The sequence below is a fragment of the Streptomyces sp. NPDC050416 genome (genome assembly GCF_044458845.1).
In the GTDB taxonomy this organism is placed as follows: domain Bacteria; phylum Actinomycetota; class Actinomycetes; order Streptomycetales; family Streptomycetaceae; genus Streptomyces.
In genome coordinates this window covers 1-457,345 of the sequence record NZ_JBITII010000007.1, presented here as the reverse complement: position 1 = coordinate 457,345, position 457,345 = coordinate 1, and the positions used below count along the sequence as shown (strand labels likewise).

The 457,345-nt window shown below is 71.9% G+C and carries 394 protein-coding genes, 1 tRNA gene, 8 pseudogenes and 1 riboswitch (1 of these 404 cut by a window edge); of the genes and pseudogenes, 207 read left to right on the top strand and 196 right to left on the bottom strand.

The features are described 5' to 3' along the window. The 6 genes from ACIBL4_RS24190 to ACIBL4_RS24165 form a co-directional block, all read left to right on the top strand. Positions 1 to 764, top strand: the 3' portion of a protein-coding gene (locus ACIBL4_RS24190; RefSeq protein ID WP_399413520.1) for a class I SAM-dependent DNA methyltransferase. It extends 19 nt beyond the left edge of the window; 764 of the gene's 783 nt are visible here — the last part of the coding sequence; its start codon lies off the left edge, out of view; the stop codon is at positions 762 to 764. A 15-nt stretch (positions 765 to 779) separates the two neighbouring features. Next, positions 780 to 2,354 (top strand): ABC transporter substrate-binding protein, encoded by a 1,575-nt coding sequence (locus ACIBL4_RS24185; protein WP_399413332.1) that lies wholly within the window; start codon positions 780 to 782, stop codon positions 2,352 to 2,354. Then, positions 2,351 to 3,304 carry an ABC transporter permease gene (locus tag ACIBL4_RS24180; RefSeq protein WP_399413330.1) on the top strand — a complete coding sequence of 318 codons (954 nt, stop codon included), beginning with the start codon at positions 2,351 to 2,353 and terminating at the stop codon, positions 3,302 to 3,304. The genes ACIBL4_RS24185 and ACIBL4_RS24180 overlap by 4 nt, the downstream gene beginning before the upstream one ends. Then, entirely contained in the window at positions 3,301 to 4,101 is an 801-nt protein-coding gene (locus ACIBL4_RS24175; RefSeq protein WP_399413328.1) for an ABC transporter permease subunit, read from the top strand. The genes ACIBL4_RS24180 and ACIBL4_RS24175 overlap by 4 nt, the downstream gene beginning before the upstream one ends. Beyond that, positions 4,098 to 5,654: an ABC transporter ATP-binding protein gene (locus tag ACIBL4_RS24170; protein ID WP_399413326.1), complete on the top strand. Its 1,557-nt coding sequence runs from the start codon at positions 4,098 to 4,100 to the stop codon at positions 5,652 to 5,654. Before ACIBL4_RS24175 ends, ACIBL4_RS24170 begins: the two co-directional genes overlap by 4 nt. Before the next feature lie 141 nt (positions 5,655 to 5,795). Further along, positions 5,796 to 6,914: an acyltransferase family protein gene (locus tag ACIBL4_RS24165; protein WP_399413324.1), complete on the top strand. Its 1,119-nt coding sequence runs from the start codon at positions 5,796 to 5,798 to the stop codon at positions 6,912 to 6,914. Between the two features lie 3 nt (positions 6,915 to 6,917). Here ACIBL4_RS24165 and ACIBL4_RS24160 read toward each other — a convergent pair whose 3' ends face one another. The 5 genes from ACIBL4_RS24160 to ACIBL4_RS24140 form a co-directional block, all read right to left on the bottom strand. Then, a complete protein-coding gene (locus tag ACIBL4_RS24160; RefSeq protein ID WP_399413322.1) occupies positions 6,918 to 7,091 on the bottom strand; it encodes a hypothetical protein in 174 nt (57 codons plus the stop codon). 205 nt (positions 7,092 to 7,296) lie between these two features. Then, a complete protein-coding gene (locus ACIBL4_RS24155) occupies positions 7,297 to 7,521 on the bottom strand; it encodes a class IIb bacteriocin, lactobin A/cerein 7B family (protein ID WP_399413320.1) in 225 nt (74 codons plus the stop codon). Between the two features lie 387 nt (positions 7,522 to 7,908). Next, positions 7,909 to 8,931 carry a hemolysin family protein gene (locus ACIBL4_RS24150; RefSeq protein ID WP_399413318.1) on the bottom strand — a complete coding sequence of 341 codons (1,023 nt, stop codon included), beginning with the start codon at positions 8,929 to 8,931 and terminating at the stop codon, positions 7,909 to 7,911. After that, a complete protein-coding gene (locus ACIBL4_RS24145; RefSeq protein ID WP_399413316.1) occupies positions 8,928 to 10,271 on the bottom strand; it encodes a hemolysin family protein in 1,344 nt (447 codons plus the stop codon). Before ACIBL4_RS24145 ends, ACIBL4_RS24150 begins: the two co-directional genes overlap by 4 nt. 181 nt (positions 10,272 to 10,452) lie before the next feature. Continuing rightward, on the bottom strand, positions 10,453 to 10,968 hold the full coding sequence (locus ACIBL4_RS24140) for a MarR family winged helix-turn-helix transcriptional regulator (RefSeq protein WP_399413314.1): 516 nt from the start codon (positions 10,966 to 10,968) through the stop codon (positions 10,453 to 10,455). 126 nt (positions 10,969 to 11,094) lie between these two features. On the opposite strand from ACIBL4_RS24140, the gene ACIBL4_RS24135 reads away from it, so the two are divergent. Continuing rightward, positions 11,095 to 11,610, top strand: coding sequence for a YceI family protein (locus tag ACIBL4_RS24135; protein WP_399413312.1), 516 nt, complete (start codon positions 11,095 to 11,097; stop codon positions 11,608 to 11,610). An 18-nt stretch (positions 11,611 to 11,628) separates the two neighbouring features. Here the strand turns inward: ACIBL4_RS24135 and ACIBL4_RS24130 are convergent, their stop codons facing one another. Next, positions 11,629 to 13,335, bottom strand: a complete 1,707-nt coding sequence (locus ACIBL4_RS24130) for a hypothetical protein (protein WP_399413518.1) — start codon at positions 13,333 to 13,335, stop codon at positions 11,629 to 11,631. 140 nt (positions 13,336 to 13,475) lie between these two features. Beyond that, a complete protein-coding gene (locus tag ACIBL4_RS24125; protein ID WP_399413310.1) occupies positions 13,476 to 17,591 on the bottom strand; it encodes a molybdopterin-dependent oxidoreductase in 4,116 nt (1,371 codons plus the stop codon). 193 nt (positions 17,592 to 17,784) lie between these two features. Here ACIBL4_RS24125 and ACIBL4_RS24120 point away from each other — a divergent pair, with 193 nt between their 5' ends. The 4 genes from ACIBL4_RS24120 to ACIBL4_RS24105 all read left to right on the top strand — a co-directional run bounded on the left by ACIBL4_RS24120 (position 17,785) and on the right by ACIBL4_RS24105 (position 20,461). Beyond that, on the top strand, positions 17,785 to 18,180 hold the full coding sequence (locus ACIBL4_RS24120) for a cell division protein SepF (RefSeq protein WP_356923426.1): 396 nt from the start codon (positions 17,785 to 17,787) through the stop codon (positions 18,178 to 18,180). Positions 18,181 to 18,335: 155 nt separating this feature from the next. Beyond that, on the top strand, positions 18,336 to 19,493 hold the full coding sequence (locus tag ACIBL4_RS24115; protein ID WP_399413308.1) for an AAA family ATPase: 1,158 nt from the start codon (positions 18,336 to 18,338) through the stop codon (positions 19,491 to 19,493). Then, positions 19,490 to 19,813, top strand: a complete 324-nt coding sequence (locus ACIBL4_RS24110; protein WP_399413306.1) for a nucleotide pyrophosphohydrolase — start codon at positions 19,490 to 19,492, stop codon at positions 19,811 to 19,813. The genes ACIBL4_RS24115 and ACIBL4_RS24110 overlap by 4 nt, the downstream gene beginning before the upstream one ends. Before the next feature lie 177 nt (positions 19,814 to 19,990). Continuing rightward, entirely contained in the window at positions 19,991 to 20,461 is a 471-nt protein-coding gene (locus tag ACIBL4_RS24105) for a DUF6099 family protein (RefSeq protein WP_399413304.1), read from the top strand. Positions 20,462 to 20,902: 441 nt separating this feature from the next. On the opposite strand, the gene ACIBL4_RS24100 is transcribed toward ACIBL4_RS24105, so the two are convergent. Continuing rightward, complete coding sequence (locus ACIBL4_RS24100; protein ID WP_399413524.1) at positions 20,903 to 21,289, bottom strand: hypothetical protein; 387 nt, start codon at positions 21,287 to 21,289, stop codon at positions 20,903 to 20,905. Positions 21,290 to 21,527: 238 nt separating this feature from the next. Here ACIBL4_RS24100 and ACIBL4_RS24095 point away from each other — a divergent pair, with 238 nt between their 5' ends. Beyond that, entirely contained in the window at positions 21,528 to 22,451 is a 924-nt protein-coding gene (locus ACIBL4_RS24095) for an LLM class F420-dependent oxidoreductase (RefSeq protein ID WP_399413301.1), read from the top strand. A gap of 64 nt (positions 22,452 to 22,515) precedes the next feature. On the opposite strand, the gene ACIBL4_RS24090 is transcribed toward ACIBL4_RS24095, so the two are convergent. Continuing rightward, entirely contained in the window at positions 22,516 to 23,343 is an 828-nt protein-coding gene (locus ACIBL4_RS24090; protein ID WP_399413299.1) for an SAM-dependent methyltransferase, read from the bottom strand. A gap of 147 nt (positions 23,344 to 23,490) precedes the next feature. On the opposite strand from ACIBL4_RS24090, the gene ACIBL4_RS24085 reads away from it, so the two are divergent. The 5 genes from ACIBL4_RS24085 to argF all read left to right on the top strand — a co-directional run bounded on the left by ACIBL4_RS24085 (position 23,491) and on the right by argF (position 30,836). Beyond that, on the top strand, positions 23,491 to 24,954 hold the full coding sequence (locus tag ACIBL4_RS24085) for a 3' terminal RNA ribose 2'-O-methyltransferase Hen1 (protein ID WP_399413297.1): 1,464 nt from the start codon (positions 23,491 to 23,493) through the stop codon (positions 24,952 to 24,954). Next, a complete protein-coding gene (locus ACIBL4_RS24080; protein WP_399413295.1) occupies positions 24,951 to 27,491 on the top strand; it encodes a polynucleotide kinase-phosphatase in 2,541 nt (846 codons plus the stop codon). Before ACIBL4_RS24085 ends, ACIBL4_RS24080 begins: the two co-directional genes overlap by 4 nt. 563 nt (positions 27,492 to 28,054) lie before the next feature. Continuing rightward, a complete protein-coding gene (locus ACIBL4_RS24075) occupies positions 28,055 to 28,348 on the top strand; it encodes a hypothetical protein (RefSeq protein ID WP_399413293.1) in 294 nt (97 codons plus the stop codon). A gap of 138 nt (positions 28,349 to 28,486) precedes the next feature. Next, entirely contained in the window at positions 28,487 to 29,710 is a 1,224-nt protein-coding gene (locus ACIBL4_RS24070) for an arginine deiminase (protein ID WP_307178057.1), read from the top strand. A gap of 118 nt (positions 29,711 to 29,828) precedes the next feature. Further along, positions 29,829 to 30,836, top strand: a complete 1,008-nt coding sequence (argF, locus tag ACIBL4_RS24065; protein ID WP_399413291.1) for an ornithine carbamoyltransferase — start codon at positions 29,829 to 29,831, stop codon at positions 30,834 to 30,836. Between the two features lie 15 nt (positions 30,837 to 30,851). On the opposite strand, the gene ACIBL4_RS24060 is transcribed toward argF, so the two are convergent. Further along, a complete protein-coding gene (locus tag ACIBL4_RS24060; protein WP_399413289.1) occupies positions 30,852 to 31,319 on the bottom strand; it encodes an ATP-binding protein in 468 nt (155 codons plus the stop codon). A gap of 308 nt (positions 31,320 to 31,627) precedes the next feature. On the opposite strand from ACIBL4_RS24060, the gene ACIBL4_RS24055 reads away from it, so the two are divergent. Beyond that, complete coding sequence (locus ACIBL4_RS24055; protein ID WP_399413287.1) at positions 31,628 to 32,455, top strand: enoyl-CoA hydratase family protein; 828 nt, start codon at positions 31,628 to 31,630, stop codon at positions 32,453 to 32,455. Then, positions 32,440 to 34,875 carry a bifunctional salicylyl-CoA 5-hydroxylase/oxidoreductase gene (locus ACIBL4_RS24050; RefSeq protein ID WP_399413285.1) on the top strand — a complete coding sequence of 812 codons (2,436 nt, stop codon included), beginning with the start codon at positions 32,440 to 32,442 and terminating at the stop codon, positions 34,873 to 34,875. The genes ACIBL4_RS24055 and ACIBL4_RS24050 overlap by 16 nt, the downstream gene beginning before the upstream one ends. On the opposite strand, the gene ACIBL4_RS24045 is transcribed toward ACIBL4_RS24050, so the two are convergent. Beyond that, a complete protein-coding gene (locus ACIBL4_RS24045) occupies positions 34,859 to 35,686 on the bottom strand; it encodes a PaaX family transcriptional regulator C-terminal domain-containing protein (RefSeq protein WP_399413283.1) in 828 nt (275 codons plus the stop codon). The two genes, ACIBL4_RS24050 and ACIBL4_RS24045, sit on opposite strands and share 17 nt — an antisense overlap. A gap of 15 nt (positions 35,687 to 35,701) precedes the next feature. After that, positions 35,702 to 37,327: an AMP-binding protein gene (locus ACIBL4_RS24040; RefSeq protein WP_399413281.1), complete on the bottom strand. Its 1,626-nt coding sequence runs from the start codon at positions 37,325 to 37,327 to the stop codon at positions 35,702 to 35,704. A gap of 128 nt (positions 37,328 to 37,455) precedes the next feature. On the opposite strand from ACIBL4_RS24040, the pseudogene ACIBL4_RS24035 reads away from it, so the two are divergent. From ACIBL4_RS24035 to ACIBL4_RS24025, 3 genes and pseudogenes are all read left to right on the top strand, one after another. Further along, positions 37,456 to 37,722 (top strand): annotated as a pseudogene (locus tag ACIBL4_RS24035) (acyl-CoA dehydrogenase family protein); the annotation flags it as partial. Positions 37,723 to 37,902: 180 nt separating this feature from the next. Then, positions 37,903 to 39,084, top strand: coding sequence for an acyl-CoA dehydrogenase family protein (locus ACIBL4_RS24030; RefSeq protein ID WP_399413515.1), 1,182 nt, complete (start codon positions 37,903 to 37,905; stop codon positions 39,082 to 39,084). Beyond that, the gene (locus ACIBL4_RS24025) at positions 39,084 to 39,482 is read left to right on the top strand and encodes a RidA family protein (RefSeq protein ID WP_399413279.1); all 399 of its coding nucleotides are present in this window, start codon (positions 39,084 to 39,086) and stop codon (positions 39,480 to 39,482) included. Before ACIBL4_RS24030 ends, ACIBL4_RS24025 begins: the two co-directional genes overlap by 1 nt. 85 nt (positions 39,483 to 39,567) lie before the next feature. Here ACIBL4_RS24025 and ACIBL4_RS24020 read toward each other — a convergent pair whose 3' ends face one another. The 6 genes from ACIBL4_RS24020 to ACIBL4_RS23995 all read right to left on the bottom strand — a co-directional run bounded on the left by ACIBL4_RS24020 (position 39,568) and on the right by ACIBL4_RS23995 (position 45,218). Continuing rightward, positions 39,568 to 39,879 carry an ArsR/SmtB family transcription factor gene (locus tag ACIBL4_RS24020; protein ID WP_399413277.1) on the bottom strand — a complete coding sequence of 104 codons (312 nt, stop codon included), beginning with the start codon at positions 39,877 to 39,879 and terminating at the stop codon, positions 39,568 to 39,570. 50 nt (positions 39,880 to 39,929) lie between these two features. Beyond that, a complete protein-coding gene (locus tag ACIBL4_RS24015; RefSeq protein WP_399413274.1) occupies positions 39,930 to 40,229 on the bottom strand; it encodes a hypothetical protein in 300 nt (99 codons plus the stop codon). A gap of 150 nt (positions 40,230 to 40,379) precedes the next feature. Next, the gene (locus ACIBL4_RS24010) at positions 40,380 to 41,144 is read right to left on the bottom strand and encodes a class I SAM-dependent methyltransferase (protein WP_399413272.1); all 765 of its coding nucleotides are present in this window, start codon (positions 41,142 to 41,144) and stop codon (positions 40,380 to 40,382) included. 89 nt (positions 41,145 to 41,233) lie between these two features. Further along, positions 41,234 to 42,430, bottom strand: a complete 1,197-nt coding sequence (locus ACIBL4_RS24005) for an aminotransferase class V-fold PLP-dependent enzyme (RefSeq protein ID WP_399413270.1) — start codon at positions 42,428 to 42,430, stop codon at positions 41,234 to 41,236. 5 nt (positions 42,431 to 42,435) lie between these two features. Then, positions 42,436 to 43,755 (bottom strand): pyridoxal-phosphate dependent enzyme, encoded by a 1,320-nt coding sequence (locus ACIBL4_RS24000; RefSeq protein WP_399413268.1) that lies wholly within the window; start codon positions 43,753 to 43,755, stop codon positions 42,436 to 42,438. After that, positions 43,752 to 45,218 carry a Y4yA family PLP-dependent enzyme gene (locus ACIBL4_RS23995; protein ID WP_399413267.1) on the bottom strand — a complete coding sequence of 489 codons (1,467 nt, stop codon included), beginning with the start codon at positions 45,216 to 45,218 and terminating at the stop codon, positions 43,752 to 43,754. Before ACIBL4_RS23995 ends, ACIBL4_RS24000 begins: the two co-directional genes overlap by 4 nt. 482 nt (positions 45,219 to 45,700) lie before the next feature. Between ACIBL4_RS23995 and ACIBL4_RS23990 the strand changes: the two genes are divergently transcribed. Then, positions 45,701 to 46,333 carry a hypothetical protein gene (locus tag ACIBL4_RS23990; protein ID WP_399413265.1) on the top strand — a complete coding sequence of 211 codons (633 nt, stop codon included), beginning with the start codon at positions 45,701 to 45,703 and terminating at the stop codon, positions 46,331 to 46,333. A gap of 33 nt (positions 46,334 to 46,366) precedes the next feature. Here the strand turns inward: ACIBL4_RS23990 and ACIBL4_RS23985 are convergent, their stop codons facing one another. Both ACIBL4_RS23985 and ACIBL4_RS23980 read right to left on the bottom strand, forming a co-directional pair. Beyond that, positions 46,367 to 46,897 carry a DUF488 family protein gene (locus ACIBL4_RS23985; RefSeq protein WP_399413263.1) on the bottom strand — a complete coding sequence of 177 codons (531 nt, stop codon included), beginning with the start codon at positions 46,895 to 46,897 and terminating at the stop codon, positions 46,367 to 46,369. A 64-nt stretch (positions 46,898 to 46,961) separates the two neighbouring features. After that, the gene (locus ACIBL4_RS23980) at positions 46,962 to 47,738 is read right to left on the bottom strand and encodes an SDR family oxidoreductase (RefSeq protein ID WP_399413261.1); all 777 of its coding nucleotides are present in this window, start codon (positions 47,736 to 47,738) and stop codon (positions 46,962 to 46,964) included. A gap of 128 nt (positions 47,739 to 47,866) precedes the next feature. Here ACIBL4_RS23980 and ACIBL4_RS23975 point away from each other — a divergent pair, with 128 nt between their 5' ends. The 5 genes from ACIBL4_RS23975 to ACIBL4_RS23955 all read left to right on the top strand — a co-directional run bounded on the left by ACIBL4_RS23975 (position 47,867) and on the right by ACIBL4_RS23955 (position 51,791). Then, the gene (locus tag ACIBL4_RS23975; RefSeq protein WP_399413259.1) at positions 47,867 to 48,739 is read left to right on the top strand and encodes a helix-turn-helix transcriptional regulator; all 873 of its coding nucleotides are present in this window, start codon (positions 47,867 to 47,869) and stop codon (positions 48,737 to 48,739) included. Further along, positions 48,736 to 49,581, top strand: coding sequence for an oxidoreductase (locus tag ACIBL4_RS23970; protein WP_399413256.1), 846 nt, complete (start codon positions 48,736 to 48,738; stop codon positions 49,579 to 49,581). The genes ACIBL4_RS23975 and ACIBL4_RS23970 overlap by 4 nt, the downstream gene beginning before the upstream one ends. A gap of 107 nt (positions 49,582 to 49,688) precedes the next feature. Continuing rightward, the gene (locus ACIBL4_RS23965; protein WP_399413254.1) at positions 49,689 to 50,165 is read left to right on the top strand and encodes a cupin domain-containing protein; all 477 of its coding nucleotides are present in this window, start codon (positions 49,689 to 49,691) and stop codon (positions 50,163 to 50,165) included. Between the two features lie 245 nt (positions 50,166 to 50,410). Continuing rightward, positions 50,411 to 51,304 (top strand): alpha/beta hydrolase, encoded by an 894-nt coding sequence (locus ACIBL4_RS23960; RefSeq protein ID WP_399413252.1) that lies wholly within the window; start codon positions 50,411 to 50,413, stop codon positions 51,302 to 51,304. 283 nt (positions 51,305 to 51,587) lie between these two features. Further along, positions 51,588 to 51,791 carry a cold-shock protein gene (locus ACIBL4_RS23955; RefSeq protein ID WP_399413250.1) on the top strand — a complete coding sequence of 68 codons (204 nt, stop codon included), beginning with the start codon at positions 51,588 to 51,590 and terminating at the stop codon, positions 51,789 to 51,791. 151 nt (positions 51,792 to 51,942) lie between these two features. Here ACIBL4_RS23955 and ACIBL4_RS23950 read toward each other — a convergent pair whose 3' ends face one another. Continuing rightward, on the bottom strand, positions 51,943 to 53,472 hold the full coding sequence (locus ACIBL4_RS23950; RefSeq protein ID WP_399413248.1) for a helix-turn-helix domain-containing protein: 1,530 nt from the start codon (positions 53,470 to 53,472) through the stop codon (positions 51,943 to 51,945). Positions 53,473 to 53,556: 84 nt separating this feature from the next. Then, a complete protein-coding gene (locus ACIBL4_RS23945; protein WP_086602445.1) occupies positions 53,557 to 53,757 on the bottom strand; it encodes a DUF4236 domain-containing protein in 201 nt (66 codons plus the stop codon). Positions 53,758 to 54,021: 264 nt separating this feature from the next. Between ACIBL4_RS23945 and ACIBL4_RS23940 the strand changes: the two genes are divergently transcribed. After that, a complete protein-coding gene (locus tag ACIBL4_RS23940) occupies positions 54,022 to 56,820 on the top strand; it encodes an aconitate hydratase (RefSeq protein WP_399413245.1) in 2,799 nt (932 codons plus the stop codon). A 94-nt stretch (positions 56,821 to 56,914) separates the two neighbouring features. Here ACIBL4_RS23940 and ACIBL4_RS23935 read toward each other — a convergent pair whose 3' ends face one another. The 6 genes and pseudogenes from ACIBL4_RS23935 to ACIBL4_RS23910 all read right to left on the bottom strand — a co-directional run bounded on the left by ACIBL4_RS23935 (position 56,915) and on the right by ACIBL4_RS23910 (position 65,970). Continuing rightward, positions 56,915 to 58,267, bottom strand: a complete 1,353-nt coding sequence (locus ACIBL4_RS23935; protein ID WP_399413243.1) for an ABC transporter substrate-binding protein — start codon at positions 58,265 to 58,267, stop codon at positions 56,915 to 56,917. Between the two features lie 60 nt (positions 58,268 to 58,327). After that, the gene (locus ACIBL4_RS23930) at positions 58,328 to 59,635 is read right to left on the bottom strand and encodes a sugar ABC transporter permease (RefSeq protein ID WP_399413513.1); all 1,308 of its coding nucleotides are present in this window, start codon (positions 59,633 to 59,635) and stop codon (positions 58,328 to 58,330) included. Next, positions 59,626 to 60,405: an ATP-binding cassette domain-containing protein gene (locus ACIBL4_RS23925; RefSeq protein WP_399413241.1), complete on the bottom strand. Its 780-nt coding sequence runs from the start codon at positions 60,403 to 60,405 to the stop codon at positions 59,626 to 59,628. The genes ACIBL4_RS23930 and ACIBL4_RS23925 overlap by 10 nt, the downstream gene beginning before the upstream one ends. Before the next feature lie 14 nt (positions 60,406 to 60,419). After that, positions 60,420 to 61,481, bottom strand: a complete 1,062-nt coding sequence (locus ACIBL4_RS23920) for a substrate-binding domain-containing protein (RefSeq protein WP_399413239.1) — start codon at positions 61,479 to 61,481, stop codon at positions 60,420 to 60,422. 570 nt (positions 61,482 to 62,051) lie between these two features. Beyond that, positions 62,052 to 64,560, bottom strand: a pseudogene (locus tag ACIBL4_RS23915) (SpoIIE family protein phosphatase); the annotation flags it as partial. Positions 64,561 to 64,878: 318 nt separating this feature from the next. Beyond that, positions 64,879 to 65,970: a lytic polysaccharide monooxygenase gene (locus ACIBL4_RS23910; protein ID WP_399413237.1), complete on the bottom strand. Its 1,092-nt coding sequence runs from the start codon at positions 65,968 to 65,970 to the stop codon at positions 64,879 to 64,881. 258 nt (positions 65,971 to 66,228) lie between these two features. Between ACIBL4_RS23910 and ACIBL4_RS23905 the strand changes: the two genes are divergently transcribed. Next, on the top strand, positions 66,229 to 66,657 hold the full coding sequence (locus tag ACIBL4_RS23905; protein ID WP_399413235.1) for an MmpS family transport accessory protein: 429 nt from the start codon (positions 66,229 to 66,231) through the stop codon (positions 66,655 to 66,657). 180 nt (positions 66,658 to 66,837) lie between these two features. Here ACIBL4_RS23905 and ACIBL4_RS23900 read toward each other — a convergent pair whose 3' ends face one another. Beyond that, positions 66,838 to 67,845, bottom strand: coding sequence for an acetylxylan esterase (locus ACIBL4_RS23900; protein ID WP_399413233.1), 1,008 nt, complete (start codon positions 67,843 to 67,845; stop codon positions 66,838 to 66,840). 252 nt (positions 67,846 to 68,097) lie between these two features. Here ACIBL4_RS23900 and ACIBL4_RS23895 point away from each other — a divergent pair, with 252 nt between their 5' ends. From ACIBL4_RS23895 to ACIBL4_RS23870, 6 genes are read left to right on the top strand one after another with little or no spacing between them, the layout of a single operon-like run. Then, positions 68,098 to 69,090, top strand: coding sequence for an ABC transporter permease (locus tag ACIBL4_RS23895; RefSeq protein WP_399413231.1), 993 nt, complete (start codon positions 68,098 to 68,100; stop codon positions 69,088 to 69,090). Further along, a complete protein-coding gene (locus tag ACIBL4_RS23890) occupies positions 69,084 to 69,956 on the top strand; it encodes a carbohydrate ABC transporter permease (protein ID WP_399413229.1) in 873 nt (290 codons plus the stop codon). Before ACIBL4_RS23895 ends, ACIBL4_RS23890 begins: the two co-directional genes overlap by 7 nt. 22 nt (positions 69,957 to 69,978) lie before the next feature. Then, positions 69,979 to 71,634, top strand: coding sequence for an extracellular solute-binding protein (locus ACIBL4_RS23885; protein WP_399413227.1), 1,656 nt, complete (start codon positions 69,979 to 69,981; stop codon positions 71,632 to 71,634). Next, positions 71,631 to 72,164 carry a hypothetical protein gene (locus ACIBL4_RS23880; protein ID WP_399413225.1) on the top strand — a complete coding sequence of 178 codons (534 nt, stop codon included), beginning with the start codon at positions 71,631 to 71,633 and terminating at the stop codon, positions 72,162 to 72,164. Before ACIBL4_RS23885 ends, ACIBL4_RS23880 begins: the two co-directional genes overlap by 4 nt. After that, positions 72,161 to 72,844 carry a hypothetical protein gene (locus tag ACIBL4_RS23875; RefSeq protein WP_399413223.1) on the top strand — a complete coding sequence of 228 codons (684 nt, stop codon included), beginning with the start codon at positions 72,161 to 72,163 and terminating at the stop codon, positions 72,842 to 72,844. Before ACIBL4_RS23880 ends, ACIBL4_RS23875 begins: the two co-directional genes overlap by 4 nt. Further along, complete coding sequence (locus ACIBL4_RS23870) at positions 72,841 to 74,847, top strand: beta-galactosidase (RefSeq protein ID WP_399413221.1); 2,007 nt, start codon at positions 72,841 to 72,843, stop codon at positions 74,845 to 74,847. Before ACIBL4_RS23875 ends, ACIBL4_RS23870 begins: the two co-directional genes overlap by 4 nt. 6 nt (positions 74,848 to 74,853) lie before the next feature. Here the strand turns inward: ACIBL4_RS23870 and ACIBL4_RS23865 are convergent, their stop codons facing one another. Beyond that, positions 74,854 to 76,839 carry an alpha-glucuronidase gene (locus ACIBL4_RS23865; RefSeq protein WP_399413219.1) on the bottom strand — a complete coding sequence of 662 codons (1,986 nt, stop codon included), beginning with the start codon at positions 76,837 to 76,839 and terminating at the stop codon, positions 74,854 to 74,856. A gap of 20 nt (positions 76,840 to 76,859) precedes the next feature. Next, positions 76,860 to 80,657: a GH92 family glycosyl hydrolase gene (locus tag ACIBL4_RS23860; RefSeq protein ID WP_399413217.1), complete on the bottom strand. Its 3,798-nt coding sequence runs from the start codon at positions 80,655 to 80,657 to the stop codon at positions 76,860 to 76,862. Positions 80,658 to 81,023: 366 nt separating this feature from the next. Between ACIBL4_RS23860 and ngcE the strand changes: the two genes are divergently transcribed. From ngcE to ACIBL4_RS23835, 5 genes are all read left to right on the top strand, one after another. After that, positions 81,024 to 82,478, top strand: coding sequence for an N-acetylglucosamine/diacetylchitobiose ABC transporter substrate-binding protein (gene ngcE / locus ACIBL4_RS23855; RefSeq protein ID WP_399413215.1), 1,455 nt, complete (start codon positions 81,024 to 81,026; stop codon positions 82,476 to 82,478). 42 nt (positions 82,479 to 82,520) lie between these two features. Beyond that, complete coding sequence (locus tag ACIBL4_RS23850) at positions 82,521 to 83,447, top strand: carbohydrate ABC transporter permease (protein WP_399413213.1); 927 nt, start codon at positions 82,521 to 82,523, stop codon at positions 83,445 to 83,447. Continuing rightward, on the top strand, positions 83,447 to 84,370 hold the full coding sequence (locus ACIBL4_RS23845; protein WP_399413211.1) for a carbohydrate ABC transporter permease: 924 nt from the start codon (positions 83,447 to 83,449) through the stop codon (positions 84,368 to 84,370). The genes ACIBL4_RS23850 and ACIBL4_RS23845 overlap by 1 nt, the downstream gene beginning before the upstream one ends. A gap of 135 nt (positions 84,371 to 84,505) precedes the next feature. Further along, a complete protein-coding gene (locus ACIBL4_RS23840; protein WP_399413209.1) occupies positions 84,506 to 85,117 on the top strand; it encodes a TetR/AcrR family transcriptional regulator in 612 nt (203 codons plus the stop codon). Then, positions 85,114 to 85,554: a DUF6069 family protein gene (locus ACIBL4_RS23835; protein ID WP_399413207.1), complete on the top strand. Its 441-nt coding sequence runs from the start codon at positions 85,114 to 85,116 to the stop codon at positions 85,552 to 85,554. The genes ACIBL4_RS23840 and ACIBL4_RS23835 overlap by 4 nt, the downstream gene beginning before the upstream one ends. 54 nt (positions 85,555 to 85,608) lie before the next feature. Here the strand turns inward: ACIBL4_RS23835 and ACIBL4_RS23830 are convergent, their stop codons facing one another. Continuing rightward, positions 85,609 to 86,007, bottom strand: a complete 399-nt coding sequence (locus ACIBL4_RS23830) for a helix-turn-helix domain-containing protein (RefSeq protein WP_062928569.1) — start codon at positions 86,005 to 86,007, stop codon at positions 85,609 to 85,611. Between the two features lie 76 nt (positions 86,008 to 86,083). Between ACIBL4_RS23830 and ACIBL4_RS23825 the strand changes: the two genes are divergently transcribed. Next, complete coding sequence (locus ACIBL4_RS23825; protein ID WP_399413205.1) at positions 86,084 to 87,037, top strand: zinc-binding dehydrogenase; 954 nt, start codon at positions 86,084 to 86,086, stop codon at positions 87,035 to 87,037. Here the strand turns inward: ACIBL4_RS23825 and ACIBL4_RS23820 are convergent. Next, entirely contained in the window at positions 87,034 to 87,489 is a 456-nt protein-coding gene (locus ACIBL4_RS23820) for a transposase (RefSeq protein WP_399413203.1), read from the bottom strand. The genes ACIBL4_RS23825 and ACIBL4_RS23820 overlap by 4 nt on opposite strands. A 363-nt stretch (positions 87,490 to 87,852) precedes the next feature. Between ACIBL4_RS23820 and ACIBL4_RS23815 the strand changes: the two genes are divergently transcribed. From ACIBL4_RS23815 to ACIBL4_RS23790, 6 genes are all read left to right on the top strand, one after another. Further along, positions 87,853 to 89,064 (top strand): ROK family protein, encoded by a 1,212-nt coding sequence (locus ACIBL4_RS23815; protein WP_399413511.1) that lies wholly within the window; start codon positions 87,853 to 87,855, stop codon positions 89,062 to 89,064. 133 nt (positions 89,065 to 89,197) lie between these two features. Next, positions 89,198 to 90,298, top strand: coding sequence for a sugar ABC transporter substrate-binding protein (locus ACIBL4_RS23810; protein WP_356923592.1), 1,101 nt, complete (start codon positions 89,198 to 89,200; stop codon positions 90,296 to 90,298). A gap of 187 nt (positions 90,299 to 90,485) precedes the next feature. Then, the gene (locus ACIBL4_RS23805) at positions 90,486 to 91,277 is read left to right on the top strand and encodes an ATP-binding cassette domain-containing protein (RefSeq protein ID WP_010033972.1); all 792 of its coding nucleotides are present in this window, start codon (positions 90,486 to 90,488) and stop codon (positions 91,275 to 91,277) included. After that, positions 91,274 to 92,566, top strand: coding sequence for a sugar ABC transporter permease (locus ACIBL4_RS23800; protein WP_399413200.1), 1,293 nt, complete (start codon positions 91,274 to 91,276; stop codon positions 92,564 to 92,566). The genes ACIBL4_RS23805 and ACIBL4_RS23800 overlap by 4 nt, the downstream gene beginning before the upstream one ends. Positions 92,567 to 92,821: 255 nt before the next feature. Further along, positions 92,822 to 94,753, top strand: a complete 1,932-nt coding sequence (gene dxs / locus ACIBL4_RS23795) for a 1-deoxy-D-xylulose-5-phosphate synthase (RefSeq protein ID WP_399413198.1) — start codon at positions 92,822 to 92,824, stop codon at positions 94,751 to 94,753. Positions 94,754 to 94,901: 148 nt separating this feature from the next. Further along, positions 94,902 to 96,401: an amino acid permease gene (locus tag ACIBL4_RS23790; RefSeq protein WP_399413196.1), complete on the top strand. Its 1,500-nt coding sequence runs from the start codon at positions 94,902 to 94,904 to the stop codon at positions 96,399 to 96,401. Between the two features lie 431 nt (positions 96,402 to 96,832). On the opposite strand, the gene ACIBL4_RS23785 is transcribed toward ACIBL4_RS23790, so the two are convergent. Further along, a complete protein-coding gene (locus ACIBL4_RS23785) occupies positions 96,833 to 97,210 on the bottom strand; it encodes an NTP pyrophosphohydrolase (RefSeq protein ID WP_399413194.1) in 378 nt (125 codons plus the stop codon). 83 nt (positions 97,211 to 97,293) lie between these two features. Here ACIBL4_RS23785 and ACIBL4_RS23780 point away from each other — a divergent pair, with 83 nt between their 5' ends. After that, positions 97,294 to 98,310 carry a hypothetical protein gene (locus ACIBL4_RS23780; RefSeq protein WP_399413192.1) on the top strand — a complete coding sequence of 339 codons (1,017 nt, stop codon included), beginning with the start codon at positions 97,294 to 97,296 and terminating at the stop codon, positions 98,308 to 98,310. A gap of 100 nt (positions 98,311 to 98,410) precedes the next feature. Here the strand turns inward: ACIBL4_RS23780 and ACIBL4_RS23775 are convergent, their stop codons facing one another. The 4 genes from ACIBL4_RS23775 to ACIBL4_RS23760 all read right to left on the bottom strand — a co-directional run bounded on the left by ACIBL4_RS23775 (position 98,411) and on the right by ACIBL4_RS23760 (position 105,349). Next, entirely contained in the window at positions 98,411 to 100,540 is a 2,130-nt protein-coding gene (locus tag ACIBL4_RS23775) for a 3-hydroxyacyl-CoA dehydrogenase NAD-binding domain-containing protein (RefSeq protein WP_399413190.1), read from the bottom strand. Further along, positions 100,537 to 101,754, bottom strand: a complete 1,218-nt coding sequence (locus ACIBL4_RS23770) for an acetyl-CoA C-acyltransferase (RefSeq protein WP_193508758.1) — start codon at positions 101,752 to 101,754, stop codon at positions 100,537 to 100,539. Before ACIBL4_RS23770 ends, ACIBL4_RS23775 begins: the two co-directional genes overlap by 4 nt. 194 nt (positions 101,755 to 101,948) lie before the next feature. Beyond that, a complete protein-coding gene (locus tag ACIBL4_RS23765; protein WP_399413187.1) occupies positions 101,949 to 102,983 on the bottom strand; it encodes a LacI family DNA-binding transcriptional regulator in 1,035 nt (344 codons plus the stop codon). Continuing rightward, on the bottom strand, positions 102,980 to 105,349 hold the full coding sequence (locus ACIBL4_RS23760; RefSeq protein WP_399413185.1) for a glycoside hydrolase family 2 protein: 2,370 nt from the start codon (positions 105,347 to 105,349) through the stop codon (positions 102,980 to 102,982). Before ACIBL4_RS23760 ends, ACIBL4_RS23765 begins: the two co-directional genes overlap by 4 nt. A gap of 164 nt (positions 105,350 to 105,513) precedes the next feature. Between ACIBL4_RS23760 and ACIBL4_RS23755 the strand changes: the two genes are divergently transcribed. From ACIBL4_RS23755 to ACIBL4_RS23745, 3 genes are read left to right on the top strand one after another with little or no spacing between them, the layout of a single operon-like run. Beyond that, positions 105,514 to 106,827 (top strand): ABC transporter substrate-binding protein, encoded by a 1,314-nt coding sequence (locus ACIBL4_RS23755; RefSeq protein WP_399413183.1) that lies wholly within the window; start codon positions 105,514 to 105,516, stop codon positions 106,825 to 106,827. Next, positions 106,827 to 107,777, top strand: a complete 951-nt coding sequence (locus ACIBL4_RS23750) for a carbohydrate ABC transporter permease (protein ID WP_399413181.1) — start codon at positions 106,827 to 106,829, stop codon at positions 107,775 to 107,777. The genes ACIBL4_RS23755 and ACIBL4_RS23750 overlap by 1 nt, the downstream gene beginning before the upstream one ends. Then, a complete protein-coding gene (locus tag ACIBL4_RS23745) occupies positions 107,774 to 108,604 on the top strand; it encodes a carbohydrate ABC transporter permease (protein WP_399413179.1) in 831 nt (276 codons plus the stop codon). Before ACIBL4_RS23750 ends, ACIBL4_RS23745 begins: the two co-directional genes overlap by 4 nt. Before the next feature lie 111 nt (positions 108,605 to 108,715). Here the strand turns inward: ACIBL4_RS23745 and ACIBL4_RS23740 are convergent, their stop codons facing one another. The 3 genes from ACIBL4_RS23740 to ACIBL4_RS23730 form a co-directional block, all read right to left on the bottom strand. Then, the gene (locus tag ACIBL4_RS23740) at positions 108,716 to 110,005 is read right to left on the bottom strand and encodes a ribonuclease D (protein ID WP_399413177.1); all 1,290 of its coding nucleotides are present in this window, start codon (positions 110,003 to 110,005) and stop codon (positions 108,716 to 108,718) included. Positions 110,006 to 110,191: 186 nt separating this feature from the next. Beyond that, positions 110,192 to 110,854 (bottom strand): response regulator transcription factor, encoded by a 663-nt coding sequence (locus tag ACIBL4_RS23735; protein ID WP_003993737.1) that lies wholly within the window; start codon positions 110,852 to 110,854, stop codon positions 110,192 to 110,194. 323 nt (positions 110,855 to 111,177) lie between these two features. Next, positions 111,178 to 111,852: a DUF3000 domain-containing protein gene (locus ACIBL4_RS23730; RefSeq protein WP_399413175.1), complete on the bottom strand. Its 675-nt coding sequence runs from the start codon at positions 111,850 to 111,852 to the stop codon at positions 111,178 to 111,180. A 101-nt stretch (positions 111,853 to 111,953) separates the two neighbouring features. Here ACIBL4_RS23730 and hemE point away from each other — a divergent pair, with 101 nt between their 5' ends. Further along, positions 111,954 to 113,021 carry a uroporphyrinogen decarboxylase gene (gene hemE, locus ACIBL4_RS23725; protein WP_399413173.1) on the top strand — a complete coding sequence of 356 codons (1,068 nt, stop codon included), beginning with the start codon at positions 111,954 to 111,956 and terminating at the stop codon, positions 113,019 to 113,021. Positions 113,022 to 113,025: 4 nt separating this feature from the next. Here the strand turns inward: hemE and ACIBL4_RS23720 are convergent, their stop codons facing one another. After that, positions 113,026 to 113,847, bottom strand: coding sequence for a rhomboid family intramembrane serine protease (locus ACIBL4_RS23720; protein ID WP_399413171.1), 822 nt, complete (start codon positions 113,845 to 113,847; stop codon positions 113,026 to 113,028). 134 nt (positions 113,848 to 113,981) lie between these two features. Between ACIBL4_RS23720 and ACIBL4_RS23715 the strand changes: the two genes are divergently transcribed. Next, positions 113,982 to 114,314: a hypothetical protein gene (locus tag ACIBL4_RS23715; RefSeq protein ID WP_399413169.1), complete on the top strand. Its 333-nt coding sequence runs from the start codon at positions 113,982 to 113,984 to the stop codon at positions 114,312 to 114,314. A 118-nt stretch (positions 114,315 to 114,432) separates the two neighbouring features. On the opposite strand, the gene ACIBL4_RS23710 is transcribed toward ACIBL4_RS23715, so the two are convergent. Together ACIBL4_RS23710 and ACIBL4_RS23705 are read right to left on the bottom strand one after the other, a co-directional pair. After that, positions 114,433 to 115,824, bottom strand: a complete 1,392-nt coding sequence (locus tag ACIBL4_RS23710; RefSeq protein ID WP_399413167.1) for an FAD-dependent oxidoreductase — start codon at positions 115,822 to 115,824, stop codon at positions 114,433 to 114,435. Between the two features lie 27 nt (positions 115,825 to 115,851). Next, entirely contained in the window at positions 115,852 to 116,853 is a 1,002-nt protein-coding gene (locus tag ACIBL4_RS23705) for a DUF4349 domain-containing protein (RefSeq protein WP_399413165.1), read from the bottom strand. A 158-nt stretch (positions 116,854 to 117,011) separates the two neighbouring features. On the opposite strand from ACIBL4_RS23705, the pseudogene hemG reads away from it, so the two are divergent. Then, positions 117,012 to 118,528, top strand: a pseudogene (hemG, locus tag ACIBL4_RS23700) (protoporphyrinogen oxidase). A gap of 4 nt (positions 118,529 to 118,532) precedes the next feature. Beyond that, positions 118,533 to 119,276: a hydrogen peroxide-dependent heme synthase gene (gene hemQ / locus ACIBL4_RS23695; protein WP_399413163.1), complete on the top strand. Its 744-nt coding sequence runs from the start codon at positions 118,533 to 118,535 to the stop codon at positions 119,274 to 119,276. Here the strand turns inward: hemQ and ACIBL4_RS23690 are convergent, their stop codons facing one another. The 3 genes from ACIBL4_RS23690 to ACIBL4_RS23680 all read right to left on the bottom strand — a co-directional run bounded on the left by ACIBL4_RS23690 (position 119,277) and on the right by ACIBL4_RS23680 (position 122,708). Further along, on the bottom strand, positions 119,277 to 120,977 hold the full coding sequence (locus ACIBL4_RS23690; RefSeq protein WP_399413161.1) for an alpha/beta hydrolase: 1,701 nt from the start codon (positions 120,975 to 120,977) through the stop codon (positions 119,277 to 119,279). It lies immediately after the preceding gene. Positions 120,978 to 121,116: 139 nt separating this feature from the next. Further along, on the bottom strand, positions 121,117 to 121,875 hold the full coding sequence (locus tag ACIBL4_RS23685) for a TIGR04222 domain-containing membrane protein (RefSeq protein WP_399413159.1): 759 nt from the start codon (positions 121,873 to 121,875) through the stop codon (positions 121,117 to 121,119). Between the two features lie 86 nt (positions 121,876 to 121,961). Next, entirely contained in the window at positions 121,962 to 122,708 is a 747-nt protein-coding gene (locus ACIBL4_RS23680) for a DUF4142 domain-containing protein (protein WP_399413157.1), read from the bottom strand. A gap of 384 nt (positions 122,709 to 123,092) precedes the next feature. Between ACIBL4_RS23680 and ACIBL4_RS23675 the strand changes: the two are divergent. The 5 genes and pseudogenes from ACIBL4_RS23675 to ACIBL4_RS23655 all read left to right on the top strand — a co-directional run bounded on the left by ACIBL4_RS23675 (position 123,093) and on the right by ACIBL4_RS23655 (position 127,081). Beyond that, positions 123,093 to 124,386, top strand: a pseudogene (locus ACIBL4_RS23675) (aldehyde dehydrogenase family protein). A 24-nt stretch (positions 124,387 to 124,410) separates the two neighbouring features. Beyond that, positions 124,411 to 125,982 (top strand): GMC family oxidoreductase, encoded by a 1,572-nt coding sequence (locus ACIBL4_RS23670; RefSeq protein ID WP_399413155.1) that lies wholly within the window; start codon positions 124,411 to 124,413, stop codon positions 125,980 to 125,982. A 63-nt stretch (positions 125,983 to 126,045) separates the two neighbouring features. After that, positions 126,046 to 126,240, top strand: a pseudogene (locus tag ACIBL4_RS23665) (amino acid permease); the annotation flags it as partial. A 32-nt stretch (positions 126,241 to 126,272) separates the two neighbouring features. Further along, complete coding sequence (locus tag ACIBL4_RS23660) at positions 126,273 to 126,863, top strand: amino acid permease (protein WP_399413153.1); 591 nt, start codon at positions 126,273 to 126,275, stop codon at positions 126,861 to 126,863. Further along, positions 126,860 to 127,081, top strand: a complete 222-nt coding sequence (locus ACIBL4_RS23655) for a hypothetical protein (RefSeq protein ID WP_399413151.1) — start codon at positions 126,860 to 126,862, stop codon at positions 127,079 to 127,081. Before ACIBL4_RS23660 ends, ACIBL4_RS23655 begins: the two co-directional genes overlap by 4 nt. A gap of 10 nt (positions 127,082 to 127,091) precedes the next feature. Here the strand turns inward: ACIBL4_RS23655 and ACIBL4_RS23650 are convergent, their stop codons facing one another. Then, positions 127,092 to 128,732, bottom strand: a complete 1,641-nt coding sequence (locus ACIBL4_RS23650; RefSeq protein WP_399413149.1) for a DUF692 family multinuclear iron-containing protein — start codon at positions 128,730 to 128,732, stop codon at positions 127,092 to 127,094. A gap of 202 nt (positions 128,733 to 128,934) precedes the next feature. On the opposite strand from ACIBL4_RS23650, the gene ACIBL4_RS23645 reads away from it, so the two are divergent. Beyond that, positions 128,935 to 129,474, top strand: coding sequence for a potassium channel family protein (locus tag ACIBL4_RS23645; RefSeq protein ID WP_399413147.1), 540 nt, complete (start codon positions 128,935 to 128,937; stop codon positions 129,472 to 129,474). 31 nt (positions 129,475 to 129,505) lie between these two features. On the opposite strand, the gene ACIBL4_RS23640 is transcribed toward ACIBL4_RS23645, so the two are convergent. Beyond that, complete coding sequence (locus ACIBL4_RS23640) at positions 129,506 to 129,952, bottom strand: hypothetical protein (RefSeq protein WP_399413145.1); 447 nt, start codon at positions 129,950 to 129,952, stop codon at positions 129,506 to 129,508. A gap of 68 nt (positions 129,953 to 130,020) precedes the next feature. Then, positions 130,021 to 130,782, bottom strand: a complete 762-nt coding sequence (locus ACIBL4_RS23635) for a peptidyl-tRNA hydrolase (protein ID WP_399413143.1) — start codon at positions 130,780 to 130,782, stop codon at positions 130,021 to 130,023. A 42-nt stretch (positions 130,783 to 130,824) separates the two neighbouring features. Here ACIBL4_RS23635 and ACIBL4_RS23630 point away from each other — a divergent pair, with 42 nt between their 5' ends. Both ACIBL4_RS23630 and ACIBL4_RS23625 read left to right on the top strand, forming a co-directional pair. Next, positions 130,825 to 131,691 (top strand): ATP-binding cassette domain-containing protein, encoded by an 867-nt coding sequence (locus tag ACIBL4_RS23630; protein WP_399413141.1) that lies wholly within the window; start codon positions 130,825 to 130,827, stop codon positions 131,689 to 131,691. Further along, entirely contained in the window at positions 131,688 to 132,359 is a 672-nt protein-coding gene (locus ACIBL4_RS23625; RefSeq protein ID WP_399413139.1) for an ABC transporter, read from the top strand. The genes ACIBL4_RS23630 and ACIBL4_RS23625 overlap by 4 nt, the downstream gene beginning before the upstream one ends. On the opposite strand, the gene ACIBL4_RS23620 is transcribed toward ACIBL4_RS23625, so the two are convergent. Together ACIBL4_RS23620 and ACIBL4_RS23615 are read right to left on the bottom strand one after the other, a co-directional pair. After that, positions 132,351 to 132,530: a hypothetical protein gene (locus tag ACIBL4_RS23620; RefSeq protein WP_010034064.1), complete on the bottom strand. Its 180-nt coding sequence runs from the start codon at positions 132,528 to 132,530 to the stop codon at positions 132,351 to 132,353. The two genes, ACIBL4_RS23625 and ACIBL4_RS23620, sit on opposite strands and share 9 nt — an antisense overlap. A gap of 33 nt (positions 132,531 to 132,563) precedes the next feature. Beyond that, on the bottom strand, positions 132,564 to 134,084 hold the full coding sequence (locus ACIBL4_RS23615; protein WP_399413136.1) for an FAD-dependent oxidoreductase: 1,521 nt from the start codon (positions 134,082 to 134,084) through the stop codon (positions 132,564 to 132,566). A gap of 85 nt (positions 134,085 to 134,169) precedes the next feature. Between ACIBL4_RS23615 and ACIBL4_RS23610 the strand changes: the two genes are divergently transcribed. Continuing rightward, positions 134,170 to 134,598, top strand: coding sequence for an ArsR/SmtB family transcription factor (locus tag ACIBL4_RS23610; RefSeq protein ID WP_399413134.1), 429 nt, complete (start codon positions 134,170 to 134,172; stop codon positions 134,596 to 134,598). Further along, positions 134,595 to 135,080: an SRPBCC domain-containing protein gene (locus ACIBL4_RS23605; protein WP_399413132.1), complete on the top strand. Its 486-nt coding sequence runs from the start codon at positions 134,595 to 134,597 to the stop codon at positions 135,078 to 135,080. Before ACIBL4_RS23610 ends, ACIBL4_RS23605 begins: the two co-directional genes overlap by 4 nt. A gap of 27 nt (positions 135,081 to 135,107) precedes the next feature. On the opposite strand, the gene ACIBL4_RS23600 is transcribed toward ACIBL4_RS23605, so the two are convergent. The 7 genes from ACIBL4_RS23600 to zapE form a co-directional block, all read right to left on the bottom strand. Next, positions 135,108 to 135,992, bottom strand: a complete 885-nt coding sequence (locus tag ACIBL4_RS23600; protein WP_399413130.1) for a PPK2 family polyphosphate kinase — start codon at positions 135,990 to 135,992, stop codon at positions 135,108 to 135,110. A gap of 86 nt (positions 135,993 to 136,078) precedes the next feature. Then, complete coding sequence (locus ACIBL4_RS23595) at positions 136,079 to 137,464, bottom strand: PhoX family protein (RefSeq protein ID WP_399413128.1); 1,386 nt, start codon at positions 137,462 to 137,464, stop codon at positions 136,079 to 136,081. Between the two features lie 90 nt (positions 137,465 to 137,554). Then, positions 137,555 to 138,436 (bottom strand): slipin family protein, encoded by an 882-nt coding sequence (locus ACIBL4_RS23590; RefSeq protein ID WP_399413126.1) that lies wholly within the window; start codon positions 138,434 to 138,436, stop codon positions 137,555 to 137,557. A 169-nt stretch (positions 138,437 to 138,605) separates the two neighbouring features. Then, complete coding sequence (locus ACIBL4_RS23585; protein WP_399413124.1) at positions 138,606 to 140,102, bottom strand: SulP family inorganic anion transporter; 1,497 nt, start codon at positions 140,100 to 140,102, stop codon at positions 138,606 to 138,608. Between the two features lie 8 nt (positions 140,103 to 140,110). Beyond that, positions 140,111 to 140,692 carry a carbonic anhydrase gene (locus tag ACIBL4_RS23580; RefSeq protein WP_399413122.1) on the bottom strand — a complete coding sequence of 194 codons (582 nt, stop codon included), beginning with the start codon at positions 140,690 to 140,692 and terminating at the stop codon, positions 140,111 to 140,113. A gap of 80 nt (positions 140,693 to 140,772) precedes the next feature. Further along, a complete protein-coding gene (locus ACIBL4_RS23575; protein ID WP_399413120.1) occupies positions 140,773 to 141,201 on the bottom strand; it encodes a hypothetical protein in 429 nt (142 codons plus the stop codon). A gap of 199 nt (positions 141,202 to 141,400) precedes the next feature. After that, positions 141,401 to 142,465 carry a cell division protein ZapE gene (gene zapE / locus ACIBL4_RS23570; protein WP_399413118.1) on the bottom strand — a complete coding sequence of 355 codons (1,065 nt, stop codon included), beginning with the start codon at positions 142,463 to 142,465 and terminating at the stop codon, positions 141,401 to 141,403. A 295-nt stretch (positions 142,466 to 142,760) separates the two neighbouring features. On the opposite strand from zapE, the gene ACIBL4_RS23565 reads away from it, so the two are divergent. The 4 genes from ACIBL4_RS23565 to msrB all read left to right on the top strand — a co-directional run bounded on the left by ACIBL4_RS23565 (position 142,761) and on the right by msrB (position 146,190). Beyond that, positions 142,761 to 143,576, top strand: a complete 816-nt coding sequence (locus ACIBL4_RS23565; protein ID WP_399413116.1) for a pyrimidine reductase family protein — start codon at positions 142,761 to 142,763, stop codon at positions 143,574 to 143,576. Between the two features lie 251 nt (positions 143,577 to 143,827). Further along, positions 143,828 to 144,301 carry an indole-3-glycerol phosphate synthase gene (locus ACIBL4_RS23560; protein ID WP_174523302.1) on the top strand — a complete coding sequence of 158 codons (474 nt, stop codon included), beginning with the start codon at positions 143,828 to 143,830 and terminating at the stop codon, positions 144,299 to 144,301. A gap of 75 nt (positions 144,302 to 144,376) precedes the next feature. Continuing rightward, positions 144,377 to 145,768: a UDP-N-acetylmuramate--L-alanine ligase gene (murC, locus tag ACIBL4_RS23555; RefSeq protein WP_399413113.1), complete on the top strand. Its 1,392-nt coding sequence runs from the start codon at positions 144,377 to 144,379 to the stop codon at positions 145,766 to 145,768. A gap of 14 nt (positions 145,769 to 145,782) precedes the next feature. Next, positions 145,783 to 146,190, top strand: coding sequence for a peptide-methionine (R)-S-oxide reductase MsrB (msrB, locus tag ACIBL4_RS23550; protein WP_399413111.1), 408 nt, complete (start codon positions 145,783 to 145,785; stop codon positions 146,188 to 146,190). A gap of 12 nt (positions 146,191 to 146,202) precedes the next feature. Here msrB and ACIBL4_RS23545 read toward each other — a convergent pair whose 3' ends face one another. Beyond that, complete coding sequence (locus ACIBL4_RS23545; RefSeq protein ID WP_399413109.1) at positions 146,203 to 149,058, bottom strand: ABC transporter substrate-binding protein; 2,856 nt, start codon at positions 149,056 to 149,058, stop codon at positions 146,203 to 146,205. A gap of 239 nt (positions 149,059 to 149,297) precedes the next feature. Here ACIBL4_RS23545 and ACIBL4_RS23540 point away from each other — a divergent pair, with 239 nt between their 5' ends. Next, complete coding sequence (locus ACIBL4_RS23540; protein WP_399413107.1) at positions 149,298 to 150,761, top strand: glycoside hydrolase family 3 N-terminal domain-containing protein; 1,464 nt, start codon at positions 149,298 to 149,300, stop codon at positions 150,759 to 150,761. Between the two features lie 141 nt (positions 150,762 to 150,902). On the opposite strand, the gene ACIBL4_RS23535 is transcribed toward ACIBL4_RS23540, so the two are convergent. Then, positions 150,903 to 152,168, bottom strand: coding sequence for a glycosyl hydrolase (locus ACIBL4_RS23535; RefSeq protein ID WP_399413509.1), 1,266 nt, complete (start codon positions 152,166 to 152,168; stop codon positions 150,903 to 150,905). Positions 152,169 to 152,190: 22 nt separating this feature from the next. On the opposite strand from ACIBL4_RS23535, the gene ACIBL4_RS23530 reads away from it, so the two are divergent. Both ACIBL4_RS23530 and ACIBL4_RS23525 read left to right on the top strand, forming a co-directional pair. Then, entirely contained in the window at positions 152,191 to 153,849 is a 1,659-nt protein-coding gene (locus ACIBL4_RS23530) for a BadF/BadG/BcrA/BcrD ATPase family protein (protein WP_399413105.1), read from the top strand. 80 nt (positions 153,850 to 153,929) lie between these two features. Beyond that, positions 153,930 to 156,110 carry a glycoside hydrolase family 3 N-terminal domain-containing protein gene (locus tag ACIBL4_RS23525; RefSeq protein ID WP_399413507.1) on the top strand — a complete coding sequence of 727 codons (2,181 nt, stop codon included), beginning with the start codon at positions 153,930 to 153,932 and terminating at the stop codon, positions 156,108 to 156,110. On the opposite strand, the gene ACIBL4_RS23520 is transcribed toward ACIBL4_RS23525, so the two are convergent. From ACIBL4_RS23520 to ACIBL4_RS23495, 6 genes are all read right to left on the bottom strand, one after another. Next, positions 156,074 to 156,952 carry a carbohydrate ABC transporter permease gene (locus tag ACIBL4_RS23520; RefSeq protein ID WP_399413103.1) on the bottom strand — a complete coding sequence of 293 codons (879 nt, stop codon included), beginning with the start codon at positions 156,950 to 156,952 and terminating at the stop codon, positions 156,074 to 156,076. The genes ACIBL4_RS23525 and ACIBL4_RS23520 overlap by 37 nt on opposite strands. Further along, positions 156,949 to 157,986 carry a carbohydrate ABC transporter permease gene (locus tag ACIBL4_RS23515; RefSeq protein ID WP_399413101.1) on the bottom strand — a complete coding sequence of 346 codons (1,038 nt, stop codon included), beginning with the start codon at positions 157,984 to 157,986 and terminating at the stop codon, positions 156,949 to 156,951. Before ACIBL4_RS23515 ends, ACIBL4_RS23520 begins: the two co-directional genes overlap by 4 nt. Before the next feature lie 2 nt (positions 157,987 to 157,988). Continuing rightward, positions 157,989 to 159,362, bottom strand: coding sequence for an extracellular solute-binding protein (locus ACIBL4_RS23510; RefSeq protein WP_399413099.1), 1,374 nt, complete (start codon positions 159,360 to 159,362; stop codon positions 157,989 to 157,991). 127 nt (positions 159,363 to 159,489) lie between these two features. Further along, on the bottom strand, positions 159,490 to 160,161 hold the full coding sequence (locus tag ACIBL4_RS23505; protein ID WP_399413097.1) for a peptidyl-prolyl cis-trans isomerase: 672 nt from the start codon (positions 160,159 to 160,161) through the stop codon (positions 159,490 to 159,492). Beyond that, positions 160,158 to 164,366 carry an NEW3 domain-containing protein gene (locus ACIBL4_RS23500; RefSeq protein ID WP_399413095.1) on the bottom strand — a complete coding sequence of 1,403 codons (4,209 nt, stop codon included), beginning with the start codon at positions 164,364 to 164,366 and terminating at the stop codon, positions 160,158 to 160,160. The genes ACIBL4_RS23505 and ACIBL4_RS23500 overlap by 4 nt, the downstream gene beginning before the upstream one ends. Positions 164,367 to 164,472: 106 nt before the next feature. After that, positions 164,473 to 165,357 carry a MurR/RpiR family transcriptional regulator gene (locus ACIBL4_RS23495; RefSeq protein ID WP_399413093.1) on the bottom strand — a complete coding sequence of 295 codons (885 nt, stop codon included), beginning with the start codon at positions 165,355 to 165,357 and terminating at the stop codon, positions 164,473 to 164,475. 150 nt (positions 165,358 to 165,507) lie between these two features. Here ACIBL4_RS23495 and ACIBL4_RS23490 point away from each other — a divergent pair, with 150 nt between their 5' ends. Next, positions 165,508 to 166,272, top strand: a complete 765-nt coding sequence (locus ACIBL4_RS23490; protein WP_399413091.1) for a sugar isomerase domain-containing protein — start codon at positions 165,508 to 165,510, stop codon at positions 166,270 to 166,272. A 61-nt stretch (positions 166,273 to 166,333) separates the two neighbouring features. On the opposite strand, the gene ACIBL4_RS23485 is transcribed toward ACIBL4_RS23490, so the two are convergent. Then, a complete protein-coding gene (locus ACIBL4_RS23485) occupies positions 166,334 to 168,706 on the bottom strand; it encodes a SpoIIE family protein phosphatase (RefSeq protein ID WP_399413089.1) in 2,373 nt (790 codons plus the stop codon). 291 nt (positions 168,707 to 168,997) lie between these two features. On the opposite strand from ACIBL4_RS23485, the gene ACIBL4_RS23480 reads away from it, so the two are divergent. The 3 genes from ACIBL4_RS23480 to ACIBL4_RS23470 all read left to right on the top strand — a co-directional run bounded on the left by ACIBL4_RS23480 (position 168,998) and on the right by ACIBL4_RS23470 (position 170,935). Continuing rightward, positions 168,998 to 170,017 carry a LacI family DNA-binding transcriptional regulator gene (locus ACIBL4_RS23480; protein ID WP_399413505.1) on the top strand — a complete coding sequence of 340 codons (1,020 nt, stop codon included), beginning with the start codon at positions 168,998 to 169,000 and terminating at the stop codon, positions 170,015 to 170,017. A 69-nt stretch (positions 170,018 to 170,086) separates the two neighbouring features. Then, positions 170,087 to 170,281: a hypothetical protein gene (locus ACIBL4_RS23475; RefSeq protein ID WP_399413087.1), complete on the top strand. Its 195-nt coding sequence runs from the start codon at positions 170,087 to 170,089 to the stop codon at positions 170,279 to 170,281. Between the two features lie 381 nt (positions 170,282 to 170,662). After that, on the top strand, positions 170,663 to 170,935 hold the full coding sequence (locus ACIBL4_RS23470; RefSeq protein WP_399413085.1) for a hypothetical protein: 273 nt from the start codon (positions 170,663 to 170,665) through the stop codon (positions 170,933 to 170,935). A 59-nt stretch (positions 170,936 to 170,994) separates the two neighbouring features. Here the strand turns inward: ACIBL4_RS23470 and ACIBL4_RS23465 are convergent, their stop codons facing one another. From ACIBL4_RS23465 to ACIBL4_RS23435, 7 genes are all read right to left on the bottom strand, one after another. Then, on the bottom strand, positions 170,995 to 171,348 hold the full coding sequence (locus tag ACIBL4_RS23465; RefSeq protein WP_399413083.1) for a cupin domain-containing protein: 354 nt from the start codon (positions 171,346 to 171,348) through the stop codon (positions 170,995 to 170,997). Between the two features lie 42 nt (positions 171,349 to 171,390). Next, positions 171,391 to 172,071, bottom strand: a complete 681-nt coding sequence (locus ACIBL4_RS23460) for a haloacid dehalogenase type II (protein ID WP_399413081.1) — start codon at positions 172,069 to 172,071, stop codon at positions 171,391 to 171,393. 59 nt (positions 172,072 to 172,130) lie between these two features. Then, entirely contained in the window at positions 172,131 to 173,267 is a 1,137-nt protein-coding gene (gene solA / locus ACIBL4_RS23455; RefSeq protein WP_399413079.1) for an N-methyl-L-tryptophan oxidase, read from the bottom strand. Positions 173,268 to 173,409: 142 nt separating this feature from the next. Further along, positions 173,410 to 174,468, bottom strand: a complete 1,059-nt coding sequence (locus ACIBL4_RS23450) for a tartrate dehydrogenase (protein ID WP_399413077.1) — start codon at positions 174,466 to 174,468, stop codon at positions 173,410 to 173,412. Positions 174,469 to 174,607: 139 nt separating this feature from the next. Beyond that, complete coding sequence (locus tag ACIBL4_RS23445; protein WP_399413075.1) at positions 174,608 to 175,342, bottom strand: FAD:protein FMN transferase; 735 nt, start codon at positions 175,340 to 175,342, stop codon at positions 174,608 to 174,610. Between the two features lie 4 nt (positions 175,343 to 175,346). Next, positions 175,347 to 175,760, bottom strand: coding sequence for an FMN-binding protein (locus ACIBL4_RS23440; RefSeq protein ID WP_399413072.1), 414 nt, complete (start codon positions 175,758 to 175,760; stop codon positions 175,347 to 175,349). 13 nt (positions 175,761 to 175,773) lie between these two features. Further along, positions 175,774 to 177,114: a ferric reductase-like transmembrane domain-containing protein gene (locus tag ACIBL4_RS23435; RefSeq protein ID WP_399413069.1), complete on the bottom strand. Its 1,341-nt coding sequence runs from the start codon at positions 177,112 to 177,114 to the stop codon at positions 175,774 to 175,776. A 152-nt stretch (positions 177,115 to 177,266) separates the two neighbouring features. On the opposite strand from ACIBL4_RS23435, the gene ACIBL4_RS23430 reads away from it, so the two are divergent. The 7 genes from ACIBL4_RS23430 to ACIBL4_RS23400 all read left to right on the top strand — a co-directional run bounded on the left by ACIBL4_RS23430 (position 177,267) and on the right by ACIBL4_RS23400 (position 184,074). Continuing rightward, on the top strand, positions 177,267 to 177,965 hold the full coding sequence (locus tag ACIBL4_RS23430; RefSeq protein WP_356928382.1) for a response regulator transcription factor: 699 nt from the start codon (positions 177,267 to 177,269) through the stop codon (positions 177,963 to 177,965). Then, the gene (locus ACIBL4_RS23425) at positions 177,962 to 179,443 is read left to right on the top strand and encodes a sensor histidine kinase (protein WP_399413066.1); all 1,482 of its coding nucleotides are present in this window, start codon (positions 177,962 to 177,964) and stop codon (positions 179,441 to 179,443) included. The genes ACIBL4_RS23430 and ACIBL4_RS23425 overlap by 4 nt, the downstream gene beginning before the upstream one ends. A gap of 61 nt (positions 179,444 to 179,504) precedes the next feature. Next, a complete protein-coding gene (locus ACIBL4_RS23420; RefSeq protein ID WP_399413503.1) occupies positions 179,505 to 180,626 on the top strand; it encodes an ABC transporter ATP-binding protein in 1,122 nt (373 codons plus the stop codon). Between the two features lie 8 nt (positions 180,627 to 180,634). Next, complete coding sequence (locus tag ACIBL4_RS23415) at positions 180,635 to 181,321, top strand: ABC transporter permease (RefSeq protein WP_399413501.1); 687 nt, start codon at positions 180,635 to 180,637, stop codon at positions 181,319 to 181,321. After that, positions 181,318 to 181,983: an ABC transporter permease gene (locus tag ACIBL4_RS23410; protein WP_399413064.1), complete on the top strand. Its 666-nt coding sequence runs from the start codon at positions 181,318 to 181,320 to the stop codon at positions 181,981 to 181,983. Before ACIBL4_RS23415 ends, ACIBL4_RS23410 begins: the two co-directional genes overlap by 4 nt. Before the next feature lie 93 nt (positions 181,984 to 182,076). Then, a complete protein-coding gene (locus ACIBL4_RS23405) occupies positions 182,077 to 183,036 on the top strand; it encodes an ABC transporter substrate-binding protein (RefSeq protein ID WP_399413062.1) in 960 nt (319 codons plus the stop codon). A gap of 123 nt (positions 183,037 to 183,159) precedes the next feature. Beyond that, positions 183,160 to 184,074, top strand: a complete 915-nt coding sequence (locus ACIBL4_RS23400) for a hypothetical protein (RefSeq protein WP_399413060.1) — start codon at positions 183,160 to 183,162, stop codon at positions 184,072 to 184,074. 33 nt (positions 184,075 to 184,107) lie between these two features. Here ACIBL4_RS23400 and ACIBL4_RS23395 read toward each other — a convergent pair whose 3' ends face one another. The 5 genes from ACIBL4_RS23395 to ACIBL4_RS23375 form a co-directional block, all read right to left on the bottom strand. Beyond that, positions 184,108 to 184,692, bottom strand: a complete 585-nt coding sequence (locus ACIBL4_RS23395) for a GTP-binding protein (protein ID WP_399413058.1) — start codon at positions 184,690 to 184,692, stop codon at positions 184,108 to 184,110. Then, positions 184,679 to 185,038, bottom strand: a complete 360-nt coding sequence (locus ACIBL4_RS23390) for a DUF742 domain-containing protein (RefSeq protein WP_399413056.1) — start codon at positions 185,036 to 185,038, stop codon at positions 184,679 to 184,681. Before ACIBL4_RS23390 ends, ACIBL4_RS23395 begins: the two co-directional genes overlap by 14 nt. 1 nt (position 185,039) lies before the next feature. Beyond that, complete coding sequence (locus ACIBL4_RS23385; protein ID WP_020271575.1) at positions 185,040 to 185,471, bottom strand: roadblock/LC7 domain-containing protein; 432 nt, start codon at positions 185,469 to 185,471, stop codon at positions 185,040 to 185,042. A 14-nt stretch (positions 185,472 to 185,485) separates the two neighbouring features. Beyond that, complete coding sequence (locus tag ACIBL4_RS23380) at positions 185,486 to 187,954, bottom strand: nitrate- and nitrite sensing domain-containing protein (RefSeq protein WP_399413054.1); 2,469 nt, start codon at positions 187,952 to 187,954, stop codon at positions 185,486 to 185,488. A gap of 200 nt (positions 187,955 to 188,154) precedes the next feature. Then, positions 188,155 to 189,165 carry a substrate-binding domain-containing protein gene (locus ACIBL4_RS23375; RefSeq protein WP_399413052.1) on the bottom strand — a complete coding sequence of 337 codons (1,011 nt, stop codon included), beginning with the start codon at positions 189,163 to 189,165 and terminating at the stop codon, positions 188,155 to 188,157. Positions 189,166 to 189,501: 336 nt separating this feature from the next. Here ACIBL4_RS23375 and ACIBL4_RS23370 point away from each other — a divergent pair, with 336 nt between their 5' ends. After that, positions 189,502 to 189,849 (top strand): ArsR/SmtB family transcription factor, encoded by a 348-nt coding sequence (locus tag ACIBL4_RS23370; protein ID WP_399413050.1) that lies wholly within the window; start codon positions 189,502 to 189,504, stop codon positions 189,847 to 189,849. Beyond that, a complete protein-coding gene (gene mgtA / locus ACIBL4_RS23365; protein ID WP_399413048.1) occupies positions 189,839 to 192,352 on the top strand; it encodes a magnesium-translocating P-type ATPase in 2,514 nt (837 codons plus the stop codon). Before ACIBL4_RS23370 ends, mgtA begins: the two co-directional genes overlap by 11 nt. Here the strand turns inward: mgtA and ACIBL4_RS23360 are convergent. Continuing rightward, positions 192,343 to 193,905 (bottom strand): LCP family protein, encoded by a 1,563-nt coding sequence (locus tag ACIBL4_RS23360; protein WP_399413046.1) that lies wholly within the window; start codon positions 193,903 to 193,905, stop codon positions 192,343 to 192,345. The two genes, mgtA and ACIBL4_RS23360, sit on opposite strands and share 10 nt — an antisense overlap. Positions 193,906 to 193,981: 76 nt before the next feature. Here ACIBL4_RS23360 and tatA point away from each other — a divergent pair. Then, a pseudogene (gene tatA, locus ACIBL4_RS23355) lies at positions 193,982 to 194,233 on the top strand (Sec-independent protein translocase subunit TatA); the annotation flags it as partial. Between the two features lie 72 nt (positions 194,234 to 194,305). Here tatA and ACIBL4_RS23350 read toward each other — a convergent pair. From ACIBL4_RS23350 to ACIBL4_RS23340, 3 genes are all read right to left on the bottom strand, one after another. After that, complete coding sequence (locus ACIBL4_RS23350; protein WP_399413044.1) at positions 194,306 to 195,562, bottom strand: cytochrome P450; 1,257 nt, start codon at positions 195,560 to 195,562, stop codon at positions 194,306 to 194,308. A gap of 126 nt (positions 195,563 to 195,688) precedes the next feature. Further along, positions 195,689 to 196,147 (bottom strand): DUF6114 domain-containing protein, encoded by a 459-nt coding sequence (locus ACIBL4_RS23345; protein WP_399413042.1) that lies wholly within the window; start codon positions 196,145 to 196,147, stop codon positions 195,689 to 195,691. Further along, complete coding sequence (locus ACIBL4_RS23340; RefSeq protein WP_399413040.1) at positions 196,147 to 196,818, bottom strand: DUF6230 family protein; 672 nt, start codon at positions 196,816 to 196,818, stop codon at positions 196,147 to 196,149. The genes ACIBL4_RS23345 and ACIBL4_RS23340 overlap by 1 nt, the downstream gene beginning before the upstream one ends. A gap of 692 nt (positions 196,819 to 197,510) precedes the next feature. On the opposite strand from ACIBL4_RS23340, the gene ACIBL4_RS23335 reads away from it, so the two are divergent. Then, positions 197,511 to 198,152 (top strand): Tat pathway signal sequence domain protein, encoded by a 642-nt coding sequence (locus tag ACIBL4_RS23335; protein ID WP_399413038.1) that lies wholly within the window; start codon positions 197,511 to 197,513, stop codon positions 198,150 to 198,152. Positions 198,153 to 198,170: 18 nt separating this feature from the next. Here ACIBL4_RS23335 and ACIBL4_RS23330 read toward each other — a convergent pair whose 3' ends face one another. Beyond that, positions 198,171 to 199,046 carry a lytic polysaccharide monooxygenase gene (locus ACIBL4_RS23330; RefSeq protein ID WP_399413036.1) on the bottom strand — a complete coding sequence of 292 codons (876 nt, stop codon included), beginning with the start codon at positions 199,044 to 199,046 and terminating at the stop codon, positions 198,171 to 198,173. A 372-nt stretch (positions 199,047 to 199,418) separates the two neighbouring features. Here ACIBL4_RS23330 and ACIBL4_RS23325 point away from each other — a divergent pair, with 372 nt between their 5' ends. The 6 genes from ACIBL4_RS23325 (at position 199,419) to ACIBL4_RS23300 (ending at position 208,503) form a co-directional block, all read left to right on the top strand. Continuing rightward, positions 199,419 to 201,218 carry a S8 family peptidase gene (locus ACIBL4_RS23325; RefSeq protein ID WP_399413034.1) on the top strand — a complete coding sequence of 600 codons (1,800 nt, stop codon included), beginning with the start codon at positions 199,419 to 199,421 and terminating at the stop codon, positions 201,216 to 201,218. A gap of 300 nt (positions 201,219 to 201,518) precedes the next feature. Next, the gene (locus ACIBL4_RS23320; RefSeq protein ID WP_399413032.1) at positions 201,519 to 202,166 is read left to right on the top strand and encodes a ScbR family autoregulator-binding transcription factor; all 648 of its coding nucleotides are present in this window, start codon (positions 201,519 to 201,521) and stop codon (positions 202,164 to 202,166) included. A gap of 98 nt (positions 202,167 to 202,264) precedes the next feature. Then, complete coding sequence (locus tag ACIBL4_RS23315) at positions 202,265 to 203,446, top strand: damage-control phosphatase ARMT1 family protein (protein ID WP_399413030.1); 1,182 nt, start codon at positions 202,265 to 202,267, stop codon at positions 203,444 to 203,446. A 120-nt stretch (positions 203,447 to 203,566) separates the two neighbouring features. Continuing rightward, positions 203,567 to 205,732, top strand: coding sequence for a germacradienol/geosmin synthase Cyc2 (gene cyc2, locus ACIBL4_RS23310; RefSeq protein ID WP_399413028.1), 2,166 nt, complete (start codon positions 203,567 to 203,569; stop codon positions 205,730 to 205,732). A gap of 148 nt (positions 205,733 to 205,880) precedes the next feature. Further along, positions 205,881 to 207,731, top strand: a complete 1,851-nt coding sequence (phsA, locus tag ACIBL4_RS23305; protein WP_399413499.1) for an O-aminophenol oxidase PhsA — start codon at positions 205,881 to 205,883, stop codon at positions 207,729 to 207,731. A gap of 211 nt (positions 207,732 to 207,942) precedes the next feature. Further along, entirely contained in the window at positions 207,943 to 208,503 is a 561-nt protein-coding gene (locus ACIBL4_RS23300) for a PDZ domain-containing protein (RefSeq protein ID WP_399413497.1), read from the top strand. Here ACIBL4_RS23300 and ACIBL4_RS23295 read toward each other — a convergent pair. Then, a pseudogene (locus ACIBL4_RS23295) lies at positions 208,496 to 208,668 on the bottom strand (phosphodiesterase); the annotation flags it as partial. The gene ACIBL4_RS23300 and the pseudogene ACIBL4_RS23295 overlap by 8 nt on opposite strands. A gap of 263 nt (positions 208,669 to 208,931) precedes the next feature. On the opposite strand from ACIBL4_RS23295, the gene ACIBL4_RS23290 reads away from it, so the two are divergent. Both ACIBL4_RS23290 and ACIBL4_RS23285 read left to right on the top strand, forming a co-directional pair. Next, the gene (locus tag ACIBL4_RS23290; protein ID WP_399413026.1) at positions 208,932 to 210,059 is read left to right on the top strand and encodes an aminopeptidase P family protein; all 1,128 of its coding nucleotides are present in this window, start codon (positions 208,932 to 208,934) and stop codon (positions 210,057 to 210,059) included. 47 nt (positions 210,060 to 210,106) lie between these two features. Next, positions 210,107 to 211,102, top strand: coding sequence for an aminoglycoside phosphotransferase family protein (locus ACIBL4_RS23285; protein WP_399413495.1), 996 nt, complete (start codon positions 210,107 to 210,109; stop codon positions 211,100 to 211,102). 23 nt (positions 211,103 to 211,125) lie between these two features. On the opposite strand, the gene treZ is transcribed toward ACIBL4_RS23285, so the two are convergent. Continuing rightward, positions 211,126 to 212,871, bottom strand: a complete 1,746-nt coding sequence (gene treZ, locus ACIBL4_RS23280) for a malto-oligosyltrehalose trehalohydrolase (protein ID WP_399413024.1) — start codon at positions 212,869 to 212,871, stop codon at positions 211,126 to 211,128. 173 nt (positions 212,872 to 213,044) lie between these two features. Here treZ and ACIBL4_RS23275 point away from each other — a divergent pair, with 173 nt between their 5' ends. Both ACIBL4_RS23275 and ACIBL4_RS23270 read left to right on the top strand, forming a co-directional pair. Then, a complete protein-coding gene (locus ACIBL4_RS23275) occupies positions 213,045 to 213,596 on the top strand; it encodes an FHA domain-containing protein (RefSeq protein WP_399413022.1) in 552 nt (183 codons plus the stop codon). Between the two features lie 202 nt (positions 213,597 to 213,798). Then, a complete protein-coding gene (locus ACIBL4_RS23270; RefSeq protein ID WP_399413493.1) occupies positions 213,799 to 215,151 on the top strand; it encodes a M14 family zinc carboxypeptidase in 1,353 nt (450 codons plus the stop codon). A 32-nt stretch (positions 215,152 to 215,183) separates the two neighbouring features. On the opposite strand, the gene ACIBL4_RS23265 is transcribed toward ACIBL4_RS23270, so the two are convergent. The 4 genes from ACIBL4_RS23265 to glgX form a co-directional block, all read right to left on the bottom strand. Then, positions 215,184 to 216,434, bottom strand: a complete 1,251-nt coding sequence (locus ACIBL4_RS23265; protein WP_399413020.1) for a M14 family zinc carboxypeptidase — start codon at positions 216,432 to 216,434, stop codon at positions 215,184 to 215,186. A 220-nt stretch (positions 216,435 to 216,654) separates the two neighbouring features. Then, positions 216,655 to 216,813: a hypothetical protein gene (locus tag ACIBL4_RS23260; protein WP_399413522.1), complete on the bottom strand. Its 159-nt coding sequence runs from the start codon at positions 216,811 to 216,813 to the stop codon at positions 216,655 to 216,657. After that, complete coding sequence (gene treY / locus ACIBL4_RS23255; protein WP_399413018.1) at positions 216,810 to 219,179, bottom strand: malto-oligosyltrehalose synthase; 2,370 nt, start codon at positions 219,177 to 219,179, stop codon at positions 216,810 to 216,812. The genes ACIBL4_RS23260 and treY overlap by 4 nt, the downstream gene beginning before the upstream one ends. A 138-nt stretch (positions 219,180 to 219,317) precedes the next feature. Continuing rightward, positions 219,318 to 221,453, bottom strand: a complete 2,136-nt coding sequence (gene glgX / locus ACIBL4_RS23250) for a glycogen debranching protein GlgX (RefSeq protein ID WP_399413016.1) — start codon at positions 221,451 to 221,453, stop codon at positions 219,318 to 219,320. Between the two features lie 315 nt (positions 221,454 to 221,768). Here glgX and ACIBL4_RS23245 point away from each other — a divergent pair, with 315 nt between their 5' ends. Both ACIBL4_RS23245 and ACIBL4_RS23240 read left to right on the top strand, forming a co-directional pair. Continuing rightward, positions 221,769 to 223,040, top strand: a complete 1,272-nt coding sequence (locus ACIBL4_RS23245; protein WP_399413014.1) for an SAV2148 family HEPN domain-containing protein — start codon at positions 221,769 to 221,771, stop codon at positions 223,038 to 223,040. A 117-nt stretch (positions 223,041 to 223,157) separates the two neighbouring features. After that, entirely contained in the window at positions 223,158 to 223,874 is a 717-nt protein-coding gene (locus tag ACIBL4_RS23240; protein ID WP_399413012.1) for a 3'-5' exonuclease, read from the top strand. Positions 223,875 to 223,914: 40 nt separating this feature from the next. Here the strand turns inward: ACIBL4_RS23240 and ACIBL4_RS23235 are convergent, their stop codons facing one another. Beyond that, positions 223,915 to 224,457: a YbaK/EbsC family protein gene (locus ACIBL4_RS23235; RefSeq protein ID WP_399413010.1), complete on the bottom strand. Its 543-nt coding sequence runs from the start codon at positions 224,455 to 224,457 to the stop codon at positions 223,915 to 223,917. Further along, positions 224,382 to 225,386 carry a DMT family transporter gene (locus ACIBL4_RS23230; RefSeq protein WP_399413008.1) on the bottom strand — a complete coding sequence of 335 codons (1,005 nt, stop codon included), beginning with the start codon at positions 225,384 to 225,386 and terminating at the stop codon, positions 224,382 to 224,384. The genes ACIBL4_RS23235 and ACIBL4_RS23230 overlap by 76 nt, the downstream gene beginning before the upstream one ends. A 91-nt stretch (positions 225,387 to 225,477) precedes the next feature. On the opposite strand from ACIBL4_RS23230, the gene ACIBL4_RS23225 reads away from it, so the two are divergent. Next, on the top strand, positions 225,478 to 226,383 hold the full coding sequence (locus ACIBL4_RS23225) for a LysR family transcriptional regulator (protein WP_399413006.1): 906 nt from the start codon (positions 225,478 to 225,480) through the stop codon (positions 226,381 to 226,383). Positions 226,384 to 226,507: 124 nt separating this feature from the next. Here ACIBL4_RS23225 and ACIBL4_RS23220 read toward each other — a convergent pair whose 3' ends face one another. Further along, on the bottom strand, positions 226,508 to 227,371 hold the full coding sequence (locus ACIBL4_RS23220) for a phosphotransferase enzyme family protein (RefSeq protein WP_399413004.1): 864 nt from the start codon (positions 227,369 to 227,371) through the stop codon (positions 226,508 to 226,510). 178 nt (positions 227,372 to 227,549) lie between these two features. Between ACIBL4_RS23220 and ACIBL4_RS23215 the strand changes: the two genes are divergently transcribed. The 4 genes from ACIBL4_RS23215 (at position 227,550) to mgt (ending at position 231,873) form a co-directional block, all read left to right on the top strand. Then, positions 227,550 to 228,503, top strand: a complete 954-nt coding sequence (locus ACIBL4_RS23215; RefSeq protein ID WP_399413002.1) for a carbohydrate ABC transporter permease — start codon at positions 227,550 to 227,552, stop codon at positions 228,501 to 228,503. Further along, positions 228,500 to 229,333 carry a carbohydrate ABC transporter permease gene (locus ACIBL4_RS23210; RefSeq protein ID WP_399413000.1) on the top strand — a complete coding sequence of 278 codons (834 nt, stop codon included), beginning with the start codon at positions 228,500 to 228,502 and terminating at the stop codon, positions 229,331 to 229,333. The genes ACIBL4_RS23215 and ACIBL4_RS23210 overlap by 4 nt, the downstream gene beginning before the upstream one ends. After that, positions 229,333 to 230,607: an ABC transporter substrate-binding protein gene (locus ACIBL4_RS23205; RefSeq protein ID WP_399412997.1), complete on the top strand. Its 1,275-nt coding sequence runs from the start codon at positions 229,333 to 229,335 to the stop codon at positions 230,605 to 230,607. Before ACIBL4_RS23210 ends, ACIBL4_RS23205 begins: the two co-directional genes overlap by 1 nt. Positions 230,608 to 230,670: 63 nt before the next feature. Next, positions 230,671 to 231,873: a macrolide-inactivating glycosyltransferase gene (mgt, locus tag ACIBL4_RS23200; RefSeq protein ID WP_399412995.1), complete on the top strand. Its 1,203-nt coding sequence runs from the start codon at positions 230,671 to 230,673 to the stop codon at positions 231,871 to 231,873. Between the two features lie 53 nt (positions 231,874 to 231,926). Here mgt and ACIBL4_RS23195 read toward each other — a convergent pair whose 3' ends face one another. Further along, positions 231,927 to 234,176, bottom strand: coding sequence for an MMPL family transporter (locus ACIBL4_RS23195; RefSeq protein ID WP_399412993.1), 2,250 nt, complete (start codon positions 234,174 to 234,176; stop codon positions 231,927 to 231,929). Between the two features lie 427 nt (positions 234,177 to 234,603). Between ACIBL4_RS23195 and ACIBL4_RS23190 the strand changes: the two genes are divergently transcribed. The 8 genes from ACIBL4_RS23190 to ACIBL4_RS23155 all read left to right on the top strand — a co-directional run bounded on the left by ACIBL4_RS23190 (position 234,604) and on the right by ACIBL4_RS23155 (position 238,574). Then, a complete protein-coding gene (locus ACIBL4_RS23190) occupies positions 234,604 to 235,149 on the top strand; it encodes a DUF1697 domain-containing protein (protein WP_399412991.1) in 546 nt (181 codons plus the stop codon). Beyond that, the gene (locus tag ACIBL4_RS23185) at positions 235,142 to 235,516 is read left to right on the top strand and encodes a DUF4440 domain-containing protein (RefSeq protein WP_399412989.1); all 375 of its coding nucleotides are present in this window, start codon (positions 235,142 to 235,144) and stop codon (positions 235,514 to 235,516) included. The genes ACIBL4_RS23190 and ACIBL4_RS23185 overlap by 8 nt, the downstream gene beginning before the upstream one ends. 87 nt (positions 235,517 to 235,603) lie before the next feature. Then, positions 235,604 to 235,900 carry a gas vesicle protein gene (locus tag ACIBL4_RS23180; RefSeq protein ID WP_399412987.1) on the top strand — a complete coding sequence of 99 codons (297 nt, stop codon included), beginning with the start codon at positions 235,604 to 235,606 and terminating at the stop codon, positions 235,898 to 235,900. A gap of 123 nt (positions 235,901 to 236,023) precedes the next feature. Further along, positions 236,024 to 236,407 carry a gas vesicle protein GvpJ gene (gene gvpJ / locus ACIBL4_RS23175; protein ID WP_399413491.1) on the top strand — a complete coding sequence of 128 codons (384 nt, stop codon included), beginning with the start codon at positions 236,024 to 236,026 and terminating at the stop codon, positions 236,405 to 236,407. Beyond that, positions 236,404 to 237,123, top strand: coding sequence for a GvpL/GvpF family gas vesicle protein (locus ACIBL4_RS23170; RefSeq protein WP_399412985.1), 720 nt, complete (start codon positions 236,404 to 236,406; stop codon positions 237,121 to 237,123). The genes gvpJ and ACIBL4_RS23170 overlap by 4 nt, the downstream gene beginning before the upstream one ends. A gap of 1 nt (position 237,124) precedes the next feature. Beyond that, positions 237,125 to 237,376, top strand: a complete 252-nt coding sequence (locus tag ACIBL4_RS23165) for a gas vesicle protein GvpG (RefSeq protein WP_399412983.1) — start codon at positions 237,125 to 237,127, stop codon at positions 237,374 to 237,376. Beyond that, positions 237,373 to 237,735 carry a gas vesicle protein gene (locus tag ACIBL4_RS23160; RefSeq protein ID WP_399412981.1) on the top strand — a complete coding sequence of 121 codons (363 nt, stop codon included), beginning with the start codon at positions 237,373 to 237,375 and terminating at the stop codon, positions 237,733 to 237,735. The genes ACIBL4_RS23165 and ACIBL4_RS23160 overlap by 4 nt, the downstream gene beginning before the upstream one ends. After that, positions 237,732 to 238,574, top strand: coding sequence for a GvpL/GvpF family gas vesicle protein (locus tag ACIBL4_RS23155; RefSeq protein WP_399412979.1), 843 nt, complete (start codon positions 237,732 to 237,734; stop codon positions 238,572 to 238,574). The genes ACIBL4_RS23160 and ACIBL4_RS23155 overlap by 4 nt, the downstream gene beginning before the upstream one ends. Positions 238,575 to 238,611: 37 nt before the next feature. Here ACIBL4_RS23155 and ACIBL4_RS23150 read toward each other — a convergent pair whose 3' ends face one another. The 15 genes from ACIBL4_RS23150 to ACIBL4_RS23080 form a co-directional block, all read right to left on the bottom strand. After that, the gene (locus ACIBL4_RS23150; protein ID WP_399412977.1) at positions 238,612 to 239,352 is read right to left on the bottom strand and encodes a sirohydrochlorin chelatase; all 741 of its coding nucleotides are present in this window, start codon (positions 239,350 to 239,352) and stop codon (positions 238,612 to 238,614) included. A gap of 2 nt (positions 239,353 to 239,354) precedes the next feature. Continuing rightward, entirely contained in the window at positions 239,355 to 240,251 is an 897-nt protein-coding gene (locus tag ACIBL4_RS23145; RefSeq protein ID WP_356924673.1) for an ABC transporter permease, read from the bottom strand. Next, positions 240,238 to 241,026, bottom strand: a complete 789-nt coding sequence (locus ACIBL4_RS23140) for an ABC transporter ATP-binding protein (RefSeq protein WP_399412974.1) — start codon at positions 241,024 to 241,026, stop codon at positions 240,238 to 240,240. Before ACIBL4_RS23140 ends, ACIBL4_RS23145 begins: the two co-directional genes overlap by 14 nt. Positions 241,027 to 241,061: 35 nt before the next feature. Next, complete coding sequence (locus ACIBL4_RS23135; protein ID WP_399412972.1) at positions 241,062 to 242,165, bottom strand: ABC transporter substrate-binding protein; 1,104 nt, start codon at positions 242,163 to 242,165, stop codon at positions 241,062 to 241,064. Between the two features lie 215 nt (positions 242,166 to 242,380). Beyond that, entirely contained in the window at positions 242,381 to 243,715 is a 1,335-nt protein-coding gene (locus ACIBL4_RS23130; protein ID WP_399412970.1) for a sulfate adenylyltransferase subunit 1, read from the bottom strand. Between the two features lie 2 nt (positions 243,716 to 243,717). Next, complete coding sequence (gene cysD / locus ACIBL4_RS23125) at positions 243,718 to 244,653, bottom strand: sulfate adenylyltransferase subunit CysD (RefSeq protein ID WP_399412968.1); 936 nt, start codon at positions 244,651 to 244,653, stop codon at positions 243,718 to 243,720. Next, positions 244,650 to 245,186, bottom strand: a complete 537-nt coding sequence (gene cysC, locus ACIBL4_RS23120) for an adenylyl-sulfate kinase (RefSeq protein WP_399412966.1) — start codon at positions 245,184 to 245,186, stop codon at positions 244,650 to 244,652. The genes cysD and cysC overlap by 4 nt, the downstream gene beginning before the upstream one ends. A gap of 83 nt (positions 245,187 to 245,269) precedes the next feature. Next, positions 245,270 to 245,980, bottom strand: a complete 711-nt coding sequence (locus ACIBL4_RS23115) for a phosphoadenylyl-sulfate reductase (RefSeq protein ID WP_279541519.1) — start codon at positions 245,978 to 245,980, stop codon at positions 245,270 to 245,272. After that, a complete protein-coding gene (locus tag ACIBL4_RS23110; protein WP_150483728.1) occupies positions 245,977 to 246,156 on the bottom strand; it encodes a hypothetical protein in 180 nt (59 codons plus the stop codon). Before ACIBL4_RS23110 ends, ACIBL4_RS23115 begins: the two co-directional genes overlap by 4 nt. Further along, entirely contained in the window at positions 246,153 to 247,850 is a 1,698-nt protein-coding gene (locus ACIBL4_RS23105; RefSeq protein WP_399412963.1) for a nitrite/sulfite reductase, read from the bottom strand. Before ACIBL4_RS23105 ends, ACIBL4_RS23110 begins: the two co-directional genes overlap by 4 nt. A gap of 129 nt (positions 247,851 to 247,979) precedes the next feature. Continuing rightward, positions 247,980 to 248,063 (bottom strand): putative leader peptide, encoded by an 84-nt coding sequence (locus tag ACIBL4_RS23100; protein WP_310887545.1) that lies wholly within the window; start codon positions 248,061 to 248,063, stop codon positions 247,980 to 247,982. A gap of 126 nt (positions 248,064 to 248,189) precedes the next feature. Beyond that, positions 248,190 to 248,762, bottom strand: coding sequence for a GNAT family N-acetyltransferase (locus ACIBL4_RS23095; RefSeq protein WP_399412961.1), 573 nt, complete (start codon positions 248,760 to 248,762; stop codon positions 248,190 to 248,192). 44 nt (positions 248,763 to 248,806) lie between these two features. Beyond that, complete coding sequence (locus ACIBL4_RS23090; RefSeq protein ID WP_399412959.1) at positions 248,807 to 250,135, bottom strand: hypothetical protein; 1,329 nt, start codon at positions 250,133 to 250,135, stop codon at positions 248,807 to 248,809. A gap of 172 nt (positions 250,136 to 250,307) precedes the next feature. Next, a complete protein-coding gene (locus ACIBL4_RS23085; RefSeq protein WP_399412957.1) occupies positions 250,308 to 251,585 on the bottom strand; it encodes a GAF domain-containing protein in 1,278 nt (425 codons plus the stop codon). 306 nt (positions 251,586 to 251,891) lie between these two features. Next, a complete protein-coding gene (locus tag ACIBL4_RS23080; protein ID WP_399412955.1) occupies positions 251,892 to 253,526 on the bottom strand; it encodes an acyl-CoA dehydrogenase family protein in 1,635 nt (544 codons plus the stop codon). Between the two features lie 53 nt (positions 253,527 to 253,579). Between ACIBL4_RS23080 and ACIBL4_RS23075 the strand changes: the two genes are divergently transcribed. Further along, positions 253,580 to 254,734, top strand: coding sequence for a YihY/virulence factor BrkB family protein (locus ACIBL4_RS23075; protein WP_399412953.1), 1,155 nt, complete (start codon positions 253,580 to 253,582; stop codon positions 254,732 to 254,734). A gap of 73 nt (positions 254,735 to 254,807) precedes the next feature. Here ACIBL4_RS23075 and ACIBL4_RS23070 read toward each other — a convergent pair whose 3' ends face one another. Further along, positions 254,808 to 255,653 carry an NmrA family transcriptional regulator gene (locus ACIBL4_RS23070; protein WP_399412951.1) on the bottom strand — a complete coding sequence of 282 codons (846 nt, stop codon included), beginning with the start codon at positions 255,651 to 255,653 and terminating at the stop codon, positions 254,808 to 254,810. A gap of 81 nt (positions 255,654 to 255,734) precedes the next feature. Between ACIBL4_RS23070 and ACIBL4_RS23065 the strand changes: the two genes are divergently transcribed. Together ACIBL4_RS23065 and ACIBL4_RS23060 are read left to right on the top strand one after the other, a co-directional pair. Beyond that, positions 255,735 to 256,706 (top strand): AraC family transcriptional regulator, encoded by a 972-nt coding sequence (locus tag ACIBL4_RS23065; RefSeq protein ID WP_399412949.1) that lies wholly within the window; start codon positions 255,735 to 255,737, stop codon positions 256,704 to 256,706. Positions 256,707 to 256,804: 98 nt separating this feature from the next. Further along, on the top strand, positions 256,805 to 257,494 hold the full coding sequence (locus tag ACIBL4_RS23060; protein ID WP_399412947.1) for a DUF6597 domain-containing transcriptional factor: 690 nt from the start codon (positions 256,805 to 256,807) through the stop codon (positions 257,492 to 257,494). Here the strand turns inward: ACIBL4_RS23060 and ACIBL4_RS23055 are convergent. Beyond that, a complete protein-coding gene (locus tag ACIBL4_RS23055; RefSeq protein WP_399412945.1) occupies positions 257,474 to 257,878 on the bottom strand; it encodes a VOC family protein in 405 nt (134 codons plus the stop codon). The two genes, ACIBL4_RS23060 and ACIBL4_RS23055, sit on opposite strands and share 21 nt — an antisense overlap. 114 nt (positions 257,879 to 257,992) lie before the next feature. Between ACIBL4_RS23055 and ACIBL4_RS23050 the strand changes: the two genes are divergently transcribed. From ACIBL4_RS23050 to ACIBL4_RS23015, 8 genes are all read left to right on the top strand, one after another. Continuing rightward, positions 257,993 to 258,400 carry an SRPBCC family protein gene (locus ACIBL4_RS23050; RefSeq protein WP_399412943.1) on the top strand — a complete coding sequence of 136 codons (408 nt, stop codon included), beginning with the start codon at positions 257,993 to 257,995 and terminating at the stop codon, positions 258,398 to 258,400. Positions 258,401 to 258,903: 503 nt separating this feature from the next. Next, positions 258,904 to 259,428 (top strand): hypothetical protein, encoded by a 525-nt coding sequence (locus tag ACIBL4_RS23045; RefSeq protein WP_399412941.1) that lies wholly within the window; start codon positions 258,904 to 258,906, stop codon positions 259,426 to 259,428. 39 nt (positions 259,429 to 259,467) lie between these two features. Then, a complete protein-coding gene (locus ACIBL4_RS23040) occupies positions 259,468 to 260,022 on the top strand; it encodes a MauE/DoxX family redox-associated membrane protein (protein WP_399412939.1) in 555 nt (184 codons plus the stop codon). Next, a complete protein-coding gene (locus tag ACIBL4_RS23035; RefSeq protein ID WP_399412937.1) occupies positions 260,019 to 260,555 on the top strand; it encodes a hypothetical protein in 537 nt (178 codons plus the stop codon). The genes ACIBL4_RS23040 and ACIBL4_RS23035 overlap by 4 nt, the downstream gene beginning before the upstream one ends. Then, positions 260,552 to 260,866 (top strand): hypothetical protein, encoded by a 315-nt coding sequence (locus ACIBL4_RS23030; RefSeq protein ID WP_399412935.1) that lies wholly within the window; start codon positions 260,552 to 260,554, stop codon positions 260,864 to 260,866. Before ACIBL4_RS23035 ends, ACIBL4_RS23030 begins: the two co-directional genes overlap by 4 nt. A gap of 82 nt (positions 260,867 to 260,948) precedes the next feature. Then, entirely contained in the window at positions 260,949 to 261,524 is a 576-nt protein-coding gene (locus ACIBL4_RS23025; protein WP_399412933.1) for a hypothetical protein, read from the top strand. A gap of 1 nt (position 261,525) precedes the next feature. After that, entirely contained in the window at positions 261,526 to 261,957 is a 432-nt protein-coding gene (locus tag ACIBL4_RS23020; protein WP_399412931.1) for a hypothetical protein, read from the top strand. Then, on the top strand, positions 261,954 to 262,238 hold the full coding sequence (locus ACIBL4_RS23015) for a hypothetical protein (protein ID WP_399412929.1): 285 nt from the start codon (positions 261,954 to 261,956) through the stop codon (positions 262,236 to 262,238). Before ACIBL4_RS23020 ends, ACIBL4_RS23015 begins: the two co-directional genes overlap by 4 nt. Positions 262,239 to 262,318: 80 nt before the next feature. On the opposite strand, the gene ACIBL4_RS23010 is transcribed toward ACIBL4_RS23015, so the two are convergent. After that, positions 262,319 to 262,411: transfer RNA gene (locus ACIBL4_RS23010), tRNA-Sec, on the bottom strand. Between the two features lie 76 nt (positions 262,412 to 262,487). Here ACIBL4_RS23010 and selD point away from each other — a divergent pair. Genes selD through selB form a run of 3 tightly spaced genes read left to right on the top strand, consistent with a single transcriptional unit; the run spans position 262,488 to position 266,691 of the window. Further along, entirely contained in the window at positions 262,488 to 263,531 is a 1,044-nt protein-coding gene (gene selD / locus ACIBL4_RS23005; protein WP_399412927.1) for a selenide, water dikinase SelD, read from the top strand. After that, complete coding sequence (gene selA, locus ACIBL4_RS23000; protein ID WP_399412925.1) at positions 263,528 to 264,928, top strand: L-seryl-tRNA(Sec) selenium transferase; 1,401 nt, start codon at positions 263,528 to 263,530, stop codon at positions 264,926 to 264,928. The genes selD and selA overlap by 4 nt, the downstream gene beginning before the upstream one ends. Further along, on the top strand, positions 264,919 to 266,691 hold the full coding sequence (gene selB / locus ACIBL4_RS22995) for a selenocysteine-specific translation elongation factor (RefSeq protein WP_399412923.1): 1,773 nt from the start codon (positions 264,919 to 264,921) through the stop codon (positions 266,689 to 266,691). Before selA ends, selB begins: the two co-directional genes overlap by 10 nt. Positions 266,692 to 266,727: 36 nt before the next feature. Here selB and ACIBL4_RS22990 read toward each other — a convergent pair whose 3' ends face one another. The 8 genes from ACIBL4_RS22990 to ACIBL4_RS22955 all read right to left on the bottom strand — a co-directional run bounded on the left by ACIBL4_RS22990 (position 266,728) and on the right by ACIBL4_RS22955 (position 277,004). Further along, on the bottom strand, positions 266,728 to 267,585 hold the full coding sequence (locus ACIBL4_RS22990) for a DUF5954 family protein (protein ID WP_399412921.1): 858 nt from the start codon (positions 267,583 to 267,585) through the stop codon (positions 266,728 to 266,730). Positions 267,586 to 267,839: 254 nt separating this feature from the next. Next, positions 267,840 to 268,883, bottom strand: coding sequence for a LacI family DNA-binding transcriptional regulator (locus ACIBL4_RS22985; RefSeq protein WP_399412919.1), 1,044 nt, complete (start codon positions 268,881 to 268,883; stop codon positions 267,840 to 267,842). A gap of 185 nt (positions 268,884 to 269,068) precedes the next feature. Further along, a complete protein-coding gene (locus ACIBL4_RS22980) occupies positions 269,069 to 270,670 on the bottom strand; it encodes a glycoside hydrolase family 43 protein (protein ID WP_399412917.1) in 1,602 nt (533 codons plus the stop codon). A 255-nt stretch (positions 270,671 to 270,925) separates the two neighbouring features. After that, positions 270,926 to 271,840, bottom strand: coding sequence for a carbohydrate ABC transporter permease (locus tag ACIBL4_RS22975; protein WP_399412915.1), 915 nt, complete (start codon positions 271,838 to 271,840; stop codon positions 270,926 to 270,928). Continuing rightward, complete coding sequence (locus ACIBL4_RS22970; protein ID WP_399412913.1) at positions 271,840 to 272,724, bottom strand: carbohydrate ABC transporter permease; 885 nt, start codon at positions 272,722 to 272,724, stop codon at positions 271,840 to 271,842. Before ACIBL4_RS22970 ends, ACIBL4_RS22975 begins: the two co-directional genes overlap by 1 nt. Positions 272,725 to 272,732: 8 nt before the next feature. After that, positions 272,733 to 274,070, bottom strand: a complete 1,338-nt coding sequence (locus tag ACIBL4_RS22965) for an ABC transporter substrate-binding protein (RefSeq protein WP_399412910.1) — start codon at positions 274,068 to 274,070, stop codon at positions 272,733 to 272,735. Between the two features lie 403 nt (positions 274,071 to 274,473). Then, positions 274,474 to 275,562: a LacI family DNA-binding transcriptional regulator gene (locus tag ACIBL4_RS22960; protein WP_399412908.1), complete on the bottom strand. Its 1,089-nt coding sequence runs from the start codon at positions 275,560 to 275,562 to the stop codon at positions 274,474 to 274,476. Between the two features lie 428 nt (positions 275,563 to 275,990). Beyond that, positions 275,991 to 277,004, bottom strand: a complete 1,014-nt coding sequence (locus tag ACIBL4_RS22955; protein WP_399412906.1) for a hydroxyacid dehydrogenase — start codon at positions 277,002 to 277,004, stop codon at positions 275,991 to 275,993. Positions 277,005 to 277,507: 503 nt separating this feature from the next. On the opposite strand from ACIBL4_RS22955, the gene ACIBL4_RS22950 reads away from it, so the two are divergent. From ACIBL4_RS22950 to ACIBL4_RS22920, 7 genes are all read left to right on the top strand, one after another. Continuing rightward, on the top strand, positions 277,508 to 278,857 hold the full coding sequence (locus ACIBL4_RS22950) for an extracellular solute-binding protein (protein ID WP_399412905.1): 1,350 nt from the start codon (positions 277,508 to 277,510) through the stop codon (positions 278,855 to 278,857). Beyond that, on the top strand, positions 278,854 to 279,849 hold the full coding sequence (locus tag ACIBL4_RS22945; protein WP_399412903.1) for a carbohydrate ABC transporter permease: 996 nt from the start codon (positions 278,854 to 278,856) through the stop codon (positions 279,847 to 279,849). The genes ACIBL4_RS22950 and ACIBL4_RS22945 overlap by 4 nt, the downstream gene beginning before the upstream one ends. Further along, positions 279,846 to 280,709 carry a carbohydrate ABC transporter permease gene (locus tag ACIBL4_RS22940; protein ID WP_399412901.1) on the top strand — a complete coding sequence of 288 codons (864 nt, stop codon included), beginning with the start codon at positions 279,846 to 279,848 and terminating at the stop codon, positions 280,707 to 280,709. The genes ACIBL4_RS22945 and ACIBL4_RS22940 overlap by 4 nt, the downstream gene beginning before the upstream one ends. A gap of 43 nt (positions 280,710 to 280,752) precedes the next feature. Continuing rightward, positions 280,753 to 282,537 (top strand): putative Ig domain-containing protein, encoded by a 1,785-nt coding sequence (locus ACIBL4_RS22935; protein ID WP_399412899.1) that lies wholly within the window; start codon positions 280,753 to 280,755, stop codon positions 282,535 to 282,537. Between the two features lie 30 nt (positions 282,538 to 282,567). Continuing rightward, the gene (locus ACIBL4_RS22930) at positions 282,568 to 285,897 is read left to right on the top strand and encodes an alginate lyase family protein (protein WP_399412896.1); all 3,330 of its coding nucleotides are present in this window, start codon (positions 282,568 to 282,570) and stop codon (positions 285,895 to 285,897) included. A gap of 25 nt (positions 285,898 to 285,922) precedes the next feature. Further along, the gene (locus ACIBL4_RS22925; RefSeq protein ID WP_399412894.1) at positions 285,923 to 287,164 is read left to right on the top strand and encodes an alginate lyase family protein; all 1,242 of its coding nucleotides are present in this window, start codon (positions 285,923 to 285,925) and stop codon (positions 287,162 to 287,164) included. 122 nt (positions 287,165 to 287,286) lie between these two features. Continuing rightward, positions 287,287 to 288,894 (top strand): carboxylesterase/lipase family protein, encoded by a 1,608-nt coding sequence (locus ACIBL4_RS22920; RefSeq protein ID WP_399412892.1) that lies wholly within the window; start codon positions 287,287 to 287,289, stop codon positions 288,892 to 288,894. A gap of 7 nt (positions 288,895 to 288,901) precedes the next feature. Here ACIBL4_RS22920 and ACIBL4_RS22915 read toward each other — a convergent pair whose 3' ends face one another. Next, positions 288,902 to 289,957 carry a LacI family DNA-binding transcriptional regulator gene (locus ACIBL4_RS22915; protein ID WP_399412890.1) on the bottom strand — a complete coding sequence of 352 codons (1,056 nt, stop codon included), beginning with the start codon at positions 289,955 to 289,957 and terminating at the stop codon, positions 288,902 to 288,904. Between the two features lie 180 nt (positions 289,958 to 290,137). Next, a complete protein-coding gene (gene mmuM / locus ACIBL4_RS22910; protein ID WP_399412888.1) occupies positions 290,138 to 291,049 on the bottom strand; it encodes a homocysteine S-methyltransferase in 912 nt (303 codons plus the stop codon). A gap of 130 nt (positions 291,050 to 291,179) precedes the next feature. Here mmuM and ACIBL4_RS22905 point away from each other — a divergent pair, with 130 nt between their 5' ends. Both ACIBL4_RS22905 and ACIBL4_RS22900 read left to right on the top strand, forming a co-directional pair. After that, positions 291,180 to 292,559: an amino acid permease gene (locus ACIBL4_RS22905; protein ID WP_399412886.1), complete on the top strand. Its 1,380-nt coding sequence runs from the start codon at positions 291,180 to 291,182 to the stop codon at positions 292,557 to 292,559. A gap of 195 nt (positions 292,560 to 292,754) precedes the next feature. Further along, the gene (locus ACIBL4_RS22900; protein WP_399412884.1) at positions 292,755 to 293,150 is read left to right on the top strand and encodes a hypothetical protein; all 396 of its coding nucleotides are present in this window, start codon (positions 292,755 to 292,757) and stop codon (positions 293,148 to 293,150) included. 150 nt (positions 293,151 to 293,300) lie between these two features. On the opposite strand, the gene ACIBL4_RS22895 is transcribed toward ACIBL4_RS22900, so the two are convergent. Continuing rightward, positions 293,301 to 293,645 carry a hypothetical protein gene (locus ACIBL4_RS22895; protein ID WP_399412882.1) on the bottom strand — a complete coding sequence of 115 codons (345 nt, stop codon included), beginning with the start codon at positions 293,643 to 293,645 and terminating at the stop codon, positions 293,301 to 293,303. Positions 293,646 to 293,957: 312 nt separating this feature from the next. Here ACIBL4_RS22895 and ACIBL4_RS22890 point away from each other — a divergent pair, with 312 nt between their 5' ends. Next, entirely contained in the window at positions 293,958 to 295,076 is a 1,119-nt protein-coding gene (locus ACIBL4_RS22890) for an aminoglycoside phosphotransferase (RefSeq protein WP_399412880.1), read from the top strand. A 66-nt stretch (positions 295,077 to 295,142) separates the two neighbouring features. Here ACIBL4_RS22890 and ACIBL4_RS22885 read toward each other — a convergent pair. The 3 genes and pseudogenes from ACIBL4_RS22885 to ACIBL4_RS22875 form a co-directional block, all read right to left on the bottom strand. Continuing rightward, positions 295,143 to 295,559 (bottom strand): annotated as a pseudogene (locus tag ACIBL4_RS22885) (IS200/IS605 family accessory protein TnpB-related protein); the annotation flags it as partial. Positions 295,560 to 295,724: 165 nt separating this feature from the next. Beyond that, a complete protein-coding gene (locus ACIBL4_RS22880; RefSeq protein ID WP_399412878.1) occupies positions 295,725 to 297,833 on the bottom strand; it encodes an autotransporter in 2,109 nt (702 codons plus the stop codon). Positions 297,834 to 297,895: 62 nt separating this feature from the next. After that, the gene (locus ACIBL4_RS22875) at positions 297,896 to 298,861 is read right to left on the bottom strand and encodes an expansin EXLX1 family cellulose-binding protein (RefSeq protein WP_399412876.1); all 966 of its coding nucleotides are present in this window, start codon (positions 298,859 to 298,861) and stop codon (positions 297,896 to 297,898) included. A 271-nt stretch (positions 298,862 to 299,132) separates the two neighbouring features. Between ACIBL4_RS22875 and ACIBL4_RS22870 the strand changes: the two genes are divergently transcribed. Further along, complete coding sequence (locus ACIBL4_RS22870) at positions 299,133 to 300,230, top strand: family 43 glycosylhydrolase (RefSeq protein WP_399412874.1); 1,098 nt, start codon at positions 299,133 to 299,135, stop codon at positions 300,228 to 300,230. A 1-nt stretch (position 300,231) separates the two neighbouring features. Next, positions 300,232 to 301,641 carry a family 43 glycosylhydrolase gene (locus ACIBL4_RS22865; RefSeq protein ID WP_399413489.1) on the top strand — a complete coding sequence of 470 codons (1,410 nt, stop codon included), beginning with the start codon at positions 300,232 to 300,234 and terminating at the stop codon, positions 301,639 to 301,641. Between the two features lie 6 nt (positions 301,642 to 301,647). On the opposite strand, the gene ACIBL4_RS22860 is transcribed toward ACIBL4_RS22865, so the two are convergent. Then, positions 301,648 to 303,309 carry a rhamnogalacturonan lyase B N-terminal domain-containing protein gene (locus tag ACIBL4_RS22860; protein WP_399412871.1) on the bottom strand — a complete coding sequence of 554 codons (1,662 nt, stop codon included), beginning with the start codon at positions 303,307 to 303,309 and terminating at the stop codon, positions 301,648 to 301,650. A gap of 191 nt (positions 303,310 to 303,500) precedes the next feature. Here ACIBL4_RS22860 and ACIBL4_RS22855 point away from each other — a divergent pair, with 191 nt between their 5' ends. The 4 genes from ACIBL4_RS22855 to ACIBL4_RS22840 all read left to right on the top strand — a co-directional run bounded on the left by ACIBL4_RS22855 (position 303,501) and on the right by ACIBL4_RS22840 (position 309,908). Continuing rightward, positions 303,501 to 304,544: a rhamnogalacturonan acetylesterase gene (locus ACIBL4_RS22855; protein WP_399412868.1), complete on the top strand. Its 1,044-nt coding sequence runs from the start codon at positions 303,501 to 303,503 to the stop codon at positions 304,542 to 304,544. A gap of 87 nt (positions 304,545 to 304,631) precedes the next feature. After that, positions 304,632 to 306,323 carry a DUF2264 domain-containing protein gene (locus ACIBL4_RS22850; RefSeq protein WP_399412866.1) on the top strand — a complete coding sequence of 564 codons (1,692 nt, stop codon included), beginning with the start codon at positions 304,632 to 304,634 and terminating at the stop codon, positions 306,321 to 306,323. Positions 306,324 to 306,487: 164 nt separating this feature from the next. Continuing rightward, entirely contained in the window at positions 306,488 to 309,088 is a 2,601-nt protein-coding gene (gene rph, locus ACIBL4_RS22845) for a rifamycin-inactivating phosphotransferase (protein ID WP_399412864.1), read from the top strand. A gap of 22 nt (positions 309,089 to 309,110) precedes the next feature. Further along, a complete protein-coding gene (locus ACIBL4_RS22840; RefSeq protein ID WP_399412862.1) occupies positions 309,111 to 309,908 on the top strand; it encodes an isocitrate lyase/phosphoenolpyruvate mutase family protein in 798 nt (265 codons plus the stop codon). A gap of 9 nt (positions 309,909 to 309,917) precedes the next feature. Here the strand turns inward: ACIBL4_RS22840 and ACIBL4_RS22835 are convergent, their stop codons facing one another. The 4 genes from ACIBL4_RS22835 to sigJ all read right to left on the bottom strand — a co-directional run bounded on the left by ACIBL4_RS22835 (position 309,918) and on the right by sigJ (position 313,870). Continuing rightward, on the bottom strand, positions 309,918 to 310,886 hold the full coding sequence (locus ACIBL4_RS22835; protein ID WP_399412860.1) for a phosphotransferase enzyme family protein: 969 nt from the start codon (positions 310,884 to 310,886) through the stop codon (positions 309,918 to 309,920). Next, positions 310,879 to 311,469, bottom strand: a complete 591-nt coding sequence (locus ACIBL4_RS22830) for a TetR/AcrR family transcriptional regulator (RefSeq protein WP_399412858.1) — start codon at positions 311,467 to 311,469, stop codon at positions 310,879 to 310,881. The genes ACIBL4_RS22835 and ACIBL4_RS22830 overlap by 8 nt, the downstream gene beginning before the upstream one ends. Positions 311,470 to 311,491: 22 nt before the next feature. Further along, positions 311,492 to 312,811: a jacalin-like lectin gene (locus ACIBL4_RS22825; RefSeq protein WP_399412856.1), complete on the bottom strand. Its 1,320-nt coding sequence runs from the start codon at positions 312,809 to 312,811 to the stop codon at positions 311,492 to 311,494. A 144-nt stretch (positions 312,812 to 312,955) separates the two neighbouring features. Beyond that, a complete protein-coding gene (sigJ, locus tag ACIBL4_RS22820; RefSeq protein WP_399412854.1) occupies positions 312,956 to 313,870 on the bottom strand; it encodes an RNA polymerase sigma factor SigJ in 915 nt (304 codons plus the stop codon). A 102-nt stretch (positions 313,871 to 313,972) separates the two neighbouring features. On the opposite strand from sigJ, the gene ACIBL4_RS22815 reads away from it, so the two are divergent. Next, positions 313,973 to 314,359: a hypothetical protein gene (locus tag ACIBL4_RS22815; protein WP_399412852.1), complete on the top strand. Its 387-nt coding sequence runs from the start codon at positions 313,973 to 313,975 to the stop codon at positions 314,357 to 314,359. Between the two features lie 12 nt (positions 314,360 to 314,371). On the opposite strand, the gene ACIBL4_RS22810 is transcribed toward ACIBL4_RS22815, so the two are convergent. Beyond that, entirely contained in the window at positions 314,372 to 315,139 is a 768-nt protein-coding gene (locus ACIBL4_RS22810; RefSeq protein WP_399412850.1) for a hypothetical protein, read from the bottom strand. Between the two features lie 141 nt (positions 315,140 to 315,280). Here ACIBL4_RS22810 and ACIBL4_RS22805 point away from each other — a divergent pair, with 141 nt between their 5' ends. Continuing rightward, positions 315,281 to 316,633: an MFS transporter gene (locus ACIBL4_RS22805; protein WP_399412848.1), complete on the top strand. Its 1,353-nt coding sequence runs from the start codon at positions 315,281 to 315,283 to the stop codon at positions 316,631 to 316,633. Here the strand turns inward: ACIBL4_RS22805 and ACIBL4_RS22800 are convergent. The 9 genes from ACIBL4_RS22800 to ACIBL4_RS22760 all read right to left on the bottom strand — a co-directional run bounded on the left by ACIBL4_RS22800 (position 316,547) and on the right by ACIBL4_RS22760 (position 327,739). Further along, positions 316,547 to 317,353 carry an ABC transporter permease gene (locus ACIBL4_RS22800; RefSeq protein ID WP_399412846.1) on the bottom strand — a complete coding sequence of 269 codons (807 nt, stop codon included), beginning with the start codon at positions 317,351 to 317,353 and terminating at the stop codon, positions 316,547 to 316,549. The genes ACIBL4_RS22805 and ACIBL4_RS22800 overlap by 87 nt on opposite strands. A gap of 1 nt (position 317,354) precedes the next feature. After that, positions 317,355 to 318,158, bottom strand: a complete 804-nt coding sequence (locus tag ACIBL4_RS22795) for an ABC-2 family transporter protein (RefSeq protein WP_399412844.1) — start codon at positions 318,156 to 318,158, stop codon at positions 317,355 to 317,357. 1 nt (position 318,159) lies between these two features. Beyond that, positions 318,160 to 319,155 carry an ATP-binding cassette domain-containing protein gene (locus ACIBL4_RS22790; RefSeq protein ID WP_399413487.1) on the bottom strand — a complete coding sequence of 332 codons (996 nt, stop codon included), beginning with the start codon at positions 319,153 to 319,155 and terminating at the stop codon, positions 318,160 to 318,162. 139 nt (positions 319,156 to 319,294) lie between these two features. Next, positions 319,295 to 322,159: a glycoside hydrolase family 2 TIM barrel-domain containing protein gene (locus ACIBL4_RS22785; protein WP_399412842.1), complete on the bottom strand. Its 2,865-nt coding sequence runs from the start codon at positions 322,157 to 322,159 to the stop codon at positions 319,295 to 319,297. Between the two features lie 12 nt (positions 322,160 to 322,171). Next, positions 322,172 to 323,068 (bottom strand): carbohydrate ABC transporter permease, encoded by an 897-nt coding sequence (locus tag ACIBL4_RS22780; protein ID WP_399412840.1) that lies wholly within the window; start codon positions 323,066 to 323,068, stop codon positions 322,172 to 322,174. Next, on the bottom strand, positions 323,065 to 324,030 hold the full coding sequence (locus tag ACIBL4_RS22775) for a carbohydrate ABC transporter permease (protein ID WP_399412838.1): 966 nt from the start codon (positions 324,028 to 324,030) through the stop codon (positions 323,065 to 323,067). Before ACIBL4_RS22775 ends, ACIBL4_RS22780 begins: the two co-directional genes overlap by 4 nt. 20 nt (positions 324,031 to 324,050) lie before the next feature. Beyond that, on the bottom strand, positions 324,051 to 325,316 hold the full coding sequence (locus ACIBL4_RS22770) for an ABC transporter substrate-binding protein (protein ID WP_399412836.1): 1,266 nt from the start codon (positions 325,314 to 325,316) through the stop codon (positions 324,051 to 324,053). A 220-nt stretch (positions 325,317 to 325,536) separates the two neighbouring features. Continuing rightward, entirely contained in the window at positions 325,537 to 326,814 is a 1,278-nt protein-coding gene (locus tag ACIBL4_RS22765) for an ROK family transcriptional regulator (protein WP_399413485.1), read from the bottom strand. A 169-nt stretch (positions 326,815 to 326,983) separates the two neighbouring features. Next, positions 326,984 to 327,739 (bottom strand): ANTAR domain-containing protein, encoded by a 756-nt coding sequence (locus ACIBL4_RS22760; protein WP_399412834.1) that lies wholly within the window; start codon positions 327,737 to 327,739, stop codon positions 326,984 to 326,986. A gap of 135 nt (positions 327,740 to 327,874) precedes the next feature. On the opposite strand from ACIBL4_RS22760, the gene ACIBL4_RS22755 reads away from it, so the two are divergent. Next, positions 327,875 to 328,225, top strand: a complete 351-nt coding sequence (locus ACIBL4_RS22755; RefSeq protein ID WP_399412832.1) for a helix-turn-helix transcriptional regulator — start codon at positions 327,875 to 327,877, stop codon at positions 328,223 to 328,225. Between the two features lie 34 nt (positions 328,226 to 328,259). On the opposite strand, the gene ACIBL4_RS22750 is transcribed toward ACIBL4_RS22755, so the two are convergent. Continuing rightward, a complete protein-coding gene (locus ACIBL4_RS22750) occupies positions 328,260 to 329,516 on the bottom strand; it encodes a D-arabinono-1,4-lactone oxidase (RefSeq protein ID WP_399412830.1) in 1,257 nt (418 codons plus the stop codon). Between the two features lie 212 nt (positions 329,517 to 329,728). Between ACIBL4_RS22750 and ACIBL4_RS22745 the strand changes: the two genes are divergently transcribed. After that, positions 329,729 to 330,736: a hydroxyacid dehydrogenase gene (locus ACIBL4_RS22745; protein WP_399412828.1), complete on the top strand. Its 1,008-nt coding sequence runs from the start codon at positions 329,729 to 329,731 to the stop codon at positions 330,734 to 330,736. A 21-nt stretch (positions 330,737 to 330,757) separates the two neighbouring features. Here the strand turns inward: ACIBL4_RS22745 and ACIBL4_RS22740 are convergent, their stop codons facing one another. Both ACIBL4_RS22740 and ACIBL4_RS22735 read right to left on the bottom strand, forming a co-directional pair. Continuing rightward, on the bottom strand, positions 330,758 to 331,093 hold the full coding sequence (locus ACIBL4_RS22740) for an inner-membrane translocator (RefSeq protein ID WP_399412827.1): 336 nt from the start codon (positions 331,091 to 331,093) through the stop codon (positions 330,758 to 330,760). Between the two features lie 46 nt (positions 331,094 to 331,139). Next, entirely contained in the window at positions 331,140 to 331,805 is a 666-nt protein-coding gene (locus tag ACIBL4_RS22735; RefSeq protein WP_399412825.1) for a hypothetical protein, read from the bottom strand. Positions 331,806 to 332,001: 196 nt separating this feature from the next. Here ACIBL4_RS22735 and ACIBL4_RS22730 point away from each other — a divergent pair, with 196 nt between their 5' ends. The 5 genes from ACIBL4_RS22730 to ACIBL4_RS22710 all read left to right on the top strand — a co-directional run bounded on the left by ACIBL4_RS22730 (position 332,002) and on the right by ACIBL4_RS22710 (position 338,367). Next, positions 332,002 to 333,327: a radical SAM protein gene (locus ACIBL4_RS22730; RefSeq protein WP_399412823.1), complete on the top strand. Its 1,326-nt coding sequence runs from the start codon at positions 332,002 to 332,004 to the stop codon at positions 333,325 to 333,327. Between the two features lie 235 nt (positions 333,328 to 333,562). Then, positions 333,563 to 335,056 carry a cellulose binding domain-containing protein gene (locus tag ACIBL4_RS22725; RefSeq protein ID WP_399412820.1) on the top strand — a complete coding sequence of 498 codons (1,494 nt, stop codon included), beginning with the start codon at positions 333,563 to 333,565 and terminating at the stop codon, positions 335,054 to 335,056. A 207-nt stretch (positions 335,057 to 335,263) separates the two neighbouring features. After that, a complete protein-coding gene (gene rsgA / locus ACIBL4_RS22720) occupies positions 335,264 to 336,370 on the top strand; it encodes a ribosome small subunit-dependent GTPase A (protein ID WP_399412818.1) in 1,107 nt (368 codons plus the stop codon). Positions 336,371 to 336,442: 72 nt separating this feature from the next. Continuing rightward, positions 336,443 to 337,882, top strand: a complete 1,440-nt coding sequence (locus ACIBL4_RS22715; RefSeq protein WP_399412816.1) for a DNA-3-methyladenine glycosylase 2 family protein — start codon at positions 336,443 to 336,445, stop codon at positions 337,880 to 337,882. After that, positions 337,882 to 338,367 carry a methylated-DNA--[protein]-cysteine S-methyltransferase gene (locus ACIBL4_RS22710; RefSeq protein WP_399412814.1) on the top strand — a complete coding sequence of 162 codons (486 nt, stop codon included), beginning with the start codon at positions 337,882 to 337,884 and terminating at the stop codon, positions 338,365 to 338,367. Before ACIBL4_RS22715 ends, ACIBL4_RS22710 begins: the two co-directional genes overlap by 1 nt. Before the next feature lie 54 nt (positions 338,368 to 338,421). Here ACIBL4_RS22710 and ACIBL4_RS22705 read toward each other — a convergent pair whose 3' ends face one another. Next, positions 338,422 to 338,904 carry a DUF456 domain-containing protein gene (locus ACIBL4_RS22705; RefSeq protein ID WP_399412812.1) on the bottom strand — a complete coding sequence of 161 codons (483 nt, stop codon included), beginning with the start codon at positions 338,902 to 338,904 and terminating at the stop codon, positions 338,422 to 338,424. A 212-nt stretch (positions 338,905 to 339,116) separates the two neighbouring features. Between ACIBL4_RS22705 and ACIBL4_RS22700 the strand changes: the two genes are divergently transcribed. Both ACIBL4_RS22700 and ACIBL4_RS22695 read left to right on the top strand, forming a co-directional pair. After that, positions 339,117 to 341,264 (top strand): protein phosphatase 2C domain-containing protein, encoded by a 2,148-nt coding sequence (locus ACIBL4_RS22700; protein WP_399412810.1) that lies wholly within the window; start codon positions 339,117 to 339,119, stop codon positions 341,262 to 341,264. Positions 341,265 to 341,330: 66 nt separating this feature from the next. Then, the gene (locus ACIBL4_RS22695) at positions 341,331 to 343,073 is read left to right on the top strand and encodes a pyruvate dehydrogenase (protein ID WP_399412808.1); all 1,743 of its coding nucleotides are present in this window, start codon (positions 341,331 to 341,333) and stop codon (positions 343,071 to 343,073) included. A 109-nt stretch (positions 343,074 to 343,182) separates the two neighbouring features. Here ACIBL4_RS22695 and ACIBL4_RS22690 read toward each other — a convergent pair whose 3' ends face one another. Together ACIBL4_RS22690 and ACIBL4_RS22685 are read right to left on the bottom strand one after the other, a co-directional pair. Beyond that, the gene (locus tag ACIBL4_RS22690) at positions 343,183 to 343,407 is read right to left on the bottom strand and encodes a hypothetical protein (RefSeq protein WP_399412806.1); all 225 of its coding nucleotides are present in this window, start codon (positions 343,405 to 343,407) and stop codon (positions 343,183 to 343,185) included. 42 nt (positions 343,408 to 343,449) lie between these two features. Further along, the gene (locus ACIBL4_RS22685; RefSeq protein WP_399412804.1) at positions 343,450 to 344,544 is read right to left on the bottom strand and encodes a lyase family protein; all 1,095 of its coding nucleotides are present in this window, start codon (positions 344,542 to 344,544) and stop codon (positions 343,450 to 343,452) included. 10 nt (positions 344,545 to 344,554) lie between these two features. On the opposite strand from ACIBL4_RS22685, the gene ACIBL4_RS22680 reads away from it, so the two are divergent. Continuing rightward, positions 344,555 to 345,097, top strand: coding sequence for a substrate-binding domain-containing protein (locus ACIBL4_RS22680; RefSeq protein WP_399412802.1), 543 nt, complete (start codon positions 344,555 to 344,557; stop codon positions 345,095 to 345,097). Between the two features lie 608 nt (positions 345,098 to 345,705). Continuing rightward, positions 345,706 to 346,188, top strand: a complete 483-nt coding sequence (locus ACIBL4_RS22675) for an ATP-binding protein (protein WP_399412800.1) — start codon at positions 345,706 to 345,708, stop codon at positions 346,186 to 346,188. A 92-nt stretch (positions 346,189 to 346,280) separates the two neighbouring features. Here ACIBL4_RS22675 and ACIBL4_RS22670 read toward each other — a convergent pair whose 3' ends face one another. Both ACIBL4_RS22670 and ACIBL4_RS22665 read right to left on the bottom strand, forming a co-directional pair. Next, complete coding sequence (locus ACIBL4_RS22670; RefSeq protein WP_399412798.1) at positions 346,281 to 347,321, bottom strand: DUF2637 domain-containing protein; 1,041 nt, start codon at positions 347,319 to 347,321, stop codon at positions 346,281 to 346,283. Positions 347,322 to 347,634: 313 nt separating this feature from the next. Beyond that, a complete protein-coding gene (locus tag ACIBL4_RS22665) occupies positions 347,635 to 348,486 on the bottom strand; it encodes a (2Fe-2S)-binding protein (RefSeq protein WP_399412796.1) in 852 nt (283 codons plus the stop codon). Positions 348,487 to 348,657: 171 nt separating this feature from the next. Between ACIBL4_RS22665 and ACIBL4_RS22660 the strand changes: the two genes are divergently transcribed. Beyond that, entirely contained in the window at positions 348,658 to 349,491 is an 834-nt protein-coding gene (locus ACIBL4_RS22660; RefSeq protein ID WP_399412794.1) for a GntR family transcriptional regulator, read from the top strand. Positions 349,492 to 349,832: 341 nt separating this feature from the next. On the opposite strand, the gene ACIBL4_RS22655 is transcribed toward ACIBL4_RS22660, so the two are convergent. Both ACIBL4_RS22655 and ACIBL4_RS22650 read right to left on the bottom strand, forming a co-directional pair. Next, positions 349,833 to 350,600, bottom strand: a complete 768-nt coding sequence (locus ACIBL4_RS22655) for a hypothetical protein (protein WP_399412792.1) — start codon at positions 350,598 to 350,600, stop codon at positions 349,833 to 349,835. 164 nt (positions 350,601 to 350,764) lie between these two features. Continuing rightward, positions 350,765 to 352,462: a PucR family transcriptional regulator gene (locus tag ACIBL4_RS22650; protein ID WP_399412790.1), complete on the bottom strand. Its 1,698-nt coding sequence runs from the start codon at positions 352,460 to 352,462 to the stop codon at positions 350,765 to 350,767. A 317-nt stretch (positions 352,463 to 352,779) separates the two neighbouring features. Between ACIBL4_RS22650 and ACIBL4_RS22645 the strand changes: the two genes are divergently transcribed. The 5 genes from ACIBL4_RS22645 (at position 352,780) to ACIBL4_RS22625 (ending at position 359,429) form a co-directional block, all read left to right on the top strand. Further along, positions 352,780 to 353,670, top strand: coding sequence for an FAD binding domain-containing protein (locus tag ACIBL4_RS22645; protein WP_399412788.1), 891 nt, complete (start codon positions 352,780 to 352,782; stop codon positions 353,668 to 353,670). Beyond that, entirely contained in the window at positions 353,670 to 354,242 is a 573-nt protein-coding gene (locus tag ACIBL4_RS22640; protein WP_399412786.1) for a (2Fe-2S)-binding protein, read from the top strand. Before ACIBL4_RS22645 ends, ACIBL4_RS22640 begins: the two co-directional genes overlap by 1 nt. Before the next feature lie 23 nt (positions 354,243 to 354,265). Next, the gene (locus ACIBL4_RS22635; protein ID WP_399412784.1) at positions 354,266 to 356,665 is read left to right on the top strand and encodes a xanthine dehydrogenase family protein molybdopterin-binding subunit; all 2,400 of its coding nucleotides are present in this window, start codon (positions 354,266 to 354,268) and stop codon (positions 356,663 to 356,665) included. Between the two features lie 111 nt (positions 356,666 to 356,776). After that, complete coding sequence (locus ACIBL4_RS22630; protein ID WP_399412782.1) at positions 356,777 to 358,234, top strand: NCS2 family permease; 1,458 nt, start codon at positions 356,777 to 356,779, stop codon at positions 358,232 to 358,234. 43 nt (positions 358,235 to 358,277) lie between these two features. Next, positions 358,278 to 359,429: an XdhC family protein gene (locus ACIBL4_RS22625; protein WP_399412780.1), complete on the top strand. Its 1,152-nt coding sequence runs from the start codon at positions 358,278 to 358,280 to the stop codon at positions 359,427 to 359,429. 39 nt (positions 359,430 to 359,468) lie between these two features. Here the strand turns inward: ACIBL4_RS22625 and ACIBL4_RS22620 are convergent, their stop codons facing one another. The 3 genes from ACIBL4_RS22620 to ACIBL4_RS22610 all read right to left on the bottom strand — a co-directional run bounded on the left by ACIBL4_RS22620 (position 359,469) and on the right by ACIBL4_RS22610 (position 361,460). Continuing rightward, entirely contained in the window at positions 359,469 to 359,909 is a 441-nt protein-coding gene (locus ACIBL4_RS22620; protein ID WP_399412778.1) for an SRPBCC family protein, read from the bottom strand. Between the two features lie 482 nt (positions 359,910 to 360,391). Beyond that, on the bottom strand, positions 360,392 to 360,532 hold the full coding sequence (locus ACIBL4_RS22615; protein ID WP_399412776.1) for a hypothetical protein: 141 nt from the start codon (positions 360,530 to 360,532) through the stop codon (positions 360,392 to 360,394). 163 nt (positions 360,533 to 360,695) lie between these two features. After that, complete coding sequence (locus ACIBL4_RS22610) at positions 360,696 to 361,460, bottom strand: polysaccharide deacetylase family protein (protein ID WP_399413483.1); 765 nt, start codon at positions 361,458 to 361,460, stop codon at positions 360,696 to 360,698. A 126-nt stretch (positions 361,461 to 361,586) separates the two neighbouring features. On the opposite strand from ACIBL4_RS22610, the gene ACIBL4_RS22605 reads away from it, so the two are divergent. The 12 genes from ACIBL4_RS22605 (at position 361,587) to ACIBL4_RS22550 (ending at position 374,061) form a co-directional block, all read left to right on the top strand. Further along, positions 361,587 to 362,549 carry an NAD-dependent epimerase/dehydratase family protein gene (locus ACIBL4_RS22605; protein WP_399412774.1) on the top strand — a complete coding sequence of 321 codons (963 nt, stop codon included), beginning with the start codon at positions 361,587 to 361,589 and terminating at the stop codon, positions 362,547 to 362,549. A 145-nt stretch (positions 362,550 to 362,694) separates the two neighbouring features. Next, positions 362,695 to 364,353, top strand: a complete 1,659-nt coding sequence (locus tag ACIBL4_RS22600; protein ID WP_399412772.1) for a carbamoyltransferase — start codon at positions 362,695 to 362,697, stop codon at positions 364,351 to 364,353. Further along, a complete protein-coding gene (locus ACIBL4_RS22595) occupies positions 364,350 to 365,348 on the top strand; it encodes a glycosyltransferase (protein WP_399412770.1) in 999 nt (332 codons plus the stop codon). The genes ACIBL4_RS22600 and ACIBL4_RS22595 overlap by 4 nt, the downstream gene beginning before the upstream one ends. Then, positions 365,345 to 365,944 (top strand): D-glycero-alpha-D-manno-heptose-1,7-bisphosphate 7-phosphatase, encoded by a 600-nt coding sequence (locus ACIBL4_RS22590; RefSeq protein WP_399412768.1) that lies wholly within the window; start codon positions 365,345 to 365,347, stop codon positions 365,942 to 365,944. Before ACIBL4_RS22595 ends, ACIBL4_RS22590 begins: the two co-directional genes overlap by 4 nt. After that, complete coding sequence (locus ACIBL4_RS22585) at positions 365,941 to 366,933, top strand: glycosyltransferase family 9 protein (RefSeq protein WP_399412766.1); 993 nt, start codon at positions 365,941 to 365,943, stop codon at positions 366,931 to 366,933. The genes ACIBL4_RS22590 and ACIBL4_RS22585 overlap by 4 nt, the downstream gene beginning before the upstream one ends. Next, a complete protein-coding gene (locus ACIBL4_RS22580) occupies positions 366,930 to 367,880 on the top strand; it encodes a glycosyltransferase (RefSeq protein WP_399412764.1) in 951 nt (316 codons plus the stop codon). Before ACIBL4_RS22585 ends, ACIBL4_RS22580 begins: the two co-directional genes overlap by 4 nt. Next, positions 367,877 to 369,094 (top strand): glycosyltransferase, encoded by a 1,218-nt coding sequence (locus ACIBL4_RS22575; RefSeq protein ID WP_399412762.1) that lies wholly within the window; start codon positions 367,877 to 367,879, stop codon positions 369,092 to 369,094. Before ACIBL4_RS22580 ends, ACIBL4_RS22575 begins: the two co-directional genes overlap by 4 nt. Beyond that, positions 369,094 to 369,870, top strand: a complete 777-nt coding sequence (locus ACIBL4_RS22570) for an SIS domain-containing protein (RefSeq protein WP_399412760.1) — start codon at positions 369,094 to 369,096, stop codon at positions 369,868 to 369,870. Before ACIBL4_RS22575 ends, ACIBL4_RS22570 begins: the two co-directional genes overlap by 1 nt. A gap of 1 nt (position 369,871) precedes the next feature. Then, entirely contained in the window at positions 369,872 to 371,236 is a 1,365-nt protein-coding gene (rfaE2, locus tag ACIBL4_RS22565; protein WP_399412758.1) for a D-glycero-beta-D-manno-heptose 1-phosphate adenylyltransferase, read from the top strand. A 59-nt stretch (positions 371,237 to 371,295) separates the two neighbouring features. Beyond that, positions 371,296 to 372,273 carry a glycosyltransferase family 9 protein gene (locus tag ACIBL4_RS22560; protein WP_399413481.1) on the top strand — a complete coding sequence of 326 codons (978 nt, stop codon included), beginning with the start codon at positions 371,296 to 371,298 and terminating at the stop codon, positions 372,271 to 372,273. Between the two features lie 13 nt (positions 372,274 to 372,286). Then, positions 372,287 to 373,168: a glycosyltransferase family 2 protein gene (locus tag ACIBL4_RS22555; RefSeq protein ID WP_399412756.1), complete on the top strand. Its 882-nt coding sequence runs from the start codon at positions 372,287 to 372,289 to the stop codon at positions 373,166 to 373,168. Beyond that, positions 373,165 to 374,061, top strand: coding sequence for a glycosyltransferase family 2 protein (locus ACIBL4_RS22550; RefSeq protein WP_399412754.1), 897 nt, complete (start codon positions 373,165 to 373,167; stop codon positions 374,059 to 374,061). The genes ACIBL4_RS22555 and ACIBL4_RS22550 overlap by 4 nt, the downstream gene beginning before the upstream one ends. A 157-nt stretch (positions 374,062 to 374,218) precedes the next feature. Here ACIBL4_RS22550 and ACIBL4_RS22545 read toward each other — a convergent pair whose 3' ends face one another. From ACIBL4_RS22545 to ACIBL4_RS22530, 4 genes are all read right to left on the bottom strand, one after another. After that, entirely contained in the window at positions 374,219 to 374,419 is a 201-nt protein-coding gene (locus ACIBL4_RS22545) for a hypothetical protein (RefSeq protein WP_399412752.1), read from the bottom strand. A 51-nt stretch (positions 374,420 to 374,470) separates the two neighbouring features. Further along, positions 374,471 to 374,791: a hypothetical protein gene (locus ACIBL4_RS22540; protein ID WP_399412750.1), complete on the bottom strand. Its 321-nt coding sequence runs from the start codon at positions 374,789 to 374,791 to the stop codon at positions 374,471 to 374,473. 121 nt (positions 374,792 to 374,912) lie between these two features. Continuing rightward, entirely contained in the window at positions 374,913 to 375,821 is a 909-nt protein-coding gene (locus tag ACIBL4_RS22535; RefSeq protein ID WP_399412748.1) for a polysaccharide pyruvyl transferase family protein, read from the bottom strand. A gap of 79 nt (positions 375,822 to 375,900) precedes the next feature. Continuing rightward, positions 375,901 to 377,343 (bottom strand): family 43 glycosylhydrolase, encoded by a 1,443-nt coding sequence (locus tag ACIBL4_RS22530; protein WP_399412746.1) that lies wholly within the window; start codon positions 377,341 to 377,343, stop codon positions 375,901 to 375,903. A 211-nt stretch (positions 377,344 to 377,554) separates the two neighbouring features. Here ACIBL4_RS22530 and ACIBL4_RS22525 point away from each other — a divergent pair, with 211 nt between their 5' ends. Beyond that, a complete protein-coding gene (locus ACIBL4_RS22525; protein ID WP_399412744.1) occupies positions 377,555 to 378,142 on the top strand; it encodes a Fur family transcriptional regulator in 588 nt (195 codons plus the stop codon). Positions 378,143 to 378,283: 141 nt separating this feature from the next. Here ACIBL4_RS22525 and ACIBL4_RS22520 read toward each other — a convergent pair whose 3' ends face one another. Both ACIBL4_RS22520 and ACIBL4_RS22515 read right to left on the bottom strand, forming a co-directional pair. Next, positions 378,284 to 379,096 (bottom strand): class I SAM-dependent methyltransferase, encoded by an 813-nt coding sequence (locus tag ACIBL4_RS22520; RefSeq protein WP_399412742.1) that lies wholly within the window; start codon positions 379,094 to 379,096, stop codon positions 378,284 to 378,286. 265 nt (positions 379,097 to 379,361) lie between these two features. Beyond that, the gene (locus ACIBL4_RS22515; protein WP_399412740.1) at positions 379,362 to 380,429 is read right to left on the bottom strand and encodes a LacI family DNA-binding transcriptional regulator; all 1,068 of its coding nucleotides are present in this window, start codon (positions 380,427 to 380,429) and stop codon (positions 379,362 to 379,364) included. A gap of 286 nt (positions 380,430 to 380,715) precedes the next feature. Here ACIBL4_RS22515 and ACIBL4_RS22510 point away from each other — a divergent pair, with 286 nt between their 5' ends. From ACIBL4_RS22510 to ACIBL4_RS22485, 6 genes are all read left to right on the top strand, one after another. Then, entirely contained in the window at positions 380,716 to 382,020 is a 1,305-nt protein-coding gene (locus ACIBL4_RS22510; protein WP_399412738.1) for an ABC transporter substrate-binding protein, read from the top strand. Between the two features lie 11 nt (positions 382,021 to 382,031). Beyond that, positions 382,032 to 383,096, top strand: coding sequence for a carbohydrate ABC transporter permease (locus ACIBL4_RS22505; protein WP_399412736.1), 1,065 nt, complete (start codon positions 382,032 to 382,034; stop codon positions 383,094 to 383,096). Further along, complete coding sequence (locus ACIBL4_RS22500) at positions 383,093 to 383,926, top strand: carbohydrate ABC transporter permease (protein ID WP_399412734.1); 834 nt, start codon at positions 383,093 to 383,095, stop codon at positions 383,924 to 383,926. The genes ACIBL4_RS22505 and ACIBL4_RS22500 overlap by 4 nt, the downstream gene beginning before the upstream one ends. A 25-nt stretch (positions 383,927 to 383,951) precedes the next feature. Beyond that, on the top strand, positions 383,952 to 385,613 hold the full coding sequence (locus tag ACIBL4_RS22495; RefSeq protein ID WP_399412731.1) for a glycoside hydrolase family 13 protein: 1,662 nt from the start codon (positions 383,952 to 383,954) through the stop codon (positions 385,611 to 385,613). A 21-nt stretch (positions 385,614 to 385,634) separates the two neighbouring features. Continuing rightward, complete coding sequence (locus ACIBL4_RS22490) at positions 385,635 to 386,462, top strand: helix-turn-helix domain-containing protein (RefSeq protein WP_399412729.1); 828 nt, start codon at positions 385,635 to 385,637, stop codon at positions 386,460 to 386,462. A 65-nt stretch (positions 386,463 to 386,527) separates the two neighbouring features. Further along, positions 386,528 to 386,980, top strand: coding sequence for a VOC family protein (locus tag ACIBL4_RS22485; RefSeq protein ID WP_399412727.1), 453 nt, complete (start codon positions 386,528 to 386,530; stop codon positions 386,978 to 386,980). Positions 386,981 to 386,999: 19 nt separating this feature from the next. On the opposite strand, the gene ACIBL4_RS22480 is transcribed toward ACIBL4_RS22485, so the two are convergent. After that, a complete protein-coding gene (locus ACIBL4_RS22480) occupies positions 387,000 to 388,532 on the bottom strand; it encodes an MFS transporter (RefSeq protein WP_399413479.1) in 1,533 nt (510 codons plus the stop codon). 299 nt (positions 388,533 to 388,831) lie between these two features. Between ACIBL4_RS22480 and ACIBL4_RS22475 the strand changes: the two genes are divergently transcribed. Together ACIBL4_RS22475 and pntB are read left to right on the top strand one after the other, a co-directional pair. Then, positions 388,832 to 390,388, top strand: coding sequence for a Re/Si-specific NAD(P)(+) transhydrogenase subunit alpha (locus ACIBL4_RS22475; protein ID WP_399412725.1), 1,557 nt, complete (start codon positions 388,832 to 388,834; stop codon positions 390,386 to 390,388). Between the two features lie 6 nt (positions 390,389 to 390,394). Then, on the top strand, positions 390,395 to 391,828 hold the full coding sequence (gene pntB, locus ACIBL4_RS22470) for a Re/Si-specific NAD(P)(+) transhydrogenase subunit beta (RefSeq protein WP_399412723.1): 1,434 nt from the start codon (positions 390,395 to 390,397) through the stop codon (positions 391,826 to 391,828). Between the two features lie 70 nt (positions 391,829 to 391,898). On the opposite strand, the gene argG is transcribed toward pntB, so the two are convergent. The 4 genes from argG to ACIBL4_RS22450 form a co-directional block, all read right to left on the bottom strand. Beyond that, positions 391,899 to 393,353 carry an argininosuccinate synthase gene (gene argG, locus ACIBL4_RS22465; RefSeq protein WP_150483841.1) on the bottom strand — a complete coding sequence of 485 codons (1,455 nt, stop codon included), beginning with the start codon at positions 393,351 to 393,353 and terminating at the stop codon, positions 391,899 to 391,901. A 73-nt stretch (positions 393,354 to 393,426) separates the two neighbouring features. Further along, positions 393,427 to 394,422, bottom strand: coding sequence for a methylmalonyl Co-A mutase-associated GTPase MeaB (gene meaB, locus ACIBL4_RS22460; RefSeq protein WP_399412720.1), 996 nt, complete (start codon positions 394,420 to 394,422; stop codon positions 393,427 to 393,429). Continuing rightward, on the bottom strand, positions 394,419 to 396,611 hold the full coding sequence (scpA, locus tag ACIBL4_RS22455) for a methylmalonyl-CoA mutase (RefSeq protein WP_399412718.1): 2,193 nt from the start codon (positions 396,609 to 396,611) through the stop codon (positions 394,419 to 394,421). Before scpA ends, meaB begins: the two co-directional genes overlap by 4 nt. After that, complete coding sequence (locus tag ACIBL4_RS22450; protein WP_399412716.1) at positions 396,611 to 398,419, bottom strand: methylmalonyl-CoA mutase family protein; 1,809 nt, start codon at positions 398,417 to 398,419, stop codon at positions 396,611 to 396,613. The genes scpA and ACIBL4_RS22450 overlap by 1 nt, the downstream gene beginning before the upstream one ends. A gap of 127 nt (positions 398,420 to 398,546) precedes the next feature. On the opposite strand from ACIBL4_RS22450, the gene ACIBL4_RS22445 reads away from it, so the two are divergent. Beyond that, positions 398,547 to 399,512, top strand: a complete 966-nt coding sequence (locus ACIBL4_RS22445; RefSeq protein WP_399412714.1) for a YihY/virulence factor BrkB family protein — start codon at positions 398,547 to 398,549, stop codon at positions 399,510 to 399,512. 30 nt (positions 399,513 to 399,542) lie between these two features. Here the strand turns inward: ACIBL4_RS22445 and ACIBL4_RS22440 are convergent, their stop codons facing one another. Further along, positions 399,543 to 399,968, bottom strand: a complete 426-nt coding sequence (locus tag ACIBL4_RS22440) for a DUF6003 family protein (RefSeq protein ID WP_399412712.1) — start codon at positions 399,966 to 399,968, stop codon at positions 399,543 to 399,545. 130 nt (positions 399,969 to 400,098) lie between these two features. Between ACIBL4_RS22440 and ACIBL4_RS22435 the strand changes: the two genes are divergently transcribed. Beyond that, positions 400,099 to 401,214: a winged helix DNA-binding domain-containing protein gene (locus ACIBL4_RS22435; protein ID WP_399412710.1), complete on the top strand. Its 1,116-nt coding sequence runs from the start codon at positions 400,099 to 400,101 to the stop codon at positions 401,212 to 401,214. Here the strand turns inward: ACIBL4_RS22435 and ACIBL4_RS22430 are convergent. The 4 genes from ACIBL4_RS22430 to ACIBL4_RS22415 form a co-directional block, all read right to left on the bottom strand. Further along, positions 401,132 to 401,875 carry a LysE family translocator gene (locus ACIBL4_RS22430; protein ID WP_399413477.1) on the bottom strand — a complete coding sequence of 248 codons (744 nt, stop codon included), beginning with the start codon at positions 401,873 to 401,875 and terminating at the stop codon, positions 401,132 to 401,134. The two genes, ACIBL4_RS22435 and ACIBL4_RS22430, sit on opposite strands and share 83 nt — an antisense overlap. 165 nt (positions 401,876 to 402,040) lie before the next feature. Continuing rightward, positions 402,041 to 402,829, bottom strand: coding sequence for a S1 family peptidase (locus ACIBL4_RS22425; protein ID WP_399412708.1), 789 nt, complete (start codon positions 402,827 to 402,829; stop codon positions 402,041 to 402,043). A gap of 210 nt (positions 402,830 to 403,039) precedes the next feature. Beyond that, a complete protein-coding gene (locus ACIBL4_RS22420; protein ID WP_399412706.1) occupies positions 403,040 to 405,892 on the bottom strand; it encodes an AAA family ATPase in 2,853 nt (950 codons plus the stop codon). A gap of 204 nt (positions 405,893 to 406,096) precedes the next feature. Then, entirely contained in the window at positions 406,097 to 406,942 is an 846-nt protein-coding gene (locus tag ACIBL4_RS22415) for a response regulator transcription factor (protein WP_399412704.1), read from the bottom strand. Between the two features lie 125 nt (positions 406,943 to 407,067). On the opposite strand from ACIBL4_RS22415, the gene ACIBL4_RS22410 reads away from it, so the two are divergent. Both ACIBL4_RS22410 and ACIBL4_RS22405 read left to right on the top strand, forming a co-directional pair. Then, positions 407,068 to 408,756, top strand: coding sequence for an AMP-binding protein (locus ACIBL4_RS22410; RefSeq protein ID WP_399412701.1), 1,689 nt, complete (start codon positions 407,068 to 407,070; stop codon positions 408,754 to 408,756). Beyond that, positions 408,753 to 410,351 carry an AMP-binding protein gene (locus tag ACIBL4_RS22405; RefSeq protein ID WP_399412699.1) on the top strand — a complete coding sequence of 533 codons (1,599 nt, stop codon included), beginning with the start codon at positions 408,753 to 408,755 and terminating at the stop codon, positions 410,349 to 410,351. The genes ACIBL4_RS22410 and ACIBL4_RS22405 overlap by 4 nt, the downstream gene beginning before the upstream one ends. A gap of 328 nt (positions 410,352 to 410,679) precedes the next feature. Here the strand turns inward: ACIBL4_RS22405 and ACIBL4_RS22400 are convergent, their stop codons facing one another. After that, entirely contained in the window at positions 410,680 to 411,186 is a 507-nt protein-coding gene (locus ACIBL4_RS22400) for a GNAT family N-acetyltransferase (protein ID WP_399412697.1), read from the bottom strand. A gap of 88 nt (positions 411,187 to 411,274) precedes the next feature. Between ACIBL4_RS22400 and ACIBL4_RS22395 the strand changes: the two genes are divergently transcribed. Next, complete coding sequence (locus ACIBL4_RS22395) at positions 411,275 to 412,117, top strand: alpha/beta fold hydrolase (RefSeq protein WP_399413475.1); 843 nt, start codon at positions 411,275 to 411,277, stop codon at positions 412,115 to 412,117. Here the strand turns inward: ACIBL4_RS22395 and ACIBL4_RS22390 are convergent. Continuing rightward, a complete protein-coding gene (locus ACIBL4_RS22390) occupies positions 412,072 to 412,479 on the bottom strand; it encodes a MerR family transcriptional regulator (RefSeq protein ID WP_399412694.1) in 408 nt (135 codons plus the stop codon). The two genes, ACIBL4_RS22395 and ACIBL4_RS22390, sit on opposite strands and share 46 nt — an antisense overlap. A 50-nt stretch (positions 412,480 to 412,529) precedes the next feature. On the opposite strand from ACIBL4_RS22390, the gene ACIBL4_RS22385 reads away from it, so the two are divergent. Further along, entirely contained in the window at positions 412,530 to 413,417 is an 888-nt protein-coding gene (locus ACIBL4_RS22385; protein WP_399412692.1) for an NAD(P)-dependent oxidoreductase, read from the top strand. Between the two features lie 15 nt (positions 413,418 to 413,432). On the opposite strand, the gene ACIBL4_RS22380 is transcribed toward ACIBL4_RS22385, so the two are convergent. Beyond that, on the bottom strand, positions 413,433 to 414,212 hold the full coding sequence (locus ACIBL4_RS22380) for a hypothetical protein (RefSeq protein WP_399412690.1): 780 nt from the start codon (positions 414,210 to 414,212) through the stop codon (positions 413,433 to 413,435). Between the two features lie 212 nt (positions 414,213 to 414,424). On the opposite strand from ACIBL4_RS22380, the gene gcl reads away from it, so the two are divergent. After that, positions 414,425 to 416,209: a glyoxylate carboligase gene (gene gcl, locus ACIBL4_RS22375; RefSeq protein ID WP_399412688.1), complete on the top strand. Its 1,785-nt coding sequence runs from the start codon at positions 414,425 to 414,427 to the stop codon at positions 416,207 to 416,209. A gap of 66 nt (positions 416,210 to 416,275) precedes the next feature. Here the strand turns inward: gcl and ACIBL4_RS22370 are convergent, their stop codons facing one another. Both ACIBL4_RS22370 and ACIBL4_RS22365 read right to left on the bottom strand, forming a co-directional pair. Then, complete coding sequence (locus ACIBL4_RS22370) at positions 416,276 to 416,887, bottom strand: TIGR04222 domain-containing membrane protein (RefSeq protein WP_399412686.1); 612 nt, start codon at positions 416,885 to 416,887, stop codon at positions 416,276 to 416,278. A gap of 157 nt (positions 416,888 to 417,044) precedes the next feature. Beyond that, positions 417,045 to 417,284: a hypothetical protein gene (locus ACIBL4_RS22365; protein WP_399412684.1), complete on the bottom strand. Its 240-nt coding sequence runs from the start codon at positions 417,282 to 417,284 to the stop codon at positions 417,045 to 417,047. Between the two features lie 74 nt (positions 417,285 to 417,358). Here ACIBL4_RS22365 and ACIBL4_RS22360 point away from each other — a divergent pair, with 74 nt between their 5' ends. Beyond that, on the top strand, positions 417,359 to 418,576 hold the full coding sequence (locus ACIBL4_RS22360) for a Shedu anti-phage system protein SduA domain-containing protein (RefSeq protein WP_399412682.1): 1,218 nt from the start codon (positions 417,359 to 417,361) through the stop codon (positions 418,574 to 418,576). Positions 418,577 to 418,818: 242 nt separating this feature from the next. On the opposite strand, the gene ACIBL4_RS22355 is transcribed toward ACIBL4_RS22360, so the two are convergent. The 3 genes from ACIBL4_RS22355 to ACIBL4_RS22345 all read right to left on the bottom strand — a co-directional run bounded on the left by ACIBL4_RS22355 (position 418,819) and on the right by ACIBL4_RS22345 (position 422,229). Further along, positions 418,819 to 420,288: a catalase gene (locus tag ACIBL4_RS22355; RefSeq protein ID WP_399412680.1), complete on the bottom strand. Its 1,470-nt coding sequence runs from the start codon at positions 420,286 to 420,288 to the stop codon at positions 418,819 to 418,821. 196 nt (positions 420,289 to 420,484) lie between these two features. Then, entirely contained in the window at positions 420,485 to 421,381 is an 897-nt protein-coding gene (locus ACIBL4_RS22350; RefSeq protein ID WP_399412678.1) for a 2-hydroxy-3-oxopropionate reductase, read from the bottom strand. A 26-nt stretch (positions 421,382 to 421,407) separates the two neighbouring features. Further along, positions 421,408 to 422,229 carry a TIM barrel protein gene (locus ACIBL4_RS22345; protein ID WP_399412676.1) on the bottom strand — a complete coding sequence of 274 codons (822 nt, stop codon included), beginning with the start codon at positions 422,227 to 422,229 and terminating at the stop codon, positions 421,408 to 421,410. Positions 422,230 to 422,301: 72 nt separating this feature from the next. Here ACIBL4_RS22345 and ACIBL4_RS22340 point away from each other — a divergent pair, with 72 nt between their 5' ends. The 8 genes from ACIBL4_RS22340 (at position 422,302) to ACIBL4_RS22305 (ending at position 428,765) form a co-directional block, all read left to right on the top strand. Next, positions 422,302 to 422,838, top strand: a complete 537-nt coding sequence (locus tag ACIBL4_RS22340) for a LysE family transporter (protein ID WP_399412674.1) — start codon at positions 422,302 to 422,304, stop codon at positions 422,836 to 422,838. Positions 422,839 to 423,037: 199 nt separating this feature from the next. Continuing rightward, complete coding sequence (locus tag ACIBL4_RS22335; RefSeq protein ID WP_399412672.1) at positions 423,038 to 423,289, top strand: hypothetical protein; 252 nt, start codon at positions 423,038 to 423,040, stop codon at positions 423,287 to 423,289. Next, complete coding sequence (locus ACIBL4_RS22330) at positions 423,286 to 423,654, top strand: helix-turn-helix domain-containing protein (protein ID WP_399412671.1); 369 nt, start codon at positions 423,286 to 423,288, stop codon at positions 423,652 to 423,654. The genes ACIBL4_RS22335 and ACIBL4_RS22330 overlap by 4 nt, the downstream gene beginning before the upstream one ends. A gap of 161 nt (positions 423,655 to 423,815) precedes the next feature. Then, positions 423,816 to 424,325: a 2-oxo-4-hydroxy-4-carboxy-5-ureidoimidazoline decarboxylase gene (gene uraD / locus ACIBL4_RS22325; protein WP_399412669.1), complete on the top strand. Its 510-nt coding sequence runs from the start codon at positions 423,816 to 423,818 to the stop codon at positions 424,323 to 424,325. Between the two features lie 7 nt (positions 424,326 to 424,332). Then, complete coding sequence (uraH, locus tag ACIBL4_RS22320; RefSeq protein ID WP_399412667.1) at positions 424,333 to 424,725, top strand: hydroxyisourate hydrolase; 393 nt, start codon at positions 424,333 to 424,335, stop codon at positions 424,723 to 424,725. Positions 424,726 to 424,731: 6 nt separating this feature from the next. Next, the gene (gene pucL / locus ACIBL4_RS22315; RefSeq protein WP_399412665.1) at positions 424,732 to 425,655 is read left to right on the top strand and encodes a factor-independent urate hydroxylase; all 924 of its coding nucleotides are present in this window, start codon (positions 424,732 to 424,734) and stop codon (positions 425,653 to 425,655) included. A gap of 118 nt (positions 425,656 to 425,773) precedes the next feature. Further along, positions 425,774 to 427,153 (top strand): 8-oxoguanine deaminase, encoded by a 1,380-nt coding sequence (locus tag ACIBL4_RS22310; protein WP_399412663.1) that lies wholly within the window; start codon positions 425,774 to 425,776, stop codon positions 427,151 to 427,153. Positions 427,154 to 427,376: 223 nt separating this feature from the next. Next, positions 427,377 to 428,765 carry a nucleobase:cation symporter-2 family protein gene (locus ACIBL4_RS22305; protein ID WP_399412661.1) on the top strand — a complete coding sequence of 463 codons (1,389 nt, stop codon included), beginning with the start codon at positions 427,377 to 427,379 and terminating at the stop codon, positions 428,763 to 428,765. A gap of 30 nt (positions 428,766 to 428,795) precedes the next feature. Here ACIBL4_RS22305 and ACIBL4_RS22300 read toward each other — a convergent pair whose 3' ends face one another. The 3 genes from ACIBL4_RS22300 to ACIBL4_RS22290 form a co-directional block, all read right to left on the bottom strand. Further along, positions 428,796 to 429,218: an acyl-CoA thioesterase gene (locus tag ACIBL4_RS22300; RefSeq protein ID WP_399412659.1), complete on the bottom strand. Its 423-nt coding sequence runs from the start codon at positions 429,216 to 429,218 to the stop codon at positions 428,796 to 428,798. A gap of 64 nt (positions 429,219 to 429,282) precedes the next feature. After that, positions 429,283 to 429,912: a hypothetical protein gene (locus ACIBL4_RS22295; RefSeq protein WP_399412657.1), complete on the bottom strand. Its 630-nt coding sequence runs from the start codon at positions 429,910 to 429,912 to the stop codon at positions 429,283 to 429,285. A 59-nt stretch (positions 429,913 to 429,971) separates the two neighbouring features. Next, positions 429,972 to 431,207, bottom strand: coding sequence for a pyridoxal phosphate-dependent aminotransferase (locus ACIBL4_RS22290; protein ID WP_399412655.1), 1,236 nt, complete (start codon positions 431,205 to 431,207; stop codon positions 429,972 to 429,974). An 86-nt stretch (positions 431,208 to 431,293) separates the two neighbouring features. Between ACIBL4_RS22290 and ACIBL4_RS22285 the strand changes: the two genes are divergently transcribed. After that, positions 431,294 to 431,920: a winged helix-turn-helix transcriptional regulator gene (locus ACIBL4_RS22285; protein ID WP_399412653.1), complete on the top strand. Its 627-nt coding sequence runs from the start codon at positions 431,294 to 431,296 to the stop codon at positions 431,918 to 431,920. Between the two features lie 37 nt (positions 431,921 to 431,957). Here ACIBL4_RS22285 and ACIBL4_RS22280 read toward each other — a convergent pair whose 3' ends face one another. The 3 genes from ACIBL4_RS22280 to ACIBL4_RS22270 are packed head-to-tail and all read right to left on the bottom strand — an operon-like array spanning position 431,958 to position 435,564. Then, complete coding sequence (locus ACIBL4_RS22280; RefSeq protein ID WP_399412651.1) at positions 431,958 to 432,749, bottom strand: hypothetical protein; 792 nt, start codon at positions 432,747 to 432,749, stop codon at positions 431,958 to 431,960. Then, positions 432,749 to 434,023 (bottom strand): VWA domain-containing protein, encoded by a 1,275-nt coding sequence (locus tag ACIBL4_RS22275; RefSeq protein WP_399412649.1) that lies wholly within the window; start codon positions 434,021 to 434,023, stop codon positions 432,749 to 432,751. The genes ACIBL4_RS22280 and ACIBL4_RS22275 overlap by 1 nt, the downstream gene beginning before the upstream one ends. A 44-nt stretch (positions 434,024 to 434,067) precedes the next feature. Further along, a complete protein-coding gene (locus ACIBL4_RS22270) occupies positions 434,068 to 435,564 on the bottom strand; it encodes an IucA/IucC family protein (protein ID WP_399412647.1) in 1,497 nt (498 codons plus the stop codon). Between the two features lie 127 nt (positions 435,565 to 435,691). Here ACIBL4_RS22270 and ACIBL4_RS22265 point away from each other — a divergent pair, with 127 nt between their 5' ends. Together ACIBL4_RS22265 and ACIBL4_RS22260 are read left to right on the top strand one after the other, a co-directional pair. Beyond that, positions 435,692 to 437,257, top strand: coding sequence for an IucA/IucC family protein (locus tag ACIBL4_RS22265; RefSeq protein WP_399413473.1), 1,566 nt, complete (start codon positions 435,692 to 435,694; stop codon positions 437,255 to 437,257). A gap of 102 nt (positions 437,258 to 437,359) precedes the next feature. Then, positions 437,360 to 438,526 carry a Rieske 2Fe-2S domain-containing protein gene (locus ACIBL4_RS22260; RefSeq protein WP_399412645.1) on the top strand — a complete coding sequence of 389 codons (1,167 nt, stop codon included), beginning with the start codon at positions 437,360 to 437,362 and terminating at the stop codon, positions 438,524 to 438,526. Here the strand turns inward: ACIBL4_RS22260 and ACIBL4_RS22255 are convergent. After that, positions 438,517 to 439,248, bottom strand: a complete 732-nt coding sequence (locus ACIBL4_RS22255) for a hypothetical protein (RefSeq protein ID WP_399412643.1) — start codon at positions 439,246 to 439,248, stop codon at positions 438,517 to 438,519. The two genes, ACIBL4_RS22260 and ACIBL4_RS22255, sit on opposite strands and share 10 nt — an antisense overlap. Positions 439,249 to 439,414: 166 nt before the next feature. On the opposite strand from ACIBL4_RS22255, the gene ACIBL4_RS22250 reads away from it, so the two are divergent. The 3 genes from ACIBL4_RS22250 (at position 439,415) to cobM (ending at position 441,984) form a co-directional block, all read left to right on the top strand. Beyond that, positions 439,415 to 439,801 carry a (2Fe-2S) ferredoxin domain-containing protein gene (locus ACIBL4_RS22250; RefSeq protein ID WP_399412641.1) on the top strand — a complete coding sequence of 129 codons (387 nt, stop codon included), beginning with the start codon at positions 439,415 to 439,417 and terminating at the stop codon, positions 439,799 to 439,801. A 138-nt stretch (positions 439,802 to 439,939) separates the two neighbouring features. Continuing rightward, positions 439,940 to 441,238, top strand: a complete 1,299-nt coding sequence (cbiE, locus tag ACIBL4_RS22245) for a precorrin-6y C5,15-methyltransferase (decarboxylating) subunit CbiE (RefSeq protein ID WP_399412639.1) — start codon at positions 439,940 to 439,942, stop codon at positions 441,236 to 441,238. Beyond that, positions 441,235 to 441,984 carry a precorrin-4 C(11)-methyltransferase gene (cobM, locus tag ACIBL4_RS22240; protein ID WP_399412637.1) on the top strand — a complete coding sequence of 250 codons (750 nt, stop codon included), beginning with the start codon at positions 441,235 to 441,237 and terminating at the stop codon, positions 441,982 to 441,984. The genes cbiE and cobM overlap by 4 nt, the downstream gene beginning before the upstream one ends. 22 nt (positions 441,985 to 442,006) lie before the next feature. On the opposite strand, the gene ACIBL4_RS22235 is transcribed toward cobM, so the two are convergent. After that, positions 442,007 to 443,125 carry a cobalt-precorrin-5B (C(1))-methyltransferase gene (locus ACIBL4_RS22235; RefSeq protein WP_399412635.1) on the bottom strand — a complete coding sequence of 373 codons (1,119 nt, stop codon included), beginning with the start codon at positions 443,123 to 443,125 and terminating at the stop codon, positions 442,007 to 442,009. A gap of 18 nt (positions 443,126 to 443,143) precedes the next feature. On the opposite strand from ACIBL4_RS22235, the gene ACIBL4_RS22230 reads away from it, so the two are divergent. Continuing rightward, on the top strand, positions 443,144 to 443,908 hold the full coding sequence (locus tag ACIBL4_RS22230) for a cobalt-precorrin-6A reductase (protein WP_399412633.1): 765 nt from the start codon (positions 443,144 to 443,146) through the stop codon (positions 443,906 to 443,908). A 496-nt stretch (positions 443,909 to 444,404) separates the two neighbouring features. Here ACIBL4_RS22230 and ACIBL4_RS22225 read toward each other — a convergent pair whose 3' ends face one another. Genes ACIBL4_RS22225 through cobG form a run of 3 tightly spaced genes read right to left on the bottom strand, consistent with a single transcriptional unit; the run spans position 444,405 to position 447,867 of the window. Next, positions 444,405 to 445,913, bottom strand: a complete 1,509-nt coding sequence (locus tag ACIBL4_RS22225) for a precorrin-2 C(20)-methyltransferase (RefSeq protein WP_399412631.1) — start codon at positions 445,911 to 445,913, stop codon at positions 444,405 to 444,407. Continuing rightward, on the bottom strand, positions 445,910 to 446,584 hold the full coding sequence (locus ACIBL4_RS22220) for a precorrin-8X methylmutase (RefSeq protein ID WP_399412629.1): 675 nt from the start codon (positions 446,582 to 446,584) through the stop codon (positions 445,910 to 445,912). The genes ACIBL4_RS22225 and ACIBL4_RS22220 overlap by 4 nt, the downstream gene beginning before the upstream one ends. After that, positions 446,581 to 447,867 carry a precorrin-3B synthase gene (cobG, locus tag ACIBL4_RS22215; protein WP_399412627.1) on the bottom strand — a complete coding sequence of 429 codons (1,287 nt, stop codon included), beginning with the start codon at positions 447,865 to 447,867 and terminating at the stop codon, positions 446,581 to 446,583. The genes ACIBL4_RS22220 and cobG overlap by 4 nt, the downstream gene beginning before the upstream one ends. A 101-nt stretch (positions 447,868 to 447,968) precedes the next feature. Beyond that, positions 447,969 to 448,045, top strand: a riboswitch (cobalamin riboswitch). 56 nt (positions 448,046 to 448,101) lie between these two features. On the opposite strand from cobG, the gene cobN reads away from it, so the two are divergent. Beyond that, a complete protein-coding gene (gene cobN / locus ACIBL4_RS22210; RefSeq protein WP_399412625.1) occupies positions 448,102 to 451,728 on the top strand; it encodes a cobaltochelatase subunit CobN in 3,627 nt (1,208 codons plus the stop codon). 25 nt (positions 451,729 to 451,753) lie between these two features. Here cobN and ACIBL4_RS22205 read toward each other — a convergent pair whose 3' ends face one another. From ACIBL4_RS22205 to ACIBL4_RS22180, 6 genes are all read right to left on the bottom strand, one after another. After that, positions 451,754 to 452,701, bottom strand: a complete 948-nt coding sequence (locus tag ACIBL4_RS22205) for an MIP/aquaporin family protein (protein WP_399412623.1) — start codon at positions 452,699 to 452,701, stop codon at positions 451,754 to 451,756. A gap of 69 nt (positions 452,702 to 452,770) precedes the next feature. Then, complete coding sequence (locus tag ACIBL4_RS22200; protein ID WP_399413471.1) at positions 452,771 to 453,718, bottom strand: (Fe-S)-binding protein; 948 nt, start codon at positions 453,716 to 453,718, stop codon at positions 452,771 to 452,773. After that, a complete protein-coding gene (locus ACIBL4_RS22195; protein WP_399412621.1) occupies positions 453,652 to 454,566 on the bottom strand; it encodes an FAD-binding oxidoreductase in 915 nt (304 codons plus the stop codon). The genes ACIBL4_RS22200 and ACIBL4_RS22195 overlap by 67 nt, the downstream gene beginning before the upstream one ends. Positions 454,567 to 454,685: 119 nt before the next feature. After that, positions 454,686 to 455,552 (bottom strand): ABC transporter permease, encoded by an 867-nt coding sequence (locus ACIBL4_RS22190; RefSeq protein WP_399412619.1) that lies wholly within the window; start codon positions 455,550 to 455,552, stop codon positions 454,686 to 454,688. After that, the gene (locus tag ACIBL4_RS22185) at positions 455,549 to 456,445 is read right to left on the bottom strand and encodes an ABC transporter permease (protein WP_399412616.1); all 897 of its coding nucleotides are present in this window, start codon (positions 456,443 to 456,445) and stop codon (positions 455,549 to 455,551) included. Before ACIBL4_RS22185 ends, ACIBL4_RS22190 begins: the two co-directional genes overlap by 4 nt. A gap of 3 nt (positions 456,446 to 456,448) precedes the next feature. Beyond that, a partial coding sequence (locus ACIBL4_RS22180; RefSeq protein ID WP_399412614.1) for an ABC transporter ATP-binding protein occupies positions 456,449 to 457,345 on the bottom strand: 897 nt, incomplete at its 5' end.

Sequence of the window (457,345 nt, the reverse complement as noted above, 5' to 3'; positions counted from 1 at the left end):
TCACCGACAACCCCGCCCTGTACGAGGCCCGTTTCCCCGACACCGAGCGCCTCGCCGCACGGTGGACGGAGGACTGCCTGCGCCGCCACGGGGCCGGGCCGCGCGTGCTCGACATGGGGTGCGGAACCGGCCGCGACGCCGCCGCCCTGCACGCGGCCGGCCGGACCGTGACCGGCGCCGACCTCTCCGAGACGATGCTCAGCCACGCCCGCGCCCACCACCCCGGTCCCCAGTACGTCCGGGCCGACCTGCAGGGCTTCGACCTCGGCCGCTTCGACGCCGTCGTCTGCCTGGACAGCTCCCTGCTGTACTGCCACACCAACGACCAGCTCGACGGCTTCCTCGCCTCCTGCCGCACAGCACTCGCTCCGGGCGGCCTGCTCGTCGCGGAGATGCGCAACGGCGCCTACTTCCTGGGCCGCACCGACCTGCTCGACCGCTCCGCCGTCAACGCGTTCACCTGGCAGGGCAGGACCTACCGATCCACCACCACGCTGACGGTGGACCGGACCGCCCAGCTCCTGCGCCGCACCCGCGTCTGGAGCACCGACGACGGATCCCCGCCCGTCGAACAGCGCTCCGCCTGGCGGCTGCTGTTCCCGCAGGAGCTGCGGCACTTCCTCGCCACGCACGGCTTCGAGGTGCTCGAACTCCACGACGGCCCCGGCCCGCGCACCGAACCCCCTTGGCGGCAGGGCGAGTCGCCCGGCACGACCACGGACGCCGACCGGCTGCACGTCGTCGCACGTCTTCGCACCCTCTGACCCGAAGGACCAGTCATGAACGACGAACGCTTCCCCGGCCTGCGCCGCCGCGGCTTCCTCGCCGCCGGCACCGGCGTCGCCGCCCTCGCCCTCACCGGCTGCGGCGGCGGCACCGACGGCAAGGCGGACAGCGGCAGCGGCGGAACCCCGAAGCGCGGCGGACGGCTGCGCGCCGCCTTCGCCGGAGGCGGCGCGAGCGAGACCCTCGACCCGCACCTGGCCAACCTGTTCGCCGACGTCGCCCGCGCCAAGGCCCTCTACGACAAGCTCGCCGACTACGGCGCCGACCTCTCAGCCCAGCCCCGCCTCGCCGCGAAGTGGGAGTCGAACAAGAGCCTCGACCGCTGGCAGGTCACCCTGCGCGAGGCCGCCTTCCACGACGGCAGGCCGGTCACCGCCAAGGACGTCCTCTACAGCTACCGCCGCATCGCCGACCCCGAGCAGGCGTTCCGCGCCAAGGCGTCCCTGGAACCCATCGACCTCGACGCCAGCCGCGCCACCGGCGAACGGACCGTCGAGTTCGTCCTCAAGCGCCCCACGGCCGAATTCCCCAACGTACTGGCCGCGTTCGGCGCGTACATCGTCCCCGAGAACGCCACCGGCACCGACTTCGACAAGAAGCCGGTCGGCTCCGGCCCCTTCCGCTTCGTCTCCTTCGCGCCCGGCCGCTCCGCCGTCTTCCGCCGCCACGAGAACTACTGGGACGGCGCCCCGCACCTCGACGAGATCGAGTTCGTCGTCGCCAACGAGGAGTCCGCGCGCGTCAACGCACTCCTCGCCGGCCAGGTCGAGTACGCCCACGAGCTCAACCCCACCACCGCCCGCGCCCACGAGGGCCGGGGCCGGATCGAGATCGTCCGGCTGCGCAACAGCGCCATGCAGGCCTTCTGCATGAAGACCGACCGGCCGCCCTTCGACGACAAGCGGGTGCGCGAGGCGTTCTTCCTCATCGCCGACCGGAAGGAACTCGTCGACGGCGCCCTGTCCGGCGCGGGCGAAGTCGGCAACGACCTGTTCGGCAAGGGCTACGAGTACTACGCCGACGGCCTGCCCCAGCGCGAGCAGGACCTGGACCGCGCCCGTCGCCTGCTGAAGCAGGCGGGTGCCGAAAAACTGAAGGTCACCCTGGACACCTCCGCCGTCGCCGCCGGTTTCACCGAGGCCGCGAGCATCTTCCGCGACCAGGCCGCCAAGGCCGGTGTCACCATCGACGTGAAGATGGGCAGCAAGGACTCCTACTGGAGCGACATCCTCGACGGCGGCACCCTGTGCTGCTACCGCTCCGGCGCCATGCCCATCGAGGCCCACATCTCCCAGCGGCTGCTCACCGGCTCCACCACCAACGCCACCAAGTGGCAGCACAAGGACTTCGACGCCCTCTACCAGCAGGCCCAGTCCACCCGCGACAAGACCGAACGAGCCGCCGTCTACGAGCGGATGCAGCGCCGCCTGTACACCGAGGGCGGCTTCCTCATCTGGGGCTTCGCCGACTGGATCCTCGGAACGGCCCGCAACGTCAAGGGAGTCGAGACCAAGGCGCCCGCCAACACCCTCGACTGGGCCCGCTTCGACAAGGTGTGGCTGGCGTGAGCGGTCTGCGCTCCTTCGTCGCCCGGCGGCTGCTCCTCGGTGCCGCGCAGACCGTGGCGGTCGTGCTGCTGGTCTTCGCGCTCACCGAGGCGCTGCCGGGCGACGCGGCGGTGGCCCTCGCGGGCGACCAGCCCGACCCGGCGCGCATCGCCGCGATCCGCGAGACCATGGACCTGGACCGGCCCGCCCACGAACGTCTCGCGGACTGGGCCACGGGCCTGCTGCACGGCGACTTCGGCACGTCCCTGACCTCCGGCCGCCCGGTGGCCCGGTACATCGCCGACGGCTTCGGCCCGAGCCTGCTGCTGGCCGCGCTCACCCTGGCCCTGCTCGTCCCGCTCGGCTTCGGGCTAGGTGTGCTCGCCGCCCGTCACGAGGGGCGGCTGATCGACCGGCTGGTCAGCTGCGCCACGCTCGCCGTGTACGCCGTACCCGAGTTCGCCCTCGGCGTGCTGCTGGTGACCGTGTTCGCGCTGAAACTGGCCTGGCTGCCGCCCACCGCTGTGGGCTACGGCACCGACCTGCTCGGCCACCCGGCCGTGCTCGTCCTCCCCGTGCTGGTCCTGCTCTCCCGCCCGGTCTGCTCCCTCTCCCGCCTGGTCCGCGCCGGCATGGTCGACGCACTCGCCTCGCCCTACGCCGCCCACGCCCGCCGCTACGGCGTCCCCGGCGCCCGCGTCCGCTACACCCACGCCCTGCCCAACGCCCTCGCCCCGGCCGCCCAGCAACTCGCCCGTACCGTCGACTGGCTGCTGTGCGGGGTCATCGTCGTGGAGGCGCTGTTCGTCATCCCCGGCCTCGGCACGGTCCTCCTCAACGCCGTCGCCGAGCGCGATGTGCCGGTCGTGCAGGGGCTGGCGGTGGTGTTCGGCGTGCTGACCGTCGTACTGAATCTGGGCGCGGACCTGGTGGCGTACCGGCTGACGCCCCGGGCGGGGGTGGCGGCGTGACACGCCGGTTCCTCCTCGGCCTCGCCGTCGTCGCGGTCCCGCTGCTCCTCGCCCTCCTGGGCCCCCTGTTCGCCGGTGAACCCGGCCCCCGCGCCCCCTCCTTCGCCCTCGGTGACGGCCACTGGCTCGGCACCGACTTCGTGGGCCGGGACGTCTGGCGGCAAGTGCTGCACGGCGGCCGTACGGTCGTGCTGACGGCGCTCGCCGCGACGGCCCTGGCCTACCTGGTCGCGCTGCCGGTCGGACTCGTCAGCGCGGTCACCCACGCCCGGCGCCTGGAGGAGCTGCTGATGCGGCCCCTCGACGTGCTGCTCGCCGTACCGTCGCTGCTGCTGGTCCTGCTGGTGGCGTCCGTGTTCTCGCCGGGTGCCGCCGGGCTCGCGCTGCTGGTCGCGCTGGTGAACGTGCCCGACGCCGCCCGGATCGTCCGGGCCGCGGCGGCCGAGGCGGCGGCCCGGCCCGCGGTGGAGGCGCTGCGCATGCAGGGCGAGACGTGGTGGCGGGTCGCCGTCGGCTACGTCGGCCGTTCGGCCCTGCGCACCCTGGCCGCCGACGCCGGCATCCGGCTGACCGGTGTGCTGTACCTGGTGTCGACGGCCGCGTTCCTCGGTGTCGGTGTCGCCCCGGACGCCGCCGACTGGGCGGTCATGGTCGACCGCAACCGCACCGGCCTCTTCGTCCAGCCCTGGGCCGTGGTCGTGCCCGCCCTGCTGATCGTCGCCCTCACGACGGGCATCAACCTGCTCTTCGACGCCGCGCTGGAGAAGAGCAACGGACGGAAAGGACGGCGCGCGTGAACCAAGAGACGGAAGCGGCTGACATCGTCGCCGAGATCCGCGACCTGCGCGTCGAGATCGACGGCCGCGCGATCGTCGACGGCGTGAACCTGCGCGTGCTCCCCGGCCGCGTGACCGCCCTGGTCGGCGCCTCCGGCAGCGGCAAGACCACCACCGGCCTGGCACTGCTGGGGGAGTACCCGGCCGGTGCCCGGGTCACGGGGGAGGTGCGCCGGCCCGCGGACGGCCCGGTCGGGTACGTGCCCCAGCATCCCGCCGCCGTCCTCAACCCGGCCCGCCGCGTCAGCGCCCTGCTCGACGACATCACCCGCCCCCGGGTACGCCACCTGCCCCGCCGCGAACGCCGCAGCGCGGCCCGCGAACTGGTCCTGCGGGCCCTGTCCGACGCCCAGCTCCCGGACGCCGAAGCCCTGTTGCGCCGCTACCCGCACCAGCTCTCCGGCGGCCAGCAGCAACGCGTCGTCCTCGCCCAGGCCCTGCTGCTCGGCGCGCGTGTCATCGTCGCCGACGAACCCACCACCGGCCAGGACGCGCTGACCAAGCGCCGCATCACCGACCAGCTCGCGGCGGTCGCCGCCCGCGGCATCGCGGTCCTCCTGCTCAGCCACGACCTGGACGTCGTCCGCGCGCTCGCCGACGAGGTCCTCGTCATGCGCGCGGGACGGGTCGTGGAGTCGGGGCCCGTGGCGCGGCTGTGGGCGGCGCCCCGCCACGAGTGGACCCGCCGGCTGCTCGACGCGCAGCGGGCGCAGCCACAGGGCGCGGTGAGCGGCGGCGCCCGTCAACCCGCCCTGGAGGTACGGGACCTGACCGCCGTGTACGACCGCGGGAACACCGTCCTGCGCGTCCCGCACCTCGCGCTCCACCCCGGCGAGTGCCTGGCCGTGGTCGGCCGCTCCGGCAGCGGCAAGACCACGCTCGCCCGCTGCCTCGCCGGCCTCCACCGCGACCACGACGGCGAGATCCTGCTCGACGGCACGCCGCTCCCGCGCAGCCTGCGCCACCGCGGCCGTGACCGGCTCGCCGCGGTGCAGTACGTCTTCCAGGACGCCCGCGCCGCCTTCGACGAGCACCGGCCCGTCCTGCCCCAGGTGGCTCGCACGGCGGTGCGGCTGCGGGGCGCCGGCGAACGGGCGGCGACGGACGAGGCGTCGGCCACCCTGGGCCGCCTCGGCCTGCCGGAGGAACTGGCCCGCCGCCGCCCCGGCGCACTCTCCGGCGGCGAACTCCAGCGCGCCGCCCTCGCCCGCGCCCTCCTCGCCCACCCCCGCGTCCTGGTCTGCGACGAGATCACCTCCGGCCTCGACACCGCCACCCGCCGGGCCATCCTCGACCTGCTCGCCGCACTGGTCCGCGACCGCGACGGCCTCGCCCTCGTCCTCATCACCCACGACCTGGACACGGCGTCGGCCGCCCACCGCATCGCCGTACTCGACGCCGGCGAGATCGTCGAACAGGGCCCGTCCCGGCGGATCCTGACCGAGCCACGGCACCCTTTCACCGTCGCCCTGGCGGAGACGATCGCCCGTCCGGGCACGTACACCCGGGCATGAACCGAAGCGAGTCACCCCCGTTACGAGTTGAACCGGGGCACGGCCCTGTGATTAGGGTGCGGGCGATGTTCTGCGCAGACGCCACCCCCTTATCCCGAGCAGGAAGAGGCACAGCCGCTTCGCGTTGTTCCGGGAGGGCCCGTGAGTGACACGGTGACGACGGCCCGCCCGGTGGCCGGGGAGACCCGGGCGCCGAGGGGAACGGAACAGGGCGCGGCGGCCCGCCCGGCGAGGCAGCGGGACGCGTTCTTCGACAACGCCAAGTACCTGGCGATCGTGCTGGTGGCCGCGGGACACGCCTGGGAGCCGCTGCGGCCGGACAGCAGGGCCGTCACCGCGCTCTACATGGTCGTCTACGCGTTCCACATGCCGGCGTTCATCGTCATCTCCGGCTACTTCTCGCGCACCTTCGACGGAAGCCCGGGGCGCCTCAAACGCCTGGTCACCGGTGTCGCCGTGCCGTACGTGGTGTTCGAGACGGCGTACACCCTGTTCACCCGGTGGACCAGCCAGGACCCCGACCGCCCGGTCAGCCTGCTGGACCCGCTGTATCTGACCTGGTTCCTGGCGGCGTTGTTCGTCTGGCGGCTGACGACGCCGGTGTGGCGGCATGTGCGGTGGCCGCTGCCGACGGCCCTCGCCGTCGCGATGCTGGCGACGCTCTCACCGTCCGTCGGCCACGACCTCGACCTCCAGCGCACCCTCCAGTTCCTGCCGTACTTCGTGCTCGGCCTGCTGCTGCGGCCGGAGCACTTCCGGCTGGTGCGCCGGCGCGGGGCGCGGATCCTCGCCGTGCCCGTGGCCGGATGCGCCCTGGGGGTGGCGTACTGGGTGGTGCCGCGGATGAACTACGCCTGGTTCTTCCACGCCGACAGCGCCCGGGAACTGGCGGCCCCGTCCTGGTACGGGCCCGTGATGACGCTGGCGGCCTTCGGCTGCTCGGCCGTCCTGGTCACCTGCTTCCTCGCCTGGGTGCCCGGGCGCCGGACGTGGTTCACCGCCCTGGGCGCGGGCACACTGTCCGGCTATCTGCTGCACGGTTTCGTCGCGCAGGCCGCCGAGTACGGGGGCTGGTACGAGCCGGCCTGGGTCCACGGGCCTGTGGGCGCGCTCGCCGCCACGCTGGTCGCGGCCGTGGTGGTCACGGCGCTGTGCACGCCGTCCGTGCGGCGTGTCTTCCGCTGTGTGACCGAACCGGGAATGGCGTGGGCCTTCGGCAGGGGGAACGCGGTCCCGCGGCCGGGCGATGCCCGCGGGTGACGCCTACTGCTGGGTGGCGGCTTCCTGCTGCACCGGGGCGTGCCCGTTCAGGGCCTGCGTCATCTGGTGCTGTGTCTCTTCGGCGACGACGCGAGCCTCCTCGACGACGTCACCGCGTTCGCGTATGAGGCTTTCGTAGATCGGGAGTTCTTCGGTCCGGGTCGAGTCGGGTTTCACAGGTCTGTCCTATCGCTTTGCGGCCGGGTCTGAGGGGCCCGTGTAAGTCTGCGCCATGCCGTGCCGCGGTGTTACCCACCCCCGTCGTGTCCAGAATTCCGTCACGAGCTTCGCGAATTCCCCAACTTTGAGACCGTGAGGAAAAGCCCCGGGCACGGCGAAGGGCCCCGGGAATCGCGTCCCGGGGCCCATCACGCGGAAGTCGTCAGAGCGACGTCGTGTGAATGCCCGCGCTGCCGGAAGCCGCCCCGCCCTCCGGCGACAGGGATCCCTGGAGGCTGCCGCAGAGCTCGGCGGTCAGGGGCCCGACCAGGCCGGTGGACAGGCCGCCCACGAGGCTCGCGGAGGCACCGCCCGCCATGCCGCCGGAGATGTTCTCCAGGTCGGCGTCGGACAGCTCGGCGATGTCGACCCGAGAGGTGAGGTTCATTGGAGGTGTTTCCCTTCGCGTGAATGTCTCGCAATGGCGGCGCGCGTGGGGGGTCGCCGGATCCAGAACCGAGATTCCGCACCGGTGGCTCCGCCGTGGGCAGGATCAAAGCACCCCGCGGGAGAAAAGTTCCAGCCAACTCCCGGCATCACACCGGGCCTTTCGGTGACCGTCTTCACGGTCATGACCGTGGGCACACGAAATGCGCCCACTTCTTCACACACTCCGTCGCCCTGCCGACCGCACGGGTATTGCGCCCCGATTCCCGAAGCGGGCACTTCGGCGCCAAGTGCCCCTGCCGCGACATGGACTTGGCGCCCGGCGTGCCGTCCCACGGCGTCCTGGCGCAGGGTGTGCAGATTGGCTGGAGGTTCGGCTTCCGCTCCGTCAGGCCGCCGCGGCCGGCTGCATGAGCCGGGCCAGCAGATCGTCCAGGGTGACCAGGCCGGTGAGCCGGCCCGCGGTGTCACGGACCACGGCCAGGGAGGACCGGCGGCGGCGCAGCACCTCGATCGCGTCGGCGAGCGTGGTGGCCTCCGTCAGCTCGGGCACCGGACGGGCCAGTTCCCGGGCGGTCGTGGCCCGCCCCCGGGCCCGGGCGACCAGGGCGTCACGGGCGTGGACCGAGCCGAGGACGGTGCCGTTCTCCCGGACCAGCAGCCGGGTGCGGTCGTGCGCGGCGGCCAGTCGCAGCAGTGCCTCGACGTCCGTGCCGCCCTCGATCCAGGTGAGCTCCGCGGCCGGGATCCGCAGCGCCGCGACCGGCGTCTCCGGCTCGGTCAGCGAGCGGGTCAGCAGCTCCGAGTCGGTCGCGCTGATCAGGCCCAGCCGCTCGGACTCCGCCACCAGGTGCGTGAGCTGCTCCCGGTTGTGCACCGAGGCCAGTTCGTCGCGCGGGGCCACCCGGCACAGCCGTACCAGCGCGTTGCTCACGGCGTTGAGCAGCCGGATCAGCGGCCGTACGGCCCGCACCACGGCCCGGAACGGCGGGGAGAGCAGCATCGCCGAACGCTCGGGGTGGGCGATCGCCCACGATTTGGGGGCCATCTCACCGACCACCATGTGCAGGAACACCACCACGACCATGGCCACGGCGAACGCCACGCCGTAGCTCACGGCACCGGGCAGGCCCAGCGTGTGCAGCAGCGGGTCGAGTTCATGCGAGATCGCCGGCTTGGACACCGAGCCCAGGCCCAGCGTGCACACAGTGATGCCCAGTTGGGCGCCGGCCAGCATCAGCGACAGCTCGCGCATGCCGGCCAGGGCCGCCCCGGCGCCGCGCCGCCCCTCGGCCGCCGCCTTCTCCATGCGGTGCCGCTTGGCGGCGACCAGCGCGAACTCGGCCGCCACGAAGAATCCGCTGCCGATCAGCAGCAGCACGGTCACGAAGACCGCCATCGGGAAACTCACGCGATCTCCTCGGCTTCCACGGCCCGCACGACCGGGCTGATCCGGACCCGGTCGGCCACATGCCGGTCGAGCGTGCGGACGTCGATCACGGCGCGGGCGCCGTCGGGCAGTTCGACCGTGACCCGGTCGCCGACGGTCGGGAAGCGGCCGAGCCGGTCCACGACCAGGCCGGCCACGGTGTCGTAGTCGTCGTCCTCCGGCAGCCGGACACCGGTGGCCTCGGCCACCTCGTCCAGCCGGCGGCCTGCGTCCACCAGCCAGCCGTCGCCGTCCGCGACGGCGAGGACGGTGACCTTGTCGGACTCGTCGGCGATGTCGCCGACCAGCTCCTCGGCGATGTCCTCGTACGTGACGATGCCCGCCACGCCGCCGTGCTCGTCGAGGACGACCGCGAACTCGTCGTCCTGCTCCCGCATCCGCGTCACCGCGTCCGGCAGCCCGAGCGTGTCCGGCAGCAGCAGCGGCCGCCGCGCCACCTCACCGGCCCGCGCGCCGGCGAAGCGCGCGGCGGGCAGCGCCATCAGCTCGCGCACGCCCAGCACGCCCACGATGTCGTCCGGGTGGTTGCCGAGGACCGGGTAGTTGGAGTGGCCGTGCTCGGCGATCAGGCCGACCGCCTCGTCGGCGCCGGCGTCCGTGCGGACGAAGACGGCGTCGGCGCGCGGCACCATCACCTCGTCGAGGGTCCGCTCGGAGAACTCCAGCGCGTGGTCCAGCAGCGCGGCGGTGTCCTTGGGCAGGGCGCCCCGCTCGTGCGACTCGCCGATCAGATGGCCCAGCTCCTCCAGCGTGGCGCCGTGATGCAGCTCTTCGACCGGCTCGATACCGGCCTTGCGCAGCAGCTTGTTCGCCGCGCTGTCGAAGACGCGCACGACAGGGCCGACGACCTTCAGATACGCCAGCGTCGAGGGGGCCAGGGCCTTGGCCAGCCGCTCCGGAACGGCGATGGCGAGGTTCTTCGGGGCCAGCTCGCCCAGCACCATCTGCACGACCGTGGCCAGGACGAAGGCCAGCGTCACGGAGACGCCGCTCACGGCCGCGTCGGGCAGGCCGAGCCGGGACAGGGCCGGCTTGAGCAGCGCGGACACCGAGGGTTCGGCGATGAAGCCGACGACCAGGCCGGTGACGGTGATGCCGAGCTGCGCGCCCGACAGCATGAACGACAGCCGCTCCAGCACCCGCAGGGCACGGGCGGCCTTGTTGTCCCCGGCTTCGGCCTCGCGCGCGAGGGTGAGCCGGTCGGCGGAGACGTAGGCGAATTCCTGGGCGACGAAATAGCCGGTGCCGGCGGTCAGCACGAACACGGCGAGCAGGCCCAGCAGGGCGTTCGCGGCACTCATCGAACACCAACCCGCCGTGTGCCGCGATCACTGATGTCGTGGCGGGGTGGTCGGGGACTGTGCCCCGGAGGGTCCGTCGGTCTGGCGGACAAGAAGTGGCTCCTTATGCGTGGTGTGTCTCCGGGTCAACGCTCGTCGTCGCGCCCGTGTTCCCGGACTCTACGACGGTGTAGAGAAAGCCTCAGCCCGGGCGGGACTCCGTGCGGCAGTCCTCGGCGAGGTCCGGCACCAGCGCGCGCAGCGCTTCCCGCTGGTCCGGGCCCATGAAACGGGCGAGGGACTGCGTCACCGTCCCGGCGAGCGGGCCGGAGGCCTCGGTCAGGAGGCGGCGGGCCTTGTCGGTGAGGGTGACCTCGACGCCGCGCTTGTCGCCGCACACCGACCTGCGGGTGACGAGGCCGGCGTGCTGGAGGCAGGCGATCTGGTAGGTGAGGCGGGTCTTCGGACGGCCCAGCAGCTCCGCGACGCGCGTCATGCGCAGCCCGCCCTCGGGCTGCTCCGCGAGCAGGCACAGGATCAGGAACTCGTCGTGCGAGACGTCCAGCTTCTCCTTCACGACCGAGCGCAGCCGCTGTTCCACCGCCCCGGTCGCGGCGAGCACCAGCATCCAGGCGCGCAGTTCGGCCGGCAGCAGCCCGCTGCCCTCGGTGAACGGGCATTCAGGCAGCTCGGCGGGGTGCTCCTCGGGGTCGGCCATGCGTCCAGCCTACCTGTTGTCCAAATTTGGAACAGGGCTTGTTCAATTTTGGACGAGCCACTAGCGTGCAGTCATCCAAATTTGGACGAGACGCGTTTGGCAAGCCGACCCGAGTGGAGAAAGATCATGACCGTCGCCGTGGAAACCGGACTGTGGCAGCTCGACACGACCGCCTCGACCGTGGGCATCCAGCACAAGACCATGTGGGGTCTGGTCACCGTGAAGGGCACCTTCGGCGCGATCGGCGGTTCCGGTGAGGTCAGGCCCGACGGATCCGCCGTCGGCACCCTGACCTTCGACGTGGCCTCCCTCGACACCAAGAACGCCAAGCGCGACACGCACCTCAGGTCCGCCGACTTCTTCGACGCCGACCACCACCCCGAGATCACCTTCGTGGCCCGCAGCGCCGAGCTGCGCGACGGCGACCAGGTGCACGTCGTCGGCCAGCTCACCGTGCGCGGCGTCAGCGGGCCGCTGTCGCTCACCGCCCGCCTGACGGACGGGAGCGCCACGGGACTCACGCTGGAGACGGAGTTCAGCGTGGACCGGGACCAGTTCGGCATGGGCTGGAACCAACTGGGCATGATCCGCGGCCGGACCACGGTCACCGCCGCCCTGCGCTTCGTCCGGACCACCGGCTGACCCGGCCCCCGGGCGGTGTCAGCCCGACCGGCGCAGCGCCTGCTGCACATCCGCGCTCGACAGGGTCTGCGGCGAGGCCGTGAACGCGCGCAGGCGGATCCGGGCACCCGGCCGGGGCAGCGTGAACCGGCCCGAGGGCGGCCGGAGTTCGTAGCGGGCGGTGGCATGCGCGGGCAGGGTGCGCGGGCCCCGGACGATCCGCCAGTACGGGTCCATGCCCTGGCCCATGGTCAGGGTGAAGTGCGGGGCGAGGGCCGTGTCGTCCGTGTTGCTGACCTGCAGGGTCAGGCGGGAGACGGTCGCCGCGGTGAGGTGGCGGGCCGCGACGACCCGCATGCGCAGGGGCGGTGTGCCCGTCGCCGCGACGGCCGCGCCGCCCAGTGCGGGCATGAGCAGCAGCGCCGCCAGGGCGATCCGGGCCGGGCGGCGCCGCGGCCCGGACAGCAGGCGCACCCGGGGCTGCCACGCCCCGGTGAACGCCGACGCGGGAGCGGTCACGGCCGCCGCCAGCCACAGCGGCGTCATCAGCAGGTAGTAGCCGTCCTGCGAGCGGGTCGCCAGGTAGAAGGCGCACCAGGGCAGGACGGTCGCGGCCGGCCCCAGGCGCCGTACGAAGAGCACGAACAGCACGAGCAGGCCGGCGAGCAGCAGCAGGCTCGCGGAGGAGTACCAGTCGAGACGGTCGCTGCCGTTCGTCAGGTACAGCGAGATGCCGACCACGCCCTGCCCGTGCAGCACGGCGCCCTGCGTCAGCGGCAGGGCGATCCCCGTCAGCCAGGGGCCAGGCTCGCTGACGACGAAGTAGGTGTTGATCAGCAGCCACATGGTCGCCGCGGCCCCCGAGAACCGCAGCACCACCAGCGCCGCGGCCCGGCCGCCCAGCTCCCCGCGCCGCACGGCGTAGAGCCCCGCCAGCAGGAACGGCGCCAGGAACCAGGGGAGTTGCTGTGCCGCGCACGCCGCCCCCAGACACGCGGCCCGCGCCAGCCCCGCCGCCCCGAGCCGCCCGCCCGCCCCGATACGCGGCCAGCGCACCACCACCGGCACCAGCAGGGCCAAGGCCACGATCGCCGGGTAGCCGAGCCGCGCGTACGACGGCAGCATCCCGAAACCCAGGCACACCATGGTCGCCGCCGACCGCCACGGCGCCGGCAGCATCCGCCACAGCACGACCGTGCCGGTGACCAGCGCGCCCGTGCTCACCGCCGTCGCCGGAGTACCGCCGTGCCCCAGCCACAGCAGCGGCACGGCCAGCAGCGGGGCCAGCGGCGGATACCCGTAGGTGAGGTCGTAGCCGCCGGTCACCGTCGGTGTGAGGGCCACGCCGTGGCCGAAGAGCCAGCGCCACGGCTGCCCGTACACCGGGTGCCCCGCGGCCACTTCCCGCGCCGCCTGGGTGGTGAGCAGCGCCTCGTCGGAGCCGTGGTGGAGCATGATCCACGCGCACAGGGCGAGCGTCACGCCCGTGACCAGTACGCACAGGTCCACCCGCGTCAGCGACCGTTCCCGGCGGACGGTCAGGGCCAGCACCCCGCACGCCAGGATCGAGGCGTAGCAGACCGAGATCACCGCGGCCACGGCCGGCCGGTGACCGGCCGCCGTCGCCCACACCGCACGGGTGCCGATCAGCAGACTGATGTCGGCGAGCAGGGTCAGGACGCGGTGCCACTGGGCCGGGGACGGCGGCCCGGCCGGCGCCGACTGCGTGCGCGAGCCGGGCACCAGAAGGGTGGTTTCTGCCGAGTACACGCCGCAGGACGCTAATCGCCGCCGGTGAGCGGGGCCCGGGCGGCGGTGAAGAGGCGGGTGTGAGGCGAGTAAGGAGCCGCCGTGCGCTCAGTAACCGTCGAGGACCCGCCGCCCGCTCAGTACACGTCCCGTGCGTACCGCTTGTCCGCCGCCAGTTGTTTCACGTACGCGGCGGCCTCCCCCTCGCTCAGCCCGCCGTGTGCCACCGCGATGTCCCGCAGGGCCCGGTCCACGTCCTTGGCCATGCGGGAGGCGTCGCCGCAGACGTAGAAGCGGGCGCCGTCGCGCAGCCAGTGCCACAGCTCCGGCCCGTGCTCGCGCATCCGGTCCTGCACGTACACCTTGTTGCGCTGGTCGCGGGAGAAGGCGGTGTCCAGACGGGTGAGGGTGCCCTCGTCGAGCAGAGCCGTCAGCTCGTCCTCGTAGTAGAAGTCCGTCGCGCGGTGCTGCTCACCGAAGAACAGCCAGTTGGGCGCCCGGTGCCCGAGAGCACGCCGCTCCTGGAGGAAACCGATGAACGGCGCGACGCCGGTGCCCGGGCCGACCATGATCATCGGTGTCGACGCGTCGGCCGGGGGCCGGAAGTGCGGCGAACGCTGCACGAACACCGGCACCTCGGTGTCCGCCCCGGCGTCAGCGAGGAACGGCGAGCACACCCCGCCGCGCTGACGCCCCCGCAGGTTCTCGTACCGCACCACGGACACCGTCAGCGACACCTGATGCGGGTCGACCAGCGGGCTGGACGATATGGAGTACAGCCGAGGCTGGAGCTTGCGCAGCACCCCGGCCCACTCCTCTGCGCTCGCCCGGACCGCGAACTCGGCGATCACGTCCACGGCCTGCCGCCCCCAGCACCACTGCGCCAGCCCGTCCTTGTTGTCGGGCCGCAGCAGCCTGCGCAACTCGTGCTTGTCCCGGGCGCGTTCGGCGACGAACCGCAGCAGGTCCGGGGTGATCCTCGTGATGTCGAGGTGCCGGCCGAGCGCCTCGGCGAACGGCACCCGGCCGGCACCGGCCACCTCGACGGCCGTCCCGCCGTCCAGCCCGGTCACCGCCAGCCACTCCGTCACGAGGTCCGGCGCGTTGACCGGCCGCACGCCGAGCGCGTCCCCGGCCTCGTACGCCAGGTCCGTCCCGCTGGTGTCGAAGGTGAACCGCCGGACCTCCTTGACCGCGCCCGGCCCGCTGAGCAGCCGGTTGCCGACGAGCCGGGCGATCGTGGCGGCGGGCTTCGGCTTCGGGTTCGGCCTCGGTGCCGGGTCAGGGCGCGAGGCCGGGGAGTCGGCCGGGGCGGTGGCCGGACCGCCCAGCGCCGAGAGCACGTGGTCGAGCCAGGCCCCCGCGGAGTCCCCGTAGTCCGGCTCGCAGTCCGTGCGCGGGGCCAGCCGCACCCCGCCCAGCTCGCCGAGCCGCGCGTCCAGCCGGCGCCCGTGCCCGCAGAAGTCGTCGTAGGAGGAGTCGCCGAAGGCGAGCACGGCGTACCGCACCCCCTCCAGCCGCGGGGCCCCTTCGCCGGAGAGCGCGTCCCACAGGCCGGTGCCGTTGTCGGGCGCGTCGCCGTCCCCGAAGGTGCTGGTGATGAAGAGCAGGTCCGCCGTGCGGGCGAGTGCGGTGACGTCCGCCTCGTCCATGCCGACGAGGGTCGTACGGTGCCCGGTCGCGGTCAGCCGCTCGGCGGTGGCGGCGGCGAACTCCTCGGCGTTCCCCGTCTGCGAGGCCCACAGCACCACGACCTCACGGCCGGCCGGCTCCCTCGCGGGGGCGGCCGGTGACGCCGAGCGGGAGTACATGCCGGCGAGGACCCCGTTGACCCACAGGGCGTGCTCGGGGGTGAAGGGCGCGTCGGGCGGAAGTACCGGGACGCCCGGGGCGCCCGAACCCAGCCCGGCGAGGAAGCCGGTGAGGTACTGGCGTTCCTGGGCGGACAGGACCGGGGGAGGGGAGGGCTGGAGGCCGAAGGGGTCGGTCCCGGCGGGGGTGACGGCCGTCGGCGTCAGCGCCCCGGCCGGTCCCTCGCGTACGGCGCTCGCCGCCTCTCGCACGGAAGCCTCTCGCACGGATGCCTCGCGCACGGGCGTCGCCACCTTCGCCAGCGACACCGCGCACACCTTGAACTCGGGCTGGAACGACAGCGGATCCACCGCGTCGCTCGTCACCGCGTTGATGCTCAGGTACTCGCCGAACAGGTCGTTCCAGTGGAACGGCGCGAAACAGCAGCCGGGCCGCACCCGGTCCGTCACCACCGCCGGCAGCACGGCCCGCCCACGCCGCGAGGCGACCTCGACCAGATCGCCCTGCGCGACCCCGAGCGCGTCGGCGTCCCGCGGATGGAGCTCCACGAAGGGCCCGGGGTTCAGCTTGTTGAGCTTGGCGACCTTCCCGGTCTTGGTGAGCGTGTGCCACTGGTGCTGCACCCGCCCGGTGTTGAGGACGAAGGGATAGTCGTCGTCGGGCATCTCGGCGGCGGGCAGATGGGGCCGGGCGAAGAAGACGGCACGACCGCTCGCCGTCGGGAACCGCAGCCCGTCGTCACCCACGTACCGGACGGGATTGCGCTCCGGACCGTCCTCCCGGGCCGCCGGCCACTGCACGGGTGTCCGCCGCAGCCGCTCGTAGGAGACGCCGCGCAGATCCCACTGCGTCTTCGGGTTGTGGAACCGCCGGATCTCCTCGAAGACCTGCTCGGCGCTGTCGTACGAGAACCCCTTCTCGTACCCCATCGCGCACGCGACCTCCGCGATGATCCGCCAGTCGGCCATCGCCTCGCCGGGCGGGTCCGCGGCGGCCCGGGTCAGGGTGAGGTTGCGCTCGCTGTTGACGAAGACGCCCTCCGCCTCGGTCCACATCGCGCCCGGCAGGACGACATCGGCGTACGCGTTCGTCTCGGTGTCCGCGAACACGTCCTGCGTGACGACGAACTCGGCGGCCTCCAGGCCCTCGATGACCGTCCGGCGGTTGGCGACCGAGGCGACGGGGTTGGTGCAGATGATCCAGCAGGCCTTGATCTCCCCGTCGGCCATCTTCCGGAACATCTCGACGGTGCCCTGCCCGACCCCGTCGGCCCGCAGCGTCCCCGGCGGCAGCTCCCACACGTCCTCGACGAACGCCCGCTCCTCGTCCACGAGCACCGACCGCTGCCCGGGCAGCCCCGGGCCCATGTAGCCCATCTCGCGCCCGCCCATGGCGTTGGGCTGCCCGGTGAGCGAGAACGGCCCGGCGCCCGGGCGGCAGATCGCACCCGTCGCCAGATGCAGGTTGACCAGGGCGTTGGTGTTCCAGGTGCCGTGCGTGGACTGGTTGAGACCCATGGTCCAGCAGCTCATCCACTGCCGGCCGGCCTCGCCGATCAGCCGGGCGGCCCGGCGGATGTCGTCCTCGGCGAGCCCGGTGATCTCCGCGACCGCGGTCGGGGTGTAGTCGGCGAGGAAGGCGGGCAGGTCCTCCCAGCCCTCGGTGTGGGCCGCGACGAACTCCGGGTCGGTGTGCCCCTCCTCGTGCAGCAGGTGCAGCAGGCCGTTCAGCAGCGCGAGGTCGGTGCCCGGCCGGACCTGGAGGAAGAGATCGGCCTTGGCGGCGGTCGCGGTCCGCCGCGGATCGACGACGATCAGCCTGGCGCCGGCCTTGACCCGCTCCATCATCCGCAGGAAGAGGATCGGATGGCAGTCGGCCATGTTCGAGCCGATGACGAGGAAGACGTCCGCCTGATCGAAGTCCTCGTACGAGCCGGGCGGCCCGTCCGCGCCCAGCGACAGCTTGTAGCCGGTGCCCGCGCTCGCCATGCACAGCCGCGAGTTCGACTCGATCGCGTTCGTCCGCACGAACCCCTTGGCCAGCTTGTTCGCCAGGTACTGCGCCTCCAGGCTCATCTGCCCGGACACGTAGAAGGCGACCGAATCCGGCCCGTGCGCGTCGACGATCGCCCGCAGCCGCGCGGCGGTCTCGGCGATCGCGTCCGCGACGGGCGAGGGCACCGGCTCCTCGCCCCGGTCGTCCCGCACCAGCGCGGTGGTCAGCCGCCCGGGCGCGGCGAGCATGTCGGCGGTGGTCGCGCCCTTGGTGCACAGCCGGCCCGCGTTCGCCGGGTGCGCCTTGTCGCCGGACGCCTTCAGGACCGTGCGCCGCCCGTCCGGCCCCATGCCGACGTCGAGCACGAGACCGCAGCCCACTCCGCAGTACGAGCAGACGGTGCGCACCTGATCCGTCTCCTGCTGCGGCCGTGGCGTCGTGGTCATGCCCCGACGGTACGAATGTCCCGTTACGCAGGTGTCACATTGCTTGATCACGAGGAGTTACGCCCGTCACACAGCCGCATTCCGGCCGTTGTGAGGTGCATCCAGGTGGCGGAGCGTGTCGCAGTTGGGCCGAACGGGTGACCGTGCGCAAGAATTGGCCGATGGAGACAGCCAGCGCGAGCCAGGACGGAGCATGCCGGTGAACAGCCACGATGTCACCGACGAACAGTGGGAGGGGCTCGCCCAGGTCGTGCCGCTGCGGGGCCGGGACGCCTGGCCGTCGTCCGTCGGCCACCGCTCCATACCCGAGGCCGAGACGGAGGCGCGACGCCGCTTCGTCGTCCTGCGGGTGAACGTCTTCGCCGACGCCCGTGACGTCGCCGAAACCCTGATGGCCGGTGTGCCGGTGCTGCTCGACCTGACCGGCGCGGAGACGGACGTCGCCAAACGCGTCCTCGACTTCAGCACCGGTGTCGTCTTCGGCCTGGCGAGCGGAATGCACCGGGTGGACCGCAACGTGTTCCTGCTGACGCCCGCGGGGACCGAGGTGACGGGGCTGATGGAGGGGATCGGGGTTCCCGGGGTGTGATGCCGCCTTCGGTGTGACGTCGCCGGGGGTGTGGAGTCGCCGGGGGTGTGGAGTCGCCGGGGGTGTGATGTCCCCTGAGGGCCGGGTCGCCCGATCGTAGGAAGTCCTGGGAGACGAAACGGTTCGTCCCGTGAGCGGAGTCCTACGGTCCGGACATGACCCAGCCCCCCGCTCCCACACCCCCCGCTCCTCTCACCTCCCTCGTGCGGCCACACATCACCGAGTTGCGACTCACCGCCTTCGCCGGCCACCGTCGCGCCGCACTCCCGCTCGGGCCGCTCACCCTCCTCGCCGGTCCCAGCGGCTGCGGCAAGTCCAGCGCGCTGCGGGCGTACGAGGCGCTCGCCCGGCTCGGAGGAGGGGCCACGCTCGGCGAGACGTTCCCGGACCCCGCCGCCTGTGTCCCGGAGCGGGCCCGGCCCGACGCACAGCACCGCCGCGGCTTCCGCTTCGGCTGCACGGCCGACGGGCCCGCCGGCCCGGTCCGGCTCGATATCGCCGTGCAGGCCGAGCCTCAACTGCGGGTCGTGGGCGAGCGGTTGACGGCCGGCGGACTGGTGCTGCTGGAGACCGCTTTGCGCGACCCCGGGAAGCGGGCCGTGCAGGCCGCCTGGCACACGGCCGGGCCGACGCCGGTGACCCGTGGCCCGTTGCCGGACGACCGGCTCGGCACCGCCCTGCTGCCGCTGCGCGTGGCCGGCCGGACACCCGGGCAGCGCAGGGTGCTGGCCGCCGCCGAGCAGATGGTCGTCGCCCTGCGCTCCGCCTTCGCCTGCGATCCCGAGCCCGGCCGGATGCGCGGCCTCGTACCGGCCGGCTCCGGGCGGCTCCTGAGCGACTGCGGGAACCTCGCCGACGTGCTGCTGCGCACCCGCGCCGAGTGCGGCCACCGGCACGCGCAGTTCGTCGCCGCGGTACGGGCCGGCTGCGCGGGGCCGGTGGCGGACGTGCTCGCCGAGGTGCCGGCCGACGGGACGGTCCGGGCGGTGCTCGACCGGGGCGACGGCGTCCGGACCGGGCTGCGGCGCCTCGGCGACGGCGAACTGCGGTACATCGCCTTGGCGTTGGTGCTGCTCACCGGCCCCGGCGTGCTGGAGGTCGACACCGCCAGCGAGGTGCCCGCCGCGCTCCAGACGCTCACCGTCCTCGCCGACGGCTTCGACCGGAACCTGGACGTACGGCAGCGGCCGGAACTGCTGCGGCTCGCGGTCCGGATGTGCGAGCGCGGTCACATCCGGCTGGTCGGCGCGGTGAGCGACGTCTCGTGGGCCGCCGGGACCGACGGGGTCACGGTGGTACACCTGGAGCCGTGACAGAACCTCTCGACGTGGCGAAACTGCAACGCCGGCTGGCCGAGTTCGCGGCCGCGCGGAACTGGCAGCCGTACCACACCCCCAAGAACCTGGTCGCCGCGCTGAGCGTGGAGGCGTCCGAACTGGTCGAGATCTTCCAGTGGCTGACGCCCGAGGAGTCCGCCCGTGTCATGACCGATCCGGACACCGCGGACCGGGTCACGGACGAGGTCGCCGACGTGCTCGCGTATCTGCTCCAGCTGTGCGAGGTGCTCGGCATCGACCCGCTGGCCGCGCTGGACGCGAAGATCGACCGGAACGAACGGAGGTTCCCGATCTAGGAGCCCCACAGTCCACTTGTACGCTGCGTAACCAAAGTGTGGCCCGAATCCGAATTGTTGTCCGCAGATTTCCGTCTTCCTCTGGCTTTTCGTCTCACACCCCTTCACTCTGGGTAGTGAACAAGGGAGTCGGGCGGACGGACGCGCGGAGCGCGTCGGACAGGACGGGGGCAGCGCATGGACGCGGTGCGGCTCATCGTGACGAGCAGGCGGTCCCTGGCCGCGGGCGGCGACGTGCCGGGGATCCTGGCCGAGGTGTGGCAGGCACAGGCCCTCGCGCAGGCGATAGGAAGCCGCCTCGCAGTCGCCGGCCCGCCCGAACTGCGCGGCGAGGCGCTGGGATTGACGGAGCTGGCGGGCCGCGGCTGCGGTGTCCTCGACGCGCCCGAACTGGCCCCCGGTGAGCTGCGGGCGGGCCAGCTCACCGAGCTGGGCGACGCCCGCCACACCCTGATGTACCTCGGCGGCCTCCTCGGCGAGGTCGGCATCGCCCTCGTGGGCCTCGCCTGCGCCGCGGACGACGAGGGCACGTACTGGCAGTGCATGGAGGCCATCGACGCGGCGGACGAGTCCCGGGACCGCGTCCTGGAAATGCTCCGCAGACTCGCGGACCGGGAACAGGCGTTACCGGAGCGGGAGGCGGGGTAGCGGCCAGCGCGAAACGCCTCCGGCTGCCGGAGACTGCGTCCGGCTACCACAGGCCGGCTTCGGCCACTGCGAACCGCCTCCGGCCACCAGGGGCGGGCTTGGGCCGCCAAGGACCGGCTCCGTCTGCGGCGGACCGGCTTGGGCTATGACGGACCGGCTTCGGCCGCCGGGTTCCGTCTTTGGCTACCAGAGGCCAGATTCGGCCGACACGGACCGACTTCGGCTATGGCGGACCCGCTTCGGCCACTGCGAACCGGTTCTGGCGCGCAGGCAGGCGGCCCAGTCGGCGACCAGGAGGGCCTTGCCCGCGCCGGCCGGCCCACAAAGGCCGGCTTCGGCCGTCACGGATCGGCTTCGGCTACGTTGGACCGGCTTCGGCCACCGGGATCCGCCTCTGGTTACCAGAGGCCGGCTCTGGCCGCCACGGACCGGCCTCGGCTATCAGAATCCGGCTCTGGCCACCCCGACCGGCTCTGGCCACCCCGACCGGCTCCGGCCACCCCGACCGGCTCCGGCCACCTCCTGCCGGCCCCGGCCGCCGTAGACCAGTCGGCCACCTCCTGCCGGCCCCGGCCGCCGTAGACGACCTCGGCTGCCAGAGACCGGCTTCGGTCGCCGCAGACCGGCCCACGGCCGCCTCCCGGGGAGCGGATCTCGGCCGACCTGCTCCTCCTCGCTCGGCCTCCGGTCGGCGTCACCCGCCGCCGACAGGTCCGCGTCCAGCGCCGACAGGTCCGCGTTCAACGCCGCCATCAGCTCCTCCATCTGCTGCAACAGCCCTTTCGGCTGCCCGGTCCCGCCCTGCTGCGGCACGGTCTCTTCGGACATGACGGCCTCCTCGGCCCCTGGCCCCCGGGGAGGCCGACGCGGGTGACGCCCCGGCGCTCACGGCCGGTGCGGAAGCCGGGGGCTCCGGCTCCGCCCGAGCCAACGATCACCAACGGGCCGGTCACTGGCCCGGTCACGCGGGGACCAGCGGTATTGACGTAATTTCACCCGACCGGGGACCGGTCGGCACGGGGGTCCGATCGCGTCGTCACACGACCCGGCGTGCAGGATGGGAAGCATGGACCTTCGCATCTTCACCGAGCCCCAGCAGGGGGCCACCTACGACACTTTGCTCACCGTGGCCAAGGCCACGGAAGAGCTCGGCTTCGACGCATTTTTCCGTTCCGACCACTACCTCCGCATGGGCTCCGTGGACGGCCTGCCCGGTCCCACCGACGCCTGGATCACGCTGGCCGGACTCGCCCGCGAGACCAAGCGCATCCGGCTCGGCACCCTGATGACCGCCGGCACGTTCCGCCTCCCCGGCGTGCTCGCCATCCAGGTCGCGCAGGTCGACCAGATGTCCGGCGGCCGGATCGAACTCGGCCTCGGCACGGGCTGGTTCGAGGAAGAGCACATGGCCTACGGCATTCCGTTCCCCAAGGAGAAGTTCGCCCGCCTCGAGGAACAGCTGGAGATCGTCACGGGCCTGTGGTCGACGGAGCTCGGCAAGACCTACGACTTCCACGGCACCTACTACGACCTCACGGACTCTCCCGCACTGCCCAAGCCCGCGCAGGAGAAGATCCCCGTGCTCGTCGGCGGCCACGGCCCGACCCGCACCCCGCGGCTGGCCGCCAAGTACGCCGACGAGTTCAACATGCCGTTCGCCTCCGTCGAGGACAGCGAGCGCCAGTTCGGCCGGGTGCGCGCCGCCGCCGAGGAGGCCGGCCGCAAGGGCGACGACCTGACCTACTCCAACGCCCTCGTCGTGTGCGTCGGCCGGGACGACCAGGAGGTCGCCCGCCGGGCTGCCGCGATCGGCCGCGAGGTCGACGAGCTGAAGCTCAACGGCCTGGCCGGCTCCCCGGCCGAGGTCGTCGACAAGATCGGCCGCTACGCCGAGGTCGGCGCGAGCCGCATCTACCTCCAGGTCCTCGACCTGGACGACCTCGACCACCTGGAGCTGATCTCGTCGCAGGTGCAGTCCCAGCTGTCGTAGAACCGTACGCAGGATGAGCGTCCGGCGGATCGACGCGGAGCGCGATCCGCCGGACAGCCGTCCGTCACGGCTTGCGGCCCACCCCCACATAGAGGGGGATCTCGTCGCCCCCGTCGCCGCCCCCGCGCGATTCGCCGAGCTCGGGATGCCACCGAGCAGCCGGCACCACCCCGGGCTCCACCAGCTCAAGGCCCGTGAAGAACGCCGAGAACTCGGCGTGCGAACGCACCTGCGCCGTCGTCCCGCCCTTGCGGTACACCTCGACGACGCGCTCCCAGGTCTCCGGGTCGAAGTCGCCCGTGGCGTGCGAGAGCGTCAAGCAGCTTCCGGACGGCAGGGGTTCGAGCAGCTCGCGGACGATCCGGCCGGGCTCGTCCTCGTCCCCCACCAGATGCAGCAGGGCCACGAGGGACAGCGCGATCGGCTGGGTGAAGTCCAGGGTCTCCCGCGCCGCCGCGATGATCTTTCCCGGTTCCCGTACGTCGCCGTGGACGTAGGCGGTCTTTCCCTCCGGCGTGCTGTGCAGCAGGGCCTGGGCGTGCCGGAGGACGATCGGATCGTTGTCCGCGTACACCACATGGGCCTGCGGAACGACCGCCTGGACGATCTGGTGGAGGTTCGGCTCGGTCGGAATGCCGGTGCCGATGTCGAGGAACTGCCGGACGCCTCGCCCGGCCAGCAGCCGGGAGGCCCGGTGCATGAACAGGCGGTTGGTCCGCGCCATTTCCCTGGTGGCGGGGAAGAGGGAGATCACCTGCTCGGCGGCTTCCGCGTCGACCGGGTAGTTGTCCTTCCCGCCGAGGTAGTAGTCGTACATGCGTGCCGAGTGGGGCTTGCCGGTGTCGATCTGTCCCCCGCCGGTCCCGGCGTCTGTCACGTGAGGCCTCCGCATCTCCGCGTGCGTGGGCGCTCTTCCCGAATCCCCCTCGAACGCCCGGTCGATCGCGAGGCTAGCGAAAATTCCCGGGTGCCGCCGGTGCCGGCTCTGTACGGTGGGGCGTATCCGCAGTTCAGACCACTGATCAAAGGTCGACCCACCGTGTTCCTGACCATCACGACCACCGGCACTCCGGAGCGTCCCGCCACCGATCTCGGCTTCCTGCTGCACAAGCATCCCGAGAAGGCGCAGGCGTTCTCCACGTCCTACGGCACGGCCCACGTCCTCTACCCCGAGGCGGACGACCAGCGCTGCACGGCGGCGCTGCTGCTGGAGGTCGACGCGGTGGCCCTGGTCCGGCGCGGCAAGGGCAAGGGCCGCGGCGGCGCCCCGGACGCGGCACTCGCGCAGTACGTCAACGACCGCCCGTACGCCGCCTCCTCCCTCCTCGCCGTGGCGCTGAGCGGCGTGTTCTCCAGCGCGATGAAGGGCGTCTGCAACGCGAGGCCCGAACTGCCAGGTCTACCACGGCCGTTGCGCATCGAGGTGCCGGCGCTGCCCGCCCGCGGCGGCCCTGCCCTCGTACGGCGGCTCTTCGAGCCGCTGGGCTGGACGGTCACGGCGGAGCCCGTGCCGCTGGACACCGAGTTCCCGCAGTGGGGCGACTCGCGCTACGTCCGGCTCGAACTGGAGTCCGCGGACCGCACCCTCGCCGAGGCCCTGCGCCACCTCTACGTCCTGCTCCCTGTCCTGGACGACGCCAAGCACTACTGGGTCGCCCCCGACGAGGTCGACAAGCTGCTGCGCGCCGGTGAGGGCTGGCTGCCCGGCCACCCGGAGCAGAAGCTGATCACCAGCCGCTACCTGTCGCGCCGCTGGTCGCTGACCCGGCAGGCGACGGAGCGGCTGGAGCTGGTGCGGCTGGCCGAGGCCGACGACAGCGAGGTCGAGGAGATCGACAACGCGGTCGGGGCGGAGACCGAGACCGAGGAGCGGCCGACCCCGCTGGCCGTGCAGCGCCGGGAGGCGATCACCGCCGCCCTCAAAGCGTCTGGGGCCGCCCGGGTGCTCGATCTGGGCTGCGGCCAGGGCCAGTTGGTGCAGGCACTGCTCAAGGACCCGGCGTTCACGGAGATCGTGGGCCTGGACGTGTCGATGCGCGCGCTCACCATCGCCTCCCGCAGGCTGAAGCTGGACCGCATGGGGGAGCGGCAGGCCGCGCGCGTCAAGCTCCTCCAGGGCTCGCTCGCCTACACCGACCGGCGGCTCAAGGGGTACGACGCCGCCGTGCTCAGCGAGGTGATCGAGCACCTCGACCTGCCCCGGCTGCCCGCCCTGGAGTACGCCGTGTTCGGCGCCGCACGGCCCAGGAAGGTCGTCGTGACGACCCCGAACGTCGAGTACAACGTGCGCTGGGAGAGCCTCCCGGCCGGCCACGTCCGGCACGGCGACCACCGCTTCGAGTGGACCCGCGCGGAGTTCCGGGCGTGGGCGGAGGCGGTGGCCGAACGGCACGGCTACGCGGCCGAGTTCATACCCGTCGGCCCGGACGACCCGGAGGTGGGACCGCCCACCCAGATGGCCGTGTTCACACTGACCACCCCGAAGGAGGCGAAGGCGGCATGACCGACGCACGCGAGGGGCGCGTCCTGCCCGTCACCGACCTCTCCCTGGTGGTCCTCGTCGGCGCCTCCGGGTCCGGCAAGTCCACGTTCGCCCGCAGGCACTTCAAGCCGACCGAGATCATCTCGTCCGACTTCTGCCGCGGTCTCGTCTCGGACGACGAGAACGACCAGAGCGCCACCAAGGACGCCTTCGACGTCCTGCACTACATCGCGGGCAAGCGCCTCGCGGCAGGCCGCCGCACGGTCGTGGACGCCACCAGCGTGCAGCCCGACGCCCGCCGCCAGCTGATCGACCTGGCCCGGCAGTACGACGTCCTGCCGATAGCCATCGTGCTCGACGTGCCCGAGAACGTGTGCGCCGAGCGCAACGCGGCCCGCACCGACCGCGCGGACATGCCCCGCCGGGTCATCCAGCGCCACATCCGCGAACTCCGCCGCTCCCTCAGGCACCTGGAGCGCGAGGGATTCCGCAAGGTGCACGTCCTGCGGGGCGTGGAGGACGTCGAGCAGGCCACCGTCGTCACCGAGAAGCGCTTCAACGACCTGACCCACCTCACCGGCCCCTTCGACATCATCGGCGACATCCACGGCTGCTCCGCCGAACTGGAGTCCCTGCTCGCCAAGCTGGGCTACACGGACGGCGTCCACCCCGAGGGCCGGACCGCCGTCTTCGTCGGCGACCTGGTCGACCGCGGCCCCGACAGCCCGGGCGTGCTGCGCCGCGTGATGACGATGGTGAAGTCGGGCAACGCCCTGTGCGTGCCCGGCAACCACGAGAACAAGTACGGCCGGTACCTGCGCGGCCGCAAGGTCCAGCACACCCACGGCCTCGCCGAGACCATCGAGCAGATGGCGGGCGAGAGCGAGGAGTTCGCCGCCGAGGTACGGCAGTTCATCGACGGCCTCGTCAGCCACTACGTCCTCGACGGCGGCCGGCTGGTCGTCTGCCACGCCGGGCTGCCCGAGAGGTACCACGGCCGCACCTCCGGCCGGGTCCGCAGCCACGCCCTCTACGGCGACACGACCGGGGAGACCGACGAGTTCGGCCTGCCGGTGCGCTACCCGTGGGCGGAGGAGTACCGCGGCCGGGCGGCCGTCGTCTACGGCCACACCCCGGTCCCGGAGGCCACCTGGCTCAACAACACCATCTGCCTGGACACCGGCGCCGTCTTCGGCGGCAAGCTCACCGCGCTGCGCTGGCCGGAGCGCGAGCTCGTCGACGTCCCCGCCGAGCGGGTCTGGTACGAGCCGGCCAGGCCGCTGCGCACCGAGGCCCCCGGCGGGCAGGACGGCCGCCCGCTGGACCTGGCGGATGTGCGGGGCCGCCGGGTCGTGGAGACCCGGCACCAGGGCCGGATCTCGATCCGCGAGGAGAACGCGGCGGCGGCCCTGGAGGTCATGAGCCGCTTCGCGGTGGACCCGCGGCTGCTGCCGTACCTGCCGCCGACGATGGCCCCGACGGCGACTTCGCACCTCGACGGCTACCTGGAGCACCCGGCCGAGGCCTTCGCGCAGTACGCGCAGGACGGTGTCGCCCGGGTCGTGTGCGAGGAGAAGCACATGGGCTCGCGTGCGGTGGCCCTGGTGTGCCGGGACGCGGAGACGGCCCGCAAGCGCTTCGGCGTGGACGGCCCCACGGGTTCCCTCTACACCCGCACCGGCCGCCCGTTCCTCGACGACGACACTCTCACGGAGGAGATCCTCGACCGACTGCGCACGACGATCGGCGAGGCCGGCCTCTGGGATCACCTGGAGACGGACTGGCTGCTGCTGGACGCCGAGCTGATGCCCTGGTCGCTGAAGGCGTCGGGTCTGCTGCGGTCGCAGTACGCCGCCGTGGGTGCCGCGTCCGGCGCGGTGCTCCCGGGCGCGCTGGCCGCGCTGGAGGGCGCGGCGGCACGGGGCGTCGACGTGACCGGACTGCTGTCCCGCACCCGCGAACGGTCCGCCGACGCCGCCGCGTTCACCGAGGCGTACCGCCGCTACTGCTGGACCACGGACGGCCTCGACGGCGTCCGCCTGGCACCGTTCCAGATCCTCGCGGTCCAGGGCCGCAGCCTCGCCGGACTGCCGCACGACGAGCAGCTCGCCCTGCTCGACCGCCTCGTCGAGCACGACGGCAGCGGCCTGCTCCAGACCACCCGGCGGCTCTACGTCGACACGGGCGACCCGGAGTCCGTCCGGGCCGGTGTCGACTGGTGGCTGGAGATGACCGGCCGCGGCGGCGAGGGCATGGTCGTAAAGCCGGTCGGCGCACTGGTCCGCGACGGCCAGGGCCGCCTGGTGCAGCCCGGCATCAAGTGCCGCGGCCGCGAGTACCTGCGGATCATCTACGGCCCGGAGTACACGCGCCCGGAGAACCTGGCCCGCCTGCGCTCCCGTTTCCTCAACCACAAGCGGTCCCTGGCGATCCGCGAGTACGCGCTCGGCCTGGAGGCCCTGGACCGGCTGGCCGAGGGCGAGCCGCTGTGGCGGGTGCACGAGGCGGTGTTCGGGGTGCTGGCACTGGAGTCGGAGCCGGTGGATCCGAGGCTGTGAACGAGTGGGCGACGGTTCCGCCGTCGCCCACCTGCGCTTTGCGACTCCCGACGCCAAGCAACCTGGTTAGTCAGGAACTGACGTCTACGTTCGCTGGCCAGCCAGGTGTACCGGCTCGTGGGGGAAGGCCGGTGGAGACAGCGGCGGATTTAGGCGGGTTCGGACGCACGCCGAGAGGCTCTCTGTTGCTCCGCCTGACAGAGGCGCTGTGCGAACTGAGCTGTGTGGAGGATCAGCCCGGGCGGGTGTTCTTCGCCGGGATCCTCTCCGAGCAGTTGAACCTGTGCTGCGCGCCGCCGGCCGGGGCAGGGCGGCGGCCAACGACCCGGTCCCTGCCACCGGCCTGTTCTCCGACGTCCTGCTGGGTCTGCTGGCCGACCGCGCGGCCGTTCTGCCCGCACCGCCCGATCCGGAGGAACTGTTTCGGCCGTTCGAGCGCGCATCGCGGCCCTCAGAGAAGAGGGCCGTACTCTGCAGCACCCCGAGATCCGGCTCCAGGCCCCGACCGCACCGAGACCCTGTCCCCAGCCGGTCCGTACACCGCGCCGCGCCCTCTCACGGCGATGCAGATACCGTCGGACGGCCCCCGCTTCCGCCCCGACCGCACCTCCTGGCCCGACGTCCGCACCCACGCCTTCGCCACCCGCCCCGGCGCCCCGCACACCCCCGACGAGCGCCTCGCCGCCGGGGACGCGACCGCCGCGCTCGCCCGGTACGCCGGGCAGCTCGCCGCCGACCCCGGCGAGCCGCACGCCCTGGCCGGCTGGATCGTCGCCCGGGCCGCGCTCGACCCCGGCCGGGAGACGCGGCGCATGCCGGCCCGGCCGGAGCTGCTCCAGCCGCTGCCCAGCGGCTGACCGGGGGACGAGCGGGGGCGTCCCGGCCCGGGCTGATTGTCGTCAGACAGACGATTGTCGTCAGGCAGACGCAAACAAGAGTTCGCCGAAACGCGCGAGCAGCGCGTCAACAGGCGCTGTGATGGTCAGGATGGAGGCATGGCTTACCACGTCCACTCCGAGGCCGGGCGGCTGCGCCGCGTCATCCTGCACCGGCCCGATCTCGAGCTCAAAAGGCTCACCCCCAGCAACAAGACCTCGCTGCTCTTCGACGACGTGCTGTGGGTGCGCAGGGCCCGCGCCGAGCACGACGGGTTCGCCGACGTGCTGCGCGACCGGGGCGTCACCGTCCACCTCTTCGGTGACCTGCTGGCCGAGGCCCTGCAGGTCCCGGCGGCCAGGGCCCTCGTCCTGGACCGGGTCTTCGACGAGAAGGAGTACGGCCCGCTGGCCACCGACCACCTCAGAGCCGCCTTCGAGAATCTGCCCGGGGCGGAGCTGGCCGAGCTCCTGGTCGGCGGCATGACCAAGCGCGAGTTCCTCGATGTGCACCCGGAGCCGACCTCCGTGCGCTTCCACGTCATGGAACTGGACGACTTCCTGCTGGACCCCCTGCCCAATCACCTCTTCACCCGCGACACCTCCGCGTGGATCTACGACGGCGTCTCCATCAACGCGATGCGCTGGCCCGCCCGGCAGCGCGAGACCGTGCACTTCGAGGCGATCTACCGGCACCACCCGCTGTTCCGCGACGAGACCTTCCACCTCTGGTCCGAGGGACAGGCCGACTACCCGTCCACCATCGAGGGCGGGGACGTCCTCGTCATCGGCAACGGGGCGGTGCTCATCGGCATGAGCGAGCGCACCACGCCCCAGGCCGTCGAGATGCTCGCGCACAAGCTGTTCGCCGCCGGTTCCGCCGAGACGATCGTGGCCCTCGACATGCCCAAGCGGCGTGCCTTCATGCACCTCGACACCGTGATGACGATGGTCGACGGCGACACCTTCACCCAGTACGCGGGGCTCGGCATGCTCCGCTCGTACACCATCGAACCGGGCGTCGGCGAGAAGGAACTCAAGGTCACCGACCATCCGCCGGAGCACATGCACCGCGCGATCGCCGCCGCGCTCGGCCTGAACGAGATCCGGGTGCTGACCGCCACCCAGGACGTGCACGCGGCCGAACGCGAGCAGTGGGACGACGGCTGCAACGTCCTGGCCGTTGAACCCGGCGTCGTGGTCGCCTACGAGCGGAACGCCACCACCAACACCCACCTGCGCAAACAGGGCATCGAAGTGATAGAGATCCCGGGCAGCGAGCTGGGGCGGGGCAGGGGCGGGCCGCGGTGCATGAGCTGCCCGGTCGAACGGGAGGCCGTATAGCGCCCACTGCCGTGCAGGCACCCGTCTGGCACCATCCTGCCGTATAGACATGCTGAGTCCCGTATAGTATTCCAGTAGTCCTGCCCGTCCCCGCCCCGCCGTATCCCTGGAGCTCCCCATGGCGACAGTCCCGACCGCCTTCGCCGGCCGTCACTTCCTCAAGGAGCTGGACTTCACCGAGGAGGAGTTCCGCTCTCTGGTCGAGCTGGCCGCCGAGCTGAAGGCCGCCAAGAAGGCCGGGACCGAGACGCAGTACCTGCGGGGCCGGAACATCGCGCTGATCTTCGAGAAGACCTCCACCCGCACCCGCTGCGCCTTCGAGGTGGCGGCCGCCGACCAGGGTGCCTCGACGACGTACCTCGACCCGTCCGGCTCGCAGATCGGTCACAAGGAGTCGGTGCGGGACACCGCGCGGGTGCTGGGCCGGATGTACGACGGGATCGAGTACCGGGGCGACAGCCAGCAGAAGGTGGAGGAGCTGGCGGCGCACGCCGGTGTGCCGGTCTACAACGGGCTCACCGACGACTGGCACCCCACCCAGATGCTCGCCGACGTGCTCACCATGACCGAGCACTGCGCCAAGCCGCTGACCGGGATCACTTTCGCCTACCTGGGCGACGCCCGCTTCAACATGGGCAACTCCTACCTGGTCACCGGCGCCCTGCTCGGCATGGACGTGCGTCTCGTCGCCCCGAAGGAGTACTGGCCGGCCGAGGAGGTCGTCGACCGGGCCCGGACGCTCGCCGAGACCAGCGGCGCCCGCATCGCCCTCACCGAGACCGTGGACGAGGGCGTCCGGGGCGCCGACTTCGTCGCCACCGACGTCTGGGTCTCCATGGGCGAGCCGAAGGAGGTCTGGGCCGAGCGCATCACCGCCCTCGCCCCGTACGCCGTGACCATGGACGTCCTGCGCGCCACCGGCAACCCGGACGTGAAGTTCCTGCACTGCCTGCCCGCCTTCCACGACCTCGGCACCAAGGTCGGCCAGGAGGTCCACGCGGCCCACGGCCTGGAGTACCTGGAGGTGTCGGACGAGGTCTTCGAGTCGGCGCACTCCGTGGTCTTCGACGAGGCGGAGAACCGGCTGCACACCATCAAGGCCGTGCTGGTCGCGACTCTCGGCTGAGGCGCGCCTCGCTCGTCACGCCGACGGGCGCCGCTGCGCCGGTATCACCGGCAGCCTGAACCACACCGCCTTGCCGGACTCGGTCGGCCGGTGCCCGCACGACGAACTCAGGGCGCGGATCAGCAGCAGGCCGCGCCCGTGCTCCTGCCAGGGATCGGGCATCCCGCCGGACGGGCACGTCAGATCGCCGGGCGGCTTCGGGTCGGTGTCGTGCACCTCCACCTGGCAGCCCGACGGCATCAGCTCCACCACCAGCTCTATCGGCGTCTCGCCGGAGGTGTGCTCCACGGCGTTCGCCACCAGCTCCGCCGTGAGCAACTCCGCGGTGTCGCAGTCGGCCGCGTGCTCCAGCTCGGCCAGCGCCGTACGGACCAGGGCACGGGCCACGGGCACCGCCGCTGCGGTGTGCGGCAGCGCGACGCGCCAGGAGGCGGGGGCTGAGGGGAGTTCGTACAAGGCGGGTCCGTTCATGGAGCAGGACATCCTGCTTTCAACCTTATGAATCGTACGGGGCCACTCTTCCGTGGCGTCCGAGGGGCACTGCCGGGGACCCCGCGGCCCCCTTGCCGCACGGCTTACCCAGGTGAACGGGGTGCCGCGCACAGCTCCTCCCGCCGTTACGCCGGTGTGGACGATCTGTGACGGATGTGACCGGCCTGGTTCACACCCGGCTCCCCGGGAAGTCCTACCCGGACGGCCTATCGCGCACTCATGACGACAGTCACGGATGAGTGATAACTTCATGGGGTAGAGCTCAGTGAGGCAGTGCCCGCCCGAGGAGGCCGCACGTCATGAGTCCCTTCACCGGCTCCGCCGCCCGCACCCCGAGCTGGGAGCACCTGCGCGTCGACCTCACCGACGGTGTCGCCACCGTCACCCTGGCCCGCCCCGAGAAGCTCAACGCGCTCACCTTCGGCGCCTACGCCGATCTGCGCGACCTGCTCGCGGAGCTGTCCCGGGAGCGGTCCGTACGGGCCCTGGTGCTGGCCGGCGAGGGCCGCGGCTTCTGCTCCGGCGGCGACGTCGACGAGATCATCGGCGCCACGCTGTCCATGGACACCGCCCAGCTCCTCGACTTCAACCGGATGACCGGCCACGTGGTCCGCGCCCTCCGGGAGTGCCCCTTCCCCGTGATCGCGGCGGTCCAGGGCGTGGCGGCCGGCGCCGGAGCGGTCCTCGCCCTGGCCGCGGACTTCCGCGTGGCCGACCCCACGGCCCGCTTCGCCTTCCTCTTCACCCGCGTCGGCCTCTCCGGCGGCGACATGGGCGCGGCCTACCTCCTGCCCAGGGTCGTGGGCCTCGGCCACGCCACCCGCCTCCTGATGCTGGGCGACCCGGTCCGCGCCCCCGAGGCCGAGCGCATCGGCCTGATCAGCGAACTGACGGAGGAGGGCCAGACCGACGAGGCAGCACACCAACTGGCCCACCGCCTGGCACAGGGCCCGGCCCTGGCGTACGCCCAGACGAAGGCGCTCCTCACGTCAGAACTGGACATGCCCCTGGCGGCATCAGTGGAACTCGACGCCTCCACTCAGGCCCTCCTGATGACAGGAGAGGACTACGCAGAGTTCCATGCGGCGTTCACAGAAAAGCGCCCCCCGAAATGGAGCGGACGGTGAGCGAGTCGCCTTCAGGGGCGCGGGGCTGTGTCGATATGCGGCTCCGCCGCGGGGCGCGACCAGCCACGAACGACCCGCACCCCAAGGCCAAGCCCGATCACCCCCTACGCGTGGCGATCATCGGCGGAGGCCCGGGCGGCCTCTATGCCGCCGCCCTCCTCAAACGCCTCGACCCCACCCGCGACATCACCGTCTGGGAACGCAACGCCCCCGACGACACCTTCGGCTTCGGAGTCGTCCTCTCCGACGAAACCCTCGGCGGCATAGAACACGCGGACCCCCACGTCTACGAGGCCCTCCAGAGACACTTCGTCCGCTGGGACGACATCGACATCGTCCACCGAGGGGTACGGCACACCTCGGGCGGCCACGGATTCGCCGCACTCGGCAGAAAACGCCTCCTCGACATCCTCCACACCCGCTGCCGCGACCTCGGCGTCGACCTCCGCTTCCACACCGAGGCCCCGCACGACCTCCCGCGGACCCACGACCTGGTGATCGCCGCGGACGGCATCCACAGCGCCACCCGCGAGGCCCACGCGGACGTCTTCCGCCCCCACGTCACCACCCACCGCTGCCGCTACATCTGGCTCGCCGCCGACTTCCCCTTCGACTCCTTCCGCTTCGAGATCGCCGAGACCGAACACGGCGTGATGCAGCTCCACGGCTACCCCTACGCCCGCCCGTCACCCGACCACCACCCCTCAACGAGGCCCTCCGGGCCACAGAATCAATTCGGCGCCTCCACCGTGATCATCGAGATGCGCGAAGAGGTCTGGCACGCGGCCGGCTTCGACGAGCTCGGCGAAGCGGAGTCGATCGAACGCTGCGCCAAGATCTTCGCGGAAGCACTCCGCGGCCGTCCCCTGACGTCGAACAACTCCACCTGGACGACCTTCCGCACGGTCGTCAACGACCGCTGGTCGCACGGCAACGTCGTCCTCCTCGGCGACGCCGCCCACACCGCCCACTTCTCCATCGGCTCCGGCACCAAGCTCGCCGTCGAGGACGCCCTGGCCCTCGCCGCCTGCCTGGAGGAACAGGACACCCTGGACGAGGCCCTGAGCGCGTACGAGGCGGAGCGGCGGCCCGTCGTCGCCTCCACGCAGCGCGCGGCCCGGGCCAGCCTGGAGTGGTTCGAGAACCTCGCCCTGTACCTGGACCAGCCGCCCCGCCAGTTCGCCTTCAACCTGCTCACCCGCAGCCGCCGCGTCACCCATGACAACCTGCGGCTGCGCGACGCCCGCTTCACGGAATCGGTGGAGCGGGAGTTCGGCTGCCCGCCCGGCACGCCCCCGATGTTCACGCCGTTCCGGCTGCGCGGCCTGACCCTGCGCAACCGGGTCGTCGTCTCGCCCATGGACATGTACTCGGCCACCGACGGCGTCCCCGGCGACTTCCACCTCGTCCATCTGGGCGCGCGGGCGATGGGCGGAGCCGGGCTGGTGATGACCGAGATGGTGTGCGTCAGCGAGGAGGGCAGGATCACGCCCGGCTGCGCCGGCCTCTACACCGGCCGGCAGGCCGAGGCCTGGAAGCGGATCACGAACTTCGTGCACGAGCGGGCGCCCGGCACGGCGATCGGCGTGCAGCTCGGCCACAGCGGCCGCAAGGGCTCCACGAAGGTGATGTGGGAGGGCATGGACGAGCCACTGGAAGAGGGCAACTGGCCGCTCGTGGCCGCGTCCGCGCTCCCGTACAAGCCGTTCAGCCAGACTCCGCGGGAGCTGTCCCGCGCCCAGCTCACCGACATCCGCGAGCAGTTCGCGGCCGCCGCCTGCCGCGCCGCCCGGGCCGGATTCGACCTGCTCGAACTGCACTGCGCCCACGGTTATCTGCTCTCGGGCTTCCTCTCCCCGCTGACCAACCGCCGTACCGACGCCTACGGCGGCTCGCTGGACAAGCGGCTCCGCTTCCCGCTGGAGGTGTTCGACGCCGTACGGAACGTCTGGCCGGGGGAGCGGCCCATGACCGTCCGGATCTCGGCCACCGACTGGGCCGAGGGCGGGATCACGGCCGAGGACGCAGTCGAGATCGCCCGGGCCTTCGCCGCGCACGGCGCCGACGGGATCGACGTGTCGACCGGGCAGGTCGTGGCGGACGAGCGGCCCGAGTTCGGGCGGTCGTACCAGGCGCCGTTCGCGGACCGGATCCGCAACGCCACCGGCATCCCGGTGATCGCGGTCGGTGCGATCTCCTCCTGGGACGACGTCAACTCCCTGATCCTGGCGGGCCGTACGGACCTGTGCGCCCTGGCCCGCCCGCACCTCTACGACCCGCACTGGACGCTGCACGCGGCGGCCGAACAGGGCTACACGGGCTCCGGCGCCGACTGGCCGGCCCCGTACCGCGCGGGCAGCCGCCGCCCTCAGACGGGCCGCACGGACGCGCCCAAGCCGCGCCTCACTCTGGGGCGCTGAGCAGCCCCACGAACTCGGCGCCCGCGTCCCGCAGCCGCTCGTGCAGGCCCTGGAACACCGCCGCCGAGCGGGTGCCCGGCCAGTCCTCCGGGAGCAGTTCGGACGGCAGGCCGGGGTCGGTGTAGGGCAGGTGGCGCCAGGAGTCCAGGGCGAGGAGGTAGTCGCGGTAGGCCGCCTCCGGCGGGGTGTCCTCGCGCTTCTCCCAGTCGTGCAGCACGCGCGCGTGGCGGTCGAGGAACGCCTCGTGCTCCTTGGCGATGGCGGCCAGGTCCCACCAGCGGGCGACGGCCTGAGCGGTCGGGGCGAAGCCGAGGTGGTCACCGCGGAAGAAGTCGACGTACGCGTCCAGCCGCAGCCGCTGGAGCGTGTGCCGGGTCTCCTCGTACAGCCGCGCGGGCGCGATCCACACGCCCGGCGCGGCCGTGCCGAAACCGAGGCCGGCCAGCCGGGAGCGCAGCACGTGCCGCTTCTGCCGCTCCGACTCCGGCACGGAGAACACGGCGAGCACCCAGCCCTCGTCCTCGGGCGGCGCCGTGGCGTAGATGCGCCGGTCGCCGTCGTCGAGCAACTGCCTGGCGTCCGGAGACAGTTCGTACCCGGCCGCGCCCTGGGCGGTGCGGGCGGGCACGAGCAGTCCGCGTCTCTTCAGCCGCGACACCGAGGAGCGTACGGACGGGGCGTCGACCCCGACCGCGGCGAGCAGCCGGATCAGTTCGGCGACGGGCACGGGACCCGTCGCGAAGCGGCCGTACGCGCCGTAGAGCGTGACGATGAGAGACCGTGGTGCATGCTGGTCGGACACGTTGATCATCTTAGGTCGTACGGGTCACTCCCGGTCGTCTTCGGTGCCGCCGTCCGGGAGGAGCTCTCCCGTGCGCAGCCTGAACCGCTGCAGCTTGCCGGTGGCCGTGCGCGGCAGCGCGTCCAGGAAGACGATCTCGCGCGGGCACTTGTACGGCGCCAGCTCGCTCCTCACGAAGGCGCGCAGCGCCCCGGCGTCCCGTTCCGCGCCCTCCTTGAGGACGGCGAAGGCCACCACGACCTGCCCGCGGGCCTCGTCGGGCCGTCCCACGACCGCCGCCTCCACCACGTCCGGGTGCCGCAGCAGCGCCTCCTCGACCTCCGGCCCGGCGATGTTGTACCCGGCCGAGATGATCATGTCGTCGGCGCGGGCGACATACCGGAAGTAGCCGTCGGGTTCGCGGACGTAGGTGTCGCCGGTGACGTTCCAGCCGCCGCGTACGTACTCCCGCTGCCGCGCGTCGGCGAGGTAGCGGCAGCCGACCGGTCCGCGCACCGCGAGCAGCCCCGGCTCCCCGTCGGGCACCGGCTCGCCGTGCTCGTCCTGCACGCGCGCCTGCCAGCCCGGCACGGGCACGCCCGTCGTGCCGGGCCGGATCCGTTCGTCGGCGGCGGAGATGAAGATGTGCAGCAGTTCGGTGGCGCCGATGCCGTTGATCAGACGCAGGCCGGTGCGCTCGTGCCAGGCCTCCCAGGTGGCCGTCGGCAGGTTCTCGCCCGCCGAGACGCAGCGGCGCAGGGACGAGACGTCGTGTCCGTCGAGCTCGTCGAGCATCGCGCGGTACGCCGTGGGGGCCGTGAACAGCACGGACACCCGGTGCCGGGCGATCGCCGGCAGTAACTGCTTCGGACCGGCCTGTTCGAGCAGCAGGGCACTCGCCCCGGCCCGCAGCGGGAAGACCACCAGCCCGCCGAGGCCGAAGGTGAAGCCGAGCGGGGGGCTGCCCGTGAACACGTCGTCGGCGCGCGGCCGCAGCACGTGCCGGGAGAAGGTGTCGGCGATGGCCAGGACGTCCCGGTGGAGGTGCATGCAGCCCTTGGGGCGGCCGGTGGTGCCGGAGGTGAAGGCGATCAGCGCGATGTCGTCGGCCGCCGTGTCGACGGCCTCGTACGGTGTGCCGGGCGCCGGGCGGTTGAGGAGGTCGTCCGGGGCGTCACCGCCGTAGACCGTGATCCGCAGGTCCGGGATCTCGGCCTTGGCGAGGTCGTCGACGGCCCGGATGTCGCACAGCGCGTGCCGGACCCGGGCGATCTCGCACATCGTGCTCAGCTCGTGCGGGCGCTGCTGGGCGAGCACGGTGACCGCGACGGCCCCCGCCTTCAGCACGGCCAGCCAGCAGGCCGCGAGCCACGGTGTGGTGGGGCCGCGCAGCAGGACGCGGTTGCCGGGGACGACGCCGAGTTCGCCGGTGAGCAGGTGGGCGATGCGGTCGACGCGGGCGCGCAGATCGGCGTACGTCCACGCCTCTGCGGCCGGGGTGAGGAACGCCGGGCGGTCGCCGGGCGGGCCGCTGAGCAGTTCGGCGGCGCAGTTGAGCCGTTCGGGGTAGCGCAGCTCCGGCAGGTCGAAGCGGAGCTCGGGCCATTGGTCCGGGGGTGGCAGATGGTCACGGGCGAAGGTGTCGACGTGGGCCGTACCCCGTGGATTCATACGATTCGCCCCCTTGGCGTGGTGGGCTCGCTCCAGGAGCGTATCGTGTTGGTGACGACAGTCAACGGTCCGCGATAGCCTCGGAGTGGCCCGGCCGGGAGGCAGGGGTGGCGGAGAAGGGACCGGCGATGACCGCATTCTCGCTCGAACCGGCACAACGCGCCTGGTGCGCCGAGCTGCGCGCCCTCGCCGCGGAGCGGCTGCGCCCGCTGGCCGAGAAAGGCGAACCGGGCCGGGTGAACCGGGCCCTGCTCGCCGAGCTCGGCGGCCTCGGACTGCTCGGCCGCCTCTTCACCTCCGGCGCGCTCGACCTGTGCCTGATGCGCGAGTCCCTCGCCTACACCTGCACGGAAGCCGAAACGGCCCTGGCCCTCCAGGGCCTGGGCGCCCACCCGGTCCACGCCCACGGCACGCAGGCCCAACGCGCCCGCTGGCTCCCTCGCGTGGCCGACGGCAGCGCGGTGGCGGCGTTCGCGCTGAGCGAGCCGGGGGCGGGGTCGGACGCGGCGGCGCTGGACTTGCGCGCGGAGCGGGACGGCTCACCGGGGGTGCCATCCGGCGGTGGTTCGTCGGGGGTGGCATCCGGCGGTGGCTCACCGGGAGCGGCGGCCGGTGTCGGCTCACTGGGTCCTCTGGCCGACGACGGTGGCGCCGGCGCGGTGGCCGACGGTGGTTTCGCGGGCGGGGCGGCATCCGGAGCTGCGGTGGCATCCGGCGGCGGTGTCGGGGCAGTCGCCGACGGCGGTTTCATGGGCGGGGCGGCTCCTGCCGGGGACGCTGATGCGGCGGCCGACGGTGGTTCGCGGGGTCGGGCCGGGTCCGACGGTGAGCGACTGCGGGCGGGGTCCGACAGCGGTCGGGGGCAAGCCGGGTCCGGTGGCGCTCAAGACTCCCGGACCGTTGGCGGTGGCTCACCGGGCCCGGCGGCGCCCGACGGCAGTGCCCGGGGGGCTCGGGCCGCTGCCGGTGGCTCTCCGGGACCCGGGCGCTCGGTCCACGACGCACCGGCTCCGGCCGAACTCGCCGCCGACGCCGACGGCTCCGCCCGCTGGCGTCTCACGGGTGCGAAGTGCTGGATCTCCAACGCGCCCGAGGCCGACTTCTACACCGTCTTCGCACGGACCACCCCGGGGGCGGGGGCGCGGGGCGTCACGGCGTTTCTCGTGCCGGCCGACCGGCCGGGGCTGACCGGGGCGGGGCTCGACATGCTCTCCCCGCATCCCATCGGCGCGCTCGACTTCGACGCCGTGCCGGTGACGGCCGACGACGTGCTCGGTGAGGTCGACCGGGGGTTCCGGGTCGCCATGGGGACGCTCAACCTGTTCCGCCCCAGCGTCGGCGCCTTCGCGGTCGGCATGGCCCGCGCGGCGCTCGACGCGACCGTCGCACACACCGCCGGGCGGGACGCCTTCGGCGGCAAGCTGCGGGACCTGCAGGCCGTCTCCCACCAGGTCGCCGAGATGGCCCTGCGCACGGAGGCGGCCCGGCTGATGGTCTACGCGGCGGCGACGGCGTACGACGAGGGCGCCCCGGACGTGCCCCGGCTGGCCGCCATGGCGAAACTGCTCGCCACCGAGACCGCGCAGTACGTCGTCGACACGGCCGTCCAGCTGCACGGCGCCCGCGCGCTGCAACGCGGTCACCTCCTCGAACACCTCTACCGGGAGGTGCGCGCCCCCCGCATCTACGAGGGGGCCAGCGAGGTCCAGCGCGGCATCATCGCCAAGGAGCTGTACGCGGCCCACCAGGAGGCATAGTGACCGCCGAACGCGTCAACCCGCCCGGCCTCGCCCCGCCGGCGGGCTTCTCGCACGCCGTCGTGGCCTCCGGGGCCCGGGTGGTGTTCCTGGCGGGTCAGACCGCTCTCGACGGCGACGGCAAGGTGACCGGCGCGACCCTGCCGGAACAGTTCGAGAAGGCCCTCACCAACCTGCTGACCGCCCTCGCGGCGGCCGGCGGCACGCCCTCCGACCTGGCCCGCGTCACCGTCTACGCCACGGACGTCGCCGCGTACCGCTTCCACGCCCGCGAACTGGGCCGTCTCTGGCGGGAACTGGCGGGCCGCGACTACCCGGCCATGGCGGTCGTCGAGGTCGTCCGGTTGTGGGACGAGGAGGCGTTGGTGGAACTGGACGGCTTCGCGGTGCTGCCGTAAGGACGCGGCGGACTCGCCACCGAAGCTCCTGCTCACCGGCACCTACCGCTGCCGGAACTCCAGCGGTCCGGTCTTCGTCAGCTCGCTACTCCTGCGCGTGCCGGATGGCGTCCAGCACGATGTGCGCCACATGGTCGTCGGTGAGGGTGTACCGCGTCTCGCGGGCCTGACGCCGGGCGCTGACGATCCGGGACGTGCGCAGCACCCGCAGATGCTGGGAGACCAGCGGCTGGCTCACGCCCAGCGCGGTCACCAGCTCATGGACGTACTTGCCGCCGCCGGACAGTTCGCGCACGATCCCCAGCCGTACGGGCGAGGCCAGCGCGCGCAGCAGCTCGCTCGCCACCTGCAGGGTCTGGTCCGGCTCGTCCGTCGGAGGAGGGGGCGTCGTTGTCATATGCACACATTAGCATATGACAACGATTTCCAGTATGCCGGGCAGGTGCCTCAGTGGTCGTCCCAGTGTCCCTCGTGGGCGGCGTGCCGGTGACCGTCGTGCACGTAGTCGGTGTGGTCGTCGTGCCGCACGGCCATGTGGCCGCAGTTGTCACCGTGCTGGTGGTCGTGGTTCTGGTGCACCGCGTGGCCGCCGTTCAGGCACTCGTCGACATGGCCCTCGTGCATCCGGTGGATGTGGCCGTCGTGGGCGTAGTCCGTGTGGTCGCCGTGCGGGAAGGCGACGTGACCGCAGTCGTCACCGTGGGCGTGCGCGTGGTTGTCGTGGGTGAGGTGTTCGGCGGTGGTCATGGGGGGTGGCTCCTCGCGTGTGCTCGTGCTGCCCATGGCGCTCCGGCCGGGGCTGTCATGGCGACATTAACATATAGCGATTCCTGCATGTATTGTCCGGGCGGCCGGCGCCGCCCGCGAGCCGAGGGTGGCGCAGTGGTGACGCCCGGGTCAGCGAACCGCGACGATCACGCAGCTGTCGCCGTACTGCCAGACCGGGCCCGCCGTGTTGAACCCCGCCTCCCGCAACAGCTCCAGATGGGCGGAGAGGGGCAGTTCGGCAGGGCGGCCGGTGCCCGCGGGCGCCTCGCGGCGGCGGCGCTCGGCGAGCAGGTCCGTCAGCTCGGGGTCGTCGGCGACGGCGGCCCACCAGGAGCCCCAGTCCTCGTGCGCGAACACCCGCTGCCGGTCCGCCCGGCACCGCCCGACATGGGCGGCGATCCCGGCCGGGCCCGTGTCGTCCTGGGGGAGATGGTCGCCGTTGACCAGAACACCGCCGGGCCGCAGCAGCGCGGCGAGCTGCCGGTAGACGCGCAGCAGGGTGTCACGGTCGAGGTAGTGCAGGGCCGTCGTGGAGACGGCCGCGTCCAGGGGCCGGTCCAGGTCCAGGGCCCAGGTCCAGCCGGGTGCGCCGATCTCGGCGTCGACGTAGCGGGCCGCGTCCGGGTGGTGGGTCCGGCCCAGCTCCAGCAGTACGGGATCCCGGTCCACGGCGACGATCTCCGCGTCCGGCAGCCGCCGGACCAGCCGGGCAGCCAGGGAGCCGGGCCCGCAGCCCAGGTCGACGACGAGGGGCCGGGAGTCCTGCCCGGAGGTCACGTGCTCGACGACATCGGCGATCACCGTGAACCGCTCCTCGCGGTCGACCGCGTACCGCCGCTGCTGGAGCTCCCAGCGCTCCACCCATCGCTCCGCCGTCGCCAGACTCAGCCCCATCCGGTCGCGCCACCTTGCCGTCTCGCACCTGATCCTTGCCGGTCCGAGCCTACAGGTGGAAACGGTTCCCATTACGCCTAGTTGGGGAGTCATTCGAGTGAAGCAAGGACGGACAGCAGCCGGTCGATCTCCTCAACGGTGTTGTACACATGCAGACTCACCCGCACCGAACCGGTCTTCTCGCCCGCGTCGCCCTGGCAGTGGTGGTCCGAACGGACCATGAAACCGTGGCTGAAGAGGATGAACCCCAGATCGCCCGAGTCGATGGCGCGGTGCCGCAGGGTGACGATGCCCTGGCGCCGCTGCACGGTCGAGTCGGCGGCCAGGCTCAGCGGGCAGCCGAGGACCTCGTAGGCGTCCAGCCGGCGCAGCCCCTCGGTGAGCCGGGCCGCCAGGGCGACCGTCCACTCCTCGACGCGCTCCGGACCGGCGGCGTCCAGCCAGTCCAGGGCCGCTTCGAGCGAGGCGATACCGACCGTGTTCGGGGTGCCGCTCCACCCGCCGGGCGTGAACGCCGGGCCGCGCTCCTGCCGGGCCCACACCGCCCCGGACCCGGGCAGGGCCAGCGCCTTGTGCCCGGAGAAGACGACGAAGTCGACGTCCAACTCCGCCACGGACACCGGCAGATGCCCGACACTCTGCGCCGCGTCCAGACAGATCACCGCGTCCGGGCCGACCGCCCGGCGGATGCGCTGCACGTTCATGTCGCCGCCGTAGACATGGTGCACATGGGTCGTGGCGACGAACCGCGTGCGCGGCCCGGCCCGTTCGGCCAGCGCGCGGTGGTCGTAGTCCCCGGAGCCGCTCTGGTACGGCATCGGCACCACCCGGATGTGCGTGCCCTCGCGGGCGAGCAGCCGCTGGGCCTCCCGCCAGGGCGCGATGTTGGCTTGGTGGTCGGCGTCCGGTACGACGATCTCGTCGCCGTCGCGCAGGAACCCCGGCAGCCAGTCGCGGGCGATCGTGCGCAGCCCCTCGCTCGTGCCGCTCGTGAAGTGGACGGCGGAGCGCTCCGGTTGCCGGTCCCCGAGGAACCGGGCGACGCGCTCGCGGGTGCGCTCGACCAGCTCGGTCGTCCGGTTGGCCCATGTGTAGGTGCCGCGTGCCGCGTTGGCGTTGCTGGTGGTGAGGTACCTCTGCACGGCGTCCAGCACGGCCTGCGGCTTCTGCGCCGTCGCCGCGCTGTCCAGGTACGCCAGCTCCGGGTGCGCGGTGACGATGGGGAACTGGGCGCGCAGCGCCTGCTGCCACGGGCGCAGATCATCACGGATCGCGGGTGCGGTCATGGCGGTCAGTCCCGCACCAGGGGCGCGCCCGCGTCCCGCCAGGCGATGATGCCGCCGGCCAGGCTGCGCACGTCGGGATGGCCCATCCGGGTCAGCAGCGCCGCGTACCGGGCGGACTGCTCGCCCACCGGGCACGCCAGCAGCACCGGCCGGCTCCGGCTGAACGGCAGTCCGCCCTGGAGGAGTTCGGCGAACAGCTCGTCGACGATGTTGACCGAGCCGTCGATGTGCAGCGCCGCGTACGCGTAGGGGCTGCGCAGGTCGACCACGAGCGGCCCCTCGGAGTCGAGCCACCGCCGGGCCTCGGCCACCGTGACCGACGGCGCCCCGCCGACCTCCGCCTCGGTGAGATCGGCCGGCGAGTTCTTCCGGGGCGGCCGGCCCAGCAGGTCGGGCCGCCGCTGCCGGACGTAGCTCAGATAGCTCTCCACGCGGTCGCAGACGATGAACACCGCCGTCCGGCGCTCGGTCAACTCCTCGTCGACCGCGCGCAGATGACGGACGGCCCCGTGGTAGGCGGCACCCCCGGTGGGCCCGCCCAGGATGCCGCAGCGGCGGTTCAGGGTGAGCATCCCCTCGATCGCCTCGTCGGAGCTGACCGACTCCATCGTGTCGTACGTCTCCGGGTCGAACAGGCCGACCTCCTGCACCTCGTCGATGGTGCGGATCCCGGGGATGAAGTCGGACTTGGCCGCGACCAGCCCGACCACCCGCACCGAGGGATCCTCCTCCCGCAGGGCGCGGGCCACGCCCGTGGAGGAACCGGCCGTGCCCACACAGGCGACGAACCAGTCCGGTACCCGGCCGTCCAGGTCCTTGACGATCTCCGGGCCGGTGCCGGTGAGGTGCGCCTCGGTGTTGCGCGGGTTGAAGTACTGGTCCGTGTGGAGGTGGGCGCTGCCGGAGGCGGACAGCGTGCGGTGGAAGAGGGTCAGCGGATCGTCCGTCGCGGTCGGGTCCAGGCACTCGCTCTGTCCCGGCAGCTCCTCGATCTGAGCGCCGAGCAGCAGCAGGAGGTCCTTGATCTCCGGCACCCGCATCCGGTTGGTGACGCTCTTGAAGCCGAGGCCGTGCATGCCCGCCAGGACCGCCAGTGCCTTCGCCGTGTTGCCGCTGGACAACTCCACGACCTGGCTGCCCTGTTCGACCGCCTCGGCCAGCAGCGGACGCGCCATGTTCCAGGCCGCCCGGTCCTTGACCGAGCCGAAGGGGTTGAGCATCTCCAGCTTCGCGAACAGGTCGATGTTGCGCAGGCCGTGCACGGCCGGGTCGATCCGTACCAGCGGGGTATTGCCTATCGCATCGGTGATGCTGTCGTACCTCACTGAGCTCCCCCCGAGGGCGTGATCGGCCAGAACTGCTCGTCCAGGCACCAGCGCCAGGCGTCGCCGTCCTGCCAGGCGGCGACCTTGCGGGAGGCGGGCTGGTGCTGGGCGCGGGTGGCGTGGAAGTCCATGGCGTAACCGGCGGTGTTGGCGAAGGCCAGCAGGTCGCCGGGGGCCGGGCGGCGCGGCAGGAACACCGTGCGCCGCGTGATCAGATCGGTCTCCAGGCACAGGCCGCCGAAGAGGTGCACGGCGACGGGCCCCCCGCCCGGCCCGGCTCCGCTTCTGGGGACGACGACCGGGTCCATCAGCACTCCGTGGTCCTCCAGGGCGATGTCGTCCGCCTTCGCGGCCAGCCGGACGAGCAGTGCGCCGTCCGCCTCCTGGGAGCGGACCTCCAGCACCCTCGCCAGCGTCAGCCCGCACTGGTCCAGCAGCGCCCGGCCGGGCTCGCTGTGCAGGTCGTACAGGTGCTCCAGCAGCAGGGAGGCCAGCGGGCGGCCGCCCAGCGAGGCGGCGGGCTGGGCGAGCAGTTCGTCGAGGTAGGCCGCGCCGGCGACGGACCGGTGGGCGGGGTAGAGGCCGAGCGCGCCGCGCAGGGTGCCGGACTCGCCTCGCAGCCCGTAGCCGTGCCCGCCCCAGGTCAGCGGCGGGCGGCGGCCCAGGACGGCGGCCGTGAGCGCGCTCGTGTACGCCTCCCACTGCTCCCGCTCGGCCAGGTAGCTGACGCCGAACCCGCCCCCGACGTCCACGGCCCGGGGCCGCAACCCCCGGCTCCGGCACGCCTCCAGGGCTGCCAGGGACCCTTCGAGGGCGGTCGCCTTCTCCGCGACGCTCGTGGTGTCCAGGTGGTAGGACACCCCCGTCGGCTCGACCGCGTCGCCGTGCCGCTCGACCGCTTTCAGCAGGGGATCCAACTCCCGTACGGGCGTACCGAACCGGCTGCGCCGGCTCAGCACCTTCACCCCCGACGTCTCGAAGCCCGACAGCCGCAGCAGCACCCGCACCGGGGCGAGCGCGTGCCCCCGCACCAGTGCGGCGAGCTGCTCCAGTTCGTCGACGCCGTCGACGCCGACCGTCACGCCCGTACGGGCCGCGAGCCACAGGAACTCGGGGTTCTTCGGACCCGTGGCCATGATCCGGTCGGGCGTGAAACCGGCCCCCAGCGCGTGCTGCAACTCGCCCAGCGACGCGACGTCCACGCCCGCGTCCGTGGCGGCGAGCCGGCGCAGCAGCGCGCTGGACCGGTTCGCCTTGTGGGCGTAGTAGATCTGGCCCGACAAGCGGTGTGCCCGGTACACGGACCGGAACCGCTCCAGGTTCTCGGCGATCTGGTCCGGCACCACGACGTGCAGGGGCGAGCCGAGCGCGTCGGTGAGCGAGTGCAGTGTCCCCGTCGCCGCCAGGAGCGACCCGAGCCGCGCTTCCAGTCGGGGTTCGAGATACAAGGGCCGGCCGTCCATGCGCGCTCCCTCCCCTGTAGCGGCTGCGCCCGGCATCCGGGCACGTCCGACACTCCCCGCGTTTCGCCGTATAGCCCATATCCATTCTTCGGTCGCTTTACGCCCTGTACGGCCCGGGCCTGTCCCCGCGCCGGTGTGAAGCGGATCACGGCCCGGCCGGGCGGCGCGCGCCGGGCGCGGGGCCGAGGCATCCGCCGTCCGGGCCGGGACTTCGCAGGCCGGGCCGGTGCGGCGGGGCCGTGCGGCCGAGGCGGCGGCCCTCCGCCGCGACGCGGAGCGGGATGCGGCCTCCAATGAGCGTCCCCTCAGGACGCAGAGGCCGGTCCGGCCGTGGCGGGCGGGTGCGCGCCGCTCCCTGACGCCCCGTGACGGGCCGGTGACATTCGGAACGAACCCGTAGCGGGTGTACGGGGCAACGTATGCGGGGGGTGACGGGTCGTAGTGGGTGCAAGGGCTGAAGCCCGCGCGATCACACGAAGACCATGGGGGAAAGCATGAACGTCCGTACTCGAGGCATCCGTACCACCGTGGCCGCGCTGGCGGCCGCCGCCGGTGTCGCCGCACTCGCCGTCCCGGCCGCTGCCGCCACCGCACCGGCTTCCGGCACACCCCGGTTCCTGGAGCCGGCCGAACTGCCGCCGCACCAGACCTCGCCCTGGTACGCCGGTCCCGTCACCGCCGGCCAGCCGGACCCGCTGCCGGCCTGCGTGGGCGACGCCCTGCCGTCCATCGCCTCCCACCGCTCGTACTGGACCGAGTACGACACCAACGCCCAGCAGATCACGGTCGTGGAGCGCAGTGAACAGCGGGCCAAGGACTTCGCGGCGCTGCTGCGCAAGGACCTCGCCGGCTGCGCGAAGAAGCTGATGGAGCAGGACCCCGACATCACGGCGACGCAGAGGAACTACGGCCGGCTGAACGTCGAGGAGGGTGCCCATGTCTACGGCATCCACACCGCCTCGGCGTGGGGTTCCTCCGACATCGGCCTGTTCTCGGTCGGCCGCGACGGCACGACCGTGACGGTCGTCCGCTGGGGCCAGATGGGCAACTTCCAGCACGCCCAGGTGTCCGACTTCAAGGCCACCACCGTCACGGCGGTCAACAAGCTGTACTGACAGCACTGGCAGTACCGGCAGAAACCGACGGGCTCAGTCGCGCCCGTCGTACACGAGAAGCCCGTCGTCGCGCAGCCGTGCGCCGGGCGTCGGCGCGTGGGCGCTGAGACGCCCGTCGTGCATGAGGTGGTGAGCCGGTACGCCCCGCGCGAGCACCGCGAAGTCGGCGATCAGCCGGCGGTGGCAGCGCCACCAGACCGCCTCGCTGCACATCACGGCGGTGCGGACGTGCGCGGCCTCGCGCAGCACCCGGTCCATCGCGGTGACGAACTCGGGCGTGCGGGTGTGGGCGGCGTAGCCGCGGAAGGAGGCGTTGCGCCAGACGGTGTCCGGGCTGTCCACGGGAGGGGTGCGGAACCCGCCGAGAGCGGGTTCCCACCGGTAGGCGATGCCGTGGCCCGGCAGCCACTCGGCGAGCCGCCGCCGCGACAGATCGGGGTCGCGGCGGCTGCCGGGAGCGGTCCGCACGTCCACGACGGCCGTGACACCGGCGTGGCCCAGCAACTCGGCGATCCGGTCCCGGTCGGCCGTGCTGTGCCCGAAGGTCAGCAGAGGCACGTCCACAGCGCCGGACTTTCCCGTTCTGGCGGTCCTACACCTGACACCCGGTCGATGACCGGGGCGCGGATCACCCCTGCCGCACCGGTACCACGACCATCTCCGCGACATTGACGTGCGGCGGTGCCGACACCGCGAAGGCGATGGCCTCGGCGATGTCCTCGGCGGCCAACGGCTCCACGCCGGTGCGCAGGCGGGACAGGGCCTCGCGCATCCCGAGGTCCTGCATGTCCGCCCCGAGTTCGGTGCCGGTCACGCCGGGCTCGATGTTCTTCACGCGGACACCGCGCGGTCCGAGTTCGGCCCGCAGGTTGCGGGTGAGATGGGCGACGGCCGCCTTGGTGGCGCAGTAGACGGACCAGTCGGGAAAGAGGGCGTGCCCGGCCACGGAGCCGACGTGGACCAGGTCCGCCGGTCCGCCGCGGGCGCCCGCGGCGAGGAGGTCGCCGGTGAAGGCGCGGGAGGTGTGCAGCAGGCCCCGCAGATTGACGTCGATCATGCGGTCCCACTCGTCGGCCCGGCCGCGTTCGAAGGGTGCGCCGAGCATGACGCCGGCGTTCGCGACGACCAGGTCGACGGCGCCGAGCGCCCCGGTGACGGCGCGGGCGGCCTCCGGCACGGCCCCGGCGTCGGTGAGATCGACGGCGACCGGCAGGACGGTTCCGGGAGCGTCGCGGCGCAGTTCCGCGGCCAGAGCCTTGAGGCGGTCCTCGCGGCGGCCCAGCAGCGCGACGCTCGCACCGCCGTCCGCCAGGCGGCGCGCCGTCGCGGCACCGATCCCGCTGGAGGCGCCGGTGACGACCGCGACCCGGCCGGTGAGGGGGAGGGAAGGGGAGGTGTGTGTCATGCCGTCCACCGTGCGTCCGCCGTGCACCCGTGACCAGGCCGCACCGTCCCGAGGAGAGCGGATCGTAGGAGTGGCGCGGCCACCTTGCGGGCTCCCACCGTCCCGCGGCCGGACCTACGGTGGACGGCATGAACAGCGACAACCGCCTCGGCCGGTTCCTCAGTGCCCGGCGTGCCCTGGTCACCCCCGAGGAGTCGGGGCTGCCGACCGGGAGCCGGCGCCGGGTGGCGGGCCTGCGCCGTGAAGAGGTCGCGATGCTGGCGGGGGTGAGCACCGACTACTACGTCCGCCTGGAACAGGGCCGGGAACGGCACCCCTCGGCGCAGGTGGTCGACGCGCTGGCCCGGGCCCTGCGCCTGGAGGACGACGCGGTCGACCACCTGCACCGGCTGGCACGCCCCGTCACCGCCCGCCCGCGTGGCCGTACGCGGCCCGAGCTGGTGAGCCCGGTCCTGCTGCGCATGATGGAGGGCTGGCACAGCACTCCGGCGGTGGTCCTGGGCCGCTGCCTGACCGTGCTGGCCCACAACGACCTGGGGCGTGGGCTGTTCGCCGGTCACACCCACAGCGGGGACCTGCTGCGGCTGGTCTTCCTCGACCCGGACGCGCGGGAGTTCTACCCGGACTGGGACCGCGTGGCGGTCAACACGGTGGCCGGGCTGCGGGCCGCCGCCGGGACCGGCCAGGACGACCCGCTGCTCATCGCGACCGTCGGCGAACTGTCGTTGAAGAGCGAGGAGTTCCGCCGGCTCTGGGCCCGCCACGACATCCGCCAGAAGACCCGTGAGACCAAGCGCTTCCGGCACCCGCAGGTCGGTGAACTGACGCTGGACTACGAGTCGCTCACCGTCAACAGCGCCCCCGGCCAGCAACTCGTCGTCTACCAGGCCGCCCCGGGCAGCCCGTCCGAACAGGCGCTCACCCTGCTGGGCAGCCTCGGCGCGGCCGAGCAGCACCCCACCGAAACCACTGCTGAATCAACCAAGGACTTTCGCACATGAACGACAGCACACCCGTCTGGCTCATCACCGGCTGCTCCACCGGCCTCGGCCGCGCCCTCGCCACCACCCTCCTCGAACGCGGCCACCGGGCGGCGGTCACCGCCCGCGATCCGCGCGCCGTCGCCGACCTGGCCGCCGACCACGGCGACCGGGCCCTCGCCCTGCCCCTCGACGTCACGGATCCCGCTCAGGTCGCCGAAGCCGTCGAACGGGCGGAAGCACGGTTCGGGCGGATCGACGTCCTGGTGAACAACGCCGGCTACGGCTATCTCGCCGCCGTCGAGGAAGGGGAGGACGCGGAGATCCGGGCCCTGTTCGACACCAACGTCTTCGGGCTCGTCGAGACCACCCGGGCCGTCCTGCCGGGCATGCGCGCCCGCCGGGCCGGTCACATCGTGAACATCTCCTCCCTCGGCGGCCTGGCGGCCTTCGGCGCCACCGGTTACTACCACGCCACCAAGTTCGCGGTGGAGGGACTGTCCGAGTCGCTCGCCGCCGAAGTCGCCCCGCTCGGCATCGGGGTGACGATCGTCGAGCCCGCCGCGTTCCGCACCGACTGGTCCGGCCCCTCCATGCGCCAGTCGGCCACCGAGATCGAGGACTACGCGGCGACCGCCGGCGCGCGCCGTGCCGCCACCCTGGCCACGTACGGCCACCAGCCGGGCGATCCGCTGCGGGCGGCCGCGGCCGTCATCGACGCCGTCGAGTCCCCCGAGCCCCCGTTGCGTCTGCTGCTGGGCAAGGCCGCGTACGACATCGCCACCGCGCGGCTGGACACGCTCCGGGCCGGCTTCGACACCTGGCGGGACGTCACCGTCGGCGCCGACTACCCGGCCGCCTGAACGGCTGAGTCCAGGCACTCGAACAAGCCAACCCGGCCCCAGCCTCTGGCGAGGCCCCTCCACTCGGGTGATGATTGAATCATTAACAAAATCGGAGGAGGACCCGTATGAGCATCGCCCTCGTGCGCAACCCGGGCGACGGCACCCTCTACCGCTACTACGGCAGCGTCCAGGAGCAGGTCGTGTCGAACTCCGAGACGAACGGAGTGGTCAGCGTTCTGCGACTGACCATGCGCCAGGCGGACGCGCCGCCCCTGCACACCCACAGCCGCGAGGACGAGAGCTGGGTCGTCCTGTCCGGCCGCGTCCGGTTCTGGGTCGGCTCGGCCTCACTCGACGCGTGCGACGTCCATGACGCCGAGCCGGGCGCCTACGTCTTCGGCCCCCGGTCGGTCCCTCACACCTTCCAGCCGCTCACCACGACGGCGGACATGCTGGTCATCAACAACCCCGGGGCCATCGAAGGCTACTTCCGGTCGATCGGCCCCGCCGACGCACGTCATGACACGGATCACGCCGAGATGCTGGCCCGGTACGGGGTGACACTCCTGGACGCCCCGCCGGCGCGGCCGCGTTCATCGTGACCCGCCTCCGCCGCTCAGATGTCCCGGCGGAGACCAGCGAACACGGTGACCCGCCGCAATGGGTGGTCGCAGGTGGCTGACCCGCGCGAATGACCAGGGGCGCCCCGATGGTGGCGTGCCGACGCCCGGTCCGCCGCGCCGGGCGTCGGCACACGGCTGCCGCGCTGCCTATTGCGCGAAGAAGGGTGAGCGGCCATTATCAGGAATCCTGTTATTTTAAAGTTGTAGCGAAAGGCGGCCGGGACATGCCATTGAGTCCCAGAATCCAGGCCAGAGGGATCCAGCTGCTGCTCGGTCGGATGATGGCGCGGGTCCACAAGGACCTGCGCTTCACGGACATCCCGAAGCGCACCGAAGCCCTCCGGGTGGAGACCGGCGCCGGCCCGGTGCCCTGCACGGTGTACCGCCCGCCGGCCGACACGAAGACCCCTGCCCCCGTGTACGTCAACTTCCACGGCGGCGGTTTCGTGGTCGGCCGCCCGGAACAGGACGACCACATCTGCCGCTACATAGCCGCCACGGTCGGCTGTGTCGTGATCAACGTGGACTACGCCGTCGCCCCGCAGCGGCAGTTTCCGGTGCCCGTCACCCAGGCGTACGACGTCACCGCGTGGGTCGCCGGCAACGGTCCCGCAGGCGGCTGGGACGGCTCACGCCTTGCCGTGGGCGGACACAGCGCCGGGGCCAACCTGACGGCCGCGGTCTGCCGCATGGCCCGGGACCGCGGAACCTTCACGCCCCGGCTCCAGATCATCGACTCCGCACCGCTCGATCAGGTCGCCGACCCGGCCACCAAGCAGTCACTCATCGCCAAGCCGCTGCTCAGCCCCCAGCTCATGCGGGTCTTCACGGCCGCCTACGTCCCCGACCCCGCCCACCGTGCCGATCCCCTTGTCTCACCCGCACTGGCCGACGACCTCGCCGGACTCCCTCCCGCCCTGGTCATCACCGCCGAGAACGACCGCCTCCGCGACGAGGGCGACGCCTACGCCAAGGCTCTGGAGGCCGCCGGCGTTCCGGTCGTCCACCGTGTCTTCGAGGGAGTCGATCACTACTTCACCCACACCGGTCCGGTACCGGAGGGGAAAGCCGCCATCGACATGATGGCCACCACCTTGCGCACCGCACTCAGTCTCTGATGTCAGCCGATCGAGGCAGGCGCATCACGGAGCAGGAGGTCGCCCAACGGCAGGGAGCAGCGTGAAGGTTCTCCCGTGCCGTAGGCGAAGTGTCTGACGCGTTATCGCTGGCGGCTGCCGCCAGGCCGGTATAGCGTGGTGACTCAGCAGTCGTGGTTCCGAAGTCCCGTTCGCCCGTGATCGCATCACGGGCGTTCTTGCTGTTCAGCGCCTCTCCGGACCAGGGCGATCACCTCCCGGGCACGCAAGGTGCGAGCACGGTTTTCCCTCGAAGGAGACAGTCATGGCCAAGGGCACAGTCAAGTGGTTCAACAGCGAGAAGGGCTTCGGCTTCATCGAGCAGGAGGGCGGCGGCCCCGACGTCTTCGCCCACTACTCCAACATCGCCAGCACGGGCTACCGTGAGCTGCAGGAAGGCCAGAAGGTGGAGTTCGACGTCACCCAGGGCCAGAAGGGCCCGCAGGCGGAGAACATCCGCCCCGCCTGATCAGGCAGCCTCGACAAGGCCCGGCTTCCCTTCGGGGGCCGGGCCTTTTCGACCCCGGATTCACGCTCCGGAAGCACGCGCACTTCCTGCCCCGTGCCGGTGCGCGCGGCTGCGCGGTCATCGACACGGTTTTCGCCTGGCGGCCCGCCGTTCAGATGTCCCGGAAGATCTCGATCTGCGCCCCGATCGAGTTCAGCCGCTCCGCCAGGTCCTCGTAACCCCGGTTGATGACATACACGTTGCGCAGCACCGACGTGCCCTCCGCCGCCATCATCGCCAGCAGGACGACCACCGCGGGGCGCAGGGCCGGCGGGCACATCATCTCGGCGGCGCGCCAGCGGGTCGGGCCCTCCACCAGGACGCGGTGGGGGTCGAGCAACTGCAGCCGGCCGCCCAGGCGGTTCAGGTCCGTCAGGTAGATCGCGCGGTTGTCGTAGACCCAGTCGTGGATGAGGGTCTTGCCCTGGGCGACCGCCGCGATGGCCGCGAAGAACGGGACGTTGTCGATGTTCAGGCCGGGGAACGGCATGGGGTGGATCTTGTCGATCGGCGCCTCCAGCTTGGAGGGCCGGACGGTGAGGTCCACCAGCCGGGTGCGGCCGTTGTCGGCGAAGTACTCGGGCGTGCGGTCGTGGTCGAGGCCCATCTCCTCCAGGACCGCGAGCTCGATCTCCAGGAACTCGATGGGCACGCGGCGCACCGTCAGCTCCGACTCCGTCACCACGGCCGCGGCCACCAGGCTCATCGCCTCGACCGGGTCCTCGGAGGGGGAGTAGTCCACGTCGACGTCGATGGTCGGCACGCCGTGCACGGTGAGCGTGGTGGTGCCGATGCCGTCGACCTTGACGCCGAGGGCCTCCAGGAAGAAGCACAGGTCCTGGACCATGTAGTTGGAGGAGGCGTTGCGGATGACGGTCGTGCCGTCGTGCCGGGCGGCGGCGAGCAGCGCGTTCTCGGTCACCGTGTCGCCGCGCTCGGTCAGCACGATGGGGCGGTCGGGACGCACCGAGCGGTCGACCATCGCGTGGTACTGGCCCTCGGTGGCGGCGATGTCGAGACCGAACCGGCGCAGCGCGATCATGTGCGGCTCGACCGTGCGCGTACCGAGGTCGCAGCCGCCGGCGTAGGGCAGCTTGAAGTGGTCCATGCGGTGCAGCAGCGGACCGAGGAACATGATGATGGAGCGGGTGCGGCGGGCCGCGTCCGCGTCGATGGCCGCCAGGTCCAGCTCGGCGGACGGCACGATCTCCAGGTCGACACCGTCGTTGATCCACCGCGTGCGGACGCCGATCGAGCCCAGCACCTCCAGGAGGCGGTACACCTCCTCGATGCGGGCGACGCGGCGCAGCACCGTGCGCCCCTGGTTGAGCAGTGAGGCGCACAGCAGTGCGACGCACGCGTTCTTGCTCGTCTTGACGTCGATGGCGCCGGAGAGACGGCGCCCGCCGACGACCCGCAGGTGCATCGGACCGGCGTAGCCGAGCGACACGATCTCGCTGTCGAGAGCCTCCCCGATGCGCGCGATCATCTCAAGGCTGATGTTCTGGTTGCCGCGCTCGATCCGGTTCACGGCGCTCTGGCTGGTTCCGAGCGCATCCGCCAGCTGCGACTGGGTCCAGCCCCGGTGCTGCCGGGCGTCACGGATGAGCTTGCCGATGCGTACGAGGTAATCGTCTGCCATGCGGTTGAGGTTATCTCAGATATGAGATGGCACCCGGCTGGGGGGCCCATTCGGGTGACGGGAGGTCAATCCTCCCTGGTGGCTTCAGGGTCGGCGACTCGTGCGCGTGCGTCGCCACCCGAAAGGTCCGGGCAAATCCATGGATGTCGTACGACGTCCCGTACTGCTGCGGGTGTAACGCGGGCCGTTCTTTCCGCCGCCGGTCGTGATGGACCAGGAGCGCTTGTTGATGTTCAGGCGCACCCCCGGAAGGATCCGGAAACTCTTGCGGAACGTGAGCGGCATGCCTGTCTCCCCTCCGTTTGCGGTGTGGACTCCTGGTTCGGATACCCCGGAGAGGGGTCGGCATGACCGCATGGCGGACGCCGGGGCATGACCTACCGGCCCCGGTGTACTAGAGTTATCTCGACATCGAGATATCTGCCGGGGAGCACCGCAGCCGCCAGCCCCGGTAAGGCGTGCCTAACTTAGCCTTACCTTAGCGGATCGGCCGAGATGCCGTGGCGGCAGGATCGTGGTGGTACGCGCACATCAATGAAGGAGACTGTCGTGTCGGCGAACAGCTTCGACGCCCGCAGCACGCTGCAGGTGGGCGACGAGTCGTACGAGATCTTCCGGCTGGACAAGGTGGAGGGCTCGGCCCGCCTTCCGTACAGCCTCAAGGTCCTGCTGGAGAACCTGCTCCGCACCGAGGACGGCGCGAACATCACCGCCGACCACATCCGTGCCCTCGGCGGATGGGACTCGCAGGCCCAGCCCAGCCAGGAGATCCAGTTCACGCCGGCCCGCGTGATCATGCAGGACTTCACCGGCGTGCCCTGTGTCGTGGACCTCGCGACCATGCGTGAGGCCGTGAAGGAGCTGGGCGGCGACCCGGCGAAGGTCAACCCCCTCTCCCCGGCCGAGCTGGTCATCGACCACTCCGTCATCGCCGACAAGTTCGGCACCAACGAGGCCTTCGCGCAGAACGTCGAGCTGGAGTACGGCCGCAACAAGGAGCGCTACCAGTTCCTGCGCTGGGGCCAGACCGCCTTCGACGACTTCAAGGTCGTCCCGCCCGGCACCGGCATCGTCCACCAGGTGAACATCGAGCACCTGGCGCGCACGGTCATGGTGCGTAACGGCCAGGCGTACCCCGACACCCTCGTCGGCACCGACTCGCACACCACCATGGTCAACGGCCTGGGTGTCCTCGGCTGGGGCGTCGGCGGCATCGAGGCCGAGGCCGCCATGCTCGGCCAGCCGGTCTCCATGCTCATCCCGCGCGTCGTCGGCTTCAAACTCACCGGTGAGCTCACGCCCGGCACCACCGCCACCGACCTCGTGCTGACCATCACCGAGATGCTGCGCAAGCACGGCGTGGTCGGCAAGTTCGTCGAGTTCTACGGCGAGGGCGTCGCCGCCACCTCCCTGGCCAACCGTGCCACCATCGGCAACATGTCGCCGGAGTTCGGCTCGACCGCCGCGATCTTCCCGATTGACGACGAGACGATCAAGTACCTCAAGCTCACCGGCCGTTCCGAGCAGCAGCTCGCCCTCGTCGAGGCGTACGCCAAGGAGCAGGGCCTCTGGCTGGACCCGGCCGCCGAGCCCGACTTCTCCGAGAAGCTGGAGCTCGACCTGTCGACGGTCGTGCCCTCCATCGCCGGCCCGAAGCGCCCGCAGGACCGCATCGTCCTCGCCGAGGCCGCCCAGCAGTTCGCGAAGGACGTCCTCAACTACGTCGACGCGCCCGTCGCCCAGCAGGCCGCCGCCTCGGCCTCCCCGGTCGACGAGGCGAGCGCCGAGTCCTTCCCGGCGTCCGACGCCCCGGCCTACGGCAGCCAGGAGAACGGCGCCGGCGCCCCGCAGCACGCCGACGGCACCGGTGCCGCCGTCCCGTCGAACCCGGTCACCGTCACCGCCCCCGACGGTACGAAGTACGAGCTGGACCACGGCGCGGTGACGGTCGCGGCCATCACCTCCTGCACCAACACCTCCAACCCGTACGTCATGGTCGCCGCCGCGCTGGTGGCCAAGAAGGCCGTGGAGAAGGGCCTGACCCGCAAGCCGTGGGTCAAGACCACCCTCGCCCCGGGCTCCAAGGTCGTCACCGACTACTTCGAGAAGGCGGGCCTGACCCCGTACCTCGACAAGGTCGGCTTCAACCTCGTCGGCTACGGCTGCACCACCTGCATCGGCAACTCCGGCCCGCTGCCGGAGGAGGTCTCCAAGGCCGTCAACGACCACGACCTCGCGGTCACCTCGGTCCTCTCCGGCAACCGGAACTTCGAGGGCCGGATCAACCCCGACGTCAAGATGAACTACCTGGCGTCCCCGCCGCTGGTCGTGGCCTACGCGCTCGCCGGTTCCATGAAGGTGGACATCACCCGTGACGCCCTGGGCACCGACCAGGACGGCAACCCCGTCTTCCTGAAGGACATCTGGCCCTCCGAGGCCGAGGTGAACGAGGTCGTCGCCAACGCCATCGGCGAGGACATGTTCTCCAAGTCCTACTCGGACGTCTTCGCGGGCGACGCCCAGTGGCAGGCGCTGCCGATCCCGACCGGCAACACCTTCGAGTGGGACCCGCAGTCCACTTACGTGCGCAAGCCCCCGTACTTCGAGGGCATGACGATGGAGACCACCCCGGTCTCCGACATCTCCGGCGCCCGCGTGCTGGCCAAGCTGGGCGACTCGGTCACCACCGACCACATCTCCCCGGCCGGTGCCATCAAGGCCGACACCCCGGCCGGCAAGTACCTCACGGAGCACGGCGTCGAGCGCCGCGACTTCAACAGCTACGGCTCGCGCCGGGGCAACCACGAGGTCATGATCCGCGGCACGTTCGCCAACATCCGCCTGCGCAACCAGATCGCGCCGGGCACCGAGGGCGGCTACACGCGTGACTTCACGCAGGAGGGCGGCCCGGTCTCCTTCATCTACGACGCCTCGCAGAACTACCAGGCCGCCGGCATCCCGCTGGTCGTCCTGGCCGGCAAGGAGTACGGCTCCGGCTCGTCCCGCGACTGGGCCGCCAAGGGCACCGCGCTCCTGGGCGTCAAGGCCGTCATCGCCGAGTCGTACGAGCGCATCCACCGCTCGAACCTCATCGGCATGGGCGTCCTTCCGCTGCAGTTCCCGGAGGGCCAGTCCGCCGAGTCCCTCGGCCTGACCGGTGAGGAGGCCTTCTCCATCTCCGGCGTCACCGAGCTCAACGAGGGCACCACCCCCCGCACGGTGAAGGTCACCACCGACACCGGCGTCGAGTTCGACGCGGTCGTCCGCATCGACACCCCCGGTGAGGCGGACTACTACCGCAACGGCGGCATCATGCAGTACGTGCTGCGCAGCCTGATCCGCAAGTAAGCGGACCTGTAAGGCAGTTCAGCGAAGTACGAGGGCCGCGTCCCCGGGTGACCGGGGGCGCGGCCCTCGCCTTGGTGCGGGTCCTGGCACCGGGTCACTCGCCCCGGTACTTCGCCGCCGCCGCGTGGGCGAGGTCCTGCGACTTCTCCAGGGCCTTGTCCACCGACTGCTGCCCGGCGATGGCCGCGGCGATCTGCTCGGAGACCGCCGTACCGAGCACGGCGAACTCGGGGATGCCGAGGAAGCCGATACCGCTGTAGGGGCGGGGGCCGACGCCGGGGTTCTTCGGGTCGGCGGAGTCGGTCGCCGCCGTGTACTCCTGCCGGTACCAGGCGTCGGCCGCCTGCTGGTACTGGGGGTTGGAGTAGAGCGACTTGCGGTTCCCGGCGGGCGCCGCGGTCCAGCCCACCTCCCGCCCGACCAGCTCCTGGTACTCCTTGGAGGAGGCCCAGGAGATGAACTCCCAGGCGGCGTCCTTGTTCCCGGCCGCCTGCTGGATGCCCCACGCCCAGGTCCACAGCCAGCCGGCCTTCTCGGTCCGGTCGTGCGGGGCCGGGACGTAGCCGACCTTGCCCTTGACCGCGGAACCGTCGGCCTCGATCGACGAGGCCAGCGACGTGGCGTCGTACATCATGGCGCACTTGCCCTGGACGAACCTGTCGAGGATCTCCAGCACGCCCATCCGGTGGGCGCCGGGCTGACCGTGGGAGCGGAGCAGGCCGACGTAGAACCCGACGGCCCTCCTGAACTCGGGTGAGGTCAGGCGCGCGTTCCAGTCCGTGTCGTACCAGGCGCCGCCGAAGGTGTTGACGACCGTGTTGAGGGGGGCGAGGTTCTGGCCCCAGCCGGGCAGGCCGCGCAGGCAGATGCCGCTCGCGCCGTCGGTGCCGTCGACCTGGGCGGCGAGGTCGGCGACCTGCTGCCAGGTCGGGTTCGGCGGCATGGTCAGGCCGTCCTTGCGGAAGAGGTCCTTGCGGTACATCAGGAAGGAACCCTCGCCGTAGAACGGCTCGGCGTAGAGCTTGCCGTCCTCGCCGGTCAGTGAGGCCACCAGGTTGGGGAAGACGTCCTCCTGGTCGAAGTCCTCGTCCGCCTTGACATAGGAGTCCAGCGGGGCGAGCCAGCCGTTGTCCGCGTAGATCGGCACCTCGTACGCGCTCACGCTCGCCACGTCGTAGGTGCCGGCCTGGGTCGCGAACTCGCGGTTCATCCGGTCCCGCGCCTCGTTCTCCGGCAGGAGGGTGTAGTCGACCGTGATGCCCGTCTGCGTGGTGAAGTGCCTCTTGGTGAGCTTCTTCAGGGTCTGCATCTGGGACGCGTCCATCGCGAGCACGCTGATGTCGGCCTGCTCGTCGCCGGGCGCGTCCGTGTCACCGCATCCGGCGAGGACCAGGCCTGCGACAGCCGTGGCGGCCACGGCCGCCCGGGCGAGGCGGCTGCGTTTCATGACACTCCGGCCCTTACCCATCTTTGCCGTTTCGTAGGCATTTCGGGACAAATGTATTACTCAGGAACGGCCCCGTCGGGCCGCCGCGCGTCTGGAGAGCGCGTCGGCCGCGACGGCGGCCAGCAGCACCCCACCCGTGATCATGAACTGCACGGCGTCCTCCACCCCCAGGAGCCCCATGCCGGAGGCGACCGACTGGATGACCAGCACACCGAGCAGCACGGACCAGGGCGAGCCACGGCCGCCGAACAGGCTCGTACCGCCGATGACCGCCGCCGCGATCGCGTTGATCAGCAGCATCCCGGAGCCGGCCGCCCGCGCCGTCGTGGGGCTCGCCGAGGTCAGGCCCGAGGCCACGAACAGCCCGCCGATCGCGGCCAGCGTCCCCGACACCATGAACATCGCGACCCGCACCCGCTCCACCGAGATGCCCGCCCGGCGCGCCGCCTCGACCCCGCCGCCGAGCGCGTACACCCGCCGCCCGTACCGCGTTCGGCGCAGCACGTAGTCCGAGACGACGAGAACCACCAGGAAGATCAGCAGCGCCAGCGGCAGCCCCTGGAACCGGTTCAGCGTGTAGGCGGCGCTGAAGGCGAGCGCCGCGAGGACACCGGTGCGCACCCAGATCTCGACCGGCGGCCGGTACGGCATCCCGGCGGCCCGGTGCCGGGCACGCTTGTGGTGGGCGGCCAGGACGTACCCGGCCGTACCGAGCGCCGCCACCGCGTAGGCCGCGATGTCGTCCCCGAAGTGCCGGCTGGTCAGGGAGGCGACCAGACCCTCCTCGTCGATGTTGATCGTGCCGCTCGCGCCCAGCAGGTCGAGCGTCAGGCCGTTCCAGATCAGCAGCCCCGCGAGGGTCACGACGAACGCGGGCACGCCGAGCCAGGCGAAGAAGAACCCGTGGAAGGCGCCCACCGCCATGCCCCCGGCGATCGCGACGAGCACCGCGAGCCCCTCCGGCATCCCGTGGTTCACGTTCAGCACGGCGAACACGGCACCCGCCAGGCCGCTGACCGAACCGACCGACAGATCGATCTCCCGGATCAGCAGCACGAACACGATGCCGACGGCGACGAGGCCGGTCCCGACGATGTCCACGCTGATGTTGGACAGGTTCCGCGGCGAGAGGAAGTTGTCGTCCAGCCCCTGGAAGAGGCACCAGATCACGATCAGCCCGGCGATCACCAGGAGCGGCCCGCGCTCGCCGTCCCGCACACTGCCGCGCATCTCCAGGGCGTAGCGCCGCAGCGTGCCGGACCAGCCGCCGGTGCGCGGCGGACGGCCGGACTCGACCGGCGTCCCGGCGCCACCGCCCGGCGCGGTCGGCCCGCCGCCGCGGTGCGGCCCGCCCCCGGTCACGGCCAGGCCTCCTCGTCGCCCTTCGTGCGATGTGCCACGGCGTTGTCCGCCGCCCCGGTGACGGACGAGATGATCTGCTCCTGCGTCACGGTGCTCACGTCGAACAGACCGTTGTTGCGGCCGAGGCGCAGCACGGCGACCCGGTCCGCGACGGCCTTGATGTCGCCCATGTTGTGGCTGATGAGGATGATCGCCATACCGCGGTCGCGCACCTCCTCGATGAGGTCGAGCAGATGGCTGGTCTGCTCGACGCCCAGGGCGGCGGTGGGCTCGTCGAGCAGCAGGACCTTGGGCGCGCCCATGAGCGAGCGGGAGATCGCGACGGCCTGCCGCTGCCCGGCGGACAGCGCCGCGACCGGCATCCGCACGTCGGGGATACGGATCGACAGGGTCCGCATCAGGTCGCGGGCCCGGCGTTCCATCTCCACCTCGTCGAGGATGCCCACCCGGTCGATCTCCCGGCCGAGGAAGAGATTGCCCACGACGTCGAGGTTGTCGCACATGGCGAGGTCCTGGTATACGGTCGCGATGCCCAGGGCGTGGGCGTCGTGGGGGCGTTTGATCTGCACCAGGTGCCCCTCCCACTCGATGACGCCCCGGTCGGCGGGGCTGACGCCCGAGATCACCTTGATCAGCGTGGACTTGCCGGCGCCGTTGTCGCCCGCCAGGGCCACGACCTCACCGGCCCGGACCTGGAGATCGACGTCCACGAGCGCCTGCACGCCACCGAACCGCTTGGAGATGCCGCGCAACGCCAGTACGGGCGGATGGGCCACGGGGATCACCTCCCTCACCGGGTGAGCCCGATCCGGTCGCAGGCCGATTCGAGCTTAGGGATGCAGATCTGGTCGATCGTGTAGACGCCGTCCCGGACGAGCGTCTGCCCGATGGACTCGGCCGTCACGGAGACCGGGTCGAGCAGCACCGCCGGGACGTCCGGGGTGGTGGGGCTGTCCACGGTCGTCGTGACGAGGGCGTCGACGTCGTTGCCGCGCGCCAGGGCGACGGCCATGGCGGAGGCCGCCTCGGTCTCCTGCCGGAAGGGCTTGTAGACGGTCATGTACTGCTCGCCCTTGACGATGCGCCGCACGGCGTCGAGGTCGGCGTCCTGGCCGGTGACCGGGGGCAGCGGCGAGACACGGGCGCTCTTGAGCGCCGCGATGGCACCGGCGGCGATCGAGTCGTTGGCCGCGAGCACGCCGTCGATCTGGCTCGGGCCAAGGGCGCTGATCGCGGCGGACATGTGGTCGTGCGCGTTCTCCGTGCGCCAGCCCAGGGTGTTGTACGACTTGAGGACCCGCACCTTGTCCTGGAGCACGGACCGGGCCCCGTCCTCGTACCAGGCGGCGTTGGGACTGGAGGGGTCGCCGTTCACCATGACGACGCCGCCGCCGTCGGCCCTGGCACCCATGCCCTTCAGCAGTCCCTCGCCCTGGAGTCTGCCGACCCGGTCGCCGTCGAAACTGACGAAACCCGAGATCGGGCCTTCGGCGAGCCGGTCGTAGGCGACGACCGGGATGCCCGCGCTGTCGGCCGCGCGGACCGACGAGCGCAGCGCCTTGGGATCGACGACGTCAAGGATCAGGGCGGCCACACCCCGGGTGATCATGGAGTTCATCTGCTGCCGCTGGCTCGCCGCGTCGTTCTCCGCGTTGGCGTACAGGACCCGGCAGTCGGGGCACAGCTCCTTCACCCGCCTCTCGATCATGGGCTTGTCGGACTGCTCCCAGCGGGGCACCGCGCGGCTCGGCAGCAGCAGCCCGACGGTGAACGCGCCCCCGCCCTGGCCGCCGTCCTCGCTGCAGCCGGCCAGCGCCACCGCCATGACGGCCGCGACGAGCCCGGCCCCCATTCGCCACCTACGGCCCCTCATCCCGTCCCTCCCTCCTGGATCCGGCGTCGTCCTCGGCGGCATCCCGGCCCAGGGCTTGGCCCTGGTTCGCGATGGTGTCCAGGCGTCCGTCCTGGCTTTGGGCCTGATCGCGGTCCGGGTGCTGGGCTCGGTTGCTGTCCGGGAGCTGGGCTCCGTTCGGGTTCGGGTTGCGGTCGTGGCCCCGGGCATCGTTGGTGTCCGGGGCGCTGCCCTCGCCCGGGTCCTGATCGCGGGCACGGTCCCGGTTCCGCCCCGATCCGGTGGTCTGGCCTTCGCCCGGGTTCCGGTTTCGGTCCTGGGCCCGGTCGTCGTGGCTGTCCGGGGCGCTGCTCTCGCCCGGGTCCTGATCGCGGTCGCGGACTCGGTCCCGGTCCCGGTCCCGGTTCCGGCTTCGGCCTGAGCCCCTGGTGCCTCCGCTTCGGTCGCGGGTTCGGCCCATGACCCAGTCTCGGCTTCGGCCGCCCCAGCCCCGGTCCCGGGGCGGCTGTGGTGCCTCCGTCGGCACGATCGCCGGCTCCGCCTCCGGCGCCGGTTCCGCTTCCGGTTCGCCGTCCGCCTCCGGGCGGGACACGACGATCTCGCTCCACACCTGCTTGCCGCCGCCGACCGGCACCGAGCCCCACGCCGCCGACAGCGCCTCGACCAGGAAGAGCCCACGGCCGCCGGTCGACTCCCAGTCGACGACCACCGGTTTGGCCGGCGCCCGCGGCGAGGAGTCGCTCACGGTCACCCGCAGCCGATCCGCGGCCAGGGTCAGGTCCAGCCGGAGCGCGCCCTGCGTGTGCACCAGCGCGTTGGTCACCAGTTCCGACACCACCAGCAGCACGGTGTCGGCCTCGTCCACCACGCCCCACGACCGCAGCGTGCGCGCGCTGAACCGGCGGGCGTGCATGACCGCGTCCGGCAGCCGCCACACCACCCAGCCCGCCCGCACCGGCCGTACCCGCATCCCGTCGTAGCGCAGCAGCAGCAACGCCACGTCGTCCTCCCGGCGCCCGGCCTCGCCCAGCAGGTCGTCGGCCATCCGTCCCGGGTCGGCGGGGTCCGCCGCGGCGAGCAGCTCGCGCACGATCCGCATGCCCTCGTCCAGGTCCAGTTCGGCCGACTCGACCAGGCCGTCCGTCACCAGCGCGAGCACCGAGCCGGGCGCCAGCGCCAGCGCCGTCAGCGGGAACTCCGCGTCCTCCAGCACGCCCAGCGGAAGCCCGCCCTCGACCGCGATCTCCTCCGTGCCGCCGTCGGGATGACGCACCAGCGGGGACAGATGCCCGGCCCGCACGAACAGCGCGTTGCCCTCCTCCATGTCCAGCTCGGCATAGCAGCACGTGGCGAACAGGTCGGTCTCCATGCCGACGAGCAGCCGGTTGGCGTGCGCGACGACCACGTCCGGCGGATGACCCTCCACCGCGTAGGCCCGGACCGCCGTGCGCATCTGGCCCATGATCGTCGCGGCCCCGGCACTGTGCCCCTGCACATCCCCGATGACCAGGGCGACCTTCCCCTCCGACAGGGCGATCACGTCGTACCAGTCGCCGCCCACCTGGAGCCCGCGCCGGGCGGGCAGATAGCGGGCCACGGCGATGCCGCCGGGCAGCTGGGGGAGACGGCGCGGCAGCAGGCTGCGCTGCAGCATCGTCGCGAGTTCCTGCTCGGCGTCGTAGGCGTGCGCGCGGATCAGGGCCTGCCCCACGAGCCCCGCGGTCGCCGTCAGCAGGGCCCGCTCCTCGGGCGCGAACTCGTGCGGCGCGTCCCAGCCGACCAGGCACACCCCGGCCACCCGGCTCTTCGCCGGCAGCGGCAGCACCGCGAGCCCGCCGGGGCCGATCCCCGCGAGCCCGGGTTCCAGCGCGGTACCCGCCGGCCACAGGCTCATGCGCCCGTCCCGCAACGCGGTATGGAGCGTGGGCAGGGCCGTGACCGGCGCGTCGGGCCACTCCGAGCGCCACTCGGAACGCCACAGTTCCGGCCAGGCACCGGCACCCGGCGGATCGAGCACGGTGACCGCCAGCCGGTCCTCCAGCAGCTCGGCGAGCGCCACCCGGTCGGCGCCCAGCGGCTCGCGCAGCGCGGCGACCACCACGCGGCTGACGTCCCGGACGGTCGTGGCGTCGTCGAGCGCGGCCGTCAGCCACTGGATCCGGGCGACGTCGCTGGCGCTCCGCCGCAGCACCGGGGCAGCGGTCACCACGCCCAGCACCCGCTCCGGGGCGCCGTCGGGCCCCTTCAGCACCCGGCAGCTCAGGCGCAGCCAGCACAGTTCACCGGTGGCCCGGCGGGTCCGGAACTCCAGTTCCCGGCGCCCGGGGGTCTGCGGAGAGGGTTCGATGACCGACAGCAGCGCAGGGACGTCCTCCGGGAGGCTGTACGAGAGCAGGGTGTCGGTCTTGCCGTCGAAGCCGCCCTCGGGGATGCCGACCAGTTCGAGCAGGGCCGGGTCGGTCTCGACCAGCCCGGTGCCGGGTGTCAGGGCGAAGGACCCCACCCCCAGGGCACGCAGCGCGGAATCCAGCAGGGGGGAGGGGGCGGACCGGTCGGCCTCTCCCCGGAGCCGCCCGGAGACCGCCTCGGCGTACCGCTCCAGGAACTCCCGCTGCTCGGCGCCGAACCCCTCCCCGGACTCTCCCGCCACGGCCAGGCATCCCATCCACCCGCCGGCGGAGCCCAGCGGCACCGCCCCGAGCGGCGCGCCCGTGGCCCCGCCCTCCTGCCGGCCCGCGAGCCACAGCGGCCGGCCGCTCCGGAAGGCCTCGACCACGGCGGACCCGCTGTCCCCGGACACCGCCGCATAGCCAGGCGCCGGGGTGGGCGAGGTGCCCCCGCCGTGCCGCACCCTGCCCGGCAGCCCGTACCGCTCCGGCTCGGCACCGGCGGACTCCACCAGCTGGAGCTCCGCTCCGTCCTCGCTCCGTACGTACACCGCCGCCATCGCCACTCCGGCGAACGCCAGGACCCGCTCCCGCGCGGCGGACTCCGGCGTGGGGCGAGGCGAACCGGCGCCCCCGTTCCCCGGCGCCCGAAGACCGGGAACCGCGGCCCGGGCGTCGCCGTGATGGGGCATGTCCGCATCCACCTCCCGTCCATGCCGCGGCCACCGGCAGGTGGGAGTCCCCGGAACTCAGGCGACGACGACGCGGCGGATCCACGCCCACGTGAGCGGCAGGACACCCTCACAACAGAATCGCACACCTGGATAACAGCGACATATGGGATGAGGCAGGGGATCGGCCGGAGGACCGGCCAGGGGACGGCGCCGCCCAGGGCGACGGGCCGCTCCCGGACCAGGAGACCGGCTGATGAGCCACGGGAAGCGTGAGCAGCCTGCTGCAGCGAACGGGCCCGGTGACCGACGTCCACCGGGCCCGCCCGCAGTGGTGGTTCAGCCGACCCGGCAGGGCAGGCTCGTCGTACTGTCACCGCCCGAGCCCGAGACGGTGTACCCGAACGTCGCGCTCCTGCCCGGAGCGAGGGAGCCGTTCCAGCCGGCGTTGTGGACCATCACCGACTGGCCGTTGTAGGTGGCGTTGCCGCTCCACAAGCTCTCGATCTTCTGGCCCGACGGCAGCGTCCAGTCGACCATCCAGCCGAGCATCGGGACGGTGCCGGTGTTGGTGACGGTCACCTCGGACTGGTAGCCGCCGTTCCAGCTGCCGGTCGTCTTGCGGGTGGCCGTGCAGGTGCCGGGAACCGGCTCGGACGGGGTTCCCGGCTGCTTGATGCCGGTCACCTCGCCTTTGCCGCCGTCGAAGACGACGTCCGAGCAGGAGTAGAAGGTCTCCTGGCTGTCGGAGCGCTGCCAGACCATGTAGATGATGTGGCGGCCCGACTTGCCCTCGGGGAGCTTGCCGGTCCAGGCGTAGTTGGCCTCGACCGTGCCCGGGGAGCCGTTCAGCGGCGGGTGGTCGACGCTCAGGAACGGCCGCTCCTCCATGTCGTTCCAGGTGAGGGTCTTCGTCGGGTCGAAGCCGTCCTTGGTGATGTAGACGTAGAACCAGCCCGGGTGCGCCGCCCAGGCGTTGTACGAGAAGTCGACCGTCGCGCCCGAGGTGAGGTGGGTGAGCGGCCAGTCCTTGCTGGGCGTGTTGAACCCGGTGAAGTTGGTGTTGCCGCCGCTGCACAGCTCGCCGTCCGGTACGAAGCCCCGGGTGCGGCCGGCGCCGTCCGAGCGCAGCACCGAGAACCAGTTGTAGAACGGCGTGGTGCCGCTGACCTGCTGCGCGGCCCGGCACGCCGGGTTGACCGGCTTGATCTCGCCGGTGTCGGTCAGACCGTCCTGCCAGCACAGGAAGGTACGGCTGCCGGGCTTCATGGGCGTGCCGTGCGCCTCCGCCTCGCCACCGGCCGACATGACCAGGCCGAGGGCCGGAACGGTGACGAGGAGGGAGAGCAGGACCAGGAAGAGGGCTCTGGCCCGGGCGGAGAGCGCTGATCGGGGCGTGGGGGATCCCCCCGCGTTTCTTGTCAGGATCATGACAGCATCGTCCGTTCCTCGAGGTACGGGCCTGTGGATGCGTGTACGCGGATGCGCGGGGTGGGGGCACTCGAGGGCGGGTTCCGGTCCACCGTTATGGGAGCGCTCCCACCCCGCTGCTGCGGAAGTTAGCGCCGTACCGCGCGATTGTCTACGGCTGCGGCGCAGACCAACCGGCGTCGGATTGTGTGAAGTTGACTTTGCTTCCCCTTCACGGTTGGCTGCCGGTCCGGCCTTTCATGATCCGGGGGGATCCCTTTGAACCGCACCGTCCATGCGAACCGCACCATCCGTGCCGCCGTCTGCGCCGTCGCCGCCGCCGGTCTCGCGCTCGGTCTCAGCTCCTGCTCCGAGGCGGTCGACCAGGTCGACAAGGCGGTGGACGAGACGTACGAGGTCACCTACGAGGTCACCGGCAAGAACGTCGACTCGATCGAGTTCCACGGCGGTGGCGGCAAGGCCATGGAGCCGAAGATCGAGTCGGTGTCGAAGCCCGAACTGCCCTGGAAGAAGACGGTCACGTTGCGCGGCATCATGCCCGCGGCGGTCATGCCGGTCGCCGCCGATCCCGAAGGCGCCCAGGTCACCTGCAAGATCATCCACAAGGGCAAGGTGCTCGAGGAGCAGAGCGCCGACGGTCTGGTGACCGCCGGCGGCTGCACCGCGGAGTCCCCGATCGGAAAGTAGCCCGAGTCGCGAGGGCCCTGGGTGGCCCCGGCGTCCCGCACCCGGAGTCCCGGCCGGACCGCAAGTCGACGAGGCGAGTCCCGGCCGGACTTCCGGGTCATGAGCCGAGTTCCGGCCGGACCTAAGGCCGACGCACCCCGAACGGTGACCGACCGATGACCGGACGATGACCGCGAACCCCTACAGCCATCCCTCCGGGCCGCCCAACACCTCCCGCACCCATCCCAGTTGACGCCTCACCTGCACCGCGTCACCCCCCTCGTGCCCGTTGAACGGATACGCGTGGATCTCCTTGCGGGGAGCAGCCGTGCCCGTCAGCTCGGCATAGCGGTTGAACGCCGCGTACGCCCCGCTCGGCGGGCACACCGTGTCCCGCAGCCCCACGCCGAAGTGAGCCGGGGCCTGCGCGCGTCGGGCGAAGGAGACGCCCTCGACGTAGGACAGCGTGCGGTAGGCGTCGTGCTCGGCGCCCCGATGGACGGCGAGGTAGGACGCGATCTCCCCGTACGGTCCCACGTCCGTGAGGTCGAGCGCGCGGCGGATGCCGCACAGCAGCGGGGCGGTGACGAGCAGCGCCGCCAGGTCCGGGACGAGCCCCGCGACCGCCAGGGCCAGTCCGCCGCCCTGGCTGTTGCCGGCGGCGACGGTCCGCGCGGGGTCGACGCCGGGCAGTTCCCGTACCGCCGTGACCGCGCGGACCGCGTCCGTGATCAGACGGCGGTAGTGGTAGTCCTCGGGTGAGAGCAGGCCGCGCACCGCCGGGCCGGGCCCGCCCGGCGCGGTGGCGTGCGGATCGGGCGTGTCACCGCCGCACCCGTACTCGTCGCCCTGGCCGCGGTTGTCCATGAGCAGGTGCGCGTACCCGGCGTTGACCCAGGTGAGGCGTTCGTGGGGGAGACCGCGGCCGCGCCCGTACCCGGCGAACTCCACGACGGCGGGCAGGGGTTCGTCCACCGCGGCGGGTCTGCTGAACCAGGCGCGCACCGGGTTGCCCGCGAAACCCCGGAACGTCACGTCCCAGGTCCGGATCAGCCGAAGCCCCGTCTCCACCGGCCGCACCGACACCAGCGGGTCCCCCTGGCCGGCCTCCTTCAGGGTGCGCAGCCAGAACGCGTCGAAGTCGGCGGGCTCCCCGATGTCCGGGCGATGGCGCTCCAGTTCCGTCAGTGGCAGGTCGAACGCGGGCACAGCGGCACCTCGCAGGAGTCGGTGGTCGTCGCAGGAGTCGGTGTTCATTCAGAAACTTGCGAGGACAACGGGGTGGCAGGTCCCTGGGGTGCTACCCAGGTTCGATGCGATTCCAACGCGGCACAGACGCCCCAGCCGACTGCCGTCGCCCCCATTGACAGCGCTTTCTGCTGCCCTTAAGTTGCCGCGAAGTTACCGGTAAGAGCTCGAAAGTTTCGGTTCCGCGTCCCATGCCCACGGGAGGCCCGAGCAATGAGCACGTCCACCACATCGGCCCCGCCGGGCACCGAGGATCCGCCTCCGGCCAGAGCCGCACCCCGACGCGGGAAGCGGGCCCCCGCCCGGACCGGCTGGCGGCGGGCGCTGCGCCGCGACTGGCAGTTGTACTCGCTGGCGGTCCTGCCCCTGCTGTTCTTCCTGGTCTTCCGCTACCTGCCGATGATCGGCAACGTCATCGCCTTCCGGCGTTTCGAGCCTGGCGGGTCGATCTTCGGCGAGGAGTGGGTGGGGCTGCGCTATGTGCAGATGTTCCTCAACGACCCCACCTTCTGGCAGGTGTTCCGCAACACCCTGTGGATCGGCGGGCTCACGCTGCTGTTCTGCTTCCCGGTCCCCATCGTGCTGGCGCTGCTGCTCAACGAGGTGCGCCGGCGCTCCCTGAAGCGGTTCGTGCAGTCGGTGTCGTACCTTCCGCACTTCCTGTCGATCGTGATCGTCGCGGGCATCACGATGCAGATGCTGGCCAGTGACGGCCCCGTCAACCACATGCTCGGCTGGTTCGGCCACGAACCGATCCGCTTCATCCAGGAACCCGAGTGGTTCCGCACGATCTACGTCGGCTCGGAGATCTGGCAGACCGCCGGCTGGGGCACGATCCTCTACCTCGCCGCGCTCACCACGATCGACGAGGACCTGTACGAGGCCGCGCGCATCGACGGCGCCAACCGCTGGCAGCAGATCTGGCACGTCACCCTGCCCGGCATCCGGCCCACCATGGTCACGCTGCTGATCCTCAACATCGGCACGTTCATGGCGGTCGGCTTCGAGAAGGTCCTGCTGCTGTACAACCCGCTGACGTACCCGACCGCCGACGTGATCTCGACGTACGTCTACCGGGCCGGTGTGGAGTCCAACAGCTTCAGCTACGCCGCCGCCATCGGACTGTTCGAGGCGATCATCGGCCTGGTCCTCATCACGTCCGCGAACCAGCTCTCGCGCCGCGCAGTGGGGACGAGCCTGTGGTGAAGCCGAGTCGTTCCTACCGGGTCTTCCAGGGCGTCAACGGGGTGGTGCTCACCCTCGTCGTGCTCGTGACCCTGTACCCCTTCGTCAACATCCTCGCCCGGTCCTTCAGCGGGGAGCGGCAGATCCGGGCCGGTGAGGTGACCCTGCTGCCCAAGGGGTTCAACCTCACCACGTACGAGATCGTGTTCCAGGACTCGATGTTCTGGCGGAACTACGGCAACACCGTGCTCTACACGGTTGTGGCGACGGCCGTGGCCATGGTGCTGACGACCTGTTACGCCTATGTGCTGTCGAAGAAGCAGCTCAAGGGCCGCGGTCTGCTCGTCGGCGTCGCCGTGTTCACCATGTTCTTCACCGGCGGTCTGATCCCCAACTACGTCCTGGTCACCAACCTCGGTCTGAAGAACAGCGTGTGGGCGATCGCCCTGCCGAATGCGATCAGCGTCTTCAACCTCCTGGTCATGAAGGCCTTCTTCGAGAGCCTGCCGACCGAACTGGAGGAGGCCGCGCAGATCGACGGTCTCAGTACGTACGGCATCCTGCTCCGGATCGTCCTGCCGCTGTCCAAGGCGGTCGTCGCGACGATGGTGCTGTTCTACTCGGTGTCCTTCTGGAACTCCTGGTTCAGCGCCTTCCTCTACCTGGACAAGTCCGATCTCATGCCGGTCACCGTCTATCTGCGCAACCTCATCTCCGGCGCCACCACGGGCGGCAACGCCGGTGCCGCCGACGCACAGCTCAGCCAGGTCGGGGCCAACATCCAGGCGGTCACCATCGTGCTGACCTCGCTGCCCATTCTCTGCGTGTACCCGTTCGTCCAGCGCTACTTCGTCTCGGGCGTGATGCTCGGCGCGGTCAAGGGTTAACAAGGGAGTTTCCGTGTCATCCGTGAAGAACGCAGGACAGCTGTCGCGGCGCCAGATCCTCGCCGCCGCCGGTTTCATCGGCCTCGCCACCGTCACCGGCTGTGGCAGCGGTGACGACGGCGGGGACTCCAAGGACCTGTCGAAGAAGAGAGACGGCGCCATGAAGGAGTACCGGGCCGGCCAGCAGTTCAAGGCGGCGAAGCCGTTGTCCTTCTCCGTGCTGCACAACAACAACCCGGTCTATCCGATGAAGAACGACTGGCTGTTCTGGAAGGAGCTGACCAAGCGCACCGGGATCACCCTGGAGCCCGTGGCCGTCCCCCTGGTCGACTACGAGAAGAAGAGAAGCGTCCTGATCGGCTCGGGCGACGCCCCGTTCCTGATTCCCAAGACGTACCACCCCTCGGAGGTCGCGTTCGTGTCGTCGGGCGCGGTCCTCCCGGTCAGCGACTACGTGCACCTGATGCCGAACTTCCGGGACAAGGTCAAGAAGTGGAAGCTGGAGCCGGAGATCGACTCCATCCGTCAGTCCGACGGCAAGTTCTACCTGCTGCCCGGCCTGCACGAACGGGTCAGGTCCGGCTACTCGCTGGCGCTGCGCACGGATGTTCTCGACCGGCTCGGGCTGAGCCGGCCCGGCACCTGGGAGGAGGTGCACGAGGTCTTCAAGGCCATCAAGGAGGAGTACCCGGACCGCTACCCCTTCTCCGACCGCTGGAGCAAGAACACGCCCTACCCGGCCGCCGCCCTCTTCAGCTACCTCGGCCAGGCATACGGCGTCCGGGCCGGATGGACGTACGACAACATCAGCTGGGACGCGCAGGCGCAGACGTTCGCTTTCACCGGAGCGACGGACGCCTTCCGGCAGATGATCGAGTACGTGCGGATGCTGGTCGCCGAGAAGCTGGTGGACCCGGAGAGCTTCACCCAGACCGACGACGAGGCCGCACAGAAGCTGCTGGCCGAGAAGTCGTTCGCGATCAGCGCCAACCCGCAGGTACTGGTGCAGGAATACCGGTACAACCTGCAGAAGCAGGTCAAGGGCGCGAAGATCGAGATGATCCCGGTGCCGCTGGGGCCCGCCGGCCCGGTGGTGATGGGCGGCGCCCGGCTGGAGAACGGCGTCATGATCTCGAGCAAGGCGCTGAAGAGCGACAGTTTCGTCGCGATGATGCAGTTCGTGGACTGGCTCTGGTACTCGGACGAGGGCCAGCGGTTCGCGCGGTGGGGCGTCGAGGGCGTTACTTACACCCGCTCCGGTGGCCAGTACCGGGTCAAGGACGGCATCAGCCTCATGGGTTCCGACCCGGACGCCCCGAAGGACCTGCAGAAGGACTACGGCTTCTACAACGGCGTCTTCGCCTACGGCGGCAGCTGGGAGCTCGTCTCCTCCATGTTCGGCCCGGACGAGAAGAAGTTCCAGGACGTCATGGCCCAGCGCGAGCAGACGCCCATCGCCCCGGCCCACCCGTTGCAGTCCTTCGAGCAGGAGCAGGCCTCCCTGTGGGAGACGCCCCTGAGGGACCACGTCACCCAGAACACCCTCAAGTTCGCCCTCGGTGAGCGCCCGCTGTCCGACTGGGACGCGTACGTCACCGAGCTGAAGGCGAAGAACATGCAGCAGTTCGTCGACCTGCACAACAAGGCCTACGAGCGGTTCAAGAAGGAGAACGGGTGATCCGCCGCCCCGCCGCGCCGACCGGTCGGCTGACCGAGTCCCGGCGACACCGTGCCGGCACCGGCCACCCCGACCTCGCCCTGCGCCGCGGCGTCCAGGTCTCGACCGAGCCTGCGCGCCCCCGTCGGTGGCCGGCCGCTGCCGCCGCGCCCGTCGGTCCGGCCCGGTGCGGTGGCGGTGAGGTCTGGGCCGAGCCTGCGCGCCCCTGTCGGTGGCCGGCCGCTGCTGTCGCCCTCGTCGGTCCGGCCCGGTGCGGTGGCGGTGAGGTCTGGGCCGAGCCTGCGCGCCCCCGTCGGTGGCCGGCCGCTGCCGCCGCGCCCGTCGGTCCGGCAAGGCGCCGCGACCTCCAGGACTCCGCCGAGCCTGCGCGCACGCGCCGGCAACCGGCTGCCAGCGCCGGCCGCGCCGACCTGCCCCTGATCCCGAGCCGTCATGAGGACACCCTCGTCGAGCTCACGCTCGCCCCGGTCGCCGACGAGATCCCGCCCCGGTGGGACGAGCGGCGCCCATCCGGCCGGAAGGCGGCATGAGCACCGTACGCAGTTCCGACTTCGGCACCGGAGCCCTCTCCCGCGCCTCCGCCCTGATCCACACCCTCCTCACCGTCGAGGCGCTGCTGCTCCTCGCCGCCTCCCCGGGCCTGGCCGGACTGCTCCTGCTCGGCCCCGACCCGGCCAACCTCCCCCTCGCGGCCCTGTGCCTGCTGCCCCTCGGCCCGGCCCAGTCCGCCGCGCTCTACGCCCTCCACCACCGCAGCCGCGACCTCACCGAGCTGCGTCCGGCCCGCGCCTTCCTGCGCGGCTGGCGGCTCAACGCCGTACCGGCGCTGAAGCTGTGGGCACCGCTGCTGGCCTGGCTGACGGTCATCGCCTTCACCCTGACCCACTTCTCCGCCACCGGCCTGCCCGCCTGGTGGGCCCTGCTGCTCGCGGCGATCGGCGCCGGCTCCCTCCTATGGGGCGCGCACGCCCTCGTCCTCACCTCGCTGTTCGCCTTCCGCGCCCGGGACACCGCCCGCCTCGCCGGGTACTTCCTGGTCCGGCACGTCCGCGCCACCCTCGCCGCCGCCTCCCTGCTCGTCCTGGCGGCAGCGATGACCGCCCTGCTGACCGAGGCCCTGCCCGCCCTGCTGGCCGCCCCGCTGCTGCTGTCCCTGCTGCACGGCAGCCGCACGGTGATCACTGAGACCCAGGAGGACTTCACGGTATGACCGCGCCCCGCACGCCGAAGATCCCCTACGGCGGTGACTACAACCCCGAGCAGTGGCCCGAAGCCGTCCGGGACGACGACCACCGCCTGTTCACCCGGGCCGGCATCGACACCCTCACCGTCGGCGTGTTCACCTGGTCCCTCACCCAACCGGCCCCGGACACCTACGACTTCACTGTCCTGGACCGCATCCTGGACCGGGCCGCCGCCGAGGAACGCCAGGTCTGCCTGGCCACCGGCACCGCCGCCCTCCCGCCCTGGCTCGCCAAGCGGCACCCCGAGGTCAACCGCACCGACTTCGAGGGCCGCCGCCACCGCTACGGCCAGCGCCACAACTTCTGCCCCAGCTCACCGGCGTACCGCGAGCACGCCACCGCGCTGGCCTCCCGCCTCGCCGAGCGGTACGCCCACCACCCCGCCCTGCTCGCCTGGCACGTCAACAACGAGTACGGGGGCGCCTGCTACTGCGAGCTGTGCGCTGAGGCGTTCCGGGAGTGGCTCCGCGACCGGCACGGCACCCTCGACGCCCTCAACGACGCCTGGTGGACCACCTTCTGGTCACACCGCTACTCCGCCTGGGACCAGATCGAGCCGCCCAGCGCCCTCACCGAACACTGGCGCGGCCCCGACCACACCGCCTTCCAGGGCATCACGCTCGACTACTACCGCTTCACCACCGACGCCCTCCTCGGCTGCTTCCTGGCCGAGAAGGAGGTGATCCGCGCCCACGACCAGGACACCCCCGTCACCACCAACTTCATGGGCACCTTTCGCCCCCTCGACTACCACCGCTGGGCGCCGCACCTCGACTTCGCCTCCTGGGACAACTACCCGCCCCTGGACGCCCCGCCGACCCGGCCCGCCCTTGCCCACGACCTGATGCGCGGCCTGAAGGACGGCGCCCCCTTCTGGCTGATGGAGCAGACGCCGTCCACCACCGCCTGCCGTGACGTCAACCCGCTCCGGCGGCCCGGCGAACTCCGCCTCGCCACCTTCCAGGCCATCGCCCACGGCGCGGACGCCGCCCTCTACTTCCAGATGCGCGCCTCACGGGGCGCCTGCGAGAAGTACCACGGAGCCGTCATCGGCCACGCGGGCCGCGACGACACCCGCGTCTTCCGTGAAGTCGTCGAGCTGGGAAGGGAGTTGGAGTCCCTGGGTGACCGGACCCTCGGTGCCCGCACCCCGGCCCGCACCGCCCTGCTCTTCGACTGGGACAGCTGGTGGGCCCTGGAGATCTCCGACGGCCCGTCCCGGCTGGTCAAGTACCCGGACGTGGTCCACGCCTACTATCGCGCCGCCCGCGAGGCCGGAGCCGATGTGGACGTGATCCCGCAGACCGCCGACCTCAGCCCCTACGACGTGGTGCTCGCCCCCGCCCTCCACATGATCAAGGGCGACCTCGCCACCCGCCTCGAAGAAGTCGCCGCACGCGGCGGCACGGTCCTGGCCACCTTCCTCTCCGGCCGCGTCGACACACACGACCGCACCTTCCTCACCGACGTCCCCGGCCCGCTCGCGCCGCTGATGGGCGTCCGCGTGGACGAATGGGACGCCCGCACAGCGGAGTTCACCCAGCCCATCCCCGAACTGCGGGCCGAGGCACGGCTCGTCTTCGAGCTCGTGCTGCCACGCGGCGCCGAACCGGTCGCCACCTACGGCACCGACTTCTACGCCGGCACCCCGGCCGTGACCCGTAACCGCTTCGGCGACGGCGAGGCCTGGTACGTCGCCACCGCCCTCGACCAACCGGGCGTCGACCGGATCGTCCGCCGCGTCCTGGCCCGCCACGACCTGCTCGGCCCCTACGCCGACCACCCCGCGGTGGAGGCCGCCACCCGTGTCACCCCCGACGGCACACCCCTCCTCTTCCTCCTCAACCACGCCCCCGAACCGGCCCGTCTGACTGCCCACGCCACGACCACCGACCTGCTCACCGGCAAACGGGTGGACCAGGGCGACCCCTTGGTCCTCGACCCCCTGGGCGTCGCGATCCTTCAATAAAGTCCTTCAGTAGATCTGCCGCCCCCGCGTGTCCCGCACCCCCGACTTGCGGAAGAAGTAGCTGTTGATCTGGTCGCGCCACTCACGGGCACCGCGGAGCTGCTCCTCGTACCGCTCCGCCACCCGCGCGTGCCGCGCCGGCTCGACCAGGTCCGCCAGGCCCGCCCACACGCGACGGGCCTCCTCGACCTCCTCCACCCCCTCGAAGTGCGTGTCGTAGATGTGCTGGATCACGGTCTTCCCGCTCTTCAGCGGATGCCCGTACGGCACATGGTGGAAGAACAGCAGCAGCTCGTCGGGGCAGGTGTCGGGCGACTCGTACAGCCCGGCCCACGGCTCGGCGTACTGCCCGGCGTACCCGGTCCCGCTCGCCACGCTGCGGTCGACGCCGATGCCGTCCCGGTCGGCGAAGTGGTAGGTGCCCCACGGGCTGTACTCGTACCCGTCGACGCTCGGCCCGTAGTGATGGCCCGGCTGCACCATCCAGCCCACGCCGAGCGGAGCGGTGTACTTCTCGTACGTCCGCCACGAGCCGTCGAGCACCGCGTGCAGCCCGTCCGACAGGCGCTCCGGGGCCTCGGGGAAGGTCAGCCCGATCCACTCGTCGAGCACCTCACGCGGCTCGGCGTCCGGTCGCCAGGCCAGCCGTCCGAAGCTGTACAGGTTGGCCTGGGCGAGGGGATGCCCCGTCCAGAACGGATCGTCGCCGGCGTTGGACACCGCGACCAGCCCGCCCCGCGCCCGTTCCCCCACGGACGACTCCGGTTCGTGCCGGAACCGCAGTACCTCGCTCCACATCGGCCCCAGCCAGCAGACGTGCCGCTGCTGCCCGGTGTACTCCTGGGTGACCTGCAACTCCACCGCAAGCCGGGTGCGCGGCATCGCGCCGATCAGCGGCGAGACCGGCTCGCGCACCTGGAAGTCCATCGGCCCGTGCTTCACCTGGAGCACGGCGTTCGGCGCGAACTCGCCGTCCAGCGGCACGAAGTGGTCGTAGGCGGCCCGGGCCCGGTCCGTCGTACGGTCCCGCCAGTCCTGCCGGTGGTCGTAGACGAACGCCCGCCAGTGCACGGTACCGCCGTACTGTTCCACAGCCGCGGCCAGCATGTTCGCTCCGTCCGCGTGACTGCGGCCGTAGGCGAACGGGCCCGGCTGACCCTCCGAGTCGGCCTTCACCACGTACCCGCCGAAGTCGGGGATCGCCTCGTACACCCCTCGTGTCGCCGTGGCCCACCAACTCCGCACCGCCTCGTCCAGCGGATCGGCCGTGGACAGCCCGCCGAGCACCACCGGCGCGGCGAAGGACACGGACAGGTGGGTGCGGATCCCATAGGGCCGCAACACGTCGGCGATCGCGGCGACTTCGTCGATCCGGTCGGTCAGCAGGTGCGCCTCGGTCTCGTGCACGTTGACGTTGTTGACGGCGACCGCGTTGATCCCGCACGCCGCGAGCAGCCTGCCGTACGCCCGCACCCGCTCCAGGTCGCCGCGCGCCCGCCCGTCCTCCCAGAACAGCGAGCCGCCCGCGTACCCGCGCTCCACCTGGCCCATGACCGGGTGCACGGCGACGTTGTCCCAGTGGTCGAGCATGCGCAGGGCGAGCGCGGGGCGATGCGTCTCCGGCGCCCACGCACCGGCGAAGGCCGCCTCGCCCAGGCGCACGACGTGGAACAGGCCGTACAGCAGCCCCCGCCCGCCGGAGGCGGTGACGGCCGTCGTGCCGCTCTCACGCGCACAGGTGAAGCCCTCGTCGCCGAGGCCTTCGACACCGAGGTCGAAGACCAGGTCGTACGCGGCCTCGCTCGGCTGGGCGTCGCGCACGACCCGGCCCCCGAACCGCCGGCAGGCCTCCGCCACCTCCCCGTGCACCGTCTCCACCAGCGGCCCCGAGCCACGGATCAGCGTCCGCCGGCCGCCGACCGCACGGAAGGCGGCGGGCGGTAGCCAGGCCGGGTCGACCCCCTCGGGCAGGACGGGCACGGGAAGCGGCATGAGACCCCCAACTCGGCTGCTCAGGCGAGCAGTTCGACCTCCGCCAGCGTGCCCTCGCCGTCGAGGACCAGGCGGTACTTCTCGTACGTACCCGGCGACCTCACGCTGAACGCGCGTGTCTGTCTGTCCCAGGCGAAGGACTCCCCGGAGCGCCGGTCCAGCGTCCGCCAGGTCGTGCCGTCGGAGGACCCCTGGAGCGTCCAGCCGCTCGGTGTCTTCGTCCGGTCCGCCGACGACGTCAGCGTGTACTGGACGGCCTCGGCGCGCTCGGGGACCGGCAGGTCCACGGACGTCACAGCCGTGTCCGTCGCCGACGTGTCGTCGAACAGGGCTCCCTCACCGTCGAGCACGTCCGCCCGGGGCGTCGGCACCTCGTCGTCCTGAGTGATCGACACCGGCGCCGCGTGCTTGCCCGTGCCCCACGACGACGGCCGCGGACCCATGTCGAACTCCAGGACACCGCCCCTGGCGACCAGCGAGTGGGGGAGCGAGGTCTTCGTCCACGTCCGGCCGTTGACCTTCAGACCCTGCACGTACACGTTCCGCGCGCCGTTCTCCGGTGCCTTCACCACCAGCTCGCGCCCGTTCTCCAGATGCACGGTCGCCTTCCTGAACAGCGGGGAGCCGATCGCGTACTCGCCGCTGCCCATCACCAGCGGGTAGAAGCCGAGCGCGGAGAACAGGTACCAGGCCGACTGTTCACCGTTGTCCTCGTCGCCGTGGTACCCCTGGCCGATCTCGCTGCCGGTGTAGAGCCGGGACAGCACCTCGCGGACCTTCTCCTGCGCCTTCCAGGGCTGCCCGGCCGCGTCGTACATGTAGATGGCGTGGTGGGCGACCTGGTTGGAGTGCCCGTACATGCCCATCCGCACGTCCCGCGCCTCGGTCATCTCGTGGATGACACCGCCGTACGAGCCGACGAACTCGGGGGAGGCCGTCTCGGGCGTGGAGAAGTACGCGTCGAGCTTGTCGGCGAGACCCTTACGGCCGCCGTACAGATTGGCCAGGCCTCGACTGTCCTGCGGGGCGGTGAACGCGTACCCCCAGCCGTTGGTCTCGGTGTAGTCGTGGCCCCACACCCGCGGGTCGTACTCCGACGACTCGACCCGCCAGTCGCCCTTGGCGTCGCGGCCCTGGAAGAAACCGGCCTTCGGATCGAAGAGGTTCACATAGTCCCGGGCGCGGTCAAGGAAGTACTCCGACTCCTCCTTGTAGCGCCGCTCGCCGGTCTCCTCGTACAGCTTCCGGCCCATGCGGGAGATGCCGTAGTCGTTGAGGTAGCCCTCCAGTGCCCAGGACAGGCCCTCGTGGGTCTCGGTGCTCGTGTAACCGCGGAAGGGGGAGGTGGCCATGCCCTTGCGGCCGACGCCCGAGCTCGGGGGCACGACCGTCGCGTTCTTCACGGCCGCCTCGTACGCCGCCTTCGCGTCGAAGTCGACACCCTTGACGTAGGCGTCCGCGAACGCCACGTCCGAGGAGGTGCCGGTCATGAGGTCCGCGTAGCCGGGGGAGGACCAGCGTGAGGTCCAGCCGCCGTCCTTGTACTGCTGCACGAAACCGTCTACCAGCTCACCCGCCCTGCTCGGCGTCAGGAACGAGTACGCCGGCCAGGTCGTCCGGTAGGTGTCCCAGAAGCCGTTGTTGACGTACACCTCGCCGTCGACGATCTTCGCGCCGGTGTGCGTCGGGGTGTCCGGGTTCGGCATGGGGGAGAAGGGCGAGGCGTACCGGTCCTTCCCACCCACCTTCTCGAAACCGGAGTTCGGGTACAGGTACAGCCGGTACAGGCTGGAGTACAGCGTCGTCAGCTGGTCGGGGGTGGCGCCTCCGACCTCCACCTTGCCGAGCAGCCGGTCCCACTGCCGCTGCGCGCTCCGCTTCACCGCCTCGAAGGAGGTGCCGTGCGGGATCTCCTGGCGGAGGTTGTCCTTCGCCTGGTCGACGCTGATGAGCGAGGTCGCCAGGCGCAGGGTGACGGTCCGGTCATCGGCCTCGAAGCGGAGGTGGCCCTTCACGCCGGACGACGAGCCCTCGGTCACCGGCTTGTCGAACTTCCCGTAGACGAACAGCCGGGTCGCGCCCGTCGACAGCCCGGACTGCACGTCCGAGTAGCCGGTGACGACCCCGTTCTCCTTGTCGAGAGTCAGCCCCGCCTGGTCCGTCACGTTGTCGAAGAGGACGCTCGCGTCGTCACCCGGGTAGGTGAAGCGCAGGGCCGCCGCGTGGTCGGTCGGAGCCATCTCGGCCTTCAGGCCGTTCTCGAACCGCACCCCGTAGTAGTACGGCCGCGCGGTCTCGTTCTCGTGCCGGAAGGCCAGCTCCCGGGCCTCCCGGCCGGTGTCCGGGGTGCCGGAGGCGGCCGACGGCATCACCTGGAAGGTCTGCCGGTCACCCATCCAGGGGCTCGGCTCGTGGCTCGCGCTGAACGCCTGGATCGTCGGCAGGTTCTCCGCGTTGTTCGCACGTGCGTAGTCGTACAGCCAGCTGAGCGAACCCGCGTTGGTCACCGGCGTCCAGAAGTTGAAGCCGTGCGGCACCGCCGTCGCCGGGAAGTTGTTGCCGCGCGAGAAGCCGCCGCTGGAGTTGGTGCCGCGCGTCGTCACCGCGTAGTCGGACAGATGCGCCTTCGGCCGCTCGGGGGCGACGGACTCGATGGTCACGTCGTCCAGCCAGCCCCGGAACCTCGCCGGGCCCTTCGGCGAGTCGTACGCCACCAGGATCCGGTCCACGGTCTTCCCGGCCGCCACCGACCCGATCCGCGACGCCACGTTGTTCCACTGGTTGACGTAGAGGATCTTCGCCGCGCCCTGCCCCCGCGGGGTCAGCCGAAAACCGTGCTGGTCCGTCGCCCCCAGGTCGCTCAGGTGGGTGCCGTCGGTGAAGGCGAGGTCGACGGAGACGTTCGTCGCGTCGTAGTCGAGGTCGCCGTCCGCCATCGACGGGAAGACGCGATAGGCCAGCCGCGTGTTCCGGTCGACGGCCACGTTCACGTCGAAGACCTTGTTGTACGAGTAGGCCCGCCCGTCGGCGGTGTGCCGGCCGGCGTACCGCAGGGCGCGCTTTCCGGTGAACCCGGCGCCCGCCTTGGCGGTGGGGGAGCCGCTCGGGCCGCGGTCGACGAGGGAGAGCATGTCCTGCGGAACGGGCCCGTCGCCGCCGCCGGTGGAGAACTGCACGTCGGCGAGCTGGAGGAGGTCACCGCCGTGGTTGCCGGTGACGTCGAGCCGTAAGTACCGGTACTCGGCGGGTTCCGCCACGTCGTACGTCTTCGTCTGGAACCGTTCGGAGAAGGACTCCCCGGAGCGGGAGTCGAGCGTCTTCCACTCCTTGCCGTCGGCGGAGCCCTTCAGGGTCCAGTCCTTCGGGTCGCGCTCGTCGTGGTCGTTGGCCGATGTCAGTGCGTATCGCACCAGTTTGACCGGCTTGTCCAGGTCGAACTCCACCCAGCCGGTGGGCTCGAAGGTGAGCCACTTGGTGCTCGGCTCCCCGTCGGCGAGGTTCTCCTTCACCTCGCCCCCGCCCGTGTTCTCGGCGCTGGCGCGGACGTCGGTGACGTGGTCGGTCACATTGCCCGGTATACCGCTGCTGTAGCCGCCGTCGACACCCGAGGCGCGTTTGCCGCCGCCGGGGCCGGTGTCCACGGTGTTCACCCAGTCCGGAACCGGGTCGTCCGCTTCGAACGAGGACGAGAACCTCCGGTCGGTCTTCTCGGGGGCTTCGGGCAGTGCGACCGCAACGCCCTGGGATCCCAGGGTCACAGCGAAGGCGGTCGCCGACACGACCGCCGTACCCCATCTGTGCCGAGCTTTCCGTTGCATCAACGGGTACCCTCCCTGCGCAGTGGACAACGTTGTCAACTTCGATGCGCAAGGACCAGTAGTTGCCCAAGTATCACGGAGTGTCAAGGGTGTTGCTTGTGGCATTCGGGGGTGATGATCGGAATATTTCCGCCGAGAAACAGACGGAGCGCCTGACTTTCCGCCAGGTCTCAACTCGGATAAGACCCATGGCCAACCCTGTGTTCGATCTTGATCCGCTGGCGGGAAGTGGACTATACCTGTCGCACGCTTCACACGATCCGCACGTCACCACCCGTACTTCCTGCACGACCCAGCTTGACCCGAACGCGGTGCCGGAAGGATCCGGTTCACCGCCTGAGTCCTGGAGAAGGCGAGGACTTGAGCATGGGATCCACTTCCGCCGAGAACCGCGGCACCGAGGGTGTCGGCCGCCGTGATCTGATCAAAAGGTCCGCCGCGCTCGGGCTGATCTCCGTCCCCACGATGAGCTTCCTGTCCGCCTGCGCCAGCAGCGGCGGCGACGACAGCGGGGACAAGGCCAAGGCCGGCAAGAAGACCGCGAAGAACCCGCTCGGTGTCAATGACACCGCGGGCATGGAATTCGTCCTGTTCGACGGCGGTTTCGGCAAGGAGTACGCCGAGGACGCCGTGAAGATCTACGAGAAGAACTTCCCCAAGGCGAAGGTGAAGTTCTCCGCCACCCAGAAGATCCAGTCCACCCTCCAGCCCCGCTTCAACCAGGGCACCCCGCCGGACCTCATCGACAACTCCGGCGCCGAGCAGATGGACATGGGCGTCCTCGTCGGCAAGAACCAGCTCACCGACCTCACCCCACTGCTGGACGCGCCCTCCTACGACGACCCGAACAAGAAGGTCCGCGACACGCTGCGCCCCGGCATCGTCGAGATGGGCCAGTTCGACGGCGAGAAGGTCTGGATCCTCTACTACGCCTACACGGTCTACGGCGTCTGGTACTCGCAGAAGGCCCTGGACTCGCTCGACGAGCAGTACCCCGAGACCTGGGACCAGATGCTCGCGATCTGCGAGAAGGCCAAGAAAAAGGGCATGGCGGGCTGGACATACGCGGGCAAATACCCGTACTACCTCCCCTTCTCGCTCTACCCGATGATCGGCAAGGTAGGCGGCCGCGAAGTCCTCGACGCCATCGACAACCTGGAGCCGAACGCCTGGAAGCACCCGGCCGTCAAGGCCTGCTTCGACGCGTACTACGAGCTCTACAAGAAGGGCTACATCCTCAAGGGCACGCCGGGCCTGGACCACATCCAGTCGCAGACCGCCTGGGCCGAGGGCAAGGCACTGTTCATCCCGAACGGCTCCTGGGTGGAGAACGAGTCGGCGAAGGTCATCCCCAAGGACTTCGACCTGGCCGTCTCCGCGCCCACCGGCCTCGACTCCTCCGACAAGATGCCCTTCGGCACCATCTGGGCCTCCGGCGGCGAGCCCTTCATCGTCCCGGCGAAGGCGAAGAACGCCGAGGGCGGCATGGAGCAGCTGCGCATCATGCTCAGCGAGGCCTCCTCGAAGAACTTCACCAGCAAGGTGAAGTCGCTGACCGCGTACAACGGCGGCACCGACGGCATCGCCCTCACCCCCGGCCTCAAGTCGGGCGTCGCGGCGCTGGAGAAGGCCGGCGAGAACGTGGTGAACCCCCGCCTTCAGGACTGGTACGTGCAGTTGCAGAAGGAGAAGATCGGTGTCTCCGGCCTCGGCGAGATGATGGCCGGCCGCCTCACCCCGGCCGAGGCCATCAAAAAGATCCAGAACTTCGCCGACGAGACCGCCAAGGACGACTCGGTCAAGCACTACAAGCACCAGTAACGGCACCGGAAACCCAATTTCCGCAACGGCACCGGAGTGGCGATGCAGCACGGCAAGTACCGGTTCATCGTGGGCTTCCTCGCGCTGCCCCTGGGACTGTACGCGCTCTTCGTGATCTGGCCGTTCATCCAGTCCATCTACTACTCGTTCACGGACTGGACCGGCCTGAGTCCCGAATTCAAGATGGTCGGGTTCGACAACTACAGCCGCATGCTCGACGACGAGATCTTCTGGAAGTCGTTGCAGCACAGCCTGCTGTTCGCCCTCCTGCTGCCGGTGGTGACGATCAGCCTCGCGCTGTTCTTCGCCTTCATGATCAACGTGGGCGGCAGAAAGAGAAAGAACGGCCCGGTCATCTCCGGCGTCCGCGGCTCCTCCTTCTACAAAATCGTCTATTTCTTCCCCCAGGTCCTCTCGATCGCCATCGTCGCGCTGCTGTTCGCGTTCGCGTACAACCCGGACAGCGGCGCGATCAACTCGGTCCTGCGCGGCATCGGACTCGGCGACATCCAGCCCCTGTGGCTCGGCGACCCCGACCTCGCGCTGTGGGCCGTGATGGCGGTCCTCGTCTGGTCCACGGTCGGCTTCTTCGTGGTCCTCTTCTCCGCCGGCATGGCCTCCATCCCCGGGGAGATGTACGAGGCGGCCCTGCTGGACGGCGCGAGCCGCTTCACCACGTTCTTCCGTATCACCCTGCCCCTGCTGTGGGACACCGTGCAGTCGGGCTGGGTCTACATGGGCATCCTCGCCCTGGGCGCCGAGTCGTTCGCGGTCGTGCAGATCATGACGACCGGGCCGGGCGGTCCCGACTACTCGACCACCGTCATGGTCCTGTACGTGTACCAGAAGGCGTTCCGTGACGGGCAGGCCGCCTACGCCACCACCATCGGTGTCGCCCTGCTCGTCGTCACGCTGGCCTTCGCCGCCGTGGTGATGCGGCTGGGCCGTCGCGAGCGGCTGGAGTACTGATGAAGACGACGGAGTCCCCCGCGCCCGTGCCGGCCGAGTCCGGCGCGCCCGTCACCAAGGCCGATCTCCCGCCGGGCCGACCGCCGAAGGAGAAGAAAGAGGGCACGGTCCTCAACGCCTTCTCCCACGGCATCCTCGTCATCTGGGCGTTCATGGTCGTGATGCCGCTGCTCTGGGCCGTCATGACGTCCTTCAAGGACGACCGCTCGATCTTCTCCTCGCCCTGGTCGCTGCCGGACACGCTGCACTTCGACAACTGGTCGCGGGCGTGGACCGAGGCCAACATGAGCGACTACTTCCTCAACACGGTCCTCGTGGTCGGCGGTTCGCTCATCGGCACGCTCGTCCTCGGCTCCATGGCGGCCTACGTCCTGGCCCGGTTCGACTTCCCGGGCAACCGCTTCATCTACTACCTGTTCATCGGCGGCATGAGCTTCCCGATCATGCTGGCGCTGGTCCCGCTGTTCTACGTCGTGAACAACATGGGCCTGCTGAACACCATCCACGGCCTGATCCTCGTCTACATCGCCTACTCGCTCCCCTTCACGGTCTTCTTCCTGACGGCGTTCTTCCGCACCCTGCCGACGTCGATCGCCGAAGCGGCCTTCGTCGACGGCGCCTCGCACAGCCGTACGTTCTTCCAGATCATGCTGCCGATGGCCAAGCCGGGCCTGGTCAGCGTCGGCATCTTCAACTTCCTCGGCCAGTGGAACCAGTACATGCTGCCCACGGTCCTGAACACCGACCCCGACAAGCGCGTGCTCACCCAGGGCCTGGTCCAGCTGGCGGTCAGCCAGGGCTACAAGGGCGACTGGTCGGGCCTCTTCGCGGGCTTGGTGATGGCCATGCTCCCGGTCCTCGCGGCGTACATCATCTTCCAGCGCCAGGTGGTCCAGGGCTTGACGGCGGGGGCACTGAAGTAGCCGCTGCCGACGGCGGCCCGGGGCGGGGCGTTGCGCCGCTCGGCGCGACGAGGTGCCGCTGCGCGGGAGGAAGGACGGACGGAGTGAGGACTCACTCATTGACGGAGTGAGTACTCACTCCGTGGGCTGGCCGTCATGACAGCACCTGAGGAGAACCAGACCACCCGCCGCCGCGCCCCCGGCATGTCGCCGGAGCAGCGGCGCGCGATGATCATCCAGACCGCGATCCCGCTGATCGCCGAGTACGGCTCCGCTGTGACGACCGCGAAGATCGCCCGTGCCGCGGGCATCGGTGAGGGCACGATCTTCCGCGTCTTCGCCGACAAGGACGAGCTGCTGCAAGCCTGCATCGCGGAGGCGCTCTCCCCCGAGCACACGATCCGCGAGCTCGACGCGATCGACGTGTCCCAGCCGCTGCCCGACCGGCTCGCGGAGGCGGCCGAGGCACTGCAGGCGCACATGCACCGGCTTGGCGCGCTCATCGGCTCGCTGGGGCATCGCGGCGGCAAGCACCCCGGCACGGTGCGCGGCGCGGCCCGCGCCGAGTCGACGGCCCGTATCCGCGCGGCCCTCGCGGAGCTGCTGGAACCCGACAAGGCCGCCCTGCGCCGGCCGCCGGAGCAGATCGCGGCCCTCTTCATCGGGCTGCTCTTCACCCAGCCGCGTACGGAGGACGAGCCCGACCTGACTCCGCAGGAGCTGGTGGAGGTCTTCCTGCACGGGGCGCTCTCTGGGGGCGCCAAGTGAGCGTACGTAGAAGGCGCCTGGGGGTTACGGTCCTGGCCGTCCTGGCCCCCGTCCTGGTGTGGCTGGTCGCGGACCCACTGCTGGGGCACCGGCTGCGGATCGCCGACGGCGAGCAGACGCTCGACCTCGGCGCCGTGCCCGTAGCGGTCGCCGCACTGCTCGCGTCGCTCTCCGGCTGGGGACTGCTGGCCGCCCTGGAGCGGTTCGGAGTGCGGCGCGCCCGCGCCATCTGGACCGGGATGGCCGGCGCCGTACTGGCCGTGTCCTTCCTGCCGTTCATCGGCGACGGCATGGACGGCGGTACACGGATCTCTCTGGCTCTGATGCACCTTGCGGTGGCGGCGGTGCTGATCCCGGGGCTGGGCGGCAGGGCAGCAGAGGGAGACAGCCCTGCCAGGACCTGTCCGGACGATCACGCAGGTCTCGTGAACTCGTGAAGCAGGTGGGCCTTTCCCTACCCGTCAGGTGTGTGCGAGCCGGTCCGTGCCCATTCAGTCAGCGTCGGGGCTCTGCTCCGCCGCGGTGTCGTAGGCGGCGCGGGCCTCGGCGATGGCGGACCGATGCCGCTCGGCCCAGCCCACCAGCCCTGTCAGCGAAGCGTGGAGCTCGCGGGCCATAGGCGTGAGGCTGTACTCGACCTTGGGCGGCACGGTCGGATACACCGTGCGAACGAGCAGTCCATCCCGCTCCAGCCTGCGCAGGTTGAGGGTGAGCATCCGTCGGCTGATGCCATTGATAGCGCGTTCCAACTCGGTGAAACGGACCGGGCCGTGGGCGGCGGCGATCAGGATCCCGATGCTCCACTTGCCCGCCACTCGGTCGAGCACCTCGGTGACCGGGCAGGCTTCGTCCCTGAGTGCTTCGGTAACACGGGTGTGACTGCGTGACATGAAAGTGCCTTCTTCCGATGACCAGCAACGTTACCGATGATTACTGCTGTTACACGTCGTAACCAAGGGGGAAGATATGTTTGTTCGCGCTCTTGTCGTCGATCCGTCCGCATCCGCCGCCGTCCGCCTCGCCGAGGTGCCCGACCCCGTGCCAGGGCCGGGCCAGGTCCTGGTGGACGTCTCCCACGCCTCGTTGAACTATGGCGACCTCAACGACGCCCGCTCCGGGCGGGTCCCTGTGGGTGCGGTGCTCGGTTCGGACGCTGCCGGAGTGGTCATGCAGGGTGCAGCGGACGGAACCGGCCCGGCGGTGGGCACGCAGGTGGTGGCCCTGACCACGGGGGCGTTCGCCGAGCGCGTCGCGATCGACGTGGGTGCGCTTGCCGAGGTGCCGAAGGGCTTGGACCTGGCGAAGGCGGTGGCTCTGCCGGTCGCCGGAGTGGCGGCACTGCGCTCGTTGCGGGCCGGCGGGCTCGGACCGGACAAGAGGGTGTTGGTCACCGGGGCCTCCGGCGGGGTCGGCCGGTTCGCCGTCCAACTGGCGGCGCGGGCCGGTGCCCACGTGATCGCGTCCGTGGGTTCGGCCGCCCGCGGGGAGGGGCTGGCCGAGGCCGGCGCCGACGAGGTGCTGGTTGGACTGGAGGGACTCCAGCGACCGGTCGACGTGGTCGTCGACAGCGTCGGCGGCCCCCAACTGGTCGCGGCATGGAACCTGCTCGCTCCGGGGGGCAGCGTGCAGAGCGTCGGCTGGACATCCGGGGAGCCGGCGGTCTTTCCGCCGTATGCGACCGTCGGCCCGGCCAAGTCGCTGACCTCCTTCGTCATCGAGGGCGAGGTCGGCGCGGACCTGGCCGTTCTCACCGAGCTGGCCGCTGAGGGGTCCCTCACCGTCGAGATCGGCTGGCAAGGACGCTGGGACCGCTTCGAGGAGGCGGCCGAGGCGCTTCGCGGACGTCGGATCTCCGGAAAAGCGGTCCTGGAGGTGGGGTCCCGCCAGATGCGGGCCCCGGTACCCTCTCCGCAGGACTAGGTCTCGGTCCGGCATTGCTTCAGCCTGTTGATCGCCCGCTCGACGGTGTTGCGCTTCTTGTACGGCTCGTCGCCGAAGCCGGGCGGCCGTCCACCCCGCGCCCCCTTGCGCAGGCGGGCGGCCCGGCTGTCGGTCTTCTCCGGCATGGCGTGCCGGATGCCGCGGCGCCGCAAGAATCCACCACAGCGTCCATTGCTGTACGCCTTGTCCGCGGCAACGCTGTCGGGCTTCTTGCGCGGCCTGCCCGGCCCGAGCCGCGGGACGCGGACCTTCACCAGCACGGGCTCAAAGCGCGTGCAGTCTGCCCGCTGTCCGCCGGTGACGATCAGGGACAGCGGGCGGCGGCGACCGTCGGCGCTCAGGTGAAGCTTGCTGGTGAGCCCACCCCGCGAGCAGACCAGGCCCTCACCTCCAGCACCACCTCCACCAGGCGGGCGAGCACGCTCTGCCACGACGCTTCACCCTGGTGTTCTACTGGTTCGGCCCCCCTTGAGGCCAGGGCGGGGGCGGGTCGGCCCAGGCGCCGGCAGCATGCTGATGGGTGCGCATCAAGCGTCACCTGATCGGCAGGACAAGTCCCAGTCCGTATCCCAACCCATCGCGCCGCTCCGAGGACGGACACCCCCGGCGCGGCCCCGGCCCACCGCACCCCGGAAGGCCGCCGCCGACGCCCGTAGCCCTCCGCGACCACACGCACACACCGAGGAATCGGCTCAACCTCTTGACGGGAGGCAACCCGAACGGCTCAGCTTAGAGTTCACTAGTTGGACATGGACGGGGCCTCATCGATGCGGCCCCGCGCGCAGGAGGTCGTCGTGGAGACTCCGGGGTCGCAGTCGTCGCTGCACCGAGCCAACCTGGAGCGGGTCGTACGAGCCGTGCGCCTGGCGGGCTCCCTCACCCAGGCCGAGATCGCCCGGACGACGGGCCTGTCCGCCGCGACGGTGTCCAACATCGTCCGGGAGTTGAAGGAAGGCGGCACGGTCGAGGTCACACCCACCTCGGCGGGCGGTCGCAGGGCCCGCAGCGTCTCCCTCAGCGGGGACGCCGGCATCGTCATAGGGGTCGACTTCGGCCACACCCACCTGCGCGTCGCGATCGGCAACCTCGCCCACCAGGTGCTCGCCGAGGAGTCCGAGCCCCTCGACGTCGACGCCTCCTCGACCCAGGGCTTCGACCGGGCGGAACAGCTGGTCAGCCGGCTGATCGAGGCCACCGGCGTCGACCGGACCAAGATCGCCGGCGTCGGCCTCGGCGTGCCCGGCCCCATCGACGTCGAGTCCGGCACCCTCGGCTCGACCGCCATCCTGCCCGGCTGGACCGGCACCAAGCCCGCCGAGGAGCTGCGCGAGCGCCTCGGCGTCCCCGTGCACGTGGACAACGACGCCAACCTCGGCGCCCTCGGTGAGATGGTCTGGGGCAGCGGCCGCGGCGTGCGCGACCTGGCGTACATCAAGGTCGCCAGCGGTGTCGGCGCCGGCCTGGTGATCAACGGCAAGATCTACCGCGGCCCCGGCGGTACCGCAGGAGAAATCGGACATATTACACTCGACGAATCCGGCCCCGTGTGCCGCTGCGGCAACCGCGGCTGCCTGGAGACCTTCGCGGCCGCGCGCTACGTGCTCCCGCTCCTCCAGTCCAGCCACGGCACCGACCTGACGATGGAAGGCGTCGTGCGGCTCGCGCGGGACGGAGACCCGGGCTGCCGTCGGGTGATCGCCGACGTCGGCCGCCATATCGGCAGTGGAGTCGCCAATCTCTGCAACCTGCTGAACCCGAGCCGTGTGGTCCTCGGCGGTGATCTCGCCGAGGCCGGTGAGCTGGTGCTCGGGCCGATCCGGGAGTCCGTCGGCCGCTACGCCATTCCGAGCGCGGCACGCCAGCTGTCCGTTCTCCCCGGGGCACTCGGCGGCCGTGCGGAGGTACTCGGAGCGCTCGCGCTGGCCCTCAGCGAGATGGGCGATTCAACCCTTTTGGATGGGACCGCCGTCGGGGCGCTGCAGGCGGCCGCCCCTGCCTTCACTTAGAGAACGGATGGCACCGTTGCCATCTCGTTAAGGATTTACTTCTTGACGTCGCACGTGTGGCCGAGTTGACTTCCAGCCACCTCGGCCGCAATGTCGCGGCCTCGTCAGGGAGGTTTCTGAAGTGAACACGCGTATGCGTCGCGCCGCTGTTGCGATTGCCGCCGGTGCGATGGCCGTTTCGCTTGCTGCCTGTGGCAGCGCCAAGGAGTCCGGCGACAACGCCGACTCCACCGGGTCCGCCAAGAAGGGCGACGACATCAAGGTCGGTCTGCTCCTTCCGGAGAACGCGACCGCCCGTTACGAGAAGTTCGACCGGCCGCTCATCCAGAAGAAGGTCAAGGAACTCACCAACGGCAAGGGCGAGGTCGTCTACGCCAACGCCAAGCAGGACGCCAGCACGCAGAACCAGCAGGTCGACACGATGGTGACCAACAAGGTCGACGTGCTGATCGTGGACGCGGTGGACTCCAAGGCCATCGCCGGCTCGGTGAAGAAGGCCAAGGACGCGGGCATCCCCGTCGTCGCCTACGACCGCCTGGCCGAGGGCCCGATCGACGCCTACACCTCGTTCGACAACGAGACCGTCGGCAAGACCCAGGGCGAGGCCCTGCTGAAGGCCCTGGGCGACAAGGCCAAGGACGGCCAGATCGTCATGATGAACGGGTCGTCCACCGACCCGAACGCCGCCCAGTTCAAGAAGGGCGCGCACTCCGTCCTCGACGGCAAGGTGAAGATCGGCCGCGAGTACGACACCAAGGAGTGGAAGCCGGAGAACGCCAACGCCAACATGGAGGGCGCCATCTCCGCCCTCGGCAAGGACAAGATCGTCGGCGTCTACTCCGCCAACGACGGCATGGCGGGCGGCATCATCACGGCCCTGAAGGCCGCCGGCATCGCCGACATCCCGGTCACCGGCCAGGACGCCGAACTCTCCGGCGTGCAGCGCATCGTCACCGGCGAGCAGTACATGAGCGTCTACAAGCCCTACCCGCAGGAGGCGGACGTCGCGGCCGAGATGGCCGTCGCGCTCGCCCAGGGCAAGTCGCTCGACTCGATCGCCAAGGACAAGGTCGACAGCCCGACCACGAAGGCCATCCCGTCCGTCCTGGTACCGGTCGTCTCGCTGACCAAGGACAACATCAACGACACCGTGATCAAGGACGGCATCTACACCGTGAGCGAGATCTGCTCCGGCAAGTACAAGGCCGCCTGCGACAAGATCGGTCTCAAGTAAGCAGCCACCAGGTCCCCTGAGGGGCACGGGAGTCCGAACCGGGCTCCCGTCACCCCCGTCCGGGACCGGCTGCCCCGAGTTCCTCCGGCGCCCCGCCACACCAGCCCCGCAAGCTATGCGGGGCGCCGGAGTGATCACTCCTCCCACACTTCTGCACAACCTCCCGCCGGGTCAGGCGGCGAAGGAGATGGTTCACGTGTCCGCTACGCCCGTGCTGGCGTTGCGCGGGGTCTCCAAGCGGTTCGGTGCCGTACAGGCGCTCACCGACGTAGAGCTTGAGGTCCACGCCGGCGAGGTGGTCGCCCTCGTCGGCGACAACGGCGCCGGAAAGTCCACGCTGGTCAAGACGATCGCCGGCGTGCACCCCATCGATGAGGGCGTCATCGAATGGGACGGCAGGTCCGTCCAGATCAACAAACCGCACGACGCCCAGAACCTGGGCATCGCGACCGTCTACCAGGACCTCGCGCTGTGCGACAACATCGACGTCGTCGGCAACCTCTACCTGGGCCGGGAGATCCGCAAGCGCGGTGTCCTGGACGAGGTGGAGATGGAGCGCCGCTCCCGCGAGCTGCTCGACACGCTGTCGATCCGCATCCCCAGTGTCCGCATCCCGATCGCCTCGCTCTCCGGCGGCCAGCGCCAGACCGTGGCGATCGCCCGGTCCATGCTCGGCGAGCCCAAGCTGGTGATCCTCGACGAGCCCACCGCCGCCCTCGGCGTCGAGCAGACCGCGCAGGTCCTCGACCTGGTCGAGCGGCTGCGCGAGCGCGGCCACGCCGTGATCCTCATCAGCCACAACATGGCCGATGTGAAGGCCGTCGCGGACAAGGTCGCCGTGCTGCGCCTCGGGCGCAACAACGGCGTCTTCGAGGTCAAGTCGACCTCGCAGGAAGAGATCATCTCCGCCATCACCGGCGCCACCGACAACGCCGTGACCCGCCGTGCGGCGCGCACGAACGGGGAGGTTTCCAAGTGAGCATCGACAAGACCTCCGCGGCTCCGGACGACCACGTCGTCGAGAACCCCGAAGCGGCCAAGGCCGCCGTCACGGTCGTCGACCCCCGGCTGCTCGTGCGCGAGCAGGGGCTCGCCGGCTACGTCACCGAGTTCAAGCGCAAGATGAAGTCCGGCGACCTGGGCTCCATCCCGGTCGTCATCGGCCTGGCGATCATCTGGCTCATCTTCACGAGCCTGAACTCCAACTTCCTCACCGCGGGCAACCTGTCCGACATGTCCGTCGCCATGGTCGGCACGGGCATGATCGCCGTCGGCATCGTGTTCGTGCTGCTGCTGGGCGAGATCGACCTGTCGGTCGGCTCGGTCAGCGGTGTCGCGGGTGCGAGCTTCGCCGTGCTGAACGTCACCAACGGCATGAACGAGTGGCTCGCCTTCGTGCTGGCCATTCTCACCGGCACGGTCGCCGGCCTGCTGCACGGCTTCTTCTTCGCGAAGATCGGCGTCCCCGCGTTCGCCGTCACCCTGGCCGGTCTGCTGTTCTGGAACGGCTTCATGCTCCAGATCCTCGGCGACAACGGCACGATCAACCTCGACCCGGACGGGGTCGTGGCGCAGCTGACCAGCTACTACTTCTCCGACGTGGCCGCCGCCTACGGCCTGGCCGCCGTGGTGACCGCCGGGTTCTTCCTCAGCTCCTTCCTCGGCAACCGGCGCCGCGAGGCCGCCGGCGTGCCGTCGCGGCCGCTGAGCGAGACCATCGTGCGGACGGTGCTGCTGGCGATCGTCGCGTTCGCCGTCGCCATCGTCTTCAACCAGTACAAGGGCCTGCCCCTGGCCGTGGTGATCTTCATCGTGGTGCTGCTGGTCACGGACTTCGTGCTGCGGCGCACGGCGTACGGGCGGAAGGTGTTCGCGCTCGGCGGCAGCGTCGAGGCGTCGCGACGGGCCGGCATCAACGTGGAGATGGTCCGGATCTCGGTGTTCGCGATCTCCGGCACGTTCGCGGCGGTCGGCGGCCTGTTCATCGCGTCGAAGATCGCCGCGGCGAACCAGGGCGCGGGTGGCGGTGACCTGCTGATGAACGCGATCGCGGCCGCGGTGATCGGCGGTACGTCGCTGTTCGGCGGTCGGGGACGGACGTGGAACGCGCTGCTCGGTGTGCTGGTGATCGTGTCGATCCAGTACGGGCTCGCCCTGGAGGGCATCGCCTCTCCGGTGCAGTACATGATCACGGGTGGTGTGCTGTTGGCCACGGTCGTGATCGACGCCGTTACTCGTAAGACGCAGAAGACGGCGGGGCGGGCGTAGCGCCGTAGGGCCGCGCCGGCTGCCAGGCCGCGGGTGCGCTGTGGCTTGTCGCGCAGTTCCCCTCGCCCCTCGGGGACATGACTGTGCCCGGCACCGTGAGGTGCCGGGCACAGTTGTGTCGTAGGTGTGGCACAAGTTGGGTACAGCCGACTGCGTGACGTATGACGCATGGCCTCGGCGCAGTCCTCAGGGGCGGAACATTAGACTCGACAAGCCCGGCAACTGCTCGAACAGCTCTACTGCAAGGAGGCACGGGTGCCGCTGCTGACCCGTATCAGGGGACCGCGCGATCTGGACCGGCTCAGCCTGGAAGAGCTGAACCAGCTGGCGGAGGAGATCCGGACCTTCCTTGTCGAAGCGGTCTCCAAGACCGGCGGTCACCTCGGCCCCAACCTCGGCGTGGTGGAGCTCACCATCGCCCTGCACCGGGTCTTCGAATCGCCCAAGGACAAGGTGCTCTGGGACACCGGACACCAGTCCTACGTGCACAAGCTGCTCACCGGCCGTCAGGACTTCTCGAAGCTGAAGATGAAGGGCGGCCTGTCCGGCTACCCCTCGCAGGCCGAGTCCGAGCACGACATCATCGAGAACTCGCACGCCTCGACCGTCCTCGGCTGGGCCGACGGCATCGCCAAGGCCAACGAACTCCTCGAGCGCGACAGCCACGTCGTCGCCGTGATCGGTGACGGTGCGCTGACCGGCGGCATGGCCTGGGAGGCGCTGAACAACATCGCCGACGCCAAGGACCGGCCCCTCGTCATCGTCGTCAACGACAACGAGCGGTCCTACGCGCCGACCATCGGCGGCCTCGCCAACCACCTCGCGACGCTGCGCACGACGGACGGCTACGAGCGGTTCCTCGCCCGCACCAAGGAGGTGCTGGAGCGCACCCCCGTCGTCGGGCGGCCGCTCTACGACACCCTGCACGGCGCCAAGAAGGGCCTCAAGGACTTCATCGCCCCCCAGGGGATGTTCGAGGACCTCGGCCTGAAGTACGTCGGCCCGATCGACGGACACGACCTGGAGGCCCTGGAGTCCGCCCTCGCGCGGGCCAAGCGGTTCGGCGGGCCCGTCATCGTGCACTGCCTCACCGAGAAGGGCCGCGGCTACCAGCCCGCCCTCCAGGACGAGGCCGACCGCTTCCACGCCGTCGGCAAGATCCACCCCGACACGGGCCTGCCGATCGCCTCCTCCGGCGCCGACTGGACGTCCGTGTTCGGCGAGGAGATGGTCAAGCTCGGTGAGGAGCGCGAGGACATCGTCGCCATCACCGCCGCCATGCTCCAGCCGGTGGGCCTGGAGAAGTTCGCCAAGCGGTTCCCCAAGCGGGTCTACGACGTCGGCATCGCCGAGCAGCACGGCGCCGTGTCCGCCGCGGGCCTGGCGACGGGCGGAGTGCACCCGGTGTTCGCGGTGTACGCCACCTTCCTCAACCGCGCCTTCGACCAGGTGCTGATGGACGTGGCCCTGCACAAGTGCGGGGTGACCTTCGTCCTGGACCGGGCCGGAGTCACCGGCACCGACGGGGCGTCCCACAACGGCATGTGGGACATGTCGATCCTCCAGGTCGTGCCGGGGCTGCGGCTGGCCGCGCCGCGTGACGCCGACCAGGTCCGCGCGCAGCTGCGGGAGGCCGTCGCCGTCGACGACGCGCCGACCGTGGTCCGCTTCTCCAAGGGCGCCGTCGGCCCCGCCGTTCCCGCCGTGGGGCGGGTCGGCGGCATGGACGTGCTGCGCGAGCCCGGCACCGACCGGCCCGACGTGCTGCTGGTCTCCGTCGGCGCCCTCGCGCCGATGTGCCTGGAGATCGCCGGCCTGCTCGACAAGCAGGGCATCTCCACCACCGTCGTCGACCCGCGCTGGGTCAAACCCGTCGACGAGGCCATGGCCCCGCTCGCCGAGCAGCACCGCGTGGTCGTCACCGTCGAGGACAACAGCCGGGTAGGTGGTGTCGGTTCGGCGATCGCTCAGGCGCTGCGCGACGCGGGCGTCGACGTGCCGCTGCGCGACTTCGGCATCCCGCCGCGCTTCCTCGACCATGCCTCGCGCGCCGAGGTCATGGCCGAGATCGGCCTCACCGCGCCGGACATCGCCCGGCAGGTGACCGGGCTGGTCGCCAGGCTGGACGGGCGGTACGAGCGCAGCGCCGCGGACGCCGTGGACGCCGTGGAGCCCGCGCGCGACTGACTGACGTCCCGGTACCGCTGAATGGGCCGGTTCCACCACCGCCAAGGGTGGTGGAACCGGCCCATTGGCGTGAATGCATCGCTGCCGGGGCATACGAACGGTGCCCCCTCTCGATCATGTCGAGGACGACAAGCGTGGGAGGTACCCCGTGAGCAGCACCCTCTTCCGGACGAAGAAGGTCGAGCAGTCCATCCTCGATACCGAGGAGCCAGAGCACGCGCTCAAGAAGTCCTTGTCCGCGCTGGATCTGACCGTCTTCGGCGTCGGCGTGATCATCGGCACCGGCATCTTCGTCCTGACTGGAACAGTCGCCAAGAACAACGCCGGGCCCGCGGTTGCCCTGGCGTTCGTCGCGGCCGGCGTCGCGTGTGCGCTGGCCGCGCTCTGCTACGCCGAGTTCGCGTCGACGGTCCCGGTCGCCGGGTCCGCCTACACGTTCTCGTACGCCTCCCTCGGTGAACTGCCCGCCTGGATCATCGGCTGGGACCTGGTCCTGGAGTTCGCGCTCGGTACGGCGGTGGTGGCCGTCGGCTGGTCCGGCTACATCCAGTCGCTCATGGCCAACGCGGGCTGGGAGATGCCCGCGGCACTGGGCAGCCGGGACGGTGCCGACGTCTTCGGCTTCGACATCCTCGCCGCCGCGCTCGTCCTCGTCCTCACCGGCATCCTCGTGCTCGGCATGAAGCTGTCCGCGCGGATCACGTCGCTCGTCGTCGCCATCAAGGTGACGGTCGTCCTGGTCGTGATCGTCGCCGGTGCGTTCTTCATCAAGGGGTCCAACTACGACCCGTTCATCCCGAAGGAGAAGGCGGTGGAGGCCGGGAAGAGTCTCGATGCCCCGCTGATCCAGCTCATGTTCGGCTGGGCGCCCTCCAACTTCGGTGTGATGGGCATCTTCACCGCGGCCTCCGTCGTGTTCTTCGCCTTCATCGGCTTCGACATCGTGGCCACGGCGGCGGAGGAGACGCGGAACCCGCAGCGCGACATGCCGCGCGGCATTCTCGGCTCCCTGCTGATCTGCACCACGCTGTACGTGCTCGTGTCGATCGTCGTCACCGGCATGCAGCACTACAGCCGGCTGTCGGTGGACGCGCCGCTCGCCGACGCGTTCAAGGCCACGGGGCATCCGTGGTTCGCGGGGTTCATCAGCTTCGGCGCGGCGGTCGGTCTGACGACGGTGTGCATGATCCTGTTGCTCGGGCAGACCCGGGTGTTCTTCGCGATGAGCCGTGACGGGCTGCTGCCGCGGTTCTTCTCGCACGTCCACCCGCGGTTCAGGACCCCGCACCGGCCGACCATCCTGCTGGGTGTGGTCATCGCGGTCCTGGCCGGCTTCACTCCGCTGACGGAGCTCGCCGCCCTGGTGAACATCGGCACGCTGTTCGCCTTCGTGGTGGTCGCCATCGGTGTGCTGGTCCTCCGCAGGACCCGCCCCGACCTGCACCGGTCGTTCCGCACGCCGTGGGTGCCGGTGATCCCGATCCTGTCGGTGTGCGCCTCGCTGTGGCTGATGATCAACCTGCCCGCCGAGACGTGGGTGCGGTTCGGCATCTGGATGGCCGCCGGGTTCTTCGTGTACTTCCTCTACGGCCGCACGCACAGCCGTCTCGCGAAGGAAGAGACCAGGGAGGCGGAGCCAACGCGCTAGCCTCCGGCGGTTGGGCGGGGTGCCTGCGGCGGCCTGCGCGGGTGCGGTGGGGGCTTGTGTCGCGCCTACGCGCCGGGTGGTGGGTCGGGGCCGCGCCGGGGGGTGTCCGTCCTCGGAACGGCGCGATGGGCTCGGACACCAACTAACTCCCCGTAGACGCGCCAACCGCTGCGGGCGGACACCCCCCGACACGTCCCCTTCCGTACGTACGCGGCTGCGGGCGCGCGCACTCAGCTGCGGGCAGTCGTGCCCCCCAGTGCCTTAAGGGCCTGGGAGGTGCCCCCAGGCGGCACGGGTGGGCGCAGCGGCACCCCGCTCCGCCGGGCTGCGCACCCACCCGCCCCGGGCCGCCGCAGACAGCACCCTGCGGCGCCGGGTTGGGCAGCGTCCCGCTCCCCGGCAGCACCCCGACCCAGCGACAAAGCCCGGCCCTACGGCCGTACCGAGCGCGGCCCCGTCACCTCCGCCCCCAGCTCCCCGACCCGCCTCCGCAGCTCCCGGTCCGCCGTGACCACCAGCACCGGACGCGCCCCCGCCCCCGCGACCACGTCCACGATGTGATCGTCCCCGCTGCCCGCCGCCGACTCCACCCGCACCCCGGCCACGGACTCGACCCCCCGCGCCGCCCCCTCCACCACGAGCACGATCTCCACCGGCCCTTCGGCGGCCACCCCCGGCACCCCGTCCGAGGCCAACCGGTCCCGCAACCGCTCCGCCGCCCCCTTCCGGTCCCGCCACCACCCGTCCGGCACCGACCCGACGACATTCGCGGCGTCGACGACGACAAGCAGGGGAGCGTTGCTGTTCATGTGGTCAGGGTCGCACGGCGGATCTCGGCCGGGCAGGGGGGCGGGCGGGACGTCAACATGCCCCGCCCACGTAAGGTGAACCAGTGAACGGCGACTGGCTCATGCGCGGCCGCGACGGCCGCCTCACCGTCTATCTGCCCTCCGGCGAAGCCGTCCTGTGCCGTGCGGAACGCGGTCCCGCCGGCTCCTGGGACGGACCCCGAACCGTCGGCGGCACCCAGAAGCTGCACCCGGGCTTCGCGGTCGGCCAGGGCGCCGACGGCTACGCCCATCTGGCCGCCTGGCGGCCCACCGTGCCCGGCGAGTCCGGCCTCGTGCACTCCACCCACTTCCGGCCCCGTCTCGCACCCCTGGACTGGGTCCCGATCGGGCACCCCGACAAGAAGGGCGACCGGACGGGCGAGCCGGCCGTCGCCGTCGACGCGCAGGGGCGTTGCCATGTCTTCGTCCGTAACAAGGGCGGCGGAGTGAGCCTGCGCAACCAGAAGGAGAAGGGCGGCTGGGGCGCCTGGCAGGACCTGGAGGGGCACGACGTGCAGGGGGAGTTGGCCGCCGTGACGGGGGAGTCGGGTCTGGTCGAGGTGTACGCGTGTGCGGCCGGAGGGATTCTGCACTGGCGGCAGGAGGAGCCGGGCCGGACGCCGGTGCGGGGGGAGGGGGCCGACGTGCCCGTGCGTCCGGGGACCCTGCGCGCGCTCGCCACGTCCCCCGAGCACACCACCCTCTTCTTCACGGACACCTCCGGCGACCTGTGCGCCTGGCGCCCGGGGGAGAAGCCGGTGACGCTCGTCGCCTCCGCCGGGCCGGGGCCCGTGTCCGCCGTGCGCTGTGAGATCGAGGGCTACGACTGCACCGTGCTCGCCCAGCGGTCCTCGAGCGGCCGGGTCGCCTTCGCCGCCTATCCGACCGAACAGGAGTCCGCCGGGGCCTGGTGGACCGAGTCCGGCCCTCAGCTGCCCGCCGACGCCACGGTGTCGCTGGCGCTCGACGAGCACGACGAGGTCGTCGCGGCCTCCCTCTCCCCGTCGACCGGGAAGGTGCTGTTCACCCGCCGCAAGGACGAGCCGGGGCTCGCGCTGCAGGCCTGGCGGGAGATCTGACACGCCGTTGGGGTGGCCGCGGCCGGGGCTGTGACGGCATGCAGAAGGGGGTGGGGCGCCCGGATCGTACCGACGCCCCACCCCCCTCAAGGGTTACGCGTTACGCGGGGACGCTCGCCACGCCCTGCGGCAGGAACCTCTTGCCGTTGACCCGCTCGGAGACGCCCTCGCGGTCCAGGTACGGCGTGATGCCGCCCAGGTGGAACGGCCAGCCGGCGCCCGTGATCAGGCACAGGTCGATGTCCTGCGCCTCGGCGACGACGCCCTCGTCGAGCATGATGCCGATCTCCTGCGCCACCGCGTCCAGGACGCGGTCGCGGACCTGCTCCTCCGTCAGGACGGTGTCGCCCTGCTTCAGCAGCGCGGCGACCTCCGGGTCCAGTTCGGGCTTGCCGCTGTCGTAGACGTAGAAGCCGCGCTTGCCCGCCTCGACGACCGCCTTGAGGTTCGGGGAGACCGTGAAGCGGTCCGGGAACGCCTTGTTGAGCGTCTCGGAGACGTGCAGGCCGATCGCCGGGCCGACCAGCTCCAGAAGGACGAGAGGAGACATCGGGAGGCCCAGGGGCTCGACCGCCTTCTCGGCGACCTCGACCGGGGTGCCCTCGTCGATGACGTTCTGGATCTCGCCCATGAAGCGGGTCAGGATGCGGTTCACGACGAACGCCGGGGCGTCCTTCACCAGCACCGCGGTCTTCTTCAGCTTCTTGGCGACGCCGAACGCCGTGGCCAGGGAGGCGTCGTCGGTCTGCTCGCCGCGGACGATCTCCAGCAGCGGCAGCACGGCGACCGGGTTGAAGAAGTGGAAGCCGACGACCCGCTCGGGGTGCTTCAGCTTCGACGCCATCTCCGACACCGACAGCGAGGAGGTGTTGGTGGCCAGGATCGCGTGCGCCGGGGCGACCGCCTCGACCTCCGCGAACACCTTCTGCTTGACGCCCATCTCCTCGAACACGGCCTCGATGATGAAGTCCGCGTCCGCGAAGCCCTCGGCCTTGTCCAGGACACCGGTCACCAGCGCCTTGAGGCGGTTGGCCTTGTCCTGGTTGATACGGCCCTTGCCGAGCAGCTTGTCGATCTCGGCGTGGACGTAGCCCACACCCTTGTCGACGCGCTCCTGGTCGATGTCCGTGAGGACGACCGGCACCTCCAGGCGGCGCAGGAACAGCAGCGCGAGCTGGCTGGCCATCAGACCGGCGCCGACGACACCGACCTTGGTGACCGGGCGGGCCAGGCTCTTGTCCGGCGCACCGGCGGGGCGCTTGCCGCGCTTCTGCACCAGGTTGAAGGCGTAGATGCCGGCGCGCAGCTCACCGCCCATGATCAGGTCGGCGAGCGCCTTGTCCTCGGCGTCGTAGCCCTGCTGGAGGTCGCCGTTCTTGGCGGCGGCGATGATGTCCAGGGCGCGGTAGGCGGCCGGGGCCGCGCCGTGCACCTTGGAGTCCGCGATGAAACGGCCCTTGGCGACGGCCTGGTCCCAGCCCTCGCCGCGGTCGATCACCGGGCGCTCGACCTCGATCTCGCCCTTGAGGACGGACGCGGTCCAGATCAGCGACTGCTCCAGGAAGTCCGCGCCCTCGAAGAGCGCGTCGGCGATCCCGAGCTCGTAGACCTGCTTGCCCTTGAGCTGCTTGTTCTGGTTGAGGCTGTTCTCGATGATCACCGAGACGGCCTTGTCGGCGCCGATCAGGTTCGGCAGCAGCGTGCAGCCGCCCCAGCCCGGGACCAGGCCGAGGAACACCTCGGGGAGCGAGAACGCCGGGAGGGCCGCGGAGACGGTCCGGTAGGTGCAGTGCAGACCGACCTCGACACCGCCGCCCATCGCGGCGCCGTTGTAGTACGCGAAGGTCGGCACGGCCAGCTTGGACAGCCGCTTGAAGACCTCGTGGCCGCCCTTGCCGATGGCGAGGGCGTGCTCGTACTCCTTGAGGATCTCCACGCCCTTGAGGTCGGCGCCGACCGCGAAGATGAACGGCTTGCCGGTGAGGCCGACGCCGACGATCTCGCCGTCCGCGGCCTCCTTCTCCACCTGGTCGATCGCGGCGTTCAGGTTCGCCAGCGAGGCCGGGCCGAAGGTGGTCGGCTTGGTGTGGTCCAGGCCGTTGTCCAGGGTGATCAGCGCGAAGCGCCCGGCACCGGCGGGGAGGTCGAAGTGGCGTACGTGCGCCTGCGTGACGACCTCGTCCGGGAACAGCTCGGAAGCCTGCTTGAGAAGCTCGGCGGTGGTGCTCACTTGTCCCCCTCGAAGTGCGGGTTCTCCCAGATGACCGTCGCGCCCATGCCGAAGCCGACGCACATGGTGGTCAGGCCGTAGCGGACGTGCGGCTGCTCCTCGAACTGGCGGGCCAGCTGCGTCATCAGACGGACGCCGGAGGAGGCCAGCGGGTGGCCGAAGGCGATGGCGCCGCCGTACTGGTTGACGCGCTCGTCGTCGTCGGCGATGCCGTAGTGGTCGAGGAAGGCCAGCACCTGGACGGCGAAGGCCTCGTTGATCTCGAACAGGCCGATGTCGGAGATCGACAGGCCCGCCTGGGCCAGCGCCTTCTCCGTCGCCGGGATCGGGCCGTAGCCCATGACCTCCGGCTCCACACCCGCGAAGGAGTAGGAGACCAGGCGCATCTTCACGGGGAGGTCGTTCTCCCGCGCGAACTCCTCGGAGGCGATCAGCGAGGCGGTGGCGCCATCGTTCAGACCGGCCGCGTTACCGGCGGTGACCCGGCCGTGGACGCGGAACGGGGTCTTGAGGCCCTGGAGGTTCTCCAGGGTCGTGCCCGGGCGCATCGGCTCGTCGGCGGTGACCAGGCCCCAGCCCGTCTCACCGGCCTCGGGGGAGGTGCGGCGGACCGAGACCGGCACCAGGTCGGCCTGGATCTTGCCGTTGGCGTACGCCTTGGCGGCCTTCTCCTGGGAGCGCACGGCGTACTCGTCGGCGCGCAGCTTGGTGATCTGCGGGTAACGGTCGTGCAGGTTCTCCGCGGTCATGCCCATGAACAGGGCCGACTCGTCGACCAGCTTCTCGCTGACGAACCGCGGGTTCGGGTCGACGCCCTCGCCCATGGGGTGACGGCCCATGTGCTCGACACCGCCGGCGATGGCGATGTCGTACGCGCCGAAGGCGACGGAACCGGCGACCGTGGTCACGGCCGTCAGGGCGCCCGCGCACATGCGGTCGATGGAGTAACCCGGCACGGACTGGGGCAGGCCCGCGAGGATGCCGGCCGTGCGGCCGATGGTGAGGCCCTGGTCGCCGATCTGGGTGGTCGCGGCGATGGCGACCTCGTCGATCTTCTTCGGGTCGAGGCCGGGGTTGCGGCGCAGCAGCTCCCGGATCGCCTTCACGACGAGGTCGTCGGCACGGGTCTCGTGGTAGATGCCCTTCGGGCCCGCCTTGCCGAACGGGGTGCGGACGCCGTCTACGAAGACGACGTCCCTGACGGTACGAGGCACGATGGCTCTCCTCCAGGGGTCCAGGACGCTGAGCGCTTGCTCATCCCATGCTACTTATGAGTAACGTAGCTGCCCAGTCCTGACATGGCGAGCGGCGAACGTCACACAAAAAACGCCGGTGGCGCAGCGCCCTGCTTGAGGGGCGCGGGGAACCGCGCGAGCAACCCACCGCCAGCCGCAGATCCACACGGCGCTCACCGAGGCGGCGCAGTGGACCCCCGAGGCGTCAGAACAGGCGTCAGCACAGGATGCGACCCACCCTCACCCCCCGTGATCACAGAGAACAACGTCCGCGCCACCTCCGCCCCGAACCCATGCACGTCATGACTCATCGCCGACAAGGTCGGATGCGTCAACCGGCACAGCTGCGAGTCGTCCCAGGCCAGCAGCGACACATCCTCCGGCACCCGCAATCCCATCTCCGCCGCCACCGACAACCCCGCCACCGCCATGACGTCGTTGTCGTACACGATCGCCGTCGGCCGGTCCGGCGGCGCGGCCGTCAGCAGGGACCGCGTCGCCCGCGCCCCCGCGTCCCCGGAGAAGTCCGTCGCCACCTGCCACGCCCCGGCCAGCGCCAGCGCCCCCGCCGCCTCGTCGAACGCCGCCGTCCGGATGGCCGTGTGCCCGAGTGCCGCCGCCCCGCCCACCCGGGCGATCCGCCGGTGCCCCAGCGCCGCCAGATACCGCACCGCCTCCGTCACGGCCGTCGCGTCGTCGGTCCACACCGAGGTGAGCCCCCCGGTCAGCGAGGGATGCCCGACCGCGACCACCGGCAGCCCGAGCCGTTCCACCAGGGCGGCCCGGGGATCGTCGGCCCGGAAGTCGACGAGGATCGACCCGCCGATCTGCCGTCCCCGCCACCACGCCTCCTGCACCCCCAGCTCCTCGTCCAGATTCCGTACGAGTCTCAGCAGCAGGGAGCAGGAGTGCTCGGCCAGGACGCTCTCCACGCCCGAGACGAACTCCATGTACCAGGGTTCCAGCCCGAGCGTCCGCGCCGGCCGGCACACCGCGAGCCCCACCACGTCCACGCGCGAACCGGCCAGCGTCCGCGCCGTGAGGTTCGGCGCCCAGCCCAGCTCCCGCGCCGCCCGGAAGATCCGGTCCCGGGTCGCCTCCGACAGCCCGGGCTTGTGGTTGAACGCGAGCGACACGGCCCCCTTGGACACGCCGGCGCGCGCGGCGACGTCCTTGATGGTGACGCGGGGAGCCGGCGTCGCCGTCATCGGATGGGCTCCACGCAGTACAGGGCCGCACGAGCACGCTCCGCGTCCGGGGCCTTCCAGCCGCGCACCCCGATGGTCACCTCTTCGCCCGGCAGCAGCGTGACCAGCCCCCGGTCGGCCCGCGCCCCCGGATCCAGCCGGTCGGCCTGGAGCAGCAGGTCCCGTACCAGGGTGCGGGCGGTGACGGTGATGCCGTCGGGGGCGAGCGAGACATCGAACTCCGGCGTGGGGTAGGCGACCTCGCGGTCCGGCACAGGGAAGTGCACCGCGCGCATACCGTCCGCGTCCGCGACCAGGAACTCCTCAGGCCCGGCCGGCGTCAGCTCCCGCGGAATATCCACACGCGCCACCGCCCGCCCCCCGGCCGTCACCTCCACAGGCGCCTGCCCCAGCACCTCACCCCCGACGGACATCCGCCGCAGGCTCAACGTCGCCGTCCAGCCCCCGGCCGCCTGGTTGACGACGGCCAGCACCAACCGGCCGTCCCGCGGCTGGAGCGTCAGCAACCGGTCCGCGTACAGGCGCCTCAGCTCGTGGTACAGCGGCTTCTCCCGTCCGTCGCCGTCGATCGCCGCCCAGGACGTCACGGGCCAGCAGTCGTTGAGCTGCCAGACGACCGTGCCCGCGCACACCGGCCAGTGCGAGCGCCAGTGCTCGATCCCGGCGGCGACCGCGCGTGCCTGGTTGACCTGCGTCAGGTAGTGCCAGCGGTCGAAGTCCCCCTTCGGCACGGCGAAGTGCCGGGCCAGCCCCCGCTCCAGCTTCCCGTTGCCGTCGTCGGCCTTCTGGTGGTGCAGCATGCCGGGGGAGTCCGGCGCGAGCTCCTCCCCGGGCAGCGCCCGCCGCAGCGTGGCGTACGCGGGCGGCGCCTGCCAGCCGAACTCGGCGACGAACCGGGGCACGCTGAGCCGGTAGTCGGCGTAGTCCGTGCGGTTCCACACCTCCCAGGAGTGGTGCGTGCCGTGCGCCGGATCGTTCGGATGCCGGTCCCAGGACCCGGACCAGGGACTCCCCGCCGTATACGGCCGCGTCGGATCCAACTCGGCCACCACACGCGGCAGTAGGCCCAGGTAGTACCCCTCGCCCCAGGAGTCCCCGGCCAGCCGCGGCTCCCAGCCCCAGTCCCGAAAGCCCCACAGATTCTCGTTGTTGCCGTTCCACAGCACCAGCGACGGGTGCGGCATCAGCCGTACGACGTTCTCCCGGGCCTCGGCCTCCACCTCGCCGCGCAGCGGCTGTTCCTCCGGGTAGGCCGCGCAGGCGAACGGGAAGTCCTGCCAGACCAGCAGCCCGAGTTCGTCGCAGGCGTCGTAGAAGTCCTCGCTCTCGTAGATCCCGCCGCCCCAGACCCGTACGAGGTCCACGCCCGCCCCGGACGCCTGCTCCAGCCGCTCCCGGTAGCGCTCTCGGGTGATGCGGGACGGGAAGACGTCGTCGGGGATCCAGTTGACGCCCCGGGCGAAGAGCCGCTCGCCGTTGACGACGAGGGTGAAGCCGGTGCCGTGCGCGTCGGGCCGCCGGTCCAGCTCGACGGTCCGGAAGCCGATCCGCCGCCGCCACACGTCCAGCGCGGCATCGCCGTGCAGCAGCCGCAATTCGACGTCGTACAGCGGCTGTTCGCCGTAGCCGCGCGGCCACCACAGCCGGACGTCCGGTACACGCAGCCGGACCACCCCGCCCGCCCCGTCGATCTCCGTCCGGGCCCGCACCCCGCCCACCGTCGCCTCCACGGCGAGCGGCGCCTCGACCCGGGTCCGCTCGACGTCCACGGCCAACTCGACGACGCCCATGCCCTCGTCGACGGTGACCAGCGGACGCACCCGGGCGATCCGGGCCGTCGACCAGTGCTCCAGGCGCACCGGCCGCCAGATCCCGGCCGTCACCAGGGTCGGCCCCCAGTCCCAGCCGAAGGAGCAGGCCATCTTGCGCAGGTACTGGTAGGGCTCGGCGTAGGCGGCGGGCCGCTCGCCCAGCCGTCCCCGCACGGCCTCGGCCTCGGCGTAGGCGGAGAGGAACCGCACGGACAGCCGCCCGGACAGCCCCGTCACGTCGAACCGGTACGAGCGGTGCATGTTGCGTACCTTGCCCAGCAGCCGCCCGTCCAGGGAGATCTCGGCGACGGTGTCGAGCCCGTCGAAGACCAGGTCCGTCTGCTCCTGCGCGGACGCGCTCGTGAGGTCGCGCTCGTATGTCCAGTCCCGGCGCCCCACCCACGCCGCCTCGGACTCGCCCAGGCCCAGGAACGGGTCCGGGATCACCCCGGCCGTCATCAGGTCGGTGTGCACGCAGCCCGGCACGGACGCCGGGAGCGGGTCCGGCCCGTGCCGCAGGATCCATCCGTCGCCGAGCGGTGCGGCCTCCAGCATGCGCACTCCCTTAACCGGTCCAGTGACGAGTCGTGTACAGGTCTTCGCAGCGTTGGCGGGAATGGGACTTTACCGGTTGAGAAAGCGCTGTCAGAGTGCCGAACCAGCCATACCGCACGTGCTCATCCGTCCCGAGTTCCTCTCCGCGAACGGAGCTGATGCACATGAACCGCCGTACCGTCCTCGCCCTCGCCGCGGGCGCAGCCCTGCTGGCCTCGGGCTGTACCGGCACCGGGGGCACCTCCAAGGGCGCGGATGCCGAGGCTCCCGACGATCCCGCCAAGGTCGAAGGGACCATCACCGTCCTCACCCACCGGACCGACCTCGTGCAGGACGGGACGATGAAGAAGTACGCCGCCGAGTTCAACAAGACCTACCCCAAGGTGAAGGTCGAGTTCGACGGCCTCACCGACTACGAGGGTGAGGTCAAGATCCGTATGAACACGGAGAACTACGGCGACGTCCTGATGATCCCGGCCGTGATCGAGAAGAAGGACTACCCGAAGTTCTTCGCCTCGCTGGGCAGTCGGGCCGAGCGCGGCAAGAAGTACCGCTTCACCGACTACTCCACCGTCCAGGGCAAGGTCTACGGGCAGAGCCCGATCGGTGTGGTCCCGGGCTTCGTCTACAACAAGAAGGTCTGGAGCGCGGCCGGCATCACCGACTGGCCCACGACCCCGGCCGAGTTCCTCGACGACCTCAAGGCCATCAAGGCCAAGACCGACGCGGTGCCGTACTACACCAACTTCAAGGACATGTGGCCGCTGACCCAGTGGACGAACGTCAACGGCTCGGTCGGCTGCGACACGCAGGCCATCACCCGGCTCGCCGAGGGGAGCCCCTGGGCGGCAGGCGCCGACCTGCGGGTCGGTGACACGCTGCTCCACGACATCGTGAAGTCGGACCTCATCGAGAAGGACCCGACGACCACCAACTGGGAGGCCTCCAAGCCCCGCCTGGCGAAGGGCCAGATCGCCACGATGTGGCTCGGCTCCTGGGCGATCGTGCAGATGCAGGACGCGGCGAAGCAGGCCGGCACCGACCCGGCCGACATCGGCTTCATGCCGTTCCCCGCCCAGAAGAACGGTACGTTCTGCGCGGTGACGTCGCCCGACTACCAGCAGGCCGTCAACGTCAACTCCGAGCACAAGGCCGCCGCCCGCGCCTGGATCGACTGGTTCACCGACAAGTCCGGCTACGCGGACGCCAACCTGGCCCTGTCGCCCCTCAAGGACGCCCCGTTGCCCGAGGTCCTCAAGCCGTACGAGGAGGCGGGCGTGAAGCTCCTCGACCTCGACGACACCAAGGGCGCCGAGGTCAAGTCCATCGACAACCAGTCCGAGGTCGGCATCTACAAGCCCGACTACCGCCAGGAGCTCGTCGACCTCGCCCGCGGTGCGCGCAAGGGCAGCCTGGACGACTTCCTGACCGGGCTGGGCGAGAAGTGGACCGAGGCGCAGAAGAACCTGGGGTCCTGATGACCGACACCACCCGGAAGGCGGCACGGCCGGTGCCGCCGGCCGCGCCCGCCGGGCCGGAACCGCCCACCGCCGCGCGCCGGGCGCGGCGGTGGCGGGGCACGACCCCCTGGCTGTTCCTGATCGCCCCGCTCGCCCTGCTGATCGCCTTCACCTACGCGCCGATCGTCAACATGGTGGCGTACAGCTTCACCGACTGGGACGGCGTCAGCCCCGAGCTGCACTACACGGGCGCCGAGAACTACGCCGAACTCTTCACCCGCCCCGAGCTGTTCGAGGTGTTCTTCGTCAGCGGCTACTACCTCGCCGCGTCCGTGGTGCAGATCGCCGCCGCCCTGTACTTCGCCACCGTCCTGAGCTTCAACGTCCGCTTCCGCGGCTTCTTCAAGGGCATGCTCTTCTTCCCGTACCTGATCAACGGTGTCGCGATCGGATTCGTCTTCCTGTACTTCTTCCAGGACGGCGGCACCCTCGACGCGATCCTGAGCCTCTTCGGCTACGACGGTGACCGGTCCTGGCTCGGCACACCCGCGTCGGCCAACGTCTCCCTCGCCGGCGTCTCCGTCTGGCGCTACCTGGGCCTGAACTTCGTCCTCTTCCTCGGCGCGATCCAGTCCATCCCCGGGGAGCTGTACGAGGCGGCCGAACTGGACGGGGCCAACCGCTGGCAGCAGTTCCGCCACATCATCGCGCCCGGCATCCGGCCCGTGCTGAGCCTGTCGGTGATCCTGTCCGTCTCCGGGTCGCTGTCGGTCTTCGAGATCCCGTACATCATGACCGGCGGCGCGACCGGCACCGAGACCTTCGTGATCCAGACGGTGAAGCTGGCCTTCCAGTTCAACAAGACGGGTCTCGCCTCGGCGGCGGCCGTCGTACTGCTGCTGATCATCCTGGCGGTGACCTGGGTGCAGCGGCGCCTCGTCCCGGACGACAAGGTGGACCTCGTATGACGCGCCGTGCCGTGGCCCGCGCCCTCGTGTACCTGTCCCTGGTCCTCGCGACGCTGGTCGTGCTCCTGCCGCTCACCGTGGTCTTCCTGACCTCGCTGAAGACCTCCGGGGAGATGGCGGACGACAGCGGCGCCCTCACGCTGCCCGACGACCCGCTCAACTTCGGCAACTACGTGACGGCGTTCCAGGACGGCCGGATGCTCTCGGCGTTCGCCAACACGGCGCTGATCCTGGTCGTCGCCATCGGGGGCACGGTCCTCATCGGCTCGATGACGGCGTACGCCATCGACCGCTTCCGGTTCCGCTTCCGGAAGGTCGTCCTGGCCCTGTTCCTGGTGGCCGCGCTGGTCCCCGGGGTGACCACCCAGGTGGCCACCTTCCAGATCGTGAACAGCCTCGGCATGTTCGACAGCCTCTGGGCGCCGATCGCGCTCTACATGGGCACGGACATCGTGTCGATCTACATCTTCCTGCAGTTCGTCCGGGCCATCCCCGTCTCACTGGACGAGTCGGCCCGCATCGACGGCGCCAACGCCTTCACGGTCTACCGGAAGATCATTTTCCCGCTGCTCAAGCCGGCGATCGCGACGGTCGTGATCGTGAAGGGGATCAACGTCTACAACGACTTCTACATCCCCTTCCTCTACATGCCCTCCGAAGATCTTGGCGTGATCTCGACGTCCCTGTTCCGCTTCAAGGGCCCCTTCGGAGCGCACTGGGAGACCATCTCGGCATGTGCGATCCTCGTCATCGCCCCTACCTTGATCGTCTTCCTGTTCCTCCAGCGGTTCATCTACAACGGTTTTACGCAAGGCGCCACGAAGTAGCGGACCTTCCTTTCAGGGGCGCGGGGCTGTGTCGATTTGCGGCTCCGCCGCGTGGGCGCGAACAACCACAACGCACCCGCAGCCGCCGTACGACGAAAAGGTCTACGGCGGCTAGGCCTCTTTCGCGGACAGAGCCTCCACCAACACGGGCGTCACCAGCTCCACCTGCCACGGCCGCGCACCGTACCCCGCGAGCGCGGCCGCCACGGACTCCGCATCCACCACCGCCGGCGGCTCCCAGCACACCCGCCGAACCGTGTCCGGCGTCATCAGATTCTCCTGCGGCATGGAGAGCTCCTCGGCCAGCGCCGAAACCCCGGCCCGGGCCGCACTGAGGCGCGCCGCAGCCGCCGGATCCTTGTCCGCCCAGGCGCGCGGCGGCGGAGGCCCGGTCACCGGCTGCCCCGGCTGCGGCAACTGCGCCTCGCTCAACGCCTTCGCCCGGTCCACGGCCGCCTGCCACTGCTCCAGCTGCCGCTTGTTCATCCGGTGTCCGAAACCGTTCAGCGCGGCCAGCGCGTGCACGTTGGCCGGAATCGCCAGCGCGGCCTCCACGATCGCCGCGTCCCCGAGCACCTTGCCCGGCGAGACGTCCCGCCGCTGTGCGATCCGGTCCCGGGTCTGCCACAGCTCCCGTACGACGGCCAGCTGTCGCCGTCGGCGCACCTTGTGCATGCCGGACGTACGCCGCCAGGGGTCCTTGCGCGGCTCGGGCGGCGGGGCGGAGGCGATCGCGTCGAACTCCTGGCGGGCCCACTCCAGCTTGCCCTGCCGGTCCAGCTCCTTCTCCAGCGCGTCGCGCAGGTCGACGAGCAGCTCGACGTCCAGCGCCGCGTACCGCAGCCAGGGCTCGGGCAGCGGCCGGGTCGACCAGTCGACGGCGGAGTGTCCCTTCTCCAGGACGAAGCCGAGGACGCCCTCGACCATGGCGCCGAGGCCGACCCGGGGGAACCCGGCGAGCCGTCCGGCCAGCTCCGTGTCGAACAGCCGCGTCGGCACCATGCCTATCTCGCGCAGGCAGGGCAGGTCCTGGGTGGCGGCGTGCAGCACCCACTCGACGCCGGACAGGGCCTCGCCGAGGGCGGACAGGTCGGGGCAGGCGACGGGGTCGATGAGAGCCGTTCCGGCGCCCCGGCGGCGCAGCTGGACCAGATAGGCGCGCTGGCCGTAGCGGTAGCCGGACGCCCGCTCGGCGTCGACGGCGACCGGTCCGGAGCCCGCCTCGAAGGCGGCGATCATCCGGGCCAGGGCGGCCTCGTCCGCGATCACGGGCGGAATGCCCTCGCGCGGTTCCAGCAAAGGGATCGGCGCCTCCGTAGCAGAAGATCCGCCGTCGTCCGGAGGGGCGCCTCCGGTGGTTCGCAGTGAGCTGTCTGCTGCGGTCTCGTGGGCGTCGGTCACATGTCAAGGGTATCCGTGTATGGACAGCGCCCGTCGACGGAACGTTCCGTCGACGGGCGCCGGGGGGTCGCAAACCAGTCAGGTCGGGGAAGTGTCGGGTTCGCGAACCGTGAGTGACACGAGCGGGAGCCGCGGTCGGCCCCGTTCACATGGGTGAATGATCACAAAGGGTCATCGTGGAGCGGATCAGTGGATGATTCCGGTCCGCAGGGCCACCGCGACCATCCCGGCGCGGTCGCCCGTGCCGAGCTTGCGGGCGATGCGGGCGAGGTGGCTCTTGACGGTCAGCGCGGACAGGCCCATCGAGACGCCGATCGCCTTGTTCGACTGGCCTTCCGCGACCAGCCGCAGCACCTCGACCTCGCGGCCGGACAGCTCGCGGTAGCCGCCCGGGTGGCTCGGGGCACCCGGGGGGCGGCGGTGCAGACGCGCGGCGGCGGCGCCGATGGGAGCGGCGCCCGGTCGGGTGGGGAGCCCGACGTTGGTGCGCGTGCCGGTGACGACGTAGCCCTTCACACCGCCGGCGAGCGCGTTGCGCACGGCGCCGATGTCGTCGGCGGCGGAGAGGGCGAGCCCGTTGGGCCAGCCCGCGGCGCGGGTCTCCGACAGGAGGGTGAGGCCGGAGCCGTCGGGCAGGTGGACGTCGGCGACGCAGATGTCGCGGGGGTTGCCGATGCGGGGACGAGCCTCCGCGATGGACGAGGCCTCGATGACATCGCGCACACCGAGCGCCCACAGGTGGCGGGTGACGGTGGAGCGGACGCGCGGGTCGGCCACGACCACCATGGCGGTGGGCTTGTTCGGGCGGTAGGCGACCAGGCTTGCGGGCTGCTCGAGGAGAACGGACACCAGGCCTCCTGGGGTGCGGGACGGGGCCGGCTCGTGGGGGTGAAGCCGGGACGAACCGTGCTTTCAAGGTCACAGTCGTCTTCGGCACCCAGCCCGTCCGCCTTTAGAGAATGATCACGAATCAGTGATAACAATCCGTGCAATTCGGACATGCGGTCGATCATTCGAAGGCCGGACGGTTTCGGTCTGCGTCGGTACACGGTCGAAAGTGGCCGTATCGACAAAGTGATTCGGCCAAGAGGGGGACGCAGGTGTGATCGTCGGCAGGGCATCGTTGACCGCCCCGTACAGGTTCGATCAGTACGGGGTCGGAACAGGTCCGATCAGCGGGACTGCGGGCCTCGCCGCTGCGGCAGCGTCACCACCGACGCGTCCCCCGGGCCGGCCGGCGGGAGCCCCGCGACCTGGGCGAGGAGATCGCACCAGGACGCCAGGTGCGCGGCGGTGTCCGGGACCCCGCCCAGGCCCTCACGCGGCGTCCAGGAGGCGCGGATCTCGATCTGCGAGGCGGCCGGGCGCGCGGACAGACCGCCGAAGTAGTGCGAACTCGCCCGTGTGACGGTGCCGCTCGGCTCCCCGTAGGTCAGCCCGCGGGTCTGGAGCGCGCCGGTCAGCCAGGACCAGCACACCTCCGGCAGCAGCGGGTCCGCGGCCATCTCCGGCTCCAGCTCCGCGCGCACGAGTGTCACCAGCCGGAAGGTGCCCTGCCAGGCGTCGTGTCCCGCCGGGTCGTGCAGCAGCACCAGCCGGCCGTCGGCCAGGTCCTGGTCGCCGTCGACGACCGCGGCCTCCAGCGCGTAGGCATGGGGGGCGAGCCGCCTCGGCGGGGGCGTGGGCTCCACCTCGATCTGGGGCCGCAGTCGCGCCGCCCTGAGCGCGTCGACGGCGGCCCGGAAGGGCGGCGGGGCGGTGTCCGCCTCCCGCCGGTCTTTCTCGGTGTCCTTCGCTTCGTCCATTCCGCCAGCGCCGTCCGACAGTCGTCCCTGAGCCGCAGCCATGCCGGAAGGTTACGGGGACGGGAGCCCGGGTGCCGGGCTAGACACCCCGCGCCCCTCCAGGGGCTGAATCACGCCCATCGGGGCCGTGCGAAACTTGGCCCGTGAGTGCCAATGACGCCCCCCGGGCCCAGCAGCCGTCCGCCCCGTACGACTCCGCCTTCCTCAAGGCCTGCCGGCGCGAGCCCGTGCCGCACACGCCGGTGTGGTTCATGCGGCAGGCCGGGCGCTCACTGCCGGAGTACCGCAAGGTGCGCGAGGGCATTGGGATGCTCGAGTCCTGCATGCGGCCCGAGCTGGTCACCGAGATCACGCTCCAGCCGGTGCGCCGGCACGGCGTCGACGCGGCGATCTACTTCAGCGACATCGTCGTCCCGCTCAAGGCCATCGGCATCGACCTCGACATCAAGCCGGGCGTCGGCCCGGTCGTCGAGCGCCCGATCCGCACCCGCGCGGACCTCGCCCAGCTGCGCGACCTGACCCCCGAGGACGTCTCCTACGTCACCGAGGCCATCGGCCTGCTCACCCGCGAGCTCGGCGCCACGCCCCTGATCGGCTTCGCCGGCGCCCCCTTCACCCTCGCGAGCTACCTCGTCGAGGGCGGCCCGTCCCGCACGTACGAGAACGCCAAGGCGATGATGTACGGCGACCCCGGGCTCTGGGCCGACCTGCTCGACCGCCTCGCCGACATCACGGCCGCCTTCCTGAAGGTCCAGATCGAGGCGGGCGCCTCGGCGGTCCAGCTGTTCGACTCCTGGGCCGGGGCGCTGGCCCCCGTCGACTACCGGCGCTCGGTGCTGCCCGCGTCGGCGAAGGTCTTCGAGGCCGTGGCCGGTTACGGCGTCCCGCGCATCCACTTCGGCGTCGGCACCGGTGAGCTGCTGCGGCTCATGGGCGAGGCCGGCGCGGACGTCGTCGGCGTCGACTGGCGCGTCCCGCTGGACGAGGCCGCCCGCCGCGTCGGCCCCGGCAAGGCGCTGCAGGGCAACCTGGACCCGACCGTGCTGTTCGCCCCGACGGAGGCCGTCGAGGCCAAGACCCGCGAGGTCCTGGACTCGGCGAAGGACCTCGCGGGCCACGTCTTCAACCTCGGCCACGGCGTCATGCCGTCCACGGACCCGGACGCGCTGACGCGGCTCGTGGAGTACGTGCACACGCACACCGCCCGCTGACTCATCAGCTGTGCCGGGGCCGCGCCCGCCTGCCGAAGAGGATGCCGGGCGGCTCCGGCGGCGGTGGTGTGCCGGGACGCAGCGGCCAGGCGATCAGCATGCCGGCGACAAAACCCACGACGTGCGCCGCGTACGCCACCGTGCCGGCGTCGGAGATGCCCTCGCCGGAGGAGTACACCGCCTGGAGCGCGAACCACAGCCCCAGCACGATCCAGGCGGGCAGCCGCAGCGGCAGGAAGATCAGGAACGGGACGAGGACCCAGACCCTGGCCCTCGGATACAGCACCAGATAGGCGCCCAGCACCCCGGCGATCGCCCCCGAGGCACCGATCAGCGGTGCGCCCGAGCCGGAGTTGAGGAGCGCGAAACCGTACGACGCCGCGTAACCGCAGACCACGTAGAAGAGCAGGAACCGGACGTGGCCCACGCGGTCCTCGATGTTGTTGCCGAAGATCCACAGGAACAGCATGTTGCCCAGCAGATGCAGCCAGCTGCCGTGCAGGAACATCGCCGTCAGGACGCTCAGCTCCGGCGACTTGTCGTAGGGCGGCGGACCGACCACGCAGCCGGCACCCTGCGGCCCCACCCCGATGTCGCCCGTGGGCACCAGCCGGGGCATCTGATGGTGAATCAGCTCCCGTGGCACCGCCGCGTAGTGGTCGAGGAACGCCTGGAGGTGACACAGCTGGGCCAGGCTGCTCTCGCCCACCACGGAACCGGCCATGCCGGGAGTGAGCAGGAACACGACGATGTTGGCGGCGAGCAGCGCGTACGTCACCCAGGGGGTGCGCCGCACCGGGTTCACGTCATGAACGGGAATGACCACGCCACACGTGTGCCCGGGGCGCCGCCGGTGAATCGGCCCGGACGGTGAACGCAGCCGTCAGGGCGTGCGTATGTCTCGGCAACCGCCCGCGGCGCGGGGAAGGCGGGTCGCGGGGCCGACGTGAGGAACAGGCGATGAACGACCGAGTTACTCCTCCGATGCACGCGCTGCCCGACGGCGAGGCGGAGCTGACGCTGGTGGTGCGGCTCCCCTGGGAGGACGTGGCCCGGCTGGGCCAGGATGCCGGGCGGCTGGCGGCCCAGATGCGGCGGCCGGTGACGCTGGAGGAGGCGGTGAGTCACCGGTTGCGGTCGACCCGGGTGGCTTCCCACGCGAAGCCGGCCGGGGAGCAGCCGCCGGCGGTGACGGCGGCTTCGGCGTCGGTGTCGTCCTTGCCGTCTCGGCCGCCGGCGGAGCAGGCGAGGCAGGCCATTGACCGGATCACTGGGACGGCTGGGACTGCGTAGGGTTTCGCCGTAGGGGTGCCGGTGCGTTGCCGGGTGCGGGGCCGTTGTGGCTTGTCGCGCTCACGCGGCGGAGCCGCAGATCGACACAGCCCCGCGCCCCTAACCCCCACACCGTCCCTTACAAAGAACCGCGCACCTTTGCCGCCGCCTTGCGGGCCGCTACCAGGACCGGGTCCCAGACCGGGGAGAACGGTGGGGCGTAGCCGAGGTCCAGGGTCGTCATCTGTTCTGCCGTCATGCCTGCCGTGAGGGCGACCGCCGCGATGTCGACCCGCTTGCCCGCGCCCTCGCGGCCGACGATCTGGACGCCGAGGAGGCGGCCCGTGCGGAGTTCGGCGAGCATCTTGACCGTCATGGGGGAGGCGTCCGGGTAGTAGCCCGCGCGGCTGGTCGACTCGATGGTGACCGCCTCGAAGCGCAGGCCCACGCGGTGGGCGTCCTTCTCGCGCAGTCCCGTGCGTGCGATCTCCAGGTCGCAGACCTTGCTGACCGCCGTGCCGACCACGCCCGGGAAGGTGGCGTAGCCGCCGCCCACGTTGGTGCCGATGACCTGGCCGTGCTTGTTGGCGTGGGTGCCGAGCGCGATGTGCCGTTCCTGGCCGGAGACCAGGTCGAGGACCTCGACGCAGTCGCCGCCCGCCCAGACGTTCTCGTGGCCGCGCACCCGCATCGAGCGGTCCGTCAGGAGGCCGCCGTGGGTGCCGAGGGGGAGGCCGGCCGCTTTCGCGAGGGCCGTCTCGGGGCGGACGCCGATGCCGAGCACGACGACGTCCGCCGGGAAGTCGCGGTCCTGGGTGGCCACCGCCCGGACCCGGCCGTCGTCCCCTGTCGCGATTCCCGTGACCTCGGCGTCGTTCACCATCGTGATGCCCAGGCCCTCCATGGCCTTGTGCACCAGGCGGCCCATGTCGGGGTCGAGGGTCGACATGGGCTCGCTGCCGCGGTTGACGACCGTCACCTCGTAGCCGCGGTTGATGAGTGCCTCGGCCATCTCCACGCCGATGTAGCCGGCCCCGACGACCACCGCGCGGCGGCCACGCGTGCGTGCCAGCGTGTCGAGCAGCGCCTGGCCGTCGTCCAGCGTCTGTACGCCGTGCACCCCGGGCGCGTCCATGCCGGGCATGTCCGGCCGGATCGGCCGGGCGCCCGTCGCGATCACGAGTTTGTCGTACGACGTCCAGGACTCGGCGCCGGAGTCGACGTCACGCGCGCGTACCCGCTGCCCGTCGAGGTCGATGTCCGTGACCTCGGTACGCAGTCGCAGATCGATGTCCCGCGCGCGGTGCTCCTCGGGGGTGCGGGCGATGAGCCGGTCCCGGTCGGTGACGTCGCCGCCCACCCAGTACGGGATGCCGCACGCCGAGTACGACGTGAAGTGGCCGCGTTCGAACGCCACGATCTCCAGCTCGTCGGGGCCTTTCAGGCGGCGCGCCTGCGACGCCGCGGACATCCCCGCGGCGTCGCCGCCGATCACGACCAGTCGCTCCCCGCGCGTACGGCTCATGTTCATGCGAACACGCTACGGGAGCAGGGCATTTCAGTCCTGCTCGTCCTGCTCGTCAGGCGCGGGCGCGGGCGTGGACCGCGGGGCCGGCCGGGCCGTCGGCAGCGGGCCCAGGGCGCTCATGGCGGGCGCGGGGCGCGGGCGGCGCGGGAGGCGGGGGCGGACGACGCGCAGCCACAGCAGCGTGAGCAGGGCGGCCACCGCCGCGAACGGCAGGACCGCGCCGAGGGCCACCGCGAGCCAGCGCAGCATCGTCACGAACGCGTTCCAGCCGCCCACGAGCGCGTCCACGAACCCCGGGTCGTCGTCCTTCGCCTCCTTCTTCACCGGGGTCTCGGACAGCGACAGGGTGATGGTGGCCAGGCTCGTGCGGTCCTTCAGGGAATCCTGGCGCGCGAGCAGCGCCTCCAGATCGGCCTGGCGGGTGCTCAGCTCGCCCTCCAGGGTCACCACGTCGCTGAGCTTGGTGGCCTGGTCCATCAGCTCGCGGATCCGGGCCACACTCGCGCGCTGGGACTTGATCCGGCTCTCCACGTCCACGACCTGGTCGGTGACGTCCTCCGCCTTGGCGCTGCGGTCGAGGAGCTTGCCCGCGCCCTCCAGCTCGGTGAGGACCTCGTCGTACTTCTCGACGGGCACACGCAACACGACCCGGGTGCGCTCGCGGCCCTCCGCGTCCCGGGTGGTGGTCTCGTTGCCGACGTAGCCGCCCGCGTTCTCGGTGCTGGTGCGGGCCTCATCCAGGGCCTTCGGGACGTCCTTGACCTGCACGGTCAGCGAGGCCGTGCGGATGATGTGGCTCGTGGGGAGTTTCGCCGGGGCGGTCGCCCGGGCTCCGCTTCCGGCGCCGCCGGGGGCGGCCTCGTTCGCGCCGGCCTTGTCGTTCGCGTGCGGGGCGGCGACTCCCCGGTCGGCGGCACTGCTGCCGGCGGAGTCCTCGCCGGCGCCGCTGCATCCGGTGAGCGCGAGGGCCGCGGCCAGCAGGAGCGCCGTGAGCGCCGGGACGGTGTGGCGGGCGGGTCGTCGTGTGCGCATGCGGGCATCCCCCGGGGATCGGTTCGGCTGACGTTTCTTCGACGCCCGGGCGGTGCCGGACGTTTGGTCCGGGACGGTTCCGATGCGGTCACGGTCGGGACTCGTGCCGGACACCGGGGCGCGGGAGCGCTGTCAGTGGGGTCTGAGAAGCTGGGGGCATGCGCGAAGTTCAGGCCCGTGCGGGCATGGGGCAGGTCGTCGTCATCGGGGCGGGCATCGCGGGACTGGCCGCGGCGCACCGGCTGCTGGAGCGCGGGGCGCGGGTGACCGTGCTGGAGGCCTCCGGCCGGGTGGGCGGCAAGCTGCTGCCCGGGGAGGTCGCGGGCGCGCGCGTGGACCTCGGCGCCGAGTCGATGCTGGCCCGCCGCCCCGAGGCGGTGGCGCTCGCCCGGGAGGTGGGCCTCGCCGACCGGCTCCAGCCGCCCGCGACCGCGACGGCCTCGATCTGGACCCGGGGCGCGCTGCGCCCCATGCCCAAGGGACATGTGATGGGCGTGCCCGGCACCGCCGCCGCCCTGTCGGGTGTGCTGTCCGACGAGGGCCTCGCCCGCATCGACCGCGACGCCGAACTGCCCCGCACGGAGGTCGGTGACGACGTGGCCGTCGGGGAGTACGTGGCGGAGCGCCTCGGCCGCGAGGTTGTCGACCGCCTGGTGGAACCCCTGCTGGGCGGCGTCTACGCGGGCGACGCGTACCGCATCTCGATGCGCTCGGCCGTCCCGCAGCTCTTCCAGGCGGCCCGCAGCCACGCCTCCCTGACGGAGGGGGTCCGCGAGATCCAGGCGAAGGCGGCCGCCGGCCGGCAGACCGGCCCGGTGTTCATGGGCGTCCAGGGCGGCGTCGGCACGTTGCCCCTCGCGGTGGCCGAGTCGGTGCGGGCCCGCGGGGGCGAGATCCTCACGGGGACGCCGGTGACGGAGCTGAGCCACAGCGCGGCCGACGGCGGATGGCGCGTGGTCGCGGGGGAGCGGGTGCTGCGCGCGGACGCGGTGGTGCTCGCCGTCCCGGCCCCCGCCGCCGCCCGGCTCCTGCGCACGGAGTCCCCGGGGGCCGCCGCCGAGCTCGGCGGCGTCGAGTACGCCTCCATGGCGCTGGTCACCCTGGCCTATCGACGTGCCGAGGCGGGTCTGCCCGAGGGCAGCGGCTTTCTCGTGCCGCCGGTGGACGGCCGCACGATCAAGGCGTCCACGTTCGCCTCGCAGAAGTGGGGCTGGATCGCCGGCGAGAACCCCGACCTCGTCGTCCTGCGCACCTCCGTCGGACGGTACGGCGAGACGGAGATCCTCCAGCGCGACGACAGCGAGCTCGTGGCGGTCTCCCGGCGGGACCTGAAGGCCGCCACCGGTCTGGAGGCCGCACCCGTCGACACCCGCGTCACCCGCTGGGACGACGGCCTGCCCCAGTACCCCGTCGGCCACCACGCGCGCGTGGCCCGCGTCCGCGAGCACGTGGCGAAGCTCCCGGGCCTCGCCGTGTGCGGTGCGCCGTACGACGGTGTCGGCATCCCGGCGTGCATCGCGAGCGCGTACGCCGCCGTCGACCAGATCCACGGTGACCGGCCATGAAAGGAGCAGCGCGAAGCGCTTCGGTTGAGGGTGGCGGTGGGCGACGGGCGGGCGTGCAGGAGCTCACCGCCCACCCGGTGCAGAGCCTGCACGGCGGAGCGGGAGAATGAGGGCATGAGTGACGACGCCTCCACCACGGCCTCCAGCGCCACGCCCGAGCGCATCCCGAACAAGGGCAAGCTGGCCAAGGACCTCAACGAGGTCATCCGCTACACGCTCTGGTCCGTCTTCCAGCTGAAGGACGTCCTCCCCGAGGACCGCGCCGGGTACGCCGACGAGGTCCAGGAGCTGTTCGACCAGCTCGCCGCCAAGGACGTGACCATCCGCGGCACGTACGACGTCTCGGGCCTGCGCGCCGACGCCGACCTGATGATCTGGTGGCACGCGGAGACCAGCGACGCGCTGCAGGAGGCGTACAACCTCTTCCGCCGCACGAGGCTGGGCCGGGCGCTCACGCCGGTGTGGTCGAACATGGCGCTGCACCGCCCCGCCGAGTTCAACCGCTCGCACATCCCGGCGTTCCTCGCCGACGAGACGCCCCGCAACTACGTGAGCGTCTACCCCTTCGTGCGCTCCTACGACTGGTACCTGCTGCCCGACGAGGACCGCCGCCGCATGCTCGCCGACCACGGCAAGATGGCCCGCGGCTTCCCGGACGTGCGCGCCAACACGGTCGCCTCGTTCTCCCTGGGCGACTACGAGTGGATCCTCGCCTTCGAGGCCGACGAGCTGTACCGGATCGTCGACCTCATGCGTCACCTGCGCGCCTCGGAGGCCCGTCGGCACGTCCGCGAGGAGGTCCCGTTCTTCACGGGCCGCCGCAAGGACATCGCGGAGCTGGTCGCGGGTCTGGCCTGATCAGCCGAGCGGTCCGCCGGCCCCGGGCTGCTCCGGGGCCGCCGACCGCGGTTGCGGCTGGGGCTGCGACCGCGGCTGGAACGGCGGCTGTGGCTGGGACTGCGACCGCGGCTGGGATTGCGACCGCGGCTGGGGCTGCGGCTTGGGTTCCGGATGCGCGGCGCAGTCCGTGCGCCGTCCCGGCAGCCGGCCCTCCAGCAGATACGCCTCCACATGGCCGTTGACGCAGGCGTTCGGCCCGCCCGCCAGGCCGTGCGCGCCGGCGTCCCGCTCCGTCACCAGGACCGAGCCCTTGAGGCGGCGGCGGAGTTCGAGGGCGCCGTCGTACGGCGTGGCGGCGTCCCGCTCGGCGGCCAGGATCAGCGTCGGCGGCAGTTCGCCCGGCCCGGTGCCGACGTCGAGCGGCCGCTGCCGCGGCCCCTCCCAGTAGGCGCAGGGCAGGTTCGTCCACACGTTGTCCCAGGTCTCGAAGGGCGCCAGCCGCGCGAGCCGGGTGTTGTCCCGGTCCCACACCTCCCAGTCCGTCGGCCAGGGGGCGTCATTGCACTCGACGGCCACATAGACGGCGCGTGAGTTCTCTGCCTCGGCGGCGGCCTCCGGGTACTGCTGGGCCTGTTCGACCAGCGGCCCGGGATCGCCCTTGAGGTAGGCCGACAGCGCGTGCGCCCGGTGCGGCCACTGGTCGTCGTAGTACCCCGCCTGGAGGAACACCCCCTGCAACTGCCCGGGTCCGACCTTTCCGCCGGCCGGCTCGGCGGCCAGCCGCGCGCTCGCCCGCTCGTAGCTGTGCCGCACCTCCCGCGCGGTCCTGCCCAGTCCGTACACGTCGTCGTGCCGGGCGATCCACTTCCGGAAGTCCCGCCAGCGGAGCTCGAACGCCGCCGACTGGTCGAGGTTGTTGCGGTACCAGATCTGCTCCGGGTCGGGGTCGACCGCCGAGTCGAACACCATCCGCCGTACGTGGCCGGGGAACAGGGTCGCGTACAGGGCTCCGAAGTACGTGCCGTACGACGAGCCCATGAATGTCAGGCGTTTCTCGCCGAGTGCGGCGCGCAGGACGTCGAGGTCGCGGGCGTTGTTGAGCGAGTGATAGTGCCGCAGGGCGCCGCCGGCCCGCTCGGCGCAGCCGCGCGCGTACGCCTTGGCCTGGGCGATGCGTTCCTTCTTGTACGACTCGGAGGGGTGGGTCGGTGACTGGGTGGGCCCCTTGAAGAACGTCTTGGGGTCCTTGCAGGACAGGGGTGCGGAACGGCCGACCCCGCGCGGGGCGTAGCCGACGAGGTCGTAGGCGGCCGCGATCCGCTTCCACTCGGGGAGCAGGCCGACGAGGGGGAAGTACAGGCCCGAGGCGCCCGGACCGCCCGGGTTGTAGACCAGGGCGCCCTGGCGGTGGACCGCGCGCTTGCCCTGGTGCGGGTCCTTGCGCGTGGCCCGGGCGCGGCCGACGGTGAGTTCGATCTGTCTGCCGTCGGGCCGGGCGTAGTCCAGCGGGACGGTGACGGTGCCGCACTGCATGCTTGCGGGGAGGTCCTGTGCGTCGGGGCAGGGGCCGAAGTCGATGCCGGCGGCCTTCGCCCGCGCGGCGGCCACCGCGGTGCCGCGCAGCTCGGCCGCCGCTCTCGCGCCGTCGGTGTCCGGGGCGGCGGTGAGGGCGCTCAGCAGCAAGGATCCTGCGGCCGAGTAGAGGAGGGCGGCTCTCATCGCGTGTCCCTTCGGTGCACGGTGGCGACAAAAGGGATGTTTGATGCGGCGGTTGGGGAAGGCAAGCACCGTCGGCCGGTGTCGGCGCCCATGCCCCTGTGCGCCCCCGGTCGGTCAGTCGTGTCCCGGAGGGTGCCCGCTAGCGGTGCGTGAAGGCGGCGCGCAGGTCCGGTTCGCCGATCGCGCTGACGCCGCGTACGGCCACGGAGGTGAGGTACGTACGGTCGTCGGCGGTGCCGTCCGCGTTCCGGGTCAGGGCGCCGAGCAGTCGCTGGCCGGCCGGGGACGCCCAGCGCGAGTACGGGTGGATCTCGATGCGGGCGACGGCGAGAGAGCTCAGGGTCAGGGTGAGCGGCAGCGCGAACCACAGGGCGATCAGATGGCGCGGCATGTCCGGCGGAGCGGGCGTCAGCAGCGCGGCGACACCGAGAGCGAGGACGGCGACGGCCGCCGAGCGCACCTGCCGGACGGCCGCCGCGACCGTCGTACGGGCGCTGTCGGGCACCGCGAGCCCCGCGCGCACCAGCCGGTCGGCGATACCGCGCACCGCGTCCGCCGTGGCGGCGGCGGCCCGCACCGGCGCTATCCGGGACTGCCCCTCGGGGCCGATCGCCCCGATGACCGACTGCTCCATCTCGTCCCGCCCGCGCGGATCGACGACCGTCGCCCAGCCGGTGTGGGCCAGGAGCAGCCGGCGCTGGCGCGCCATGGCGACGAGGGTCACGTCGGCGACCCGCCGGGGCCCGCCGGAGAGGAACGCAGCCTCATACAGCGTGAGTTCATGGATCCGGCCGGTGTTCGTGTCACCGGACGCGGCGCGTACGGCTGCCAGGCACAGGCGCGTGCACGCCGTGCCGGCCACGGCCCAGGCCGCCAGCAGGAAAAGAACCCAGAGCATATGTTGTTTGTATGTGACACGGTCCCGAAAACACCATGCCTTGTTCACGATCCGGACGGAGCGTTGTCGGTATGTGACGTTCCGTTTCACTGTTCGGGCGGCGGGCGGAACGTCGGCGGCGGAAGCGTGGTGGCCGGGTCCGGGGCCGGGATCGAGGGTGCGGCCGGAGCGGGGACGGCCGTCGGGGGCGTGCTCGCTCCGGCCATGTCGCGGGCCATGGCGTCGAAGTCGACGTAGCCCGTGGCCTCCAGGACCTTGATGTGGTCCAGGACGGTCGTGTTGGCGTCGTCGGCGAGGTCGCGCACCAGCGAGTTGCGGGTGCTCGCGCGGACCTGGGCGACGACCGAGAAGACCCTGCCGTGCGCCAGCCGCAGGATGTTGGCGAACTGCCGGTCGTACTCGGCACCCTGTGCCGCGTCCAGCGTTTCGAGCCACTGCTTCTGCTGGTCGCTGGGCTCGTCCGGCAGGGCGAGGTTCAGCCGCGCGGCGACACCGCGGACCCGTTCGTCGAGGAGCCCGTGCCCCTCGACGAGATGCCGGCCCGCCGTCCGGACGGCCGGCGTGGTCCCCTTCGTCTGCGCCTGCCGCCCCGCCGGCAGCTCCCACAGCCCGGCCAGCCGGACCTTGACGAGGAAGTCCTGGTCGAGTGCGGACAGCGGGCCGTAACTCGTGCGCAGAGTCTGGGCGCTCAGCACGTCCGGTCCCGTCCCCGGCCGGTCGGTGTACGACCAGAGGGAGAAGACCAGCGCGGCGAGCGTCGCCGTCAGACACGTGACGATGAGCCCCGTGCCGCTGACGATGCCTCGGCCCTTGACGGGGGGTCGCGGTCGCATGGTGGTGCCTCCTGGTACGGCACCGCACGCTAATGGGCTTCAGGTGCGGAGTTGACATGTTACTGCGGGGTCTACGTCAACTTCCGTACAGGGGCGAATCATTGTATCGGAGGCAGGGCGGGGCGATTGGGGGAGGCGGGCCGGGGGACTCACCGGGGCAAAGAGGCTTGAAACATTCCATGGTTCCGGGCGGGCGTGACCCGGGTGTCAGCCCCGGCACACTCGCGTGCGGACGGGCGAGGCCGGGTGACTAGCCCACCCGGGTCCTCTGACCCACCGGGACGCCGTCGCGGCGGTGTGGCCCGTGGCCGCCGCACGCCCGATGGGCCATGTTGCTGACCGTCGAGCCGATCGGCACCGGCCGGATGCGAAGGAGGCCTCGCCGTGGGTGAGCTGTACATCGACGGCGAGTGGACAGAGGCGGCGGCCGGTGGCCGGCGGGACGTGGTCAACCCCTGCGACGCCTCCGTCGTCACCACCGTCGACGAGGCCGACGCCACCGACGTGGACCGCGCCGTACGCGCCGCCCGGCGCGCCTTCGACCAGGGGGACTGGGCGAACGCCACCTCCCGCCACCGCGCCGACGTCCTGCTGCGCGTCCGTGACCTGCTGCTGCGCGACCAGGAGGACACCGCCCGCACCGAGACCCTCGACACCGGCAAGACCCTCGCCGAGGCCCGCATCGACGTCGAGGACGTGGCGAACGCCTTCCGCTACTACGCCGAACTCTCGGGCATGGACGGCGGCCGGGTCGTGGACGTCGCCCCGGACGTCCTCAGCCGCGTCGTCTACCAGCCGGTCGGGGTCTGCGCGCTCATCGCCCCCTGGAACCACCCGCTGCTCCAGGCCTCCTGGAAGGTCGCCCCGGCGCTCGCCGCCGGCAACACCTTCGTCCTCACGCCCGGCGAGACCACACGGCTCACCACCATCGCCATGATCCGGCTCATCGAGGAGGCCGGCGCACCGCCCGGCGTCGCCAACCTGGTGCTGGGCTCCGGGGCGAGCGTCGGCGCGGCCCTGACCGGCCACCCCGACGTCGACCTGGTGTCCTTCACCGGCGGCCTGACCACCGGCCGGTCCATCATGGCCGGCGCCGCCGAGGGACCGCGGACCATCGCCCTCGAACTCGGCGGCAAGAACCCCAACATCGTCTTCGCGGACTCCGACTTCGACGCCGCCGTGGACCACGCGCTGGACGCCGCCTTCCTGCACTCCGGGCAGGTCTGCTCGGCCGGATCACGCCTGCTGGTCCAGGACTCGCTGCACGACCGGTTCGTCGAGACCCTCGCCCGCCGCGCCCGGGCCATCCGGCTCGGCAACGGCCTGGAGGAGGGCACCGAGAGCGGCCCGCTCAGCTCCGCCGAGCACCGGGAGAAGGCACCGGAGCCCCGGCACGGAGGACGAGGCGGTGGAACTGGCCAACGACACGCGCTACGGCCTGGCCGGCGGGGTGTGGACCTCCGACGCGAGCCGCGTCCAGCGCGTCGCGCAGCGGCTGCGGCACGGCACCGTCTGGATCAACGACTTCCACCCCTACGTACCGCAGGCCGAGTGGGGCGGCTTCGGCCGCTCCGGCGTCGGACGCGAGCTGGGCCCCACGGGGCTGCGCGAGTACCAGGAGGCCAAGCACACCTACCAGAACCTGGCCCCCGCCCCCTCGGGCTGGTTCAAGGGCTGAACGACACAGAAAGCAGGGCACCGCATGGCCCCCACCATCGCCCACGGCGCCGAGTCCGCCTACGACTACGTCATCGTCGGCGGTGGCACCGCCGGCTGCGTGCTCGCCGCCCGCCTGAGCGAGGACCCCGACTGCCGCGTCTGCGTCGTCGAGGGCGGCCCCAGCGACGTCGGAGACGAGCGCATCCTGCGCCTGCGCAACTGGATCAACCTGCTGGGCTCGGAGTTCGACTACGGCTACACCACCGTCGAGCAGCCGCGCGGCAACTCCCACATCCTGCACTCACGGGCCCGCGTCCTGGGCGGCTGCTCCTCGCACAACACCCTGATCAGCTTCCTGCCGCTGCCGCAGGACCTCGACGACTGGGTGAGCCGGGGCTGCTCCGGCTGGGACCCGGCGACGATCCTCCCCTACCGCGACCGGCTGCTCACCCGGATCGTCCCGGTGGCCGAGGCCGACCGCAACCCCATCGCCGAGGACTTCGTCACCGCCGCCTCCCGCGCCCTCGGTGTCCCCGTCGTCGACGACTTCAACGCCGAGCCCTTCGCCGACGGCACCGGCTTCTTCTCCCTGGCCTACCAGCCCGAGGGCAACCTGCGCTCCTCCGCGTCCGTCGCCTACCTGCACCCCGTCCTGCACCGGCCCAACCTCACGCTCCTGCTGGATACCTGGGCGCACCGGCTGCTCCCGGACGAGTCGGGCCGGCTGACCCGTGTCGCCGTCCGGGGCGCCGACGGCGAACCCGCCGCCGTGCGGGCCGAACGCGAACTCCTGTTGTGCGCGGGCGCGATCGACACCCCGCGCCTGCTGATGCTCTCCGGCATCGGCCCGGCCGGCGACCTGCGCGCCCTCGGCATCAACGTGCGGGCCGACCTGCCCGGCGTGGGCGAGAACCTGCTGGACCACCCCGAGTCCGTGATCGTCTGGGAGACGGAGGGGCCGCTGCCGCCCAACTCCGCGATGGACTCCGACGCCGGCCTGTTCCTGCGCCGCGACAAGGGCCAGCCGCGCCCCGACCTGATGTTCCACTTCTACCAAGTGCCGTTCACCGTCAACACCGAGCGCCTGGGCTATCCCGTGCCGCCGTACGGGGTGTGCATGACGCCGAACGTGCCGCGCGCCCGCTCCACCGGCCGCATGTGGCTGCGCAGCAACAACCCCGCCGAGCATCCCGCCCTGGACTTCCGGTACTTCACCGACCCCGAGGGGCACGACGAGCGCACCATCGTGGACGGGCTGAAGGTCGCCCGCGAGGTCGCTGCCACCGACCCGCTGCGCGACTGGCTCGTCCGCGAGGTCGCGCCCGGCCCGGACGTCGTCTCCGACGCCGACCTGTCCGAGTACGGCCGCCGCGCGGCGCACACCGTCTACCACCCGGCGGGCACCTGCCGCATGGGCGCCCCGGACGACCCGATGGCCGTCTGCGACGCGGAGTTGAGACTGCTCGGTGTCGAGGGCGTGCGGATCGTCGACGCGTCGGTGTTCCCGACGATGCCGACCATCAACCCGATGGTGACCGTGCTGCTCGCCGCCGAACGCGCCGCCGACCTGATCCTCGACCGGCCCGGACCCGAGGAACAGGAGGCCCGGACGTGACCAGTTCGCAGCCCCCCGCCCCGGTGGCCGGGACCGCCTCGGCAGAGCGTTCGTGCTGGCCGGCTGCGGACCCTCGTCTCGCTGATCTTCGGCGAGATCGTCGCCCAGTACCCCATCGCCGGCGGTGTCTATCCCTGGGCGCGGCGGCTGTGGGGCAAGCGGTGGGCGTGGACGACCGGCTGGGTGTACATGTGGGCGCTGCTGGTGACCATCACCTCCGTCGCCTACGGCGCCGGCCCCTACATCGCCATCCTCTTAGGCTTCGACACCACCGTGCACACGACCGTGCTGTGCACGGCCGTGCTCGTCGTCGTCGCGACACCGCCGAGGAGATCGCCCACCCGGGCCGCGTCATCCCGAAGGCGATGCGCCGCACCATCTACATCGGCGGTGCCGCGGCCACGTTCACCTGCATGTCGCTGCTGCTGTCGGTCACGGACTTCAACGCGGTCATCTCGGGCGAGGTGGCCGACCCGGTGGTGGGCGTGCTGTACGACGCCATGGGCGAGACCGGGGCGCGGATGGTCATGGCCGTGGTGCTGATCTCCTTCCTGTCCTGCACGATCAGCCTCCAGGCCGCGGCCGGGCGGCTCATCCACTCCTACGCCCGTGACGAGATGATCGCCGGGCACCGGCTGCTGCGGCGGTTCGCCCACGCCCGCGCGGTGCCCGGCTACGCGCTGTTCGTCTCCGCCGCGGTGCCGCTGCTCATCGCCTTCGCCTCCCTGTTCTCCGAGGACGCCCTCACCAACATCGTGTCGTTCGCGATCCTCGGGATCTACGGCTCGTTCCAGATGGTGGTGCTGGCCGCGCTCGCGCCCGGCTCAAGGGGTGGCGTCCGGCGGGCGAGTTCACCCTGGGCCGCTGGGGCCTGCCGGTGAACATCGGGGCGCTGGCCTACGGCGTCTTCGCCATCGTCAACATCTCCTGGACCCGCAGCCCGGAGAAGCCGTGGTACGCGAACTGGATCGTCCTGCGGTGCGGTGCGGTGGTGGTGGGCAGCGGCGTGCTGTACATGTTCACCACCCACCACTACGGCCGTGGCGACGCGGCCGCCGGTGACGCCGTGCCGAAGGACGAGGCCGTATCGAAGGACTGACGTCCCCGCTTCAGCGCCGGAGCAACACCTTGCGGGTGGCCCGGGCCAGCCGGTGTACCGGGCGCCGGGATCGGGGCGCAGGTCCCGACCGCTCCAGCCACCACTCCCGCAGCTCCCGCCGCGCCGCGGCGTCCCCCGGCCGCCCGGCGGACAGCAGGTGTTCGGCGAAGGCGAGCGCGTCGCGCCGGTAGCCGCCGGTCATCGGCTGCGTCTGGGCGTACGTGAGGAAGGCCGTACGGTAGTCCGCCCCCAGGATCTCTGGCAGCTCGGGCGCGACCTTCGCCACGACGTCCGCCCGCTTCGCGGCGAGCGCCCGTGCCTGTACGCCGACCCGCACCCGGTCGAACCCCTCGGGCACGGGCGTCCCCGCGACCAGCGCCGACAGCAGCGCGGCCTGCGCGACCCCGAGCCGCTGCCGGGCCTCGTCGGTACCTCTGTGTTCGGGCCGGCCGGTGGCGCCCCGTGTCGCCCCGGCCGCCCCGGTCTCATGGCCCTGCGGCGTCCCGGCTGCCACAAGCGGCTCGCGCCGCTCACCCAGGGGGCCCGCATCAGGCATCTCCGGCGTCAGCGTGCCGACGGCCCCCGGCGTGGCTGCGTCGCTGCGCGCGGGGGCGCCGGCGCGGACCTCGCTTCGGCCTCTGGCCGCTGTGCCCGGCGGCTGGGCCTCGCTTCGGCCTCCGGGCGCTGTGCCCGGCGGCTGGGCCTCGCTTCGGTCTCCGGGCGCTGTGCCCGGCGGCTGCGCCTCGCTCCGGCCCCCCGGCGCGGCCCCCGGCCGCGCTGCGACCGCGTGGGCAGCCGCGCGCACCTCCGCCTTCACCCGCTCGACGGCCCCCGCCTCCACGGCCCGCCGGATCGAGGCCAGTTCGGCCTCCAGCTCCGCCGGTTCCGGGAAGTTCTCGTCGCGTTCCAGCAGAATCCCCGGAGGGGACACGCGGGACGCGAGGTCGGTCAGGATGTCCAGGACCGGCCGGGGGACGGGGTGGGCGTGGCTGTCGTGCCAGACGCCGTCGCGTTCGAAGCCGCCGGCGACATGGACGTAGGCGATGGCCTCCAGGGGCAGCTCGGCCAGGGCCTTGGCCGGGTCCTCGGCGCGGTTGACGTGGTTGGTGTGCAGGTTGGCCACGTCGATGAGGAGCCGGACGCCCGTGCGGTCGGCGAGCTCGTACAGGAACTGGCCCTCCGTCATCTCCTCGCCCGGCCAGGAGATCAGCGCGGCGATGTTCTCGACGGCCAGCGGCACCGGCAGCGCCTGCTGCGCGATGCGCACGTTCTCGCACAGCACGTCGAGCGCGTCCCGGGTCCGGGGGACGGGCAGCAGATGGCCCGCCTCCAGGTGCGGCGTCGCCGTCAGGGAACCACCGGCCCGTACGAACGCGATGTGCTCGGTGACCAGCGGAGAGCCGAGTGCCTCCACCCGCTCGGCCAGCGCGGTCAGACGGCCTTCGTCGGGCCGGTCCGCGCCCCCGAGGCCGAGCGAGACGCCGTGCGGCACCACGGTGACGCCGCGTTCGCGCAGCCGCCGCAGCGAGTCGGGCAGATGCCCGGGGCAGACGTTCTCGGCCACGGTCTCGACCCAGTCGATGCCCGGCATGCGCTCCACGGCGTCCGCGATCTCCGGTCGCCATCCGATGCCCGTCCCCAGTCGCTCCATCGTCCCCTCCTCCGCACCGCCGGTTCCTCGAACGTGAGGGGGGTATGGCCCAGCCGCCCGCCCCCGAACCCCGCCATGGGCGCCTTCAGAGGAACATTTGAGGTTCGGGCCGCCGACGGCACCGGCTCCACAGGCGGCCGTAGGCCCCACCGACGGAGGTACCGGGGTCGCGCCACCTCCTGAAGCGTCGTAGACCGGACGCATGAGCGATGGCAGCGAACAGGCGGCCCCGGCCTCGACCCGGTGGGTGTGGGCCGCCGCCGGGGGACTGGTGGTCGCCGTCGGCACGGCCTATTTCCTGCTCCCGCTGGAGGGCCTCGGCGACGACCGCTCCTGGCTGGGCTGGCCGCTGTTCGCCCTGTGTCTGGGGCTGCTGGCCGCGCTGCTGCTGCGCCAGGTGCGCGACGTCGTGCTGGAGAAACCGCACACCCGGCCCGGCGTCATGATCCCGCTGCTGATGTGCCTGGCCGTGCTGGTGTTCTCGTCGGGGTACTACACCCTCGCCCAGCGGCCGGGCCAGTTCACCGGCCTGAGCACCCGCGTCGACGCGCTGTACTTCACCGTCGTCACGCTCGCGACCGTCGGCTACGGGGACATCACCCCGAGCGGGCAGGAGGCCCGCCTGGTGGCGGTCGCTCAGATCCTGTACACGTTCGTCTTCCTCACGGCGGCGGCCACCGCGCTCTCGCGCCGGCTGCACGCGGTGGTCGCCGCGCGCGACCGGCGTCCGCCGCCCTCCTGACCCTGGACGGCCGGGGGGGCTGGGGCGACGTCTACGCCGCGCGGGTGGAGCGGTAGTTGAACAGCGACCACAGCACGAACAGGCCGGTCAGGATCATGATGATCGACCAGAACGGCTGGTACGGCAGCCACATGAAGTTCGCGATCAGCGCCAGTCCGACCACGATCGCGCCCACGACCCGGGCCCAGGTGACCCCGGTGAACAGGCCGAACCCGGCCGCCACCACGAGCACACCGACGACCAGGTGGATCCAGCCCCACGCGGTCAGGTCGAACTCGAAGACGTACTCGCCGAAGCTCGTGTACACCTCGTCGTCGGCGATGGCCGTGATGCCCTGGAGCACCGCGAACAGGCCGTAGACGACCATCAGGGTGCCGCCGAGAGCGAGACCTCCGGTCGCCAGGGGGTCGCCGGGGCCACCGGGCGTCCGGTCGTCGGGGGCGGGCGGAGCGGGGGGAGGGGGCGCGGCGCTGGTCATGGCTGCCTCCTGGTCGGGTTGTCTGGTAACCCCACTGGAGCACCCGGCCGCGACCGGCGCGCCTGCGGCTACTCCGAACGGGTGGCCACCGGGCCGCCCGGAGCGTACGGTTCCCGGCGCAGCGCCGGGTGGTCCGCGACCACCGTGCACGAGCCGGGCGCGATTTCCGTGAACCCCGCGTCGCGGACCAACGGCAGCCCGCTGCCCGTCAGTCCGGGCCAACGGGCCGGGTCGGCCGTCCGCACGGCGAGCGGGAAGCCCGCGTCGTGCCAGGCGGCCCGCTCCTCGTCGGGCAGCTCCCACCAGGCCAGTTGCGCGGCGTGTCCGGCCTGGGCCATCGCCTTGCCCGCCGACATGCCGAGGTCGGGGTTGAGCCACAGCACCGGAGCGGCAGGGTCCGCCTCCACCGGCGGTTCGGGGTCGTCCAGGTCGGTGCCGGAGACCTGGAGGCGGGCCAGGTCCTTGGGCCAGCCGTCCAGCGGGACCGGCGGGAAGACCCGCACCTCGGCAGCCTTGCCGGTGACCGTGATGCCGGGCAGGGCCTCGGCCCGCCGCCACTCGGCGCCGCGCGCCCGCCGCACCACCTTGCGGATCCGCGCGTCCTGCCAGTCCCGCACCGCCTGCGCCCACGGGCCGTCGCCGGCCGACCGCTCGTCGCTGAGGATCGTCAGCACGGCCCGCGCGGCCGTCTCCAGCGCGTCCGTGCGCGCCGGCGGAGCCGCCCGCTCGATCCGCACGACCAGCGGCAGCACGAACTGCGGTGCCGTGTCGCGGTCCGAGGGCTCGGAACGGAAGGGGCTGTCACTCACGGGCGTCGGGTCTTCGCTCACGAATCCCAGTGTGCCAGCCGGAAGATCGTGGAGGATGGGCCCATGCGACCCGACCTCTGCCTGGAGAACGCGGGCCGCCGCTACGGCCTGCGCGGCCCCTGGGTGCTGCGCGGCGTCGACCTGACGGTGGCCCCTGGCCGGCTCGTCCGCGTCGAGGGCGCCAACGGCACCGGCAAGTCGACCCTGCTGCGGCTGCTCGCCGGCATCGACGCCCCCAGCGAGGGCCGGATCACCGGCCGCCCGCGCACCGCCTACGTCCCCGAGCGGTTCCCGTCGGCCCTGCCGTTCACCGCCGCCGGTTACCTCACCCACCTCGGCACCGTCCACGGCCTGACCCGCACGGGGGCCGCCCGTGCCGCCGCCGAGTGGCTGGAGCGCCTCGGGGCCGCCGCGTACGCCGGGACGCCGATGGCCCGGCTGTCGAAGGGCAGCAGCCAGAAGGTCGCGGTCGCCCAGGCCCTGCTGGCGGAGCCCGAGCTGCTGGTGCTGGACGAGGCGTGGACCGGTCTGGACAGCGACGCCCGCGCCGAGTTGGAGCGGGCGGTCGCCGAACGCACGGCGGCCGGCGGATCCGTGGTGTTCGTCGACCACGACCCGCGCCGCCTCGCGGGCCTGCCCGACGCGACGTACACCGTGCGCGACGGGAGCCTCGTCGAGCGTGCCGAGCCGGGACCGCCGCCGTCCGGACCGCAGGTCACCGTCGAGGTTCAGGGCCCGCCGGGCGGACGGCTTCCCGACGACGTACGTCGGACCGTCACCGCCGCCGAGGAGACCGCGCCGGGCAGCCACCGGCTCACCGTCCCCGCCCCGCACTCCGACGTCCTGCTCCGCACCCTGCTCACGGCCCGCCCGCCCTGGCACGTAGTGCGCGTGGAGCGGCAGGCCGACGCCCCCGGGAGCCGCCGATGACCGCCCTCCTGCACTACCACGCCGCCCTGCTGCTGCGCTCCCAGCGCTGGCTGCCGCCGTTCCTGCTGTACGCCGCCTTCCTCGCGATCAGCGTCCAGGCCGGGCAGCCGGTGCTCGACTCGCTCGGCTACACCGCCGCCGCGCTGCTGCCCGTCGCCGCCTGGCTGGCACGGATCTGTGTCACGGCCGAGCCGCAGGCCGCGCGCGGCTGCGTGGCGGCGGCCGTCGGGCCCGCGCGCGCTCATGTGGCCTGCCTGCTGGTCGCGTTGTCCGGCGCGGCGGCGCTCGGCACGGTCGCGACCCTCGGCGTGACGCTGCTGAGCGCTCCGGTCACCTCGGACCACCGCACCCCGGTGCCGCTCGCCCCCGCCTGCGGGGCCGGGCTGCTCGCCGCCCTGGCCTGCGCCCTGCTCGGCACGGCCGTCGGCGCGCTCACCAGCCGGCCGCTGCTGCGCTCCCGAGGCCGTGCTGTCCTGGCGCTGCTGCTCGCGGCGCTGCTGTCCCTCGTCGCGACCGGATCCCCGGCGCAGGCGGCGGTGCAGGGCCTGGTCACCGGCTCACGGTCGGGGACCGTCCCGCTGCCGCTGCTGCCCCTGGCCGCGGCAGCCCTGGCCACGGCCGCCGCGCTGGCCCTGGCCGGTGCGCTCGCCGCCCGCAGATCACCCTGAGCAGGCGGTGCGCTGCGCCTCCTGCCATTCACACACGGGGCAGAGGGTGATGCCCTTGTACGACTCCGGGTACTCCGTCGGCTCCCGGCACAGCACGCACTCCGCGTACGGCGGCCCGTCGGCCCGGGGCGGCCTGGTCGCGTCGATCAGGCAGTAGTCGTCCTCGCTCATACCTCCAGCGTAGGCCCGGGCGTCACCCGGCCGTCAGAGGTCCCGCTGCTCCAGCGGCTTGGTCGCCGGGCCCTGGATGACCTTGCCGTCCGTGTCGAAGCGGGAGCCGTGGCAGGGGCACTCCCAGGCGCGTTCGGCGGAGTTGAAGGCGACCAGGCAGCCAAGGTGGGTGCAGCGGGCGGAGACGGAGTGCAGGTTGCCGTCCTCGTCCCGGTAGACCGCGAGGCGGTGGTGGCCGTCGGCGCGGACCACGGCCCCCTCGCCGGGCGGCAGGGACTCCACCGGCGGCGAGGGCCGCAACCGGTCCCCGACGAAGTGGCCCGCGACCTTGGCCTGGGTCTTGAGGAACGACGGCGCCTCCCGCACGGCGGGCTTCAGCCGGCGCGGGTCGTACAGCCCGCTCCACTCGCGCTCCTCGCCGGTGATCTGCGCGGCGAGGAGGCTGCCCGCCATGATGCCGCCGGTCATGCCCCAGCCGCCGAAGCCGGTGGCCACATAGGCGTGCCGGGCGCCCGGGTGCAGGGGGCCGACCATCGGCACGGTGTCGGTCGGGCTGTTGTCCTGGGTGGCCCACCGGTTGGTGACCTCCAGGTCCGGGAAGTGCTCGACGGCCCAGGCGGTGAGGCGTTCGAAAGCGGCCCGTGGGTCGCCCGTGCCCGGCGTGAAGTGCTCACCGGTGACGATGAGCAGACGCCGGTCCCCGTCGTACGGTGCCGTGCGCACCGAGCGGGTGTTCTCGTCGGGCGTGATGAACATGCCGCCCGGGTCCTGGTCCGCGGGGATCGTCCCGGCGACGACCAGTTCGCGCTTCGGCGTGAGCCGGGTGAACAGCAGGGCCCGGTCGAAGATCGGGTAGTGCGTCGCGACGACGACGTCCCGGGCCCGCACCGTCGCCCCGGTCGTGGTGGACAGCCGGCACGGCTCGCCCTCGTCCAGGCCGAGGACCGTGGTGTCCTCGAAGATCCGCCCACCGCGCTCGACCAGGTCGGCGGCGAGCGCCAGCAGGTACTTGCGGGGGTGGAACTGGGCCTGGCCGGTGACCCGGACCGCGCCCGCCACCGGGAAGGGCAGCCCGGTCTCCTCCACGAACGCGGCGGGCAGTCCGGCCTCGGCGGCCGCCCGCGCCTCGGCACGCAGCTCGTCGACCCGGCTCGGGTCACACGCGTACGTGTAGGCGCTCCTGGCCTCCCAGTCGCAGTCGATGCCCAGTTCCCCGGCGATCCCGGCCGCGCGCTCGATCGCCTCGGACTGCGAACGGGCGTACAGCCGCGCGCCCTCGGGGCCGCGGGTGCGGCGCAGCTTGTCGTAGACGAGTGTGTGCAGGGCGGTGACCTTGGCGGTGGTGTGCCCGGTGACCCCGGCCGCGACCCGCCCGGCCTCCAGCACCGCCACGCTCCGCCCGGCCCGCGTCAGTTCCCACGCCGTGCTCAGTCCGGCGATCCCGGCGCCGATCACCGCCACGTCGACGTCCAGGTCCTCCGCCAGGGCCGGATGGCGGCCGTCCGGTGCGGTCTCCATCCAGTACGAGCTGCTGACCTGCTGCTTCTCGCTCATGAGCCACCGAGTACCCCCGACCGTCCGCTTCAGTGTTCGGCATGTCGCTTTACAGAGGGGGCCTGCAGGACTAACGTACAACCAAATGGTTGTAGATGTGGTGGGGCTGAACGACGAGACGGTGGACCGGCTGTTCCACGCCCTGGCCGACACCACCCGCCGGGACATACTCCGCCGCTGCGTGCGCGGGGAGCTGTCGGTCTCGCGGCTGGCCGAGGCCTATCCGATGAGCTTCGCGGCGGTGCAGAAGCACGTCGCGGTGCTGGAGCGGGCCGGCCTCGTAACGAAGCAGCGCAGCGGACGGGAGCAGCTCGTGCGCACCGACCCCGACGCGGTGGGCCGCGCCCGCCAGGCCCTCGACGAACTCGAGTCGGCGTGGCGCGGACGCGTGGACCGGATGGCCCGGCTGCTCGCGGAGGACCCCGGCAGTCAAGAGCCGGCGGCGCCCGGCATCGAAGGACCGGGAGCTCCCGGTACCGAAGAGAACGACACCCCGGAAGGACCCCGGAGATGAGCGTCACCAGTGTCGACAAGGACCTCGACAACCTCACCCTCACCCTGATCGCCGACTTCGCCGCCCCCGTGGAGCGGGTGTGGCGGCTGTGGGCCGACCCCCGGCAGCTGGAGCGCTGGTGGGGCCCGCCGACCTACCCGGCGACCGTGGAGGAGCACGACCTGACCCCCGGCGGACAGGTCACGTACTTCATGACCGGCCCGGAGGGCGACCGGCACCGCGGCTGGTGGCGGATCACCTCGGTCAGCGAGCCGACCTCCCTGGAGTTCACCGACGGCTTCGCCGACGACGACGGAAAGCCCAAGGACGACATGCCGACCATGTCCGTGACGGTGCGGCTCAGCGAACACGGCGGCGGCACCCGGATGGAGATGCGCTCCCTCTTCGACTCCCGTGAGCAGATGGAGCAGCTGGTCTCCATGGGCATGGAGGAGGGCCTGAAGGAGGCCGTCGGCCAGATCGACGCCCTGCTGGCCGCCTGACCGCCCGGATCAGGATCGCCGCCCCGGTCAGGACTCCCGCAGCAGCCGTTTCCGGCACTCCGCCACGTCGAAGTCCGGCTCCGGATACCGCGGATCCAGCTCTCGCAGATGCTCCAGGAGCAGCGTGCTGACCGCCCAGTTGCGGTACCACTTGTGGTCGGCCGGGACGAGGTACCAGGGCGCGTACGAGGTGCCGCAGCGTTCCAGGGCCCTCTCGTAGGCGTCCTGGTACGCGGGCCACAGGGCGCGGTCGTCGATGTCGGACGGGGCGAACTTCCAGCGCTTCTCCGGCTTGTCGAGGCGCCTGAGCAGGCGGCGGCGCTGCTCGCCGTAGGAGATGTGCAGAAAGCACTTCACCAGCGTCACGCCGTCGTCGGCGAGGGACCGCTCGAAGCGGTTGATCCGCTCGTAGCGGCTCTCGACCACGGCGCGGGGCGCGAGTTCCCGGACCCGGGTGACCAGCACGTCCTCGTAGTGCGAGCGGTCGAAGATGCCCAGTTCGCCGGGGTGCGGGAGCGCCTTCTCCACGCGCCACAGGAAGGAGTGCGCGCGTTCCTCGGCGGTCGGAGCCCTGAACGCCGTGATCCGGCAGCCGGCCGGGTTGAGCAGGCCGATGACGTGCTTGACCGTGCCGCCCTTGCCGCTGGTGTCCATGCCCTGCAGGACCAGCAGGACGCGGCGCCGGTCGCCCGCGGTGCTCGCCGCCCACAGCCGTTCCTGAAGGCCGGCGAGCCGCTCGCCGATCCGGGCCGTGGCCGCCTTGCCCGCGGCCTTGCCGTCCGGGCCGCCGGGGGTGGCGGCGGCATCGTGCCGGGACAGGTCGACCGGCTCACCGGCGGGGAGGCGCAGCCGCTCCCGCAGCGAGGCCCCGCGCTCGTCCCCGTCCTGCCTCTCTCTGTCCTTCTCCGTCACCGGGCCGCCTTCCGGTCCTGTGCCTCGATCGTCCGCCGAGGCGCCGGCTCGCGCATCCGGCGCCCCGGACGGGAATGGAGCCGTGCTTACCGGCGCCAGGGGCCCGTCACCGCGAACGTGGTGCCGGGGGTGTAGCAGTTGACGTACATCGTGTCGCCGTCGGGCGAGAAGGTCACCCCGGCGAACTCGCCCCACTCGGGCTCCTCCGGGGTGCCGATGTTCTGCCTGCCCCGGGCCATCGGGTACACCTCGCCGCGCCGGGTGACGCCGTAGACGTGCTGGGCGCCGTTGCCGTCCTCGCAGACCATGAGGCCGCCGCTGGGCGCGAGGCAGATGTTGTCCGGCGACTCTCCCGGCAGCTGGACGTCGGTGTCCGGGCCGAAGACGATCACCAGGGTGAGCCGTCGCCGGTCCGGGTCGTAGCGCCAGATCTGCCCGAAGTGGTCGGCCGCCGACCCCTGCGCGCTGCGGGCGAACGACGACACGAAGTACACCGACCGGCCGCCCCAGTAGCAGCCCTCCAGCTTCTGCGCGTGCGTGATGCCCCCGCGGCCGAAGTCCTGGAGCCGGATCGGGGTCTGCGCCGCCCGCGGGTCCGGTACGTCCACCCACTCGATGCCGTCGAACTCCGCGCCGATGTCCTGGATCGAGGACAGGTCGGGCACGCCGGGCACGCGCATGGCCTGGAGCCGGCCGCCCGCCCGCAGTGAACCCCGTCCGCCGAGCGGCCGGTCCGGCAGGAAGCGGTAGAACAGGCCGAAGGGCTTCTGGAAGGCGTCCTCAGTCTCGTAGACCACGCCCCGCCGGGGGTCGACGGCGATCGCCTCGTGCTGGAAGCGGCCCATCGCGGTCAGCGGCACGGCGCCCGTGCGGTGCGGGTCGGCCGGATCGACCTCGAAGATGAAGCCGTGGTCCTTCGTGTAGCCGTTGGTGCCCGCCCTGTCCTCGGTCTCCTCGCAGGTCAGCCAGGTGCCCCAAGGGGTAGGGCCGCCCGCGCAGTTCACGGCCGTGCCGGCGATCGCGACACGTTCCGACAGGACGTGGTTGCGGGAGTCCAGCGTCAGGGCCGTGCAGCCGCCCTTGCCCGCCGGGTCGTAGGTGAGGCCCTCGACCGTCGGGACGGGGACCCTGCCGTCGGCGCGGTTCTCGTGGTTGCGGACCAGATGGACCCGGCCGCCTCTGCCCGCGAAGGCCGACATGCCGTCGTGGTTGGAGGGGACCGCGCCCTCGCCGGAGCGCAGGGGGTCCCCCTCGCGGGACAGGACCCGGTAGCGGAAGCCCTCGGGCAGGTCGAGCAGGTCCTTCGGGTCGGGGACGAGCGGTCCGTAGCCGCCGCCGTGGCCGAGGTCCTGGGCGGCGGCGGTGCCGGCGAAGAGTTCGGTCAGGGCACCGGAGAACGCGATCCCGACGCCCAGGGCGCCCGTCCCGGCGAGTACCTGACGTCGTGTGGCGATACGACCGGATTTGGTCATGGGGAAACCTTCCTGCTGGCGGACAGGAACTGTGATCCCGCTGTGTCTATCACCTGGTGCGGGTCGCGGGAACCACGCGCGTAGCGTGGCTCACCGCTCGACCGCGTGCCGCAGCTCGTCGATGGCCTGTTCGGTCGTGTCGACGGGGTGGTCCGCCGGCGCCGGTGCCGGCCGGCTCCCCTCCTGGTGGGCCTCTTCCTGGTGGCCCGACTCCTGGTGGCCTCTCTCCAGGAACCGCAGCAGCTCCACCGGGATGGGCAGCACCAGTGTGGAGTTCTTCTCCGCCGCCACGGCCATGACCGTCTGGAGCAGGCGGAGTTGGAGCGCGGAGGGTGTGTCGGCCATCTGCTGGGCGGCCTGGGACAGCTTCTTCGAGGCCTGGTACTCGGCGTCGGCGTTGATCACCCGGGCCCGCCGCTCCCGGTCGGCCTCGGCCTGGCGGGCCATGGACCGCTTCATCGTGTCCGGCAGGGACACGTCCTTGATCTCCACGCGGTCGATGGTCACGCCCCACTCCACCGCCGGGCTGTCGATCATCAGCTCCAGGCCCTGGTTGAGCTTCTCCCGGTTGGACAGCAGGTCGTCCAGTTCGCTCTTGCCGATGATCGAGCGCAGGGAGGTCTGCGCCATCTGGGAGACGGCGAAACGGTAGTCCTCGACGTTGACGACCGCGGCCGCCGGGTCCACGACCTTGAAGTACACGACCGCGTCGACCCGCACGGTCACGTTGTCCCGGGTGATGCCCTCCTGGGCGGGCACCGGCATGGTCACGATCTGCAGGTTGACCTTACGCATCCGGTCCACCGCGGGGACGATCAGATTGAACCCGGGCCGCCGCACCTCACCGTGCAGCCGCCCGAGCCGGAACACGACCCCGCGCTCGTACTGCTTGACGATCCGCGCCGCCGAGGCCAGATACACCAGCCCCCCGGCTCCGGCCGCCGCCACCGCCCCGACCAGCTCTTCGACCATGCCGACCTCCCCGTCCAGAGGTCCCGATTCGTCTATTGCTGTAACGATATGCCTGGAACAGGGGTCGGGGCCATGCCCGAGGAGCCGGGCCGTACACACGAAGGTCCGGGGCGCACCGCTGGGGTGCGCCCCGGACCAGGGGATGTCGGAGGAGGTTCCGGCTACGTCACTACGCGGCCGTGACCTTCTCGGCCTCCGGTGCCGGCTCCGGCTCCGGTTCCGTGACCTTCACCGGCTCCGTGCCCGTCGCGCTGTGGCGTTCGGCCCAGCTCTCCAGGGCCGTGCGGCAGGCGTGGTCGAGGTGGTGCAGACCCGAGAGGTCCAGCTCGACCGGGCGGTCCTGGGGCAGGCTCTCCAGGCTGTCGAGGATCTTCGGCAGCCGCAGGAACGTCGCGTTGCCCGACAGGTACGCCTGGATCGGGCCGGCGCCCTTGTCGATGACCTCCAGCTTGACGTGCGAAGCCTCCCAGGCGGTCTTGACGACCGACAGGGCCAGACCGATCAGGACGCCCTCGAACATGTTCACCGCGACGATCGACACCGCGGTGACCACGAGGATCAGCGCCTCGCCCTTGTGAGCCCGCCACAGCGCCACGACCTGGCGGAACGGGATCAGCTTCCAGCCCGCGTGCACCAGGATGCCGGCGAGGGCGGGCAGCGGGATCAGGGCCAGGGCCCACGGCATCGCGGCGGCGAACAGCAGCAGCCACACGCCGTGCAGCACTCGGGACGCCTTGGTCTTCGCACCCGCGTTGACATTCGCCGAACTGCGGACGATCACCGCGGTCATCGGCAGCGCGCCGAGCAGACCGCACACGGTGTTGCCCGCGCCCTGGGCGATCATCTCCTTGTTGTACTGGGTGCGCGGACCGTCGTGCAGCCGGTCCACGGCCGCCGCGCTGAACAGGCTCTCCGCCGAGGCGATCAGCGCGAACGCGATGATCGTGCCCCAGATGGCCGGACCGGCCAGCTCGCCGAGGGCGTCGGTCCCGGGCGGCTGGATGACCCCGAGCAGGCCCTCCACCTCGACCGTGGCGACCGGCAGGCTGAAGGCGAGCGTGGCGAGCGTGGCCAGGACCACGGCCGCGAGGGCACCCGGCACGGACTGCACGGCCTTCGGCAGCTTCTTCCACAGCACGATGACGGCGATGGTGCCGGCGCCGATCGCGAGCGAGATCAGGGCCTCGGTGCTGCCCAGGGCGTCGGTGAACGCCCCCGGCAGCCCCGCGATCTTGCCGATGCCGGACTCCGGCGCCTTCAGGCCCGCCGCCGCGTAGATCTGCCCGGCGATGATCACCAGGCCGATGCCGCAGAGCATGCCCTCGACCACGGAGACGGATATCGCCCTGAACCAGCGGCCTATCCCGAAGAAGCCCATGGCGAGCTGGAGCAGACCGGCCATCAGCACGATCACACCGAGTGCGGCCACCCCGAACTCGCTGACGGCCTCGAAGACCAGCACGGTCATGCCCGCGGCGGGCCCGGACACCTGGAGGCTGCTGCCGGGCAGCAACCCGGTGACGAGGCCGCCCACGATGCCGGTGATCAGGCCGAGTTCGGCCGGGACGCCGGAGGCGACGGCCACGCCGATGCAGAGCGGCACGGCGACGAGGAAGACGACGATGGAGGCGAGGAAGTCCTGCCTCAGGTAAGGGAACTTGGTCATGGTGTCCCTCACAGGGTCTCGAAGGTGTCGTTCTCCGCGTGGTGTTGCCACACGGTTCCGGTGTGCACTTCGTAGAACCATGCGTGCAGACCGATGCGGTCCTCCGCCAGCCGGCGCTCGATGCACGGGTACGACCGCAGTCGCAGCACCTGGGTGAGGACGTGGTTCTGCACGGCTTCGGCGACCGTCGGGTCGGCCGGGTCCTCGCACTTGGGCTCTTCGGCGGCGTGCGCGAGCCAGTCGCGCACCGCCGGTACGGCGGCGAGGTCGTCGCCCCGGACCACCGCGCCCACGGCACCGCAGTGCGAGTGGCCGCAGACCACGATGTCCTTGACGCCGAGCACTTCCACGGCGTACTCGATGGTGGCCGCCTCGGACGTGGGGTGCTCCAAGGCGTACGGGGGGACGATGTTGCCCGCGGTGCGCAGCTCGAAGAGCTCGCCGGGCCGGGCGCCCGTGATCAGGGCAGGTACGACCCTGGAGTCGGAGCAGGTGATGAACAGGACGTCGGGGGACTGGCCCTCGGCGAGGCGGGCGAACTCCTCAGGGCGCTGTCCGAACATGCGGGCGTTGTCGATGAGGGGTTGCATAAGTGGTGACTCCTCCTGGCGCGCAGTGGGGGCGCGTCGGACGGGCATGACAGAGGTGGGGGATGGAACTGCTCTGTTCCTCAGCAGCGGAAGACCTGCAGCGCCGCCGGAGTGCGCGACGCCGAGGATCTCGACGTGCGTTCGTGCGCGACGCCGGGTGTGACCCGGTCCGGTGCTGTCGGCGGGATGTGCCTCAGCAGGTGCCGATCGGGCGCCGAGGGCGCGGAGTCGGTGCTGTGGAACCGGTCGCGGGTCCGCAGGGGGCCGGTCGGGCCCCTGTGGTGTCCGGCGCGGCAGTTCGCGATCTCGTCGCGCAGCGCCTTCCCGGAAAGCTTGGTTCCGGGGCGTGAAGCCTTGCCGGAAGGTTCAGTTCCGACCTGAGCCTTGGCCTCGACTTCACTGGACGTGTGCGCGGATGCGAAGGATGCCGTCGGTGCGAAGAGCTGGAGGGCGAGCAGGACGGCGGCGAGGAGCGAAACCACGGTCCGTGCCGTCGTACCTCGGTGCATGCGCCCCCCTTCCGCTGATTCGCACGTCTAGCATTGACCAACACTTGGTCAATGACTGGTCAAGAAACACGTTAACCCTGCAAGGTCGTTTGCAGGGTTAACTTAACGTTTCAAGCTGAAGAGAGCCTGAAAACCGTAGGTGGGCTGGCTTGAACTGCTCCTTGTCCTACGGTGGTTCGGCGCGATATCGGGGCTGTGGTTACCGGGCGTTCGCCAGCTTGCCCGCGTCGCGGGCCAGGGCGGTGAGCCGGGAGATGGCCCGGAAGTACTTCTTGCGGTAGCCGCCGTTCAGCATCTCGTCGCTGAAGAGCTGGTCGAAGGGCACGCCCGAGGCCAGCACGGGCACTTCACGGTCGTAGAGCCGGTCCGCGAGGACGACGAGCCGGAGCGCCGTCGACTGGTCGGGAACCGGTCGTACACCGGTGAGGCAGACGGCCTTGATTCCATCGGTCAGGGCGCCGTACCGGCTGGGGTGGACGCGGGACAGGTGTTCCAGGAGGGGCGAGAATGCGTCGAGGGACGCGCCCTCGGTGGCGTGTGCCGTCTTGGTCACCTGTTCGTCGGAGTACGGCGGCGGCGCCTCGGGCAGGCCGCGGTGGCGGTAGTCCTCGCCGTCGATGCGCAGGGCGCGGAAGTGGGCCGACAGTCCCTGGATCTCGCGCAGGAAGTCGGCCGCGGCGAAGCGGCCCTCGCCGAGCTTGCCGGGCAGCGTGTTGGAGGTGGCGGCGAGCGCGACGCCCGCGTCGACGAGCTTGCCGAGCAGGGTGGAGACCAGGACGGTGTCGCCGGGATCGTCGAGCTCGAACTCGTCGATGCACAGCAGGCGGTGGCCGGACAGGGTCTGGACGGTCTGCTGGAACCCGAGGGCGCCGACCAGGTTGGTCAGCTCCACGAAGGTGCCGAACGCCTTGAGCGCGGGCTCGGCCGGGGTGGCGTGCCAGAGGGAGGCCAGCAGGTGGGTCTTGCCGACGCCGTAACCGCCGTCGAGGTAGACGCCGCGCGGGCCGGCCGGGGCCTTCTTCGGCGCCCTGGCGAACCCGAACAGCCGCCGCTTGCCGGAATCGCCCGCTCCTTGGCCGAGACCCGCCGCGAAGCCCTCCAGAACCCGGACGGCCTCCGTCTGGCTGGGCTGGTTCGGGTCCGGGATGTACGTGCTGAAGCGCACCGAGTCGAAACGTGGCGGCGGCACCATCTCGGCGACCAGCCGGTCCGCGGGCACGTGCGGCTCACGGGCGCACAGCGAGAGCGGGGCCGCGTCGGTCATGGGGCCGGTTCCGGAGGGGGCAGGGGAGGAGGACACGGTTCACCATGCTAGAGCCTGTCCGGCGGACCAAGCCGTGCCGGATGTCCCAGGGCCTTGTGGCGCAGGCGAGCGGGGTCTGTGCGTCCAGCTGCAAGGCGGAGGAAGGCGTCGACGCGATGGGGGCACCGTCCGCGCGAGCGAAGCCGAGCACGGGGGAATCGCAACTGACGACAACGCCGCAGATGGGCGTTCCAGAACCCGCGACCTACGGCTGGTCCGCCGGACAGGCTCGCAGGGGCGTGGAACACTGCACGGCATGCGACGTCTGTTCCCTGTGACCGATGAAACAGCAGCTCCGGACTCGGGCGCCAGGCCCGGGGAAGAGGATCGCGGCGGGGCCGGACGGGAGTGGAGTCTGGCCGAGCTGGCCGCCGCGTACGCCTATCCCGCGGCGGGGCCCGGCGGGCCGCTGCCGTGGCTGCGCGCCAACATGGTGTCCACGCTGGACGGCGCCGCCCAGCACGACGGCCGTTCGCAGCCCATCTCCAACAAGACCGACATGCGGATCTTCGGCACCCTGCGGGCACTGGCGGACGTCGTGGTCGTCGGCGCGCAGACGGTGCGCCAGGAGGGCTACCGGCCGGCACGCGCGCGTGAGGAGTTCGCGGAGCGGCGGGAGGCGGCAGGGCAGGGCCCCGCACCCGCGATCGCGGTGGTCTCCGCCAGCCTGGACCTGGACTTCTCGCTGCCCCTGTTCACCTCGCCCCTGGTGCCCACCATGATCCTCACAGGGGCCTCGGCCGCCCCGGACCGGGTCGCCGCCGCCGAGAAGGCGGGCGCCCGGGTGGTCACCGCCGGGGACGGCATCGGCGTGGACCCGGCCCGTGCCGTCCGGGCCCTCGCCGCCCTCGGCTACACCCGGCTGCTGACCGAGGGCGGCCCGCGGTTGCTCGGGCAGCTGGTCGCGGCCGGCGTGCTCGACGAGCTGTGCCTGACCGTCTCCCCACTGCTCACCGCGGGCGACGCGCAGCGCATCGCCGGGGGGCCCGCCGTCACGGTGCCGCAGCGCTTCAGGCTGGTGTCGATGCTGGAGGAGGACGGCTTCCTGTACACGCGGTACGGGCGGTCCTGACCACTGAACCGCCCGGCACGGGGTACAGGTCTCGGCGGCCGGGAAACCGAACCGGTCGGTGGGTCCGGAATCGGTGCGATGGCCGTCGTCGGTCCGGTAATCGGCGGAATGTGCCGTTCCGTTTGGTTTCCGGAGGGCACACTGGATCCGGCAGTGCCCGTGCGACCACGGGGCAGGATGGTTTCCGCAGGGCCCGGGGCAGCCCACGGAGGAATGGGGCCGCGGGCCCCCGGGAGCAGAAGGGGCGCCTGGTGTTCACAAGCGTATTGATGATCGAGAAGGCCCTGACGTCCGCCGACGTGGAGTTCGTCACTACGTTGCACGGGGAGGAGCCGGTCTCCTTCCAGGTGCTGCTCCAGCCGCGCGGCGAGCAGGCGGACCGGCTGCTGCGGGCCATCGACGACGTCGCGCTCGGCGAGCTCGACGAGGCCGTCCGTGAGGGGGAGACACCGGAGGGCGAGGAAGCGCTGAGTGTCGGGCAGCGGGCGCTGGAGGTCTCGCTCGCGGCGCTGCGGGCCTCCGGGAGCGAGGCCGAGGGGCGGCTGATCGAGGATCATCCGCTGGACGCGCTGAAGTCCCTGGTGGAGGAGGTCGGCGCGGACGAGGTCATCGTGCTGACCGACCCCCATTACGTGGAGGAGTTCTTCCACCGGGACTGGGCCTCCCGGGCACGGCACAAGGTGGGTGTGCCGGTGCTGAAGCTGTTCTCGCACAGCAAGGCGTAGTGCCTGGCACAGTGCCGCGCGCTCCTGAAATAGGCTGTGGGCGCTAACCGTCCTTGAACGCTCTTGGAGATCCGCATGGCACCCGGCCTTCCCACCGCCATGGACCGACCGCACTTCATCGGCATCGGCGGGGCCGGAATGTCGGGGATCGCGAAGATCCTCGCGCAGCGCGGGGCCGTCGTGGCCGGCAGCGACGCCAGGGAGTCGGCGACGGCCGAGGCGCTGCGGGCGCTGGGGGTGACGGTGCGCATCGGGCACGCCGCCGAGCACCTGGCCGACGACGCCAGCTGTGTGGTCGTGTCCTCGGCGATCCGGCAGGACAACCCCGAGCTGGCCCGCGCCGCCGAACTCGGCATCCCCGTCGTGCACCGCTCCGACGCGCTCGCCGCCCTGATGGAGGGCCTGCGCCCGATCGCGGTCGCCGGCACGCACGGCAAGACGACCACGACCTCCATGCTGGCCGTGTCGCTCAGCGAGCTGGGCCTGAAGCCGTCGTACGCGATCGGCGGCGACCTGGACGCGCCCGGCTCCAACGCGCTGCACGGCGAGGGCGAGATCTTCGTCGCCGAGGCGGACGAGTCGGACCGCAGCTTCCACAAGTACGCGCCCGAGGTCGCCATCGTCCTCAACGTCGAGCTCGACCACCACGCCAACTACGCGTCGATGGACGAGATCTACCAGTCGTTCGAGACGTTCGTGGACCGTGTCACCGAGGGCGGCACGCTGGTGATCGCGGCCGATCAAGAGGGCGCGCGGGAGCTGACGCGCCGGGTCGCGGGTCGCGGTGTGCGGGTGGTGACGTACGGCGAGTCCGAGGACGCCGGCGTGCGCATCCTGTCGGTCGTGCCGCAGGGCCTGAAGAGCGAGGTCACCGTGGTGCTGGAGGGCAAGGAACTGACCTTCACGGTCTCCGTGCCCGGCCGCCACTACGCGCACAACGCGGTGGCCGCGCTCGCGGCGGGCGTCGCGCTCGGCGTCCCCGCCGAGGAGCTGGCCCCGGCCCTGGCGGCGTACACGGGCGTGAAGCGGCGGCTCCAGCTCAAAGGCGAGGCCGCGGGAGTGCAGGTCATCGACTCCTACGCGCACCACCCCACCGAGATGACCGCCGACCTGGAGGCCATGCGCGGGGCGGCGGGTGACGCCCGGATCCTGGTCGTCTTCCAGCCGCACCTCTTCTCGCGGACCCAGGAGCTGGGCAAGGAGATGGGCCAGTCCCTGGCCCTGGCGGACGCCTCGGTCGTGCTGGACATCTACCCGGCCCGTGAGGACCCGATCCCCGGCGTGACCAGCGAGCTGATCATCGAGGCGGCCCGGGCGGCGGGCGCGGACGTGACGCCGGTACACGACAAGGCGGACGTGCCCGCCGTGGTCGCGGGAATGGCGAGGCCGGGGGATCTCGTTCTCACCATGGGAGCGGGCGACGTCACCGACCTCGGCCCGCACATCCTGGACCGTCTGTCGAACTGAGGGGCTGGAGGCTCATGCCGTACGACGTCGAGAAGCCGGACGAGCAGTGGCGCGCGGAGCTGACCCCGGGCGAGTACGCGGTCCTGCGCCAGGCGGCCACGGAGCCCGCCTTCACCGGTGAGTACACCGACACCAAGACCCGGGGCGTCTACTCCTGCCGCGCCTGCGGGGCGGAGCTGTTCACCTCCGACACGAAATTCGAGTCCCACTGCGGCTGGCCGTCCTTCTTCGACCCGAAGGACACCGACGCGGTGGAACTGATCGAGGACCGTTCCCACGGCATGGTCCGCACGGAGGTGCGCTGCGCCCGCTGCGGCTCCCACCTCGGGCACGTCTTCGAGGGTGAGGGCTATCCGACACCCACCGACCAGCGGTACTGCATCAACAGCATCGCGCTGCGGCTGACGCCCGTCGACAGCTGAGGCGGGCCGCGGTCACCGGATCCGGCACTCCTTCACCGTGAGGGGTTTCGTGTCCCCCGCGGTGCGGCTGCACAGCACGCGGGTGTCGGCCGTGCCGTCGGCCGCGCGGCGGACCCGCTTGAGGACGATGCTGTGGCCGGTGCGGTCGCCGTACAGCGGGGCCCGGGTGAAGTCGATGGTGCCGGTGGCCATGCCCTCGATCTCGACGCTGCGCAGGTTCACCCAGGTCGAGGCGCGGCTCTGCGGCCGGTCGTCGCGGGTGGCCGCCCAGTACAGGGCGCGGGTCGCGTCGTGGGCCAGGGCGGTCTGGCCGCTGGCCAGGGCCGGACTGTCGTAGCGCACGCGCCGGCCCTGCAGACCGGGCAGGTACGCGGCGGCCGAGAGGTAGAAGGTCGTCTTGGTGGCGGCCGACTCCAGCTCGGCCAGGGCCGCGTGGTACAGCGTGACCTTCGGCGCGACGGACTGCCCGCCGGCGGTGAAGTCGGCTTTGGACAGGTCGTCGCCCGTGAGGATGGACAGGGGCTTTCCGGCGCAGCCCGGCTCGGTGCCCAGCTGGGTCATCAGGGGATCGATGTCCTCCACCCGGCCCGCGAAGTAGATCACGGACGGGACCCGGCCGCCCCGGCAGATCTCCTGGGCGTGCGAGCGGAGTTCGGGCTTGCCACCGCTGAGGACGTAGCGGCGCGGCTCGAGCCGGGCGAAGCCCTGCCGGCGCAGCATCTCCTGGCCGTAGCGGGCCTGTTCGTCGGTGTACAGGTCGTCGGTGTTCGCCGTGTCGCGGGCGAGGACGAGGCCGTACTGCCGTCGGTCCGGTCTGCGCAACTGGGCCGCGATCAGGCCGAGTTGCTCGATCTGCCACTCGTCGGTGGCGGCCAGGCTGAACCAGTTGGCGAACTCGCGGGGCAGATACGTGGCGGAGTTGGTGCCGGAGACGACCGGGAGGCCGGCCTCCAGCAGGGTGCGCGTCGTCGCCCTGCTCGACTCCAGGTCGCGGCCCGTGCCGACGACCCCCACCACGGTCGGGTCGTCGGCGGCGTACGCGGCGATGGCCTTGGCCATCTCCTTCTGGTGGCCCAGGTCCACGCCGCCGTTGGCGACCAGGACGCGCAGCTTCACACTGGAGTTCTTGTTGATCACGGCCTGCGCCAGATGGACACCCGCCAGCTCCTCGGCGCCCTTCACGAAGGACGAGCCGGCCGGGTCGGCGCTCAGCGGGCCGGCGTAGACGACGGTGACGTACTTGCCGGAGTGGCGTGCGAGGACGTCCGCGTTCTGCCCGGCGATGCGGTCCTCCAGTTCGTCCACCGTCCAGGGCGTTTCGTCGTCGGCGGTCAGTGTCCTGATCTCGTCGGAGGGCTTGGGGGCGGGCAGCCAGTCGGCGAAGCGGACGCCGCCCGTCGCTATGCCTATGCACTCCGTGTCGCCGCCGGGCGTCCGTTCGAGCCGGGTGTCGCGGTTGGCGGTCAGTACGGATGCCGAGCAGTACCGGTCCTGGAGGGAGTCGGCGCGCATGACGGTGCCGGCGGCCAGCAGGACGGTCACCAGGACCAGGGTGTGCAGGGCCCACACCAGCCGGGCGAGCGTCGGCCGGGTGGCGGCCCGCAGATGGCGGTGGCGTTCCTCGACGGGACCGAGCTGGTCGTGCGGCAGCGGTATCTTCATCACCCAGGGCAGGACGGACCGCTCCCGGCTGGGCGACTGCTCGGCGCGCAGGTCGCGTGCCCACTCCCGGTACCAGGTGCGCAGCCGCTCGCCGAACCGGGGCGGTACGGGTTCGGGGTCGGGCGCCGTCCGGACCACGCCGCGCTCCAGGCGCGGCACCTCGTCGGAGCGGACCGCGGCGACCACCAGCAGCGGATCGAGCTCGCTGCGCCGGCTGCGGACGTCGCTGATCGCCCTGATCAGTTCGATGCCGCCGTTGCGGTCGTCCGCGTGCGGCAGGAACAGCATGGGCGGGCGCGGCCGTTTGAAGCCGCGCAGGTCCCAGCTCCAGCGGCGGTGGTTGTCCCGCAGGTCCTCCCGCAGCGCCAGCACGCACAACTGGAGGTGGAAGTCGCCGCCCGCCGTGAGCGCCTCGGCCACGTCGTACGCCCGGGCCGCGATCGCCTTCCAGGAGCGCACCGGCCGCAGCAGCGACACCTCGGTCGGATCGTCCTGGTCCGCCGCCCTGAGGAAGGTCGTCGTCATGAACCAGCGGCTCTCCCGGCGCAGCCACAGGAAGATCGGCGCCCGCCCCGGCAGGACGTAGTTGAGGACGGTCAGCAGCAGCAGGAAGGCGAGGCCGGCCGCCACCGCCACGAACCAGTCGCTGCGGGCGAGGAGTGCGGCGAGCACGGTCACGAGGCTCGCGGGCAGGATGTGCGCCATGTCGAACAGCGGCAGGCCCGAGCGCCACCGCGCGGTGCCCTTCGGGCGCCAGCGCTGCCGGGCCAGCTGGTCGAGCAGCCGCTGCCGCTGGTCCTGCCCGGCCTCGGGGCTGCCCGGGGCGGGCGCCGGCCACGTGTCGCCGAGCGCCGCGACCGCGTCGTCGATGGCGTGCACCAGCCGCAGCCGCGGGAACGCGTAGCGCCGGTAGACCGCCTTCGGGCCGCCCCACTTCTTCGGGTCGCTCAGCGCCCGCACCATGGCCGCGGCCCGGCGCACCTCCGTCGGGCCCTCGTAGACGTCCTGCGCTACCGCGCAGCGCGTGCCGTGCGCCTCCTGGCCCGTGTACAGCTGCCGGACCAGCCCGGTCACGGCGTCGTCGTCCGCGCTGTCCTGCGCGTGCACGACGAACACCGGCATCGGCGGCTCGGTGCTCGTGCGGAAGTCCTGGATGAGGATTTCCAGCTGATCCTGGAGGTGGACCGCGGCGCCGGTCTCCGGCATGCCGTCATGTCCCCCAGGGCAGTCCGGCGGCGTGCGATCTGTGTTCACCATGGGCAACCCCCGTTCACCTTCGGTGACTTACGAGGCTAGCCGCTGTGAGTGGGGTGCGAGTGGGTGACGGACGAACTTCAGGAACGTTTCGGCTGGTCTGCTCGGCCAAAGGTCTTGAAGGGACGGCCTTGAATCGGCGAGCCACCGGCCGGTTGACTTTTGGCTGAGCCAGCCACAGGATTCCCGGGGTGACCCACTCCGCGCCGCTGCCTCCCGCCCTCGACGAGGCCGCCCACCGCTGCCTCGTCGCCGGTTTCGCCGGCACCACGACCGTGCCCGACACCCTCAAGCGGCTCATCGACCAGGGCCTCGGCGGGGTCATCCTCTTCACCCGGAACGTGCGCGACGCCCAGCAGGTGCGCCGGCTCACCGACGCCCTGCGGGCCCTGCGGCCCGACCTCATCGTGGGCATCGACAACGAGGGCGGCGGCATCGGTCACCTGGTCGCCGCGGGCGCGCCGGACGTGCCCGGCTCCTACGCACTCGGCGTCGCCGACGACCCGGCCCTCACCGCCCGCTGCGCCGACGCGCTCGCCGGGCATCTGGCCACGCTCGGCATCACCGCCTCCTACGCCCCCGTGGCCGACCTCCAGCACCATCCGCGCAACCCGATCGTGCGCACCCGCTCCTTCGGTGCCGAGCCCGCGCTCGCCGCCCGGCATCTGCGGGCCTGGATCACCGCCACCGAGCGGCGGGGCGTCGCCTCCTGCGCCAAGCACTTCCCCGGCCACGGCGGCACCGAGACCGACAGCCATCACGGCATCGCCGTCGACCCGCGGTCGTACGACGAACTGCGCGCCGACCTCGAACCGTTCCGCGCGGCCGTCGACGCCGGCGTGCCGATGCTCATGAGCGCGCATGTCGTCTTCCCGGCGCTGGACCCCGAGCGGCCCGCCACCCTGAGCCGCCGCATCCTGGGCGATCTGCTCCGCCACGAGCTCGCCTTCGACGGAGTCCTGGTCAGTGACGCGCTGGAGATGAAGGCCATAGCCGACCGCTACGGCGAGGCCGCCGGGGCGCGGATCGCCCTGGCGGCGGGTGCCGACCAGGTCATCGTGGCCGTGCCGGACCTGGAGGTCACCCTGGCCTGCCGGGACGCGGTGCGGGGCGCGCTGCGCACCGGTGCGCTGGCCGAGGAGCGGCTGTGGGAGGCCGCCGGGCGGGTGCGGCGGCTCGCCGCACGCTACGCGGTGACGGACGGGGCGGTCGGGGGCTGGGACGCGGGGGCCGGGCTGGAGGGCGCCCGCCGGGCCGTCCGCGGCGGCCCGGTGCCGGCCGGCGTGCGGGGCGCCCACGTCGTCGACCTGTACCCGCCGCCGCACCCCGTGCTCAACTGGGGCGGGGAGGACCTGCTGACGGAGGTGCGCGCCGTCGACCCCACGGCCACGGGGACGGCGGTCACCGGGGAGCCTGCGGATCCGGCCGCCGTGGTGGCGGGCATCCTCGGCGCGTCCGGCGACGCGCCGCTGGTCGTCGCCACCTGCGACGCCGGGCTGCACCCCTGGCAGGAACGGCTGCGGACCGCCCTGCTGGCCCGTCGGCCCGATGCCGTACGGGTCGACACCGGGCTGCCGGAGCGGGGAGCGCTGTGCTCCTACGGGCGGGGGCGGGTGAATCTGCGGGCGATCGCGGAGGTACTGGCGGGCGGCTGAGCCCTATGGCGTCGCCTGCGGCGGCTCTACGGCATCCCGGCGGTATCCGTGCGGCGTCGCCTGCCTGCGGCGGCTGCACGGCGCCCCGGCGGCGGCTCTACGGCAACCCTGCGGCATCCGCGCGGCTTCCCTGCGGCACCCCTATGGCACCCGTACGACCTCCTTGATGCCGCGGGCCGCCAGGTGGGCGGCGTCGTCCGCCCGGGCCGCCAGGACCACCGCCGGGCGGACGCCCTCGGTGCGCAGGGTCATCCACGCGTCGAAGTACGCGCCTCCCGGGCCGGACACGGAACGCGTGGACGGCGTGCAGTCCAGGACCAGGGCCGTGTCGCGGGGGCGGGCCGGGTGGTGCCCCGCGCGGACCTCCGCGACCGTCTCGGCGAGGGCGGTCGCGATCGGCTTGGCGCTGCCCCGCGCGTCGAACAGGCCCAGGGTGTACTCCAGTTCCGGGTAGTCGGCCAGGGCGCGGTCCACGTCGTGGGAGCACCACCACGTCACGCCCCACAGGCCCTCGCACCCGGCCGCGTTCCGTACGGTCGCCCGGGCGAACCCGGGCGCGTCGGCCGCCGGGATGTGTGGTTCGGGGGCGCCCGTCTCCTGGACCCAGACCGGGCGGGCCGGGTCCTCCGCGTAGGCCTTGGCGAGTTCCGTGCCGTACTCGGCGAGGTGCAGCACCTGCGGGGAGCGGGGGCCGTAGCGGCGGGCGCAGTCGCCGGAGAACACCCAGGGGTGGACGGTGGTGACGTCGCCCTTGCGGGCCGAGGCCTCAGGGGTGAAGGGATGGTCGTCGCCGTACCAGGCGGCGTCGTAGGCGGAGTGGGTCGCGAGCCGGCCCGGCGGCAGGTGCTCGCGGGTGGCGGCCAGCAGGGTGTCGAGGTAGTGGTCCACCTCGTCCGGGGTCACCGGGTTGTGCTCGACCAGGTTGTTGAGCTCGTTGCCGAGCTGGAGACCGATGAGGTTGGGGCGGCCGGCGAGGGCGCGGCCGAGGGTCCGCAGGAGTTCGGCCTGGGCGGCGACGGCCTCCGGGTCGGTGAAGACATTGCGGTGGTGCCAGCTGCGGGTCCACTCCGGGTAGAAGTCGAAGCTGGACAGATGGCCCTGCACGCCGTCCACGAGGACGTCCAGACCGGCCTCGGCGGCCAGGTCGACCAGGTGCGTCAGCTGGTCGACCGCGGCGGTGCGGATGAGTGTGCGGTTGGGCTGGAGGAGCGGCCAGAGGTGGAAGACCCGGACGTGGTCGAGGCCGAGCGCGGCGATCTGGTCCAGGTCCTCGCGGGCGTGCTTCGGGTCGAAGTCGTGCCAGGAGTGGAACCAGCCGCGGCGGGGCGTGTAGTTGACGCCGAAGCGGAGCGTGGGGATGGGATCCTCCTCGGGTCGAGGCCTGCCTGGTGCTTGCCCTGGATGAATACATCAATCACCATAGTCGGCAATGGGTAATGAATTGAACCAGGAGCGTCAAGGCGTCTCGGCCCTGGTGATCGGAATCGACGCGGGCGGCACGCGGACCCGTGCGGTCCTGGCGACGGCGGACGAGGGGCGTCCGGTGGGCGAGGGCGCCGCCGGGCCGGGCAACGCGCTGACCGTGCCGTCGCCGCAGCTCACCGAACACCTCGTCGAGGCCGTCGGGCGGGCCGTGCCGGAGCCGGTCCGGGACCGGGTCGTGGCCGTGGCCGGCGGTTTCGCGGGCGCGACCGGCGCCGCCGCCGACGAGCCGGGGCGGCGCAACGCCTTGACCGCCCTCACCGCCGCCCTGCACCGGCTGGGCATCGACGCCGGCCCGCCGGTCATCGGCAGCGACATCGAAGCGGCCTTCGCCTCCGCGCCGGGCGCCCCGTCCGACGGTCTCGCCCTGGTGGCCGGCACGGGCGCGGTCGCCATGCGCGTCACCGGCCGCCGTGCCGTCACCACCGTGGACGGCGACGGCTGGCTCCTAGGCGACGACGGCAGCGGCTTCTGGATCGGCCGCGCGGCGGTACGGGCCGCGCTGCGCATGGCCGACGGCAGGGGCGCGCCGACCGCACTGGCGGAGGCGGTGGGGCGGGAACTCGGACTGCCGGGCGACGTCCTGCCCGGCGGTGGCGCGGCCGGTGGCGCGGTGCGGAGACTGTCCCCGGACGTGGTCCCGGGCACCGCGGAGGGCACGTCCCGTGACGGGCGGCAGGAGGGCGTACCGCCGGTGACGGGGCCGAGCGCTGAGGGTGGGTGGTCGGCGGGTCCGGGGCAGTCAGGAGGGGGCGGGGACATGGGTGGGCGGTCGGCGGGGCCGGGGCGGTCTGGAGGGGCCGGGGCTGTGGGGGGAGGGCCGGGGGAGACCGGTGTGGACGGGGACGCGACCGGCGTGACCGGACCTGCGGAGGGCGCGCCGGGCCACGGGCGGAAAGAGGCAGCGCGGCCGGGGCCCGGGGCGAGCGCCGCGGGTGGGCGGTCGGCGGGTCCGGGGCCGTCCGGAGGGGCCGGGGACATGGGTGGGCGGTCGGCGGATCCGGGGCGGCCCGGAGGGGCTGGGGGTGAGGGCTCTGCGGATCAGCCGCGGAGCGGCGTGGTTGGCGGCGCGGGTGGAGGGCCAACGGGCCCGGGGCAGGCAGGTGTTGCCGGGGGCGCGGGGCAGGCCGGAGTGGGCAGGGGCACCGCGCAGTCCGGCGTGGCCAGAGGCCCGGGCCAGGTCGGTGTTGCTGGGGCTTCGGTCGTGGGGCGGCGGCCCCTTCCGCCCCACGACCACATCCCCTGGTCCCGCCCCCACCGCGAGGCCTACCGCAGGCACCTGCTCCCCGCCGTCATGGCCGAGCCCCCCATCCGTCTGGCGCGGCTCGCGCCGCTGGTCGTCGCGGCGGCGCGGGACGTCGGGGATCCGGTCGCCCTGGCGATTCTCGACGAGGCGGCGGATCAACTCACCGAGAGCGTGCGGGCGTTGGAGCCGAAAGCCGGGGAACGGGTGGTCGCCACCGGTGGGCTGCTCGGGCCCGACGGGCCCCTCACCGACCGCCTCGAGGCCCGTCTCCGTGCCCTCGGCCTGACCCTCGACTGGGTCCCCGACGGCTGCCGGGGCGCCGTCGCCCTGGCCCGCCTCGCCCACGGCGGCCGTACGTGACCGCCACCCGGCAGGGCACGCCCCTGTACCGCGACCCCGCCGCCCCGGTCGACGCCCGCGTCCGTGACCTGCTCTCCCGTATGACCCTGCGCGAGAAGGCCGGCCAGCTCAACCAGCGGATGTACGGCTGGGACGCCTACCGCCGCACCCCCGACGGCGGCTTCGAACTCACCGACGCCCTGTACGCCGAGACCGAGCGCTTCGCCGGACTCGGCGCGCTGTACGGGCTGCTGCGCGCCGACGCCTGGTCCGGGGTGGACCACGCCACCGGTTCCGGCGCGCCGGACGGCGCTGAACTGGCCCACCTCGTCCAGCGCCACGTCGTCGCGTGCAGTCGCCTCGGCATCCCCGCCCTGTTCGTCGAGGAGATGCCGCACGGGCACATGGCCCTCGACGGCACGGTTCTGCCCGTCAACCTGGCCGTCGGCGCCGGCTGGGACCCCGGACTGTACGAGCGGGCCGCCGCGCACGCCGCCGCCGAACTGCGCGCCCGGGGCGGGCATGTCGCCCTGGTCTCGGCGCTCGACATCGCCCGTGATCCACGCTGGGGGCGCACCGAGGAGTGCTTCGGCGAGGATCCGTATCTGGCCGCACGGCTGACGGAGGCGCTGGTGCGCGGCATGCAGGGCGCGCCCGCTCCGTACTTCCCCGCCGACAAGGCCCCCGTCGTCCTGAAGCACTTCGCCGGACAAGGAGCCACCGTCGGCGGCCGCAACTCCGCCGAGTCCGAGCTCGGGCTCCGGGAGCTGCACGACATCCACCTCCCCGCCGCCCGCGCCGGGGTCCGGGCCGGGGCCGCCGCCGTCATGGCCGCCTACAACGAGGTGGACGGCCTGCCCTGCTCCGGCAACCGCGCCCTGCTCCACGAACTGCTCAGAGAGCGCTGGGGTTTCCAGGGCCTCGTCATGGCGGACGGGCTGGCCGTGGACCGGCTGGCCCGGATCACCGGGGACAAGGTCTCCGCGGGCGCCCTCGCGCTCGACTCGGGTGTGGATCTGAGCCTGTGGGACGAGGGGTTCACGCATCTGGAGGCGGCGGTCGAGCGAGGCCTGGTGAGCGAGGCCGCTCTCGACGAGGCCGTGGCGCGCGTCCTGCGGCTGAAATTCCGCCTGGGGCTGTTCGAACAGCCCTACCGCACTTGCCCATTGCCTCCCCCGGCCGTCGGACGCGACCTGAGCACCGCCCTCGCCCGCGCCGCCGTCACCCTCCTCCGCAACGACCACGACCTGCTGCCCCTATCCCCGGGGACCGTCTCCCGTATCGCCGTCCTGGGCTCGCACGCCGACACCGTCACCCACCAACTGGGCGACTACACCGCCCCGCAACGGCCCGGCACTGGCACCAGTGTCCTCGACGGGCTGCGCAATCTCGCCCCGCCCGGCGTCGACATCCGCCACGCCCGGGGCTGCGCCCTCACCGGCGGCGACATGTCCGGCATCCCCGAGGCGATCGCCCAGGCCGCCGCATGCGATGTCGCCGTGCTGGTGCTGGGCGGCAGCAGCACGCGCTCGGCCGGGACCGAGTTCGACGCCAACGGGGCCGCGCGCACCGTCGTCTCCGAGATGACCTGCGGCGAGGGCGTCGACCTGGCCGGACTGCGGCTGGGCGAGGCGCAGTACGCGCTCCTGGACGCCGTCGTCGCGACGGGGACGCCGACCGTGGTCGTGCTGATCCAGGGCCGCCCGCACGTCGTGCCGGACACGGCGGCCGCGCTGCTCACCGCCTGGTACCCCGGCCCGTGGGGCGGTGAGGCGATCGCCGAGGTGCTGCTCGGGCTCGCCGAGCCGGCCGGCCGCCTGCCGCTCTCCGTGCCCCGCTCAGCGGCCCAGCTCCCCGTCTACTACAACCACAAGGACACCGAGTACGGCGGCTACGTGGACGACATCGCCGAGCCGCTGCACTCCTTCGGTCACGGACTGTCGTACACGACCTTCGCGTACGGCCCGCCGCGGCTGTCCGGGCACGGGGTCGAGGCCGACATCACCAACACCGGTCGGCGACATGGCCGTTCCGTCGCCCAGCTCTATCTGCGCCGGCTGCGGACCACCGTCTGGCCCCGCACGCTCGAACTGCACGGTTTCCGGGTCGTCGACCTGGCGCCGGGCGAGACCCGCACGGTCACGTTCCCGCTCGGCGCCGATTTCGCCGCCGCCGTTCCGCCCGGCACGGTGGTCGAGTTCCGCGTCGCCGCGTCCGCGCGGGCCGCCCTGACCGCCGTACCGACTCAGAGTTTCACGGCCCCCGAGGAAACGCCTTTGTAGAACCAGCGCTGGGTGATGACGAACAGCACGAGCACGGGGATCACGGAGATCACCGAGCCCGCCATCACCATCCGCTGGTCGTAGCCGAAGGACGAGGTCTGGAGCCGGGCCAGGCCCAGCGTCAGCGTGAAGTGGTCCTCGGTGCGCAGCACGATCAGCGGCCACAGGAAGTCGTCCCAGGCGCTGATGAAGGTGTTGATGGTGACGACGAGGATCGCGCCGTAGGCGGAGGGCAGATACAGGTACCGGAAGCGTTTCCACTCGCCCGCCCCGTCCAGCATCGCCGCGTCCTCGATCTCGCGCGGCACGGCGAGGAACGCGGCCCGCATGATGAGGACGTTGATCGCGGCGACGAAGCCGGGCAGCCAGACCCCGGCCAGGTGGTCGGCCAGGCCCATGTCCCGGATGCTCAGGAACAACGACACCATGATCGACTCGAAGGGGAACATCATGGACGCCAGCAACACGATCCAGACCAGCTTGCGGCCCTTCCAGCCGGGCTTGGACAGCATGTAGCCGGCCATCGTCGAGAAGACGAGCTGGCTGGTGATGGACAGCAGGGCGACGACCACACTGTTGCGGATGTACGTCCACACCGGCACCTGGTCGAAGACCTCGCGGTACGCCCGCAGCGACGGGTGACGGGGGATCAGGGAGGCGCCCGCACCGAAGACGTCCTCACCCGCGCCCTTGAGGGACGACAGCAGCTGCCACAGCAGGGGGCCGACGGTGATGAAGAGGACGAACACCAGCAGCAGGTAGCGGACGACCAGTTCGCGCGGGCGGCCGTAGTCCCGCCAGCGGGGCATCAGGCGGCGGCGCTTGTCGACGGCGGTCGTCATGCCTCGTCCTCCTTCGTCAGGCGCTGGGCGAGCAGCGTGAGGCCAAGGGTGAGTGCGAATAGGGCGACACTGACCGCCGCGCCGTAGCCGGCGTTGCCGGTGAGCGGGTCGAGGCCGACGTCGCGGATGTAGAAGGGCAGGGTGCGGTCGGCACCGCCGGGGCCGCCGGTGGCACCGCCCAGCATGTAGATCTCGGTGAAGACCCGCAGCGAGCCGATGCCGGTCAGGGTGCCGACCAGCATCATCGACTGGCGGACGCAGGGCACGGTGATGTGCCAGAACCGGCGCGCGGCACCCGCCCCGTCCACGGCCGCCGCCTCGTGCAGTTCCCTGGGGACGTTACCGAGGGCGGCCAGGTAGAAGATCATGTACCAGCCGAGGCCCTTCCACAGGGTCAGGCCCATCGCCGAGAGCAGGATCAGCCACGAGTCGGACAGGAACGGGATGGCCTCGCGGATGAGGTGCGCCTTCTGCAACCAGGTGTTGACCAGTCCCTGGTCGCTCAGCAGCCACTGCCAGCTCAGGCCCACGACCACGCTGGAGGCCAGGACCGGCGTGTAGAACGCCGAGCGGAAGAAGCCGATGCCCGGCAGGTTCTTCTCCACGAGGATCGCGAGCAGCAGCGGCAGCAGCACCATCAGCGGGACCACGAACAGCGCGTACAGCAGGCTGTTGCGGGTGGCCACCCAGAAGTCCGGATCGCCCAGCATCCGGCGGTAGTTCTCCAGGCCGACGACGTCGTACGCGCCGCCGAGCGGCTTGGCGTCGGTGAAGGAGACGACGACCGTGTTGAGGAACGGGAAGACCCCGAAGACGGTCGCGCCGAGGATCGCCGGGGTCATCCACAGCCACGGCAGCCACCAGCGGCGGTAGAGCGCCGCGCCCCCCGCGTCGGCGCTCGGGCCGGGCGTGACGAAGCGGAGGGCGCGGCGCAGGGGCCCCGGCGGACGGTGCGAGGGGGAAGCGCCGGGGCGGCGGGCGCCCGCACCCGGGGGAGCGGGGACGGGCGCCTGGTGGACGGTCGGCTGGGTCATCCTCAACTGCCCTGCTCGATGAGCTGGTTCGCCTTGGACTGCGCCTCCTTCAGAGCGTCCTCGGCGCTCTTCTTGCCCTGCATGGCCAGCTGGATCTGGGCCGAGATGGCGTTCAGCTCGCCGGGCGTCAGCGCGATCTCGTCGGCCGTGGCGGTCTTGCGGTCACTGGCGACGATCTTGCGGGCCTCGGCGAAGGGGTCGTCGCCCTTGACCGACTGGAAGAACGGGTCGTTCAGGGAGGCCGTGGTGGACGGGAAGATGACGACGTTCGGGTCCTTCGCCCAGGCGAGCTGGTTCTCGGCGTTCGTCAGGAACCGCGCGAAGGCCAGCGCCGTCGAGGCGTTCTTGCTGGTGGACGCCACGCCGATGTACTGCGGGGCGCCGACGGTGTGGCCGAGGGCGTCCAGCATGAAGGGGGCCACGCCGGTCTTCTTGTAGACGCTCGGGTTGTTCTGCTGGATGAACCGCAGGAAGTTGGGGTTGGTGGGGCCGTAGACCAGCTTGCCCTGCCCGTAGACGTTGGCCGGGTCCTGCGTGGAGGACAGGGAGTCCCTCGGCATGCCGCCGGCCTTGTAGAGCTTCGTCATGGCCTCGACCCACCGGGCCGTCTTCGGATCGTCGGCGAAGGTGAACTTCTTGCCGTCCGGGGAGAGGATCTTGATGTCCATCTGCTGCCAGTCGGCGGGGATGCGCAACTGCGGGTTGGCGAGGAACGCGTAGTACTCGCCGTCGGAGGCCTTGGCTATCTTCTCCGCGTCGTCGAACAGGCCGAGGACGGTCGTCGGAGGTTTCGCCGGGTCCAGGCCCGCCTTCTCCATCAGGTCGGTGTTGAAGGTCTGCACGATGCCGCCGGAGTACCAGGGCAGCACGCTGTGCACCTTCTTGCCGTCCGCGTCGGCGTACACGCTGGACTTCCACAGCGCGGGCGCGAACGGCTTGCCCGCGTCCGGGGCCTTGTCGTCCAGGTTCAGCAGGTAGCCGTTCTTCGTCAGCGCCACCGCCGTGTTGACGTTGATGTTCACCACGTCCGGCAGCGTGCAGCCCTGTGCGTCGGCGACCAGGCGCTGGGTGAAGGTGGCGTCGCCCGGGTCGTCGATCCAGTTGACCTCGGTGCCGGGGTGCGCCTGCTCGAAGGCGTCGATGACGCCGTTGAAGTACTTCCCGAAGTCCTTCTTCAGGTTGGTGGTCTGGAAAGTGATCTTTCCCTTGACGTCCCCGGAGAGCGTGCCGGAACCGACGTTGCCCTTGTCGACCTTGCAGCCGCCGGCGGTGGCGTCGCCACCGTCGGAACCGCCGCCGGCCAGGCCGCAGCCGGCGGCCGTCAGCGTCAGGACGACCAGACAGGTCAGGGATCCGGTGAGTCTTCTTGCGCGCATTGCTGCCCTCCTGGGACCAGTCATGCTGGATCAAATCACCAAGTTGGACTTCGATTGATGAAAAGGTGGACCAGAATTCATCGGAGGTCAATGGTTTGCCGTGTTGCTGTTCGGTTGCGTACGGCGCTCAGTGGCGGTGTTCGTGGTCCGGCTGGGAGGGATCGCCGGGGTGTTCGTGGCCTTCGGCGTACACGACGTCGGCCCTTGCCTGGTCGAGCCAGTCGAAGAAGGCGCGTCGGGCTGCGGCGTGCCGCAGCTGCCGTGCGATGCCGTCTTGGACATGCTCGTAGGGCTGGATGTCCGAGGGGTCCGGGGCGTTGTAGGGGTCGACGCCGCGGCGCAGTGCCTCGGGAGTGAGGAAGCGGTCCTGGTTGCGGTCGTAGTAGTCCCGTACGGCCGTTTCCGGGATGTGCTGTTCGCGTTCCAGGGCGGCGAGCAGAGCTCGGGCGGCGGGGGAGTGGGCGAGGGCTGCGGCGATGATGCTGCCCAGGTCGGCGACGTCGGTTTCCGGAATGGTGAGCAGGTGCATCGGCAGGACGTCGTCCGGTGGGGGCAGGCCGCGTGCTGCGCAGGCGTGGCGGGCGAGTTCGTCGGTGACGATGACCTGGGTTGCCCAGCGTCTTCGTTGGCGGGCTGCGCGGGCGGAGAGTGCAGCGCCATGCCCGTGTGCGGGTGCCGCGCCGTTGTGGCTGGTCGCGCAGTTCCCCGCGCCCCTGAGGGCATCGGTGCGGAGGAATGTTTCCACGTGCTGCTTGGGGATCGGTTTGCCTCGGATGCTTGCCGCGTAGTCCTGCGTCATGGCGTCACCCGCAGCTCGACGGCCCTCGTGTAGGCCACGCAGCCGTGCCAGGCGGTCTTCGCCATCAGCCAGTACGAACCCGGGGGGATCGCGGCGCCGTTCACCTCGATCACGGACTCGACCTGTTCCCCGCCGGGCACCGTGAAGCCCTGGCAGGCCGGGGTGACTCCGGGCCAGGTCCCCCACGAGGACACGGCCCACAGGGTGCCGTTGACGGGGCCACGGGTGGGGTTGCGCAGGGTCACGGGGACCCGGATGCGTTCGCCCCGGCGTACGGTCACCCGTTCAACTCCCGGATTCGTCACCAGAGTCGGGCCCGTGCGCCCGTCCGGCACGTCCAGGGCTGCCACGTCCTCGTACGTCTGGCCGCCGTGGGACAGTCGCGCGGCGAGCCAGTGCCGGCCGGGGACGGGGTCCGGCGGGGGTGTCACCGTGATGTCCGTGAGGGTGAAGCCGCCCGGGCCGAGTGTGTACGGGAGTGTGGCGGGCTCGGTGCGCCAGCCGGGCGGTGCCTCGAAGGTCACCGTGCCCGAGACGGGCGCGTCGGTGAGCTCGGAGGAGACCCGGACGGTCGCGGTGACCGGGCCGTCGGCGGTGAGGGCGGTGGGGGAGAGGTACACGGCGACCGGCATGTTGCCGCGTGGGGCGGGGCCGGAGTTGTGCAGCCAGTAGCGGGTGGCGACGGGCTGCGCGGGCTCGTGGGGGCCGATGCCCGGTCCGGCCGCGCTTTCCGGCGCGTGGGCCGGCGCGGCGAGGAGGGTGGCGACCTCGAAGCCGGTCAGGTCGGCTTCGAGGCCGCCGGTCTCGTCCGGGGTGAGCGGCGCCCCGGGCCTCTCCAGGACGTCGGCGCGGGCGCCCGCCGCCCATGCCACCGGCCCGGAGACGCGTGCCCGTACCGGGCGGCCGTCGACCTCGTGCACGCGGACGACGAGGCCCCGTCCGGGATCCACGGGTGCCTGGCTGCCCCGGGCCAGCGGGGAGCCGAGCGGCTTGAGCGCGTCGAGCAGCACCTGGCCGGCGGGTTCCAGACCGAGCAGGGTGGCCGCCCGGGGCAGGGCGCCGGCGGACTGCCGCAGCCGTGCCGTCAGCGGGCGGTTGTACGCGTGCCCCGCCCGCGGCAGCCGCAGTTCGCGCCAGTCTCCGGTGCCCCCGACGACGGCGTACTCGAAGGTGTGCGACCAGCGCTGGAGCTGGAACCCCGAGCCGTCGGGGGCCGTGCGGCGCGGTGGGTCCACCCAGATCCCGGACGGCCAGCCGGTGCAGGAGCGCATCAGGGACATGTAGAGGTCCCCGGAGGAGGTGATCACGCAGCCGGGCGTGCCGCGGTTGAGGATCGCGAAGCTGCGGCCGTCCCAGGCGTCGCCGGGTGGCAGCGCCTCGCCGCCGCCGGCCGCCGTGGCCGTCACCGTGAAGTCGTCCAGGTCGGCGACGAGCGCGTCGACCGCCTTGGCGTCGTCCTCGGGGCGGGCGCCCGCCACCACCAGCAGCGGCAGGCGTTCCAGGTCGCGCAGATCGGCCCCGGGGACCCACTCCTCGCGCAGACAGGCGCGCGGGGCGACCCAGACGGCGGCCACGCCCCGTTCGGCCAGTTGGCGCTTCAGCTCCCGCCCGGCCGCCGGGTCCCAGCCGAGCGCCTCGGCGACCACGGCGTTGCGGTCGGGGCCGCCGACGGCGATCCGGACGTCCGGGAGGTTGGAGTCGACCTCCAGGTCGCCGTAGCGCGGGCCGCCCGCGATCGTCGAGGTCGCCGTGACCCCGGCGCGGACCAGGGCCGCCGCGAGCGGGGCGCCGAGGTCGCCCGCGATGTCCCAGTCGGAGTAGACGAGTTCGGCGACGCCGATCGAGCGGTGTCCGAGGAGGACGCCGGAGTCGTCGTGGACGGCGACGCGGGCGGTGGAGCCGAGGCCGAACCAGGTGTTGGCCGGGTTGTCCAGCGTCCACGGGAACCGCTCGCTGTCCACCTCGACGAAGCCGAACCCGCGCCCGATCACCGCGTCCGCCACCTCGTGCACCGGCAGCCCGCCCCGTACGTCGGAGGGCCAGCGCACCCGGATCAGCCGGTCGGCACCGTCGTACCCGTCGACGGTCGTGGTGGCGTCGAGCCGGTCGACGCCCTGCCACAGCGTCAAGCGCTGGGTGTAGCGGAAGAGGCCGAGGTCGGCGGTGACGGTGATGCGGGAGCCGGCGGGGGAGTGCTCGACGCTCACCTCGGCGGTCACGTCCCGGCTGCGGGCCGCGGTCGTGCCGGTCGGGGTGAGGTGCCAGGGGCCCTCGCCGAAGCGCGGATGCCTCGGGTACTCCTCCTGGACGACGATCTCGTTGCCGATGTCACCGGCGCGCAGCAGCTCCCGGCCGCCCTCGGCCAGGGCGCGCAGCCCGCTGACGCCGCCGCCGCGCGCCGGGTCGACCGTCACCTCGTAGAACTCGTTGCGGATGGTGAGGCCCTCGCCGGGCGCCCAGCCCTGGACGGAGCCCTCGGTGAGCGGGAGCGCCGTGAGGCCCATGCCGGGTACGTCCGGGACGACGATGTGGAGCCGGCCGTCCTCCCGGACCGCGGGGAGCCCCCGGGGTACGAGACCCGGGTCGTCGACGGTCAGGACGTCACGGCGCTCCCAGGTCGCGGAGTTGAACACGACCAGGTCGGGACCGTCGCCCGGGGTGACCTGGTCGGCCAGGGCCTGGGTCGCGTCGGCGTGCACGCTGCGGGCGAGATCGTGCAGCTCCCGCCAGCCGGTCATCAGGTCGATGTAGACCTGGTCCGACTCCGAGCCGGTGATGGCGTCGTGGTGGGCACCGTAGACGAGCTGCCGCCAGGCCTTGTCCAGGGCCGCGTCCGGGTAGGGGCGGCCGGTGACGAGGGAGGCGAGCGTCGCCCAGGCCTCGGCCTCGGCGAGGAGGGTCTCGCCGTACCGCTGGGCCTGCTTGGTGTCGATGTAGGAGACGTCCTTGCCGGTGTAGACCGGGTTCATGTCGCGGGTCTGCGGGGAGGCCTTGCGGCCCTCCGTCTGAAGTTCCGCGCGGACGGCGGCGAAGAAGTCCCGGGGGATCGCGCTGATGAAGCGGGGCCAGACGTACCGGGCGTTCCAGTCGCGGTGGATGTCCATGACCCAGCGGCACGGCGGCGCGTAGTCCCCGCCCACCGGGAGCAGCACGTTGCGGGTGAGGGCGACCTGCTTGAGCCGCTGGAAGAGCTTGTACGCGGCGGCCTCCGCCTCGGGCAGGGTGGGCGCGTTGTCGATGGCCCAGCCGGCGCCGTAGTGGTTGACCATGTACGCGGTCAGCAGCCCGCGTCCCGACGGGGCGATCCAGTCGAACTCCGCCGGGAACTGCATCCGGCCCGGGTCCCTCGGCTCCTCGCCGAACACCGACAGCGTCGGCCCCCACTGGTGGAACGGCCCGCGCGCCCACGAACTGGAGTTCACCCCGGCGTCCGCCATCAGCCCCGGGAACTGCGGGTCGTGCCCGAAGGCGTCCAGCTGCCAGGCGGTCTCGGGGGAGGCCCCGATGATGCCGCGCTGGAAGCCGTCGCCGTACAGGGCGTTGCGGATCGTCGCCTCGGCGCCGGTGAGGTTGGTGTTGGGCTCGTTGTAGGTGCCGCCCATGATCTCGACGCGGCCGGTGCGGATCAGCTGCCGCAGGAAGGCGCGCTCCTCCGGGAAGGCGTCCCAGTAGGGCTTGAGGTAGTCGACCTCGGCGAGCACGAAGGTGTACGCGGGGTCGCGCCGGGCCAGGTCGCAGTGGGCCCGGACCAGGCTCATGCCGGACTGGCCGCGCGAGTCGAAGGTGCGGGCGGGCAGGCCCGTGGCGGCGGGGTCGTCGGCGACGTCCCAGGTCTCGGTGTAGGCGCCCTGGGTGTTCCACCAGACGGGGTCGTAGTGGAAGTGGCTGACCATGAACATGGTCCAGCCGGGCTCCGCCACGGTGAACTCGCCTGTGCGGGAGGTGACTTGGTCGCCGTCGGCCGCGGTGACGGTGATCTCGCGGCGGTCGCCGGGCGCCAGGTCCTCGCCGGTGACGGGGACCTCGGCGCGTACGGTGCCGTCCTCGCCGGCGGTGGCCTCCGCGGTGCCGGTGAGGCCCGGGCCCTCGACGGTGAGCCGCACGGTCCGGCCCGGAGTGTGGCTCAATTCGACGGCCACCACCTGGCGCGGCTGCTCGGTGGTCCCGGTGAAGAGCTCGGTCGACTCGACAGAGGTGACGCGCATGGGGCTCCTACGAGTGCTCTGGGGAGCCCCATCCTGCACGGCAGGAGTGATTCAAACAACCATCTTCACGTCAACTTGGTGGTTCATCCATGCACGGCCGGCGGTGTCACCTGGCCCGCCGGGACTTCACCGCGTGCTGCGGGGTGATGTGGTCGGTCAGCGCCAGCGAGGCGCTCGCGCGCTGGTAGGTGAGCTGGGCGACCCGGACGTACAGGCAGTCGACCAGCATCAGGACGGAGTGACGGCTGCTGATGCTCTCGGCCCGGAAACTGGTCTCCGAGGAGGACGAGATGAGCCGGATGTCGGCGGTCCTGGACAGCGGCGAGCGCGGGTCGGTGGTCAGGGCGATCGTGGTGGCGCCCCGCTCCTTGGCCATCTCGAATGGTTCGAGGGTCTCGCGGGTCGCCCCGGAGTGGGAGATGCCGATGGCCACGTCCGCGGGGGTGAGCAGGGCCGCGGAGGTGGCGGCCGCGTGCACCTCGGTCCAGCCGCGGACCGCGCAGCCGATGCGGAACAGCCGGGTCTCCGTCTCCTGGGTCACCGCCCCGCTGCCGCCGACGCCGTAGACGTCGATGCGGCGGGCGCGGGCCAGGGCCTGGGCCGCGCGCTCCAGCGCGTCGAGGTCGATGCGGTCGATGGTCTGCTGGATGGCCCGCAGGTCCGCCGTGCCGACGACCTGGACGACCCGTTCGAGACTGTCGTCCGGGGAGATGTCCGGGCCGATCTCGGCGGTTCCCCAGTCGGACGCCTCGCCCCGGCCGCGCTCCTGGGCCAGTTCGATCAGCAGGTGCTGGTAGGAGTCCAGCCCGATGGCCCGGCAGAAGCGGGTCACCGTCGCCTGGGAGGTGCCGGTGCGGCGGCCCAGCTCGGCGGCCGAGCAGTGGGTGACGGCGGCCGGATCCTCCAGGATCAGCTCGCCGACCTTCCGCAGGGACCCCGCCAGCCGGGGCAGCTCGGTGCGGATCAGTGTGGTGACGTCCGTGGGAGGCATGGGAAGAAGGTAACAGCCACCCTTGGGAGTGTGGATTGAATACCAGGACCCGACTCGGTGCCGGGCATGTGCCATGAGGACGGTGTGATTTATTGATTCATCGAAGAGGAAGTGTAGGGTGATTCAATCCATCAGTGGGGAGTGTGACGCGTGTCCGTCGAGTCTGTGAGCGCCCAGGGGTTCGCGCGGGAGAGCCTCGCCGTCCTCCAGCACGTCATCGAATCCGCCCGGGACGACGTGGCCGCCGCCGCGGACCTGGTCGCCGAGTGCGTCCGCGCGGACGGTGTCGTCCAGGCCTTCGGCACCGGCCACTCGCAGGCCCTCGTCCTCGAACTCGCCGGCCGTGCGGGCGGACTGGTCCCCACCAACCGGCTGAGCATCGCCGACCTCGTCCTCTACGGCGGCGAGGACCCGGCCGTCCTCGACGACCCGCTCCTCGAACGCCGGGCCGGGGTGGCCGCCCGGCTCTACGAACTGGCCGCCCCGAGCCCCCAGGACCTGTTCGTCGTCATCTCCAACTCCGGCGTCAACAACGTCATCGTGGAGATGGCCCTGCACGCCAGGGAACGCGGCCACCGCGTCCTGGCCCTCACCTCCCTCGCCCACACCCGGGCCGTCCCCGCCGCCCACCCCAGCGGCCGGAAGCTGGCCGACATCGCCGACGTCGTCCTCGACAACGCGGCCCCGCGCGGCGACTCCCTGCTCGAACTGCCCGGCGGCGGCTCGGTCTGCGCCCTGTCCACGCTCACCGGCGTGATGCTGGTCCAGATGACGGTCGCCGAGGCGGCCGGCCGTCTCCTCGCCGCCGGCGAGCGCCCCCCGGTCTACGTCTCGGCCAATGTGCCCGGCGGGTTCGAGGGCAACCTGGAGCTGGAGAAGAAGTACGCGGGCCGGATCCGCCGCACGGCGAGCTGAACCGGCGTTTCCGGACGGCCGTCCGGGCGCGGGACGCTTCAGGACCGACGCGTCCGGCCTTTCAGGGCCGGGCGAACTCGAACCACACGATCTTGCCGGTGCTGAGCCGGGCCGCGCCCCACCGCATGGCCAGCCGGCTGACCAGGTACAGCCCCCGCCCGTTCTCGTCCGTGGGCCGGGCGCGCCTGAGGCGTGGCAGTTCGGGCGCGTCGTCGCCGATCTCGCAGCGCAGCACATCGGTGCGCAGCAGGCGCAGGGTGACGGGCCGGGAGCTGTGGCGCACGGCGTTGGTGACGAGCTCGCTGACGAGGAGTTCGACGGAGTCGCCGAGCTCCTCCAGGTTCCAGCGGGACAGGGTGCGGCGGGCCAGCCGGCGGGCCTGGCCGGGCGCTGCGTCCTCCGGATCCAGGGACCAGTACGCCACGTCGCCGGGCATGATGCCGTCGAAGCGGGCGGCGAGCAGCGCGATGTCGTCGTCCCGGTCGCCGGGACCGACCAGGTCGAGGACGTCGTCGCACAGGGTCTCCAGCGCGGGGGACCGGCCGGGCCCGGCGAGCCGGCCGGTTGTCCCCGCCTTCTCGCGCAGCTGCTCGATGCCCGTCCACACGTCGCGCAGGCGGGACTCGACCAGACCGTCGGTGTAGAGCAACAGCGTCGCGCCCCCCGGGGCGTCGAGCTCGACCGCCTCGAAGTCGACGCCGCCGACGCCGATCGGGGCGCCGGGCGGCATGCGCAGCACCTCGGCACGGCCGCCCGGGTGGAGCAGGACGGGCGGCGGATGACCGGCGTTGGCGATGGTGATGCGGTGCGAGACCGGGTCGTAGACCGCGTACAGGCAGGTCGCCATGTGCTCGGCGCCCAGGCGCTGGGCCTGTTCGTCGAGGTGGTGCAGGACCTCCTGCGGCGGCAGCCCGAGGCCGGCGAGGGTCTGGGCGGTGGTGCGCAGCTGGCCCATGATGGCGGCCGAGGTCATGGAGTGGCCCATGACGTCGCCCACGACCAGGGCGACCCGGCTGCCCGGCAGCGGGATGGCGTCGTACCAGTCGCCGCCGACCCGGGCCGATTCGGCGGCGGGCAGGTAACGAGCGGCGAGACGGATGCCGGGCGGGCTGGGCAGGGTCTCGGGCAGCATCGTGCGCTGGAGTTCGTCGGCTATGTGGGCCTCGCGGCCGTAGAGCACGGCCTTGTCGATGCCGAGGGCGCTGTGGGTGGCGAGCTGCGCGGCGACGAGGAGGTCGTTGAGCTCGAAGGGCCTGGACTCGGGGCGGCGCAGGAACAGGGCCGTGCCGATGACGCGGCGCCGGCCGCGCAGCGGGGCGAGGATCGCACGCTGTCCGTCCGGAAGGGCGAACTCACCGCCACCGCCGACCAGTTCGGCCAGCGCGCCACGGCCGGCGGGGGAGTCGGTGAACACCGGGCGCACGCCCCGCAGCACCTCGGCGAGATCACTGCCCGGCCGGACCTCGCACAGGTCGGGGGCCGGCACTCCCGGCTCGGGGAACGGGACGCCGCCCGTGTCCTCCGCAGGGGCGCGGTCGAACCGGTGCAGCCGCAGGACCAGCGGGCCGGTGGGCCGCTCGTCGCCGACCGGCAGCGGATCGCGCAGGCAGACGAGGACCCCGTCCGCGAAGCTGGGCAGGACGGCCCGGCACAGCCCCGCCACGATCTCGTCCAGATCCATGGCACGGCTGATCCGCCGCGTCGCGGCGCCCACGAACCGCAGCCGGTCAGCGTCCTGCCGCATCGGCTCGGCGGCGGCTCGCGAGGCCGGGGGCGGCGGGGGAGGCGCCGGGCGCGAGGCCGGCGGTGCTCCGCGCACGCCGAGCGCGGCGTGCGCCGACAGCTCGCCGAGCACCTGCCGGTCCCGCGCCCGGAAGACGTCCCGGTCGGGGCGGCGCAGGAACAGGGCGGCCCCCACCGTGCCGTCGGGGCCGGCCAGAGGGACGAGGAGAACCCGGTCCCCGTGCGGCACACGGGAGTCGGGCCCCAGCAGCTCGCGCAGGGCAGGATCCAGATCACCGGAGTCCCTGCCCAGCGCCTCGCCGGCGTCCAGGACCTTCGCCAGGACGCCCGACGGCGCCATCGTGACGGTGACCGGCGCCGCCCCGCCCAGCACACCGCCCAGCCCGTCCTGGGAACCGGGATGCCACTGCGCGCCGGTGTCGTACGGCGGACCGCCCGCCGGGGACGAGGCCGGGCCGGAGGGCTGGGCGGGGATGGGGGAACGGCACAAGCCCGTGCCGCTCAGGCGCAGTTGGGCGTCGGAGGCCGTCGGGTCCGCGCTGCCCGGCGTGGCGTCGAGATACACGACGAGGGCGTCCGCGACGGACGGCACCGTCGCCCCGCAGAGCTCCTCCAGTACCTGCGCCGGATGTTCGGCGCGCGCGACGCGACGGACCGCGTGGGTGAGAAAGTGCTTGGGGTCGGGCCGCATCGCCCACATCCTCCGCGAGGCCCCGGGTTCTGTCCAGCCGCCCACGACAGCCGTTGCGGAAGCCGCACACACCGAGCACCGGACACCGGGAAACCGCTTCCGTCCGGACCATTGACGCGGCGGTGGGGCCGACACTGGCGTGACTACGTAGTCATACCCGGCCCGTTCATCCATCGTGCCGTCGTTGACTACGTAGTCCACGCCCTTTTGTCACTCCCGGGAGCCCACATGACCACGACCGGGACCGAAGGCCACCCGGCCGCCGGTGGGCGCCGGCGGCGTGGCCCCGGGATGACCGAGGTCGCACGGGCCGCCGGGGTGTCGCAGAAGACCGTCTCGCGGGTCGTCAACGGCGAACCGCACGTCAGCGCCGAGGTGCGCGACCGTGTCCTGAGGGCCGTCCGCGACCTGGACTACCGTCCCAACACCGCCGCCCGGGCCCTGCTCCTCGGCCGCTACCGCCGGATCGGCGTGGTCTCGCTGGGCAGTTCGCTCTACGGCCCCTCGACCCTGCTCATCGCCCTGGAGCGGGCAATGCAGCGCGCCGGCTACTCCGTCGCCCTGGCCGGCACCCTGGAAGGGCAGAAAGTCTCGGCCGCCGTGGACGCGCTGCTGGAACAGGGCGTGGACGGGATCGTACTGTCCGAGCCCATCGACGACGGCGCGCCGCTCGAACTGAGCGCCGGACTGCCGGTGGTCAGCCTCGGCGAGGGCGTGGAGCTGACGCCCGGCACGAGTGCCGTGGTCGGCACCGACGGGGTCGCGGCGGCCCGGCTCGCCACCGAGCACCTGCTCTCCCTGGGCCACCGCACCGTCTGGCACCTGCCCGGCCCGCAGGACTGGTGGGCCGCCCGCGAGCGCCTGCGCGGCTGGCGCGAGGCCCTCGCCGCCGCCGGCGCACCCGAACCGCCCCTGCCGTCACCGGGCGACTGGAGCCCGGCCTCCGGCTACGCCGCCGCACGGCAGCTCGCGGAACTTTCCGACGTCACAGCCGTGTTCGCCGCCAACGACGACATGGCCATCGGCGCCCTGCGCGCGTTCGCCGACGCGGGCCGCGCCGTCCCCGGCGACGTGAGTGTCGTCGGCAACGACGACATCCCCGCCGCCACCTACCTCTTCCCGCCGCTGACCACCGTCCGGCAGAACTTCGCCGCCGTCGCCGACCGCGCCGTCGACGTACTGATCGCCCTGATCGAGGGCCGCCCCGCCCCGGCCGAACAACCCGGCCGGGCCGTCGAGTTGACCGTACGGGCCTCCACCGGGCCGGTACGCGACCAGGGTCCCGCGCCCCACCCTGCCCCTGCTCCCTGACCGCCCGCGCTGGGCGCCCTGGCCGTCTGGCAGTTCCTCCAGAGCTACAACAGCTTCCTGTGGCCCCTGGTGCTGGTCTCCGACAGCTCCCAGTACACCCTTCCGCTGGGCCTGCAGGCCCTGTTCGTGTCGGAGCGACGCCAGTACGACCTCGTGCTCGCCGGAGCCTTCCTCGCCGTCCTGCCCGCCGTCGCCCACCGTGTACGGCGAGTCGGTGCCGCTCGTGCCGTGGGACGTGAAGGTGCTGCGGAAGAACCGGTCTAGCGCCGCAGCGGGCAACCATCGCTTCCGGCCGGAAAGTTCCGTCCGCCTGTTCGCCGGGCGTCGTATCAGGGGCGTGGGCCGCGCCGCGCCGGAGGGGGAGCGGGCGGGCCGTTTCGGCCGGCCGATGGGATGAGATGCCATGACGTCACCGCTGCCCTCGGGAGAGACGCTGCCGCAGCCGGTGCCGAACCCGCCGGCGTCGGTCGCGGGGTTCCTGGTCGCCACGATCGACTCCGGCGGGGAAGCCGTCATGCGGGAGGCGCTGGGCTCCCTCGCGGGCCTGGTGCGGTCCGTCGGCTTCCCCAGCCCCGACGGCGGTCTGGGCTGCGTCGCTTCAAGGCCGCGCGCACCGACCTGTGCTTCGCGCTCGCCGCCGAACTCGTGCGGCGGCTGCGCGGCACGATCACCGTGCGGGACGCGACCCAGGCGTTCTCGTACCTCGACTCGCGCAACGTCCTCGGCTTCGTCGACGGCACCGAGAACCCCGTCGGCGGCGGTTACGCGCTCGTGCAGAAGTACCTGCACGACGTGGACGCCTGGGAGGACCTCGCCGTCGAGGCGCAGGAGATCACCGGCACCCTGTTCTTCGTACCGCCGCCGGGGTTCCTGGAGGCGTTGCCGGACAGCCGGCGGATCTCCATGCCCGTCCGGTGAGTACGCAGGGGACCGGGCGGCAGCCGCCCGGTCCCCTCGCCCGCCCTGCGGTATCGGCGTTACGACACGGTCAGGTAGATCTTGCGCACGGTTTCGATGGTCTTCCAGACGCCGACGAAGCCCGGCTTCATGACAAAGCTGTCGCCTGCCTTGTAGACCACCGGCTCGCCACCGTCCGGCGTGATTTCGATGACGCCGGAAAGGATGTGGCAGAACTCGAAGAGCTCGCCCTTGATCGAGCGCGTCTCGCCGGGCGTGGCTTCCCAGACACCGGTTTTGATCATTTCCCCGCGGGCGGCGTCCAAGGCCCAGGTCTTGTACGTCGGGTCGCCGGAAATCAGGCGCTCCGGCAGCGGGCCGGATTCGAGGGGTGCGAAGGAGGGATCGGTGTCGATGGTCTTCAGGAGCGACATGCTTTTCCTCTACTGGTTTGGGAACGGCGCAAATCGGGAGTGTCAGATGCCGAGCATGGTGTTGAGCTCGTCCAGGGACTTCACCGTCACGTAGTCGTAGCCGTGGGTCACGGGGTCGCAGCCACGGTCGAGCAGGATCAGGTTGCGGAAGCCCATGTCGTGCATCGGCATCAGGTCGTAGCGGGTGTGCGAGGAGACGTGCACGAAGTCCTCGGGGGACGCGTCGAGTTGGTCGAGCATGTACTCGAACGCGGCGTAGCGGGGCTTGTAGTAGCCGGCCTGCTCCGCGGTGAAGACCGCGTGGAAGTCCGCGCCGAGCCGGGGCACGCTCTCCTTCAGGAAGGAGTCGTCGGCGTTGGACAGGATCACCAGCTTGTAGTTCTCGCCCATCTTCTTCAGCGGTTCCGGCACGTCGGCGTGAGGACCCCAGCTGCGCACGCCGTCGGCGAACCGCTTGCCCGCGTCCGGGGCCGCCTTCACGCCCCACTTGCGGCAGACCCGCTCGAAGGAGTCCTGCAGCACCTGCTCGTAGGGGTAGTACTCGCCGCGCACCTGGTCGTAGCGGTAGCCGCGGAACTCCCGGAGGAACTGGTCCCAGTGCTCGGCGGGGATCTGGTCGCCGACGAGCTCTCGCGTGATGGGGGTCATCGGCCACTCGATCAACGTGCCGTAGCAGTCGAACGAGACGTACTTCGGACGGAACTGGAACGAGGGAATGGGCATGAGGTGCTCCTGTCTTGCGGGCGGGGCGGGGCGGGCGGTGCCGTCGGAATTGCCGGGGGTCAGGCGGCGGCGACTCCTGCCGGTGCGAGGAAGTCGATGGGGTGTTGCGTGCTGCCGTCGAGTGCCAGGTCGGCGGCGATCTCGCCCATGGCCGGCGAGAGTTTGAAGCCGCTGCCGGAGAATCCGGCCAGGACGATGATGTCGTCCTCGCCGGGGAGATGACCCACGAGCGGGTTCCCGGACTCCGTGTAGCCCTCCATGTAGGCCGACAGCCTGATGGGGTCGGGGTTCAGGTCGGGCATCAGCTCGGCGATGAGCTCACGGAAGATGGCGAGTTCCTCCGGACGGACCGTGCGGTCGAGTCGTTCGGGCTCGGGCACCGGAAGATGGCGTGCGAAGGAGAGGCCGAGCTTGACGGAGAGGCCGTCGGGTGACGGGATCCCGAAGCAGTCGTGGGGTGTGGCGCGCACGAAGGGAGGGGCCCCGCCCGCGAACCAGTCGTGGCGGGTGGGGATGTGCCAGGAGCAGACCACCCGGCGCACATCGATGCTCCGTGGCAGGTCCGGGAGCAGGGTGTTGATCCAGGGGCCCACGGTCACCACGGCGGTGTCGACGTGGTCCGTGCCCTGGTCGGTGACGATCCGCACCCCGCCGCCCGCCGCGGGGACGATCTCCCGCACCGGGGTGTAGCGGTGCAGCCGGGCACCCAGCTGTTCGGCGCGGGCGGCCGCGGCCTGGACCGATGCCTCGGGCCTGATGACGGCGCCCTCGCGGTCGAGGACGGCGGTGTGCCCGTCCGGGAGGCGGTGCTGCGGGTAGCGGCGGGCGAGTTCCTCCCCGTCCAGTACCTCGTGAGCCAGCCGGTGGGCGGAGCTGGCGGAGAGGAGGAGACGCATCGCCGGCGAGGCGGTCTCTCCCATCACCAGACAGCCGCCGCGGCGTCGCAGTGACCGGCCCGTCTCCGCCTGGAGGTCCTCCCACATCCGGTCGGCGAGCCGCAGCAGTGGAAGGTAGCCGGGTTCACCGAGGTGTACGGCGCGGAAGATGCGGCTCTCGCCCCCGGCCGCGCCGCGGTCGTGACCCGGCGCGTACCGGTCGTAGCCGATGACCTCGGCTCCGCGGCCGGCCAGTCGCCACATGGCCTGGCTGCCCATGGTGCCGGCGCCGATCACGGCGACGCGCTTCGGGGTGCGCATGAGGTGGCTCCTTTCGAGGGTGCGGTCTGGGTGGTGGTCGGCCCTGGCGCGTCCCGCTGGGGATGGCGCTCACTCTCGGCCCGGGAAACCTGCAGGTCAACCCACACGGTGTTCCGTCTTGGGGCCTTTTTGAGACGGTCTGTCAGAGCAGCTCGATCAGCTTGTCGGTGAACTCGGCGGTGGTCGCCGTTCCGCCCAGGTCACGGGTGCGGGTGTCGGTCTTGGCCAGGACCGAGGCGATCGCGTCCGTGATGTCCCTGGCCGCGGCGGGATGGCCGAGGTGGTCGAGCATCATGGCCGCGGACCAGACAGCGCCCAGCGGGTTGGCGATGCCCCGGCCCGCGATGTCGGGCGCGGAGCCGTGCACCGGCTCGAACATCGAGGGGAAGTCCCGCTCGGGGTTGAGGTTGGCCGCCGGGGCGATGCCGATGGAACCGGCGACCGCGGCCGCGAGGTCGCTGAGGATGTCGCCGAAGAGGTTGGAGGCGACGACGACGTCGAAGCGGGCCGGTTCGAGGACGAACTTGGCCGCGAGCGCGTCGATGTGCTCCTGGTCCCAGGCGACCTGCGGGAACGAGGCGGCCCGCTCGGCGACGAGCTGGTCCCAGAACGGCATGGTGTGCACGATGCCGTTCGACTTGGTCGCGGAGGTCAGGCGGCCGCCGCGCTGCGAGGCGAGCGTGAAGGCGTAGTCCAGCAGGCGGGTGACGCCGGCCCGGGTGAACACGGCCTCCTGCACGGCGATCTCGTCCGGGAAGCCGCGGTTGAGCCGGCCGCCGACCTCGCTGTACTCGCCTTCCATGTTCTCGCGCACGACGACGAAATCGACCTCGCCCGGCCGTGCGCCGCGCACCGGACTGTCGATGCCTTCGAAGACCCGGATGGGCCGGAGGTTGACGTACTGGCGGAAACTGCGCCGGATCGGGATCAGCAGCCCCCACAGCGACTCGTGGTCGGGCACCCCCGGGTATCCCACCGCGCCCAGCAGGATCGCGTCCTTGTCGCGCAGCTGGTCGATCCCGTCGGCGGGCATCATGGCGCCCTCCCGCAGGTACCGCTCGCACGACCAGTCGTACGAGGTGTAGGACAGGCTGAAGCCGTGGCGGCGGCCGAGGACATCGAGCACTTGCTGTGCCGAGGGGAGTACCTCGGCGCCGATGCCGTCGCCGGGGATCAGGGCAATGCGGTGGGTCGTCGTCATGCGTCGATTGCAGCAAGGCGGTCCGCGGGGCGTCCAAGACGCAAAGGGGATCTCCCTTATAAGCGGTGCCTATGAGGCGGCGAGGAGCCCCATCCTCGTCGACGTGGCTTTCCTGAGCCCCTATGTCGACGTGGCTTTCCTACGCCGCGACGGACCCCGCCCCCGCCACCGGAAACCCCGGGCTCCGGAGCACGCGCCTGTCCGCGTCCACCGCGAACACCTCGCAGTTCTCGCGGGCCGCCGCCCACTCCACGCCCTGGGCGCCCAGGGCGAACGCCGCTGTCGCGACCGTGTCCGCCTCGGTCAGCGTGGGGGCCACGACGGTCATGCTGATCAGGCCCGTCGCGGGGCGGCCGGTGCGGGCGTCGAGGATGTGGTCGCCGCGTTCGTAGCGGGCGGAGGTCGCGACGGCCCGGTCCGTGAGGTCCAGGACCGTGCAGAGCCGGTCGGCGTGTTCGGGGTGGCGTACGCCGACACGCCAGGGGCCGCCGGAGGCGAGCACGTCGCCGCCCGCGTTGAGGCAGAACCGCCGCGCCCCGGCCGCCGACAGCAGCTCCGCTCCCTTCTGCACCGACCAGCCCTTCACCACGGCGCAGGGGTCGAGGCCGCGGCCGGGCAGCCGGACGTCGAAGGCACCCCCGGTCGCGATCCGGTACTCCTCGCACAGGTCCAGGACCTCGCGGAGCTCCGGGCCGGGGGCCGCGACCTCGCCCCGGTCCAGCCGGGACACCTCGCTGTCCGGGCGGAAAGGGCTGAACCGTGCGTCGACCTCGCGCAGCCAGGCGAAGAAGCCGTCCACCGGCGCCTCGGGGAAGCCCTCGTCGTCGATCCGTACCGACACCGGGAACCCCATGACGTGCTCGACGCGCCGCACGCCGTCAGCCCCTCGCGTCGATCGCGGCCTGGAGCGACTCCTTGTAGCCGTCGCTGGTGATCGTGGCGCCGGACACCGTGTCGATGTCGGCGCTCTGCGCCTGGAGCGTCTCCTGGATCAGCTTGGGCACGGCGGCCGTGGTCTGCGGGTGGTTCGGCTGCTGAAGCATCCTCACCGAGGCGATCTCGTCGCCGTCGAACGTGACCTCGACCTGCACCGGGCCCTTCTCGGTGTCGATCGTCGACCCCGACACGACCGTCGTCGTGGTACCGCCCGACGAGGAGACCGAGGGCGTCGACGCGGGCGCGGCGGGCTGTGAGGCGGACGACGACGACCCGGTGTCGGGTGACGGCGCGTACCTCCAGACCGGGATCAGGCCGGCGACGCTCAGGACGAGGACGGGTATGGCTCGCTTCACGAATCTCTCCTCGTCATCCGGCCAGGCTGAAGCGCTCGAAGTGGGTCTGCGTCGGCGGCACGCCCAGCTCGCGCAGGCTGCCGAGCACCGCGTTCATCATCGGCGGCGGGCCGCACAGGTACACGTCCCGGCCGGTGATGTCCGGCACCAGACGCGCCAGCTCCTGCGGCGCCAGCCGGTCGGGCAGGGCCGGCCCGGTGACCAGGTGCAGCTCGGCCTCCTTGGCGAGCGCGAGTTCGCGCAGTTCGTCGTAGAGGACGGCGTCCCGGTCGGTGGCCACCCGGTAGATCACGACCGCGTGGCCGTCCAGTTCCTCCAGCAGGGCCCGGATCGGGGTGACACCGACGCCGCCGGCGATGAGCAGGGCGTCCGGGCGGGTGCGGTGCAGGGTGGTGAAGGCGCCGTAGGGGCCCTCGGCGAACACCCGCGTGCCGGCCTTCAGGTGCCGCAGGGCCGCGCTGCCCTCGCCCGCCCGCTTGACGGTCAGCCGGAGCGTACGGCCGTCCGGCGCGGCGGACAGCGAGAACGGGTTGGCCTGCCACCAGCGGTCCCTCGTCAGGAACCGCCACAGGAAGAACTGTCCGGCCCGGGCGGGCAGCCGGTCCAGGTCGCGGCCCGTTATGTAGACCGAGACCACGTCGTCGTTCTCGGGGACGACGGCCGTGACCCGGAGCCGGTGGCGGAGGTTGCGCCACAGCGGCAGCACCAGCCGGCCCGTGAACACCGCGGCGAGGGCCACGCCCCACACGGCGTACCAGTACGTCCGCGCCACGGACGACGACGTGAACGACGTACCCGCCGCGACCTGGTGCGTGAACGCCAGCACCACCGCGACGTAGGTGTACAGGTGGATGAAGTGCCAGGTCTCGTACGCCAGCCGGCGCCGCGCGGAGCGGGCCGAGACCGCGCCGACCACGATGATGATCGCCAGGGCGGTGATCGCGCGCAGCACGCCCTCGACGGTCTCCGCGAGGTCCACCAGCTGGTTCACCGGGTCCAGGGACGAGGACTGGGCGTAGCCGAAGACGATGAACACGGCGTGTGCCAGCAGCAGCCACAGCACCGAGAAGCCCGTCCAGCGGTGCCAGGACGTCAGCCGGTCCATGCCGATCCGCCGGTCGAACCACGGCAGCCGCGCCACCAGCAGCAGCTGGAACGCCATGAGCAGCGCCCCGTACAGCCCCGCCAGCCGCCCCAGCACGATCAGCGTGTTCGAGGCGAAACCGGCCTGGACGAAGAAGACGGTCACCACGACCGCGTTGGCCAGCAGCACCGCGTACAGGCCGGTGCGGCCCACCACTCGGGGGCGCACCCCCGGGCGGGGTGCGGCGGGGCGTTCCTGGAGGGTCGTCACGATCGGCAGCTCCTTGATCGGATCCTGGGACACCGAGCTTGGCGCGGGGGAGCTGTCGGAACACTGTCGCCCAACTTTCAAGTACCTATCGATCCGGCGGCGAAGCCCCGGGCGGCTATGGCGGCACCCGGCACGTGAAGCACTATGAGCGGGTGGAAAAAGTACGACTCCTCGTCGTCGACGACGACCCGCCCATCGCCGACCTCGTCGCGACCGTCGCCCGCTACGAGGGCTGGGAAGCGGTCACGGCGTACTCCGGCGAGGACGCGCTGCAGCGGGCCGCCGAGTTCCACCCGGACATCGTGGTGCTCGACCTGATGCTGCCCGGCGTCGACGGCTTCGGCGTCCTGGACCGGCTGCGCGCCTCCGGCACGATGGTGCCGGTGGTGTTCCTCACCGCGCGCGACGGTGTCGCCGACCGGGTCGCGGGCCTGACCCGGGGCGGCGACGACTACCTGGTCAAGCCGTTCGCCGTGGAGGAGCTGATGGCCCGGCTGCGCACCGTGCTGCGGCGCAGCGCCGGCCCCGCCTTCCAGCGGTCCGTGCTCCAGGTCGGCGACCTGACCATGGACGAGGACACCCGCGAGGTGCGGCGCGGCGAGAAACTGCTGTCGCTCACCCCGACCGAGTACGAGGTGCTGCGCTACCTGATGCGCAAGTCACCCACCGTGCTCACCAAGGCGCAGATCCTCGACCACGTGTGGGAGTACGGCTTCGGCGGCCGCTCCAACGTCGTCGAGCTGGTCATCAGCCGGCTGCGCCGCAAGCTCGACGAGACGGACGACGGCGGCGCGCCGCTGATCCACACCGTGCGGGGATTCGGATACGTCCTGCGACAGGCCTCCGAGTGATCGCCCGGCTGCGGCGGGCCTACCGCGGGATGCGCCTGGGCACCCGGCTGGCCCTCGGCCTCGGCGCCCTGGCGCTGGTCGTGTTCGCCGTCGTCGGCACGGCCCTCACCACCTACATGCGCGACTACCTCTCGGCCCAGCTCGACACCCAGCTGGCGCAGGCCCAGATCGCCCAGTCCAAGAGCATCGCGGACTACGGCACCCTCTCGGGCAAGAAGTACTACAGCTGGTTCTACGCCGTGTACGACGTCTCGGACGGCACGCCCGAGCTCCGCAGGCCCGAGGACCCCGCCGACCTGCCGAAGGACGTCGACGACTTCACGGCCCTGGCCTCGGCGCAGACCACCGCGCACACGGAGCTGCTGCGCACCGAGCCCCTCATGGGCGCGGGCACCTACCGGCTGCGCGCCTGCGAGGTCGAGCCCGGAGTGGTCCTGGTGAGCGCCGCGCCCATGGAGGACATCGAGGACACGGTCGGGCAGCTCATCACCATCCAGGTCGTCACCTTCGCGCTCGCCCTGCTCGCGCTGGTGGTCTTCGGCCGCCGCATGCTGCGCCGCGGGCTGAAGCCGCTCAGCGACATGGCGTCCACCGCGCACGGCATCACCTCGCACGACCTGACCGAGTCGGCGGCCCGGCTGCCGCTGCGCGCCGACGGCCGGGACGGCGGCCCGGAGGTGGACGAGCTGCGCACCGCCTTCAACACGATGCTGGAGCACATCGACGACTCCCTCGCCGTTCGCGCGGAGGCCGAGCAGCGGCTGCGCCGGTTCGTCGCCGACGCCTCGCACGAGCTGCGCACCCCGCTGATGTCGGTACGCGGCTACGCCGACCTCTTCCAGTACGCCGCCGCCAACGCCCCCGAGGAACGCGACCGGCACCTGGCCCGGCTGCGCGCCGAGGCCGCCCGCATGGGCATCCTCCTGGACGACCTGCTGCTGCTCGCCCGGCTGGACGCGGCGGAGGTGGAGGCGCCGCTGCGGCTGGAGGACGCCGACCTGGCGGAGCTGGTCCGGCAGGCCGCCGACGCCTTCCGGGCCAGCCGGCCGGACCACCCGCTGACGGTGACCACCGGCCCGGCGCCGCTCACGGTGCGCCTGGACCCGCAGCGCGTCCGGCAGGTCCTGGACAACCTGCTCGCCAACGCCGCCGTGCACACCCCGCCCGGCACCCCGGTGTCCGTGGACGTCGCCGTCGCCTCCCACGCCGCCCTGGTCCGGATCGCCGACGCGGGCCCCGGCATCCCGCCCGAGGACCAGGAGCGCGTCTTCGACCGCTTCTACCGCGTCGACAAGGCCCGCAGCCGCGACCGCGGCGGCAGCGGCCTCGGCCTGGCGGTCGCCCAGTCCCTGGTCCAGGCCCACGGCGGCCGCATCGAGCTCAACAGCGAACCGGGGGCGACGGTGTTCACCGTGCGGCTGCCACTGGCCGGGGCCGGGGTTCCGGCCGCCCCGGGGCCGGAAACGACCGCCGTCTAGACTCGACCGGCAACGCCCGTACATGGCCAAAAGCTTCCGCCAACTCGAAGGGCCCGGCGTCTTGATACGGATCGATTCAGTCACCAAGCGGTACCCGGACGGCACGGTGGCGGTCGACCGGCTGTCGCTGGAGATACCCGACCGCTCGATCACCGTCCTCGTCGGACCGTCGGGCTGCGGCAAGACGACCACCCTGCGGATGATCAACCGGATGGTCGAACCCAGTGAGGGAACGATCCTCCTCGACGGCGAGGACATCCAGCGGCAGCCCGTCACCACCCTGCGCCGGTCCATGGGTTACGTCATCCAGAACGCCGGCCTCTTCCAGCACCGCACGATCGTCGACAACATCGCGACCGTGCCCCGCATGCTCGGCTGGGGCAGGCAGAAGGCCCGGGCGCGGGCCGCGGAGCTGATGGAGCGGGTCGGGCTCGACGCCGCGCTCGCCAAGCGGTACCCGTACCAGCTGTCCGGCGGCCAGCAGCAGCGCGTCGGCGTGGCCCGGGCGCTCGCCGCCGACCCGCCCGTGCTGCTCATGGACGAGCCGTTCTCCGCGGTCGACCCGGTGGTGCGCAAGGGACTCCAGGACGAACTGCTGCGCATCCAGGACGAGTTGGGCAAGACCATCGTCTTCGTCACCCATGACATCGACGAGGCGATCAAGCTCGGCACGATGGTCGCCGTGATGCGCACCGGCGGCCACCTCGCCCAGTACGCGCCGCCGGCCGAGCTGCTGTCCAGCCCCGCCGACGCCTTCGTCGAGGACTTCCTCGGCGGCGACCGCGGCATCCGGCGGCTGTCGTTCTTCCCGTCCGCCCGGCTGGAGTTGACGAGCGACCCGGTGATCCCGCTCGACGCCACCGCCGAGCAGATCGCCGCCCCCGACGCCCCCTACCTCCTGGTGACCGACGCGGACGGCCGGCCGCTCGGCTGGAGCGAGCCGCGGGACCTGGTCGCGGGGGACATCCGGCCGGACCGACTGCTGTCCCACGGGCGGCCGTTCGTGCCCGGCACCGACTCGCTGCGGGTCGCCCTCGACTGTGCGGTGCTGTCGCCGACCGGCTGGGCCGTCGCCGTGGACGCCGACGGGCGGGTGATCGGCGTCGTCTCGCAAGCGACCATCGGCGAGGCGATCCGCAGCGCCCACGCGGCGGGGCGCGACGACGAGAAGGTCGCCGGATGAGCGACTACCTGCACGACTTCTTCGACATGCCGAGCGACCTCCAGCACAGCTGGATCGGGCTGGTCGGACTGCACTTGAGAGAGGCCCTGCTGCCGGTCGCGGCCGGACTGCTCCTGGCGCTGCCGATCGCCCAGCTCTGCATCCGCTTCCGCTGGCTCTACCCGCCCGTCCTCGGCGTCACGACCGTGCTGTACGCCGTCCCGTCTCTGGCGTTCTTCGTCGTCCTCATCAACTACACCGGGCAGACCGAACTCACCGTGATGATCCCGCTGGCGGTGTACAGCCTGGTGGTGCTCGTCCCGGCCATCGTCGACGGGGTGCGCTCGGTGCCGCAGGAGACCCTGTCCGCGGCCACCGCCATGGGCTTCGGGCCACTACGGCGGTACTTCCAGGTGCAGTTGCCGATCGCGGTCCCGGCGATCATCGCCGGCCTGCGGGTGGCGACCGTGTCGAGCATCTCCCTCGTCAGCGTCGGCATGCTGATCGGCAACCAGGGCGCGCTCGGCAATCTGCTCCACGACGCGCAGATCTACAACCGGCCCGAACTGACCTGGAACTCCGTGATCACCACGGCCCTCCTGGCGATCGTCGTCGACGCCCTGCTCGTCCTCGTGCGGGTGCTGCTGACGCCCTGGATGCCCAGTGGCACGGCCGGCCGCAAGCAGGCGCCCGCTCTGAAGGACGCAGCCCGGTGAACGTACTGAACTTCGTCAACGCCTTCTTCAGCGACAGCGCCCACTGGCAGGGCTATGACGGCATCCCGGCCCGCCTCGGGGAACACGTGCGGTACACCCTGGAGGCCCTCGCCCTCGCCGCCGCCATCGGACTGCCGATCGGCCTGGTCACCGGCCACTACGGGCTCGGCGGGAACGCCCTGTCCCTGGTCGCCACCGCGGGGCGGGCCCTGCCCAGCTTCGGCCTGCTGGTGCTGATGACGACCCTGCTGGGGTTCGGGATGCTGCCCGTGATGATCCCGCTGGTCGTCCTCGCCGTCCCGCCGATCCTGGTCACCACCTACGAGGCGATGCGCTCCGTCGACCCCTCGCCGGTGGACGCCGCCCGCGGCATGGGCATGCACGAGTCCCGGATCCTCTTCCAGGTCGAACTGCCGGTCGCGCTGCCGCTGATCCTGAGCGGTCTGCGCTCGGCGGCCATCCAGATCGTGTCGACGGCGACCATCGCCGCGTACGTCAGCCTCGGCGGCCTCGGGCGGTACATCGTCGACGGTCTCTACCAGCGCAACTACGAGAAGGTGGTGGGCGGCGCGACCCTGGTGGCCGCCCTGGCGCTGGTCACGCTCGCGCTGTTCTGGGCGCTGGCGCGGGCGGCGGTGTCGCCTGGCGTGCGGAGGAGTTGAGAGACCGGGTTGCCGTAGTTTGTCGCACATCGACGCCGACTGGTAACCAGGCTGCTCTTGACTGACCGAATACCGGCTGGCTTGGATCAGTGAGTGATTACTACGGCGAAGAGCAGCACCCGGTCCATCACCAGGCACCCCCGCGCGGCCGCAGTCGCGCTCGCCGCGGCGGCGGCTCTTCTCGGAGGCTGTTCTTCCGGCGGCACTTCCGACGACCCGCTCAAGGGCGGCGGAGCGGAGAGCGGCACCGTCGTGGTCGGCTCCAACAACTTCGCCGAGAGCATCCTGCTCGCCGACATCTACGGCGAGGCCCTCAAGGCCAAGGGCGTCAAGGTCACTTACAAGCCCAACATCGGCAGCCGTGAGACCACGTACGGTCTGATGAAGAACGGCGCCATCACGCTGCTGCCGGAGTACAACGGCTCCTTGCTGGCGTACCTCGACTCCAAGGCCAAGCCGAAGACGGTCGAGGAGACCACGACCGCGATCAACGGCAAGCTCGATCCCAAGCTGGAGCTGCTGAAGCCGTCGGCCGCGCAGAACAAGGACTCCGTGACCCTCAACGCGGAGACCGCGAAGAAGTACAAGCTCACCTCCGACTCCTCCATCGGGGAGCTCGAGGACGTCGCCAAGGACCTGGTGTTCGGGGGCTCCCCGGAGTTCCAGACCCGGCACCAGGGCCTGGTGGGCCTGAAGTCGGTGTACGGCCTGGAGTTCAAGTCCTTCAAGTCCCTCGACGCGGGCGGGCCGCTGACCCAGACGGCGCTGAGGAAGAACACCGTGCAGGCCGCGGATCTCTTCACCACCGACCCGACCATCGCGCGGGACAAGTTCGTCGTCCTGAAGGACCCGGAGAACCTCTTCGGCTTCCAGAACGTGCAGCCGCTGGTCCGCAAGGGCGAGCTGTCCAAGGAGGGAGCCGAGGCGCTCGACGCGGTCTCGGCCGAGCTCGACACGAAGGCACTCCTCCAACTGGACGCGCAGGTCCAGCTGGAGAAGAAGGACCCGCTGGACGTGGCCAAGGCGTGGCTGAAGTCGGCGGGCCTGGTCTGAGCCGGCTGACCGTCACGGTGTGATAACGGTCCGGGCGGATCCCGAGCGGATCGAACGCGGGCCGGGGGTGGGGCGTCACAGGGACGGAACCATCCCCGGTCACCGCGAACCCCTGGGAGCGTCATGCGTACCGACATGACCCGCGCCGCCCGTCTCCTCCTCGTCCTCGCCCTGTCCGCGGCCGGAGCCGGTGCCTCCGCGGGGTGCGGCACGGCGGAAGCCGGCCGCACCGATCCCGCGCCGTCCCCGCGCTCGAACGACCGCGCCCATCGGGTCGCCAAGGCCTGGGACGGCTCCCGGGCGGCCGCGCAGTGGCGCGCGGGCTACCACCCCATCGCACCGGTCGTCCAACTGCCCGCGGGAGGCCTCCGCGACGACGCCGACCGGCGCGCGTACGCGACCGGTACCTTCGACCTGCGGGCCCCGCTCCCCTCCGCCCGGGGGAAGAGCGGCCGGGTGACGTGGCAGGAAGGGGGCTCGCTCACCAGGCCCCTCGTGCCGGCCGAGCGGGCCTACCGGACCCTGGACGGCAACAGCGGCCCCGGTCCCCGGCTGACCGTCACCAAGGCAGAGTCGGGGGACATGACCGTGCTCACCAGCCGCGGGCCGGCGACCGTCCCGGCCTGGCTGTTCACCCTGAAGGGCTATGCCACTCCTCTGAAGGCGGCCGCCGTGAACCCCTCGGGGGTGCCCAAGTCGCCTGTCGCACCGCTCGGGCCGGACGTCCCCACGGACGTGCTGGCGCCGCTCGGCGGCCTGACGGGGGTGGCGCGGGACGGCCGGTCCGTCACCGTGGTGGCGCACCACGGATCCTGCGACGACGGCCCCGTCGTGACGGCGCTGGAGACACGGGGCAGCGTCGTACTGTCCGCCTCCGTGACCGGCACCGACGACGGCCCCTGCACCAGTGACCTGCGCGGCGAGAAGGTCACGGTGAAGCTGGACCGGCCGGTCGGCGGCCGCATCGTCCTGGACGCGTTCACGGGCCGCCCGGTGCCGTACACCGAGTGGCCCGGGCCCACACCGGGCCGGGGCTGAGACACCGCCGGCCGCGGGCTCGTACCGCCTGGCTCAGGCCTGCACAGCCGTCGCGATCAACTGGTCGATCAGGGCGATCAGCACGTCCCGGCACGACTCCCTCTCCCGCGCGTCGCACAGCAGCACCTGCACGTGCTCCGGCACCGCGAGCGCCTCCCGGATGTCCTCGGGCGGATACGGGTGTTCCCCGTGGAAGCCGTTGACCCCGACGACGAACGGGATGCCCCGGCGTTCGAAGAAGTCGATCGCGGCGAAGCTGGACTCGGGTCTGCGGACGTCGACCAGGACCACGGCACCGAGCGCGCCGAGGGCCAGGTCGTTCCACATGAACCAGAACCGCTGCTGCCCCGGCGTGCCGAACAGGTACAGCACCAGGTCCCGGCTGATGGTGATGCGGCCGAAGTCCAGGGCCACGGTGGTGGCCCGCTTCTCCTCGATACCGTCCAGGTCGTCGACGCCCAGACCGGCCATGGTCAGGGGTTCCTCGGTGCGCAGCGGGGCGATCTCGCTGACCGACCCGACCATGGTGGTCTTGCCCACGCCGAAGCCGCCGGCGATGAGGATCTTGACCGTGTCGGGTGCCGAGGACGCGTCGGTGGCGACGTCAGAGCCGGCCAAGGCCGTCCCTCACTTTCTTCAGCAGGTCCAGGTCCGGAGCGGTACGGGAGACGAGGCGCGGCGGACGGACGGTGATCCGGCCCGCCTCCAGCAGGTCGCAGAGCAGGATGACGACCACGCTCACCGGCAGGTCGAGCCGGGCGGCCAGCTCCGCCACGGCCAGCGGCTCGGCGCACAACCGGAGGATCCGGGTGTGCTCGGGCTGGCACCGGGCCGCCGTGGCGGGCTGCGGATCGACGGCGGTCACCGTCGCGATGAGTGTGAAGTCGGCGCGGCTGGGCCGGGTCCGGCCACCGGTCAGCGCGAACGGCCGTACGAGCCGTCCCGCCGAGTCGCCTCCGCCCACCTCACACGCCGGGGTCGACGACGGGACCGGCCATGCCCCGCGGTGCCGCGCTGAGGTGCTCGCCGATCTTCTTCACCAGCATGTTCATCTGGTACGCCACCACACCGACGTCCGCGCCCGGCCCGGTGAGCACGACGAGGTGCGCGCCGGGACCGGCGGAGGTGAGGATCAGATAGCTGTTGGCCATCTCGATGAGCGCCTGGCGCACCGGGCCGCCCCGGAAGTCCATGCTGACGCCCTTGCTGAGGCTCATCAGGCCGGACGCGGTCGCCGCGAGCCGCTCGGCGTCGTCGCGCAGGAATCCGGTGGACTTGCTGACCACCAGGCCGTCCTCGGACAGCACCACGGCCTGGTTCACGTCGGCGACCCGCTCCACGAGTCCGGTCAGCAGCTGGTCGAGCTGGGTGTGCGTGGCGGGGATGGGGCGTGTCATTGCGGTGTCCTTCGTCAGCGGTCGGCGGGCGGAGTCGAGGGGACGGGGCCTGCGGCGGCCTGCGGGGGTGGTGCGGCCGCTTCCTCGTCGTACGGCTGCTCGGCGTCGTCGTCACGGGCCCGGAGCGTGCCGCGCTGGAAGCCGGCCAGGGACGAGGCGGCCGCCTCCGCGGTGAAGTCGTCGGGGGAGCCGTCGTCCTCGGCGGGCGCGGACTCCTCGCGCAGTTCCTCCACCAGGCTCGTCTGCGGCACCCGGCGGGGGAGCGGGGCGAGACCGTCCCGGCGGGGGACGACTTCGCGGGCGGCGGGCGCGGCGGCAGGGACGGCTGCGGTGGTGGCGGTCCGGGCCGATGTGAAGGGCCGGGGCTCGCGGGCGGCCCCGGCGGTGGCCATGGCGCTGCCGGCGTTCCCGGCGTCCACCGGGCTCGGCCCGTCCTCCGGGCCGTCACCGGCCCGCGGGCCGTCGCCCGCACCCCTCGGGCCGACGAGGGCGGCCAGGCCGTTCACGCCGGCCGTGTCCTTGCCGTCCCGGGCGCCCGGCGCACCGGCCTCCGGGGCCTCACGCACCACGATGTCGTGCGGTATCAGCACGATCGCCGTGGTCCCGCCGTACGGCGAGGCGCGCAGGGTGACGGCGATGCCGTGCCGGTGGGCCAGCTGGGCGATCACGAACATGCCGAGCCGCAGGTCGTCCGCGAGCGCCACCACGTCGAACTGCGGGGGCACCGCGAGCTGCTCGTTGAAGGACGCGTAGTCCTCCTCCGACATCCCGAGGCCGCGGTCCTCGACCTCGACGGCCAGGCCCTTGGCGACCATCCCGGCCCGCACCGTGACGGGGCTCGGGGCGGGCGAGTACGCGGTCGCGTTGTCGATGAGCTCGGCCAGCAGGTGGATGACGTCGGCCACCGCGGGCGGCGCGACGGACACCTCCTCGTCGGTGTGCACCTCCACCCGCCGGTACTCGGCGACCTCGCCGACCGCGCTGCGCAGGATGTCGACCAGCGCGACCGGCTCGGTCCAGCTGCGGCCGGGCCGTTCGCCGCTGACGATGACGAGGTTCTCCTCGTAGCGGCGCAACTGGCTGGCCGTGGAGTCCAGTTCGTACAGGCCCTTGAGGATGTCGGGGTCGGTGTGCTCGCGTTCCAGCGTGTCGAGCCTGCTGAGCTGGAGGTTGACCAGGTTCTGGCTCTGCCGGGCGATGCCCAGGATGACCTTCTGGAAGCCGCGCCGGGTGTCGGCGAGTTCGACCGCGGTGTGCACGGCCGTGCGCTGGGCGGTGTTGAACGCCTGTGCCACCTGGCCGAGTTCGTCGTGACCGTAGTCCAGCGGGGTCGTCGCGGACTCCGGGTCGACCGTCTCACCGCGTTCGAGGCGGGCCACCACGTCGGGCAGCCGTTCCTGCGCGAGGCTGACGGCGGCCCGGCGCAGTCCGCGCAGCCGCCGTGACAGCGAGCGGGTGATCCGCCAGGACATGCCGACGCACACCAGCAGCGCGAGCAGCCCGCCGGCGCTCAGGATGCCCGCCTTGATCAGCAGCGCGTTCGCCTTGCCGGCGCTGCGTTCGAGCAGGCCCGTCGTCTGCCGCTGGATCAGACTCGCGTAGTGGTCGGACAGTTTGTCCATGGCGGCGTTCCACCGCTTCTGGGCGTCCGGCAGGGCGATCCGGTCCGAGGCGGCGCCGGAGTTGCGGGCCGCCAGCACCTGGTCCTCGATGGACTGGAGCGTCTGCCACTCCGGGCTCGCCAGGATCCGCTCGGTCTGTGCCTTGGCGCTGCCGGTCAGCTGGGGCACGACCTGGTCCTGGACGAGCCAGCGCCGGGTGTTCACCAGCTCCGTGAACTGTACCCAGGCCTTGTCGTCGAGGTGCCCGGACGGCCACGCCAGGGTCAGCTGCGCGTCCTCCCGGGACACCAGCTCCGCCGCGTGCTCCAGGGCGACCAGCGGACCGGCCTGCGAGGTGAGGTCGCCGTCGTCGACCTGCGAGAGCTCCTGGAAGGCGTGGATCTGGTCGTCGATGATCGAGGAGTACTGGTCCAGCGCCTGCTGCGCGGTGATGTCGGTCGGGTGGTCCACCTGGTCGCGGTAGTACTCCAGGCTGCCCACCGAGCCCAGCACCGAGTACAGCCGGTCCGATATGCGGGAGGGCGCCTTCTCGATCGCGTCCGCCTGCCCGACCAGCTTCCCGACCGCCGCGTCGGTCTCCTCGCGCTGTTTGTCGAGGGCGGCCCGGGAGCCGTGCGGCGATGCCAGCCAGGCCGCCGACAGGCTGCGTTCCCGCTGGAGGGCGAGTGTCGTGTCGGTGCCCATGGCACCGGTCGACCGGCTCAGCTCCGTCTGGTCGCGCAGCCGGAGCCCCTCCGAGAACATCTGGATGGTCGTCACGCCCCACATGCCGGCGAGGGTGACGCTGGGCACCAGGGCCAGAAGCACCAGGGAGAGGCGTATGGAACCGAGGCGGCGCCGGGCACCTGTCCGTCGAGACATCGTCGTCCTAGGGCGATCAGCGGGGAGGGAGGAACGGGAAGGCGGAACGGGCGGGGCGGGGGACGGGAGCGGGGGACGGGCGCGAGGGGTTTCGCGTGCCGGTTACGGCACATGGGATGCGCAGGATGTTATCCGTACAAGTGACCGCGGGGCCCGGGCCTGACCGAATCTTTGGCGACACCGTCACAGGAAGGGTCCGCTCACCGGGTCCCGGCGGCGGCGAAACGTGCCACCGCGGACACGTTGGACCTCGTCACGAACGCGGGGCCGGTGAGCACCGGCGCCGTCCCGCCGCCGCTGATGTTGCCGTTGGTCCGGTACAGCCACAGGGCGTCCACCGCCAGGTAGCCCTGCAGGTAGGGCTGCTGGTCGACGGCGAACTGCACCTTGCCGCCCCGGACCGCCTCGACCAGGTCCTTGTTGAGGTCGAAGGTGGCGACCTTGGCTCTGCTGCCGGCCTGCTTGACGGCATCGACCGCGCTGAGCCCGTACTGGGCGCCCAGGGTGACGACCTCGTCGATGCTGGAGTCCTGCCGCAGCCGGGACGCGATCGTGGCGGTCACCGCGTTCATGTCGGCGCCGTCCACGTACACGTTGTCGGTCTCGCCGTCGAACGTCTTGCGCACGCCGGCGCAGCGGGCCTCCAGCGCGACGTTGCCCCGCTCGTGCACGACGCACAGGGCGTGCTTGGCCTTCACCTCGTCCAGCTTGTCGCCGACGGCCCGGCCGGCGACGGACTCGTCCTGGCCGAAGTACTCCAGCAGGCCGGCCGGGCGCCAGGCGTCGATACCGGAGTTGAGCCCGACGACGGGGATGCCGGCCGCCTTGGCCTGGGCGATCGGGCCCCGCATCGCCGCCGGCTTGGCGAGCGTCACGGCGATGCCGTCGACCTTGTCGCGGACCGCGTCGCGCACCAGCGCGGCCTGCGCGGACGCGTCGGCGTCGCTGGCGTACGTCAGGTCGATGCCGTCCTTGGCCGCCGCCTTCTCGGCGCCCCGGCGTACCAGGTCCCAGAAGGCGTCGCCCTTGCCGCCGTGGGTGACCAGGGCGACCTTCATCCCGCCGCCCGGCCCCCCCACCGGGTCCGCGTCCGCCCCGTCGTCACTCGTGCCGAGGACGGAACAGCCGGCCACCAGCAGACACACGGCGGACACCAGGGCCGCGACACGGGTGAGTCTCGCGGAGGTGTGCGGCGGGAGAGGAGTCTTCATGAGGGGCGGACCTCGCTGTGCGGCCGAGCAAGAGCAGGAGGAGAGCCGGGCGGACCGCACGTGAGCACGGGCCGGATGACTCTCGTTGGCCCGGAGCCAACCGTGTGTGACCACTGGGCGTCAAGTGAGCGGCCACATGCCGTGAGTCAGTGCTGCCGCATCGTGATGATCTGTCCGGCGGGTCGAACATGGGAGGTCATCGCCATGATTTTCATACCGTCCGTGCGGTTCGGGACCCGGCGTCCCGCACGGAAAAGGCCTCCCGGAGCGGCCGCCGGGGCAGCCTAGACTGGTGCGGCTCACAGGACGACGCAGGCGACGGAAGGGACGGCGACGGTGGCGGCAGCCGGCAGTGGCTTCGAGGACCCGCCCGCCGACGTGCTCGACCGGGCGGCCGCCTCCTTCGGACTGCTTGCCTCGCCCGCCCGGCTGCACATCGTCTGGGCGCTGGCCCAGGGCGAGAGCGACGTGACCGGGCTCGCCGAGCGGGTCGGCGGCGCGCTGCCCGCGGTCAGCCAGCACCTCACCAAGCTGAAGCTGGCCGGACTCGTCGGCTCCCGCCGCGAGGGCCGCCGGCAGGTGTACTACGTCGACGACCCCGACATCGTCGACGTCGTACGGCTCCTGGTGGGCCGGCTCACGGACCGGGCGGCGCCGCCGCGCCGCCGCCTCCATGGGCTCTGAGACCGCCGACGGCACCACCCTGGAGGTGCTGCGGCGGCTGGAGTCGGGCCCCCGGGGACTGACCGGGAGCGAGGCCGCGGCCAGGCTGCTCACCCACGGCGAGAACACCCTGCCGGACCGGCGCACGCCGTCCTGGCCCCGCCGGTGCGCGCACGCCCTGCGCGACCCCTTCACCGCCGTCCTGCTCTGCCTCGGCCTGGTGTCCGCCGCCGTCGCTTCCTGGGGCACCGCCGTGGTCATCCTCGCCCTGGTCGCGGTCAGCTGCGTGCTGCGCGCGAGCGGGGAGCACCGGGCCGACCGCTCCATGGCCGCCCTGCGCGAACTGGTCGCCGGCACGGCCACGGTGCTGCGGCGCGACACCGACCGGGAACCGCCCCGGCCCCGCGAGGTGCCGGTCCCCGAACTCGTCCCCGGCGACGTCCTGCGCCTCGGCCCCGGCGACCTCGTCCCGGCGGACGTACGACTGCTGCGCGCCCGCGGACTCACAGTGCACCAGGCCGCCCTCACCGGGGAGTCGGCGCCGGTGGCCAAGAGGGCGGTGGAGGGACCGGCCGGATCCGGAGGGGACGACGAGACCCCGCTGTGTTTCCAGGGCAGCACCGTCGCCACGGGCAGCGGTACGGCCGTCGTGGTCGCCACCGGGGGCGCCACCCGGTTCGCCGCCGCCCACCGGCAGCCGGCCACACCCCGGGAGGGCGGGGCCTTCGACCGGTCCGTGCACGGCATCTCCTGGGTGCTGATCCGCTTCATGCTGCTGACGCCGCCCCTTGTCCTGATGGCGAACGCCGCGCTGCGCGGACGCGGCCTGGAGACCCTGCCCTTCGCCGTCGCGGTCGCCGTCGGTCTGACGCCCGAGATGCTGCCGGTGATCGTCACCACCTGCCTGGCCCGGGGCGCCGCCCTGCTCGCCCGCACCCACGGCGTCATCGTCAAACGGCTGCCCGCGCTGCACGACCTGGGCGCGGTCGACGTGCTGTGCGTCGACAAGACCGGCACCCTCACCCAGGACCGGCCGGTCCTCGCACGGGCCCTCGACGCGGCCGGCCGGGACGACCCGGAGGTGCTGCGCTGGGCCGCCGTCGGCGCCTGGTGGACCCTCCAGCTCGCCGAACTGCCCGCGCCCGACGCCCTCGACGAGGCCCTGCTGGCGGCGGCCGGGCCGGTGGGCGAGGAGTGCGACGGGGTGGACGCGGTGCCGTTCGACCCGGTACGGCGCTTCTCGACGGCGGTGGTGCGCGGCTCCCTCGGGCGCCACACCGTCGTCGTCACCGGCGCCGCCGAGGCCGTGGTGGAGCGCTGTGCGGCTCAGCCTGGGGAGCGCGAACGGCTGCTGGCGCTCGCCGCCCGGGAGGCGGACGCCGGGCTGCGGGTACTGGCCGTCGCGACGGCCGACCGCCCCGCCGGTGCGCCCGGGCCGCCCGGCACGCGGGGCCTGACCTTCCGGGGCCTGGTGACCTTCCGGGACGCCCTCGCCCCGACCGCCGCCGAGGCCCTGCGCGGTCTGGCCGACCGGGGCGTCACCGTGAAGGTCCTCACCGGCGACCATCCGGCCACAGCCGCCCGGGCCTGCCGCGAACTCGGCCTGGATCCCGGGGAGATACGGACCGCCGCACAGCTGCAAGGCCCCGAGGCCGCCGGGGAGGCGACCGTCGTCGCCCGCTGCACCCCGCAGGACAAGGCCCGGGTCGTCGCCGCCCTGCGCGCCGCCGGGCACACCGTCGGCTTCCTCGGTGACGGCGTGAACGACGTGGCCGCGCTGCGTGCCGCCGACGTCGGCCTCGCGCCCCGCTCCGCCGTCGGCGTGGCACGGGAGAGCGCCGACGTCGTCCTCGCCGAGAAGGACCTCACGGCGATCGGCCACGCCATCACCGCCGGGCGGCACGCGAGCGGCAACATCGCCTCATACCTGCGCGTCACGCTCTCCTCCAACCTGGGCAACGTCGTCGCGATGCTCGCCGCGGGCCTGCTCCTGCCCTTCCTGCCGATGCTCCCGGCCCAGGTGCTCGCCCAGAACCTCTGCTTCGACGCCGCCCAGCTCGCCTTCGCCCACGACCGTCCCGGCGCGGCGGCCCTGCGCGGTCCGGCCGTGCTGCGGCCGCGCTCCTTCCTCCGGTTCGTCACCGGCTTCGGCCTGCTCAACGCGGTCGCCGACCTCGCCACGTTCGCCGTCCTCGCGTTCGCGCTCGACGGCCCCGACGCCGTCGACGACGAAGCCGTGTTCCACTCCGCCTGGTTCACCGAGAACCTGCTCACCCAGGCCCTGGTGATGCTGCTCCTGCGCACCGGCCGGCGCGACGAGGGGGGCCGTGCCCCCGGCCCGGTCGGTCTCGCGGCGGCCGGCCTCGCCGCCGTCGGCCTGCTGCTGCCGCCGAGCCCCCTCGGCACGGCCCTCGGCATGACGGCCCTGCCCGCCGCGTACTACCTCCTGCCGGCCGTCGTCCTCGGCCTGTACGCCCTGGCCCTGACGGCGGCCCGGGCCTGGCAGGTGAGGCGTCAGCCGTAGGTGAGGTTCGAGCAGGGGTTGTCGTCCGCGGACCGGGCACCGGCGGCGATCTCCGACGGCACGGCGGACGGAGCCGGGGACGCGGACGCGGTCGCCGCCGGGCCGTCCGCGTACGACTGCCCCAGCACGACACTGATCCCGCTGCCGGTCACGGGCTGGAGCTCCGCGCCGGGGAAGGCCGCCGCCACCGTCCGGGCGCGGTCCTCCAGGCCGGGGCCGTACTCGACCAGTGTCGTGGTGTGGTCCTGGGCGGACGCCGTCGCCGTGCCCGTGACGGTGAAGCCGTCCGAGGTGAGAGCGGCGGCGGCGCGGGCGGCCAGGCCGGAGACGGAGGTGCCGTTGTAGACGGCGACGTCGATGCCCGCACCGGAGACCGGAGCGGGGGAGGCGGACGCCGCGGAACCCGGCGTCCCGGTCCTCTTCCCGCCGGCGCTCTTGCCGTCGATCGTGCGGTCGGCCCGGAGCGCGGCCCACAGCGCGTCGGCGTCCGGCTGCACGACCGCGACCCGTGAACCCTCGTAGCGCCAGGGCAAGGTCACGAACTTCGTGTTGTGCAGGTCGATGTCCTTCAGGGACAACGCGAAGGACATCAGCTTGTCCGCGGAGCCGAGGCCGGGGTCGACGGTCAGCGACTTCGTGGCGGCCTCGGCCAGCGGCAGCAGCCGCGTCGGAGTGAAGCCCTCGCTCTTCACCTCCTTGAGCAGGCTCGCCACGAATGCCTGCTGGCGCTTGATCCGGCCGATGTCGGAACCGTCGCCGATGCCGTGCCGGATGCGGACGTAGTCCAGCGCCTTCTGGCCCGAGACGGTCTGCTCGCCCTTGTGGAAGAGCAGCTTGCCCGGGGCGGTGAGGTGGGGGTTGAGGTCGTTCTCGTAGACGTCCTGCGGCAGGCACACCTTGACACCGCCCACCACGTCCGTCAGCCGGGCGAAGCCCTTGAAGTCGACGACGACGGTGTGGTCCACGCGCAGGCCGGTGAGCTGTTCGACGGTGTTCTGCGTGCAGGCGGGGTTGCCCTTGGCCGTCTGGCCGACCGAGTACGCCGCGTTGAACATCGTGTCCGGCTGTGCCTTCGTCCAGCCTCCGCCCGGCAGCTTGCACGGCGGGATGGTCACCAGGGTGTCGCGGGGGATGGAGACGGCGATGGCGTGCCGGTGGTCGGCGTAGACGTGCAGCAGGAACGCGGTGTCGGAGCGGCCCACGTCGTCCTTGTCGCCGCCGCCCAGCGCCTCGTTGCCGCCGGTGCGGGTGTCGGAGCCGATGACCAGGACGTTCTCCCCCTGCGACGAACCGGCCTCAGGGCGGTTGTCGGAGAGGCCGCCCGAGTCGAAGGTGCTGATGTCGCCGTCCAGCTTCAGATACAGCCAGCCGGCTCCGCCCGCGGCGAGCACGAGCAGGGCCAGACAGACGACGAGCCCGACCCGTATGCCACGGCCACGGTCACGGCCACGTTTACGGTCACGGCCGCGCCGGCGACCGCGCCGCTGCCTGTCGTCCCGCGCGGCGGCCCTGTGCCGCGGCGGCGGAGTCCTCCGGTTGCTGGTGACCGTCATCGGCGTCTTCTTGCCTCTCACCCGGGGTTGTACAGTTGCGCAATGTAGCAACTGTCGATGAGAGGGAGGGCATGACGTGCTGCGCAACGGACTGGAGCCCTGGCATCTGCTGATCGTGGCGATCGTCGTGATCGTCCTGTTCGGCTCGAAGAAACTGCCCGACACGGCGCGCTCGCTCGGCCGCTCGATGCGGATCCTCAAGAGCGAGGCGAAGGCGCTGAAGGAGGAGGGCGCGGCGGGCCCCCCCCCCCCCCCCCCCGCCCGGGCCCCCCCCCCCCCCCCCCCCCCCGCCCGGCCCGCCCCCCCCCCCGGCCCGGGGGGGGGCCCCCGCGGGGGGTGGGGGGGGGGGGGGGCCCCCCCCCGCCCCGGGGGGGGGGGGGGGCCCCCCCCCCCCCGACCGTCAGCCCGTCAGGACCGGCAGCGACCGATGGCCGTGGGAGATGAACGAGTCCACCGGCCGCAGCTCGTCCGCCGGTACGGCGAGGGCCAGGCCGGGGAACCGCGCGAACAGGGCCGGCAGGGCCACGCGCGCCTCCAGCCGGCCGAGCGGTGCGCCCAGGCAGTGGTGGACGCCGTATCCGAAGGCCAGATGATCCTTCACGGCGCGGGTGACGTCGAACGTGCCGGCGTCCGGGCCGTGCTGCTCCGGGTCGCGTCCGGCGGCGGCGTAGGCGGCGAGGATCGCCTCGCCTTTGCGGATCACACTGCCCTGGGGGCCGCCCAGTTCGCCGAGGGGCAGGTCCTCCACGGCGTACCGCAGCGGCAGGCTGGCCACCGGCGCCTCGGCCCGCAGGGTCTCCTCGATCACGTCGTCCCAGGAGGCGCGACCGCCGAGAACGTGCGCGAGCTGGCCGGGGTGGGTGAGCAACGCGTGGACGGCGTTGTCGAGCAGGTTGACCGTCGTCTCGTGACCGGCGCTGATCATCAGCATCAGCGTGTCGAGCAGCTCCTGCTCGCTGAGCCGCGTACCGCTCTCTTCCTCGCGGGCCGCGATCAGCGCGCTCGTCAGGTCGTCGCCGGGCGCCGCCCGTTTCGCGGCGACGAGCTCACCGAGGACGGCGTAGAACCGGGCGTAGGTGTCGGCGACCTCGGCCGCGTCAGCCGAGGTGTGGAAGACGCTGTCCACCACGGCACGCAGCTCGGGCCCCAACTCCTCGGGTAATCCGAGCAGTTCGCCGATGACCTGGATGGGCAGCGGATAGCAGAACTCCTCGCGCAGATCGACCGCGTGGCCGTCCGCCCCACCGCCCGCCCCGGCCTTGGCGACCCGGTCGAGCAGCGCCGCGGTGATCTCCTCGATCCGGGGCCGCAGCTCGGCGGTGCGGCGGGCGGTGAACGCCTTGGAGACGATGGTGCGCAGCCGTTTGTGGTCGGTGCCGTAGGCCGTGAACATGTTCTGCACGGAGACCCAGGTGTACAGCGGCCAGTCCGGTGAGACCTCGCCGTCGAGCCAGCGGTGCCAGTGCCTGCGTGCGTCCTTCGACACCCGCGGGTCGGTGAGCAGCCGCTTCAGCAGCGGGGCGCTGCTGACCGCCCAGGCCGGGACACCGTGGGGGAGTTCGACGGGGGTGACGGGTCCGCGCTCGCGGATCCGGGCGGCCTCGCCGTGGATGTCGCGGCCGGTCGGGTCGATCACTATCGGGTGTGTGAACTCCATCGGACTCTCTCCCTGGGCTGGCGGCGGTTCGCGGGGCACGCGGACGCCTCGTGGGCGGTACGTGCCGCGTCCAGCCAAGTGGCCGCGGCCGGGCGGCGCCAGAGGACGGAGAATCAGTGGCCTGTTTCAGGCGGTCCGGCCGGCCTCCCGCTCCACGGGCTGAGCCACCGCCTTCGCGGCCGGGGCCGCCTTCCTGCGCCGGCGCCGGCTGACGCGCGGCTCCTGGTCCGGCAGCCAGCCGAAGGTGAGGCAGCTGCCGACCACGCCGAGGAGCAGGCCCACGAAGAAGCCGCCCAGGTTCGAGGTCAGCCAGGTCCCCAGGGAGACCAGCACCCCGATGACCGAATAGAACAGGCGCTGGGAGGGGTTGAAGAGGATCAGCACGCCGCACAGCAGCATCACGGCCGGGAGCAGATAGCCGGCCAGTCCCTGCATGCCGACGTGCAGGATGACGTCCAGCGACGCCTTCAGGGTGAGCAGGACCTCCGCCCCGCCCAGGGCGAGCAGCAGCCCGCCCCAGAAGGGCCGGTCCGCCCGCCACTGGCGGAAGGCGGACCGGAACGTCCCGTGTGGACCGCCGGGCATCAGCAACCCGACCCGCTGAAGCCCAGTTTCAGCCCGGGCAGCTTGAACACACCGGCCGTCGTGGCGTAGTTGGTCTGCCGCAGCTTGGCGATGTGCACGGTGTCGGACTGCTGGCTGAACACGCCCTTCGGCCCACGGCCCTGTGGCCCGGCCTTGTTCAGCGTGCTGGCGTCGTTGCCGATCTCGATGTTCTTGAAGGCCGCGTCACCCGTGAGCTCCGTGGAGTCGGTGGTCAGGTCGCTGGCCCGGACCTTCGCCGCGCCCTCGCCCGCCCTGATGACCAGGTTCGTGCCGCCCAGGTCGACGCTCTGGCACAGCTTGGTGAGCGTCGCCTCCTTGATCACGGAGGTGACGACCAGCACCTGACCGCCGGTGTCACCCGCGTTGGGGCTGCCCTCGGCCATCTCGTCCAGACCGCCGAACTGTGCGAAGCCGGTGCCGTTCAGCTCGGTGGCGGTGACCGTGAACGGCATGCCGGAGATGGCGAACTGCACGCCCAGCGCCCCCTCGGCGGTGAGGATCGCGAGGCCGGCGGCGACCGCGGCGGCCGGCACCGCCATCACGGCGGCCCGGCGTGCCCGGACCCGCCCGAGGCGCGCGGGGACGTCACCGGCGTCCGCGGCGGCGGTGCCTTCCGGTCTGTCGGAGGTGTGCTCGGCGGAGGAGGTCATGTCTGCTCCAGGTGCGTGTCGGTGCGGATCGGACTGCGTGGCACGTTGCGACTTCGGCGGCACATGGGTTGCGAGGTGCGACTTCGATGGCACGTTGCCCTGGCGCGGACATCGACCGCGTACGCACGTCTCCCCGCAACTCCCGGCGGTTGCAAGGGCTTTCTCGTTACGCCGCAGTAGCCGACTCGGAAGTTACCGGGGGTTACATGAAGGGTCAAGGGAAGTGTGAACAAAGAGTGGCGAATGTGCGCCACATGTGAGTCGGCGCCCTTCATGAACGTGCAGCGGACGCACAACTCCCTTGCGAGCCCTTGACGTTGGCTGACGACCAGGTCTACAACTCTCCTCGTCTCACCGGATCCGTGGCGCCGGATCCGCCGCGCGGCACCGTCCGCGTGTCCCGGAACCGCTCGTCCCGTACGGGCAGCTCGCCGCCCGGTGCGTCCGCACGGGCTTTCCACTGCCCGGGTCCGACCCTCCACGGCACCGGCACGGGCCCTTCCCCGGTGCGCCGTGCCACAACCCCCCCGCCCGGCCCGGCCGGCGGCCCGTCCCCGTGCGTGTCTCCGGCCGGTCACCGGTCTGCCGTTGCCGGTCCGTCACGTACGGAGAAGGCGTAACGGGCCGGCAACGGCGGACGCCGAACCGCGTCCCCAGCACCCCCACCCCGCAACGAGAAGAGGTACACCCGCATGCGTACGCGCACCCTCCTCACCCTCACCGCCGCCGTCGCCGCCCTGGGGCTCACCGCCCCCGCCTCCGCGGCCGACACCCCCGTCCTGACCACCACCGACGGCGCGGCCGTCGCGGTCGGCGACGTCCTCAACGCCTCCCTGGCGAGCGGCACCGCCGCCACCTTCTACTCCAGCGCGACCGGCACCAGCGGCATCTCGTGCACCTCGTCGGCGTTCGCCGCCACCGTCACCGACAACCCGGCCGCCCCCGGCACCGCCACCGAGTCCCTGACCTCGCACACCTTCGACACCAGCGGCTGCACCGCCAACGTCGTCGGAGTGCTCGGCGTCAGCGGCATCACCGTCGACAACCTGCCCTACACCAGCAGCGTGTCCTCGGACGGCACCGTCTCCGTGACCCCGGCCGAGGGCTCCGTCATCCAGTCCACCGTCAGGCTGCGCACCCTGCTCGGCACCATCACCTGCGTCTACCGGGCCCCCAGCCTGACCGGCAAGGCGGACAACGCCGACAACAGCATCTCCTTCACCAACCAGCAGTTCACGAAGGTGTCCGGCTCCTCGCTGTGCTTCGCCAACGCCTTCTTCACCGCCAAGTACGCCCCGGTGACCAAGGGAGGCGTCGCCGTCAACGTCAACTGACCCCTGACGAGCGTCGGTTCAGCGCCGACGCAACCGTGCCGCCAGGGCGGCGCCGCCGGTGAGCACCAGCACCGCCGCGGCGCCGCCCGCCAGCATGGGCGTGGACGGGCCGGAGGGGGGTTCGGAGGTGGATGCGACCGGGGATCCGGACGCAGCTTCGGCAGCGGATGCGGAGGGAGAGGCCACTGGAGAGGCCACCGGGGCGCTCTCCTTCTCGCTCGTCTTGGGCTTGTCCTCCTTCTTCTTCTCGGGCCTGTCCGGGAACACCACATCCGAACACGAGTAGTACGTGTCCGGCGTACTGCTGTTCTGCCAGACCGTGTACAGCACGTGCCGCCCGGTACGGTCGGACGGCAGGGTCGCCTCAAGGCGGTACGCGCCGTCCCTCAGGGCCGGGTCCTTCACCTCGGCGAACGGCTTCTCGGGCAGGTCGGACCAGGACAGCGGCCCGGCCGGGTCGTAACCGGGCTTCGTCAGGTACATCCGGAACGTGCCGGTGTGCGGGATCGTCGAGACGTACCGCATGGTCAGTGTCCCGCCGGGCGTCATCCGGGTCGCCGGCCAGTCGGCGCGGGCGAGGTCGAGCCCTTTGTAGCCGGGCAGGCCCCCGCTGCACAGCTTCCCGTCGGGGACGACCTGCCGGTCCCGGCCGGCCACGTTCGCCACCCGCAGGTTGTCCCACGCGGTGAAGGGTGCGCCGTTCGCGGCGACGGCCGCGCGGCAGGCCGCCGAGCCCGCCCGGTCGCCGCCCTCGGGGGAGCAGGCCACCACCCGGCTCACGGGATCCGTCGGCGCACCGTGCGCCCGCGCCGGACCCGCCGCCCACAGCGGCAGCAGCAACGGGGTCACGAGGGCGGCCGCGAGCGCGGCGCGGTGTGCGGTCGTACGGGACATCCGTCTGCGTCTCCTCGGCCGGGCCGGAGCGTTCGGTGGTGCAATGGAGCGGTCGGTAGTGCAATACGGGCAACAGGCCCGGCGCGTTCACCACGCCACGACCTGTTCGAAAAACGGGCCATTCGCGCCCAACTGCCCGCCATAGAGGGTCGGTTTCCGGCTGGATCGAGGGTTTCCCCCGTATCCCGATGACCTGCCCTTTGCCTATCGTTCGACCACAGCTGACCCACAGGTAACCCCGAACGGGTCGCTCCCCACACGCCTGGCCGGCCACCGCGTCGCTCTTTCGAACCACCCCCCTCCGCTTCAGCGAGGAAGCGCATCCACCGCCGCTCCGCCCTGCCCGGAGTCCGGCCACGAAAGGCAACGACCGTGCGTATCTCCCCAGAGTTCAGACGGAAGCTGATATCCGTCGCCGCCGTCTCCGCCGCCCTGCTGACCGCCGCCCCCGCCTCGGTCGCCGTCGCCCAGGAGACCGCGCCCGGGCCCGCCGCCGTCCCGGCCGCACAGACTGAGGCCGCCCCCGGCGCCCCGGCCGAGCGGCTCATCGTCGGCTATAAGTCCGGCGCCTCCGAGGCGAAGTCCGACAAGGCCGCCGCCGCCGACGCCGCGGCCAAGGCCGAGAAGACCGGCGAGGACGTCGACTTCCAGCGCCGCCTCGGCACCGGCGCCGCCCTCGTCGACCTGGGCACGAACCCCGCCCGGGCGGACGTCGCCGACGTCGTCGCCCAGTACGAGGCCGACCCGCAGGTCGCCTACGTCGTGCCGGACCGCCTGAACAAGCCGACGGCCGTCACGCCGAACGACACCGACTACGGCAAGCAGTGGGACCTGTTCGAGTCCACCGCGGGCATGAACGTCCCGGCCGCCTGGGACACGACCACCGGCACCGGCGTCACCGTCGCCGTCATCGACACCGGCTACGTCACCCACTCCGACCTGGCCGCGAACATCGTCGGCGGCTACGACTTCATCGCCGACACCGCCGTCTCCGTCGACGGCGACGGCCGTGACAGCAACCCGGCCGACCCGGGCGACTGGTACAACGCGAACGAGTGCGGCGCGGGCATCCCGGCGTCCAACTCCTCCTGGCACGGCACGCACGTGGCCGGCACCATCGCCGCCGCCACCAACAACGGCAAGGGCGTCGCCGGCATCGCCCACGGCGCGAAGATCTCCCCGGTCCGCGTCCTCGGCAAGTGCGGCGGCTACGACTCCGACATCATCGACGCCATCACCTGGGCGTCCGGCGGCACCGTCTCCGGCGTCCCCGCCAACACCAACGTCGCCAAGGTCATCAACATGAGCCTGGGCGGGGGCGGCGCCTGCTCCAGCGCCACCCAGAGCGCCATCAACGGCGCCGTGAACCGCGGCACCGCGGTCGTCGTCGCGGCCGGCAACGAGAACCAGAACGTCTCGGGCGCGTCCCCGGCGAACTGCAACAACGTCATCGCGGTCGCCGCGACCAACCGCGCGGGCAGCCGGGCCTCGTACTCCAACTACGGCTCGCTCGTGGACATCTCCGCCCCCGGCGGCGAGACGAGGACCTCCACCGCCAACGGCATCCTGTCCACGCTGAACTCCGGCACGAAGACGCCGTCGAGCGAGAGCTACGCCTACTACCAGGGCACCAGCATGGCCACCCCGCACGTCGCGGGCCTCGCCGCCCTGATGAAGTCGGCCAACTCCGCCCTCACCCCGGCCCAGATCGAGTCGGCCATCAAGGCCAACGCCCGTCCGCTGCCCGGCACCTGCTCCGGCGGCTGCGGCGCCGGCCTCGCCGACGCCGCCAAGACGGTCCAGGCCGTCAAGGGCGGTACGTCCACCGGCACGACCTTCTCCAGCACCACCGCCGTCGCCATCCCCGACAACGGCGCGGCGATCGAGTCGCCGATCAGCGTCACCGGCCGCAGCGGCAACGCCCCCTCCGCCCTCCAGGTCGGCGTCGACATCACCCACACCTACCGCGGTGACCTCGTCATCGACCTGGTCGCGCCGGACGGTTCGGCGTACCGTCTGAAGTCCGCCGCCTCGGACTCCGCCGACGACGTGAAGACCACCTACACGGTGAACGCCTCCGCGGAGAGCGCCAACGGCACCTGGAAGCTGCGCGTCCAGGACACGGCGGCGCAGGACACCGGCACGCTCAACGGCTGGAAGCTGACCTTCTGATCCTTCTGAATCTCCCGGTCCTCCTTCGACGAGGACGCTGAACGGGCAGCTCACGAGCGGGCGGGCCGGCCGGTGCGGATGGGGCACCGGCCGGCCCGTCTTTACGTGCGGCCGCACAACCCCCACAGTTAGATACCGAACGCGCTGTTTTCTTTCATCAGTTGCGATTGTTTTGCCGGATGTGCACCCGCACTCCGGTGCACTGGTGTGGTGAACGCCGTCTGAGGGTGAGTTATCGTGTACGGGGGGTAAAAACAAACGGCATGACCCGTTCATTTCCGTCCCGGGAGAGTTCAGTCGATGGCGAGGCAGTTGCGAGCCGAGCAGACCCGCTCGACGATCATCACGGCCGCCGCTGACCTGTTCGACCGTCGCGGCTACGAATCGACCAGTCTCAGCGACATCGTGGAGCACGCTCAGGTCACCAAGGGCGCCCTGTACTTCCACTTCGCGGCGAAGGAGGACCTCGCGCACGCGATCCTCGAACTCCAGTCGCACACCGCCCGCCGGCTGGCCGCGGAGACCGACCATCGCGGCCACACGTCCCTGGAGGCGCTGATGCGCCTCACGTTCGGCATCACCCGCATGTCCGTCGAGGACCCGGTCCTCCGGGCCGGACTGCGGCTCGCCACCGGCGGGATCCGGCCCCGTCCGCCGCTGAGCCATCCGTTCACGGAGTGGCTGGACATCGTCACGGCCCGGCTCGTCGGCGCGGTCAAGGAGTCCGACGTCCAGCCGGACATCGACATCGACGTCGTGGCCCACTCCCTGGTCTGTTTCTTCGTCGGCACCCGGGTCGTGGGCCGCTCCCGCGAGCCCGTCGCGCGCCAGCCCCGCCGGACGGCCGAGATGTGGAACATACTCATCCGCGGCCTGGTCCCGGTCACCCGCCGCGCCCGCTACCTGAGCCTGGCGGCCCGCCTGGAACGCGAACTGGCACCGGTCTGACGGTATCTGACGGTTTCGGGCAGGACGCTGCGAACGGACCCGGCCGGGGCGCGGTCACGCTGGCCGGGGAGGGGCGCCCGCGCGTTACGGTGAGCCGTATGCCCGACACCCCATCCGCACCCGTGCTCCTCGGCGACCAGCCGGGCTCCTTCCCTCACAGCGTGCTGGCCGAGCGGCACCCGGCCATCATCCGGCAGGTGCGCGAGGCCTTCCCGTACGAGCCCTGGCAGCACCGCGCGCTCGACGAGCTGCTGGCCAACTGCACCAAGGGCGAGATCGAACCGCTCCCGGCCGACGCGCACGACCGCGGCCTATGGGACAGCTGGGGGCTGCGCGAGTACACCGGCCGGTCCTGGTTCGACGTGCCGTGGCTCTGGTCCGAGAGCTGGTTCTACCGCAGGCTGCTCCAGGCCGTCGGCTACTTCGGCCCCGGCCCCTGGCAGGGCATCGACCCCTTCCGCCCCTCCAAACTGGCCGAACTCGACTCCCGCGAGACCGACGAGGAACTGGCCGCGCTCGACGACCTCGCCGGCCGGCCCGCCGGAGAACAGGCACAGGCCCTGCTGCACGGCTCCCTCTGGGGCAATCGCGCCGACCTCGGCTTCCGTCTCTCCGCCGAGGGTGCACGGGCCGCCGAGGCCGCCCCCGGACTGGTGGCCGACGACAGCGACCGCCTGTGGGCCCTGCTCGGCAGCACCGGCACCGGCACCCTGTGCCTCGTCGCCGACAACGCGGGCCGCGAACTCGTCCCCGACCTGCTCCTCATCGCCCACCTGCTGGCCCACGGGCGCATCGGACGGGCTGTCCTGCACGTCAAGCCGTACCCGTACTACGTCTCCGACGCCACCACAGCCGATGTCGTCGACGCACTGCGCCGGCTGACCCGTGCGGGCGGAGCGGCCGCCGAGTACGGACAGCGCCTGTGGTCCGCCCTGGCCGACGGCCGCCTGACCCTCCGGGCCCACCCCTTCTCCTGCGCCCCGCTGCCGTACGAGGAGATGCCCGGCGACCTGCGCGCCGACTTCGCCTCGGCCACGCTCACCGTCGTCAAGGGCGACCTCAACTACCGCCGCTTGGTGGGCGACCAACTCTGGGAACCGACCACGCCGTTCGCGGACGTCACCGCTTACTTCCCCGGCCCCGTCGCCGCCCTGCGCACCCTCAAGTCCGACGTGATCACCGGCCTCGACGCCCGCACCGAGGCGGAACTCGTCGCGGCGGAGGGCCGGCGCTGGCGCACCAGCGGCACACATGCCCTGATCCAGCTGCGGACCCCCTAGGGGGCCACAAACTCACACAACCTCCCGCGAGCGCACCCGCATTCAGCCCCGATTCACGCGATGGTGTGATCATGTCCGGCCCGGCGGATGCCGCCGCCGGACGCCGGGTAGGGCCCGGCCATGACGCAGCCGTTCGAACTCCCGCACTTCTACATGCCGCATCCCCCGCGGCTGAACCCCCATCTCGAGGAGGCCCGGGCCCATTCGGCCGAGTGGGCGCGCGAGATGGGCATGCTGGAGGGCTCCGGCGTCTGGGACCAGGCCGACCTCGACGCGCACGACTACGGCCTGCTCTGCGCCTACACCCACCCCGACTGCGACGGTCCCGCCCTCTCCCTCATCACCGACTGGTACGTGTGGGTCTTCTTCTTCGACGACCACTTCCTGGAGAAGTACAAGCGCAGCCAGGACCGCCTCGCCGGCAAGGCCCACCTGGACCGGCTGCCCCTGTTCATGCCGCTGGACCTCTCGACTCCCGTGCCGGAGCCGGAGAACCCGGTCGAGGCGGGCCTCGCCGACCTGTGGGCCCGTACGGTGCCGACGATGTCGCAGGACTGGCGCCGCCGCTTCGCCGTGGCGACCGAGCACCTGCTGAACGAGTCCCTGTGGGAGCTGTCCAACATCAACGAGGGGCGGATCGCCAACCCCGTCGAGTACATCGAGATGCGCCGCAAGGTGGGCGGCGCCCCCTGGTCGGCGGGCCTCGTGGAGTACGCGACGGCCGAAGTGCCCGCGTCCGTCGCGGAGTCCAGGCCGCTCAGGGTGCTGATGGAGACGTTCTCCGACGCCGTGCACCTGCGCAACGACCTGTTCTCCTACCAGCGGGAGGTCGAGGACGAGGGCGAGCTCAGCAACGGCGTGCTCGTCCTGGAGACCTTCTTCGGGTGCACCACCCAGGAGGCCGCGGACACCGTCAACGACGTCCTCACCTCCCGCCTCCAGCAGTTCGAGCACACGGCGTTCACCGAAGTGCCCGCGGTGGCCCTGGAGAACGGCCTCACCCCCGGCGAGGTCGCGGCCGTGGCGGCGTACACCAAGGGGCTTCAGGACTGGCAGTCCGGCGGCCACGAGTGGCATCTGCGCTCCAGCCGCTACATGAACGAGAACGCGGTGCGCGGCGGCAGCCCATGGCCGGGATGCACCGGCATCGGCACCTCGGCCGCCGACGTCCGCGCCCTGCTCGCCACGGCCGGGGCGGAGCGGCTGCGCTCCTACACGCACGTGCCGTACCAGAAGGTCGGGCCGTCACGGATCCCCGACATCCGCATGCCGTTCCCCCTGGAGCTCAGCCCGCACCTGGACAGCGCCCGCCGGAGTCTGCGCGACTGGGTGGAGCGGATGGGCATCCTCGCCGAGGGTGTCTGGGACGAGGACAAGCTGCGGGCCTACGACCTCGCGCTCTGCTCGGCCGGCCTCGACCCGGACGCCACCCCCGAGGCCCTCGACCTCAGCGCTCAGTGGCTCGCCTGGGGCACCTACGGCGACGACTACTACCCGCTGGTCTACGGCCACCGCCGAGACCTGGCCGCCGCACGGCTGACCACGGCCCGCCTGTCCGACTGCATGCCCGTCGACGGCGACGAGCCGCTGCTCCCGGTCAACGCCATGGAGCGCGGCCTGCTCGACCTGTGGGTGCGCACCACCGCGGGGATGACGCCCGGCGCGCGGCGCACGCTCAAGGACGCGATCAACGTCATGACCGAGAGCTGGGTGTGGGAGCTGTCCAACCAGCTCCAGAACCGCGTGCCCGACCCGGTCGACTACCTGGAGATGCGCCGCGCGACCTTCGGCTCCGATCTCACCCTGAGCCTGTGCCGGATGGGACACGGCCCGGCCGTCCCGCCCGAGGTCTACCGCAGCGGCCCGGTCCGCTCCCTGGAGAACGCCGCGATGGACTTCGCGTGCCTCCTCAACGACGTCTTCTCGTACCAGAAGGAGATCGAGTTCGAGGGTGAGATCCACAACGCGATCCTCGTCGTGCAGACCTTCTTCGGCTGCGACTACCCGACCGGGCTCGGCATCGTGCACGACCTGATGAGCCAGCGCATGCGCCAGTTCGAGCACGTCGTCGCGCACGAACTGCCCGTCCTGTACGACGACTTCCAGCTCACGGAGGAAGCGCGCGCGGCCATGGGGACGTACGTGACGGACCTGCGGAACTGGATGGCGGGCATCCTCAACTGGCATCGCGAGGTGGACCGCTACAAGGACGAGTGGCTGTCCCGGCGCGCCCACGGCTTCCTCCCGGACCGGCCGCCGGCCGTGCCCGTACCCGCCTTCCGCTGAGGCGGCGCTTTCCGGCCAGATCGACTCGGAACGGGACATGACGGAACCCCCGGTGGTGCGCCGGGGGTCTTCTTGAGGGAGAGGAACAGACAACGCACCACACGGGGGTTTCACCTTGACCGAGATCATCGACAAGCCGGCCGACGCCATGGACACGGGGGACCGGGCACCGGCACCCGCACCGGCCGAACTGACGCCGTACGTCGCGCCGTTGCCCGTCCCGCCCGTCCTGCGTCCCGCCTCCGGCGACGTCCTGCGCGAGACCGAGATCGCCCTGCGCCCCACCTGGGTGCGCCTGCACCCGCAGCTCCCGCCGACCCTGATGTGGGGCTACGACGGCCAGGTGCCGGGCCCGACCATCGAGGTCCGGCGCGGACAGCGCGTGCGCATCGCCTGGACCAACCGCATCCCGAAGGACAGCGAGTACCCGGTCACCTCCGTCGAGGTGAAACTGCGCCGCGACGGCCGCCCGCAGTCGAGCACCGAGCCGGGGCGCGACGGAGCCGAACCGAACAAGGACGTCACGGCCCTGCCCGCCTGGTCCGTGACCCACCTGCACGGCGCGCAGACCGGCGGCGGCAACGACGGCTGGGCCGACAACGCGGTCGCCTTCGGTGACGCCCAGCTCTCGGAGTATCCGAACGACCACCAAGCGGTGCAGTGGTGGTACCACGACCATGCCATGAACATCACCCGGTGGAACGTGATGGCCGGCCTGTACGGCACCTACCTCGTCCGTGACGACGAGGAGGACGCCCTGCGTCTGCCGCGCGGGGAGCGGGAGATCCCGCTGCTGCTCGCCGACCGCAACCTCGACACCGACGAGGACGGCCGCCTCAACGGCCGGTTGCTGCACAAGACGGTCATCGTCCAGGACGCGAACCCGGAGACGGGCAAGCCGGTCTCCATCCCGTTCACCGGCCCGTACACCACGGTCAACGGCCGTATCTGGCCGTACGCCGCCGTCGAGGCCGGCTGGTACCGGTTCCGGCTGGTCAACGCCTCCAACGCGCGCATCTACGACCTCGTCCTCGTCGACGAGGAGAACAACCCGGTCCCGGGCGTCCTCCACCAGATCGGCAGCGATGGCGGGCTGCTGCCGCGCCCCGTCCCGGTCGACTTCGACGAGAGCCTGCCCACGCTGACCGCGGCCCCGGCCGAGCGCTTCGACCTGCTGGCCGACTTCCGTGGGTTCGAGGGCCGGACGCTGCGCCTGGTCAACAAGGGCCGCAACCAGCCGCCGGGCGTGCCGGACCCGGCGGGTGACGTGCCGTATCCGGCCGTCATGGAGTTCCGGATCGGGGAGACCTGCGAGCCGGACACCTTCGAGTTGCCCACCGTGCTCTCCGGCTCCTTCCGCCGCCTCACCCACGACATCGGGCACGGCCACCGTCTGGTCGTCCTCACCCCGCCCGCCACGAAGGGCGCCGGTGGCCACCCCGAGATATGGGAGATGGCGGAGGTCGAGCACCCGGGCGACATCCAGGTCCCCACGGACGGCGTCATCCAGGTCACCGGCCCGGACGGCAGGACCAAGACGTACCGGCGCACGGCACGGACGTTCAACGACGCCCTCGGATACACCATCGCCGAGGGCAGCCACGAGCAGTGGAGCTTCCTCAACCTCGCGCCCATCGTCCATCCCATGCACATCCATCTGGCCGACTTCCAGCTCCTGGGCCGTGACGGCTACGACGTGTCGGGCTTCGACCCGGCGGTGGGCGGCACCCGCACGCCGATCCGCTACGACGCCGGCACCTCCGTCCCGCTCGCGCCCAACGAGCTCGGCTGGAAGGACGTCTTCCGGGTGCCCGGGAACCAGATGCTGCGCGTCATGGGGAAGTTCGACGGCGCGCACGGCCGGTTCATGTACCACTGCCATCTGCTGGAGCACGAGGACATGGGCATGATGCGGCCCTTCGTCGTGATGCCCGCGCAGGTGCTGAAGTTCGACCACGGCGGCGCCCACGGCGGCCACGGGGAGGGCCACACGGGCTGAACCGGACGCGCGGCTCGCACCGCACCCGGCACGCCGGGTGCGGTGCGAGCCGCGCCCTGGTCCCGGTCTCCCCGACGGGGCGCATGGCCGCCTCCGAGGCCGGTCAGTCTCACTCTTTCGTGGCTCATCGCGTGCCGCGGTGCCGGGTAGAGCACCAGCCATGATCGTTCCGCCTCCGCCGGAGGCGATCGGCACCATCCGGAGGCGAGCCATGGAACAGACCGCGCTGCGACCCAAGCCGATGCCGGGCCGGGAGCCCGACGGCGCGGCGTCGGTGACGGGATCCGGCCCGTCACGGCCCCATCCGCGCGCCGCCCGGCGCCGCGTGCGGCGGCTGCTCAACGTGCTGTTCGCCGGGTTCGCCGGCGTCGTCCTGGTCCTGTCCGGGATCGGTCTCGGGGCGATGGGCGCCACGGTGATCGGCACGGGCGCGGGCCTCGATCCGCGAGGGCGGCACACGCCGCCACCGGCCGGCCCCTCGACGTCGCCCGCCGCTTCCGCGCCCGCCGCCGTGACCCTCGGAGTGGAGGTCATGGACGCCGGGAAGCCGGGAGCCCTGGTCGTCGGGCTCCACGTCCCCGGGCCGGCTCAGGAGGCGGGTCTGGTGCGCGGCGACCTGCTCCTCGTCTTCGGCGGGACCCGCATCGACACGGCCGCCGACCTGGCCCGGGCCGTGGCCCGCGCCCGCCCCGGCGCGAAGGTGAAACTGACGGTGCGGCACCGCAGCGGCGGCTACCGGCAGCTGACGGTCGTACCGGCCGTCGTCACATGACCACCCGGCAGTGGCTCGTGAGCCGCCCCGAGTCGTCACGACGTGGAAGGCGATCCCGGGCGGCGCGTCCCGCTCGGCGACCTGCTCGCCCTCCCAGGGCAGCCGCAGCGTCCACGTCACACCGGGGCCGACGACGAGGGGGCGTCCCGCGAACGAGGTCGCCGCTCGCACACCCGCTCGGCGCGCTCCGCCGCCCGCGCGCTCCCGTCCAGATGCAGATCGCTGATGTGTGCGAACGAGCACGGTCCTACGCCCTCTCGATCGAATGATTAATGGATGTCGAGAACCTAAGCATTAGTTGTAATGCCTGAGCAACGCTCTGCCATCAGCGTCGATGCCCGGCTGAAGTGCGCAGACCGCTCGCGCCGCCCCCTCCGGCCGGGCAGGATGCTGCCCGTAGCCCCTTCGCCCGTCCCTGGGAGGCCCGGATGACCGCAAGAACGGCCGCGTCCTTCACCGCCGACGACTACCGGGCCCGTATGGAGCGCGCCGCGCGGATCGCCGCCGAGGCCGGGCTCGCGGGCCTGCTGGTGGCCCCGGGACCGGACCTGGTGTGGCTCACCGGCTACACGCCACCGGCGGTCACCGAACGCCTCACCCTGCTCGTCCTCGCCGCCGGGCAGGACCCCGTCCTCGTCGTCCCCGCGCTGGAGGCCCCGGACGCGCAGAGGGCGGCCGGTGCGTCCGCCCTCGCCCTGCGCGACTGGACCGACGGCAAGGACCCCTACGCCGCCACCGCCGCCCTGCTCGACGCCTCGGGCCGGTTCGGCATCAGCGACAACGCCTGGGCCCTGCACCTGCTGGCGTTGCAGCGGGCCCTGCCCGGCAGCTCCTACACGTCACTCACCGAGGCCCTGCCGATGCTGCGCGCGGTCAAGGACGCGGCGGAGCTGGAGCTCATGACGGCCGCGGGAGCCGCCGCCGACGCGACGTTCGAGGAGATCACGAACGTCCCCTTCGCAGGCCGCCGCGAAGCGGAGGTGGCCGCGGACCTCGACCGGCTGCTGCGCCGCCACGGACACGAGCAGGTCGACTTCACCATCGTCGCCTCCGGGCCGAACGGCGCCAACCCGCACCACGAGGCGGGTGACCGCGTCATCGAACGCGGCGACATGGTCGTCCTCGACTTCGGCGGCCTGAAGGACGGCTACGGCTCCGACACCTCCCGCACGGTCCACGTCGGCGAGCCCACCGACGCGGAGCGCCGGGTGCACGACATCGTGCGCGAGGCGCAGGAGGCGGGATTCCAGGCCGTGCGGCCGGGCGCCGCCTGCCAGGACGTGGACCGGGCCGCCCGCGCGGTCATCGCCGGCGCCGGCTACGGCGAGTACTTCATCCACCGCACCGGACACGGCATCGGCGTCACCACCCACGAGCCGCCCTACATGATCGAGGGCGAGGAGCGGCCCCTCGTGCCCGGCATGTGCTTCTCCGTGGAACCCGGCATCTACCTGCCCGGCCGGTTCGGCGTGCGCATCGAGGACATCGTGACGGTCACCGAGGACGGCGGGCGGCGTCTGAACACCACCTCCCGCGAGCTGGTCATAGTGGAGTGACGGCACCGATGTCCCCCACACGCCTCCCGAACGGCAACGGCGCGACCATGACCCAGGCACCGACACCCACCGCGGACACCGTCCGCCGGCTGGTCCGTTCCCTGCTCAAGGACGGCGGCCAGGACGGCAAGGAGGGCAGGGGCGGCACGGGCGGCAAGGAGCCCAGGCAGGGCACGGGCTCCGCAGTCGGCCCCGACGTCCGGCCCGCCACCGAGGGCGCCGACCCGGCCACCTGGTGGGTCGGCAGCCGCCACGTGCTGCGCCTCGCCCCCGACCGCGAGGCCACCGTGCGCCAGCGCCGCGAACTGCGCCTGCGCGACCTGGTCCGCCCGCACGTCCCGGTGACGGTGCCGGTCAGCGTGGCGCACGGCGAGTGGGCGCCCGGGCTGACCTACACGCTGGACACCAGGGTGCCCGGCGGCTCGGGCGAGGAGCACGACGTGTCCGCCGTCGGCGAGGCCGACCTCGCCGGACTGCTCACGGGGCTGCGCGAGGTACCGGTCCGGCAGGCCGAGACCCTCGGCGTGCCGCGTGCCGCGCCGCGCTCCCTGGAGGCGCTGCGCCGGGCCGCCGTCCGCGCCGCCGAACGCCTCGCCGACGCCGACGAGTTCGACGCCGCCCGCCTGAACCAGCTCACGGCGCCCGCCGCGGCCCAGCTCGCCGCGCAGTCCGGCTCGGTCGTCCTCACCCACCACGCGCTCACGGGCGGCCATCTCGTGGTCAGCGCCGACGGACGCGTGCGCGGCGTCCTCGGCTGGGACGGCGCGGTCGTCGGCGACCCGGCCGAGGACATCGCGGGCCTCGCGCTCGCCGTCGGCTCACCCGCCGCCGTACGCGCCGCCACCCTCGCCGGCTACGGCGCCCGCCCCTGCCTGCGCGGCCTGTGGCTGGCCCGCTGCGACACGGTCGTCCACCTCGCCGATGCCCTCCCGGGCCGGGACACGGCCCGGCTCACCGTGCTGCGCACGCAGCTGCGCCGGGCCTGGGAGCCGATCCTGCTGGAACGCGTGACGGACCTGCGGGACACGGACGACGCCCTCTGACGGTCGACGCCCTTCGAGGGACGTCACTCCTGCAGCAGCACCGCACCCGACTCCCCGGGCACGTGCACCACCCCGTCCGCCCCGGGGGTGTCCACCGGCTCCCACGCGGCCAGCACGCGCGCGTGCGGGACGCCGAGCGGCAGGGCGGCCGGTTCCGGCGCCAGGTTCACCACCACGAGGACGTCCCCGCGCCGGAAGGCGATCCAGCGGCGCTCCTCGTCGTAGGCGACCTTGGTGTCGGCGAGGTCCGGATCGGTCAGGTCGGGCTGCTCGTGGCGCAGGGCGAGGAGCTGCCGGTACCAGGCCAGCACGCGCGCGTGCGGCTCGCGTTCCGGCTCGGACCAGTTGAGGCAGGAGCGGTCCCGGGTCGCCGGGTCCTGCGGGTCGGGCACGTCCTCCTCCTTCCAGCCGTGCGCGGCGAACTCCCGCCGTCTGCCCCGCCGTACCGCGTCCGCCAGCTCCGGGTCGGTGTGGTCGGTGAAGAACTGCCAGGGCGTGCCCGCCGCCCACTCCTCGCCCATGAAGAGCATCGGCGTGAAGGGGGCCGTCAGGGTCAGCGTGGCCGCACAGGCCAGCAGCCCGGGGGAGACCAGGGCCGAAAGGCGGTCCCCCTGGGCGCGGTTGCCCACCTGGTCGTGGGTCTGGCTGTAGCCGAGCAGCCGGTGCCCGGCCACCCGCGTACGGTCCAGGGGGCGCCCGTGGTGCCGCTCCCGGAAGCTGGAGTACGTCCCGTCGTGGAAGTAGCCGCCCGTGAGGGTCTTGGCGAGCCCGGCGAGGGGAGCGCGCGCGAAGTCGGCGTAGTAGCCCTGTGACTCGCCGGTCAGCGTGGTGTGCAGGGTGTGGTGGAAGTCGTCGTTCCACTGCGCGTGCAGCCCGAGTCCGCCCTCGTTCCGGGAGGTGATGAGCCGCGGGTCGTTCAGGTCCGTCTCGGCGACCAGGAACAGCGGCCGGTCCACCTCGGCGGCCAGGGCGTCCACGGCCGTCGACAGCTCCTCCAGGAAGTGCAGCGCGCGCGTGTCCACCAGCGCGTGCACCGCGTCGAGGCGCAGCCCGTCGATCCGGTAGTCGCGCAGCCACGCCAGCGCGCTGCCGATGAGGAACGCGCGCACCTCGTCCGAGCCGGGCGCGTCGAGATTGACCGCGGCGCCCCAGGGCGTGTGATGCCGGTCCGTGAGGTACGGCCCGAATTCGGGCAGGTAGTTGCCGGACGGGCCGAAGTGGTTGTGCACCACGTCGAGGACCACGCCCAGGCCGAGTTCGTGGGCCCGGTCGACGAAGCGTTTCAGCGCCTCGGGCCCGCCGTACGGCTCGTGCACGGCCCACAGCGAGACGCCCTCGTACCCCCAGCCGTGCGTGCCCGGGAAGGGGCACAGCGGCATCAGCTGCACGTGCGTGACGCCCAGTTCGGCGAGATGGCCGAGCCGCTCGGCGGCCGCGTCCAGGGTGCCCTCGCGGGTGTACGTCCCGACGTGCAGCTCGTACAGCACCGCACCGGGCAGCGGCCGCCCCCGCCACTGCGCGCGCCACTCGTGCCGCTCGTGGTCGACGACCGCGCTCAGCCCGTCCGGGCCGTCCGGCTGCCGGCGCGAGCGCGGATCGGGCCGTACGGGGCCGTCGTCCAGGGCGAAGCCGTACCGGGACCCGTCGCGCGCGTCCGCCTCGCCCCGCCACCATCCCGCCCGTTCCGGATCGCGCTCCAACGCGCGCGTGACGCCGTCGCACCGGAGCGTCACACGGCCTGCCTGCGGTGCCCACACCTCGAACTGCACGGACGGTTCCCCTTCGTCTGCTCACCGTGATGTAGCCCGTCCATGGTGCGTCAAACGCGATCAATCCGCTGGTGCATCCACCCATTTGCGGCGGGTCTCGGCGGATGCGGGCACGTGGCGGCCGTTTTCCCGTTTTCTGGACAGCCCGGCCGCGCTGCCCGACAATCACGATCGTGACGTCGTCCTTCGAGTTCAACACGTACCCCGCGCGGCTGTCCGACGTGGAGCGCGACAGGGCGCTGAAGGTGCTCCGTGACGGCGTCGCCATGGGCCGCCTGTCCCATGACACGTTCATCCGCCGCATGGAACTGGCGCTCGCCGCCCGCCGCGCGGACGAACTCGCCGTGCTCACCGCCGACCTGCCCACGGAGAACCGGTTCTCCCGCGTGGTGTTCGGCACCGTCGAGGCGGTCTCCGGCTTCACCGTACGGCTGCGCAGGGCCTGGCAGGCCGAGAAGCTGCCCAAGCTGCTGCTGCCCCACCCGGCGCACGGCCACCCGCTGCGCATAGGCCGCGACCCCGCCAGCGGACTGCGCCTCAACCACGAGACCGTCTCCCGCGTCCACGCCGAACTCCGCCACCAGGGCGGCATGTGGGTGCTGCGCGACCTCGGCTCCACCAACGGCACGACGGTGAACGGACGGCGCGTCGTCGGCGCGGCCGTCGTCCGCGAGGGCGATCAGGTCGGCTTCGGACGGATGGCGTTCAGGCTGTCGGCCGACTGACCGGGTACCGCTCCGCGGCCGGCTGACCGGAAACCGAGCCACGCCTCAGCCCTGGCCTTGGAGGTACCGGCTGTCGCTCCCCGGGGAGTGGCTCAAAACCCATTGTGTTCCGCGGTGTTGACGTACCCCTGAAGTCGTGACTGACTGTGCGTACGCCATGTACAGCTGGTGAAGCGACGGCACCGCATCGGGGAGGTGTGCCCTGCCACCCCTCCTGCGCTATCCGACCGTCGACGAACTGGGCACCCGGGCCGCCGCCCTCGTCGCCCGCCACCCGCGAGACGCCCGGCTGCGCAGGATCGGCACATCCCGCGCGGGCACGCCGATGTGGCTGCTCTCCGTCGGCCACGGCAGCCGTCAGGCCCTCGTCGTCGCCGGACCCCACGCCAACGAACCCGTGGGCGGCGCCACCGTGCTGCGCCTGGCCGAGCGGGCGCTGGCCGACCCGCGGCTCACCGAGGGCGCCGACGCCACCTGGAACCTGCTGCTGTGCCTCGACCCGGACGGGCTGCGCCGCAACGAGGGCTGGCTGACCGGGCCCTACGCACTCGGCCGGTACTTCCGGAACTTCTTCCGGCCGGGCTTCCTGGAGCAGCCCGAGTGGCTGCCCGACGGCGCGGACGGCGCCGCCCTGCCGGAGACGCGCGCCCTGCTCGACGTCCAGGACGAACTGCGGCCGTTCCTCCAGTGCTCCCTGCACGGCGTCGACGTCGGCGGCGGCTTCGTCGAGCTCACCGACGACCTGCCGGGCCTCGGCCGGCGCCTCGCCCGCATCGCCGCCCGGCTCGGCATCCCCCGCGAACTCGGCGCCTACGACGCCCTGTACTGGCCCGGCCTCGGGCCCGCCGTCTACCGGATCCCGCCGCCGCGCCCGGCCGGCCTGGCCGCGGCCATCACGGAGGCCGCCGTCGAGTCGACGTGGTTCCACCCGCACCGGCATGGCACCCTCACCGCGGTCGTCGAAGCGCCCATGTGGGGCGTGGCGGCCGTGACGGACGGCTCCCCGCCCGCCGACCGGGACGGGGTGCTGCGGGCCGTGAGCCGCACCCTGCGCCACGACACGGGGCTCCTGCGGCATCTCCTGGCCCGCATCCGGCCGCACCTCGCCACCGTGCCCGACGCGGCGCGCCTGCTCGCCCCGGTCGACGACTATTTACTGGTCTGCCCCGGCCTCGCCGACGCCTGGGACCCCGACACCGGCGACGGCGCGGCCCACCCCCTTCCGCCGCTGAGCACCGCCCACCTCGCCGCCCTGCGCATCTCCGGGCGACGGCTGGCCCTGCGCACCGCCGGTCTCCTCCACCAGCTCGTGCGGGCCGCCGGACACGACCCGGCCGGGGCGCTGCCGGAGCTGGACCGGCTGATCGACGAGTGGTGCGCCGACTACCACGAGAGCTGCGGGGCGCGCTGGATCCCGGTGGCGTGCCAGGCGGAGTACCAGGCGCGCGTGGTGCTGGCCGCCTTCACACTGGCCGCGCGGGCCACGCGCGCGTGCTCCCGCTCGGGCGAGCCGGGGTGGGAGTCGGGGGCGACGGTACCCATGCAGCGGGAGTGACACCGCGATGACGGCACGGACGGAGCCGGTCTCTACGACACCCCTTCGCGCGCGTGCAGGGCCGCGGCGACCACCGTGCGGGTCTGGTGCTCGACCTGGTGCTCCAACGGCACCCAGCGGGCCCGGAAGCGTTCCGCGAAAGCGTCGCTCCAGGCCGCCACGAGTTCCTCCAGCTGCCCGGCAGCCCGGTCGTCGGTCCCGCGCAGCACTCGCCGCAGCATCGCCGCCGCGCGCAGCGGCACACGGCGGGCGAACGCGTCCACGCTGCCGACGTACGCCCGGGTGCGGTCGGCCGGCGGGGTGCGCACCAGGTCGTCGGCCAGCCCCGGCACCAGGTCCAGCCCCCACCGCGCGGCCCGCAGCAACGGCCCGTCCAGCTCCGCGAGCCGGGGCAGCGCGCCGTCGAGGACCCGCGTCACCTCCAGCGCGTCCTGCCGCAGCCGGCCCGCGAGCCGTCCGATCGCCGCCGCCGGGGCCGGATGCGGAGCCGGGTCGTCCACCAGGTCGCTCGCCCACATCGGCACCTCGACCACGGCGGTGAGGCCGCCGTAGCGGTGGGCGTGGAACCAGGTGCTGTGCCGTGCGTCGTCCGGCAGGCTCGGATACGCGGGCTCGATGCCCGGCGCGGGCATCACGTGCACGCCCGGCCCGGACGCGGGCCAGCCGGCGGCGTCCGAGGCGCCGGTCTCCACCGGGATGTGCAGCTCCGCCGCGGACTTGGCGAACGGCTCGGCCAGCCCGGGCACGTCCTTCGTCAGCTGCACCCAGCTGCCGCCCAGGTCCGTGCCGTGCAGGGTCACCTGGAGGTAGGGGCGCAGTTCGTCGATGACGCCGGTCAGGGCCCGGGTCTCGGGCGGCAGCCGGTCGGGAGGCAGCACGGACGGCGCCCACTCCGGCTGCTCCGGGCCCGCGGGGCGGAAGAAGCCGAGGTGGTAGTCGAACAGGCTGCGCGGCGCGGGCGTCACGTGCAGGCTCGCCCCGTCGGGGTCCGCGCAGAGCAGGAAGTGCCAGGAGATGCCGTCGCGCAACTCCCGCTGTTCCAGCACCCGTCGGGCGAGTGCCAGCAGGGTGCAGGAGCCGGTCGGCTCGTTGGCGTGGGCGCCGGCGACCACCAGCACGGCGCGGCGGGCGCGGCCCACGGACAGCAGGTGCAGAGGTCTGCCCGCACGCGAGGCACCCACCTGCCGCAGGGTGCACAGCCCGGGCCGACGAGAGGTCAACGCCCGGGCGGCCAGGACCTGTTCGGCCACCGTCGGGTAGCGCAGCTCCGGCAGGACACTCACCCCCGTCACATCCGCCCGAGTTCGCCATCGCAGTACCCCACGGCCATGGGGCGGTGTCAAGGGCGCGACGGGGGAGGGTCCCGGGGGCGCCCGGAAGCATTGCCGGCCGGGGCGTGGCGGGGGCCGGGACGGAGTGCTTCGGGCGCCCAGGACGGTGCGCGGCGGGGACCCCCGGGACGGTGTGCGTCACCGCCGTCGGCGTGGCGTCACCGGCGTGCTGTCACCGCTGGTGCAGCCCGCGTCCGGCCAAGGTCAGGAACACCTCGCCGACCGCCTCCGACAGGGCCGGGTGCGGGTGGACGTGCCGGGCCACGTCGGACGGCTCCGCGTCCCAGCCGACGATCAGCTGGCTCTCGGCGCGGCCGGCCGCCCGGCTCACTCTCCGACCCGCTCCAGCAACGCCACCGGAAGCCGCTCGAAAAGTTCCTCCACGCGCGCGTGGCCCGTGAACTCGCGTGCCGGTTCCAGTACGTCCGCCCAGCGCCCGGGCGGCAGGGGCAGTCGGGTGTCCTGCCAGCCGCCCGCCTCCGCGAGCCGGAGCGACAGGCGGGTCACGGCCGTCAGTACCTCCCCGGAGCGGGCGAACGCCAGGCAGTGGGCCGCCGCCGGTCCCTGGGCCGGGAGCGGCAGGTACGTCGCCGTGTCGCCGAAGGCGTCGGGGCGCCGTGCCCGCAGCCTCAGTGCCGCCCGCGTCACCGCGATCTTCTCCCCGGACGTCCCGCCGGACTCCTCGGGCGGGAAGCTCACCGCCCGCCGGTTGTCGGGGTCGACCAGCGCCCGGTACTCGGCCTCCGTGCCCTGGTAGACGTCCGGCACCCCCGGCATCGTCAGCTGGACCAGGGCCGTGCCCAGTACGTTCGCCCGGATGTGCGGCCCGAGAGACTCCCGGAACGCGGCGATCCGCTCACTCGGCGCCCCGCACGGTCCGGCCGCCACGAACCGCGCCACCGCCTCCTCGTACGGCGGCTCCTGCTCGGTCCAGCTGGTGAACAGGCCCGCCTCGCGCACGTGCTTCAGCAGCGCCCCCTGCACCCGCTCCAGGGCCCCGGACGCCGGGCCGAGCCCGAACACCGTCTGCCAGGCCGCCCAGGCCAGTTGCGCGTCCGGCACGCCCTCGCCGGTGCGCGTCACCTCCGCGAGGACGTCCGCCCAGCGGTCGGGGCACTCCGTGAGCACGTGCAGCGCCGCCCGGACGTCGGCACTGCGCTTCGTGTCGTGCGTCGAGGCGACCGTCCCGGTCACCGGCCAGTCGCGCTGCACGCGCGCGCAGTACGCGTGGAACTCCTCCGGCGACAGCGCCGGACCGCCCGGATTCCCGCCCACCTCGGTCGCCGACAGCAGCGGCACGTACCGGTAGAACGCCGTGTCCTCCACGGACTTCGCCCGCAGTGCCGACGAGGTCTGCGCGAACCGCGTCCGGAACTCCAGCTGCGCGGGCCCGTCGCCGTACCGCCCCAGGACGAGGTCCCGTACGACGTCCACCGCGCCGGCCTCCTCGGGCACGGTGAAGGCGAGCCGGGCCTCGGCGCCGGCCTCCTCCGTGACCACGGACGCCGCGTCGACGGACTCGTACGGCCGGTAGACCTCCATCCGCACCAGCAGCTCCTGCAGCGCCGTGCGCAGCGCCCAGGGCGCGCGGTCGCGCAGCGCCGGCTCCGGCGAGGTCGCGCACAGCCGGTCCGCCACCCGCACCAGCCGGTCGGTCTCGGTCGCCAGCTCGTGCGTGAGGACCTTGTAGGCCGCCCGCCGCACCGTCGCCTCCCACTGCCCGCCCCGGTCGGTCTGCGGGGCCGCGAACCGCCGGTACTGCCCCAGCAGCTCTCCGAACCCGGCCGGGTCCGTGAAGAGCCCGTCCACGTGCCGCAGGGCGTCGTAGCCGGTGGTGCCCGCGACGGGCCAGGAGGCCGGCAGCTGCTCACCGTCGGCCAGGATCTTCTCCACGACGGTCCAGCGGCCCCCCGTCGCCTCGTGCAGCCGCCGGAGGTAGCCGTCGGGGTCGGCGAGCCCGTCGGGGTGGTCGACGCGCAGCCCGTCGATCACGCCCTCGTGGAGCAGCTCGAGGATCTTGTCGTGGGTGGCCTCGAACACCTCCGGGTCCTCCACCCGCACCCCGATCAGCTCCGAGATGCTGAAGAACCGCCGGTAGTTGAGCTCGGTCCGGGCCAGCCGCCACCACGCGGGGCGGTACCACTGCGCGTCCAGCAGGTGCGGCAGCGGCAGGTCCTCGGTGCCCTCGCGCAGCGGGAAGACGTGGTCGTAGTAGCGCAGGACGTCACCGTCGACGCGCAGTTCCCCGAGCACCTCGCCCAGCGGCCCGCCGAGCACCGGCAGCAGCACCTGGCCGTTCTGGGCCTCCCAGTCGATGTCGAACCAGCGCGCGTACGGCGACTTCGGGCCCTCGCGGAGCACCTCCCACAGGGCGCGGTTGTGGCGCGGGGCCATGGCCATGTGGTTCGGGACGATGTCCACCACCAGTCCGAGCCCGTGCTCGCGCGCCGTGCGCGCCAGCGCCCGCAGTCCCTCCTCGCCGCCCAGTTCCTCCCGCACGCGCGCGTGGTCGACGACGTCGTAGCCGTGCATCGAGCCCGGCACGGCCTCAAGGACGGGGGACAGATGCAGGTGCGAGACGCCGAGCGAGGCCAGGTACGGCACGACGGCCGCCGCGGCCCCGAACGGGAACTCGGGCTGCAGTTGCAGCCGGTACGTGGCCGTGGGCACCACGGGGTCAGGTCGCTCAGGTGTCATGGAAACCTACGTACCCGCCCCGCCGCCGTTCGTGTCATCGCCCGCGCCAGGTGCGCCGCGCGTCGCCCGGACGAGTGGCTCTGTCCGGGCGACGAATCTGGGGCGAACCGGGCGACCAACCGGGCGCCGCGCCGCCGGCTACACGGGCCGCTGGAGCACCGTCATGCTCCGGTCGGTCAGGGTCAGCCGGTCTCCGGCCTGCACCTTCGGGCCCGTGCCGGGCGGCACACCGTCCGCGCGGGCCGTGTCGACGACCACCTGCCACTGCCGCCCGTGGTTGACCGGAACCAGGAACTCCAGCGGCTTGGGCGAGGCGTTGAACATCAGCAGGAACGAGTCGTCGGTGATGCGCTCACCGCGCGGGCCCGGCTCCGAGATCGCGTTCCCGTTGAGGAACACCGTCAGCGCCGAGGCCCGGGCCGAGTCCCAGTCCCGCTGGGTCATCTCCCGGCCCTCGGGGGTGAACCAGGCGATGTCGGACAGATCGTCGTGCGTGCCCTCCACGGGCCGGCCGTGGAAGAAGCGCCGGCGGCGGAAGACCGGGTGGTCCCGGCGCAGCCACACCATCGCGCGTGTGAAGGCCAGCAGCTCCCGGCTCAGGCTCCCCTCGGCGTCCTCTCCTCCCTCTTCGGGCCACTCGACCCAGGCCAGTTCGTTGTCCTGGCAGTAGGCGTTGTTGTTGCCGCGCTGGGTGCGGGCGAACTCGTCGCCGTGGCTGATCATGGGCACGCCCTGGGACAGCATCAGCGTCGCGATGAAGTTCCGCATCTGCCGGGCCCGCAGCCGCAGCACGTCAGGGTCGCCGGTCTCGCCCTCGGTCCCGCAGTTCCAGGACCGGTTGTGGCTCTCGCCGTCCCGGTTGCCCTCGCCGTTGGCCTCGTTGTGCTTGTCGTTGTACGACACGAGATCGTGCAGTGTGAAGCCGTCGTGGCAGGTCACGAAGTTGATCGAGGCCAGCGGGCGCCGCCCGTCGTCCTGGTACAGGTCGGACGAGCCGGTCAGCCGCGAGGCGAACTCCGCGAGCGTGCGCTGCTCGCCCCGCCACAGGTCCCGCACGGTGTCCCGGTACTTGCCGTTCCACTCGGTCCACAGCGGCGGGAAGTTCCCCACCTGGTAGCCGCCCTCGCCCACGTCCCACGGCTCGGCGATCAGCTTGACCTGCGAGACCACCGGGTCCTGCTGCACCAGGTCGAAGAACGACGACAGCCGGTCCACCTCGTGGAACTGCCGGGCGAGCGTCGCCGCCAGGTCGAAGCGGAACCCGTCGACGTGCATCTCCGTGACCCAGTACCGCAGCGAGTCCATGATCAGCTGCAGGACGTGCGGAGACCGCATGAGCAGGGAGTTCCCCGTCCCTGTCGTGTCCATGTAGTAGCGGGGGTCGTCCGTCAGCCGGTAGTAGCGCGAGTTGTCCAGGCCCTTGAAGGACAGGGTCGGGCCAAGGTGGTTGCCCTCGGCGGTGTGGTTGTAGACCACGTCGAGGATCACCTCGATCCCGGCCTCGTGCAGCGCCTTCACCGCCGACTTGAACTCCAGCACCTGCTGACCCCGGTCGCCCCAGGAGGCGTAGGCGTTGTGCGGGGCGAAGAAACCGATCGTGTTGTAGCCCCAGTAGTTGTTCAGGCCCATGTCGACCAGGCGGTGATCGTTCACGAACTGGTGGACGGGCATCAGCTCCAGGGCCGTGACCCCGAGCTCGGTGAGGTGCTCGATGATCGCCGGGTGCGCGAGGGCCGCGTAGGTGCCGCGCAGCTCCTCCGGCAGGCCCGGGTGCCGCATGGTGAGGCCCTTGACGTGGGCCTCGTAGATCACCGTGTGGTGGTACTCGGTGCGGGGCAGGCGGTCGTCGCCCCAGTCGAAGTACGGGTTGACCACGACCGACGTCATCGTGTGCGGCGCCGAGTCGAGATCATTGCGCCGGTCGGGATCGTCGAAGTGGTAGCCGTAGACCTCCTCGCCCCAGCTGATCGAGCCGCTGATCGCACGCGCGTACGGGTCGAGCAGCAGTTTCGCGGAGTTGCAGCGCACCCCGCGCTCCGGGGCGTACGGGCCGTGCACCCGGAACCCGTACCGCTGCCCCGGCATGATGCCCGGCAGGTACGCGTGCCGTACGAACGCGTCGCTCTCCCGGAGCTCGATCGCCGTCTCCGAGCCGTCGTCGTGCAGCAGACACAGCTCTACTCGGTCCGCGGCTTCCGAGAAGACCGCGAAGTTCGTGCCGGCGCCGTCGTACGTGGCACCGAGTGGATATGCCTCTCCAGGCCAGACCTGCATGGATACGACTCTTTCAGGTGAGCGGCGCCGGTGGGGACGCCTTGGCCCCGAGTCTCCCCGAAAGTGAGGGAACCTCCTATGACTTATCTCCCTCTTACCGCGTGACCAGTGCATATGCGTTATGTCGAACCAGTGGGGCAAGTGATACTCCCGAGTCTATTGGGGGAGTAGGGGGAAGATTGACCCGGGGCAGGGCGGACCGGCCCCGGCACAGGGCAGCCGCACGGCTGAGAACTACCCTGCCCATCCGGCTGCACCGCCGACCGCTCCCGGAGTACCCTTCCTTGATCGTTGGGTGGGACCAGGCCCCCGGGAGTGCCCGGGGGAGCGGAAGGCGGTGCGCGGGTGGGCTCGGGAGGGCTGGAGCTGCCCCCTGGTGACGAGGGTCACGAGGGGAACTCCGCAGACGTCCCGGCCTCTGCCGTGTCCCTGGCACGGCCGATGGACGCGACGGGCTCGATCGGCCCGGAGCTGGACTGGGACGCCGACGCCTGGCGCGAGGTGCGCACCCGCGCCCAGCGAGCCGGCCGGGCCTACATCTGGCTGAACCTCGTCGAGCAGCGGCTGCGCGCGGTCGTCGCCGCCGTCCTGCGCCCCGTCTACGAACCCGTCCACGGCGAGGACTGGGTGGTGGCCGCCGCCGGACCCGCCGGGCAGGAGTGGGTGCAGCGCGCGGTCGCCGTACGCGAGGTCAGCCGCCGCAAGGGCTATCTGCTCGACCCGGCCGACGACAACGTCCTGTCCTTCCTCACCCTGCCGCAGCTGCGCGAGCTGATGGTGCAGCACTGGCCCTGCTTCGAGCCCTACTTCGACGACCGCCGGGACGTGGAGCTCGCCCTGGACGAGCTGGAGGTCACCCGGAACGTCGTCTCCCGCAACCGGGCCCTGTCCGAGGCCGTCCTGAACCAAGCCGAGCGCGCCTCCGCCCGGCTGCTGGAGATGCTCGGCGCCGGCGGTGACGTGCCCTCCGCGCGCCGGCTGCCCATCGACGCGGTCGAGGACCTGGTCGGCGACCGGTACGCCGACGTGGTCGCCGTCCACCCGGACCGGGTCCGGCTGATGCGCCAGTTCCCGGCCGAGGACATCTTCGGCGGCGCCCGCCGCCTCGACGCCATCGGCATCGGCCTCAACCTGCTCGTGCAGAACTTCTCCGGCCGCCGTCTGCTCCGGCTGGCCGAGTCCGGCTGCCGGGTGCGGCTGCTGTTCCTCAACCCGGCCTCCAGCGCGGTCAAGCGGCGCGAGCGCGAACTGGGCATCAAGCGCGGCGAGCTCAGCCGGGCCGTCGAGATGAACATCCTGCACATGCGCCGGGTGCGGGCCCGGCTGCGCGACCCGGGGGCCTTCGAGATCCAGGTCTTCGACGAGACGCCCCGCTTCACGGCGTACCTGGTCGACGGCGACGGGGCGGACGGCATCGCGGTCGTGCAGAACTACCTGCGCCGGACCCGTGGGATGGAAGCGCCGGTGTTCGTGCTGCGCAACAGCGGCAAGGTCGTCAAGTCGGGCGAGATCGACGAAAGTGGTCTCTTTCCCACCTATCGCGAGGAGTTCGAGGTGATGTGGGCGGATTCGCGGCCGGTGTCGTGAACCGTCCCTCCTGGTCGCGTGGTTCGGCGCCCGAGCGGAGCGCGGTCCTCTGATTGTCAGTGGTGCATGGGAAGGTGGAGACCACTGGGGGAACGCACCATAGAAGGGGGGCCGCCCATGGGCTGGCACCGGGAGCTGCTGATCGGCTTCGACCTGGAGACGACGGGCACGGATCCGCGCGAGGCGCGCATCGTCACGGCGGCCGTGATCGAGGTCAGGGCCGGGGAGCCGATGGGGCGCCGGGAGTGGCTGGCCGACCCGGGGGTGCCGATCCCCGAGGACGCGGTGGCGGTGCACGGCATCAGCAACGAGCGCGCGGCGGCCGAGGGCCGACCGGCCGACCAGGTGGCGGACGCCCTCGCCGGCGTCCTCACGTCCTACTGGAAGGCGGGCGTGCCGGTCGTCGCCTACAACGCCGCCTTCGACCTGACCCTGCTCTCCGCCGAGCTGCGCCGCCACGGACTGCCGTCCCTGCGCGACCGCCTGGGCGGCGTGGACCCCGCCCCGGTCATCGATCCGTACACCATCGACCGCTGGGTCGACCGCTACCGCCGGGGCAAACGGAACCTCGAAGCGGTCTGCGCCGAGTACGGCGTGGTCCTCGACTCCGCCCATGACGCCCTGGCCGACGCCCTGGCAGCGGCCCGCCTGGCCGGTGCGATAGCCGCCCGCCACCCCAAGATCGCGTCCCTCGGCCCGGCGGACCTCCACCGCCGCCAGATCGAGTGGTACGCGCAGTGGGCGGCGGACTTCCAGAACTTCCTGCGCGGCAAGGGCGATGCGACGGCTCTGGTGGACGGGGCATGGCCGTTGCGGGAGCCGGCGGACGCATGAGCCCTGTCCACCCGTTGGGAAACTCCGAAGCTCCCCTTGGTCACGCCGGCGCGGGCGCCGCGATGCGTTCGATACGGGGCATGGCCAGGCGCTCGTAGTCGGAGCCCGAGATGAGGAGCGAGCGGTCGAGCCGGGCCGCGTTGAAGTACAGCTTCGGCAGGGCCACGACGTCCGGGTCGGCGACCAGTTCCAGGTCGGGATCGAAACTGAACGGCAGGACCGTGCCCGGCACTGCGCGGGCCAGTCGTTCGGCGGTCCCGGGGTCGCTGAAGCCGACGTAGCGGGCCGCGAACAGCGCCCTGACGGCGTCCAGGTCCACCCGCCGGTCCCCGGGGACGACCGCGAGGACGTGGCGTGTGGTGCGGCGGTCCACCTTGACCCGCAGCACGATGCACTTCGCGGCCTCGCCGGCCGGATGCCCGCGCAACGCGCAGACGGCTTCGGTGGCGCCCTCGGGATCGTGGTCGATGAGCCGGTAATCGACGCCGGCCGAGTCGAGCAGGGAGATCAGGTGACCGTAGGTGTCGTGCCGGCCGGTGTCGTGCGGGCCGGTGTCTCGGTCGCGGTGGGTGCCGTCGGGCATGCGGACTCCTTGTCGGGGGCGTGGGACGAGGGAGGCAGAAGGGCCGGTGCGCTTCGGTGCGCCCGTTCCACCGCCTGCCCCCAGTACGTACCGGCCACCATCAGGGTCGCCCCGAGGCCGGTGAGGGGCGTGAGGTGTTCGCCGCCGAGGGCGATGCCCACCGCGACGGCCCAGACCGGCTCGGTGCCCAGCAGCAGGCTGGCCCGGCTGGCGGAGGTGCGCTGCACGGCCCAGGTCTGGGCCAGGAAGGCGAACACACTGCAGAACAGGGCGAGATAGACCAGCTGGGCCCAGGTGGCCGGGTCCGCGCGGACCAGCGTCGGCAGGTCGTGGGCGGCGACCGGCAGGAACAGGGCCGTGCCGACGAGGGTCTGCACCGTCGTCAGCTGCAGGGGCCGGACGTCCCGCCCGGTCGTGAAACGGCCGACCAGCGCCACATGCCCCGCCCGGATCAGCGCGGCGCCGAGCATCAGCAGGTCGCCGAGGCGTGGCGCGTGGAAGCCGTTGCCGGACATCAGCAGCCCGACGGCCAGGACGCACACGCCGGTCGCGGCGAAGAAGGAGACAGGCAGCGCGCCGCGGTGGCCGCCGCGGTCGAGGAACGGGGTGAGGACGATGGTCAGACTGATGATGAGCCCGGCGTTGGCGGCGCTGGTGTGCGCGACGCCGTACGTCTCCACGACCAGGACCGCGGCCTGGGTGAGCCCCAGGGGCACCCCGGCCCGCAGCTCGTCCCGCGTCCACCGGCGCGACCCGCGCCCTCGGGCGGCGACGACGCCGACGCAGGCGAGCGCGGAGAGGGCGTAGCGGGCGAACAGCACCAGCAGGACGGGGAGCGCGGCAGTGGCCGTCTGGGCGGACAGGTAACTGGAACCCCAGACGAGCGCGACAAGGAGGAGTACCGCATCGGTGCGGCGGACGTCGGACACCCGCCTACGGTGCACCGCAGCCACCATGAAGCCAAGTACCAGTCCCTAAAACGATCATTTAGCAGCCCTACATCGTCCCTACACTGAGGCGATGGACGAACGTCAGCTGCGGATTCTGCGGGAACTCGGCGAACTGGGCAGCGTCACGGCGGTCGCCGAGGCGCTGCTGGTGACGCCGTCGGCGATCTCCCAGCAGTTGCGGCTGCTTCAGCGCGCGATCCCCGTGCCGCTCACCGAGCGCCAGGGGCGACGGCTGGTGCTCACCGACGCCGGGCAGGCGCTGGCGGGCGTGGCCGTGGAGGTGGAGACGGCGCTGGCCCGCGCACGGCACACCGTCGAGGAGTTCCTCGGACGGCCTGACGGCGAGGTGTCGGTGGCGGCGTTCCACAGTGCGGGCGCCGCGTTCTTCCCGCCGCTGCTGCGCGCCCTGGCCGGACCGGGCCAGCCGGTGCCGAGGCTGGCCGACGAGGACGTACCGCAGGAGGACTTTCCCCGGCTCACCCGGGAGTACGACGTCGTCCTGGCCCACCGTCTGGACCACGCCCCGCCCTGGCCGGACACGGTGGCCACGACGACGCTGCTGCGCGAGCCGCTGGACGTGGCCATGCCCGCGGACCACCCCCTGGCCGCCAAGCGCCGTGTCACCCCGCGCGACGTGGCCGACGAGCCGTGGATCACCGTGCACGAAGGGTTCCCGGTCCTGGCGACCGTCGAGGCCATCGCCGCCGCGGCGGGCCGCAGGCTCCATCTCGCCCATCGCATCAACGAGTTCTCGGTGGTCGCCGAGGCCGTGGCCGCCGGGGGCGGTATCGCCCTGATGCCGCGCTGGACCATGCGCCCGCATCCGGCGCTCGTGCTCCGTCCGCTCAGCGGAGTGCGGGCGCGACGCCACATCGACGCCCTGTGCCGCCCCGAGCGCACGGCCCGCACAGCGGTCCGCACGGTCCTCACGGAGCTACGCCGCGCCGCGCACAGCATCCAGGGCAAAGAAAACTGACGGCCGGGCAACGCCATCGAGGGGCGCGGGGCTGTGGTCAATATGCGGCTCCGCCACGCGGGCCCGACCAGCCACACTCAACTCGCAGCCGCCACATGATGCGCGGCCCCCGAAGCCCAGGCGCTCAGAACGGATACCACCGCACCGTCTCGTCCCCCTCCCGCAGCGAAGCCACCCGCCGTCGGAACTCCGCCAGCGCCTTCGGATTGCTCGGCGCATGCTGAGCCACCCACGCACAACTGGCCGTCTCCCGGGCCCCGCGCAACACCGAGCACCCCTCCCACTCCCGCACATCCCAGCCGTACGCCTCGGTGAAGGAGTCGTACGCCTCGTCCGGCAGCCCGTACCGGTCGTGGGAGAGGGCCATCACCACCAGGTCGTGCTCGCGCAGGTCGGACGAGACCGTCTCCAGGTCGACCAGCACCGGCCCGTCCGGCCCGACGTGCACATTGCGCGGCAGGGCGTCGCCGTGGATCGGCCCCGGGGGCAGATGCGGCGTCAGCGCCTCCGCCTTCGACGCGAACCCGTCCCGCCGCTCCCGCAGATACGCCGCGTCCGCCGGATCGATCGCGTCCCCGGCGAGCCGCAGCCAGCGCTCCACACCGCCCAGCAGATCGCGGGGCGGCAGATCGAAGGCGGGCGCGGGCAGGGCGTGCACGAGCCGTAGCAGTTCGGCCAAATCCCGCGGCTCGGCGGGTCGTACGGCATCCGGCAGCCGGTGCCACACCGTCACCGGGTGTCCGTCGACCAGCAGCGGCTCGGGCTCGGCCGCCCGTACCGCCGGGACACCCGCCTCGGCGAGCCACAGCGCGATGTCCAGTTCGCGTCGCGCCCGGTCGAGGAGTTCGGCGTCGCGGCCCACCTTGACGACCAGGTCACCGGTGGCGAACACCGCGTTCTCGCCCAGCGCGAGCAGCCGTGCCTCGCGGGCCGCACCGGGCAGCACCCCCGACTCCGCCAGTACGTCCCGGGCCCGTGCCTCGTCCATCGTCCGCCTCCGTCGTCACGTTCTCCGCCGTCGTCCACCACTTGTGCCGTCGGGTTCCGGCCATCCGCCGGTCAGTGTCGCATCGGCACAGGTCGGGCGGCGTGCGCGGTGCCTTGACGAGGCAGAACGCCTTCACGACCATGACCTGGCCGGCCGAGCCGTCAAAGGGGCTGATCCCGTGACATGGGTGACCGAGTCTTCGCCTCCTTCCCCACCGAAGAGGCGGGCCGGCCGCGGACCCGGCGCGGACCGGCCCCGGCGGCCCGTCGACCACGGCGCCTGGTTCCTCGTGCTGCCCGCCCTGCTCCCCATCCTGGTCCTCAGCGTCGGGCCGCTGCTGTACGGGATCCTGCTGGCCTTCACCGACGCCCAGTCGGGCCGCACCGAGCCCACCCAGTGGATCGGCGCCCTCAACTTCCGGGACCTGCTGCACGACACGCTGTTCTGGGAGTCGTTCCGGATCGGGCTGGTGTGGGCGGTCGGGGTGACCGTGCCGCAGTTCCTGCTCGCGCTGGGCCTCGCCCTGCTGCTCAACCAGGACCTGCGGCTGCGCTGGCTGGCCCGCGCCCTGGCGATCATCCCCTGGGCCATGCCGGAGGTCGTCGTCGGCATCATGTGGCGGCTCGTCTACAACCCGGATGCCGGCATCCTCAACGAGACCCTGCGCGACCTGGGCTCAGGCGGCGACCGCGACTGGCTGAGCGGGCTGGCCACCGCGCTGCCCGCCGTCGTCCTCGTCGGCGTCTGGGCGGGCATGCCGCAGACGACGGTCGCGCTGCTCGCCGGACTCCAGAACACCCCGCGCGAACTGCGCGAGGCGGCGGCGGTCGACGGCGCGAGCGCCTGGCGCCGCTTCCGCACGGTCACCTGGCCCGCCCTCAGACCCATCGCCCTGGCCATCACCGCACTCAACCTGATCTGGAACTTCAACTCCTTCGCCCTGGTCTACGTCCTCACCAGCGGCGGCCCGGGCGGCCGGACCCGTCTGCCCATGCTCTTCGCCTACGAAGAGGCCTTCCGCTACGGGCAGTTCGGCTACGCGGCGGCGATGGGCTGCGTGATGGTGGCCGTGATCTCGATAGCCCTGGCCGCCTTCCTCGCCGGCCGCCTCAGGGGAGGTGACGACACGTGAGGACCAGCACCCCGGCCCGCGTCGGCCAGTACACCGCGCTGCTCGCCTATCTGGTCTTTCTCGCCTTCCCGTTCCTCTGGCTGGTCTCCACCGCGTTCAAGCCGCCGCGCGAGCTGGGCAGCCTGCATCCGACGTGGATCCCCGAGGACCCCACCCTCGCCAACTTCCGGCAGGCCTTCGACGAGCAGCCGCTGCTGCACGCCGCCCTCAACTCCCTGCTCGCCGCGTTCGCGGCGGCGGTCGTCGCCGTGCTGATCGCGACCCCGATGGCCTATGTCGTGGCCCGGCGCCGCACCCGGCTCGCGAAGGCGGTGACGGGCTGGGTGGTGGTCAGCCAGGCGTTCCCCTTCGTGCTGCTGATCATCCCGCTGTTCCTCGTACTGAAGAACCTCCGCCTCATCAACTCCGTGCCGGGGCTGGTCCTCGTGTACGTGGTGTGGGCGCTGCCGTTCGCGCTGTGGATGCTCGCCGGGTACGTACGGGCCGTACCGCCCGAGTTGGAGGAGGCCGCCGCGGTCGACGGGGCGGGCCGGGTGCGGACGCTGGTGTCGGTGACCGCGCCGCTGCTCGCGCCGGGCATCGTGGCGACCGCGCTGTTCGCGTTCATCACCGCGTGGAACGAGTTCTTCTTCGCGCTCGTGCTGCTCAAGACACCGGAGAAGCAGACACTGCCCGTCGTGCTCACCCACTTCACCGGCGCCGAGGGCGTCGCCGACCTCGGCCCGCTCGCGGCCGCCGCGTTCCTCGCGACGCTGCCCTCACTCGTCGTCTTCGCGATCATCCAGCGGCGGATCACGGGTGGCATGCTCACCGGGGCGGTGAAGAGCTGATGCGCGCACGCCTGCTGGCCCTGGTCCTCCTGCTGCTCCTCGCCGGCTGCTCCTCGGGTGGCACACCCGACGACGGCCGGATCACCCTGCGCTTCCAGTCCCTGGCCTGGCAGGAGGAGTCGGTCGAGGCCAACAAGGAACTGGTGGAGGAGTGGAACGCCACCCACCCGGGCGTCCGGGTCGAGTACGTCCAGGGCACCTGGGACAGCGTCCACGACCAGCTCCTGACCGCCTTCGAGGGCGGCGAGGCACCCGACATCATCCACGACGCCTCCGACGACCTCGCCGACTTCGCCTACGGCGGCTACCTCGCCGACCTCACCGACCTGCTGCCCGCCCGGCTGAAGTCGGACATCCCGCGGCGCAGTTGGGAGACCACCACCTTCGGGGACGGCGTCTACGGCGTGCCGTTCCTCCAGGAGCCGCGCGTCCTGATCGCCAACGCGACGTGGCTCAAGCGGTCCGGAGTGCGGATCCCGACCCCGGAGAAGCCGTGGAGCTGGGCCGAGTTCCGCCGGATCACCGAACAGCTCAGCGGCCGGGGGAAGTACGGCGTCGCCTGGCCCCTGAAGGAACCGGTCTCCGCCACGCTCAACCTCTCCCTGTCGACGGGCGGACGGCTCTTCCACCGCGCCGCCGACGGCAAGGTGACGGTCCGTTTCGAGGCTGCCGACCAGGTGGTGCCGCGCACCATCCACGCCCAGACCGGCACCGACCGCAGCGCCTCGCCCACGACCCTGGGCAGCGGCGGCTCGGACACCCTGCCCGGCTTCTTCGGCGGCAGATACGCGATGGTCCCGCTGGGCTTCTCCTACCGCCAGCAGATCGTGCAGCAGGCCCCGAAGGGCTTCGCCTGGCAGGTGCTGCCCGCCCCGGCCGGCGCCGGGGGACTCACCCAGGGCGTCAGCCCGCAGACGCTGTCCGTCGCTGAGGACTCCCCGCACAAGAAGGAGGCCGCCGCCTTCATCGACTTCCTGCTGAGGCCCGAGAACATGGCCCGCCTCGCCCTCGGCGACTGGATGCTGCCGACCGGCACCCGGGCGCTGAACGACCCGGCCCTGCGCACCCCCGAGCACGGCTGGGCGACGGGCACCGCGCTCGCCGCCCACCTGCGCCCGGCGCCCGCACAGACCGTACGGGGCTACCCCGAGTGGAAGGACAAGGTGGCGACCCCGGCCCTCCAGGAGTACTACAGCGGCGCCATCGGCATCCGTGAGCTGCGCGAACGCCTGGAGGAGGACGGCAACCTGGTGCTCGCCCGCTACCAGCGCTGAGCCCGCCGACGCGGTCGGCGAAACAGATTGCACGAGACGTCTCGTCTTGCGTACGGTCGGCGCATGACCAGTCGCGCCCACATCGCCATGTTCTCCATCGCCGCCCACGGCCACGTGAACCCGAGTCTGGAGGTGATCCGCGAGCTCGTGGCGCGCGGCCACCGCGTGACGTACGCGATCCCGCCGGTCTTCGCCGAGAAGGTCGCGGACACCGGTGCCGAGGTGAAGCCGTGGCACTCGACGCTGCCCTCGCCCGACGACGACCCGGAGGCCTGGGGGAGCACGCTGCTGGACAACGTGGAGCCGTTCCTCGACGACGCGATCCAGGCCCTCCCGCAGCTGATCGATGCCTACGAGGGCGACGAGCCGGACCTCGTCCTGCACGACATCGCCTCCTACCCGGCCCGCGTCCTGGCCCACCGCTGGGGCGTGCCCGCGATCTCCCTGTCACCGGCCATGGTCGCCTGGGAGGGGTACGAGGAAGAGGTCGCCGAACCCTTGTGGGAGGCGCCGAAGAAGACCGAGCGCGGCCGTGCCTACTACGCCCGTTTCCAGGCCTGGCTGGAGGAGAACGGGATCACCCGGCACCCCGATGCCTTCGGGGGCCGTCCCGACCGCTCGATCGTCCTGATCCCCAAGGCCCTTCAGCCGAACGCGGACCGCGTCGACGAGACCGTGTACACCTTCGTCGGGGCCTGCCAGGGCGACCGCACCGCCGAGGGCGGCTGGGAGCGGCCGGCCGGCGCCGAGAAGGTCGCGCTCGTCTCGCTCGGGTCCGCCTTCACCAAGCAGCCCGCCTTCTACCGGGAGTGCGTCAGGGCGTTCGGCGACCTGCCCGGCTGGCACCTGGTGCTCTCGGTCGGCAAGCACATCGACCCGGCCGAGCTGGGGGAGGTCCCGGCGAACGTCGAGGTGCGCTCCTGGGTGCCGCAGCTCGCGATCCTCAAGCAGGCCGACCTGTTCGTCACGCACGCCGGCGCGGGCGGCAGCCAGGAGGGCCTGGTCACGGCCACGCCGATGGTCGCCGTACCGCAGGCCGCGGACCAGTTCGGCAACGCGCAGGTGCTCCAGGGCCTCGGTGTCGCGCGGTACCTCCCGACTCAGGAGGCGACCGGCGAGGCGCTGCGCGAGGCGGCGCTGGCCCTCGTCGACGACCCGGAGGTCGCCCGCCGCCTGAAGGAGATCCAGACGGAGACGGCCCGGGAGGGCGGCACGCGGCGCGCGGCCGACCTCGTCGAGGCCGGACTGCCCGCCGGCAGGGCATGAGCGAGGGCCCGTCGGTTCCCCCGGAGCCAACGGGCCCTTCGGCGGCTGCGGTGTCAGACCGTCAGCCGCTCACCCTCGTCGTCCCGGACCACCGGCGCCGTGACGGCCTCGGGCGTCTCGTCGTGCGTGAGGTCGGGCAGCCGGTGCAGCCACTTGGGCAGGTACCAGTTGCGCTCCCCGAGCAGCGCCATCACCGCCGGCAGCAGCACACCCCGGATGATCGTCGCGTCGATGAGCACGGCGGCCGCGAGGCCGACGCCCATCTGCTTCATGGACTGCATGGACAGCGTCCCGAAGATCGCGAACACGGCGACCATGATGACCGCGGCACTGGTGACGACTCCCGCCGTGGTGACCACGCCGTGCTGGATCGCGTCCTTCGTCGTGCGGCCCCTCAGACGGGCCTCGCGGATCCGCGAGACCACGAACACGTGGTAGTCCATCGACAGGCCGAACAGGATCACGAAGAGGAACAGCGGCAGCCAGGTGATGATCGCGCCGACCCCCTCCGCCCCCACCAGCGAGGCGCCCCAGCCGTGCTGGAAGACCGCGACGAGGATGCCGTAGGCCGCGCCCACCGACAGCAGGTTCAGCAGGATCGACGTGAGCGCGACGGTCAGCGAGCGGAACGACAGCAGCATCAGCGCGAAGGCGAAGACCACGACGAACGCGAAGACCGGGACGACGGCCCCGGCCAGCTGGTCGTTGAAGTCCTTCGAACCCGCGACCTGCCCGGTGATCGGGGCCTCGACGCCGTCGACCTCGCCGAGCGTGGCGGGCCGCACGTCGTCCCGCAGCTTGTCCAGGCTGGCGCCCGCCTTGTCGAGGTCGGAGCCGCCGACCAGCGGGACGGACACGACGGCGAGGTTCCGCGCGTCGTGCAGCTCGATCTCCACCGGGCCGCGCGAGGCACCCGAACTGACCGCCCGCTCACGGAAGTCAGCGAGCGCCGAGCGCACGTCGGGGGCGTTGATGTCGTCCGCCTTCACGATCACCTGGGCCGGGTCCGAGCCACCCGGGAAGGCCTCGTTGAGCCGGTTGTACGTCTGCACGATCGGCAGCGAATCGCCGAACTCCTGGTCCAGCGTGAGGTTCTGGGTCTTCATACCGACCGCGGGAGCCGCGACGGCCAGCAGCGCACCGGTCGCCACCGCGACGGCCACGACCGGCCTGGCGAGCACACGCCGCAGGACTGCCGTCCAGAACCGGCTCTCCCCGTTGCCGCCCTGCCCGCGCCGGCGCAGGAACGGGATACGGCCCTTCTCCACGCGCTCGCCCAACAGCGACAGCAGCGCGGGCAGCACCGTCACGGACCCCACCATGGCCACGGCCACCACGATCAGCGAGGCCAGACCCATCGCCTCGAACTCGGCGAGCCCGGTGAACAGCATGCCCGCCATGGCCACGCACACCGTGACACCGGAGACCACGATCGCGCGGCCACTGGTCGCGGCGGCGATCCGCAGCGCCGTCTGCGCGTCCCGGCCCGCGGCGCGCTCCTCCCGCTCACGGCGCAGATAGAACAGGCAGTAGTCGACACCGACGGCCAGACCGACGAGCAGCATCACGGAGTTGGCGGCGTCCGTCATCGGCACCGCGTGGCTGACCACCCCCATCAGGCCCATCGTCGCCATGATCGCGGTGAGCGCCAGCGCCACCGGCAGCAGCGCCGCCACCAGCGCGCCGAAGGCGATGAGCAGAATGCCGAACGCCACCGGCACCGCGGAGTACTCGGCCTTCTTGAAGTCGTCCCCGAACGCGTCGGCGAACGTCTTCTCCATGCTGGCGCCGCCGATCTCCTCGATCCGCAGCGACCCGTGGTCCTTCTGGACACCCTCCACGGCCTTCAGCACCGGCTCGACCCGCTCACCGGCGGTGTCCGGCTCGCCGCGCATGTCGAACTGCACGAGCGCGCTGCGCCCGTCCTTCGAGATGGTCTTCGTGTCGTACGGCGAGGTCACGTGGGTGACGCGGCCGGTCCCCTCGACGGCCCGGACCACGGCCGTGACGGCGTCCCGGAACTCGGCGTCGGTGGCCTTCAGACCGGAGCCCTTGGCCTGTATCAGCACGGTCTCGCGGGCCGGTTCGTCGATGCCGGCGTCCTCGATGATCTTCGCGGCGGTGTGCGTCTCGCCCTTCAGCTGGTCGCTGTCCTTGACGTCGACCCGGCCCGCCGCCGAACCGAGCCCCGTCGCCAGGACGACGAACAGCACCCAGATCCCGACGGCAGCCCATCGGTGCCGGGCGCTCCAGCCGCCGGCCCGGGCGGCCAGGCCCCGCACCCGTGCTTCTCCGTTCCCCATGACGGGCTTGCCCCCTCGTGATGCGAGAGCGGCCCCCTGCCGCCCCCTTTCATCTCGAAGGTATGGGCCGGATAAAGCCGGCACGTCGTGCTGCCCGGTGACGTGACGGGGCCGGAACTCATCCCCCCGGCGCTCACCCTCTCCCCACTGGGGAGGACCGGAAAGGGCCGTGGCCCCTTACACCTATCGGTCTCCTCGACTGTGTGGATCCTGGGCAGAAGGTTGTGCCCCGCCATGACCGATGAGTAATTTACGGGACTCGGGCATCCGCCCACCGGCCGTCGTGCCCACCCCCACGGGGCACGACGGCCGCCTGATGTCATGGCTCCCCCTCTTGGCGGGGCTTCGCAGCCGCGAGCGGCTGAGGCGGCCACGGCAGCGGGCGCGACGACGGCCGATTCCCGGCAGCACCTCTTAAGGTGTGCGGATGACGACGTATGCGGCACTGTTGCGCGGAATCAACGTGGGCGGCAGCAGAAAGGTCCCGATGGCGGACCTGCGCACCCTCCTGGCCGGCCTCGGCTACGAGGACGTGACGACGTACCTGCAGAGCGGCCAGGCCGTGTTCGCCTCAGGCCACGGCGACGAGGAGTCACTGGCCGCCGAGATCACGAACGCCATCCAGAAGCACTTCGGTTTCGCCGTCGACGTGATCGTGCGCGACCACGCCTACCTGAAGGCGATCGTCGACGCCTGCCCGTTCCCGGCCGCCGACCTGGAGCCCAAGCAGCTCCACGTCACCTACTTCTCCGCCCCCGTCACCCCCGAGCGCTTCGCGGAGATCGACGAACCCGCCTACCTCCCCGAGGAGTTCCGCCTCGGCGACCGCGCCCTGTACCTGTACGCCCCGAACGGCCTGGGCCGCTCCAAACTGGCCGAACACCTCGCGAAGCCGCGCATCAACAAGGGGATCGTCGCCACGACCCGCAACTGGAACACCGTCGTCAAGCTGGCGGAGCTGACCGGTGCCTGAACACGACCCGGCCGTCGCCGCCGCCGTCGACGGCGAACTGGCACTGCTCGACCCGGACGTGCGCCGCTCGCCCGAGCGGGTCGGGGCGCTGCTGCACCCCGACTTCCACGAGTTCGGCGCCTCCGGGCGGCACTGGAGCCGGGCGGACATCATCGCCGCCCTGGCCGAGACCACCGACCTCGAGTCGCCGCCTGTCGTCACCTCCCACATGCATGGCGTACGGCTGGCCCCCGACCTCGTCCACCTCACCTTCGACACCGAGTACGACGGCGGACGAGCACACCGCAGTTCGCTGTGGCGGCGGACCGAGGACGGGTGGCTGCTCTACTTCCACCAGGCGACGCCGTTCAGCGAGCCGCACGAGTGACCTTCCGGTCGCCGGGGGCAGGGCGTGCACGACGCACGTTTGGCCGAATCACCTCCACGTGAACCGGGGCCTTGGCACGGTAGGACCATGACGCGCACCGATGATCCGACGACCCCGTCCGGCCGTACGACGGCCGTCCAGGCCATGCGCGGCGCGGCGGCCCAGCTTGCCGAACTGCTCGGCACGACCCCCGACTCCGTCACCGCCGTCCGCCCCACCCCCGACGGCTGGACCGCCGATGTGGAGGTCGTGGAGCTGGAACGGGTCCCCGACACCACGACCATCATGGCGACCTACCGGGTCACCCTCGACCCGGAGGGCCGGCTCCTGGGCTACGAACGGGTCCGCCGGTACGCCCGCGGCCAGCTCGACCGAGGCCGCTAGGCCCTCTCGGCTTCCCTCCGCTGAGACCCGTTTCGGTGTTTGCGTGAACACGCCCGCCGCCACCCCCGTACCTACGGGCGGCACGAGAACGAGTCTCGCGAGAGGAATCGCACCGTGACCGTCATGACGCAGACCGGCGGGATGCAACCCGCCGCCACTTCCGGCGGGTCGGGGACCGGCGGCCTCTTCGACATCCTCGAACTGATCCTGGACCGCGGGCTCGTGATCGACGTGTTCGTCCGTGTCTCCCTGGTCGGCATCGAGATCCTCAAGATCGACGTACGGATCGTCATCGCGAGCGTCGACACCTACCTCCGGTTCGCCGAGGCCTGCAACCGCCTCGACCCTGAGTCCGGCCGCAAGGCACCCGACAAGCTCACCGACATCGTCGGCAACCTCGTCGAGAGCGGCGCCCGGGGCAAGACCGGCGGCGCCATCGACGCGATCGGCGACATCTTCGACCGCGACGACAAGGACGCCAAGGACGGCAAGGGGGACGAGCGGTGAGCGGCGTCTACGTGTACGCCGTCACCCGCTCCGACCACCCCCTGCGGCTCGACGGCCTGCGCACGGTCGGCGGGACCGAGGACCCCCCGCGCGCGATCGTGAACGGCCCGCTCGCCGCCGTGGTCAGCGCCGCACCCCCCGGTCTGCGGCCCAAACGGCGTGATCTCGCCGCCCACCAGGAACTCCAGGAACGGCTCATGGCCGACGGCTCGGTCCTGCCCATGCGGTTCGGCCTGCTCGCCCCCGACGACACCGCCGTCCGCACGGCCCTGGAGCAGCAGGGCCAGGACTACACCCGCAGGCTCGGCGAACTGCACGGCACCGCCGAGTTCAACCTCAAGGCCGCCCGCAACCAGGACGACCTGCTGCGCGAGGTGCTCGACGAGTCGGAGGAGGCCCGCCGGCTCAACCAGCGCACCCGCGACGGCACCGGCAGCCACGCGGACCGCCTCGCCCTCGGCGAACTGGTCGCCCGGCAGGTCGACGCCCGGCAGCGGCGGCAGGCCGAGGAGATCGTCGGACACCTGTCCGGACTCGCCAGGTCCAGCGTCGCGGCGGACCCGTCCAAGGACGACTTCCTCAACGTGTCGTTCCTCGTCGAGCACGCCCGCGCCGAGGAGTTCACCACGGCCGGCCGGCGCCTGGCCCAGGACTACGGCGCCGCCTACGACTTCCGGCTGCGCGGGCCGCTGCCCCCGTACAGCTTCGCCGCCTGACATGGGCCTGCTCACCGGCATCCTCACTCTCCCGCTCGCGCCCGTGCGCACCACCCTGTGGGCCGCCGAGCAGCTCCAGGCGGCCGCCGAGGCCCAGTACTACGACCCGGCCCCCGTCCGGCAGGCCCTCGTCGACCTCGAACGGGCCCTGCTGGAGGGACGCGTCGACGAGGACGAGTACGACCGCCGCGAGGACGAACTGCTGGACCGACTCGACGAGATCGACGCCCGGAGACGAGCCCCGCGACCATGACCCATCCGGCAACAGGCGGACTCACCGGGCCGCCCCGCCTTCCCTCCCCCTACGGCCACGGGCCCGGCGCCCAGAGCGCCAACCTCGCCGACATCCTCGAACGCGTCCTCGACAAGGGCGTGGTCATCGCCGGCGACATCCGGATCAACCTGCTCGACATCGAACTGCTCACCATCAAGCTGCGCCTGCTCGTCGCTTCCGTCGACAAGGCGAAGGAGATGGGCATCGACTGGTGGGAACACGATCCCTCCCTCTCCTCCCGCGCCGCTCGCCCCGAGCGGTCCCTGGCCGACGAGAACGAACGGCTGCGCGCCGAGATCGCCGCCCTCAAGGCGGCCGACAGGAGGCCGGAGCCATGACCGACCCGACCCACCCGACCGACCCGGACGTCGTCTACGTCTACGCCGTCCTGCGCGGCACGCCCGAGGCCGCCGCGGCGGTGGCGCACGTGCGCGGCGTCGCCGGCGACTGGATCCACCTGGTGACGCCCGCCTCCGACCCCGCCTCCCGGCTCGCCTTCGCCGTCGGCCACGTCCCGGCCGCCGACTACGCCGAGGCACCCCTCCAGGCCCACCTCCACGACCTGGACTGGATGGAGTCCACGGTCCGTTCCCACCACGCCGTCGTCGCCGCGCTCGTCGCGAGCGGCACCGCCGTCCTGCCCCTGCGCCTGGCCACCGTCTACCCCGACGAGGACAGCGCCCGGCAGGCCCTCGACACCCGCCGCGGGTACTTCCAGTCCCTCCTGGACCGCCTCACGGGCCACGTCGAACTCGGCGTCAAGATCTACGCCGCACCCGACATCACACCGCCCGGGCCGGACACCGACGACGGACGGGAAACGCACACCGGCCTCGGCGTCGGCCGCGCCTACCTGTCGATCCGCCGCCGCAGACAGCGCAGGAACGAGGAAGCCTGGCGTTCGGTCGCGCAGGCCGCCGCACACCTCACGCAGACCGCCGGCACGCTCGCCGTCGACCGCGTCGCCCACACCCCGCAGCGCGGAAGCCTCGCCGGCCCGGCCCCCGGCACCAACGTCGGCAACGACGCCTACCTCGTCCCCGCCGACCGCGTCGACGCCTTCCGCGCCGCCCTACTCGCGGCCGCCGAGGGCGTCCCCGGCCTCCGCGTCGAGGTCACCGGCCCGTGGGCCCCGTACTCCTTCGCACTCCAGCCGGAACCCGAACCCGCCGCGTGACGGCCCGTCGGTGCCCCGCTGTGATGGCCGGTTCGCCTCAGGCGCTCACAGCCGTCAACGCCGGTACCCCGGCCGCCTCGTACCGCTCCAGCACCACCCGCGCCACCTCCGGCGCCGGCCCCAGCACGTCCGCCAGGACGTCCGCCTGAGCCGCGCCCCGCGCGATGCGGTCCGGGAGGAAGCCGGGGGCGAGGACGTAGGGGGCGACCGCCACTCGGGTGCAGCCGAGGGCCCGGAGTTCCCGGACGGCGTCCTGGGTGCGGGGGAGAGATGCGGAGGCGAACGCAGGCCGCACGGCGCACCAACCGGTGTGCCGCCACTCCCGCGCGATTTCTGCGATCACTGCGATCGCCTCCGGGTCGGTGGACCCCGCCGAGGCCAGCACGACCCCGGTCGAGGACTTGTCGGCGGGGGACAGGCCCGCCTCGTACAGGCGTCGCTCCAGCGCGGACAGCAACAGGGGCGACGGGCCCAGGACGTCCGCCTGGCGGATCCGCAACTGCGGGGGAGCGTCCGCGAGGACCGCCGGGATGTCCGCCTTCGCGTGGAACGCCCGCGTCAGCAGGAGGGGGAGGGCCACGACGTCACGGACGCCCTGGACCGCCAGGGACTCCAGCACCCCCTGCACCGAGGGCACGTTGAAGTCCAGGAAGCCCGTCTCCACGCGGACGTCGGGACGCAGGGAGCGGACCCGGCGCACCAGGGCGTGCACCGTCGCGGCGTGCCGCGGGTCGCGGCTGCCGTGGGCGATGACGAGGAGCACGGGCTTGTTGAACACGGTCACTTCACCAGCAGGCCGCGGCTGCGCAGCACCCACCGCTCCAGCGGGCTGAAGATCAGCAGGTCGATCGCGATGCCGACGATGAGGATGAGCAGGATGGCTTCGAAGACCATGGCCATGTCGCTGGCGTTGCGGCCGTTTTCCAGGAGCTGTCCGAGGCCGACGCCGAGGTCGGGGAAGGAGGCGATGATCTCGGCGGCCATCAGGGAGCGCCAGGAGAAGGCCCAGCCCTGCTTCAGACCCGCCACGTAGCCGGGCAGCGCCGCCGGGAGCACGATGTGCCAGGTGCCCTTCAGGCCGGTCGCGCCGAGCGTGCGGCCCGCGCGCAGGAACAGCGGGGGCACCTGGTCGACGCCCGAGACGAGGCCGTTGGCGATGGAGGGGACCGCGCCGAGCAGGATGACGGCGTACATCATCGAGTTGTTCAGGCCCAGCCAGATGACGGCCGGGGGGACCCAGGCGACCGACGGCAGGGACTGCAGGCCGGACAGGATCGGGCCGATGGCCGCGCGGATGAACTTCACCCGGGCCACCAGCAGACCCAGCGGGGTGCCGATGACCAGGGCGAAGCAGAAGCCGAGCAGACCGCGCGAGACGCTGGTCCAGATGTAGCCGAGCAGTTCGCCCTGGAGCCACGCCTGGTGGACGACGTCCCACACCGCCGAGGGGGCGGGCAGCTTGGTCGGGTCGTCGACGACCTTGAAGGAGACCAGGGCCTGCCAGACCGCCAGGACGAGGGCGACGGCGAGGACGGGCGGCAGGATCTTCTCGGTGAGGGTCTGCCGGAACGGTGTGCGGCTGGTCTGCCGCGTCTCCAGCGCGTCGAGGCCCGCCTCAAGACCGGCGAGATCGTTGCCGTCCTTGTCGACGGTCGTCGTCGAGTCAGTGCTGGCCATGACGGCGGATCTCCCCACGCAGTTGTTCGGTGATCTCGACGGACAGCTCCGCCACGGCGGTGTCTTCGATGCGGCGCGGCTGCGGGATGTCCACCGTCCACTCGCGGGCGATCCGCCCCGGACGGGAGGACAGCAGCACCACACGCTGCGCGAGCCGGACCGCCTCGCGCACGTTGTGCGTGACGAACAGGACGGACACCTGCGTCTCGCGCCAAATACGGGTCAGCTCGTCGTGCAGCACGTCCCGCGTGATCGCGTCCAGTGCCGCGAACGGCTCGTCCATCAGCAGGAGCCTGCTCTCCTGGGCCAGCGCGCGGGCCAGCGCGACCCGCTGGCGCATACCGCCCGACAGCTCGTGCACCCGCTTGCCGTACGCGCCCTTGAGCCGGACGAGTTCGAGCAGCCGCTCCGCCCGCTCGCGGCGCTCCGCCTTCGGCACACCGCTGAGCTTCAGGGCCAGTTCGATGTTCTTGCCCGCGGTCAGCCACGGGAACAGGGCGTGTTCCTGGAACATCAGGGCGGGGCGGCCGTCGGTGGTGATGTCGCCGGCGGTGGGCCGGTCCAGGCCCGCCACCAGGTTGAGCAGGGTGGATTTGCCGCAGCCCGAAGCCCCCAGGAGGGTGACGAACTCGCCGGGCGCGACATCGAGGCTGATGTCGTCCAGCACGAGCTGCTGCCCGGCGGGGCCCGCGAACGACTTCGAGACGTGCTCGATCCGGGCGGCGTGGGTGGCCGCCTCCGTGCCGTCGGCGGCCTTGGCGAGGGTCGTGGCCATGGTCGTCACCTCCTGGGATTCTTCGGGATCCGGGCTTACTTCGTGCCGAGACCGGCGTCGTCGACCGTGGGCTCGCCCTCGGCCTTGAGGACCTTGTTCAGCGGCGCGAGGTCGTAGATGCCCTTCAGGTCGGGCTTCTGCAGCAGCCCCGCCTTCACGGCGTGCTCGGCCTCGGTGCCGAGGGTGGAGGCCAGCGGGTCGTCGGTGAACCGGATCGACTTCCACGCCGGGTCCAGTACATCGGCGGGAAGTGCCTTGCCGGAGTCGGCCTCCAGCTGCTTGTTCGCCGCCGCCTTCGCCGCGTCCGGGTTGGCGTTGATCCACTTGTTGGTCTCGACCGAGCCCTTCAGCACGGCCTCGACGACCTTCGGGTGCTTCTTGAGGAACTCCTGGCGCACGATGATGTTCGTGATCACGAACTTCTTGTCCGGCCACAGCGACGCCTCGTCGAGGAGGACCTTGCCGCCCTCGGCGACCAGCTTCGACGCGGTCGGCTCCGGCACCCACGCACCGTCCACCGAGCCGGACTTGTAGGCGTCCGGGGTGACCTTGTTGTCACTGCGTACGACCGTGACGTCGCCCTTGCCGCTCTGCGGGTCGATCTTCCAGCCCTGGTCGGCGGCCCAGTTGAGGAACGCCACGTCCTGGGTGTTGCCGAGCTGCGGGGTCGCGATCCGCTTGCCCTTGACGTCCTTCAGGGACTTGATCTTGTCCGGGTTCACGACCAGCTTGACACCGCCGGACGCCGAACCGCCGATGATCCGCAGGTTCTTGCCCTGGGACTTGACGTAGCCGTTGATGGCCGGGGAGGGGCCGATCCAGCCGATGTCGATGGAGCCGGAGTTGAGGGCCTCGATCTCGGAGGGCCCGGCGTTGAAGAGCGCGGGCTCGGCCCTGGTGGCGCCGAGCGCCTTCTGGAAGAAGCCCTTCTGCATGCCCACCAGCGCGGTGCCGTGGGTGAGATTGCCGAAGTAGCCGATCTTGACGGTGTCGAGACCGTCGATCTTCTTCGCCCCGGCGGCGACCTTGGCGGTGCCGTCGTCCTTCGCCTGGGAGCCGTAGCCGCAGGCGGCCAGTGTGAGCAGGGGCAGCGCGGCGAGCACCGCGAAGGATCGGCGCAGAGCGGATGGTGCAGGCACGGGAGGGTTTCCTCTCGGAGGCCCGGCGGTCACGTCCGTCAGGTCGTGGCCGGGAGGTCGGCGGGTTTTCGTCTACGGCGGTGGGGGGTGAGGGCGCGCGAGCGGTGCGCGTACGTCAGCGCACACATCGCGCGACTCCGCCCTGCCCGCTGCCGAGAGCACCGCTGCCGACGCGGCCGCCCTCCTTCGCGAACATCGAGTAGAAGTCGTTCATGTCAGAAGTCCCATCCGTCGTCCTCGGACTCGTCCTTGACCGGATCGGGGGCGGCGAAGGACTCGCCGACCATGCCCGCGGTCAGCGTCGTGCCGTCGTTCGGGTCGATCAGGATGAACGAGCCGGTGCGCCGTGAGTCGGCGTAGGAGTCGACCGGCAGGGGCTCGGCGGTGCGGATCTTCACCCGGCCGATGTCGTTGGCGATGAGCTGTCCCGGGTGCGGGTGCAGGGACAGGTCATCGAGCGTGAGACGGGACGGGATGTCCTTCACGATCGCCTTGACCGTGCGGGTGCCGTGCTTCAGCAGGACCCGGTGGCCCAGGGTCAGCGGGGCGTCGGCGACGTGGCAGACGGTGGCCTCGATGTCCTGCGTGGTCGGCGGCGCGTCCTTGGTCGGCACGATCAGGTCGCCGCGCGAGATGTCGATGTCGTCCTCCAGCAGGAGGGTCACCGACTGCGTCGTCCAGGCCACCTCGACCGGCTCACCCAGCAGATCGATACCCGAGATCTTCGAGGTGCGGCCCGACGGCAGCACCGTCACCTCCTCCCCGACGTGGAAGGAACCGGCCGCGATCTGCCCGGCGTAACCGCGGTAGTCGGGGTGGTCCGCGCTCTGCGGCCGGATCACGTACTGCACCGGCAGCCGGGCGTGGCAGTGGCTCAGGTCGTGCGCGACCGGGACCGTCTCCAGGTGCTCCAGCACCGTCGGCCCGCCGTACCAGTCCATGTTCGCCGAGGGGTCCACGACGTTGTCGCCGACGAGGGCGGAGATCGGGATCGCGGTGACCTCCGGCACGCCCAGCTCGGTCGCGTACGCCGTGAACTCCTCGGCGATCGCGGCGAACACCGTCTCGTCGTAGCCGACCAGGTCCATCTTGTTCACCGCCAGCACCGCGTGCGGCACCCGCAGCAGCGCGGCGATCGCGGCGTGCCGGCGGGTCTGCTCCACCACGCCGTTGCGGGCGTCGACCAGGATCACCGTCAGCTCGGCGGTGGAGGCACCGGTGACCATGTTGCGGGTGTACTGCACATGGCCGGGGGTGTCGGCGAGGATGAACCGGCGCCGGGGCGTGGCGAAGTAGCGGTAGGCCACGTCGATGGTGATGCCCTGCTCCCGCTCGGCCCGCAGACCGTCGGTCAGCAGCGCCAGGTCCGGCGCCTCCTGGCCCCGGCTGGCGGAAGCGCGTTCGACGGCCTCCAGCTGGTCCGTGAGGACGGACTTGGAGTCGTGCAGGAGCCGTCCGACGAGGGTGGACTTGCCGTCGTCGACGGAACCGGCGGTGGCGAACCGCAGCAGCGTGGTGGCCGAGAGCTCCTCGGTCGTGATCGTGCTCATCTCTAGAAGTACCCCTCGCGCTTGCGGTCTTCCATCGCCGCTTCGGACATCTTGTCGTCGGCGCGGGTGGCGCCCCGCTCGGTCAGCCGGGACGCGGCGATCTCCACGATCACCTTCTCGATCGTGTCGGCGTCGGAGTCGACGGCGCCGGTGCAGGACATGTCACCCACCGTGCGGTAGCGCACCAGGCGCTTCTCCACGGTCTCGCCGTCCTTCGGCCCGCCCCACTCACCGGCCGTCAGCCACATGCCGGCGCGCTGGAACACCTCACGCTCGTGCGCGTAGTAGATCTCCGGCAGCTCGATGCCCTCGCGGGCGATGTACTGCCACACGTCCAGCTCGGTCCAGTTGGACAGCGGGAAGACGCGGACGTGCTCGCCCGGGGCGTGCCGGCCGTTGTAGAGGTTCCACAGCTCCGGGCGCTGCCGGCGCGGGTCCCACTGGGAGAACTCGTCCCGCAGGGAGAACACCCGCTCCTTGGCCCGGGCCTTCTCCTCGTCGCGGCGGCCACCGCCGAAGACGGCGTCGAACTTCTCCTGCTGGATCTTCTCCGTCAGCGGCAGCGTCTGCAGCGGGTTGCGGGTGCCGTCCGGGCGCTCCTTGAGCACACCCCGGTCGATGTAGTCCTGCACCGAGGCGACATGCAGCCGCAGCCCGTGCCGGGCGACCGTGCGGTCGCGGTAGTCGAGGACCTCGGGGAAGTTGTGCCCGGTGTCCACGTGCAGCAGCGAGAACGGCACCGCGGCCGGGCGGAACGCCTTCAGTGCCAGATGGAGCATGACGATCGAGTCCTTGCCGCCGGAGAAGAGAATCACCGGCCGCTCGAACTCACCCGCCACCTCACGGAAGATGTGCACCGCCTCCGACTCGAGAGCGTCGAGGTGGGAGAGCGCGTACGGGCTGTCGGTCTCCTCGGAAACCGTGGCGGCGGTCGTCATGCCAGTCCCCTTTCGCTCAGCAGGGCGTACACGGACGCCGCGGACTCCTGCACGGTCTGGTTCTGCGACTCGATGCGCAGATCGGGCGACTCGGGAGCCTCGTACGGGTCGTCGACCCCGGTGAGCCCCGTGAGCTCGCCCGCGGCCTGCTTGGCGTACAGGCCCTTCACGTCCCGCTCGCTGCACACCTCCACCGGAGTCGCCACGTGGATCTCCACGTACGCGGTGCCGTTCGTCTGGTGCCGCTTGCGCACCGCCTCCCGGCTGTCCTGGTACGGCGCGATGACCGGGACGAGGGCGAGCACGCCGTTGCGGGCGAGCAGTTCGGCGACGAAGCCGATGCGCTGCACGTTGGTGTGCCGGTCCTCGCGGCTGAAGCCGAGGCCCGCCGAGAGGAACTCGCGGATCTCGTCGCCGTCGAGCACCTCGACGCGGTGGCCCTCGGCGCGGAGCCGGCCGGCCAGCTCGTGGGCGATGGTGGTCTTGCCGGCACTCGGCAGACCCGTGAGCCAGACGGTGGCTCCGGTCGTCACGTCGGTCTCCTGAATCGTCTGAGTCTGAGTCTGGGGCTGGGACTGGGTCGTCTGGGTCTGAGGCGTCTGAATCTGAGGCGCCGTCATCCGTGCAGCCCGCACTCGGTCTTGCTGCGGCCCGCCCAGCGGCCCGCGCGCGCGTCCTCGCCCTGAAGGACCCGGCGGGTGCAGGGGGCGCAGCCGACGGAGGCGTAGCCGTCCATCAGCAGCGGGTTCGTCAGGACGCCGTGTTCGGTGACGTAGGCGTCCACGTCGTCCTGGGTCCAGCGGGCGATCGGGGAGATCTTGACCTTCTGGCGCTTGTCGTCCCAGCCGACGACCGGGGTGTTCGCCCGGGTCGGGGATTCGTCGCGGCGCAGACCGGTCGCCCAGGCCTGGTAGTCCTTCAGGCCTCGCTCCAGAGGCTCCACCTTGCGCATGGCGCAGCACAGGTCGGGGTTGCGGTCGTGCAGCTTCGGGCCGAACTCCGCGTCCTGCTCGGCGACCGTCTGGCGCGGGGTGAGCGTGATGACGTTGACGTCCATCACGGCGTCGACCGCGTCACGGGTGCCGATGGTCTCCTCGAAGTGGTAGCCGGTGTCGAGGAAGACGACGTCGACGCCGGGCATCGCCCGGGAGGCCAGGTGGGCGACGACCGCGTCCTCCATGGAGGACGTCACGCAGAAGCGCTTGCCGAACGTCTCGGCCGCCCACTGGAGGATCTCCAGCGCGGAGGCGTCCTCCAGGTCGCGGCCCGCCTGCTCGGCGAGGGCCTTGAGCTCCTCGGCCGTGCGCTGTTCCTGAACCGTGGTCATATCTTCGCCCCTCCGGTGTCGGATCGCTTCAGTCCCTGGGCGAGCAGCCCGAGGAACTTCAGCTGAAAGGCTCGGTTGCACGCCGCGCATTCCCACGCGCCGTGGCCCTCCTCGTGCGGACGCAGGTCCTCGTCGCCGCAGTAGGGGCAGTAGAAGGGGGCCGCACGCTCGCTCACGACAGGGCCTCCTCGCCGGCACGGGCCGCCCAGGTGGCGAACCGCTCGCCGTCCTCGCGCTCCGCCTGGAACCGCTTCAGGACGCGCTCGACGTAGTCGGGCAGCTCCTCGGAGGTGACCTTCAGGCCGCGCACCTTGCGGCCGAAGCCCGCCTCCAGGCCGAGCGCGCCGCCCAGGTGCACCTGGTAGCCCTCGACCTGCTCGCCCTTGTCGTTGACGACCAGCTGGCCCTTGAGACCGATGTCCGCCACCTGGATACGGGCGCACGCGTTCGGGCAGCCGTTGAGGTTGATGGTGAGCGGCTCGTCGAAGTCCGGCAGACGGCGCTCCAGCTCGTCGATGAGCTGCGAGCCGCGCTGCTTGGTCTCGACGATGGCGAGCTTGCAGAACTCGATGCCGGTGCAGGCCATGGTGCCGCGCCGGAACGAGGACGGCCGGGCGGTCAGGTCGAGCGCCTCCAGGCCCTCGACGAGCGACTCGACCTTGTCCTCCTCGACATCGAGGACGATCATCTTCTGCTCGACGGTGGTGCGCACCCGGCCCGAGCCGTGGGCCTCCGCGAGGTCGGCGATCTTCGTGAGCGTCGCGCCGTCGACGCGTCCCACGCGCGGGGCGAAGCCGACGTAGAAGCGGCCGTCCTTCTGGCGGTGGACGCCGATGTGGTCGCGCCACTGCTGGACCGGCTGCTCGGGAGCGGGGCCGTCGACCAGCTTGCGCCCCAGGTACTCGTCCTCCAGGACCTGCCGGAACTTCTCCGCGCCCCAGTCGGCGACGAGGAACTTCAGCCGGGCGCGGGTGCGCAGCCGGCGGTAGCCGTAGTCGCGGAAGATCGAGAGGACGCCCTCGTAGACGTCCGGGACCTCGTCGATCGGCACCCAGGCGCCCAGCCGCACGCCCAGCTTGGGGTTGGTGGACAGGCCGCCGCCGACCCACACGTCGAAGCCCGGGCCGTGCTCGGGGTGCACGACGCCGACGAACGCGACGTCGTTGATCTCGTGGACGACGTCCAGCACGGGCGAGCCCGAGATGGCCGTCTTGAACTTCCGGGGGAGGTTCGAGTACGCCTTGTTGTTCAGCACCCGGCGCTTCATCTCCTCCAGCGCAGGGGTGCCGTCGATGATCTCGTCCTCGGCGATGCCCGCCACGGGGGAGCCGATCATCACGCGCGGGGTGTCGCCGCAGGCGGTGACCGTGGACAGGCCGACGCCCTCCAGCCGGTTCCAGATCTCGGGCACGTCCTCGATCCGGATCCAGTGGTACTGCACGTTCTGCCGGTCGGTGATGTCGGCCGTGCCGCGCGCGAACTCCTGCGAGATCTCGCCGATGACCCTCAGCTGCCGGGTGGTCAGCGCCCCGCCGTCGATGCGGACGCGCAGCATGAAGTACTCGTCGTCCAGCTCCTCCGGCTCCAGGACCGCCGTCTTGCCGCCGTCGATCCCGGGACGGCGCTGCGTGTACAGGCCCCACCAGCGCATCCGGCCGCGCAGGTCGTTCGGGTCGATCGAGTCGAAGCCCCGCTTGGAGTAGATCGTCTCAATGCGTGTCCGCACATTGAGACCGTCGTCGTCCTTCTTGAACTGCTCGTTGCCGTTGAGCGGGGTGTGGTGCCCCGCGGCCCACTGACCCTCGCCGCGGTGACGGCTCACCTTGCGGCGGGGAGTCGCGGCGGCAGGGTTCTGCGGGGTGGCGGCCATGGTGGATACGTCCTTCGGGACAGGCGGGACAGCGGCTCTGACCTGCGCGTGCGGGCGCGCATGGGCATAGGGCGCGTCATTGCGCGGGAATGCGACGAAAAGGGGGATGTCGGCGGTGCGTGAGTGCTCTCAGCGCGCCGGACAGATGGCGCTGGACATGCGGCCGAGGTCGACGTGGCGTCGACTCACCAAGGCGATCCCAGTTCCAGGCATGACGGAAGCGTGGCACGGCGATCTGGACACAGTCCAGCTTCGTCCAAGATTCGGACACTCGTGTCTCGCTATGCAAGACGTGAGTGTCCTTGGTCACATCGGGCCGCCCCGGGGTGTCCGACCAGGTCAGACGGGGAACGCCCCAGGCCACGGTCCCGGAGCGGGGACGTCCGGTTCCTCCTCGACCTTGGTGTCGAACAGCTTGAAGCCGCGGCGCTCGTAGTTGGCCATCGCGTGCTCGCCGTCCTTGCTGCAGGTGTGCAGCCAGACCCGCTTCGTCGGCGTCAGCCCCGCCCAGCGATCCGCGAGGTCCCAGGCACGGGCCGTGCCGTACGACAGCAGGTGCCCGCCGATGCGCCGGCCGCGGAAAGCGGGAAGCAAACCGAAGTAGGCGATCTCCACGACCGCGTCGTCCTGCGCCTCCAGCTCCACATAGCCCGCGGGCGTGCCCCGGTCGTACGCCACCCACGTCTCCACGCCGGGCCGCTGAAGGTGCTCCAGCCACCGCGCGTACGACCAGCTCAGCCGGTCCGTCCACAGGATGTCGCCGCCGACCGAGGCGTACAGGAACCGGCTGAACTCGGGCGCGGGCACCTCGGAGCGGACGACCCGGACGTCCCCGTCCGGCGCGGCGGCCGGCAGCAGGTCGGTCGGGGCGGTCTGCTCCAGGGACCAGGTGGTCACGGCGATGGTGGTCATGCGGGCCAGAAAACCATCTGACCCACTGGTCTGTCGATCGTGGCCTACCGGTCCGCCGGCCTGCCCAGCGCCCGGTCCACGGACACCAGCGGCAGCGCGAACAGCATCCGCCCCGACTGGGACCAGACCTCGCCGGTCTCCTCCCAGTAGGACAGGGAACCCGACCGGCCGCTCCAGCAGTGGCGCGTCTCGTCCGTCGCGCACTCCGTCGCCCGCGCGCCCTTCGTGTCCTGGCGCCACAGCGTCCCGTGCCCGCCGGGGGTGCCCGCCGCGCGGTCGAGGTACCAGCCCGAGCGGTACGACAGCACGCCACGCACGTCGGCCGTCTTCGTCTCGTAGGCCTCGACCGGGTCCGCGCGCCCCGAGGAGGCCGTGGCGAGCAGGCCGGACCGGGCCGGCTCCCGGCTCAGCGCGTAGCGCCACAGCCGGGTGCGCCGGTCGGCGTCCGCGGGCACCCACTCGCTCGCCACCAGGCTGTCGGGGGAGGTGCTGCGGTCGAGGGAGACCGCGGCCGGATGCGGCACGTCGCGCCCGCCGGGCAGGGCGTAGGAAGCGACCGCGGGCAGCACGTACCGGTTGCCGTACGCCGACCAGCCGCCCCGCACCCGGCCGACCGCGTCGGAGTCGACCGTGGCGCGCTGGATGCGGTCCATGTCGTACACGTACAGCGCGTCCCGGTCGCCCTCGCGGGTCGTCACCAGCAGCTTGTCCTGGTACCAGACCATGCCGGACAGAGGGGAGACCAGCCCGCGGTAGTCCCGCCCGCCGTCCACCGGGACGGCCAGCAGCGCCCAGGTGTAGCGGAGCCGGTCGGGGTCGTTCGCGTCGACGAAGGCGACCTTCGCCAGGCCTCGATCGGGGGCCGGACCGTCCAGGGAGCCGCCCCCGGCGCCGCCGCGGGTCCAGCCGGAGAGGATCACGCGGTGGTGGCCCCAGCGGCCGTCGTCGTCCGCGTCGCCCGAGGTGGTGACCGCGCCGGGCCGCCAGCCCCGGGTGTCGGCGCCGCCGAAGCAGTACGCGCGCGTGGCCGCCGGCTCGACCGGCAGGCTGTGCTTCTCGGCGCCCGGGCAGCCGTCCGCGTTCCGCAGCGTGTGGTCGGCGCCGTCCAGCACCGTGCCGGCGCCGACGGGCCGGCCCATCTCCGAGGCCAGCCGGTCGAGCCACTGCCCGGGCACCTGCTGCTCGGCCAGCGGCAGCCGTCCGGGGCCGGCGGACGCGGAGAGGGGCTTCAGAGCCCCGGGCGCGTCGGCGACCGTGGCCTGCGAGGCGCTGATCAGGGTGGCGGCGGCGGTGAGCGCGAGAGCCGTCCCGGCCAGGGTCCCACGCAGTACCCTGCCCCGCCTGCGCCGCCGGTGTCTGCCGCGATGCTTCATAACGTCCTCCCGAGGCGAGCCAACTGCGCCTTGTGGTCCGTACGTTGACGGAGGAGCAGGTGGGGTGGCCCGTAGGGGATGCTACGGCAGGTGGGCGGGGCGGGGGGCGAAGACCTGGCAAATATGCGCAAGATGTACCCCTGGGGTGGCCGGACGGCACGTCCCGTGAACCTCAGGGGGCCGGTGCCGAGCCGCGCAGCCTCCCCACCGCAGGTGCCGTCGAGTGCGGCAGCAGGTCGTTCGGGTCGTCCGGGAGGAGCACCTCGACCTCGGCGTCCTCGGCGAAGCGGTACGGCCGGTGTTCCAGGAACGCGCCGAGGTAGCGCCGTACCCGCGACATCTCGGCACGCACCGTCACCGTGCGCGCCGGATCGCCGAACACGTCACCGGCCAGGTCCGAGGCGCTGCGGCCGGTGCGGTGGACAGCGAGGAGGTACAGCAACTCGGCATGCCGGGGACTCAGTTCACGCGTCCAGGAACCCGCCCCGCCGGACACCGCCACCGTCCATCTGCGGGCCTGCCTCAGGTCCAGCACGATACTGCTCGCCCCGCGCGCCGCCGGCTCGTCGGCGGCCGCCCGCAGCAGCCAGCCCCCGGCCAGCGGCTCCACCGAGCACAGGCCGAGCGCCGGCACCCACCTCGGGCCCGGCGACAGCGACTTGGGCAGGGCCACGCGCCGCGTGTACGGCATCCCGCTGACCGCGGCGGTCCAGCCGTCCCGGTCGACGGCCAGGGCACGCCCCTCCAGCCGGGCCAGCACCGGCGCCGCCACCGCGCGTAGCCGCTCCAGCGACTCCAAGTGCCTCTCCCGCAGCCGGGCCTCGGCGAGTTTGGCCACCGAGTCGACCCAGGCGAGCGTGGCCGGATGCATCGTCTCCAGCGGGCCGCTCACGTCCACCACGCCGAGCAGCCGGCCGTCCCGCGGATCCGTCAGCGGAGCGCCGGCGCAGGTCCACACGGCCTGGGAGCGCACGAAGTGCTCGGAGGCGAAGACCTGCACGGGCCGGCGCACCACCGCCGGGGTGCCCAGACCGTTCGTGCCGACGACGTCCTCACGCCAGTCCGCGCCGAGTTCGAAGCCGAGCCCGTCGGCCTTGCGCAGCACCGGCGCGCTGCCCTCGCGCCACAGCACCCGGCCCTCCTCGTCGGCGACCACCATGATGTGGTGGGCGACGTCCGCGAACCTCAGCAGCCCCTCCCGCAGCACCGGCAGCACATGGCGCAGCGCCGACGTCTCACGCCGCCGCTGCACCTCCTCGCGGGACAGCAGATCCGCCCGGAAGTCGTGGTCGGGATCCACACCGCTGCGCAGCATCCGCTCCCAGGACTGCTCGATCACCGGGCGCGGCGGCACGGGCGCGGGCTGCCCGGACAGCCGGGCGGAACGGACCTCGCTGAGCAGCCGGGCCGCACGCGAGGTGTCCTTGGCGGCGAGCTGCGTGACGTCCATAGGCGTGTGCCCCCCGGTGTCTTCTGACTGCCCGTCGGAGTCCATCGACCGTCCGCCGGAGTCCTGACTGTCTGTCGGAGCCTTTTGACTGTCCGTCTCATAGTGCCGTCTGCCCCACGGCGGCGCGCGCAGTCCGCCCGCAGTCAGCAGCAAGTTGCAACCCCTTGCAACCCTGGTGGACAGCCCGGCGGTGTCTGAAACTTGAGCGGCGCCGTCCCGAGCGGCGTTCAGCGGCTCGAACGGGCCAGTGCGGCGGGGGTGGTGCCGTGTCGGCGCAGCACCACCCCCGCTTTTCCGCTGCCCGGATCAGGTCACCGGCCGGGCCCGCTCCACCACCGACGCCAGATCGAGCGTGTGCGGGAGCGTCCCGAACGCCGCGCCCCCGTCGCCGCCCAGCCGTGCCGCGCAGAACGCGTCGGCGACCTGCGGTGGCGCGAAGCGCACCAGCAGCGACCCCTGCAGCACCAGCGCCAGCCGCTCCGCCAGCCGCCGCGCCCGCCCCTCCACACCCTCCAGATCGGCCAGTTCCGTCAGCAGGTTCTTGATGGCCCCGTCGAGCCGGTGATCGGCGCCGCGCGCCTGCCCGACCTCCCGCAGATACGCGTCGAGCGCCCCCGGCTCCCGTTGCAACGCCCGCAGCACGTCGAGGGCCTGGACGTTGCCCGCGCCCTCCCAGATCGAGTTGAGCGGCGACTCGCGCACCAGCCGCGGCAGCCCGGACTCCTCGACGTAGCCGTTGCCGCCCAGGCACTCGGCCGCCTCCACCGCCACCGGCGGGCACCGCTTGGTCACCCAGTACTTGGCCGCCGGCACCGCGATCCGCAGCAGCGCCCGCTCCTGCTCGCCGCCGTCGTCGTAGGCCGCCGCGAGCCGCAGCGCCAGCGTCGTCGCCGCCTCCGACTCCAGGGCGAGATCGGCGAGGACGTTGCGCATCAGCGGCTTGTCGGCGAGCTTCCCGCCGAACGCCTCCCGGTACGTGCAGTGGTGCACCGCCTGCGCCACCGCCTGCCGCATCAGCCCCGCCGAGCCCAGCACACAATCGAGCCGGGTCGCCGCCACCATCCCGATGATGGTGCGCACCCCGCGCCCCTCCTCACCGACCCGGCGCGCCCAGGTCCCGTCGAACTCCACCTCGGCCGAGGCGTTCGACCGGTTGCCGAGCTTGTCCTTGAGCCGCTGGAGCAGGAACACGTTGCGCGTGCCGTCCGCGAGCACCCGCGGGACCAGGAAGCAGGTGAGCCCGCCCGGAGCCTGCGCCAGCACCAGGAAACCGTCGGACATCGGCGCCGAGCAGAACCACTTGTGCCCGGTCAGCTCGTACGTCCCGTCCTCGGCGAGCGGCTGAGCGGACGTCGTGTTGGCGCGTACGTCGCTGCCGCCCTGCTTCTCCGTCATGCCCATCCCGAACAGCGCCCCGGCCTTGAGGCGGGCGGGCCTGAGCTCACGGTCGTACACCATGGACGTCAGCCGCGGCTCCCACTCGGCGGCCAGGTCCGGATCCGTGCGCAGGGCGGGCACCGCCGCGTGCGTCATCGACAGCGGGCAGCCGTTGCCGGCCTCGACCTGTGTCCACACCAGGAACGCGGCAGCCCGCCGCAGATGCCCGGCCGGCCGGTCCCAGGCCGCGGTCAGACCGGCCGAGACGCCCTTGCCGAGCAGCCGGTGCCAGGACGGGTGGAAGTCGACCTCGTCGATCCGGTGGCCGTACCGGTCGTGGGTGCGCAGCCGCGGCGGGTTCTCGTTGGCCTGCGCCCCCCACTCCTGCACCTGGGCCGAGCCGGAGGTCCGCCCCAGCGCCGAGAGCTCGCCGAGCACCTCGTCGCGCAGGCCGGGATCGAGATGCCGTTCGACCGCCGCCGTGAGGGCCCGGTCGGCCGAGAAGACGTCGTACCCGACCAACGGCGGGACCTGGTTGTTCACGGAGTGGGTGCTGCCAGCCATGCTGCGAAAGTACCCCGGGGCGGCCCCCTGGTCACGACGGATACCGTTAGGGGGTGCAGCCAGCAAGTGAAACCCCCGACACACACTCCGGGCGCCTCCACCGGGCGCGTGCGCTCTACCGGAACGTCTCCAAGCGCAGGACCGCCTGGCTGTTGCTCAAGGACACCGTCAACTCCTGCATCGAGTACCGCATCCTGGGCCTGGCGGCGGAGGCCGCGTTCTTCACGCTGCTGTCGGTGCCGCCCCTGCTGCTGAGCATGATCGGACTGCTCGGCTACGTCGACGCCTGGACCGGCGCCGACACCATCGCGAGCCTCGAGACGAACATCCTGGAGGCCGCCCGCACGGTGCTGTCCGACCGGGGCGTGCGGCAGATCGCCGAGCCGATCCTGCACGACGTGATGAAGGGCGGCCGGCCCGACGTCATCTCCATCGGCTTCCTGTTCGCCCTGTGGTCCGGCTCCCGCGCCGTGAACGTCTTCATAGACACGATCACCGTCATGTACGGCCTCGACGGCGTCCGCGGCATCGTGAAGACCCGCCTGATGGCCTTCGCGCTGTTCATCGTCGCCCTGCTGATCGGCTCCGTCGCGCTGCCGCTGATGGTGGCCGGGCCGGACGCGGTGGTACGGATCGTGCCGTGGTCGACGACGGTCGTGCAGATCCTCTACTGGCCGGTCGTCATCCTGCTGTCCATCGCCTTCCTGACCACGCTCTACCACGTGTCCGTCCCCGTCCGCTCCCCGTGGATCGAGGACGTGCCCGGCGCGCTCGTCGCCCTCGGCATGTGGGTCCTCGGCAGCTTCCTGCTGCGGATCTACCTCACCAGCACGGTCGAGGGCCCGACGATCTACGGCTCCCTGGCCGCGCCCGTCGCCGTGCTGCTGTGGATCGGTGTGGCCGCGTTCGCCGTGCTCGTCGGGGCCGCGGTCAACGCCGCCATCGACCGGGTCTGGCCGGCCGCCGCGACGGCAGCGGCCCGCGAGGCCAACGAACGCCTGCGGCAGGCGCAGGTCGCCGAGTACGTCGCCCGCGCCGCCGCCGCGGGCGAGTCCGACCCGGACATGCCCTCCGAGTTCCCCGAACGCTGGTCCCGCTTCCTCCCCCCGGAGGACGTCACGGCCCGCCTGCGCACCCATGTGAAGAGCACCCACACGAAGGCCCCCGACCAGTCCGACGGGGAGCCACCACCGCCCGTGAACAAGTAACGGGCCCGCACACCACGGCAGCGCTGCCTGTGCCGCTCCGGCCGTGGTCCGGCCACGACGCGCACCGCTGTCGTCAGCCCTGCCACGTTCCCGTCGTCGTCTCCTCCCGTACGAAGTCCGTGAAGTCCCTGGGCGCGCGGCCCAGAACCTCCTGTACGCCGTGTGAGACGTGGGCGTTGCGGCCGTCGAGGAGGGTGTCGAAGATTTCGGTCAGGTCTGTGACCTCCTGCGGGGGCAGGCCGAACTCGGCAAGCCTCTTGCCGTAGTCCTGTGTCGACACGGCCCGGTAGGTGAGCGGCCGCCCCGTCGCCCGGGCGATTTCCGCGACCGCCTCGCCGAAGGTGAGCAGGCGTGGCCCGGACAGGGTGAGCGTCCGGTCCACGTACCGGTCGCCGGACGTCAGCGCGGTCACCGTGACGTCCGCGATGTCCCGCACGTCGAGGAACGGCTCGCGCACGTCGCCGGCCGGGAACACCAGCTCCCCGCGCTCCCGCAGCTCCGCCACCAGCGGCCCCTCGCTGAAGTTCTGCGCGAACCACGCGGCCCGCAGGACCGTCCAGTCCGCCCCCGACGCGTGCAGCGCCTCCTCGGTGGGCAGGGCCTGATCCTCGCCGCGCCCGGACAGCAGCACCAGCCGCCGCACCCCGAGCCCGACCGCCTCCCGCGCGAGGTCCCCGACCGCCTCGGCGGCGCCCGGCGCGCCGACGTCCGAGGGGTACACGAGGTAGGCCGCGTCGGCGCCGCGCAGGGCGTCCGCCCAGGTCGAGCGGTCCCACCAGTCGAAACCGGTCGCCCGCGACGCCGCCCGTACCGTGAGCCCGGCGGCCCGCGCCGCCCGGGTCACGCGGCTCCCCGTACGGCCCGAGGCACCCGTCACCACAACCGTCATGTCCTGCGAGTCCCGTGTCGTGTTCGTCATGCCGTCGAGTCAACTGCCGTACACCGCACGGAACCATCGCTGAACGGCTCATTCCCATACGACCGCGTCTACGCTGACCCCATGGACGCGCCCTCACGCTCGAACACGCTCACGCGGGGGGATCCCCTTGCAGGGTTGCTGGAGGGCCCGCGTGCCAGGGGCGCGTTCATGATCAGGGCGTGCTTCGACCCGCCGTGGGCGGTACGCGTGGAGGACCGGGCGCCGCTCACCGTGATGCTCGTCGCGCGCGGCGAGGCCTGGGTAATGCCCGACCGGGGCGAACCGACCCGGCTGCGGGCCGGGGACCTGGCCATCGCCCGCGGCCCGGACCCCTACACCTGCGCAGACGCCCCCGGCACGGCACCGCAGGCGCTGATCCTGCCCGGCCAGGAGTGCCGCCACCCCGACGGACGCCCCCTCAACGGCTCCATGGACCTGGGCGTGCGCACCTGGGGCGACCGGCTCGACGGTGCCACGGTGCTGCTGATCGGCACCTACCCGATGCAGGGCGAGATCAGCGGGCGGCTGCTGGACGCGCTGCCGCCGCTGCTCGCCCTCACGTCCGACGTGTGGGACTGCCCGCTCACGCCGTACGTCTCCGAGGAGATCGTGCGGGACGAGCCCGGCCAGGAGGTGGTCCTGGACCGGCTGCTGGACCTGATGGTCATCGCCGCGCTGCGCGCCTGGTTCGCCCGCCCGGAGGCGGAGGCGCCCGCCTGGTACCGCGCCCTCGCCGACCCGGTCGTCGGCGGTGTCCTGCGCCTGCTCCAGGACGATCCCGCCCATCCGTGGACCGTCGCCGCGCTCGCCGCCAAGGTGGGTGTGTCCCGCGCCGCACTCGCCCGCCGCTTCACCGCCCTGGTCGGCGAGCCTCCGATGACGTACCTCACCGGCTGGCGCCTCGCCCTCGCCGCCGACCGCCTGCGCCACTCCGAGGACACGCTCGACGCGGTGGCCCGCCGGGTGGGGTACGGCAGCGCGTTCGCCTTGTCGACGGCGTTCAAGCGGGAGTACGGGATGAGCCCGGCGGAGTACCGGGGGCGGGTGCAGTAGGGGCGGGGGAGCGCTGCGGTGTCCCGGTCAGCGGCGGGGGCAAGCCCGGGCCGGGACGCTCGCGGCAGCCTCGGCGCCCGCGGCGTAGCCTGGCTCACGTGTACGTGGAGCGGGCGTCACGGCTGGCGGGAGCGGTCGTGTGGAGCAACGCCCCGGAGCGGGGCGGGGCGGCGCGTGTGCTGCCCGACGGGTGCATGGATCTGCTGTGGCACCAGGGGCGGCTGCTGGTCGCCGGGCCCGATACCCACGCCCATGTCACGGACGGCGAGAACGGCGCCTGGGCCGGCGTCCGCTTCTACCCGGGCACGGCCCCGGCCCTGCTCGGCGTACCGGCGCACGAGCTGCGCGACCGCCGCGTCGAGCTCGCGGATCTGTGGCCGGCCGCGGAGGTACGGCGACTGGAGGCACGGGTGAACGCCGCCCCCGACCCGGTGAGCGGCCTGGAGGACCTCGCCCTGCGGCAGGCGGCAGGTGCCGATCCGCCGGATCCGCTGCTGCGGCAGGTCGTGACCGCCCTGGGCGCGGGCCGCCCGGTCGCCGCGACCGCCGACGAACTCGGCGTCGGAGCACGCCAGTTGCACCGCCGTTCGCTGACCGCGTTCGGCTACGGACCCAAGACACTGGCCCGGATCCTGCGGCTGCGCCGCGCCCTCGCGCTGGCCCGGGACGGTGTCCCCTTCGCGGACACGGCCGCCCGGGCCGGTTACGCCGACCAGGCCCATCTGGCCCGGGACGTCAGGGAGCTGGCGGGCCTGCCGCTGGGTGAGCTACTCGCCGGCCGCGGCTAGCGGAGCGAACAGGTCGACCCCGTTGCCGTCCGGGTCGAGCACGACGGCGTACCGCTGCCCCCAGAAGGCGTCCCAGGGCTTCAGTTCACCGTGGCACCCGGCGCCCACCAACTCCGCGTACAGCGCGTCCACTTCCTCCGGCCCGTCGCAGCGCAGGGCCAGCGAGGCCCGGCTGCCGTCCGCCGGCGGCCGCCACTCGGGCAGGAAGGAGCGGACCGTCTCCTCGGTGTCGAACATCAGCCGCAGCCCGCCGGGCAGTTCGGCCTCGGCGTGCGGCTGGTTCTCGGCGCCCTCGGGGAAGGCGAACCCGAGCCGGCGGTAGAAGGCGACGGAGGCGGCCATGTCGGAGACGACCAGGCCGATGGCATCGAATCGAGCAGTCATGGGCCCACCGTAGGCAGGCCCGCGACGCCCGGTCTTGAAGGAATCGGACACCGGTCGCGGGGGTGTCCGATCCGTTCAAGACAGCCCTTCGGGCAGGCCCGTAACGTCGCCGCCATGACGACCACGACACGGCAGTCCCGGCACCTCGGCATCTCCATCGACCGACCCGCACAGGAGGTCTACGACTACGTCTCGGATCCCGTCAACGTCCCCGGCTGGGCTCCCGGACTGGCCCGTTCCATCGAGCTGGTGGACGGCCGGTGGGTGGGGGAGTCACCCATGGGGCGGGTCGTGGTGGACTTCACGCCCAGGAACGACTTCGGCGTGCTCGACCACGACGTCACCCTGCCCTCGGGGGAGACCGTCCACAACCCGATGCGGGTGCTCGCCGACGGCCCCGGCTGCGAGGTGGTGTTCACCCTGCGCCGGCAGCCCTGGATGAGCGACGAGGAGTTCCACCGCGACGCGGAGGCGGTGACCGCCGACCTCACCGCCCTCAAGCGGCTGATGGAACGCACCTAGTCTTCCAACAGGTCTCCCATGTCTTCTTGCCCGGATACGGAAAGCGATTACTTCCGTAGGCTGAGTTCCGGCCACTCGAAAACCGCCCGTGCGACGACGAAGCCGAGCTTGCCGAGCCGTCCCCGTCACTGCGCCGTTGACAAGCGGAACCCGAGACGGGAGCGGCGGTGTGGCGCCGTGCGCTCCTGCTGGTGATCCGGTGAGCACCGGTGGTGAACTGCCCCGTTCGACATGCTGTACCGGTCGCCCGGCCTCTCGTGCCCTGAGCCGCCCATGCTTCCGGAAGGCGCCCGCGACCGGGTAGTCCGTGCACATGAGGAGTCTGTGGGCCTGGCCTGATAGCAGGTTCCGCGTCCTTCGCAACCCGTGGAACAGTGACCACTCGTCAATCGTCGTTCCACTCGACTCGCCGGGCTTCGCCAGGTGAGCTGCGGCAATGCATCGGAGCCGGGATGCCTGTACACCTGAGTCGACTGATCGCGCGGCACCCGGACGGCTCCGCCGTGCCCGGGACGCTCATTGCTCTGGTGACTGCCGCGGTGCTCACGGTAAGCGGTTGCAGCGGGGCCGAGAACAACCCGGACAAGGCGAAGGCGACGAAATCCACTCGCACCGTCGCCGGGTCGAACACGGCAGGGAGTTGCCGCCCCGCGGTGAAACAGGGCTCCCTTCCCTCGTGGGCGCGCAAGGGATTCCCGCGCGACGTAGCTCAGCGACACATCATCGGCGACAAGGGCGAAATCGCCGCGGTGCTCTTCGGATACCCGTACCACGCGCCGGCAGCCAAGGGCCGGGACAACAAGATCCTCTGGGTGGCGAAGGACGCCGAGGGTGCCGCCGACATGGGGCCTGACGACCGGTTGACCATCAAGGCCAGCCTCGCCGGCACGAACGAAGTGGTCACTCGCTCGGTCACCGGGGGGCCCGGCCCTTCCCTCATCGACATGCCGAAGCCGGGATGCTGGAAGTTCTCCCTCTCCTGGGCCGGACATTCCGACAACCTCGACGTCGAGTACCTCGCCGGCTGACATCGGGCCGTAGCGCGTACGGCAATCAACGGGGGACACATGACATTCACTGACGCCTTACTGGTGTGTGCCGACGCGGTCGTCGTCGCACTGCTCGTGAGGGGCGGCGCGGCCAAGATGGTCGCGCCGGCGCTCGGGGCGGCGGCCGCAGGGGAGCTTCGTCCCGGCAGGGGATCCGTGCCCGCGGCTGTCATCCGTGCCCTGGCCATCGTGGAGATCACGGTGGCCGTGGCCATGGCGCTCCCCTCCTTTCGGGGGCCGGCTCATGTGCCGCTGGCGGCGCTCGGGCTCCTGTTCGCCGGTGCCGGCATCCTCGGACTGCTGCGGGGCAGCACCGAGCCGTGCGGCTGCTTCGGTGCCGACAGCACCCGCCCGCTCGGTGTCAGCAACGTTCTGATGGGAGTCGCCATCCTGGCCGACGCGGTGTCCGCGCTGTGGGTGCACGGCGTGGGCACGTCCGGGACGGACTCCGCGTCCGCCGGTGTCGCGGGGCTGGGGGCGATCATGACAGGAGGCTGGCTGCTCCACTCGCATCGCAAGCACGCATACACGGTGGTCGGAAATCTACTCAAACAGCCGGAGTCCGCCGCATGACCGTCCTGCTCTCAGTGGCACTGCTCGTTCTGACCGTAGCCGTCGCACTGCTCTTCGCGATGATGGGGGAACTCTCCTCACGCGTGCCCGACCCGGGTGAAGAGCAGTCCGTCGTCCCGTTGCGGGACGTGACCCTGGGTGTCGCGCCGGCCGACTGGCCGGACGCGCTGCGTGCGCACATGTACCGGGGCCGCAGGGTCCTGCTGGTCCTCAGCCCGGTGTGCGCCACGTGCAGCAAGGTGGGTGAGGAACTCTCCCATCTGGCGACGGAGGAACTCGGCGACCAGTACACGCTGATCGTCTCCTCCGGCAGCGCCGAGGCGGGCGCGGAGTTCGTCTCTCGCCACGCGCTGCAGAAGATCCCCCACCACGTCGACGAGGGCGGTACCTGGACCGTCGGAAGTCTGGGTGTCAACAGCAGCCCCGCCGCCTTGGTGTTCGAGGAAGGAGTGCTGACCGACGCCTACACCTTCGGAACGTTCCGTGCGATCCAGCAGAAGGTCCAGACCGTGATGACAGGAGGACTCAGATGAAGTTCCGCAGAAGGGCCGCGTCAGCGGAAGGCACCGAGCCCAAGAAGGGCATGGGGCGCCGTCGGCTCCTCGGCCGCGTCGGCGCCACCGGCCTCGCGGCCTCGGCGGGTGTCTTCGCCGGCGCGCAGGAAGCCGCGGCCGCGCCCGCGTGCTGCAACCTGGCCAACTATCCCGAGAACACCACGTACAGCTACTGCAAGGCGCACGCGGCCTACATCTGGTACTGCGAAACCTCCACCGGCTTTCTCCGCTGCGCCTGCTGCGAAACGGCAGGCAACAGGCTGTCCGCGGCCCAGTGCCTGCACAGCTGACGGGGACTGCGCGATGGTGACATGGATGGTGATCGCCGGTGTCGCGGCGGTCCTTCAGGTCTTCAGCCCTTGAGGCCAGTCCATGGCCGGGGTCGCCGGTCCCATGCTGCGCCGCAACAAACCGCAGGGAACCAGGTTCCTGACGGGGCTTCTCGTCGGAGGATCCGTCGCCTCACTGCTCCTCGCAGCGGTCCTCTTCGGACTCGGCACACTGCTGGAGTGGTGGCTGCCGCCACATGTCCGGCTGGTGGCGGTCGCGGTGACGCTGGTGGTGCTTGGCCTGGCCGACATCGCCAACCGCACACCGCACACCTGGCGCCAAGTACCACAGGCGTACGTCCGCAGCATCCCCCCTGGGAGGCTGGGCCTCGTCTGGGGGTTCGACCTGTCCTTGCTGTTCACGACGCAGAAGAGCACCTCGTTGACCTGGGCGGCTCTCGCCGGAACGGGGCTGCTGGTCCCGTCCGCCGCAGGGTATGCCCTGGTTGGCATGACCGTGGTCGGTGTGCTGACGATCGCGGTGCGGAGCGTCTACTACAGCGTCAAAGGAATGCCCGACCAGGGCGACAGAACTCGGCCCTGGTTCACCTTGATCCGAAGGACCTGCGGTGTCGCGTTGCTGGCGGTCGCCGCGGTCGTCACCCTGGGGAACTGGTGAGATGACCGGACATCGGCGCGTCAGTGATCCGCGGGGGCAGGTGGTCCTCACCCGTTTCGAGTGCCGCGGCCTGCTCTCCCTGCTGCTCATCCTCGCCCTGCACCACAGGGTCAAGCGGGAGGTGCGCAGGGTGGCTGACGGCTACCTCGGTCACACCACGCTCGTCCAGTGGCGCAGCCGGACCCTCCTGAGCTTCTCGCTCTGGGACCGGCTGGACAGTGTCTACGCCATGGGCGAGTCCCAGCGTCACATCACGGCGTCGCGCCTACCGGCCCGTCTGCGGGCCACCACGTCCTGTGGGATCTACGCCTACAGCGGCGAGTGGAAGCAGGTCATGTTCGGTACGCCGCCGACCGCCGCACAGGAACCGCTGTTCGCCGCGGATTCCGCCCTTCACGCAGACCTTCACACAGACAGGAGGAACCACTCATGATCACTCGTACTCCGACGGACCGGGGCGTCGCCTTCATCAAGAACAATCCTGACGGCACCTCGAACGTCTACGTGGCTGCCGACGTCGCTGCCGACGGCAGCCCTCAGGACGTCATCTCGATGCACCTGAACCGCCCGGGAGTCGACGTCGACGAAGCGATACGTCTGGTGTCCGTCGGCTCCATGCGGCGTACGGCCGGACAGGTACGCGTCACGTCGGGACCCGAGGACGTGGTCCTCGTCAAGCCGGGCCGCTCCGGTATGGGACCGCTGCTCGGCTGAGCAATGGCTCAAGACCGGTGCCGGGCCGAGAGGAGCGGCCCGGCACCGGTCTCCGGAGCGGCGAAAGCCGCTCCGCCCGGCGGAGGCGGACGGGAATCGAACCCGCCGGGCGAGGATGCCTCGCCCCACCCGCTTTGAAGGCGGGGAGGCCCACCAGGAACCCTGACGCCTCCGGGCGCCACCGTAGCCGACCCGTCCCTCGCACGGCAGCCGAACCGATCACGGAAGCGCCTTTCGACAGTGGGAAGCATGAACACCGACACCCAGCCCCAGCGGACCCGTTCCGCCCCACGGACACCCGACGTACGGCTGACGCAATACGCCCGCGGCGGAGGTTGTGCCTGCAAGATCGACCCAGGCCGACTCGAATCCATGGTGGCTCAGCTGCCCGATCCTTCAGGAGACTTCGGCCAGGGGGAACTGATCGTCGGACTGGACGGCGGCGACGACGCGGCCGTCGTACGTCTGCGGGGCACGCAGGCGACCATTCTCACCACCGACTTCTTCACACCGGTCGTCGACGACGCCTACGACTGGGGCCGCATCGCGGCCGCCAACGCCCTCTCCGACGTCTACGCCATGGGTGGCACACCTCTCGTCGCCGTGAACCTGCTGGCCTGGCCGACCGACGTCCTGCCCATGGAACTCGCCGGGGAGGTGCTGCGTGGCGGGCTCGACGTCACCCGCGTCGCCAACTGCCATCTGGCGGGCGGGCACAGCATCGACGACGCCGATCCCAAGTACGGCCTGGCGGTGACCGGGATCGCCGACGCGGACCGACTCCTGCGCAACGACGCCGGCCGGCCCGGTCTGCCCCTGTCACTGACCAAGCCGCTGGGGACCGGCGTCCTCAACACACGCCACAAACGCACCGGGGAGAACTTCCCGCAAGCTGTCGCAGCCATGACCACGCTGAACCGGGACGCCTCATCTGCGGCGCTGTCCGCGGGCGCCGTCTGCGCGACCGACGTCACCGGCTTCGGACTGCTGGGACACCTCCACAAGTTGGCGCGCGCGAGCGGCGTCACAGCCAGGGTGGACCCGGCCGCCGTTCCCTATCTCGACGGTGCCCGCGAGGCGGTTCGGGACGGATTCGTCAGTGGCGGGAGCAGGCGCAATCTCGCCTGGATCGACCCTCACACACGGTGGGGCGCGGCCGTCGACGAGGAGGAGCGTCTGCTGCTCGCCGACGCCCAGACGTCCGGCGGACTGCTGATCGTCGGCGAGATACCCGGGGCCCCGGTCATCGGCGAACTGGTGCCCGCCCAGGACCACACCCTCGTCGTCGGATGATGACGGCGAAGCGCGCCGAGGACGATCCGCGCCGACGCGTCCCGGGCACCGACTCCGTGCTGGCCGACCTCCGTCTCGCCGACGCGGCCCGCCGGCTCGGGCATGCCGTCGTCAAGGAAGCCGTCCATGAGGCGCAGCGGCGGGCGCGCGGCGGAGAGATACCACCCGAAGCCGTGGCCGACCTGGCCTCGGCGTTGTTGCCCCGGACCGCCACCACACTGCGTCCGGTCCTCAACGCGACGGGCGTCGTCCTGCACACCAACCTCGGTCGCGCCCCCCTGTCCGCAGCCGCTGTCGAGGCCGTACAGGCGGCCAGCGGCTATGTGGACGTGGAGTTCGACACAGCGAGCGGGAGCAGAGCCCGCCGGGGGCGGGGCACCCTGGCGGCACTGCGCGCGGTCGTACCCAGGGCCGAAGAAGCCCATGTCGTCAACAACGGCGCCGCTGCCCTGGTCCTCGCCGCCACGGTCCTCGCCGCGGGACGGGAGATCGTCGTCAGCCGAGGGGAACTCATCGAGATCGGAGACGGCTTCCGCCTGCCCGACCTCTTGGTCAGCACCGGCGCCCGCCTGCGTGAGGTCGGGACGACCAATCGCACACATCTCGACGACTATCGCCGTGCGATCGGCCCCGGCACGGGCTTCCTCCTGAAGATCCACCCGTCCAACTTCCGCGTCGAGGGCTTCACCAGCGCCGTCTCCGTCGCCGACCTGGCCACGCTCGGCCCACCGGTGGTCGCCGACATCGGTTCCGGCCTGCTCACCGGCGACCCGGTGCTCCCGGAGGAGCCCGATGCCGACGACTGGCTCGCACAGGGAGCGGACCTGGTCACCGCCAGTGGCGACAAGCTTCTGGGCGGTCCGCAGGCGGGCCTGCTGCTCGGCACCCGCGAGGTCGTCGACGCCCTGCGCGCCCACCCTCTCGCCCGGGCCCTGCGCGTGGACAAGCTGACCCTCGCCGCCCTGGAGGCGACCCTCATCGGGCCCAGGCCACCCGCCTTCGCATTCCTGCACGCGGACCCCGAGGCGCTGCGCGCCCGCGCCGAGAAAATGGCCCGCCGACTCACCGGCCGGCATATCCCCGCTGGTGCGGTACCGAGTGACGGCATCGTCGGTGGCGGTGGAGCCCCGGGCGTCCGGCTGCCCGGCTGGGCGGTCCGTCTGCCCTCCGGTTACACACGGGCGCTACGCGCGGGTGAGCCGTGCGTAGTGGGGCGGGACGAACGCGGGCATTGCCTTCTGGACCTGCGGTGCGTTCCGGCGGAACGCGACGACGAGCTGGCGGAGGCCGTCCTGCGCGCCTCCACGGTTGCGGGGGCGGAGCAGGCAGGTGGGAGGAGCGCGGGAGGGAAGCGGGGCGCGGGCTCCCCGGGACGAGGGCAGAGCGCATGCGAGTGATAGCCACCGCCGGTCATGTGGACCATGGCAAGACCGCGCTGCTCAGGGCTCTGACGGGGATGGAGACCGACCGGCTGCCCGAGGAGAGGCGCCGCGGCATGACCATCGAGCTCGGATACGCGTGGACCACCCTCCCGGGCGGCGAGACGGCGGCCTTCGTCGACGTTCCCGGGCATGAGCGGTTCCTCACCACCATGCTGGCCGGCGTGGGACCCGCGCCTGCGGCTCTGCTGGCGGTGGCGGCCGACGGGGGATGGGCGAGGCAGACCGAGGAGCATCTCGCCGCACTCGATGCCCTCGGCGTGCGGTATGGCGTTCTCGCCGTGACCCGCGCCGATCTCGCCGACCCCGCGCCGACTGTCGCGGCGGCTCGTGAGCGCCTGGCCGGCTCGTCGTTGGCGGCCGTGGAGATCGTGGAAACCAGTGCGGTCACCGGACAGGGCATGGAACGCCTGCGGGAAACCCTCGCGAAGCTGGTCGCCCGGATGCCCGTGCCGGATTCAGGGCGGCCCGCCCGGTTGTGGGTCGACCGGGTCTTCACCGTGCAGGGTGCGGGCACCGTGGTCACCGGGACGCTCGGCAGTGGGAGCATCGCCGTCGGCGACGAGCTGCGGATCGCCTCGACCGGCCGCACCGTCCGCGTCCGCTCGATGGAAAGCCTCAAGACGACGGTGAGCGGCGCGGCCGCGGTCTCCCGCGTCGCTCTCAACCTGCGCGGCAGCGCCTCCTCCTCGGTAAGGCGGGGGCAGGCGTTGATCAGCTCCGAAGGATGGACGGTCACCGGCGAACTGGACGTCCGCCTGACGCGGGTGGTGGAGCGACTGCCCAACGAACTCGTGTTCCATCTCGGCTCGGCCGCGATACCCGTGCGGCTCAGGCCTCTGGGCTCGGACACCGCACGTCTGCGACTCGCCGGCCCGGTCGCGGTGCACCAGGGCGAACGCGGTGTGATCCGCGCGCCGGGGAACCGGAAGATCATTGTCGGCGCGGTCGTCCTCGATGTCCTGCCGCCGCCGCTCAACCGGCGTGGGGCGGCAGCGGCGCGCAGCGCGGCACTCGCCGACGTGCCCGACCTTCCCGAACCGGCCCTGGAAGTCGCCCGTCTGGGCGCTGTCACCCGAAGCAGGTTGCTGGCGACGGGGGTCCTGCCCACAGGCAGCGAACCGGCCTTGGACGCCGTCACCGTCGGAGACTGGCTGGTTCATCCGAGACAGTGGGACACGTGGAAGACGCGGCTGCGCCGGGTCACCGACCAGTGGGCGAGCGAACACCCGCTGACGCCCGGGATGTCCCGCGAGACGGCCATGCGGGAACTGGCGCTGCCCGACCCCGGTCTGCTCGACGCTCTGGTCGGCGAGGCCGGTCTGGTCCACGACGCGACCGGAGTGCACCGTGCGGGTGCGAGGCCCGCGTTGCCGGAAGCCGTCGAACGCGCGATGCGATCCATTCGCGATCGCCTGACCGAGGCACCCTTCGGCGCTCCCTCGGTGGACGAACTGCTGTCGCTGGGGCTGACGGAACGGCATCTCGCCGCGGCCGCCCGCAACGGCCTGCTGCTGCGCCTGCCGGGGAGCGTCGTACTGCTGCCCGACGCACCGCAGGTGGCCCGGCAGCGTCTGTCGGCCCTCCCCGAGCCGTTCACACTCAGCCAGGCCCGACAGGCACTGGGAACCACCCGCCGCGTCGCGGTGCCACTGCTGGAACTGATGGACCGGACGGGGCTCACCAAGCGCATCGACGCGACACACAGGCGATGCACGTGAGCTCGCCCCTCGCCACCGTTCCCCGCGCTCACCACGTCACATCGCCCTCGCCACGTCTGAGAACTCCGCAGTGCGGAACACGCGGTCGTCCAAGCGGACTCGCCGGCGCGGTCGAGTGCCTTGTACTCCTCGGCGGCGCGCGCGTACCGGGCCATCTCTGCGTCGTCGTACTGGTACAGCATGGCCCACAGCTCGCACATGCCGCTGCAGAGCGGGCGTCGTGCGGCGTGGCCATGAGCGCGCCGCAGGGCTGCCAGCCGTAGCGGCCGCGCTCGACCACGCCGAAACCGGTGGGCGCAGCACGGGGTCCGGGTGCGTGGCCACCGCCTTTCTCGGAGTCCGCGCGGACGTCGGAGGGGAATCGGGCACCCGAGTACGCGAACTCGCGCGGCCCAGCCGCAGCGCCCGCCGCCAGGAGGTCCGGGCGGACCGGGTCGAGCACGAAGCCGACGTCCGGGGACGTGGTGTCCTTGGCCTGCCTGTCCACGACTGCCGTGCCGGCTCCGGGTCGGTGGGGCGCGGCGGCTCCAGTCCGTCGTCGTTGCAGCGGGCGAACTCGTCACCGCGCACCACGCGGTAGCCGAACGAACCAACAAAGGCTGTGTCGGGAACGCAAGACGGTGGTCCCCGGCCCACGCGGGTCCCGGACGTCCCACCCTCCGGCGGGACGCCGCCGGGTGACGGCGGTTCGGAAAGGATGACCGCATGAGCATGCGCATTCGGGCCATGGCGTTGGTGACGGCCGTACTGCTGGGGGCCGGGGCCACCGGAATCGCCCTGGCGCCGGCCGCAGGCGCCGCGCCCGGTAACGCGTCCGGAAGCGGCCGCCAGCGTGTCATGGTCGTCCCCCCACTGCCCGCCGCCGCCCCGGGCAACGGCCCTTCCCCACCGCATCGTTCGACGCCGACCGGTTCCGGCCAGTTCCCCACCACGACGGGCGCGCGGCGCGCGCAAGGGGTGCGCGGCTGCGGGTCGGGCGACCGCCACGGGCGTGCATCGCGCCGGGGCGGCGTGCCGCGAGGGCCGCGGGCGACGACCGGGCGCAGGCAGCTCAGCGTTGGCGCGGGACGCACGCCAGACAGCGCAGGCGCGTGATGCACGCCTGCGGCTCGCCGGATCCCTGCCCGGGCGGCCGCTGCGCGCCGCGGCTACCCGCGCGGCGCCGCCGTGCTCGCCCGTTCCACCAGCCGCGTCGACAGCTCCGTCCGCGTGCTCTCCGGGTGGTGGCCGTCCATCAGGCGCAGCAGCGAGCGCAGGGCCGTCGCGGCCATCTCCGACAGCGGCTGGCGGACCGTGGTCAGCGCGGGGGAGGCCCAGCGCGCCTCGGGCAGGTCGTCGAAGCCCACCACACTGACGTCGTCAGGGACGCTCAACCCCCGTTCGGCCAGGGCCTGGTAGACCCCCAGCGCCATCCGGTCCGAGCAGACGAAGACCGCCGTCGGCGGCTCGGGCAGGTCGAGCAGTTCCCGCATGCGGCGGCGGGCCTGGCTCTCGTCGAAGCCCGCGTGCCGGACGTATTCGGCGCGGTGCCGGAGCCCGGCCGACGCGAGCGCCGAGCGGTAACCGGCGACCCGGGCGCTGCTGCACATCGTGCGCCGGTGACCGGCGATGACGGCGATGCGCTCGTGGCCCAGGGACAGCAGATGCTCCGTGGCCGTCAGACCGCCCTGCCAGTTCGCCGCGCCCACCGACGCCACGCCCTCCGGCGGTTCCTGGACCGGGTCGATCATCACGAACGGGATGCGGTGCTGCTCCAGCCAGGCGTACTGGGAATCGCTCAGCTCGGCCAGGTTGAACAGGACACCGGAGGAGCCCCGGGCGACCAGCTTGTCCAGCCAGCCACGCTCCGGGCGCCCGGCCCGGGTGCGGGTGAGGGCCGCCGACACCACGACCTCCAGGCCCGCGTCGTGCGCCGCCTCCTCCACCCCGTGCAGCACCGCGCCCGACCAGGAACTGTCCAGCGAGTGCACGACCAGGTCCACCAGCCGTGGCGCCTTCGACGCGTCGAACCGGGGTCTGCGCACATAGCCGAGCCGGTCGAGCGCCTCGGTGACGCGGCGGCGCGTCTCGGGCGCCACGTCCTCCCGGCCGTTGACCACCTTGGACGCGGTCGGCACCGACACCCCCGCCTCGCGCGCCACGACCGCCAGCGTCGGACCTGCCGCCACGCTCGCACTCGCCGTACGGACCATCGGGAACCCACCTCTCCGGCCCGCCCGAGGGCCGTGGAAAGTTTCGACCAGCGCTGCTCACCGCGGTCCGGAGTCCGAGCCGACAGAAAGCGCTTCCTACTCTAGGTGCGGCGCAGGACGGCGGGAAGACAAGTGAATTCACGGGTTCTCGGCGGTCAAAACTTTCGAAACCCCGAACAAGGCCCTCAGCCCGGTGTGCAGGTCAGCCGGAACCCCCCGAAGTCCGCCGTGAACGCCGCGTCGACGAGGTCCCGGGCGTGGATGCCCGCCATCGCACCGGTGAAGCGCAGCCGGGACCCGTGGTCGTCGGAGAGCCGGCTGAAGTCCAGGGCCGGACCGATCGCCGTCCCCACCCCGTCCAGGACGTACCAGAAACGTGCCTCGGCTCCCTCGATCGTCACTCCCAGCGTCACGGGCGCCGCCACCGGCACCTCCACGATCGCGGCCTGCCGGGTGCCCTCCTCGTCGCGCTCGACGAGACTGAGCACCGTACGGCCCCCCGCGCCGGGCGTGCCCCGCCACTGCTGTCCGCCCTGCGGCTCACCCTCGGGCTCCGCCCAGGTCAGGTCCAGGCTGAGATACGCCTCGGGGTTGTACCAGAGCACCAGTCCGGCGGCCTGGGTGAACGTGGTCGGTCGCGCCTCGACGGTGACCTCGGCCTGAGCGCGGTGCTCGGTGATGCGCTGGGCCAGCAGGCTGCTCGCCCAGCGGGACTCCGGCCCGTGCCGGCCGCGCAGCCGGATCCAGCCGGGCCGGGCCGTCGTGTCGGCCCAGGACGCGTCCGGCGGCTCGCGCAGGGAACTCCACGGCCAGGACAGGTCCTCGGGCGGGGCGGCGGGAGGCAGCGGATGGGGCCGCGTCGGCACGTCGACGTCCACCGCCGGGTGCCAACCGCCCTGCCGCAGCCGGGGCCAGCCGTCCGCGTCCCAGGTCACCGCCTGGATCGCGGTCTCCCGGCCGAGCGGGCAGCGGCGGCCCCGCGGCGTGTGCAGCGGGCGGGCCGTCAGATGACCGAGCAGCCACTGCCCGTCCGGCGTCTCGACCAGCTCCCCGTGCCCGGCCTTCTGCAACGGCCCGTCCGGGTCGTCCCGCGTGGTCAGCAGCGGCCGTTCGTCGAGTTCGTACGGCCCGGTCAGCTCCCGGCTGCGGGCGACCCGCACCCCGTGCTCCCAGCCCGTGCCGCCCTCCGCGAGCACCAGGTGGTACCAGCCCGCGTGCCGCAGCAGTTTCGGCCCCTCGATCAGCCGGTCCTGCTGGAGCAGCAGACGCGTCGGCCCGACGGGCGCCAGGGTGTCCCGGTCCAGCTCCGTGACGACGATCCCGGCGAACCTCCGGCCGCCCGGCCGGTGGTCGTTCTGGAGGTTCAGCAGCCACAGCCTGCCGTCCTCGTGGAACAGGGCCGGGTCGAAACCGTGGCTCGCGACCCGGCGCGGCGCGCTCCACTCACCGCTCACCTCGGTGGCCGTCGACACGTACGTGTCCAGGTCGAAGTACGGCGTGCCGACCGAGCGGACGACGGTGTACGTCACCCAGAACCGCTCCCCGTCCCAGCTCAGCGACGGCGCCCAGATGCCCCCGGAGTCGGGCACCCCGGCCAGCGAACCGCCGGGGGCGGCGCCTCGGACGTGCCCCGCGTACTCCCAGTGGGCCAGGTCGCGGGAGCGGTGGACCGGGATCGTGGGGAACCACTCGAAGGAGCTGGTCGCCACGTAGTACCAGTCGCCGACCCGGATCAGGGACGGGTCGGGGGCGAAGCCGCGGAGGACGGGGTTGTGCAGAACGGTCACGTGAGGGCTCCGGGAGGGGTGGGCGCCCGGGGGCCGCAGGGAGTCAGGGTCACCTGCGGCCCCCGGAGTCAGTCGGCGGCGAGGGAGATCACTTGAGGGCACCGGTGACGTAAGGGCACCGGTGACATGACGGCACCGGCCATCTCAGCGCGCCGGTCACTGGACGGCGCCGGCCATCTGAGCTCGCCAGTCACAGGAGGGCGCCGGTCGCTGTGCGCGCCGGTCACAGGAGGGCCCGATCAGTTGAGGGCCCGATCACTTGAGGGCGCCGAGCGTCACGCCCGATCGCCAGTAGCGGCGCATCGCGACCATCATGATCGCCATCGGCACGATGGACAGCAGCGCGCCGGTCAGCACGAGCCCCGTCAGGTCGATGCCGGACTCCAGCCGCGTGCCGGTCCAGTTGTACAGGCCCAGGTTGAGCGTCCAGTTCTCCTTGCCGCGCAGCACGGTCAGCGGCAGGAAGAACGCGTTCCAGGTGTTGACGAAGGCCAGCAGGAACACCGTTGCGCCGCCCGTCGTCATCATCCGCAGCACGATGCTGAAGAAGATCCGCAGCTCGCCGGCGCCGTCGATCCGGGCCGCCTCCAGCAGCTCGTAGGGGACCGTGGCCTCGGTGTACACCTTGGCCAGATACACGCTGAACGGGTTGATCAGGCAGGGGATCAGCATCGCCCACGGGGTGTCCACCATGCCGAGCGCCGAGAACAGCAGATACAGCGGGAGCGTGAGCAGGGCGATCGGGATCAGGAACGAGCCCACGACACACGCGAAGATCGCGTTGCGGCCGGGGAAGTCGAAGCGCGCCAGTCCGTAACCGCATGCGAGCGCGATCAGCGTGCCGCCGAGCGAGCCGACCCCGGCGTACAGGAACGAGTTGGCCGTCCACCGCAGGAAGATGCCGTCCTGGTAGGTGAACACCTGGTGCAGGTTGTCCCACAGATGCCAGCCGGAGAACCACAGGCCGTTGCTCTGGTACAGCGCCGTGCGGTCCTTGGTCGCGGCGACGATCAGCCACCACACCGGGAACAGGCTGTAGACGCTGGCCAGGATCAGCCCGACCAGCACGAAGCGCTGGCCACCCCGCCCGCGGGAGGCCGCGTCCGGGCGGGCGAGGCGCCGGACGCTGCGGACGGGGGGCCGCTCGGTGGTGTGCTCGGTCAGCACCATCAGTCGGCCTCCTTCGAGGTGAGCCGGTAGAAGAGGAAGGAGGCGACGCCCAGGATCAGGGCGAGCAGCACGGACAGGGCGGCGGCGTAGTTGTAGTTGCCCGCGTTGAACGCCTGGTTGTAGATGATCATGATCGGGGTGAAGCTGTCGCTGACCGTCTGCGGGGTGATGTTCCGGAACAGCGCCGGCTCGTTGAAGATCTGGAGCATTTGGATGATCGACAGCAGACCCGTCAGCACCAGCGCCCCGCGCACGTAAGGGATCTTGATGCTGCGTGCGATCCGCAGCTCGGAGGCGCCGTCGAGCCGGGCCGCCTCGAACAGCTCGCGGGGGACGCCCTGGAGCGCCGAGTAGATGATCACCATGTTGTAGCCGATGCCGTGCCAGGTCAGCAGGTTGCCGATGGACGGCCACACCATCGACGGCGCGAAGAAGTTCCAGTCGAAGCCGAGGGCCTTGCCGATCGGGGTCAGCGGGCCGACGTCCGGGCTGTAGAGGTTGACCCACACGATCGCCGCGACCACGCCCGGGATCATGTACGGCACCAGCAGCAGGATCCGGAACCGGCTCGCCACCCTGGAGGTGACCGCGTCCAGGAACAGCGCCAGCAGCAGGCTGATCAGCAGCATGAACGGGATCTGCACACAGGCGAAGAGCACCACCCGCAGGATGGAGTTCATGAACGCCGGGTCCGTCAGCCCCTGGCTGTAGTTGTCGAGCCCGACGAACTCCGTGGTGGCGCCGCCGAGGCCCAGCCCGGACTGCTTCTCCGTGAACAGCGACTCGTAGACGGCGTAGCCGATCGGGAGGAGATACAGGAAGACGAAGCCGAGCTGGAAAGGCACCGTGAACGCGGCACCTTTCCAGCGCATGGAGCGAATCATCGAATGCCTCAGCCCTTGACGCTGATACCGCGGGACTTCAGGTCCTTGACCGTCCACTTCTGCATGTGCGCGAGCAGGTCGGTGACCGTCTGCTCCTTGTTGACGACCTTGGCCCAGCCCGCCTGCAGCTCGGTGAACATCGCCGTCCAGTTGGGCCCGAAGGTCCAGTCGGTGGTGACGGTGCCCAGGCTGTCCGTCACGACCTTCTGCGCCGGCTCGTAGTTCTTGCCGAGCAGCTTCTGCGAGATCGACTCACCGACGTAGGACTTGCTGTCGGCCAGTGCCGGCATCACGCCGTTGCCCGTCTCCGGGCTCGCCATCGTCTTGACCGCGTCCTGGTTCGTCGACATCCACAGCGCGGCCCGCGCCGCCTGCTCCTGGTTCTTGCACTGCTTGGTCACCAGGGTCACACTGCCGGTCAGGTTGGTACCGGCCGGCGTCTTGGGCGCCTCGCCCTTGTACGTCGGCCACGGGGCCAGGGCCCAGTCGCCGAAGGACTTGGTGAAGTTCTGCACCATGCCGGCCATCTGCCAGGTGGAGATCTGCCGGGTCGCGGTGGCACCGGTGTCGTAGCTGCGCTGCACGGCCGCGTAGTCGGCGAAGGACAGCTTGGCGTTCAGGTCGTTGTCGATGATCTCCTGGATCACCTTCGCGGCCTTGAGGGTGCCCTCGTCCTGGAAGTTCACCTTCCAGGCGTCGCCGTCGATCGCGTACCAGTGCGCACCGGCCTGCATCGCGAGCACCTCCAGGGTGCTCGGGTCCTCACCGGCGTAGTTGGTGATCTTGATGTTGTGCTTCTTCAGCTCCTTGCCCGCGGCGATGAAGTCGTCCCAGGTCGCCGGGGGCTTCAGGCCGTACTTCCTGAAGATGTCCGTGCGGTAGATCGTGAACTGGGGCGCCGAGCTGGTCGGCACGCCGTAGAGCTTGCCCTGCACCTGCGCGCTCGCCCAGGCGCCGGTGTTGAACTTGTCCTTCTCGCCCTCGACGTAACGCGTGATGTCGGCGAGCGCACCCTGCGAGACCCAGCTGGTCACGTACTCGGCGGTGTTCTGCACCAGACAGGGGGCGTTGCCGGCCTTCACCGCGTTGGTCAGCTGCTTCTGCATGGTGAGCTGGTCGGTGACCTTGGTGTACTTCAGCTGGATGTCCTTGTGCGAGGCGTTGAACGCCTTGACGACCGCCTCCTGGCCGTTGGCCCAGCCCCAGAAGGGGAGGGTGACCGGGCCGGACTTCGACGCGGCGTCGTCACCCGAGCCGGATCCGCCGCAGGCGGAGAGGAGACCTGTCAGCGCGATACCCGCGACAGCGGCGGAGGCGAACCTTCTCCGGGGGCTGGTGAAGTTCATCTGACCGTGATCCTTCGGAATAGGCGTTCTCAGAACGAGAGGACGGCAGCGGCTCGGTGGTGCTGGCCAGGAACGGCGGCCGGAAACCGTCGGCTCGCGGTTGCGGGGGGTTCGGCCAAGCGTAAGCAGAAGCTGTAGTAAGCGGTTGCTGGGACGGTAGGCGGCTGGCTCGGCTCTTAGCAAGAGGTGCGCGGAAATTCGTTACGGCGGATTGTCCGCCGGGTTATCTCCGGGCGCGCGGCATCCGCTCGCGCGCAGACTCACATATGCGCAGGTCATGGCGGGTGACCGACAGGCCAGTCCGCGGCCTGGGCGAGCCCGCCGACGAAACTTCGAACGGGTCGTAAAGCCTTTGGAAAACGGTTACGTAACGACGCCCGGCCGCAGCCGACACGCCTGTCGGCTATCCGTGCCGACTCGGCGGCTGCACCGAGTTACGGACCACGACATGCGTACCCAGCACCAGATGGTCGCCGTCGGCGCTCTTGCGTCGCCCCGAGCCGCCCTCGCGCCGGTCGGCCACCGCGCGCAGAGCGACGCGGCCCATCTCCTCGTACGGCACGTGCACCGTGGTCAGTTGGGGTGTGAGCTGCGACGCGAGCGGGATGTCGTCGTAGCCGACGATCGAGACGTCCTCGGGCACCCGCAGACCCGCCGCGCGCAGTGCCTGCATGGCACCCGCCGCGACCACGTCCGTCCCCGCGAGCACGGCGGTGAAGTCCGGCGTCTCGTGCAGGGCCGCCTCGACGGCCTCGTACCCGTGCTCGTAGTCGTACGGGCCGTGCCGGACCATACCCGGGTCGAACGGCACGCCGTACGCCTCGAAAGCCCGCTGCGCTCCCCGCAACCGGCCCTGCGCGGTGGTCAGTTCGGCATGTCCCGGCAGGACCAGGACGCGCCGGTGACCGGCCGACAACAGGTGGCTGGCCATCGCGTAGGCGCCGCCCTCGTTGTCGTAGTCGACTGTCGTCGCCGGGACGTCGCCCTCCAGCGGGGGCCGGCCCACCAGGACCAGATGAGAGCCTGCCGCGTCAAGGGAACGGGCGAAGCGGGCCATGCGCAGCTGGTACTCGTCGTAGTCGTACGCGCCGCCGAGCAGGATCACGGCGGCCACACCCTGCTGGCGCATCAGGTTCACCAGGGCCAGCTCCCGCTCCGGGTCGTCGCCGGTCGTGCCGACCAGGGAGAGCCAGCCGCGCAGCGTGGCGGCGCCCTCGACGCCCTTGGCGACATGCGCGAACGCGGCGCCGGTGATGTTGTTGATGAGGATCGCCACCGTCGGTGTGCCGCCGCCGGCCAGCGAACGGGCGTGGGCGTTGGTGACGTAGTCCAGGTCCCGGACCACCTTCATCACCCGGCGGCGCAGCTCCTCCGACACCGGGTAGTTGCCCGACAGCACCCGGGAGACGCTGGCCACGGAGACGCCGGCCCGCTCCGCGACGTCGCGAATGGTCGCCCGTCCGGCGTCGCTCGTCGCCTTGCGCTGACTCACCCTTGCGGCTCCTTCACCGTTGCGTCTCGATCCGGCGCCGGGGCTCTGCCCCACCCGTGCGGAAACCGTATCCCATCGTTACTCCGGGCTGGAGGGCCTGTGGACAGCGGGCTGATGGAAGGCGCCAAGCGGCCGCTCGACGCCGATGGAGGGGCCGTCCGACGTGCTGCCGGCAACATGATCGCCATCGGCGACGCCATCGGCACCGGGCGTGGGCTGGGTGCGCTGCCGTGCGCGATCCGGACCTCCGCCGCACCGCAGGCCGACCCGGGCCGTCGGCGGGGCGAGGCGCGGGCAGGGCAGTGGCGAGGGCACGGCAGGGCGGGACGTCGGGAACACCGGCGTGGCAAGGCGTCCTGTCGCGGTACGGCGGGGAGGCCGTCAACTCCGCCGCCCCGGCGGCCCGGGCCGCCACCCCAACGCCGCCCTCACGCTACCCGCGCGAGGTCCGCACGCCGCACCTCGTGCTCCGGTGGCAGGCCCGCCACCAGGCGCTCCAGTTCCTCGACGACGATGCGGCCGAGCCGCTCCAGTTCGTTGCCCAGTGAGCCCGCGATGTGCGGCGTGAGGAACACGTTGGGCAGGTGGTACAGCGGGGACCCGGCCGGCAGCGGCTCCGGGTCCGTGACGTCGAGGACCGCGCTGAGCCGGCCGGAGACCAGCTCGTCGGCCAGCGCGTCGTGGTCGACCAGCGCGCCGCGGGCGGTGTTGATGAGGACCCCGCCGTCCCGCACCAGGGCGAGCCGGCCGCGGTCGAGCATGTGGTGGGTCTCGGGGATGTCGGGGGCGTGCAGACTCACGATGTCGCTGTGTCTGAGCAGGTCCTCCAGCGACAGCGACTCCGCACCGAGGGCGGCCGCCTCGGCCGGGCTCAGGTACGGGTCGTGCAGCAGGACGGTGAGGTCGAACGGCCGCAGCAGCTCCAGCAGTCGGCGGCCCACCCGGGACGCGCCGATGACACCGACCCGGCGGCCGAGGTTGCCCGTCGCCGCGGTCTCGGCGGGGCCCGGGTAGGTGTGCGTGCGGCGGAAGCGCTCGCGGTGGTCGAAGGCGTCCTTGCCCACGAGCAGGATCATCGCGAGCGTGAACTCCGCGACGGGCACGGCGTTGCCCGTCACCGCGCTGGAGACCTTCACGCCGCGTTCCCACAGGGCGTCGCCGACCAGGGAGCGCACGGAGCCGGCCGCGTGCAGGACGGCGTCCAGCTTCGGGGCCGCCGCGAGGGCACCGGCGTCCAGATGCGGGCAGCCCCAGCCGGTGATCAGCACCTCGGCGCAGGCCAGGGCCCCGGCCGCGGCCGGATCGGTGAAGTCCCGCACGATCAACCCGGGATCGATGTCGGCCGTGCGCCTCAGCCGCTCCATCAGCGGCGGAGGAAAGAGGAGCGGGAGGTGCACCGGATCCATCGCGAACACGGCCCGCGGCAGCTGAGGGCTGGGCATGACTCTCCTGGAGCAGAGGACGGAAACTGTTTCAGAAAGCGCCTTCTACCGTAGATCCGCCGGGAAGCGGCGGTCAATCGGCGGGGCCGGGGCGACAGCTGTGAGTAAGTGCGGGCGTCGGACCTCCGCTCCTCGGAGGTCCGGCATGAGGACCTTGTGGTAATCGGTTACTGACGTTTCAGTGCGCGGAGGTGAGCGCCGACTGTGCCACCGTCGGTACCTGAGCCACGGGCTGGCCGCTTCGGCAACCGGTTCCCAAGCCTGTTGCCGAGACGAGGTCCAACCAGCCCCTGGTCAGCGGTGTCCCACCACCCGTCGGCGGCTTGATCGCGACGGCCGAAAACAGGACTCACCGACACTCTGGCTGATGACACCGGGGTTACACAGTCTTTTCGAAAACTCGTCAAGGCTCTTGACGCGCCATCCCGACCGCAAGAAGCTCTGCCCCACGCACAACAACCGGTTGCCACAGCAAGCCGGAAAAGCAAGGAGGTGGTGCGTTCATGCACCCACATGCTGGTGCTTCCCTGAGCCGCCGCCGATTCCTCGCCCTCTCCGCGGCCGGCGCCGCGACCGGCACGGCGGCACTGAACGGCTGCGCGATGCGGGTCTCCGGCGGCGTCACCGGCGGCGGCGAGACGGTCACGCTGATGGTCAAGCCCGACGACATCTCCCCGGAGCTGGTCAGACAGGCCCAGAAGGACATCGGCGTCAAGATCGTCACGGTGCGCTACGACATCACCAAGCTCATCGGCATGATGACCAACGGCGCCCCGCCCGACCTGGTCCGCGGGGTCGGCGCCACCGACGCGCCCTACTTCGCTGCGCGCGACGTGATGGAGAACCTGGACCCCTATTTCGCCGGGAGCGGCGTCCTCAGGGTCGACGACCTGGACCCGGTCAACGACCTGTGGCGCTTCGACGGCCGCACCCAGGGCAAGGGCCCCCGCTACGGCATGGCGAAGGACTTCTCCCAGGACTCCATGTTCTGGTACAACACCGCCCTCTTCGACAAGGCGGACGTCGACTACCCGCCCGATACCGAGCCGGTCACCTTCGAGGAGTGGCTGGAGAACGCCAAGCGGCTCACCCGGCGCAAGAGCGGCCAGACGACCGTCTTCGGCGGCAGCTACAACGGTGTGCTGACGCCGAACCTCCTCGCGAGCCTGACGGCCGCGGCGGGCGGGAGCCTGTTCAGCGACGACTTCTCCCGGGTCGACTTCACCACCCCCGAGGCCCGCAAGGCGCTGACCTGGTACATCGAGTACGGCCGGACCAGGGTCGGCCCCAGCATCATCCAGCCGGACCCCAACACCTGGGACGGGCCCACGTTCCAGGCGAACCGCATGGCCATGTCCAACAACGGCTACTGGCTCGGCGGCCTGATCAACGCCGACAAGAAGCTGGCGCCACTCGCCCGCCTCGCCCCGGCCCCCAGGTTCGAGGGCGGTCAGCGGATCAGCCCCTGCCAGGCCGGCACCGGACTGTGGATGCCGAGGAAGGCGAAGAACAAGGACGCCGCCTGGCGGGTCTTCGAGTGGTTCTTCGGCGAGGGACCGGCCAAGGCCCGCGCCTCCAGCGGCTGGGGCATCCCCACGCTGAAGTCCCTGCGCCCGCTGATGCCGGCCCAGGAGGACTACCAGAAGCGCGTGCTGAAGGTGCAGAACGCCGAGCTGAAGCACTTCTCGGTCATCGCCTACACCCCCTACGCCACGGCGGACTCGCTCTACGCCCTCTTCAACCAGGAGGCCCCGGCCGCGATGAACGGCCGGATGTCCGTCGACACCCTGGCGGGCCGCCTGAACTCGGCCATGAACGAGCAGCTCAAGCGCGGTAAGGAGCAGGTGGGATGACGGTCGACCAGATACCCGTCACGGGGCGGACCCGCCCGGCCGCGCGTGCCGGCCGCGCCGCGCCGGTGCAGCGGCCCCGGATCTCCATGACCGCGCGCAGGCATCGCGCTTTCTACCTGTTCACCGCGCCCTGGATCACCGGTTTCCTGCTGCTGACGATCGTGCCGATGGCGTACGCGCTGTGGCTGAGCTTCACCACGTACGACGGCATCTCGCCGCACTGGCGCTACGTCGGTCTCGGCAACTACTCAGAGCTGTTCTCCGACCCGCAGACCTGGAACTCCCTGGGCCGCACCGGCCTGTTCGCGCTCACGTCGGTGCCGCTGTCGATCATCGCCGGGCTCGGGCTCGCCGTCCTGGTCAACCGGCCGGTCAAGGCGCGCGGGCTGTTCCGCACCCTGCTCTATCTGCCGGCCGTGGTGCCCCCGGTCGGTGTGGGCCTCACCTTCAAGGCGCTCTTCGACCAGAACTCCGGTGCCGCCAACGGCGTCATCACCCTGTTCGGTTTCGACGCGCTGGGCTGGCTCGCCGACCCCTACGCCCGCTACGTGCTGCTGATGAGTGTGCTGTGGGCGGCCGGGAACGTCATGATCATCTCGCTGGCGGGCCTCCAGGACGTGCCCCGGGAACTCCACGAGGCCGCCCGGATCGACGGGGCGAGTGCCTGGCGGACCTTCCGCAGCATCACCGTGCCGCTGCTGTCGCCGGTGCTGCTCTTCCAGACGGTGACCGGCGTGATCGCCTCCGTGCAGACCATCATGCCGCTGCTGCTGTCACCGGACGGCACCACGGCCGGCGTCACCGCCCTGCCGCAGTCCAACTACCTCTACATGATGCACGTCTTCTCGCAGTACTTCGCGCTCGGCCGCTACGGCTACGCCTCCGCACTGCTGTGGGTGCTCTTCGTTCTGATCCTCATCGTGACCGGACTCATCTTCAAGTTCACGTCCGGAGTGGTGTTCTACAACGTCGACCCGGAGGCGAAGAAGTGACCGCCACCAGCCTGCCCCCGAACTCCGCGCCCAGGGTGCGGCTGCGCGTCAACCGCCTCGTCCTCTACACGGTCCTGGTCGCTCTCACCGGGCTGTTCATCGGCCCCTTCGGGTGGCTGATCCTCTCCGGCCTGAAGACCCCGGCGGAACTGGCCGCCTCGCCCGTGCACTGGCTGCCCGCCGACTTCCAGTGGCAGAACTTCGCCGATGCCTTCCATCTGATCGACTTCCTGGGCTACGCCCGCAACTCCCTGATCATCGCCCTGATCTACGCGACGCTCGTCACGCTCAGCTCGGCCTGGGTCGGCTTCGGCTTCGCCCGCCTGGACGCCCCCGGCAAGAAGACCCTGTTCGGCATCCTCGTCGGCTCGATGATGCTGCCCCAGATGATCACCCTGCTGCCGACCTACCTGATCTTCGCCAAGCTCGGCATGGTCGACACGTACTGGCCGTGGGTGTTCTGGGGACTGGCGGCCGCCCCCTATCTGGTCTTCCTCTTCCGGCAGTTCTTCGCGGGACTGCCCCGTGAGCTGGAGGAGGCCGCGATCGTCGACGGCTGCGGCTACGGCACGATCTTCTGGCGGATCTTCCTCCCGCAGTCCTGGCCCGTGCTGTCCGCGAGCTTCGTGATCGCCTTCACCTGGTCCTGGGGCGACTACATCGCCCCGCAGCTGCTGCTGTCCACCGACAAGTCGACGCTGGCCGTCGCCGTCATGACCACCTACGTGACATCGGCCGGGACGCCCGTCACCAATCTCCAGGCCGCGGCCTCCGTGATGTACGTCGTGCCGATCCTGCTGATCTTCCTCGTCGCCCAGCGCGGATTCGTCGCCGGGATGTCCACCACCGGCCTCAAGTGACCTTCCGTATCTCTCCTCCCTCTCTTGCTGAAGGACCTTCTCCATGAACGACGCCCAGAGCACCGGCCTGTCCCGGCGCACAGTTCTCCAGGCCGCGGGTGCCACCGTCGCCGCCTACTCAGTGATCGGAGCGGCAGCCGGCGCCGCGAGAGCGGCGGACGGACCCGCCTCGGCGAACAAGCTGGTGGTGTACCCCATCCCGAGCGGTGTCCCCACCAACTCGAGCTACTCCGTCAAGGTCCGTACGCAGGGCGGCGAATGGCAGACGGTGCCCGTCTACCGCGCCAGAGCGAAGCAGATCGACGCGAACACGGGCAGCGGTCCGGTCTTCAACTCCTCCGTCGCCACGTTCGACTTCAAGGGCACCGTCGAGGTCGCCGTCACCTCGTCCAAGGGCACCATCGGCACCGCGCGGATCCGCCCGCTGTCCTACGACACCGAGTTCACGGTGGACGGCGCCACGGTGACCTTCACCCTCACCGAGCCGCGCAACCTCTCCATCGAGATCGACGGCGACCTCTTCAACAACCTGCAGCTGCACGCCAACCCCATCGAGTCGAACACGCCCGACCCCGACGACCCCGACGTCATCTACTTCGGCCCCGGCCTGCACAAGACCACCGACAACGTGGTGAAGGTGCCCAGCGGCAAGACGCTCTACCTGGCCGGCGGCGCGGTGCTGACGTCCCGGGTGGAGTTCCACGAGGTGGAGAACGCCCGGATCATCGGCCGTGGCGTGCTGTACAACACGGCGAACGGCATCCTGGTCGAGTACTCGAAGAACATCGAGATCGACGGAATCATGGTGCTCAACCCGAGCAGCGGCTACTCGGTCACCGTCGGCCAGTCGAAGCAGGTCACCGTCCGCAATCTGCACTCCTACAGCCACGGCCAGTGGGGCGACGGCATCGACGTCTTCTCCAGCGAGGACGTCCTCATCGATGGCGTCTGGATGCGCAACTCCGACGACTGCATCGCGATCTACGCCCACCGCTGGGACTACTACGGCGACTGCCGCAACATCACCGTCCGCAACTCCACCCTCTGGGCGGACGTGGCGCACCCGGTGAACGTCGGCACGCACGGCAACACCGACAAGCCGGAGACCATCGAGAACCTCGTCTTCAGCAACATCGACATCCTCGACCACCGCGAACCGCAGATGGACTACCAGGGCTGCATCGCGCTCAACCCCGGCGACAGCAACCTGCTGCGCAACGTCCGCGCCCAGAACATCCGGGTGGAGGACTTCCGCTGGGGCCAGCTGATCAACATGCGGGTCATGTTCAACAAGTCGTACAACACCTCCGTCGGCCGGGGTATCGACGGGGTGTACATCCGGGACCTGGCCTACACGGGGACGCACGCCAACCCGTCCGTCATGGTCGGCTACGACGCGGACCACGCCATCCAGAACGTCACCTTCCAGAACCTCGTCATCAACGGCAAGGCCATCGCCAACGGGATGAAGAAGCCCGGCTGGTACAAGTTCACCGACATGATGCCGGCGTACGCCAACGAGCACGTGCTGAACATGCGGTTCCTGAACTCCACCGAGGCCACGTCCACCGACAAGCCCGAGCTCACCAGCCCGGACCAGGCGACTGCCACCAAGAACCAGGTGTTCAACCACCTCATCACGGCCACCGGTCTGCCGACGTCGTTCAACGCCGGCGGGTTGCCGAAGGGGCTGGACATCGACACCGCCACCGGTCTGATCTCCGGTACCGCCGAGGACAACGTCGGCACCTTCACGGTCACCGTCTCGGCCACCAACAGCGTGGGCACCGCGACGCAGACCCTCACGCTCACCGTCCAGCACGCGTGACGCGGCCCCTTTAGAACCATGGAGTCACCCGTGCTTCCTCTCAGCCGACGGTCCTTCCTCGGCGCGGCAGGGCTCGTGGTCGCGGCCGGAGGGGGACTGCTGTCCGCCTCCGCCGCGGCGGCGTGGGCCCAGGACGACAAGACCCGGCTCCGCGCCTTCACCCACCCCGGACTGCTGCACAGCGCCGACGACCTGGCCCGCATGAAGGCCGCGGTCGCCGCCAAGGAATCCCCGGTCTACGACGGTTACCTCGCCCTCGCGGCCCACGCGCGCTCGAAGGCCACGTACGCCATCCAGAACACCGGCCAGATCACCTCCTGGGGCCGCGGCCCCACCAACTTCCAGAACCAGGCCGTCGCCGACTCGGCCGCCGCCTACCAGACCGCGCTGATGTGGTGCGTCACGGGCGACCGGGCGTACGCCGACAAGTCCCGCGACATCCTCAACGCCTGGTCGGCGTCCCTGACCGCCGTCACCGGCGCCGACGGGCCGCTCGGCGCCGGGCTCCAGGTCTTCAAGTTCGTCAACGCCGCCGAACTGCTGCGGCACAGCGGCTACGACGGCTGGGCGAAGGAGGACATCGCGCGCTGCGAGGAGTCCTTCCTGCGCGTCTGGTATCCGGCGATCTCCGGCTACATGCTCTACGCCAACGGCAACTGGGACCTGACATCCATTCAGTCCATACTGGCCATCGGCGTGTTCTGCGAGGAGCCCACCCTCTTCGAGGACGCGCTGCGCTTCTCCGCCGCCGGCGCGGGCAACGGCAGCGTCCCGCACCGCATCGTCACCGACGCGGGACAGGGCCAGGAGTCCGGCCGCGACCAGGGCCACGAGCAGCTCGCCGTCGGCCTGCTCGCGGACGCCGCGCAGGTCGCCTGGAACCAGGGCGTCGACCTGTACGCCTTCGACGGCAACCGGCTGCTGAAGAACGTCGAGTACGCCGCCCGCTACAACCTCGGCGGGGACGTGCCGTTCGTCCCCGACCTGGACCGCACCGGCAAGTACGTCAAGACGTCCGTCTCCGCCGTCGGGCGCGGAAACCTGCCCCCGATCTACGAGATGGCCTACGCGCACTACGCCGGTGTCCGGGGCCTCGACACCCCCTACACGAAGGCGGCCGTCTTCCGCGGCACGGGCGGCGCCCGCGTCGTCGAGGGCAGCAACGACGACCTGCCGAGCTGGGGCACCCTCACCTTCGCGGGCACGAAGTCCCCGTCCCCGGCCAGACCCACGGCACCGGCCGGTGTCACCGCGGTGGGCGGCGACAAGTCCGTCACCGTGACCTGGGTGCCGTCGGCGTGGGCCGAGTCGTACACGGTCCTGCGGGCCACCGGCGCCGAAGGACCGTACGAGACGATCGCGACCGGCCTCGACACGCCGGCCTACACCGACCGTGAAGCCCGCGCGGGCAGGCCCTCCTACTACCGGATCACCGCCACCAACTCCCAGGGCACCAGCGCCCGTTCCGCCTGGGCGGCGGCGGTCCCCGGGCTGCCCGACCCCTGGGCGACACGGGACATCGGGGACGTGCGGATCCCCGGCTCGGCCGTGTTCGACGGCGAGCGGTTCGTGCTGGAGGCGTCCGGCACCGCCGACACGCACCGCCTGGCGTACCTGCCGCTGCGCGGCGACGGCACGATCACCGCGCGGATCGTCCATCCGCTCAGCTCCCAGTACTCCATGATCGGCGTCACGATACGAGCGGGCCTGGACGCGGACGCCGCGCACGCCGCCATGCTGATCCAGGGCCTGCCGCTGCACACCTGGAGCGGCGTGTGGTCCGTACGGCCGAAGGCGGGAGCCGCCGTCAAGGGCACCGGCAGCACACCCGTGCCACCCTCCCAGCAGCAGGCGATCACCACCAGTGCCGCCTTCCCGATCTCCTCCCTCGGCACCCTGCCCGAGTCGGCGACCCCGCTTGAGGCCCCGTACGTCGAGGGCGCGGGCGACGGCTACCGGCTGCGCATGCCCTACTGGGTGCGCCTGACCCGCCGGGGCGGCCGCTGCACCGGCGCCATCTCCCCGGACGGCATCCGCTGGACCGAGGTCGGCTCCACCGACGTCGACCTCGGCAGCACGGCGTACGTCGGTCTCACCCTCACCTCCTGCCTCGGTGTCGACGAGGACTACGCCGAGACCGGCACCGGAGCCTTCGACAACGTCAGCGTCGCCTCCCGGACCGCCGGCGAGGTCTGGTCCGTGCCCCGCCCGGCCACCGCCGCCGGCGACCTGCGGGCCACCACGGGCGCCGACGCGGTCGAACTGGCCTGGACCGACCCGGACCTCTCCGCCCGGTACAAGGTGCTGCGCGCCACCGCGGCCGACGGCCCCTACGAGACGATCGCCACCGGCGTCGGAGCGGTCGGTTTCGGCACCCGCGTCCGCTACGCCGACGCCACCGGCACACCCGGCACGACGTACCACTACGCCGTCGTCAAGACCAACTGCGCCGGACGCGGCCCCCTGCCGGATCCCGCGACGGCGGCGATGCCGACACCTTCCATGCCTCAACTCACTTCCGCCACCACGGCGTTCGCCAACAAGGGCGTGCCCTTCCAGCACGTCCTGCGCGCCGCGCACGAACCCATACGGTTCGCCGCGGACGGGCTGCCCGACGGCCTGCGCGTCGACAAGCGCACCGGCCTGATCTCCGGAACACCCACACAGACGGGCGAGTTCAAGGTCACCACCAGCGCGGGCAACGCCGCCGGAGACACCACCGGAACCCTCACCCTCACGGTCGGCACCCCGCCGCCCGCGCCCTGGACCTACGGCGACCTGGGCGACGTCGTCCTCGACGACCGCGCCTACGGCACCCTCGGCGTCGTCGCCGTCCGCACGCCCGGCAGCACCGCCCACGAGGACGGGACCTTCGTGGTGCGGGGCGCCGGGACCGACCTCACCGTCAACAACCAGGGCATGACCGGCCAGTTCGTACGACGGCCCGTCACCGGTGACTGCGAGGTGACCGCCCGCCTGATCTCCCGCGCCGGAGCCACCGGCGACCGGGCCGGCCTGCTCATGGCCAAGTCCCTGTCGCCGTTCGACCAGGCGGCCGGGACGATCGTCACCGGCGGCACGAGCGCCCAGCTGATGCTGCGCCCGACCGTCGCCGGCAGGTCCACGTTCACGGGCAACGCGGCGGTCACCGCCCCGTGCCTGCTGCGGCTGAAGCGCACCGGAACGCACTTCACCGCAGCCGTCTCGTCCGACGACGGCGCCACCTGGACCCCCCTCGCCGAGGGAGACATCCCCGGCTTCGGTGACGCCCCCTACTACGTGGGCCTCGTGGTCTGCTCCCGCGACCCCCTGGCCCGCAGCACCACCGAGTTCGACGAGGTGAGCATCACCCCCATGTAGTCCTCCACGGATCGGAGAACCCCACATGAGCCGCACGTCCCCCCACACGCACGACGAGGGCGGCCAGGTGAGCCGCCGCGGTCTGCTCAAGACCGCCGGCGGCCTCACCGCGGCCCTCGCCCTCGGCGCCACCGCCACCACGGCGGACGCGGCCCCGGCGGCCTTCACCCACCCCGGCATGCTGCACAACGCCGGCGACATCAACCGCGCCAAGGTCAGGGTCGCCGCGGGCGACGACCCCTGGGCCTCCGGCTGGCGCAGACTGACCGCCAACTCCCACTCGGCGTCCACCTGGACGCCCCGCCCCACCGCCACGATCATCCGCGGCGGCACCGGCGAGAACTACCCCCAGCTCTACAACGACATCCACGCCGCCTACCAGAACGCGCTGCGCTGGCACGTCGGCGGCACCGCCGCCAACGCCGACTGCGCGGTGCGCATCCTCAACGCCTGGTCGTCCACACTCACCAGCATCACCGGCAACGCCGACCGGTACCTGGCCGCCGGCCTCTACGGCTGGCAGTTCGCGAACGTCGCCGAACTCATGCGCGGCTACGCCGGGTTGGACCTGGACCGGTTCAAGACGATGATGCTCAACGTCTTCTACCCGCTGAACGACCGGTTCCTGCGCGAGCACAACGACGCCTGCATCACCAACTACTGGGCCAACTGGGACCTGTGCAATATGGCTTCGATCATGGCCATCGGGATCCTGTGCGACGACGGCGCCAAGTACGACCAGGCCGTGAACTACTTCAAGAACGGCGGCGGCAACGGCCAGATCCAGCGGGCCGTGCCGTTCCTCTACCCGAACGTCGAGGGCTACGACCTCGGCCAGTGGCAGGAGTCCGGCCGCGACCAGGGCCACACCGTCATGGGCATGGGCCAGATGGGCGCCCTGTGCGAGATGGCCTGGAACCAGGGCGACGACCTGTACTCCTACGACGGCCGCCGCTTCATGAAGGCCGCCCAGTACGTCGCCAAGTACAACCTGAACATGAACGTGCCCTACACCACCTACACCTGGGGCAGCGGGCAGACCTGCGCCCAGCAGTCACAGACCGTGATCGGCTCCGGATCCCGCGGCCAGGTCCGCCCCGTGTGGGCGATGCTCCACTACCACTACGGCCGGCGCCTGCTCCTCGACGACAAGTACATCGCCCAGATGTGCTTCTCCGTCGCCCCCGAGGGCGGAGGAGGCGACTACGGCACCACCAGCGGCGGCTTCGACCAGCTCGGATTCGGCACGCTGATGTACGCCAAATAGCGTGTCCGCTGCCCAAGACTGAGCCAAACAGCGGTCAAGCCGACTCGTGCACCGGAATACCGAAGGGCGATGTGATGCTCTGGTGTCTCCGGTGCACGAGCGCGGCGAAGGGCTGGTGGCGTATGACGGCAGGCCAGACGGATCCCGTGGTCAGGAGCCCCTACGGGGCCGTACGCGGCAGATACGAGCGGGGAGTCGCGGTCTTCCGCGGCATTCCGTACGCGGCGCCCCCGTTCGGCCCCCGCCGCTTCCGCCCGCCCGTGCCCCTCCCACCCTGGGACGGCGTCCGCGACGCCGGCGCCTTCGGCCCCACCCCGCCGAAACCCCCGTACTCCGACGCCTTCGCGCGCTACCTCTCCGATCCGGTCGTGCCGGGCGACGACTGCCTCAACCTCAACATCTGGACTCCGCAGCCGGATCCCGGAGCCCGGCTCCCCGTCCTGGTCTGGCTGCACGGTGGGGCCCTGACGAGGGGCTCGTCCGCCGTCCCCGTCTACGACGGCCACGCCTTCGCCCGCGACGGAGTCGTCTGCGTCTCCGTCAACTACCGGCTGGGCGTCGAAGGCTACGGACTGTTCCCGGACACGCCCCCGAACCCCGGCCTGCGCGACCAGATCGCCGCCCTGACCTGGGTGCACGAGGCCATCGAGGCTTTCGGCGGCGACCCCGGCCGCATCACCCTCTTCGGCCAGTCCGCCGGGGCGATCAGCATCGGCGCCCTCATCGCCGCCCCGCAGACGCAGGGACTGGTCCGGCGGGCGGTCCTGCAGAGCGGGCCGCCGGAGGCGTCCGAGCGGGCCAAGGTACGACGGATGGTGCGCCGCATGGCGTCCCGGCTGAAGATCCCCGCCACCGCCGAGGCCTTCGCCGCCGTCGACCGCGACCTGCTGCTGCACACCCAGGCCGAGGTGGGCAAGCTCAGCAGCCCGGTGGTCGGCGGCCCCGCCTTCGGCATCGTCATCGACGGCGACACCGTCCCGCGCGACCCCCTTCAGGCCCTCACCGAGGGCGGCGCCGCCGAGGGCGTCGAGCTGATGATGGGCTGGACCCGCGACGAGTACCGGCTGTGGCTGGTCCCGGGCGGACTCCTGGAGCGCGTCGACCGCCTCGGGGCCGTCGCCTTCGCGGGAGCCATGGCCCGCTGCCACTGCGGCAGCGAGGTCCCGCGCGGCTACCGCGCCCTGCACCCCGAGGCGGGCACGGCGGAGATCGTCGGCCAGCTGGTCACCGACCACCTCCTGCGCATCCCCCTGCACCACCTGGCCGACGCCCGTCCAGAAGCGTCGTACGTCTACGAGTTCGCCTGGCCCTCGAACCTCCCCGGCCTCGGTTCCTGCCACGCGCTGGAGCTCGGCTTCGTCTTCGACACCGGGGAGGTCCCGGAGGCCCGCAAACTTGCCGGGGAAGGTGCCCCGCAGGAACTGGCCGACGTCATGCACGCCGCCTGGGTACGCTTCGCCACGGACGGCGACCCGGGCTGGGAACGCTGGGACGAGACCCACCCGGTGCGCGTCTTCGGAGACCGCGCACCGGACGCCGAGAACGGCCTCTCCTACACGGCGTACGGCCCCCGGGACCGCGAACTCGCCCTCTGGGCGACCGACGCCGCCCTCCCGCCGGAGGAATCCCCACCCGCGCCGGTCCCCGCCGACGGCCCGCACCCCCGCAGCACGGAACTGCGGTCGGCCGTACGGCGGCTCCGCCGCTCCGGGGCACTCCGCCGGCACTGACCGCGCCTCACGCCGGCGGCGGCCCCACCGAGTCGCGCACCACCACGTGCGTGCCGAGCAGCAGGTGTTCGTCCGGGGCGCCCGGCGTGTGCTCCAGGGCGGTGCGGACGGCGAGGCGGCCGAGTTCCTCGTAGGGGACGTGGACCGTCGTCAGGGCGGGGTGCAGGTCGCGGGCGAAGGGAATGTCGTCGTAGCCGGCGAGGGAGACGTCGCCGGGGACGGTCAGGCCCGCCTCGTGCAGGGCGGTGAGAGCGCCCGCCGCGACCATGTCGGTGGCGGCCACCACGGCGGTGAAGTCGAGGTCGTCCTTGAGGGCCTGCTGCACGAGGCGGTGGCCCGCGTCGCGGGTGAAGTCGCCGTGCAGGACGAGGGACGGGTCGGGCGTGAGACCCCGGGCCCGGTGGGCCGCCAGATAGCCGCGCTCACGGCCCAGGGCCGTGGTGTGGTCCGCCCGGCCGCCGAGGAACAGCACCCGGCGGTGGCCCTGCGCGAGGACGTGGGCGACCAGGGTGTAGGCGCCGCCCTCGTTGTCGTACTCGATGACCGTCACCGGGGCGCCGGGGTCCAGCGGCGGCCTGCCGCACAGGACCAGGCGGGAACCGGCCGAGGCGAGGGAGTCAGCCATGCGGTGGGTGCGTTCGCGGTACTCGGGGGTGTCGGCGGTGCCGCCGACCAGGATCACGGCGGCGGCGCGCTGGGCGCGCATCATCTCGACGAACTCCAGCTCGTGCCGCACGTCACCCTCCGTGCTGCACACCAGGCAGAGATGGCCGAGGCGGGTCGCCTCGCGCTCGACGCCGTGGGCCATGTGCGCGAACGACGGGCCGGTGATGTCCTCCAGCACGAACGCCAGCGTGGGCGTGCCGACGCCCGCGACCGCCTTAGCCCGCGCGTCGGCGACGTAGTCCAGCTCACGGACCGCCCGCATCACGCGCCCGCGCGTCGCCGCGCTCACCGGGTACACACCGCCGAGTACCCGGGACACCGTCGACGCCGAGACACCCGCGCGGGCTGCCACGTCCCGGATGGTGCTGCGGCTCGCGTCCCCGCTCTTCCTCGTCATGACTGCCTCGTCTCTCCGGGCGCCGGTCCGCACCCACCCCTCGGGAACTGCGGCAACGCCATGGCAACCGGTTCCCTGGACGGAGGCTAGCAGCGGGGAGGGGAGAGGGAGGAGTGTTGTGCGCGGACTGGTGACGCGGTGGTGAGGCGGGCCGGTGACCCGGTGGGGGCCCGTACGCTCCTATGCCGCCCCCAGCGCTCCCGCGATGCCCGAGATCGCCTCCGGGCCCACCCGGCAGCAGCCGCCGATCAGGCGGGCGCCGGACTGCTTCCAGCCCTGCACCTGGTCGGCGGTGAAGGTGGCGCGGCCGGTCCAGGCGCGGGCGTCGGCGTCCCAGGTCTCACCGCTGTTGGGGTAGACGACGACCGGCTTGCCGGTGACCCGGGCCGCGATCGCGGCGGCGGTGTCCGCGTCCTCGGGTGCGCAGCAGTTCACGCCCACGGCGATCACCTCGTCCGCGTCGGCGGCCAGGGCGAAGGCCTCCTCCAGCGGCTGCCCGGCGCGCGTGCGGCCACCGGCGACGGAGTACGTCAGCCAGGCCGGCACCCCGAGCCCGCGCACCGCCCGCAGCAGGGCCCTGGCCTCGTCGGCGTCGGGGACCGTCTCCAGCGCGAGGATGTCGGGACGGGCGGCGGCCAGTACCTCCAGGCGGGGGCGGTGGAAGCGCTCCAGTTCGTCGACCGTGAGGCCGTAGCGCCCCCGGTACTCGGAACCGTCCGCGAGCATCGCCCCGTACGGACCGGCCGAGGCCGCCACCCACAACGGGCGCGAGACGCGGGCCAGGCGGGCCGCGTCCCGGGCCAACTCGACGCTGAGGGCCATGAGTTCCGCTGCCCGGTCGTGGCCGATGCCGTGCTTGGCGAAGCCCTCGAACGTGGCCTGGTAGCTGGCCGTGATCGCCACGTCCGCGCCCGCCCGGAAGTAGGCGAGATGCGCCTCGGTGATCGCCTCCGGCTGCTGCGCGAGCAGCCGCGCCGACCACAACTCGTCGCTCAGGTCGTGCCCGGCCGACTCGAGCTGGTTGGACAGGCCGCCGTCGAGGACGACCGTCCCGGCGGTGAGGGCTTCGGCGAGGGTGAGGGTACTGGTCATACGGACGACCGTAGTCCAGATCCGGCGGCGGACCCCAGCCGATTGTGTCCAGTACATGAACAGGTCGCCCAACATGTGGGACAGCGGGTTACGATCACGGCCTCCCCCTCTCCGCTCGTCAGGAACCCCCATGACCGTCCCCAGCTCCGCCGAGACCGCCGAACCCGTCGACCCGGCCCCGGCGCCCCCACCGCGCCGCACCTTCGGCCTGGCCGCCGCCACGGCCCTCGTCATGGGCAACATCATCGGCGGCGGCATCTTCGCCCTGCCCGCCACCGTCGCCCCCTACGGCACGATCAGCCTGCTCGCCTTCGTCGTGCTCTCGGTCGGCGCGGTCGCCCTCGCGCTGCTCTTCGGCAAGCTGGCGCGGCGCAGCCCGGTCACGGGCGGGCTGTACGTGTACCCGCGGGACGCGTTCGGTGACTTCGCCGGGTTCCTGTCGGCCTGGTCGTACTGGACGATGTGCTGGGTCAGCATCGCCGCCCTGGCCGTCGCCGTCGTCGGTTACGTGGACGTCCTGATACCCCTGCACGGCAACCACGTCCTCCAGGCCGCCGTCGCCATGGCCGCCCTGTGGCTGCCCGCCGCCGCCAACTTCGCGGGCACCCGCTGGGTCGGCGCGGTGCAGGTCGTGTCCACCGTCCTGAAGTTCGTGCCGCTGCTCCTGCTGGCCACCATCGGCCTGCTCTTCGTCGACGCGGACAACTTCGGCCCGTTCAACGCCTCCGGCCAGAGCGTCTCCGGCGCGCTGGCCGCCTCCGCCGCGCTGCTGCTGTACAGCTTCCTCGGCGTCGAGTCGGCCGCCGTCAGCGCCGGCGAGGTCCGCGACCCCGAGCGCACGGTCGCCCGGGCGAGCGTCCTCGGCACCCTGGCCTCGGCTCTGGTCTACATCCTGGGCACGGTCGCCGTGTTCGGCCTCGTCCCGCACGGCCGGCTCGTCGACTCGGGCGCGCCGTTCGCCGACGCGGTGAACGCCCTCACCGGCAGTTCCTGGGGCGGCGCGGCCATCGCCCTGGTCGCCGTCGTCTCGATCACCGGCTGCCTCAACGGCTGGATCCTCATGGCCGCGCAGATGCCGTACGCCGCCGCGCGCGACGGTCTCTTCCCCGCGCCCTTCGCCCGGGTCGGCAAGGGCGGCGTGCCCGGCTTCGGCGTCTGGGCCTGCGCGGTCCTCGGCACGCTCCTCATCGCCCTCAACTACACGACGGGCCCGGACACCACCTTCCGCGTCCTCGTCCTGATCACCACGTTCACCGGCTGCGTGCCGTACCTGCTGTCGGCCGCCGCCCAGCTGTACTGGCTGGCCCGCGGCACCCGCGACCGCGTCCGCCCCGCCGGCCTGGTCCGCGACCTGATCGTCGCCGTCCTCTCCTTCGGCTTCTCGTTCTGGCTGATCGCGGGCGCCGGATACGCCGCCGTCTACCAGGGGGTGCTGTTCCTGTTCGCCGGGATCCCGGTGTACGTGTGGCTGCGGGGGCGGCGGGAGGCCGCCGTCCGGGACCCGCGGTGACAGTGCCGGCCCCAGCCGCTCGCTGAGTAATGTGATCAATACGGTCCGAACTGTCGCCCAATGGCTTGAACGAGCCTTACTGGTGCATCAGTGGATCTGCAGCATCGTTTCTGCGACTCCGATGACCTGAAGCACCCAGGAGCCACCGTTCAGGACCGGCAGAGGAATGCCGGTCCGCCAGTTGAGGGGGAACTCGTGAAGACAGCCACGCGAATCGCCGCAGGCGCGTTCTCGGTCGCCGTCCTCGGCGGCAGCCTGATGCTCGCGCCGACCGCACAGGCCGCGCCCACGTCCTGCTACGGCAGCGCGAAGTCGTACTCCAAGCCGGCGGGCGACCGTTGGTACCCGGCCAACGGGTCCGGCCGACTCACCACGACGAGCAACTGCGCGGACATCAACATCAAGCCCAGCCAGACCACTCAGATCGCCGTCTGCTTCTACCCGTCCTCGGGCGGCTCCCAGTGCCAGCCTTCCTTCAAGACCGCACCGGCAGGCCAGTGGACCGTGGTCGCCACCGACGTGAAGGACGGCACTCGTTTCATCTTCGACTTCGCGGGGACCGCGGCCAAGTCCGGTGTCTGGGCGGCCTGACCCGACTCAGGAGTAGCGCGACCGGGAACGTCCGGGGCTCCGCCCCGGAGCCCCGGCCCTCTCCCGGAGGGCCGGGGCTCTCCGGTGTCCACGGGGAAAGGTGCTCCGCGGCCGAGGTAAGGCCGTCGCCTCATCCAGGCTGTAGGCAGCTCACTCACCTGCTTTGTTCGCTCCGGTTGCCTTGCTCAGCCGGGCGGCGAGACGGACGGCTGTCTTCTCCCCAGCTCGCTGCCTGATCAGGCCCTCTTTGGCAGCAGCACGAAGCCAGACCTCCGAACTGGCCTCATCGGCCTTCAGCACTCGCGCGGTCACCACTACGGGATTCAGACCGCCGGCACCGCCGCTGGCGACAACGCGGATCGTCTCGCCCTCACCAGAGCCAACTGGCACGGTCTCGACTGTGCGGCCCGCCCTCCCGAGTACACGGGAGACGCGCTCCACCGCATCGTCGAACGGCAAGGGAACAAGCAGATCGAGGGGGGGGACGCCCGTCACCCCAGACCTTCCTCTTGCTCCGCCAGGCGGTCATGACCTCGTCGGTGCTCAGGATCTCGTAGCAGGGCGGCAGGCAGAAGCTGCCGCTGCCGTTGTGGCCCAGTAACAGAAGGGCGTGGTCGGGGTGGAGGCTCCTGCCGAGTTGTTCCTCGGTGCGGGCGATGTCCGGCGGGGTGGCTGGGGGAGCCAGTTCCCGGGCGCGCTCGCGTTCCTCCAGCCAGCGTTCCACGCGTTGCCACGACTCGCCGAGCGGAGCGGGCTCCATGTGTCCTCCTGCCGGTTTCGGCAAGGACCTCACCGTAAGCTGACGGGATGCCTGAAGTCGCCGTGGCGGAAGCCGAGTTTCGCGAGATCTTCGATTCCGCAGCCCCCGGAAGGACGACCCTCGTACCTCTCACGCACAACCCGTTGAACGGCGTCACCGCGGGCGTGTGGCGTGTCACGGGCGGCGGCCGGTCGGCCGTCCTGAAAGTGCTGACGCGGACGAAGGAGACCAGCGTCACGTGGGCCGCCTCCAACGACCCCCGGCACTGGAACTTCTGGCGCCGGGAGGTGTACGTGTATCAGTCGGGGCTCGCCCAGGTCTGGCAGCGGCACGGCATCCGCGCGCCCCGGCTGCTGGCCTGCGTCGAACGCCCCGACGGTGACCTGGCGTTGTGGCTGGAGGACGTACCGGGCGAACCGGCGACGGCCTGGCCGCTCGCCCGGCACGTCGAGCACGCGCACCGGCTCGGGGCCGCGCAGGGCGCGGTGGGTGCCGGGGAGGACCGGCCGTGGCTGTCGCAGCGCTTCCTGCGCGACTACACCGCGGGCAAGACGACGGGCCAGGACCTCCTCGACGACGACGAGGCCTGGCAACACCCCCTCATCCGGGAGCACTTCCCGGCAGGCCTGCGCGAGGACATGGTCCGCCTCCACCACGACCGCGAGTGGTTCCTCACGGTCATGGAGTCCCTGCCGCGCGCCTTCTGCCATCTCGACCAGTGGCCGGCCAACGTCCGCTCCGACGGCCGCGACAGTGTCCTGCTCGACTGGGCGTTCGCCGGGGACGGCGCGCTCGGCGAGGACCTCGGCAACTACCTCCCCGACTCCGTCTTCGACCTGTTCGTCCCCGCCGCCGACCTCCCCGGCCTGGCCAAGGCGGCGTACGACGCGTACGTGCAGGGCCTGCGCGAGAGCGGCTGGCGCGGCGACGAACGGCTCGTACGGCTCGGCGTGTGCGCCTCCGCCGTGAAGTACGACTGGCTCACCGCACTGATGCTCGCCCGGGCGGACGACGAGCAGCCGGCCTACGGCGGGCAGGGCGCCGTCCCCGCAGGACTCCGCTACCGCGAACGCGGCCTGACCCTCGCCTTCCTCGCCGACTGGGCGGCCGAGGCCCGGCTGCTGGCTCACCAGCTCGGTTTCCCGGAGGCGCCGAGCGGCCGCTGACGCGGGTGCGCGAGGCTCACCGCCGGGAGAAGGGACGAGCATGGCCCGCGTCGTCGAGTTGTCGTACTACCGTTCCTGGAGACTGAGCGGGAGTGAGTCCTGTTGCCAGGGCTCGTGCTCAGCCGCGTGCTCCGAACGGTGTTGGGCACGCTGGTCGCCCGCTTTCGCTCCGCGTCCGGGCGGCACGACTCGTGATCGTGGTCCGGGAATGCGGGGGCGGGGTTCCTCGCGCCGTCGGGTCTCGGGTCGGGCCTGGACGGTCCGACGCCCCGCACGATCACTCTGGTCGTGTGGGGGCGGTGCCGTCCGTCGCCGGATCGGTTGCCCAAGGGCGCGCCGTCCGATGGCCACGGCTGCTGCGTCGTGGCGAGTGGTCTTACGGTTCTTGCTGGTCAGCGGCTGCTGCCAGTGCTGGGCGCCCCACCGGGAGGTGTAGGCCGGGTCTACTGCGATGATCGCCAGGCCCTGCTCCGCAGCCACCTCCGGCGCCCGGCGGAAGGTCGACCTGTTCGGAACGGCCATCAGAGCATCGACCAGGGCGAGGGCGGCATCGCCTTCGGCGCGAAGTTAGCCGTGCTGCGGCCCGGCCGGGTGTCCGTCGGCGACGAAGCGGTCGTCACGGCGTGGGGCGACTCCGAGCTGTAGGCCTCACTGCCGCGCGCGGGCCGCGTGCCGGCCGGCACGCCGACGGCCCCGGCCGCGTCGCGCCACCATCGGTACGGCGAGGCTGATGACGAGGGCCAGCCCGAGGGCGTACGGCCACCAGCCGAAGCCGACCCCCTCCGACGCGCCGGCGCTCCGGGGCGCCACGGCCCCGGACGCGGACGCCCCGGGCGCGGTCGGGGAAAGACTCGGGGCGGTCTTCGCGGTCAGGGCGACGTCGTTCCCGTCTCCCGCCCGGTAGTCGATGCGGTAGGTGGTGTCGCCGATCTTCAGGCGGGCGCCCTGCCGCAGCCCCTCGAACGTCCCCGAGACCCTGCCATCGCCCTTGTGGTCGAGGACGGCGACCTCACGAGCGGGCCGGCCCCGGCCTCCGAGGGCCGAGACGTCGAGATCCCCGGCCAGCCGCACGGACCCTGTCACCTTCAACGGCTCGTCCCGCACGACCAGGGTGCCCTTGAAGCTCTGCGTGTAGCCGCCGTTCACCGTGAGGCCGGTCGTCACGGCGCCGTCGTTCGTCACCGCTCCCGCGACCGTGCCCTTGCCGGTGAGCGTGGTCGCGACGCGCAGACCAGCCGGGCCCGTGTCCAGCCGCGCCCCGGCCGCCGTGAGCCGTACGGCCCTGCTGCGAGTGAGCGTGGCGCCCTTTCGGAGGGCCAGCGTGCCCTTGGAGACGGTGGTCGTCCCGGTGTACGTGACGGTGGGACCCGTCAGTGTCGTCGTGGCGGCTCCCGACTGGGTGAGCGAGCCGCTGCCGCCGATGCGGGAGAGGGTGAGAGGCCGCTTCGTGTTGCGCAGGACGAGTGAGCCGTCGTTGACGACCTTGTAGTGGCCGCCCGCCGTGTACAGCCCGCCGTCCCCGCCCCGCTTCCCGCTGCCCAGCCGGAGCACCGCGCCCTTCTCCACCGTCGTGGAGCCGTCGTAGTACTGGACGGCCGCGAAGGTCACGTCGTTGCCGGGGGTTCCGGCGATGACGATGTCGCCGGCGCCGGGGGCCGCGAGGGTGTCGTGGAACACGCCGCCGCCGATGGGGGCGCCGAGCGTCACCGGGCCGTCGTAGTCGAAGGTGAGGCGGGAACGGGAGCGGGCGGCCAGGAGGTTGATGTAGACCGTCTCGGCGGTGCCCGGCATGAAGATCTTGTCGGTCGTGCCGTCGCCCCACTGGACGTTCGCACCCTTGATGTTGGTGCCGCGCTTGTTGACGTTCTTGCGGGCGGGCGTCCAGTTGAGGGCCGGGTCGCTGAGCGACGGGTCCCTGTCGCCGCCCTGGTCCGACCAGCTGTACTGGCCGGTGAGGATCACCTTGCTGCCGGGCCGCGACTGGACGTTGATGTCGCTGCCGTACTCGCGCTGGTAGAAGTCCATGCCCATCGTGACGGTCCGGCCGAGCGGCGTGTCGACGGTCCAGGTGCCCTGGTTGAGGACCTTGCGGACGTTCGGGAGCGAGGTCGCGTACTCCGGCCGGCCCGCGTTGAGCTGCGTGCCGTTGTCGATCACCCCGGAGAAGGAGTGGGTCCCCGACAGGTCCCAGGTGCCCCACAGGAACCTCGGCTGGGTGATCAGTCCGGAGCCGCTGATGGTGCCCAGGTTGTACGCGCTCGTCAGCGACAGCCGCAGGGTGCCGTCGACCCGGATGTTGTCCTGGTTGAGGCGGAACGCCGGGGTGTTGTACGGAAAGCGGCCGATCAGCCCCGTCGTACCGCCGTCGCCGTACTGGAGCGTGGCACCGCGCTCCACCGTGACCGCCGGCGGGTCCGGGTCGGCGACGGTGACGTACGGGTGGTTCCCGCCCAGCGTCCGCACCCGCTGCCGCCGCCGGGACTCGGGGAGCGTGAAGTCGCTGTCCTTGGTGAGAACCAGGGTCCCGCTGCCGCGCACCGTGAGCGTGCCCTCGCCCCGGAACACGCCGTCGTACGTCGTCGTCCCGGGCGGCACGGTGACGACCGTGTCACCGCCGAGCGTCACGTCCCGGTCGGCCAGCACGTCGGCGGTGACGTCCCGGGGACCGGCGGCCACGGCCGGGGGAGCGGCGAGCAGGGAGGCGACCGCCGCCAGGACACCGGCGGCCGCTGCTGTGGTGTGGGTGAGACTGCGCACGGGAGGGGAGACGCGGGCGACGGGCGCCGATAACAGAAAATCGGCGGTTGCCGTTCCACCGCTCAGTGCCGGGCGAACTGCACACGCGTCGGCTGTACGGCGTCCGGACGAACCGCGATGCCGTCGACGGTGAGCTGTTCGCCGTAGATGTCGGTGAGCCTCAGGGGGCCGCCGCAGCCCGTGCCGGAGGGGGAGAGGAAGTAGTTGTACTCGGTCCGGGTCAGCCGGCTCCAGCCGCTGCCGGTCTTCACCTCCAGGCGGGCCAGCGGGTTGCGGTGACCGAGTGCCTGGATGCCGCACCAGTGGCTGCTGGAGCCGGTCTTGTAGCGGATCGAGACGGTGTCGGACGTGCTGGGGCTCAGCAGGCTCCAGGTGACCGGGATCCGGCCGGCGGAGAGACCGGCGAGCTTGGCGAAGGCCTCTTTGCTGAGGTCGAGCTGCCCGGGGGCGCAGGGCAGCGGGCATTCGTTGGTGATCCGGACCGTGACGGAGGCGCCGTTCGCCGCACGGACAAGGATGTACGCCCCGCACGCCTTGGACGTCTCGTAGTCGGTGTGGTTCATGGCCGCGACCATGAGGTCGGGACTCGGGCCGTACAGACAGGCGCCGTTGCCGTCGGCGGCGTCGTAGTGGGTGGCGACCCCCTTGTAGGTGACCTGGGGCTGGATACGCCCCGCCAGCGGTGCCGTGCCGGACGCGGGCCGCGGTGAGGACCGCGGGGCGCTGGTGGGCGAGGGGCGCTTCGACGGGGTGGTCGCGGTCGGCGTCGGGGACGCCTTGGACGGCTTCGGCTTGGGCTTCGGCTTCTGTTTCGGGCTCGGTCCGGCCTTCTGTTCCGGTGTCGCCGCCGGGGCACTCGACCGGTTGCCGACGGCGGGCTCGGCAGCGGCTCGCACGGCGTTCGACTCGCTGTCGGGGCGGAGTGCCATCACCAGGGACAGCAGAACTCCCACCGCTGCCACGGCGACGGCGAGGACGAGGGCCGTGCGCCGCTCGCGGAGGGGACGGCGGCGGGAATGGGATGCCACGGGTGCGTCCTTACGTGGTTCAGGGGAATCGCGCTTTCGACCCACCAGTCGTCACCGGGGCCGGAAAGGTTGCCCCCTTTCTCGCAGCTGTCTCTCTTCGTCCCGTCAGACCCGTTGACCTCCTGGTGGCACACCCTTACCTTTTCGGCGTTCGTAATGACAGATGGTGTTCGAAATACCAGACGACGCATCAGACGACGCATCAGGTGATGTATCAGGCGACGCATCGGACAACGCCGTGTGTCCCCCAGTGAGAGGCAGGCCCCACCGCATGAGCCGCGACCGCGACCACGCTCTGCCCGAACCCCCCAGCCGCAGGCTGCTGCTGAAGGGCGCCGCAGCCGCCGGCGCCCTGGCCGCCGTCCCCGCCGTCCCGGGTGTGGCCCAGGCCGCCACCCAGGCCCGGCCCCCGCAGCCGGCTCCCTTCGTGAACCCGCTGGTCCGCAACCGGGCCGACCCGCACATCAACCGGCACAAGGACGGCTTCTACTACTTCACCGCCACCGCCCCCGAGTACGACCGCATCATCCTGCGCCGCTCCCGCACCCTGAACGGCCTGGGCACGGCCGACGAGTCCGTCATCTGGCGGGCCCACGCCACCGGCCCCATGGGCGCCCACATCTGGGCGCCCGAACTGCACCGCATCGGCGGCAAGTGGTACATCTACTTCGCCTCGGCGCCCGCCGAGGACGTCTGGGCGATCCGCATATGGGTGCTGGAGAACGCCCACCCCAACCCCTTCAAGGGCACCTGGGTGGAGAGGGGCCAGGTGAAGACGGCCTGGGAGACGTTTTCCCTGGACGCCACCACCTTCACCCACCGGGGCAAGCGCTACCTCGCCTGGGCGCAGCACGAGCCCGGACTGGACAACAACACCGGCATCTTCCTGTCCGAGATGGCGAACCCCTGGACCCTGAAGGGCCCTCAGGTGCGGCTCTCCACCCCCGAGTACGACTGGGAGTGCATCGGCTTCAAGGTCAACGAGGGCCCGTACGTCATCAAGCGCAACGGCCGCCTCTTCATGACGTACTCGGCCAGCGCCACCGACTTCAACTACTGCATGGGTCTGCTGACCGCCGACGCCGACAGCCACCTCCTGGACCCGATGAGCTGGTCCAAGTCGCCGACGCCGGTCTTCACCAGCAACGACACCACCAAGCAGTACGGCCCCGGCCACAACTGCTTCACCGTCGCCGAGGACGGCCGCACCGATGTCCTCGTCTACCACGCCCGCCAGTACAAGGAGATCAACGGCGACCCGCTGAACGACCCCAACCGCCACACCCGCGTCCAGAAGCTCGGCTGGAAGCCGGACGGCACCCCGGACTTCGGCATCCCGGTCGCCGACACCGTGAAGGCGGGTGACTGAGATGAGACGCGCGTACGCGCTCCTCCTCGCCCTGTGCCTGGGCCTCTTCGGCGCCCTCGTCACCGCCGGCCCCGCCCAGGCCGCACCCCAGACCGTCACCAACGGCACCCAGTTCAAGGACACCTCCGGCAACCCGGTCCACGCGCACGGCGGCGGGGTCCTCAAGGTCGGTTCGTACTACTACTGGTTCGGCGAGCACCGCAACGCCGACAACACCTTCCGGTACGTCGACGCCTACCGCTCGACCGACCTGAAGAACTGGGAGTTCCGCAACCATGTGCTGACCGAGGCCAGTGACCCGGAGCTGGCGGCCGCCAACATCGAGCGGCCGAAGGTCATGTACAACGCGTCCACCGGCAAGTTCGTGATGTGGATGCACAAGGAGAACGGCACCGACTACAGCGAGGCCCGCGCGGCCGTCGCCGTCTCCGACACCGTCGACGGAAACTACACCTGGAAGGGCAGTTTCCGTCCGCTCGGCCAGCACATGTCCCGTGACATCACGGTCTTCGTCGACACCGACGGCGCCGGGTACATGGTCTCCGCCGCCCGCGAGAACTACGACCTCCAGATCTACCGCCTCACCGCCGACTACACCGGTATCGCGAGCCTGGTCGCCAACCCCTGGCCGGGCGGCCACCGCGAGGCCCCGGCCCTGTTCAAGCGGAACGGCGTGTACTTCATGCTGACCTCGGGCGCCACGGGCTGGAACCCCAACCAGCAGCAGTACGCCACGGCCACCAGCATCTCCGGCCCCTGGTCGGCCATGAAGAACATCGGCGACTCGACGGCGTACGGCTCGCAGACGGCCTACGTCCTTCCGGTACAGGGCAGTTCGGGCACCTCGTACCTCTACCTGGGCGACCGCTGGGGCAACTCCTTCGGCGGGACCGTCAACGACTCGCGGTACGTCTGGCTGCCGCTGACCTTCTCCGACTCGACCACGATGTCCATGTCCTGGTCACCGGAGGTCACCGTCGACACGGCCGCCGGAACCGTCTCCGGCACCAGCGCCACGTACAACACCCTCATCGCCCGCCACTCCTCCAAGTGCGCGGACGTGACCAGCCAGTCGCTCTGGGCGGGCGCCCAACTGAAGCAGTACGACTGCAACGGCGGCACCAACCAGAAGTACTGGTTCAAGTCCGTCGGAAGCGGTTACTACCAGCTGATGGTCAGGAACAGCTCGCTGTGCGTGCAGGAGAACGCGAGCACGGTCACGCAGGAGAACTGCTCGTCCGCGACGAGCCAGCAGTGGTCTGTGACCACCACCGGCTCGTACGTGAACGTCAAGTCCCGTGCGACCGGCGAGTGCCTGGACGTGAACGGCGCGTCCACCGCCAACGGCGCCGCGCTCATCACGTACACGTGCAACGCAGGCACCAACCAGCAGTGGACGCGCGGGACCTGACCCGGCTCAGGCCAGCAGGTCGAGCGCGTCGATCGCCGTGCCCGCGCTGAGGAAGCCGGTCGCCCCCGACCCGCTCACCACGTCGATCCTGAGCACGTTGTACTGGCTCGGGTCCGTCTTCCAGGCGGACGCCGGAACGCTGTACGTGAACGTGTGGTTGTTGCCGCGGTACGAACCGTTGGTCAGCGACCGGGTGTTCGGCTGGGTGGGCGGGGAGGGGACGGCGGACGTCCAGGCGTCGTTCACGGTCACCTGCGGGCGGCCGTTGGCGTACGCCGTCGTCACCCCGATCCGCAGGGTGTGCGCGGCCGCCGTCTGGGCCGCCGTCAGCCGGAAGTAGACCAGGATCCCGCTGTTGACGTCCTTCCAGAGGTAGCAGGGGAAGGCCGCGGTCTCGCCGTCGCCGACGACGACGTTCCCCGTCCAGGACGCGGCCCGTACGTCGGACGGATGCGCGTACGTCATCAGGTCCGCGTTCTTGAACCCGCCCGGCGTGCCGTTCCAGTCGCCGATCCGCCAGATCGCGCTCGCGTTCGACGGGTCGTTGGAGGACGGGATCGCGATCGTGTTCAGTGTGGTCGTGCCGCCCGCCGCGACGCTCACCGACGTGGTGTACACCGCCAGTTCGCCCTTGAAGACGGTCAGCGTGTACGTGCCCGGCAGCACACCCGGGATGGAGAAGAAGCCGTCCGAGGAACGCGCCGAACCCCAGTACTGCGCCGCCGCGTTGGCCAGCCCCACCGTGTACGGGTACGCCGTGTTCCGTCCGGATATCCCGACGCCCGCCACCTTGCCCCGGCCGCTCGCCGGCACGTACCCGGCGATACCGAGCGAGTCGGCCCACGGCGTGGTCAGCGTGCCCGGGAACAGCGCCGAGGAGGGCGCCCCGCCGTCCGTGAAGGCGATGACGTACGGGCCCTGGAGGCCGAACCGCTGGTCCTCGGTCTGGTTCTGGCCGTAGTAGAGGATCTCGTACAGGCCGCCGCCGTCCGCGCTCTGGTGGCGCAGCAGCGAGCGGTAGAAGGGGCCGCCGGAGGCCTTCTCGTGGTTGCTGCGCACCATCCACAGACCGACGCCGCCGGAAGACCAGCCGATGTGGTCGTAGTCCATGACGCGCCGCTTGGAGTAGTGCTTGGAGCGGGTCTGCCCGTCGGACTTGCGGAACACGTCCGAGGCCTCGATGGCGGTGGGCGCGTACGTGTACGAGTCCGGCTCGTCGTTGAGGAACGCGCCCTTCTTCACACGCACGATGTACCGGGTCGCGGAGACGGACGTGTCGGCCTTGTTCGTCCACAGGTAGACGTTGTTCTCGCCGCTGCGGGCCGCGTAGTAGTGCCGGAGCGTGCCGTGCGTGACCGAGACCAGGATCGTCGAGCCGGACTGCCTGATGCTCACGGTGGAGGCGCCGAGGCCGGACTCGATGTGCGAGTTCATGCCGCCGTAGCCCTGGTACTCCGTACCCCGGTAGGCCAGGGAGGTCAGGTCGCCGGTGGACTTGCTCACCTTGAGGACCAGTTGGGCGCCGGTGTCGACGACGTAGTTCGAGCCGTCGTCGCTCCAACCGAAGCCGGCCGCGTGGGCCGTGCCGGTGAGGGCCGTGCCGGCGGCGGCGCCGGCGCCGAGGACGAAGGCGCGGCGGCGGAGCGGTCTGTTCACGGATCCGGGCATGGGGGGTGCCTCCTTCGGGAGGTGGGGGGTTGCGGGCGAGAGCGAGAGTGACAGTTGAATCGATTTCGCGAAAGGGCTTTCACGCGCCTGGAGGCAGGATCCTCGTGAAATCACGCCGAGGTCTAGAAAGCGCTTGCCAGAGGCGATACGTTCAGCCGCCAAGCCTTGTCACCGTGACGGAGGAGTTGCGAGTGAGACGTTTCACCATCGCCGCGCTGGCGGCCGTGACGCTGAGCACCGCCCTGTCCGCCGTACCCGCCCACGCGGACGAGGCCGGCGGAGGGCCGGGCCTCGCGCACTGCGCCGACGGCGCCTGCCACTTCGACGTCCCGCCCGGCACGTACGACGTGCGGGTCGTGCTCGGCGGGAAGACCGAGTCCGCCACCAGCGTCAGCGGCGAGACCCGCCGGTCCCTGCTGCCGGAGACGGCCGCACCGGCGGGCGAGCGCGTCACCCGCAGCTTCACCGTGAACGTCCGCACCCCCGAGGGTGAGCCCACCGGCCCCGACGGAACCCCCGGCCTCGACCTGCGCATCGGCGGTTCCGCCCCCGCCCTGGCCGGCATCCAGGTCACCCCCGCACGGCACACCCGCCAGATCTTCCTGGTCGGCGACTCCACCGTCTGCGACCAGCCCGGCGACCCGTACTCCGGCTGGGGCCAGCAACTGCCCCAGTACCTCAAGAAGGGCGTGTCCGTCGCCAACTACGCCGATTCCGGGGAGAGTACGGTCACATATCTGGGGAACCCGCGACTGTGGGCCACCGTACGGCCCCTGATCCGCCCCGGCGACCTGGTCCTCGTCCAGCTCGCCCACAACGACAAGACCACGGACGAGGCCACCTACCGGGCCAACCTGGAGACCCTGGTGGCGGGAGTCCGGGAGCGGGGCGGACAGCCGGTCCTTGTCACTCCCATCGTGCGGCGCTGGTTCAACACCGACGGCACGCTGAACAACGGAACCGCGCTCCTGGTCAACGGCCTGGGCGTCGACCACCCGGCGGTCACCCGCTCCGTCGCCGCCGAGCGGGACGTCCCGCTGATCGACCTCACGGCCAGGACGAAGGCACTCGTGGAGTCCCTGGGCGTGGAGGGTTCCAAGGCCCTCTACCTCTACAACGAGAAGCGGGACAACACGCACACCTCCGTGCGCGGTGCCACGGCCTACGCGGGCCTGGTCCGCGACGAACTCGTCACCCGGCATCTGGTGCCGAAGGGCCTGGTACGGGTGGGATGAACCCCTGGGGCGCCCCGACCGGAACCGGGGCGCTCCAGGTCCCGCCCGTTCACCTGTTCCGACCTGCCCCAGCACGAAAGAGACGCGATGCAGCTGCCTCCCGCCGACCGCACGGCCTCCTCGATCACCGGCTACACCCGCGCCCACTGGGAGGCGGCGGCCGATGCCCTGCTCACCGCCGTCGAGCCGTACGCGACCGAGGACCGCGCGCTCTACCACCTGCCCGGCGACCGCACCAGCTGGTCCGGCCGCCTCTCCGACGGCCTGGAGGGCTACGCCCGCACGCTGCTGCTGGCCGCCTTCCGCCGCGACGAGAAGGCCCTGGAGCGCTACGCCGACGGGCTGGCCGCCGGAGTCTCGGGCGTCTGGCCCCGCATCGAGGACCGCAGCCAGCCCCTGGTGGAGGCGGCGTCCATCGCGCTCGCCCTGCGGCTGACCCGGGAGCAGCTGTGGGACCGCCTGGACGACGGCGTACGCCAGCGGGCGGCGGCCTGGCTCGGCGACGCGCTCACCGCCGAGGCCTGGCCCTGCAACTGGGAGCTGTTCCCGGTCACGGTGGGCGGCTTCCTCGCCGAGATCGGCCACGCGCCGGACGCGTCCCGCGCGGCGATCGACCGCGGCCTGGAGCGCATCGAGCAGTGGTACCTGGGCGACGGCTGGTACACCGACGGCGACGGCCGCAAGTTCGACTACTACAACGGCTGGGCCATGCACCTCTACCCGGTGCTGCACGCCTGGCTGGAGCGGGACGAGCGCCTGCTGGACCTGTACGGCGCGCGTCTCGAACGCCATCTCTCCGACTACGCCCGCCTGTTCGGCGGCGACGGCGCGCCCCTGCACCAGGGCCGCTCCCTCACCTACCGCTTCGCGACGACGGCACCGCTGTGGCTGGGCGCCCTGACCGGCCGTACGCCGCTCTCCCCGGGCGAGACCCGGCGCCTGGCCTCGGGAGCACTGCGCTACTTCCTCGACCGGGGCGCGGTCGACGACCGGGGCCTGCTCTCCCTGGGCTGGCACGGCCCCGACGCGTCCGTCCTCCAGGGCTACTCGGGCCCGGCCTCCCCGTACTGGGCGAGCAAGGGCTTCCTCGGCCTGCTCCTGCCGCCCGACCACGAGGTGTGGACGGCGGCTGAGGAACCCGGCCCGGCCGAACGCGCGGACGCCGTCACCCCCGTCGGCCCGCCCAACTGGCTGCTTCAGTCCACCCGTTCCGACGGCGTGGTCCGCCTGCACAACCACGGCAGCGAGGACGTCCGCTACGACCCGTACTACACGCGCCTTGCCTACTCGACCGTGACGGCCCCCTCCCCCTCCTACGACAACAGCGTGCTCGTCGGCGACGATCCGAGCCGCACCGGCATCGAACCGCTGGGCGTCGGCGAGGGCTGGGCGGCCTCGCGCCACACGGCGGGCGGGGGAGCCCGGGTGACGAGCGTGGTGCTCGCGCACGGGGCGGCGGAGGTGCGGGCGCACCTGGTGACGGGCGCGGAGCCCGGGACGCCCGTACGGGTCACCGGCTGGCCGGAGGGAGAGGGCCTGCGGGCCGAACTCCTGCCCGCGGCGGGCCTCGACGACACCCTCACCGGCGTCACCGGCGAGGGCGCGACGCTCTTCGTCGCCCTGGCCCGGCTGACGGGCGAGCCGGCCCCCCTCCCGCTGCTGGAGCTGGTCTCCGTGCGGGTGGACGAGACAGGGGTGGTCGAGGTCCGCTGGAGCGGCGGGGACGGGGCGCGGGTCCGGCTGGACGATTCGGGAGCGGAGGTAGCGCCGCTCACGTGACGCGCTGACCCGTTCGAAACCGCCGGCGACATGGCAAAGGCAAGGAGAGAACTCTCCTTGCCTCTCTCAACGTATAGCGCACCGGGGGGCTTGCCGCAAGGCCCGGGTCAGGGCGCAGAATCGTCGGCCGGTGCCACACACTGCGGAAATGGGGAACGCGTCGGATGGCTGAGCACTACGTGCGGGATCTTCAAGAGACCGACGAGACACAGGTCGCGGTCGTCGGCGGCAAGGGCGCGCACCTGGGCAGGCTCTCGCGGATCGAGGGCGTCCGCGTGCCGGCGGGTTTCTGCGTGACGACGGAGGCGTTCCGGCGGATCATGGCGGAAGCGCCGTCGGTCGACGATCTGCTCGACCGGTTGTCGCGCGTGAACCCGGACGACCGGGAGGCGGTCCGCACCCTTAGCGCGCAGATCCGCCGGGCCATCGAAGACATCGCCATCCCGGACGAGCTCGCGGCGGCGATCACCGGCGCGCTCGCCCGCCACGGTGAACAGGCCGCCTACGCCGTCCGGTCCAGCGCGACGGCCGAGGACCTGCCGACGGCCTCCTTCGCCGGCCAGCAGGACACGTACCTGAACGTCGTGGGGCAGGAGGCGGTCCTCCGCCACGTCAGCCGGTGCTGGGCCTCGCTGTTCACGGAGCGGGCCGTGACCTACCGCCGGCGCGGCGGCATCGACCACCGTACGGTCCGCATGGCCGTGGTCGTGCAGCGGATGGTCTTCCCGCAGGCGGCCGGCATCCTGTTCACGGCCGACCCCGTCACCGGCAACCGGAAGGTCGCCACCGTGGACGCCGGCTTCGGCCTCGGCGAGGCCCTGGTCTCCGGCCTGGTGAACCCGGACGTCTTCAAGGTGCGCGACGGCGAAGTCGTCGCCAGGACGATCGCCGCCAAACAGCGTGCCGTGCACGCCCTGCCGGCCGGCGGCACGCACGAGGTCGCGATCGACGAGCAGCGGCGGGAGCAGCCGGCACTGACGGATGAGCAGGTCGTGCGACTGGTGCGGCTCGGGCGGCGGATCGAAGCGCACTTCGGCCGCCCGCAGGACATCGAATGGTGCCTGGACGGCGACGACTTCCACATCGTCCAGAGCCGGCCGGTCACGACGCTGTTCCCCGTCCCCGAGACCGGCGACCAGGACAACCACGTCTACGTCTCCGTCGGACATCAGCAGATGATGACCGATGCCATGAAGCCCCTCGGGCTCTCCATGTGGCAGCTGACGGCCATGGTGCCGATGCACGAGGCCGGCGGGAGGCTGTTCGTCGACGTCACCCGGCGCCTGGCCTCGCCCGCGAGCCGCGCCGGCCTCCTCGACATGGTGGGGAGAGGCGATCCGCTGGTCAGGGACGCGCTGGAGACCGTCCTCGACCGCGACGACTTCGTCCCGCCGCTCCCGGACGCGAGCCCCGGCGGGCCGCCTTCGGGCGGTCGCACGTCCGCTTCGATCGAGACCGATCCGGCCATCGTCACCGAGCTGATCGAGCGCAGCCAGGCGTCCGTCGCCGCCCTGGAGCGCGACATCCGGACGAAGACCGGACCGGCGCTGTTCGACTTCCTGCTGGAGGCCTTCGAGGAGCACAAGCGCGTCCTCGGTGATCCGCTGAGCATGCAGGTGATCATGGCGGGGATGGAGGCCACGTGGTGGCTCAACGACAAGCTGCAGGAGTGGCTGGGCGAGAAGAACGCGGCTGACACGCTCACCCTGTCCGCCCCCGACAACATCACCTCGGAGATGGGACTGGCGCTGCTCGACGTCGCGGACGTGATCCGCCCCCATCCGGAGGTCGTGGCGTTCCTGGAGGGCGTCGAGGACGACGGCTTCCTGGACGAGCTGGTGAAGCTCCCGGGCGGGACCGAGGCGCGCGACGCCATCGAGACGTACCTCGACCGGTACGGCATGCGCTGCGTCGGCGAGATCGACATCACGAGGCCGCGCTGGCGCGAGCGCCCCAGCACGCTCGTGCCCGTGATCCTCGACAACGTCAGGCACTTCGAGCCGGGCGCCGCCCAGCGCCGCTTCGAGGAAGGCCGGCAGAAGGCGCTGCGGCGGGAACAGGACGTGCTGGCACGCCTGCGGGTTCTGCCGGACGGGAAGCGAAAAGCCGACGAGACCAAGCGGATGATCGACCGGGTCCGCACCTTCATCGGGTACCGGGAGTATCCGAAGTACGGCATCGTCAGCCGCTACTTCGTCTACAAGCAGGCCCTGATGGAGGAGGCCGAGCGCCTCGTGCGGGCGGGCGTGCTCGCCGAGCGGGAAGACGTCTTCTACCTCACGTTCCGGGAACTCCACGACGTCGTGCGCTCGAACCAGGTGGACGACCGGCTCATCCAGCAGCGCAAGGAGGCGTTCCGGTCGTACCAGTCGCTCACACCGCCCCGGGTGCTCACCTCGGACGGCGAGGCCGTCACCGGGGCGTACCGGCGCGACGACGTGCCGGCCGGCGCCCTGGTCGGCTTGCCCGTGTCCGCCGGGACCGTGGAGGGCAGGGCCCGGGTCATCCTCGACATGGCGGAGGCCGATCTCGAGGCGGGCGACATCCTGGTCACGACCTACACGGACCCCAGCTGGTCGCCGCTGTTCGTCTCCGTCGCGGGCCTGGTGACGGAGGTGGGCGGCCTGATGACGCACGGCGCGGTGATCGCCCGGGAGTACGGCTTGCCGGCCGTGGTGGGCGTGGAGCGGGCCACCCGGCTGATCCGGGACGGGCAGCGGATCCGTGTGCACGGGGCCGACGGGTACGTCGAGATCCTGTCTTGACCCACCTGGCTAGCGTGGCCCCATGACCGCTGATCCGAAGCAGACACCGGACGCGGGGGCCGCCTCCGCCTTCGCCGCCCTTCACCACGCCGAGGAGCCCCTCCTGCTGCCCAACGCCTGGGACTGCGCGTCCGCGCGGGCCCTAGCCGGGCAGGGGTTCCTGGCGATCGGGACGACGAGCCTGGGCGTCGCCGCGGCCGCCGGACTTCCCGACGGCGCGGCGGCGACCCGCGCGGAGACGCTCCGGCTGGCCCGTGCTCTCGGCCCGGAGCCGTGGCTGTTGTCCGTCGACGCCGAGGGCGGCTTCAGCGACGACCCGGACGAGGTGGCGCGGTTCGCGCGCGAGCTGCACGCCGTGGGCGTCGTCGGCATCAACCTGGAGGACGGACTCGGGCCGGCCGACCGGCACGCGGCGAAGATCGCCGCGGTCAAGGAGGCCGTCCCCGGCCTCTTCGTCAACGCCCGCACCGACACCCACTGGCTCGGCGACGGCGACGCCACGGACACGCTCGCCCGGCTCGACGCCTACCAACAGGCGGGCGCGGACGGCGTGTTCGTTCCCGGCCTCACCGACCTGCGGCAGATCACCGCCCTGGTGCGTCACGTGCGCGCACCCCTCAACATCCTCTACTCACCGGACGGCCCCGCCGTCTCCCACCTCGCCGACGCCGGCGTACGCCGGATCAGCCTCGGCTCGCTGCTGTACCGGCGGGCGCTGGGCGCGGCCCTGGAGGCGGTGGCGGAGATCCGGGCCGGCCGGACGCCGGCGGGGCGGACACCGTCGTACGGGGAAGTGGCCGGTCAGGTCCCACCGCGGTAGGCCGCCGCGTCAGGTCTCGAGCGCGGCGACCAGCAGCGACACGGCAGAGAGGTCCGGCAGGCTCCGCAGACAGGTGAGGACCTGCCGGCCCGCGAACTCGCGCTGCGCCGCGGTCACCGCCGGATCGACGGCGCACTCGGCCTGCACACGGATGTAGTTCAGGTCCGTGGCGAAGAGCATCGAGAAGGACTCCGGGCCGGTGACCTCGCCCCGGCCCCCGGCCTCGCGGTAGGCCCGCGCCAGACGACGGGCGGCCGCGATGTCCACCTCGCCCCGGCCCGACCACACGTACACGGCACGCGCGAACTCCCGGTCCGCCGAGACCGGCCCGGCGTTGTCCCAGTCGAGGAGGACCGGACCGGCCCGGCCGACCAGGACGTTCTGGGGCTGGAGGTCGAGGTGCGAGGTCACGAGGCCGACGGGTTCCGACGGCGTCACCCAGTGCGCCAGCCGGGGCGCGGACGTGGCGATGAACCGGTCCAGTTCGTCCGCCCACGGCAGGCCGGCGTCCCGCACCTTCTTGAGGACGTCCTCCCAGTCGGCGTCACCGGGACACCGCTCGTACCAGTCGTCCGGCGTCCCGGTGGCGCCCTCACCGGCCCGGTGCAGCAGCGCCATGGTCCGGCCGAACCAGTCCAGGACCTCAGGGTCGGACGCGTCCGCCCGGGTGCCGTCGACCCAGTCGTACAGCTTCACGTACGACCCGCCCGAGCCGAGCCGGGAGACGTGCGCGCCCTCCCGGTTGGGGTGGAGGCGGGGCGAGGCGATGCCCAGGTCGGCCGCGGAGTCCCGCAGCGCGGCCTCGCGGCGGACCTGCTCCTCGTCGCAGCCGAAGAGCAGCTCCTTCACGGCCCACGAGGACCCGTTCCCGGTGAGCTTCCAGATCTGGCCCAGGGCGCCCCGCGTGACGGGCGTCATCGTCCAGGGCCCGGTGCCCAGCGTGTAGATCTCCGCTATGGAGCCGGCGGTGTCAGGCATCGGTCGTCCTCGTCTCGCGGGGCCAGTTCTGCAGCAGTACGTGCAGGGCGTCGATCGCCCGGTCCCAGGACGCCTGGACGTCACGGGGCGCGCCGAAGGCACCGGTGGACTCCAGGGCGCAGTAGCCGTGGAAGGTGCTGCGCAGCAGGCGCGCGGCGTCGGTGAGGTCGGGTTCCTCCAGGCCGTAGGCGCGGAGCATGCCGTAGGTGACGTCGGCCGTGCGGCGCATCGCGGGGGAGTCCGTGAGGAGGTCCTGGTCGATCGGGAGCTGGGTCGCCGCGTACCGGCCGGGGTGTTCCAGGGCGTAGGCCCGGTAGGCGCCGGCGAAGGCGCCGAGCGTGTCCCGGCCGGCCCCCCGCCCCTCGACCGCCGCCGCGATCCGGTCGATCATCTCGCCGCCCGCGCGGAGGGCCAGGCGGGTGCGCAGGTCCTTCAGGTTCCGGACGTGGGTGTAGAGACTCGCGTCCTTCACGCCGAAGCGGCGGGCCAGGGCGGAGAGGGTCACGTGGTCCAGGCCGGCCTCGTCGGCGAGGTCGGCCGCGGCGGCGACGAGGCGGTCGGGCGTGAGGCCGGCTCTGGGCATGAGGGAAGAGCGTAGTACGAGCTCAGCGGATCGGCGCGTAGATCACCCCCAGCTTGTCGATCTCCGCGCCCGCGCGGCCTGTGAAGCCCACGATCTGCCATCCGGAGGGGGCCGTGAAGGTCTTCGCGTCGGACGTGGCGGTGCCGGCGGACAGGGTGCGGTTCCGGTCCGTCGTGAAGGACGCCGAGAAGACCCGGGTTCGGCCGTCCTTCTGGCCCTGGGTCAGCTTCACCGAGGTCAGGTGCTCGCCTTGGGCCAGCGTCAGGGAGGCCGGCGTGCCGCCCGTGCCGCCGTGGGTGAGGGCCGTACCGCCGTCGTGGGTCAGGGACACCGCGTCCAGGCGGGTGGCGCCGCGCAGGGTGAGGGTGCGGGGAGCGGGGTGCGCCGGCAGGTCGTCCGCGTCGTTGAAGGCCGTGCCGTGCGGGCCGCCGATGAAGTCGCTCGCACGCAGGGAGGAGTTGAGCGTGTAGGAGAAGTCGACCGCGTGCGGGAAGTGGTCGGAGAGGTGCTTGCCGTCGGAGCGGAGGAAGGCTTTCCAGTCGTTGGCGTAGCGGGTCGCGGTGAGCGTCAGCAGCTCGCTGCCCCGGTACAGGACCTTGTCCACGACCTCGCAGTCGTTCGCCGGCGCCGCTTGGTCACACACCAGCGCGTCACCACCCTGGGCCGGGGGCGTACCGCCCTTCACCAGCTTCACCCACGCGTCCGTCAGGCCGTTCTCGGACAGCAGGGTGCGGATGTTGTCGCCGGTGCGGGTGTAGCGCGTGTTCGTGTCGCCCATGACGATCACCGCGTTGCCCGCCGAGTTCGCCTGGATGAAGTCCGAGAGCTGCTCGACGTTGGCGCGGCGCGCGGCGAGCGCGTCGTCGGTCGAGTCGGCGTTGGTGTGGACGTTGTACAGGTCGACGAAGACGCCCTCCGCGAGCCTGACACGCGCCAGCGAAAAGCCCTTGGGCGTCAGGCAGTTGGTGCCCGTGCAGTTCTTCCACTTCACCCGCTGGAAGTCCTCGAAGGGGTGGTCCGAGAGGGTGTTGAGCCCGTCACCGAAGGTCGCGCCACCGCTGGTCGCCGTGCGGTACGGGTGCTTGTCGTTGGCGTACAGCGAGGCGTGGTAGTTGAAGTCCTCCTGCACGTTCACGATGTCGTACGGCCCGAGCCGCTGCCCGATCAGCGGGGTGTTGGTCTCGGGGTCGCTGTCGCCGAGCCCCAGGGGCAGGCCGGCGATGTTGTACGTCAGCACGTTGAACGAACCGGAGTCCGCCGCGACGGCGGGCGTCGCCGAGGTCGCGGTCAGTCCGGTCAGTGTCAGAGCGGCGGCGGCGAGAGTGCCGAGGAGTCGTCTCATGGTGGGGGGTCTCCGGTTGGGGAGGCGCAGCGGGACATGAACGATGCTCAGGTTCGACGCCACCTCGGGTGGTGCGCAAGGGACACGGGGGAAACAGTTGAAGATGAAACGGCGGACCGGCGCCAGGACCACGCCACAGCTTGGCTAGGACCAGGCCCAAGGCCGCAGCTTCTCCGGATTGCGGACCGCCCAGATCCGGGTGACGCGCCCGTCGGACACGCCGAACGCGGCCACGGTCATGACGACGCCGGCCCGCTGGGCCACCAGGCCCGGCACACCGTTGACCATCCGCTCCAGGAGTTCGAGCCCCGGAGCCTTGTCGGCGATGGCGACCATGTACTGGGCGATGCGTGTGCCGCCCTCGACCGGGCGCAGGACGGCGCCGGCCATGCCGCCGCCGTCGGCGGTCATCACGGCGGCCGGGTCGAGGACGCCGACAAGAGCCGCGATGTCCTTGCTCTCCCAGGCCTCTTTGACGTGCCGCACCACGTCGGCCCGGCCGGGCGCCGGCACGGGAGTACGCGCGGCGCCCACCCGCCGCCGGGCGGAGGCCGCCAGTTGCTTGCAGGCCGCGGGAGACCGGCGGAGGACGTCGGCGATCTCGGCGAACGGATAGCGGAAGACGTCATGCAGGACGAACGCCACCCGCTCGGCGGGCGTCATCGACTCCAGCACGACGAGGAAGGCCATGGACACCGACTCGTCCAGGACGATCTGGTCGGCGGGGTCCGCTGGGCCGGTGGGGCCGGCGCCGCCCGCCTGGTCCCACTCGGTCCGGTCGGGCAGCGGCTCGGGCAGCCACGCGCCGACATAGCGTTCCCGGCGGGCCCGCGCCGAGCCCAGCAGGTCCAGGCAGATGCGGCCGGTCACCGTCGTCAGCCATGCGCCCGGGGACCGGATCTCCTCCTGCCGGCTGCGGGGCAGCCCGTACCAGCGGGCGTAGGCATCCTGCACCGCGTCCTCGGCCTCGGTCACCGAACCCAGCAACCGGTACGCGACATTGATCAGTTGGCGTCGCTCACCGGCTACCCCGTCCGTGCCGCCCCCGGCAGTCCCCATGCTTCCGGTCGCCCCCTCGCCTTACCTTTCGCAGGCCCGCGTCGTCGAGCTGGTGAGACCTTATCGATCCACTGCCCGAGGGCGGACAAGGGGAAATGTGACATGGCTACTCAGGTGACGGCGACGACGACGGCTACCGCGGACGCGCAGCCCGGCTCCTCCTTCCTGCGGGTCGCGATCGCCCTGCAGACCCTGACCATCTTCTTCCAGGCGGTCTCCGCGGGACTGCTGCTGACCTCGTCCTATGGAGAGACGCTGCACAGTGCCGGAGCCCGCGTGATGTACGGGGCATCCATGCTGTACCTGCTCGCGGCGGTGCTGGCGTGGAAGCCGGGCGGCGGCTCCGCCCGGCCCGTCTGGCACGCGTCGGGTTTCCTCGTCCTCGCCTCGGTCCAGGTCGTGCTCGGCATCGCGCACGTCTCGTCGGTCCATCTCCCGCTGGGTGTCCTGATGTTCGGTCTGAGTGTGCTGGCGCTGGCCCGGCGCTGAGGTCCCGGTGCGTCAGGGGTGACGCAGCAGCTCCAGATCCGCGCCCCAGGAGTCGAGCACCCCGTCGTGGCCGGCCCGCCGTGCCGCCTCCTCGATGCTGGTGAAGAGGGCCCGCTGGGCGGTCGGGTCGCCGTCGGCCAGGATGCGGCGGAGGAGTGGCAGGAGCCGGCTCGCGTCCCACCGGGGCTCGCCCAGCGGCTGCCGCTCCAGCTCCCATTGGAGGTACTTGTTGTAGGGCCGGACGCGGCGGTGCAGGGCGAAGAGCACCTCCAGGGCGTAGGGGACGGACTCGGCGGCGTCCAGGTGACCCATGGCGGAGCGGCCGTCGCGGTAGCTCTTCAGGGAGCGGTAGGTCTGGTTGACGTACGCGTCCAGCCAGCCGTCGACCGCGGCCCGGGCCTCCGTTGCGCCCAGCGTCCGCTTCTCGTCGAGGATCCGGGCGATGGTCCCGTCGAGACGGTCGAGCAGCACCTGGGCGTGGACGTAGGAGTAGCGCGCGAAGTGGTCCGGCCGGCCGGGCATGCCGCGGGTGCGGAACTCCGCCAGCTCAATGACCACGAGATCCAGGTGGGCGGAACGGAACCAGTCCAACTCGGCGATCGGCGAGGCGTGTCGGTCCTGCAGGATCACGTGCAGGTCGTAGTCGGAGTGGTCCGTCGGCATGCCCTCGTGGACCCGGGAGCCACTGAGGACCAGCCCGGCCACGCCGGGATCGGCGGCCGCCCGTGCGGTGAACGCGGCCAGGGTGTCGTCGGGAGTGTCGCCCAGGACGATGTTCATGCTGATCTCTCCGGCCTCACGGTGCGGACGCTACTCCCTCCACACCGCCCACCGGTATCGCTTTTCTGAGGCCTGCGGGTCGAGGGCGAGCCGTAAGGTTGCCGGGGAGCCAGGCGGCGGGGACACGGGGAAGGCGGCGGCATGACCCACGGGGCGGGGCGGCGCGAGGACGTCGTCGACGAGGGCTTACCCGGAACCCGCCCCCTGTGGCGGCAGCGCGATTTCGGCATCTTCTGGGCCGCGCAGACCCTCTCCGTGCTCGGCGACTCCTTCGCGCTGATCGCCCTGCCGCTGCTGGTGCTGGAGGCCACGGGTTCGGTGGCGCGGATGGGGCTGCTGACGGCGGTGGGCGGGGCGGCGGCGGTTGTCGCGGCGGTGTTCGCCGGGGCCGTGGTGGACCGGGTGGACCGGCGACGGCTGCTCATCACCTGCGACCTGGTGCGCATGGGGCTGTACGGGGTGGTCCCGCTGGTGTGGCTGTTCGGCCCGCAGATCTGGCTGCTGTACGTGGTGCTGCCGCTGTGCGAGGCCGTCGGCATGCTGTTCGCGGTCGGCTACGTCACGGTCGTGCGGGGCCTGGTCGGCACCGCGCAACTCACGGAGGCCAACGGCCGGTTGAACGCGACCGCCGCCGCCGCTGGCGTCCTCGGACCGCTGTGCGCGGGAGTGGTCGCCGCCTGGTCCGGCCCGGCCACGGCGGTCGGCGTGGACGCGGCCAGCTTCGGTGTGTCGGCCGCGTGCCTGTTCTTCGTACGGCTGCGCAAACGCGCACCGGACGAGCGGCCGGGGCGGCACAAGAGCGAGCGCACCGGCCTGTGGCAGGACCTGCGCACCGGCGTCGCCTTCCTCTACGGCCACCTCGTGCTGCGCTCGCTCACCGCCCTGCTGTTCGTCTTCAGCTTCCTTACGCTCGGCCTGAACGACCTGGTCATCTACCACCTCAAGCATGACCTCGGCCATGACGACGGCACGGTCGGCACCGTCATGGCGGTCGGCGCGCTCGGCACCATCACCGGTGCTCTGCTCGTGGCCCGGCTGCGTCGCCGCCTCGGCTTCGGCCCGACGTGGACCGGCGCGGTCGCGGTGTGCGGGCTGGCCTTCGCCGGTCTCGGCTGGGCCCGGGACGTGCCGGTCGTGGCGGCCCTGAGCGCCGCGTTCCTCGCCTGCGTCGGCATGGCGGGCACCTGCTCGATGTCGCTGCGCCAGGAGGTCACGCCCGAGCACCTCCTGGGCCGCGTCACCTCCGCCTTCTGGACCCTTCAGTACGCGGCGGCACCGATCGGCGCGGCCTTGCTGACCTGGGCCGCCGAGGAACAGGGCACGACCCCCGTCGCCCTGGCCGCCGGAGCCACCTGCGTCCTGCTCGCCGGGACCGCCCTGTTCACCCCGATCCGCGGGTCCGGCCGGTCACCCGTTGACCCCGCTGTAGTGCCGCAGACTCCACCGCCACAGCAGCCGGGATCCCAGGTACGCCAGCAGCCCGAGCAGCGGTGACGCCGCCGCCAGCCAGAACGGCACGCCCGTCGTGTGGCCGTGGCCGGTCAGGACCGCCGCCGGGAAGTAGGCGACGAACGCGAGCGGAAGACCGTACGTCAGGAAGCCGCCCACGGCCTTGGGCAGGACGTTCAGCGGGTAGCTGCCGAACGTGCCGAGGAGTTCCTCCAGCCAGCGGCCCCAGTGGTCGGCGGCCGGGAAACGCAGGGACGCGCTGGCCACGACCGTGAACAGGGCCGCCTCCAGCAGCATGCCGCCGAGCACGGCCGCGACCAGGTACGTGATCCGGCCGGCCGTCCAGTCCAGGTGGCTGCGGGACAGCGCCCCCACCATCAGACCCGCCGCCACCGTCAGGTCCCCGATGGCGTTGGTGGGGAAGAACGCCAGCTGGATCTGCCGGTGGACGGGCATCGGGCGCGTCAGGTAGATGTCGACCCGGCCTTCCTGGATCTGCCGGCCGGCCCAGTGCATCCGTCCCAGGAACAGCACGAACAGACCGTGCGCCAGCATGCGCGTCGCCGGGATCAGCAGCACGTCGGAGCTGTCCCAGCCGCCCATCCCGGCGAACCGGGACAGCAGCACCGTGGCGAACACGATCACCGACACCTGCCAGACCGCCCCGATCGCGATCATCAGCAGGAACTCGGTGCGGTACTCCATCTGCGCGCGGAAGTTGAGCGCCGTCACGCGCCACACGATCCGCAGAGCCTTCACCGACATCTCAGCCTCCCTGCGAGATCACGCGCCGGGCGGCCCGCCGCCACAGCAACCGGGTGAACAACGCCAGCATCACGACCCACGCGGCCTGCACGGACAGCTGGAAGGCCGCTTCGGACAGCGGGATCCGCCCCACGTACAGCGACAGCGGCACGCTCAGCGTGGCCTGGAAGGGCAGGAAGGCGCTCATCGTCACGAACCAGTCCGGGAAGAACCACAGCGGCGCGTACACCCCCGACAGCAGGTTCTGCGCGAACAGCAGGATGAGCATCGCGGCGGTGTTGCGGACCGTCCAGAAGCACAACTGGTCCAGCACGAGCATGACGTAGTACAGGACCCACTGGCCCAGCAGCATGCTGAGCGCGAACACCCCGGCCACCGCGGCCGAACCGGGCGGCTCGACGACCCCCGCCGCCAGGCAGACCACGTATCCCGTCAGCGCCCACGCGAGCCCGTAGAGCTGCTCGCCGGCGGCCCGCAGGGCGTAGTAGCGCTGCGGCGGCAGCGGACGCAGGTACCAGTAGACGATGGTGCCGAAGTGCATGTGCTGGAGGACCGTGTCCCGGCCCGCGTACTGGTCCAGCTCCCGCAGCCGGGACGCCAGGACGGCCAGCACGGCGTAGGTCACCGCCTGGTCGCGGCTCAGCCCGGCGGTCGTGCCGGTCTGCGCGTACAGGCCGCGCCACAGCGACCAGACCAGCACCACCTGAACGGCCAGCCGGAGCGCGACGGCGGTCATCCGGGGCGGGGCGTTCAGCTCGCCGAGCGGGGTGACACGGGCGGCGCGCCAGGCGTGCAGCGCGGCCATGTCAGACCTCCCCGACGTGCACGTACGCGGCCCGCATCACGTCCTCGAGGTCCGCCTCGTCCAGGGCGATGTCCGTCACCTCGAACCGCTCGATCACGGCCTTCAACGCCTGCTGGACGGTGGGCGCGTCCGCCCCGTCGGGGCCGAAGACGACCTGCGCGCCGCCCCGCCGCAGCACCGTGATGCCGGGCGGCGGTACGACCTCGGCCTGCGCGTCGGCGAGCGTGGCCCGCACCTGCCAGGTCGAGCCGAACTTCCGGCGGATCTCGTCGAGGGTGCCGTCCAGGACCAGCCGGCCGTGGTTGACCAGCACCACCCGCTCGGCGAGGCGCTCGACCTCCGTCATGTCGTGCGTGGTCAGCAGCACCGTACGGCCGCGCTGCTCCACCTGGTGGCGCAGGAACTCCCGCACCTGCTCCTTGACCACCACGTCCATGCCGATCGTCGGCTCGTCGAGGAAGACCACCGGCGGGTCGTGCAGCAGGGCGGCGGCCAGATCGCTGCGCACCCGCTGGCCGAGGGAGAGATGGCGGACCCGGGTGTCCCAGAAGGACGACAGGTCCAGGATCTCGTCGAACTCCTTCAGCCGGGCGGCGTGTTCGGCCTTCGGCACCTCGTAGATGTCCCGCAGGATCGCGAACGACTCGCGCACCGGCAGGTCCCACCACAGCTGGGTGCGCTGCCCGAACACCGCGCCGATGTTACGGGCGTTGCGCTCCCGCTCCTGGTAGGGCACCACGCCCGCGACCCGGGCCTCGCCGGACGTCGGCGTGAGAATGCCGGTCAGGATCTTGATGGTGGTGGACTTGCCGGCGCCGTTCGGGCCGAGCAGGGCGAGGAGTTCGCCGGGGGCCACGTCGAAGGTGATGTCGGAGACGGCGTGCTTGGCCACCCGCTCGGGGTTGACCAGGGATCTGACGGCGCCCAGGAAACCGGGGCGGCGGACGGTGGTGTGGAACGTGCGGGTCAGCCCGCGGACCTCGATGGCGACATTCAACCGGCCCACCCACTTCCTCGTGGCGAAAACAGTCGCGGCCGGTCGGCTTCTAGGGCCGACCGGCCGCGGATGATGTTCCGACACTGTCGGAATGTCGATCAATTGGTCAATCGATTAATCGAGTTCTTACCTCGATTTCCTACGAGGTGGTCGAGAACACGAACGCGAACCGAGCCGGCTCGGCCTTCAGGAAGTACTGCGGCAGCGGACCCGGGCCGCAGGACTGCGAGCCGATGCCGTGCTGCCCGTGGTCGAGGTTGACCCACACCGTGTCGCCGGGCGTGAGGTCGGTGCGGTGCCGGGCCGCGTCCAGCTGCTCGGTGGTCCAGCGCCGCGCGGTGAACCAGAACTCCGGGTCGCCCTCGATCCTGAGGCCGCCGAGCTCCACCCACCGGACGTCGGCGCGGGCGCCGTTCTCCTGCGGGCGGACGTACGGCGTCTGGAGCCCGTCCACCGTCGACTGCCAGCGGCCCACCATGGACGCCGCCCGGGTGTCCGGGTACGCCTCGCCCGGGCCGCCGCCGAACCACTCCACGGCATCGGCCTCCGACAGACCGAACCGGACGCCGAGCCGGGGCAGCGGCACCGTCCAGTCGCCCTCCGGCGTCACGGACACGTCCAGCCGCAGCCGCTCGCCGTCGGACGTCCAGCGGTACACCGTGTCCAGGCCCACCTCGCGGGCCGCCGGCGCCACCCGGGTGCGGACCGTCAGCGCGTCGTCGCCCGCCTCGACCGAGACCAGGCGGTGCCGCATGCGGTGCAGGCCGAGCGTGCGCCACAGCGTCCCGTAGCGGGTGTCGCTCTGCCACTCCGCGCCGTCGTCGTTGTCGGTCGTTGCCCGCCACACGTCCAGCCGCGGGGCGCTCACCGCGACCCCGCCGATCGACAGCAGCGCACCGGTGCGGGCGTCGAACGCGGCCGGGCCGAGCGTGAACCGGTCCCCGTCGCGCACGGGCCGGTCGTTCGCCGGGAAGGTCGGCAGCGGCCGTGCCCCCGCGGCGAACTGCCCCCAGGCCACGACATGACCCTTCGCGGCCCACAGCGTGTCGTCCGCGAGCAGCGCCCGCACGGTCCACTGGCGTTCACCGCCCCGGCCGTCCACGGGCGGCTCCGGCAGCTTCACCTCGGCACTCTCGCCCGGCGCGAGCGCCGGCACCGACAGCGAACCCGACTCGACCGTCTCGCCGTCCACCTGGCACGACCACTCGAAGGCCAGCGCGGACAGGTCGGCGAAGTCCTGCTTGTTGGTGACCCGCACGATGCCGTTCGCGCCGTCGCCCTCGATGTGGACCGGCTCGATCACCTTCTTGTACTCGATCAGGCCCGGCGACGGCGTCCGGTCCGGGAAGACCAGCCCGTCGCAGACGAAGTTGCCGTCGTGCAGCTCCTCGCCGAAGTCACCGCCGTAGGCGTAGCCCAGCTCGGGGTGCTTCACGCCGTGGTCGATCCACTCCCAGATGAACCCGCCCTGGAGCCGCTCGTACTTCTCGAACAGCTCCTGGTAGTCGGCGAGCCCGCCCGGGCCGTTGCCCATGGCGTGCCCGTACTCGCACTGGATGAACGGCAGTTCGCGGCGCTTGTGCGTCCCGCCGTCGAGCCGCTGCCCGATCTTGTCGACCTCGTCGTGGAAGGCGTACATCCGCGAGTACACGTCCGTGTCGCGGCAGTTCCAGTCGCCCTCGTAGTGCACGAGCCGGTCGGGGTCGCGGTCGTGGATCCACTCGGCCATGGCGGTGAGGCCGCGGCCGGTGCCGGCCTCGTTGCCCAGCGACCAGAACACGATCGACGGGTGGTTCTTGTCCCGCTCGACCATGCGCGCGGCGCGGTCCAGCAGGGCCGGCGTCCAGCGGTCGTCGTCGACCGGGTTGTCCCGCCAGTCCTGCTCGGTGAAGCCGTGGGTCTCCAGGTCGCACTCGTCGATGACCCACAGCCCGTACTCGTCGCACAGGTCGAGGAAGGCCGGGTGCGGCGGGTAGTGCGAGGTGCGCACGGCGTTGAGGTTGTGCCGCTTCATCAGCAGCACGTCCTCGCGCATGGTCTCCAGGTCGAGCGCGCGGCCCTGCTCGGGGTGCCACTCGTGCCGGTTGACGCCCTTGAAGAGGACGGCCTTGCCGTTGACCTTGACGAGCCCGTCCTCCAGGACGACCGTACGGAAACCGATCCGCAGCGGCACCCGCTCGCCGTCGGTGGCCAGCACACCGTCGTAGAGCTTCGGCGTCTCGGCGGTCCACGGCTCGACGGCCACCGTCACCGGCTCGCCGGTCGCGACGTCGATGCCCAGGGCCGGGACGGTCACCCGCCCGTCGACGTCGGAGTCGACGCGCAGGGTGCCCTCGCCGGTGGTGTGGTCGTAGGAGGCGTGCACGAAGAAGTCGCCGACACTGCCCGCCGGGCGGTGCAGCAACGTCACGTCACGGAAGATGCCCGGCAGCCACCACTGGTCCTGGTCTTCCAGATACGACCCGGCCGACCACTGGTGGACCCGCACGGCCAGCACGTTGCCGCCCGGCTTCAGCAGATGCCCGACCGCGAACTCGTGCGGCAGCCGGGAGCCCTTGAACTCGCCGAGCTCCGTGCCGTTCAGCCAGAGGCGGGCACAGGACTCGACGCCGTCGAACCGCAGCACCGCCCCGCCGTCCGACGGCCAGTCGGAGGGCAGGTCGAAGACGCGCAGGTGGTCACCGGTCGGGTTCTCCGTCGGGACGTGCGGCGGGTCCACCGGGAAGGGGTACAGGTGGTTGGTGTAGATCGGGGACCCGAACGCCCCGTCACCCTGCAGGACCCAGTGCCCGGGGACCGTGACCTCGGCCCAGTCCCCGGCCTCGAAGCCCTCCTCGGCGAACGAGTCGTCCTCGGCGTCGATCGTCGCCGACAGCCGGAAACGCCAGCTGCCGTTCAGGGACAGGGACCGCGCGTCCGAGGACGCGTACCAGGCGCGGGGCGGCAGGGCCCCGCTGCCGGGCGAGACGTCCTCGACGTAGTCGGCGGTGGTGCGGAAAGACATCGGTCTCCTTGCTCAGCCCTTGATGCCGGTCTGTGCGATCCCCTGCACCAGCCAGCGCTGGAGGAAGAGGAACACGAACACCAGGGGCAGTATGGAAATGGCCGTGGCCATGAAGATCATGTGGAAGACGACGGTCTGGTTGGTCATGTAGCTGGAGAGCGCGACCTGGACGGTCCACGAACTCGGATCCTGGCCGATGACCAGGGGCCACAGGAAGGCGTTCCAGCCGTTGATGAAGGTGATGGTCGCCATCGCCGCGAAAAAGTTCAGCGAGTTGGGCACGACGACGCGCCAGTACGCACCCCAGTAGCCCAGTCCGTCCATGCGCGCCGCCTCCTCCAGCTCCTTGGGGAACCCCAGGAAGTACTGCCGGAAGAGGAAGCAGGTGAAACCACTGAACAGGCCCGGAATGATGAGGCCCCGGTAGGTGTCCACCCAGCCGAGCGAGGAGACCAGCACGAAGCTCGGCACGAAGGTGACCGCGGTCGGAACCATCAGGGTGCCGAGCACGGCGTAGAACACCTTGTTGGCGTGCTTGTACGGGATGCGGGCCAGACCGTAGCCCGCGAGGGAACACACCAGCAGGACGCCGACGGTGTGCAGGGTGGCCACGACCGCGGAGTTCCACAGGGACTGGGCGAAGGGGACCGTCCCGTCGCTGAAAAGCTCGGTGATGTTGCCCCACTGGATGTCCGTGGGGAAGAACTTCCAGTTCTCTCCGGTGATCTCGGCGTCGGTGGAGAGGGCGTTGCGGACGAGAATGTAGAACGGGATGAGGAACAAGAAGGCGGCGACGCCCGTGGCGATGTAGAGGCCGGTGGAGTTCATCACCCCGCCGCCGCGCCTGACCCGGCTGGTCGTGTCCGACGCCGGCGCGGGTTCGCGCACCTTGGGCATGGTGGTCGTCACTTGGACTCGTCACCCCTTCCGAAGCCCATGATCTTGCCCTGGAGCAGGGTCACGGCACAGATCAGCACGGTCAGGATGAGTGCGCCCGCGCTGCCGGCGCCGTAGTCCTGGCTCTCGCCCAGGGCCTTGTAGTACAGCTCGACGAGGGGCGGGCGGCCCCACGTGGTCTTCGACAGCAGGTTGAAGAACTCGTCGAAGGCCTGGTAGGCGGCGATGAGCAGCAGCAGGATCACCGCTGTGGACGTCGCGCGCAGCTGGGGCAGAGTGATGTACCGGAAGGTCTGCCAGCCCGGCTTGGCGCCGTCGATGGCGGCGGCCTCGTACAGCTCGTCCGGGATGTTCTGCAGCGCCGCGATGAACAGGATCATGTAGAAACCGGACTGCAGCCACAGCCGGGCGGTCACGATGACCAGCCAGTACCAGGGCGGGTTGGGGTCGATCAGCCAGGCGATGTTCTCGATGCCGAACCAGCCGAGGACCGTGTTCATCAGGCCGAAGCGGACCCCGCTGAAGATGGACATCTTCCAGATCAGCGCCGCGGCGACGTAGCTGACCGCGGTCGGCAGGAAGAAGACCGAACGGAAGAACGCCCTCATGAAGCGCATCCGGTTCACCAGCAGGGCGAGCCCCAGGGACAGAGCCCAGGTGGTGGGCACGATGAACGCGGCGAAGACGGTGAAGGTGCCGAGCGAGCCGACGAAGTCGTCGTTCGTCAGCATGTACACGTAGTTGTCGAAGCCGACGAACTTGTCGGGCGTGACGGTGAAGCGGGCCTCGAAGAAGCTGAGCCACAGGCTCCAGAGGATCGGCGCGTAGACGAAGATCGCCAGGCCGATCAGGAACGGCCCGGTGAAGAGCCAGAAGTTGACGGTGGGGCTGCCCCGCAGACCCCGCCGCGGCTTGGCCGAAGGGGCCTGGGCCGAGGCGGGGCTCGCGAGGTCGAGCTTGGTGGTCGTCGACATGTCGTGTTCCGTCCCGCGACCTATCCGAACAGCTTCTTGAGCTCGCGGTTGACGGCTGCGTCGGCCTTGTCGAGAGCCTTCTCCGGATCCATGTCCTTGCGGACGGAGTTCGCGAAGACGTCCTCGAGGGCGGTGATCATGGCCTGGGTCCAGCCGATGTTGTCGAAGTGGCCGAACTCGTTGAAGAGCTTGACGCCTTCAGCGGCATTGCCCGACTTGAGCTTGTCGGCCGTCTTGGCGAGCGAGGTGCGGGGCGGGATGTGGAAGCCGTAGGAGGTGGCCCAGTCCTCCTGGTACTCCTTCTGGTCGATCCACAGCCACTTCACGAACTCCTTGGCCGCGTCGGCGTTCTTGCTCTTGGCGTTGACGAACATCGACCAGCCGCCGTTGTAGACGGACTGCTTGCCGGAGTCGACGGTCTTCGGGAAGGGGAAGACCCCCCAGTCGTCGCCGAGCGCGTCCTGGATGGCCGGCATCGCCCACATGCCGCAGAACTGGATGGCGCACAGGCCCTGGTTGAACGAGGACGGGTCCCAGGACTCGGTCGGAGCGCCGAGGAGGAGGTCGCCGCTGGTGAACAGCTTGCGCATCTTCTTGATGCCCTCGATGACACCGGGGGTGTGGTAGGCGATCTCGTTCTTCTCGTTGAGCGTGTCGGCGCCCGCCGACCAGATCATCGGGTTGATGACCGAGTGCAGGTCGTTGCCCATGTACAGGCCCTTGACCTTGCCGGTGGTGAGCTTGGCGGCGGCCTCCATCAGCTCGTCGAGCGTGGTCGGCACGTCGACCTTGGCCTTCTCCAGCATGGACTTGCGGTAGAAGAAGAACTGCGGGTCGTCGATCATCCGGACGCCGTATATCTTGCCGTCGACCGTGTGCGACTTGATGTCGGCCGGGTTGAAGTCGTCCTTGACCGGCTCGATGATGTCGGTCAAGTCCGCCACCTGGCCGCTCTTGACCATCTGGATCTGCGGGTGGAACTCGAAGAGGTCCGGGGCGTTCTTGGTGAGCAGGGCCGAGAAGAGCTTGCTCTCGAAGTCCGAGCTGGTGATCCACTGCGTGGTCACGTTGGCGCCCTTGTACGCCTTCGCGTACCGCTTGATGGCCTGCTCCGTGCCTGCCTCGCCGTAGGCGTGGAACATCTGCACCAGGTTGGTGCCCGAACCGGACCCACCGCCCCGTCCGGTGTTGCTGCCGCACGCGGCCAGTCCGCCGGCGGCGGCCAGCCCCATCGCGGCCCGCAGTACGTTGCGGCGGTCCCAGTTCATGTTGCTCGATGCCGACATGCTGACGTCCTTGTCTCGAGTGCGGCTGCGGCTCTGCGGCTCACTGCCTGATGGCTCACGGCCCGGGGGCTCGCGCCAGATGGCTCAAAGAGAGGTGCGGTGCGGGACGCTAGAGCTTCGGCTAAGGCTTCGGCAAGGGGTTGGACGAAGTCTGTTCGAAGCGTTGTGTCCGGTTCGCGATTTCGAACAAGCGGGAGTGGCGGAGGAGTTGCTTCCGCCGTTACGAGGGGGGAGCGGTGGTGCGGCTCCGCGCGCGGGTGGTGCTCTTGGCCGGGGTGGTGCGTGTGCCGTTCCGGTGCCCGACGGCCTGGAGCGCCCCTTCGAGCGCGAACGTCGCCGCGCCCAGGCACACCGGGTCGGTGGGGATCGGGGAGAGGACGATCTCGGTGGCGGCCAGCGGCCGCGGCAGCGCGTGCCGGGCCACGGCCTCGCGCACCTCGTGCAGCAGCGGTTCGCCCAGGGTGCGGGCGACCCAGCTGCTCAGCACGACGATCTCGGGGTTGAACAGGTTCACCAGGTCGGCGACGCCGGCGCCCAGATAGCGCGCGGTCTCGTGAACGGCCCGGCGCGCCACCGGATCGTCCGCCGCGACCCCGCGGGCCAGCGCGTCGATGGTCGCCGTCTGGTCGTCCGGATGCAGCAGCGCGCTGTCCGGGCCGATCTCACGCAGGTTCAGCATGATGCCGCGCGCACCGACGTACGTCTCCACGCAGCCGTGGTTGCCGCAGCGGCACAGGCGTCCGTCCAGCACCATCGTGGTGTGGCCCCACTCCCCGGCGCTGTTGCTCACGCCCCGGTGCAGCCCGCCGCCCAGGACGAGCCCGGCGCCGACCCCGGTCCCGAGATTGACCACGACGGCGTTCCCGCGCCCGCGCGCGGCCCCGAACCACAGCTCGGCCACCGCGCTGGCCCGCAGCGGGTTGTCCAGGTACAGGGGATAGGCGATGTGCTCGGTGAGCAGGTCGAGCAGGGGCACGTCGTGCCAGTCCCAGTTGGGCGCGTACTCCGAGGTGCCGGTGGCGCGGTCCACCTGCCCCGGCACGCTCACCCCGACCCCGAGCACCCGGGCGCCCTCGATGCCGGCCTGGGTGACCACCGAGCCGACCGCGGCGGCCACATGGCCCACCACCTGCTCCGGCAGGCTCTCGCCGGCGCGGACGTCCTCCTCGGCGCGGGCGAGGACGTTCAGCCCCAGGTCGAACAGCTCGACGTGGACGTAGGTCTCGGCGATGTCGACGCCGATCAGCGCGCCCCCCGAGCTGTTGACCGCGACCAGGCCCCGGGGACGGCCGCCGGCCGAGTCCTCGAAGCCGACCTCCGTGATCATGCGGAGGTCGAGCAGCTCGCCGACGAGTGTGGCGACCGTGGCCAGGCTGAGACCGGTGGCGGCCGCCAGCTCCTGCCGGGAGGTCGGTGACTCGGCGATGATCTGGCGCAGCACCTCATAGCGGTTCGCGGTGCGGATGTCTCGTGACGTGCGCTTCACCGGGGTGCCCATCCCTTCCCAGACCGGCTCGGGCCGGGTCGACGTCGGCACCGGCGCGGCGCAAGGCTATGGGCTGCCGGGACTTTCGACAAGGGGTTAGGAAAGGGGCTTTATAAAGTGCGCGCCTGGTGAGAGCCGGTGATGGCCGGTGGGCACCCGACGGCGGCCTGTTCATGATGCCTCAGGGGACGCCGGTCCCGTCCTCCGCCGCCCCGCTGCGGGGTGCCGTGCTCGCGACCGCCGCCGCGAGTTGCTGCTGCACCGGCTCGGGCAGCGTGCCGCCGCACACGGTGCCCACCAGGTCCCGGGCCAGATGGTGCAGCTTGGTGTTGGTGTTCTGGGAGGTTCTGACCAGCACGCTCCAGGCCCTCTCGGGGCTCAGGCCGAAGGAGGCCATCAGGATGCCGCGGGCCAGGTCTATGGTCGGCCGGGTCTGCATGGCCCGTCGCAACTGGGTGACTTCGGAGCGGAGTTCCCGGTCGTCCGCGTGGATTTCCTCGTCGTCGGCCGCCCCCCGGCGGGGCCCGCCCTCGGCGGTGGGGCCGTCCTCGGCGGTGGGGCCGTCCTCGGCGGTGGGGCCGTCCCTGTGGGGGCCCGGCGCCGCGAATAGCTCCCGCGTGCCGGTCAGATCGAGCAGGCGCCCGACCGCGCGGCCGCTGGAGCGGACGGTGACCGTCTTGCCCTCGTCGAGGGCGCGCAGCCGCAGGTCGAGCAGCACGTTGAGCCCGGAGCAGTCGCAGAACCCGACCGCGTCCAGACGGAGGTCGATGCCGCTGCCCGACAGCGTGAGGATGTCGTGCAGGTCCGGCAGCAGCCGCCGGCTGCCCAGGTCGAGCTCACCCCACACGGTGACGGTCATCCGGTCGCCGTCCGGCATGACGTCCATGGTCGCCATGCAGGGCGGGATCGCCGTCACCGAGTGCGCAGGGTCCGGCATGGCCCCGTTCTCCCTTGTCCGTTCGCCGTTCCTTCACTTTCCAGCGTTGCCCCTTTACCCCACACCCGTCAATCAATACATGAAACGCAGTACGTGTTTTTGAATACGTGTACACCTGGTCGGTAGAGTTGGGGTATGGATGGAGTGCCCGAGCCACACACCGGATGGACGTTTCTCACCAACCATGCCCGGGTGTTGGCGGCCATCGCCGACAACCACAACGCCCGTATCCGGGACATCGCGGCTCACTGCCGGCTCACCGAACGCGCCGTCCAGAAGATCATCGCCGACCTGGAGCAGGACGGTTATCTCTCCCACACCCGGGAGGGCCGCACCAACACCTACCGGATCGACCCCGGCAAGGTGCTGCGTCACCCCGCCGAGGCCGGCCTTACCGTGGCGGCGCTGCTCTCCCTGCTCGCCCAGGACGAGGCCGACCGGGCCGCGCCGTCCGGCGACCGCGGCCGGCCGCACGCCACGGCCTGACCCGCGGACCGCCGCGCTTCGCCCCTCAGGCCCGCTACGCCTCCCGGAGCACGTCCCGCACGAAGGCGTTGGCGAACGTCCCCTCCGGGTCCAGCTCCCGCGCCAGCGCCCGGAAATCACCGAGCCGCGGATACAGCCCGCGCAGAGCGGACGCGGGCACGGTGAAGACCTTCCCCCAGTGCGGCCGCGCCCCGAACGGCTCCAGCGCCTCCTCCACCCGCCGCACCACCGGCAGCACCGCCGGTGTGTCCTCGACCCAGGTGAAGTGCGCCGCGACGGTGTCCCGGCCGAAGGAGGGGCTCAGCCACTGGTCGTCGCCGGCGACCGTGCGCACCTCGCAGGTCTGCAGGACGGGGGCGATGGTGTCCCGGATCGCGTCGAGCGCGTGCAGCATCTCGACGGCGTGCCCGCGCGGCAGCAGGTACTCCGACTGCAGCTCCGCCCCGCTGCTCGGGACGAACTCCGCCCGGAAGTGCGGCAGCCGCTCGTGCCACGGCCCCGGCACACCGAACTGCTCGGTGCAGTTGACCGCGGGCATCCCCGGCACGGGGTGCATCTTCCCGGTGGCGGGGGAGGCCCAGGGGAATGCGGGCAGCGGCTGGTCGGAGCGCCGCTTGAGCCACACCTGCCTAAAGCCCGGCGCGCGCCAGTCGGTGAACAGGCTGACGCTGTACGCCGTCGCCATCACCGTCTCGAACGTCCCGGAGTCCAGCCCCGCGAAGGGCAGTTCGGTGAACACGTGCTGCTCGACCTCGAAGGTGGGCTCCAGGTCGAGGGTGAGCGCGGTGACGACGCCGAGCGCGCCGAGCGAGGTGACGGCCCCGCCGAACCGCTCCTCGTCCCGGCCTATGGTCACCGTGGAGCCGTCCGCCGTGACCAGCTCCACCTCGCGCACGGCCGCCGAGAGCGGGCCGTTGAGCACGCCCGAGCCATGGGTGCCGGTCGCGACCGACCCGGCCACCGAGATGTGCGGCAGGGACGCCATGTTGTGCAGTGCGAGCCCCTGCCCGTGCACGCGGCGGGCCAGCTCCGCGTAGCGCACGCCGCCGCCGACCCGGACCGTGCGGGCCGCCGTGTCGACGTCCACCTCCTGCGGCAGGTCGGCCAGCGACAGCAGGACGCCCTCGGCGCCCGGCTCGGCGATCTCGTTGAACGAGTGCCCGCTGCCCAGCACCCGCACCCGGTCGCTGTCCGCGACGAGGGCGCGCAGCGCGGTGAGCGAGCCCGGCCGGTGCAGTTCCTTGGCCGCGTAGGTGATGTTCCCCGCCCAGTTGGTCACGGTCCCGTTCATCGCGTCGTCCTTCCCCGAAACAGCGGGGGACCGGGAAAGCCCCCTGCCGGAACCTACCCCGGCCCGCCCTCCGTTGCCGCTGCCGCCCGGCTCGGTCTACCGTGGACAGAGCGGTAGAGAGCGTTTTCTACCGGTGTTCCGGGCGAGCCGTCCCGAGCCCGTCGCCCCCAGCTCTTGTCCCCAGCCCTTCTCCGAACCGGAAGGTCACCTCCTTGAGCCAGCGCCCCCAGGCACTGTTCGCCATGACCGCCGAGAACGTGCCGCAGGTCTTCCCGCCCGAGGTGCTGGCCCGGCTGCGGGAGTCCGTGGACATCGACCCGGCGCTCGTGGTGCGGGACTTCGCCGACCCTCGCGTGCGCGACGCGCTGGCCCGGACCGAGATCCTGGTGACCGGCTGGGGCTGCCCCCGGCTCGACGAGGCGGTCCTCGACGCGGCTCCCCGGCTGCGCGCCGTGCTGCACTCGGCCGGCTCGGTCAAGTCCTTCGCCACCCCCGCGATCTGGCGGCGCGGCATCGTTGTCTCCTCGGCCGCCGCCGCCAACGCGCTGCCGGTCGCCGAGTACACCCTCGCCATGATCCTGCTCGCCGGGAAGGACGTGCTCGCCGCCCGCGACCGGATGCGCACCACCCGCACCTCCTCCGGCTGGGGCGTCGTCCCCGGCATCGGCAACTACGGCCGCCGCGTCGGTGTCATCGGCGCCTCCCGCATCGGCCGCCGCGTCCTCGAACTGCTCCGCCCCTTCGATCTGCGGCCCGTCCTCACCGACCCGTACGTCGACGAGCGGGAGGCCTGCGCGCTCGGCGTCCCCCTGCTGCCGCTGGACGACCTGCTGCGCACGTCCGGCATCGTCACCGTGCACGCCCCCGAGACGCCCGAGACCCACCACCTGATCGGCCGCCGCGAGTTGGCCCTGATGCCCGACGGGGCGGTGCTCATCAACACCGCGCGCGGCGCCCTGGTCGACCACGACGCCCTCGTGGCGGAACTGCGCGCCGGGCGCCTGACCGCGATCCTCGACGTCACCGACCCCGAGCCGCTGCCCGCTGACTCGCCCCTCTACGACCTGCCCGGAGCCTTCGTCACCCCGCACCTCGCGGGCTCCCAGGGCAACGAGCTGGCCCGCCTCGGCCTGACGGTCGCCGAGGAGGCGGAACGGCTGCTGACCGGCGGGAAACCGGCCTACGCGGTCGACCCGGCGGCACTGGAGCGCGAGGCCTAGGCCGCCTTGCTTCGTGCCCGGTCAGGTCCATGCCCCGAGCGCGTGCCCTGCGACGACGACACACAGCACCAGTTGGACCGCCCCGATGAACCGGTTCCCGACCCGCAGCAGCAGGACGCCCGTCACTCCCAGGGCCAGGGCCCCGAAGCCCAGCAGCGGCGCCCAGTCCGTGGGCGGCGGGCCGGCCGGGGGCCGCCCGGCGTCGGCGTCCATCCGGCCCAGCCCCCGCACCGCGAGCAGGAGGACGACCAGAAACGCGGCCCCCGTGTCCGCCACCAGCACGAGCAGCAGGAGACATCCCGCGGTGAGCGCGTCCTTCCCGTCGGAGGGCTGCCTGTCGTCGTGTGCTGCGCTCATGAGGAGCCGCCCGGTCGTGAGCCGAGCGGTCTGCCCTCGCCCGGGATCACAGGAGCTGGTACGCCAGGGACTCGCTGCCCCTGCGTCGGTGGACGTGGCCACGCCACCCCGCCAGCACCGCCATCAGCGTCCACGTCACCGTGCCGCCGATCAGGCCGCCCAGCCGGCCCGCGGCGTCGACGTCGTCCGCTTGTTCCATCGGGACGGCGCCCTCGGGGTCGCGGATGACGTCGAGCCGGTCACCCACCTTCGGAGCCCAGGCGTCGCCATCGAACCCCAGCTTCTCCTCCAGCTCCTTTCCGTCCGTGCCCCGGAGGGTGAAGCGGTGGTTGCCGCTCGACGTACCGGCCGCGGTGTCGGCCACGATCACCACGCTCTCGCGCACGCCGCGCTGTTCCAGGGCTGCCTCGGGCGCGAACTGGACGGACCCGACGAGGATGAACAACGCGGGCACCGCGGACAGCACGGTCAGCCACACGGCTCGGTGGAGAAGGAGCAACATCAAGGCGAAGGCGAAGCACAGGAGCACGCCGACCATGATGGGGACCACCTCCAAGCCCAAGGTCAGGTACGCGAGGCCGGTGGTGCCCGCTGCGGACGCCCATCCGAACGCCACCAGCCCGGCCGTTCGCCGCACCGACTTCCACGGGTCGACGGCCCGACCGCCCATCCTGTTCAGTGGCGCGATCCTGCGGCTGCGTATTCCTGACATCCCCGCTCCTTCGTGCCCGCGGCTGTGATCCGCCGCGAGCCGGCACGCTACAGGGCGTCACACCGCTGATCGCGAGCCGGCGGTAGCTTGCGGAGATAAGGGACATTCATCCGAGCCAGGGGGCCCCGGTACCGGGCTCGCGCACGCATGGGCATACCGTGAGGAGTCGTACGTCCGAACCGGGAGGAGACACGGGATGGGCAGCGGCAGCCGTACCGCGCTGGTCGAGGATCTGATGGAGCGATTCCCGCACGTCCCGCGGGAGGCCGTCTTCAAGGAGGACCTGCTCCGGGGCGGTGTGGCCTTCGACCCGTCCGCGCTCAGCGACAACGAGGGCGGTGAGGTCAAGCCGAAGTCGTACTTCATCTTCTCCTTCGACCACGGCACCCTGCCCGAGCTGGGCGAGGCCGCGCTGCGCCGCCCGCCGGAGGAGATCATCCTCACCGGCGGCCCGTACGACCTGCGCCGGACCGTCGTCTCGGTGCGCGTGAACCCGTCCTCGCCGTACCGCGTCGCCGCGAACGACGACGGCGTGCTCGGCCTCTACCTCGACGGCAAGCGCATCTCCGACGTCGGCGTGCCGCCGATGCCCGAGTACTACCGGCACACCCTCGCCAGCGGGAAGTCGGTCATGGAGGTGGCCCCGACCATCCAGTGGGGCTACCTGATCTACCTGACCGTCTTCCGGGTCTGCCAGTACTTCGGTGCCAAGGAGGAGTGCCAGTACTGCGACATCAACCACAACTGGCGCCAGCACAAGGCCGCCGGGCGCCCGTACACCGGGGTCAAGGACGTCGAGGAGGTCCTGGAGGCCCTGGAGATCATCGACCGTTACGACACGGCGAAGGCCTCCACCGCCTACACGCTCACCGGCGGCGCCATCACCAAGACGGTCTCGGGCCGCGACGAGGCCGACTTCTACGGCCACTACGCCAAGGCCATCGAGGAGCGCTTCCCCGGCCGGTGGATCGGCAAGGTCGTCGCCCAGGCGCTGCCGCGCGACGACGTCCAGCGCTTCAAGGACTACGGCGTGCAGATCTACCACCCCAACTACGAGGTGTGGGACGAGTACCTGTTCAAGATGTACTGCCCGGGCAAGGAGCGCTACGTCGGCCGCGACGAGTGGCACAAGCGCATCCTCGACTCGGCGGAGATCTTCGGCGCGCGCAACGTCATCCCCAACTTCGTCGCCGGAGTCGAGATGGCCGAGCCCTTCGGCTTCAAGACGGTCGACGAGGCCATCGCCTCCACCACCGAGGGCCTGCGCTTCTTCATGTCGCACGGGATCACGCCCCGCTTCACCACCTGGTGCCCGGAGCCCACGACACCCCTCGGCAAGGCCAACCCCCAGGGCGCGCCGCTGGAGTACCACATCCGTCTGCTCCAGGCGTACCGGCAGACCATGGAGGACTTCGGCCTCTCCTCGCCCCCCGGCTACGGCCCGCCCGGCGCCGGCAACGCGGTCTTCTCCGTCAGCTCCTTCATGGACAGCCTCCCGGCGGACGAACCCACCGCCGTTTGATAACGCTTTGATGACGTCGTCCATCATTGCGGTACGGCGTTGAGTCATTGGGCGGCAGTGTCCGTACGGCATGCAAAGGCCGGAGCCGTGGGGGCCTGCCGCCCTGCCCTGACATCTGAACAGGGCGCTTGTCAGTTGTGTGGGTGGCGTGAAAAGCTCTTGCCCTGCCGCGAGGTTTCCCCCAACTCCATTGCCGAAGTGGTGAGTTGACCTCGCTCGTGGATGCAGGAGACCCATGCCCGACCTGCCGACCCCTCAGGACGCCGCCGAGGCCGCGCTGTTCTCCGAGTGCTGGGACGCGGTCCTCGCGTACGCCGACCTGTGCACGTCCGGCTCCGCCGCCGCCGCGCAGCTGGGCCGTGAGGCGTTCGCACACGGCACACGTGAGGCCCGCGCAGCCGAGACCGGCCAGGCCAGAAACGCCGGCCGCCGCGCGGCCCGGCTGCCCCGGATACCCCTGCTGCTGACCGCCGTACGCACCACGGCCGCGGCCTGGGAAGAGGAGGGGCAGGGCCACAAGCTCGACCCCGACCTGCGCCTGTGGCTCAACTCGGACAAGGCCGCCCGCTACACCGGCCCGCCCCTGACGCGCCCGCTCGCGCTGCGCGGCCTGCGCGACCTCCAGCAGGCCGACGCCGAACTCCTGTGGCTGGCCGAGGTGGAGGCCCTGCCGCTGTCCGTGGTCGCCCGCCGCCTCGGCCTCGACCCGGCCACCGCGGCCGACGAACTCCAGCAGGTGCGCACCCTGTTCCGGGACCGCTGCCACCGCAACCACCTCGACACCCCGATGGACGCCCAGTGCCGCAGCTACGCCCGGCTGCTGGACGCCGTCACCCGCTCCGCCGCCGCCGACACGCCGCGCGACCTGTCCCGGCACCTCGCCACCTGCGTCCAGTGCGCCGAGGCCGCCGCCTGTCTGCGGCTGCACGGCGGCGCACTGCCCGGGGCACTGGCCGGCGGGGTGATCGGCTGGGGCGGGCTCGCCTACCTGGAGCGCCGCCGCCGCGCCGCCGAGGTACGGCTCGGCGCCGGCCGGCCCGACGCGGCGGACAAGGCGACGGGAGAACCGGAGGACGGGGAGCAGAAGGCGCGCGTCGCCCGCAACGGCCTCCTCGTCGCCGCCGTCCTGGTCTCCGTCCTCGCGCTCGGTGTCTCGATGATGCCCTTCGGCGGCTCCGGCGACGACCTCGGGGCACGTGGCGACGCAGGCCGTCAGCCGGTGGCCGACCCCAACCCCGACCCGCCCCTGCCGTCCGCGCCCGACCTGCCTCCGGCGACCTCGAAGCCGGCCGGCAACGCCACCGAGAACACCGGCAAGTCGGAGAAACCGGCCAAACCCGAGGGCAGAAACCGCCACACCGAACCGCAGGGCACCTCCACTCCCACGGAGGAGGACCGCGAGAGCGAGAGCCCCACGTGCCGGGTCGAGTACGACCTGGTCAACCAGTGGCCCGACGGCTTCCAGGCCACCGTCACCGTCACCAGCAGCAAGCCCCTCGACTCCTGGCGCGTGTCCTGGTCCTTCCGTGACGGCCAGCAGGTCGGCCAGATGTGGGACGCATCCGTCGGCCAGGACGGCTCCCGCGTCACCGCCACCGCCGCCGACTACAACAAGGCGGTCCCCGCGGGCGGCGACCTGGCCTTCGGCTTCCTCGCCTCCTGGCGCGGCAAGAACTCCCCGCCGTACGACTTCACGCTGAACGGACAGGACTGCGCGAAAAGCAGTTGACGCGACTGACCGGTGACGGGGTAGCGTGACGCCGGTTCCACGAAGTGCCGGGGGAACACGAAGAGTCGAGGATCGAGGAGGTGTTGACCGATGGCTGTCTTTGCGATGGGCGCTGCCCGCATCCAGGAATCCATCACGTCCACCTCCGTGGCCGCCGGCTGATCCGACCGACTGTCGGGCCGGGGGCCGACCTGGGAAAGGTCACCCTTGACTACCAGCTCTGCTTCCTCCGTTTCCGCCGCGCTCTCTCCCTACGGCTGGGATGAGGCGTGGGCGGACGAGTTCGCCCCGTACGACACCGAAGGACTGCTGCCCGGACGCGTGATCCGGGTCGACCGCGGGCAGTGCGACGTCGTCACCGCAGACGGAGTGCTGCGGGCCGACACCGCCTTCGTCACACCGCACGACCCGATGCGGGTCGTCTGCACCGGCGACTGGGTCGCCGTCGAACCCGGCGGGAACCCGCGCTACGTCCGCGCCTACCTGCCGCGCCGCACGGCGTTCATCCGCTCCACCTCCTCCAAGCGGTCCGAGGGGCAGATCCTCGCGGCCAACGTCGACCACGCCCTCGTCGCCGTGCCCCTCACCGGCGAGCTCGACCTCGGCCGTATCGAACGGTTCCTCGCGCTCGCCTGGGAATCCGGGGCACAGCCCCTGGTCGTCCTCACCAAGGCCGACCTCGTGCCGGACGCCGTCACCCTCGCCCACCTCGTCCAGGACGTGGAGACCAGCGCGCCCGGCGTGCCGGTGGTGCCCGTCAGCGCCGTCGACGGCGCCGGTCTCGACGTGGTCGCGGCGATCGTCGCCGGGGGGACGTCCGTGCTGCTCGGGCAGTCCGGCGCGGGCAAGTCGACCCTCGCCAACGCGCTGCTCGGCGAGGACGTCATGACCGTCCAGGCCACCCGGGACGTCGACGGCAAGGGCCGGCACACCACGACGACCCGCAACCTGCTCGCGCTGCCCGGCGGGGGCGTCCTGATCGACACGCCCGGGCTGCGGGGTGTCGGACTGTGGGACGCCCAGACCGGCGTCGGGCAGGTGTTCTCCGAGATCGAGGAACTGGCCGAGCGGTGCCGCTTCCACGACTGCGCCCACGAGGCCGAGCCGGGCTGTGCCGTGCTGGCCGCCGTCGAGGAAGGCGACCTGCCCGAGCGGCGGCTGCACAGCTACCGCAAGCTCCTGCGGGAGAACCAGCGCATCGTCGCCAAGACGGACGCCCGACTCCGCGCGGAGATCCGCAAGGACTGGAAGCGCAAGGGCGCGATCGGAAAGGCCGCGATGGAGGCGAAGCGCGGACCGCACTGGCGTTCGTGACCGCATGGCGTCCCCAGCGTCGTGTCCGATTTCCGCCAGCGGGCGTCCCGCCGACGGCGGAGACTGGACACCGTGAAGGACGACGACACCAGGCACGAAAACACGGGAGACACGGGGGAAGACCCCAGGTACGAAGCCGTACGCAGTCGTGACGGACGTTTCGACGGCGCCTTCTTCTTCGCCGTCGAGACGACCGGCATCTACTGCCGGCCGAGCTGCCCCGCGGTCACCCCTAAGCGGGCCAACGTACGGTTCTTCGCCACGGCCGCCGCCGCGCAGGGCTCGGGCTTCCGGGCCTGCCGGCGGTGCCGCCCGGACGCCGTGCCCGGCTCCGCCGAGTGGAACGTCCGCGCGGACGTGGTGGGCCGGGCCATGCGGCTGATCGCCGACGGCGTGGTCGACCGCGAGGGCGTCGCCGGGCTAGCCGGACGGCTCGGCTACAGCGCGCGGCAGGTTCAGCGGCAGCTCACCGCGGAGCTCGGCGCCGGCCCTGCCGCCCTCGCCCGGGCCCAGCGGGCCCACACCGCGCGCGTCCTCGTGCAGACCACCGACCTGCCGATCACCGAGATCGCGTTCGCCTCGGGCTTCGCCAGCGTCCGGCAGTTCAACGACACCATCCGCGCCGTGTACGCGTCGACCCCGAGCGAACTGCGCGCCGCCGCCGCGCCGAAGAACGGCCGGGCCCGACGTACCGCCACCCCGGACGCCGGCATCCCGCTCCGGCTCGCCCACCGCGGCCCCTACCAGGCCGGCCCCGTCTTCGACCTGCTGGCACGCGAGGCCGTGCCCGGCGTCGAGGAGGTCGGCGGCCCGCCCGGCGCGCGCACCTACCGGCGCACGCTGCGCCTGCCGTACGGCACCGGCATCGTCGCCGTCGACGAACGACCCGGCACCGCCCGGACCGGATCCGGCGCCCACCCGGGCGGCTGGCTCGACGCCCGGCTGCACCTCACCGACCCCCGCGACCTCACCACCGCCGTGCAGCGGCTGCGGCGGCAGTTCGACCTCGACGCCGACCCCTACGCCGTCGACGAGCGCCTCGGCGCCGACCTGGTGCTCGCCCCCCTGGTCACCGCCCGGCCCGGCCTGCGCTCGCCGGGCACCGCCGACCCGGAGGAACTCGCGGTACGCGCACTGGTCGGCCGTACGGAGGCGGAACGGCTCGTACGGCGCTACGGCAAGGCCCTGGACGCCCCCTGCGGCAGCCTCACCCACCTGTTCCCCGAACCGGCCGTGCTCGCGGGCGCCGAACCCGGCGGCACCCTCGGCGCGCTCACCGCCGCCCTCGCCGACCACGCCGTACGCCTGGACCCGGGCGCCGACCGCGACGGCGCGCAGGACGCCCTGCGCGCCGTGCCCGGTCTGGACGCCCGCACCATTGCCGAGATCCGCACCCGCGCCCTCGGCGACCCCGACGTGGCCCCACCCGGCGCCGACGTCCCCGACAGCTGGCGCCCCTGGCGCTCGTACGCCCTGAACCACCTGCGCGCAGCAGGGAAGTGGGAGTTGTGATGACCTCGACGTACTGGACGAACGTGGCCTCCCCGCTCGGGCCGCTGCTCCTCACCGCCGCTCCGGACGGTGCGCTGACCTCGCTGTCCGTGCCCGGTCAGAAGGGCGGACGCGTGGTGGAGGACGGCTGGCGGCAGGACCGGGGGCCCTTCCGGGAGGTCGAGGAACAGCTCGCGGCCTACTTCGCCGGGGAACTGAAGGAGTTCCGGCTGGCCTGGCGCACCGACGGCTCCGCCTTCCGGGAGAAGGTCTGGGCCGCGCTGGACGACATCCCCTACGGCTCGACCGTGACCTACGGCGAGATCGCCGCGCGCATCGGAGCGCCCAGGGCCGCCGTACGGGCCGTGGGCGGGGCGATCGGTGCCAATCCGCTGCTGGTCGTCCGGCCGTGCCACCGGGTGATCGGGGCCGACGGGACACTGACCGGCTACGCGGGCGGCCTGGAGCGGAAGGTACGGCTGCTGACGCACGAAGGGGTGCTGTAGGGGCCGGTGTGGTGTTCTCGGAGTGTGTTCTCGGGGTGTTCTCGGGGTGTGTTCTCACGCGCCGAACACGGCCCCCACCCAGGCCGCCGCGATCAGCTGGCAGGTGAACAACTCCGCCAGCACGCTGGAGCCGCCCGAGCGCATCACCGTGCGCACCGCCGCCACGGCCTCGGCGTGGCGGCCCAGGCGGAGGCGTTCGGCGAGGTAGATACCGGCCAGAAAACCGGGGATCGCGCCGACGACGGGGAGCAGGACGAAGCCGAGGGTGGATCCCGCTCCGGCGTAGGACAGCATGCGGTGGGTGGCGCGGTTCGCCCGCAGCCGCCGGGGCGGCAGGGCCCAGCGCACGCCCTGGGAGACGAACATCAAGGCCGTGACCCCCACCAGGATCCACCAGGCGACGGGCTGCGGATCCTTCAGGGCCCACCACATGACCGCGGCCCACACCAGCAGCGATCCGGGCACCGCGGGCAGCAGCACTCCGTACAGACCGAGCAGGATGACCAGCCCGACCAGCAGGAGGTCCCACACTCCCATCTGACCAGCCTGCCGGAACACGGGAGAAGGCGCAGGTCAGAAGCGTGGTCGTGACCCAGACCCGCAGGTCAGCCGGTCGCGTCCGGTGATCGGCCCTCATATCGCATGACCGTTCTACGGCTCACTCGACGCACGGGTTCCCGGTGCCGGAAGAGGCCGGTTTTTCCACAAGCCCCGTTTTCATCCGGCCTGTGCGGTGGACAATTAGGGGCATGAGCCAGCAGGGGGGAAGGCCCACCGGTCCCGAGGACGACTGGTGGGGGCAGTTGTACGACGACTCCACCGGCGACACGGGCCCCACACCCGCACCCGATTCCCTCGACGACCGCTTCGCCTCGGCGGCGGGGGCGATGGAGGGCCGGAGTGTTCCTGGGGCCGGGGCGGGGGAGAGGGCCGTGTCGGAGCCCGTGGTTCCGGCGCCGCGGGCGAGGGCCGACGACATCATGGACACCCCACGCGCCTCCGGCCCGTCACCCCGGCGCGCCCCCTGGGAACCACCGCCCGTCCGGCCCACGGGCCCGGTGACCTTCCCGACCGCGACGAAACAGCAGGGGCCGCAGGGGACGCCCCCCGCCCCACCGACGGTCCCCCCGCCACCTCCGGCGCCTCCCGTCTGGCCGAGCCCCGAGGCGACCGGTTCCACCACGGCGGGGGCCGCGCCCAGGGGCCCCACGGCCCCGGCAACCGAGCCGAGCCCCGGAGCGGCCGACGTCCCCGCCACCGAGCCGGACGGCGCCGAGCACTCCGGGCCCGGGCCCGAGGGGACCGCGCTCCACGCCCCCCGTCCCGACGGCACCGCGTCCCCGGCCCCGGCCGATCGGTCGCCGGTACCACCACGCCCCGCAGCCCCTCCCCTCACGTCACCTCCGCCGGTCGGCTCCGCGCCTGCGTCACCTCCGCCTGCCGGCTCCGCGCCTGCGTCAGCTCCGCCGGTCGGCTCCGCGCCTGCGTCACCTCCGACGGTCGGCTCCGCGCCTGCGTCAGCTCCGCCTGCCGGCTCCGCGCCTGTGTCACCTCCGCCTGCCGGCTCCGCGCCTGTGTCACCTCCGACGGTCGGCTCCGCGCCTACGTCACCTCCGCCTGCCGGCTCCGCGCCCACGTCACCCCGGCCCCTGGGCTCCGGGCCCACGCCACCCCCGCCGGTAGACGCCCCACTCACGCCACCTCCGCCGGTCGGCTCCGCGCCCACATCACCCCCGCCCGTGGGCTCCGGGCCCACGCCACCACCGCCGGTCGGCTCCCCGCTCGCGCCACCCCCGCCCACCGGCTCCACATCCACCCCGCCTCCGCCTCCCGACTCCCCGCCCACCCCACCTCCGCCCCCCGACTCCCCGCCCGCCGACCTGCCATCCGATCGATCCGAATCCAGGTTCGAGCGCCCCGCGTCCTCCCCCCGGCCCCGGGGCCACGTCGGCTCGCGGCCGCCCACCTACGACGCCGAGCCCACCGCCCTGCCGCTCGCCGACCCCGATGATCTGGACGACCTCGTCGCGGACACCGTGCTCGACGGAGCCCGGTACGGGGCCTGCACGTTGCGGGCCGTGTCCGTGAGGGGGGACTCCGCGCGGTACCGGGGGGAGCCACGGCGGGACTCGCTGCTGACCGCGCGGTTCGGCAGCGGCGAGCAGGCCCTGCTGCTGGTGGCGATGGCGACCGGGGCGCGGGCCACGCCGGGGGCGCACCGGGCCGCCGCCGAGGCCTGTCACTGGATCGGCCGGGCCGTCGGGCGCAGTCACGCGCGGCTCGTGGAGGACATAAGGGCGGGGCGGCGCGGCGACCTGAAGTCCGGGCTGCACCGCCTTACCGACCGCAGCCTCGGCAAGCTCCGCGCCAGCGCCGCCGAACAGGGCGTCGACCCGGAGGAGTACGCGGCCGGACTGCGCTGTCTGCTGCTGCCCGCCGACCCCGAGTGCCGTACGCGCGTCTTCTTCGGCGTCGGTCCCGGCGGGCTGTTCCGGTTGCGGGACGGCGAGTGGCAGGACATCGAACCGCAGGTCGCCGAGGTCAAGGGCGAACCCGTCGTGGGCTTCGGATCGCCGCCCTCCGAGACGCCCGGCGGCGACCGGCTCACCATGGACCTCGGCATCCCGACCCCGCCCAGCCCCTACGAACCGGCCCCGGAACCACCCCGCGAACCCTTCCGCTTCCGTACCTCCGTCGCCCGCCCGGGTGACACGCTCCTCGTGTGCAGCGCCGGCCTCGCCGAGCCGCTGCGCGGCGAACCCGAACTGGGGGAGTACCTCGCCGAGCGGTGGTCCCGCCCCGAGCCGCCCGGCCTCGCCGCGTTCCTCGCGGACTCCCAAGTACGGGTCAAGGGTTATGCGGACGACCGTACGGCCGCGGCCGTTTGGGAGGCGTGAGGACGTCTCCTGTGACTTGATGGAACCCGGAGGGATCCCAGGAGACCGAAGGGGCAGACGACAGATATGGCCAAACAGAACGTCGCGGAACAGTTCGTCGACATCCTGACCCGCGCCGGAGTCAAACGCCTCTACGGGGTCGTCGGCGACAGCCTCAACCCCATCGTCGACGCCGTCCGCCGCAACTCCGCCATCGACTGGATCCACGTCCGGCACGAGGAGACCGCCGCCTTCGCCGCCGGGGCGGAAGCGCAGATCACCGGCAAGCTCGCCGCCTGCGCCGGCTCCTGTGGGCCCGGCAACCTCCATCTCATCAACGGCCTCTACGACGCCCACCGCTCCATGGCCCCGGTCCTCGCCCTCGCCTCGCACATCCCGTCCAGCGAGATCGGCCTCGGCTACTTCCAGGAGACCCACCCCGACCGGCTGTTCGCCGAGTGCAGCCACTACAGCGAGCTGATCTCCAGCCCGAAGCAGATGCCCCGGCTGCTCCAGACCGCCATCCAGAACGCGGTCGGCCGCTCCGGCGTCAGCGTCGTCTCCCTGCCCGGCGACATCGCCGCCGAGCCCGCCCCGGAGCAGGCCGCCGAGACCGCCCTCGTCACGTCCCGGCCGACGGTCCGCCCCGGCGACGCCGAGATCGACCGGCTCGTCGAGATGATCGACGAAGCCGACAAGGTCACCCTGTTCTGCGGCAGCGGCACGGCCGGCGCCCACGCCGAGGTCATGGAGTTCGCCGGGAAGATCAAGTCCCCGGTGGGGCACGCCCTGCGGGGCAAGGAGTGGATCCAGTACGACAATCCGTTCGACGTCGGGATGAGCGGGCTGCTCGGATACGGCGCCGCCTACGAGGCCACCCACGAGTGCGACCTGCTGATCCTGCTCGGCACGGACTTCCCGTACAACGCGTTCCTCCCCGACGACGTGTTGATCGCCCAGGTCGACGTCCGGCCCGAACACCTCGGCCGCCGCTCGAAACTGGACCTCGCGGTGTGGGGCGACGTACGGGAGACGCTGCGCTGCCTCATCCCGCGGGTGCGGGAGAAGACCAACCGCCGCTTCCTCGAACGGATGCTGAAGAAGCACGCGGACGCGCTGGAGGGGGTGGTGAAGGCCTACACCCGCAAGGTCGAGAAGCACACGCCGATCCACCCCGAGTACGTGGCGTCCGTGCTCGACGAAGTCGCATCCGAGGATGCCGTGTTCACCGTCGACACCGGCATGTGCAACGTCTGGGCCGCCCGCTACATCTCACCCAACGGCCGCCGCCGCGTCATCGGTTCCTTCTCCCACGGCTCGATGGCCAACGCGCTGCCCATGGCGATCGGCGCGCAGTTCACCGACCGGAAGCGGCAGGTCGTGTCGATGTCCGGCGACGGCGGGTTCTCCATGCTGATGGGCGACTTCCTGACGCTGGTGCAGTACGACCTCCCGGTCAAGGTCGTCCTCTTCAACAACTCCTCCCTCGGGATGGTCGAGCTGGAGATGCTGGTCGCCGGACTCCCGTCCTACGGCACCACCAACAAGAACCCCGACTTCGCCGCCGTCGCCCAGGCCTGCGGTGCCTACGGCGTACGCGTCGAGAAACCGAAGGACCTCGCCGGGGCGCTGAAGGACGCCTTCAAGCACAAGGGCCCGGCCCTCGTCGACGTCGTCACCGACCCCAACGCCCTGTCCATCCCCCCGAAGATCAAGGCGGAGATGGTGACCGGGTTCGCCCTGTCCGCCTCCAAGATGGTGCTGGACGGCGGCGTCGGCCGCATGGTTCAGATGGCCCGCTCCAACCTGCGCAACGTGCCCCGGCTCTAGGGCCGTCGCCGGTCCGGCCGGTGTCAGGGGAGTTCCGGCCGGATCAGCGACGGCGAGGGGACCAGGTACGGGGCGGCCTGGCCCCCGGTTCAGGGGGCTGCTCGCGCCGCTATGGCAACGTCCAGGTCCTCCAACTGGGAAGAATCTCCGTGACGGTGGCGGCCTGGACGTCCAGGGCGGCGTTGCGGCGATGGCGCCGTGCCTCAGGGAGGTCGGCCCGCGCCAGCGCGTGGCGGCGGGCGTCCTCGTAGTGGTCGGCGTCCACGATGAAGACGTGTACGCCGGAGCCGCCGTGCGGGGTTCGGGTGGGAATGGTGGCAGACCAGAAAGGCATGGGAGGTCCTCTCGTCGGATGCTCCGGTGGTGAGGTGAGGTGTCAGGTCCCGTATCCCTCGGTGAGTGAGGTGGCGTCGCGCAGGAGCCGGACCCTGGCCTGTTCGACTTCCTCGGTGCGTGCCTCGACGGTGCGTCGGTGGGCCCGTAGGTCGTCGGCGGCTTGTGCGGCCAGTTTCCTGCGCTGCGCCGCCGAGGTGCCGCCCGCGCTGGTGCGGCTCTCGACGAAGTTCCGCGTGTCGAGGACGCCGGCCAGTTCCTCGGCCGAGTAGTGCCGGAAGTGCTGGTCGATCAGGTCCGCGCGGACGACGCCGTCGGTCGCGCCCGCGCTCTCGTGGGCGCTGATGAGGCGTGCCACGGCCTCGTGGGCGCCGCGGTAGCTCAGGCCCTGGGTGCGCACCAGGTCGTCGGCCAGCGCACTGGAGGTCGACCAGTGGCGTCCGGCGGATTCACCGAGACGGCCGGTGTGGACCTCGAGGGTGGCGACCGCCTCGGTGAGGAGGGTGACCGCACCGGCCGTGGCCTGGCAGTACGCGGGAATGCGGTTGTGTACATAGGCCTGGTCGGAGTCGGTGGAGGTGGCGAAGTGGAGGATCCCGAGCTGGCTGGCCCCCCAGCCGGCGGCATCACCCGCGAGGCCGCGTATCCGCTCCAGCGCGATGGGGTTCCGCTTCTGCGGCATCATGCTCGACGTGCCGCACAGCGAGGGGTGGAGGCGGACCATGCCGACTTCCGACGACGACCAGTAGAACAGGTCCGACGCGCACCTGCTGATGCCCGACAGCGTCAGTCCCAGGGCACCGGCGAGTTCGGCCCCGACGTCGACGGAGGACATTCCGGCGTCGCGTGCGTTGCGGACCGGCCGGTCGAAGCCGAGGTAGGCCGCGGTGGCATCGCGGTCGATCGGCCACGCGGTGCCGCTGTGCGCGGCTCCGCCCAGCGGGCACTCGTTGAGACGCTCGTAGACCTGGCTCAGACGCGCGAGGTTGCGTGAGAGGGGCCAGTAGTGGGCGTTGAAGTAGTGGCCCAGCGTGGTGGGCTGGGCGTGCTGCAGATGGGTGTAGCCGGGGGCGAGAACGTCGTCATGGTTCTCGGCCGCCTCCAGGAGCGCCTCGCCCAGACCGATGAGTGTGCTCATCACCGCAAGGGTGCCTTTCCGGTCCGCCATGCGCAGGCCGGTGGCGTTCTGGTCGATCCTGCGGCTCTCGGGTTACCGCGCCGCCCTCGCGCGCCACGCGGTCCCCGAACCGCACGACCTCGTGGTCACCGGCCTGACCAGCCCGCGGGAGATCAACGCGGCCGTCACCGAGCTGATGCAAAGGCCCGAGCCCCCGACCGCCGTGCTCGCCCTCAACCTCGGCATCAGCAGCGGCGTCCTGCTGGACCGCATCGTCAACCGCCGCGACACAGCCTTCGTCGCGCTCGACGAGAACGAGCTGTCCGCCGGACTGGGCATCTCGGCGATCACCAGAGACCCGTTCGAACTGGGCAGGCAGGCCGCCGTCCTGGCCCTCGAACGCATCACCGATCCGACGGCCCGTCCGCGCACCGTGACCCTGCCGAGCGTTCTCGTCCGACGCGGCTCCGGCGAACTGCCACCCCCGTCCGCCGTCGCCGCCGACGACGGCGTCCCGGCTGTCGTGGCCCATGAGGTGGTTCAGCCCGACGGCAGCGGAGTCGCTCGCGATTGAGTGTTCCGTCGGCGTCCGTCGGCCCGCGAGGGGGTGTGCCGGGACCGTCGCGATGTGGGCGTGGTTGGTCTTGGCGGTGGGTGTGGGCCGTCTCGGCGGTGGGTGTGGGGCGTCTCGGCGGTGGGTGGGCCGCCCTGGCGGGGCGTGGGCTGTCCCGGCGTGGGTGTGGGTCGTTCCGTGGGTGGATGTGGTGCGACTTGGCGGTGGAGGGGGCGTCCTCCCGCCGCGGGGTGGACGCCCCGTATCGGGCGGGAAACCGGGGGGAGACCGTCGTACTTCGGCCAACTTGAGTGGGCCGCCGCGCGGGGCGACCGGCCGTCCCGCGCCTTCGCCGGGTACGGAAGGATCGGCAGTCGGCCATCGGCAGTTCGTCCGATCTCCGGCGGTCAGGATCCGGCGCGGGACGTCTTCCGGCTACCCTCTTGTCCCCCGACCCTTCGGCGCCGTACTGCTCAGGGCCCGTGCAGCCGCGCCGCCCGTCCCGGCGAGATGGCCGAACATCCGGTCGTTGACGATCCGACATGACTGCCGCGTGCCCGACGGGGCATGGATCCCCGTGAACGTGTTCGAGCAGGAGGGGAACCGACATCGGCGCGCGGGCGGGGGTCATGGAGAGGCAGGCACGAGGAGGCGGTCCCAGCACGATCGGGGCCTTCTCGGCGAAGACGGTGGAGGACCAGGCCGAAGACGTCACGGAGCAGGTGCCGGCGCCTCAGTTGAGGCGCAGACTCGGGCGGGCCGACCTGCGGGCCGTGCCGGAAGCCCGCAGAGCCCTGCGGGAGTTGCTCGGGCAGTGGGGGAGGACCGCGCGAGCGGACGTGGCGGAACTGCTCACCAGCGAACTCGTCACCAACGCGATCGTCCACACCGACCACGACGCGGTCCTGACGGCCACCGTCGGACCCCGTGGACTACGGGTGGAGGTACGGGACTTCGTGGCCCGCAGGCCCCGCCTGCGCGTACCGGTCGCCGACGACGGTACGAACGGCAGAGGCCTGTTCCTGGTGCAGTCCCTCGCGGACGCCTGGGGAGTCAGGGCGCACGGCGTGGGCAAGGCCATCTGGTTCGAGCTGGAGGCCGAGGCGGCGTGAACGCGGCGGCCCGGAGAGAGAACAGAGGAACGGGGAGAGGGGCGCGGCCCGCAGGCCCCGCCCCTTCCCGGCGCTGTCTCTGAGCCGCTCGGTCAGCCGAACTGCTGCTCCAGGTCCTTGAGCTTGCGCTCCAGGGAGTCCAGACGCGGCAGAGCCTGCGTGTCGTCCTCCGCGGTGAGGTCGACGGTCACCGGGTCAGCCCCGTGGCGAACGGGCTGAAGGGAGGGACGCGAGCGCACGGGCAGTGGTTCCGGCGCGGATATGGCAGGCTCCGCGGAGACCTGCGAGGAGCCGCGATCCACCTGCACCTCCAGCTGCCGGCCGCCACCACGGCCGAGGTGGCCGCGGTGACCGCGGCTGATCGCCTTCAACTGGGCGCGCTCCACGCGCTGCTGGTCGCGCCGCCGCTGGCGGGCCTCGTCCTTCTTGCGCTTGTCGTCGCGCACCTCGTCGACGGCCTCGTCCAGGCTGCGCACACCCTCCAGAAGCATCAGCGACCAGGCTCGGTACGTCTCGCGCGGGGCGCGCAGCCAGCGCACGATACGGATCTGCGGCAGCGGGCGCGGCACCAGGCCCTGCTCGCGCAGGGCGGCCCGGCGGGTCTGCTTCAGCGCGCGGTCGAAGAGGACCGCCGCCGAGAGGGACATGCCGGCGAAGAAGTGGGGGGCGCCGTCGTGGCCGACGCCCCTGGGCGCGTGCACCCAGTTGAACCAGGCCGCGGCGAACGCGAACGTCCAGACCAGTATCCGGGAGCCGAGCGCCGCGTCACCGTGGCTGGCCTCGCGCACGGCGAGTACGGAGCAGAACATCGCCGCGCCGTCCAGGCCGAACGGGACGAGGTACTGCCAGCCGTTGGAAAGGCCGAGGTTCTGCTCGCCGAAGCCGACCAGGCCGTGGAAGGAGAGCGCGGCGGCGACGGCCGCGCAGCAGAACAGGAGGACGTAGGAGACGGTGCCGTAAAGGGCCTCTTTGCGTCTGCGGCGTTCCTCGTTGCGCTCCCAGGAATCATCCGCGCTCGTGTCTTTGACCGAGGAGCGCTTGCCGCGCGCGAGCACCGCCACCGCCGCCAGCATGCCCAGGAGAAGCACGGCGCCCGGAAGCAGCCAGTTCAGCGATATGTCGGTCAGTCTCATCTGGGTGGTCCCTTGCATTGGGATAGGGCGTAACGCCCGCCATAGTGGCCCAATCCCACCGGCCCTCAGGGGGTTTCGGGGCAAGAGGCCGCCAAGGAAGTGCAAGGGATTGCCCAGGACGGCATTCTGCTCGAACTGCCGCTTGAGGGGCAGGAGTTGAGTTCGAAGAAGAGTACCCGTACGGGTGGTTCCACGGAAAGTTTCCGTGACCGTGAGCAAGGTGTGAATCGGCTGCGCGCGAGTGGGTGGCCGGTTCCGCGATGATCCTACCGGGGTGGCGGGACTGCTCTGTCCCGGTCTGCCCGGTGTCGCCTCAACTGGCCGTGGCCAGCAGCTTGGTGACCCGGTCGGCGTCACAGGTGCGCGGGCAGGTGGCGCAGGTGTCCTCGGGGCGCAGGGTGTAGAACATGCAGCAGCTCGCGCGGTCCCGGGTGCGCAGCAGCTTCCCGTCGGGGCCGGTCAGTTCACGGAAGGCCGCCGTGCCCACGTACGGCTTGGTCGCGCCCGGCAGGAGCAGCTCCAGCTCGCGCATCGCGCGCCGCTCCTCGATCTCGCCGAGCAGCTGGGCGACGTACCAGAGCCCCTCGACGATCTCGTCCGTCGCCATACCCCACAGGGCCCGGCCGCGGCGCCGCATCCGGGGGCCGAAACCGGCCAGGACCGGCTCCAGGTGCTCCGCGACCGCCGACCGCACCTCGGCCCGCAGCGCCTCCTCGTCCGGGACGACCCGGGCGCCGGGCAGTGCGGCGGCCTCGTCGCCGGGCAGGCAGGCGAAACCGGACGGACGGACGGCCAGGTGGCCGACGGGGTGCGCGGGGGCGGTGCGGTCGTAGGAGACGTGCGTCACCGGGTAGCGGGGGACGCGGCGGTGCAGGAACCAGGGGACGGTGATCAGGAGGCAGGCGGACCAGGCGTACCGGTGCAGGCCGAAGCTGGCGATGACGTCGGGCCGTGCCTGCCGGCCGTAGTCCCGGCGTATCTGGGCGTCGTCCCAGGACAGGTAGGTGTCGAGGCCGGGGCCGGCTTCCGCGAGCGCGGCGGCGGTGATCCAGGTGCCGCCCTGGGGGGTTTCGTCCTCGGCGGTCAGCTCGGTGATGGCCAGCCCTGGGAGGACCTCGGCCAGACGGACGTACGCGCCGGAGAGGGCCGAAGGGGGCTGGGGCATGGGATCACCGGTCCGCGTCTGTTGAACGGGTCGTTTGGAGGTAAGCCTTACCTTACCGAAGATCGCTGGGATTTGAACTGACGGCCGGTGCGCTTATGGTGCTTGACGGACGAGTAACAACCCGCCGTAATGACCCCAAGTACCGATACGTCCCGGAGGAGGAGCCGAGCCGTGAAGCAGGGCGCGCAGGGCTCCGCCGGGGCGGAGGTGCCGAGGGCGGGGGTGCCGGGGGCGGAGCTGCCGGGTGGGCAGGTCCGGGTGCCGCAGCAGGGTGGGGCGGCGGATGCGGGTCGGGTGGGGCCTGGCGTCAGTGCCGAGGTGCGGGGGGAGCACACGCACAGTGAGCCCGCCCCGCCGGCTGCTCCGCGAGGCCGGCCCGTCGTTCAGCGGGCCTCGGTGCGCGGGCAGATCGTCGATGCGCTGCGGGCCGCGCTGGTTGCCGGGGATCTCAGGCCCGGGGAGGTGTACTCGGCGCCGGTGCTGGGCGAGCGGTTCGGGGTCTCGGCGACGCCGGTGCGGGAGGCCATGCAGCAGCTGGCCCTGGAGGGTGCCGTCGAGGTCGTGCCGAATCGCGGGTTCCGGGTGGTCGAGCGGGGGGCCCGGGAGCTGGCGGAGCTGGCCGAGGTGCGGGCGTTGATCGAGGTGCCGGTGATGCTGCGGCTGGCGCGGACGGTGCCGGCGGAGCGCTGGGCCGAGCTGCGTCCCCTTGCCGAGGCGACGGTCCGCGCGGCGTCCTCCGGCTGCCGCGCGACCTACGCGGAGTCCGACCGGGGGTTCCACCGGGCGGTGCTGTCCCTCTCCGGGAACGAGCAGCTGGTCCAGATCGCGGACGACCTGCACCGGCGGGCGCAGTGGCCGCTGGTGGGGAGCGGGCCGGGGATGCGGGGCAGGGCCGATCTGGTGGCGGACGCGCATGAACACACGGCGTTGCTGGACGCGTTGGCCGCCCGGGATCTGGACGTGGTGCGGTCGCTGGTGGGGGAGCACTTCGCGGGCGCGCGCTGAGTGGGGGTGCGCCGCCGTTTGCGCCTACGCGGTGGTGGTGGGTCGGGGCCGCGCCGGGGGGTGTCCGTCCTCGGAACAGCGCGATGGGCTTGCGAACCGACTGACTGTCCGTTGACGCGCCAACCGCTGCGGGCGGACACCCCCCGGCACGTCCCCTTCCGCGCGTGCGCGGCCGCGGGTGCGTCGTGGTTGCCCCAGCTGCGGGCAATCGTGCCTCCCCCAGTGCCTTGAGGGCCTGGGAGGTGCCCCCAGGGCGGCACGGGTGGGCGCAGCAGCACCCGCTCCGCCGGGCTGCGGACCCACCCGGCCTCAGCAAAAACGCCGGGTACCTCCCAGCACCGTCAAGCCGTCGCCGCCCCCGCCGCCGGCGGAGCCAACTGCCGCGCCAGCCACGTCGGCACACCCCCGAGCAACCGGAACAACCGCCGGGCCTCCTCCCGCAGGCGCGACGCCTCCGGCTCCGTCTCCGTGTCGGCGAGCGACACCAGCGCCGGCGCCGTACCGACGAGATAACCCAGCTCCTCCCGGATCCGCAGCGACTCCGCGAAACCGTGCCGGGCCTCCGCCAGCTCCCCCTCCCGCAACGCGAGTCCGGCCAGGTGCCGCCAGGTGAAGGACAGCAGCAACGGGTCGGACTGCGCCGTCGCCCCCGCGTGCGCGCGGCGGTACGCGGCCCGCGCCGCCTGCGGGGAACGCGTCAGGTTCTCCGCGAGCAGCCCGCGACGGAAGTCCAGCAGGGCCCGCTGCTCAGCCCCCGGAGGGACCAGCGCCGCGGCCCGCCCCAGCGCCGCCCGCGCCTCGTCGGCCCGGTCGCGCACCGCGAGCACGGTCGCGGCGTAGGCCAAGTACCCGCGTTCACAAGCGGCCGCGCCCCGCTCGTCGTCGCTGTGGGCCAGCGCCTCCGCCGTGCGCAGGGCGTCCTCGGCCTCCTCCCACCCCTGCTCCGTGTACAGACACCGTTCCACCAGCAGCGAGGCGCGTTGCAGCGCCGCCGCGGGGGTGGCCGGTGGCAGCAGGGCGGCCGCGTCGGACCAGCACGCGCGTGAGCGCAGCCGCCATACCGCGGTCTGGAGGGGATCGTCACCGGCGGTCGTTCCGTTACCAGACATGGCGGAATGCGCCACGTTGCCCTCCCCGAGCACGCCATCGAGCTGTTGAGTGGTGGCGGCATCTCAGCACGAATCGCGGGGCCGGGCCAAGAGGGTGGGTGAAGGATTTCACAAAGTCGTGGGACTGCGGGGCGTCTCGTGTTTGGGCCGGGACTCCCCGTGTCTCAGCTCATCCGCAGCGCCAGGAAGAAGTCCAGCTTGTCTTCGAGGCGGGACAGGTCACGGCTCGTCAACTGCTCGATACGGCCCACCCGGTAGCGCAGGGTGTTGACGTGGAGGTGCAGCCTGGAGGCGCAGCGCGTCCAGGAGCCGTCGCAGTCCAGGAACGCCTCCAGTGTGGGGATCAGCTCGGCGCGGTGGCGGCGGTCGTAGTCGCGCAGCGGGTCCAGGAGGCGGGCCGTGAAGGCGCGGCGGACGTCGTCCGGGACGAAGGGCAGCAGGAGGACGTGGGAGGCCAGTTCCTGGTGTCCCGCCGCGCAGACCCGGCCCGGCCGGGCCGCCGCCACCCGGCGGGCGTGGCGGGCCTCCTCCAGCGCGCCGCGCAGGCCCTCCGCCGAGTGCACGGCCGCGCTGACGCCCAGCGTGAGACGGCCGTCGTCGTTCAGGCCGGCCGTCAGGGGGTCCCGTACGGACTCCAGGAGCGCGTCCGCGAGGACGTCGCCCCCGGAGCCGTCGTGCTCCGTCGGGACGGCGGGGAGCGGGACGAGGGCGACGGCCTCGTCGCCCGTGTGGGCCACGGCGATGCGGTCGGAGTGCTCCGGGCCGGCCGACAGGGGGTCGACGAGGATCTCCTCCAGCAGGGCCTGGGCGACCGGGCCCTGCTCGATCTCGGCGCCGTCCCAGTCGACGCGGGCCACGACCACCTGCCAGTGCGGCGCGGCCCCGAGGCCGGGCAGCAGGACCGGGGCGGCCACCCGGAGGCGGGCGGCGATCTCCGCGGGGGCCGCGCCCGTCTGGACCAGTTCCAGGACCTCCTGGGCGAGGCGGCGGCGGACCGTGCGGGCGGCGTCGCGGCGGTCCCGCTCGACTGCGATCAGCTGGGTGACGCCGTAGAGCAGGTCGAGGCGCTCCTCCGCCCAGTCCCCGGCGTCCGCCTCGACGGCGAGCAGCCAGTCGGACAGGACGGTCTCGCGGGAATCGGACAGGACGGTCTCGCGGGAATCCGGGGCGGTCTGCGGTGCGCGGCCCGTCGAGCGGATGGGGAAGAGGGAGTAGGTGGTGCCGCCCAGGAGGACGCGGTACGGGGCGCGGCGGCCCGTGCGGGTGGCGGCCAGGTGTTCCGCCGCCAGCCGGCCGCACGCCTCGGCGGTGAGGGCGGGGCCCGACGCCTTCGGGCCCGCGATCAGACGGCCGGTGGGGGAGAGGACCCAGGCGCGCAGGTCCAGGTCGGAGCCCAGGAGGTCCAGGACGACGTCCGGGCCGCCGCCCGCCGGGCCGGAGGTCATCATCCGGCGGTGGCGGTCGACCACGGCCGCGAGGTCGCCCGCGCGCTCGCCGGAGACCTGCCGTACGACGTGCTCGGTGATGGTCGCGAACGCCACCGACTCGTGCACCGCGAAGAGCGGGAGGCGGTGGCGGGCGCAGGCCTCGACCAGGTCGTCCGGCACGTCCCCGAGTTCGGCCTCGCCCGCGGCGAGGGCCGTGACCCCCTCCTGCACCAGGATCCGCACGAACGGCTCCGAGTCCGCGGCGTCCCTCCGCCAGGCCAGGCCCGTCAGCACCAGCTCGCCGCCCGAGAGGTAGCGACTGGGGTCGCGCAGGTCGGTGGTCATCACCCCGCGCACGGTGCGGTCCAGCTCGTCCTCGCCGCCGAGCAGCTTGAGGCCCAGCGCGTCGGTGTCCAGCAGTGCGCGCAGCCGCATTTCTCGTCGCCGCCGTTCTTTGTCTCGAAATCCATGGTGGATCTTGCCGGTCCTGGCTGTGTCCCAGGTCACGCGGCTGTGTCGCGCGTTTCCACAGGAAAACGAGGAGGTTGCTGATGGCCTCCGTTCATACGAATCTACAAGATGACCGTCCTGGCCAGCCAACTCCTTCATGTTTTCCGTGACTGACCGCGCCGGAGCACCGGCCTGTGTACTGAGGCCATTACGCGTTGACAGCACAGGAACGAGCCGGGACCGCCGCACACGGATTGGCTCAATCTGAACGCCCCACGAGAAGACGAAGAAGAGAGCCGGTCATGGACTTCCTTCGCCCCGCCAGCTGGGAGGAGGCGCTCGCCGCGAAAGCCGAGCATCCCACCGCTGTGCCGATTGCGGGTGGCACCGACGTGATGGTCGAGATCAACTTCGACCACCGCCGGCCCGAGTACCTCATGGACCTGAACCGCATCGGCGACCTCTGCGAGTGGGAGGTCGGCGAGGAGAGCGTGCGGCTCGGCGCCTCCGTGCCGTACACGAAGATCATGGAGAACCTGCGCGCCGAGCTGCCGGGGCTCGCCCTGGCCTCGCACACGGTCGCCTCCCCGCAGATCCGCAACCGCGGCGGCGTCGGCGGCAACCTCGGCACCGCCTCCCCGGCCGGCGACGCCCACCCCGCCCTGCTCGCCGCGGGCGCCGAGGTGGAGGTGGAGTCGGTGCGCGGGGCGCGCCGCATCCCGATCGACGCGTTCTACACGGGTGTGAAGCGCAACGCGCTGGCTCCCGACGAGCTGATCCGCGCCGTGCACGTGCAGAAGGCCGACGGGCCGCAGCAGTTCTCCAAGGTGGGGACCCGGAACGCGATGGTCATCGCCGTGTGCGCCTTCGGACTCGCGCTGCACCCGCGGACGCGGACCGTGCGGACCGGCATCGGTTCGGCCGCGCCGACACCCGTTCGGGCCAAGGCCGCCGAGGAGTTCCTGAACGCCGCTCTGGAGGAGGGCGGCTTCTGGGACAACGGGAAGATCATCACCCCGTCGGTCGCCAAGCAGTTCGCGGACCTGTGCTCCGCCGCCTGCAACCCGATCGACGACGTCCGGGGCACCGCGAGCTACCGCCGCCACGCGGTCGGCGTGATGGCCCGCCGCACGCTGACCTGGACCTGGGAGTCCTACCGCGGCGCCCGCCGCACCACCGAGGGAGCTGCGTAATGCGCGTCAACTTCACGGTCAACGGCCGTCCGCAGGAGGCCGACGACGTGTGGGAGGGCGAGTCCCTGCTCTACGTGCTGCGGGAGCGGCTCGGCCTGCCGGGTTCGAAGAACGCCTGTGAGCAGGGCGAGTGCGGCTCGTGCACGGTCCGGCTGGACGGCGTGCCGGTGTGTTCCTGCCTGGTCGCCGCCGGGCAGGTGGAGGGCCGCGAGGTCGTCACCGTCGAAGGGCTCGCCGACTACGCCAAGCAGCGCTCCTGCGCGAGTGACGCGTGCGGTACGTCGTTGCAGAACGCCCAGCAGTGGGAGGCCAAGGGCACCGACTCGCAGACCGGCGAGGGCACCGAGCTCTCCCCGATCCAGCAGGCGTTCATCGACGCCGGCGCCGTCCAGTGCGGCTTCTGCACGCCGGGTCTGCTGGTCGCCGCCGACGAGATGCTGGAGCGCAACCCGACCCCGACCGACGCGGACATCCGCGAGGCATTGTCGGGCAACCTGTGCCGCTGCACCGGCTACGAGAAGATCATGGACGCGGTCCGCCTGGCGGCCGCCCGGCAGGGAGAGGCGGTCTGATCATGGCTTCCCCCAACGGATTCATGGCTTCCCCCAGCGGAACCCCCACGAAGATCACCCAGGGATCCCAGACCAAGGGCGGCATCGGCGAGTCCACGCTGCGCCCGGACGGCACCCTCAAGGTCACCGGCGAGTTCGCGTACTCGTCCGACATGTGGCACGAGGACATGCTGTGGGGCCAGATCCTCCGGTCGACCGTCGCGCACGCCGAGATCGTGTCCATCGACACCAGCGAGGCCCTGGCCACGCCGGGCGTCTACGCCGTGCTGACGTACGACGATCTGCCGACCGACGTGAAGAACTACGGGCTGGAGATCCAGGACACCCCGGTCCTCGCCCACGGCAAGGTCCGCCACCACGGCGAGCCGGTCGCGCTCGTCGCCGCCGACCACCCGGAGACCGCGCGCCGCGCCGCCGCGAAGATCAAGGTGGACTACCGGGAGCTGCCCGTCATCACCGACGAGGCCTCCGCGACCGCCCCGGACGCGATCCTCGTCCACGAGAACCGCGACGACCACCACGCCGGCCACGTGCCGCACCCGAACATCGTCCACCGCCAGCCGATCGTCCGCGGTGACGTGGCTCAGGCCCGCGAGCGGGCCGACGTGATCGTCGAGGGCGAGTACACCTTCGGCATGCAGGACCAGGCCTTCCTCGGCCCCGAGTCCGGTCTCGCCGTGCCGGAGGAGGACGGCGGCGTCCACCTCTACATCGCCACCCAGTGGCTGCACAGCGACCTGCGCCAGATCGCGCCCGTCCTCGGCCTGCCCGAGGACAAGGTGCGGATGACGCTGTCCGGCGTCGGCGGCGCGTTCGGCGGCCGCGAGGATCTGTCCATGCAGATCCACGCCTGTCTGCTGGCGCTGCGCACGGGCAAGCCCGTCAAGATCGTCTACAACCGGTTCGAGTCCTTCTTCGGGCACGTCCACCGCCACCCGGCGAAGCTCTACTACGAGCACGGGGCCACCAGGGACGGCAAGCTCACGCACATGAAGTGCCGGATCGTCCTGGACGGCGGCGCCTACGCCTCCGCCTCCCCGGCCGTCGTCGGCAACGCCTCCTCCCTGTCGGTCGGCCCGTACGTGATCGACGACGTGGACATCGAGGCCATCGCCCTCTACACCAACAACCCGCCCTGCGGCGCCATGCGCGGCTTCGGCGCGGTCCAGGCGTGCTTCGCCTACGAGGCGCAGATGGACAAGCTGGCGAAGGAACTCGGCATGGACCCGGTGGAGTTCCGGCAGCTCAACGCCATGGAGCAGGGCACGCTCATGCCGACCGGGCAGCCGGTCGACTCGCCGGCCCCGGTCGCCGAACTCCTGCGCCGCGTCAAGGCGATGCCGATGCCGCCGGAGCGCCAGTGGGAGTCCAGCGAGGGCGCCGACCTGCGGGAGCTGCCGGGCGGCCTGTCCAACACCACGCACGGTGAAGGCGTCGTCCGCGGTGTCGGCTACGCGGTCGGCATCAAGAACGTGGGTTTCTCCGAGGGGTTCGACGACTACTCGACCGCGAAGGTCCGGATGGAGGTCGTCGGCGGCGAGCCCGTCGTCACCGTCCACACGGCCATGGCCGAGGTCGGCCAGGGCGGTGTCACGGTCCACGCGCAGATCGCCCGCACCGAACTGGGCGTCACGCAGGTGACCATCAATCCGGCCGACACCCGGGTGGGCAGCGCCGGTTCGACGTCGGCCTCCCGGCAGACGTACGTCACCGGCGGTGCCGTGAAGAACGCCTGTGAGCTGGTCCGCGAGAAGGTGCTGGAGATCGGCCGCCGCAAGTTCGGCTCCTACCACCCGGCCTGGGCGACGGCCGAACTGCTCCTGGAGGGCGGCAAGGTCGTCACCGACGGCGGCGAGGTCCTCGGGGACCTGGCCGACGTCCTGGAGGACGAGGTCGTGGAGGTCGAGGAGGAGTGGCGGCACCGGCCGACCGAGCCCTTCGACCTGCGCACCGGGCAGGGCAACGGGCACGTCCAGTACTCCTTCGCCGCGCACCGCGCCGTCGTCGAGGTCGACACCGAGCTCGGCCTGGTGAAGGTCATCGAGCTGGCCTGTGCCCAGGACGTCGGCAAGGCGCTCAACCCGCTGTCGGTGCTCGGCCAGATCCAGGGCGGCACCGTACAGGGCCTGGGCGTGGCCGTCATGGAGGAGATCATCGTCGACCCGAAGACGGCGAAGGTGAAGAACCCCTCCTTCACGGACTACCTGATCCCGACCATCCTCGACACGCCGACCATCCCGGTCGACGTGCTCGAACTCGCCGACGACCACGCCCCGTACGGGCTGCGCGGCATCGGCGAGGCGCCCACCCTGTCGTCGACGCCGGCGGTCCTCGCGGCCATCCGGAACGCGACCGGGCTCGAGCTGAACCGGACTCCGGTACGGCCCGAGCACCTGACGGGTACGTCACTCTCCGAGGCCTGAGCAGGAGAGTTCCGTCCGGGGGACCGCGTCCCCCGGACCCCCTTCGTTCGCCTCGGGCCGTCCCCCGGGTCGTGCATCCCAACCCCCTATGAAACTTGGGAGTAGGCCCACATGACCCAGCAGTCACTGGAGCCGAGGACCACAGCCGAAGACGCGGGCGAAGGCACCCGCGTCCCGGCCGGACGGTCCTGGCTCGACCGGTACTTCCACATATCCCACCGAGGGTCCACGGTCGCGCGCGAAGTGCGCGGTGGCGTCACCACCTTCATGGCGATGGCGTACATCCTCCTGCTCAACCCCCTGATCCTGTCCGGCAAGGACGCGGCGGGCAACACCCTCGCGCAGCAGGGACTGATCACCGCGACCGCGTTCGCGGCGGCCCTCACCACCCTGCTGATGGGTCTCGTCGGCAAGGTGCCGCTCGCCCTCGCCGCGGGTCTGTCCGTCTCCGGGGTCCTCGCCTCCCAGGTCGCGCCCGAGATGACCTGGCCGCAGGCGATGGGCATGTGCGTGATGTACGGCGTGGTCATCATGCTGCTGGTCGTCACCGGCCTGCGCGAGATGATCATGAACGCGATCCCGCTCGCGCTCAAGCACGGCATCACCATGGGCATCGGCCTGTTCATCGCCCTCATCGGCTTCTACAAGTCCGGCTTCGTGCACCAGGGGCAGTCCACTCCCGTCACGCTCGGCCCGGCGGGCGAACTGGCCGGCTGGCCGGTGCTGCTCTTCGCCGGCACCCTGCTGCTGATCTTCATGCTGCAGGCCCGGAACATCCCGGGCGCCATCCTCATCGGCATCGTCAGCGGCACGGTCGTCGCCGCGATCCTGAACGCCGCGGGTGTCATCGACCCCAAGCAGTGGGCGGGCGGCGCCCCCGAGCTGCACGGCGGCGCGGTGTCCATGCCCGACTTCTCGCTCTTCGGGGACGTGGAGTTCGGCGGCTGGGGCGAGGTCGGCGCGATGACCGTCGGCATGATCGTCTTCACGCTGGTGCTGGCCGGGTTCTTCGACGCGATGGCGACCATCATCGGCGTCGGCACCGAGGCCAAGCTCGCCGACGACAAGGGCCGGATGCCGGGTCTGTCCAAGGCGCTGTTCATCGACGGGGCCGGCGGCGCGATCGGAGGCGTGTCCGGCGGTTCGGGCCAGACGGTGTTCATCGAGTCGGCCACGGGGGTCGGTGAGGGCGCGCGCACCGGCCTCGCCTCGGTCGTCACCGGTCTGTTCTTCGCGGCCTGTCTCTTCTTCACGCCGCTCACGGCGATCGTGCCGCAGGAGGTCGCGTCCGCCGCCCTCGTCGTCATCGGCGCGATGATGCTGATGAACGCCCGGCACGTGGACTGGGCCGACCGGGCCACCGCCGTCCCGGTGTTCCTGACGGTCGTCCTGATGCCGTTCACGTACACCATCACCACCGGTGTCGCCGCAGGCGTCATCTCCTACGTCGCCATCAAGACCGCCCAGGGCAAGGTGCGGGAGATCGGTGCCTTCATGTGGATCCTGACGGCGGTGTTCCTCGTCTACTTCGCCCTCAACCCGATCGAGAGCTGGCTGGGCGTCCACTGACGCCCGTCGCCCCAGCCGTGCAGCCTTAAGGAGACCGAGACAGATGCTGGACATCGCCGAGGAGCTGAACCGGTGGGTCGAGCAGGGCCGTGACTTCGCCGTGGCCACCGTGGTGGCCGTCGGCGGCAGCGCGCCCCGGCAGCCCGGCGCCGCGCTCGCGGTGGACGCCGACGGCACGGCGATCGGCTCGGTCTCCGGCGGCTGTGTGGAGGGCGCGGTGTACGAGCTGTGCGAGCAGGCGCTGCGGGACGGCGAGTCCGTCCTGGAGCGCTTCGGATACAGCGACGACGACGCCTTCGCCGTGGGTCTGACCTGCGGTGGCGTCATCGACATCCTGGTCACCCCGGTGCGGGCCGGCGATCCGGTCCGCCCGGTGGTCGCGTCCGCGCTCACCGCCGCAGCGCGAGGGGAGGCGGCGGCGGTGGCGCGGATCGTGTCGGGCCCGCGCGAACTGACGGGCCGGGCCCTGCTGGTCCGGCCCGACGGCTCCCGCGAGGGCGGCTTCGGTGCTCACCCGGAACTGGACCGCACGGTCACCGCCGAGGCGGGCGCCTTCCTGGACGCCGGCCGCACCGGCACCCTGGAGATCGGAGAGCAGGGCTCTCGTTGCGGAGCACCGCTCACGGTCCTGGTCGAGTCATCCGTTCCCCCGCCCCGGATGATCGTGTTCGGCGCGATCGACTTCGCCTCGGCCCTGGTCCGTATCGGCAAGTTCCTCGGCTACCACGTCACGGTGTGCGACGCGCGCCCGGTCTTCGCGACCCGGGCGCGCTTCCCGGAGGCCGACGAGATCGTCGTCGAGTGGCCCCACCGCTACCTGGAGCGCACGGACGTCGACGCGCGTACGGTCCTGTGCGTGCTGACCCACGACGCCAAGTTCGACGTGCCGCTGCTGAAGCTGGCGCTGCGGCTGCCGGTGGCGTACGTCGGTGCGATGGGCTCCCGGCGCACCCACCTGGACCGCAACGCGCGCCTGCGCGAAGTCGGCGTGAGCGAGCTGGAGCTGAGCCGGCTGCACTCGCCGATCGGCCTGGACCTCGGGGCCCGTACGCCCGAAGAGACGGCCCTGTCGATCGCGTCGGAGATCGTCGCGGCGCGGCGCGGCGGCAGCGGGGTATCGCTGACCGGGGCGCATACGCCGATCCACCACGCGCCGGGGCCGAAGACGGTCGACCGGATCGGGTCGGTGGCCTGAGGCCGGCTCAGCGGGCCACCCTCGGCTGCCGCCGGGGCGTCACGGACGTCTGAGCAAACGGTTCAGCGCCCGGCCGAACACGTACCGCGCCGAGAGCCGCAGCAGGCCGTCGAAGGCCGACGGCAGCAGCCGGATCCGGATCTCCTCCCGCCAGATCACACGGCTACGGCCCCCGGGCCCCGGCCGCACCTCCAGCTCCGCCCAGCCCAGCACCACCCGGCCCCGCTTCTCCAGGCGGCACATCCCCGGCGCCCCGTACTCCGGCGGCTGCCACACCGTGACCTCCATCGGGTCCTCGAAGGACAGCGGCCCGACACCCGACCGGGCCACGACGACCGTGCCCACGCGGGTCGGCTCGGGCGGAACCACGCTGACCGCCGTCAACGGCACCACGTCACCGTGCCGCCGCCACAGCGTGATCCGCCGCCAAGTCTCGTCGAGGGGAAGCGGGACCGTACGTACGAGCAGGATGTTCGCCACGCGACGATCGTAGGGACTCCCTGCCGCCAGGCGCTCCGCTCGTCCCCGCCTCACCCACCCGGCCCAGCCAGGGTCCGCCGCGCGGCTGACGAGAGCGCCGACTGCAGGTCCCCGCTCTCGGGCCTGCGGGATCACGCCACGAGAGGGTGCTTTGCCGCCAACGCGGGGTGATCCCGCCTCGGCACAAGACCGTTCACGCTACACAGAACGGAGTCGAGGTCCGGTATCACCAGGGGAGTTGTGGGCTGATGGGAGGTCCGAGCGCGTGGTGGTGACCGTCAACGTGGCTGTTCTGCTTGCCGTCAAACGTCGTCGTCCGGCTGCGTCGTCGCACTCAGGCCCGAAGCCGGTTCGACGAGAAGATGACCGTGGTCCTCTGCCTCACCCTGGGCGTGCTCATCGCTCCCACCGCCTTCGGGCAGACCATCCTGGATGTCGTCTCCCAACTCGTGGAGGGTCTGTCGCGGAGCGGTCAATGACCGCTACGGCGTCACCCGCGCCACCGCTCCCGTCTCCAGGGCCGCCCACACGGTGCCGTCCGGGGTCGTCGTGATGCCGTACGGCCCGGCGTCCCGGTCCGCCACGGCGAACTCCCGGACGACCGGAGTGTCGGAGTGCGACAACGGTGCTCCCTTCAGCGCTCTAGAGGGTGTCCGTAAGGTCCCGCCTGCCCACCGGGCGGACGACGGGACTTTGCGGACACCCCCTCGCACCCTCCCCGCGCGCGACGGCGGTCGCAACTCCTTTGTCCCGCCGGGGTGTCGACCCTCTGTCGGCCCTTCGGCCCTACCGGTACACCTTCCCCGGCTCCGCCCTCCCCGGTGCCAGCAGCTGCGGCACCGTCACGAACACATAGCCCCGTTCCTTGAGCGCGTCGATGATCCCCGGCACCGCCGGCACCGTGCCGTCGTAGATGTCGTGCAGCAGGATGATCCCGTCCCGGGACGCCTGGGCGAGGACGCGGCGGGTGATCAGGTCCGGATCGGTCGTCGTGTAGTCCTTCGCCGTCACGCTCCACAGCACCTCGGCGAGGCCCAGCTCGCGGCAGATCTCGTGGACGGTGTCGTCGGTGCGGCCCTGCGGCGGGCGCATCAAGGTCGGGCGCCGGCCGGTGAGGCGTTCTATCTCCTGGTTGGGGCGTTCGAGCTCCTCGCGTATCTCCTCGGGTCTGAGCCGGGTCAGGATCTTGTGGTCCCAGGTGTGGCTGGCCACCTCGTGACCCTCGTCCGCCATCCGCCGCACCAGCTCCGGGTACTTCTCGATGTGCCGCTTGCCGAGGAGGAAGAAGGTCGCCGGGACCTGTTTCTCCTTCAAGATGCCCAGCAGGCGTGCGGAGTGCTCGCTCGGCCCGGCGTCGAAGGTGAGCGCGATGCATTTCACCTCACGGCAGTCGACGGTGCCGAAGTGTGCTGCCCGGAGGTCCGCCGCCTGGGCGCGGACGGCGCTGGGAGCCGTGGTGTCGGGTCCCGAGCAGCCGCTCAGGAACAGTGTCAGGGCGGCGGTCGCCGCGAGTGTTCCGGCCGTTCGGAACGAGATCCCCGTTTTCTTCATCTTCTTGGTCAGAGAAGGCATGGCGGGACTATACACACTGTGTATACGTCCGGTTTATAGTGTTCCGTCCCCCCGCCTGGTTACTCGCGCCGATACGCAAGTGAATGCCAGCGGAAGGAGAGTCCCGTGAGCGGACGTGCCTGGCGCCGGGCCCTGGTGACCGGCGGGGCGGGTTTCGTGGGGTCCCATCTGTGCGCGCGGCTGCTCGACGCCGGCACGGAGGTGGTGTGCCTGGACAACCTGGCCACCGGCTCCCGCGCCAACGTGGCCGACCTGGAGCAGTGGCCCGGCTTCCGCTTCGTGCGCGGTGACGCCACCGACCCGGCGGTCTGGCGGGCGCTGCCCGGCCGGTTCGGCCTCGTCCTGCACTTCGCCTGCCCGGCCTCGCCCGCCGACTACCTGCGGCTGCCGCTGGAGACCCTCGACGTCGGCAGCACCGGCACCCGCCTCGCGCTGGAACGGGCCCACGCCGACGGTGCGCGCCTCGTGCTCGCCTCCACCTCCGAGGTGTACGGCGATCCGCTGGAGCACCCCCAGCGCGAGACGTACTGGGGCAACGTCAACCCGATCGGACCGCGCAGCGTCTACGACGAGTCCAAGCGGTTCGCGGAGGCCCTGGTCACCGCCCACCGCCAGGCGCGCGGCACCGACACCGCCATCGTCCGCATCTTCAACACCTACGGCCCCCGCATGCGTACCGGCGACGGCCGCGCCGTCCCCACCTTCATCGCGCAGGCCCTGGACGGCATGCCCCTGACCGTCGCCGGAGACGGCGGGCAGACGCGCTCCCTGTGCTACGTCGACGACACCGTGGACGGCGTCCTCGCGCTGGCCGCCTCCACCGAGACCGGGCCCGTGAACATCGGCGGCGGCGACGAGATCACGATGCTGGAGCTGGCCCGCCGGATCGTGGAGATCACCGGCTCCGCCTCCCGTATCCGGTTCGTGGACCGCCCCGTCGACGATCCGGCCCGGCGCCGCCCCGACACCCGGCTGGCCCGGGAACGGCTCGGCTGGCAGCCCCGCGTCGGCTGGAGCGAGGGACTCGAACGGACCATTGGCTGGTTCTCGCGCTCCGTGGCCGCCTGAGTGCGATTACAGCGTGAGTCTTTAGCGCTACATGAAGTGAAAAATCCGGCTATCAGGCGGGCAGTTGTCTCCAATTGTTTGAGACAGCCGCAGTGCGGCACTCGCCGAGACGCCGGAGTACGCCACACAGCTCGGGACGGAGCACATGCGCATCCTTGGTATCAACGCCTTGTTCCACGACCCAGCAGCAGCTCTGGTCGTCGACGGCCACACGGTCGCGGCCGCCGAGGAGGAGCGCTTCAGCCGGCGCAAGCACGGCAAGCGCCCGGTGCCGTTCTCCGCGTGGGAGCTGCCCGAGCTGTCCGCCCGCTGGTGTCTGGAGCAGGCGGGCCTGCGGCCCGGGGACCTGGATGCCGTCACCTACTCCTTCGACCCGAAGCTCGCCCGGCCCGCCCGCGACATGGGCCTGAACGACCCCTGGGACCCGCTGCGCCTGGAGTACGCGCGCCGCGCCCCCGAGTTCCTCGCCGAGGCCCTGCCCGGCCTCGACCCCGACCGGGTCGTCTTCGTCCCCCACCACGTCGCGCACGCCGCCTCCGCCGGGCCCGCCTCCCCGCACCCCGACAGCGCCGTCCTCGTCCTGGACGGCCGCGGCGAGGCCGCCTCCCACCTGGCCGGCCGCTACCGCGACGGCAAGCTCGACACCCTCGCCACGCAGGCGCTGCCCGACTCCCTCGGCCTGGTCTACGAGGAGCTCACCGAACACCTCGGGTTCCTGCGCAGCAGCGACGAGTACAAGGTGATGGCCCTCGCCTCCTACGGCACCCCGCGCTTCCTGCCGCAGCTGCGGCAGTACGTCCACCCCACCGGCCACGGCGGCTTCCGCGCCCACGGCGTCGACTGGGCCGCGTTCGCGCCGCCCCGCGCCAAGGGCGAACCCTGGAACCAGGACCACGCCGACCTCGCCGCGAGCACCCAGGCCGTCCTCGAAGAGGTCCTGCTGGAGCTCGTGCACTGGCTGCACCGCGAGGCCGGGGGCGAGGCACTCACGATGGCCGGGGGCGTCGCCCTCAACTGCGTCGCCAACTCGAAGATCGTGGCCAAGGGCCCGTACCGGGACGTGTGGGTGCAGCCCGCCGCCGGGGACGCCGGCACCGCGCTCGGCGGAGCCCTGCACCTCACCGCGACGGAGACCGGACAGGCCCACCCGATGCCCGGCGCCGCCCTCGGCCGCGGCTGGAGCGACGACGAACTGCGCGCCTGGCTCGACACGGCGGCGATCCCCTACGAGAAGCCCGACGACATCGCCGAGACCGTCGCCGAGGAACTGGCCCGCGACGGAGTCGTCGCCTGGTTCCAGGGCCGCAGCGAGTACGGGCCGCGCGCCCTCGGGCACCGCTCCCTGCTCGCCCACCCCGGCCGCGCCGAGAACCTGGAACGCCTCAACCACGTCAAGGGCCGCGAGGAGTTCCGGCCCGTCGCCCCGATGGTCCTCGCCGACCGCGCCGCCGACCTTTTCTCCGGCGGCCCGCTGCCCAGCCCGTACATGCTGTTCGTGCACGACGTCGCCAAGGAGTGGCGCGACCGCATCCCGGCCGTCGTGCACGTCGACGGCACCGCCCGCATCCAGACCGTCGAGGAAAGGCGCGAACCGCTGGTGGCGCGGATGCTGAGCGCCTTCGAGCGGCGCACCGGATTGCCCGTGGTCGTCAACACCAGCCTCAACACCGCCGGCCGGCCCATGGTCGACGACCCGCGCGACGCCCTGGAGTGCTTCGGCTCCGCGCCCGTCGACCTGCTGGCCATCGGCCCGTACGCGGTCCGCCGGGGGCGGGTGTTCGACGCGGGGAGGGCAGCGGCATGACCTCGTACGCCGTCGTCGTCCCCACCCTCGTACGGGACACCCTCGCCGACTGTCTCGCCGCGCTCGCCGCCGCGACCGGGCCGCGCCCCGAGCAGATCGTCCTCGTCGACGACCGGCCCGACCCCGAACCCGGAAAGCTGGAGCACCCGTTGAGCGTCCTCGGCGACCTGCGGGAGCGCACCCGCGTGCTCAGCGGCGGCGGGCGCGGGCCCGCCGCCGCCCGCAACACCGGGCTGCGGGCCGTGACCGCGCCGTGGACCGTGTTCCTCGACGACGACGTCCAGGTCGGACCCCACTGGGGCGACGAGCTGGCCGAGGACCTCGCCGAGGTGACGCCCGACATCGCCGGCGTCCAGGGCGACATCAGCGTCCCGCTGCCCGGCGAACGCCGCCCCACCGACTGGGAACGCGGCACCGCCGGACTCGCCCGCGCCCACTGGATCACCGCCGACATGGCCTACCGCACCGACGCCCTCAAGCAGGTCGGCGGCTTCGACGAACGCTTCCGGCGCGCCTTCCGTGAGGACGCCGACCTCGCGCTGCGCCTCCTCGACGCGGGCTGGCGCATCCGGCAGGGCCGCCGCACCACCCGCCACCCCGTGCGCCCCGCGTCCCGCTGGGTGTCCGTGCGCCAGCAGCGCGGCAACGCCGACGACGCCCTCATGCGGCGGCTGCACGGACCCGACTGGTGGGACAAGGCGGTCGCGCCGCGCGGCCGGATCCGCAAGCACGCGGCGATCACCACCGCGGGCGTCGCCGCCTGCGCCCTCGCCGCCACCGGACACGGCCGGGCCGCCGCGGCCTGCGCGCTCGGTTGGGCGGCCGGAACCGCGGAGTTCGCCCGGGCCCGCATCGCGCCCGGCCCGCGCACCCGCGAGGAAGTGACGACCATGCTGGCGACCAGCGTGCTCATCCCGCCCGCCGCGACCTGGCACCGGCTGACCGGCGCCCTGCGCCACCGCCACGCCCCCTCCTGGCAGGAGGTGGCACGATGAGCCCGGTCAAGGCCGTGCTGTTCGACCGCGACGGCACCCTCGTCCACGACGTCCCCTACAACGCCGACCCCGACCGCGTACGCCCCGTCGACGGCGCCCGCGAGGCGCTCGCCCTGCTGCGTGCACGCGGCATCCGCACCGGCGTCGTAACCAACCAGTCCGGTGTGGCGCGCGGGCTGCTCACCGAGGCCGACGTCCGCCGCGTCAACCACCGCGTCGATGAACTCCTCGGCCCCTTCGAGGTGTTCGCCGTCTGCCCGCACGGCCCCGACGACGGCTGCCACTGCCGCAAACCCCAGCCGGGCATGGTGCTGTGGGCGGCCGGGCGGATCTGCACCAACCCCGCCGACCTCGTCGTCATCGGCGACATCGGCGCCGACGTGGAGGCCGCCCGCCGCGCCGGCGCCCACGGCATCCTCGTCCCCACCGCGCAGACCCGGCCCGAGGAGACCTCGGACGCGGACCACGTCGCCCCGGACCTGCTGACGGCCGTCCGCGCCGTACTGGACGGACCGCCCAAGGGCCGCGTCCTCGCCGACGAGCGCCCGATCCAGGAGGCCTACACGGCCGCCCCGGGGCAGGGGAGGCACGCGTGAAGGCACTCGTCACCCGGCTCGACAGCTTCGGCGACGTCCTGCTCGCCGGACCCGCCATCCGCGCGGTCGCCGCCCGCGCCGACACCGTCACCCTGCTGTGCGGACCGCGCGGCGCGCCCGCCGCCCGGCTGCTCCCGGGCGTCGACGACGTCCTCGTGTGGGACGCGCCCTGGGTGGGCCTCACGCCCCCGCCCGTCGGCCGCGGCGAGGTCGAGCTGCTCATCGACACCATCGACGCCGACACGGCCCTGATCCTGACGTCCTTCCACCAGTCCCCGCTGCCGACCGCCCTGCTGCTGCGCCTGGCCGGCGTGGACTTCATCGCCGCCGACAGCGAGGACTACCCCGGCTCCCTCCTCGACGTACGCCACCACCGCGCCCCGCACGCCCACGAGGTGGAGGCCGCGCTCGACCTCGCCGAGGCCGCCGGGTTCCCGCCGGCCGACGACGGCCGGCCCCGGGTGCTCCCGCCGCCCGCCACCGCCGGGCTCACCGGCCCGGAGCCGTACGTCGTCCTGCACCCCGGCGCCAGCGTCCCCGCCCGCGCGTGGAGCCCCGGGCGCTGCGCCGAGGCGGTGTGCGAACTGGCCGCCGCCGGGCACCGCGTGGTGGTGACCGGCGGCGCGGGGGAGAGCGACCTGACCGCGTACGTCGCGGGCTCGCACGCCCTCGACCTCGGCGGCCGCACCGGGGCCGCGGAACTCGCCGGCGTCCTCGCGGGTGCCACCGTCGTCGTCACCGGCAACACCGGCCCCGCCCATCTCGCCGCCGCCGTCGGCACCCCGGTGGTGTCCCTGTTCTCCCCGGTCGTCCCCGCCGAGCGCTGGCGGCCGTACGGCGTCCCGTACGTGCTGCTCGGCGACCAGGACGCCCCGTGCGCGGACAGCAGGGCACGGGAGTGCCCCGTGCCCGGTCATCCCTGCCTGGACACCGTCACCGCGCACGACGTGGTGACCGCCGTCGAGAAGCTGATGGGGGAGGCGGCATGAGGATCCTGCTCTGGCACGTGCACGGCTCGTGGACCACCGCGTTCGTGCGGGGACCGCACACCTACGTCGTGCCCGTCACGCCCGACCGGGGCCCCGACGGGCTCGGCCGGGCCCGCACCTGGGACTGGCCGGACTCGGTCGTCGAAGTGCCGCCGGAGCGGCTGCGGGACGAGGACATCGACGTCGTCGTGCTGCAACGCCCGCACGAACTCGACCTGGTCGACCGGTGGCTGGGCCGCCGCCCGCCGCTGGTGTACCTGGAGCACAACGCCCCGCACGGTGACGTGCCCGACACCCGCCATCCGGCAGCGGACATCCCCGGCGTCACCCTCGTCCACGTCACGCACTTCAACCGGCTGATGTGGGACGCGGGTTCGACGCCCAGCACCGTCATCGAGCACGGCATCGTCGACCCCGGGCCGCTGTGGACCGGGGAGCTGGAACGCGCCGCCGTCGCCGTCAACGAGCCGGTCCGGCGCGGCCGTACCACCGGCACCGACCTGCTGCCGGCCTTCGCCGAAGCCGCCCCGCTGGACGTCTTCGGCATGGGCACCGAGGGCCTCGCCGGCCACCTCGGCATCCCCGCCGAGCGCTGCCGCTCCCACGAACTCACCCAGGCCGAACTCCACGCGGCCATGGCGCGGCGACGCGTCTACGTCCACCCCGTGCGCTGGACCTCCCTCGGCCTGTCCCTGCTGGAGGCGATGCACCTCGGCATGCCCGTGGTCGCGCTCGCCACCACCGAGGTCACCGAGGCCGTACCGCCCGGCGCCGGAGTGGTCTCCAACCGCATCGACGAACTGACCCGCGCCGTACGGAACTTCGTCGCCGACCCGCTGCACGCGCGCATGGTCGGCGAGGGAGCACGGGCGGCGGCGCTCGCCCGCTACGGGCTGTCCCGCTTCCTGGACGACTGGGAGCGGCTGCTGAAGGAGGTGGCCCGATGAGGATCGCCATGGTCTCCGAGCACGCGAGCCCCCTAGCCGCGCTCGGCGGCGTCGACGCAGGCGGCCAGAACGTGTACGTGGCCCGCCTGAGCGAGGAACTGGCCCGGCGCGGCCACGACGTGACGGTCTACACCCGTCGCGACGCCGCCGGCCTGCCCGACCGGGTGCCGCTGCCCGGCGGGGCCGTCGTCGAGCACGTGCCCGCCGGGCCGGCCGAGCCCGTCCCCAAGGACGAACTGTTCCCGTACATGCCCGACTTCGGCGCCTGGCTCGCCCGCGCCTGGGCCCACGAGCGGCCGGACGTGGTGCACGCCCACTTCTGGATGTCCGGCATGGCCGCGCGGATCGGCGCCCAGCCGTACGGCGTGCCCGTCGTGCAGACCTTCCACGCCCTCGGCACCGTCAAGCGCCGCCACCAGGGCCGGCTCGACACCAGCCCGCCCGAACGCGTCGGCATCGAGCGGCAGATCGGCCGCGGCTGCGCCCGCGTCCTGGCCACCTGCACCGACGAGGTGCACGAACTGGCCGAGCTGGGGGTGCCGCGCCGCCAGGTGTCCGTGGTGCCCTGCGGGGTGGACGCCGAGCACTTCCGGCCCGGGGTACGGTCCGACGGCGTCCCGGCGCGCCGGGAGCGGCACCGGCTCCTCGCCTGCGGCCGGCTCGTCCCGCGCAAGGGCTACGACCAGGCCGTACGGGCCCTCGCCCGGATCCCGGACGCCGAACTCCTCATCGCGGGCGGACCCGCCGCCGACCGGCTCGCCGACGACCCCGAGGCACGACGCCTGCGGCGGCTCGCGCGGAGCACCGGCGTGGCCGACCGGGTCCGGCTGCTCGGCGCGGTCGACCCGGACGGCATGCCCGCCCTGACCGGCAGCGCGGACCTGGTGCTGTGCACCCCGGTCTACGAGCCGTTCGGCATCGTGCCGCTGGAGGCGATGGCCTGCGGCGTGCCCGTCGTCGCCACCGACGTCGGCGGACACCGCGACAGCGTCGCCGAGGGCACCACGGGCCGGCTCGTCCCCCCGCAGGACCCCGAGTCCATCGCCGCCGCCGTACGCGAACTCCTCGCCGACGACGCACTGCGCCGCCGCTTCGGCGGCGCCGGACGCGACCGCGTCCTCGCCCACTACACCTGGCGGCGCGTCGCCGACGGCGTGGAGCAGGTGCACCGCCAGGTCCTCGCCGGACACGCACAGCAGAAGGAGGTGGCGTGATGACCGTGCACCCGCCCGTCACCGTGCACTGCGACGAACTCCAGGACGCCCTGACCGCGTTCCGCGCCTCGGCGCACATCACCCAGCGGTGGGGCGAGCACCTGGCGGCCGTGCTCACCGGCGGCGGCCGGCTGCTGGCCGCGGGCAACGGCGGCAGCGCGGCCCAGGCCCAGCACCTGACCGCCGAACTCGTCGGCCGCTACCGCGACGACCGGCCCGCCTTCTCGGCGATCGCCCTGCACGCCGACACCTCCAGCACCACCGCCATCGCCAACGACTACGGCGTGGACGAGGTGTTCGCCCGCCAGGTGCGCGCCCACGGCCGCCCCGGAGACGTCCTGATGCTGCTGTCCACCAGCGGAGCCAGCGCCAACCTGCTGTCCGCCGCGGACGCCGCCCGCGCGGCGGGCGTGCGGGTGTGGGCCCTCACCGGCCCCGCGCCCAACCCGCTGATGGCGGGCAGCGACGAGTCCCTGTGCGTCGATGCGCCGACCGGGGCCACCGTGCAGGAACTCCACCTGGTGGCGGTGCACATGGTGTGCGAGGCGTTCGACGCGGCGGTGGAGAACGGGACCTGGCGCAGGCACGACGTCGGCCGGCGGGACGGCGACGGCCGGCAGGACGGGCCCGGCGGCCCGCGTAACAGTGACGGCCGGTGGCTCGACGGCAGCGGCGGCATCGGCGGCCGGCGGAACGGGCACGGCGGCCGGCGGGACGGCGACGGCCGGTGGCGTGACGGCGGTGACCCGTGGCGCGACGGCGACGGCAGGAGGTGACATGAACGGCAAGGCACCCCTCGTCGTCGTCGGTGACGCGCTGCTGGACCGGGACGTGACCGGCCGCGCCGAACGGCTCGCGCCCGACGCGCCCGTGCCGGTCGTCGACGACTGCGGGGAGCGGACCCGGCCCGGGGGCGCGGCACTCGCCGCCTACCTCGCCGCCCGCGACGGCCGTGACGTCACGCTGGTGGCGGGAGTGGGCGACGACCCGGCCAGCCGCGCGCTGCGCCGCCTCCTGGAACCCTGGCTCACCCTCGTCCCGCTGCCCCTGACCGGCCCGCTGTCCGAGAAGACCCGCGTCCTCGCGCAGGACCGCCCGGTGGTCCGGCTGGACCGCGGCGCGGGACGCACCCGCGAGGCCACCCACGCCGCCCGGGAGGCCGTCCGCTCCGCGCCCGCCGTCCTGGTCTCCGACTACGGCCGCGGCACCGCCGACGCCCTGCGCGACGTCCTCGCCGCCCGCCCGCCGCTGGTCTGGGACCCGCACCCGCGCGGCGGCGCGCCCGTGCCCGGCACCCGGCTGGTGACCCCGGCCGAGAAGGAGGCCCACGGCCTCGCCCCGCAGGACGGCACCGACCGCCGCGACCTGCACGCCGCCGCCCACAGCGCCGCCGCCCTCGTACGGCACTGGCGGGCCGCCGCCGTCGCGGTCACCCTCGGTTCCCGCGGCGCCCTGCTGTCCTACGGGGAACACCCGCTGCTCGTCCCCGCGCCCGCCGCGCACCCCGGCGACAGCTGCGGGGCCGGGGACCGCTTCGCCGCCACCGCGGCCGGGCTGCTCGCCGACGGGGTCCTGGTCGCCGAGGCCGTCGAGGGCGCCGTCGCCGCGGCGAGCGGCTTCGTCGCAGCCGGGGGAGCGGCCGCCGTACCCAGCGCGGACGCCGCACCGGCACCGCCGCCCGGCGACGACGACCCGTACGCCCTGGCCGCCCGGATCCGCGCCGCCCACGGCACCGTCGTCGCCGCCGGCGGCTGCTTCGACCTGCTGCACGCCGGCCACGTCGGCCTGCTCCAGGCCGCCCGGCGGCTCGGCGACTGCCTAGTGGTGTGCGTCAACTCGGACGACTCGGTACGCCGCCGCAAGGGTGGTGGCCGCCCGGTCAACCCGCTCGCCGACCGGGTCCGGGTCCTGCGCGCGCTGGCCTGCGTCGACGCGGTCGCCGTCTTCGACGAGGACACCCCCGAACGGCTCCTGGCCGACCTGCGCCCCGACGTCTGGGTCAAGGGCGGCGACTACGCGGCCGCCGACCTGCCGGAAGCCGCCCTCCTCCAGAAGTGGGGCGGCCAGGCGGTCCTCCTGCCCTACCTCGACGGCCGCTCCTCGACGGCCCTGATGGAACGGGCGGCGGAAGGAGCACGATGACCCACCCGATGAGCCCGGTCGCGGGGGCGGACACCGAGGGCACGCGGCAGTCTGCTGCCATGACACCGGACACGGCACCCGAACCGACGTCGCCCCGCCTCCTCGTCCTGCGCGCCCTGGGCCTCGGCGATCTCCTCGCCGGGGTCCCCGCACTGCGCGCCCTGCGGCGGGCCTACCCCGGATACGAGCTCGTCCTGGCCGCGCCCGCCGAGCTGGGCCCGGTGGCCGAGGCGACGGGGGCCGTCGACCGGCTGCTGCACGCCTCCGCGCCGGGGCGGGGCGTGCCGCGCGCGCTCGACTGGAGCGGCCCGCCGCCGGACGTCGCCGTCGACCTGCACGGCAACGGACCCCCCAGCCACCGCCTCCTGATGGGGCTGCGTCCGCTGAAGCTGCTCGCCTTCGCCCACCCGGACATGCCCGAGATCGACGGCCCGCCCTGGTACGCGGAGGAACACGAACGCGACCGCTGGTGCCGGCTGCTCCAGTCGTACGGCATCGACGCCGACCCGGCCGACCTGCACCTGCCCCGGCCGAGCACCGCCTCCCCGGCACCCGGCGCGGTCGTACTGCACCCCGGCGCCGGCTCACCCGCCCGCTGCTGGCCCGTAGAGCGGTACGCGGCCGTCGCGGACGCGCTGCGCGCCCGGGGCCTGAGGGTCGTGGTGACCGGCGGCCCGGACGAGAGCGACCTGGTGGCCCGGCTCGCCAAGCAGGCCGGTCTGCCCGACACCGACGTGTTCGGCGGCGGCCTCCCGTTCGGCCGGCTGTCCGCCCTCGTCGCCGACGCGTACGCCGTCATCAGCGGCGACACCGGCATCGCCCACCTCGCCGTCGCCCACGCCACCCGCTCCGTCACCCTCTTCGGCCCGGTCGCACCGAGCCGCTGGGGCCCGCCGCCCGGCCCGCGCCACCGCGCCCTGTGGTACGGCCCGGAGGGCGACCCGCACGGCCGCCGCCCCGACCCCGCGCTGCTGCGCATCACCCCCGACGACGTCCTGCGCGCCGTCGACGAACTTCCCGGCACCCGACACCCGTGAGGGGCACCGCACGATGACCATCCCGTACCCGGACGCCACGCCCGTCGGCATCGTCATCGCCACGCGCAACCGCTGCGCCACCCTCGCCGAGGCCCTGAGCCACCTCGTCGCCCTCCCCGAACGACCCAGGATCCTCGTCGCGGACAACGCCTCCACCGACGACACCCGCGTCATGCTCGCCCGCGACTTCCCGCAAGTCCAGGTCCTGGCGCTGCCGTTCAACCACGGCGCCCTGGCGCGCAACCACGGTGCCCGTGCCCTGGACACGCCCTACGTGGCGTTCAGCGACGACGACTCCTGGTGGGCGCCCGGCGCCCTGACCAGGGCAGCCCGCCTGTTCGAGGAGCATCCGCGGCTCGGCCTCATCGCCGCCCGCACCCTCGTCGGCCCCGCCGCCGACCCCGACCCGCTCAACGAGGTGCTCGCCGCCTCGCCCCTCGGGCCGGCCACCGACCTGCCCGGCACCCAGGTCCTGGGCTTCCTGGCCTGCGCCTCCGTCGTCCGCCGCAGCGCCTATCTCGACGCGGGCGGCTTCCACCGGCTGCTGTTCTTCGGCGGTGAGGAGACCCTCCTCGCCTACGACATGGCGGCCCGCGGCTGGGGCGTCACCCACTGCCCGGACATCATCGCCCACCACCACCCCGCGCCCTCGCCCCGCTCCGGCCGGCCGGTCGTGCAGCGCCGCAACGAACTCCTCACCGCCTGGCTGCGCCGCCCCGTGCCCTACGCACTCGCCCGCACCCGGGCCCTCGCCGCCGAGGCCCGGCACGACGACCACGCCCGGCAGGCCCTGCGCGGGACGCTCGCCCGGCTGCCCGCGGCCCTGCGCGCCCGCAGGCCGCTGCCGCCGCACGTGGAGCGGGCCGCGCGCCTGCTGGAGGGAGCCGCCGCATGACCGACCCCCGTACCACCGTCGTCGTCATCACCCACAACCGCCGGCGGGAACTGCTGCGCACGCTCGACCGGCTCGCCGAACTGCCGGAGAAGCCACCGGTGATCGTCACCGACAACGGCTCCACGGACGGCACGGCCGACGCCGTCGCCCGCCATCACCCGTGGGTCCGGCTGCTGCGGCCCGGCCGCAACCTCGGGGCCGTGGGCCGCAACCTGGCGATCCGGCAGGTCCGTACGCCCTACATCGCCTTCTGCGACGACGACTCCTGGTGGGCACCGGGATCGCTGGCGGGGGCCGCCGACCTGCTCGACCGGTACCCGGCCGTGGGCTCGGTCACGGCCCGGATCGTCGTCGAACCGGACGGCACCGACGACCCCATCGTCGAGGAACTGCGCAACTCACCCGTCCCCGGCCCTGATTGGCTGCCCGGACCGGCCCTCGGCTCGTTCCTCGCCGCCGCGACCGTGCTGCGCACCGACGCCTTCCGGGCGGCGGGCGGCTTCCATCCGCGGCTGTGGCTGGGCGGCGAGGAGGAGCTGCTCGCCGCGGACCTGGCGGCCGACGGATGGTGGCTGACGTACGCCGACGACCTGGTGGTGCACCACCACCCGTCCGTGGCCCGGGACGCCACCCTGCGCCGGTCCCACGGCATCCGCAACACCCTGTGGTTCACCTGGCTGCGCCGCCCGGCCGGTCCCGCCCTGCGCCGGACCGTGGACCTCGCCCGCACCGTGCCGCGCGACACCGCGTCCCTGCGCGCCTTCGCCGAGGCCGCCGCCGCCCTCCCGTGGGTGCTGCGCGAACGCCGCGTCCTCCCGCACGAGGTCGAGTCCCGCCTGCTCCTGCTGGAACCGGCCCAGCGCGCCTCGAAGGCCCGCCGCTACACGGGCTGATCAGGCCTCCCTTACACGGGCTGATCAGGCCTCAATGGCGGGTCCCGGCACATGAACAGGCCCCACACATCAACAGGCCCCGTACGTGTCCGGACCGGTCCGGCGTACGGGGCCTGTTCACGTGTGGGGCGGGCCTGGCTCGGCCCGGGATCAGCGATCAGCCGGAACTCTCCGGGCGTTCGCCCTTCGGGCCCCGGCCGCGCTCGGTGCGCGGACCGCTGCTGCGCCACGCCTCGCCTTCCTGCAGTTCCTCGTTGGCGACCGCGTTGGCGTCCTGGTCGGAGATCCCGGACTGCTCGGCGTCCTTGCGGAGCCGGGCCCGCCGGGTGTCGTACTTCTTGCTTCCGGGTTCTGGCACGACGCCTCACCTCCTGCCGACCGGGTCCCCGGTGCCCCGGGGGCAAACCGCTCAGCCCCCGCACCACCGGCACATCAGCCGGAACAGGGCGAACAGCGTCGGCGGCCAGAGGGCGGCGAAGGCCCAGATCACCCCCGGCTCGGAGGTGACGATCCCGGCCACCATCAGCCCGGCCGACACCGCGAGCGGGACCGCCACGGTCAGGACGCGGGGGCGGTAGGAGCCGAGGCGGGCCAGCATTCGGGCGGGGTCGGGGCGGCGGCTCAGTCGCAGGGTGCGCAGCCGGCGGTCGAGGCGGCGGTCGCGGCGCAGCGCGCGTTCCATCTCGTCGAGGATGCGCTGCTCGTTCTCGGGAAGTCGGCCGATGGACACGCGCTTTCTCCTTCCGGGCGGCCGGACCGTCTCTCCTCCCGGGGGGACGTACCACGGGGACGTACAGGCGGGGGACGTGCGACGGGGGACGTTCAAGCGGGTGCCCCGTGAAACCCGGGAACTAACCGGGGACCGGCCGCGCCAGCGCCTCGACGAGCCGGTCCGCGCTGTCCGGCACGGTGCCCTCACGGAACCCGTCCCGGATCTGCCGGGCGGCGACCCGGCCGCCGGTCAGACACCAGTCCCACCAGCGGTCCAGCTGCTTCACGTCGAGCCGCTCGGCGGGCACCAGCGCGGGCCAGCCGCAGGCCCGGGCCTGCGCGGTCATCTTCGCGCCGCCTTCGACCGGGTCGACGGCCAGCACCGGGGTGCCGACCCGCAGCGCGATGACCAGCCCGTGCAGCCGGTCGGTGACGACGAGGTCCAGCCGGGCCAGCACGGACTGGAGCTGCGCGGGGGTGGCACTGAGATGCCAGTCGTGCGTGTCGAGCCGCGTCTCCAGCTCCAGCCGGCCGCAGTCCTTGCCGGCCAGCCAGCGCGTCACCTCCTCGGCGACCTGCGCGTGCCGCCGCAGCTCCCCGTACTCCTGCTGCCCGTGCGTGAGGATCACCCCGACGACCGGCCGGGCGGGCGCGTCCGGGGCGCGGGCCGCGAGGTCCTCCACCGGCTCGCTGTCCGGCCCGTCCCGGGGCAGCACCCGGTGGAAGCCGGTCACGGCCGGGCTGGCGGGGTCGATCACCGAGGTGCCGACGGCGATCCGCACACAGTGCGCGAACCGCCGGTGCAGCTCCTCGATCTGCGGCCCGTGCAGCGGGCCGCACACGAACACCAGGTGGGAGTAGTCCTCCGGCCACAGCCGGTCCAGATGCAGGGCCTCGGGCCGGAAGCCGGGACTCCAGGCGACGTCGTAGGGGATGCCCGTGCCCAGCAGTACGTCTTCCACCCGGCGCAGGGCCAGCACGTCCCCGGCGGTCGCCTCCCCGTCCCGGAAGCTGAACCACCCGGTCAGCAGAACCCTGCGCGGTCGCATGCCGTCTTGAATGTGCACACGCCCTGAGTGCCCGCCCATCGGCAAGACAATCAGGGCATTACGGGCGACGGCTCCCTGGTCACTCGGCGTAGAAGGTGGCGTCCGCGCGATCGGTCGCCGTGCTCACCGCCTGCACGTTCAGCAGGTACTCCCAGTGGCGGACGTATCGCCCCGGGTAGTTGTACGACTCGTAGGAGACGCCCGCCGGGTCGGCCAGCCCGGCGCGCCGGTGGAAGGTGGCGTCGGACGCGAACTGCGCGCTGCCGTCGTTCTTCTCCAGCCACACCTCGAAGTTTCTGTGCCGCAGGTAGTAGCCGGGGAGGTTCGCCGACTCCAGCGAGACGGTGCCGCTGCCGGCCAGTCCGGGCACGACCCGGAACTGCGAGTCGGCGAGCTTGGTGACGTTCGCCTCGATCCGGGCCCGGTAGTCGTAGTGGCGTATGAACCGGTCCGGGAGGTTGTACGAGGAGAAGCGCTGCGGGGTGGCGCCGTCGGCCACGGGGATGCCGAAGTTCGGGGTGCCGTCGGCGTTCCAGTAGACCTTCTGCACACGGGTGCGGCGGTTGGGGTCGTTGAGCGGGTCGCCGCTGATGTCCTTGTAGCCGCGGTCGTGGTAGACGAGGATGTCGCTCTTTCCGTCCTCCGACACGGTGAAGGAGTTGTGGCCCGGGCCGTACTGGCTGGTCGCGGCGCTGCTGGCGAACACCGGGGTGGGGCTCTTGCTCCAGGACGCCTGGCTGAGCAGGTCCGCGCTCGCGGAGGCGGTGAGCATGCCCAGGCAGTAGTTGCTGTCGGTGGCGCTGGCGGAGTACGTCATGAACACCTTGCCGCCGCGCTGGATCACCGCCGGGCCCTCGTTGACCTTGAAGCCGACCGTCTCCCAGGAGTAGGTGGGCCGCGACAGCATCACCGGAGTGCCGGTGATCGTCCAGGGGTTGGCCATCCTCGCGAGGTAGACGTCCGTGTTGTTGTTCACGGACGGGTCGCGCTGCGCCCAGGCCAGGTAGCGCACGCCGTTCACGACGAACGTCGTGGCGTCCAGGGAGAAGCTCTCCCACTGGGTCTTGATCTGCCCTTTCTCGGTCCAGGCGGCGGTGAGCGGGTTGGCACCCGTGCCCTCCAGGACGTACATGCGGATCGCCCAGATGTCGTTGGTGGCGCCGGCGGCGAAGTACACGTACCACTTGCCGTCGATGAAGTGGATCTCCGGCGCCCAGATGTGGGCCCCCATCACGCCACTGGCGTGCTTGGTCCAGATGGTCGTCTCGGGGGCCGACTTGAGCCCCTGGATGGTCGTCGCCCGGCGCAGCACGATGCGGTCGTACTCGGGGACGGTCGCGGTGAAGTAGTAGTAGCCGTCGGTGTGCTTGAAGATGTGCGGGTCGGCCCGCTTCTCGGCGATCGGGTTGGTGTATGTGACAGCGGGGGAGTCGGGCACGGCGGCCTGCGCGGGCGCGCCGGCCAGGCAGGTCGCGAGGGCGACGAGGGCGGCCAGGAGCAGCCGGACGGCAGTGCGTCTCAAGGGAGTTCTCCAAAAGGGGCCACTGTGTCCGTCATTTCGAACGCAGTTCGTGAATTCGATCAGAAGATAAGTGGGGCTCTTACCTCCGTCAACGGTTTGCGCAGGCACTGACACCGGCACAGGGGCCGGCTCGAGTCGGTCATCGCGGTGAAAATCATGTTCATCTAGCATGGGAGCCGATGACCGCGCCGGCCGAGCAAGGAGTCCAGTGATGGGCGAAGCGGAGGAGAGCCCGGCCGTGGAGCGCATCCACACGCCGGGACTGCGCAGTACGTGGCAGCGCCGGGCCGTGCTCGCCACCCTGGGCCGCTGCCACGAGTTCGTCTCCGCGCAGGAACTGCATGCGCTGCTGGCCGACTCCGGCAGCACCGTCGGGCTCACCACCGTCTACCGCACCCTGCGCGAGCTGGACCGCGCCGGGTTGGTGGACGTCGTGCGCGACGACGGCGGCGAGCGGCTCTACCTGGGGCGGCCGGCCGACGGGCACCGCCACTACCTCATCTGCCGCCGCTGCGGCCGCAGCCGGCCCGTGGACGCGGAGGCCGTCGAGGAGTGGGCTGCCCGGCTCGCCGAGACCACGGGCTACACGGAGCTGGAGCACACCCTCGAACTGAGCGGCGTCTGCGGCCCCTGCGGGCGCGGGCCGGCCGCAGCCTCCTGCCCGCCGCCCCGCCCGGCCGGCCGGTCAGCCGGGGAAGCGGGCCGTCCCCGTCAGGACGTGTACGTCGAGGTCGGTGACCGAGTCGGCGGTGAGCCGGGCGGTGAACTCGGCCCGCACCCGCTCGACGGCGACCGGTGACAGCCCGTCCAGCGTGCGGCGCGTCCCGCTGCCGGTGACCGGCTTCGAGCCTGTGTCCGGGACGGGCGGGCGTCGAACCGCCGTGAATCGAGCGGCTCCTGCGGGCGCGGTCCGGCCTCGCTGCCCCGCCCGGCCGGCCGGTCAGCCGGGGAAGCGGGCCGTCCCCGTCAGGACGCGTACGTCGAGGTCGGTGACCGAGTCGGCGGTGAGCCGGGCGGTGAACTCGGCCCGCACCCGCTCGACGGCGGCCGGTGACAGCCCGTCCAGCATCCGGCGCGTCCCGCTGCCGGTGGCCAGTGCCCACCCCGTCTCCGGAGACAGCGGGGCCTCGAAGCGCCGCTGGACGACCCGGGGTTCGCTCCCGCCCAGGTCCGTCAGCCAGGCCGCGAGGGTGCCGGCGGTGTCGATGCGGGCCAGCTGGTCCATCTGCGGCGGGCGGGGCAGATCGCGCTGCGTCAGGACCGCGCCCCGGAGCGCCGCCTGCCAGCCGCCGAGCGCGCCCTTCTCCCAGACCGTCACGACGAACCGGCCCCCGGGACGCAGCATCCGCGTCAGCGTGGCCGAGTCCCGGTCCATGTCCGGGAAGAAGAACACCCCGAGTCCGCACTGCACGACGTCGTAGCCGGGGCCGGGCGCGGGCCACGAGGTGACCTCGTGACGGCGGAAGCGGATGTTCGCCAGGCCCTCCTCGTGCGCCCGGCGTTCCCCGATCGCCAGCAGCCCGTCCGCGAGGTCGACGGCGTCCACCCGGCCCGCCGTCCCCACGGCCCGCGCGGCAGGCAGCGCCGACGCCCCCGCGCCGCAGCAGGCGTCCAGCACCGACTCACCGCCGGTCAGGCCGGCCACCTCCGCCGTCGCCTCGCCGACCGGGTCCCACAGCACCCGGGACCAGCTGTGGAACTCCTGCGCCCCCGCGCTGAAGACGTCCCCGACGGTGTTCTCTCCGGTGGTCATACGCAACCGCCCCCTCGTTCGGCCGAGTCTAGGGCCTGTCGTTTGGATCACGCCGCAGACGCGGGGCCTGGCACGCGCATCTGCGGCGTTGTCGTCGGTCACCGACGCTCCGCGTCGACTCCCTCCTCCGCCTTGCGGCTGCACGCACCAGGCCCCGCTCACCGGCGCTGAGAAGCGCTGCCGATTTCCTGCGACCTGATCCAAACGACAGGCCCCAGGCCGGGGGCGTCCAGCGGGCACGGCCGAGGAGTCGTCCCGACTGCCGTCAGGCCGGGGGCAGTCGGGACGGTTCCTCGGCCGTGCCGCGCGGCGCGGGAGGCGGGGCGGTGGTCGTCCGGGGGAGCACATGGGTGGGCAGCACGACGTGCCGCTCGCGGTCCGCGCCGGGGTCGTTGACGAGTGACAGTGCGAGCGCGCCGGCCTCCCGGCCGATGGCCGAGGGCGACTGGGCCACGGTCGTCAGATCGAACCACTGGGCCACCGGCTGGTCGTCGAAGCCGATCACGGACACCTGCCCGGGCACCTCGACGCGCGTCGCGCGCAGCGTCCAGATCACGGCGACGGCCACCTCGTCCTGCTCGGCGAAGACCGCGGTGGGCGGCTCCCGCAGCCCCAGCAGCCTGCCGACCGCCTGGGCGGCGCCCCGCTTGTCGCCCGCCGGGGTGGCGACCACGAGGTCGTCGTCCAGGGGCAGGCCCGCCTCGGCCAGCGCCTGCCGGTAACCGACCAGCCGCTCCTGCGAACTGAAGGAGAAGCCGCCCGTGCCCACCGTCCGTACGTAGGCGATCCGGCGGTGGCCGAGGTTCAGCAGATGCCGGGTGCCGCGCAGGGCGCCCGCCACGTCGTCGACGTAGACGCTCGGGCGGCCGTCGACGTGCTGGCTGACGTACACGACCGGCATGCCGAGGCTGTCCAGCCGGGCGGTCTCCTCCTCGGTGAGGTCGAAGGAGAACACCAGCAGCGCGTCCGCGTTGCGCCGCGCGGGGAGACGTTCGAAGAACGCCGCGCGCTCGGGCATGCCGGGGATCACATAGACCGTCAGTTCCATGCCGGCCGCCCGCAGGACGAGGGCGAGACCCGACAGCGCCGCGCCCACGAACCACGAACTGAGCGTGGGCACCAGCACCGCGACGTTGCACGTCCTGCCCGTCACCAGGCTCGCGGCATGGCGCGAGACCGCGAAGTTCAGTTCCCGGGCGGCCTGTTCGACGCGGGCGCGGATCTCGGGCGAGACGGTGGACAGCCCGCGCAGCGTGCGCGAGACCGTGGAGGTGGAGACCCCGGCCCGTTCGGCGACGTCAGCCATCGTGGGGTGCCGCTGACCTGGTGGCATGCGCCGGACGCTAGCACAGGAACCCTGCGCTCCACGGTACTTGGTGACAGCGCTGTCTCACCTGATTCTTGCCTTCTTACCACGTCGCAACGCATTGACTTCCCGGTCCGGCGCTCCTAGCGTGCAAACGTTGTCTCGACAGGTTCGAAGTCGCCCCGGAGGGACGTCTCTCATCTGCTGTGAACTGCGGTTTTTATCAGCGGAATGCCGTGGCAACGCAATCTCATGACCAAAGCCATTCCGGGGGAACAGACACGACTTCGGTCCATCACGACCAGGAGAGACAGTGAAGACCAGCACCGCCAGAGCGATTCAGTGTTCCGCAGCGCTCACCGCCGCCGGACTCCTCCTCACCGCCTGCGGCTCGTCCGGCGGCAGTGGCTCAGGGCAGTCCACGCAGGCCGGGGCCGCGTCGTTCAAGGGCCGCGGCCCCATCTCGTACGTCGCCGGCAAGGACACCACCGGCACCGTCCAGACGATCATCAACCGCTGGAACAAGGCGCACCCCAAGGAGAAGGTCACCTTCATCCAGCTGCCGACGGACGCCGACTCGCAGCGCCAGCAGATGATCCAGAACGCGGAGACGAAGTCCGACGCCTACACGGTGCTCGCCACCGACGTCGTGTGGACGTCGGAGTTCGCCGCCCACCGGTGGATCGAGCCGCTGCCCGCGAACCAGTTCCCGCTCGGCAGGATGCTCCAGCCGGTCGTGCAGACCGGCCAGTACCGCGGCAAGCTCTACGCCGTCCCCGCCAGCTCCAACGGCGGCCTGCTGTTCTACCGCACCGACCTGCTGAAGAAGGCCGGCGTCACCCAGCCCCCCACCACCTGGGCCCAGATGACCGCCGACTGCGCCAAGGTGAAGAAGCTCCCCGAGGCGAAGAACATGTCCTGTTACGCCGGGCAGTTCCAGAAGTACGAGGGGCTGACGGTGAACTTCGCCGAGGCCGTGAACTCCGCCGGCGGCAAGATCGTCGACGCCAATGGCAAGCCCGACGTCGACACCCCGCAGGCCAAGAAGGGCCTGGACTTCCTCGTCAACTCCTTCAAGGACAAGACGATCCCGAAGGAGGCCATCACCTACCAGGAGGAGGACGGCCGCCAGGCGTTCCAGGCAGGCAAGCTGATCTTCCTGAACAACTGGCCCTACGTGTACTCCCTCGCCCAGAAGAGCGCCATCAAGGGCAAGTTCGCCGTCGCACCGCTGCCCGGCCTGGACGGCCCCGGCGCCTCCAGCCTCGGCGGCTCCAACCTGGCCCTGTCGTCCTTCGCCAAGAACAAGGCCACGGCACTGGACTTCATGAAGTTCTTCACCAGCGAGGAGAGCGCGACCTACTTCCTCAAGAACGCCTCCCTCGCCCCGCCCTACGCCGACCTCTACGACAACGCGTCCCTGGACAAGCAGTATCCGTACCTGCCCGACCTCAAGCAGTCGATCACCAAGGCCGTGCCGCGCCCGCGCGTCGTGCAGTACGGCGACGTGACCGCCGCGATCCAGAACGAGGTCTACGCCGCGCTCACCGGCAAGAAGAGCAGCGCACAGGCCCTGAAGGACCTCCAGGGGGACCTTCAGAAGCTGACGGCGCAGTGAGGCCGCGGGTCATGGCCGGCACCGCGATCCCGCCCGACACCGCCCCGCACGCGCCCGGGACGGCGGCCGCCCGCCGCCCCGGGCGGCCCCCGGCCCCCGAACGCCCCCGGCGCCGCCGCCTCCGGGCCACCGCGGGCACCGGCCGCCTGGCCGCGCTCCTGGTCTCCCCGACGCTGCTGGTGCTCACCGTCGTCGTGCTCTACCCGACGCTCATGGCACTCGACGAGTCCCTGTACGGGCCTAAGGGCCTGGACCCGAAGACCGGATTCATCAGCAACACCGAGCCGTTCGTCGGGCTGAAGAACTACACCGACATCTTCACCCAGGCCGGCGACCGCTTCTGGAACGCCTTCTGGAACACCACCTTCTTCACCGTCGTCACGGTGTCGCTGGAGACCGTGATCGGCGTCGCCATGGCACTCATCATGCACCGGGCCTTCCGGGGCCGGGCCGTGGTGCGGGCCGGCATCCTCGTCCCCTGGGCCATCCCCACGGCCATCTCCGGACTGCTCTGGAAGTGGATCTTCAACGCCGACGGGATCGCCAACGTCCTCATCGGCCACCAGGTCCTGTGGACCGCCGACGGCTTCTCCGCCAAGATCGCGGTCGTCGTCGCCGACGTGTGGAAGACCGCCCCCTTCATCGGCCTGCTGGTCCTGGCCGGCCTCCAGGTGATCCCGAAGGAGGTCTACGAGGCGGCCCGTCTCGACGGGGCGAGCGCCCTCCAGCAGTTCTGGCGCATCACCCTGCCGCTGGTGAAGCCCGCGCTGATGGTCGCGGTGCTGTTCCGCTGCCTGGACGCGCTGCGGATGTTCGACCTGCCCTACATCCTCATCGGCGCCCAGAAGGGCTCCGTCGAGACGCTGTCGATGCTCGCGCAGAACGAGGCGTCCAACGTCCGCTTCGGCCCGGCCTCCGCGTACGCGGTGCTCCTCTTCCTCTACGTCTTCCTCATCGCACTCGCCTTCGTCCGGTTGCTCGGCGCCGACCTCATCGGGGGCGTCGGCGGGACGAAGAAACGCAAGAGCCACGCGGTCAGGGCGCCGCGCCGCCGCGTCCGGGAGGTGACGGCATGACCCTCACGGCCAAGTGGCGGCAGTGGCTGCCCTATCTGGGCATCGTCCTGGTGGTGGCCTACTGCCTGGCCCCCTTCTACTGGATGCTGGTCTCCAGCCTCCGCAGCACCGGAGACATCTTCAGCACCTCCCTGTTCCCCTCCGCGGTGTCGCTCGAGAACTACCGATCCGTGTTCAGCCCGGGCCAGGGCTTCACCAGGGCCCTGCTCAACAGCCTGATCGTCGCCGGCATCACGACCGCGTTGTCGCTGCTGCTGGCCACGTTCACCGCGTACGCGATGGCCCGGCTGGAGTTCCGTTTCAAGCGGCTGATCCTGACACTGATCATCGCCACCTCGATGTTCCCGGTGGTGTCGATCGTCGTGCCGCTGCTGAAGCTGTTCACCGACATCGGCTGGATCAACACCTACCAGTCCATGATCGTGCCCAGCATGTCCTTCACGCTGCCACTGGCGGTGTGGAACCTGACCACGTTCTTCCGGCAGATGCCCGACGAACTGGAACACGCCGCCATGGTCGACGGCTGCACCCGCGGCCAGGCCTTCCGCAAGGTCATCGTCCCCCTCGCCGCGCCGGGCATCTTCACCACCGCGATCATCACCTTCATCGCCGCCTGGAACGAGTTCCTCATCGCCCTGTCGATGACCAACAAGCCGGGCATGCAGACCGCGACCGTCGCCATCTCCAAGTTCTCGGGTGCGACGACGTACCAGACGCCGTTCGGCAGCCAGATGGCCGCGGGCGTCGTGGTGACCATTCCGCTGGTCGTGATGGTGCTGCTGTTCCAGCGCCGGATCGTCGCCGGGCTCACGGCCGGCGCCGCGAAGTAACCACCCGACTTCCACAAGGAGCCACGTGTCCCCCACCGCCCCCTGGTGGCGCAGTGCCGTCATCTACCAGGTCTACATCCGCAGCTTCGCCGACAGCGACGGCGACGGTGTCGGCGACATCGCCGGCATTCGCTCCCGCCTGCCGTACCTGAAGTCCCTCGGCGTGGACGCCATCTGGATCAACCCCTGGTACAAGTCCCCCATGGCCGACCACGGTTACGACGTCGCCGACTTCCGCGCCATCGACCCCCGCTTCGGCACCCTCGCCGACGCCGAACAGCTCATCGCCGAAGCACACGCGCACGGGATCCGTGTCATCCCCGACATCGTGCCCAACCACACCTCCGACCAGCACGCCTGGTTCCAGGCCGCGCTGGCCGCCGGTCCCGGCAGCCCGGAACGCGAGCGCTACGTCTTCCGCCCCGGCCGCGGTCCCGACGGCAGCCGGCCCCCCAACGACTGGGTGTCCTGCTTCGGTGGCCCGGCCTGGACCCGGCTGCCCGACGGCGACTGGTACCTCCATCTGTTCGCCCCCCAGCAGCCCGACCTCAACTGGCAACACCCGGAAGTGCGGGCCGAGTTCGAGTCGATTCTGCGGTTCTGGTTCAGCCGGGGCGTCGACGGCTTCCGCATCGACGTCGCCCACGGCCTGATCAAACACCCCGAACTGCCCGACCTGCCACCCCGCGCCGAACCCGCGGTGACGGGCCCGCTCACCCGCCGGGACGAGATCCGTCAGCACCTGGACCATCCGCACTGGGACCGGGACGAGGTGCACGAGATATACCGGGCCTGGCGCAGGGTCGCCGACGAGTTCCCCGGCGACCGCTCCTTCGTCGCCGAGGCCTGGGCCGACACACCGGAGCGGCTGGCGGCCTACGTCCGCCGGGACGGCCTGCACACCGCCTTCAACTTCGACTTCCTCATGTGCGGTTGGGACGTCAAGGACCTGAGTGCGGTCATCGACGACTCCCTCGCCATGCTGGGCTCGGTCGGCGCCCCCGCCACCTGGGTGCTGTCCAACCACGACGTGATGCGCCACCCCAGCCGCTACGGCCGTACCGCCGCGCGGAGCTGGATGGCCAACGCGCGGTTCGAACCCGACGGCTCCCTCGACCTGGAGCTCGGCACCCGGCGTGCCCGGGCCGCCGCCCTGCTGATGCTCGCCCTGCCCGGCGGCGCCTACGTCTACCAGGGCGAGGAACTCGGCCTCCCCGAGGTCGAGGACCTGCCCGAATCCGCCCTCCAGGACCCGATCTGGGAGCGCTCGGGCCACACCGACCGCGGCCGTGACGGCTGCCGCGTCCCGATCCCCTGGTCGGGCCAGGCCGCTCCCTACGGTTTCAGCCCCGACGACACCACGGCCGACCCCTGGCTGCCCCAGCCCGCCGACTGGGCCGCACTGAGCGTCGAGGCCCAGACCGGCGACCCGGACTCCATGCTGGAGCTCTACCGCACGGCCCTGCGCATCCGCCGCGACCACCCCGCCCTCGGCGACGGCACGATGACCTGGCAGGACGCCCCCGAGGGCGTGCTGTCCTTCAGCCGCGAACCGGGCTTCGCATGCCTGGTCAACCTCTCGACGGAGCCGTGCAAGCTGCCCGCGCACTCGGAGATCCTCCTGACCAGCGGCCCGCTCGAGGACGGCCTGCTGGGGCCCGACCAGGCGGTGTGGCTGGCGGTGTAGCGGGGATCCTAGGCTGGGCGTATGGCTCGCACGGCGGAGGAGATTCCCGTCTCGCTCACGGTCCGGCCGTCGGCGCCGGCGCTCGCGCCGCTGATCGGTGCGCTCGGCTATGTCGAGGGACGCTTCGCGCACCCCGCCGAGCTGTCCCTGCCGACGGGCGGGGCGCAGCTGCTGGTGAACCTCGACGCGGACGCCCTGGGCTCATCGGACGGGCGGACCCGGGGTGCGGCCCTGCAGGGGCCGTACACGGGGCCGTCGGTGATCGACCCGGCGCAGCAGCGCGCGGTCGTGTGGGTGGCGTTCCGGCCTGCGGGCGCGTATCCGTTCCTCACTGTTCCGCTCAGCGCGGTCCGCGACCGGCTCGCCGGGCTCGACGAGCTGTGGGGCACGGACGGCGCGGTGCTGCGCGAGCGGCTGCTTCAGGCCATGGCCGCCGGCGGCCCGCACGCGTGTCTGCGGGAGCTGGAGACGGTCCTGCTGCGGCGGTCGGAACGTCCCCTGGAGTCCGACCCGGCGATCCGTCTCGCCGCGGCGCTGCTCGACCGCGGAACGCCGGTGGGCGAGGTCGCCGACCGGCTCGGCTGGACCTCCCGGCGGCTGGCCCGCAGGGTCACCGAACAGCTGGGACTCCCGCCGAAACGGTATGCGCGGGTACGGCGCTTCCAGCGGCTGCTGGGCCGCGTGAACGCCGGGTCCGGGGAGCCGGACTGGGCGCTCCTGGCCGCCGAGTGCGGCTACCACGACCAGGCGCATCTGATCCACGAGTTCCGCGCGCTCGCCGGGATCACCCCGACCGCGTACGCGCCGCGCTCGCCCCGGGAACGCAACCACGTTCCGCTCGGCGGGTGACGGGTCCTGCCCGGCCGGCCGTTTTCTACAATCCACGGCAAGCCCGGACCGGCCATCGTGAAGGCATGACGAACACGAACGGCACTCCGTCCCTCACCCGGCTCTACGCCCGCCTCGTGGTCTCCGACGGGCCCCGGGCGATCGACTTCTACCGGACCGCGTTCGGCGCCGAGGAGATCGAGCGGTACACCGATCCCGACGGGAAGATCGTGCACGCCATGCTGCGGCTCGGCGGCGCGGTGATCGCGGTCAAGGACGCCGACGCGAGCGACCCGGCGCCGGACTCGCTCGGCGGCAGCCCGGTGATCATGGCCCTGGACGTGTCCGACGCCGATGCCGTGGCCGAGGCCATGGTGCGGGGCGGGGCGAGCGTGGTGTATCCGGTCGCCGACCAGCACTACGGGCAGCGCGGCGGCCGTCTCGCCGATCCGTTCGGCCATCTCTGGATGATCTCCCAGACGATCGAGGAGCTGACCCCGCAGGAGATCCGGAAGCGCACGACCGACCTGTTCACCTGACGCGTTCGCCGTACGGTGGTCAGCGTGTCTGCCCGACCGGCTCGCCCGTCTCCGCCGCCGCCGTGGCCGCCCGGCCGCCCGGGTGGCGCAGGGCGCACAGGAAGCCGATGCCCAGGGCGACGGCCATGCCGTAGAACACCCACTGGTTGGCCTCGGCGAAGTCCATGCGGACGGCGCCCATGGCGTCCCGTGTCGCCTCGGCGGCGGGGCCGGTGCCGTCGGGCGGCCGGGAGTCGCCGTTGCCCGTGACCGACTCGGTGATGTCCCGGGCCACGGTGTCCGCGTCGCCGGCGGGCATGCCGCGGGATCGCAGGGTCTGCACCACCTTGTCGGTCGTGACGTGGGTCAGGACGGTGCCGTAGACGGCCAGGCCCACGCTCGCCGCGTAGTTGCGCACGGTCTGGGTGATGCCGGTGACCTCGCCGTAGGAGGCGCCGATGGCCCGGTTGACGGCGTCCGTCGAGGCGGGCGCGAGGACGAAGCCGATCCCTGCCCCGGCCAGGGCCGCGTAGGGCCACTGGTCGTGCATGGACAGGTCGGTGAGCTTGTTCGCCCACAGGGCGAACCCGGCGCAGCCCACCGCGGTGCCCAGTTTCAGGGCCGGACGCGCGCCCTGCTTGTCGAGGATCCGGCCGCCCCACTGCGAGGCGATCGCGAAGCCCGCGAAGAAGTACAGCAGGAACAGGGCCGCCTGGTTCGGCGAGGCGCTCAGGGACACCTGGGCGTACACCGAGCTGAAGAAGAACACCGGGACGAACGCGAGCATCGCGAAGAACAGCACCGCCGCGTCCACGGTGAACGCCTTGTCCCGGAAGACCCGCAGGTCGATCAGCGGATGCCGCACCCGGCGCTCGAACCGGACGAACCCGTAGAGCAATGCGAGCCCACCCGCGACGCACACCCAGGTCGCCCAGCTGTCCCAGCCCCAGGACCAGGCCTGCTGGAAGCCGAGGACGCTCAGGCCCATGCCGGCCGCGATCAGGGCGGCGCCGCGGACGTCCAGGGTCCCGGACCGCCGCCGGTCGGAGAGGCGCGCCAGGGCCGTGAGGACCAGCGCCACGATCGCCACGGGCACGTTGACCCAGAACACGGCCCGCCACGTCCAGCCCGTGAGCCAGCCGCCCAGCAGCGGGCCGAGGGCCGTCAGGGCACCGGAGACGCCGAAGAACAGGGCGAGGGCACGTCCGCGTCGCTCCACCGGGAACACCGCCACGACCACGGCGAGTGCCGCGGGGAAGAGCAGCGCGGCCCCGAGTCCCTGGGTGGCACGGAACACGATCAGCCAGGCCTGCGCGGCGTCGCCGTCGGGGACGCAGCCGCACAGCACCGACGACACGACGAACACCACCGTGCCGATGACGACGATCCGGCGAGGCCCGTAGAGGTCCGCGAGACGCCCGCCGAGGGCGAAGAACGCCGCCAGGGACAGCAGGTAGGCGTTCACCACCCACTGCATGCCGGACGACGACAGACCCAGTTCGCGGACGATGTCCGGCGCCGCGATGGACACGATCGTCTGGTCGATGAAGGTCATGGCGACGGCGAACATCATCGCCGCCAGCGCCACAGTCTGCTGCGACACCGTTCGGGAGGGGGCCGCGGTCCCGCCGCGCCCCGGGCGCGTGCTGCTCACGGATTCAGTCTGCGCCCGGCGCCGCGGTGACGCATCAGGAGGCCCTTCTGTCCCATACGGCACGCGCGATACCGCCGAAAGAGCCTCACGGCAACCCCTCGGCGATGTGAGGACGACCTCGTCGGCCATGTGACCACGGCCCGCCACGGACACGGCGTCGAACGTGCAGGATGCGGGCACCAAGCAGGACAGGCACACCGACGACGGAGAGGCAGACGATGGTCCCAGCGGAACCGGAACCCCAGCGGATCGGCATACCCGCCGAGTCCACTGCGGGCGAGACCAGGGTGGCGGCGACGCCGGCCACCGTGGGAAGACTTGCCGCGCTCGGCTACGAGGTGGTGGTCGAACCGGGGGCGGGAGCCTCGTCCCGCTTCTCCGACGCGGCCTACGAGGAGGCCGGAGCCCGGCTCGGCGACCCGTGGCAGGCGGAGATCGTGCTCAAGGTGAACGGCCCCTCCAGCGAAGAGATCGGCCGGCTGCGGGACGGGGCGACGCTGATCGCCCTCATCGGCCCGGCGCTGCACCCGGAACTGGTCGACGAGCTGGCGCGGCGGCCGATCACCGTGCTCGCCATGGACGCCGTGCCGCGCATCTCGCGCGCCCAGTCCCTGGACGTGCTCAGCTCGATGGCGAACATCGCCGGATACCGGGCCGTGGTCGAGGCCGCGCACGCCTTCGGCCGGTTCTTCACCGGCCAGGTGACCGCCGCCGGCAAGGTACCGCCCGCCAAGGTGCTGGTCGCCGGCGCCGGAGTGGCCGGACTCGCCGCGATCGGCGCCGCCCGCAGCCTCGGTGCCGTGGTCCGCGCCACCGACCCCCGGCCCGAGGTCGCCGAGCAGGTCCGCTCGCTGGGCGGGGAGTTCCTGTCGGTGGGCGTCGAACAGGAGGTCAGCACCGACGGCTACGCCAGGGCCACCTCGGAGGACTACGACCGGCTGGCCGCGCAGCTGTACTCCGAGCAGGCCGCCGACGTCGACATCATCATCACCACAGCGCTCATCCCGGGCCGCCCGGCGCCGCGGCTGATCACCGCCGAGGACGTCGCGCGGATGAAGTCCGGCAGCGTGATCGTCGACATGGCGGCGGCCCAGGGCGGCAACGTCGAGGGCACGGTCGCCGGGAAGGCCGTCGTCACCGACAACGACGTGACGATCATCGGCTACACGGACCTGCCCGGCCGGCTCCCGGCCCAGGCCTCGCAGCTGTACGGCACCAACGTCGTCAACCTGATGAAGCTGCTCACCCCGGGCAAGGACGGCCGGCTCGTCCTGGACTTCGACGACGTGGTGCAGCGGTCGATGACCGTGGTCCGCGACGGCGAGAAGACCTGGCCGCCGCCCCCGGTCCAGGTGTCCGCCGCACCTGCCCCGGGCGGGGCGAAGGAGCCGGAACCGACCCCCTCCGAGGCACCGGCGAAGCCCTCCCGCCCGGCCTGGTCCTCGTACGCCCTGGTCGCCGCCGGGGCGCTCGCGCTGTTCCTGGTGACGGCCTTCTCGCCGAGCGAACTCATCGGCCACTTCACGGTGTTCGTGCTGGCGATCGTCATCGGCTTCTACGTCATCGGCAACGTGCACCACGCGCTGCACACCCCGCTGATGTCGGTCACCAACGCCATCTCCGGGATCGTCGTGGTCGGCGCGCTGCTCCAGATCGGGCACGGGAACACCGCCGTCACCGTGCTGTCGTTCGCCGCGATCCTGCTGGCGAGCATCAACATCTTCGGCGGATTCGCCGTCACCCGCCGGATGCTCGGCATGTTCTCGAAGGGCTGATCACGGATGACCACAGTCACGGCCTCAGAAGCCGCCTACGTCGTCGCCGCGCTGCTGTTCATCCTCAGCCTCGCCGGGCTCTCGCAGCACCGGACCTCCCGCTCGGGAGTCGTCTGGGGCATCGCGGGCATGGTCGTCGCGCTGGCCGCCACCGTCGGCCTCGCGTCGAAGGACATCACCGCCACCGGTCTCGTGCTGATCGCCGTCGCCACCGCCATCGGCGCGGGCATCGGACTGTGGCGGGCGCGGGTGGTCGAGATGACCGGGATGCCCGAGCTGATCGCCATCATGCACAGCCTCGTCGGCCTCGCCGCCACGTTCGTCGGCTGGAACGGCTACCTCGACGTCGACGCCGGGCTCACCGGTTCGCTGCTCGGCATCCACCACGCCGAGGTGTTCATCGGGGTGTTCATCGGCGCCGTCACCTTCACGGGTTCCGTCGTCGCGTACCTGAAGCTCTCGGCACGCATCGACTCGCGGCCGCTGACGCTGCCCGGCAAGCACGTTTTGAACATCGGGGCCCTGGTCGCCTTCGTCGGGCTGACCATCGCGTTCGTGGCACGCCCGAACCTGGGTCTCCTCATCGCGGTCACCGTCATCGCCCTCGCCCTGGGCGCGCACCTGGTCGCCTCCATCGGCGGCGGTGACATGCCGGTGGTCGTCTCCATGCTCAACAGCTACTCCGGCTGGGCCGCCGCCGCCTCGGGCTTCCTGCTCGCCAACAACCTGCTGATCGTCACCGGCGCGCTGGTCGGCTCCTCCGGTGCCTACCTGTCGTACATCATGTGCAAGGCGATGAACCGCTCCTTCATCTCGGTGATCGCGGGCGGCTTCGGCACCCCGGCCGCGGCGGCCGACGACGGCGAGCACGGGGAGCACCGGGAGATCAGCGCGGAGGAGACCGCGGAACTGCTGCGCGACGCCTCCTCGGTGATCATCACGCCGGGCTACGGCATGGCGGTCGCCCAAGCCCAGTACCCGGTGGCCGAACTGGCGCGCAAGCTGCGCGAGCGGGGCGTCGAGGTGCGCTTCGGCATCCACCCCGTCGCCGGCCGGCTGCCCGGGCACATGAACGTGCTGCTCGCCGAGGCGAACGTGCCGTACGACATCGTCCTGGAAATGGACGAGATCAACGACGACTTCGCCGACACCTCGGTCGTCCTGGTCATCGGCGCGAACGACACGGTCAACCCGGCCGCCACCGACAACCCGGCCAGCCCCATCGCCGGCATGCCGGTGCTGCACGTGTGGGAGGCGGCCAACGTGGTCGTCTTCAAGCGGTCGATGGCCGCCGGGTACGCGGGTGTGCAGAACCCGCTGTTCTTCCGGGAGAACAGCCAGATGCTCTTCGGCGACGCCAAGCAGCGCGTGGAGGACATCCTGCGCAGCCTCGACGCTCTGGACGCACCGGTGAAGGAGATGGCGGGCACGTCCCGCTGATCCACCGGGGATCCGAACGGAAAGGCCGGCTCGACACCGTCGAGCCGGCCTTTCGGGTCCCTGCGTGGGCTCAGTCCGTGCCGGAGTCCATCGCGGCGCGGTCCAGCCACGCGTCCTCCTCGGAGACCGCGCCCCGGGAGGCGATGGCCTCGGCGCCGCCCTGCGGCAGCTCCGGCATGGTGCCGATCAGCCCGGTCGCGGCCGCCTGGGAGGCGCCGATGGTCGGGCTGCCGGTGCCGATCAGGCCGATGCCGGCGTACTGCTCCAGCTTGGCGCGCGAGTCGGCGATGTCCAGGTTGCGCATGGTGAGCTGGCCGATCCGGTCCACCGGGCCGAACGCGGAGTCCTCGGTGCGCTCCATGGACAGCTTGTCCGGGTGGTAGCTGAACGCCGGGCCGGTCGTGTCGAGGATCGAGTAGTCCTCACCGCGCCGCAGCCGCAGCGTCACCTCGCCGGTGACGGCCGCGCCGACCCACCGCTGGAGCGACTCGCGGATCATCAGCGCCTGCGGGTCCAGCCAGCGGCCCTCGTACATCAGCCGGCCGAGCCGCCGGCCCTCGGTGTGGTACTGGGCGAGGGTGTCCTCGTTGTGGATCGCGTTGACCAGACGCTCGTACGCGGCGTGCAGCAGGGCCATGCCCGGGGCCTCGTAGATGCCTCGGCTCTTGGCCTCGATGATCCGGTTCTCGATCTGGTCCGACATGCCCAGGCCGTGCCGGCCGCCGATGGCGTTGGCCTCCATGACCAGGTCGACGGGGGAGGAGAACTCCTTGCCGTTGATCGTCACGGGGCGGCCCTGCTCGAAGCCGATCGTCACGTCCTCGGTGGCGATGTCGACCTCGGGGTCCCAGAACCTCACACCCATGATCGGCTCGACGGTCTCGACGCCAGTGTCCAGGTGCTCCAGGGTCTTCGCCTCGTGCGTGGCGCCCCAGATGTTGGCGTCGGTGGAGTACGCCTTCTCCGTGCTGTCGCGGTAGGGCAGCCCGTGGGCGAGCAGCCACTCCGACATCTCCTTGCGGCCGCCGAGCTCGGTCACGAACGCCGCGTCCAGCCAGGGCTTGTAGATCCGCAGGTGCGGGTTGGCGAGCAGGCCGTAGCGGTAGAACCGCTCGATGTCGTTGCCCTTGAAGGTCGAGCCGTCGCCCCAGATCTGGACGTCGTCCTCGAGCATCGCGCGCACCAGCAGCGTGCCCGTGACGGCACGGCCGAGCGGGGTGGTGTTGAAGTACGCCCGCCCGCCCGAGCGGATGTGGAACGCGCCGCAGGTCAGCGCCGCCAGGCCCTCCTCGACCAGCGCGGCACGGCAGTCGACCAGGCGCGCGATCTCGGCCCCGTAGGTCTTCGCACGGCCGGGCACCGACGCGATGTCGGGCTCGTCGTACTGGCCGATGTCGGCGGTGTAGGTGCACGGGACGGCGCCCTTGTCGCGCATCCACGCGACCGCGACGGAGGTGTCGAGACCGCCCGAGAAGGCGATGCCGACGCGCTCGCCGGCGGGCAGGGAGGTGAGGACCTTGGACATAGAAAGAGTATGTATCACTTTGCATAGTCATGCAAGCCGGGTATGAGAATTCGCGGTTCCGGTTGCTTCCGGTCTAGGAACCAGCCGCCTCGGAGCCACCGCCGAGCGCGCCGAGGATCCGCTCGGCGGCCAGCGTCGGGGTGAGCTCACCCTCCCGTACTCGCTGCTCCAGCACGGGCGCCAGCGCCCGCACCGCCGGGTCCGCGTGCAGGCGCCCGAGGAGCTCGTCGCGGACCATCGTCCAGGTCCAGTCGACCTGCTGGTCACGGCGCTTGGCGGTGAGGCGGCCGGTGGAGTCCAGCAGCGTGCGGTGCTGTTCGAGGCGCTCCCATACCGTGTCCAGGCCGCTCGACTCACGGGCGCTGCAACTGAGCACGGGTGGGGTCCAGAACGCGTCCTTGCCGTGCATCAGCCGCAGCGCGCCCGCCAGCTCGCGCGCGGCGGCACGGGCGTCGCGCTCGTGCGGGCCGTCCGCCTTGTTCACGGCGATCACGTCGGCCAGTTCCAGGACGCCCTTCTTGATGCCCTGGAGCTGGTCGCCCGTGCGGGCGAGGGTGAGCAGCAGGAAGGAGTCGACCATGTTCGCGACCGCGGTCTCGGACTGGCCGACGCCGACCGTCTCCACCAGGACGACGTCGTAGCCCGCCGCCTCCATCACCACGATCGACTCACGGGTCGCCTTGGCGACGCCGCCCAGCGTGCCCGCGGTGGGGGAGGGGCGGACGAACGCCGCCGGGTCCACGGCCAGCCGCTCCATGCGCGTCTTGTCGCCGAGGATCGAGCCGCCGGTACGGCTGGAGGACGGGTCGACGGCGAGCACGGCCACCCGGTGCCCGAGCCCCGTCAGCATCGTGCCGAACGCGTCGATGAACGTCGACTTGCCCACGCCCGGCACCCCGCTGACCCCGATCCGCCGGGCGCGCCCGCTGTGCGGCAGCAGCGCGGTCAGCAACTCCTGGGCCAGCACCCGGTGCTGGGGGCGGGTCGACTCGACGAGCGTGATGGCCCGGGCGATGATCGCCCGCTTCCCGTCGAGTACGCCCTTCACATACGCGTCGACATCGATCACAGGTCGTGCCCGAGTCCGTCCGACAGCCGCTTCACCAGGTCGTACGCCGCGTCCGGGATCACCGTCCCGGGCGGGAAGACCGCCGCCGCGCCCATCTCCAGCAGCGTCGGCACGTCCTGCGGCGGGATCACCCCGCCGACCACGATCATGATGTCCTCGCGCCCCTCCTCGGCCAGCGCCTCGCGCAGCGCCGGGACGAGGGTGAGGTGGCCGGCCGCCAGCGACGAGACGCCGACGATGTGCACGTCCGCCTCGACGGCCTGCCGGGCCACCTCGGCCGGGGTCTGGAACAGCGGGCCGACGTCCACGTCGAAGCCGAGGTCGGCGAAGGCGGTCGCGATCACCTTCTGGCCGCGGTCGTGGCCGTCCTGGCCCATCTTCGCGACCAGGATGCGCGGGCGGCGGCCCTCGGCCTCCTCGAAGTCGCAGACCAGGGCTCGGGTGCGGTCCACGGACGGGGACTCCCCTGCTTCGTTGCGGTACACGCCGGAGATCGTACGGATCTGACTCGCGTGCCGTCCGTACACCTTCTCGAGGGCGTCGGAGATCTCCCCGACGGTCGCCTTCGCGCGGGCCGCGCGCACCGCCAGCTCCAGCAGGTTGCCCTCGCCCGCGGCGGCCCGGGTCAGCGCCTCCAGCGCGTCCCGGCACGCCGTCTCGTCCCGCTCCTCCCGCAGCCGCCGCAGCTTCTCGATCTGCTGGGCGCGCACAGAGGAGTTGTCGACCTTCAGGACGTCGATCTGCTCGTCGGTCTCGACGCGGTACTTGTTGACGCCGATGACCGGCTGCCGGCCCGAGTCGATCCGGGCCTGCGTACGGGCCGCGGCCTCCTCGATGCGCAGCTTGGGAATGCCCGCGTCGATGGCCTTCGCCATGCCGCCCGCGGCTTCGACTTCCTGGATGTGCTGCCAGGCCCGCCGGGCGAGGTCGTACGTCAGCTTCTCCACGTACGCGCTGCCGCCCCACGGGTCGATCACGCGGGTCGTGCCGGACTCCTGCTGGAGCAGCAGCTGCGTGTTCCGGGCGATGCGCGCCGAGAAGTCGGTGGGCAGGGCCAGTGCCTCGTCGAGGGCGTTGGTGTGCAGCGACTGGGTGTGGCCCTGGGTGGCCGCCATCGCCTCGACGCAGGTGCGCGTGACGTTGTTGAACACGTCCTGCGCGGTCAGCGACCAGCCGGAGGTCTGCGAATGGGTGCGCAGGGACAGGGACTTGGCGTTCTTCGGGTCGAACTGCCTCACCAGCTTCGCCCACAGCAGGCGCGCCGCCCGCAGCTTGGCGACCTCCATGAAGAAGTTCATGCCGATCGCCCAGAAGAAGGACAGCCGGGGCGCGAACGCGTCCACGTCCAGGCCGGCTTCACGGCCCGCCCGGATGTACTCCACACCGTCCGCGAGCGTGTACGCCAGCTCCAGGTCGGCCGTCGCACCCGCCTCCTGGATGTGGTAGCCGGAGATGGAGATGGAGTTGTAGCGCGGCATCCGCTGCGAGGTGAAGGCGAAGATGTCGGAGATGATCCGCATCGACGGCTTCGGCGGATAGATGTAGGTGTTGCGGACCATGAACTCCTTGAGGATGTCGTTCTGAATGGTCCCCGCCAGCATCGTAGGCGGCACGCCCTGCTCCTCCGCCGCGACGATGTACAGCGCCAGCACCGGCAGCACGGCACCGTTCATCGTCATCGACACCGTCATCTTGTCCAGCGGGATCCCGTCGAACAGCTGACGCATGTCGTAGATCGAGTCGATCGCCACGCCCGCCATGCCGACGTCACCGGTCACCCGCGGGTGGTCGCTGTCGTAACCCCGGTGCGTGGGCAGGTCGAAGGCGACCGACAGGCCCTTCTGCCCGGCCGCCAGGTTGCGCCGGTAGAAGGCGTTGGACTCCTCGGCCGTGGAGAAACCGGCGTACTGACGGATCGTCCAGGGCTGGTTGACGTACATCGTCGGGTACGGGCCGCGCAGATACGGCGCCGCGCCCGGATACGTCTCCAGGAAGTCCAGGCCCTCCAGGTCGCGCCCGGTGTACAGCGGCTTGACCGCGATGCCCTCCGGGGTCTCCCAGAGCAGGTCGTCGCCGCCGGAGGCGTTCTTGACCGCCGTACGCCACTCGTCGGGGCCGCCGTCCGGGGACGGGGTCCCCAGCTCGATCCCGGAGAAGTCGGGGACGGAACGGTCGGAGGGGGCGGTCATCAGGACACTCCCATGCGGTCGAGGGTCGCGGAGAGCACGGCCACTGCGTCGCAGCCCGCGAAGACGTACGCGTCGACACCGGCGTACTGCCCGGGACGGCCCGCGAGGAACACGTGCGAGGCGCCGGCCGACCGCAGTTCGGCGGCCACCTCCGAAGCCTTCTCCTCGTACAGCGCGTCGCTGGAGCACAGCACGGCCTCCGTCGCGCCGCTGTCCTCGAAGGCGCCGTCCGTGACGGGCTCGATGCCGCCCGCCTGGAAGAGGTTCGAGGCGAAGGTGAGGCGTGCGGTGTGGGCGGCGGCCGGGCCGATCGCGGCGAGGAAGATCCGGGGCCGGGAGCCGGTCGCGGCGAGGTGGGCGTCGGAGCGGGCGCGCAGCGCCTCGAACTCCTCGTCGCGGCGCACGCGCGGCAGCCCGCCGGAGGGCGGCTCGGGCGCGCTCTGGCGGGCCACCGGCTTCTCCGCGAGGTGCGGGAACTCGCTGACGCCCGTGACGGGTTCGCGCCGGGTGGCCAGCTTCTTACGGCGGGCCTGCCAGGTGTCGGCCAGGTCCCGCGCGAGGTCCCCCGACCGCAGGGCCGCCGCCTGGCCGCCGAGCCGCTCGATCCGCCGGAAGAACTCCCAGCCCGCGTGGGCCAGTTCGTCGGTGAGCCGCTCCACGTACCAGGAGCCGCCCGCCGGGTCGATCACCCGGGCGAGGTGCGACTCCTCGATGAGGATCGTGGACGTGTTGCGGGCGATACGGCGCGCGAACGCGTCCGGCAGGCCGAGGGCGTGGTCGAAGGGCAGCACGGTGACCGCGTCGGCCCCGCCCGCGCCGGCGGCCAGCGTGGCGATGGTCGTGCGCAGCATGTTCACCCACGGGTCGCGGCGCGTCATCATCACCGGGGAGGTGACGACGTGCTGGAGCTGCGTTCCCGCGCGCGGCGCTCCACAGACCTCGGCGACGCGCGCCCACAGCCGGCGCGCGGCCCGCAGCTTGGCGATCGTCAGGAACTGGTCGGCGGTCGCCGCGTACCGGAACTCCAGCTGCGCACAGGCCTGTCCGACGCTCATCCCGGCCTCGGTGAGGTCCCGCAGATACGCCACGCCCGTGGCCAGCGAGCAGCCCAGCTCCTGGGCGGCCGAACCGCCGGCCTCGTGGTACGGCAGCGCGTCCACGGTCAGCGCCCGCAGCCCCGGGTACCCCTCGGCACACAGCCGCGCGAACTCCATCGCCGTAGCGAAGTCGCCCTCCTGCCCGCTGCGGGCCTCCTGGCCCAGCGGGTCGGCGCCCAGATTGCCGCGCGCCGCCTCCGGGGCGACACCGCGCTCCTCGTACAGCCGCAGCAACTCCCGCGCGGCGGGCCCGGTCTCACTCCCCGCGTCGAGGACGACGGGGGCAAGGTCGAGAAAGACGCCGTCGAGGACCCGGCCGAGCTCCGGCACCGGGATGCCGCCTTCCCCCACGGCCAGCCACAGGGAGGTGACGCCGTTCTCCAGGTCCGCGAGCACCGCGCCGCCGTCGGCCACCGTGTGCCGCTGCCGTACGTCCCAGCCGCCGAGCGCGTTCCCCTCGGCCCGGCCGCCCCGCACGAAGGGAGCGAATCCGGGCAGGCCCGGCTCGGGCGCGGTGTCGTGCGCGGTGTAGAGAGGCCGGGTGCGCAACCCGTCCTCCAGCGCGGTGGACAGGGCTTCCTCGGCCTCGGCGCCCTCCACTTCCTTGCCCGACTTGCGCAGCACACCCGCCACAAGGCGCTGCCACTGCTCATGGGGCACATCAGGGAAGTCGCCGGCCAGCTCGAGCCCGTCGTCAGGCAGGACCGTCATGCTCGGATGCTAGGACACGGACACAGAGGAGCAGCAGTGGACGAGGCTGTGACCTTTCCCTCGCCGTTTCTGTGATCCCGATCTCCCCTCCGTACGGCTCGGTCTTACAGCAAGGAGTGTGCACACCATGGGTACCGCCGTCCACGTCCCGCAGACCCGGGACATGATCGGAGACGAGCTCTCCGGAGACGAGGCGTTCACCGCCCTGCGCCACTACGGAGGACTGCGGCTGCTGACCGACTCCTTCGCACGGTTCAGGTACGCCGACGGCTTCACCAACGCGCGGGCCCTCGCCTTCCAGGTCGTGCTCGGGCTGGTCCCGTGCACCGTGGCACTCGTCGGTCTCGCCACGTCGGTGCACACGGAGGGCGTGGGCCGGGTCATCGAGCTCACGCTCGGCCGGATCGTGCCGGGGGCCAGCGCGCAGATCGTCGAGGACGCCTTGGAAGGGACGCGGCGCACCGCGCACGGCGACGTCTGGGGCACGCTCGCCCTGTGGCTCGGGCTGGGCTTCGCGCTGCTGAACCTCGCCTCGGCCATGGGTCAGATCGAGCGCGGCGCCAACCGCATCTACGGCATCGAGCGCGACCGCCCCTTCCCGCGCAAGTACGGGCGGGCGATCCTTCTCGCGCTCGCCGCCGGTCTGCCCCTGGTGCTCGGGTTCGTCGTCCTCGTCGCCGGCGAGGCCGTGGGCGACGCCGTGGCGGACTCGGCCGGCTGGGCGGACAGCGGGTCGCGGTGGTGGGGCGTGCTCGACATCCCCGTGGGGCTCGTGCTGGCCTGGGTGGCCTCCGCCGTGATCTTCCGCTGGTCGCCGCGCCGCGTCCAGCCCGGCTACACCTGGCTGGCCTTCGGTTCGGCCGTGCATCTGCTGCTGTGGGTGTCGGCCACCTGGCTGCTCGCGCTGTACGTCGAGGAGAGCGGTGCCTTCGGCGCCGTGTACGGGCCGCTCACCGCCTTCATCGCCCTGCTGCTGTGGGCCAACCTCACCGCCGTCGCGCTCTTCCTCGGCATCGCGTTCGCCGCCCAGCTTGAAGCGGCCCGCGCCGGCATCGAGTCGGCCGTCCAGCCGGACCCGGGACCCGGCCCGTGAGCGGACGCCGGCCGAGCAGCCGCAGCGTCCTCAGGGGCTCGCCGCAGCGGTCACCGTCGCGGGGTCCACCCCGGTCAGTTCGACGATGCGGCGCGGTGGCACGCCGGCGGCCAGCGCGCGTCCGATCAGGCCGTCCCGCCCGTCCGCGCAGTCGCGGTAGGCGAGCAGCTCCTCCTCGACCCGCGCGAGCGGCTCCGGTGCCATCTCGTGGCGGACCCGGCTCAGTTCCTCGTCGCTCAGCGGGACGGGCAGCCGTTCCGCCCCCTCGGGAATGGCCGCCGTCTCCTCCGGCGGCAGCAGGCGCAGGTGGGGGGAGGCCGGCGTGCTTCCCTGGGCGTCCAGCCAGGCGCGTACCGCGGGAGTCTCCATGCAGGCGAGCTCCCCGACGGCGGCGGGGGCCACGCCGAGCCGCGCGGACGCGTCGTCAAGCAGGAACAGGTAGGCGTCGTCGGTCATCCTCGGCTCCTTCTCAACTGGCGGCTGACAAAGGTCCCCATTACCCCGCCGCGCCCGGAATACCGCCGGCTCCTGGGAGACTCGGCCATCGCGGCCAGAACCTGTCCGCAACTCTCGCTACCGTGCCCGTATGACGAACACCAAGCGGAGCGTCGCCGGCGCGGCACCCCACCTCGGTACCCGGGCCCTCAACCGCGCCACCCTCGACCGCCAGTTGCTCCTGCGGCCGGCCCGGATCTCCGCCGCCGCGGCCGTCGAGCACCTGGTCGGTCTCCAGGCGCAGAACGTCAAGCCCCCGTACTACGCGCTCGCCGCCCGCCTCGACGGATTCACCCCCGAGGCGCTGTCCCGGCTGATGGCCGACCGCGAGGTCGTCCGGATCGTCACCCTGCGCTCCACCATCCACACCCACACCGCGGACGACTGCCTCACGCTGCGTCCGCTGGTGCAGCCCGCCCGGGACCGGGAGCTGACGAACTTCCGCAAGGGACTCGCCGGTGTCGACCTGGACCGGCTCACCGCCCTCGCCCGCGACCTCGTCGAGACCGAGCCCCGCACCATGAAGCAACTGCGCGAGGCCCTGCTCCAGGAGTGGCCGGACGCCGACCCGCAGGCCCTGTCCGTCGCCGCCCGGTGCCGGCTGCCGCTCGTGCAGGTGACCCCGCGCGGCCTGTGGGGCCAAAGCGGGCAGGTCACTGTGACCACCGCCGAGCACTGGCTGGGCCGTCCCGCCGGACCGGCCGCCACACCCGACGCGGTCGTCCTGCGCTACCTCGCCGCTTTCGGCCCGGCCTCCGTGCGGGACATGCAGACCTGGGCCGGACTGACCCGCCTGCGCGACGCCTTCGAACGTCTCCGCCCGCGACTGGTCACCTTCCGGGACGAGACCGGCGCCGAGCTCTTCGACCTGCCGGACGCCCCCCGCCCCGACCCGGACACCCCGGCCCCGCCGCGCTTCCTGCCCGAGTTCGACAACCTGCTGCTCTCCCACGCCGACCGCACCCGCGTCGTCCCGCCCGAGTACCGGGGCCGCGCCTGGCAGGGCAACATCGCCCACCGCACCCTCCTCGTCGATGGATTCCTCGCGGGCCTGTGGCGACTGGAGGAACACGCACTCGTCATCGAGCCCTTCGGCCGCCTCACCAGGGCCCAGCGGGACGAGGTCACCACCGAGGGGGAGCGGATGCTGCGGGTGATGCACCCGGAAGCCTCGTACGACATCCGCTTCGGTGCCGTACGGGCGTAGGCGACGCGGCGTGTCGGTCCGCCCTGCCCGTCACCGCGACCGTCACGCCCAGGCCGATCATCGTGCAGCCGCCCGCCCCGCCGATCAGCGACAGGCGACGGTCCGAGTGGGCGAACCAGGTGCGGGCCGATGACGCGGTCAGGCCCCGCAGCGTGTCCGTGACGAGGCCGATCGAGATCGGTACGAGGCCCAACAGCAGCAATTGCAAGGGCATATGGCCCGCCGAGTGGTCCACGAACTGCGGCAGGACGGCGGCGAAGAACACCACGCCCTTCGGATTGGTGACGCCGACGAGGACCCCGTCCAGGAGCGTCCGGAAATCGCCGCGAGCCTGTCCGGTCGACCCGGTGGCGATCTGTGACGCCTTCAGTTCCCCGCGGTGCCGGACGGCCTGCACGCCCAGGTACACCAGACACGCGGCACCCGCCAGCTTCACCGTCAGGTGCACCGTCACCGACCGCTCGACCAGCGAGCCGATCCCGACCGCGATCGCCACGACCAGCAGGTAGGAGCCGACGACATTGCCGAGGGCCGTCGCCACGGCGGTGCGGCGGCCGTGGGCGAGGGCCCGGCCGATGACGAACAGCACGCTGGGTCCAGGGATCACGATGACCAGGAGTGACATCACGGCGAAGGCGAGAAGACGGTCGGCGGAAACCACGGACATCACTCCCATCCGCCGCCGTTCAAGCACTTGAATCCGGCCGGTGACATGGAGAGGGGGGGGGGGGGGGGGGGGGGGGGGGGGGGGCCCCCCCCCCCCCCCCCCCCCCCCCCCCCCCCCCCCTGGTCTGTCACCTGAGGGGTAATCAGGAGCTTTGCCCGGTTACGAGTTGATCTGCGTCGTGACCAGGTTGGAGAAGGTGGTCAGCCGGGTGTAGACACCCGGGTAACCGGCCTGGGCGCAGCCCTCGCCCCAGGAAGTGATGCCTGCCAGGACGCCCCCGATGAGCAGGGGGCCGCCGCTGTCGCCCTGGCAGGTGTCCACGCCGCCGGAGGTCTTTCCGGCGCACACCATGTCGCTCTTCACGAAGTCGGAGCCGTAGGAGCTCGCACAACTGGAGTCGGACACGGTCGGTACGGTCGCGGTGCGCAGCTGGTTGGAGGCGCTGCCGTTGGAGGAGGTGGTGCCCCAGCCGAGGATGCGGGCGGTGGTGCCGGCCGCGTACACCGAGGTCTGCGAGGAGGAGACGTACTTCGCCGGCGTGTACGGCATCGACGTCGACAGCGTCAGCACGGCCACGTCCTCGCCGTTGGTGACGCCGGTGTAGTTCGGGTGGATCCAGATCTTGCTGACCTTGCCGACCGTGCCGTTGGTGCCGTTGAGGTAGGTGCGGCCGCCGACGACGCGCACGCTGCCGGTGGTCTCGCCGACCATGCAGTGGGCGGCGGTGACGACCTTCGTGGGCGAGACCAGCGTGCCGCCGCAGAACTGGCTCTGCGAGGCGTCCGTGATCTGCATGACGAACGGGTACGCGGTCGTCGTGGTGGTGGTGCCGCCGACGATCGGCTGGGGCGCTGCGACGGCGGAGGGAGCGGCGAGCAGCGCGGTGGCGGCGGCAGCGGTCGCGGTGGCGACGGCGGCGGCTTTCCTGGCACGGTCGAACCCGAACATGGGTCTCCTCGGGGAGTTGCCGGTGGGGGGTCGCGCGGGTGGTGGTGCACGGTGACCCTGACGCCGTTGTTCGGATCTCCGTGTGCCCGGCGAGCGGCACACGGCAAAGCTAGAGCCCGCGACGGCGGGCTCCCAATGAGGGAACCCCCTAAGGGAGTTGGGCAGGGAAAACCCTCGGTCGGGCCAACGGACCCGGTGGACGCGGGTGGGTCAGGTCGTGCGCCGGCCCGCCGCCAGCCGGACGATGTCCACCCGGGAACGGATCCCCAGCTTCCGGTAGACCCGGGTCAGGGTCGCCTCGACGGTCTTGACGCTGATGAACAGCCGGGCCGCGATCTCCCGGTTGGTCGCGCCCTCCATCACCAGCGAGGCCACCTGACGCTCCATCGCCGCGAGGCCCTCCAGCGCGTCGAGCGCGACGGGTGGTGCGGCGGAGGCCGGCTCCACCGCCGCGGGACCGGCAGCGGCGGCCGCGTCGACCTGCCGCAGCCAGGGCAGCGCCCGGCAGCGCCGGAACAGCCGGGCGGCCTCGTCGTACGACGCCGGCCCCGGCAGGGGAGTGCCGCCGGCGCGGGGGAAAGCGGCGGTCTGGGCGCGCAGCCGGGCCAGCGCGAAGGCGGCACGGGCCTCCTCCAGGCCGTAGCCCAGCCGGCCGAGCCGGTCCTGCACGGACGTCAGCCGGACCAGGGCGGCCTCGTGCTCGCCGCGGGCCGCCCGCACCAGCGCCTCGGCCCGGTCGAGGACGGCCAGCACGCTCTCCCGGCCCAGCCGCAGCGCGTGCACCCGTGCCGTGTCGATGACGTCCTGGGCCTCGCCCGGCTCTCCGACGCGCACCAGGGCCTCGGCGAGGTCGCCGTGCCAGCGGCCGCGCGCCGGGTCGTTGATGCCGAGGCCCTGCTCCAGCTCGCGCACCCGGCGCAGCGAACGGACCGCGCCCGCCGGGTCCCCGGCCACCGACTGGGCGTAGCCCAGGGCCGCCAGTGCCCGGGACAGATACATCTGGTCGCCGTCGACCTCGGCGTGGTCGGCCGCCTCACGGGCGAGGGCCAGCGCCCGGTCGACGTCCCCGCCGGAGGCCTCCGCGAGGGAGGCGAGCATGGCGGAGGCGCCCTCGCCGATCCCGGCGTCCCGGGCGAGCCGCAGGCTCTCACGGGCCAGGTCCAGGGCCCGGCCGCAGTGCCCGGAGCGCAGTTCCGTGTCGGCGAGGAAGCGCAGGAAGTGCACCTCGCTCTCGACCATGCCGCGCCTGCGCACCTCACGCAGCAGCGCGGTGATGGTCGCCCGCGCCTCGGGCAGCTGGTCGCTCATGATCAGCCAGCGGAACCGGGCCGAGCCGGCGCCGTTGTGATGGCAGGCCACATACGGGTCCTGCGGCTCCTTCAGCGCCCGCTTGACGGTCGCGGGCGCGTCCGGGTGGCCCATCAGGGTCTCGGTGGAGGCCTGGAAGGACAGCGCCATCAGCTCGGTGCGCCGGTCCTCGCCGCGCGCGGCGAGCTCCGCCGCGTGCGCGGCCTCCTGCCGGGCCTCGGCGAAGTCGCCCTCCACGACCAGGCCGCGCCAGGCCAGCTGGTAGTGGACCAGGGCGAGCAGCCGCGGGTCGTCGCCGGCGTCGGCCAGGGCCTGCGGGAAGACGGCGTCGACGTCGCCGAGCGCCTGCCCGGCCGCCTCGATGACCACCATCCAGGCCCGCACGCGCTCCGCGGGCACGCTGGCCCGGGTCAGCACGTCCCGGGCGATGTCCCGGGCGAGGTCGGCCTCGCCGGCGGTGATCGCGTCCTCCGCGGCCTGGAGCCGCCGCTCGTCCGGGCCGGGCGCACTGTCCGCCGGGGTGTGCCGGGCCGCGAGCAGCCCGAGCGAGGCGGCCATCGACGGCGCCCCGCGGTCCCGGGCCAGCGCGGCGGCCTCGGCGAGCCGGGCCGCCACCTCCGGGTCGGTGCCCGTGGTCGCCAGGGCCAGATGGCGGGCCCGCTCGATCGGGTCGGAGGCCGCCGTGGACAGCGCCGCGTGCACGGCCCGCCGCTCCTGCGCCGGGGCCTCCGCGTACAGCGCGGCCGAGATCAGCGGATGCGCGAACCGTACGGCGGGACCCTCCCCCTCGGTGGCGAGCAGCCCTAGCGCCGCGGCCTGGGCGGTCTCGGCCTCGGCGTGCTCCCGGCCGGCCGCGTGCAGCAGCGCCAGCGTGGGACGGGCACCGGCACTGGCCACCAGCAGAGTGCGGCGCGCCTCGTCCGACAGCATCTCCAGCCGGCTCAGCACCAGCGCCCGCAGCGAGGTGGGCACCGGCAGCGGCTCGCCTGGCCGGGGCCGGGTCGGGCTCTCGGCGAGGGCGCGGCCCAGTTCCAGCGCGAAGAGAGGGTTGCCGCCGCTGGTGCGGTGGATGTCGCGGATCGTGGAGCGGGACAGGGGGGTGTAGCCGCGGTGGTCGAGCAGCGCGGAGACCTGCGTGCGGGACAGCGGGCCCAGCCGGACGGCGAGCGTGTCGGGCGGAGACGCGCGTAGATGGCGGTCGTACTCCTGGCCCTCGGTCCGCACCGCGCACAGCATCTGCACGGGCGTGTCGCCCAGCCGACGCGCGGCGAAACCGAGCAGTTCGGCGCTGGCCGCGTCCAGCCACTGCAGATCGTCGGCGACGACCAGCACCGGGCCCTCGGCGGCCAGCGCGCGCAGCGCCGACAGCACGGCGAGGCGCAGCGCGAGTCCGTCGCGCTGGAGGGTGGATTCGCCGCGCCCGGTGAGCGCGGACTCCAGCGCGGTGCGCTGGGCGGCGGGCAGCGCGCCGGAGACGTCGTCCAGGACCAGGCCGAACAGATCGGCCAGCGCCAGGAACGGCAGGTGGGATTCGGACTCGGTGGCCGAGCAGCGCAACACGGTCCGGGCCGCACCGGCGTAATCGGCGGCCAGCGCCCGCAGGACCGTCGATTTCCCAATTCCCGCGGGGCCGTGGAGCAGCACACTGCCGCCTCGGCCGAGCTGCTCACGCGCCGACGTGAACAGGTCCTCCCGGCCGATGACCACGTCGGGGCGGCTCCTGGGAGGCTCCTGGAAGTCCCGTGGCACGGTCACCGCTCCCCTCCGTGTGGCGTGTCCTGGCCAATATTAGGCAACAGCTCTTTGAATTTCGGACGGACGGCGTGGTGAGGGAAATAACAACGCAGGTCCGGGCGTGAATTCATCGGTCTCCCGAATGCGGCGGAACACGGCTGTGGCGCCCGGTCGGGAACCCGTCGGCATATCGAACGGCAGGGGCAACGGAAAAACATCACAAACCTACGGCAACCATCCCGCTCGGCGTGCCGCGACCACGGCCTCGCCCCGGGTCCGGGCCCGCAGCTTGCGCATGGCCGACCGCAGATACCCCTTGACCGTCTCGGGTGTCACCCCCAGCCGCTCGGCCGCGACCGCGTTCGTGGCCCCCGCGGCGACGCACGCCAGCACGTCCACCTCGCGGGGCGTGAGCCGGACCCGGTCCGACGGTGTGGTGTCGGCCGTGAGCAGGGCACACGCGTCGAGCAGCTCGGCCCGCAGCTCGGGATCCGCGATCTTCGGGGCCAGTGCCCGCAGTGCCGCGTGCGCCTCCCGCACCTGCTCCCGGCCCGCGCCGGGCCCGCCCCCGGCGACGAACTCCCGTCCCGCGCCGGCCCCGCCCTCCGCGGCGAGCGTGCGGGCCTCCTCCCGCACGACCAGCGCCCGCTCCACGTCCCGCGCCGCCTCCACGGCCTCGTCCAGCATGCGCCCGCCCAGCGGCAGGGCCGTGCGCAGCGCCCCGTACAGCACCCCGCGCACCGAGTGCCGCACGATCACCGGCACGGCCAGCACCGAGCGCAGTCCCTCCACCGCCACCGGGGCGTCGTACTCGTGGCTGATCTGCCGCGACACCGAGTAGTCCGTCACCACGCACGGCCGGGCGAGCACCACCGTCTTGCCGCCCAGCCCGTTCCCGGACGTCACCACCAGCGAACGCAGGGCGTGCGTCGCCGTGCCGCTCAGTTCGCTGATGCGCATCCGCTGCCCGGCCTCCATCAGGCCGCCGAAGGCGACCGGAAGGCCGGTGGCGCGCCGCAGACGCAGCAGCGCGTTGCGTATCTCGACCGCGTCGGACGCGTCTGCTGTCACCTGATCGCCCCTTCACTACGGCTCCTGCACGGGCGCACCCCCCGTTCGGGGGTAGTGAGACCTGCATCACGGATTACACGATGGCTCGGAGCCGCCCGGCAATGGTCCGGTACCAAGGAGGACACATGACATCGGCGACGGAGGCGTTCCGCAGCGCGCGGGACTTCCTGCTGGAGCACCGCGAGGACTACGGCACGGCCTACGAGGGCTTCCGCTGGCCCCGTCCCGACTACTTCAACTGGGCGCTCGACTGGTTCGACGAGATCGCGGACGGCAACGCCCGCACCGCTCTGCACATCGTCGAGGAGGACGGCCGCGAGACACAGCTGTCGTTCGGGGAGATGTCCGTACGCTCGGACCAGTTCGCCAACTGGCTGCGCGCCAGGGGCGTGCGCGCCGAGGACCGGATCCTCGTGATGCTCGGCAACCAGGCCGAACTGTGGATCACCGCGCTCGCGGCGATGAAACTGCGCGCGGTGGTCATCCCGGCCACCCCGCTGCTCGGCCCAGCCGACCTGCGCGACCGCGTCGACCGCGGCCGGGTCCGGCACGTCATCGCGCGCTCCGAGGACGCGGGCAAGTTCGCCGAGGTCCCCGGCGACTACACCCGCATCGCCGCGACGGACGCGACAGACGCGGGAGCCGTACCCGAGGGCTGGCTGCCGCTGGACGACGCCTACGGCGCCCCCGCCGGCTTCACCCCCGACGCCCCGACCCGGGCCGACGACCCGCTGATGCTGTACTTCACCTCGGGCACCACCGCCCGGCCCAAACTCGTCGAGCACACCCACACCTCGTACCCGATCGGGCACCTGTCGACCATGTACTGGATCGGCCTCGAGCCCGGCGACGTGCATCTGAACATCTCCTCACCCGGCTGGGCCAAGCACGCCTGGTCCAACCTCTTCGCCCCCTGGAACGCCGAGGCGACCGTCTTCCTGTACAACTACACGCGTTTCGACGCCGCCCGGCTCATGGCCGAGATGGACCGGGCCCGGGTCACCACCTTCTGCGCCCCGCCCACCGTCTGGCGCATGCTCATCCAGGCCGACCTGACGCAGCTGCGCACCCGGCCCCGCGAGATCGTCGCCGCCGGTGAGCCGCTCAACCCGGAGGTCATCGAGCAGGTCCGCCGCGCCTGGGGCGTCACCATCCGGGACGGCTTCGGCCAGACCGAGACGGCCGTGCAGGTCGCCAACAGCCCCGGCCAGCCCCTCAAGACCGGCTCGATGGGCCGGCCGAGCCCCGGCTACCGCGTCGAACTGCTGGACCCCGTCTCGGGTGCCCCGGGCGCGCGCGAGGGCGAGATCGCGCTCGACCTGTCGGACCGCCCCGTCGGCCTGATGACCGGCTACCACGGCGACGCGGACCGCACGGCGGAGGCGATGGCCGGCGGCTACTACCGCACGGGCGACATCGGCGCACGGGACGAGGACGGCTACATCACCTACGTCGGCCGCGCGGACGACGTCTTCAAAGCATCCGACTACAAGATCAGCCCCTTCGAGCTGGAGAGCGCCCTGCTGGAGCACGAGGCGGTGGCCGAGGCGGCGGTGGTGCCCGCGCCGGACGAGCTGCGGCTCGCGGTGCCGAAGGCGTACGTCGTCCTGGCGGAGGGCTGGGAGCCGGGCCCCGACACGGCGAAGGTGCTGTTCGAGCATTCGCGTCAGGCCCTCGCCCCCTACAAGCGCATCCGCCGTCTGGAGTTCGGGGCCCTGCCCAAGACCGTCTCGGGCAAGATCCGCCGCATCGAGCTGCGGGAGGCGACGGCGGCCGGGTCGGACGCCGAGTACCGCGAGGAGGACTTCCGGTGAACTCGTACAGTCATGGCACCAGCGGGACGGCTCTGCTCGGCGACACGATCGGGGCCAACCTGGACCGGGCGGTGGCCACCTGGCCGGACCGTGAGGCGCTGGTCGACGTGGAGTCCGGGCGGCGCTGGACGTACGCGCGGTTCGGCGCGGCCGTCGACGAACTGGCCTCCGCCCTCCTCGCCTCGGGGGTCGACAAGGGCGACCGGGTGGGCATCTGGGCGGTCAACTGTCCCGAGTGGGTCCTGGTCCAGTACGCCACCGCCCGCATCGGCGCGATCATGGTGAACATCAACCCGGCTTACCGCACCCACGAGGTCGAGTACGTCCTCGACCAGGCCGGGATCTCCTTCCTGTTCGCCTCCCTCAGCCACAAGACGAGCGACTACCGGGCGATGGTCGAGCAAGTGCGGGGCCGGTGCGCCGAGTTGCGCGAGGTCGTGTACTTCGGCGACCCGAGCTGGGGAGCCTTGCTCGGGCGGGGGACTCCCGGCGCCCGGTTCGAGGACGACGGCCTGTCCTGCGACGACCCGATCAACATCCAGTACACGTCGGGCACGACGGGCTTCCCCAAGGGGGCCACGCTCTCCCACCACAACATCCTCAACAACGGCTATTTCGTGGGCGAGATGATCGCCTACACCGAGCAGGACCGGATCTGCATCCCGGTGCCCTTCTACCACTGCTTCGGCATGGTCATGGGCAACCTCGCCGCCACGTCCCACGGCGCCTGCATGGTCATCCCGGCCCCGTCCTTCGACCCGAAGGCCACGCTGGACGCGGTCCAGCAGGAGCGCTGCACCTCCCTCTACGGCGTCCCCACCATGTTCATCGCGGAGCTGAACCACCCCGACTTCGCGTCCTACGACCTCTCCTCCCTGCGCACCGGCATCATGGCGGGCTCGCCCTGCCCGGTGGAGGTGATGAAGCGGGTGGTCAACGAGATGAACATGGCCGAGGTGTCCATCTGCTACGGCATGACGGAGACCTCGCCCGTCTCCACGCAGACACGGCGCGACGACGACCTGGAACACCGCACCGGCACGGTCGGCCGCGTGCTGCCGCACATCGAGGTGAAGATCGTCGACCCGGCGACGGGTGTGACTCAACCACGCGGCACGGCGGGCGAGTTGTGCGCCCGCGGCTACAGCGTGATGCTCGGCTACTGGAACGAGCCGGAGAAGACCGCCGAGGCCATCGACGCGGGCCGCTGGATGCACACCGGCGACCTCGCGGTGATGCGCGAGGACGGCTACGTCGAGATCGTCGGCCGCATCAAGGACATGATCATCCGGGGCGGGGAGAACATCTACCCCCGCGAGATCGAGGAGTTCCTCTACGCCCACCCCAAGATCCAGGACGTCCAGGTCGTGGGCGTCCCGCACGACCGCTACGGCGAGGAGGTCCTCGCCTGCGTCATCCCCCACGACCCCGCCGACCCGCTCACCCTGGACGAACTCCAGACCTTCTGCCAGGACCGCCTGGCCCACTACAAGATCCCGACCAGTCTTCAGCTCCTCGACTCCTTCCCGATGACGGTGTCCGGGAAGGTACGCAAGGTGGAACTGCGGGAGAGGTTCGCGGATGGGCGGAGATAGAAGAGCTCCCACTCCCTGCCGGCGTGCGGAGGGCGCGACCGTCAGCAGGGTGAGGAAGCCCTGCTCGAAGAAGGTGTACTCCAGCACGCCGTAGCCGACGGGCCCGCGCGCGTCCTCGGCCAGCAGCGCCCGGCCCTGCTCGCACCAGGCCGGATGCTCGCGCGGCGTGCCCGGTCTCCCGCCGCCGCGATCGGGTCGGTCTCGGTCAGCGCCGTGTGGTCCGACGGCTCGGCGCGGCGCACGACGAGCGTGCCGGGTTCGATGTCGCCCATGGGCGCATCGTGGCAGCAGTGGGGGGCCGGGCCGCGCGCGGATTACCGCGCTGTGTTCACAACGGTGCGCGCATGCACACGCGGGGCCAGTGGTTCAGGCCGTGTTCGGCCTCCGTCGCGCGGATCTCGCGCAGGCCGGGGGTGAGGTCCGCCTTCGCGAGGGTGTGGAAGCCGAGGCGGGCGTAGTAGGGGGCGTTCCACGGGATCTCCGTGAAGGTGGTCAGGGTCAGGGCGGTCAGGCCCTCCTCGCGGGCGCGGTCGGCGGCGTACGCGAGGAGTTCCCGGCCCACGCCCCGGCGCGCGGCGCGCGGATGGACCGAGACCTGCTCGATGTGCAGGGCGCCGTCCACGGGTTCGGCGAGGAGGTACGCGGCCGGGTGATCCCGCTCGTCGGCCGCGACCCAGCAGCGGTCCGCCCCGCGGCAGCGCTCCAGTACGTCGAGCGGGGGCGGTGCGTCGTCGGCGATCTCCGGCATGCCGAGGTCGCGGAAGGGGGCACCGGCGGCACGTTCGATGTCCTGGAGGGCGGAGAGTTCGGCGGCGGTCGCGGGGCGGATACGCATGGGGTGAGTATGCGGCGCGGTGCTGATCGGGATCCGGTGGCTACTCTCGTCCCTCCACACCGACTTCAACCGCGAGGGGGAGCAGACCGTGCGCGACGCCGCCGTGACGCCTGAGGGCGACCGGATCCGCTGGGTCGAACTGCCGGGACAGGAACCGCCACGCGTCTACGTGCACGGCCTGGGCGCCACATCGGCCGCCTACTTCACCCAGATCGCGGTCCATCCCCTGCTGGCCGGTCACCGCTCGCTGCTCATCGACCTGCTCGGGCACGGCATCAGCGACCGGCCCACGAGCTTCGACTACACCCTGGAAACACACGCCGACGCGCTCGCCGCGGCGCTCACCGCCGCGGGCGTCACCGGGGCGGAGGTGATCGCGCACAGCATGGGCGGCTCCGTGGCCATCGTCCTGGCCGCCCGGCATCCCCACCTGGTCTCCCGTCTGGTGCTGGTCGACGCCAACCTCGACCCGATGCCGCGCGCCGCCGGATCGTCGGGCAGCAGCGGGATCGCCGCCTACACCGAGCAGCAGTTCCTGGCCGGGGGATGGGAAGAGGTACGCGACCGGGTCGGCCCCCACTGGTGGTCCACGATGCGTCTGGCCGGCCGGGAGGCCCTGCACCGCAGCGCGGTCCACCTCGTGCGCGGCACCGTCCCCTCCATGCGCGAACTCCTGCTGGACATGAAGATCCCCCGGACCTTCCTGCTGCCCGAGGCCGACGGCCCGCTCCCGGGCGCCGCCGCACTCACCGCGTCCGGGGTGTCCGTCGTCGCGGTCCCGGACTGCGGACACAACATCATGCTGGACAACCCGGAAGCCTTCGCCCGCGCCACCGCGGCGGCGCTCACGGACCAGGCCCGGCCGGGCCACGCACAACCGGAGCGTCAGGCGGGCACGCGCTCCGGGGCGGCACCGTCAAACGGCGGGTAGGTCCGGTCGCTCATGCGCTGGGCCGCGTCGATGTAGTCGGCGAGGGCGTTCCGGGACCGGGCGAGCGCGGCCATCTGATCGTCCAGGCGGCGCAGCCGCGACCGCATCGCCGCCAGCAGTTCGGGACACCCGAGCAGCTCCGGCGCCTCGCCGACCGCGCAGGGCAGCAGATACGCGATGTCCTCGGACGATAAGCCGGCGCCCAGCAGGTGGCGGATCTGTCTCACCCGCAGGACCGCGTCCTCGTCGTACTCGCGGTACCCGTTCGTGCCCCGGTCCGCCTCCAGCAGGCCCTGGGCCTCGTAGTAGCGCAACTGATGGGCGTTGACGCCCGTCCGGCGACTCAGTTCCCCGATACGCATCGACAACCTCGCTTGACCTTCACACCGGTATCAACGTTGACGATGCTGCCATGAACAGAACCGGCACACCCGTGACAGTCATCGGACTCGGACTGATGGGCCAGGCACTCGCCGGCGCCTTCCTGAAGGCCGGGCATCCCACAACCGTGTGGAACCGTACGCCCTCCAAGGCCGACGAGCTGGTGGGCCGGGGCGCACGCCTCGCACCGACAGTCGGCGACGCGGTCGGGGCCGGCTCCCTGACGATCATCTGCGTCACCGACTACCAGGCCGTGCGGCAGCTGCTCGGCACGAGCGACGTCGAACTCGACGGCACGACGCTGGTCAATCTGACCTCGGGCGACTCGGCCCAGGCCCGGGAGACCGCCCGATGGGCCGAGCAGCGCGGCGCCCGCTACCTGGACGGCGCCGTCATGGCCGTACCGCCGGCCATCGGCACGCCCGAGGCGGTGATTCTGCACAGCGGCCCCCAGGCGGACTTCGACGCGCACAAGCCGACCCTCGACGCGCTCGGCACCGTCACCCACCTCGGTGCGGACCACGGCCTGGCGTCCCTGTACGACGTGGCCGGACTGGCCATGATGTGGAGCGTCCTGAACGCCTGGCTCCAGGGCACCGCGCTGCTCAGGACGGCCGGTGTCGACGCCGCGACGTACGCGCCGTTCGCGCAGCGGATCGCCGCCGGTGTGGCCGACTGGCTGCCCGGATACGCCGAGCAGATCGACAGCGGCTCCTTCCCGGCCGAGGTGTCGGCCCTGGAGACCGACGCGCGGGCCATGGCACACCTGATCGAGGAGAGCGAGGCGGTGGGTGTCAGCGCCGAACTGCCGAAGCTGTTCAAGGCGATGGCCGACCGCGCGATCGCCGCGGGACACGGTGGTGAGCAGTATCCCGTGCTGATCGAGGAGTTCAGCAGGCCGGGGCCCGCCGACGACTGACCGGTTCCCGGGGTATCAGGGCGCCCGGTTCTCCGTGCCGGTGGCGTCCAGTGCGGCGGCCGGGGCGTTCACCGGCCGCGGCGTGCCGGTGAGGTCGAGGACGAACAGCGGGACGCCGAGGGCGTCGGCGCGGGCCCGGGCGTCGTGCGCGTACCCGGCGAGGGAGAAGCAGAGGCAGTCCGCCGACTCCGTCATGGCCGTCAGCCACAGGCACTCCACGTCCCGCAGGGCCGCGGGGCGCACGGCCGGGTCGACCAGCGCGACGACGCCGCGGGCGGCGAGCCCGATCCCGGACGGCGGTCGCTGATCCGCCCGCCGGACGCCCCGGTAGCCGAGCCGGCGCAGATAGAGCGCGGCGGCCGTGACGGCGTCGAGCGCGGTACGGCCCGGGACGGTGCGGAAGGGCGGCCGGGCCGCGCCGGTACCGTCGGCGGCACCGGCTGATGCAGGTGCCCCCTCGACGGCGGCTGCGGCGTCGCGCGGACCGGTCCGGGCACTCGCGCCCGGCGCGCCGTCCCGCCCGGCCCCGCCCCGCCCCTCCACAACCGGCACCCGCAGCACCACCCCGCACGGGCACCCCACCTCCGGCCGCGGCCACTCCCCGCGTCGGCCGCAGGACGCGCACCCGACCGTCACCCAGTCGTCCTGCCAGACGCGATGGGCGACGGGCGTCACCGTGCCGTCCGGGTCGAGCCGCGGGGCGACGGGCGCTCCGCACACGCACGGGTACGACGGGACCGTGAAGCGGTGCTCCCGTCGGCAGGACGGACAGCGCACCGGCACGCTCTCGGCCATGACCACTCCCGTACGGCGGCACATCGGGACAACGCGTCCATCGTGCGCCGTCGAGGCCCCGCCTGTCCGCCGCTTGCCCCCTCTCTTGACGCCCTTCGCCCACCCCACATACATTCATTCCAGATAGTAGAAGTTTATTTCCGCAATACGAAAGAGGCTCACCGCAGGGCGCGACGGGAGTGCGAATCCGACAGCCGAAGCAGGAGTACTCGATGGCTCGAATGACCGCTGCCCGCGCGGCAGTTGAGATCCTCAAGCGTGAGGGCGTCACCGACGCGTTCGGAGTCCCGGGCGCGGCGATCAACCCCTTCTACGCGGCGCTCAAGGCCTCCGGCGGCATCCACCACACCCTCGCCCGCCACGTGGAGGGCGCCTCGCACATGGCCGAGGGCTACACCCGCACCCGCGCGGGGAACATCGGCGTCTGCATCGGCACCTCCGGCCCGGCCGGCACCGACATGATCACGGGCCTGTACTCCGCGACCGGCGACTCCGTCCCGATCCTGTGCATCACCGGCCAGGCCCCGACCGCCGTGATCCACAAAGAGGACTTCCAGGCCGTCGACATCGCCTCGATCGCCAAGCCGGTCACCAAGATGGCCGTGACCGTGCTGGAGGCCGCGCAGGTCCCCGGCGTCTTCCAGCAGGCCTTCCATCTGATGCGCTCGGCCCGCCCCGGCCCGGTCCTCATCGACCTGCCGATCGACGTCCAGCTCACGGAGATCGAGTTCGACCCGGAGACGTACGAGCCGCTCCCGGTCTACAAGCCCGCCGCGACCCGCGCCCAGATCGAGAAGGCGATCGGGATGCTGAACGCCTCCGAGCGGCCGCTGATCGTCGCGGGCGGCGGTGTCATCAACGCGGACGCCGCCGAACTGCTCGTCGAGTTCGCCGAGTTGACCGGCACCCCGGTCGTTCCCACCCTCATGGGCTGGGGCATCCTCTCCGACGACCACGAGCTGAACGCCGGCATGGTCGGCCTCCAGACCTCGCACCGCTACGGCAACGCGACCTTCCTGGAGTCCGACTTCGTCCTCGGCATTGGCAACCGCTGGGCCAACCGCCACACCGGCAAACTCGACGTCTACACCGCCGGACGGAAGTTCGTCCACGTCGACATCGAGCCCACCCAGATCGGCAGGATCTTCGCCCCCGATTACGGCATCGCCTCCGACGCCAGGGCCGCGCTGGAGCTGTTCGTCGAGGTGGCGCGCGAGCTGAAGACGGCCGGCAGGCTGCCCGACCGCTCCGCCTGGGCGGCCTCGGCACAGGAGCGCAAGGCGGCCCTCCAGCGCCGTACGCACTTCGACGACATCCCGATCAAGCCGCAGCGCGTCTACGAGGAGATGAACAAGGCCTTCGGCCCGGAGACCCGGTACGTCTCCACCATCGGCCTCTCGCAGATCGCCGGCGCCCAGATGCTGCACGTCTACCGGCCCCGCCACTGGATCAACTGCGGCCAGGCCGGCCCGCTCGGCTGGACCATCCCGGCCGCGCTCGGCGTCGCCAAGGCCGACCCGGAGGCGTCCGTCGTCGCGCTCTCCGGGGACTACGACTTCCAGTTCATGATCGAGGAACTGGCCGTCGGCGCGCACCACAAGATCCCCTACGTCCACGTGCTCGTCAACAACTCCTATCTCGGCCTGATCCGTCAGGCGCAGCGGACGTTCGACATCGACTTCCAGGTCAACCTGGAGTTCGAGAACATCAACGCGCCCGAGCTCGGCGTCTACGGCGTCGACCACGTCAGGGTCGCCGAGGGCCTCGGCTGCAAGGCGATCCGCGTCACCGACCCGGCGGAACTCGGCGCCGCGTTCGAGCAGGCCAAGAAGCTCGCCGCGGAGTACCGGGTCCCGGTCGTCGTCGAGGCGATCCTGGAGCGCGTCACCAACATCTCCATGTCGACGACCAACGACATCGGCAACGTCGTGGAGTTCGAGGAACTGGCCACCGAGCCCGGCCACGCACCGACCTCGGTCAAGCCGCTGAAGGTCTGACACCCGCGCACGACAGGGGCGGCCCGTCCGGGAGGACGGACCGCCCCTGTCGCGTTCACGCGTTCACTACGCGCCTCCACCCCCGCATCCGCCTCCGCCGCAGTAGGTGTAGCCCGCACTGCCGCCTCCGTAGGGACCGCGCGAGTGCTTGAGGAGGCTCTTGCCGCCCACCTCGGCCCGGCGGATCAGACCCGCGCGGAGGGCGAAGCGCGGCGCCAGCAGCCGCAGGGCCGCCTCGCCGTGCAGGGCGACGGGCAGCAGCCGGTCGTGGTCGGTCAGGCCGCGTCTGCCGGCGGGCAGCGGATGGCGCTGCCGCAGCTCCCGCACATGGCGTCGGGCGCCGCGCGTCGGGCCGAGCAGCGGGTAGCGCAGCAGGCCCGCCTCCGCGAGCGGGATGCGCATGAGGGCCACCGCGAGCCGTATGCCCGGGTCCTTGACCAACGTCCGCAGGCCGGCGGGCTCGTGGAGACAGGCGTGCACCTCCTGGGCCAGGGGAGAGGGCGGCCGCTGCGCGCTCACGGCGTCCGCGACGCCCGCCCGCACCGTCCCCGGCCGGTCCGCCTCCACCAGGCCCCGCAGATACAGATCCACCACGGCGACGGTGACGGCGGCCCGCGGGCCGTTCCCCAGCAGTGCGATCTCGTGCGGCTCCAGCCGGAGCGCCGTACCGTCATCCATGGCTTCACCCCCGTGCCGGGGCCCGCCGGCCCCCGTGCCGGCGGGTCCCGTGTGCCGAGAATGTGCCCGGCCCCGGGGGCGGTTGAAGCCCCCGGGGCCGGGTTCAGAGGTTCATTTGAGGGTTCCGTACGGGACGTACGACCGGTGCCGTACGCGTTCACGTGCCGTGGTGCTCCGAGAGTCCCGGCCAGTCGTCCGGGCCACCGCCCTGCCACTCGACGAGGTCGCTCTCCCCGACGTCGGTGACGTAGAGGTCGGCCAGCCGGAGGATCTCGGCGACGTCGTCGACGTGTGTGGCGATACCCAGTGTCGCGTCGCCCGCAGTGACGCGCCGGGAGCCGTCCAGGGCAGGAGGATGCACCACGACGTGCGGATGCTCCGTTGGTCGATGTGTCATGCCTCCAGCGTCCTGCGGCAGCGCTGGAAACGCACGCCGGGGTGTTGTCAGACCCTGCGAACACAATGCGCCGTATGACACCGAGAAGCGACATGACGTTGGAGTGGCATCTACGTGAGGTGGTGGCCAAGGAGGCCGTCGACCAGACCGTGAAGAGCGCCGTGCAGTCGGTCTTCACGCACATGCACAGCGGCCGGAGCGGCAAGAGGCGGGGCGGCAGAGAGCTGATACGTCTCTTGGGGGAAGTGAGAGGGACTGCGGCAAGGGCCGACGAGTGGCAGGTAGTGCGGCTTGTGCAGGATGCGATCGAGTACGCAGAGGGGCGGATCCTGCGGTACGACTTTGAGGATCGCTACAGGCTGTTCGGTGATGGACAAAGACGGGAGTCGCACACGGGCTTCCTCGGCAGCACCATGAAGGCGATGCACCAGTGGCTCGTCGACAGCGGGCGGGAGTTCCTGTCGGGCCACCCCGATGCCGGGATCAAAGAGTTCCTGGAGCATTTCCGTGCGCAGGGTGAGGACGCGCTGTTCCTTCAGGCCCCCGACGATCGCCCTGGGCGTTATGTGATTCCGAGGGGCCGTGCCGAGATCACCCTGTGGCTGGAGCGGATCATCCGCAGCGGCCGGATCGATGTCGCCGACCCGGCCGCTGAAGCCCGGAAGATCGTCACGTCGCCCGAAGCCATGGCCCTGCTGGCTGCCGATGACCAAGGACGAATCCTCCTTCAGGCCGCTGAACTGCGCCGACGCGCGGCCCGACTCAAAGAACTGCGCACCGTCGTCGAGGATTGCAAGGCCACAGAGGCCGATGTGCAGCGGGCGCTTGACGGGCAGTACTGGATCTTCGGTGGGCGGTTCGTGGGCGAGGCGGCGCAGCGGCGCCTCGTGCCGGGAGACGAGGTGGACATCCCGCTGATACGTGGTGACGGAGCGCTCCATATCGTGGAACTCAAGCGAGCCATGAGCCTCAAGGGTCCCCTCGTCAAGCGGCATCGCAACGCATGGGTGCCGGCGGCGCAGGTGCACGAGGCCGTTGGCCAGGCTGTCAACTACCTCACTGGTCTGGATGAGAGCCGGGAGCGGCTCCGTGCCGACCTCGGTATCGAGACTCGGCGTGCCAGCGCCCTCGTCCTGGTCGGGCATCCGACACTGCATCCGGAGGTGCCGGAGGAGGAGATCAACGAGGCGCTGCGGACGTTCAATTCGCACCTCACCAGGGTCGAGGTCCTGACATACAAGGAACTCCTGGACAACGCCGAGCGCTCCCTCGCCGGAGATGGCCCGGTGTAGGGAGCGCGTCAGTGCTGGCCGTCCGACGGCGCGAGGCCAGGGGGCTTCTGGAGGTGGTGCTGGGACCGCGGCGGGTGTGACGGAGTCCGGATCGGGTTTCCCTCAGGTCGAGACGCCCGGCCGGGTCCTTCACCACCGCACTGGCTCACACTCCGCCGCGGACCGCGCCCTGCCCGCGTCCGTGCCCGGGCCGACCACCCCTCATCCGGGTCGCCCCGCGCGGTCGGACGCGGTCAGGGAGTTCAGTCCTCGCGCAGGGCGCGGACCGCCTCCTCCACGCGCCGCCCGTACTCGGGGTCGGCGGCGTGGAAGTGCGCGAGGTTCTTCTCGATCACGTCGTCGCGGGAGACCTGCGAGAGGCCGCCGGCGATGTTCGCGACCAGGCGGGACTTCTCCTCGGCGGACATCAGCCGGTACAGCTCGCCCGCCTGGAAGAAGTCGTCGTCCTTGGTGTGCAGGGGCGCCGCGTGGGTGCCCGTGTGGCCGGTCACCGCGAGCGGGGCGGACAGCGGTCGGCCGGTCTCCACCGGGCCGTCGTAGGAGTTCGGCTCGTAGTTCTTGGCGTACCGGCCCTGGGTGTTGGACGCCATGAGGCCGTCCCGGCCGTAGTTCCGCGCGGTCGTGGCCCGGGGCGCGTTGACGGCCAGCTGGGTGTGGTTGACGCCCAGACGGTAGCGGTGGGCGTCGGCGTAGGCGAACAGGCGGCCCTGGAGCATCTTGTCGGGCGAGGGGCCGATGCCCGGCACGACGTTGTCCGGGTTGCGGTCCAGCACCAGCCGGCCGACGCGCTGGAGCGGGTAGTCGGCGTGCGGCCACACCTTCGTCAGGTCGAACGGGTTGAAGCGGTAACCGTCCGCCTCGGCCGCCGGCATGATCTGGACGTAGCGCGTCCAGGACGGGTGCACGCCCCGCTCGATGGCCTGGAGCAGGTCCGTCTGGTGCGAGTTCGGGTCCTTGCCCGCGAGCTCGGCGGCCTGCTCGCTGCTCAGGCAGCGGATGCCCTGGTTGGTCTTGAAGTGGTACTTGACGAAGAAGGCCTCACCACGGCTGTTCGTCCACTGGTAGGTGTGCGAGCCGTAGCCGTTCATGTGCCGGTACGAGGCCGGAATGCCGCGGTCGCCCATCAGCCAGGTCACCTGGTGCGTGGCCTCGGGGGAGTGCGCCCAGAAGTCCCAGACGCCGTCCGGCTCCTGACGGCCCGATGGGGGTCCCCCCGCGCCCTTAAGGCGTGGGGGAGGGTCGCGCTTCTGCGAGTGGATGAAGTCCGGGAACTTGATCGGGTCCTTGATGAAGAACACCGGGGTGTCGTTCCCGACGAGGTCGTGATTGCCCTCGGCCGTATAGAACTTGACCGCGAAACCGCGAGGGTCGCGCACCGCGTCCGCGCCACCGAGGCTGTCGGCCACGGTCGAGAAGCGCAGGAACACCTCGGTCCGCTTGCCGGTCCCGCCGAGGAAGTCGGCCTGGGTGAAGGCAGTGACGTCGTCGGTCACCTCGAAATGGCCGTAGGCGCCGGACCCCCGGGCGTGCACCACGCGCTCCGGGATGCGCTCGCGGTTGAAGCGGGCGAGCTTCTCCAGCAGATGCTGGTCCTGGAGCAGGAGCAGGAGCAGGAGCAGGAGCAGGAGCGGGCCGCCGACGCCGGCGGTGGCGGAGTTCTGGTTGTCGGCGACGGGGGCGCCGGACTCGGTGGTGAGCACGCGCTGCGACATCGTCACCTTCCGTACGAGAGGGCAGCGGAAAAATGGTTCCGCTTCGTGGAGCCTAGGGTCGGGGTGTCGGAGCGTCAACAGTTTGTTGAAGCGGTGGGCAGGGCTGGGTCCGGGCGGCGCCGCCGCTTTGGGCGCGACAGGACATGTGTCAGCGGCGACGCCGCCCGGAGTATGGAAGATCCCCGGAGGGCGGGCGTCAGACCTGGGTGCCGGAGAGCCGCTCCACGGCCCGCAGCAGCGCCGAGTGGTCCAGGCCGCCGTCGCCCTGTGCGCGCAGGGACGCGACCAGCTGGGCGACCACGGCGCCGACGGGCAGGGCCGCGCCGACGTTGCGGGCGGCGTCCGTGACGATGCCCATGTCCTTGTGGTGCAGATCGATCCGGAAGCCCGGCTTGAAGTCCCGGCCGAGGAAGTTGTCCTTCTTGCGGGTCAGCACGGTCGAGCCGGCGAGACCGCCGTTCAGGACGTCCAGAGCCGCCTTCAGGTCCACGCCGGACTTCTCCAGGAAGACCACGGCCTCCGCGCACGCCTGGATGTTCACGGCGACGATCAGCTGGTTGGCGGCCTTCACGGTCTGGCCGGAGCCGTGCGGGCCGCACAGCACGATGGTCTTGCCGAGCGCCTCGAAGATCGGCCTGGCCTGGTCGAAGTCGGCCTGCTCGCCGCCGACCATGATGGACAGCACGGCCTCGGTCGCGCCGGCCTCACCGCCGGAGACGGGGGCGTCCAGGGCGCGGATGCCCTTGTCCTTCGCCGCCTTCGCCAGGTCGACCGAGGTCTGCGGGGTGATCGAGGACATGTCGATCAGCAGGGCGCCGGACCTCGCGTTCTCCAGGATGCCGTCCGGGCCGTAGGCGATGGCCTCGACCTGCGGGGAGGCCGGCACCATCGTGATGACGACGTCGGCGTCCCGCACGGCCTCCGCGATCGAACCGGCGGCCGTGCCGCCGGCCGCGGCGAGGCGGTCCAGCTTCTCCCGCTCCAGCGTGTAGCCGGTGACGTCGTAGCCCGCCTTGATGAGGTTCTCGGACATGGGGGAGCCCATGATGCCGAGGCCGATCCAGGCGATCCTGGGCAGAGCGGTGGTGGTCATGATGGGGATGCCTTTCGGTGCGGGGGTCAGCGGGGCAGCCAGTCGAAGGCCTCGGCGCTCGGGCGGTCACCCGGCTTGTACTCGAGGCCGACCCAGCCGTCGTAACCCGCCTTGTTCAGCTGGTCGAGGAGGTCTTCGAGGGGCAGCGAGCCCGTCCCGGGGGCGCCGCGGCCCGGGTTGTCGGCGATCTGGACGTGGCCGGTCCTCGCGGCGTACCGGTCGATCACCTGCGGCAGGTCCTCGCCGTTCATGGACAGGTGGTAGAGGTCCATGAGGAAGCGGGCGTTGTCCATCCCGGTCGTGTCGTTGACCTTGTCGACGACGCCGACCGCGGCCGGTGCGGACACCAGCGGATACGCCGGCGACTCGGGCCGGTTCAGCGCCTCGATCAGCAGGATCGCGCCGATCCGGTCGGCGGCCCGGGCCGCGAACACCAGGTTCTCCAGTGCGAGCGCGTCCTGCTCGGCCGGGTCCACGCCCTCGACGCGGTTGCCGTACAGGGCGTTGAGCGCCCTGCAGCCCAGGGAGGCGGCGAAGCCGGCCGCCACGTCGACGTTGGCGCGGAACCTCTCCGACTCCTCGCCCGGGACCGACAGGGCGCCGCGGTCCGGGCCGGGCAGCCGGCCGGCGTAGAAGTTGAGGCCCGTGAGCTGGACGCCCGCGTCCTCGACGGCCTTCTTCAGAGCGTCGAGCTCCGACTGTGCGGGGGTGGGCGAGTCGATCCAGGGCCACCACAGCTCGACCGCCGTGAAGCCGGCCGCGGCGGCGGCCGCGGGGCGCTCCAGGAGCGGGAGTTCCGTGAAGAGGATCGACAGGTTGACGTTGAAGCGCTGGTCTGCGAATCCCATCGGGCGGCGCTCCCTTCCGCGATGTTCCACATTGTGGAAGTTGCTTTCTGCTTACCGGAAGACTGCCGTCGGGTGTCGTGGCTTGTCAAGGGGGCGGAGGCGGGCCTCGCGAGGACTCCCGGCAGAGGTCGGCCGGAAAGCGGAGGGCCGACGTGTGCGGGTGTCGGCAAGCTGCTGGACATCCCGGTGCTGCGGACCGCTCCCGGGCTCGCCGGTGCCCTGGTCATGGCGTATCTCGGCGTCCGCTCGGTGCGGTCGGCCTTCCGCGCCAGGAGCGCGGTCGTCGACGCCGACGGCGAGACGGTGCAGCCGTGGGAGGCCTTCCGTACGGCTCTCACGGCGACGGCGGCCAACCCGGCGACGATCGGCTACTGGGCGGCGGCCTTCGCCGCCGCCACGGCGGCGAACGTCACCGGCACGCTCGCGGACTCACTGGCCATGCTCGTCGGTGTCGGCTCGGACACGCTGCTGTGGTTCACCATCCTCAGCGCCGGGGCCATGCCGTTCCGCCGCTGGTTCACCTCCCGGATGCTCCACGGCGTGGACCTCCTGGCGGGCGTGGGCGTCATCTGCGTCGGCGGCGTCCTCGCGTACCAGGCCGTCGGCTGACGGAGCGGCGAGACCGTGCCGTGTGCGGCCCGCTTGCCGGTGGCCTGGTTTCCGGCGGCCCGCTTCCCGGCGGTTGAGGACAATGGAGGCCCAGGGGCGTGCCCGCGCGTGAGCGGGAAAGGTGCCCGTATCCAGGGCGGTCCGGTCCGCCCCGGCGTCGGCTAGGGTCGCACAGGTCACGACGGTTCTGGGGGCCAGCATGCGACTGAGAGTGGAGTTCACGACCGAGCCCTTCGACCTCGACGAGGCACCCGCGCACGCGCTGGTCGCCCGCGAGGTCGTCGAGGCCGCCGAACTGGACGCCGTGGACGTCGGCCCGTTCGGCAACACCGCCGAGGGCGGTGCCGACGCGGTGCTCACCGCCGTGGACGCGCTGCTCCGCAAGACCCTGGAGGCCGGCGCCACCCGGGTCTCCCTCCAGGTCAACGTGCTCGAGGAGGGCAAGGCGTGAGCGGCGCCGGGGACGAGCCGTTCATCGCGGCCGTGAAGCCCCTGGTCGACGCCATGGGCGGCGAGATGATCCCGCCCGACGAGGCCGGCCCCGACGACGTCGTCCTGTCCTGGGAGGGCCGCGACGCCGTCGCCGTACGGCTGCCGCAGCTCGCCGACTCCCTCGACCACATCCTGGCCGCCATGGAGCGCCGCAAGGGCATGCCCCTGGCCGACCTGGACCGCAAGGCCAAGCAGGAGGTCGTGCGGATACTCGAGGCGCGCGGCGCCTTCTCCGTACGGCACGGGGTGGAGACCGTGGCGAGCGCCCTGGGCGTCAGCCGCTTCACCGTCTACAACTACCTCAACCGCAAGAAGGGGGCCTGACCGGGCCCGCCCGGTTTCGCCACCGCTGGTCGGGTTCCGCCGCCTCGCCGGGTTTCGTCACGCGGAATTTTCAACAAACTGTTGACGTGCTGTCGCGGGAGGGCGTTAGCTATCGGCACGCCCGTTCAGCACGAAGGCCGTACCCGGCCACGGAGGCTCCCGTGACGTCCACATCCATGCCGCCGGGCCTGGCCCGGTTCAACGCCCTCGAGGAGCACGCGGCCTTCACCGCGCTCCACGAGGTGTGCGCTTCCACGGCGTGGGCGAAGCGCCTGCTCGCCGCCCGCCCCTACGCCACCCGCGAGGCCCTGTACGCCGCGAGCGACGCCGCCATGGCGGAGCTGACGGCCGACGACCTCGCGGAGGCGATGGCCGGCCACCCGCCCATCGGCCGCCCGAAGCCCGGCGACCCCACCTCGGCCCGGGAGCAGCGCGGCATGGCCGGCGCCTCCGACGCGCTCAAGGCGGAGATGCTGGAGCTGAACCTCGCCTACCAGGAGAAGTTCGGCCACGTCTTCCTGATCTGCGCCACCGGCCGGACCGCCGAGCAGATGCGCGACGCGGTCAGGGAACGGCTCGGCAACACGCCGGAGCGGGAGCGCGAGATCGTCCGCACGGAACTGGGGAAGATCAACCGCATCCGTCTGGCCCGACTCGTCGAAGAGGACTGACCGCAGCATGAGCACCTCAGCCACCGCATCCGTGTCCACGCACATCCTGGACACGTCCGCCGGCCGCCCCGCCCAGGGCGTCGCCGTCCACCTCTTCGCCCGCCCGGGGCGCGAGGCCGGCTGGCAGGCGCTCGGCGGCTCCGCGACCGACGCGGACGGGCGGTGCAAGGACCTGCCGGCGCTGCCGGAGGGCACCACCCATGTACGGCTCGACTTCGCGGTGGAGCCGTACTTCGAGAAGAAGCAAGCCGATGCGCAGCAGGACGCCCCCGCGAATCGGGACAGCGGTGCCGTGTTCTTCCCCGAGGTGGCGATCACCTTCGCCGTGACGCCCGGGGAGCACTACCACGTACCGCTGCTGCTCAACCCGTTCGGCTACTCCGTATACCGAGGGAGCTAGCTACTCATGCCCACCATTCTGGGACAGAACCAGTACGGCAAGGCCGAGAACCGAGTCGTCAAGATCACGCGGGACGGCGCCACCCACCACATCAAGGACCTCAACGTTTCCGTGTCGTTGAGCGGCGACATGGACGAGGTCCACTACTCCGGCTCGAACGCCAACGTCCTGCCCACCGACACCACCAAGAACACGGTGTACGCGTTCGCCAAGGAGCACGGCATCGAGTCCGCCGAGCAGTTCGGCATCCACCTCGCCCGCCACTTCGTGACCTCGCAGGAGCCGATCAAGACGGCCCGGATCCGCATCGAGGAGTACGCCTGGGAGCGGATCGAGGCCTCCGACGCCAACTCGCGGTTCATCGGTGCCGACGAGGTCAAGCACTCCTTCGTCCGCAAGGGCCAGGAGGTCCGGCTGACCCAGATCACCTACGACGGTGAGAAGTGGGAGGTCATCTCCGGTCTGAAGGACCTCGTCGTGATGAACTCGACCAACTCCGAGTTCTGGGGCTACGTCAAGGACAAGTACACGACGCTGAAGGAGGCCTACGACCGCATCCTCGCCACCCAGGTCTCCGCCCGCTGGCGGTTCAACTGGACCGACGACGACCAGCGCATGCCCCACTGGGAGAAGTCCTACGAGCAGACCAGGAAGCACATGCTCCAGGCCTTCGCCGAGACGTACTCGCTCTCGCTCCAGCAGACGCTGTACCAGATGGGCGCGCGGATCATCGACAACCGCAGCGAGATCGACGAGGTCCGCTTCTCCCTCCCGAACAAGCACCACTTCCTGGTCGACCTGGAGCCGTTCGGGCTGAAGAACGACAACGAGGTCTACTACGCCGCCGACCGCCCCTACGGCCTGATCGAGGCGACGATCCTGCGGGACGGCTGCGAGGCGAAGATCCCCGTGGACCTCACCAACCTCTGACGCCCTCCCGGCGTTCCCTCTTTCGGCACCCGTGGCCGGGGAACCCTTCTCCTCGGCCACGGCACTCAAACTCCCAGGGTCCTGCCGTGCCCCTCCAACCCAGCGCAAAGGACGAACCATGGCAGCAGCCCGGCGCATCGTCATCGAGAACTGTGCGATCGCGACCGTCGACGCCGACGACACCGAGTACGCCTCCGGGCACGTCGTCCTCGCCGGCAACCGCATCGAGTCGGTCGGCGCGGGCAAGGCCCCCGAGGGCCTGGAGAACGTCGTACGCCGTATCGACGCCTCCGGTCACCTCGTCACCCCCGGACTGATCAACACCCACCACCACTTCTACCAGTGGATCACCCGTGGTCTGGCCACGGACCACAACCTGTTCGACTGGCTGGTCGCGCTGTACCCGGTCTGGGCGCGCATCGACGAGCCGATGGTGCGCGCGGCGGCTCAGGGCTCGCTCGCGATGATGGCCCGCGGCGGCGTCACCACCGCCATGGACCACCACTACGTCTTCCCGCACGGCTCCGGTGACCTCTCCGGCGCGATCATCGGCGCCGCCCGCGACATGGGCGTCCGCTTCACCCTCGCCCGCGGCTCGATGGACCGCAGCGAGAAGGACGGCGGCCTGCCCCCGGACTTCGCCGTCGAGACCCTCGACGGCGCGCTGGCCGCCACCGAGGAGACCGTGCGGCAGCACCACGACTCCTCCTTCGACGCGATGACCCAGGTCGCCGTCGCGCCCTGCTCGCCCTTCTCCGTCTCCACCGAACTGATGCGGGACGGCGCCCAGCTGGCCCGCCGCCTCGGCGTACGGCTCCACACCCACGGCTCGGAGACCGTGGAGGAGGAGAAGTTCTGCCACGAACTGTTCGGCATGGGCCCGACCGACTACTTCGAGTCCACCGGCTGGCTCGGCGAGGACGTGTGGATGGCGCACTGCGTCCACATGAACGACTCCGACATCGCCGCCTTCGCCCGCACGAGGACCGGCGTGGCGCACTGCCCGTCGTCCAACGCCCGCCTCGCGGCCGGTATCGCCCGCGTCCCCGACATGCTCGCGGCCGGCATCCCGGTCGGCCTCGGCGTCGACGGCACCGCCTCCAACGAGTCCGGCGAACTCCACACCGAGCTGCGCAACGCCCTCCTCATCAACCGCCTCGGCGCCCACAAGGAGGCCGCCCTGAACGCCCGCCAGGCGCTGCGCCTCGGCACGTACGGCGGCGCCCAGGTACTGGGCCGGGCGGCGGAGACCGGCTCCCTGGAGCCCGGCAAGCTCGCCGACCTCGTGCTGTGGAAGCTGGACACGCTCGCCCACGCCTCCATCGCCGACCCGGTGACCGCCTTGGTCTTCGGCGCGGCGGCCCCGGTCACCGCCTCCTTCGTGGACGGCCGGCAGATCGTCGAGGACGGGCGGCTGCTCACGGCCGACGAGGACGCCATCGCCCGCTCCACGCGGGACGAGGCCCGGCGGCTGGCGAGGATCGCCGCGCAGGCCTGAACACCCCGATGACTCCGGCCGGGAGGGACGGCTCCCGGCCGGTGGCCGCGGACCCGAGCGGGGTCCACGGCGGTCGTCTCCGGGGCGTGTGCCTGAACGCGCGCGCCCCGGAACGGCCACCCCCGTCCCGCATGTCCGGTCCCGCACGACCACTCGCACCACCTCCTTGACACCCACGGCCGTCATCCGGCGCAGCCGTGTAACCGGCCGGAGGGAAGCCGCCGTGGCCGACCACCCCGTTGACGAAAAACTCCCCGCGCTCAAGATGGCGACGACCGGCCTGCAGCATGTGGCCGCCATGTACGCGGGAGTCGTCGCCCCACCTCTGATCGTCGGCGCGGCCATCGGCCTGACCGCCACCGACCTGACCTTCCTCACCGGCGCCTGCCTGTTCACCGCGGGCCTTGCCACGATCCTGCAGACCATCGGCATCTGGAAGATCGGTGCCAGGCTGCCGTTCGTCAACGGCGTCACCTTCGCCGGTGTCGCCCCGATGACCGCGATCGTCGCCGCCACCGAGGACAAGTCCGACGCCCTGCCGATCATCTTCGGCGCGGTCATCGTCGCCGGACTCCTCGGCTTCACAGCCGCCCCCGTCTTCTGCAAGGCGGTCCGCTTCTTCCCACCGGTGGTGACGGGCACGGTCATCACCCTGATCGGCATCTCCCTGCTCCCGGTCGCCTTCGGCTGGGCCCAGGGCCCCGACCCGGCGGCGCACGACTACGGTTCGGCGACCAACCTGGGGCTGGCCGCCGGTACCCTCGTCATCGTCCTGCTGCTGCGGCGCTTCACCCGGGGCTTCGTCAAGCAGATCGCGGTGCTGCTCGGCCTGGTCGCCGGCACGCTCATCGCGATTCCGTTCGGCGCCACGGACTTCGGCCCGGTCGCGGACGCGGCGGTCATCGGCTTCCCGACCCCGTTCCACTTCGGCGCACCGCAGTTCCAGCTCGCCGCGATCCTCTCCCTGTGCGTGGTGATGGTGGTGTCGATGACCGAGTCGACCGCCGACATGCTGGCGCTCGGTGAGATCGTCGAACGCCCGGCCGACGAGAAGACCATCGCGGCCGGCCTGCGCGCCGACACCCTCGGCTCGGCGATCAGCCCGCTCTTCAACGGCTTCATGTGCAGCGCCTTCGCCCAGAACATCGGCCTGGTCGCGATGACGAAGATCCGCAGCCGGTACGTCGTCGCGGCCGGCGGCGGCTTCCTGGTGCTGATGGGCCTGTGCCCGATGGCCGCCTCGCTGATCGCCGTCGTACCGCGCCCGGTGCTCGGCGGGGCGGGTGTGGTCCTGTTCGGCTCGGTCGCCGCCAGCGGCATCCAGACCCTGGTCCGGGCCGGTCTGGAGAAGGACAACAACGTCCTGATCGTGGCCGTCTCCCTGGCCGTCGGCATCATCCCGATCACGGCGCCGGAGTTCTACCACGCCTTCCCGGAGACGGCGCGGATCGTCCTGGACTCGGGCATCTCGACGGGCTGCGTGGCGGCGGTCCTGCTGAACCTGGTCTTCAACCACCTGGGCCCGCGCTACCGGGACGCCCACGACGTGACCCACCCGATGGAGGCGGGCGAGGAGATCACGGGCGTCCCTAGCGCCCCGGCAGCACCGTGAGACCGGCGCCCGCAGGCCCCCGTCCCGCCGCTACAGGCCGAACAGCCCCGGGTCCGACGCGAGTTTCCTGAAGTGCTCCCGGGGGTCCGGGAGCAGCTTGCGGGCCTTCAGGTCCAGCAGGCCGCCGACCGCCGTGATCTCGGCCGCCACCGTGCCGTCGGTCTTGCGGACCGTCTGTTCGATGCGGAACGTCTTGCCCTCGCCCCAGGCGAAGGCGCAGGTCACCTCGACCTCGTCGCCCGCGAGCAGCTCGCGCTTGTAGCGGATGGTCGTCTCCAGGGCGACCGGGCCCACGCCGCTGCCGATGAGGGCGGACTGGCTGATCCCCGCGGCCCGCAGTAACGACCAGCGGGCGTGTTCCGCGTAGTTCAGGTACACGCTCTGGTTGAGGTGACCCTGCACGTCGGTCTCGTAACCGCGGACGGTCACCGGGACGGAAAACGGCTCGCTCATGGCTTCCCTTCTCACACCGGGCACGCGTGGCGTACGCAACGATCCACCGATCTTGGCATGCCCCTCACGCCCGGCGGGGCGAGGCCAGGAGATAGCGGGTCCCGGTGCGGTGCTCGCGGTGCTCGCTCACCTGCCAGCCTGCCGCTTCCAGGGTGGCCGCGCAGGTCCGCAGCGCCTCGCCGTCCGGCTCGTACACGGCGACGGCCTCCGGCTGCGGGGTCTCCCGCACCCGGTAGCCCCCGTCGCCCTGCCCGGCCGGGTGGTGTCCGGCCGCCTCCAGCGCGAGGGCGGCGGCCTGTACGAGATGCGTACGCTCCCAGCCGCACGGCCGCTCCACCGCGCCGTCCGGGTTGGTCATCCGGCGCAGCTCCAGCAGCCCCTGCCAGGCGCTGTGCACCTCGCGGCGCCGCGCGGGCCCGCTCTGCGGTGCCGCCTCCTCCCCGCCGACGCGCGCGGCGAACACACCGGCGGTGGCGGGGGCCTCGGTGGCGGGCTCGTGCACCTGCATGACGCCCTGCCGTACCCGGTGGCCCTCCGGCGTCAGGAAGTGATCGTGCGGCGGCCGCGGGTGCCGGAAGGCGAGCCCCCGCTTCACCAGCGCCGCGAGCTGCGCCTCCGTACCCCGCAGCCGGCCGGTCACCGGGTCGGCGGCGTCGATGACCCGCCGCTGCGCGGCGGTCGGCGGTCGGGTCACGGCGCGCTCCTCTCCGGCACGGGACAGGTCCCGGGGCACTCGCCCCACCTGCTGGAAGGCTACGACCCGCCACTGACAATCGCGCCTACTGCCGGTACCCCCCCGAGGAACCGCCCGATCCGCCCGATCGCCGCCTCCAGGTCGTCGGCGTACGGGAGGGTCAGGATGCGGAAGTGGTCGGGCGTGGGCCAGTTGAAGCCGGTGCCCTGGACCACTTGGATCTTCTCCCGCAGCAGCAGGTCCAGGACGAACTTCTCGTCGTCGTGGATCTTGTGCACCTTGGGATCGAGGCGCGGAAACGCGTACAGCGCCCCCTTCGGCCTCACGCATGTCACGCCGGGGATCTCGTTGAGCTTCTCCCACGCCACGTCGCGCTGCTCGCGCAGCCGGCCGCCCGGCCCGGTGAGGTCGCGGATGGACTGCCGGCCGCCGAGCGCGGCCTGGATGGCGTACTGGGCGGGCGCGTTGGCGCACAGCCGCATGGAGGCCAGCATGGTGAGGCCCTCCAGGTAGTCCTTCGCGTGCTGTCTCGGGCCCGTCACCACCAGCCAGCCCGAGCGGAAGCCCGCCACGCGGTACGTCTTCGACAGGCCGCAGAAGGTGAGCACCACCAGGTCGGGGGCGAGCGCGGCGGCCGAGTGGTGCACGGCGTCGTCGTAGAGGATCTGGTCGTAGATCTCGTCGGCGAACACCATCAGGCCGTGTCGCCGGGCGAGGTCGAGGATGCCCTCGACGATCTCCTTCGGGTAGACCGCGCCGGTGGGGTTGTTGGGGTTGATGACGACCAGGGCCTTCGTACGGTCCGTGATCTTCGACGCCATGTCGTCCAGGTCCGGGTACCAGTCGGCCTGCTCGTCGCAGAGGTAGTGGACCGCCTTGCCGCCCGCGAGGGTCGTCACGGCCGTCCAGAGGGGGAAGTCCGGGGCGGGGATGAGGATCTCGTCGCCGTCCTCCAGCAGCGCCTGGACCGCCATCGAGACCAGTTCGGAGACGCCGTTGCCGAGGAAGACGTCGTCGACGCCGACCTCCAGGCCCAGCGTCTGGTAGCGCTGGGCGACCGCGCGGCGGGCGGAGAGGATGCCGCGCGAGTCGGTGTAGCCGTGCGCCTGCGGCAGCATCCGGATCATGTCCTGGAGGATCTCGTCCGGCGCCTCGAATCCGAAGAGGGCGGGGTTGCCCGTGTTCAGGCGCAGCACGCTGTGACCGGCCTCCTCCAGCGCGTTGGCGTGCTCTATGACCGGGCCGCGGATCTCGTAACAGACCTCGCTCAGCTTGCTCGACTGCCGGAACTCCATGCGCTGCTTCCCCTCGCCGACTGGTGTTGCTTGGTTTTACCAAGTAGCCGCTTGGAAAGTCCAACAACTTGTCTAGACTGCGTCGCATGCCACCTCGCCGCAGCTACGACCAGTACTGTTCCGCCGCCCGCGCCTTGGACGTCGTCGGCGACCGCTGGACCCTCCTGATCGTCCGGGAGCTCCTCGCCGGTCCCCGCCGCTACACCGACCTGCACGCGGACCTGCCGGGCGTCAGCACTGACGTACTCGCCTCGCGGCTGAAGGACATGGAGCGCGACGGCCTCGCGACCCGCCGGCGGCTGCCCCCGCCCGGCGCGGCCAACGTCTACGAACTCACCGCCCGGGGACGGAAGTTGCTGCCCGTACTCCAGGCGCTGGGGGAGTGGGGCCAGGCGGAACTCGGCGAGCGGCGGCCGACGGACGCGGTGCGGGCGCACTGGTTCGCCCTGCCCCTGCTGCGCCTGCTGGACGGGGAGGGACTCGTCGAAGTGTGCCTGGAAGAAGGGCAGTTCCACCTGCACGCCGGTGCCGAGGAGGGGCCCGTGTACGGCGACGGGCCCGCCCCCGGCGAGCCGGACGCCCGGCTGGTCCTGGACACCGGCACGTGCACGGCGCTCAGCCGGGGGGAGCTGAGCCTGGCCCGGGCCGTGCGCGAGGGCCGGGTCGAGGTGAGCGGCGAGGGCACGCTCGCGAAGGCACTCCGCGAGGCATGAAAGAAGGCCCGTGTGACACGGGCCTTCTGATGAGGTGTCAGGCGCTCGGTGGCACCCGCACGGGCCGTCCCGCGCCGCGTGTCAGCGCGTACCCGCCGACACCCGCCAGCGCGGCCAGCACGCCGCCCACCGCCGTCCACACCCACCGGTCCGACCACCAGCCGGACGCCCAGCCGTCCTCCGGTTCGAGACCGGCCAGCACCGCCGCGTTCTCCTGCTCGTCCTCGGGCTTCGTCGCGATGCCCGGCACCAGGGGCTCGGACAGCGAGCCGTCCACCGCCGCCGCGCCGCCGATGTCCTTGGAGTCGGCCCGGACCTCGGTGCCGACCGGGAGGCCCAGGTCGGAGGCGGGGACGCCGGTCGCCGTCAGCCGGATGTAATACGTGCCGGGCAGCGGGTCGTTCGCCCACGGCTCCGACCAGGCGCGGACCGTGCGCAGCACACAGGCCAGCTCCACGGAGGGCGTGTCCGCCGCCGCGGTGCGGGTCTGTGCCCCGTACTGGCAGGCCTGGCGGCGGCGCAGGCCGTCGTACACGTCGATCTGCCAGGTCTGCGCGGCGTGGGTGTCCGGCAGCTTCACCGTCGCCCTGACCGTGGGGCGCTGCCCGGTGTCGGCGGGGAACGACCAGTACAGGTAGTCGCCCGTGGAGCCGCTCGCCGTGGCGCGCTGCCCCTGCTCGAACTCCGTGGCCGTACGGAAGGAGGTGCCCGCCCGGGTGGGTGCCGCCGAGGAGTCCTGCGAGGGACTCGGCGAGGCGTCGGCCGCGGCCGGAGCGGCCGCCAGTCCGAGGGTCAGCAGCGCGGCGCTCAACGCACGTATGGTTCGCATCAGTTGGTCCTCCAGACCGCGACCCGCCAGCGCGAGAGCCAGCCCCAGAGAAGACCGGCGAGGAAGCCGGTGAGAATCAGCGCACCGAGCAGCCACCAGCCGCGGCCGAGGCCGAAGGAGGCCACGTCACCAGCCCGGCTCGGGCCGTCCACGACGTCGACCGTCAGCTCCAGCGGCAGCCCGGGCGTGGTCTTCACCCCGGAGGCCGGCGAGAAGGAGTGGGTGACCGCCAGGCACACGGTCTCCGCGGCCGGCTTGTCCCCGTCGGAGTCTTCACGCTCGGGCTCGGGGTACCTCAGCCCCGCCGAGATGACATCCGTACGGCCGTTGCCGGCCGCCTCGCCGCGCACGATCTCCCGGCCGTGCGTCGTGACCGCCCGCAGCAGCACCCCGTAGCCGGGGTTCACGGCCCGGTCGGCCGCCACGCTCACCGAGGCCCGCAGCTCCTGGCCCGGCAGCACGTCCACCCGGTACCAGCGCTGCTGCCCGAACTCCTCCCGGTCCGTGTACAGCCCCGACTTCAGCTCCGGTGCCTTCGCGCACTCGGCGGCGCCCTCCGCCGGCACCGGCGTCACCACCGGGTCGGCCGCCCGGTCCACCAACTGGTTGACCCGGTCGGTGAGTTCGTCCTGGTGCTCCACCGAGGTGTACGTGCCGCCGGTGGCTTCGGCGATGCAGCTCAGCTGCCTGCTCAGCTCGGCGGTCGGCACCAGGCCCAGCGTGTCGATGGTCAGGCCGATGCCCTTGGCGGCGATCTCGCGGGCCACCTCGCACGGGTCGAGCGGCGCGCAGGTGTCCTCGCCGTCGCTGATCAGCACGATGCGCTTGGAGCCGTCGCCGCCGTCCAGGTCGTCGGCCGCCTTCAGCAGGGCCGGGCCGATCGGCGTCCAGCCGGTCGGACTGAGCGTGGCGACGGCCGTCTTGGCCTCGGTGCGGTCCAGCGGGCCGACCGGGTAGAGCTGCGCGGTGTCCTTGCAGCCCGTCTTCCGGTCGTCGCCCGGGTAGTTCGCGCCGAGGGTGCGGATGCCGAGCTCGACCTCCTCCGGTGTCGCGTCGAGCACCTCGTTGAACGCCTGCTTCGCGGCGGCCATCCGCGACTGCCCGTCGATGTCGCGGGCCCGCATCGAGCCGCTGACATCGAGGACGAGGTCGACCTTGGGGGCGTCCTGGCCGGTGGGTTCACCGGCTGCCGCTCCGGCCGGGAAGGCGAGCCCGGCCGTCAGCGCGGCGAGCAGGGCACAGACGCCCGCCGCCAGCCGTTTTCTTGTGATCATCGGCGGATCTTATTGATCCGGGGTGCCGTGCTCCAAAACGGGGCTCAGACCAGGGGATTGGGCAGGTCCGCCCACTGGTCGCCGGGCGTCTGCGGCGAGAGCCGCATCAGCGTCAGCGCCTTCGTGGGCAGGGGCTCCGCTCGCAGCGCCGCGAGGTCCGGGGTGCGGGGCAGATCCCGTACGGCCGTCTCCAGCGCCTGCGTGAGCGCCGCCCCCGACCCCGCCGTGCCGGCCAGGGCGCCCGCCACCAGCGAGCCGAACAGCTTGCGCCGCAGTGCCCGTTCGTCGTCCGTGACCATACGGGCGGGCAGGTCGGGCACCGCGATGCCGTGCCGGGCGAGACGGGCCGGGCTGACGCGGATGTCGGCCAGGTCGCGGTAGACCAGCCGCAGCGGATCGCCCGCCGACGAGAGGATCACCAGGAGGTTCTGGCCGTGCGCCTCCAGTGCCACGCCCAGCTCCAGCAGCCGCAGACCGACGGTGAGGGCGAGGCGCGCGAAGGCGGCCAGCCAGGCGGGGGAGCGGGGGAGCTCGGTCGTGGCGAGTGCCGCCACCGGCAGGACCCGTTCGCCGGACGTCGTGTACGTCTCCGGGGGCTCGCGCAGGACGGCCGCGAAGTCGGGGGAGCCGGCCGCCGCCGCGCCCAGGGTGCGGGTCATGTGCAGCAGGCCGTCGGTGTGCGCCGCCGGCGTCCCGGCGAAGTCCGACAGCACCGCGGACGCGGCGACCGAGGCCAGCGAGATGTCCCGCACCGAGGACGTCAGCCGGGCGCTGAGCGAGGTCTTGACGTGCGGCCCGCCGGGCAGCGCGAGCGTCCGCAGTGCCATCAGGGGGTGCCCGGCGCGCCGCTCCTCGCACACCCGCTTCAGCACATGCGCCGCCTGCCACGGGTGCACCGGCAGCACCACCCGCTCCCCGTCCCGCAGTTCCCGCGGCCACGCCCCCGTCACCAGGCACTCCTCCGCCCGCACCGGAACCAGCCCCAGCTCCACCAGCGGCCGGTGCTCGGGCCCGTAGGCGAGCTGCTCCGCCACCGAGAAACCGGGCCGGGACCGGCACGTGGGGTGGAACGGATGCCCGTCGATGATCCGCTGCTCCCACTCCCAGTCGCTCTGCGGCCACCCGTCGGCAGCGTGCCCCTCCTGTCCCGCCCTCGACAGCGCCAACGAGGCGACGCTGTGCGCGAGTTCAGCGGCGAACGACGCGGAGTGCGGTACGGCGAGGTCCGTCACCAGCCGGGCCGGATCGTCGTACTCCGCCTCGTCGAGCCGTACGACGGTGACGTACGCGCCGGTCGCGTACGGATCCGGCCGCGGGCCGTGCAGCCGGCGGCCGTCCGGCAGGTACAGGGTCAGCCCGTCTCCGCCCTGCTCGCGGTGGGTGACCCAGGGCAGCGGGTCGTGGGCGAGACCGCGCCACAGCCGGGACAGCACGGCCGCCCGGGCACCGGGCAGTCCGGCCTCGTACCGCGGCAGAAGACCGGGCCGCACGACGGCCAGTTCGTCGGCGACCTCGGCCTCGGCGGTGGGGGTACGGTGCACGGGCGGGCTCCTCGGGTACGAATAGGGCGTCACGACGGGATGACGACGGCACGCATACTGATCATCTCCGCCCGGAAGTCCGGAAATCCTTCAAGGACCGCAGGGAACGAGTGGAAGCGTGGACCTCATGCCCCCGCCCGACGGCGACGACTCCGCCCACGGTGACTGTGCCCATGGTGACTCCGCACACGGTGTCCCCGCCCAGGACGACCCGGTCACCGGCGGCCTCGCCGAACGGGCCGACGCGTATGCCGCCGTGCCGCTGCTGAACTGCCTGCTGCGGGAGGTGGCGCGGCCGGTGAGCGAAATCGGCGAGCACCGGGTCCACCACCTGCCCGGCGCGGACCGCCTGCTGCGCGTGCGCGGCACGCGGCGGCCCGCCGCGCCCGAGGTCCGCACGGCCGGCGGCTGGCACCGTATCGGCCACACCGAACTGGTCAAACTCGTCGCCGAGGAACTGCGCCGGCACACCGGGCTGTCCAACCACGAACTTCCCGCCGAGATGATCGACAGCCGGGACGCCGTGGCCGCGCTGCTGGCCGCCCGCGCCCGGGCCACCCCGCCCGACGACCCCTATCGGCGCTCCGAGCAGTGCCTCCTCACCGGCCACACCCACCACCCGGCCCCGAAGGCGCGCGGCGGCGGCCCCGCCGCCGGCTGGCTGCCCTACGCGCCCGAGGCGTACGCCCGCTTCCCGCTGACCCTGCTCGGGCTGCGCGAGGACACCGTCGTCGAGGAGGGCGACACCTCGGCCCTCGACGCCCTCGGCACGGCCCCGCCCGGCTACCGGCTGCTGCCCGCGCACCCCTGGCAGCTCGACCTGGTCGGCGCGGAGCTCGCCGACGCCTTCGCGGACGGCAGACTCGTCCGGCTCGGCACGACCGCCCCCGACACCTGGCCGACGGCCGCGATCCGCACGCTCTACGCGCCCGGGCCCGACCTCTTCCTGAAGTTCAGCCTGGACGTGCGCATCACCAACGACATCCGCCGGCTGTGGCGGCACGACCTGCTCGCCCTGCGCCGCACCGACACGGCCGTGCGCGCCGCCCTCGACGCGTTCGAAGGCCCCCCGGCCTGGCTGAGCGACCGCGGGTACCGCACCGCCGACTTCGCCTTCGAGGCCCTGGCCGTCCTCGTCCGGGACGGTTTCGGCGGCCGTCTCCTGCCCGGCGCGACCCCGTTGCTCGCCGCAGGTCTCGTCGAGGGCTTCGACGGCAGCCCGCTCGACCGGGCCGCCGACCCCGGGGCCTGGTGGGCGGCGTACCTGGCGCGGGTGGTGCCCCCGGCCCTGACGGCCTTCGCCCGGCACGGTGTCGTCCTCGAGGCGCACCTCCAGAACACTCTGGTCGCCGTGGACGCCGGCGGCATGCCCGTGCAGGCGCTGTACCGGGACGCCGAGGGCGTGAAACTGCTGCCGGACGTCTCGCGCGAAGCCGGCTGGCAGCGGCTCGTGTACTGCCTCGTCGTCAACCACCTCAGCGAGATCGCCGGAGCCCTCGTGGAACGCCACCCCGGCTTCGACCCCTGGCCCGCGGCCCGCCGCGAACTCGCCCGCCACGACGTCCCCGAGATCCCCGCCCTGCTCGCCTCACCCACCCTCCCCGGCAAGACGAACCTGCTGCTGCGCTGGACCGGCGCGAACGGCGCGGACGCGCGCTACCTGCCGTTGCCCAACCCGCTGCGCGGCGCCTGAACGAGCCGGTCACCCGTCCGGACCCTCCGGCGGGGCACCGGCGCGGGGCCGCGGTCAGGGTGAGGGTGGCTGTCCGTGCCGTGTCCCCCTGCGAGGAGAGGTATGACCGAGACCGACAGGGCCACCGCCCTCGCCGCCGAGCACTCGGAGCACACCGACCCGGATCCCGCCAAGGCCGATCTGCGCAGGGTGGGCGCGCACCCGGACCACTGGTATCCGGTCGCCCTGTCCCGGCGGGTGCGCACCGGGAGGGTGCTGGCGGCCGCGTTCGCGGGGGAGCGCATCGCCCTGTTCCGCTCAGAGAGCGGCGACGTGCACGCGCTGGAGGACCGGTGCGCCCACCGGCAGGTGCCGTTGAGCATGGGCGTCGTGGAGGGCGAGACGCTCCGCTGCCGCTACCACGCCTGGGCATATCGCGGCGACGGCCGCATCTCGCAGATCCCGTACCTGGCCAAGGGCGATCGCCGGCCGCCCCGCGGCGTGCGCGGCTACCCCGTGCGCGAGGCGTACGGCCTGGTCTTCGTCTTCCCCGGCGACCCGCGGCTGGCTGCGGCCACGCCGTTGCCGCATCTGCCCGCCTTCGGTTCCCCGCGGTACCGGACCATGACGTACTCCCGGACCGTGCGCTGCCACTACTCGTTCCTGCACGAGAACCTCCTCGACATGAACCACCAGTTCCTCCACCGGGGCGTCGTCGGCAGGCTCCACCCCGACCTGCTGGGATACGAGGCCGACGAGCGGTCCGTGGAGGCCAGGTACCTGTTCACCCACACCGGGGGAAAGCGCAACCGCAGCGCCGGGCTGCTGGCGGCCGAGGGCCTCGGGGGCGGCACCGCCGACGTCATGACGATCCGCACCGAGTACCCGTACCAGACGCTCGACCTGGTCCCCGAGAACGCCGACCGCCCCGCCTTCCGACTCTGGGCCGCCTACGTGCCCGAGGACGCCGAGCAGCGCACGTGTCACGCCTTCGGCCTGCTCATGATCGAGAAGCCCCGGATCCCCGGCCTGCTCCAGGTGGCCTGGCCGTTCATCAGGCGTTTCACCGAGCGGGTGTTCGCCGAGGACCGCATGGCCGTGGAAGCCGAGCAGCGGGCCTGGGACGAGCAGGGCGAGGACCGCAACCACGAGGTCTTCCCACTGATCCTCGACGTCCGCGAGGTGCTGCGCAGAAACGGCGTCCCCGTCCGGGCCCGGGCCGCCGCCTGCGGCAGGGCGGGACTGTGCGACGCTTCGGGGCTCCCCGACGGCCTCCGGGGTCAGGAGTGACCTGACGCCGGTGCCGGCTCCGGGACGGGCGGGGTCTCGTCGTCCATGTCGCCGCGCAGGGCGGCGAGGACGAAGGCCGTCATGGAGACCAGGCCGAGCAGCGCGAGCGGTCCCCAGATCGCCGGAATCGCCCAGAACGGCCAGCCGTTGGCGCTCTGCGCCCACAGGGTGAACAGGGCCGCGACGCCCATGCAGACGCCGTGCCACCGCACCACGCGTCCCGCTGCCGCGTGCCGCCGGTCGCCCCGCGCGAACAGCGGCCACACCCCGCCGACGAGGGCGGGCAGACCGAACGCGCAACAGGCGAGCGCACCGCCGAGGCGGTCCTCGGACCAGCCCACCGGCCCGTGGGACGTCTGCTGCCTGTGCCCGTCGCCGTCCCGCACCTCTACGACCTGCCCGTGCCAGATCAGGCCGACGACCTTCTCGCCCGGCTCGAGCTCCGAAAGGACCGGATCGGTCCGCCGGAACGTCACGTGCCAGGGCTTGCCGGAGGGCAGCAGCAGCTCCGCCTCCGGTGAGCCGTTCCGCCGCCCGCGGTTCAGGTCGGCCTTCCGGACGCTGAATTCCTGCTCCCACCGGCACGCCGACGCGTTCACCGGGACGGAGGCGCAGGCCGGCGCGGCACGGAACTCCCGCTCCCGGTCCAGCGCCCCGCGGACCTCCAGGGCCATGGCCACGCCGACGACGAGCGTCGCGAGACCCATCAGCTGCCAGGTCACGTTCCCAGGCCCTTGCCGTCCGCCCGAACCCATCGTGCCTCCCCACGTCTCGCCCGGATCCGCCCGAACGGTATCCGAACCTGTCCGGACCAGCCCCTGGCGACCTGACGGCCTCATGGAATGATGATCGGCGGCAGCGTGAGGACGGAACGACGAGGAAGCCGGTGTGACCGACGATCCCCTGGACGGAACGGCGACCGGCCGGGCACCCTGCCGCATCGTCGTGTGCCGGGACTGCTGTTGCGGCAGCGGCAAGGTGACCGGGGTCGATCACGCGGCCCAGACCGAGCGGCTGCGCGCGGCGGGGCCGGTGCGGATCTCCGCGTGTCTCGACGTCTGCGACCAGGCCAACGTCATCGTCGTCCAGCCGTCCGCCGAGGGCCGGGCCGCCGGCGCCCGCCCGGTGTGGCTCGGGCTGGTCAACGACCCGGCCGCGACCGAGGACGTCGTCTCCTGGGTCCGCGAGGGCGGCCCGGGCGTGGCCCCGCGGCCCGACATCCTCGACCTGTACGTCTTCAGTCCCCGAGCGCGACGGCGCCCCGGCTCTCCCTGACCCGGGAGCCGCCTCGCGCGGGACGGGGCCGGGGCGGTCACCGCGCCGGGCCGGGGCAGCTGCCCCCGAGCAGAGGTGTGCTGGTCAGCGCCCAGTAGAGTGCGCCTCTGTTGCCCCCGAGCCCCGAGGTACCGCGCAGTGACCCCCGAACCCCCCGCACCGACCGCCGCCGTGACCGTCGTCGGGCTCGGGGCCGACGGCTGGGCCGGACTGCCCGACGCCTCCCGCACCGCCCTTCGCGACGCCGAGGTCCTCATCGGCGGGCCCCGCCAGCTGGACCTGCTGCCGCCGGAGTGCACCGGGCAGCGCGTCGCCTGGCCCTCGCCGCTGCGGCCCGCCGTCCCCGGCCTGCTCGCCGCGCACGCCGACCGCCGGATCGCCGTACTGGCCAGCGGGGACCCCATGTTCTACGGCATCGGCCGCGCCCTCGCCGAGGAGACCGGCGCCCTGCGCGTCCTGCCGCACCCCTCCTCCGTCTCCTACGCCGCCGCCCGGCTCGGCTGGCCGCTGGAGGACGTGGAGGTCGTCACGCTCGTCGGCCGGCCCGCCGCCCGCCTGGCCGCCGCCCTCCACGACAACCGGCGGCTCCTCGTCCTCAGCGCGGACGCCGGCACCCCCGGCGAGGTCGCCGCCCTGCTGCGGGACCGGGGCTTCGGGCCCAGCCGGATGCGCGTCCTCGAACAGCTCGGCGGCGACCGGGAACGCGTGACCGCCGAGTCCACCGCCGACGACTGGCCCGCTGAGCGGCCGCCCGGCGATCCGCTCAACATCGTGGCCGTGGAGTGCCGCCATGCTCCCGACGCCCTGCGGCTCGGCGCCGTGCCCGGGCTCCCGGACGAGGCGTACGAGCACGACGGGCAGCTCACCAAGCGGCACGTCCGCGCCGCCACGCTCGGCGTGCTCGCCCCCGCACCCGGCGAACTGCTGTGGGACATCGGCGGCGGCTCCGGCTCGATCGCCGTCGAGTGGATGCGCACCCACCCGTCGTGCCGCGCGGTCACCGTGGAGCGGGACCCGGCGCGCGCCGCACGGATCAGCCGCAACGCCGACCGGCTCGGCGTGCCCCAACTACGCGTCGTCACCGGCGCGGCGCCCGCCGTCCTCGCCGAACTCCCGCCCCCCGACGCCGTGTTCGTCGGCGGCGGGCTCACCGCGCCCGGCCTCCTCGACGCCTGCTGGGAGGCGCTGCCCGGCGGCGGGCGGCTGGTCGCCAACACCGTGACGCTGGAGTCCGAGGCCCTGCTCGCCGACGCCCACCGGCGCCACGGCGGCGAACTCGTGCGGCTCGCCGTGGCACACGCCGTGCCGGTGGGAGGCTTCACCGGGTGGCGGCAGGCGATGCCCGTGACCCAGTGGGCCGTACGGAAAACGCCCGACACGTCTTCAGGACATTCTTCAGGACATTCTTCAGGACCTTCTTCAGGAGCAGACAGATGACCGTGTACTTCATCGGCGCCGGACCCGGTGCCGCCGACCTGATCACGGTGCGCGGCGCCCGCACGCTCGCCGCCTGCCGGGTCTGTCTGTACGCGGGCAGCCTGGTCCCGCGCGAACTGCTCGCCGAATGCCCGCCGGACGCCCGGCTGGTGGACACCGCGCAGCTCGACCTGGACCAGATCACCGCCGAGTTGCTGCGCGCCCACGAGGAGGGGCACGACGTGGCCCGGCTGCACTCCGGGGACCCCGCCGTGTTCAGCGCGGTCGCCGAGCAGATGCGGCGGCTGGACGCGGCCGGGGTGCCCTACGAGGTCGTCCCGGGCGTCCCCGCCTTCGCCGCCGCGGCCGCTGCCCTGAAGCGGGAGCTGACCGTGCCGACCGTCGGCCAGACCGTGATCCTCACCCGCGTCGCCAACCGGGCCACCGCCATGCCCGAGGGAGAGGACCTGGCCACCCTCGGCCGCAGCGGCGCGCTGATCGTGCTGCACCTGGCCGCCAGGTACGTGGACCGCGTGGTCGCCGAGCTCCTCCCGCACTACGGCGCCGACTGCCCCGCCGCGGTCGTCGCCTACGCCTCCCGCCCCGACGAGCTGATCATCCGCGGCACCCTCGACGAGATCGCGGGGAAGACGAAGGAGGCCCGTGTGCTGCGCACGGCCGTGATCATGGTGGGGCGGACGCTCGGGGCGGAACAGTTCCGGGACAGCCACCTGTACTCGCCGGAGCGGGAACGCCACGTGTGCTGAACGCGGTGAGCGGCCTTCGTCGTCAGGCCGGCGTGCTGCGCCCGACCACCGTCCCGGCCCGGTCGATGCAGATCACGTCGACCACGACGGGCGCCCCGCGCAGCACGGTCAGGGCCTCGTCGCGGGCGGTCGTGGCGACCAGGTCGCCGAGCGGCACCCCGGCGGCCAGGCACGACTGGAGCGCGGCGAGCCCGGTGTTGGCGTCCGCCACCTCGGCGGCCAGCGCCTCGTCCGCGCCGCCGCGCCGGGCCAGCTCGGCGAGGAAGCCCTTGTCGACCTGGGAGCGGCCCGAGTGCAGGTCGAGGTGCCCGGCGGCGAGCTTGGAGAGCTTGGCGAAGCCGCCGCAGATGGTCAGGCGGTCGACGGGGTGGCGGCGGATGTACTTGAGCACGGCGCCCGCGAAGTCGCCCATGTCGAGCAGGGCGTCCTCGGGCAGCCCGTACTCGGCCACGACGGTCTTCTCCGACGTCGACCCCGTGCACCCGGCGACATGCCTGCGCCCCGCCGCCCGCGCGACGTCCACGCCCCGCCGGATGGAGTCGATCCACGCCGAGCAGGAGTACGGGACGACGATGCCGGTCGTGCCGAGGATGGACAGGCCGCCCAGGATGCCGAGCCGGGGGTTCCAGGTGGAGCGGGCGATCTCCTCGCCGTGGTCGACGGAGACGGTGATCTCGACGTCGCCCTGGGCGTCGTGCCGGGCGGCGACCTCGGCGACGTGGTCGCGCATCATCTGCCGGGGGACCGGATTGACGGCCGGTTCGCCGACGGGCAGGGGCAGGCCGGGGCGGGTGACGGTGCCGACCCCGGGACCTGCTTTGAACACCACCCCGGACCCGGCGGGCAGCCGCCGTACCGTGACCCGGACCAGTGCGCCGTGCGTGACGTCCGGGTCGTCCCCGGCGTCCTTCACGACCCCCGCCGTCGCGTGCCCGTCTCCCAGCTCCTCGACGGCCAGCGCGAACGACGGCGTCTGCCCCTTCGGCAGGGTGATGGTCACGGGGTCGGGAAACTCGCCGGTCAGCAGGGCGGTGTATGCCGCTGTCGTGGCCGCCGTCGCACAGGCGCCGGTGGTCCAGCCGGGCCGCAGGCCGGTGTGCTCCAGCTGGGCCCTGCGGCCGCCCTTCACTTCGCTGCTCATGAACGGACCTGGACTTCCATGCACGTACTGATTCTCGGCGGCACCACGGAGGCCCGCCGTCTTGCCGAACTGCTCCACGACACGCCCGGCCTGACCCTGACCAGCTCCCTCGCCGGGCGGGTGGCCAGCCCCCGCCTGCCTCCGGGCGAGGTCCGGATCGGCGGCTTCGGCGGGGCGGAGGGGCTGGCCGCGTGGCTGCGCGAGCACCGGGTGGACGTGCTCATCGACGCCACCCATCCTTTCGCCGGGACCATCAGTTTCCACGCGGCGCGGGCCGCCGCCACCGCCCATGTTGCCCTGCTCGCCCTGCGGCGCCCCGGCTGGGTCCCCGTCGAGGGCGACGACTGGCACGACGCCGGCTCCCTGGAGGAGGCCGCGCGGCTGCTGCCCGCGCTGGGCCGGCGCGTGTTCCTCACGACCGGACGCATGGGCCTGGCCGCGTTCGCCGGTCTGGACGACCTGTGGTTCCTGGTCCGGTCCGTGGACGCGCCCGAGCCCCCGCACCCGTCCCGCATGGACGTGCTGCTCGACCGCGGCCCGTTCACCCTCGACGGCGAACGCGAGCTGCTGCGCCGGCACCGTATCGACGTCGTGGTGACCAAGGACAGCGGGGGAGCGGCCACCGCCCCGAAACTCACGGCGGCCCGGGAGGCCGGCCTGCCGGTCCTCGTGATCCGCCGTCCCCCGGTCCCCGAGGGCGTCCCGGTCGTGCCCGGGCCGGAGGAGGCGGCGCGGTGGGTCGGGGAGTGGTCCCACGGGCGTGGGTTCCCGGCGACCGGCTGAAACCGGCCTGACCGGGAGCCGGGCTGACCGGGAGCCGGGCTGACCGGGAGCCGGGCTGACCGGGAGCCGGGCTGACCGGGAGCCGGCCGGGCCGGAGGCGCCCCGACCCGGCCGCGGTCGCCCGGTGCGCGGCCCCGCCTCGTGTCCGTGTCCGGGTGGTCTGTTTTCCGGGGGCGTTGAACAGGCGGACGCCGGCCAGGGCGGCTCGGTGGGTCGGGGCGCCCGGTCCGTTCGCCGCCATGCCCCTGGCCGACCTCGATGCCGATGTCGGTGCCGACGTCGTGCGCGTGGACCACCCGGGCGGCCCCGGCCTCGCGCGTCCGCGAGCGCGGGTTCCCGGCCAGGTTGGAGATCCGGCCTGGCCCCGGGGCGCCCCGGCCCGGCCGGGGTTGTCCGGTGCACGGCCTCGCCCCCGTCCGCGCCCAGGCCTGCTCTCCGGTCTCCGGGAAGGCGGCGAGGAGTTTTCCGGCACGCGGCGAGTCGCCCCCGTGCCCCCTCACGCCTCCGGATACCGGCGCGGCGTCCACACGATCTCCTCGCCGCCCCCGCGCCGGACGGCCCGGGTCTGGGAGGAGCCGATCAGGAGGATCGTGCGCATGTCGACCTCGGCCGGGTCCAGGTCGGCCAGGCGGACGATCCGGACGCGTTCGCCGGTGCCGCCCACGTCCCGTGCCACCACGACCGGGGTGTCCGGTGCCCGGTGCTCCAGCAGCAGCTCGCGGGCCTTGCCCACCTGCCAGGTGCGGCTGCGCGAGCCGGGGTTGTACAGGGCGAGGACCAGGTCCGCCGAGGCCGCAGCGTGCAGCCGTTCGGCGATGACCTCCCAGGGCTTGAGCCGGTCGGAGAGGGAAATCGCGGCGTAGTCGTGGCCGAGCGGGGCGCCCGCCCGGGCCGCTGCCGCGTTGGCGGCGGTCACGCCCGGCAGCACCCGCACCGGGACGTCGGCGTACTCCTCCTGGGACGCGGCCTCCAGGACGGCCGTCGCCATGGCGAACACGCCCGGGTCGCCGCCGGAGACGACCGCGACCCGCCGCCCGCGCCGGGCCAGGTCGAGGGCGAACTCGGCGCGCTCCGACTCGACCCGGTTGTCCGAGCCGTGCCGGACCTGCCCGGGCCGCCGCGGCACCCGGTCGAGGTAGGTCGTGTAGCCGACCAGGTCGTCGGCGGCGGCCAGCGCACCCCGGGTCTCGGGCGTCAGCCACAGCGGACCGGCCGGCCCGGTCCCGACCACGACGACCTCGCCCCGCTCCGGGTTCTCCTGCCGCTCGGCGTCGACCCGGCTGGGCAGCACGGCCACCGAGAAGTACGGCACCGACTCCGCGTCCACGTCGGCCAGTACGGCCAGCCGCTCCCCAGCCATGGTGGCCCGCTCGACGTACCGGGCGTCGTCCAGCCGCCCCGAACCCTCCAGCGCACTGCGCACCTTGGTGAAGGTCCGTCCCAGCTTCATCACCACGGCCGCGTCGGTCGAGGCGAGACGTGCGGTCAGCTCCTCCTCGGACAGGGTGCCCGGCAGGATCGTCAGCACCTCCTCGCCCTCGGCGAGCGGCGTGCCCAACCGCGCGGCGGCGGCGGACACGGACGTGACGCCGGGGATCACCTCGGTGTCGTAGCGGTCGGCGAGTCGCTTGTGCATGTGCATGTAGGAGCCGTAGAAGAGCGGATCGCCCTCGGCGAGGACCGCGACCGTCCGCCCCGCGTCCAGGTGCGCGGCGAGCCGGGCCGCCGCCTCGGCGTAGAACTCCTCGATCGCGCCCTGGTAACCGCCGGGATGGTCGGTGGTCTCGGTGGTGACCGGGTAGACCAGCCGCTCCTCGATGTGGTCGGCGCGGATGTGCTGCGCCGCGATCGAACGGGCGATCGACCGGCCGTGCCGGGCACTGTGGTACGCGATCACGTCCGCCTCGGCGATGACCTCCACGGCCCGCAGGGTCATCAGGGACGGGTCACCCGGACCGAGCCCGACTCCGTACAGCCGCCCCGCTGTGGACTGCTCGCCGCTCACTCTTCCTCACTCGCGATCGCGTTGAGCGCGGCGGCGGCCATGGCGCTGCCGCCGCGACGGCCGCGCACGACCAGGTGCTCGAGACCGGACGGATGCGCGGCCAGGGCGTCCTTGGACTCGGCGGCCCCGACGAAGCCCACCGGCACGCCGATCACGGCGGCCGGGCGCGGAGCCCCCTCCTCGATCATCTCCAGCAGCCGGAACAGCGCGGTCGGCGCGTTGCCGACGGCCACCACCGAGCCCTCCAGCCGGTCCCGCCACAGCTCCATCGCCGCGGCGCTGCGCGTGGTCCCCAGCTTCGCGGCCAGCTCCGGCACGGACGGGTCGGAGAGCGTGCAGAGCACGTCGTTGCCGGCCGGCAGCCGCTTGCGCGTCACCCCGCTGGCCACCATCTGCACGTCGGTGAAGATGGGCGCGCCCGCGCGCAGGGCCGCACGGGCCCGGGCGACCACGGCAGGCGTGTAGGCCAGGTCCCGTACGAGGTCGACCATCCCGCAGGCGTGGATCATCCGGACCGCGACCTGGCTGACGTCGGCGGGCAGGGCCGCGAGGTCCGCCTCCGCGCGGATGGTGGCGAAGGACTGACGGTAGATGGCCGCGCCGTCCTTCTCGTAGTCGTACGTGGTCACGGTGGTCTTCTCGCTGCTCTCGGTCGTCGTAGGAGTGGTCATGAGGTGATCTCCGCCAGGGCGGCGGCGAGTCGGGTGGGGTCGTTCATCGTGCTGGTCCGGGGTTCCTCGCCGCGTACGGCGGTGGAGAGCCGGTAGCCGCCGTCCGGAGCGGCGACCACGTCGACGCGGTCGCCCCGGGGGTGTCCGCAGCGGCGTTCGCAGCCGGACCAGTACAGGGGCAGGCCGTGCTGGGGGACCGCGCCGAGGGTTTCGGCCGCGTCGGTCCGTACGTCGGCCTGCGACTTGGCGCATCCGGGCCTGCCGACGCAGGCGCCGACGCGCAGCCAGGGGGAGTGGGGGTCGGTCACGAGGCCGGTGGCGGCGAGGCGGGCGAGGGACTCGTCGGCGTCGGTCCCCTGTGTGGGAAGAACCACACCGCGCCACGGCGTCAGACGCAGCTCACCGGCGGCGACGCGCGTCAGTTCCCGCCACTGGTCCGCCGAGAGCCGCCCCAGAGGGACGTGCACGCAGAGGCCGTCACCGACGACTCCCGGGGGCGGTCCGTCCATGCGGCCGGTCTCCCGGGCCCGCCGTTCGTGGCGTATGCCCTCGGCGGTCAGACGCCGGCCGACAGCATCGAGCAACTCGCCTTCAGGCAGGGCGAGTTCATCCACCCGCCAGACCTGTGCCCCGCTCTCCCGGACCGCCTCCAGGAACGTCTCCGCCGCCAGCAGCGCGGCCCGCGCCGCCTCCCCGACTGGGACAGCCAGCGCCTCTCCGGCCGCTCCGAGGGCCAGGTGCGCACCGCCGTCCGCCGCCGCCCGTACCGTCACATCGGCATCGAGCCCGGCCACGTCTCCGCGCCCGTCGTCGAGTGCGAACAGGAAACGCCCCGACAGGGCCTGTGCCGCCTCGGTCGCGCACAGCGCCGCGTCGAGGGCCGTCAGCCAGGGCCGTACGTCCAGCGCGCCCCGCCCGTCGAGACCGGACAGCGGCGAGGCCACGATGTTGCGCACCCGCTCGTGCCCGCGCGAGGGCAGCAGCCCGGCGGCGTCCAGCAGCCCGGCCAACTCCCCGCCGCAGCCGCCGTCCAGACCTCGCAACTGCACGTTGCCGCGCGAGGTCAGATGCAGGTCGCCGTCGCCCAGCCGCCCCGCCGCGTCGGCGAGCGCATCCGCCTGACGCACGGTCAGGACCCCGCCGGGGACCCGGACTCGGGCCAGCGCGCCGTCGTCCGCCGCGTGCAGCCGCAGCGTCCCAGGGCAGGCGTCACCGCGGTCCCGGGAGACCGCTGTGGCCTGGGGCGATGAACGGAGGGCAGGCGTGGACATGGCGGCGAGCATACCTACCATCACACCCGGTGTATGCCCCGCCCTTTTCCCCCGCCCCTTACTATGCTCCTCGGTGGATCATCCGGTCCGCCGACGCCACGACGGCGACAGGGGAGGAAGCCCGGTGCGAATCCGGCGCGGTCCCGCCACTGTGAGCCCGGCCCCCACCGGCCGGGCGAGCCAGGAACTCCCGCCGTCCCACCACCCGCCCGGGGCGCGGACACCCCGAGGAAGGCCAGCCGCCGCATGCTGCACTCAGCCGGGGAACGACTCCCGAACCCCCGCATCCTGCTCCTGTCGACCTCCGACACCGACCTGCTCAGCGCCCGCGCGGCCGCCGGCCCGGTCCCGTACCGCTTCGCCAACCCCTCCCGCCTCGCCCTCGACGACCTCCCCGCCCTCCTCGACGGCGTCGGCCTGGTCGTCGTACGCCTGCTCGGCGGCATCCGGGCCTGGCAGGACGGACTCGACCTGCTCCTCGCCGACGGCCGCCCGGTCGTCGTCCTCACCGGCGAGCAGGCCCCCGACGCCCAGCTGATGGCGTCCTCCACGGTCCCCATCGGCATCGCGGCCGAGGCCCACGCCTACCTCGCCCACGGCGGCCCCGCCAACCTGGAGCAGCTCGCCCGCTTCCTCTCCGACACGGTCCTGCTCACCGGCCACGGCTTCGAGGCCCCGGCGGCCGCCCCCACCTGGGGCCCGCTGCCCCGGGAGGGCCGGGAGACCGACGGCCCGACCGTCGCCGTGCTCTACTACCGGGCCCACCACATGAGCGGCAACACCGCCTTCGTCGGCGCCCTGTGCGACGCGATCGAGGACGCGGGCGGCCGGCCCCTGCCCCTGTACGTCGCCTCCCTGCGCGCCCCCGAGCCCGAGCTGATCGAGGAACTGCGCGCCGCCGACGCCATCGTCACCACCGTCCTCGCCGCCGGCGGCACCAGGCCCGCCGAGGCATCGGCCGGCGGCGACGACGAGTCCTGGGACGCGGGTGCGCTCACCGCCCTCGACGTGCCGATCCTCCAGGCTCTGTGCCTCACCGGCTCACGGACCGACTGGGCGGACAACGACGAGGGTGTCTCCCCGCTCGACGCGGCCAGCCAGATCGCCGTCCCCGAGTTCGACGGCCGCCTCATCACCGTCCCGTTCTCCTTCAAGGAGATCGACGCCGACGGCCTCCCGGCCTACGTCGCCGACCCCGAGCGCGCGGCCCGCGTCGCCGGAATCGCCGTACGCCACGCCCGGCTGAGCCACATCCGGCCAGCCGACAAGCGCCTCGCGCTGGTCCTGTCCGCCTACCCGACCAAGCACTCCCGCATCGGCAACGCGGTCGGCCTGGACACCCCCGCCAGCGCGATCGCCCTGCTGCGCCGGCTCCGCGACGAGGGCTACGACTTCGGAACGGATGCGGACGTGCCGGGCCTGGCCTCCGGCGACGGGGACGAGCTGATCCGCGCACTGATCGAGGCGGGCGGCCACGATCAGGACTGGCTCACCGAGGAGCAACTGGCCCGCAACCCGGTGCGGATCCCGGCGGCCGACTACCGCCGCTGGTTCGCCACGCTCCCCGAGGAACTGCGCACGGCCGTGGAGGAGCACTGGGGCCCGGCCCCCGGCGAGATGTTCGTCGACCGCAGCCGCAACCCCGAGGGCGACATCGTCCTCGCGGCCCTGCGCTTCGGCAACCTGCTGATCCTCATCCAGCCCCCGCGCGGCTTCGGCGAGAACCCGATCGCGATCTACCACGACCCGGATCTGCCGCCCTCCCACCACTATCTGGCCGCCTACCGCTGGATCGCCGCCCGCGCCGAGGACGGCGGCTTCGGCGCCGACGCGATGATCCACCTCGGCAAGCACGGCAACCTGGAGTGGCTGCCCGGCAAGAACGCCGGCCTGTCCGCCGCCTGCGGCCCCGACGCCGCCCTCGGCGACCTCCCCCTGATCTACCCGTTCCTGGTCAACGACCCCGGCGAGGGCACCCAGGCCAAGCGCCGCGTGCACGCCACCCTCGTCGACCACCTCGTCCCGCCCATGGCCCGCGCCGACTCCTACGGCGACATCGCGCGCCTGGAACAACTCCTCGACGAGTACGCCCAGATCTCCTCCATGGACCCCGCCAAGCTCCCGGCGATCCGCGCCCAGATCTGGACCCTCATCCAGGCCGCCCGGCTCGACCACGACCTCGGCCTGGAGGACCGCCCGGACGACGACGGCTTCGACGACTTCCTCCTGCACGTCGACGGCTGGCTCTGCGAGGTCAAGGACGCCCAGATCCGCGACGGCCTGCACGTCCTCGGCAACCCGCCGATGGGCGCCGACCGCGTCAATCTCGTCCTCGCCATCCTGCGGGCCCGCCAGATCTGGGGCGGTGCCACGGCCCTGCCCGGCCTGCGCGAGGCCCTCGGCCTGGACGAGTCCGCCGCGACCCGCACCACCGCCGACGCGGCCGAGGAGCGGGCCCGCGCCCTGGTCCAGGCGATGGAGGACGCGGGCTGGGACCCGGCCGCGGTCCCCGCCGAACACGGCGAACAGGTCGCCGCCGTCCTCGAGTTCGCGGCCCGCGAGGTCGTCCCGCGCCTCGCCGCGACCACCGCCGAGGTCGACCACACCGTCCACGCGCTCGCGGGCGGCTTCGTCCCCGCGGGCCCCTCGGGTTCCCCCCTGCGCGGCCTGGTCAACGTCCTCCCGACGGGCCGCAACTTCTACTCGGTCGACCCCAAGGCCGTCCCCTCCCGCCTCGCCTGGGAGACCGGCCAGGCCCTCGCCGACTCCCTCCTGGAGCGCTACCGCACCGACAACGGCGACTGGCCCACCTCCGTCGGCCTCTCCCTGTGGGGCACCAGCGCCATGCGCACGGCGGGCGACGACGTGGCCGAGGCACTCGCCCTGCTCGGTATCCGCCCCGTCTGGGACGACGCCTCCCGCCGGGTGACCGGCCTGGAGCCCGTCCCGTACGAGGAATTGGGCCGCCCCCGCATCGACGTCACCTTGCGCATCTCGGGCTTCTTCCGCGACGCCTTCCCGCACACCATCGGCCTGCTGGACGACGCCGTACGCCTGGCCGCGTCGCTGGACGAGCCGGCCGAGGCCAACCACGTACGGGCCCACGTCCAGGCGGACCTCGCCTCCCACGGTGACGAACGCCGCGCCACCACCCGCATCTTCGGCTCCCGCCCCGGCACGTACGGCGCCGGCCTGCTCCAGCTCATCGACTCCCGCGACTGGCGCACCGACGCCGACCTCGCCGAGGTCTACACCGTCTGGGGCGGCTACGCCTACGGCCGCGAACTCGACGGCCGCCCGGCGCGGGACGAGATGGAGACGGCCTACAAGCGGATCGCGGTCGCCGCGAAGAACACGGACACGCGCGAGCACGACATCGCCGACTCCGACGACTACTTCCAGTACCACGGCGGCATGGTGGCGACCGTCCGGGCGCTGCGCGGCACCGCCCCCGAGGCGTACATCGGCGACTCCACCCGCCCCGAGACGGTCCGCACCCGCACCCTCGTCGAGGAGACCTCCCGCGTCTTCCGCGCCCGGGTCGTCAACCCCAAGTGGATCGAGGCCATGCGCCGCCACGGCTACAAGGGCGCCTTCGAACTCGCCGCCACTGTGGACTACCTCTTCGGCTACGACGCCACGACCGGCGTGGTCGCCGACTGGATGTACGACAAGCTCACCGAGACCTACGTCCTGGACCCGGCCAACCGCGAGTTCCTCCAGCAGGCCAACCCCTGGGCCCTGCACGGCATCGCCGAACGCCTCCTGGAGGCCGAGAGCCGCGGGATGTGGGAGAAGCCCGACCCGGCCGTGCTGGAGGGCCTGCGGCAGGTGTACCTGGAGACGGAGGGCGACCTGGAGGGCGACGGGTGACCGGGCCCCGGCTCACTGCCCCGGCTCACTCCTCGTCGGAGGTGGTGGGGCGGGTCCGGCCGGTCTCCGGGAGCGGCTCGCCCTGCTGCGCCCGGACGTGGAGCACGTCACCGATGAACAGGTCGTACACCAGCACCCCGATCACGCCGCCGACGAGCGGTCCGACGATCGGGATCCACCAGTAGGCGCTGAACGCCCCCGACAAGCTGCCTGGGAACGCCAGCTCCCCCCAGCCCTCCATCCAGGTGAACAGGCGGGGGCCCAGGTCGCGGGCCGGGTTGATCGCGTAGCCCGCGTTCGCCCCGAAGGACATGCCGATGGCCGCCACGACGAACCCGATCACGAGGGGGCCGAGGTTCGCCTTCACGGCCGTGTTCCGCAGGTCGATGATCGCCACCACCAGCATGACCAGGAAGGCCGTGCCGACGACCTGGTCGATCAGCGGACCCCAGATGCCGCCGTGGAAGTACGGCGCCGGGAAGGTGGAGAAGATCGAGAACGAGGCGAGGGTGTGCCCGCCCGTCTTCGGCCCTTTCATGGCGTCGTCGAAGGTGTTGATGGCGTCGTGGTACACGGCGTAGACCAGTGCCGCGCCGGCCAGGGCGCCGAGCACCTGTGACACCCAGTAGGGGACGACCTTGACCCACGGGAACTTGCGGCGAACGGCGAAGGCCAGCGTCACCGCCGGATTGATGTGCGCACCGCTCACCCCGCCGGCCACATAGATACCGAGGATCACGGCCATGGCCCATCCCCAGGTGATCAGCAACCAGTCCCCGGCACCGAGGAAGAACGTGGTGGGCCCCTCGGTACGCCCTGAGCCGGGCAGCGCCGCGACCGCCATCGCGACCACGCCGCAACCGAAGGAGATGAGGACGAAGGTCCCCAGGAACTCCGAAAGGCATTCGCCCCACAAGCCTCCGCGGCGCCTGAGCCGAGAGGGCTTCAGAAGGGGCTGGATCTCGACGGCCATGATGATCCTCCCAGACACTCGCCCCGCGCCGGAACGCGGCTGCCTGTGCCGTTGTGGCCTGCTTTCGCTTCATGCCGTGTCGCCAAGGTAAATCCGTGCAGCGACTGCCGCGACTCGACACCGAGGCGACCCGGTACCTGACCAAGCGTAAGAGTGCCGATACGGAGCGTGTCGATAGCCTTGCAAGGAATACCGGCTTCGGCAGGGCGTGACTACTCGCGCCGCAGCGACCGCAGGGCGGCCCGGCCGGCCGCCGCCGCGGCGGTCGCCGCGAGGGCGGTGGCGCCGGCGGTGGCCGTCCACCGGGCCGTGCGGGAGGGCCGGCCGGGACGCGCGGCCAGGCGTTCCGGATGCTCGGACGGGAGGGTGCCCTCCATGCCGAGGGCCAGTTACTTCGGCCAGGTGCAGGGCACGCCGCCCGGTGTCGCCCTGGTCGATCTGGGTGCGGCAGCCGAAGCCGTCGACGAGCAGCAGGCTGCCGGGAGCCGCCCCGCGGACGGCGGGCAGGACACCCTGCTCGGCGGCGGCCATCGAGACCTCGTGATGTCCGTGCTCGAAACCGAAGTTGCCGGCGAGGCCGCAGCAGCCCTCGTCGAGGACGTCGGCGTCGGGACGGGCGCGGCGCATCAGCTCGCGGTCCGCGTCGAACTTCGTGATCGCGTGCTGGTGGCAGTGGGTCTGCACCGTCGCCCGCCGGGCCGGCCGAGGGGGTCGCCAGCCGTCGGGCGCGTGGTGGACGAGCTGTTCGGCGAAGGTGCGGACCTGCCCGGCCAGCCGCCGCACGTCCGGGTCGGCGGGCATCAGCTCGGGGGCGTCGGCGCGGAAGACGCCGGTGCAGGACGGTTCGAGGGCGATGACCGGGGTGCCCGCGTCCAGATGCGGCCGCAGGGTGTCGAGGGTGCGGCGCAGCACCTTCTGCGCGCGGGCCAGTTGGCCGGTGGAGATCCAGGTCAGGCCGCAGCACACCGGCCCGGCGGGCACGGCAACGCGGAACCCGGCGGCCTCCAGAACGCGCACGGTCGAGAGGGCGACCGAGGGGTGGAAGTAGGCGCTGAAGGTGTCGGGCCACAGCAGCACGGTGCGCGGATCGGCCGGGTCGGGTTCCTCGGTGCCGCGCCGCTGCCACCACTCGAGGAGGAGACGAGGTCGGCGGCCCGCCCCACGAAGCGCCGGAAGCCGGCCACGCCCTCGGCGGTCCTGAGTTCGAACGGGATGCGGGTGTGGACACAGCCCTGCCCGAAGTGCCCGTACAGGGACGGGCGGTCGTAGTCGAACTCCCCGAACAGCTTCCTCAGGTCCCGCAGATAGTCGCCGAGCCGCTCGGGCGGGACGGCCGAGTCCTCCCAGCCCTCCCACGTCTCCCGGTCGTGGGGCGGCCGTGCGGTGACGCCGAGCCCGGCCTCACGGGCCTTGGGCATCCGCTGCTCGCGCTTCGGGTCGTCGGAGAAGGTGACGGTGCGGTCCCTCTCGGACCGGCCGATGGCCCCCAGCAGGGCATGCGCCTGCTCGTCGACGGCGTCCCGGCTGTCGCCGAAGAACTGCAGCATCAGCCAGCTGTCGTCCTCCGGCAGGGCGTCCAGGGACTCCAGGTAGGCGCGCTCCTCGCGCATCAGCTGGGCCATGCGCCCGTCCAGGGCCTCCAACTGGCCGGGGGCGCAGTGCTCCAGCGGGCGGGGGACGTCGTCGGCGGCCGTGCAGATGTCGTCGTAGCCGAGGACCAGCAGCGACTGGTACGCGGGCCCGTCGGTCGAGTAGGCGCCCCGGCTGCCCGCGTCGAACCTGACCTCGGCGTCCACCTCCTCACTCAGCGCCGCCGCCAGCCCGGCCACATCGGCCCCGGAGCCGTGGAAAGGGGTGCGCGCCATCGGGTGAACCACCTCCCCGAGCCGTCGACCGCGCGCGACGTCCGGCCGCGCCGGGACGGCTCTCCGCCTGCCGCTCCCGGCTACCCGACCGTGCCGAACGCAAGGGTGGACTCACACCCTCATACGGCCTCGCCTCCGGGGTTGGCGATCCCTGCGGTGTTCTCGACCGACAGCAGGGAGTTCTGCCGTCCGGAGCCGAGCCAGCGCACGAGGGCCACCAGGGCGAGGGCGAGGATGGCGAAGGCGATGAGGATGGCGCTGATCGCGGTGACGCTGGGGTCGATGTCGAAGGTGAGGGAGTTGTAGACCTGTACTGGGAGGGTGACGGTGTCGACGGAGGAGAGGAACTGGGAGATGTAGAACTCGTCGAAGCTGGTGATGAAGGAGAAGATCGCGGCGGCGATCATGCCGGGGGCGGCGAGGGGGAAGGTGATGCGCCGGGCGATGGTGAGGCGTCCGGCGCCCATGCTGGCGGCGGCGTCCTCGAGGCGTTCGTCGATGCCGTGCAGGGTCGCGATGAGGATGAGTACCGCGATCGGTGAGGCGAGCACGGTGTGGCCGAGGGCGATGGCGATGGGGCTGCCCAGCATGGAGGCGGGTTCGAAGAGCAGGAACAGGCCCAGGGCGGTGACGATCTGGGGGATGAGCAGGGGTCCGAGGACCAGGGCGTAGACCGCGGAGCGCAGCGGGAGTTCGCTTCGGGTCAGTGCGGTCGCCGCGGTCACGCCGATGATCAGTGAGAAGACGGTACTCAGGCAGGCGACGAACGCGCTGAGCGTCAGGGCGGCCGGCCATTTGCTGCCGTCGGCGAACAGTGCCTTGTACCAGTTCAGTGTCCACACTTCCGGTGGGAAGGAGGCGAAGGCGTTGTTGCTGAAGGAGGTGATCAGGATGACGACGATCGGCAGGGCCAGGAACAGCAGGATGACGGTGGCGACGGCGGTCAGGGCGATCCGTCCGGCGATGGTCTTGCGCAGCTCCATCATGACGTCCTCCGCTTCTTACGGCTGGCGCCGAAGGAGGTCATGACCTTGACCAGCAGCAGTCCCGCGAAGGTGAGCAGCAGCAGGATGACGCCCTGGGCGGCCGCCCCGTTCCACTGGTTCTCCTTCGTCACCTGCTGGTTGATGAGGGTGGCGATCATCGTCTGGTTGGGGCCGCCCATCAGGGCGGGGGTGATGTAGTAGCCCAGCGAGAGGATGAAGCTGAGCAGTCCGGCACTGGCCAGCCCGGGGGCGACCAGGGGCAGGTAGATCCGGCGGAAGATCGTCACGCGTCCGGCGCCCATGCTGGAGGCCGCCGCGAGCAGGCGGCGGTCCACGCCGCGCATCACGCCGTACAGCAGCAGCACGGTGTAGGGCAGCATCATGGAGGTGGTGCCGATGACCACGCCGATCTCGTTGTAGAGCAGTTGGAAGGGTGCCCCCGGTACCGACAGGCCGGTCAGGGTCTCGTTCACCAGGCCCTTGTCGCCGAGGAGGATGATCCAGCCGTAGGTGCGCACCAGGGCGCTGATGAAGTGCGGCACGACCACGATCAGCATCGCCAGGCCCGCCCACAGGGGCTTGAGGCGCGAGATCGCGTTGGCGAGGAGAAAGCCGAAGACGAGGCTCAGCAGCGCGGTCTCGGCGGAGATCCGCAGCGTGGTGAACAGCACCGAGAGGTTGACCCCGGTCAACGCGTCGGCGTACCAGTGCAGGGTGAGGGAGCCGTCGGTGTTCTTCAGGCTGAGCAACAGCGTGCTGAGGATCGGGTAGACGAACAGCACCAGCAGGTAGACGACGACCGGCAGCGCGTAGAGGATCCCGGCCCGGGTGCGGCGGGAGGCCAGCAGCTTGCGGGGTCGGGCGGGGGCGTTGGCGGTGAGGGTGGCGGCCATGGGTCACCCGTCCTGTTCTACGGGGAAGAGGTTGACGTCCTCGGGGTCGACGGTGATGCCGATCCGCTCGCCGGTGACGGGCCCGCGGCCGGCCGGTACCTCAAGGCGCAGCAGCGGCGCGTCGCCGCCGTCGATGCGCACCCCCGCGCGGACCAGAGTGCCGACGTACGTGGCTGTCTCGACCGTGCCGGTACAGAAACCGTCGTCCGGGGCGCAGGCCCGCAGCCGGCCCGGCTGGACGGCGACCTTGACCGGGGTGCCGGAGGCCAGGTCGTGGCGTCGTGCCTTCAGCAGACCGCCGGACTCGGTGAGGCGGACGACAGTGTGTTCATCGGTGTTCTGCAGCACGCGGCCGGGCAGGAAGTTGGCCGCGCCCAGGAAGTCCGCCACGAACGGGGTCCTGGGCCGCTCGAACAGCTCCCTCGGGGTGTCGAACTGCTCGATCAGGCCGTTGCGCATCACCGCGATCCGGTCGGACATGACCAGCGCCTCCTCTTGGTCGTGCGTCACGTAGATGACGGTCAGGCCGAGTTCCTGCTGGATGGCCTTGATCTCGACCTGGAGCTGGTCGCGGAGCTTCTTGTCCAGCGCGCCCAGCGGCTCGTCCATGAGGATGACCGGCGGGCGGTAGACCAGCGCCCGGCACAGCGCCACACGCTGCTGCTGACCACCCGACAACTCACGCGGCTTGCGGCCGCCGAACCCGGACAGGCCGGCGATCTCCAGGGTCTCCCCGACGCGCTTGCGGATCTCGTGCTTCGGCACTCCGCGCAGGGTGAGGGGGAAGGCGACGTTCTCACTGACCGTCATGTGCGGGAAGAGCAGGTACTGCTGGAACACGAAGCCGAGGCCTCGTTTCTGCGGGGCGAGCTGGGTGACGTCGCGGTCTCCGACGGTGAT

Coding starts and splice junctions, on each gene's coding strand:
- ACIBL4_RS22675 (WP_399412800.1), top strand. CDS start 345,706: ATGGAGAGGCAGGCACGAGGAGGCGGTCCCAGCACGATCGGGGCCTTC.
- ACIBL4_RS22705 (WP_399412812.1), bottom strand. CDS start 338,904: ATGGGAGTGTGGGACCTCCTGCTGGTCGGGCTGGTCATCCTGCTCGGT.
- ACIBL4_RS23380 (WP_399413054.1), bottom strand. CDS start 187,954: ATGTCTCGACGGACAGGTGCCCGGCGCCGCCTCGGTTCCATACGCCTC.
- ACIBL4_RS24080 (WP_399413295.1), top strand. CDS start 24,951: ATGACCGACGCACGCGAGGGGCGCGTCCTGCCCGTCACCGACCTCTCC.
- ACIBL4_RS22230 (WP_399412633.1), top strand. CDS start 443,144: ATGCACGTACTGATTCTCGGCGGCACCACGGAGGCCCGCCGTCTTGCC.
- ACIBL4_RS22640 (WP_399412786.1), top strand. CDS start 353,670: ATGCGCGTCAACTTCACGGTCAACGGCCGTCCGCAGGAGGCCGACGAC.
- ACIBL4_RS24100 (WP_399413524.1), bottom strand. CDS start 21,289: ATGTCCGAAGAGACCGTGCCGCAGCAGGGCGGGACCGGGCAGCCGAAA.
- ACIBL4_RS22350 (WP_399412678.1), bottom strand. CDS start 421,381: ATGACCACCACCGCTCTGCCCAGGATCGCCTGGATCGGCCTCGGCATC.
- ACIBL4_RS23755 (WP_399413183.1), top strand. CDS start 105,514: ATGAACCGCCGTACCGTCCTCGCCCTCGCCGCGGGCGCAGCCCTGCTG.
- ACIBL4_RS22590 (WP_399412768.1), top strand. CDS start 365,345: ATGAGCCCGGTCAAGGCCGTGCTGTTCGACCGCGACGGCACCCTCGTC.
- ACIBL4_RS23640 (WP_399413145.1), bottom strand. CDS start 129,952: ATGACCAGCGCCGCGCCCCCTCCCCCCGCTCCGCCCGCCCCCGACGAC.
- mmuM (WP_399412888.1), bottom strand. CDS start 291,049: ATGACCAGTACCCTCACCCTCGCCGAAGCCCTCACCGCCGGGACGGTC.
- solA (WP_399413079.1), bottom strand. CDS start 173,267: ATGCGCACCCCGAAGCGCGTCGCCGTGATCGGCGCCGGCACCATGGGC.
- ACIBL4_RS23235 (WP_399413010.1), bottom strand. CDS start 224,457: ATGCCCGACGGCACCCACCGCGACCGAGACACCGGCCCGCACGACACC.
- ACIBL4_RS22800 (WP_399412846.1), bottom strand. CDS start 317,353: ATGTCGGTGAAGGCTCTGCGGATCGTGTGGCGCGTGACGGCGCTCAAC.
- selD (WP_399412927.1), top strand. CDS start 262,488: ATGAACACCGACACCCAGCCCCAGCGGACCCGTTCCGCCCCACGGACA.
- ACIBL4_RS23160 (WP_399412981.1), top strand. CDS start 237,373: ATGACCCATCCGGCAACAGGCGGACTCACCGGGCCGCCCCGCCTTCCC.
- ACIBL4_RS23080 (WP_399412955.1), bottom strand. CDS start 253,526: ATGGCTGGCAGCACCCACTCCGTGAACAACCAGGTCCCGCCGTTGGTC.
- ACIBL4_RS22950 (WP_399412905.1), top strand. CDS start 277,508: ATGCACCCACATGCTGGTGCTTCCCTGAGCCGCCGCCGATTCCTCGCC.
- ACIBL4_RS22205 (WP_399412623.1), bottom strand. CDS start 452,701: ATGGCCGTCGAGATCCAGCCCCTTCTGAAGCCCTCTCGGCTCAGGCGC.
- ACIBL4_RS22435 (WP_399412710.1), top strand. CDS start 400,099: ATGACGAACACCAAGCGGAGCGTCGCCGGCGCGGCACCCCACCTCGGT.
- ACIBL4_RS22975 (WP_399412915.1), bottom strand. CDS start 271,840: ATGGTGCTGACCGAGCACACCACCGAGCGGCCCCCCGTCCGCAGCGTC.
- ACIBL4_RS22985 (WP_399412919.1), bottom strand. CDS start 268,883: ATGGTCCGTACGGCGAGTGCGAGCGTGGCGGCAGGTCCGACGCTGGCG.
- ACIBL4_RS24050 (WP_399413285.1), top strand. CDS start 32,440: ATGGAGCGGACGGTGAGCGAGTCGCCTTCAGGGGCGCGGGGCTGTGTC.
- cobG (WP_399412627.1), bottom strand. CDS start 447,867: ATGCTCGCCGCCATGTCCACGCCTGCCCTCCGTTCATCGCCCCAGGCC.
- ACIBL4_RS23360 (WP_399413046.1), bottom strand. CDS start 193,905: ATGACGGTCACCAGCAACCGGAGGACTCCGCCGCCGCGGCACAGGGCC.
- ACIBL4_RS22740 (WP_399412827.1), bottom strand. CDS start 331,093: ATGAGCGCAGCACACGACGACAGGCAGCCCTCCGACGGGAAGGACGCG.
- ACIBL4_RS22610 (WP_399413483.1), bottom strand. CDS start 361,460: ATGAAGAAAACGGGGATCTCGTTCCGAACGGCCGGAACACTCGCGGCG.
- ACIBL4_RS23180 (WP_399412987.1), top strand. CDS start 235,604: ATGACGCGCACCGATGATCCGACGACCCCGTCCGGCCGTACGACGGCC.
- ACIBL4_RS23830 (WP_062928569.1), bottom strand. CDS start 86,007: ATGTCACGCAGTCACACCCGTGTTACCGAAGCACTCAGGGACGAAGCC.
- ACIBL4_RS23070 (WP_399412951.1), bottom strand. CDS start 255,653: ATGACGAACACGACACGGGACTCGCAGGACATGACGGTTGTGGTGACG.
- ACIBL4_RS22685 (WP_399412804.1), bottom strand. CDS start 344,544: ATGAGCACACTCATCGGTCTGGGCGAGGCGCTCCTGGAGGCGGCCGAG.
- ACIBL4_RS22235 (WP_399412635.1), bottom strand. CDS start 443,125: ATGAGCAGCGAAGTGAAGGGCGGCCGCAGGGCCCAGCTGGAGCACACC.
- ACIBL4_RS22380 (WP_399412690.1), bottom strand. CDS start 414,212: ATGGCCGAGAGCGTGCCGGTGCGCTGTCCGTCCTGCCGACGGGAGCAC.
- ACIBL4_RS24095 (WP_399413301.1), top strand. CDS start 21,528: ATGGACCTTCGCATCTTCACCGAGCCCCAGCAGGGGGCCACCTACGAC.
- ACIBL4_RS22850 (WP_399412866.1), top strand. CDS start 304,632: ATGCAGCTGCCTCCCGCCGACCGCACGGCCTCCTCGATCACCGGCTAC.
- ACIBL4_RS24140 (WP_399413314.1), bottom strand. CDS start 10,968: ATGGCCGACCCCGAGGAGCACCCCGCCGAGCTGCCTGAATGCCCGTTC.
- ACIBL4_RS23650 (WP_399413149.1), bottom strand. CDS start 128,732: ATGGAGCGACTGGGGACGGGCATCGGATGGCGACCGGAGATCGCGGAC.
- ACIBL4_RS23195 (WP_399412993.1), bottom strand. CDS start 234,176: ATGGGGAACGGAGAAGCACGGGTGCGGGGCCTGGCCGCCCGGGCCGGC.
- ACIBL4_RS22625 (WP_399412780.1), top strand. CDS start 358,278: ATGCTGGACATCGCCGAGGAGCTGAACCGGTGGGTCGAGCAGGGCCGT.
- ACIBL4_RS22390 (WP_399412694.1), bottom strand. CDS start 412,479: ATGCGTATCGGGGAACTGAGTCGCCGGACGGGCGTCAACGCCCATCAG.
- ACIBL4_RS23870 (WP_399413221.1), top strand. CDS start 72,841: ATGACCGCGCCCCGCACGCCGAAGATCCCCTACGGCGGTGACTACAAC.
- ACIBL4_RS22595 (WP_399412770.1), top strand. CDS start 364,350: ATGACCTCGTACGCCGTCGTCGTCCCCACCCTCGTACGGGACACCCTC.
- ACIBL4_RS22310 (WP_399412663.1), top strand. CDS start 425,774: ATGGCAGCAGCCCGGCGCATCGTCATCGAGAACTGTGCGATCGCGACC.
- ACIBL4_RS22505 (WP_399412736.1), top strand. CDS start 382,032: ATGGCCGGCACCGCGATCCCGCCCGACACCGCCCCGCACGCGCCCGGG.
- ACIBL4_RS23965 (WP_399413254.1), top strand. CDS start 49,689: ATGAGCATCGCCCTCGTGCGCAACCCGGGCGACGGCACCCTCTACCGC.
- ACIBL4_RS23515 (WP_399413101.1), bottom strand. CDS start 157,986: ATGACCCAGCCGACCGTCCACCAGGCGCCCGTCCCCGCTCCCCCGGGT.
- ACIBL4_RS23760 (WP_399413185.1), bottom strand. CDS start 105,349: ATGCTGGAGGCCGCACCGCTCGGCGACGGATGGATCCTGCGGCACGGG.
- ACIBL4_RS23850 (WP_399413213.1), top strand. CDS start 82,521: ATGCAGCACGGCAAGTACCGGTTCATCGTGGGCTTCCTCGCGCTGCCC.
- rfaE2 (WP_399412758.1), top strand. CDS start 369,872: ATGAACGGCAAGGCACCCCTCGTCGTCGTCGGTGACGCGCTGCTGGAC.
- ACIBL4_RS23580 (WP_399413122.1), bottom strand. CDS start 140,692: ATGCAACCCCTCATCGACAACGCCCGCATGTTCGGACAGCGCCCTGAG.
- ACIBL4_RS22290 (WP_399412655.1), bottom strand. CDS start 431,207: ATGGAGTTCCGGCAGTCGAGCAAGCTGAGCGAGGTCTGTTACGAGATC.
- ACIBL4_RS23530 (WP_399413105.1), top strand. CDS start 152,191: ATGGGTAATGAATTGAACCAGGAGCGTCAAGGCGTCTCGGCCCTGGTG.
- ACIBL4_RS22805 (WP_399412848.1), top strand. CDS start 315,281: ATGACCCACGGGGCGGGGCGGCGCGAGGACGTCGTCGACGAGGGCTTA.
- ACIBL4_RS22570 (WP_399412760.1), top strand. CDS start 369,094: ATGACCGTGCACCCGCCCGTCACCGTGCACTGCGACGAACTCCAGGAC.
- hemQ (WP_399413163.1), top strand. CDS start 118,533: ATGAGTGACGACGCCTCCACCACGGCCTCCAGCGCCACGCCCGAGCGC.
- ACIBL4_RS23545 (WP_399413109.1), bottom strand. CDS start 149,058: ATGCCGGAGACCGGCGCCGCGGTCCACCTCCAGGATCAGCTGGAAATC.
- ACIBL4_RS22515 (WP_399412740.1), bottom strand. CDS start 380,429: ATGCCACCAGGTCAGCGGCACCCCACGATGGCTGACGTCGCCGAACGG.
- ACIBL4_RS23285 (WP_399413495.1), top strand. CDS start 210,107: ATGACCCAGGCACCGACACCCACCGCGGACACCGTCCGCCGGCTGGTC.
- ACIBL4_RS22475 (WP_399412725.1), top strand. CDS start 388,832: ATGGTCCCAGCGGAACCGGAACCCCAGCGGATCGGCATACCCGCCGAG.
- ACIBL4_RS22785 (WP_399412842.1), bottom strand. CDS start 322,159: ATGTCTTTCCGCACCACCGCCGACTACGTCGAGGACGTCTCGCCCGGC.
- ACIBL4_RS24020 (WP_399413277.1), bottom strand. CDS start 39,879: ATGACAACGACGCCCCCTCCTCCGACGGACGAGCCGGACCAGACCCTG.
- ACIBL4_RS23350 (WP_399413044.1), bottom strand. CDS start 195,562: ATGGAGTTCACACACCCGATAGTGATCGACCCGACCGGCCGCGACATC.
- ACIBL4_RS22440 (WP_399412712.1), bottom strand. CDS start 399,968: ATGACCGACGACGCCTACCTGTTCCTGCTTGACGACGCGTCCGCGCGG.
- ACIBL4_RS23510 (WP_399413099.1), bottom strand. CDS start 159,362: ATGCGCGCAAGAAGACTCACCGGATCCCTGACCTGTCTGGTCGTCCTG.
- uraH (WP_399412667.1), top strand. CDS start 424,333: ATGAGCACCTCAGCCACCGCATCCGTGTCCACGCACATCCTGGACACG.
- ACIBL4_RS22525 (WP_399412744.1), top strand. CDS start 377,555: ATGGGCGAAGCGGAGGAGAGCCCGGCCGTGGAGCGCATCCACACGCCG.
- glgX (WP_399413016.1), bottom strand. CDS start 221,453: ATGCAGGTCTGGCCTGGAGAGGCATATCCACTCGGTGCCACGTACGAC.
- ACIBL4_RS23465 (WP_399413083.1), bottom strand. CDS start 171,348: ATGTCGCTCCTGAAGACCATCGACACCGATCCCTCCTTCGCACCCCTC.
- ACIBL4_RS23920 (WP_399413239.1), bottom strand. CDS start 61,481: ATGGGGGCCGGGCTCGTCGCGGCCGTCATGGCGGTGGCGCTGGCCGGC.
- ACIBL4_RS24055 (WP_399413287.1), top strand. CDS start 31,628: ATGAGTCCCTTCACCGGCTCCGCCGCCCGCACCCCGAGCTGGGAGCAC.
- ACIBL4_RS23715 (WP_399413169.1), top strand. CDS start 113,982: ATGAACGACCGAGTTACTCCTCCGATGCACGCGCTGCCCGACGGCGAG.
- ACIBL4_RS22500 (WP_399412734.1), top strand. CDS start 383,093: ATGACCCTCACGGCCAAGTGGCGGCAGTGGCTGCCCTATCTGGGCATC.
- ACIBL4_RS23785 (WP_399413194.1), bottom strand. CDS start 97,210: ATGAACAGCAACGCTCCCCTGCTTGTCGTCGTCGACGCCGCGAATGTC.
- ACIBL4_RS23155 (WP_399412979.1), top strand. CDS start 237,732: ATGACCGACCCGACCCACCCGACCGACCCGGACGTCGTCTACGTCTAC.
- ACIBL4_RS23895 (WP_399413231.1), top strand. CDS start 68,098: ATGAGCACGTCCACCACATCGGCCCCGCCGGGCACCGAGGATCCGCCT.
- ACIBL4_RS23105 (WP_399412963.1), bottom strand. CDS start 247,850: ATGGCCGCCACCCCGCAGAACCCTGCCGCCGCGACTCCCCGCCGCAAG.
- ACIBL4_RS22195 (WP_399412621.1), bottom strand. CDS start 454,566: ATGGCGCGCACCCCTTTCCACGGCTCCGGGGCCGATGTGGCCGGGCTG.
- ACIBL4_RS23990 (WP_399413265.1), top strand. CDS start 45,701: ATGGGGGAAAGCATGAACGTCCGTACTCGAGGCATCCGTACCACCGTG.
- ACIBL4_RS22905 (WP_399412886.1), top strand. CDS start 291,180: ATGACCGTCCCCAGCTCCGCCGAGACCGCCGAACCCGTCGACCCGGCC.
- ACIBL4_RS23670 (WP_399413155.1), top strand. CDS start 124,411: ATGGCCCCCACCATCGCCCACGGCGCCGAGTCCGCCTACGACTACGTC.
- ACIBL4_RS22260 (WP_399412645.1), top strand. CDS start 437,360: ATGACCGAGACCGACAGGGCCACCGCCCTCGCCGCCGAGCACTCGGAG.
- ACIBL4_RS23705 (WP_399413165.1), bottom strand. CDS start 116,853: ATGCGCACACGACGACCCGCCCGCCACACCGTCCCGGCGCTCACGGCG.
- ACIBL4_RS22535 (WP_399412748.1), bottom strand. CDS start 375,821: ATGCGACCGCGCAGGGTTCTGCTGACCGGGTGGTTCAGCTTCCGGGAC.
- cysD (WP_399412968.1), bottom strand. CDS start 244,653: ATGACGACCGCCGCCACGGTTTCCGAGGAGACCGACAGCCCGTACGCG.
- ACIBL4_RS22630 (WP_399412782.1), top strand. CDS start 356,777: ATGACCCAGCAGTCACTGGAGCCGAGGACCACAGCCGAAGACGCGGGC.
- ACIBL4_RS23645 (WP_399413147.1), top strand. CDS start 128,935: ATGAGCGATGGCAGCGAACAGGCGGCCCCGGCCTCGACCCGGTGGGTG.
- ACIBL4_RS22840 (WP_399412862.1), top strand. CDS start 309,111: ATGACCGCTGATCCGAAGCAGACACCGGACGCGGGGGCCGCCTCCGCC.
- ACIBL4_RS22335 (WP_399412672.1), top strand. CDS start 423,038: ATGCGACTGAGAGTGGAGTTCACGACCGAGCCCTTCGACCTCGACGAG.
- ACIBL4_RS22810 (WP_399412850.1), bottom strand. CDS start 315,139: ATGAACATCGTCCTGGGCGACACTCCCGACGACACCCTGGCCGCGTTC.
- ACIBL4_RS23340 (WP_399413040.1), bottom strand. CDS start 196,818: ATGACCTCCTCCGCCGAGCACACCTCCGACAGACCGGAAGGCACCGCC.
- ACIBL4_RS22365 (WP_399412684.1), bottom strand. CDS start 417,284: ATGACACATCGACCAACGGAGCATCCGCACGTCGTGGTGCATCCTCCT.
- ACIBL4_RS22520 (WP_399412742.1), bottom strand. CDS start 379,096: ATGACCACCGGAGAGAACACCGTCGGGGACGTCTTCAGCGCGGGGGCG.
- ACIBL4_RS22480 (WP_399413479.1), bottom strand. CDS start 388,532: ATGATGTTCGCCGTCGCCATGACCTTCATCGACCAGACGATCGTGTCC.
- ACIBL4_RS23220 (WP_399413004.1), bottom strand. CDS start 227,371: ATGGACGAGGCACGGGCCCGGGACGTACTGGCGGAGTCGGGGGTGCTG.
- ACIBL4_RS23810 (WP_356923592.1), top strand. CDS start 89,198: ATGCGTCGCGCCGCTGTTGCGATTGCCGCCGGTGCGATGGCCGTTTCG.
- ACIBL4_RS24145 (WP_399413316.1), bottom strand. CDS start 10,271: ATGAGTGCCGCGAACGCCCTGCTGGGCCTGCTCGCCGTGTTCGTGCTG.
- ACIBL4_RS22360 (WP_399412682.1), top strand. CDS start 417,359: ATGACACCGAGAAGCGACATGACGTTGGAGTGGCATCTACGTGAGGTG.
- ACIBL4_RS22735 (WP_399412825.1), bottom strand. CDS start 331,805: ATGTCAGGAATACGCAGCCGCAGGATCGCGCCACTGAACAGGATGGGC.
- ACIBL4_RS23955 (WP_399413250.1), top strand. CDS start 51,588: ATGGCCAAGGGCACAGTCAAGTGGTTCAACAGCGAGAAGGGCTTCGGC.
- ACIBL4_RS23970 (WP_399413256.1), top strand. CDS start 48,736: ATGAACGACAGCACACCCGTCTGGCTCATCACCGGCTGCTCCACCGGC.
- ACIBL4_RS23995 (WP_399413267.1), bottom strand. CDS start 45,218: ATGGACGGCCGGCCCTTGTATCTCGAACCCCGACTGGAAGCGCGGCTC.
- ACIBL4_RS24060 (WP_399413289.1), bottom strand. CDS start 31,319: ATGTCCTGCTCCATGAACGGACCCGCCTTGTACGAACTCCCCTCAGCC.
- ACIBL4_RS22830 (WP_399412858.1), bottom strand. CDS start 311,469: ATGCCCAGAGCCGGCCTCACGCCCGACCGCCTCGTCGCCGCCGCGGCC.
- ACIBL4_RS24010 (WP_399413272.1), bottom strand. CDS start 41,144: ATGGGGCTGAGTCTGGCGACGGCGGAGCGATGGGTGGAGCGCTGGGAG.
- ACIBL4_RS23165 (WP_399412983.1), top strand. CDS start 237,125: ATGGGCCTGCTCACCGGCATCCTCACTCTCCCGCTCGCGCCCGTGCGC.
- ACIBL4_RS22920 (WP_399412892.1), top strand. CDS start 287,287: ATGACGGCAGGCCAGACGGATCCCGTGGTCAGGAGCCCCTACGGGGCC.
- ACIBL4_RS23825 (WP_399413205.1), top strand. CDS start 86,084: ATGTTTGTTCGCGCTCTTGTCGTCGATCCGTCCGCATCCGCCGCCGTC.
- ACIBL4_RS23500 (WP_399413095.1), bottom strand. CDS start 164,366: ATGCGCGTCACCTCTGTCGAGTCGACCGAGCTCTTCACCGGGACCACC.
- ACIBL4_RS23495 (WP_399413093.1), bottom strand. CDS start 165,357: ATGCCTCCCACGGACGTCACCACACTGATCCGCACCGAGCTGCCCCGG.
- zapE (WP_399413118.1), bottom strand. CDS start 142,465: ATGACCGACGCGGCCCCGCTCTCGCTGTGCGCCCGTGAGCCGCACGTG.
- ACIBL4_RS24045 (WP_399413283.1), bottom strand. CDS start 35,686: ATGATCAACGTGTCCGACCAGCATGCACCACGGTCTCTCATCGTCACG.
- ACIBL4_RS23525 (WP_399413507.1), top strand. CDS start 153,930: ATGACCCTGCGCGAGAAGGCCGGCCAGCTCAACCAGCGGATGTACGGC.
- ACIBL4_RS23685 (WP_399413159.1), bottom strand. CDS start 121,875: ATGCTCTGGGTTCTTTTCCTGCTGGCGGCCTGGGCCGTGGCCGGCACG.
- ACIBL4_RS23030 (WP_399412935.1), top strand. CDS start 260,552: ATGAAGTTCCGCAGAAGGGCCGCGTCAGCGGAAGGCACCGAGCCCAAG.
- selA (WP_399412925.1), top strand. CDS start 263,528: ATGATGACGGCGAAGCGCGCCGAGGACGATCCGCGCCGACGCGTCCCG.
- ACIBL4_RS23240 (WP_399413012.1), top strand. CDS start 223,158: ATGGGCTGGCACCGGGAGCTGCTGATCGGCTTCGACCTGGAGACGACG.
- ACIBL4_RS23190 (WP_399412991.1), top strand. CDS start 234,604: ATGACGACGTATGCGGCACTGTTGCGCGGAATCAACGTGGGCGGCAGC.
- ACIBL4_RS23620 (WP_010034064.1), bottom strand. CDS start 132,530: ATGAGCGAGGACGACTACTGCCTGATCGACGCGACCAGGCCGCCCCGG.
- ACIBL4_RS24125 (WP_399413310.1), bottom strand. CDS start 17,591: ATGACCACGACGCCACGGCCGCAGCAGGAGACGGATCAGGTGCGCACC.
- ACIBL4_RS23480 (WP_399413505.1), top strand. CDS start 168,998: ATGACCGAGGTCGCACGGGCCGCCGGGGTGTCGCAGAAGACCGTCTCG.
- ACIBL4_RS22485 (WP_399412727.1), top strand. CDS start 386,528: ATGACGAACACGAACGGCACTCCGTCCCTCACCCGGCTCTACGCCCGC.
- ACIBL4_RS22760 (WP_399412834.1), bottom strand. CDS start 327,739: ATGCCGGACCCTGCGCACTCGGTGACGGCGATCCCGCCCTGCATGGCG.
- phsA (WP_399413499.1), top strand. CDS start 205,881: ATGGACACGGGGGACCGGGCACCGGCACCCGCACCGGCCGAACTGACG.
- ACIBL4_RS23315 (WP_399413030.1), top strand. CDS start 202,265: ATGCCCGACACCCCATCCGCACCCGTGCTCCTCGGCGACCAGCCGGGC.
- ACIBL4_RS23290 (WP_399413026.1), top strand. CDS start 208,932: ATGACCGCAAGAACGGCCGCGTCCTTCACCGCCGACGACTACCGGGCC.
- ACIBL4_RS22970 (WP_399412913.1), bottom strand. CDS start 272,724: ATGATTCGCTCCATGCGCTGGAAAGGTGCCGCGTTCACGGTGCCTTTC.
- ACIBL4_RS23860 (WP_399413217.1), bottom strand. CDS start 80,657: ATGCAACGGAAAGCTCGGCACAGATGGGGTACGGCGGTCGTGTCGGCG.
- ACIBL4_RS22185 (WP_399412616.1), bottom strand. CDS start 456,445: ATGGCCGCCACCCTCACCGCCAACGCCCCCGCCCGACCCCGCAAGCTG.
- ACIBL4_RS22285 (WP_399412653.1), top strand. CDS start 431,294: ATGCCACCTCGCCGCAGCTACGACCAGTACTGTTCCGCCGCCCGCGCC.
- ACIBL4_RS22575 (WP_399412762.1), top strand. CDS start 367,877: ATGAGGATCGCCATGGTCTCCGAGCACGCGAGCCCCCTAGCCGCGCTC.
- ACIBL4_RS22955 (WP_399412906.1), bottom strand. CDS start 277,004: ATGCCCAGCCCTCAGCTGCCGCGGGCCGTGTTCGCGATGGATCCGGTG.
- ACIBL4_RS23050 (WP_399412943.1), top strand. CDS start 257,993: ATGACGACCACGACACGGCAGTCCCGGCACCTCGGCATCTCCATCGAC.
- ACIBL4_RS22280 (WP_399412651.1), bottom strand. CDS start 432,749: ATGCGAACCATACGTGCGTTGAGCGCCGCGCTGCTGACCCTCGGACTG.
- ACIBL4_RS22765 (WP_399413485.1), bottom strand. CDS start 326,814: ATGGGCACCCCGGTGAAGCGCACGTCACGAGACATCCGCACCGCGAAC.
- ACIBL4_RS23385 (WP_020271575.1), bottom strand. CDS start 185,471: ATGACACGCCCCATCCCCGCCACGCACACCCAGCTCGACCAGCTGCTG.
- ACIBL4_RS22645 (WP_399412788.1), top strand. CDS start 352,780: ATGGACTTCCTTCGCCCCGCCAGCTGGGAGGAGGCGCTCGCCGCGAAA.
- treY (WP_399413018.1), bottom strand. CDS start 219,179: ATGACACCTGAGCGACCTGACCCCGTGGTGCCCACGGCCACGTACCGG.
- ACIBL4_RS23805 (WP_010033972.1), top strand. CDS start 90,486: ATGGTTCACGTGTCCGCTACGCCCGTGCTGGCGTTGCGCGGGGTCTCC.
- ACIBL4_RS23040 (WP_399412939.1), top strand. CDS start 259,468: ATGACATTCACTGACGCCTTACTGGTGTGTGCCGACGCGGTCGTCGTC.
- gcl (WP_399412688.1), top strand. CDS start 414,425: ATGGCTCGAATGACCGCTGCCCGCGCGGCAGTTGAGATCCTCAAGCGT.
- ACIBL4_RS23840 (WP_399413209.1), top strand. CDS start 84,506: ATGACAGCACCTGAGGAGAACCAGACCACCCGCCGCCGCGCCCCCGGC.
- ACIBL4_RS24005 (WP_399413270.1), bottom strand. CDS start 42,430: ATGACCGCACCCGCGATCCGTGATGATCTGCGCCCGTGGCAGCAGGCG.
- ACIBL4_RS22410 (WP_399412701.1), top strand. CDS start 407,068: ATGACATCGGCGACGGAGGCGTTCCGCAGCGCGCGGGACTTCCTGCTG.
- ACIBL4_RS22555 (WP_399412756.1), top strand. CDS start 372,287: ATGACCATCCCGTACCCGGACGCCACGCCCGTCGGCATCGTCATCGCC.
- ACIBL4_RS24015 (WP_399413274.1), bottom strand. CDS start 40,229: ATGACCACCGCCGAACACCTCACCCACGACAACCACGCGCACGCCCAC.
- ACIBL4_RS22220 (WP_399412629.1), bottom strand. CDS start 446,584: ATGACCACTCCTACGACGACCGAGAGCAGCGAGAAGACCACCGTGACC.
- ACIBL4_RS22490 (WP_399412729.1), top strand. CDS start 385,635: ATGGCTCGCACGGCGGAGGAGATTCCCGTCTCGCTCACGGTCCGGCCG.
- ACIBL4_RS23960 (WP_399413252.1), top strand. CDS start 50,411: ATGCCATTGAGTCCCAGAATCCAGGCCAGAGGGATCCAGCTGCTGCTC.
- ACIBL4_RS24105 (WP_399413304.1), top strand. CDS start 19,991: ATGGACGCGGTGCGGCTCATCGTGACGAGCAGGCGGTCCCTGGCCGCG.
- ACIBL4_RS23875 (WP_399413223.1), top strand. CDS start 72,161: ATGAGCACCGTACGCAGTTCCGACTTCGGCACCGGAGCCCTCTCCCGC.
- ACIBL4_RS24070 (WP_307178057.1), top strand. CDS start 28,487: ATGGCTTACCACGTCCACTCCGAGGCCGGGCGGCTGCGCCGCGTCATC.
- ACIBL4_RS23935 (WP_399413243.1), bottom strand. CDS start 58,267: ATGAAACGCAGCCGCCTCGCCCGGGCGGCCGTGGCCGCCACGGCTGTC.
- ACIBL4_RS22730 (WP_399412823.1), top strand. CDS start 332,002: ATGGGCAGCGGCAGCCGTACCGCGCTGGTCGAGGATCTGATGGAGCGA.
- ACIBL4_RS23710 (WP_399413167.1), bottom strand. CDS start 115,824: ATGAACATGAGCCGTACGCGCGGGGAGCGACTGGTCGTGATCGGCGGC.
- ACIBL4_RS22935 (WP_399412899.1), top strand. CDS start 280,753: ATGAACGACGCCCAGAGCACCGGCCTGTCCCGGCGCACAGTTCTCCAG.
- ACIBL4_RS24090 (WP_399413299.1), bottom strand. CDS start 23,343: ATGCGGAGGCCTCACGTGACAGACGCCGGGACCGGCGGGGGACAGATC.
- ACIBL4_RS23565 (WP_399413116.1), top strand. CDS start 142,761: ATGCGACGTCTGTTCCCTGTGACCGATGAAACAGCAGCTCCGGACTCG.
- ACIBL4_RS23090 (WP_399412959.1), bottom strand. CDS start 250,135: ATGAAGCATCGCGGCAGACACCGGCGGCGCAGGCGGGGCAGGGTACTG.
- cobN (WP_399412625.1), top strand. CDS start 448,102: ATGCTGCACTCAGCCGGGGAACGACTCCCGAACCCCCGCATCCTGCTC.
- ACIBL4_RS22600 (WP_399412772.1), top strand. CDS start 362,695: ATGCGCATCCTTGGTATCAACGCCTTGTTCCACGACCCAGCAGCAGCT.
- ACIBL4_RS22815 (WP_399412852.1), top strand. CDS start 313,973: ATGGCTACTCAGGTGACGGCGACGACGACGGCTACCGCGGACGCGCAG.
- pntB (WP_399412723.1), top strand. CDS start 390,395: ATGACCACAGTCACGGCCTCAGAAGCCGCCTACGTCGTCGCCGCGCTG.
- ACIBL4_RS22580 (WP_399412764.1), top strand. CDS start 366,930: ATGAGGATCCTGCTCTGGCACGTGCACGGCTCGTGGACCACCGCGTTC.
- ACIBL4_RS23945 (WP_086602445.1), bottom strand. CDS start 53,757: ATGCCGCTCACGTTCCGCAAGAGTTTCCGGATCCTTCCGGGGGTGCGC.
- ACIBL4_RS22915 (WP_399412890.1), bottom strand. CDS start 289,957: ATGACGAGGAAGAGCGGGGACGCGAGCCGCAGCACCATCCGGGACGTG.
- ACIBL4_RS23865 (WP_399413219.1), bottom strand. CDS start 76,839: ATGCCGCTTCCCGTGCCCGTCCTGCCCGAGGGGGTCGACCCGGCCTGG.
- ACIBL4_RS24115 (WP_399413308.1), top strand. CDS start 18,336: ATGACCCAGCCCCCCGCTCCCACACCCCCCGCTCCTCTCACCTCCCTC.
- ACIBL4_RS22700 (WP_399412810.1), top strand. CDS start 339,117: ATGAGCCAGCAGGGGGGAAGGCCCACCGGTCCCGAGGACGACTGGTGG.
- msrB (WP_399413111.1), top strand. CDS start 145,783: ATGCCGTACGACGTCGAGAAGCCGGACGAGCAGTGGCGCGCGGAGCTG.
- ACIBL4_RS23745 (WP_399413179.1), top strand. CDS start 107,774: ATGACGCGCCGTGCCGTGGCCCGCGCCCTCGTGTACCTGTCCCTGGTC.
- ACIBL4_RS23330 (WP_399413036.1), bottom strand. CDS start 199,046: ATGTCCCGTACGACCGCACACCGCGCCGCGCTCGCGGCCGCCCTCGTG.
- argF (WP_399413291.1), top strand. CDS start 29,829: ATGGCGACAGTCCCGACCGCCTTCGCCGGCCGTCACTTCCTCAAGGAG.
- ACIBL4_RS23630 (WP_399413141.1), top strand. CDS start 130,825: ATGCGACCCGACCTCTGCCTGGAGAACGCGGGCCGCCGCTACGGCCTG.
- ACIBL4_RS22860 (WP_399412871.1), bottom strand. CDS start 303,309: ATGCCCGGATCCGTGAACAGACCGCTCCGCCGCCGCGCCTTCGTCCTC.
- pucL (WP_399412665.1), top strand. CDS start 424,732: ATGCCCACCATTCTGGGACAGAACCAGTACGGCAAGGCCGAGAACCGA.
- murC (WP_399413113.1), top strand. CDS start 144,377: ATGGCACCCGGCCTTCCCACCGCCATGGACCGACCGCACTTCATCGGC.
- ACIBL4_RS22990 (WP_399412921.1), bottom strand. CDS start 267,585: ATGCGGTGGGGAAGGGCCGTTGCCCGGGGCGGCGGCGGGCAGTGGGGG.
- ACIBL4_RS22400 (WP_399412697.1), bottom strand. CDS start 411,186: ATGCGTATCCGCCCCGCGACCGCCGCCGAACTCTCCGCCCTCCAGGAC.
- ACIBL4_RS22775 (WP_399412838.1), bottom strand. CDS start 324,030: ATGTCGACGACCACCAAGCTCGACCTCGCGAGCCCCGCCTCGGCCCAG.
- ACIBL4_RS23950 (WP_399413248.1), bottom strand. CDS start 53,472: ATGGCAGACGATTACCTCGTACGCATCGGCAAGCTCATCCGTGACGCC.
- ACIBL4_RS22890 (WP_399412880.1), top strand. CDS start 293,958: ATGCCTGAAGTCGCCGTGGCGGAAGCCGAGTTTCGCGAGATCTTCGAT.
- ACIBL4_RS22345 (WP_399412676.1), bottom strand. CDS start 422,229: ATGGGATTCGCAGACCAGCGCTTCAACGTCAACCTGTCGATCCTCTTC.
- ACIBL4_RS23730 (WP_399413175.1), bottom strand. CDS start 111,852: ATGGCTGCGGCTCAGGGACGACTGTCGGACGGCGCTGGCGGAATGGAC.
- ACIBL4_RS23130 (WP_399412970.1), bottom strand. CDS start 243,715: ATGAGCACGATCACGACCGAGGAGCTCTCGGCCACCACGCTGCTGCGG.
- ACIBL4_RS23605 (WP_399413132.1), top strand. CDS start 134,595: ATGAGCGTCACCAGTGTCGACAAGGACCTCGACAACCTCACCCTCACC.
- argG (WP_150483841.1), bottom strand. CDS start 393,353: ATGTCCAAGGTCCTCACCTCCCTGCCCGCCGGCGAGCGCGTCGGCATC.
- ACIBL4_RS23625 (WP_399413139.1), top strand. CDS start 131,688: ATGACCGCCCTCCTGCACTACCACGCCGCCCTGCTGCTGCGCTCCCAG.
- ACIBL4_RS23140 (WP_399412974.1), bottom strand. CDS start 241,026: ATGGCCACGACCCTCGCCAAGGCCGCCGACGGCACGGAGGCGGCCACC.
- ngcE (WP_399413215.1), top strand. CDS start 81,024: ATGGGATCCACTTCCGCCGAGAACCGCGGCACCGAGGGTGTCGGCCGC.
- ACIBL4_RS23035 (WP_399412937.1), top strand. CDS start 260,019: ATGACCGTCCTGCTCTCAGTGGCACTGCTCGTTCTGACCGTAGCCGTC.
- ACIBL4_RS23100 (WP_310887545.1), bottom strand. CDS start 248,063: ATGCCTGGAACTGGGATCGCCTTGGTGAGTCGACGCCACGTCGACCTC.
- ACIBL4_RS22425 (WP_399412708.1), bottom strand. CDS start 402,829: ATGTTCGGGTTCGACCGTGCCAGGAAAGCCGCCGCCGTCGCCACCGCG.
- ACIBL4_RS23590 (WP_399413126.1), bottom strand. CDS start 138,436: ATGGTCGAAGAGCTGGTCGGGGCGGTGGCGGCGGCCGGAGCCGGGGGG.
- ACIBL4_RS22770 (WP_399412836.1), bottom strand. CDS start 325,316: ATGTCGGCATCGAGCAACATGAACTGGGACCGCCGCAACGTACTGCGG.
- ACIBL4_RS23020 (WP_399412931.1), top strand. CDS start 261,526: ATGACCGGACATCGGCGCGTCAGTGATCCGCGGGGGCAGGTGGTCCTC.
- ACIBL4_RS23335 (WP_399413038.1), top strand. CDS start 197,511: ATGCGTACGCGCACCCTCCTCACCCTCACCGCCGCCGTCGCCGCCCTG.
- ACIBL4_RS22750 (WP_399412830.1), bottom strand. CDS start 329,516: ATGAACGGGACCGTGACCAACTGGGCGGGGAACATCACCTACGCGGCC.
- ACIBL4_RS23690 (WP_399413161.1), bottom strand. CDS start 120,977: ATGAGAGCCGCCCTCCTCTACTCGGCCGCAGGATCCTTGCTGCTGAGC.
- rph (WP_399412864.1), top strand. CDS start 306,488: ATGGCTGAGCACTACGTGCGGGATCTTCAAGAGACCGACGAGACACAG.
- ACIBL4_RS23055 (WP_399412945.1), bottom strand. CDS start 257,878: ATGACTGCTCGATTCGATGCCATCGGCCTGGTCGTCTCCGACATGGCC.
- ACIBL4_RS23400 (WP_399413060.1), top strand. CDS start 183,160: ATGCGTACCGACATGACCCGCGCCGCCCGTCTCCTCCTCGTCCTCGCC.
- ACIBL4_RS23505 (WP_399413097.1), bottom strand. CDS start 160,161: ATGACGCAGGACTACGCGGCAAGCATCCGAGGCAAACCGATCCCCAAG.
- ACIBL4_RS23750 (WP_399413181.1), top strand. CDS start 106,827: ATGACCGACACCACCCGGAAGGCGGCACGGCCGGTGCCGCCGGCCGCG.
- ACIBL4_RS22665 (WP_399412796.1), bottom strand. CDS start 348,486: ATGCCCCAGCCCCCTTCGGCCCTCTCCGGCGCGTACGTCCGTCTGGCC.
- ACIBL4_RS23765 (WP_399413187.1), bottom strand. CDS start 102,983: ATGACGGCGACGCCGGCTCCCCGCGTCACCATCAAGGACGTCGCCGCG.
- ACIBL4_RS22690 (WP_399412806.1), bottom strand. CDS start 343,407: ATGCCTTTCTGGTCTGCCACCATTCCCACCCGAACCCCGCACGGCGGC.
- ACIBL4_RS23575 (WP_399413120.1), bottom strand. CDS start 141,201: ATGCACCGAGGTACGACGGCACGGACCGTGGTTTCGCTCCTCGCCGCC.
- ACIBL4_RS22275 (WP_399412649.1), bottom strand. CDS start 434,023: ATGATCACAAGAAAACGGCTGGCGGCGGGCGTCTGTGCCCTGCTCGCC.
- ACIBL4_RS23845 (WP_399413211.1), top strand. CDS start 83,447: ATGAAGACGACGGAGTCCCCCGCGCCCGTGCCGGCCGAGTCCGGCGCG.
- sigJ (WP_399412854.1), bottom strand. CDS start 313,870: ATGGGGACTGCCGGGGGCGGCACGGACGGGGTAGCCGGTGAGCGACGC.
- ACIBL4_RS23910 (WP_399413237.1), bottom strand. CDS start 65,970: ATGATCCTGACAAGAAACGCGGGGGGATCCCCCACGCCCCGATCAGCG.
- ACIBL4_RS22300 (WP_399412659.1), bottom strand. CDS start 429,218: ATGAGCGAGCCGTTTTCCGTCCCGGTGACCGTCCGCGGTTACGAGACC.
- ACIBL4_RS22385 (WP_399412692.1), top strand. CDS start 412,530: ATGAACAGAACCGGCACACCCGTGACAGTCATCGGACTCGGACTGATG.
- ACIBL4_RS22945 (WP_399412903.1), top strand. CDS start 278,854: ATGACGGTCGACCAGATACCCGTCACGGGGCGGACCCGCCCGGCCGCG.
- ACIBL4_RS23015 (WP_399412929.1), top strand. CDS start 261,954: ATGATCACTCGTACTCCGACGGACCGGGGCGTCGCCTTCATCAAGAAC.
- mgt (WP_399412995.1), top strand. CDS start 230,671: ATGACCAGTCGCGCCCACATCGCCATGTTCTCCATCGCCGCCCACGGC.
- ACIBL4_RS23085 (WP_399412957.1), bottom strand. CDS start 251,585: ATGGACGTCACGCAGCTCGCCGCCAAGGACACCTCGCGTGCGGCCCGG.
- ACIBL4_RS24135 (WP_399413312.1), top strand. CDS start 11,095: ATGACCGTCGCCGTGGAAACCGGACTGTGGCAGCTCGACACGACCGCC.
- ACIBL4_RS24185 (WP_399413332.1), top strand. CDS start 780: ATGAACGACGAACGCTTCCCCGGCCTGCGCCGCCGCGGCTTCCTCGCC.
- ACIBL4_RS24120 (WP_356923426.1), top strand. CDS start 17,785: ATGCCGGTGAACAGCCACGATGTCACCGACGAACAGTGGGAGGGGCTC.
- mgtA (WP_399413048.1), top strand. CDS start 189,839: ATGGGCTCTGAGACCGCCGACGGCACCACCCTGGAGGTGCTGCGGCGG.
- ACIBL4_RS24040 (WP_399413281.1), bottom strand. CDS start 37,327: ATGAATCCACGGGGTACGGCCCACGTCGACACCTTCGCCCGTGACCAT.
- ACIBL4_RS22835 (WP_399412860.1), bottom strand. CDS start 310,886: ATGCCTGACACCGCCGGCTCCATAGCGGAGATCTACACGCTGGGCACC.
- ACIBL4_RS23450 (WP_399413077.1), bottom strand. CDS start 174,468: ATGACGACGACCCACCGCATTGCCCTGATCCCCGGCGACGGCATCGGC.
- ACIBL4_RS24075 (WP_399413293.1), top strand. CDS start 28,055: ATGCAGATACCGTCGGACGGCCCCCGCTTCCGCCCCGACCGCACCTCC.
- ACIBL4_RS22795 (WP_399412844.1), bottom strand. CDS start 318,158: ATGGCCGCGCTGCACGCCTGGCGCGCCGCCCGTGTCACCCCGCTCGGC.
- cyc2 (WP_399413028.1), top strand. CDS start 203,567: ATGACGCAGCCGTTCGAACTCCCGCACTTCTACATGCCGCATCCCCCG.
- ACIBL4_RS23520 (WP_399413103.1), bottom strand. CDS start 156,952: ATGACGACCGCCGTCGACAAGCGCCGCCGCCTGATGCCCCGCTGGCGG.
- ACIBL4_RS22550 (WP_399412754.1), top strand. CDS start 373,165: ATGACCGACCCCCGTACCACCGTCGTCGTCATCACCCACAACCGCCGG.
- ACIBL4_RS22870 (WP_399412874.1), top strand. CDS start 299,133: ATGAGCCGCGACCGCGACCACGCTCTGCCCGAACCCCCCAGCCGCAGG.
- ACIBL4_RS22725 (WP_399412820.1), top strand. CDS start 333,563: ATGCCCGACCTGCCGACCCCTCAGGACGCCGCCGAGGCCGCGCTGTTC.
- scpA (WP_399412718.1), bottom strand. CDS start 396,611: ATGACCGCCCCCTCCGACCGTTCCGTCCCCGACTTCTCCGGGATCGAG.
- ACIBL4_RS23300 (WP_399413497.1), top strand. CDS start 207,943: ATGGAACAGACCGCGCTGCGACCCAAGCCGATGCCGGGCCGGGAGCCC.
- ACIBL4_RS23680 (WP_399413157.1), bottom strand. CDS start 122,708: ATGCGACCGCGACCCCCCGTCAAGGGCCGAGGCATCGTCAGCGGCACG.
- ACIBL4_RS24155 (WP_399413320.1), bottom strand. CDS start 7,521: ATGAACCTCACCTCTCGGGTCGACATCGCCGAGCTGTCCGACGCCGAC.
- ACIBL4_RS23615 (WP_399413136.1), bottom strand. CDS start 134,084: ATGAGCGAGAAGCAGCAGGTCAGCAGCTCGTACTGGATGGAGACCGCA.
- ACIBL4_RS23065 (WP_399412949.1), top strand. CDS start 255,735: ATGGACGCGCCCTCACGCTCGAACACGCTCACGCGGGGGGATCCCCTT.
- ACIBL4_RS23145 (WP_356924673.1), bottom strand. CDS start 240,251: ATGGCCAGCACTGACTCGACGACGACCGTCGACAAGGACGGCAACGAT.
- ACIBL4_RS22635 (WP_399412784.1), top strand. CDS start 354,266: ATGGCTTCCCCCAGCGGAACCCCCACGAAGATCACCCAGGGATCCCAG.
- ACIBL4_RS22965 (WP_399412910.1), bottom strand. CDS start 274,070: ATGAACTTCACCAGCCCCCGGAGAAGGTTCGCCTCCGCCGCTGTCGCG.
- ACIBL4_RS22710 (WP_399412814.1), top strand. CDS start 337,882: ATGACCTCGACGTACTGGACGAACGTGGCCTCCCCGCTCGGGCCGCTG.
- ACIBL4_RS22825 (WP_399412856.1), bottom strand. CDS start 312,811: ATGAGACGACTCCTCGGCACTCTCGCCGCCGCCGCTCTGACACTGACC.
- gvpJ (WP_399413491.1), top strand. CDS start 236,024: ATGACGCAGACCGGCGGGATGCAACCCGCCGCCACTTCCGGCGGGTCG.
- ACIBL4_RS22650 (WP_399412790.1), bottom strand. CDS start 352,462: ATGCGGCTGCGCGCACTGCTGGACACCGACGCGCTGGGCCTCAAGCTG.
- selB (WP_399412923.1), top strand. CDS start 264,919: ATGCGAGTGATAGCCACCGCCGGTCATGTGGACCATGGCAAGACCGCG.
- ACIBL4_RS22560 (WP_399413481.1), top strand. CDS start 371,296: ATGACACCGGACACGGCACCCGAACCGACGTCGCCCCGCCTCCTCGTC.
- ACIBL4_RS22190 (WP_399412619.1), bottom strand. CDS start 455,552: ATGATGGAGCTGCGCAAGACCATCGCCGGACGGATCGCCCTGACCGCC.
- ACIBL4_RS23980 (WP_399413261.1), bottom strand. CDS start 47,738: ATGACACACACCTCCCCTTCCCTCCCCCTCACCGGCCGGGTCGCGGTC.
- cobM (WP_399412637.1), top strand. CDS start 441,235: ATGACCGTGTACTTCATCGGCGCCGGACCCGGTGCCGCCGACCTGATC.
- ACIBL4_RS23095 (WP_399412961.1), bottom strand. CDS start 248,762: ATGACCACCATCGCCGTGACCACCTGGTCCCTGGAGCAGACCGCCCCG.
- ACIBL4_RS23460 (WP_399413081.1), bottom strand. CDS start 172,071: ATGCCCATTCCCTCGTTCCAGTTCCGTCCGAAGTACGTCTCGTTCGAC.
- ACIBL4_RS23025 (WP_399412933.1), top strand. CDS start 260,949: ATGGCCGGGGTCGCCGGTCCCATGCTGCGCCGCAACAAACCGCAGGGA.
- ACIBL4_RS23485 (WP_399413089.1), bottom strand. CDS start 168,706: ATGCGGCCCGACCCCAAGCACTTTCTCACCCACGCGGTCCGTCGCGTC.
- ACIBL4_RS22925 (WP_399412894.1), top strand. CDS start 285,923: ATGAGCCGCACGTCCCCCCACACGCACGACGAGGGCGGCCAGGTGAGC.
- ACIBL4_RS22355 (WP_399412680.1), bottom strand. CDS start 420,288: ATGTCGCAGCGCGTGCTCACCACCGAGTCCGGCGCCCCCGTCGCCGAC.
- ACIBL4_RS22755 (WP_399412832.1), top strand. CDS start 327,875: ATGGATGGAGTGCCCGAGCCACACACCGGATGGACGTTTCTCACCAAC.
- ACIBL4_RS22265 (WP_399413473.1), top strand. CDS start 435,692: ATGCCCCCGCCCGACGGCGACGACTCCGCCCACGGTGACTGTGCCCAT.
- ACIBL4_RS22655 (WP_399412792.1), bottom strand. CDS start 350,600: ATGTCTGGTAACGGAACGACCGCCGGTGACGATCCCCTCCAGACCGCG.
- ACIBL4_RS23595 (WP_399413128.1), bottom strand. CDS start 137,464: ATGACCAAATCCGGTCGTATCGCCACACGACGTCAGGTACTCGCCGGG.
- ACIBL4_RS22670 (WP_399412798.1), bottom strand. CDS start 347,321: ATGAGACTGACCGACATATCGCTGAACTGGCTGCTTCCGGGCGCCGTG.
- ACIBL4_RS23975 (WP_399413259.1), top strand. CDS start 47,867: ATGAACAGCGACAACCGCCTCGGCCGGTTCCTCAGTGCCCGGCGTGCC.
- ACIBL4_RS23610 (WP_399413134.1), top strand. CDS start 134,170: ATGGTTGTAGATGTGGTGGGGCTGAACGACGAGACGGTGGACCGGCTG.
- ACIBL4_RS22370 (WP_399412686.1), bottom strand. CDS start 416,887: ATGGATGACGGTACGGCGCTCCGGCTGGAGCCGCACGAGATCGCACTG.
- ACIBL4_RS23115 (WP_279541519.1), bottom strand. CDS start 245,980: ATGACCACGGTTCAGGAACAGCGCACGGCCGAGGAGCTCAAGGCCCTC.
- ACIBL4_RS23375 (WP_399413052.1), bottom strand. CDS start 189,165: ATGAAGACTCCTCTCCCGCCGCACACCTCCGCGAGACTCACCCGTGTC.
- ACIBL4_RS23205 (WP_399412997.1), top strand. CDS start 229,333: ATGCGCGCACGCCTGCTGGCCCTGGTCCTCCTGCTGCTCCTCGCCGGC.
- ACIBL4_RS22695 (WP_399412808.1), top strand. CDS start 341,331: ATGGCCAAACAGAACGTCGCGGAACAGTTCGTCGACATCCTGACCCGC.
- ACIBL4_RS23225 (WP_399413006.1), top strand. CDS start 225,478: ATGGACGAACGTCAGCTGCGGATTCTGCGGGAACTCGGCGAACTGGGC.
- ACIBL4_RS22865 (WP_399413489.1), top strand. CDS start 300,232: ATGAGACGCGCGTACGCGCTCCTCCTCGCCCTGTGCCTGGGCCTCTTC.
- ACIBL4_RS22445 (WP_399412714.1), top strand. CDS start 398,547: ATGGGTACCGCCGTCCACGTCCCGCAGACCCGGGACATGATCGGAGAC.
- ACIBL4_RS23345 (WP_399413042.1), bottom strand. CDS start 196,147: ATGCCCGGCGGTCCACACGGGACGTTCCGGTCCGCCTTCCGCCAGTGG.
- ACIBL4_RS22450 (WP_399412716.1), bottom strand. CDS start 398,419: ATGACGGTCCTGCCTGACGACGGGCTCGAGCTGGCCGGCGACTTCCCT.
- ACIBL4_RS23320 (WP_399413032.1), top strand. CDS start 201,519: ATGGCGAGGCAGTTGCGAGCCGAGCAGACCCGCTCGACGATCATCACG.
- ACIBL4_RS23585 (WP_399413124.1), bottom strand. CDS start 140,102: ATGACCAAGTTCCCTTACCTGAGGCAGGACTTCCTCGCCTCCATCGTC.